Below are 461,373 nucleotides of genomic sequence, written 5' to 3'. Positions count from 1 at the left end.
GGTCATTTATTCGGACGAAAATAAAATGGCATTCTGGAAACAGTTCGCAATCATCTCGTCCCCAACCCACCAACTCTCCTTGACGATTAATCGTCTGGGTGTGGCAAGATTTTTCAACTCGTCGTCAAGTTGTTTTTTGTCGTAGATGATGGTCGGGTTATTGTGGGCGTTGATAAATGTCGACAAAGGGATCTGAATGGCGTTTTCTCTGATCAGGCTGGGATGTTTGGAAATATATCCAAAGTAGGATGATAGAGGGATGCTATCAAGCGTGTCCTCGTCGCTTTGGGCTAAAATGACAACATCCTTTTTGCGAAGTTCGTTTGACAGGTCAAGCCATCCGAGTCCTTCTATATAAATTTGGCGCTTTCCCGCTGCTTGAGTCAGTGTGTCCTTTTTCGCGGCGATATTGTTCTTTACTGTATCAGAATCGTATATTGTAATTCCGATACCTTGCACGATTGATACATCCTGCGTCCAAGGCATTTTCGATATAGTTTGCCATCTGCCTGATCCATCTTCCAAATGCTTGACTAGATCCTTTTTTGTCCAACCGGTAGTGGCGAAAATATGTTTCTCAGCATCTTCGCGTAAGCCTATTTCGGTCGCGACCCCGATATGGACGGATAAGTGACACATTTTGCACAAGCACATGATCCGCATGAGCTTTTGCCTTCCGGTTTTTTCATCAAACAACCACCTCTCATGCGCTTCTGTTTTTTCGTTAGACCCGCAAAATTCACATTGATCATGGTTGCGATGTCTGACGTACGCGCTTAAGGCATTCCATTGAGAAGTTGGCATCATAGAACGCAGGTTTGCGAACCATGCGCTCGCCGGGACGCAATCGACGGAAAAGTTATTGCCACCGAATGACCTATCCTCTCCGGGAAGTGTGTCGCCATATTGCGAAAAACTGGTTAATACGTCCTTTGCCATTTGCAATCACCTTTCGTGTTATGTCGCGTCTGGATGCCTCTGGCGCTGATTCATTACGGATCTCGGTCTTGTTGGTTGCGTGATGAGTATTGTAGCGAACAATTGCTTGCGAGGGTATCGGTGTCAGAAAACTTTACACTCTTGCCATCCCATCCCATCCCATCCCATCCCATCCCGTAACAGTATGTTACTTATTATTATTATTTTATATTGAATATGTGGCACGATTTGTGCTTTTTAATTTCCGTGAGACATTCCATCTCAGAGGGAACGGAATGTCCGGGTCGAACCAATAATAATTCATCAATAACGGGTTAGGGGGTACATCATGCGACACGAGTTCAAGGCTGCAACCCTGCTTGCAGCAGGATTATTGAGTGTGAATGCTGCGCAGGCGAGTTTGATCGCGGATGGACCGGGTTTGGTCTACGACAATGTGGCGAATGTGACCTGGAGTTCGAATGGCAATCTTTTTGGCTCCGTGTATGCTACTGATCCCAACCTGATAAACCAGATCATCGCGGCAGTGCCCACCATTCACGATACGCCCAATGTTTATGACAATGCCGGTTCCGGCAATTACAACCTGAGCGCAAGCGATTTCAGTAGCGTGGGGTATATGGACTGGTGGGGGGCGATGGCGTGGGCGAAGTATCTGGACAGTACCAATTATCTGGGCCACAACACCTGGGAGTTGCCGACCACTTACACACAGACCTGCTTTGGTCTCAATTGTACCAATAGCATGCTGGGGGAGTTGTTCTACACGGGTCTTGGCGGCACGGCAGGTCAATCCATCACCACCAGTCACAATGCCAGTTACAGTCTGTTCACGAACGTCCAGAGCAACGGGTACTGGTCCGGTACGGAGTACGCGTCCAATCCTAATTACGCGTGGTTCTTCTACACCGTTGTCGGCTACCAGGACGCGGTCAGCAAGAACGGCAACGTCTATTCGTGGGCCGTGCTTCCCGGCAATGCTGGCGCCGCCAACGTGCCGGAGCCAGCGAGTGTGGCATTGCTTGGAATCGGGTTGTTGGGATTGATGGCAGGACTGCGGCGGCATCGGCGCTTCGGGTGATTTGACCCTTTCGGGAGTGCAGGGGGGGCGGTCGCGAGGTGGAATACCTGGCACGCGTGTGATCAGCGGGTCTTGTCCGCTTTCCATCTCACCCACAACCTCACGACCACTGCAGACGGGAAATTTTGGTGTCTGGCCTACTATTCTCTGTTTCGGTCGCCTACGCAGAGCAGATTACAACCACAACCCACTGGCTGGAAACCAGCGTAAAATCGAGATGATGGCTCTTGAACGCTCAAAAGGTCAACAGAGAACAGAGAGAGGAAAACGGGGAAATTGAGGCCGGAAATACGATTGGTTGCGTAGTGACGCTCAAGAGAAAAACTGCCGGAACCGCGCCAACAGTGGCGTTGCGGGCAAAAAATCCCAACCGATAAGGGTTGGGATTTAAGGCAATGGTGGAGGCGGCGGGAATCGAACCCGCGTCCGTCAGTCCTCTACAAGCAGATCTACATACTTAGTCTGGCTCTTTGGTTTTAATCCGTACGACGTCAACCGACGAACTTCGCTTGGACGATCTCCCTTGAGTTTAGGAACCGATGAAGGAGCCCCATCAGGTCACGAGCCTCTGTAAATGACCCTGCCATTCGGTTTCCCGAACTCCCACCCAGAGACCAGTGGGTGCAGGGCCTAGCCGTCAAGCGGCTAGGGCGTAGTTGTCGTCGTTGGCAACTATATGGTTTCCAGATGGATTTACGAGGTCACTGGTCCTCGGTATGCACTGCATTGCTTTGCAACCGCCGTCGAAGCCAGGTCGCCCCCAGTCTCGAACGTGGTATTATGCCACATCTGCTGTATTCTTGAAATGTGTTGTTGGAGTGATGAAATTAATGACATTTGAATCCTTGGGACTTTCTCCTGAAATACTGCGAGCGATTACAGACGAAGGGTACACCACCCCAACTCCGGTCCAAGTTCAGGCCATCCCTTTGGTGTTGGCGGGGCAGGATGTGCAGGCAGCTGCTCAAACCGGAACAGGAAAGACGGCGGGGTTCACTTTGCCCATTTTGCATCGTCTCCAACCCATGGCCAGTTCCAGCCCTTCACCGGCGCGTCATCCCATTCGCTGTTTGGTACTGACGCCAACTCGTGAGTTGGCGGCTCAGGTGCAGGAAAGCGTCAAGACCTATGGACGCCACTTGGCATTGCGCAGTACGGTGATCTATGGCGGGGTGGCCATGCCTCCTCAGGTCAAGGCATTGCAGGCTGGCGTGGAGATCGTGGTGGCGACTCCGGGACGCTTGCTTGATCATGTCCAGCAAAAAACCATCAATTTGTCTCAAGTAGAAATTCTGGTACTGGATGAAGCGGATCGAATGCTGGATATGGGCTTCATTCCGGATATTCGAAAGATCATCGCCTTATTGCCGGAGCGTCGACAAAACTTGCTGTTTTCTGCGACGTTTTCTGAAGATATCAAGAAATTGTCCCAGGGGATCCTGAATAACCCGGCAACCGTGGAAGTGGCGCGGTCCAATACCACGGCAGAGGGTATTACCCAACTCATCTATCCCGTGGAAGCGGAGCGTAAACGGGCGTTGTTGACTCATTTGATTCGTACGCTGCCCATTCCTCAGGCCATCGTGTTCACGCGTACCAAACATGGGGCCAATCGTTTATGTGCTCAACTGGAAAAAGAACAGATTCCTGCGGCAGCCATTCATAGCGACAAAACCCAGTCCCATCGTATGCGCAGTCTGGAACAGTTCAAGGCTGGTGAAGTCTCTATTCTGGTGGCCACGGACATTGCGGCACGGGGGTTGGATATCGACCAATTGCCCTTTGTGATCAACTTTGAACTTCCCCATGTGCCAGAGGATTATGTGCACCGCATTGGCCGGACCGGACGGGCCGGTAGTGAAGGTTGTGCCATTTCTCTGGTCAGTCCGGAGGAAAGTCGTGAGCGGCAGGCCATCGAATCCTTGATCAAGCAGACCATTCGCGAAGAAGTTTCCGTGAATTTTGAGGTTGTCGAACCTGTGCAGCGCCCTGAGGGACGGCGTCCTCCCCGGGAAGCCGAGGGTCGTTCACGAACTGATCGTCGTCCTGTTGCGCGTCAGTCGGAGGTAGAGGCAGTGGAGCAAGTCGTTCGAGAGCCCAAGGTGCCCCGTCCTGTCCCGGAAGTGCCGAGGTCGGTATATTCCCATCATCACTTCAGTCGTCCTCCTCTGGGTTCGTCCGGCATCAAGAAACATCGTGAAATCCCTGCGTTGTTGGGAGGTTTGCTGAAGAAGACGCCGTGAGTATGGAATTCTGTCGACACGAATCAAAAACCGGGGCATGGGTATTGACCTTGCACATCCAACCGGGTGCCAGTCGAACCGAAGTTGTTGGAAAGCATGGAGATGCCCTCAAAATCCGTTTGGCCGCCCCGCCGGTGGACGGACGGGCCAATCAGGTCCTTCTTCGTTTTCTGGCAGAGCAGTTTCAACTCTCTCTGGATGCCGTGGAATTGCGCAGCGGTTTGACTGGAAGGCACAAACGGGTGGCCTTATATGGCTTGGGAATGGTTGATCCAATGAAAATATTGTTATTTAATTCATAGTATTGCGTTATGAGTTTCATGTTTTTTGTTCGAACCCATCAAATTCCTTAGAGAACTGATTCATTCCATGGACAAGTCAGAAATCCCCAGTGCGTTGGAGATCGGTCAGGCTCTGCGTCAATGGTTGCCTGAATCGGCCATCCTGACGACGCCCGAATCCAAACGCCCCTATGAAACCGATGGGTTATCGGCCTATCGTCAGATGCCTTATGTGGTTGTGCTGCCTGCCACGGAAAAGGAAGTACAGGCTGTTCTGCGCTATTGCCATGCCCTGCGTATTCCGGTGGTTGCACGCGGGGCAGGGACAGGGCTTTCTGGGGGGGCCTTGCCCCACGAAAGCGGGGTATTACTTTCGTTGGCACGGCTCAAGAATATCCTGCAAGTCGACCCTTTGGCACGCACAGTGCGGGTTCAGCCCGGTGTACGGAATCTGGCCATCACCCAGGCAGTAGACGCCCATGGGCTGTTTTATGCGCCGGATCCTTCCTCCCAGATTGCTTGTAGTATCGGAGGTAATGTGGCCGAAAACTCGGGGGGGGTGCATTGCCTGAAATATGGTTTGACACTACATAATATTCTGCGTCTCCGGATTCTGACCATAACGGGGGAAGTGGTGGAAATCGGTTCGGAAGCCCCTGATAGTGCGGGGTTCGATTTTATGGCCTTGCTGACGGGAAGCGAGGGATTGCTGGCGATTGTTACAGAAGTGACTGTAAAAGTTATTCCTAAGCCAATGGTTTCAAAGGTCATAATGGCGTCTTTTGAGATGGTGGAAAAGGCCGGTGATGCGGTGGCATGCATGATTGCGGCGGGGATCATCCCGGCTGGACTGGAAATGATGGATTCCTTGGCTACTCGTGCGGCAGAGGATTTTGTCCATGCGGGCTATCCGGTGGAAGCCGCAGCCGTGCTGCTTTGTGAATCCGATGGGATGCCGGAAGTGGTGGAGGATGAACTGGCGCGCATGAAAACCATACTCGAGGAAAACGGAGCCACGGAAATCAGGGTTGCGCGGGATGAAGCGGAACGATTACGCTTCTGGGCCGGGCGCAAGGCCGCTTTTCCGGCAGTGGGACGATTGGCCCCAGATTACTACTGTATCGATGGAACCATTCCGCGTCGTCGTCTGGGCGAGGTACTGCGGCAGATCGCCGATTGGTCCCTGGAATACGGACTTGAAGTAGCTAATGTGTTTCATGCAGGGGACGGTAATCTGCACCCTCTCATCCTGTATGATGCAGGGGTTCCCGGTGAATTTCATAAAACGGAAGAGTTGGCGGGACGAATTCTGGAACTCTGCGTGGAAGTCGGAGGAACCATCACGGGAGAGCATGGCGTGGGCGTGGAAAAAATCAATCAGATGTGTGTTCAGTTTGGACTGAATGAAATAACGGTGTTTCATGGGATCAAAGCGGCTTTCGATCCGGAGGGATTGCTGAATCCCGGCAAAGCGATTCCAACCTTGCAGCGGTGTGCTGAAGGGGGCCGAATGCATGTCCACCATAACCAGTTGCCTCATCCCGAACTCTCCCGGTTTTGATCATGCAGGGCGAGTTGGAACCCCTTTGCGCACAGGTTCGGCAGGCCTATGAAGCCAAACGCTCCCTGCGCATCCGTGGGGGTAGCAGCAAATCCTTTCTGGTATGCTCCGCAGCTCATGAGGTTTTAGATCTGCGTCTGTATACCGGGATCGTGGACTATGAACCGAGTGAACTGGTGGTTACGGCACGGGCCGGAACTCCTCTAATCACGCTGGAACGTCTGCTCGAGGAAAATGGCCAAATGCTGGCCTTCGAGCCGCCTCATCTCGGGTTGCAGGCCACGGTGGGCGGGATGGTGGCTGCAGGATTGTCGGGGCCGCGCCGCATGGCCCAGGGAGCTGTCAGAGATTTTGTGCTGGGCGTTCGTATGATCGATGGTCAGGGGCGAGATTTATCCTTTGGGGGGCGCGTCATCAAGAATGTGGCAGGTTTTGATGTTTCTCGACTGATGGTGGGGGCCTGGGGATCCTTGGGGGTATTGACCGAGGTTACTTTGAAGGTCATTCCCCGTACCCATGCCCAACTGACCCTGGAGTGGAGTCTTTCGGAGGCCCAAGCCCTCCAACGGATCAATGAATGGGCGGGACAGCCTTGGCCGATTACGGCATCCAGTTATTATCAAGGACGTTTGCGCGTGCGTCTGGAAGGTCCACGCAAGGCACTGGAGTCCAGCGCAGTCCATTTGGGAGGAAAGGAAGTTCTGGAGGGGAAGGGGTGGTGGATTGGTTTGCGTGAACAACAACTGGATTTTTTTATGACCCCCAAGCCCCTTTGGCGGATGGCTGTGCGAACGACCACAGGACCGCTGGGTTTGTCGGGTCAAACGCTGGTGGAATGGGGGGGGGGACTACGCTGGATTGCCTGCGATCATGGTCCCGCTCAGGTTCATGCCATGGCGCGGGAAGCCGGAGGGCATGCCCAACAGTGGCACGGCGGTGATCCGGCTCGTCCTTTTCCAGAGCCTCCCTCAGGCGCACTGCTGGCCCTTCACCGCAACCTCAAGAAAGTCTTTGATCCGGCTGGAATTCTGAATCCGGGGCTCCCCGGTTTTCTGGAAGGTTAAGGCCATGGAAACACATCTTGACGAAAAAACCCGTGCATTACCGGCGGCAGTTTCCATAGAAGGGATTCTTCGTTCCTGTGTGCATTGTGGATTTTGCTTGGCTACCTGTCCGACCTATCAGATACTGGGGGATGAACGGGATAGTCCGCGGGGCCGAATCTACCTGATCAAGGCACTCATGGAAGGCAAGGCCGAGGGGAAGGAAACCCGCCTTCATCTCGACCGCTGTCTGACCTGTCGTTCTTGCGAGACCACCTGTCCCTCAGGAGTGGAGTATGCCCATTTGCTGGAAGAAGGACGTCAGTGGGTAGAAAAAACCGTGCCTCGCCCCTTGGGGCAACGGGTGGTTCGTACCTTGCTCAAGACCGTACTGCCCCAACCGGTACTTTTTCAAACCTTGTTGAATATGGGGCGCATGGTGCGTCCCCTGCTTCCCGAGCGTTGGCGTTCCGCCATTCCCCACCGCCAGGAAGCGGGCTGGATCCCTTCTGTCCGCCATGCCAGACGCATGGTGTTTTTGGCGGGTTGTGTCCAACCGGCTTTGACCCCGGCGACTCAGAGCGCGGCACAACGTTTGCTGGATAGATTGGGCATTTCAGGTGTGGTAGCGCCCAGTGCGGGATGTTGTGGGGCCCTGGCTCATCACCTGGGAGATGAAGAAAAAGCACTGCAGGCCATGCGTCGTAATATCGATGCCTGGTGGCCCTTCGTGGAACAAGGGGCAGAAGCCATTATCAGTACGGCTTCGGGTTGCGGGGTCGAAGTGCGCGAATATGGGCATGCCCTGCGCCATGACCCCGCGTATCGGGAACGGGCCCGTCGGGTGACCGAATTGGCCCAGGATATTTCTGAAGTACTGATCAGAGAGATCGGCGTAACCCTGGATGAACAACGATTGACATTGAAAAGCCTTGGCATCGATTCTGACCAGTCCAAGGGGCGCGTTGCTTTTCATGCCCCTTGTTCACTCCAGCATGGATTGCGCCTGCGTGGGGGTGTGGAACAGTTGTTACGGGCAGCGGGGGCAGAACTCACCGCCGTAGAAGATGGGCATCTTTGTTGTGGTTCCGCCGGCACTTATTCCATGCTCCAACCCGAGTTATCCGAGCAACTCAAGATAAACAAACTGGCGGCTCTCAAGGCTGGAAAACCGGAGGTCATTCTGAGCGCCAACATTGGGTGTCAGATGCATCTGGCCAAGGATGAGTCGATTCCCGTTCGGCATTGGGTAGAATGGCTGGATGATCTGATTCCTCGACGTGAAAGAAGGGCTTGATTCCAGCTCCTCTTGTCCCTATCTTGTGCCTATGGGATCCGTATAATAGATTCCGCTTCCAGGGAGATGACTCATGTTGGCACTGCGTCGTTCCAAAGACAGGGGATATGCCCACCAAGGCTGGTTGGAATCCTGGCATTCCTTTTCCTTTGCAGATTATCATGACCCGGCGCACATGCATTACAGTGTTCTGCGGGTCCTGAATGATGACCGGATTGCACCGAATAGTGGGTTTGGCACACACCCTCATCAGGACATGGAGATCCTTACCTACCTTCTCGAGGGCAGTCTGGAACACCGGGACAGTATGGGGAATGGATCGGTGATCCAAGCTGGAGAGGTACAGAGAATGAGCGCGGGCAGCGGCATCACCCACAGCGAATTCAACCCATCCGAATCTGATCCTGTCCATCTGTTGCAGATATGGATTTTGCCTGACCGGCGGGGACGAACCCCTGAATATGAACAGAAAAAATTTCTGCCGGAAGAACGGCGCGGACGGTTCTGTCTCATTGCTTCTCCAGATGGGCGTGACGGGTCTCTGACGATTCATCAGGACGTCCGGATTTATGCCTCGATATTGGGGGCGGATGACACTCTGGTATATGATTTTGATCCAGGGCGCAAAGGTTACCTGCAAGTGGCGGCTGGCGAATTGATCGTGGATGGACGTCCTTTGCGGGAAGGCGATGGATTACGCATCGCCCAGCGTGAACGAATTGCCATTGGGACTCCGGGACAAACGGAATTCCTGTTGTTCGATTTACCCTGATTCATGAATTATGCGGAATCTCTGAGTGAGGGGCGCCTGTTGCGGCGCTACCAGCGTTTTCTGGCGGATATCGAACTCGGTGATGGAGAAGTCATTACAGCACATGTACCTAATACAGGCAGTATGTTGGGATGCTTGGAGTTGGGGCAAGGCGCGCGCCTGAGCCGTGCCCGCGACACCACCCGTCGCTGTCCTTATACCCTTGAACAGATTCAGGTCGGTAAGGTTTGGGTCGGGGTGAACACACATCGGGCCAATGCATTGGTGGGGGAGGCATTGAAACGGGGCGCGATCGAAGAAGTATCGGGCTATGCCAGCCACCGCCCGGAGGTATCCTACGGTCAGCAACGTAGTCGGATCGATTGGTTGCTTGAGGATCAAAATTCTCCCGTTTGTTATCTCGAAGTCAAGAGCGTAACCACCAGTCTTGAACCGGGGATAGGATTGTTTCCCGATGCTATCAGTCAGCGGGCTTTGAAGCATCTGGGGGAATTGCGGGACTGTGTGGTGCAAGAGGGCGCGCGGAGTGTGTTGCTGTTCTGTGTTCAACGCGCGGATGTTCACGTAGTACATCCTGCGGATGCCATAGATCCTGCCTATGGCCGGTTGCTGCGCGAGGTGATGCGTGAAGGGGTGGAAGTGTTGGCTTACGGGGTTGAACCTACCCGAACCGGCCTCCTTTGGGGGCCGAGGATAGGCGTTCATTGCCCTTGATTCTCCAGGGAATGGTCCTTACTCATCGAGTGTGCAGCGATACTTTTGTCCATGAAACTGAACTTCCATCATTTGAGAGCATTTGCAGAAGTTGCCCGTACCGGTAGTTTTACAGGTGCGGCAGAATATCTGCACCTCACCCAGCCCGCCATTTCCAAGGCAGTCAGCGGTCTCGAAGAGATCCTGGGCATCGCACTGCTGGAACGAACCTCCCGTCAGGTCAAGTTGACGCAAGCGGGTGTATCTTTGTTCTCTCACGCCCGTTCCATTTTTGCCCTAGAGCAGGCAGCATTGCAGGATATCGAAGAACGGCGCGGATTACGCAAGGGTTGTTTGCATATCGGCGCCAGCACGACCATTGCTACCTATTGGCTGGGACGGGATCTGGCTCTTTTTCTGGAACGCCATCCCCAGATCGACATTCGGGTGAGTAGCGGGAACACGGAAACCATGGTACATCAGGTACTGGAAGGCTTGGTGGAGGTGGCGCTGGTGGAAGGGCCGGTGGATGAGGATCGTCTGAATTGCAGATTATGGCACAATGAGCCCCTGCTTCTGGTGACGAAACCGGGAGTGAAACGGGAACATCTAGGGCAATGCCGTTGGATTCTTCGAGAAGAAGGATCCGGCACGGCACGGGTAGTGGCGGAAACCCTGGCGCATCTGGGAATTGTCCCTGCGCGACAGATTATCGTGCAAAGCAACCAGGCGGCCGTTCAGATGGTTGTCGCAGGCGTGGGAGTTGCCATCGTTCCTGCGATCATGGCGGCCCACCATCTCGAGCAGGGAGAGTTGGCCTACATTCCCTGGTCGCAGGGAGATCTGCAACGTCCTCTCAGCCAGATCTCCCTGAAAGGACGACCAGCCAGTCCGGCACGCGCGGCCTTTGAATCTTTCCTCGGTGAAACTCTAACTCTACCAAATCCCGCTTCCTGAGGTGATTTGGTAGAGTATCATTCGGGACGTTTACGAAAAGGAGAAAGCGCCATGCAAGCGGACAAGGAACTGGATGTCAGGGGAATGAGTTGCCCCCTGCCGATCTTGAAAACAAAAAAATCCTTGGCGGATATGGTGTCGGGTCAGGTGCTCAGAATCATTTCCACTGATGTCGGTTCGATGGGAGATATACAGGCTTTTTCCAAGCAGACGGGTCACGAGTTGATCTCTGCGGCACAAGAGGGAAGTGAGTACACCTTTTTTCTCAGAAAGAAGTGAGCCCGACTCCCTTCGAGGGACACGCCTTGGGTTGAATTTTTGGTACCATGAGTCATGGAACATCCCTTTACGAAGTTTATACGGCTGCTGGGCAAAGGACAGCGCGGTGCCCGCAGTTTGACCGAAACAGAGGCCGAGGAAGCCCTCGGACTGATTCTGGCGGGAGCGGTGCGTCCGGAACAGATTGGGGCATTTCTATCTCTGGTTCGCCTCAAGGAGGAAACGGCAGAAGAAGTGGCCGGTATGGTCCGGGCATTGCGACATTCCCTCCCTTTGGGGCCCAAGGTACTGGTGGATCTGGACTGGGCCAGTTATGCCGGGAAACGACGTCAATTGCCTTGGTATGTACTGTCAGCGTTGCTTCTGGCCGAACGTGGCATTCGGGTACTGATGCATGGTCTGGAGCAGGTGGAGGCCGAACGCCGTTCCGTTTCTGATGCGTTGAAAGCCTTGGGAATCCCCAGGGCATACTCGCTGGACGAGGCGGCGGACTCCATGGTGAAGACCGGTTTTGCCTTTATCTCCGTGGCAAATTTTGCACCCCAGATCATGAAGTTGCTAGAGTTGAAGCAGGTGCTGGGGTTACGTTCGCCCATTCATACGGTGGCACGAATGAGTAACCCGTTGAATGCGCCTGTATCTCTGGTGGGAATTTTTCATCCGGGCTATGACAGGATTCACCAGCAGGCAGCCCGATTGCTGGGAGATCCCTGCATGTTTGTCTTCAAGGGGGAAGGGGGGGAGGCTGAAATCAATCCGGATGGCGCGACCCAACTTTATTGGTCTAGACAGGGCGTAGCGCAGCAGGAACTCTGGCCAGCCTGTTTCGAGAAACGGCATCTGCGGGATGATTCCATGGATTGCGCCCGTTTGTACCGTGTGTGGGCGGGCAGCGAGGAGAGTGACTATGGGGAGGCTGCGGTGGTGGAGACGGCAGCAGTTGCTCTATTCGCCATGGAACGAGCGACCTCTGTTGAAGAAGCACGGGCACTGGCCGGAGAATGGTGGAAAGGGCGCGATCGTCAGCGTTTTACCGGGCCGCGTCAGGATTTCATCCCCCTGGGAAAGGTATTTTTGGTGGGAGCCGGCCCAGGAGACCCGGACTTGCTCACCGTCAAGGCATTGCGTCTCATGAATCAAGCGGATATCGTGGTATATGACAATCTGGTATCACCGGGGGTCATGGCTTTACTTCCTCCGGGGGCGACGTGCCTCTATGTGGGTAAGCAACGGGGTCACCATGCCGTACCGCAGGAAAGCATCAATGAACTTCTGGTGCGTTTGGCGCTGGAAGGTAAAAGGGTGCTTAGACTCAAGGGGGGAGATCCTTTCATCTTTGGACGAGGGGGAGAGGAAATCGAGACCCTCGCCGCCCACGGAATTTCCTTCGAGGTGGTTCCTGGCATCACCGCAGCTTCTGGCATTGCGGCCTATGCTGGAATCCCCCTGACACATCGGGACCATGCCCAATCCTGTATCTTTGTGACGGGCCATCTCAAGGATGGAACCATGGATCTGGATTGGGTAAATCTGGCGCGTCCTCAGCAAACTCTGGTGGTGTATATGGGTTTGCATGGTCTGGAAATTTTATGTCGGGAACTGATCAGTCATGGTCTTTCCCCGACGACCCCGGCCGCGATCATTCAGCAGGGAACCACACGGCATCAGCGAGTCATGACGGGCACGCTGGAAACCTTGCCGGCGCAAGTACGGACCGAACCCCTGCAGGCACCCACCCTGATCATTGTGGGCGGAGTGGTGAGTTTGCATCGTACCCTTCACTGGTTCAATCAGGAGACATCAAGCCCGTCAGGCCTGTGAATTCCGGGAGGTTCTTTCAATCCTGTCCGGTTCCGAGCGGTTTGCAGAATTGGGTTTGTAATGCTTTGATGATGGCAATGGACTCTGGGCTGATCACCCGGTAGAAAATGTGCTTACCATCTCGTCGGGTGGCCACCAGACCCTCTTCTCGCAAAATTCCCAGTTGCTGTGACAAGGTGGGCTGATGGATGTCCAGAGCAGACTCCAATTCGCTGACACAAGACTCACCCTCTGCCAAACGGCAAAGAAGGACGAGACGATCCGGGTTGGCCAACACTTTAAGAAAACTGCAGGCTCGATCGGCCGAAGCATACATCTGCTTGAAATTATGCAGCGTTGCGCCCTCACATGGGTCCATTTCGAGGATCTCCAAAGAATATTTTCAGGAAAGTGTTGACAGTTTACCATAAAACGATATATAAAGTTACATAATATTAATTGGTAAATAATTAGAAGCGAAAGAATTGCCAAAATAGAGGATAGTGCGCCATGGCAAGAACCGTAATGAAAAGAGATGACGGGTCCAATCGAAGGTTTATTTGGATATTTGGAGCCATATTGATGGGGCTTTCTCTTCATGGTGTCTCTTTGCAGGCTCAAGAAACTGGAGAATCGGAGGCACTTCGTGACATGACGGGCTATGACGGCGTGATAGAAGCCGAGCGTCAGACGGTGATCGCAGCCGAGGTTTCTGGGCGGGTGGTGGCGGTGTCAGTACATCCCGGTGAGCGGATCAGGAAGAATCAGATCATGATTCGTCTGGATGAGCGGGCGGTGGATCAAAATGTCGCGGCCAAGGTGGCTCAGGAGCAGGCAGTCAGGGCCACATTAGAAGTGGCGACCCGTGAGTATGAACGCCAGAACCAACTGTTTGCCAAAGGGTATATCAGTCAGGCCGCACTGGATCGGGCAGAAGCCCGTTTCAAAACCACAAAAGCCCAGACGGAGGCACAATTGGCCGAATCGTCGGCATTGCGTGCCCAGGCCGGTTACTACGTCTTGCGTGCACCCTTTGACGGCATTGTGGCAGAAGTCCCCGTGAGCCTCGGGGATATGGCGCAACCAGGGCGGACCCTGGTGTCTTTCTATGACCCTTCTCACCTGCGTGTGACGGCCCAGGTTCCGGAAAGTATGATCCTTTCTTCATCTACCACCGTACCGAGCCGGTTGGAGTTGAAGGGCGCTGGCATGAAGGCGCAGTGGATCATTCCAACTTACGTCACCGTGTTGCCCACGGCGGATCCGTCCAGTCATACGGTTCAGGTTCGTCTGGGATTGCCGGGAGATGCACTCCACCCCTTGGGGCGGCCGGGGACCTTTGTGCGGGCTTGGTTTCCGAGCGGAGATTCGACTCGAGAGGTGCTCTGGATTCCCCTCAGCGCAGTGGTACATCGTGCTGAAATGACAGGAGTTTATGTACGCGACCGAGAAGGGCATCCCCTCTTGAGGCAGGTTCGTTTGGGACGTGTTCTGGAGCAGCAAGTGGAAATCCTGAGTGGGGTTTCCCCAGGAGAGCAAGTCGTTCCTGAGGCGCAACGGGCTCTGACGCAGGGACGGTGAAGGCACGATGAAACACTCCCTCGGCATCTCTGGGCGTATCGCCCACTTTTTTCAAACGGCTCAGATCACGCCATTGCTGGCGCTGGTTGGTTTTTTGTTGGGGGTTTTTGCCATTCTGGTGACCCCGCGGGAAGAAGAACCTCAAATCAATGTCACCATGGCCAATGTCCTGATTCCTTTTCCGGGGGCTTCTGCCCGGGATGTGGAACAAATGGTGGCGGCACCGGCCGAACAGATTCTGGGTCAGATTCAGGGCCTCGACCATGTGTTTTCCCTGTCCCGTCCCGGGTTGGCGATTATGACTGTCCAGTTCAAGGTGGGGGTACCGCGCACCAAGGCGCTGGTGCGACTCTACGAGGCCGTAAATACCCATGCGGACTGGCTTCCTCGAAATTTGGGTGTTTTATCGCCCATCATCAAACCCAAAGGAATCGATGATGTGCCCATTCTTACCTTGACGCTCTACAGTAAAAATCCGCAGATCGGTGCCTATGCACTGGAACAGGTCGCCCAGAGCATGGAAGGAGATCTCAAACGGGTATCCGGAACGCGTGCCGTGTTTACGGTGGGTGGACCAGGGCGAGCCCTGCGCATCAATCTTGACCCGGCGCGATTGATGAGCAGTCATATCACCCTGGAACAGGTACGGACTGCCGTACAGTCTGCCAATCAGGGGTTGCCGGCGGGGGACTTGCTGGTGGGAAACCACGCCATTGCGGTGGAAAGTGGCGATTACCTGAATGATGCCCAGGATGTGGGGAATTTGATTGTGGGAGTGACCGATCATCACCCTGTTTATCTGAAGGAAGTGGCACAGGTTGAAGATGGGCCCCAAACGCCCAACCGCTATGTGTGGTTTGGTCAGGCGGGAAAACAGGGGCCTGTGGACTATCCGGCAGTTACCTTGGTGGTGACCAAAAAACCGGGTGAAAATGCTATCAGTGTGGCCAACGCCCTCATGAATCAAGTGGATCGTCTCAAAAATACGGTTATTCCGGCCGATGTAGTGGTCAGTGAGACACGCAACTATGGCGAAACTGCTAACGACAAGGCAGAAAAACTGATTCATAAACTTCTTTTTGCCACGGCCTCCGTCGTTGCACTGGTTTTTCTGGCGCTGGGACGACGGGAAGCTGCCATTGTTGGATTCGCAGTGATTCTGACCTTGACCGTCACCCTCTTTGCCTCCTGGGCTTGGGGTTTTACTCTCAATCGGGTTTCCCTCTTTGCTCTGATCTTTTCCATCGGGATTCTGGTGGACGATGCCATTGTGGTCGTGGAAAACATTCATCGTCACCAACACCTTTTTCCAGGGAAAACGCTACGCGAACTGATTCCCGGTGCAGTGGACGAAGTGGGCGGACCCACCATTCTGGCCACGCTGACCGTGATTGCAGCGCTTTTACCCATGGCATTCGTGACTGGGTTGATGGGACCCTACATGTCCCCCATTCCCATCAATGCCAGCATGGGCATGGTGTTGTCCCTGTCCATTGCCTTCATGATCACCCCCTGGTTGGCGCGGATCTGGATGAAAGAAGGGCAGATTCAGGGCGGACCTCCCGCTGAACCGGTTCAAGGCACCCAGGCGGGGCAGGAGATCACCCCGCAAGGTTTGGCCAAGTTTCTGACTCCTTTGTTCCGGCGGATATTTACTCCGTTGCTGGACGATGTTCGGGGGCAGGGTAACCGTCGCCGGGTGGGGCTGGGAATCGTGGCACTGATTGTTTTATCTCTGGCGCTACCGGCGACGGGACTGGTACGGCTCAAAATGCTCCCTTTTGACAACAAATCGGAGTTTCAGGTGATCGTGGATATGCCGGCGGGAACGCCCCTCGAGGAAACTGCCGCAGTGATCCACGAGTTGGGGGCCTATTTGACCACTGTCCCCGAGGTAACGAACTACCAAGCCTATGTGGGCACGGCGGCCCCCATCAATTTCAATGGGTTAGTGCGTCAGTACTACCTGCGGGCATCCAGCGAACTGGGTGACCTTCAGGTCAATCTGGTGGACAAGTCCCAGCGCAAGGAACAGAGCCATGCCATTGCAACCCGCCTTCGTCCTGCGTTACAGGCCATTGGCCGGCGCTTTGGGGCCAATGTCAAGATTGCCGAAGTGCCGCCTGGCCCTCCGGTTCTTTCACCCATTGTGGCGGAAATCTATGGTCCGACGGCAGAAGGGCGTCTGACCGTGGCCAAAGCCGTGCGTCAGGTGTTTTCCACAACGCCGGGTATCGTCGATGTAGGGGACAGCAGCATCGTGCCAGCACCCAGAATCCTGCTTCAGGTCAATCGTCACAAGGCAGCACTCCTCGGGGTTTCCCAACAGACCATTGCTACCACGCTGCAGACGGCCCTTTCGGGCGAGGCGGTGACCTGGCTGCACGACCAGAGCAAGTATCCCGCAGCTGTCTGGTTGCAACTTCCGCCGGATCAACAGGGCAGCCTGGATACTCTGCTTTCTCTGGGGGTACAAGGGGCCGAGGGACAAATCATTCCGCTGCGCGAATTGGCCAGCCCGCTGAATACGGTGCGTGAACAGCCGATTTACCATAAGGACCTGTTGCCGGTCAATTATGTGGTCGGAGATATGGCAGGGAAGGTGGACAGTCCACTGTATGGCCTATTTGGCATGCGTTCGCGCATCGTGCAGATACAGACGCCCGATGGCGGGAAACTGGAGGATGATTTCATTCATCCTCCCGCAGAAGGCTATCGAAATTATGTTCTGAAGTGGGATGGGGAATGGCAGGTGACTTATGAAACCTTCCGTGACATGGGCCTAGCTTATGGGGTGGGACTTATCCTGATCTATCTGCTGCTGGTGGCACAGTTTGGTTCTTATTTGACCCCCTTCATCATCATGGCGCCGATTCCCCTGACCCTCATCGGCGTCATGCCGGGGCATGCCTTGTTGGGCGCCCAGTTTACCGCCACCAGCATGATCGGAATGATTGCCTTGGCCGGGATCATCGTGCGTAATTCCATCTTGCTGGTGGACTTTATCAATGTTCAGGTGGCTCAGGGCATTCCTTTCAAGGAAGCCGTCGTGCGTTCTGCCATCACTCGTGCCCAACCCATCATTCTGACTGGGCTGGCTGCCATGATGGGGGCTTTTTTCATTCTGGATGATCCCATTTTCAACGGGCTGGCCATCTCCCTGATTTTCGGCATTTTGGTGTCCACTGTTTTGACTTTGGTGGTGATCCCCATGCTGTATTACACCGCTTATCATTCTCAACACTCAAACCCACCCAAGGAGGGACTTGAATCATGACCAGTTGGCGCATCGTTCGTATTATCGCAGGCGCATTCATTCTTATTTCACTGTTGCTGGGTAGTTCTGCCAGTCCCTTTTTCCAGAGTTCCTGGTGGTTGGCCTTCACCGCTTTCGTGGGTGCCAACTTGTTACAAAGCGGGATTACCCGGTGGTGTTTGATGGAAACCCTGCTCCGTAAACTGGGTGTCCGGACCGGGTGCTGATTCCATGAATCCTGCGATCCGGAAGAAGTTCCTGGGGCGGTCATGGCTTGTTCTGTGGGGGGTAATGCTCCCTACATGGAGTGAGGCCAGTGATCTTCTCAATGTCTGGCAGGCGGCGCAGCAACATGATCTGGCGTATCAGGCAGCAGCGGCCGGACATCAGGCAGGGGCAACCCAAAAAGACCAGGCCAGTGCGCTTTGGCGTCCTACCCTGCAAGCCAGTGGGACAGAAGGGCGCATGTCAAGTCAAAGTCAGATTCAGGGCGCCCAGTTCAGTGCGCCTGGATTTTTCCCTGCCACCAACAATGCCAACTTCAATACTTCCATCAATGGGGGGTTATTGCAGCGCTGGTCTGTACAGGGCCGTCAGCCGCTGATCAGCGGGGATCGCCTGGCACAGGGGCGGGAACTGGACCTCAAAAGTCAGGTTGCGGAGCTGGAATGGGCCAATGCACGTCAGGATCTGATCCTGAGAACCGTGCAGCGGTATTTCGAGGTGGTTTTGGCCCAGGAGGCTCTGCGCGTTGCGCGTCAGCAAACACTGGCCGTGGAACGAGCCTTGGCTGAAGTTCAGCGCAAATTCGAGTTGGGAGAGGTACCGGTGACGGATACCCATGAAGCGCTGGCGCATCGGGAAGCCATGAAAGCACAGGTCTTGGCAGCCGAGGCGAATTTGCAGATGAAACAACAGGCTCTCGGTGACATGACCGGTATCAATTCAGATGAATTGACTCTGGCTGTTCCCTACAGTGGGGCATTACCCACAGCGGGCGCATCGCTGAATGACTGGCTCATGGATGCTTCCAACCATAATCTGCAATGGCAGGAAAAATCTCTTCAGGTCGAGATTGCCCGCCAGGAGGCCAAACGGTACGGCGCGCTATCCTCTTCTTCGGTGGATCTGGTGGGAGAAGTGGACAGCGACCATTTGACCGGAAGCGGAAACTATGGTTCTGCCAGCAATACTCTGCGTACTTCTCTGGTGGGCGTGCAGGTAACCATTCCGTTGTATAGCGGGGGGATGCGCAGTGCCCATCAGGATGAAAAAACCTATTTGGCACGTCAGGCACAGGCAGAATCGGAACAGGTCCATCAACTGGTTCTGCTCAGTACTCGGGAAGCCTGGTTAGGTGTCACCACCGGGACGCAGAGGGCTGAAGCCTTGGCTCATGCCATGACTGCCAGTGATGATCGAGTCAACTCCACCCATTTGGGGCAACAGGTGGGAGATCGGAGTACTCTGGATCTGCTCAACGCTCAAAGCGAGGCAGCCTCCACCCGCCTGGCCTGGCTACAGGCCAGGATCGATGTACTCATCAACCGTCTGCGCCTGTCTGCTTTGGGTGGGCATTTGGAAGATAGTGATTTGCAAGGGGTCAATGCCTTGTTGACCTTGTCGCCTTCTGATCCAAAGTGATTGGCTGAAAAGAGGAATCCTGCGAGATCCTCTCAGGAAGGGCTTCCGCAGTTTTCGGTGGAGGGAACCTCTTCTTCCAGATAACGGGCCAAAAATGCCCCTGCGTAGCCGGTGGGTAGGGGAAGACAGACCGTATATCCACTCCCAGGTGCAGTCGCCTGGGGCCTGCCTTCGAGGGAATGTAACTCGGTGACGGGTACATCGAGATTTCCGGAAGGGTGGATGATTTCCAAACGATCGCCAAGGGAAAAGCGGTTGCGTACTGCGACTCGTGCCCACCCATCGGCCTCATAACCCACCAGGTCTCCCACATACAGGCTGCGTTCGGATTTGGAATGACCGCGCAGGTAATTCTGGTAGGTTTGGTCGGGATGTCGTTCATAAAACCCTGCCGTATACCCTCGGTTGGCCAAACCTTCTAGTTGACGCAGGAGGCCTGGGTCGAGGTCGCGCCCCGCCACGGCATCATCGATGGCCTGACGGTAGGTCTGGCAGGTGCGGGCGACATAGTAGGGAGATTTCGTACGTCCCTCGATCTTGAAGGAATTCACGCCGATGGCCGTCAATTTGGCCACGTGTTCCAGAGCTCGAAGATCCTTTGAGTTGAGAATATAGGTTCCATGCTCGTCTTCTTCGATGGGCATGAGTTGACCGGGACGCTCGGCTTCTTCGAGATAAAATTCCTGGGGGGCAACAGAGGACTGGCAGGCCTGTCCCGAAGTTTCAGATTCTCCCGGTTTCAGGGAATAATTCCAGCGGCAGGAATTGGTACAGGTGCCCTGGTTGGGGTCGCGGTGGTTGAAATAGCCTGAGAGCAGGCAGCGTCCGGAGTAAGCAATGCACAGAGCACCATGAATGAAGACCTCCAGTTCCATATCCGGGCACTCCTGGCGTATCTCGGCAATTTCATCCAGGGATAATTCGCGGGACAGGATGATGCGCTGGATTCCCACGGATGCCCAGAAACGGGCGCTGGCGTAGTTGACGGTATTGGCCTGCACCGACAGATGGATGGGTTGCTCGGGCCAGCGTTCGCGGACCATCAACATCAGACCGGGATCGGACATGATCAGTGCATCGGGCTGCAGGGCGATGATTGGGATCATATCGGCAATGAAGGTACGGATTTTGGCGTTATGAGGAATCAGGTTGCTCACCAGATAGAATTTTTTCCCTGCCTGGTGAACTCGTCGAATGCCTTCTGCCAAGTTCTCCTCTTTGCCAAAGTCGTTGTTGCGGACTCGTAAACTGTAACGGGGTTGTCCTGCGTAGACGGCATCTGCGCCAAAATCGAGGGCTGTTTGCAACATGGTGAGAGAACCGCAGGGGGCGAGCAGTTCCGGGGAGGGTGTGAGGGCGTTCATAGGCTATGCTCGACAAGAGGAATCAATGGGTTGGAAGCAGGTCCAGCACTTCTGCGGGGTGCTGGAGATGGGCGCAGGCAGGCCATTCATCGATGGGGCAAGAACCCGGAGCCAGATACCCCCAGCCGGCAATCACTCCGCCCATGCCTGCCGCCTGGGCCGCGTTCATGTCGCGCTCATCATCTCCGACATAGATGAGGTGCGCAGGATCCAGTTGAAGCCGACGAGCCGCCGCGAGCAGAGGGTCAGGCCAGGGTTTGGGATGCGCACAGGTGTCTCCACTGATGAGGCAGCCATGGCTTGGGAACAGGCCCAACTGGTTTACCAGGGGTTGAGTAAAGCGTGCGACCTTGTTGGTGACGATGCCCCAGGGCACATGCTGTTCTTCCAGCGCCTGGAGGAGGGCGGGAATAGGGTCGAAGAGGCGACTTTCTCGAGAGAGTCGGGCTTCGTAAAGGGCCAGGAATTCATCCCGCAATTCTTCATAGAAGAGGTCCCCGGGCTGAATGTCAAATCCTGCCTGCAAGAGGCCGCGTGCGCCCTGTGAGACGAAGAGACGATAGTGCGCCGGACTCAGGGGCGTGCGTTGATAGCGCAGGCACAGTTCGTTGAGTGCACCGCCCAGGTCTGGGGCCGAATCCACCAGGGTTCCGTCCAGATCGAACAGAACCCCCTGGATCAGAGGGACGCTTGACAACACATCAAGTAGTTGACATCGGGGCCGGGTTTCAAATGATACTGACGAGTCACCGGGTAGTAGTGAACTCCTTCAATTTCCCGAACTTCCAGGCCAACATGGCGCGCCCAACGGGATAATTCGGAAGGTTTGATGAAACGTCCGTGTTCGTGGGTTCCGCGCGGCAGCAAGCGCAGCAGGTACTCGGCGCCCAGAATGGCGAAGAGGTAGGATTTGAGATTGCGATTGAGGGTGGAAAAAAAGACGAATCCTCCGGGTTTGATCAACTGGGCACAGGCTCGTATCACGCTGGCAGGGTCAGGCACATGTTCAAGCATTTCCATGCAGGTAACCACGTCATAATGTTGAACTTCCCGTTGGGCCAGGGTTTCCACTGCGATGGCTTCGTAGGTGAGCGCAATATCGTGTTCCAGCGCGTGGAGTCGGGCAACACCCAAGGGTTTTTCGGCCAGATCAATGCCGTGAACCCGTGCACCCAGACGGGCCATGGATTCACTCAGAATTCCTCCCCCGCATCCTACGTCCAGTACCTGCTTGTCCGAGAGTGATATCCACCGCTCGATCCACGCCAGACGATGGGGATTGAGATCGTGGAGTGGTTTAAATTCGCTTTCCGGGTCCCACCAGCGGTGGGCCAGTTGACTGAATTTTGCAAGTTCTGCCGGATCGTGATTGGCATGAGTGGAAAGGGTCATCATGGGAGCATTATAAGGCAATCCTGAACCTAGTGGGTTATGATACCATTGAGAGAATTCGTTGCTGCCTTTTCCATTTTTCCTAGCCTGAAACCTCCCCCATGACTGCCTTTGCCAAAGAAACCCTACCTGTCACCCTTGAAGATGAAATGCGTCGTTCCTATCTGGAATACGCCATGAGCGTGATTGTCGGACGGGCTCTGCCGGATGTGCGAGACGGCCTGAAACCCGTGCATCGACGTGTGCTCTTCGCCATGCATGAATTGTCCAACGATTACAACAAGCCCTACAAAAAATCGGCCCGTATTGTCGGGGATGTCATCGGTAAGTACCACCCCCATGGCGATACCGCGGTTTATGACGCCATCGTGCGCATGGCCCAGGAATTTTCCCTGCGTTATCCGCTCATCGATGGACAGGGAAACTTCGGATCCGTGGATGGGGATAATCCGGCAGCCATGCGTTATACGGAAATCCGTATGGCGCGGATGACCCATGAATTACTGGCGGATATCGATCGTGAAACGGTCAATTTTGGTCCCAACTATGACGGATCGGAACATGAGCCACTGATTCTGCCTGCCCGTTTCCCCAATCTTCTGGTGAATGGTTCGTCAGGCATTGCGGTGGGTATGGCGACCAATATCCCCCCCCATAACCTCAGGGAAGTGATTCAAGCCTGTTTGGTATTGCTGGCCAATCCCGCCGTCGAAATCGAGGATCTGATCGAATTGATTCCTGCTCCGGATTTTCCAACACGAGGGATCATTTATGGAACAGCCTCGATTCGGCAAGGCTACCTGACCGGACGGGGACGGGTGTTGATGCGTGCGCGCACCCATGTGGAAGATCTGGAGAAGGGAGGACGTCAGGCCCTGATCGTGGATGAATTGCCCTATCAGGTTAACAAGGCTAACCTGATTGTGAAAATTGCCGAGTTGGTGCGGGAAAAACGCATGGAAGGGATTTCTGACCTGCGTGACGAATCGGATAAGTCCGGGATGCGGGTGGTCATCGAACTTAAACGCGGTGAAGTACCGGAAGTGGTACTGAATAATCTGTACAAGATGACGCCGCTTCAGGAATCTTTTGGGATGAACATGGTGGCTCTGGTGGACAATCAGCCACGCCTGCTCAATCTCAAGCAGTTTCTGGAAGCCTTTCTGCGCCATCGGCGCGAAGTGGTTACGCGCCGTACTTTCTTTGATCTGGGCAAGGCCCGTGATCGGGCCCATATTTTGGAAGGTTTGGCTGTGGCCTTGTCCAATGTGGACGAGATTGTGGCCCTGATTCGTGCTGCCGCCTCCCGTGTAGAGGCCAAGGCGGCTTTGATGGCCCGTCTTTGGCTTTCGGAACTGGTCCAGGAAATGCTGGCTCGTTCTCCGGAAAATGCGTCCCGTCCGGTAGCCATTGGAGAGGAATTTGGTTGGGGCGAGGCGGGCTATCGTTTGTCCGAACCGCAAGCAGTGGCCATTCTCGAGATGCAGTTACAGCGCCTGACCGGTCTGGAGCAGGACAAGATTCGTGATGAATATCGCGAGATCATGGAACGAATCGTGGACCTGCTCGACATTCTGGCCAACCCTGAGCGCATTACACGCATCATTGCACAGGAACTGGAAGTCATCCGAACGACTTTCGGGGATGAAAGACGCAGTGAAATCGTGGTCAATGCCGAAGATATTGACATCGAGGATCTGATTACTCCTGAAGAGCGAGTTGTGACCCTGACCCATGGCGGGTATATCAAATCCCAGCCCGTTGCGGACTATCGCGCGCAACGGCGAGGCGGACGAGGGAAGCAGGCCACGACCACCAAGGAAGACGACTTTATCGAACGACTTTTCGTGGCCAATACCCATGACCACATCCTCTGCTTTTCGACGCGCGGGCGCGTCTACTGGCTAAGGGTCTATCAGGTACCCGTGGGTAATCGAACCAGTCGCGGCAAGCCCATCGTGAACCTGTTGCCGTTGGAGGCGGGAGAAAAAATCACGGCGGTGCTGCCCGTCAAAACTTTTGATGCAGAACATTATGTCTTTATGGCCACCTCTTTTGGAACCGTCAAAAAAACCTCGCTCAGTGACTTTTCCCGTCCCCGGACGGCAGGAATCATCGCCCTTGATCTGGACGCCGAAGATTATCTGGTGGGGGTCGCCATTACGGATGGTCAGCACGATGTGATGCTGTTCTCCGACGAAGGAAAAGCCATCCGTTTTGCTGAAAGCGATGTTCGTCCCATGGGGCGTAATGCCCATGGGGTGCGCGGCATGCGTCTGCCGGAAGGGAAACGTATCATTGCCCTGCTGGTGGCTGAAAATGAACGACAATCCGTTTTGACAGCCACCGAGAACGGCTTTGGCAAGCGCACCTCCGTCCTGGAATATACCCGACATGGACGAGGCGGGCAGGGCATCATTGCGATTCAGACTTCCGCCCGCAATGGCAAAGTTGTCAGTGCCGCCTTGGTCGATCCGGAAGAAGAGTTGATGCTGATCACGACAGGTGGGGTGTTGATCCGCACGCGTGTGCAGGAGATTCGCGAAATGGGGCGGGCGACGCAAGGCGTCACCCTGATTGCCCTAGACGAAGGTGAAAAATTGGTCTGTCTGACCCGTGCGGATGAATCGTCTTCAGACGAAACCTTGGACTGAGGTCATGAGAGCATATAATTTTTCAGCGGGCCCTGCCACGCTTCCCACGGAAGTGTTGACTCAGGTTCAAGAGGAGTTATTGGACTGGCGCGGCAAAGGGGTCTCGGTGATGGAACTCAGTCATCGTGGGCCGGAATTCATGGAAATTCTGGCAACAGCGGAGCGGGACCTGCGCGCCCTGCTGGCTATTCCGGACCATTACCGGGTCATCTTTTGTCAGGAAGGCGCAAGCGCTCATTGGGACATGATTCCGCTCAACTTGCTGCAGGGACGTTCCCGGGCGGATTACATTGAAACGGGCTATTGGTCCTATCGCGCCATTGAAGAAGGGCGGCGCTACTGCCAGGTTAATATTGCCGCTTCCAATCGCAGGGATAAATTTTGTGCTTTGCCTTCCTTCGAAGAGTGGCGTCTGGATCCTGGGGCGGCCTATGTTCACTACTGTTCCAATGAAACCATCGATGGGCTGGAATTCAACTGGATTCCGGATGTGGGTAAGGTCCCTCTGGTGGTGGACATGTCCTCGCACTTTTTATCCCGGTCAGTGCCTGTGGAGCGTTTCGGGATGATTTATGCCGGCGCCCAAAAGAATATTGGTCCCGCCGGACTGAGTTTGGTCATCATTCGTGATGATTTGTTGCGTACCCCCGCGCCAGGGACACCGTTCTTGATGGATTACCATGCTCAGGTCTTGGCCAATTCCATGCTCAACACGCCGCCCACTTTTACCATCTGGGTTGCGGGCCTGGTGTTTCAATGGATCAAACGCCAAGGCGGATTGGAGGTCATGGATCGGCAGGCCCAACAAAAATCCGAATTGCTTTATACGACGCTGGATCGGAGCGGTTTTTACCGAACCACCGTCAAACCCGCGGATCGTTCGCGGATGAACATACCGTTTCATTTGCTGGATCCTGTTTTGGACGAGGTTTTTCTGCGCGAAGCTGAGAGTCGGCATCTGCTCCAACTGCGAGGTCATCGCATGTCGGGAGGATTTCGTGCTTCGATTTATAATGCCATGCCGGTGGCAGGGGTGCATGCCCTGGTGGATTTCCTCGAGGAGTTCGAGCGACACTATGGATGATACGGCTCAGCGTCTTAAAACGTTGCGACAGACGATCGATGGAATTGATGACCAGATCCTGTCCTTGTTGAATCAGCGTGCCCAGGCAGCAGGTCAGATCGGCCATCTGAAAACTGGCGTTCTCTATCGTCCCGAGAGGGAAGCCCAGATTCTGCACCGTCTGAAAGAGGCCAATAGCGGACCTTTGCCTGGGGCTTCAGTGGTTTTTTTGTTCCGGGAAATCATGTCGGCCTGTCTGGCTTATGAACGTCCTGTCAGCGTGGCTTGTCTGGGGCCGCAAGGAAGTTTTTCGGAAGCTGCCGTGGTGCGTCATTTCGGTCATGCAGCGCAACGTCGCCATTGTGACTCCCTGGGGGATATCTTCCGGGTCGTGGAAGCGAATGAAACGGATTTTGCAGTGGTTCCCGTGGAGAATTCTACGGAAGGGGCGGTGGGAATCATTCTCGATCAGATGGTGGATACCCCCTTGCAGGCTTGTGGTGAAGTCATGCTGCCGATTCATCACCAGTTGTTGGTGCGCGATGCATCTCTCCCGTTGAGCGAGATCACGCAGGTCTATTCCCATAGCCAATCCCTGGGGCAATGTCACCACTGGCTGGATGCCCACTTGCCTCAAGCCCGGCGCATTCCCGTGACCAGTAACAGCGAGGCTGCCCGTCTGGTGGGGAATAGTTCCGAGGCATGGGCGGCGATTGCCGGCGACCTTGCGGCAGAACCCTATGGGCTATATGCGGTAGCGCGACATATCGAAGATCAGGTGGACAATACGACCCGTTTTCTGGTATTTGGGCATTTGGTGGCCCAACCTTCGGGAAAGGATAAAACTTCTCTGGTGGTGGGCGTGGAAAATCGTCCTGGGGCCATTCATGCGCTGCTCACCCCCTTGGCGGAGGAGGGGGTGAGCATGTCGCGCCTCGAATCCCGTCCGGCCCGTACTCATCTTTGGTCCTACGTTTTCTATATTGACCTGGAGGGGCATCAAAGCGAAGAACGGGTGGCTCGGGTGCTTCAGGAAATTAAAAAAAATTCTATTTTTGTCAAAGTATTGGGATCTTATCCTGTGACGGTGTCGATATGAATGAATGGCGTTATTGTGATTTGGTGGCGGACCATGTGCGCCATCTGGCCCCCTATCAACCCGGTAAACCCATGGCGGAACTGGAACGGGAACTGGGTTTGACTTCCATCATTAAGTTGGCTTCCAACGAAAACCCCCTGGGTCCCAGTCCCCATGCCCTCGAGGTCCTCACTACCCTGAAGGGGGAACTGGCGCTCTATCCGGATGGCAATGGTTTCGAACTCAAAACTGCCTTGAATGCGCACTACCCCCTCGGTCTTGATTATTTCATTCTGGGTAACGGGTCCAATGATATTCTGGACCTGGTGGCACGCACCTTCCTGGGGCCGGGTACCTCGGCGGTTTATGCCCAATATGGATTTGCTGTTTATCCTATTGCAACCCAGACCATGGGGGCACAGGGCATCGAGGTCCCCGCACTTGAGTTCGGACATGACTTCCCTGCCATGATTCGGGCTATTCGTCCAGATACCCGTGTCCTGTTCATTGCCAACCCCAACAATCCAACGGGCACTTTCTTGCCTGGCGAAGACCTCCGTGCTGGATTGCGCCAGATTCCGCCCGAAGTCGTGGTGGTCCTCGATGAAGCCTATACCGAATATCTGCCGGATGATCAGCGTTACGATCCAGTGGCCTGGCTGGATGAATTTCCCAATCTACTGATCTGTCGAACATTTTCAAAAGCTTATGGATTGGCTGGGCTGCGCGTGGGATTTGGGATGGGAGATCCCCAACTGATCGCACTGCTCAATCGGGTACGCCAACCTTTCAATGTGTCCGTGCCGGGACTGCGTGCTGCCAGCGCGGCGCTGGGAGATCGTGGATTTCTGGAACGCACACGGACTTTGAATGCGCAGGGACGCCGCTTTCTGGAAGAGGCCTTCGACTCCTTTGGGGCATCCTACATCCCCTCTTTTGGCAATTTCATTACGGTGGCGGTGGGGCAGGGCAGAAAAATCTATGACCAGTTGCTTCGGCAGGGGGTTATTGTTCGCCCATTGGATGCCTATGGGTTGCCCCATCATCTGCGCGTGAGTATTGGCACACAATCCGAGAACCAGCGTTTCATTGAAGCGCTCACACCGTTGTTGGTTGCCCGGACTTCGGTCTCGGCCATGGCCGTGTGAAGGTGGATATGGTCTCTAAAATTCCCCGTCGTCTGGCCATTCTCGGTGTTGGACTGATGGGCGGGTCCTTTGCTTTGGCTTTGCGTCAGGTGGCCCCGCACATGCATATTGCTGGTTACGATCGGGATGAAGTGAATCTGGCGGCAGCCCGTCAATTGGGCGTGATCGATCTGGGCAGCGTGGATCTGGCGAGCGTGGTTCGGGAGGCAGACATGGTGTTGATGGCGGTTCCGGTGGGCCAAATGCCGGAACTGTTTGAACTCATGGCGCCCCATCTCAATCCGGTGGCCGTGGTGACGGATGTAGGCAGTACCAAAACCAGCCTGGTGGAAGCTGCCCGGAAATATTTGGGACCGGCTGTGGCCCGGTTTGTTCCGGGGCACCCCATTGCAGGCGCGGAATTGAGTGGCGTACGCGCCGCTCAGGAAGGACTGTTTCAAGGCCGCACCGTGGTCTTGACCCCCTTGGAGGAAACCTTACCTCATCCCCTGGCCTGGGTGCAGTCCTGCTGGGAATTGTGTGGTGCCCGAGTGGAATGTCAGACCGTGGCCCGGCATGATGAAATTTTTGGGGTCGTCAGCCATTTGCCGCATCTATTGAGTTTTGCCCTCGTTTACGAGATTGCTCAGCGTCCAGATGCGGCCACCCTGTTTCGCTTCGCCGCCAGCGGGTTTCGCGATTTTACCCGGATTGCGGGTAGCAATCCAGAAATGTGGCGCGACATCAGTCTGGCCAATCGGGACGTTCTCAAAGTGGAATTGGTCCGTTATCGAGATCAACTCGACCAACTCATGGCATGGCTGGATACCGCAGACGGGGCGGCCCTGGAGGATTTCATGCAAAAAGCCCGCACGGCACGACGACAATGGCAGGAAGGATCATGAGCGAGATGAAGGATACCATGCAGGTTTATCATGCCACGCCAGGAGGGCGGTTGACAGGAACGATTCGCGTGCCAGGCGACAAATCTATTTCGCACCGAAGCATCATGCTGGGTGCCTTGGCCGAAGGAGTAACAGAGGTCACAGGGTTTCTGGAAGGAGAGGATGCCCTGGCGACCATGAATGTGTTTCGTGCGCTGGGTGTGCAGATCGAAGGACCGGAACAGGGAAGGGTCACCATTCACGGGGTGGGGTTGCATGGCCTCAAGGCTCCAGACATGGCCTTGGATTGTGGCAATTCGGGCACCTCCATGCGACTTTTGGCGGGCTTGCTGGCTGCCCAACCTTTCGATTGCACGTTGACGGGAGATGCCAGTTTGACCCAGCGTCCCATGGCACGGGTGGCTGATCCCCTGCGCTTGATGGGCGCACGATTGGAGACTGCGGCCGGGGGGCGCCCTCCCTTGAAAATTTATGGGACTCCGGAATTACATGGTTTGACCTACACACTTCCCATGGCCAGCGCTCAGGTCAAATCAGCCTTGCTTCTGGCAGGTTTGTACGCTCAGGGTGAAACGGTGATCACCGAACCGGAAGTGACCCGTGACCATACGGAACGCATGTTCGAAGGTTTTGGCGTACCCGTTCGACGGGAGGGGCGGACCATTCGTGTGACAGGCGGTCATGGATTGCATGCCACCCCCATTGAAGTGCCCGGGGATATTTCTTCGGCAGCCTTCTTTCTGGTGGGGGCCTGCATTTCACCCGGTTCTGATCTTCGTTTGCAGAGTGTGGGGGTGAATCCTACCCGAACGGGGATTCTCGATGTACTGCGTTTGATGGGTGCGAATCTGGAAATCGAACGTTCCTGGATTGCAGGCGGTGAGCCTTTGGCAGATCTGCGGGTGCGCGCAACTCCCCTGCGGGGGATTACCATTCCTACCGAATTGGTTCCTCTGGCCATCGATGAATTTCCTGCTTTGTTCATTGCGGCGGCCTGTGCCGAGGGGCGCACCATCTTGAGGGGAGCTGCTGAATTACGAGTTAAGGAAAGCGATCGCATTCAGGTCATGGCGGATGGTCTGAAGGCCTTGGGGATCTACACGGAAGTCCTGCCCGATGGTTTGATCATCGAAGGAGGACAGGGATTTGGGAGCGGCACTGTGGAGAGTCACGGTGATCACCGGATTGCCATGAGTTTCTCCATGGCGGCATTGTGTGCTCAGGGGCCCATAGAAATTCGGGACTGTGCCAATGTGGCGACTTCTTTTCCCGGCTTCGTGTCCCTGGCGTGTGCGGCGGGACTGAATTTGAACGCCTCATGATTCCTGTCATCACGATCGATGGACCTTCCGCATCCGGGAAAGGGACCGTTGCCCAACGCGTCGCCCAACAGTTAGGATTCCATTATCTGGACAGTGGCGCACTATACCGACTGACAGCATTGGCGGCCGTACGCCAGGGATTGGCGGCGGCTGGCGAAGAAACTTTGGGTCAACTGGCTGCCCAACTGCCGGTGGAATTCTCTGGGAATGACATCTACCTGGCGGGTGACATGGTGACTGAGGCGATTCGAACGGAGGATTGTGGCCGCTTGGCTTCTAAACTTTCGGCTTTTCCGGCGGTGCGAACTGCTTTGCTGGAACGACAGCGGAATTTTTTGCGCCTACCCGGACTGGTTGCCGATGGGCGGGATATGGGGTCTGTGGTATTTCCCCAGGCCTTACTCAAGGTTTTTTTAACGGCAACACCGGAAGTACGCGCGCAACGACGATTTAACCAGTTGATCAGTAAAGGAGTTGATGTCATAATGGAGGACGTTGTGCGTGATTTGCGAAATCGCGATGAGCGGGATCGCACACGAGCAGTGGCGCCTTTGGACCCCACGGGGGCCTTGATTCTCGATACATCCGCGTTAAGTATCGATCAGGCGATGGTGCAAATTCTGGCTTGGTATTCTGTGAATGCCCAGCATGAGGGGTAGTGGTACAGAGGGTTTTCTTTTCCACGATAGATGTTCCGCGCTTCCGGAAAGTGGAGAAGTTGTACCGCTACAAATCCAATATAAACCCTACGAGGCGGTAGGCTGATCTCAAGGTCTAATGAACATGAACATGACGTCCCAAGTGGAATCCTTCGAAAGTTTTGCCAGTCTCTTTGAAGAAAGTCTGACACACCAGGAAATGCGTTCTGGTGAAGTCATCACGGCTGAAGTGGTGAGTATCGATGCCAATACCGTGGTGGTCAATGCCGGTTTGAAGTCGGAAAGTTTGATCCCCATCGAAGAATTCAAGAATGACCGAGGTGAACTGGAAGTTCAGGTCGGTGATTTCGTCAAGGTCGCCATCGATGCTCTCGAAGACGGCTACGGATCCACTCGCCTCTCCCGCGAGAAGGCAAAACGTCTGGCCGCCTGGCTTGACCTTGATGATGCCTTGGCACAAGGTGCCTTGGTCATGGGGATGGTAACGGGCAAAGTCAAGGGGGGATTGACGGTAATGGTGAATGGCATTCGTGCCTTCCTACCGGGATCCTTGGTGGATATTCGTCCCGTCAAGGACACTACCCCTTATGAAGGCAAGGAAATGGAATTCAAGGTCATCAAACTTGACCGAAAACGCAATAACGTGGTGGTTTCTCGCCGTGCCGTGATGGAAGCCTCGCAAGGTGCCGATCGTCAAAGCTTACTGGATACCTTGAAAGAAGGATCCATCGTGCGCGGTCTGGTAAAAAATATCACCGACTATGGCGCATTTGTGGATCTGGGTGGGATCGATGGATTGCTGCACATTACAGATCTGGCTTGGCGGCGCGTCAAGCATCCTTCCGAAGTGTTGGCAGTGGGCGATGAAGTGGAAGCTAAAGTCCTCAAATTCGATCAGGAAAAGAATCGGGTTTCCCTGGGTCTCAAGCAACTGGGTGAAGACCCTTGGGTTGGTCTGAGCCGTCGTTATCCCGAACGTACCCGTCTGTTTGGAAAGGTGACCAACTTAACCGATTATGGTGCTTTCGTTGAAATCGAACAGGGGATCGAAGGGTTGGTGCACGTATCCGAAATGGACTGGACCAACAAGAACGTTCATCCGTCCAAGGTGGTTCAACTGGGTGATGAAGTGGAAGTCATGATCCTTGAAATCGATGAGGAACGTCGGCGGATTTCCCTGGGCATGAAGCAATGCCGTGCCAATCCTTGGGAAGACTTTGCCATGAACCACAACAAGAATGACCGGGTTCGTGGGCAAATCAAGTCGATCACCGACTTTGGCGTATTCATTGGCTTGCCTGGGGGCATTGATGGATTGGTCCATCTTTCCGACCTGTCCTGGAACCAAACAGGGGAAGAGGCCGTTCATAATTATCGCAAGGGTGATGAAGTGGAAGCCATGGTTCTGTCCATCGATGTGGATCGGGAACGAATTTCTCTTGGAATCAAACAGTTGTCTGGTGATCCCTTCAGCAATTTCTCGGCCTCCAATGACAAGGGAACCCTGGTTAAGGGCAAGGTCAAATCAGTGGATGCCAAGGGTGCCGTAATCGATCTCGGAGATGAAATCGAAGGTTATCTCCGAGCCTCTGAAGTGTCCCGTGAACGGGTGGAAGATCTGCGCAGTCTACTCAATGAGGGAGACAGTGTGGAAGCTGTGATTCTCAATGTGGACCGCAAGAACCGTTCCATCAACCTGTCCATCAAGGCTCGTGACGCCGTGGAGGAAAACGCGGCCCTGCAACGTCTGGCATCAGAAAGTCCGATGAATGCGGGAACCACCAGTCTGGGTGCCTTGCTGAAAGCTAAATTGTCCAACCCGGACAATGCAAGCTGAGGGACGGGACGATGACCAAATCGGAACTGATCGACCTGTTGGCCAGTCACTATCCACAGTTAGTGGCCCGTGATGCGGAGATGGCGGTGAAGACCCTGCTGGATTCCATGGGTCAATGTTTGATGGATGGACAGCGTATTGAAATTCGTGGGTTTGGAAGTTTTGGTTTGAATCATCGTCCCGCTCGCCAGGGAAGAAACCCAAAAACCGGAGAAAAGGTGCACGTTCCAGAAAAATTCGTGCCTCATTTCAAGCCGGGCAAGGAATTGCGTGATCGGGTCGATCTCATGGCAAGCACCAAACCAGTGGGTGATTGAGCGCAGAAAACAGGCGGTGACTCCGGAAAATCTGCAGACACCGAAAACGGGATGAGGGTTAAAATCTTTCATCCCGTTTTTTTTTGGGTTGAGGAAGAGGGGTGAACCATGAATACCTTACGCTGGCTGATCCGAATATTTCTGTTTGTGTTGCTTTTGGGGTTTTGCCTCAAAAACATCACGCCCGTAACGGTGAATTTCTTGTTCGGTTTGCAATGGCATGCGCCCTTGATCATTATTTTGTTTTTGGCGGTATCCGGCGGGGCATTGCTGGGATTGTTGGCAACCACCCGGGTCTGGTGGCGCTTACGGCGTGAGTTGGCTCGCTTGCGTCGTTCGGGTTCTACGACAAAAGAGATTCCACTGCCTTCTGAACCTCATCGGGACTGAAGAGCCCTATCGGTTCCCGTTCAAAAAAGGTATCATCACCCCCCTATGGATTTTCAAGTTTACTGGTTACTCGCACTCCCGGTTTTTTTCGGTTTGGGTTGGCTTGCCGCCCGCGTCGATATTCGCCATTTGCTCATCGAGTCGCGGGCATTGCCCGCATCCTATTTCAAGGGGCTCAATCTACTGCTCAACGAGCAGCCGGACAAGGCGATTGAATCCTTTATTGAAGTGGCGCGGGCAGAGCAACAAACTGTCGAGTTACAATTTGCGCTGGGGGGGTTGTTTCGTCGCCGTGGAGAAGTGGATCGCGCAACGCGCATGCATCAGAACCTGGTGGAACGTACAGACCTTGGTCCCCAGCAACGGACGGAAGCACTTTATGAACTGGCTTTGGACTTTCTCAAAGCTGGTTTGCTGGATCGGGCCGAGCCTTTGTTCGAGCGATTGAAGGACTCCGACTATGAAGAATCAGCACTGCATCATTTGTTGGACATCCATGTCACGGAAAAAGATTGGACTCGGGCCATTCAGGTGGCCCGGGTTCTGGAGCAAAAAACCGGGGAGGACCGACGCGGGGACATGGCCAATTTTTATTGTGAATTGGCGATCCTGGCCCATACCCGGTCTCAGTTCGAAGAAGCCCAGGATTTTCTGAAACAGGCTCTGGAAACGCAACGCAACTGTGTACGCGCTTATGTACTGCGAGGGGAATGGACCTTCAAAGCAGGAAGGGTGGAAGAGGCTTGTGCTCAATGGCAGGAATTGGAACAAAGGGATCCGGATTATCTGTTTTTGGTGGCGCGCCCTCTGAGTGATGCACTGCGTCAACTGGGACAGGTGAACGAAGCGGTGACTTTGATGCAGGGATGGATGGAACGTTATCCTAATCTTGACTTATTGAGTTTGGCGTTTCAGTTGACTTTGGAAATTCGTGGGGTGGAAGACGCGTTGCGTTTGGTGCGCGCGGAATTGGAACGACGCCCCACGCTGGGAAATCTGGACCGTTTTCTGGAGGCGCAGTTGGTGAGTGTGGCGCCTGAATTGCGGGCCGAGGTTCAACGCATGCGTGATATCGTGCACGGACATTATGAGCGTCTGGCTTTTTACCAATGTCGCCACTGCGGATTCAAGGCTCGTTCCTTTCATTGGCATTGTCCCGCCTGTGGTAACTGGGACTCCTATCCGCCCCGCCGCCAGGTGGAAACCGAAGGCAGTGCCGTCACCCGTTAATCCAAGGACAATGATATGAATTCTCCCCTGATTCTGGCGCTGGACTTTTCCACGGAACGTGAGGTCTGGACTCTGGTGGATCAACTGGAACCCGGAATTTGTCGACTTAAGGTGGGTAAGGAATTATTTACAGCCTGCGGCCCCTCGTTGGTGCGTGCCTTGGTCGCACGGGGATTCGATATTTTTCTCGACCTCAAGTATCACGATATTCCTCATACGGTGGCCCAGGCCTGCCGGGCTGCTGCGGATCTGGGGGTATGGATGGTGGATGTCCATGCCAGCGGGGGCGGAACCATGCTGGAAGCAGCAAGGCACGCTCTTGAACCCTATCCGCAGCGCCCTCTGTTGATTGCTATCACGATTCTGACCAGTCTTCAGGACAGTGATCTTGCAGCGTTGGGATTCGGTTGCTCTGTGGTCGAGGCCGTGCAACGCCTGGCCTGTTTGGCGGAGTCCCATGGCTTGGACGGTGTGGTCTGTTCGGCTCAGGAAGCACCTCTACTGCGTTCCCGGATAGCCGCATCCTTTCGCCTGGTCACACCAGGCATTCGATTGCCTGAGGATGATCGAGGCGATCAGAAGCGGGTGGTTACCCCCGTCAAGGCACTACAAGACGGTTCTGATTATTTGGTAGTTGGCCGTTCCATTACCCGCAGCGAGGATCCCATGAAGGCATTGGCACAATTCAATTCCCTGATTTCAGGGGCAAGGAGTGCAGTATGAAAATTTCCGTGATCGGGACAGGATATGTGGGATTGGTCAGTGGTGCGTGTCTGGCCGAGATGGGGAACCATGTTTTATGTCTGGACGTGGATCCACGCAAGATCGAGATTTTACGCGCGGGTAGCATTCCTATCTATGAACCTGGCCTGGAGGCCATGGTTCAGCGCAATGTGGCGGCAGGGCGATTATCCTTTACGACGGATATCCAGAAAAGTGTGGAGTACGGCTTGATTCAGTTCATTGCCGTGGGTACCCCTCCTGATGAAGATGGTTCAGCAGATCTTTCCCATGTGGTGACGGCTGCCCGCACCATTGGTCGATACATGAATGCGCGTAAGGTGGTGGTGGATAAGTCCACGGTGCCCGTTGGCACGGCGGAGAAGGTCAGTGCTGCCATTGCGGAGGAATTGAGCCAGCGTGGTGTGAAGATTCCCTATTGCGTGGTTTCCAATCCGGAATTTCTTAAGGAAGGAGCGGCAGTGGAAGATTTCATGCGTCCTGACCGTATCGTTGTGGGAGCCGATGATGCCTTTGGTATCGAGACCATGCGCGCACTTTATGCACCTTTTCAGCGCAATCATGACAAATTGATCCTGATGGATGTCAAATCCGCCGAACTGACCAAATACGCGGCCAATGCCATGCTGGCCACGCGTATTTCCTTCATGAATGAACTGGCGCTTCTGGCCGAACGTCTGGGTGCGGACATCGAACGAGTCCGTCAGGGGATTGGTTCCGATCCGCGCATTGGTTACCAGTTTCTCTATCCGGGGTGTGGTTATGGAGGCTCCTGTTTTCCCAAGGATGTCCAGGCGCTACAACGGACAGCCACGGAAAATGGTTTGGACCTGCGCATTCTGGAAGCGGTGGAAACCGTCAACGAGCGTCAGAAAGCAGTGTTACTGGACAAGATCGATGCCCATTTCGGGAAGAACCTGGACGGAAAATGCTTTGCCCTGTGGGGACTGGCTTTCAAACCCAATACCGATGACATGCGGGAGGCGCCTGCACGGATTTTGATCGAGGGATTGCTGCAGCGGGGGGCAACCCTGCGGGCTTTTGATCCGGTGGCTATGGAAGAAGCCCGTCATATTTTTGGACAGCGTGCGGGCTTGTCCTTTGTGGAGAGCGCTGAAAAGGCCGTGGAAGGGGCCGATGCTCTGGTGGTGGTGACGGAATGGCAAGTTTTTCGCAGCCCGGACTTCGAGCAAATGGCTCTATCCTTGCGTGCCCGCGTCGTTTTTGATGGACGCAACCTGTATGAGCCTCATCTGGTACGGGCGGCGGGTCTTACCTATCATGGCATTGGGAGGTTGTAAATGCGTCCTTTCCCTCCTTTTCATGAACTCTCCCAGCGGCGGGTATTGGTGGTGGGGGATGTTATGCTGGATCGTTACTGGTTTGGAGAGGTCAACCGTATTTCTCCCGAAGCCCCTGTCCCTGTGGTGTTAGTGGAAAAAGCCGAAGAACGTCCCGGCGGTGCGGCTAACGTGGCGCGGGGCGTGGCTGCTCTGGGCGCCCAGTGTGAATTGCTCGCGGTAACCGGAGAAGACGAAGCCGCCCAGCATCTGGAAGAGTTGCTGGCACAGGAGGGCGTGATTTCCCGACTGCATCGCGATCCATCCATTGCCACTACGGTCAAGTTGCGCGTCATGGGACGTCAGCAGCAGTTATTGCGCATTGATTTTGAAACATTGCCACGTCAGGAAACTCTGCTCAATAAGTTGACGGATTTTGGAGACTGTCTCAAACGTGCCGATGTGGTCATTCTGTCTGATTATGGAAAGGGCGCTTTGAAACATGTGGCTTCCATGATCAACCAATGTCGAAAAGCCGGAATACCGGTACTGGTGGACCCCAAGGGCGAAGATTATCGGCATTATCGCGGGGCGACCTTGTTGACGCCCAATCGCACCGAGTTTCGTCAGGTAGCCGGGCCTTGGCATGATGACCAGCAGCTGGCAGAAAAAGCACAAACCCTGCGCACCGAACTGGGGTTGGACGCGCTCCTGGTGACTCGCAGCGAGGAAGGAATGAGCCTGTATCAGGCTCAAGGGGTGACCCATGAACCCACGGTAGCACGGGAGGTATACGATGTCAGCGGGGCTGGAGATACGGTGATTGCCACTCTGGGTGTACTGACTGCGCAGGGCATGTCCCTGCCGGTGGCCATGCGTTGGGCCAATCGGGCAGCGGGGATCGCGGTGTCCAAATTGGGTACGGCGGTCGTTACTCATCATGAACTGGAGAATATGTCATGGTAATGGTCATCACCGGCGCAGCCGGTTTCATTGGATCCAATCTGGTGAAGGAACTCAACCAGCGCGGTGAAACATCGATCCTCGCAGTGGATAATCTGAAAACGCCAGGAAAATTCCTCAATCTGGCGGATTGCATCGTGGCTGATTACATGGACAAACGCGAATTCATCGAGCAGGTGGAAGCTGATACACTGGATTTCGAGATTGAAGCGGTGCTGCACCAAGGAGCATGTTCGGATACGATGGAGCATGATGGTCGGTATATGATGGACAACAATTTCCGTTTCTCCCGGTCACTTTTTTATTTTTGTCAAGCGCGCGCGATTCCCTTGATTTATGCTTCCTCGGCCGCTGTGTATGGCGGTAGTACGGTGTTTTGCGAACGTCCGGCCTGTGAACACCCCCTCAATGTCTATGGCTATTCCAAACTGGCCTTTGACCAGTTTTTGCGCCCCTATCTGGCTGGTGATGAGTTGACCGCTCCCTGCGTTGGCTTGCGCTATTTCAATGTGTATGGGGATCGCGAGCAACATAAGGAACGCATGGCTTCGGTGGCCTACCATTTTTTTCATCAATACCGCGCCCATGGACGCATTCAGTTGTTCGAAGGATGGGATGGCTATGCCCATGGAGAACAACGGCGCGATTTCATTTCGGTGGAGGATGTGGTTCGTGTCAATTTGTGGCTGCTGGATCATCCCGAAGTATCAGGGATCTTCAATGTAGGAACGGGACGCAGTCGTCCTTTCAACCAGATGGCCGTGGCAACCATCAATGCCCTGCGCCAGAATGAACCGGGGTTGACTCTGGAAGAGATGACCGATCAAAAACTCATCGAATATATTGCGTTTCCCGATGCATTGAAGGGTAAATACCAAAGTTATACTGAAGCAGACATGAGCCAACTTCGTGGTGTGGGTTATCACACTCCCTTCCTCGATGTGGATGAAGGCGTCGCCCGCTACATGGCCGCCTTGAAGGTACGTTATCCGGCGTGATGAGAAGGCGGTTCAGGTCTCCCATGTTCCATTCCAAAGGAGAACTGCCGTGCGACCGAAAAAACAAACCCATCGCCTCCTTCTGACTCTGTTCTGCGTATTTTTTCTGTGGACTGGGGGCGGGAAAAATGCCTGGGCCTTGGTGGATCTCAATTCAGCCAATGAAGTTCAACTGCGGACAGTGAAAGGTATTGGTCATACCCGTGCCCAAGCCATTCTGACTTGGCGCGCTCATAATGGCGTCTTTCATTCGGCCGCTGACTTGCGCAAGGTGAAGGGGTTTGGAGAAAAGACCATCGCTAAAGTGGGGCCCCATCTCTCCATCCAGGGCCAGCCGTTGATGATGGCGCCCAAGCATGCTCCGATGGCCACTCACCCCTAGTTTTCAACGTGGCAGTATAATGGCTCCTTTACGTATTAAGGTAACGAGGGTCATGGACGAGAAAACCATTGAATCTTGTATTGGAGAAACCCCTCTGGTCCGGTTGCGACGCCTCCCGGGACTGACCCGCAACCGACTGTATGCCAAGGTGGAAGGCAATAATCCGGCAGGTTCGGTCAAGGACCGTCCGGCCCTGTCCATGATCCGTCATGCGGAGGAACGGGGACAGATCAAGCCAGGGGATACCCTGATTGAAGCCACCAGTGGTAATACAGGCATTGCTCTGGCTTTTGCCGCCTCCTTGCGCGGCTATCGCATGATTCTGATCATGCCAGAGCAGCTCAGCATTGAACGGCGTCAGACCATGCATGCTCTTGGAGCTGAAATCTTGCTGGTTCCCAAGTCGGGAGGGATGGAGGCGGCCCGTGACCTGGCAGAACAGATGGCCAAGGCAGGTGAGGGGATCATCCTCGATCAGTTCAATAATCCCGATAATCCCCGGGCCCATTATGAAACCACCGGACCGGAAATCTGGCGCGATACTCAGGGGACGATTACCCATTTCGTGGCAACCATGGGGACCACAGGGACGATCATGGGGGTTTCCCGCTATCTCAAAGAACAAAATCCCAAGATTCAGATCATCGGCGTGCAACCAGCGGATGGCGCCAATGTACCGGGAATTCGCAAATGGCCGGAAAACTATTTGCCAAGAATTTACGAGCCTCAGCGCGTCGATCGTATTCTGGAAGTCACGCAGAAAGATGCGGAGGAGACCATGCGCCACTTAGCGCGGGAAGAAGGTATTTTTGCAGGGGTTTCCTCGGGCGGCGGGTGCTGGGGTGCCTTGCAAATTTGCCGGGAAGTGGAAGATGCCGTCATTGTCCATATCGTCTGTGATCGGGGAGACCGTTATCTGTCCACCGGAGTGTATGCTGCCTAACCGCAAAAAGAACGGGGGCCCGGTTATAGGGTCACCCCGTTGATCCCCCTCCTCGGTATTGCAACGGCGGGCGCTTAATCCAGCAGCATTGCAACCGCCTCCTTTTCACTGCTCAATTCCTGGCAGGTTTGTTGTATCAGAGACCTGCTCTGGGGACTGAGTTCAATCCCTTGAACGATTTCATAGTGCCCTTCCTGGCAGGTGACGGGCATGCCGCACATCAGTCCCTCTGGTATGCCATAACTGCCATCGGAGGGAACGCCCATGGTGACCCAGTCACCCGCAGGCGTTCCTCGAATCCAGTCGCGCATATGACTGAGCGCGGCATTGGCCGCAGAGGCTGCAGAGGACAGTCCCCGCGCTTCGATGACCGCCGCCCCCCTCTTCTGGATGGTGGGGATGAAGATCTGTTCGACCCATTGAGGGTCTTGCAAAATCGTGGTCAGGGGCGAACCATTGACGAGAACCTGAGAGACATCGGGGAATTGGGTAGTGGAATGATTGCCCCAGACTGTCATGCGCTGCAGGTCATGAACCGGATGACCGATTTTGAGCGCCAGTTGGGTCAGTGCCCGGTTATGGTCGAGACGCATCATGCTGGAAAAATTTCGTGGATCGAGCTCGCGGGCATGGTGACAGGCAATCAAGCCATTGGTATTGGCAGGATTCCCCACCACCAGAACCTTGACTGTGCGCTGAGCGACCTCACTCAGGGCCTGTCCCTGGGCTTTGAAAATTCCTCCGTTGATCTCCAGAAGATCTCTCCGTTCCATCCCTTTGGAACGGGGGCGACTGCCGATTAGAAAGGCGATATCACAATCCCGGAAAGCCGCCTTGGGGTTCGTGCTGGCAGACATGTCCCGCAACAGAGGAAAAGCGCAATCCTCCAGTTCCATGAGAACGCCTTTCATGACCTGTTCAGCCGCAGGAATGTCGAGTAAATGCAGAATCACGGGTTGATCCGGACCCAGCAAATCCCCGCAGGCGACACGGAACAGCAGGCTATAACAAATTTGCCCACCGGCTCCGGTAATGGCAATGCGCAGGGGTTTTTTCATTTGGGGCTCCACAAGGTTCACGCTGAGGTGAGCAACTGTCTCAGAACAAAGGGCAGTATGCCCCCGTGGCGATAATAATCCACTTCCACTGGGGTATCAATGCGCAGGAGCAAAGGACAGGTGGTTTGGCTTCCATCGCGCCGATGAATGGTCAGGGAAACTCTCTGTTGCGGTTGCAAGGGGCCTGTGCCTGTTTCCAGGTCAAAGATTTCATCGCCATTCAATTCCAGGGTGTTCAAGTCGTGACCAGGTAAAAACTGGCAGGGCAACACACCCATCCCCACCAGATTGCTGCGATGGATACGTTCAAAGCTTTGGGCAACCACGGCCCGTACACCGAGAAGACGGGTGCCTTTGGCCGCCCAGTCCCGTGAAGAGCCGGTACCGTATTCTTCGCCGGCAAAAATGAGAGTGGAGATGCCCTCTGCCTGGTAGCGCATGGCAACCTCATACAGGGAACCTGCTTCTCCGCTGGGAATGTGGCGCGAAACTCCTCCTTCGGTGCCGGGCAGAAGAAGATTGCGCAGACGAACATTGGCAAAGGTTCCGCGCATCATGATTTCATGGTGTCCCCGACGGGAACCATAACTGTTGAAATCCTCCGGAACGATACCCTGTGCCTGCAAATAGCGGCCTGCCGGGGAGGATGGTTTGATGGATCCGGCGGGACTGATGTGGTCCGTCGTGATGGAATCCCCGAAAAAAGCCAAGGCATAGGCTCCGCGAATGGAAGTTGGGGGGGTTACCGTCAAGGAAAAATCAGCAAAGAATGGGGGTTCGGCGATATAGGTAGAGGGTTCCCAGGCATAGGTTGTGCCTGTGGGTGCGGCGATTCCATTCCAGAGCGGATGATCCTGGGTGAAATCGGCATAACGCCGGCGGTAGTCCTCGGGAGAAAGGTTCTCCAAAGCGCGAGCGACTTCGCTGGTACTGGGCCAGAGATCCTGCAAATAGACAGCTTGGCCCTCGGTATCCTGCCCCAGGGGTTCATGGGCAAAGTCGATGGTGATCCGTCCCGCCAGAGCAAAGGCCACCACCAGGGGAGGACTCATGAGGAAATTGGCGCGCAGGTTGGGATGGATACGTGCTTCAAAGTTGCGATTACCGGACAGAACCGCACAGCCAATCAAGGGTTGTTCGGCAATGAAGGCTTCGATGGGCGCAGGGAGGGGGCCGGTATTCCCGATACAGGTCGTGCAGCCATAACCCACCAAACGAAATCCCAGGGCATCCAGTGCATCCTGCAGGCCTGCACGTTGCAGATAATCCGTGACCACGCGCGATCCCGGTGCCAGGGAAGTCTTGATCCAGGGGGCGACCTTGAGACCGCGTGCCACGGCCTTTTGAGCCAGCAGTCCGGCAGCCAGCAAAACTCCGGGATTGGAGGTGTTGGTACAGGAAGTGATGGCAGCCAGCAAAACGGATCCATCCTTCAGCGTGATTTCAGGATGACCCTCGGGGTGCAGATCATGCAAAGGTTCGGATTTTCCATAGCCGCCTGCGGCGATGGGGGCCTGGAGGAGGGCTTCAAAGGTAGGTTTGATTCGATTCAAGGGTACCCGGTCCTGGGGACGGCGAGGGCCTGCGATGGAGGCTTCCACTTGTTCTAGATCGAGGCTCAGGGTAGCACTGTACGCGCAGTCACCTAATTGAGGCATTCCATATAATCCCTGAGCTTTCCAGTAGGTTTCAAGCGCGGAAATTTCTTCTTCGCTGCGTCCTGTGGCTCGGAAATAGCGCAGGGTTTCGTCGTCCACCGGGAAAAACCCCATGGTCGCGCCGTACTCTGGGGCCATGTTGGCCAAGGTCGCTCGGTCAGGCAGGCTGAGGGAGGCTGCACCTGCCCCGAAAAACTCCACGAATTTGCCCACAACCTTGGCCTTGCGCAGCATTTCCGTGAGGGTCAGAACCAGATCGGTGGCGGTGACACCGGCCGGCAACCGTCCCGTCAAGTGTACGCCCACCACATCCGGAGTCAAGAAATAAAGGGGTTGTCCGAGCATGGCGGCTTCTGCTTCAATACCGCCTACCCCCCAACCCACCACACCTATTCCATTGATCATGGTGGTATGAGAATCCGTGCCCACCAAAGTGTCAGGATAGGCTACGGTTCCCTTATGCTGAACCCCCCGTGCCAGGTATTCCAGATTGACCTGATGAACGATTCCGATGCCGGGGGGAACCACATGAAAGGTTTTGAATGCCTGCATTCCCCATTTCATGAAACGATAGCGTTCCTGATTACGCTGAAATTCCAGGGCCATATTATCCTGAAGCGCTGTGGGGGTATTGAAAAAATCCACCTGGACCGAATGGTCCACCACCAGTTGTACGGGAACCAACGGTTCGATGGCCTGGGGATTGTAACCAAGCCGTTGTGCTGTGGAGCGCATGGCAGCTAAATCGGCCAGGAGGGGGACCCCGGTGAAATCCTGCAAAATGACTCGTGCCACCTTGAAGGGAATCTCTTCCGTGCGTGCTTCGTTGGGTTGCCAGTGGGCCAGAGCCTCGATGTGCGCACGGGTGACTTGCTGCCCATCTTCGTTGCGCAGGAGCGACTCTAGAATGATGCGCAGGGACACCGGCAAGCGGGTGACGGCAGGCAAACCGGCTTCGGTCAGGGCAGTCAGAGCGTAATATTGGTCAGAGGAACCCGGAAGGGGACGAAGTGCATGGAAAGAGTTCTGGGGCATGGTCAATTTCTCTTGAATCAAGTGGATGCCGGGGCATCCTAGGGGGGGTTCAGGGGGATGTCAAGTGTTATACGCCAGTGGCATCCTGCAGGCAAGTTTTGGTGACCCGCTAGAATCCCGTGAAAGGCAAGGTATACTACAACCTTAGGCTCTTCCTCATCAGGATGATCGTTCATGAAGACCCAGCGCCCAAAGAATCTCGATTTGCGTACCATCCAGTTGCCCCTTCCAGGGGTTGTATCGATCTTGCACCGGGTCAGTGGGGTGATCTTGTTTCTGACGGGCATTCCTCTCTTCCTTTATTTTCTGGAGCGCGGGCTTCACCCGGAGCGCGCGGGGGAACTGGGGGTTTTTCCCCGTCTTGTTCTGGCTCCATTGATTTGGGCCTTTTTGCATCATTTTTGTGCGGGTATCCGTTTCCTGCTGCTGGATATTCACCTCGGTCTGGACAAGGCGCAAGCTCGTCGTTCCAGTCTGTGGGTGCTGGGTGTCAGCGGTTTTTTGACCTTGATTGTGGAGTTGCTGGCATGGTGAAGAGAATTGTGGTGGGGGCCCATTACGGCCTCAGGGATTGGTTGGTACAACGGATCACCGCCGTGATCATGGGGGGATATACCCTCATGGCGCTTTTGTGGGTGGTTTTGGCTCATCCGGCGGATCGTCATGAGTGGGCGACCCTGCTGCATGAACGCCCCGTGCGGATTGCCACCTTTCTGTTCATTCTGGCCTTGTGCTGGCATGCCTGGATCGGTTTGCGGGATATCTTCATGGACTATATCCAGCCCGTTGGGCTGCGTTTGACCCTGCAGGTGGGGGTGATTCTGACTTTACTGGCAGAGGTACTGTGGTCCGCCGAGATTTTATGGGGTTAAACATGGGGTTGAACAAACAGGATTTCGATGTGGTCATTGTGGGGGGCGGGGGGTCCGGGTTGCGGGCAGCGCTCCAGTTGTCGGAAGCGGGACATGCCGTGGCTGTCTTTTCAAAGGTTTTTCCGACCCGTTCCCATACTGTGGCGGCCCAGGGCGGTATCAGCGCGTCCCTGGGGAACATGCAGGAAGATCACTGGCTTTGGCATATGTACGACACCATCAAGGGGTCGGATTATCTAGGAGACCAGGATGCCATCGAGTTTATGTGTCGCAAGGCACCAGAACTGGTTTATGAGTTGGAACATTTCGGCATGCCCTTCGACCGAAATTCCGATGGCACCATTTATCAGCGTCCCTTTGGCGGTCATACCCAGAATTTCGGTCAAAATCCTGTCCAACGAGCCTGTGCTGCGGCTGACCGAACGGGACATGCCTTGCTGCATACGCTGTATCAACGAAATATTCGCGAACAATGTCAATTTTTTGTGGAATGGATGGCGATCGACCTGATTCGGGATAGGGAAGGGGCTGTAGTTGGACTGGTGGCTCTTGAAATGGAAACCGGCGAAGTCGTCCTTTTCCAGTCGAAGGCCGTCATTTTGGCCACAGGGGGGGCAGGGCGAATTTATCATTCCAGTACCAATGCCTATATCAATACCGGGGATGGTTTGGGCATGGCGGCACGGGCCGGGATACCGCTGGAAGATATGGAGTTCTGGCAGTTTCATCCCACCGGGGTGGCAGGTGCTGGAATTTTGATTACGGAAGGCGTGCGTGGAGAAGGGGGGATCTTGCTGAATTCCCTGGGGGAGCGTTTTATGGAACGATATGCGCCCACTATGAAGGATTTGGCCAGTCGAGATGTGGTTTCCCGTGCCATGGATCAGGAAATCAAGGAAGGACGGGGGGTGGGCCCGGAAAAAGACCATGTCCTGCTGAAGCTGGACCATTTGGGGGAAGAAGTCATTCACAAACGCTTGCCGGGAATTCGTGAAATCGCGCTCAAATTTGCTTCGGTGGATCCGGTTCGGGAGCCGATTCCCGTTCTTCCCACCTGTCACTACCAGATGGGGGGGGTTCCCACCAACTACTACGGACAGGTGGTGGTACCCCGTGGGCAGAAAGTGGCGGAACCCGTCCCAGGGCTCTATGCCATCGGAGAATGTGCCTGTGTGTCCGTGCATGGGGCTAACCGGCTGGGCACCAATTCTTTGCTGGATTTGTTGGTATTCGGTAAATCTGCCGGAGACCATGTCAGCGCCTGGCTCAAAACCCATCCCGAAGCGCGGGATCTGCCGCGCGGGGCCGAAGAACCGGCGCTGGCTCGTCTGGCTGCACTGGAAAGCACGGAAGCCGGTGAATCTGTGGCCGCATTGGGAACGGAAATGCGCCGAGTGGTTCAGCACCATGCCAGCGTCTTTCGAACGGGGGAACTCCTTCAGGAAGGCGTGTCAAAAATCCGCATGCTGGCTGAACGGGCGCGTCACCTGCGCATCGGAGACAAAAGTCGGATATTCAATACGGCACGGGTAGAAGCACTGGAATTGCAGAATCTGATGATTGTGGCTGAAGCCACCCTGGTGTCGGCAGCTGCCCGTGAAGAAAGCCGGGGAGCCCATGCGCGCGAGGATTATCCGGAAAGGGATGACCGGCAGTGGTTGAAGCACAGTTTATGGTATCTGGAGGGCAGTCGGATGGCCTACAAACCCGTGAATCTGCAACCCCTGACGGTGGAATCCTTTGAACCCAAAGTGCGGGTTTATTAAGTTTTGTCGTTTGAGGACCTGTCATGAAGTTCAGCATTTATCGTTATAACCCGGAAAAGGACGAGCGTCCTTACATGCAGGATTATGAAGTTGCACTCCAGCCAACGGACCGCATGCTTCTGGATGCCCTACTGCGCATCAAGGCCCAGGACGATTCGCTGGGGTTGCGCAAGTCCTGCCGCGAGGGTGTGTGCGGTTCCGACGGCATGAATATCAATGGGCGCAATGGCTTGGCCTGTATCACGCCCCTCCAGGGTTTGACTGAGCCGGTGATTTTGCGTCCCCTCCCGGGGCTGCCGGTGATTCGGGATCTGATCGTGGACATGGGGCAATTTTTCAAGCAATACCACTCGGTCAAACCTTATTTGGAAACCACCTCACCGCCGCCTCAGAAGGAACGCCTTCAATCTCCTGAGGATCGTGAGGAACTGGATGGCTTGTACGAGTGCATCCTCTGTGCCTGTTGCAGCACTTCCTGCCCTTCATTTTGGTGGAATCCAGACAAGTTTTTAGGCCCTGCAGCTCTTCTGCAAGCCTACCGATTCATTGCAGATACTCGTGACGAGGCCACCCGTGAACGACTGGATGATCTGGATGATCCCTATCGGCTCTTTCGGTGTCATACCATCATGAATTGTGTTGAGGTTTGCCCTAAGGGGCTCAATCCCACGGCGGCCATCGGAAAAATCAAGGGGATGATGGTCAAACGGATGGTATGAGATGACAAGGATCCAGGAACAGGGAAGTGCATCTTCGGAGCGTATGCTTGAACGCCTGCGCTGGCGCAGTCGACGAGGTCTACTCGAAATGGATCTATTGTTGCAGCGTTTCCTGGAACATCATCTGGTAACACTGACTTCGGGCGAATTGGATCAATATGGCGAAGTGCTGCAACTGGACGACAACGGCTTGCTCGATCGAGTGCTGGGTAGAATCCCTTGTGAACCTGAGTGGGTGGCCCTCCTTGAAAAAATTGGCGAAACCTAATTAAATACATTAATACTGCTGGAGAACATAATGAATGAACAAGGAAAAATATTATTGACCTATGAGGGTCAACAGATCGAGTTACCGGTTTATGCCAGCGCCCTCGGACCAGCAGTGATCGATATTCGAACCTTGGCCCAGCAACTCGGCCTGTTTACCTATGATCCAGGATTCCTGGCTACAGCCAGTTGTCAGTCGGCCATCACCTTCATTGATGGCGATGCGGGTTTGTTGTATTACCGCGGCTATCCCATCGAACAATTGGCGGAACACTCGGATTTCATGGAAGTCTGCTATCTATTGCTGAATGGCGAATTGCCCACGGCACAGGAAAAAAAGACCTTTGAGACCAGTATTCGTCGTCATACCATGGTCCATGATCAATTGCATAATTTTTTCAAAGGGTTCCGACGCGATGCTCATCCCATGGCGGTGATGGTGGGGGTGGTGGGTGCACTTTCCGCCTTCTATTACGATGCCCTCAAGATCACCAATGCCGAACACCGTGCCATTTCGGCCACGCGTCTGCTGGCCAAGGTGCCCACCATTGCTGCCATGTGCTATCGTTACAACAAGGGGTTACCCTTCATGTATCCTCGTAACGATTTGAGTTATGCAGCCAACTTCCTGTACATGATGTTTGCCACCCCTTGTGAGGAATATGTGCCCAATCCGGTTCTGGTGCGTGCCTTTGACCGTATTTTGACGCTCCATGCCGACCATGAGCAGAATGCTTCCACTTCCACCGTGCGTCTGGCAGGATCCAGTGGTGCCAACCCCTTCGCCTGTATCGCTGCGGGCATAGCAGCCCTGTGGGGCCCTGCGCACGGAGGAGCGAACGAAGCCGTTCTGAAGCAACTGGAAGAGATCGGGGATGTTTCTCAAGTCGGTAAATATATTGCCCGCGCCAAGGATAAAAATGACTCATTCCGTCTCATGGGCTTTGGTCATCGAATCTACAAACACATGGATCCGCGTGCAGGAGTGATGCGTCGGACCTGCCATGAAGTGCTGACGGAACTGGGCCTGCATAATGACCCCCTGTTCAAGTTGGCTCTGGAACTGGAACGGATTGCTCTGGAAGACGAATATTTCATCACCAAGAAACTCTATCCCAATGTGGATTTTTACTCCGGCATCGTCCTTCGGGCGCTGGGCATTCCCACCAGCATGTTTACTGCCGTCTTTGCCATGGGCCGAACGGTGGGCTGGATTACCCAGTGGAATGAAATGATCAGTGACCCTCAGCAGAAGATCGGGCGTCCGCGTCAACTGTACGTTGGGCCTGTGCAGCGCGACTGGGTTCCCCTCGAAGCACGGGATCATTGAGGTTGCACAGGGGAGATAGGATCATGAGTCAAAGAGATGAGGAAGGCACGGCGCAATCATGGATCGAATCTCAATACGATCAATGGCTGAGAACTCCGGAACAAGTGGATGCGCATTGGCAGGCGTATTTTGCAGCACTGGAGCAGGGTTCTTCAGCGCCCCGAAGCGAGGAGGGGGTGCCGGGGCAGGTGGCGGTGCTGCGCCTCATCAATGCCTATCGTTTCCTGGGACACCGGGTTGCACATCTCGATCCCCTCGAACGTCATCCTTTGCCTGAAGTTCCCGAACTGACCCTGGGCTATCACGGACTGGCCGACCTCGATGGGCTCATGGTTTTTGAAACCGGGTCCTTGGTGGGGCCACCTCAAGCGCCGCTGAGCGATATCCTGACCCGCCTGCAACGATCCTATTGTGGCACCGTCGGTGTGGAGTACATGTATCTGACGGATACAGCACAGAAGCGCTGGATTCAGCAGCGTATGGAAAATTCCCCCGAAATTCTGGAACCTCAGGTACAACGCATGCTGTTGGTCCATTTGAGTGCGGCAGAAACCTTGGAACGCTATTTGCATACCCGTTTCGTGGGACAGAAACGATTTTCTCTGGAAGGTGGGGAATCGCTCATTCCTTGCCTCAATATCTTGATCCATGAAGGGCGTGCCCAGGGGATCGAAGAGATTGTCATCGGAATGGCCCATCGCGGCCGCCTCAACGTGCTGGTCAACTGTTTGGGACGACTGCCGCGCGACCTGTTCCTGGAGTTTGAAGGGGTGCATGAAACGGGCCTGACCTCGGGGGATGTAAAGTACCATCAGGGCTTTTCTTCCGACGTGGATACACCGACAGGCTCGGTGCATGTTGCGCTGGCTTTCAATCCATCGCATCTGGAAATTGTGAACCCAGTGGTGGAGGGGTCGGTACGGGCGCGTCAGGATCGTCGGGGGGATACGCAGGGTGAATGGGTTCTTCCCGTATTGATTCATGGCGATGCTGCCCTGTCTGGTCAAGGCGTGGTCATGGAAACGCTGGCCTTGTCTCAAACCCGGGGGTTCAGAACCGGGGGAACGCTTCACATCGTCATCAACAATCAGATTGGGTTTACCACCTCGGATCCGCGCGATACCCGTTCCAGCACCTATTGCACCGATCTGGCAAAAATGACGGAAACCCCGGTCTTCCACGTCAATGGAGATGATCCCGAAGCGGTGGTGCGCGTACTGCGGGTTGCTTTGGACTATCGCACCACCTTTCATCGCGATGTGATGGTGGATATCGTGTGCTATCGTCGTCTAGGTCATAATGAACAGGATGAACCGATGGTGACGCAGCCCTGGATGTACCGAAAAATTCAGGCGTTGCCCACCACGCGTCAGCGCTATGCAGCGCATCTGATTCAATCTGCTCGTCTGACTCAGGAAGAAGCGGACGCCATGATCGAAGATTATCGAGCCGCCCTCGATCGAGGCGAATTGCTCGAGTCCATCGTTCGACCTTCTCCCAAAGTACCCTATGCCCATGCGGCCCAATGGACACCGTATCGTCAGGCTGATTGGCGGACATCGGCGGACACTACCCTTACACGCGCGCGCCTGACCCAACTGACTGAACGTCTGACCCTGATTCCCGAGGGATTCGAATTGCATCCCACGGTGCGTAAGGTGGTGGACCATCGGCGTCAGATGGGCGAAGGAATGCTGGCGGTGGATTGGGGTATGGGCGAGTCCCTGGCCTATGCTTCTCTGGTGGAAGAGGGCTATGGCGTCCGCCTGTCGGGGCAAGATTGTGGGCGCGGCACCTTTTCTCACCGCCATGCCGTTTGGCATGATCAGAACCGCCAACGTTGGGATGCGGGCATCCACATTCCCCTGCAGCATATCAGTCCCACCCAGGCGCCTTTTACGGTGATTGATTCTCTTCTTTCGGAAGAAGCCGTACTGGGTTTTGAATATGGTTATGCTTCGGCTCAGCCCCGGCATCTCGTACTTTGGGAGGCCCAGTTTGGCGACTTTGCCAATGGTGCCCAAGTGGTCATCGACCAATTCATCAGTTCGGCCGAGGCCAAATGGGGTCGACTCTGTGGTCTGACCCTGTTATTGCCCCATGGTTATGAAGGGCAAGGCCCGGAACATTCTTCGGCACGGGTGGAACGCTACTTGCAACTCTGTGCCGATTATAATCTGCAGGTGTGCATTCCCAGTACGGCGGCCCAAATCTTTCATCTGTTGCGACGTCAGATGCTGCGTCCCCTGCGTAAACCCCTCATCGTCATCACGCCTAAAAGCCTGTTGCGCCGCAAAGAGGCCAGTAGCCCACTGGAAGAATTTATTGCTGGCGGGTTTCGCCCTATCCTCGCTGAAGTGAAAGAGACCATCGATCCTGCGGCTGTACAACGGATCGTGGTGTGTTCCGGAAAAGTTTATTACGATCTGGTGGCGGAGCGCGAACAACGGCAGATAGAGAACATCGTTCTGATGCGTCTGGAACAACTCTATCCCTTTCCCCATGAGGAATTTGTCGCCCAACTCGCCTGCTATCCGGCCGCACAATCTGTGCTCTGGTGTCAGGAAGAACCGGGCAATCAGGGGGCCTGGCACCGTATTCAGCATTATCTGGTGCGTCACCTGCGCCCGGACCAGCATTTGAGTTATGCTTTACGTCCCTCGTCGGCTGCGCCTGCCGTGGGCTATCTCAACCTACACGAAGAACAACGCCGGGCATTCCTCGAGGCTGCCCTGACTCTGTGACCATAGAGGTATGACCATGTCCCTGGAAATCAAAGTCCCCCCCTTGGCAGAATCCATTACGGAAGCCACCGTGCTTGCTTGGCATGTGGTTGAGGGAGCCCCGGTGCAACGGGATCAAAAGTTGGTGGATATCGAAACCGACAAGGTCGTGCTGGAAGTTCCAGCACCCCGTGCAGGCGTGCTTCAGCGGATTCTCAAGGGCGTGGGGAACAAGGTTCAATCCCATGAAGTCCTGGCCCTCATGGAAGAGGGCCAGGACAGCACTGTGCCGCTCCCTGCTGCAACCGTGCCTGAAGCCCCTGTATTGGTTATGCCGGCGGCCAGCAAAATTTTGCGGGAACAGGGACGAGAGCCGTCCGTGAAAGGAGGAAGTGGACGAGGTGGGCGTATTCTGAAGGAAGATGTCATTCAAGACCCAACCTCCGGACAGGTGGAACCCGCCGGCGTGGAAACGTCATCCTCACTCCTGCCTGGAGCACCGCGTCAGGAGCGCAGAACGCCGCTCTCAGCTTTGCGTCGGCGTGTGGCTGAGCGTCTCATGGCGTCACAGTCAGGCACGGCCACTTTGACCACCTTTAACGAAGTGGATATGTCGGCAGTTCTGGCCCTGCGTCAACGCTACAAGGATTCTTTTGAAAAAAAGCATGGCATTCGCCTGGGGCTCATGTCCTTTTTCGTCAAGGCGGTGGTTTCTGCCCTCCAGCGCTATCCGGTGCTCAATGCGCGCATCGAGGGAACGGATTGGGTAACGCCCGAGTTCATCGATATTGGCGTGGCAATCGGCAGTAAACGGGGATTGTTGGTTCCTATCCTGCGTGATGCACAGCGCTTGAGCATGGCTGATATCGAGCGTCAGATTGCTGATTTCTCTCAACGGGCCGATGCCGGGCATATTACCTTGGAAGAATTGTCGGGAGGAACCTTTTCCATCACCAATGGGGGTGTTTTTGGTTCCATGCTTTCCACGCCCATTCTCAATCCTCCTCAGTCCGCGATTCTGGGCATCCATGCCACGCGCGATCGGCCAATGGTGGTGGAGGGAGAAATCGTGATTCGACCCATGAATTATTTCGCCTTGTCCTACGACCATCGACTCATCGATGGTCGTGAGGCCGTTCTTGGTCTGGTGGCGATGAAGGAGGGATTGGAAGACCCGGCGCGTTGGCTTCTTGATTTATAAAAAATATTAAATATATCATGCAATCATTTGATTTAGTTGTTATTGGTGCCGGACCTGGTGGATACATGGCGGCCCTGCGAGCCGCCCAGCTTGGGTTGCGGGTAGCCTGCGTCGATGAGGGGGTGGATGGGCAACAGCGTCCCAGTCCAGGGGGTACCTGTTTGAACGTCGGGTGTATTCCTTCCAAAGCCTTGTTGGAATCCTCTGCCTTGTATGCCCGGATCATCGGGGAGGCCGCCGGGCATGGCATTGATGCCGGTCCGGTTCAACTGGATGTGGCGCGCATGCAGGCACGCAAGGAAAAGATCGTACGGCAGTTGACTGCCGGGGTGGGCTATCTCTTCAAAAAAAATGGTGTGTCTTTTATGCCGGGGCGTGCCAGTTTTAAGGGAAAAGAAGGGGATCAGATCCATCTGACCGTTCAACGCAAGGATCAGGAAAGAGAAGATATCGCCGCCGCTCAGGTGATCATTGCAACGGGTTCGGTTCCTCGCACCCTGGAGAGCATGCCCTTCGACCAGGAACGAATTCTTGACAGTACCGGTGGCTTGGCGTTGACCACGGTGCCTCGCCAGTTGGTAATTTTAGGGGCGGGAGTCATCGGTCTTGAATTGGGTAGCGTATGGCAACGCCTGGGGAGTTCGGTTACCCTGCTGGAAACTCGGGATATTTTTTTGCCAGAAGCAGATCAGGAAGTGGCGCAACAGGCCCTGAAAATTTTGACCCAGTCTTCCGGTCTCAGAATCGAGTTAGGGATTCATCTGGAAGCAGTTGAAAAAACAACAGAATCACTTAACTTGACGTATACGAGCGGGGGAGAATCCCGGAAACTTTGCGCAGATGTATTGATACTCGCGGTGGGTCGTTGTCCCAATACCAAGGGATTGGAATTGGAACGAGTGGGGCTGGCTCCCGATGGGCAGGGTCGTATTCCCGTGGATGCCCACTGCCGAACGCCGGTGCCGGGCGTGTGGGCCATTGGAGATGTGGTGCGGGGCCCCATGTTGGCCCATAAAGCTGAAGAAGAGGGGGTGGCCGTGGCCGAACGTTTGGCTGGTCAGTTGCCTGAGGTGAATTTGGTTCATATCCCTGCGGTCATCTATACCGAACCTGAATTGGCTTGGGTCGGATTGACCGAGGAAGCCGCCCAGGCAGCGGGGCGGGCCGTGCGTATTGGACGTTTCCCTTTCCAGGCCAATGGTCGTGCCAAAGCGCGGGGTGCTCCCCAGGGCTTGGTCAAAGTTATCGCTTGCGCTGTCACTGACCGCATTTTGGGGGTTCATATCCTGGGTCCCGAGGCTTCCGAATTAATCGCCGAAGCGGTGGTTGCTCTTGAATTTCAGGCTTCCAGTGAAGATCTGGCGCGCATTGTCCATGCCCACCCCTCTCTCAGTGAAGCCCTGCGCGAAGCCTGTCTGGGCGTGGATGGGCGCACGCTCAACCTGTGAGTTTTCCTGTGCACGGTCCCCTGCAATGGTATCAATCCTTTCAGACCCGCCCAGATTATCGGGCCGATACGCTTCAATGGCCGGTGGTGGAAAAGTTGCAGGCTTTACACGATGCTCTGGTGGAATTCAAGGAATATCGCCAGACCCTGCTGGCCCGTACCTTTGGCAACCGACGTCCACCGCGCGGAATTTATCTGTACGGGGCCGTGGGGCGGGGTAAGACGGTCCTCGTGGATGCTTTTTTTTCCACCTTGCCCTATCAACGCAAGAAAAGGCTGCACTTCCATGAATTTATGGCACAAGTGCATGAGCGACTCAATCAGTTACAAGGACAGGAGGACCCGCTCCGGAGAGTGGCGGCGGAGTGGATCGTGGAAACCCGGATTCTCTGCTTTGATGAGTTTCAGGTCAGTGATATTGCCGATGCCATGATCCTGCAACGTCTATTGGAAACGTTGATCGAATGGGGGGCTGTATTGGTCCTGACCTCGAACTACGCGCCTGAAGATTTGTATCCCAATGGATTGCAACGGGAACGTTTTTTCCCCACCATTGCTTTGATCCGAGAGTATCTCGATGTGATTGAACTAAAGGGGAGCCAAGACCATCGCCAGGACGAAGCAGGAACCTCACCTCACTACCTGTACCCTTTGGATGTGGCGACGCACAGTCGGTTCGAAGCGCATTTTCGGCAGCATTGTTCACACCCTGAAACGCGTGCCTGCCTACGCCTCATGGAGCGTATCGTTCCGGTGCGGGGATTATGCGGACGAACGGTCTGGTTCGAGTTTGGCGTACTCTGCGGGTCCGCCCGGTCACAACGAGATTATCTGGAACTGGTTGCAGATTTCGATACCCTGTATTTGTCCGATGTTCCTCTTCTGACGGATAAAATGCGCGATGCCGCCCAGCGTTTGATCTGGTTGGTGGACGTGTGTTACGACAGGGGCGTGACGATGATGGTTTCGGCCGCGCTGCCGCCCGCCGAACTGTATCCCGACGGCGTGAAAAATGGTGACTTTCGGCGTACCGTCAGCCGTCTGCAGGAAATGCAGAGTGCTGACTGGCCAAAACTCAGGCGGGAAGAATGATGGCGTCGGCCTCGATTTCCACCAGCATTTCAGGGTCGATCAGGCGCTTGACTTCCACCAGAGTGGTGGCAGGGCGAATTTCACCAAAGTATTTTCCATGAGCTCGGGCGACTTTTTCCCACTGATCGATCTGGGTGACGAAAATGCGCGTGCGGACCACATGGGTCAATTCAGCTCCCGCTCGTTTCAATGCCTGCTCGAGGTTGTCCAGCGCCTGCAAAGTCTGGGCCTCGGGGTCATTGGGTCCCACCAGGCGACCATCGGTACCTGTTCCGGTGGTGCCGGAAACGAAAACTTGATTTCCCACCTTGACGGCACGGGAATAGCCAATAATGGGTTCCCAAGTGGAACCACTGGAAATATTTTCTCGGGACATGGAATTATCCTTCATAATCTGATCGAAAAATGACGCGGCATTGTACCGCACTCTGAATCAATCGTTCCGGACACGGTCATGAATATTTTCCCCTCTTTGAATGTCGACAAGAAATCCCTGCGCCATTGGGCATTACAACAACGTGCTCAAATTCCCCCGGCCCAGCGTGAACGACGCAGTTTCGATTTGCATCGCTTGCTCCATGAGCATCCGCGTTTCCAGGCGGCCCAGGTTCTTCTGCTGTACGGGTCCATGGGTTCAGAACTGAACACTTGGCCTCTTTTGCGCGCGACCCTCAAACTGGGACGATCCCTGGTATTGCCCCGTATCGACCGTGATACTTTGATGCTCTATCGGGTACGGGATCTTGATACAGAACTGGGTCCTCCCGGTCTCTGGGGACTGCGAGAACCCCTCCCGCACCTTTGCGATCCTGTGCGCCCGGAGACTCTCGATTTCGTTTTGGTGCCTGGCTTGCTCTTTGATAGGCGGGGAGGGCGTCTGGGCTATGGAGGCGGGTATTATGATCGTCTATTGCCTCAAGCCTCCCACGCCTGGCGTCTGGCTTTGGCTTTTCGCGAGCAGTGTGTGGACGAGGTTCCCCGGGAGCCTCATGATTTACCTATTCACGAAGGTTTGAATGATGCGGGGACTTTTTTTGTGACCACGGAACATCCATGAGCGGAGCAGAGAACACGGGTTTGGAACGCATTTCCAAGGTGATGGCGACACGCGGTCTGTGCTCCCGGCGTGAAGCAGATCAGTGGATCCTTCAGGGCTGGGTGCTTCTGGATGGAAAAAAGATCATGGAATTAGGCACAAAAATGGCACCACACCAGATCCTGACTGTGTCCCCCGCTGCACAACGGGCGCAGCGGCAATGGGCGACGGTGATTTTGCATAAACCCATTGGTGTGGTGTCGGGACAGGCGGAGGAAGGGTATCGTCCGGCGGTGCAACTGGTGACTGCCGAAAATCGCTGGAGTGAAGATTCGGCAAAGGGGGGGTGGACTCCGATGCTGCTGCGTGGCCTGGCCCCGGCGGGAAGACTGGATATCGATTCCACGGGTCTGTTGATCCTGACCCAGGATGGCCGTGTGGCACGAACCCTCATCGGAGCAGATTCTACGGTGGAAAAGGAATATCTGGTACGTGTGTCGGGACGCTTGCCTGCCCAGGGATTGAAACTCCTGAATCATGGGTTGTCCCTTGATGGCCGGGACCTACGTCCGGCACAGGTCGATTGGCAAAACCCGGATCAGTTGCGCTTTATCCTGAAGGAAGGACGTAAGCGCCAGATTCGGCGCATGTGTGAATTGGTGGGGTTACGGGTTACCGGACTGAAGCGGGTACGGATTGGAAACGTACGCCTGGGGGCTTTGCCTTTGGGACAATGGCGTCTGCTTGGGGAAGAAGAACATTTCTAATAAGGAAAAACCGACATGAATTATATTCCTCCGCTAAATGACATGGCTTTTGTGGTCAAGGAATTGTTAGGTCTCGAACCATTGGCTGCCCTTCCAGGCGGAGAAGGGGCAGAAGCCTCATTGTTCGATGCCGTGCTGGCAGAATCGGCCCGTCTTACTCAGGAGGTGTTGGTACCCCTGAATTCCGTGGGTGATCATGAACCCGCTCATCTCGATGGGGGAAAAGTTATCACGCCGCAGGGATTCAAGATGGCTTACGAACAATTTCTGGCGGGAGGCTGGAATGGTCTGACGGCGCCTGTGGATTTTGGTGGACAGGGTCTGCCCTCCATTTTTGCTGCGCCCCTGGAAGAAATGTGGCATGGAGCCAACATGGCCTTTACCCTGGGGCCCCTGTTGACTCGAGGAGCAGTGGAAGCCATTGATTATGCGGGAACAGCGGCACAGAAGGCGCGCTATCTGCCCAAACTGATCACGGGAACCTGGATGGGGACCATGAACCTCACCGAACCCCAGGCGGGCTCGGATCTGGGTGCTCTGCGTACCCGTGCCGTGCCTGCGGGGGATGGGACCTACCGTCTCACTGGCCAGAAAATCTTCATCACCTACGGTGATCAAGATTGGACGGAGAACATCATTCACCTGGTTCTGGCACGTCTGCCTGATGCGCCTGCCGGAGTGCGTGGCCTATCGCTCTTCATTGTGCCAAAGGTTCTCCTCAACGACCAAGGCAACCTTGCTGCACCCAATCAGGTGCGTACCGTTTCCCTGGAGCATAAATTGGGGATTCATGGCAGTCCTACCTGTATGCTCAGTTATGGTGATGAAGGAGGTGCCTGGGGAGAGTTGTTGGGAGAACCCCATCGCGGTCTGGAATTGATGTTTGTCATGATGAATGCGGCGCGTTTTTCCGTAGGTGTGCAGGGACTGGCCATTGGTGAACGGGCCTATCAGGGGGCTCTGGAATATGCCCGCACGCGTATTCAAGGCTTGCCGGTGGGGGAAAGCCAACTTCAACCCATCGTCCACCATCCCGATGTACTGCGCATGCTGGTGGAAATGGACGCACGACTGCAAGCAGGGCGTACCCTGGCCTATTATGCAGGCTGGATGATCGATCGGGCACACTTTGAAATCGACCCTCAGCGCAAGGCTTGGGCACAGCGTCGTTCAGATCTATTGACCCCTCTGGTGAAAGGGCATTGTACGGAATTGGGCGTCTGGACCAGCAATGTAGCCTTACAGGTTTTTGGTGGTATGGGCTTCATCGAGGAGACGGGGGCTGCCCAGCATTACCGTGATGCTCGAATTACCACTATCTACGAAGGTACCACGGGGATTCAGGCCAATGATCTGGTGGGGCGCAAACTTTGGCGTGATCAGGGATTGGCCGTGCGCGAACTTCTCGAGGAAATTTCTGCGACCCTGAAAGAGTTCCAAGAGGGAGAGAAGGTCGGGTCGGCGATACTTCAGGCGCAGGCAGAGGTACTGAAGTTGACGGTACAGGCCACCGAACGACTGCTGCGCCAGGGTGCAACGGATCCCCGCTGGGGCCTGGGCGTGGCGGTTCCCTACCTGCATCTGCTCAGTCTCTGTGTGAGCGCCTGGTGGATGACACGCAGTGCGTGGGTTGCGGCTCAAGGCAGAGGGGGGTTACCCGCCGAATTCTATCGTCAGAAGCAGAATGTCGTATCATTCTACGCGGCTCATGTCTTGCCCCGTGCCTTGGTACTGGCCCGTCAAATCGAAGCACCGGGGGATCTGCTTGAGTCCCTGCGTTCCTCCATGGCGGGGGATGGAACGGTAATACATTGAGGATTATGATGAAAAAATTGCTTTATCAGTTGGATACGGACCTTCTGCCGTCCGTTTTTGACAATGTGGTTGCTCATGATGGTGGTGCTGATCAAGTGATTCCCTACGGAGGAATCACACCCGATAATATGGGTCCCTTGGTAGAAGGAGCGATTTTTACCCGTGCACCCAAGGATAAAAAAAATACGGCCATATTCGTGGGCGGGAGTAATCTGGTGGAGGGGGAATCCCTTTTTTCGGCTATTCAGAATAAATTCTTCGGCAAGTTCCGGGTCTCCCTGATGCTCGACAGCAATGGGGCCAATACGACGGCAGCGGCCTGTGTGGCCTGGCTGACTCAAGGCCGTCCGATTGAAGGAAAACAGGCGATCGTGCTGGGAGGCACCGGTCCGGTGGGACAACGGGTTGCGGTCATGTTGGGGCGGGCAGGAGCCGAAGTAACCTTGACGGGCCGTCAACTGGAGCGAACCCGTCAGGTTTGTGCGCAACTTAACCAACGTTATGGATTGACAGTGGCCGCTGCCGCCGCTCCGGACCTGGAAAGCCGTGGACAGAGTATTCAGGGCAAGGAAATCGTGGTATCCACTGGGGCTTCCGGTGTGACCATGCTGGAGGAAACCCAGTGGGCACAGGCAACCGGACTGGAATTGATTGCCGATGCCAATGCTTCGCCACCGGTAGGCATTGGTGGGATCGATATGACTGATCGGGCCACCCTTCGGCATGGTGTCCTCTGTTTTGGGCCCTTGGGTTTCGGAGCCCTCAAGCTGGCCCTGCACCGGGAATGCATCGGACGCCTGTTCGACAGCAATGATCTGGTATTGGATGCGGAAGCGATTTTTGAGCGGGCCCGTATCTTGCTGGCCGCTTCTCTTTAGAACCTTTTTTCTCGCGGGAGCGGGGAATACCGATTTCAGGAGTGATTAATGACGACTCAATCCATTGCAGACTTTTTGGAAGAATTGGCCAGTGCAACGCCCACGCCCGGAGGAGGAGGTGCCGCAGCCTTGATGGGCGCCATGGGTGCCGGTTTGATCGCCATGGTAGCCCATGTCACGGTGGGCAAAAAAGGGCAGGATATGCAGCTTCAGGAAATGGAACAGCAAATCAAGGAGGCGGGAGTGCTGCGTCAGGAATTTACGGCCATGATCAGTGCTGATGCAGTGGCTTTTGATGGGTTGATGAGCGCTTTCAAGTTGCCCAAGCATAGTTTGGATGCCATTGATCGTCGTGCGCTCGCCATTCAACAAGGGTATCAGGATGCCACGGAAGTGCCTCTGTCCTGTATTCGAGCCTGTTTGCATGGGCTTGCTCTGGCGCATCGCTCCGCCGAGCAGGGGCATCGCAATGTGCTCAGCGACAGTGGGGTGGCGGTTCACGCGCTACTGGCGGCGCTTCGCAGTGCCATCCTCAATGTTCAGATCAACGTGCCTGCCATCAAGGATCAGTCCTTCGTCGATGCTGCCTTGAATGAAGTACGGGCGGCGGAAGAGGAAGCCAGTGCCAGCGCGGCAATGACACTGGATGTAGTCAACGCCCGCTTGTCCTAAAGATTGGGGTATTGGGGACCGCTTCCGCCTTCGGGTGGAACCCAACGGATATTCTGTTGGGGGTCCTTGATATCGCAGGTCTTGCAGTGGATGCAGTTGGCTGCATTGATTTGCAGGTGCCGTTCCGGGGTGTTTGAATTTACAATTTCGTAAACTCCCGCGGGGCAATAGCGGGTTTCCGGAGAGCGATAGATTTTCCAGTTGATGGTGAGGGCTTTTTTCGGGTCAGCCAGAATCAGGTGATCCGGTTGGGTTTCTTCGTGAGTAGTTTGCGCCAGAAATACCGAAGAGGGTCGATCGAAGGTCAGTTTACCATCGGGTTTGGGATAGGTAATGGGCGTGCAGGCGCTGGCAGCGCGCAGGGTCTGATGATCGGCGTGGGCATGAGAAAGTGTCCAGGGTGCCCGGCCTCGCCAAATCCAGGTGTCCAGTGCTGCGTGAATCAAGCCGGGGATCAGTCCCCAGCGGAAACCGGGGCGCAGATTGCGTACGGCTTTCAGTTCCTGCCCGACCCAGGAAGTGCGTAAGGCTGGTTCAAAAAGGGTGCATTCCGATAGTTGCGGCGTGTCATTCAGATGTTCATAAAGGGATTCTGCTGCGATCATTCCGGATTTGAGCGCGGTATGACTTCCCTTGATCTTGCCGACATTGAGAAACCCCGCGCTGTCTCCGATGAGAATCCCGCCCGGGAAACTGAGCCGGGGAATAGACTGCCAACCTCCTTCGTTGAGGGCCCGGGCTCCATAGGCGACCCGTCGCCCCCCCTGGAATAGGGCGCGTAAGGCCGGGTGAGTCTTAAAGCGCTGGAATTCTTCGAAAGGGTCTAGGTAAGGGTTTGAGTAATCCAGTCCGACCACGAATCCAACAGATACCCGGCGGTCATCCAGATGATAGATCCAGGATCCCCCATAGGTTCGAGAGTCCAGCGGCCAACCCACCGTATGAGTAACCTGCCCGGGGCGGTACAAGGGTGAGTCCACTTCCCAGATTTCCTTGAGCCCCAGACCGTAGGTTTGAGGTTGAGCGCCGGCTGACAGGGAAAAACGTTCATTCAACCGACGAGCCAGTGACCCTCGGCAACCCTCTGCAATCACGGTCTGACGGGCTCGCAACTCCATTCCGGGCTGAAAGCGGGGACTGGGTTGGCCATTCTTCAGTCGCCCTACGTCACCCGTCAATACGCCCTGAACTTCGCCCTCGGCTCCCAGTAACAGATCTGTGGCAGCAAATCCGGGGTAGATTTCCACGCCCATGGCTTCGGCCTGAAGGGATAGCCATTTGCACACCTCTCCCAAACTGACGATATAGTTACCCGTATTATGGAGTTGGGGCGGAGTGGGAAGACGACAGGCACGGCGCTCGGACAGCAATAAAAATTGGTCTTCCGTGACAGCGGTGATCAGAGGAGCACCGCGTTGTTTCCAGTCTGGAAAAAGTTCACTGAGGGCGCGGGGTTCCATGACGGCTCCGGAGAGGATATGAGCACCCACTTCGGCCCCTTTTTCCAGAACACACACGGAGAGTTCCTGGCCCCGACTCTGGGAAAGTTGCTTCAGGCGGATGGCACAGCCTAAACCGGCCGGCCCCGCGCCCACAACGACCACGTCATACGTTAAACTGTCTCTTTGGGTCATGGATTATGGCAGAGGAATTAAAGGGAGTAATTATACCCACACTTGGGGAACCAATTGGATGAGGAAATGGTCAACGGAGGACAGGATGCAAACCGACAACAAGGATGATGCCATGCCCCCACAAACCTCTGCGCGCGTGTTATCCCTGGCTTCCCACCCTGGTGGGCGCTCTCCCGCCGGGGACTCTGGGGCACAGGAATCCGTGGTTTTGGCGCCTGTACCCACCGAACGGGAAATCGACCAACAGTTGGTGGAGCGAGCGCAGCGTGGGGATAAGTTGGCTTTTGAGTTATTGGTCATCAAGTATCAGCGCAAGTTGCTGCGCTTGGTGGGACGACTGGTTCGTGATCCGGCGGAAGCCGAGGATGTGACGCAGGATGCTTTCATCAAGGCTTACCGCGCATTGGGTTCCTTTCGTGGGGACTCGGCTTTTTATACCTGGCTTTACCGCATCGGTGTCAATACTGCAAAAAACCATCTCATGAATCAGGGGCGTCGCATGCCCGCATCCATCGGGGTGGAAGAAGCCGAATACTATGAAGGCAATGATCTCCTTCAGGACGTGAATACCCCGGAGGCAGAGTTATTGAGTCGCGAGATAGCGCGTACCGTTAACGACAGTATGGAAGCGCTTCCGGAAGAGTTGAAAACGGCCATTCGTTTGAGAGAAATCGAAGGGCTGTCCTACGAAGACATTGCAACCATGATGAATTGTCCGATCGGAACGGTGCGTTCCCGTATATTTCGGGCCCGAGAAGCCATTTCGCATAAATTGAAACCCTTGTTGGAGGTTTTGGGGAGCAAAAGATGGTAATGGAAGATATGGAACTGGAGCGCTTGTCAGCGGCCATGGATGGGGAGTTGGACGATGAGAAACTACCTCGGTTGCTGGGGGGATGCCGTCACGATCCAGACTTGCAGCAGTCATGGCACGCCTTTCATTTAATCGGCGAAACGTTGCGTGATTCCCGGTTGCCCCCGGCGCGCTTGCACAGCCGGATAGCTCAGGCACTCAAGGACGAACCGACGGTACTGGTGCTCGGTAAATCCTCCATGGCCCCCCCCCTGCCGCTGGATGGGGTGTCACAACGACGCTGGTTGGCCATGGCTGCTGCCATTGCCGTTGTGGTCTTGACCACTGCCTTGCTCCGACCAGGTTTGCCGAATAATCCGGTTATCGCCCAAAACGGGCAAAGTGCGCCTGCCGCGATTGAAAACGGTGTTTCTGACAAGGATATTCAGACCTTCGTCGCATTGCATCGGCAGGGTTCCCCTTTGTCTGAGTTTCAAACCGTTGATTATACACCACAAACAATTGCTCAACGATAGTGGGTACGGGAAGAGCAGGTTTCTCGATCATGAAGGTACTTGGCAAAGGGATCATTCCTGTCATCGGATTGCTGATTAGTGGGGTGGGGCAGGCTGGATCCGAACCCGAACCCGTCGGTGAGTCGCTTTCTTTGCTCAGTCGCTTGAGCCATGCGGCCCATGATCAATCCTACCGAGGTACCTATGTGGTTCAGAGGGGCAGCGAAATAGAATCATCCAAAATCCTGCATGCCCGCATTCACGGAGAGGAACTGACTCGCATCGAGGTGCTGGATGGGCGTCCTCGGGAAATCACTCGGGATGGCAAGGAAACACGCTGCTACTACCCGGTACAACACAAGATTCGCATCGAGAAAGGTTATACCCGGCATCTTTTCCCGGCCCTGATAGAAGTTCCCTATGAGCAATACCTCCGATATTATGATGTTTCCCAGGTCGGAATGAATCGCGTGGCAGGACGGGAGTGTCGGCGCATCTTGCTCCGCGCACGGGACCGTCAGCGCTTCGATCACGAGTTTTGTGCGGATGTGGATACGGATTTGATCCTCAAGGCAGTAACCTATGATCAGCACCATGAACCTTTGGAAACCTTACTTTTTACTGAAGTTTCCGAGGATGATCCTATGTCGGCAGAACTTCTGAAACCCACTTATCCGGACTCAATCCAATGGAAAAAAGTTTTTTTCCCTCCCCCGGTGGCGGATCATCTGTCCTATCAGTGGGATATTCAGGCGTTGCCTCCGGGTTTCAGTAAAATTCTGCAGATGTCCATTCAATCCACGGCGGTGCCGGGAGCACCCTTCGAACATCTTGTGTTTTCTGATGGGTTATCTTCCTTTTCCGTATTCATCAGGCCATTACAAGGGGAAGGCTTCCGCCCAGTACAGGCCCGAATTCAATCCAGTGCACTGAGTTATTATTCCGGAACGGTGGGGCAACATCGCATCGTGGTGGTAGGAGAAGTGCCTCAGGAGGTTGTCACCGCCATAGGACAATCCATGACTATAACGGAGGAAACACACTGATGAAACGATTGTTACTGCTTGGACTATTGGTGCTGGGTACGGGACTGGTGCAGGCCGAAAATCTGCCTGACTTTACCGACATCGTAGATCATGAATCCAATACGGTGGTCAATATCAGCGCCATCACCAAGGCGCCTGCCGAAGGGGAAACCAACTCGAAGGTTCCCGAACACGATCCCATGCTCGAGTTTTTCCGCAATTTTGGCATCCCCGTACCTGAAATGGGACCCCAAGGTTCGGGGATGGAATCCAGTTCCATGGGATCTGGCTTTATCATTCGTCCGGATGGTTACATTCTGACCAACGGTCATGTGGTTCAGGGCGCAGATGAAGTGACCGTCAAATTGCTCGACAAACGTGAATTCAAGGCCAAAGTCATCGGCATCGATCCTAAAACAGATGTGGCTCTGCTCAAGATCGATGCCACTGGTTTGCCCACCGTCAAGGCAGGGGATCCCGCCAAGGCCCGGGTTGGCGAGTGGGTAGTGGCAATTGGTGCGCCCTTTGGTTTCGAGAGCACTGTGACCAAAGGGATCATCAGTGCCAAAGGACGATCACTCCCTCAGGAAACCCTGGTACCCTTCATCCAGACTGATGTGCCCATTAATCCCGGTAATTCAGGAGGCCCGCTTTTCGACATGAAAGGAGAGGTGATCGGCATCAATTCCCAGATCTACAGCCGGACGGGGGGGTACATGGGATTGTCTTTTGCCATTCCCATCGATGTGGCACTTCAGGTAGCCGATGAGTTGCGTCTTCATGGCAAGGTGAGCCGGGGTTGGTTGGGTGTGGTCATTCAGGAAGTGACCAAGGAACTGGCGGATTCCTTTGGTTTGCCCAAGGCAGAAGGCGCGTTGGTGGTGTCCGTACAGAAGGGATCTCCCGCAGAACGGGCCGGTATTCAACCCGGCGATATCATTCTCCGCTTCGATGGAAAGACAGTGAATAATCAAACCGATTTGCCGCGCATCGTCAGTGCGGTAAAATCCGGATCCGGGGTTTCTGCCGTGATCTGGCGTAAGGGTGCCGAGCGTTCACTGCAAGTGTTGGTGGGGAATATGCCAGCCGAAAAAATCGCGCGGGGCGAGGGCAGAGGAACGACCCACGGGGGGAAACCCACCGGACCAGCGGTCCGATTGGGACTGGCAGTGACGGATCCGGGGGAGGGACAGGAGGGAGTTGTTATTGAAGGAGTGCGGGGTGAGGCAGCTCAGGTCGGTTTGGAGCCTGGCGACCAGATTCTCTCGCTGAACAACAATGAGTGCCATTCGGTCCGAGAATTCAACCAGTTGGTGGAAAAAATCAAGGGGCCGGTGCGTGTGGCATTGCTCGTCAAACGGGGAGATAGCCCCCCGGAATTTGTCACCCTTCCCCTGCAATGAGTTCTAACAGTATGAGTATTCTGGATTTCAGGCTAGAATAGCGGGTCTGCGGGCGCTGCTCCAGCGCTCCTTACCCGGAAGGGCATCGCTCTGGATGCCCTTTTTTTGTCTACACAGGAAGCAGGATGTCATTGATTCGCAATTTTTCTATCATTGCTCACATCGATCACGGCAAGTCCACTCTGGCCGACCGATTGATCCAATTGTGCGGCGGTTTGTCGGCTCGCGAAATGGAGGCTCAGGTCCTCGACAGCATGGATCTGGAACGAGAGCGAGGCATCACGATCAAGGCCCAGACTGCTGCCCTCGCATACAAGGCCAGAGATGGGCAGACCTACCGCATCAATCTGATCGATACCCCCGGGCACGTGGATTTTTCCTATGAAGTCTCCCGTTCCCTGGCAGCCTGTGAAGGGGCCATCCTGGTGGTGGATGCCTCTCAGGGTGTGGAAGCTCAGACCGTGGCCAATTGTTACACCGCCATCGAGCAGGGGGTGGAAGTTTTTCCGGTGCTCAACAAAATCGACTTGCCTTCTGCCGAACCCGAGCGGGTGATGGCGGAAATCGAGGATATCATCGGCATTTCAGCGACCAATGCCCTGCAGATCAGCGCCAAGACCGGATTTGGCGTGGAGGAAGTTCTGGAAGCCGTCATTGCCCGTATTCCTGCACCGAAGGGTTCCGTGGATGCTCCGCTCAAAGCCCTCATCATCGATTCCTGGTTTGATAACTATGTCGGGGTAGTGATGTTGGTGCGAGTGATGGAAGGGCAATTGCGTCCCCGTGACAAGATACTATTGATGTCCACACACTCCACTCATTTGTGTGAGCAAGTCGGGGTATTCACACCCAAGTCATTGTCTCGAGAATCTCTGGGTGCCGGGGAGGTGGGGTTTGTCATTGCAGGCATTCGGGAATTGCAAGCCGCCCGAGTCGGGGATACCTTGACGCTGGCATTGCGTCCGGCTGAAACCGCCTTGCCTGGTTTTAAAGAAATAAAACCACAGGTATTTGCGGGCCTCTATCCCGTAGAGACCAACCAGTATGAAGCGCTCCGTGATGCACTGGAAAAACTTCGCTTGAATGATTCATCCCTTCACTTCGAACCGGAAACTTCACAAGCGCTGGGATTCGGATTTCGCTGCGGTTATCTGGGCCTGCTCCACATGGAAATAGTTCAGGAGCGATTGGAGCGTGAATATGACATGGATCTCATTACCACGGCACCCACCGTGGTTTATGAAGTAGTATTGCAGGATGGGAGCCTGATAGAAATCGAGAATCCGGCGCGTTTGCCTGATCCCTCCAAAATCGCCGAGATTCGGGAACCCATCATCACGGCTACCATGTTGTTACCCCAAGACTATGTGGGACCCGTGATCACCCTGTGTAATCTGAAACGCGGCGTTCAGTTGGACATGCAATACTCAGGTCGGCAGGTGGTGCTTACCTATGAGTTGCCGTTGAATGAAGTAGTCATGGACTTTTTTGACCGGCTTAAATCCGTCAGCCGTGGCTATGCTTCCTTGGACTATGAATTCAAGAGTTTCCGTGCGGCCGATTTGGTCAAATTGGATATTCTCATCAATGGGGAGCGGGTGGATGCCTTGTCTCTGGTGGTTCATCGGGCCAACAGCCAGTACCGTGGGCGGGAATTGGTGGCCAAGATGCGCGAGTTGATCCCTCGGCAGATGTTCGATGTGGCCGTACAGGCAGCCATCGGCGCCCACATCATCGCGCGCGAGAATGTCAAGGCCCTGCGCAAGAACGTATTGGCCAAATGCTATGGGGGTGACATTTCGCGTAAGCGAAAGTTACTGGAAAAACAAAAGGCCGGAAAAAAACGTATGAAACAGGTGGGCAATGTGGAAATTCCTCAGGAAGCCTTCCTGGCCATCCTGAAAGTGGAGAACAAGTGATGGATCTGTTTTATTGGGGGATCGCAGGCCTCATTCTGTCCGTGCCCGTGGTGGGTTGGGACTTATTCTCGCATCGGCGTCAGACCTCCTTGAGTCCGGCTCTGAGCAATCTGATTCAAGGTGCCTGGTTGCTCCTGTTCGTGTGCGGGTTTGGTCTCTTGCTCAAGATTACCGGGTTTTCGGAAATTCTTCTCTCCGCCAGTATTCTGACGGGACTGGTGGTGGGTTGGGACTGGTGGCGCTGGCGCCGGGGGGGGCGGGTGGAAGCTCATCAGGATGCGCCCTGGCTGGAAATTTCAAAAAGTTTCTTCCCGGTCATTCTGGCGGTATTCGTGGTCCGATCTTTTCTATTCGAACCTTTCAAGATTCCCTCGGGATCCATGATTCCTACCCTGCGCATTGGCGACTTTATCCTTGTCAACAAGTTTGATTATGGCCTGCGTCTGCCCATCACCAATCGGGTATTTATTCCCGTGCACCGGCCGCAACGGGGCGATGTCATGGTCTTCAAATATCCGAAGGATCCTTCCACCAACTATATCAAGCGGGTGGTGGGGTTACCGGGAGATGTGGTGACCTATATCAACAAGCACTTGATCATCAATGGTCAGGAAGTTCCCACTGTCCGCGATGGAAACTTCGGGGATGTGGATCAACCTTTGACCTATGCTACATTCAATCATTACACGGAGAAACTGGGGACTCATCTCCATGAAATGATTACCCTTGACGGACAAGTTCCCGTATTTCTTGCCGAGGTTCGTGATTTTCCCTTCCGTTCGGCTTGCGTATATGGAGATGAAGGATTTACCTGCAAGGTTCCCCAAGGGCAATATTTCATGATGGGGGATAACCGTGACCGCAGTTCGGACAGCCGCTACTGGGGCTTTGTTCCAGATGAAAATATTGTAGGCAAGGCGGTACTGGTGTGGATGAATTTTCAGGATCTCCACCGGATCGGGCGTTCCATTCCCTGATGCGGACCTGACGTGACTTCTCCCACAGGTTTGGAACAACGACTCGGTTATACTTTTCAGGATGCTGCCCTGCTCAGGCAAGCCTTGACCCACCGCAGTCACTCTAACCTTCACAACGAGCGGTTGGAATTTCTGGGAGATGCCGTTCTCAATCTGGTGGCTGCTCAAGTTCTCTACGAACGGCATCCGCATTGGGATGAAGGTGAATTGAGCCGAGTTCGTTCGCTTCTGGTCAATCGGGAAGCTCTCTTTCGCATGGCTCAGTTTCTTGACCTAGCTCCTGTGATCCGATTGGGTAGTGGTGAACTGCAAGGTGGGGGAAGGCAGCGTTCCTCCATTCTTGCAGACACCATGGAAGCCGTTTTCGGAGCTCTCTACCAGGATGGCGGGTTGACTGTGGCGATTCCGCTCATCATCCGTCTTTTGGAACAGGCTGGACTGGATTCCGCTGCGCTTCAGCAAGGTGGCAATAAAGATGGAAAAACCCGTCTTCAGGAATGGCTGCAGGCGCGTCATCATCCTTTACCTGTCTACGAATTGCTGGCACGCGAAGGGGTGGATCATGCCCCCCATTTCCGGGTTCGTTGTCAGATGCAGGGCAAGGAAGCCTTAGGGGAGGGGAGAAGTCGGCGCGATGCTGAACAGCAGGCTGCCCTCAATATCCTTCAACAACTGGAGACCTGATCATGCGTGTCGGTCGCATTGCCCTGGTAGGGCGTCCTAATGTGGGTAAATCCACGCTTCTCAATCAATTAGTGGGGCAGAAGCTGAGCATTACTTCGCGCCGGGCACAGACCACGCGTGTTCAGGTCCAAGGAATCCTGACCATGCCAGAAGTCCAGATGATCTTTGTGGATACCCCTGGTTTTCAGCAGCAGTATGGAGGAATGCTATACCGTTCCATGAATCGAAGTGTGACTGATGCGCTGGGAACCGTGGATCAGGTGGTCATGGTGGTGGAAGCACTGCGCTGGACTCCTGCAGATCAAGCCATTCTGCTGCAGATTCCTGCAGGGATACGTCCCTTGCTGGTAATCAACAAGGTGGATCGGGTTGCTTCTTCAGAGCGGATGATTCCCTATTTGCAGGCAAGACAGGAAGAAACACGGTTTTCTGCCATTTTCCCGGTCAGTGCCTTGCAGCGTTCCTGCCTGGACCCTCTGGTCCGGTATCTCGGCCAACATCTGCCAGAAGGCCCTCTCCAATATGAACCGGATCAGGTCAGTGATAGAACGGAACGCTTTTTTGTAGGGGAATTCATTAGAGAACAACTTTTTCGCCAACTGGGAGACGAATTGCCCTATGCCACGGCAGTGATGATCGATCGATATGTTCAGGAAGAGCGTTTGATTCGAATTGAAGCCACGCTGTTGGTGGATAATCCGGGCCAAAAAGCTATCCTCATCGGTCAGCAGGGCAGTCGTCTCAAGGCCATCGGCACTGCTGCCCGTCTGCAAATCGAAAAATTTCTGGAATCGAAGGTTTATCTCGGTTTGTGGGTCAAGGTCAAGAGCGGTTGGGCTGAAGATGGAACCTTGCTCAAACAACTGGGTCATGACTTCTGAAAAACGCGGGACGACCCACGAAGATCAGGGCTTCGTTCTCCATACCACTCCTTGGCGCGAAACCAGTCTGGTGGTGGAGGTTCTTACCCCGCACAACGGACGAATTTCTCTGGTAGCCAAGGGCGTCCGACGCCCCCGTGCTGCCCTGCGCGGGGTATTGCAACCCTTCCAACCCCTTCATCTGGTATGGTACGGCCAGGAAGGACTGCGCATTCTGAAAAGTGCTGAATGGCAAGGGGGACAACCTTTATTGCAGGGACGGGCATTATTTTGTGGATTTTATCTCAATGAATTGCTTTTTCGTATGGTGGTTCCGGAGGATAATCAGGAACTTCTGTTCGAGTCCTACGGACGGGCATTGTTCCGTTTGGCGCTGGAGCCGACACAGGAACCCATTTTGCGGACATTTGAGTATGAATTATTGCAAAGTCTGGGGGTTGCCCCCGTTCTGGATCGGGAATCTCTGACAAACCTGCCCGTGGTTGCTGAAGTTCTTTATGGTTTGGATCGGGATGGTGCAGTCGTCCGGCTCGGACCGGGCCAGGAGAATGCAGTACAATGCCACGGCAAGACCCTGCTGGACATGGCCAAAGGTAACTATGGGGACCCACGTTCCGCCCAGGAATGTAAGCGGGTCATGCGCTGGTTGCTCCAGGTTCATTTGGGAGGGCAAGAATTGCATACCCGTCGTATTCTTCAGGAGATTCCCACGTTATGATCCAACTGGGCGTAAATATCGATCATATTGCCACGCTTCGTCAGGCTCGTGGCACCCGTTATCCCAGTCCGGTACGAGCCGCATTGCTGGCCGAATATGCCGGTGCTGATGCCATTACTCTGCACCTGCGTGAGGATCGACGTCACATTCAGGACCGTGATCTGGAAATTCTGCGGGAGGTGTTGACCATTCGGATGAATCTGGAAATGGCAGTGACCGATGAAATGCTGGCCATCGCGACGCGCATCCGTCCCCATGACGCCTGTCTTGTACCGGAACGACGTCAGGAATTGACCACGGAAGGGGGATTGGACGTGGTTCAGCAGTTTGAACGGGTACGCCATGCCTGTACGGTTTTGGCGGCCGCAGGGGTGCGTGTTTCCCTGTTCATCAATGCGGATCGGGATCAACTGGAAGCGGCACGGGCTGCAGGCGCTCCGGTGGTGGAGTTGCACACCGGGCAGTATGCCGAAATGGATGGAGAAGAAGAGATACAAAAGGAGTTGGAACGGATTCGCAATGCTACCGAACTGGGCACCCGTCTGGGTCTGAGGGTCAATGCCGGGCATGGACTGAACTACCACAATACCCGACCGGTGGCAGCGTTACCCTTGATTCGTGAACTCAATATAGGTCATGCCATTGTGGCCCATGCACTTTTTGTAGGATGGGAAAGCGCAGTGCGTGAAATGAAAGCCCTCATTCTTGGGGCTACGGCATGATACTGGGCATGGGGGTAGATCTGGTTTCCCTGGAGCGGATCGACGGGGTATGGAAGCGTCATGGCGAACGCTTTCTGAAGTACCTTCTGACACCGGAAGAACAGACAGAGTTTTCTCGGCAAGCCGCCCCGGAACGCTTCCTTGCCAAACGTTTTGCCGCCAAGGAAGCCTTTTCCAAGGCGGTTGGAACGGGCATGCGCGCGCCGGTGCTGTGGCGGTCCATTGGAACAGCCCACAATGCGTTGGGCGCACCCCAACTGGTTTTTGAGGAACCGCTCGGAGTCTGGTTGCAGGCTAGAGGTATTACCCGAACCTGGCTTTCCATCACGGATGAAAAATCTCATGCATTTGCCTGCGTGGTGCTGGAGGGAACATGAATCCGGGACCTGTGATGCTGGATGTTGCCGGGCTAGAACTTCGGCCCGAAGAAAAGGATCTATTGCGTCATCCTGCAACTGGGGGAATCATCCTTTTTTCGCGTAATTATGAGAATTCGGCACAGGTTACCCATTTGATCCGTTCCCTGCGCGCCGTGCGTCCCGAATTGCTGGTGGCGGTGGACCATGAGGGAGGCAGGGTGCAACGGTTTCGCGCAGAGATGACGGCGATCCCGGCCATGGGAAGCGTGGGTGCTCTCCATGAGCAGGATCCCGCGCGGGCCGAAGGATGGGCCACCGATTGTGGAACGGTCCTGGCCTGGGAACTGACCCAATTGGGGGTCGACTTTTCCTTTACGCCGGTTCTTGATCTCGATTATGGACGCAGTGCAGTGATTGGAAATCGTTCATTGCACCGTGAGCCAACGCGCGTTTGCGCCTTGGCTCGAGCTTTGGTACGGGGATTGCGTGGGCAGGGTATGAGTGCCGTGGTCAAACATTTTCCTGGTCATGGTCACGTGACTGTGGACTCCCACCTCGGTTTGCCTGTGGATGAACGCACCTGGGACGAACTGGAATCCGCCGATCTCATTCCATTCCGGGCGCTACTGGACTGTGCGGGAGTGGGGGCACTCATGCCGGCGCATGTTCTGTATTCTGCCATTGCACCGGAACCCGCCGGCTTTTCCCCCTTCTGGTTGCAGACACTGTTACGCCAACGCTGGGGATTCGAAGGCATGATCCTTAGCGATGATCTCACCATGGGTGGTGCCGTTACCTGGGGAGGAGGGGCGGAGGAACGTACCCACCTGGCCTTGGATGCGGGTTGCGATGCCGTTCTGGTGTGCAATGATGTATCAGCTTCTGAACAAGTGCTTGAAAGTTTGGAAAGAATTTATTTTTCGCCGCAACTTGAACAACGCTGGATGAAAATGCGCGCTACCTCCGATGCGCCACTTTTCCAACGGGAACGAGACTATCATGAGGCGCACCGGCGTCTTCAGGGCATGGAAGAATAACATGGGGTTGGGCCATCATTCCCATTCCCATGGACAGGGATCAGGACACCGGAGTCACACGAAGAGAGGAACGCAGCAGGCGCACCAGCATCACGATCCTGCGGACCATGTTCATCATGGAGCTCGTCCAGCCACGACTAGAGCCATGTTGGTTGCACTGATTCTGACGGTTGCCTTTGCCTTGGTAGAGGCTTTCACAGGATGGTGGTCGGGTTCCCTGGCGTTGCTTTCCGATGCGGGCCACATGGTTTCCGATGCACTGTCACTGGGCTTGGGAACTCTGGCGGTCTGGATCGGTAAACGACCCCCCACCCAACGTCACAGTTATGGTTTGCAACGGGCAGAAATCATCGCTGCGGCTCTGAATGGGTTATTGCTGCTGGGCGTGATCGGCATCATTTCGGTAGAAGCTTTTGAACGCATCACCCATCCTTCCCCCGTTCATCCCTTTCCCGTGATGGGGGTGGCCGTGCTGGGGATGATTTTGAATACCCTCAATGGCTGGATGTTGTCACGCATGGAAAAAGGGCTCAATACTCGAGCATTGCTGATCCATGTGTTGGGGGATTTTCTGGGCTCTTTGGCAGCCCTGATTGCGGGGTTCATCATCTGGCAAACAGGGTGGATGCCCATCGATCCCATTCTATCCCTGGTGGTTGCCGGTCTGATGCTTAACTCCACATTTCAGATTCTGTCTGAATCAGTGCACGTACTCATGGAAGGGGTACCCAAAACTGTTTCGTTGCATGAGGTCGGTGAACAACTGGCGCACACACCCGGGGTCATTGCAGTCCATGATCTGCACATCTGGACATTGACTTCTGGGATGATGGCACTTTCGGCGCATCTGGAGGTGGAGGCGCTGACCAACTGGCCGGAATTATTGACTCTTTTACGAGCCCGCCTGATCCATCAGCACGGCATCGAGCAGATTACACTGCAACCGGAATTGCGCCGTCCTGCATGACCAAACCAGGCTCTCTGGCCGACTACCGAGCCACACTCCCCAATCAACCCGGGGTCTATCGCTATTTCGACCACCAGGGAAAATTGCTTTATGTCGGTAAGGCGCGCCAATTAAAGCGGCGCGTGGATTCCTATTTTCAACGGGAATCGGAAAATCCGCGCATTCGTTTACTGGTTTCTCTGATTGCCACCATCGAAGTGACCCTCGTGACCTCTGAAACCGAGGCTCTCTTGCTGGAAAGCAATTTGATCAAGACTTATCGGCCCCGCTTCAACATCGTTTTTCGGGATGACAAAACCTACCCGTACCTTCAGTTGAGTTCTCATGAATTTCCCCGGCTTTCCTGGTATCGCGGAAAACTGCATCCTCCCCATCATTACTACGGTCCCTATCCCAATATCTGGGCGGCTCGCTCTGCACTTCAGTTTTTGCAGAAGCTATTTCTTTTAAGAACTTGTGATGAAAGCACTTTCAAGAATAGAACCCGCCCTTGTCTCGAGTATCAAATCAAGCGATGTTCTGCGCCTTGCGTCGGATTGATCGGAGCCGCCGAGTACGCTCTGGCCATTCAGCAAACCGAAGATTTTCTCAAGGGAAAGGAGCAGAGGATTTTGAATGACCTGCGAGACCGCATGAATCAAGAGGCCCAGGCATTGAATTTCGAGAATGCAGCACTTTTGCGTGATCGCATTTCCCTCATTCAACAGGTGCTCACCCAGCAAACCGTTTCCACAGGGGTGGCACGAGATGTGGATATATTAGCCCTGGTATGCCAAGAGCAGGAATTCGTTCTGAATTTGACCATGATTCGCCAAGGACGCCATATCGGCGACCGAAATCTGTTTCCCGATCATGCCGAGACCGCCACGGTTGCCCAGGTGATGGAAGCTTTTTTGACTCAACATTATGGAGAATATCCTCCCCCTGCCCAGATCATTTCAAATCATCCTGTGCCTTCTTCCGAATTGCTGCAGTGGATGAGCGAAAGAATTGGGCGGCGTATTTCGTGGGTCCAGGCTCCCCGTGGAATGCGTCGTGTCTGGTTGGAGGGAGCGCTGACCAATGCGCAACAGGCCTGGGCTCAGCACCAATCGCAGCGTCTGCACGAAGAACAACGCTTGCAGACACTACAGCAAGTGTTGGAACTGGACGCTCTACCCATGCGCATGGAATGTTTCGATATCAGTCATACGCAAGGCGAGGCAACGGTGGCTTCCTGTGTGGTTTTCCAGCAGGGCCGCCCCCACAAGCAATCCTATCGCCAATATCACATCGATGGCATCACTCCCGGAGATGATTATGGCGCCATGCGAGTCGCTCTGGAACGACGCTATCGAGATCGGGGGGAATCGCTTCCACTCCCTGATCTTCTTCTGATCGATGGTGGTAAAGGGCAACTCGCCGTGGCCACTGAGGTATTGCGGATCCTAGACCTGCAGATCCCCGTATTAAGCATTGCCAAGGGACCCGCCCGAAAGGTTGGCGCAGAGACTCTGTGGATACAAGGTCACGCTACCGAACGACATCTGGCTCCGGAAAATCTTGGTTTTCATTTGATTCAGGCGATTCGGGATGAAGCGCATCGTTTTGCCGTCTCTGGACATCGTCAGCGCCGTCAAAAACGCCAGGAACATTCATTGTTGCAGGATATTCCGGGCATAGGAGATAAACGCCGACATCTCTTATTGCAGCAATTTGGGGGGTTGAGGGGAGTGGAACGGGCCAGTGAAGCAGATATGGCGGCAGTTTCTGGCATTGGAGACGCTCTGGCCCGTAAAATATATGTGACTTTACATGGCGCACCGGACAGGAATGGGTAGAATGAGCACATCATGTTGATGACCATTCCCAATCTGCTCACGCTATTGCGCCTGCTACTGATCCCATTGTTCGTGGGCGTATCCTATTTTCCGGATCATTGGCTAGCGGTTCCTTACTCTGGACTGGCTGCGGCTGCTCTCTTTGTGCTCGCCGCTTTGACCGATGCTTTCGATGGTTACCTGGCGCGTCGCCTTAACCAGACCACTGCATTTGGAGCTTTTCTCGATCCTGTGGTAGATAAATTGATGGTCATGGCCGCCCTGATCGTTCTCGTAGACCTGCAACGCGCCCCCTCGGTTCTGGCTCTCATCATCATCGGTCGGGAAATCACCATTTCAGCCTTGCGCGAATGGATGGCTCATCTCGGCAAGAGTGCCAATGTCGCTGTTTCTACTTTGGGTAAAGTGAAAACTGCTGCACAGATGGTGGCAATCCCTTTTCTACTGTACGACCATCCCCTGTTCGGCTTCATTCCCTGTCACTGGATTGGTTCCTTCGCTCTTTGGGTGGCTTCCGCACTAACCTTGATCTCCATGGCCTACTATCTCCAAATGGCGATCAAGGCGGGAGCAGCCACCCGCACTTGAAGCATGCTTATTGTTCCTGAGTGGCGCAAAGAATGTCGCTGTGAGCCTCACTGCTGGCCGCCATCTTTTCCAGTCCGGTCATAACCCCCAGACTGGCGCTCTCCATCTTTTCCACATGATTGGCCACCAAGGCATGCTGACCTCCTTCATGAGCAGTCAGAGCACGAAGAGCATGCTCGTGTACCTGAACATGAGGTGCATCGATTTCACTGTAGCCTGGAAATTTTGAGAAATTTGCCCGTCCTTCCCCTTCGTAATACCATTTGCCCAGACGGCATTGGGTATGGTTGGAAAACTGGTGGGACTTTTCATGAGAAATCCCAAGCAAGACCCGATAAACGTGAAACTTGAAGACCAGGTGGTCGATCTTGGCCAGTTCACAAAAGGCGCGCAGGGCTGTTGCAGCAATGGCTTTCTCCATGCTGCTGGAGATATCCAGAACAGAACGCATGGTAGTGGCGGTTTCTTGACCTTCATGACTGTAGTCCACGGATTGTTGGGCTAACTGGGTCATTTGGGTGCGGCTGATGGAACTGTCGGAACGAATCTGTTCTACCAGACGAGAAATTTCTCCGGTGGCGTTAGCCGTCCGCTCTGCCAGTTTGCGCACCTCATCGGCAACCACTGCAAATCCACGTCCCTGTTCGCCAGCGCGGGCAGCCTCGATGGCCGCATTCAAGGCCAGCAGATTGGTTTGGTCAGCCACTTCCTTGATCAACTGAATGATCCGGATGATTTCCTGGGCTCGTCCATCGAGACGATCCACCTGTTCGGCTGTTTTCTGAGAAGCCGAGGACAGTGCGACCAAATTAGTGGAAATTCTTTCCACGGCGGTACGACTGGTGATCGAGACACCTTGGGCCTTGATCGCTTGTTCTTCCTCGCGCCGCATGGATTCGGACAATCCCGCAAAACTGGTTTGAACATCCGTGATGGAATGTCCGAAACTGTCCAAATGATGGAGTAAGGATTGTTTGAGCGCCAACTCCTGAACTTTTGATTGCAACTGACGTTCCTTGTCCTCCAGTAATCCTTGCAAACGTTCCACTTCGGACTGTTGTTGCTCCAACTGTTGCTCTAGCCCACGACGTTCCTTGTGCCACGCATCATCCTTCTTTTTATTAGAAAAAAACATGGATCCTCCAAATCATGATGTCATAAGAGGGCCACACGCCAAGCCCCATGGGTAATGTACCACTATTGGCCAGTGGTGAGATCACTAAATATGAAAGGGGATTTGACGCCAACTCAAGAGATGGTTAGAATGTTGATCTTTCGCGGGAGTAGCTCAGTTGGTAGAGCGCAACCTTGCCAAGGTTGAGGTCGCGAGTTCGAGACTCGTCTCCCGCTCCATTTTCATTCTTTCCCCAGGCGCGATAGCAAAGCGGTTATGCACTGGATTGCAAATCCATGTAGGTCGGTTCGACTCCGGCTCGCGCCTCCAACTCTTTCTTCGCCTTATTTTTCCTGCGTCTCGTTGATTTCCTTAAGGGTTTTTTCATAGAGAGAGCGATGAACATCGCCCAGTGACAGAGCCTTGGTGATCGCTTCACGGGCAGCCGGAAGGTTTCCCAGTGCGCGCCAGGTTTCCGCCAGATTATTAAAAGCATCGCCTTCCAAGGGGTGTGCCCGAGTGACTTCCTGGTAATCTACCAGCGCTTCCGGGTAACGATGGGCCTGAAAAGCCAGGGCACCCAATCCCATCCAGGCGCGGTAACTTTCCGGCCAGCGTGTCAGGGCGTTGTGATACCCCTGTGCAGCCAGATTGGGAGCAAAATTTTCCAGGGGCACAATCTGTGTCAGATAGGTATTTTCCGTGGCACTGGCAGGCACCGTGCCCGCAGCGGTAATAACCAGAGCCCAATTTCCTCCAGGGCGCCAGGATTTCTCAAATTCAGCAAAGGTCTCCGATAGACGTTCCTTTGTTCCGGAATGAAGCCATAGGGTTTGGGTGGGTAGGTCATATCCGATGACCACTGCATAGTGCCAACTCCCTTCCAGTAATCCGATCTTCTGCAAGATCAACACCGGATGGTCATGGGCGACTTCTATCAACAGCGCAGAAAGACTGGGTGTCAGAAGAAAAGGGATGAGGCCCTGCTGGCGAGTTGCCCCGATCAGGTCCAAGGGCAGAGAACCGTGCAAAGCGGGAGAGTACACATGGGGAACCAGTTCCTGGGGAGAAACCGGTTGTCCTGCCCAGGAGAGGCTACTGGCCAATGCGGCAGGTCCGCACCAATCCTTGTCATCCGGAAAAAAGGGTACCCGGGCGAGTATGACCGTGGAGGGGAGTGCCTCAGGCAATTCAGGAAGGGTCGGATGGGATGCGCATCCAGCCAACAGGAGGATCAGCGCTGCCCAAGCACCCGAAGGGAGACGCCAGCGCTGTAACGATTCAAACAATCAGAACGAGCAGGATTGCGACCAACAAGATGATGATGATGTCCGTGGTGGTCAAACTGGAGAAACTTCCTCCCGCCGGCATTTCCCGAATTTTATTGGCCAGATTCCGCGCTTCACTGTCGCTGAGCAGAGAGAGACGCTGAGCTGTAATGATAGAACCCAGACCTAATTCTTGAATCTTTTTCTGTACTTCAGCGCGGTCTACAAAGTGTTGTACGGCTTGACGGTCTTCATCGGGTGTCAGCGGGCGATTTGCATCGGGGGTTGCACTGGGCGAGGGAGCCGGGTTGAGTTGGGTGCTGGGAATGAGTTCGGCATGGGCCACCAGACTCCCCCCCAGCAAGGTAAGGGAACAGACATTAACGATCACGGTACGAATCCATGGTTTCATGACACTCTCCTTTCAAACTGGCTTGTCTATTTCAAGCAGACTTGTCCATTGTAGCCGACTCTCGGGATGACGACAACAAAGTGGCGGTCAATGGGCCAAGATCGCCCAGAGTTGCCTGAATACATTCGGAATTCTTGATAAAATAAACTCCCGAATAACTCCCCGTGGTAATCCAGTGATGAGGTTCCATGGGGATGCCTCGTTCGCGACATTGTTGAAGAAAGGGTTGGAGAAGGGTGCGCGGGTCCCCGGCAGGGTTGCCGGAAGGGAATTTGGCCTGTTCGTTGCCTCCTACCTGAAGAGAGACGGGCGGGGTCAGATAGGGGAAATCCGGGTCATAAGGTGCAGGCGAACCCAGCAAAAGCGCGCCATGGTTCTGCAGGTCTGACAGTTTCCAAAATTCAGGAATATGGGGCCAACCCAGAAAACGACTGGAAACCACTTCAATGGCACAAGCCATTTCAAGGATACCTTCATGCAAAAACGTTTCTTCAGACATAGGTTTTTTCTCTTCGAGAACTTTTGGCGAGAGACGGAAGGCCAGTTCCACCTCCAGGCCCCGGATAGCCCCAGGAGGAAAAGATAAAAGAGAATGTGAGGTTTTAAGCGCTGTGCAGGGCAGGGGTGAGCCCCACACTCCTCCATCGGGGTTGATCCCCACTTTCCAGGCCCCGATGGGTTCCTTCAGATGGTTCAGAATGGCCTCCTGCAATTGATAGGCAGTTGCGATGTTGGTGGGGCCATGTGCTGGAACGGGCAGACAGAGTTGATCGATCCAGGCACGGGCAATGTCCTGAGCGACTGTTTTCCATTCTTCCGGGAGTGAAGGGCGTGTCATGGAGTCCTCGGTGCAGTCAAAGAGAGCAGGGGGAGAGAATACGTCGTGATTTGTCCCAGAGGAAGAACCGTGAAGTTGGCACGGGGGATGCTTGCCTGTTTCAGGGCTTTATCGAGGTCCTGGGGAGGCTGATCTGGATTTTCATCGCTCAAAGGGAAGGTCCCCCAATGGATTCCGAACGCGCGCTGAGCATGAATGTCGGAGAAAACTTTGACGGCTTCGGCCGGATTCACATGAAAGGGGCGCAGGTACCAATGCGGTTGATAAGCACCGATGGAAATGGCCGCCAAATCGAAATAACCGTACTTGACCCCGATATCATGGGTATCCTCGGAATGTCCCAGATCACCGGAAAACCAAAAACGGAAGTGGGGGAATAATACGGCCCAACTGCCCCATAAAGTCTCATCCTTGTCGAATAGACTGCGGGTAGCCCAATGTTGTACGGCATCGAAATGAAACTCGACGGGGCCCTGTCGTCCCGGTAGGGTGACGTGTTGGTCCCAGTTCAACTCCAGTACCTGTGAACCCGGGTCTGCCCCAGGGATTGGCACATTGTCGAGGAACCAGGATCGATTGCCCAAGGGCAGCAGGAACCGGGGAGGGCCGCCGCGCTGACGGGCCAAGGCACGCATACTGGGTAAATCCAGATGATCATAATGGTTATGGGAAACCATCACCACGTCGATATGGGGCAAATCAGCCAAGGAAACTCCAGGGGGCTGGTAACGTCTGGGACCTAAAGGAGGGAGAGGACTGGCGTAGTTGGAAAAGATGGGATCAAACAGGATATTTAGCCCATCCACCTGAAGTAGGAGGGTTGAATGGCCAATCCAGGTGACTTGCGGAGCCAGTCCGGGATGGGTCAGCGCCTGGAGATTGACTTGCACCGGTTGAGGAGGGTGATCGGAGGCATGATCCAGTTCGCGCCACCAGTGGGTGAGCAACCATTGAAAGAACCCACTGCGCAGAGCCGGCATGGGGTAACGGTTCTGATATTCCTGACCTATTCTGAGTGCGGGCCGGGAAGGAAAGTCATTGACGATGGCGATTTCATCCGGATATACGAAAAGTGGAATCAAAACCAAACCAAGTCCACACAGGCCCATCCGGATCAGGTGAGGGAGACTATGCATATTCAAAGTCCTTTGCGTTGAAATGGCGAGTACGCCACCAGTAACTCAGGGAAAATCCCGGCCAGAGCGCGGTATTGCGTCCCGCAGGGTCCAGATACCAACTTTGGCACCCCTGCATCCAGAGCGTCTTTTTCGAACGCTGGTTCATTTCTTTCGCAAAGGCCTCATAAACCTGCGCACGTACCCTGAACTCATTTTTTCTCTGTGTTGTGACATGAGCCAGGGCCGCCTGAATCCAGCGCGTTTGACACTCGATCATGAAAACGATGGAATTATGCCCCAATCCGGTGAAGGGACCCGTCAGCAGAAAAAAATTGGGGAACGAAGGCATCATCATCCCCAGATAGGCACTCCGTTGCTTTTTCCAGAACTCTTCCAGAGTGAGGCCGTTTTCTCCTTTAAAAAGACGGGCCATGGGGTTGTCCTGATAACGGAATCCCGTGGCCAGCACCAGCACGTCCAGGGCGTGGCGGGCACCGGTTTCAGTCACCAGATGGGCGGCCTCGATATGATGAATGGGATCGGTTTCGAGGGTGACATGGGGAAGTTCCAGAGTAGACCACCAGGTATCAGAGAGCAGGATGCGTTTGCACCCCAAGGGGGTTGTGGGCATGATTTTCTGGCGCAACTGGGGATTGGCGACTTTGTGAGCCAGATTTCGTCGTACCCCCCCCTCGATCCTGTGCATCAGACCTGGCCAGAGAAAAGCCAATCCTTTGAGTTCGCGGGTGAGGTAGAGCCAGGCGCGGTACGTCTGGCGTAGAAAAGGTAACCTTTGGAGAAGCCTGCGGGTTCCCGTGGCATAGGAATGATCCTTGCGATCCACGACCCAGGGTGCCGTGCGCTGAAAAATGATCAACTGCGCGACCTCCTGCGCCAATGCCGGCCCCACCTGGATGGCAGATGCGCCGGTGCCGATCAGACCGACCCGCTGTCCTTTCAGAGTTTGATCCTTGGGCCAGCGGGCGGTATGCAGAAGCGGCCCGGTAAAATTTTTCAAACCCGGCAAATCAGGCCAGGCCGGTTCGCTCAAAGGCCCGACTCCTGCCACCAGGAAGCGGCAAGTCAATCGACTGCCATCGTTGAGTTCGACTTGCCAAAGTTGCTTCTGTGCCTGCCATGCGGCAGATTTAACCTGTGCCTGATAGCGTATTCGGGAGCCCAATGAGTGCGCCAGATGGGCCAGATACGCTTCAATCTCCGGTGCTTCTGCATATTTGCGTTGCCAGTCCCAAGGCGGGGCACAGGAGAGAGAGTACAGATGAGAGGGGACATCGCAGGCGCACCCAGGGTAACGGTTGTCCCGCCAGGTTCCGCCGGGGGATTGGGCCTGCTCCAACACGATGAAGTCTTCCTGCCCGGCCTTCATGCGGTGGAGGGCGATGGACAGACCGGCAAAGCCCGTACCTATGATGATGAGGGGCCAGTGATGAGGAGGAGGCGAAACAGTCATGAGTGATTCGGATTGGCACACCATGGAAATTCATGCGATGATTACGGGGTTATACTACCTTCATTTGCCTGCTTGGGTGTAATTGACCGTAATGATTCAGGATCTGGCACCATCGAACAATAGTCAGTACGGGGACGGAAGCATACGCGTACTCAAGGGGTTGGAGCCCGTCAAGGAACGTCCTGGGATGTACACCCGGACTCAAGACCCCACTCATATTATTCAGGAGGTCATCGACAATGCGGCGGATGAGGCCTTGGGAGGATATGCCCGTAAAATCGAAGTGACTCTCCATGAGGACGATTCCGTCAGTGTCGAAGATGACGGTCGCGGTATTCCCTGCGGAATCCACCCTGAGGAGGGGGAACCCACGGTGCAGTTGGTGTTTACACGATTGCATGCAGGAGGAAAATTCGACAAGAAATCGGGACAGGGCGCTTACGCCTTTTCTGGAGGATTGCATGGTGTCGGCGTATCTGTCACCAATGCCCTGTCACGGCGTCTTGAGGTTACCGTCAAGCGGGAAGGCAAGATTCATTTCATGGCCTTTGGTGATGGGTTCGTCACCGACCCCTTGACGGTCCAGGGAACCTGCGGGATGCGCAATACCGGAACCCGCGTACGGGTTTGGCCGGAGCCCCGTTACTTTGACGAACCCCTGATCAACTTGACCGAACTGGAGCGAGGACTACGCTCCAAGGCTGTGTTGTTGCCCGGAGTCAGCGTACGGCTCAAGAGGGAAGGGAATGGTCGTCTCCTCGAACAAACCTGGCATTATCCAGGAGGTTTGGAACAGTACTTGTCTGAAAGAATGGGTGAAGACCCCTTGCTGATTCCGGTTTTTACGAGCGAGCGATTCTTCGGGGTCGAGGAAGGGGATAGTTTTGCGCCGGGAGAAGGTGCGTCCTGGGCTTTCTCCTGGCATGAAACCCGGTCCTTGCAAGGAGAGTCCTTTGTCAATCTGATTCCCACTTCGCTGGGCGGGACCCATGAGGCGGGCCTGCGCACGGGTCTTTTCGAAGCACTCAAATCTTTCATCGAACATCATGGTTTGTTACCACGAGGCGTGCGTTTGCAATTGGAAGACGTCAGTGCCCGGCTTCAGTTCATCCTGTCGATCAAAATGCTGGATCCCCAGTTTCAAGGGCAAACCAAGGATAAACTGACCAGTCGGGAAGCTTTGAAGTTGGTGTCCACCCTGGTGCGCGATCCCTTTGAACATTGGCTCAATCAGCATGTAGAGCATGGCAAGGCCCTGGCTGATCTGGTTATTCGTCAGGCCATGGCGCGCATGAAGTCTGGTCAGAAAATAGAGAAACGCAAGAGCAGTGGGGTGGCTGTTTTACCGGGAAAATTGACGGATTGCGAGTCTGAACGGATCGACGAACGGGAGTTGTTTCTGGTGGAAGGGGACTCCGCTGGGGGGTCAGCCAAGATGGCGCGCAATAAACTGACCCAGGCCATCCTGCCACTGCGGGGCAAAGTCCTGAACAGTTTCGAAGTGGAACAGGGACGTCTGTTTGCCAATACGGAAATCCATGACATTGCGGTGGCTTTGGGCATCGATCCCCATGCCCGCGGGGATCCGGTGGATCTGTCTCAACGTCGTTATGACCGGATCATCATCATGGCCGATGCGGATGTGGACGGTAGCCATATCAAGGTACTCCTGTTGACCTTGTTTTTTACTCATTTTCCTGCTCTGGTTTCCGGTGGTCATATCTGCGTCGCTAATCCTCCCCTGTATCGACTGGATGTCTCGGCACAGGGCAAGCGTCCGGCACGCAAACTCTACGCCCTCGACGAGGCGGAACTGGTGGGGTTGGAAGAACGTCTCAAAACCGAGGGCGTACGTTCAGGAGGCTGGACCGTGGGACGATTCAAAGGGTTGGGGGAAATGAACCCCGAACAGTTGTGGGAAACCACCATGAATCCGGAAACCCGTCGAATTCTCACGCTTTCCTTGAAGGACGGGGAGTGGGAAGACACACACCTGTTATTCAATCGTTTGATGGGCAAGGGAGAAGCCGCAGCACGACGGGAATGGATGGAGCGCCAGGAAGTGACACTGGCATTGGATATCTGATGGCGATGCTCCCTTCCTCAGATCAACTTCCCCTGATCGGTGATCTCTTTGCCGGATTGGAGGAACCGGTGGCAGATACCCCTCCCACCGCCTCTGGCGAGGAAAAAGCGACTCCTTCCCTGGCGGACTTCGTCGAACGCAGTTACCTTGAATATGCCATGAGTGTGGTCATGGGACGGGCTTTGCCGGATGTCACCGATGGCCAGAAGCCAGTACAGCGCCGGATTCTCTTTGCCATGCACGAACTGGGGCTGTATCGTCCGGCACGGCACGTCAAGTCCGCTCGTGTGGTGGGGGATGTCATTGGGAAATATCATCCCCATGGCGACAGTGCGGCTTATGAAGCACTGGTTCGTCAGGCGCAGGATTTTACATTACGATACCCCCTCATCGACGGACAAGGCAACTTCGGTAGCCGTGATGGTGACGGGGCGGCGGCCATGCGCTATACCGAATGTCGTCTAACCCCGCTGGCAGAATTACTGCTGGGAGAAATTACTGAAGATACGGTGGATTTCGTTCCCAACTATGACGGATCTTTTCAGGAACCCACCCTGTTGCCCGCACGCCTTCCCATGGTGTTGTTGAACGGGGCTTCAGGGATCGGAGTGGGAATGGCGACGGAAATCCCTTCCCATAACCTGACTGAAGTGGCTCAAGCCCTATTGGTGCTCCTGGAAAATCCGCAGTTGACGCTCGATGAATTGATGTCATTGATTCCAGGGCCGGATCTACCGGGCGGGGGCCAGATCATTTCATCTTCCCAGGATATTCTCGAGGCCTACCGGACAGGACGAGGAACCTTGCGCATGCGGGCACGCTGGAACATCGAACCGCTGGCACGGGGACAATGGCGCGTGGTGGTGACAGAACTTCCGCATGGGGTATCGACCCGATCCGTGCTGGAAGATGTGGAAAAATTGACCAACCCCCGGGTGCGTGAGGGTAAGAAAGCGCTTTCTCCCGAGCAGGCCCAACTCAAAGCCCTGTGGCTCAGTACGCTGGACCTAGTGCGTGATGAGTCAGACAAAAATGCTTCGGTTCGTCTGGTTTTCGAGCCCAAATCGAGCCGACAGGACCCGCAAGCATTCGTCAATCTTCTGTTGGCGCATACTCCACTGGAAACCAACCTGTCCCTCAATCTGGTGATGCTGGGACGGGATGGGCACCCCCGTCCCAAAGATCTCAAAACTATTCTTCAGGAATGGTTGGAGTACCGTTTCCATACGGTGGTTCGGCGTACCCGTTTCCGTCTGGAACGGGTGGAACGACGCCTTCACATCCTGGAAGGTCGTCAGCGCATTCTGCTGGATATCGATGCGGTCATTCGGTTAATCCGCGAATCCGACGATCCCAAGCAGGATTTGATGATGGCCTATCCATTGAGTGCGCTACAAGCCGAAGATATCCTGGAGATCCGTCTGCGTCAGTTGGCTCGTCTGGAAGGCGTGCGCATCGATCAGGAAATCGCCCAACTGCGTGGCGAGCAGGAAGGGTTGCAACATATTCTGTCGGGGAGAGAAGCGCAGGCTCGTCTGATTGCACAGGAAATTCGTTCTGACCTGACGACCTATGGAGATGCACGAAGAACGCGCATCGAAGCTCAGGCAGCAGTGTCCCTGGATACCCCAGTGCTGGATGAACCGATGACGGTCACCCTGTCCCGTCAAGGCTGGATTCGTGCCCGCCAAGGGCATCACCTGGACAGTGCTCAGTTTTCGTACAAGGCCGGGGATGAAGCCTGGATCGTTCAGGAAACCCGTTCCATCCATCCGCTCTTTATTCTGGATACCCAGGGCCGGGTCTATACCCTCAAGGGTGCGGATATTCCCGGAGGTCGGGGTGAGGGAGTTCCGCTCACCAGTTTGATCGATCTTCCACCGGGCGCGCGAGTCGCCCAGGCCTTCGTGGCTTTGCCGGGAGAACAATATTTGGTGGCTGGGTCTGGAGGGAACGGCTTCATGGTGGCGCAAGAAGATCTGGTATCCCGTGTCCGGGGAGGAAAATCTTTTTTGACCTTGGAAGACGGGGAAACTCCGCTCCTCCCTCTGCGTCGAAGGGCAGGGGAAACCCATGTCGCCGCCCTGTCCGAAGGGGGGCGCCTCCTGTTGTTTCCGCTGGACGATTTAAAAACACTAGCCCGGGGACGAGGAGTGATTTTGATGGCCTTGGAACGGGACGAAGCATTGCGCGCCGTTACCTTGGTCGATCCCGCACAGGGACTGGTTATTCAAGGGACAGGACGGGGCGGAAAAATCGCCCAACTGGTAATGACCGCCTCCCAACTACAGCGGCATATTCTCATGCGCGCGCGCAAGGGAATGTCGTTGGAATCAAAAATCAGCCCGTTGGGTTTTGGAGTTCCCCTGGAACGGTCTGTTTGAACCTGGCCCAGAAAAAGAACGATTCAGGTTATAATCAGAAACGGGTTGTCCGTTTTGCGGTCAATTTTCTGAATGACTTTGTGAATAATTATTAAGGATCCTATGGAAAACGATCAATTGCCCGGGACCCGCTTTGTGGTAGAAAACAGTCCCCGCATTCCGGAAAAATTGAATCGTCTGGAAGAGTTGGCCTATAACCTCTGGTACAGTTGGGACCGATCCTGTCGCACGCTGTTTGCCCGGATGCACCCTCGTCTTTGGGAATTGGTAGGGTCCAACCCCATCCGTTTCCTGCGCCGAGTGGATGAGTACCGGTTGAACGAAGCTGCCGAAGATCAGGCTTTTCTGAGTTCTTACTATCGTGTGCTTTCTGCCTACGATACCTACCACAATGAATTGCTGCGCAAACCACACAAGTTGCCGCCCGGGAATCTGGTGGCCTACTTCTGTGCCGAATTCGGATTTCATGAAAGTTTCCCCATTTATTCTGGAGGATTGGGGATTTTGGCGGGGGATCATTGCAAGGCTGCCAGCGATATGGGATTGCCCTTCGTTGGCGTGGGGTTGTTGTATCGCCAAGGATATTTCACCCAGAACATTGATCGTAGTGGGCGTCAACTGGCCTTGAATTTTGACTCCGATATCGACGAATTACCGGTTCATGCGGTCCTCGATGAAGAAGGCAAGGAAGTGCGAGTCAGCGTCACCATTGGTGTTCGGCCGGTTCAGGTCAAAGTGTGGTGGGCACGGGTAGGTAACATCAAGATTTACCTGATGGATACGGACCTTGAGGAAAACCACCACGATGACCGTGAAATTACCCACCGACTCTATGGAGGCGATCGCAGGGTCAGGATCGAACAGGAAATCATTCTGGGGGTGGGAGGCGCGCGCGCACTGGAGAAAATGGGCATTCAGCCCACGGTCTGGCACATCAACGAAGGGCATGCCGCTTTCATGCTTCTGGAACGGATCCGTACGTTGATCAAACGGACCGGTTATGATTTTTCCACGGCGATCGAGGCCGTTGCCAGCAATACCGTATTTACCACTCATACCCCTGTGCCTGCCGGACATGACCATTTCCCGCGCGATATGGTATCCCATTACTTTGGACATATGTGTCCTGATCTGAATATCCCTCTGAATCAATTGCTGGATCTGGGCAATGATCCCGGAGTGGGGCACAGCGATTTCAACATGACCGCACTGGCAGTGCGCGGATCTCGTTTTCAAAATGGCGTTTCCCGAATTCATCGTGAAGTATCGGCGCGAATCTGTTCAGGGTTCTGGCCAGCGATTCCTCATCATGAAAACCCCATGGGATATGTGACCAATGCCATTCATGTTCCCACCTTCCTGGCCCGTGAATGGGGCGAACTCTTTGATCGTTTCATCGGTGCGGAGTGGCGCTCTCGCCTGTCGGACCGTTCTTTCTGGAAAGGGGTTCAGGAAATTCCCGATCATCTGTACTGGAGCGTCCGTCAATCGCTCAAGTCACAGATGCTCCATGCCGTGCGCGAACGGATTGCCTCCCAATATGAACGTAATCTGGGCGATGATGCGCACATGGAACGGCTTCTCAAATATGCCAATGTCCATGAACCCAATGTTCTGACCATCGGTTTTGCCCGTCGTTTCGCCACATACAAGCGTGCAGATTTGCTCTTTTCTGATTTGGACTGGCTGCGTCAGATTCTCCTGGATCCTGAACGTCCTGTGGTCTTTGTTTTTGCAGGTAAGGCGCACCCAGCAGATGAACCTGGTCAGGAGATGATTCGGCGCATTCATGAAGTGGCCGGCATGCCCGAGTTTCAAGATAAAATCCTGCTCCTGGAAAACTATGATATGGGTCTGGCGCGCCGTTTGGTGGCTGGCGTGGATGTCTGGCTCAATACCCCTATTTATCCTTTGGAAGCAAGCGGGACTTCAGGCATGAAAGCGGGGGTCAACGGTACCATCAATCTGAGTGTCCTGGATGGCTGGTGGGGAGAGGGCTACGATGGTCACAATGGGTGGGCAATCCGCCCCGCCCCTGATTATCTGGACGAGACGCAACGCAACCGGGAAGATGCGCGTACGCTCTATGAAATCATTCAGGATCAAGTGGTTCCTCTTTACTACGAACGTGGAAAATTTGGATATTCTCAAGGTTGGGTGGCAAAATCCAAGGCCTCCATGGTCAGCATTCTGACTCATTTCAATACGGGTCGGATGCTGGATGAGTATCTGGATCATTTCTATGTACCGGCTTCCGGACAGGGAAAGCGTTTTATGGAAAATGATTCGGCATTGGCCCGCGATGTTGCCCACTGGAAAGAGAAAGTTCGTCATCACTGGGCCGGGGTGCGCATTCGACGGGTGGACTCACCCGTCAAACGGATCAAATTTGGCAGTTCCATGAATATTGAGGTGACCGTAGATCTACGGGGACTGGAGCCTAAGGATGTCTGTGTGGAGTTGTTACTCAACCGTTCCATCAGTCGCAGCGGTGTTCCCGTGCTACCTCCCTTCCAATTCCAAAGCCGAGGGACCTTGGGGGAAGGAACAGAGCATCTCTTTGCGCTGGAATTGCAACCCGGATTATGTGGACAACTGGATTATCGTATCCGCGTTTATCCTTACCACGAAAGCCTGACTCATTCCTTTGAATTGGGCCTGATGACCTGGTTGTGATCCTTCTCCCTGAGGGGGGCACGACGCGGATCAAAGGGTTTGGTAAAGCGTTTGGTACTCCAGCGCCGCTTTGTTCCAGCGGAAATCCCGTGCCATGGCCTGGCGCATCAATTGTTGCCATATTTCCTTCTGGTGGAAGCAGGTCAGGGCTTGTGCGAGGGTTTCATGAAAATCCCGGGGAAGGGCGTTTTCAAAGAGGAAGCCCGTTCCTTCCACGGGTTGGCTCTGTGCCTGATAAGGTACGATGGTATCCGCCAATCCCCCGGTGGCATGAGCCAAGGGCAGAGTCCCATAAGTCATGGCATACATCTGTGCCAATCCGCAGGGTTCAAAACGAGAGGGCATCAAAAACAGATCCGACCCGGCAATGATTTCATGGGAGCGGACTTCATTGAATCCCAGGATAACCCGTACTTGCTCGGGAGAGCGACTGCTCCAGTGGGCCAATTCTCTTTCTATTTCGGCATCACCACTGCCCAATACGACGACTTGAATTTCGTCCGTGAGCCAGTCTTCCAGAGTATCGAGTACCAGATCAATCCCCTTTTGCCAGGTCAGACGACTCACCATGCCGATCAACAGGACATCGGGTCGGACGGGCAACCCCATTTTCATCTGTAGATGTTTCTTGAGACGGGTTTTTCCCTGAAGTTTTCGAGCCGTATAATGAACTGGAAGGAAAGTATCGATCTCCGGGTTCCATAATTCGTCGATGCCATTCAGGATACCGATCAAATCGGAAGCGCGCCGACGCAGTAATCCTTCCATTCCACAGCCCAACTGGGGGGTCTGGATTTCCTGCGCGTAACGCGGACTGACGGTGGTGATCTGATTCGCGTGTACGATACCGGCCTTCAGAAAGGACAACTGGCCATGAAATTCGAGGCTTTCCATGTGGAATTCCGAACTGGGCAAATGCAGGGGCAAACACCAGTGGGCAGGAAAATTTCCCTGAAAAGCAAGATTGTGAATGGTGAGTACCGAGGGTATCGGACAATCCCAAAACTTCATCAGGGCCGGGGTCAAGGCAGTTTGCCAGTCATTGCAATGAACCAGCGCAGGGGCCCAGTTCAAGCGCAGTCCTGCCTGTTGAGCCAGCCAGGCTCCGGCGACGCAGAAGGTGCCAAAACGAGCCGGATTATCCGGCCAATCCTTTCCTTTCCTGTCTTGATAGGGGCCACCGGAGCGGTCAAAAAGTTCTGGACAATCCAGAATCCAGAGTGTCAATGGCGTATCGGGTAAGGTGCCCTCCAATAAACGCGCAGGGGCGGGAAGTAAGCCATACGGAAAGTCTTCCAGGATGCAGTGCGAATCCGGCAACTGTGCCAGCACACCGGGGTAATTGGGCAACAAGATACGCAGCTCATGGCCCAAGGCATGCAAGGCCAGAGGAAGTGAGCGGGATACGTCTGCCAGTCCCCCAGTCTTGATCAGAGGATCTATTTCAGAAGTCAAAAAAAGAATATTCATGGTCAACCTCTGGATAGGCCAAAAAGAGTGTCCCGAATATGGTGAATCAAACCACCGGTGGAACCGTCATGCACGGAGGTCATCCCTTGTTCCGACAGTTCGGGTTCAATGGAGCGCGCTAACTGTTTGCCCAATTCCACTCCCCATTGATCGAAGGCATTGATATTCCATAGAGTTCCCTGTACGAAGGTGCGGTGTTCGTACAAAGCCAATAGGCCTCCCAGCGTGTGGGCAGTGAGTTCCTCGAAAAGAAGCGTATTGCTGGGGCGGTTTCCGGGGAAGACCTTATGGGGAAGCAAGTTTTCGAGAGCTTCTCCGGACATTCCTTGGGCAAGCAATTCTTGACGTGCTTCCTCTTTGGTTTTGCCGCGCATGAGGGCTTCGCTTTGTGCCAACACGTTGGCTGTCAATACCCGGTGGTGCGTCCCCAGTGGGACACGGCTACGCATCGGAAGAAGAAAGTCCGCAGGAATTAGATGAGTTCCTTGGTGCAATAATTGATAGTAGGCGTGCTGCCCGTTGGTTCCCGCCCCCCCCCAAACCACGGCTCCGGTGGCGTAATCCACCGTTTCGCCGTCCAGGGTTACGGATTTTCCTGTGCTTTCCATGCTGACTTGTTGGATGTGCGCGACGAAACGTTCCAACCCCTGATCATAGGGAAGAATGGCATGGGTTTGAGCATCAAAGAAATTGATATACCAAAGACCGATCAAGCCCATCAGAACGGGTAAGTTCCGGGACAGCGGAGCGGTTCTAAAATGCTCATCCATCTCATGAGCTCCTGCCAGTAACTCATTGAATTTATCCATTCCTATACCCAATGCAATGGAAAGTCCGATGGCCGACCACAGCGAATAACGTCCGCCGACCCAGTCCCAGAATCCAAACATGTGCTGAGGGTCAATGCCGAAACGGCTTACCTCGACTTCATTCGTCGAGATAGCCACAAAATGTTGCGCTATATACTGTTCCTGTTGCGCGGCGTCCAGAAACCAACTCCGTGCCGAATGGGCATTGAGCAAGGTTTCCTGAGTGGTAAAGGTTTTGGAAGCCACCACGAAGAGAGTTTGGGCGGGGTTTAGGGACTTCAGGGTATAAGTTAAATGTGCCCCGTCCACATTGGAGACATAATGAACCCGCGGGCCTGTGCAATCGGCTGGAAGAGCGGTCATCACCGATGCAGGCCCCAGATCGGAGCCCCCAATTCCGATATTGACCACATCGGTGATGACACGTCCGTCATAACCGCGCCATTCCCCCGAACGAATTTGATGGACGAAAGTCTCCATGCGTTTCAAAACCTGTTGTACCTCGGCGCGGATGTCTTGTCCTTGTACCTTCAAGGGCGGGGCATCTCGCCCTGCACGCAGGGCCACATGAAGCACGGCTCGATGTTCTGTTCGGTTGATGAGATCGCCTGCAAACATTTTCTGGATGGTCTGCGGAAGATTAGCCTGTTGAGCCAGATTCAGGAGCAGATCCAGAGTTTCGGTGGTCATGAGATTCTTTGAGTAATCCAGAAAAAAGGGGCCGGCACTGGCATTGAACCGATCAAAGCGAGCCGGGTCCTCGGAAAATAACTGGCGCAGGGTGAGAGACGCAAGGGTTTCTCGGTGCTTTTTCAAAGTTTGCCAAAGGGAACTATTCGTCAATGCGGACATTTTTTTCCTCGAAGAATGTTGGGATAGACTCAATGGGCCTGTGGTTCAAGAATCAAGCCCCCCAGGGGGGGGAGCATAAGAGACAAGGATTGGGTGAACCCGTTCCAGGGAATGGGTGCTGTCCACAGCCGTCCCTGATTGCCCAGATTCCCACCGCCATAATGAAGGGAATCACTGTTCACGCATTCGCGCCAGGACCCTGCGCAAGGAGTTCCCACGCGATATTCGGGACGGGGAATGGGTGTGAAGTTTAAAATAATCAGCAACATGCGACCATCCCGCGCTTTGCGTAAAAAACTGAGAATCGACTGCGCATGATCATTGCAGTCCACCCACTCAAAACCGGCGGGATCGAAATCCAGTTCAAACAATGCCGGATGTTGGCGATAATAGTGGTTGAGATCACGACTTAAATGTTGAATTCCTTGATGCTGGGGGCGTTCCAACAGTTTCCAGTCCAGTTCGCTTTTAACCTGCCATTCCCCACCTTGGGCAAACTCATTGCCCATGAAGTTGAGTTTTTTGCCGGGTGAAGTCATTTGATACAGGAACAGCAAGCGTAGATTGGCGAAACGTTGCCAGGAGTCCCCGGGCATCTTGTCCAGCAAGGATTTTTTGCCATGTACGACCTCGTCATGGGAAAAAGGCAAGACGAAATTCTCGGAATAGGCATAGAGTTGTGCAAAGGTCAACGCATTTTGGTGGTGACGGCGGTAAACTGGATCTTTGGAAAAATAACTCAGGGTATCGTTCATCCAACCCATATTCCATTTCATGGAAAATCCCAGTCCTCCAACGTAAACCGGGCGAGAAACCATGGGCCAGGAGGTGGATTCCTCGGCCAGGGTGAGGGCCCCAGGGAACTGACCGTGGACCATTTCATTCATCTCCCGCAGGAAGGCCAAGGCTTCCAGATTTTCTCGCCCCCCATAACAGTTGGGAATCCAGGCATTGGCAGCGCGGGAATAATCCAGATAGAGCATGGAGGCAACTGCATCGACCCGTAAACCATCAAAATGGAATTCTGATAACCAGAAATGGGCGTTGGCCAACAAAAATCCACGCACTTCATTGCGTCCGTAATTGAAGATGTAAGTTCCCCATTCTTGATGTTCGCCTAATCGGGGATCCTCGTGTTCATAAAGCGCGCTGCCATCGAAGCGAGCCAGGGCAAAGTCGTCCTTGGGAAAATGGCCAGGTACCCAATCCAGCAATACACCAATTCCGGCTTGATGACATCGATCAATAAAGTGACGCAGATCATCTGGCGTACCAAACCGGCGAGTAACACCGAAATATCCGGTAGTTTGATAACCCCATGATTCATCAAGAGGATGTTCGCTGATGGGGAGCAGTTCAATGTGTGTATAACCCAACTCGAGGACGTAGGGGATCAACTGGTCGGCAATTTGTGCAAAGGTATGAAAATCCCGATCCCAAGGTTTTCGCCAGGAACCCAGGTGGATTTCATAGATATTCATGGGCGAGTGCAACCAGTCTTTTTTGGACCGCTCCGACATCCATGCGCTATCGTTCCAGAGATGAGCAGAAGGTCCCGTTACCACAGCCGCCGTTCCCGGACGATGTTCGAACTGAAGCCCACAGGGATCAGTTTTGAGTTGTACAGACCCATGTTGACGGCTGCGGATCTCGAATTTGTAGAGCGTTCCTGGGGTAAGGTCAGGCACGAATAATTCCCACACCCCGTGGGGAACCCGAACGCGCATGGGGTGATGACGGCCATCCCAGCGATTGAAGGAGCCAACCACACTCACCCGTTCAGCATTGGGTGCCCAAACGGAGAAAAGAACCCCCGATACCTCGCCCACCGTGACATGATGGGCACCCAGCATGGCATGCAACTGGAGAAGACGCCCTTCGCTGAAGAGGTACAGGTCATGGTCACTCAATTGGGGTGGATAGGTATAAGGATCCCAGGTTTCCATTTCGATGCCATCTTCACGACGTCGATAGCGACCGGGACTAGGGGGGCAGATTGCTCCCTTCCAGCAAAAGAAGCCCTGGTCATGAACCCGCTGGGCAGTTTCCCATTGACTTCCGGTCCATATTTCCACTTCTTGGGCATAGGGCAGGAATAAGCGCCAATGCCATTTACCATGACCAGAGGCATGAATTCCCAAGGGATGAAATGGGTCATGGTGGAGGCCCTGCAAAATTTTTTGCAGGGCGCTATCGTTATAATTAGGAGCCATAATTCATCCCTGTCATATTTTTACAAAAGATTCCATTATAATGGTCCCGAGTGCGCAACGATATTTCATTTCGTGATTGTTTCTTTCTCAATAGGAGTTCGCATGAGCCCCCGTGATATTGCTTCTGAACGATTCATCAGCGTACTGACCAAGAATACCATGGCCCTCATTTTGGCAGGTGGCAGAGGTTCTCGCCTGAAGGACCTGACCAAGTGGCGAGCCAAGCCCTCCGTCCAGTTTGGGGGCAAGTTCCGTATCATTGATTTTCCTCTCTCCAATTGCATCAATTCTGGCATTCGTCGTATCGGGGTCGTGACTCAGTACAAGGCCCATAGTCTGATCCAGCATATTCAGCATGGATGGAGTTTTCTGCGTGGTGAATTCAATGAATTCGTGGAACTGCTTCCGGCCCAGCAGCGCATGCAAGAGGAGTGGTACAAGGGGACCGCAGATGCGGTCTACCAGAATATCGACATCCTGCGTGGGCATGCCCCTCGCCACATCATCATTCTGGCTGGCGATCACATTTACAAGATGGACTATGGCAAGTTACTGGCGGCTCATGTCAGCACGCAGGCGGATATGACCATTGCCTGTCTCACGGTGCCCGTCGCGGAAGCCTCGGCCTTTGGTGTCATGACGGTCAATACCGAAAGACGGATCGTGGCCTTCGATGAAAAACCTGAGCATCCCAATCCTCTGCCTGAGGATCCCAGTCGGGCCTTGGCCAGCATGGGGATCTACGTATTCAGTGCCGATTTTCTTCTGGATCAGTTGACCCGTGATGCAGAGGACAACACCTCCACCCACGATTTTGGTCATGATCTGATTCCTTGGCTGGTCCCTCGGCACCGTGTCTTTGCTCAACCTTTTGAAGAAAGTTGCGTGTGCGAACCGGACACTCCACCCTACTGGCGTGACGTGGGGACAGTGGACGCCTACTGGGATGCCAATATGGAAATGACCAAGGTCATCCCTGACCTCAATCTTTATGACAAGAATTGGCCAATCTGGACCTATCAGGAGCAATTTCCCCCCGCCAAATTCGTGTTTGACGAGGATGGACGACGGGGGTACGCCGTGGATTCCCTGATCTCCGGCGGTAATATCATCAGTGGCGGAGTGGTACGGCGCTCGGTCCTGTTTTCTGATGTTCACGTCAATGCCAATGCTTTGGTGGAAGATGCAGTGATCTTGCCCAATGTTCGGATAGGAAAGGACGTACGGTTGAAACGGGTAGTGGTCGATCGTGGCTGTATCATTCCCGAAGGATTGGTGGCTGGCCTGGATCCGGTACAAGATCGGGAGCGCTACTACGTTTCGGAAAATGGTATCACGCTCATCACCGCCGAAATGCTCAACCAACGCAATTATCACCCTGGCTAGAATTATTCTGAACATGACGAAAAAGACACGTACCCTGAAATTCATCCTGTGCTGGCATATGCATCAGCCGGATTATCGCAATGCTCTGACCCGTGAATTTGAACTGCCCTGGACCTATCTCCATGCCCTGAAAGATTATACGGACATGGCAGCACACCTGGAGCGTTACCCGAATCTGCCGGTAGTGGTGAACCTGGTTCCGTCCCTGATGGATCAGTTGGTGGATTATGCGGAACAATTTCATGAAGGAACCTGGCGCGACCCCCTCCTGCGCTGGCTGGTCACCCCTTCGCTGGAAGAACTTTCATTGGCGGAACGCCAATCTCTGATCGATGCCTGTCTGCGCTGTCATGCCCCCAAGATGATCGATCCTTTTCCGGGTTATGCCCGATTGCGTGACTGTATCCAACGTTTCCAGAAGGATGGTGCAGAGCCTGCGCTCTATGTTTCAGGACAGTTTCTGGCAGACCTTCTGGTTTGGTACCACCTGGCCTGGATGGGCGAAAGCCTGCGCAAGACGATTCCACTCCTGGGTCGCCTGATGGCGCAGGGCAGTGGTTATACCCTGGCAGATCGGCAGGCCTTGAATACGCTGATCGGTGAAACTCTGAGTTCGATATTGCCGCGTTATCGAGCACTTCAGCAATCAGGGCAAGTGGAACTGTCCACGACACCCAATACCCATCCCATCCTTCCACTCCTCCTGGACTTTGCCACGGCGCGGGAAGCTGTGCCTCATTTGGCATTGCCCCGACATTCCCTTTACCCGGGAGGAGAAAACCGAGCCATCGATCATATCTGGAAAGCCCTTGAGGCCTACCATCGACAGTTTGGCCAAAATCCAACTGGATTTTGGCCGGGAGAAGGAGCCCTGTCCACCGCCACTCTGGAAATGTTTGCCACGCAGGGCCTTGCATGGACTGCCAGCAGTGAAAATGTTCTGGCCAAGACCCTGCGTCTATCCTGGGGACAGGAAACCCTGCCCAAAGAACAGTGGCTTTATCAACCCTACCTGTTCAAAACCGAAGGTCATGAGTTGCGGGTTTTTTTCCGGGATGATCAACTTTCCGATCGAATCGGGTTTGAGTATGCGCAATGGGATGGTAAAAGCGCGGCCGAAGACTTTATTCGTCAACTGGAAATGATTCTGGAGTCTGCGCCCGAAGATCAGGATCCCGTGGTTACGGTCATTCTGGACGGAGAAAATGCTTGGGAATACTACCCCTACAACGGTTATTATTTTCTTGATTATCTCTATCAAGCACTGGATTCTCACCCTTTGATATGCCCAGTCACCTTTGCTACCCTGTGTCAGCAGTCCGATGGAATGGATTTGCCTGTTCTGGAACACGTGGTGGCGGGAAGTTGGGTTTACGGATCCCTGACCACCTGGATTGGAAATCCTGACAAGAATATGGCTTGGGACTTGCTGGTAGAGGCCAAAGCAGCCTGTGATCGCGTTCTTCCCTCCCTGTCTCCTGACCGACAAGGTCCAGTCATTCGTCAACTGGCTGTATGCGAAGGGTCGGATTGGTTCTGGTGGTTTGGGGATTACAACTCGGCTGAAAGTGTGCAATTATTTGACCGGCTCTATCGCCTGAACTTGACGACCCTCTATCAACTTCTGTCCCTCGATCCTCCCTGCATTCTGTCCCTTCCCTTCAGTCGGGGAAGTCGTAGTCAGGAAGCGGGGGGTGCCATGCGACGTAATACCCATTCTTGAACGAGTCTGTCATGCAAAAAAAAATCGCTTTTCTGATGGGGGTTCACGCGCATCAACCCGTCGGTAATTTTCCTTCCGTCCTTGCCGATGCCCATCAGCGTTGTTATGGTCCTTTTTTGCGTTTGATGGCTCGCTTTCCGGAATTTCCCTTTGCCCTGCATGTCAGTGGTTGGTTGCTGGACCAATGGTTGATCCATGATCCCGAAGACATGGAATTGCTCAAAATCATGGTACAGCGCGGACAAGCCGAACTCTTTACGGCGGGTTATGCTGAGCCGGTTCTGGCCGCCATTCCCGAAGCAGATCGACGGGGTCAGGTGCAATTCCTGTCCCAACGAATTCACGATTGTTTCGGAGTGAAACCCAGCGGCTCCTGGCTCACCGAACGGGTCTGGGAATCGTCCGTGGTATCCGCGCTACACCAGAGCGGGGTACGCTACGTCACGGTGGACGACTATCATTTTCTTTGTGCCGGAGTGCCCGCAGAGCGTCTGAATGGTTATTTCAGCACGGAAGAAGGCGGAGAAAGACTCGATATATTTCCTATTGCCGAGGGTTTGCGCTACCGTATTCCCTTTACATCAGCCAACGAAGTCGTCAGTTATCTGGAAAGCATGGCACGTGACGATCGAATGGAAGCTGCGGTCTATTTCGATGATATTGAAAAATTTGGCATCTGGCCAGAAACCTATGAATGGGTCTATGAAAAGGGATGGTTGGAACAGTTCATCCAGGGAATTCTCAATTCTCCCTTCATCGAACCCATGACCTATGCGCGCTACCATGCCCAGAATGCAACCCGGGGGCCGGTTTATCTGCCCACCACCTCGTACATCGAAATGAATGAATGGACCTTGCCGGCTCAAGCCGGGGAGCACTATGCCTCTTTGGTGGAACGGGCAAGGAATGAGCAAACTTATGACCGGGACCGTCCATTTTTGCGCGGCGGGATCTGGCGAAACTTCATGATGCGCTATCCTGAAGCCAATCACCTGCATAAACGGATGCTGGGACTGTCCACCCGTTTCCACGCCTTGCCTGCGCTACAGCAGACCGCAGAACGCCGTCGTTTGTTGTATGAAACTCAAGCCAATGATGCCTACTGGCATGGTTTATTCGGAGGACTTTATCTTCCGCATCTGAGACGTGCCTTGTATCGTGCACTATTACAACTGGAGGGCGATCTCGACCGGCATCAACCGCGCCCTGCATTGACCCGCTACGATCTGGATATGGATGGTCACGAGGAAATCATTCTTCAGAATGGGCAGATTCAGGCGATCATTGCTGGCAGTGGTCCTGCTCATGTACTGGAACTGGATGTCTACGAACTGGCCCATAATTTTGCAGATACGCTGACTCGTCAGCGGGAGCATTACCATGCCAAAGTTCTGACTCAACCCGTGCTGGCATCCTCTTCTACAGGCGTCGGTAATCCCCACGAAGTGGTGCAGTTCAAACATCCCCTGACCGCCGAAGATTTGATCTTCGATTCGACCCGGCGCGCGCTTTTCACCGATTATGCCCGAAGAGATGGGGAACGACATCTACTCGAATATGATGAGATTCGGGGAAATGAAACAGACTCAGGCGTGAAATTTCTGGGTCGGACACAAGGGGCCAGAAAAGAAATTTCTCTTCTTGCGCAGGCTTTGCTGGTACGCTATGAGCACCCTGATCCTGTCTTCTGGTCAACCTTCGAGATCGAACTCAACCTGGTTATGCCCAGTTGCGATGGCCCCGCCGGCCGTTTTGAATTCAATGGGGGTATTCCCGGGGGATTCGGTCAGGACATCGAACTCCACGGGGTGACCCAGTTGGTCCTGCGCGATGAGGTCTTGGGCGGGGGGATCACCGTGGGTTGCGACGTGCCCTGTCGGGTTATTTCTCGTCCCTGTCACAGTGTTTCTCAATCGGAAGCCGGTTTTGAAAAAATCATGCAAGCCGTGACGTTGACCTTTACCGATTTTGCGGTGCCCACTCGGAAACTGTTGATGTCTCTGACGGCATGGCCTACCTCATGAAACGTGTCAATTTCTCAGAACATTCCCAACCCGAAGAGCAAGGTTGCGCTTCCCAGTCCCAATAGTTTCAGAAAAATCCCCCGATTGCGCGCGTGGTTCCCCAAAATCAGGGTATAACCGCTCTCCAATACGATATTGCTGCCCGCTGCCATGATCAATGCGCCCGCACTCTGCGCGAGGGACAGGTCATGGCGGGAATCGTTGAGCAACGACATGATGAATGGATTAATGTCAGTAAAACCAATCACCAGAGCCAAAATTTCTATTCCTCCCGAGCCAAAGTCCTGCAGGATGAAATGGGTCAAGGCAGTCATGAGCACGAATAGAAGGGCAAAGAGCAATGCCGTACGCAGTGCCAGAGGATTGCTGTTGGATATATTGTCCAGGGTATCGGGGATCTTCTTGTCTGTTTTATGTTGACTGAGCCAAGCAAGACCCAGGGCGATCATGCCTCCTCCCAGAAGCGGCAAGGCACAGTAACGAAGCAGCATGGGAGCCATTACGATAACCAATAGTAACAATCGGACGTACATCATGCCCACAGCACCCAGAATGCCCCCATGGATCTGAGCGAGAGGGGCAGAGGGTGGGGCGGAGGACCGAGCCAGGACCACAATGGTGGCTGTGCTGGAGTAGATTCCTCCGAGCAGTCCAGTTACCAGATAACCGCTTCCTTTGAACACATAGCGACGTAACAGATAACCGGCATAGGAAATGGCGGAAATCACGACAACCGCCATCCATACCGAAAATGGTGTGAGGGGTAAGTTTTTGAACGGGTATTCCTTGGGCAGAAGCGGGAGGATCACTGCGGAAAGTAGCAGGAACTTGGATAAGGTCAGCAATTCCAGGCGATCCATGGTCGCAATCAAATGATGGGTCAAGGGTCGGGCACCCAACACCAGGACTACGGTGACAAAAAGCAGGATCAGAAACCAGAGTGGAAATAATTGAGCACTCGGTCCGTAGGTATACACCAGCATGCCAATCAGGAATTGATGGATACCTTTCTGACCTACCTGCAATTTATGATGATAAAACTGCACGAATAATGCGATCAGAAACAACATGCCCCCGAGATAGAGCAGACCTGCCGGGTTCAGGTTATAAAGAATAAATCCCAAGGCCGAGATAAATGCATAGGTACGGGATGAACCCATGGCCAGCGGATGTTCCAGGTGGCGCGTGAGAAGGTACTCACGAAATTCCAGTCCTGTTAAAAACCCAAGACAGACCACCAGCAAGAAACGGGTGCCAAGTTGAGAGGACAATTCAAGAAGGAACAGATGGAGTTGGGACATGCTCTGAAATGACAAACGTTGGGAATCTGTTAAAATGCTAAATAGTGAACATTGACAAACCAAAAACCACCCTAACTGAACTAATTCATCGCCATGGGCAGACCACCGCGTCAACTTCCCACTCCAAGCCAGTCCAGCGCTACGCTTCCTGCTGCCGAGGACACACTGGAGGCTGTGACCCATATCATGGCTCCAATGATACGCTTGCTCCTGTCCTGCGGGGTAGATTATGTGCGTTTTACTGCCGTACTCAAGCAAACCTTTATTGAACAGGCTCAAAGCGAACTCAATGAAGCCCATTGCAAGGATACGGACTCTGCTCTGAGTTTGCTGAGCGGGGTTCATCGCAAGGATGTGCGTTATTGGCGTGAAAATGGCATGGGGGATAGAATTGCGCGGAAAGTTTCCTTGAGTAGTCAAGTATTCTCTCACTGGATACAAAATCCACTTTATCGCGATCGCTTCAAAAATCCTAAATCCTTGTTACGAATTGGAGATGAAGTTTCCTTTGAAACGCTGGTGCGTCAGATTACTCAAGACGTCCATCCCTACACAGTGCTTTCTGAACTGGTTCGTCTGGGATTGGTGACCATCAAGAAAAAACAGGGACAAGACTGGGTCATTCCTTCTCCACGGGGATTTATACCTCCCGCGGGTTCCGTCGAACTCATGGAATTATTTTCTGGAAACCTGGGGGATCATGTGTCTGCCGCCGTCAGTAATATCAAAGGTCACGAGCCTCGTCTGGAGCAAAGCGTCTTCGTCAGCGGACTGACACCTGAATCCGTGGTCAAACTTGCCCAACTGTCTCAAAAACTCTGGTCCCAGATGCGCAGCGAAATAATCCGCGAAAGCAGCCTGCTCTACGAGCAAGAACGAAATGATCCGAGGGCCCTGCACCGAATCCGTTTTGGATCCTATTTCTGGGATGCCCTCTTGTCGGAGTCACCCTCCATTCAAGAAGACAAGGTTCTGGGCAGTACCCCTTCTCAGTGAGTCCTTCCATGCTTTCTTTCCAGTTCCAGGATCTGTAGTCTTGAGCGGTATACTGAACAAGAGAGGACTACTCTTTCTGATTCCCCTCCTGAGTTCCTGTGGTGGTGGGACACAGTTGGCTGGCGGGGTAGGGACGGGGGGAACTGGAGTGGTTACCGGTACGGTCACCGGGTTTGGCAGTCTGGTGATGGATGGAATTGCCTACAATAGCGCTACCCCGCGCTACGATGCAGAATCAACCACCCAACCCAGTGTCTCTGTCACTGCCATGAGAGTCCCTTTGGGTGGACAACTGAACATTCAAACCGATACCCAGGGAAATCCGACTTCGGTGTGGATCAACCCGGCGTTGGTGGGGGTGGTGACGAGCGTCAATCCTACATCAGGCACCTTGGTCGTCAATGGCATGGAAGTCGTCGTGAATTCTACTACGTCTTCCCTGCCGAATACCTTTTTCATCGGGTATGCGGGCATGGGTGCCATTCAACTCAATGATATGGTGCAAGTGCATGGCGTTCCAGGCACGAGTTCCTCTGGAACTCCTTTTGTTCAGGCCACGCTGATCAAGTTGATGCCCAGTAACCTTCCCATCACCCGGGTCAGCGGTGCTTTGACCCAATGGAATCCTTCCCAGCATACTTTCACTGTTAATGGAATTCCGTTTTCTTTCAACGCCAGTACCCAGTTCTTCAGCCCATTTTCAAATCAAACACTGGGTACAGGAGCGCTCAAGAATGGGCAGTGGGTTAACATCTGGAGTCAGACGCCCTCTGGAACTACGCCATTAGTTGCTGGCTCCGTTCAGGTCAGCACACTCTTGCCAGGCATGAATGGGAATATCACGCTGTCTGGTCTGGTGTCGGCCGTGCAGGGAAACCAGTTTCAGGTGGACGGAGTTCTGGTCAATGGTATCCATCAGGGGGGAGTAACCGCAGGTCAGTACGTTACGCTCAAGGGGGTCATCGATTCCACGACGGGTGAAGTTTCTGTACAAACGCTGAATCCTTATATTCAGACTCCTGCCACCTTGTCCGGAACCATCAGTGAATTTGTATCAACGGGGAATTTTGTCATTCGAGGGACTCCGATCATTACGAACAGTGGCACGGTACTCACTTTTGCCAATGGCGCCTCCGCCCCGTTATCTGCTTTGCAAAAAAATGGTTATATCGCTGTACAGGGAACCCTTCAAGGGAACATGGTCCTGGCGAGTTCCATTACGGTTTATCCTGGCCCTCCTGCTAATGAGGTGGTGGACTATCTGGGGAAGGTCAGTCAATACAACCCTTCTCAAGGAACGTTCACCCTCACCCTCCTTAGTGGTTCTTCCCAGCAAGTGACATTGTCCACCAGTGCTTCCTTTGGCAATGGGACTGTCGCCAATTTGGTCAATGGCGCTCTAGTGGAAGTGGAAGCCACCGCGGTCTCTCCACAAACCTTATCGGCTTACGGGGTCAGTTTCTGGAATATCACAAATCCCAATCTTTCCTCAGGTACCCTCGAAATTAGCGGGGTCGTGTATAACTATTCCGCAGGTGGGAGCAGTTTCAATTTAAATGGACTTCCCCTGACACTCGGAAGTGGGGTTTCCTTGCCATCGGGATTTGGCAATGGAGATAACATCGATGTGTTGATGACGCCTTCAGGCAGTCAGTATCAGGTCGATGCCGTCGCTCGGGATGATTCCAACTGAACGATGTTCATTGGCTTGGGACTTGTCATGCTCACGTGTTCCTGATAGAATTCGGGTCTTGATTGTTCCCTGATAGCTCAGTCGGTAGAGCGACGGACTGTTAATCCGCAGGTCCCAGGTTCGAGCCCTGGTCGGGGAGCCATAGGCACATATGAAGTAACTTCAATTAAGCCAATTCCAAGGCTTTCTACCAAGAGCGCGCCACGCTCCTTTGAACTCATCTATTTAAGTCAGCAACGCCAGCAATTCCGGCGTTATCTGTATGGTGTCTATTCCCAACATTTACCTTACCCACATTGCCACCCGATACGCCCGATTACACACACGTAAATTCACCTGATTACACCTGATTGTTGTTTTTCATCAGGAAGCAGGCATCCCCAACACCGGGAGCAAGGACTTTAATAACTGTACCGTCATGGCGCTGGTGAATTTGTAGTCTGCCGCATAGGGTTCATGAACATAGGCCGTGACGGTACCAAAGAAGCGGTCACCGATCAAAAATACGAAAGTGGCGGAACGATTCACGGCGCGCGAGGCGATCAACTTTCCATTGGGCGCATAGGAGACAAAACGCTGATCTCCGGTGCCGGTTTTCCCTCCTATCTCGATGACCTGACCATTTTTTTGCACCAATCCGTCTTTCAGACGGATTCCCGTTCCGCCCTGCACCACATCGATCAAGGAGCGCCGCACCACTTCGGTTACTTCCACAGGGAGCATCCGGACTCCGGCGGCGGGTTGACTGACAAAGTGGGTCTCATAGGGGGTCCCCTTCGCAAACTGCAATTCTTGCAATTCCACCATCGGCATCAACAGACCCTTATTGACGACGATCCCCATCAATTTCGCCAGAGAATCCGGGCGATCACCAGAGGCCCCCAATGCGGTGGCATAGGAAGGTGTCAGGGATTCGAAAGGATAACCCAAACGGCGCCAATCGGCGGCGATCATCTGAAAAGCTTCCAGTTCCAACATCTGACGAATGCGCGACTCCTGAACTTTTTTATTATGACTCTTGAACAACCACTGATAGACTTCCTGGCGTTGCTGGGCACTGGTTTCAACCAACTGCGTCAGGGTCGCTTTAGGGTGATGAAAAAGATAGCCAACCAACCATAATTCCAGGGGATGGATTCCAGCCAGATAACCCCTATCCATAAGGGAATATTTTTCAACAGCGAACTTGTCATAAAGAATCTGCAGGGATTTTTCATCGAGTTCCGCTTCGGGCAGTTGATGGTGCATGAAGGCCGTAAACTGTAAAAAACTGGCTTCAGGTTCAACACTTCGAAATATCAGGGCCAAATTCTTCGGTTTGGCATGGATCCCATCGACCAGGGTTTGTAGCATTTCGTCGGGGGATTTTCCCTTGTACTTCTTGTAAAAGCGAAACAGGAATTCGCGCCCTTCGCGGTCCGCAAAAAGCGACAGTTGGATTTGTTGGGATGGATTCACTGAAACTTCGGCTGTTCCTGTTGTACTTCCCGTGATGGGATTGTAATTTGAAGGAGTGGTCTTGACCAGGCCCACGACCCCAACACTCAAAGTCTGCGCTTCGTAATGATGCACGATGTCGCGCATCAGGCGTACAAATACCAGATTGACGGAGTGTTGAAAACCTTCTCGCACTGTCATGATGCCATCGTCTTTTTCTGGCTCAAAATTCTTGAACTTCTGTAATCCGCCGCCAGTAAAAAACGCTTCCGCTGGATTCCCGGAATAGGTCCTTGTCATGGCGGCCTCGAGCATGTCCTGCAAACGGCTATGGGGGTTTTCGACAAAATAGGTCAGCGCCCAGCGGGTCAGCGTATCCTGCGATCCAGCCTGAATTTTCTGCAAATCTTTTTGATTCATGTCTGCATAGGATTGATGCAGGCGGGTCATGATTTCCAGGTAAGTAATCAGGGTGCGTAGTTTGGAGGTCGATCCCAGGTTCAGGCGTGCCCCACTGTTGATATCAAAGGGCTGGTCCAGATCATCGGTTTGCACTCGCAACAGATTCGAATTGGAGCTGCGCTCGAACAGGGTAAAACTGAAGGACAAACGCTGGGGATTGTCATTTTCTCCCAGCATATTATGGCCATACAGTCCGGCGGCTCGTGCTCCGGCAGGGCTTTGCACCTGTCGCAACAAATTCGTGACAGCACGCTGCGCATCGCCATCAAGGGTTGTTTTGACGTTCAGATCGATCCTGTCCAGGGCATACAGATTTGTTATGTGAAGCAGTGAGAGAAGATCATTACGTAGCAAATTTACCGCCTTGTGGGATACAAAGGAATTTGCCTGCGGGATCAGCGGACCATGGTTCAAGTGAAGCGGAAGGGAGAGTGCTGCCCTTTGTAATGCAGGAGAGATGATATGGGCTGACCCCAATAATTTCAAATAATGGTTAGTCATCTGCATCAGTACGGGTGAACCCTCCCGTAAAAAGTAAGAAGGCCGACGCTGGGCAATGATGAGAGACAACGCCTGCTTATAGGCTTCGGCTCTCTGCTGCAAGGATTCGTCACCGTGCAACTGCAACAGATGATTGACTTCCTGAAAATCGCGACCGTACCACATCCACATGCCATCGCCTAATCCGTTGACTTCACCATAGCCCATCCTTGCCGTCAGGGGCACCGTATTCAAATAGGCCAGCACGATTTGGTGGCGGTTTGCCATGTTGTCCATGCCCTGCAGGTAGGAGCGGATCGAAGCCGAATCCATTTGCAAAAATTTTTCATGAATGGATAAAGTACGGCCTTCAGGGGAGTGTCGGTATTTCTCTATCTGGGTGGCCAAGGTACTGGCACCGGGCGTGTCATGTTGACGATGAATGACATGAAGGGCCTGATCGAATAGCGCCCGGTCAAGCCGACTCCAGTTGACTGCAGGATTGCGCATCGGATAGTGGCTATTCAGTAATTCCTTATCTTCAATGAACAACAGGGTGTCGATCAAGATCTTTGGAATGCTGTCGAAACTCACATAGGTCCGGGTCGGAGACAAGAGCGCATAGAGCAATCGTTGGTTGTGATCCAACAGCATCAATCCGGCCTGATCTTTCTCTGCATAAATCGGCGCCAGTGGCGATTCAAGCAACGCGGGCGACATGCGGACCTGTTCGGTGACAACAAACCCACGAGTGGTCAATGACTTGGTGTATTCCGGAATTTGACCATACCCTAGGCGCTCGTCATAGGGACCTGATTTCGGAAAACGAATCGAAGGACTGGGGCCCTTCTCCAGTTTATAGTCGAGCCGGCTTGCAAGCCTGAAAAAATAATGGGCTTGAAGCCAGGAGGAACGTAGTTCATTGATGACAATCCAGCCGCTCATTGCTATCAGTATCAGCAAGATGAGCAGAGATCGGCTTTTCAGGGCATGGAAAAGGGACACCGTATATTCCCTTGAGTGGACATGATGGCACGCATGAGAGGATGAACCTTACATTGTAGTGTAACCAGAAATGGCTGCATAATACAGGCCGTAGGCGAGGATCGTTCTGTCTATGACAAAACGGAAATTGGTCACTTAATCAATGCGCAAGCAGGTGTGTGTGAAGAAAAAACGGTATGTGCGCGCGCTCCTGATAGTACTTTTACTTTTTCCACTCGTTGATTTTGCTTGGGGGGGAGGGACGGAAGACGGTAGGGTTGCCGTTCCCATTCTGTTGTATCATCGCTTTGGTCCCGTGGTTGCGGATTCGATGACGATCAAAACTTCGGTTTTGGCCTCTCAACTCGAATATCTTCATACCCATGGGTACACGGTGATTCCTTTGCGCCAGTTGATTGCCTCTCTGGCAGGGAAGGCCCCGCGGCTACCCGACCGCTCCGTCGTGATTACCGCCGACGATGGTCATGAATCCGTATTCACCGACCTGTTTCCGCTGATCCGTCGTTACCACATGCCCATCACTTTGTTCATCTACCCTTCGGCCATCTCCAACGCCAGTTATGCCCTGACCTGGTCACAATTACAGGAAATGAAGGACAGCGGCTTCGTGGATATCCAATCCCATACTTATTGGCATCCCAACTTCAAAAAAGAAAAAAAACGCCTGAGTGCACAGGAATATGAGAATTTTGTTCACCGTCAACTGTTCAAATCCAGGGAAGTTTTGCAACAGAAACTGGGGGGGACGGTGGATATGCTGGCTTGGCCCTTTGGTATTTATGATGACGAACTGATCAATGATGCCAGACAAGCCGGTTATATTGTGGCTTTTTCCATGGCCAGACATCCGGTTACCCGTTCCGATTCCATGATGGCCTTGCCCCGTTATCTGATGATCAACCCGGTCCAAGGTATTGTGTTTGAAAAATTGCTCGCAGAATCCTCCCTTTCCCGGGAGAAAAGAGAAAACCATCCGTGAAGAATATCAAATCCCTTGTTTCCCTCCCACTTCTTCTTTGGGTTGTACTGAACCCGGTGTCCGCGATTGCGGCCGTCTATGCAGGCACAGTGCTTGATGCCAAGACCCGGAAACCCCTTGAAAATGCCTTTGTCACTTTGGGTACCACGGTGGTACGCACCGACTTCAAGGGAAAATTTATCATCAACGGCAGCGGCGACAAACTGGGCATCCGGGCCTATGGGCATGCCCGTGTGGATGCTCCGTTAAGCCATGATTCCGCCCCGATTACCTTGGCACCTTTCATTCCCAAGGCTATTTATCTTTCGTTTTACGGGATCGGAGATAAATCGTTGCGCCACGCCGCCCTCGATGTCATTCAGCGGACTGAAGTGAACGCACTGGTGATTGACCTCAAAGGCGACAGGGGAGGGGTCTCGTTCAAAAGTTCCATCCCTCTGGCCACTCAAATCGGCGCACAAAAAATCACCACCATCAAGGACGTGAGCGGACTGGTGACCGAACTCCACGCCAAGGGCCTTTATGTCATCGGGAGAATCGTGGTGTTCAAGGATAACCCACTGGCTTCCGCACACCCTGAACTGGCACTCAAAACCAAGGGCGGAGTCACCTGGAAGGATCGGGAAGGGTTATCCTGGCCAGATCCCTTCAGCACAACGGTGTGGAACTACAATATCGATCTGGCGGTGGAAGCCGCGCGTGCCGGGTTTGATGAAATTCAGTTTGACTATGTTCGTTTCCCGGATTCCCCAGAACCGGTCTATTCGAAGCCGAACACCGAAGAAAACCGAGTCGGAGCGATTTCAGGATTTTTGGGTGAAGCCAGAAAACGGCTCATTCCTTATAATGTTTTTCTGGCCGCTGATATTTTTGGATATGTGGCATGGAATACCGACGACACCCATATTGGCCAAAAACTGCAAAATCTGAGCGAGGTTCTGGACTATCTGTGCTTCATGCTCTACCCCTCGGGATTCAAGTTCGGAATTCCGGGTTACCTCAATCCCGTACAGCACCCCCGTGAAATCGTCCTGCTTTCTTTGGAGAAAGCGCAACAGCGCAGCAGTTTGCCCGCCATTCGCTTCAGGCCTTGGCTTCAGGCGTTCAGGGACTATGCCTTCGACCGAAGGTGGTTTAAGAACGATCAAATCAGGGCGCAAATTGAGGCTTCTGACCACTTCGGCAGCGATGGATGGATGTTGTGGAACCCCCATAACCTCTATGGTGATGGTCTCCGGAGCAAATAGTCGATGAGGTTAGTTTTTCGTATTTGGCCATGGCTCTTCCTCACCTTGTGGAACATGGCCTTGGCCCAGAATTCCGCGTCATTCCCTGTAGCCGATCTGGCGCCCATCGATGGGTTGACGAACAGGGAAATCCAGCACGGGCACATCCCCGGTGCCGTTATCATGGTAGGTACCCCCAAGGAAATTTTATACCGCAAGGCATTCGGCCAGCGTTCCCTGATACCGACCCTTCTGCCGATGACGGTGGACACCCGTTTCGATCTTGCTTCTCTGACCAAAGTCGTTGCTACCACTACTGCCATTATGCAGTTGGTGGAGCGACAACGACTCCGTCTGGATGATCCGGTGGCGAACTACTGGCCGGAGTTTGGCGCGAACCACAAGGAAGCCATTACCATCCGGCAGTTGTTGACCCATTATTCCGGCTTGCGACCAGATCTGGATTTAAGCCCCCAGTGGTTCGGTTATTCCACCGCCATTAAACGAATCCTTGCGGAGAAACCTCGTTTCCCACCAGGCAGCCAATACCTCTATAGCGACATCAACTTCGAGATCCTGGGGGAATTGGTTTATCGGGTGTCCGGCTTACCCCTGGATGTCTATTGTGCTCAACATATTTTTAAGCCCCTGGGCATGATGCACACCGGGTTTAAACCCCCTTTGGAGTCAACTTCAGACATTGCCCCCACCGAGTATCTGAACGGTCAACTCCGCTGGGGTGAAGTGCATGACCCCACAGCTCACCGCATGGAAGGTGTGGCAGGGCATGCAGGACTATTTTCCACGGCAGGGGACCTGGCCATTTTTGCTCAAATGCTGCTCAACGGAGGAAATGGGAACGGGGTTCGAATTCTGAATCCGGGCACCGTGGAACAAATGACCATCCCCCAGTCACCGCCCGGCATGACCGAATTGCGCGGGCTGGGTTGGCAGTTGGCGGCACCCCTGGCCACCAATCGAGATCAACTTATTCCCTTGGGTGCCTATGGGCACCTGGGCTATACCGGTACGCTCCTATGGCTGGATCCCATCACCCATACCTTTGTCATTGTCCTGACCAACCGTGTGCACCCCCATGGACAGGGCAACGCCAACCCTTTACGCCGAGGGGTATTGGCCATTGTCTCCAATGCGCTGGGACCACAATCTAATGAAAATATCCTGATTGCCCGTCCTGCCATTGCCGCTTATACCGAACTGGCCTCCTCTAAGCCGGTAATTCACCCGGCAACCCAGGTGGCTACCGGGCTTGATGTTCTTGAGACCCAAAATTTCGCTCCTCTGAAGGGGCAACGGATCGGGATCATAACCAATCAAACTGGAGTGGATGCTGATGGAAATCGGGGAATAGACCGGTTGAACCACGCGCCCGGCATCCGTCTTACAGCGATCTTCAGTCCGGAACATGGACTTCAGGGCACTCTGGATGAGAAAATTTCCTCAGGCACGGATGCAACCACGGGGTTGCCGGTTTATAGCCTGTATGGTGAAACCAGAATACCCACGGATCAAATGCTCCAGAACATCGATGCCTTGGTCTTCGATATGCAGGATGCCGGGGTACGTTTCTACACCTATCCCACTACCCTGGCCTATGCCATGGAAGCCGCTGCCCGCAAGGGCATCGATTTCTATGTTCTGGATCGCCCGGACCCCATCGATGCCAAGGTGGTGCAAGGTCCGATGCTGGACCCGACCCTGACCTCCTTCACCGGCTATTTTCCTCTCCCGGTGCGGCATGGCATGACCATGGGCGAATTGGCCGAACTTTTCAACACAGAAAATCACATCGGCGTCAGGCTGCATGTCATCAAAATGCGGGGATACCGACGCCACGACTGGTTCGATGATACCGGGATCCAATGGGTCAATCCTTCTCCCAATCTACGTACCCTTACCGAAACCACCCTCTATCCCGGAGTCGCGCTGGTGGAAAGCGCCAATGTCAGTGTCGGACGGGGCACCGATACCCCCTTTGAATTGCTGGGGGCGCCCTGGATTCACAGTCAGGAACTGGCGGATGAACTGAATCGACGGGAGATCGCCGGCGTATTTTTTATTCCCACAGAGTTTACGCCCGATACTAGCCGCTACGCGCATCAACTCTGTCATGGCGTTCGCATTCTGTTAACCGATCGCTATGCTCTGGATTCTCCGTTACTGGGGATAGAATTGGCCAGCGTCCTGCATCAGCTTTATTCGAAGCAGTTTCACCTCCGAAAAATCCTGGGTATGCTAGGGTCACGCTTCCTATTGCAGGCGATCACCGAAGGGCAGGACCCCAAAAGCATGGCGGCCCAATGGCAACCGGGACTCAAAGAATTTTCTGCCGTACGACACCGATACCTGCTTTACTAAAAAGAAAGTAACGGCTCCGCCTTGCCGCTCCAGCGAGCTCCCTCGGTCAAAAGTCGCGGGAAGCGCTCCAACCCTCCCGTCACAATACGAGAGGTTAACGGGCGCATGAATAAATGCGCGAATAGTGTGGCCACCCTGATGCGCCGTGAAAAATTGTTGCGCCAGGCAACTTCATAATTATGCCGCAGGCTTTCGAGGACCTGATTTGAAAATGTCGGATTGATGCGGGCGCGCCACGCATTTAATTGTTCGCTCAACAGAAAGGCAGATTGAATGGCCATGCTGATGCCTTCAGCCACTATGGGATGAATTTCGGCCGTTGCATTGCCGACAGTGAAGATGCCATCGCGACCAAACGTATGAACGCCGGTATGTAGCGGCCCTGATGACAACCATGCGCCGTCCACACAGGCTAAAGACAGCGCTTCAGATACGCCCTTGCACGAAGACTTGATATGTGCGAAAACTGCCGTCCCGGCACTCACCTTCGGATAGTGTTGCCGACATTTTTCAAGTTGATCGCGCCGTATGCAGCACGACAGGCTGACCCGGTCGCCATCGCTGTGCACCATTCCGCCATATCCTCCTGGAAACGCGAGCAGGGGCATTAGATCGGAGGGAAGTGTGCTATTGAGAAAATGCGCCTTGAATCCAAATAAATCCGAGGTGCGTTGCGGGCGCCGAAAGTTCTGCGTTGGCATTGCACCTGACTCGCAGGAACCATGTGCAGCGATAAGCAGCCTGGAACTCAATGCACGTTCCTCGCGCGAGCACTTGTTGATGATGTTGCACATGTAGCCATTGCCGTTCTCGACAAATGATGCGAGTGCAAATGGCTGCCATACGTCGGCCCCAACTTCAGCCGCACGCTTGAGCAGTTGCGTGTCCAAATGCTCGCGTCCGATTGCTCTACCGCCATCCTCGGCTTTATCAGTTGGCGCAACAAGTTGAGCAGTTACCATCGCATCGCCAGAGTAAACACCAACGCGACGCACGATAGGTCCGGCAATTTCCATCAATGGATCAGCAACTCCCAACTTCCGCAGTAATGGCCATGTCGTGCCCGAAATGAATTCACCGCAAACCTTGCGACGTGGAAACTGAGCTTTCTCGACGATGGCTACTTTCCATCCCGCCTGTGCCAGGAGTATGGCGGCGGTAGCGCCGGACGGGCCTCCGCCCAATATGACGACATCATGGCTGGTATCCATTTACGCTCCTTTCCAGATGGCGAGGAAACAATGGGTGAACAAGCCCGCTGAATATTCGTGCAAGACCCAGTTCTGCGGATTCGGCCACAGTTCCGACAACTCTTGCGCCCGAAACCCTGCGTGCACGCTCGATACTGCATCGTGCCGTGTCACCGGACCTGCCCCTAGCAAGCCGATGCAGTGGGCTCCCACCAGAGACAGGATGGAGCGCCTTGGTTCGCAGCAAAGAAAAACCTGACTGCGCGCCGCTATGCCCGCTAGAAGCCGCGCAAGTTCCTTTGACGAAAAATGATGCATGAAAAGGTTGGCGATGACTATATCCGTGCGCGAGTTGTTGTATCCTTCTAGCCAGTGGAATATATCCAATGTCACGACGCGGGGTGTCCAACCAAGTTTGTGGATTTCTTCGAGAGTCTGTGGTTCTACCAGATTCAATCTGTCGAGTAAGGTAACCTCCATTGCTGGCCAGCAATCTGTTTGCTTCCGTGCCATGCGTAACATCAGTGAACCATCCCCAGCGCCAAGTTCAAGCAGAGTGCGCGGAACGAATCCTGCCGTACCTCGATTCAACGCTCGTTGCATGATCACCAATGTCGCCATTGCACGGTGAATCCAACGCAAGTCTTTCCGTGATCTTAGAGCCTGGGGATCTTCCGCGGCAAGGCCATCGAGCAACTCCGGTTCAACTTGTCGCCGCAGATTAAAGTCCACGATGGGCACTCTCTCATCACCAGGTTACGCCACTTTGAGCAAGGCACCGTGGCAGTTGAATCCGGCACCGAACGATGACATCCACCACCATCCAGGCTTCGCGTTGTCATTGAGCGCGGCCTGCAATACAAAATAGACAAAAGCACTGCTCATGTTACCATGAAGGTGTAGCATGGTTGCGCTGTAACGGAGATCTTCAGCGGAGATCTTCAGGCGATTCTGCAAGGCAATCAGCACATCGCGTCCGCCCGCGTGCATGATCCAGGTGCTGACGTCTTCAGGCACTAGGCCGATTTCACTCAATGCCTTGTGCAGCACCTGCTCGGCGTAATCGGCAGCCAGACCGGGAACGGTCCGTGTCAGGACGTTACGAAGCATTCCACCCCGCATTTGGAACAACAGGGCATTGCGCTCAGCCGGATTAACGAGTGAAGCATATTCTTTCCATTCGATGCTGCGCCGCAACGGATTAGTCTGCCTGGAAAGCACCGCGGCTCCGGCTCCGTCACCAAACAGACACGCGCTGATCAATACGCCGGGATCATTATCAAGATACATCGCGGCACTGCTGACTTCCACGCAAATTGACAATACGTTGTGGCAAAAATCGGCAGACAGCAATGCTTCGGCGAGGCGCCAATTCGGCAGTGCTGCGGCACAACCTTGTCCAACCAGATCAAAAGCCTGGACATCAGCCCGCAGGCCCAGTCGTTCCACGATATAACTGGTTAGGCCAGGACAAAGATAACCCGTGCAGGTACTGACCACCAAGCCGTCAATTGCATCGGCATCGATGCCTGCATCTTCCAGTGCCGCTTGACCTGCTTCTGTTCCCAGCGTTGGCGCATTGTCCAGAAACCGCCTGTGCAGGGTATCGGGATCAATATTGAACACTTCATCCAGGGAGGTGACAGCGAGAGATCTGAATTCGATCCCGTTTTCCTTATTAAGAACGGCTTCAGCAATCATGCGTGAACGTAGACCAAGTTTGCCAAACCATTCAGAGGACCTGAAAGCTTCCCAGCATTCGGTTTTGTTATAACTGCGCGGTGGATTTGCCGTTCCCAGTCCATTGATGAACATTCAGCCTCCCGTTGCCATTTCTGATTGTATATCTTTTCCTGTGCGGTACTTTATACCATGGATGCCGCCGTAGAAATGTTTGATACCGTACAGACTGCATTTAGATTTTCGCCTAGATTTAAAATGGCAGTAATGGTTCAGTTCGTATGCAAATTGATGCAATACAAGGAGGCGATATGCCACTAGTTCAGTTGGTGATTATATTGATTGTTGTGGGGGTGGTTCTCTGGCTGATCAACACCTACATACCAATGGAAGTCACAATCAAGAAAATTTTGAATGCTGTGGTTATTATTGCGGTGATTCTTTGGCTATTGAGTGTATTTGGATTATTGAATTCTCTTTCCGGGATTCGTGTTGGACGGTAAATGGTGCAACATCCTGACCGGGTGGATGAGTTACGGTTTGAATGCCCAGTTCAACAGGTCAGTGAATTTCAGAGAGAGCGTTTTTTATTCATATTTAAAGGAAATTTCACATGAAATTGCATAGAAAACTGGCCACTGGATTGATCTGTTTGGTTTTTTCATCGGGTATGGCCACAGCCGCCGACTATAACGGAAATGTGAATGAACAAACCCATGAAATGGGCTGTGACGAAATGGGCATGAAACAGGGCGCTATGATGACTGATCTGGTTGCCACCGTCCACAAACATCTTGGTGAATTAAAAGAAAAACTTAATCTCACAAAAGATCAAGAACCCGCATGGAAAGCGTTCTCAGACAAGGTGATCGAGCAAGCCGAAAAGATGGTATCGATGCACCGCAAGATGAAAGGGGGCACGCAGAGCATACCTATGACCGCACCTGAGAGTATGACGATGAAAGCAGACGTGATGAAAGACCTTGCGCAGAACATGGCCTTGATGGCAAACGCGGTAAAAACCTTCTATGTGACCCTTACGCCTGAACAAAAAAGTATTTTTGACAAAAGTCACATGAACTACATGAAATCCATGGATTACATGAAATAGCCCTTGTCATCATTCAGGTAAAGTGGTTGGATCCTACGCGATGTGCTTGTTCTTTCCGTCATTCCTCAGGTTCGATCCGTGGAGGAACTTTTCCACTACGGTTACGGGCCAAGCCGATTTCCAACGCGGTTTCAAGGCGAATAACCCGCTCCGTCAGACCTTCGATCTTCTGCTGTTGGGTAATGATGGTCGCCGCCATGCGCTCCACCTTGTCATTCATTTTGATAACGGTGGTGATTGCATCCCACATCTTGTCAGTGACTCCCATCAGGCAACTTTTCGTTCAATTGCCACTTTCTTCTCCATCGCGGCGATACGCTGGTTAGAGGCTTCGATGAACGCCAGTGCATCGTCAATAGCAGCATTTGCCTGAGCAGTGGTTTTGTTCATCTGGTCCATCATGCCAATCAACATTGAATCTTCTTCGGACGGACGATAGGACGACGCTGCACGGCGCAGAAATTCACCCATTGAAACTCCCGCGTCTTTCGCCATTTTGGCGATTTGCCCTTTTTCCGTGGCAGTTACAAGCACCGGGATTCGTTCGGTAGCGGTTGCCATTGCATTACTCCTTTATGAACATGGACAGCACATGTGCAGTATAGTACGCAACCAACCTTGAATCAAGCGTTGGCTACGATGGAATTCGATTCATTAACGATGAAATAGCCATGTGTCAAATTGACTTACTGGAAGAGGTTGACTGAAATAATATCCTTGACCCTCATTACATCCCTGTTCACGCAGGAAAATCAATTGCTCCCGAGTCTCTACTCCTTCGGCAATGGTTTTCAGGCCCAGGCTTTTGGCCATGCTTATAATGGCTGCGATGATGGCTCGATCTTCCTCGGCCGTGCTGATATTTTGTACAAAGGACTGGTCAATTTTTAGCTTGTTTACATTGAACTTTTTCAGGTAATTTAATGAGGAGTAGCCCGTTCCAAAATCATCGATGGACAAACGGATGCCCTGCTCAAATAAACTGGTCAAGATGGCAATGGCACCTTGAGGATCATGCATGGCCACGCCTTCGGTGAGTTCCAATTCAAACAAGTGGGAGGGGACCGAGGCCTCCTGCAGAAGTCGAGGGATCAAAACAGATAGGTTGGAAAACAGAAACTGAACTGCCGATAGGTTGACGGCTATGACGATGGGAGAGATACCACGGTCCAGCCATTGTCTGAGTTGCTGAATCGCCCTGCGAATCACCCATTCACCGATGGGAATGATCAACCCCGTGTCCTCGGCAACGGGAACAAACTCCGCTGGCGATACCTGGCCAAGTTCAGGATGATTCCAGCGCAACAGCGCTTCTGCGCCGATTATTCGGTTGGTAACCAGAGAAATTTGCGGCTGGTAATACAAGTCAAATTGATCACATTCCAGTGCATGGCGTAACGCATTGACCAATTGCATGTTGCGTGTTGTGCGGGCTTGCATTTCGGGTGTAAAGAAACGATAACTGTTGCGTCCTTCATTCTTGGCGCGATACATGGCAGTATCGGCGCTTTTGGATAGCGATTCCAGATTGATGCCGTCCCCGGGATAAACCGCAATGCCGATGGAAATCGTTACAGAAAGTTCATATTGCTCGATCTGATAGGGCGCGGCCACGATATCCAATATTTTTTGTGCCACTTGCGCGGCCCCTTGAGCATCACTGCCCGGGAGCATGACGATGAACTCATCTCCGCCCAACCGTGAAATGGTATCTTCCTCTCGTAATAAACTTTGCAGGCGCTTGGCAACCATGATCAACAAATCATCCCCAATGCCATGCCCCAGTGAGTCATTGATTTCCTTGAAGCGATCGAGATCGAGAAACATCAACGCCAGATACCCGTTGCTACGTTTGGCCAGACTCAGGGCATAGCGAAGGTGTTCATCCAGTTGTGTACGGTTTGGCAATCCGGTCAACGCATCGTAATTGGCCAAATATTGAATCCGTGCCTCGTTGCGTCGGCGTTCGGTGATGTCTCGGGTGATACTCAAGAGGGCCGTAATGTTTCCTTTGGCATCTCTCAATGGGGCTGCATGGACCTCCACTTGCCGCCGGGTCCCCTGTAATCCGATTATTTCAAATTCCGCAATGGTGTTTACTCCCTGCGTTACCTGTTGGTACAGGGTATCAAAGTTTTTATGAAATTCAGGAAGAATGAAATCTCTCAGGTAATGTTGTTTGGCCTCCTCAAGGGTGGAGACCTCCAGAATTTTCAAGCCAGTGGCGTTGATATCCATCAGTTCCCCCTGAAGGCCGATGACCGTTATACATTCTGGCTCGGTCTCGATGATGGTTCTCAATCGTTGCTCGCTCTCACGCAAGTTGTCTTCTGCCTTCTGGCGTCGGTTTTCGCGGTCGAAACTGGTTAGAGCATAGTCTATGTCCAGTGTCATTTCGAGAAGAAGAGACTGAATACTCTCATCAAAAGCATGGGCGGTATCAGCATACAGGGTGAAAGTTCCAATGGTCTGACCATTGCGGTGCAAGGGAAGTGCGGCGGAGGCTGCCCAACCATACTGGATGGCGATTTCTTGCCAGGGAATGGTCATGGGATCCTTTCGGAAATCCTGGCACCAGACCGCGCGATTTTCCCGTAGGGCCGTACCAGTGGGCCCACACCCCGAAGGTTTGTCTGCTTCCACAGAGATGTCGAGTGTTTTCAGATAATCTTGCCCAGCACCGAAAAACGCAACCGGGATGATCTGATTCGTCGCGCTGTCCAACATGCCGATCCAGGCCATTTTCAAGCCACCAAATTTAACTACATCGCGACACACTTGGGGGAGTAGTTCCGCCTCAGAGGGGCAACGCACGATTGCCTGATTACATTGACTGAGTGCTACGTAGAGTTGTGTGATGCGCTGTAATTTCATCTCCGCAGACTTGCGCTCGCTGATATCCCGCACAGTGGCCTGGATCAGACTATTGGGGCCAGAATTCATGCGGGTAAGCAGAACATCCGCATAAAATTCTGTTCCATCGGTTCGTTTATGCATCCATTCAAAAAAATGCGAACCCTTGTCGAGGGCCAACTGCATCATTTCTCGTGCTTTTTCATCCGAACGACGACCATCTGGTTGAAGTTCGGGAGATACGGCAGCGGGAGAAAGAGAGATGAATTCCGCTTCATCCGCGCACCTGAACAGTGCGATGGTTGCCGGATTTCCGCTGAGAAAACCTTTATCGATGTTCAAGGTCATAATGGCATCTCGTGAAGATTCAAACAACCGTCGAAAGGCTGTTTCACTTTGCCGCAGGGCATCCTCTTCATGTTCACGACTGATGGCGATGGATGCAATGTGTGTCACGATGTCTATCAGACGGAGGTGTTCGGGGGTTGAGAGTCTGGGTTGGGCGTAATACAGGGCCAAGGTACCCAGTACGCGTTTTTTTGCATCGATTATTGGAATGGACCAGCAGGCGTGCAATCCATTTTCCAAGGCAATATTTTCAACGAAGACCGGTTCACTGCGGAAAATCTCGGTACCGTCCGAACTTGCCTGAGACCTGAGGGACTGGTCGTTCATGGTGGCAATCAAGGCGGGGGCGGGGGGTAAAGGAAAGGATGATGCGCCATGGTAAACACGAACACCCTCTTGGTCGAGCAACAAAACGGACCCTCGCAATCCAGGGCCCCGAGATTCAAGAAATTTCACCAAGGCCCTCAGGGATTCTGACAAGGGAGCGCCTGTGGCCACCATTTCCAAAATTCTTTCGGTTTCGTTAGGTAACATGTCAGATCACGTTAAAATGGTTCATGGGGCAGTTTATCACTCTGGTTTTCCAGATTTTTTGATTGATGACAGTGAGGGTGTTAAAAAGTACTGAAACACAACAGAACCCGTCAAATAATTCAGAGGAATCCGTATGGGAATATTTTCACACTTCATGGCCGCTATCAGTGATAGCAAGATCAGTACCGAACTTCCTGTCGATGCTCGATTGATCGATGTACGGACCCATTCGGAGTATATTTCGGGACATATCGAAGGGGCCATCAATCTGCCATTGGATCGATTCAATCATGATGTTCATCAGGTAATTCAAGATAAAAGCACCCCTGTTATCCTGTACTGTCGTTCAGGCGCGCGCTCGGGTCATGCCTTGTCTGTCATGCACCAGTTAGGTTACACCCAAGTATTCAATGGGGGCGGTGTGGGAAGTTTGGCTTTGCGTATGAAAAAAGATATAAAACGAGGAGTTTGATATCATAGAACGGTCTCAACCACCAAAGCAACCCTTTATTTCGGGGTGCGCCGGTGGTTGAGGGGCCTTAAGGCTTTTCAGAATTGGGGAAACATCCTGTTTTATTAGAAGGTGATTCCCTCTCCCTCCAGATTGCGCGCCACGAAATCCCAGTCCACCAGTGCCCAGAAAGTTTCGATATAACGGGGTCGCTCGTTGCGATAATCAATGTAGTAAGCATGCTCCCAGACATCGCAGGTCAGGAGAGGAATCTGGTTCCATTGCAGTGGGTTTTCCGCATCATTGCTATTGCGAATGGCCAACTGTCCGTCTTCGGTCTTCACGAGCCAAGTCCATCCCGCACCAAACTTTGTGGCGGCAGCCGTTTTGAACTGCGCAGCAAATTGATCGAAGGATCCGAAATTTTTGTTGATGGCGGCGGCGAGTTCTCCTGTGGGTTTGTCACTTCCCCGAGGATTGAGGCCATACCAATAAAAGTTATGATTCCACACCTGGGCCGCATTGTTGAAAGTCGGTCCCGTGGTTTTTCTGACCAGATCGGACAACGATAATCCTTCAAATTCTGTCCCCTTGATCAGTTCATTGAGCTTGTTGACATAGGCTCGATGATGCTTCCCATAATGATATTCCAGAGTTTCCTTGGAAATATGGGGTGCGAGCGCATCCATGGCAAAGGGCAGGATCATGAGTTCGTGTGTCACTTGAATACCTCCAGAGTTAGTTTGGGATGCCAGTAGCATACAACAATTTTAGAATGAGTATAGACATTGAGAATGTCTATTGTGAATTTACATTCCCGGTGCTTCTCTGATCACTTGAGTGAGGGCCTCTACCACCCGCTCAAGGTTCTGTTCATTGAGTGCAGCAATACAGATTCGCCCCGAGTCCACAGCATAAATAGAGAAATCTTGACGTAGACGACGAACTTGCGCCAAATTCAGTCCCGAGAAAGAAAACATTCCCTGTTGTTCTGCCACAAACCCAAAATCCTGATCTGGAATAGCCTCTTTGAGGCACGAAACCAATGCTTGGCGCATGAATCGAATGCGGTTTCGCATGGCCCCCAACTCATCTTCCCAGAGTTGGTGCAGGTTGGAATCTTCCAGCACCGTTGCTACGATGGATGCTCCATGGGTAGGCGGGTTGGAATAATTAGTGCGGATCACCCGTTTCAACTGTGACTGCACCCGCTGAGCTTCTTCCCGACTGGCGCAAATCAGGGTCAAGGCACCCACCCGCTCTCCATAAAGGGAGAAGGATTTGGAAAAGGAATTGGCCACCAGAACGGGAATGGGGAGTTCCGAAAAATATCGGACACTGACCGCATCTTTTTCTGTCCCCTGGGAAAATCCCTGATAGGCCAGATCAAGAAAGGGGATCAACCCGCGCTCCACCACCACGGCACGAATGGCTTGCCACTGCGCCTCATTCAAATCCACACCGCTGGGATTATGGCAACAGGCGTGAAGAACGACGATGGTGCCACGGGGCGCCCCTTCCAAGGTACGAATTAGTTTGTCAAAATCTACCCCGTGGGTTTCTGGATCGTAGTAAGGGTAGGATTTGACGACAAATCCTGCGGCCTCGAACAGTGCACGATGATTCTCCCAACTGGGGTCAGAAATCCAGACTTCGGCAGCCGGATGAAACCAGCGCAGAAAATCAGCACCCAACTTGAGGCCGCCTGTTCCCCCCAGGGACTGCACGGTAACCAGGCGACCTTCCTGGAGAACGGGTGAGTTTTCCCCAAAGACCAGGGTCTGGACCTGCCGGACATAACGTCCCAATCCCTCGATGGGTAAATAGCCACGGGCAGTTTTGAGAGTATTGATCTGGTCCTCTGCCAAGGCAACAGAGCGAAGGAGAGGCAACTTTCCTTGTTCGTCCGTGTAGACGCCCACCCCAAGATTGACCTTATAGGGGTTGGAATCCGCCTGGAAGGCTTCAGTTACGCCCAAAATGGGATCTTTCGGAGCCAAAGGAAGATGCGTAAGAAAAGAGGGAGTGATCATGGTGCCAAGAGAAGAAATTAAAGGTTCCATTGTAGAGGTTTTTTACCAACCAAGGGTACAATGCGACACTCAGGGTGGTCTGGTCTCCATGCCCTTGTCTTTCAGGAAATGCCAGTGCTTGTTACTTTTGAAAACAGCCCCTTTCGTCTGGTTCAGCCCTTTGCCCCGGCCGGTGATCAACCTAAGGCCATTGCGCAACTCACCGAAGGAGTGAATCTCGGTTTGCAATATCAAACCTTGCTGGGGGTAACCGGATCAGGCAAGACTTATACCATGGCTCAGGTCATCGCCCGTTTGGGACGTCCCGCTCTGGTTCTGGCCCATAACAAAACCCTGGCCGCCCAACTCTATGCAGAATTTCGCGAGTTTTTCCCTGAAAATGCGGTGGAATACTTCGTTTCTTATTACGACTATTATCAACCGGAAGCCTATGTCCCAGCCCGGGATCTTTACATCGAGAAAGATTCCAGCATCAACGAAGCCATTGAACAAATGCGTCTGTCTGCGACCAAGTCCCTGCTGGAGCGACCCGATTGCATCATTGTGGCCTCTGTATCTTCCATTTATGGCATTGGTGATCTGGCCGATTACCACAAGATGGTTTTACACCTGAAGGAAGGGGAAAAAATTGATCAGCGTGCCATTGTGGGGCGCCTCGCCGTCATGCAGTACACGCGCAATGAAGTGGAATTCAAGCGTGGGGGGTTTCGGGTGCGGGGGGACGTCATTGATGTGTACCCTGCAGAACATAGCGAATCAGCCTTACGCATCACGCTCTTTGACGACGAAGTGGAACGACTGACCCTGTTTGATCCGCTTACAGGGCGTTTGCAGAAACGCCTGGGGCGTTTTACCGTGTTTCCCTCCAGCCATTATGTGACTCCCCGTGACACTGTGGTGCGGGCCATTGAAACCATCAAGATCGAATTACAGGAACGGATCGAATTTTATGCCCGGGAACAACGCTTGGTGGAATTGCAACGTATCGAGCAGCGCACCCGCTTTGATTTGGAGTTGTTGCACACCCTTGGTTTCTGCAAAGGTATCGAAAACTACTCACGGCACCTGTCAAAACGTCCGGCAGGTTCACCTCCCCCCACCTTGATCGAATATCTCCCTTCCCATGCCTTGCTCTTCATTGATGAATCCCATGCCACCCTGCCGCAGGTCGGGGGAATGTATAAAGGAGATCGGGCCCGCAAGGAAAATCTGGTCAATTATGGTTTTCGTCTGCCCTCTGCCTTGGATAACCGGCCCTTGAGATTTGATGAATTCGAGGGACTCATGCCCCAGTCCATCTTTGTGTCGGCCACGCCGGGGGCCTATGAGCAGAAACATGCAGGGCAAGTGGTCGAGCAAATCATTCGCCCCACCGGCCTGGTAGACCCGCCCGTGGAAGTTCGTCCTGCCCTGTCTCAAGTGGATGACTTGCTGGGAGAAATTCGCATCTCTGCGGCGCGCCAACAGCGCGTTCTGGTCACCACCCTGACCAAACGCATGGCGGAAACCCTGACTGAATTTCTGCATGAGCAGGGCATCCGCGTTCGCTATCTGCATTCGGACATCGACACGGTGGAACGGGTGGAGATCATCCGCGATCTGCGCCAGGGGAAATTTGATGTACTGGTGGGGATCAACCTGTTACGCGAAGGACTGGATATTCCGGAAGTAGCTCTGGTGGCCATTCTGGATGCAGACAAGGAAGGTTTTTTGCGCTCGGAGCGTTCCCTGATTCAGACCATTGGACGGGCTGCCCGACATCTTGAAGGACGCGCCATCCTTTATGCCGATCGGACCACGGATTCCATGCGGCGGGCCATGGATGAAATGGCGCGCCGTCGTACCTTGCAGGAAGCGCACAATCAGGCACAGGGCATCATTCCCCGCGGCGTGGTCAAACCCATTGTGGATATTCTCGAAGGTATCTATGCACAGGTTGAGGTGTCACCTCCCCTGAAAGTGGCAGAACCGGAAAAAGGCAGCGAAGCTCTGACGGAAAAACAGCGTCAGGCCTTGCTTCAGCGTCTGGAAAAAGAGATGCACAGCGCTGCCGGTCAACTGGAATTTGAAAAGGCGGCGGCTCTGCGCGACCAGATCAAGAAACTACAGATGTTATGGTTGGCGCTGGGTTAGGCCAGAATTTTTCCGGGATTGAGCAGTCCCTGAGGGTCCAGAAGCATTTTGAGTTTTTTCATCAGATCGAGGGCCACGGGGTCTTTGTAATGAACCAACTCCTGTACTTTCAACTGACCAATTCCATGTTCTGCGCTGATACTTCCGTTTAGAGCGCTGACCACGTCGTGCACGATCCGGTTGACAGCAGGCGTTTGAGGAACCAGGGTACGATTACGTTCGGGATTCGCAAAGGACAGGTTGTAATGCAAGTTGCCATCTCCCACATGACCAAAACACACCACTCGAATGCCCGGAAAGGCAGTTTCAAGATTTTTTCCTGCGAGTTCGATGAATTCAGGGATCCGGCTGACGGGGACACTGATGTCGTGTTTGATACTGATTCCTTCCCGTTTCTGCGCCTCGGAGATCTGTTCCCGCAAGGCCCAAAGGGCCTGGGCTTCAGTCAAACTCTGTGCCAGTACAGCATTGTCCAACAGACGTTCTTCCAGTGCCAGGACCAAGGCCTTTTCCAGTAACCCCTGCAGGGGAGCCTGGGCATCAAATTCTTCCAATTCCACCAGAACCGACCAAGCGGGGAGGGGATCGAGGGGGGCCTGGAATTGAGGAAGATGGTGCAAAACCAGGGACAAGGCGGAATGGGAAACCAGTTCGAAAGCCGAGATCCGGTCTCCACATTGAGCCCGCAGAAAGCGCAATAGGCGTACGGCCAGCGTGGGTGAGGGTACGGATAGCCAGGCCGTCACCCGCTGACGGGGAAGGGGATAGAGGCGCAGGACAGCGCGCGTAATGATCCCCAGGGTTCCTTCCGCCCCGATAAAACATTGTTTTAGATCGTATCCGGTATTGTCCTTGCGTAGTCCCTTCAATCCATTCCAGCAGCGCCCATCCGCCAATACCACTTCCAAGCCGAGAACCTGGGCACGCATATTGCCGTAACGCAGAACCGCCGTTCCCCCTGCGTTGGTAGAAATCACTCCCCCGATTTGGGCGCTTCCTTCAGAGGCCAGACTGAGAGGAAAGAGAAAACCCGCCGCCTCGGCATGTTTTTGTACTTGGGCGAGGATCGCACCGGCCTCACAGACTAAAGTTGCATTTTCCGCATCCAGTTCGAGAATTCGATTCATGCGGGACAAACTGAGAATGATTTCCGGATGGCCCGAGCGCGGCGTGGCCGCACCACACTGGCTAGTATTTCCTCCTTGCGGAACGAGGGGGACCCCTGCTTTGGCACAGGCTTTGATTACTTCCATGACCTGCGCCGTGGAGGTTGGTTGAACTACCCAGGGAGCCGTCCCCCGATAGCGTCCACGCCAATCCGTATTATGGGCGGCGACTACCTGAGGATCGGTCAAGAGCCCCGATTCCCCCAACAAAGCATGCAAGTCCGCATAAAGTGCAAAATGATCCAAACTCAGTCTTCCTTCTGAGATAGGGGAGGGGAGTTTGTGGGCAGGGTCCGGACTTCCTCCTCCCACACGGTAGCGGATGCATCGCTGGGTGCGCGCCAATCTCCGCGCGGCGAGAGCGATCCACCTGAACCCACTTTGGGACCGTTGGCCAGACAGGAACGTTTGAATTGGCTACCCTGAAAGAAACGGGTGACGAAGATGCCCAACCAATGACGGATTTCAGTAAAGGTATAGGTGTCGGACCCCTGGCCCCAAGTACACCAAGCCATGTAAGCCAGTCGGTGGGGAGGGAAACCGAAACGCAGCGTATAGTACAGAAAAAAATCCTGCAGTTCGTAGGGTCCCACGGTACTCTCGCTGCTCTGTATCTGTCCCCCCTGGGCCGGAATCAGTTCGGGCGAGATTTCCAGAGCCAATACTTCCTCCAGCAAGGGTCCCAGGGCCGGGGTCAGTAAAGAGCGCTCCTGAGCCCAGCGCAATAAATGCTGAATCAGGGTCTTTGGGACGCTGGCATTGACATGGTAATGCGCCATGTGGTCTCCCACTCCGTAGGTAGTCCAACCCAGCGCCAATTCACTCAAGTCACTGGTACCTACTACCAATCCCCCGTGGTGATTGGCCAAACGGAAGAGATGGCTGGTCCGTTCGCCCGCTTGCACATTTTCGAAGGTGATATCATAACGCGCTTCTCCCCGCGCATAGGGATGGTCGAGGTCTTTCAACATCTGCAGGCAACTGGGTCGAATGTCGATTTCCTCAGCCGTAACCTCCAATACATTCATGAGATGGTGGGCCAACGCCAGGGAGGTTGAGCCGGTGGCAAAGCCAGGCAGGGTATAAGCCCGCAAACACTGACGCGACAGCCCCAGTTGATCCAACACGGCACAACATACCAGCAGGGCGTGGGTCGAGTCCAGTCCGCCGGAAACGCCCAATACCAAGGTTTTCAAACCCGTAGCCCGCAAACGGGTGGCCAAGCCTTGGACCTGGATATTAAAAACTTCGGCACACCGTTCGTCCCGTTGATCAGAGGCACCGGGAACATAAGGAAAACGGGTTGGAACAGGTTGCACCCTAGGGCAGGGGCGGGGGTCTTTCAGCGGAGCCATGCGCACGGTATCGAAAGTTTCGAGTTCCCTCTGATGATGGAAACAGGCCTGGGCAAAGGTATTCTGGCGCATGCGTTCCTGATGCAGACGCAACAGATCCAGGTCGGCAGTGATCAACTGATCCGTGGGGGTATAGCGGGTACTTTCGGCCAAAATATTCCCGTAATCCACGATCAAACCATGACCATCCCAAGCCAGATCGGTGGTGGATTCACCACACCCCGCTGCACTGTACAGGTAAGCGCTCAAACAGCGGGCAGATTGGTTGGTCACCAGTTGACGCCGGTAGTCCGCCTTGCCTACCGTGGCATTGGAAGCCGAAGCATTGAGCAAGACCGTGGCACCAGCCAGTGCTGCCAAACTGGAGGGGGGGATGGGAACCCACAAGTCCTCACAAATTTCTACCGCCAGCGTTGCCAGGGGTTGTTCTTCCCACTGAAAAAGCAGACGCGGACCAAAGGGAATAGGCGGATGAGACCTCCATTCCAGCCATTCCGTACGAAACGAGAGCGCGGGCGTGAACTGACGGGCCTCATAAAACTCTCGGTAATTCGGCAAATAGGATTTGGGGACGATGCCGTGAATCGTCCCGCCTCCGATCAATGCCGCACAATTGAACAGATGACTGCGGTGCCGCAAGGGGAACCCCACCAGTGCGAAGACCGGCAGTTCCCTGCTGGCCTGGCGCACCTGTTCCAGCCCGTGGAGTGCGGATTTGAGCAAGGCCTCCTGATGAAACAAGTCGTCACAGGAATAGCCGGTCAGGCCCAATTCCGGAAACACCACGATCCGTGCCCCCTGCTCTACGGCCTTGGACATGAGCGCCACGGTCCGCTGCGCATTGTCCAGAGGTTGTGCCAGAGCCACAATGGGGACAGCTACGGCGACCCGCAGATAGTCCTGAGCATGGAGATCAAAAAAAGGGGAAGTCGTACTCATCCCCTCAGTGTACCCCATCCTGTTGGGTTTGTTGAACTGGGGGTTCACCCCCATCCCAGCCCCCTCCGAGGGCTGCTATGAGTTGGGCGGCCGCCACGAAGGCTCTTCCGCGCAAGGTGACTTCGCTGACTTGCCCGGTGAGCAAGGCAGTTTGAGTGATAACGACATTGAGATAATCCACGGTCCCCGAGCGGTATTGCTGGTCCGTCAGAATGACAGTGCGCGCAGCTGCCTTGACCGCACGTTGTTGCACCACGATTTCCCGGGTCAGGATTTCCTCTGCCGCCAGATTGTCTTCGACATTCTGGAAAGCCGTCAGGACGACCTGGCGGTAGTTGGCCACGGTCTGATCAAAACCGGCACGGGCCTGATCCAGATTGGCCAGACGCAATCCGGCATCGTACAGAGGCTGAAAGAGTTGAGAACCGATAGACCAGTTTTGATTGGGCAGAGCAAAAAGATTGCTGTAAGCAGCGTTTTGGTATCCGTAATTTCCTGACAAGGTCAGATTGGGATAAAAAGCGGCCTGAGCCACTCCAATATTGGCACTGGCAGAGGCGGCCTGACGTTCAGCCACGGCAATGTCCGGACGTCGCTCCAGAAGAACCGATGGAATGGTCAAGGGAGGCTTGGGATACCCTTCGCCAAGGGGAAGCGGAGGAAGTCTGAACTGTGAAGGCACTTTTCCTATCAACACGGCAATGGCATGTTCCATCTGACTGCGTTGAACCTCCACGTCGATGAGTTGAGCCCTGGCCGTTTCCAACTGGTTTTCGGCAAGAAGAATATCCGTATCCGCAGCCACTCCGAATTTTTTACGGTTGATGGTCAGATCCAGGGATTTCTTATAAGCCTTGACCGCCTCCATCAGGAGGGCCGATTCGGCATCATCGGTGCGTAGTTGATAATAGTCCACCGCCAACAGACTTTGCAAACTCAGCAACGTAGCGGCCACCTGGTTGGCATCGGCCTGCGCCGAGGCCTGGTTGGCCTCGATGCTCCGTCGCACCGATCCCCACAGATCCGGCACCCAGTTGGCTTGCAGGGCCGCCATGTCATTGTTGTAAATCAGGCCATTGCCCAGAACCACCCCATTGGCCGAAGCCCGGTTACGGGATTCGGCTGCGAACAGGCCCAGCGTGGGGAACAACCCGGCTTGAGTACTGCGCACCAATGCCTGGGATTGGCGCCAGGCTGCTTCTTGCTGGGCCACCGTCTGATTGGCCTGGGCCACCTGGATCTCCAATTGATCCAGAGTGGTGTCCTGAAACAGGGTCCACCAGCGCGCAGGAATGGGTGTCCCCTGCGTAGAGGCGACTTTCCAGCCCACCGGCACCCGAAAACTATTGGCCGTGGGTGAGGTGGGTTTGACGTAATCGGGTCCCACTTCACATCCCGACAATGCCAGAACCAGAAGTGAAACCAAGGAAGACAGCGACCAGGACCATCGATACGGATTTTTCATACATCACTCGCGATGGAATTGGCCGGAATGATGCGTTTCCAGGTGAAACGCTTTCCCCAGCGCTGACGAAAACGATCCAGATATAGGTAGACCACGGGGGTGGTATACAGGGTCAGTAATTGACTCAATGCCAGTCCGCCCAGAATGGCAATACCCAGAGGTCGACGTAATTCTCCGCCACTTCCCCAGTCCAGGGCAAGGGGCAAAGCTCCGAACATGGCAGCCAAAGTGGTCATTAAAATGGGACGAAATCGTTTGACACAGGCCTTCAGAATAGCTTCTTCCGGAGACAGTCCTTCGCTCCGTTCAGCCTGCAGGGCAAAGTCGATCATTAAAATGGCATTTTTCTTGACGATTCCAATCAACAGGATGATCCCGATCAGAGTCATCAAATTGAACTCCTGCCCCGTGATCAGCAGGGCCACGACAACTCCGACCCCCGCAGAAGGAAGGGTGGAAAGAATGGTCAGGGGGTGAATCAAACTTTCGTAGAGAATACCCAATACGATGTAAACCACCACCAGTGCCCCCAGGATCAGCAGGGGTTCACTGGACAGAGAGTCCTTGAAGACTTTGGCGGTGCCTTCGAAAGAACCTTGAATGGAAGGAGGAACGCCCAGTTGTTTGAAAGTACGATGGATGGCATCCGTGGCTTGTCCCAGGGAAACTCCGGGAGGAAGATTGAAGGTAATGGTGGTGGCAGGAAATTGTCCCTGGTGGTTGACGGTCAGGGAATCATTGCCCGGACGAATCTTGACCACGGCAGCCAATGGCACCATGTCGCCATGAGTTCCATAAATATAGGTTTGTTCGAGCATGGAAGGAGATTGCCAATAAGGGGGGGCGGCTTCCATTACCACACGGTATTGGTTGAGCGGATTAAAGATGGTTGAAATGATGCGCTGCCCATACAGGTCATTGAGGACCTGATCCAGCGAACGTGGATCGACACCCAGACGTGCCGCGGTATCCCGATCGATCTCGAGCCAGGATTCCAGACCCAGTTCCTGCTGGTCACTGTTGACATCAGCCAATTCGGGTAATTTGGCCAATGCGATGCGGATACGTCGTGACCATGTCCGCAATTCTTCCAGATGATTTCCCTGAAGGGTGTACTGATATTGGGCATTACTCACGCGACCACCAAAGCGCAGGTCCTGGATGGGTTGAAAGTAAAGGCTGGCCCCGGTCACCGCTTTCAACCGAGTGCGCAGACGGGCAATGACTTCATCCGAGGTGGCATGGCGTTCTCCTTCCGGCTTCAGAACCACGAAAACGTTACCGGCATTGCGCGCTTCGCCGCCGGTAAAACCGATGACATCCTGGGCATCCGGATCACTTTTGCAGATCCGGATGAAGTGTGTCATTTTGTCGCGCATGGCCTGAAAGGAAATATTCTGATCGGCCTGAACCCGACCGATCAGGCGCCCCGTATCCTGTTGCGGCATGAACCCCTTGGGCACGATGGAAAAGAGATAAAAATTCAGACCGATGGTCAAGAACAGCAAAAACAGAACCAGACGCTTATGGTGAAGTGCGGTATCCAGAGTGCGTTGGTACCCATTTTCGAGTCGTTCGAACAACCGGACTCCCCAGTGTAATCGACGCTGCCAGGCTGAGGAGGGAATTCGATGCTGCGGATCTACGGGACGTAACCAACGTCCGCACAGCATAGGCGTGGTAGTCAGGGATACCACCAGGGAAACCAGCACAGCCGCGGATAGAACCACGGCAAATTCGCGAAACATGCGTCCCACCATACCCCCCATCAGGAGCAGGGGGATAAATACGGCCACCAGGGAAACGCTCATGGACACAACGGTAAAGGCCACTTCCCTGGCGCCGATCAGAGCGGCCTGCAGAGGAGGAAGCCCGCGTTCGATATGGCGAGTGATATTCTCCAGCATGACGATGGCGTCATCCACCACAAACCCCGTGGCGACCGTCAGGGCCATGAGGGAAAGATTGTCGAGACTGTAGTGCCCTAGATAGAGGATACCAAAGGTCCCGATCAGGGAAACCGGAATGGCAATACTGGGTATGAGCGCCGCACGTACCTCCCCCAGAAACAGGAATACCACCAAAATTACCAGTACCGTGGCAATCACCAGAGAACGTTCCACGTCATGTAACGAGGCACGAATGGAGGGTGTGCGGTCCATAACCACCTTGAGATCGATGGAAGTCGGGATGGAGGCTTGCAGGCGTGGCAGAATGGCACGAATACGATCCACCGTTTCGATGATGTTGGCACTGGGTTGACGACTGACGATAAGCAGGATGGCCCGTTGCCCGTTGGCCAGTCCGAGCGTGCGCAGATCCTGTACGCTGTCCTCCACTTCGGCAATGTCCTGTAAACGGATAGGATTTCCATGGCGGTAGGCCAGAACGAGGGGACGATATTCTTTGGCTGTCTTCGCCTGATCGTTGTCATCGACTTGCCACCGATTCTCAGTATTTTCTATTATTCCTTTAGGAATATTGACATTATTGTTTGATATTGCTGTTCTGATATTCTCCACGGAGAGGCCATAACTTTGCAAGGCAGGCGCATTTAGTTCAACGCGTACCGCTGGCAGGGAACCGCCACCCACCAGAACCTGCCCAACTCCGTCGACTTGAGACAAACGTTGGGCGACAATGGTGGAGGCCGCATCATAGATCTCTCCGGGGGGCTTGGTCGGCGAGGTCATGGTCATGACCAGGATCGGGGCATCTGCCGGATTGATCTTGCGATAAACCGGATTGAAGGGCAGAGCAGGGGGTAACAAGCTGCGCGCCGCATCCAGGGCAGCCATGACGTCGCGGGCCGCCCCGTTGATATCCCGGTCGAGATCGAAGAGCAAACTAAGGGAGGCCATCCCGGTAGCACTGGAGGAAGTCATTTCCGTTAACCCGGCGATTCGTCCTACCGTTCGTTCCAGGGGAGTGACCATGATGGCGGCCATGGTTTCTGGACTGGCACCGGGCAGCGCTACCTGAACGTTGATGGCCGGGAAGTCGATTTGCGGCAAAGGAGCAATGGGCATGAGGGTAAAGCCTACCCATCCCGCCAGGGTGATGGCTGCCGTCAACAGGGTTGTCGCAATGGGGCGAGCAATGAACACTCCGGTCAGGTTCATGCCTGCCTACCCGTTAGTACGCGCAAACGTCCCACCAGTCGTTCCATGGCCAGATAAATCACCGGGGTGGTAAAGAGAGTCAGTAACTGACTGACCAAAAGCCCGCCCACCAAAGTCAAACCCAGGGGTTGTCGCAACTCGGCTCCGATTCCTGAACCGAAGAGGAAGGGGAAAGCCGCAAAAAACGCCGACAAGGTGGTCATCAAGATGGGACGGAAACGCAACAGACAAGCTTCCCGGATGGCCTGTTCCGGAGATAGCCCTTGGTGCCGTTGGGCTTCCAGAGCAAAGTCGATCATCATGATGGCATTCTTCTTGACGATACCGATCAGGAGTACGATGCCGATCACGCCCAGAATATCAAGATCATGGCCCGTCAAAAACAGGGCCAACAATGCGCCCACTGCTGCCGAAGGAAGGGTGGACAGGATGGTGATGGGATGTATATAACTTTCATAAAGGACGCCCAACACGATGTACATGGTCACCACTGCTGCCAGCAGGAGTAGCAGCGTGGAAGAGAGCGACTTCTGGTAGGCACGGGCAGCGCCCTGAAATTGGAGTTCCACACTCTGAGGCAAGTTCAACTTGTTGACCGCTTGGTCGATAGCTTCCACGGCTTGCCCAAGGGATTGATGGGGGGCCAGATTGAAGGAGAGGGTGGCCGCAGGGAATTGTCCCAGATGATGGATCGATAAAGGACCGGTTGTTTCCCGGATATGGGCCAATTGATCCAGAGGAACCTGTGCACCGTTGGCACCGGGGACATAGAATAGGTGCAACTGATTGGGGGTTTGACTGAATTGTGGCCCGCTTTCGAGAATTACGCGGTACTGGTTGGATTGAGTAAAAATGGTCGACACGATTCGTTGGGAAAACGCATCGTAGAGCAGGTTATCCAATGCGGCGACAGAAACCCCCAAGCGCAGAGCGTTGTCCCGGTCGATGTCCAGAAAGATCCGTTTTCCTTGATCTTGCTGGTCGCTGGCGACATTACGAAGCGACGGAATATGGCGCATTTTTTCAAGAAGAAGGGGAACCCAACGCTGGATCTCGGCTATTTTTGGACTTTCCAGTGTCAATTGATATTGGGTTCGACTCAGGGTATCTTCCAGCGTCATGTCCTGAACGGGCTGGAAATAGACTTCCAGAGCACTATGGCTTTGGACCATGGTTTCGTGCAGACGATGCATGATCGCCCGGATGGACTTTTCCTCTCCCCGTTGGGCAAAGGGTTTGAGGTTGATCATCAAACGTCCCGAATTGATCGTGGTATTTGATCCATCCACTCCGATGAAGGAAGACAGGCTTTCCACAGCGGGATCCTTCAGAATTTTTTGTGCCAATGAAAACTGTTCCCGACGCATGGCGCCAAAGGAAATGGTTTGAGGACCCTGAGTAATGGCCTGCAGGATACCCGTGTCCTGAATAGGAAAAAATCCTTTGGGAAGATAAAGGTAGAGGGCTGCGGTGAGAATCAGGGTGAGTAAGGCCGTGAACAATACCAGTCCCTGATGATGCAAGGCGATGTCCAGCCAACGCGCGTAGGACTGGATCAGGCGGTCAAGAAATTGTTTCCAATGAAGGCGCCACCCTGTTTCCGGTGCTTCCTTGCCTCCGAGCATATGGGCACAGAGCATGGGTGTGAGTGTCAGGGAGACAAACGCTGAAATCAGGATGGTGACGGCCAGGGTGATGGCAAACTCCCGGAACAGCCGCCCGATGACATCCGACATGAACAGCAGCGGGATGAGTACGGCGATCAGGGAGAAGGTCAGGGAAAGGATGGTAAAACCGATCTGACGAGATCCGGTAAAGGCAGCCGTGCGGGCATCTTCACCCATTTCTCGATAACGGGCGATATTTTCAATCATGACAATGGCATCATCCACGACAAATCCGGTGGCAATGGTCAGGGACATCAGCGTGAGATTATTGATACTGAAATTGGCCAGATACATGACGCCCAGAGTACCGATCAGAGAAACTGGCACGGCAAAGGCAGGGATCAGGGTGGCTGGCAAACTGCGCAGAAACAGAAAAATCACCATGACCACCAGGGCAATGGCCAACATCAACTCAAACTGAATCTCGTGGACGGAAGCGCGAATGGTGGTGGTGCGGTCAGACAATAGTTCAACTTTGACACTTTCAGGCAAGGAATTCTGTAACTTGGGGAGAAGCGCCTTGATCCGATCGGATACCTGAATGACATTGGCTCCGGGTTGGCGTTGAATGTTAACGATGATGGCCGGTGTATCATTTTTCCAGGCAGCCAGATGAACATCTTCGGCGTCATCCACGACTTCGGCCACATCTCCGATCCGGACCGGTGCGCCGTTCAGATAGGTGATGACGACTTGACGATAGGACGCGGCATCATGCAATTGGTCATTGGCATCCACCGTCACCGAGTGGTTGGGGCCATCGAAACTCCCCTTGGGGATGTCCACATTATTGTTGATGATCGCAATGCGCAAATCTTCGAATCCAAGGCGGCGCAAGGCCAGTGCCGTGGGATTGCCCCGAATCCGCACGGCCGGGCGTAATCCCCCTCCCATACTGACCATGCCCACACCTGAAACTTGAGAAAGTTTGCCCACCAGGCGCGTCTCGACCCAATCCTGAAGATGCGGCAAGGTCATATGCGGGGAGGTCACCGCCAAGGTCAAAATAGGCGCATCGGCAGGATTGACCTTGTTATACAGGGGTGGCATAGGCAGGTCTGTGGGCAGAAAGGTACCGGCAGCGTTAATCGCTTCCTGAACTTGTTGCTCCGCCACATCGATGGACTGGGACAATGAAAACTGGAGGGTAATGATGGAGGCGCCTCCGGAACTGGTGGAGGCCATTTGGGTCAAGCCCGCCATTTGTCCGAACTGACGTTCCAGGGGGGCAGTCACGGTTCCGGCCATCACTTCGGGCCCTGCCCCAGGATAAAGTGTCGTGACCTCGATGGTGGGATAATCCACTTCGGGTAACGCAGACAAGGGAAGTTGACGCCAGGCAATCAATCCCAACAGCAGGATCGCCACCATCACAAGGGAAGTGGCGATCGGACGATCGATAAAAGGGCTGGAAAAATTCACTGGGAAACGGCGGGAATGGAAGACGCGCGTTGAGCGAGGGTGACGGTCATCCCTGAACGCAAGTTATCGACCCCTTCGGTCACGACCCGTTCTCCCGGACGAACGCCACTCAGTATGGCAATTTCATCTCCATTGGCTGGACCGGCTTTGACCTTGCGAAGAGATACCTTCATGTTATTGTCTACCACGAACACGAAAGGACCTTGATCCCCCTGTTGTACCCCGGCCACCGGAATGACGGTAACGTGAGGCAAGACCGCCACTCGGACCCTGGCGTTGACGAACTCGTTGGGAAAGAGTTCGTCATGATGATTGACGAACAGGGCACGCAATTTGACCATTCCCGTGGTGATGTCGACCTGATTGTCCAGGGTTTGCAATTCGCCCGTGGCCAATAAATGCTGGTTGGAACGATCCCAAGCCTCTACCTTGAGGGGAGCCAGTGGACTATTCATCCCCTGCTGAATGTCGTTCAGATAATCTTGAGGAAGGGGGAAAATCACGGTAATCGGATCCAGTTGGGTCAACACCACCAAACCCATGTTGCCAGCGGCCAGGATCATGTTGCCCTGATCCACCAGTCGAATGCCGAGACGCCCGTTCACAGGGGCTGTGATATGGCAATAAATCAATTGGAGTTTGGCGTTGTCCACCTGAGATTGATCCGAGGTGACCGTACCCTCGTATTGGTGCACCAGCGCTTGCTGTGTGACCAATATCTGATCCGGAATGGCGCCCGTTTTGATCAGTTCCTCGTATCGTTTGAGATCGATTCGCGCATTCTCCAGCAAGGCCTGATCATGGATCAGTTGACCCTGGGCCTGAGCCAACTGGACTTGATAGGGGCGGGGATCGATTTCAACGATGGGATCCCCTTGGTGAACCCGGTCTCCCTCCTTGAAATAAACCTTCATCAACTCGCCATCCACGCGACTTTTCAGAGTGACGGTATACACGGGCGTGACCGTCCCCAGTCCGGTCAGCCAGACCGGAAAGTCGGCCTGATGGGCAGTAGCCAGTGAAACGGGGGTGGGCGCAGGTTGCCTGAGGGTTTTCGGGTCATGAGCATTCTGGCGAAAGTGACGGAACAGGCCTAACATCAGTAAGAAAACGACGATACCGATCAGCCATAACCATTTCTTTCCTTTGGCGAATTTAGGTGGCAAAGAAGGGGGAGGGGCAGCAACAGTGGCCATCGTGGTCGGAATCTCAATTGTAAAGTGAAGCGTGACGAAAAGAAGGACGCAATGTCACCCGATAACGAGAAGGGAGATCAAAACAATGACGGTCGAAAATCCTGTTCCAGCGGAGGCGCGGGCCATTGAAAAGGCACGGGGCCATCGGCCTCGGCATGGATGAACTGATAGGCATAAGCATCTTGAGTATTCTGACTGAGTGAAGAAGGCGTACCCTGACTGACAACGACTCCCTCTGAAAGTAAAAATATATCATCCACCACCTTCAGAGACTCGCTGACGTCGTAAGTGACCACGATCGATGTGATTCCGGTACTGTCATTTAGTTCCCGAATCAAGCGGGCCACGGCGTTGAGGGAAATGGGATCCAGACCGGCAAAGGGTTCGTCATAGATGGCCAGGGTGGGATCCAGTGCCACGGCACGGGCCAGGCAAACCCGCCGAACCATTCCTCCCGAGAGTTCGGCCGGCATGAGATCCCGGGCGCCGCGCAGTCCCACGGCTTGTAATTTCATGAGGACCAGATCCCGAATTTGACGGGGTGCAAGGCGAGTATGTTCCCGTAGGGGAAAAGCAATGTTTTCAAATACGGACAGGTCACTGAATAGCCCCCCCATCTGAAACATCATCCCCAGTTCACGGCGCATGGTGTAAAGTTCCCGGTCAGACATCTCGTGCACCACCTGCCCGCGATAGCGCACGGCTCCCCGCTGTGGACGCAGTTGCCCTCCCACAAGGCGCAGAAGAGTGGACTTGCCCGAACCACTGGTGCCTAGAATGGCAGAAATTTTCCCCTCCTGAATTGAGAAACTGATTCCTTTCAGGAGGGGTCTTGCACCATAACTGAAGTGCAGGTCTTCGATTTCAATCAAGGCTTGGGACATCTATCACTCCAAAAAAACCTTACCATGCTACCCTTCGTTCATTCTTCTCGCAACCTTCCCGGAGGATACTTGGCACCAGATTGAATTTCATCATAGAATTGCAAGAATGAGTTACAGGATCATGACACGCTGGCCTCCTTCAGGATTTCTCATTTGAACTCGACTTCCTCTGCCTCTGCCCCTTTTTTGGACGCCCCGATTCTGGAGGTTTCTGATCCCGCGCGCTGTTTATTGCGTTTGGTTTCTCTATCCTATCTCTCTCTGACCAGAAACCAGATCCATACCCTCTGGGAAGTATTTTGCCAGCGCAGCGATTTACCGGTCTCGGATACTACTCCCTTGATCGAATATCTCCTGGAAAAAAATGAACTGATCCTGAATCAGGGTAGATTAGCCTGTGTTCCGACGCTGAGCGAAGTCATCCTCCGCATGCCGGAAGATGAAACTCAAATCCTCTTGGCGCTGGATACAGTGCGCCAGGTCTTCAAGATTGCCGATTACCGCTTTGGTTATTTTGTGCGCCAGTTCAACGAAGGGGTACGAGATTTACGCTTGGCATTGTACGCCCGTCGATTTGAGGATTTCTCCAAGTTGGCTCAAACGCTGCAAAGTTACTTTGCCTCTGAATGGCGCTTGCGCAATCCCTATCTGACTCTATTTGACGCACCTTTTTCGGCTCAGCAATTCGATTCTTTGCCCCATGAAATTGCTCTCACCATTGCCGCCACCATTCTTGCATTGAGAACCAATCGTCTGGAACCCTGCAAAGGCCCCCTTACCTGGTTACGGGAACAGGCGCGTCTGGCTCCCGAAGAACAACGGCAATGGTTTGCCAGTGTACTCTGCGAACCCATGATTTTGCGTGGACACCTGGAGGAATCACTGACTTTGGTGCGGGGACGCCCTTTTCCCCTGGCGCACTGCATCGAAGGATTGGTTCTGGTTTTGCGAGGACAAACCGAGCCTGCCATTCCACTGTTCGAAAAAGTATTAAAAGATTGCCGGAAACCTCAGGATCTGCGCAAACAGGGCATGAGTGGACTGGGAGGAATTGCCTATGTAGTTTCCCTGATTTCCAGCGGTGATCCAAAAGCATTGGAACGAGCCTCCCAGCATATTGCCCTGGTGATTCGCAATGGAACTGGTATGAGTTCCATTTATGCCTGTCTGGGTCAGGTCGCCCACGCAACTCAGTCTGTTCAGGCAACGCTTGGAGAGGATCGCGCGGAAATTGGCGAGAAGGAGTCTCTGGCGCAATTGTTCCGGGCCTTGGCCTGTTGGTGGGTGGATGGGGATGGAGAACGGATCGACACGATACGTTTGACTGAACTGGCACGCCGTGCAGAATCCCACGGATACCGATGGATTGCGGCGGAAGCCTGGGAACTTCTGGAGCGCATGCAAATGGGAAGTCCTGCGCTCCATGCTACCCATCTGCACCAGGAAATGGGCTCTCTTACTCTGGTTTCCGCCATTCGTCGTCAACCTCTGTGGGAGCGGGCACTAGGTGCGCTGGAGCGACTGGGGGAAGAGTTGGGCGAAACGTTCATACCGGTCCGTCAACAGCGCTTTTACTGGACGCTCCATCGCCATCCCGATACAGGCAATCTTCTCCTTGAAGCGCGGGAACAGAAACGTCAGATCCATGGATCATGGGGAGCCAGCAAAGCCATTACCTTTCAGCGACTCATTAACATCACCCAGGAATTAGAAAGCGTCACAGAGCAGGATAAAACCGTGATTGCGTATCTGAGAAATACACTGGTGGATCAAAAGCCCCACGACAAACGTTTTTTTGTTCCGCAGGCTCTGCGCTTGCTGATGGGACACCCCTTGATATTTTGGGGACATGACCTCCAAAAAACCGTGGAACTTGTGGCAGGGCGTTTCGTTTTGATCAGCGGACGTGACCGTCACCATTGGCATCTACAGTTGGAACCACAGATTCCCATGGGTGAAGATTTGTGGATCGAACAAGAGTCTTCCCACCGTTTGCGTCTTTATGGACTGAGCGATGAAGAAATCCGTCTACGTGATATTTTAGGGGAAATTGGGCAACAGATCCCTCTTCCTCAGGAGGAACGGGTCGTTGCCTTGCTCAAGACCCTGACTCCCCGTTTTCTGGTACATGGGGTTCCTCCCGTCCCGGCCAATCTATCACTGACAGAGGCTTCTCCGTGCTTTTATGCACTCCTGTCTCCTCATCCCGAAGGGATTCGTCTTGCTTTGGTGGTTTACCCTCTGGGAGAGGCCCGGGAATCCTTTATTCCTGGAGCAGGGCATACTATTTGTATCGAGGGTGAAAGTGATGCCATGCTGCACGGTGTGAAGCGCGCGCTGGAACTGGAAAGAACTCGCGCCCAACAGATCTTCGAAGCCTGTCTTCCCTGGTTGGTCCCTGCCGACCTTCCCTTTACAGGAACCAGTCGGCACCCTGCCGCTGCCTGTGAAATCCTGACATTGCTCAAGGCCATGGGGGAGTCCACCGTGTACCTGCGTTGGCCGGCAGGAGAAAGTTTACGTATCCGTGGAGAAGCCCAACTTCCTCAAATGGCGCTTCAGATCAATTCTCAGGGAGATTGGCTCAAGGTTTCTGGAGGCGTGCGTGTGGATGCCCATACCGTATTGGAACTCAAAACCCTCATGGCAGCGGCAAAACATGCGGATTGTCGTTTCGTGGCTTTGTCGGATGGGCAATTCATTGCTTTGAGTGAAGGATTGCTGAATCGAATTCGGGGACTGGCCAGTCTGGCCCAGGAAGAAGCAGGAGAACTTCAAATTCATGCACTTTCAGCGCCCCATCTATCTGAACTGATCGAGCAGGAAAATTCCGCAATCACCGATCAGCGTTGGATTGATTTACTGTCGCGACATGAATCCCTGAGTCAATGGGAACCCCAGATCCCCCCCACGCTTCAAGCAGAATTGCGGGATTATCAACGGTCAGGGTTTGCCTGGATGGTACGCCACGCCGAAGTTGGGGCAGGGGCCTGCTTGGCAGATGACATGGGGTTGGGCAAAACACTTCAAACATTGGCCTTGCTTCTTTACCGAGCCCCTCTGGGTGCGGCTTTGGTGGTTGCGCCCACCTCAGTCTGCGGTAACTGGGTACAGGAAGCCCAACGTTTTTCTCCCACGCTGAACCTTCAGTGGCTCTGCGTAGGTGGAAAAAACCAACTGGCGGACTTGGGCCCGAATTCCCTGGTCATTCTGAGTTACACCCTGTTTCAGCAAGAAACGGAGATGATTGGAAGCCATCATTGGGCCACTTGCGTGCTGGATGAAGCCCAGGCCATCAAGAATCCAGGCACCAAGCGCTCACAGGCGGCCATGAAGATTCATGCGGATTTTCGTTTGTTGACCACGGGAACTCCCATCGAAAACCACCTCGGAGAATTATGGAATCTGTTTCGTTTCATCAATCCCGGCCTGTTGGGGTCCCTAGATACGTTTACGGAAAAGTTTTCCTACCCCATCGAACGCCATGGGGATGTGGAAGCACGGGAACAATTGCGCCGCCTGATTCAACCTTTCATCCTGAGGCGTACCAAGTCCCAGGTGTTGACTGAATTACCACAACGTACGGAAGTCACGCTACAACTGGAGGCCACCCCAGAGGAACAGGCCATGTACGAAGCAGTCCGTCTCGAAGCACTGGAGAACACAACCTTGCCGGGTGACGAACAGCCCAATCGAATCAAGGTATTAGCAGGAATTATGAAGTTGCGTCGGGCCTGTTGCCATGGTGCTCTAATTCTCCCTGCCCGACCTTGGATTTCCACCAAGATTACCGCACTCATGGAAATTCTGGAAGAGTTGAAGGAAAGTGGGCACCGGGCTCTGGTCTTCAGTCAGTTCGTGGATTATCTAACCCTGATTCGACAATCCCTAGAAGAACATCATATTACCTATCAGTATCTGGATGGATCCACTCCCTCCGCTGAACGATCCAAACGTGTCAGATCCTTTCAGGAAGGAACGGATGATATCTTTCTCATCAGTCTCAAGGCCGGTGGGGTAGGGCTCAACCTCACCGCAGCGGATTATGTCATTCATATGGATCCCTGGTGGAATCCTGCGGTAGAGGATCAGGCTTCGGACCGCGCCCATCGCATGGGGCAGACTCGCCCCGTGACGGTTTATCGATTGATCATCAAGGATTCCATCGAAGAAAAGATCGTCGCACTGCATGAACGTAAACGCAACCTCGCAGATAGTCTGCTGGAGGGCGCTGGAGAAACCAGCACCCTCAGCACCGAGGAATTGATCGGTCTCCTGCAGGATCAACCGTGCAAGGGTTTATAGCGCAAGCGACGGGGCCGTGCCCCATCTTCCCCCAGACGTTTCTTTTTATCCGCTTCGTATTCCTGATAGTTGCCGGTAAAGAAGGTTACTTGCGAATCTCCCTCAAAGGCCAGGATATGGGTGGCAATTCGATCCAGAAACCAGCGATCATGGGAGATGACCAACACGGCTCCGGCAAATTCCAGCAGGGCATCTTCCAGGGCACGCAGGGTTTCCACATCGAGATCGTTGGAAGGTTCGTCCAGAAGCAGCACATTCCCCCCACGAATCAGGGTCTTAGCCAGGTGCAGGCGACCCCGTTCCCCTCCCGACAGATTCCCTACAATCTTTTGCTGATCCGCTCCCTTAAAATTGAAACGTCCAATATAAGCACGGGACGGAGTTTCATACTTGCCCACAGTGAGCAGATCTGAACCTCCGGAAATGAATTCCCAGACGGTTTTGTCACTGTCCAGAGTTTCCCGTGACTGATCCACATAGGAAAGATTGACAGTAGAACCCAATTTGATCGTACCGGAGTCCGGGGTTTCCTGACCGACGATCATGCGGAAGAATGTGGATTTGCCGGCTCCGTTGGGACCAATGATGCCAACGATGGCACCGGGCGGAATGGTCAGACTGATGTTATCCAGAAGCAGACGGTCACCAAAGGATTTCGTGACTCCATCAAGTTCTATGACGGAATCTCCCAAACGTTCACCCACAGGAATAAAAATTTCCTGGGTCTCGTTACGCTTCTGATACTCCTGCGAATTCAGTTCTTCGAAGCGGGCCAGGCGGGCCTTGGATTTGGCCTGACGACCCTTGGGGTTCTGACGAACCCATTCCAGTTCCTTGTGAATTGCTTTCTGACGGGCAGATTCCTGAGACTCTTCCTGCTTCAGACGGTCTTCTTTCTGACTAAGCCATGAACTGTAGTTACCCTTCCAGGGAATACCGTGGCCACGATCCAGTTCCAAAATCCACTCGGCGGCATTGTCCAGAAAATACCGATCGTGGGTCACTGCCACCACGGTTCCTGGAAAACGCTGCAAAAACTGTTCCAGCCAATCGACGCTTTCTGCATCCAGATGGTTCGTGGGTTCATCCAGCAACAGCATGTCAGGTTTGGAGATCAGTAACTGACACAGAGCCACACGACGTTTTTCCCCGCCAGACAGGTTGCCAATCAGGGCATCCCAGGGAGGAAGGCGCAGAGCATCGGCAGCAATGTCCATTTGTAACTCTGTACTATGCCCATCAGTTGCGCTAAGAATGGCTTCAAGACGAGCCTGCTCGGTAGCCAAATGATCGAAATCCGCGTCAGGCTCAGCATAAGCCGCATAGACAGCCTCCAGAGCTGCACGCGCTTCGATGATCGAACCCAGACCCTGTTCCACCGCCTGACGGACGGTGAGTTCGGGATCCAGTTGGGGTTCCTGGGGGAGATAACCGATTTTAAGCCCTGGTTGGGGCGTAGCCTCACCTTCGATGTCCCGATCGATACCCGCCATGATTCTGAGAATTGTGGACTTTCCTGAACCATTCAGTCCAAGCACCCCGATTTTTGCCCCCGGGAAAAAACTCAGAGAGATATCCTTGAGAATCTGCCGTTTTGGTGGGACAATCTTTCCCACTCGGTTCATGCTATAGACATACTGAGCCATGGATTTAAGGTACCCTTCAGAAAAGACTGACAGATTACCATAGACGGGATGTGCGGAACCATTTCTCGCGGTTAAACTCCATACTGGCAAGTTACAATGATGAATGTACAAATTCGCAAGAGAGATCACTCAACATGACGCACAAAAAATATTTGACGCTCGCCCTTTGTTCCTTGACCTTGGCGCTGTCCTCTGGTTGTTCATCCCCCGGTTTGGGGGGCAGCGACTACACCAGCACAGAAGTGCGCGGGGAACAATCGGTTCGTCTGGGAACGGTGGAAAGCGTGCACAAGGTTCGCATCCAAAGCAATGATCCCGGCATTCTGGGTGCTTTGGGCGGTGGTGTGGCCGGAGCTGCGCTGGGAAGTACCGTTGGGGCGGGGAATGGCAATGCGGCAGCAACAATTTTAGGTGCACTGGCCGCCGGTGCAGCGGGCAATGCGGCTCAAAATGCCTTATCCACCGAAAACGGAGTGGAAATTACGATTCGACTAGACAGTGGTTATGTTATTGCCGTCACTCAAGGGGCTGATGAAGTTTTTCATGTGGGTGATCGAGTTCAGGTATTGGGAGGAGGAGGGGCCACCCGGGTGACCAAATTGGACCCCAATGCCAATCTGGGGCCTGCCGGAAAAAATTTGTCGACTCCCAGCGGTATGACACCAAGCAATGGACAACAGATCCATTATTATTGTCCAGACAGCAACGCTTATTATCCCGCTGTCCCCAATTGCAAGTCTCCCTGGATGAAAGTGGTGCGCTGATTATCAATGTTCTTTAGAGACGGATCTTCTTGGCCCCATCCTTGGATGGGGCTTCGTTACTCCGCTTAATTTAACATAATATACATTATACGCAATGTTTGTTTATGGGTTACGCAAAACCATTTGTCATTGGTACAATTGATCCCCGTGTGCGAGAATCCCATAAAAAGGAGCCGATATGATTTTTGTAACAGGCGGTGCTGGTTTTATAGGTGCTAATTTCGTTTTGGACTGGTTGGATCTCCAAGATGAACCCGTGCTGACTCTCGACAAACTGACCTACGCCGGAAACCGGGATAACCTGGCCAGCCTCGATCAGGATCCGCGTCATACGCTGGTGGTGGGCGATATTGGAGATACGGCATTGGTCCGCGCCCTGTTAAAATTGCACCGTCCGCGCGCCATTCTCAATTTCGCTGCCGAAAGTCATGTGGACCGCTCCATTTATGGTCCGGCAGACTTTATTCAAACCAATATCGTCGGCACCTTTCATCTGCTGGAATCGGTGCGTGCGTACTGGAATGAATTGGGGGGGAAAGAACGCGAAAATTTCCGTTTTCTGCATGTCTCCACCGATGAGGTCTATGGTTCCCTGGCTCCCCAGGACCCTGCTTTTTCTGAATCCACTCCCTATGCGCCAAACAGCCCCTACTCCGCCTCCAAGGCCGCTTCCGATCATCTGGTGCGTGCCTGGCACCATACCTATGGATTGCCGGTTCTGACCACCAACTGTTCCAACAACTATGGACCCTACCAGTTCCCGGAAAAATTGATTCCCCTTATATTGCATCAAGCCCTGGCTGACAAACCTCTGCCGGTTTATGGGGATGGTCAAAACGTACGGGACTGGCTCCATGTCAGTGATCATGCCAGCGGCATTCGCCGAGTCCTCGAAGCCGGCCGTGTGGGAGAAACCTATAATATCGGTGGAAATAGCGAATTAGCTAATCTGACGGTGGTCGAAGCCCTCTGTGCTGCGCTGGATCGACATCGCCCCACGGCACAGGGTTCCCGCCGTCGACTCATACAATTCGTCACAGACCGTCCGGGGCATGACCGGCGCTATGCCATTGATGCCAGAAAAATTCGCAAGGAATTGGATTGGCAGCCCGCGCATAGCTTTGCCTCCGGTTTGGAACAGACTGTACGCTGGTACCTGGATCATCAGGAGTGGAGCGAACGCGTGTTGTCCGGTGCCTATCGTTCCTGGCTGGAACAAAATTATGCGGAACGGAGGCAGGAAGCATGAGAAAAGGCATCATCCTGGCGGGAGGTTCAGGGACCCGCCTCTATCCCGCTACCCAGGTCATTTCCAAACAATTGCTGCCCGTGTACGACAAGCCCATGATTTATTATCCGCTGGGTACCCTGATGTTGGCAGAAATTCGTGACATCCTGATTATTTCTACCCCCCAAGATACCCCACGATTCCAACAATTACTGGGTGATGGCAACCACTGGGGAATAAATCTCGAATATGCCGTCCAACCGGAACCCGGTGGATTGGCACAGGCTTTTCTGATCGGGAAAAATTTTATCAAACATCAACCCAGTGCCCTGGTACTGGGAGACAATCTTTTCTACGGTCATGATTTCTCCATCAAACTCAGACAAGCAGGCAACCATCTCGAAGGTGCCACGGTTTTTGTTTATCCCGTCAGTGATCCTGAACGTTATGGAGTGGCTGAATTTGACGAAACTGGTCGTGTCATTGGACTGGAAGAAAAACCCCTTCAACCCCGTTCACGTTATGCCGTCACCGGTCTCTATTTCTATGACGCACAGGTTTGTGATCTGGCAAGTACCCTGGCCCCCTCGGCGCGTGGCGAATTGGAAATCACGGATCTCAATCGTCTTTACCTCGAACAGCAACGATTGCGCGTGGAAGTGCTGGGACGAGGATTTGCCTGGCTGGATACCGGGACCCACGATTCCCTTCTGGAGGCTGCCCAATATATCCAGACTGTGGAAAAACGACAGGGGCTCAAGGTATCCTGCCCCGAAGAAATTGCCTATCGCCAAGGCTGGATCGATGCAACCCAGTTGGAAAAACTGGCTCTTCCCTTGAGCAAAAATGGTTATGGCGTCTATTTGCGTCAGATCCTGAACGAACGAGTTTTTTGATCATTCATGACGAATGATCAAACTGTACCCCGTTCCTCGAATGGAGCGGATCAGTGTATCGGCAGGATTGTGTTGACGTAGTTTGCAGCGGATGCTCGAAATGGTGACGTCCACCGAACGATCCTCGGCATGCCAGGATCGTCCACAAACCACCTGGGCCAACGTGTTGCGCCCCACCACCCGATTAGCGTTTTCCAGCAGACAGAGCAGCATATCGTACTCACGGTTGGTGAAATGGATTTTTTTCCCCGAAGTGATCCATGTGACTTCCCGCTTTTGACGATCAAGACCAAAGCCGGAAAAATTTATTCCACTGTTCAGATGAAAGGAAGAAATATTCAGACGCTCCAATAAGCGCCGAATTCGTGCCATAAGTTCCCGCATGTCCACAGGCCTGACCAGATAATCATCGGCGCCCATTTCGACTCCCAGAATTCGATCCATGGGCGATGAATTGTCACTCAGGACGATAATTCCTATATCGGGATAATGTTCGCGCATAAAACGAATGTATTCATATCCATTGCCATTGATTCCATGGTCCTGATTGATGATCGCCAATTTAATGGGATGCCCGCGCAACAGTGATTTTGCATCATCCACCTGAGCTACGCGCATAGTATGAAAGGAAGTATGAATAAAAAAGGATTCCAGGGCAATGGAGCGTCGGTAATCAGAATCAAGGATCATGATAAGTGAATTCATGCCGGTCTCGTTTTTTCAAGTATGGGATAAAATACCTTGTTCTTATGTTTAAGGCAATTCTAATGGATAAGTTTTTTCATGACAACTCCGGTCATGCACCAACTGCCAGATCCTCAGGGGATTCTGCTATGCTTGTCCTCCGTCTCACACATAGATTGATGGACCATGATGGAAGACGTAAAATCCTTTGAAGCAATTATCGTAGGCAGTGGCCTGGCTGGGGGTGTCACTGCCCTCGAGTTGGCAGATCGTGGACTCAGAGTTGCCCTCATTACCAAACGTTTCCTGGAAGATGGCGCCAGCCCCCGCGCTCAAGGAGGCATTGCTGCTGCATTGTCGAGTTTGGACAGCATCGATACCCACATGCAGGATACCCTGATTGCCGGTGCCGGACTGTGCGATACCGAAGCCACTCATTTCATTCTCGAGCGGGGTGAAATGGCCATTCACTGGCTGACACAGCGCGGGGTTCGCTTTACTCAGGAAAATGGTACGCTGCACCTCACCCGTGAAGGTGGACACAGCCAACGGCGGGTAGCCCACGTGGCCGATGCCACCGGTGCTGCCATTCAGAACACGCTGCATCCTCAACTGCGTCAACATCCGCGCATCCAGATATTTGAACAACATATGCTGGTCGATCTGATCACCAGCGAAAGACTTGGACTGCCGGGGCAACGGCGTTGTGTGGGTCTGTATGCGCTGGAAGAAACCACTGGTAAAGTGCATGCCTTCACTGCGCCTCACACCCTGCTGGCCACCGGCGGTGCAGGCAAGGTCTATCTTTACACCACCAATCCGGATACGGCAACGGGAGATGGCATCGCCGCAGGATGGAGGGCGGGTTGTACTGTCGCCAACATGGAATTTATCCAGTTTCACCCGACCTGTCTGTATCACCCCCATGCCAAGTCTTTCCTTATTTCAGAAGCCGTACGGGGAGAAGGCGGCATTTTGCGTCTGCCCAATGGGCATCGTTTCATGCCTGAACACGATGACCGGGCAGAATTGGCTCCGCGCGATATCGTGGCACGCGCCATCGACTATGAAATGAAGCGTCTTGGTTTGGATTGCGTGTACCTGGATATTACCCATCTATCCTCTGAGTTCATTCGCACGCATTTCCCCACCATCCATGAAAAATGTCTGTCCCTGGGCATCGACATGACCACCCAACCCATTCCGGTGGTTCCAGCGGCGCACTATACCTGCGGGGGATTACGCACCGATCTGCAAGGACGTACCGATCTGGCCGGATTGTATGCTATTGGCGAAACGGCCTATACAGGTTTGCATGGTGCCAACCGTTTGGCCAGCAATTCACTGCTGGAATGCGTGGTGATGGCCCGTGAAGCCAGTTCAGCCATTCTTTCCCAGCCACCCTTCGCACCTTTGACCTTCATCCCGCCTTGGGACAGTAGCCAGGTCACCGACCCTGATGAGGAAGTGGTTATTTCTCATAATTGGGAAGAATTACGCCGTTTCATGTGGGATTACGTCGGAATCGTGCGTACAGACAAACGGTTAGAGCGGGCGGCGCATCGTTTGAAACTATTGCATGAGGAAATTCTGGAGTTCTATACTAATTTTCATGTCAGTCGAGACTTGCTCGAATTGCGCAATCTTGTGATGGTTTCCCAACTCATCGTCAACTCTGCACGCTTGCGCAAAGAAAGTCGAGGGCTTCACTACAGCCGGGATTATCCGCTGAGTTCCGCATCCTCTTGTCCCACTCTGCTCACTCCCTCCTGAATCTCCTTCAGGCAGCCCCCAAATGAGGTACCAGTCCTGCCGTCCGTAGTGCATCGGCTCGAGTAAAGTCCAGCATCCTCTCGATGGGCAAACGAGCGCGATCGACAAGACCAGGATCGATCGTAACTTCAGGCGTACCCGCAAACAGAATGGCGCGCAGATTTTCCAATCCATTCATGGCCATCCAGGGACAATGGGCGCAACTCTTGCAGGTAGCGCCCGACCCGGCGGTGGGAGCTTCAATAAAGGTTTTATCCGGATAGGTTTGACGCAATTTATGGAACATGCCATTGTCCGTGGCGACGATGAAGGTTTCCACCATCGGGGTGCCTGCAGCTTCCAGAATACCCCGCGTGGAACCGACATAGTCTGCCAGTGCCAAAACGGCCCGGGGCGATTCAGGATGGACCAATACCCTGGCCCAAGGCATTTTCATTTTCAAGTCCGCCAGTTCAGCGGCCTTGAACTCGTCGTGAACGATGCAGGAACCCTGCCAGGAAAGCAGATCAGCGCCCGTTTCCTGAGCCACATAGTCCCCGAGGTGACGGTCTGGTGCCCACAGAATTTTTTCCCCCTGTTCATGCAAGTGGCGAACCACGGCTACCGCACAGCCCGATGTTACCACCCAGTCGGCACGCGCCTTGACCGCAGCACTGGTATTGGAATAGACCACTACGGTACGGTCGGGATGGGCATCGCAAAATGCATGGAAGGCGTCGCTGGGACAGCCCAGATCGAGAGAACATTCGGCTTCACGTTCGGGCATCAGTATGGTTTTTTCGGGTGACAAAATCTTGGCTGTTTCTCCCATGAAACGTACACCGGCCACCACCAGGGTCGTTGCTGAATGCTGCTTGCCAAACCGGGCCATTTCGAGAGAATCGGCTACCAGACCACCGGTTCCCTCGGCCAGATCCTGTAGATCGGGATGAACATAGTAATGGGCTACCAATACAGCATTCCGCTGTCCCAGAAGATCTTCCAGTTCCGCCAGCAAAACCCGCCGCCGTTCCTGGGAAGGCTCTTCTGGGACACGAGCCCAAGCCGTAGCAAGGCCTTGTGGGTTTTCATAATCTATTTGAATATTACAGGCTGACATCCTTAAACCTCATGGAAAAATCAATGGATTTGATGTCCTTGGTCAAAGTTCCGATGGAAATTCGATCCACCCCCAATTCTGCAATCTGGCGTACCGATTCCAGGTTCACTCCCCCGGACACTTCGACTCGCGCCCGTCCGGCAACCTGCATCACGGCCTGTCGTTGCATCTCGAGGGACATGTTATCCAGCATGACCATATTTGCTCCGGCGATGAGCGCTTCCTCCAATTGCTCCAGAGTTTCCACCTCTACCTGAATGAACTTATAGGTTCCCTTGATGCTCTGTGCCAAGGTAACCGCCTGAGTGATGGAACCCGTGGCAGCAATATGATTTTCCTTGATCAGGATGGCATCGTAAAGTCCCATTCGATGATTGGTCCCCCCCCCGATCCGCACGGCGTACTTTTCTGCCAGACGTAGCCCAGGAATGGTTTTTCTGGTATCGACGATCACCGCCCGTGTACCAGCCACGGTACGCACGAACTGGCGTGTTTGAGTAGCAACACCCGACAGTGTTTGCAGAAAATTCAGGGCAGCCCGTTCACCGGTCAGCAATGCCCGTGCCGGACCTTTCAACGTAGCCACTCTCTGTCCGGGAAATACTTCCGCGCCTTCGGCCACCTGCCACTCCACCTGCAGACGAGAGTCCAGTTGCCGAAAAACTTCATTCACCCAAGGTTGCCCGCACAGAACCGCACTTTCACGAACCAGGATCAGTGCTTCAGAAACTACGGGTTCCGGAATCAGGAATGCGGTCAGATCCCCTGCGCCCACGTCTTCAGCCAGAGTTCTTTGCACCTGTTTTTCGAGGTGCAAGCGTTGCGCCATACCCTCCTGTTGCGTTTGATGGGGTTCCATCCATGCCCTTTCTTCCACCTCGCCTCCCTGATCAAATGTACAGTGAAAAACTGCTATTGTCCCAAGGACTGCAGGGGCTTGCAATATGAATCCAGAGAATTGGAGTAAAATGCGACTTTTATTAATTTGAGAAGGCCTGTCTGCTTGCCATTGCCTATGTTCCAAACCATGCTCAAGGCCAAACTACACCGCGTCTCGGTGACCCAGTCAGAACTGGGTTATGAAGGGTCCTGCGCCATCGATGAAAATTTGCTGGAAGCGGCGGACATTCATGAATATCAGCAGATCGATATCTACAATGTCAATAATGGAGAACGCTTCACGACCTATGCCATTAGAGGTGCGCGCAACACTGGCATGATTTCCGTCAATGGCGCCGCTGCCCGAAAAGCTCAAGTGGGAGACATATTGATCATTGCCACCTATGCCAGTTATGCCCCGGAGGAATTGAAAAACTTCTCGCCACGCCTGGTTTATGTGGACGAACGTAACCAGGTCAAACGCATGGAACACGAGATTCCGCTACAAAAAGTTTGAAATCCAGAACACTCATTTTTGAAGTGCTGCGGTCAATTCAGGAACCAGTAGGTTCAGATCCCCCACCAATCCATAATCTGCCACAGCGAAGATGGGCGCATCCGGGTCCTTATTGATGGCCACAATAACCCGGGAAGTCTGCATGCCAGCCAGATGCTGGATGGCTCCTGAAATACCGATTGCAATATACAGGTCCGGAGCGACCACCTTGCCCGTCTGACCCACCTGAACGTCATTGGGGGCATAGCCCAGGTCCACGGCGGCTCGGGACGCCCCAAGCGCAGCGTTCAACTCCTCTGCCAAAGGCCCCAGCAAAGCCTCATAATGTTCTGCGCTACCCAGTCCGCGCCCACCGGACACTACGACTCGGGCATTCTCCAGGGAGGGACGACCTTCCTGCGCATGCGTGTGCACAGAAATCCGGGTGGACAACGGCATCGCTGCAGGACAAGGCAGATTTTCCACCGGTACCGGTTCAGTCCTTTCTCCCTCCACCCCCGGAAAAGCCGTGGTGCGCACCGTCATCAGTTTGAGGGATTCGGGGCAGCATACCGTTGCCCAGATGCTCCCGGCGTAAATCGGTCGGATAAAGGTATCGGAAGATTCCACGCCCACGACATCGCTGATCATGGCCACATCTTCCAGTGCAGCCAAACGGGGCATCCAGTTCTTGCCAATGGCCGTCGCGGCGGTCAGGATATGCGTATATTGACGCGCCAGAGGTCGCACCAGGGCGCAGAGCATTTCCGCCAGTCCCTCCGCAAGGGTCGCTCCTGATCCATTCAGAACCCGATGGATCCCCGGCAAATGTTGAGCCTCCACCAGGGCGGAAGTCGTATCTCCTCCCCAGATCAGCACATCCGTATCCCCTTTCAAGGCCTTGGCAGCCGCGAGTAGGGAACGAATGGAGGACTTCAAATGACCGTCAGGGCCCAACTCAGTGACCAGTAAAATTCGGTTTTCCATCGTTCAAATCACCTTGGCTTCATTTTTGAGACGCGCCAGCAACGTGGCCACGGAGTCCACCTTGATACCGGCAGGACGTTGGGGCGGTTCCTGGACCCGCAGAGTCTTCAAACGGGGTTCCACCGTTACCCCTAACTCCTCGGGGGTCAGGGTTTCGATAGGTTTCTTGCGGGCCTTCATGATATTGGGCAACGTGGCGTAGCGCGGTTCATTCAGGCGCAAGTCCGTCGTAATCACGGCAGGCAAAAGCAGACGCAGGGTTTCAGTACCTCCGTCGGTTTCCCGCACCACGTCTACCCTTCCCTCTCCCATCTGTATTTCAGCGGCATTGGTGGCCTGCCCCCAATTCAGCAGGGCAGCCAACATTTGTCCAGTCTGGTTTGCATCATCATCGATGGCCTGTTTACCACAGATCACCAAGGTTGGCATTTCACGCAGGACCACTGCTTGCAATAATTTAGCCACGGCCAGGGGTTGTAATTCCGTGGTCGAAGATACCCAGAGCGCTCGGTCAGCGCCCAGAGCAAGGGCTGTACGCAATCCCTCCTGAACCATTGCATCTCCACAGGAAAGAGCCACCACTTCTGTGGCCAGCCCTGCTTCCTTCAAGCGAATCGCCGCTTCCAGAGCAATCTCGTCAAAGGGATTGAGGGACATCTTGAGCCCGGCCAACGCCACACCGCTGCCGTCTGCCTTGGCTCGAGCCTTGATGTTGTAGTCCAGAACACGCTTCACAGGGACCAGTATTTTCATGGGGTTTCCTTGTACATGACAGGGCGGGATTCTATCATACCCGTTCGAACAGCCCGGCAATCCCCTGTCCCATACCCACACATAGGGTCACCAAACCGTAACGCCCGTTAGTGCGGCGTAAACCATGAATCAACGTAGTCGTGCGTATGGCGCCACTGGCCCCCAGGGGGTGACCAAGTGCAATCGCCCCCCCCAGGGGGTTGAGCCGAACCGGGTCGAAGGCCAGATTCTTCTGAACCGCCAATACCTGTGCCGCAAAAGCTTCGTTGAGCTCGATCCAGTCCAGTTGAGCAAGACTGATCCCATGCCGTGACAGCAGAGGGGGTACAGCCTTGACCGGGCCAATCCCCATGATCTCCGGCGGCACCCCTTTGACAGAAAAACCCAGGACCCGCGCCAGAGGGGTCAATCCATGATGGTGCACTGCCTCTTCGCTGGCCAGAATGAGGGCGGCGGCTCCGTCAGAAATCTGACTGCTGTTGCCGGCCGTGACGCTTCCCTTGACGTGGAAGGCTGGCTTGAGCCGAGCCAGAATCTCCAGACTGGTATCAGCACGAGGGCCCTCGTCTTGGTGCCAGGTTCTCTCCTGTGGTGTTGTCAGTCCTGTGTTCAGATCCAAAAAGTGCTGAAGTAGGGTGACAGGGGTGATTTCTGCTTCAAAAAACCCCTGGTGTTGTGCTTCCAGTGCACGTTGGTGCGATTCCAGAGCCACCGTATCCTGCTCCAAACGACTGATGTTCCACTGATGGGCCAGATTTTCCGCAGTCGCCCCCATTCCCCAAGCCAACGGCGTGTGAAAAGGCGTCTCAAAAATCAGGGGACTGGGCGCAGGATGCCGGCCCATCATGGGGATGCGGCTCATGGATTCTACGCCACCGGCAATCATGAGGTCTGCGCTGCCCAACTGAATGCGTTCTGCCGCCATCTGGATGGCAGACAATCCGGAGGCACAGAATCGATTGACCGTCATCGCTCCTGCGGAGAGAGGCAATCCCGCCAGAACTGCCGCACTGCGCGCAATGTTGAGCCCCTGTTCTCCTTCCGGCATGGCACACCCGATCACCACATCTTCAATCGCTTCCGGATCCAGCATGGGGACCTGTGCCAAGGCTCCCCGCAAGGCTGTAATGAGCAAGGTATCTGCCCGTACCTGGGCAAACTGTCCACGCCCCTTCCCTACAGGGGTACGGGTAGCCGCCACGATATACGCTGTTTTCATGTCACTCTCCTGACTAATTACGCACAGCCTTGCCGGTTTCCAGAAAAGACTGAATGCGTTCCCGACTTTTTTGGGTGGCCAGCAAGGGACCGAAATGCGTCCGTTCCAGGCCAAGCAGGTAGTCCACATTGACCAAGGTTCCCGCAGGCAATTCTCCACCGCAGGCGACCGTGGCCAAGATACGTCCGATCTCGAAATCATGCGCCGAAATTTGCCCTCCCTGTAGCGCATTGACCAACCCCGCAAGCATTTGGGCCCGTCCTTCCACTCCACCCACCGGAAAGAGTCGAGGCAAAGCAGGCGCATAACCGGACTCCGCCAATGCCAGAGCTTGTGTCAGGGCCACATGGAGCAATTCTTCACGGTGCGGAACGAGAACGTCACCGCTTTCGAGCCAGCCCCAGGAACGAGCTTCCTGAGCACTTTGGCTGACTGTGCAGCGCAGGATGCGCGTCAAATCCTCCTGCAGGTAGTCAGCTACCTGCAGGGGCGATTGGGCGGCCAAGGCGCGCAATCCTGCGCGCCGGGCGACTTCCGTCAGCCCCCCGGCACCGGGAAAGATCCCTACATTGACTTCCACCATGCCAAGATTGGTTTCTGTATAAGCGACCCGGCGGGTACAGTGCAGCGAGACTTCACACCCACCGCCCAGTGCATAGCCTTGCAAGGCTGCCACGGTGGGCACTGCACTGCAGCGCAAACGCTGAACCACGCGCTGGAACCGTTCCTGAGCCAGTGCCAACCCCGTCAAACCATGACGGGTATAGGTTTCGATGAACCCCTTGAGATCTCCGCCCGCTGAAAAGTGCGGGTCTGGACTCCACAGGACCAGGGCACGGTAATGCCCTTCAGCCTCGGTCAGCGCCTGATCCAGCGCTTCCAACGCAACTTCGCCCAGGATATTCATCTTGGTACGAAGGGTCAGAATCAAAATATCTTCATCCAGTGTCCAGAGTCGCGCGGCTTCGGATTCAGCCACCGTCCGTCCCGCGCTGGCTGCAGTGCTCCCCCCCTCACCCAACAAGCGCAGGGGGAAGTGCTGACGTTTCAACCAGGGCGGGGAGAGACGGGGACTGAGGGTGGCACGAGCCGCTGACCAGGAGCCCTGTGGCGTATGAACGACCTGACGTTGTGGATCCATGGCCCAATCGGGCAGAGGGAGGTCCACCAGGGTTTTTCCTACCCGTCGATCTTCCTCGATCCACGCCGCCACCTCTGACCAACCCGACAGTTGCCACTGTTCGAAGGGGCCGAGGGACCAACCAAAGCCCAGGCGCAGTGCCATATCCACCTCACGGGCTGAAGGCGCCATGTATGCCAGGTTCAGGGCGCAGTAGTGAAACAGATCGCGGTGAATGGCCCACAAAAACTGGGCCTGGGGGTGGGTACTGGCACGCAGACAGGCCAGTCTTTGGGACAGCGAAACCTCCAGACAAGCCTTCACCCCTGCCTCCGCCTTGGCTCCGCTGGGCACATAGGAACGGGTCATGGGGTCCAGACGAAGAATCGTCTTGCCTTCCTTTCGGTAAAAACCGGCGCCAGTTTTGGCACCCAGCGCCCCTGCCGAGATGAGTCCCTCGAGGAGGGGGAAAGGGGCAAACAGGGCACGAAAAGGATCATCCGGTGCCTGGGTATAGGTTGTACTGATAACATGGGACAGAATATCCAATCCAACCACATCGGCAGTGCGATAAGTGGCAGAACGAGGCCGTCCCAAAAGAGGCCCGGTCAAGTCATCCACCAGATCGCAGGACAAGCCAAAATTCTGAGCCTGATGAAAGGTAATTACTGTTGCAGCAACCCCAATGCGGTTGGCTACAAAGTTCGGCGTATCCAGAGCATGGATAACGGTCTTGCCCAGACGGGTAGTAATGAAGGATTCCAGAACGGTAATACTGTCCCGATCCGTCCGTGTCGTGGGAATCAATTCCACCAATGCCATGTAACGGGGGGGGTTGAAAAAATGCATGCCACAGAAACGCGTTTGAAGATCTTCCGGCAAAGCGGCACTGAGTTCCTCCAAAGACAGACCGGAAGTATTGGACACCAACCAGCCCTGAGGAGCCAAGTGGGGTAAAATGCGCGCATAGAGTGCTTGTTTCCAGGCCAACTGTTCGCCGATAGCCTCGATTACCAGATCACAGGTGGAAAGTCGGGGCAAATGATCGTCATAATTGGCCACTTCGATCAAACCTGCCCGTTCGAGTTCGACCAGGGGAGGCGGGCTCATTTTTTTTAATCCATGAATGGCCTGCAGAACCCGTCCATTCGTGGGTCCTTTGTCGAGGGGCAAATCATAGAGTAAAACAGGAATGTCCAGGTTGACGAGGTGCGCTGCCAGTTGCGCCCCCATGACCCCGGCCCCCAATACGGCCACGCGCTGAATCTGAGCCATCTCTCCTCCCATGCAGATCTATTTGTTTCATTCTAACCGAATCTTTCTTTCAGACTGTATCCCTTGAGTTTAAAATTCGAAACATGAACATCATTCTCGATTTTGCCGAATGTTCAGGGCTGCGCATCCGGCGCGTATTTCGTGAACCCCGTCAATGTCTGATCGCCCGTTCGTTGGCGGAGGTGCGTCCCGTATTACGCCAGGTTGCCCAAGCGTGTCAGACAGGTGCCTATGCTGCAGGCTTCGTGGCCTATGAAGCTGCGGCCGCTTTCGATACAGCCGCCCTCACCCATTCTCCCCTGAACGATTTTCCTTTGGTCTGCTTTGGACTATACGACGCCCCTCTACCAGGATGGGAAGAAGAAAGCGCCTCCATCCCGGAGGCATCCAAAGGGCCTTGGCAACTCAGCCTGACGCAGGGAGCCTATACTCAGGCAGTGGATACCTTGCGTCAGGCCATTGCGCAGGGTGAAGCTTATCAGATGAACCTGACGTTACGCCTGGAGAGTACGTTCTCTGGCTCCTCCCTGCGGTTATACGAGCAACTGCGCCAAGTTCAGGATGCTGATTTCAGTGCCTGGCTGTCCTGGACCGGCGGTGCCCTTCTCTCCCTTTCACCGGAACTGTTCTTTGAAACCCATGGCAATCGTATCCTGACTCGTCCCATGAAAGGCACCGCATCCCCGGAAAACGCCTGGAACTTGGCCCAGTGCCCAAAAAATCGGGCCGAAAACATCATGATCGTCGATCTTCTGCGCAATGATCTGGCCCGCATCGCTCTGTCCGGATCAGTCGCCGTCACCGATCTCTGTCGGGTAGAAGCTTACCCCACCGTACATCAAATGACGTCCACGGTGACCGCCTCCTTAAAACCCGATACCGACCTCGAAGCGATTTTCTCTGCCCTTTTTCCCTGCGGATCCATCACCGGCGCCCCCAAATGGCAAGCCATGCGCTGGATCAAACAGTTGGAAAATGGTCCGCGCGGAGCCTATTGCGGGGCCATTGGCTGGATTCGCCCAGGCGGGGATGCGCAATTCAATGTGCCCATCCGTACCCTCTGGCACGACGTACCTCATGATCGCCTTCGCTGTGGCGTGGGCAGCGGTATCACGTGGGAGTCGCAGGCCCCCGCCGAATGGGCTGAAATTGCCACCAAAACCCGTTTTCTGGAAGGGTACGCATCCGTCGATCTGCTCGAAACCCTGCGTCTCGATCTGGGTCTCTGGGAACTCCCCCATTATCACTGCCGTCGTCTGCTCCACTCCGTTCAGGCACTGGGCTTTCCTGCTTTGACAGCGGAGCGTTTTACCGAGGCTCTGGATCGTTTTGCGCAACAGTACCCCACCGGATCTTATCGGGTACGCTTGCGTTACAACCGGCAGGGAAACTTTCATCTCGAAGGCTTTGCCCTGTCCCTTACTCTTCAGAAAACCCCTCAACCCGTCTGGCTATCTGCTCATCCCTTTCCCTTCGATCCCCAGACAATGAGGCATAAGACCACCGAGCGCAGCCTTTACGATGCTGTCTTCTCTTCTCAGCCCACCCGGTGCTTCGATGTGCTGTTATGGAACGAGCGGGGAGAATTGACGGAATTCACGCGCGGCAATCTGGTGCTTGAAAAAAAGGGTAAAAAACTGACCCCCCCACTGTCCTGCGGACTACTGGCCGGCACGCTCCGTCAGTTTCTCTGTGATCAGGGAGAACTCGAAGAACACATCCTGACTCGTGAGGATCTGGTTCAAGCCGATCGACTTTGGTTCATCAACAGCGTGCGCGGCTGGGTTCCAGTGGTTCTCAAGGTACCAGAGGAGTGATCGGCACATCTACATGCACGGGGGCACTGTGCTGGAAATGGAGATCCAGGGGCACGGTCTGACCGGCCACCAGAGGATGATCCAGGTCCTCCAGCATCAAGTGGTGTCCTCCGGGTGCCAAGGTCACTTGACCATGAGCGGGGATCACCAGATGATATTCATGTTCCATGTGTGCCATGTCACCTTCCATTTCCATAGTTTGATGCAGCATGATGTGTCCAGCCACTGCACTGTCTGCGCCTTCCAGGGCATCTTCCCGATCACCCGGATTGACCAGGGTCAGATACACCACCCCTTCCTCCTGCCCAGGAGCCGTGGCGCGGGCCATCGGGTGCAGAATCTGGATGATAGGGGTATGCGCCGCCTGCACGGCAGATTCCGAAACGGGAGCAGACGTAGGACTGAGCAAAGGTTCAATCCCGGCCAGCAAAACAGATTCAGGCAATCCATGATCGTCATCGGCCGCCCAGGCATTCTGGCGCACGATTCCTTTCCGGTCCACTAGGATGGATAAAGGCATACGCCAAATCCTTCCAAATTCATCCACCTCAGCATGGTTCTTCAGAACCCACGGGAAGTGATAATTTTTCATCATGTCGCGAGCCATGGGCTGGTCCTCGCTACTGTCCATGTCGATGGCTATGATATCCAGACCTCGGGCATGATATTTCTGATACAACTTTTCCAGACGAGGCATCTCCTCCCGACAGGGGACACACCAGGAAGCCCAGAAGTGCAACAGGGTGACATGACCCCGCTCGCTTAGTGCCGTCACCCTTCCTCCGCCCTCTAGGTTCAAGGTATAGGCCGGTACGGAGGCGTTCATCTCGAGGGCCTGCACAAGAGGTGCAGAACCCAATAGAGAAGCAACAATGAACCAAAATATAGAACGCTGCATGCAAATTCTCCTTTTTTCAGAAAAGTACGATAAAACCCCAATAACGGGGAAAATTCTTCAGACTAGAACAGGTAAGTAATGCCTGCGTTCACCATCCAGTGGGGCACCAGTTGATCCCCGTTGGCGTAGCGATACAAGGGCAGGTAAATCGAGGTATTGGCCTGCCAGTGACGAGACAGGTCGATTAGCGCACCGGGGGCCAGAAAAACATTGGTATAACCACTATTCAGGTTACCATACAAGGCATCACCGCCTCCTTGATCCGGGGCTCGCCACAGGGCATTTACCTGTATCATGGGGATGATATGAGTACTGGTTTCGATGGCATTCCAGGTAACCCCTGCAACCGTATTGAGACTGTCTCCTGGTTTGTATCCCTGATAATGATTTAGGGCATGACGCCAGGTACCTTGAGAAAACCACCCCCAGTTGGCACTGAAATTTCCCATGCTGTAGTACCCCAGCAATAAATCGGTGGTACCGGTTCCCGGCGCCGTGTCCCGATCGATCAAAGGTGCTGGATTGACGGGGCCGGTAGGTAATTTCAGACCGAAGGTCAACCCACTGGATTTATCCTTGGAGAATCCCGTATACATCCCCATCACCCGTAAATCAGAAAGACTGCTGATGTTGGCCGAGCGGGTGGTGGGTGAAGGATTGATCTGCCCTGGTACCCCGCTCGTATCCGTGGTGAAAGAGCGCATCCAGTAGGGAAGCATGGCCTCGACTCCCCAATTGTCATTGAACATATGCTGACCATAGAGGGTGTAAAAGTTGGTTCCGATCTGTTTGTCGGGGTTGAGTGCACCGGCTTGCCCGCTGGCCCCACTATGGTTCCAGTTCTGGTTCATGAAGGAATATTGAAGGCTCACCTGGTCATTCATGCCACTTACGGGCAACCCGGGCAAACCTACATCGAAGACCCCGCACCCACAAGCACAGGCCCATCCCTGTGTGGCGACTCCAAAACCCAATATCAATCCGGCTAGCCTGTGACAGAGCGCTGGATTTAAAAATAAACTTTGTTTGTAAACCGAATGATACATTGTAAAGTTCTCCTGAAAAGATAACTCTGACCAACGCGCAGACTGCTCGAAAAATGAGCAAGCGCGTCAGAAAGAAAATTACTTTCCGGGTATCCCCCTGATTTTGGGGAATATCATCCCGAAAAGAACGATTCAGGCTTGAACGGGAGGGGCGTTGGGATAAGGGAGAAAGAAGTTGCGGAAGGCGATGAAGCGATGAATTTCACGGGATGCCAGAGGCTGTCCGCGAAACAGTGTGAGACCCAATCCCGGGTTGGACAGATCCAGAGGTAAAGCCAGAGCCAGAGAACTGCAAAGGGAACAGTGGCCATGTCCAGAATCAGAAGGAGAGGAGTGGTGGTGATCTGAAGAGGATGCTGTCTTGACCCACTGTTGACCTGAAACCGTACAGACTTGAAGCGCGGGACCTGTTTCAGTGCCACGGTCAAGAAGTGGATCCAGTGCCCCGACCACCAAAAACATCTGAAACAACAGCGGCCACAAAAGCCAGCCTGCCAGCCGTTGAATCCGTTGGGGGGACAAAAAAGGACTCATGATCTCAAGTCAACCGGCTCAGGGCTTGACCAAACCGGTGGAATACAGAACTCCCAGATTCTTCTGTGCTTCGGTGTTCCCCTGTTCGGAGGCTTTATGAAACCAATCCGCAGCCTTGGCGTAGTCCTGGGGCACCCCTTGACCATTATCATAGAGCATTCCCAGGTTGTTCTGGGCGCGGGCATAACCCTGCATGGCTGCCTTGCGGTACCATTCCGCAGCCATGATGTAATCCTTGGGAACTCCACGCCCATTCTCATAAAGCGCGCCCAAGTTATTCTGGGCCTTTGAATTTCCTTGCTCCGCAGAGCGTCGGTACCAGTCGGCAGCTTCGGCCGGGTCTTGAGGGACCCCCCGACCTGACTCGTAAAAAACGCCCATGTTGTTCTGGGCCATGGCATTGCCTTGATTTGCGGCCTTACGGAAGAAATCAACGGCAATAGCATAATCCCGAGTTACCCCCAAACCATCGGCATACAGTAATCCCAACTGAAACTGGGCTTCAGCCACATTCTGCTCGGCGGCTTTTTTCAACCACTCTGCCGCTTTGGCATAATCACGGGGCACCCCTTGACCGGAGATATACAGCATCCCTAATTTGTACTGGGCCCAGGCAACGTTTTGATTGGCCGCCTTGGTGTACCAATCCGCTGCCTGAACGTGATCACCGGTCATGTACAGATAGGCTCCCAGATAGGTCTGGGCCTTGGGATCGTTGTTTCGCGCCGAATCAAGCAACTTCTGCACGGCTACAGCATCCCCGCTCTTGGCGTTGGAAACCAGGGAAACCGCTTCCAACTCCGTCAAGGGTGGCGCAGAGGCTGGACCCGTAGCGTATAAAGTTGTTGAAACCCCAAGCATCATCAGAAAAAGCAATCTGGAACCGAGAAACTTATTCATGTGCACCTTCTCAATCGGGAGCGAAGAACGCCAAGTGGTGAGTATCACCAAATCAAATATCGAAAAGCAACGCATGATCATCCTGCTTTGAGCCTACGCGCTTGTGGGAATATACCAAAATATCATAAGCCCGTAATCACTTTCGTCATTGAAAATGAAATTATTTTATCGGACGTCATGACACCCTTCCCGGTAAGCCCCCCGCCTCCCTGAAAATCTTCCTCAGAAGAGGGGACCCCCGGTATCCAGTTCCACCGTCGGCGTCGCAGACAATCCCGGGGACAAATGTTGCAACTGATCCAAAGGCTCGTCGAACACAATTTTGACGGGTAAGCGCTGAACAACTTTGACATAATTTCCAGTGGCATTCTCCGGAGGCAACAGACTGAAGCGGGAGCCCGTGCCATCCTGAAAACTATCGATATGCCCATGCCATTCCCGATGGGGAAAAGCATCCACACGAATTATTACCTTTTGTCCACGGTGCATACGGTGCAACTGGGTTTCCTTGAAATTTGCAATCACCCAGGGAGCCCCAGTCACCAGGGATAAAACCACCGAACCCGGTTGAACCAGTTGACCCAGCAAGAGGGTTTTATGGGTCACCTTTCCGGCAGAGGGGGCCTCCAGTCGCGTATAGGTCAAATCGAGCCGTGCCTGAGCCAGTGCGGCCTCGGCTTCGGCCACTGAGGCTTGGCCTCCGGCTTCCTGATCCCGTTTGAGCGCCACCTGACGGGGCCCCGAACCCGCTTCATCAAGGCGTGCCCTTGCCTCTCCCACCCGCGCCATGGCGATTTCCACCGCGCGCCGCGCCGATTCTTTCCGTGCTTGCGCGGCTCGATCTGCTGTCTGAGCCTGATCGAGCCGCTGGCGCGAAATTTCCTGTTTTTCATAGAGCGCTTGGTAGCGTTGCACATCGTTGTGCGTGAGTTGAGCCTCCGCCTCGCTGCCACCACTTTCCGCCACTGCCTGTTGTTGGGCAGCCAATGCTGAAGCCAGGGCACTTCGTGCTTCCCGCACTGCCGCAGAGGTGGTGGTGGTCACTACGGAAAGGTCCTGGGAGGTGGCTCCATGCCGTGCTTTGGCCGCAGCCAACACGGCTTCAGCCTGCTGCACACGCAAAACATAATCCCGGGGATCGATGAGCGCCAAAAGTTGACCTGCCTTGACCCACTGATTGTCCGCCACCTCAACCCGATCGATATAGCCGCTGATATGGGGGCTGATCTCCACGATATCGGCCTCGATGAAGGCATCGTCCGTGCTCTCCTGATTCCGCTGAGCGAACCACAAACCAAAGGCGCACACCACCACCACCCCTCCCCCCAGAATCAGCCAGCGCCGCCAGGATGCAGGGAGGGACTGGACAGCGGGGGTCGAAGAGACGGGTACATCGTCCTGAATCATGGGAGAGACTCCGGTTGAGTGGGGGTTTCGTAGGTGATTTGACCCAATGCCAGATCATAATTTACCTGGGCCATACCCAAGCCTCCCAGAGCGCCGATTTGATCGCTCCGGGCCTGCGCCAATCCCGCCTGAGCATCCACCATTTCGAGATTATCAGCAACGCCACTGACAAAGCGATCCTGTGCCTGCTGCATCAAACGTTGGGCCAGATCCAATCGTAATTGCGCTGCCTTTACTTGGGCTCGACTGGTGTTCAAGGAATCTTCGGCCAAACGGACGTCCTCTTCCACTTGATGACGCCCATCTTTCAAGGACAGTTCGGCTTGACGACGACGGCTTTCGGCCTGATCCTGGCGTGCGACCAGTGCCCCCCCCTGATACAGGGGCACGCTCATCTGAATGCCATAACTATAGGTACGATAGTCATACTGGGTAGGGAGTACCCCGCTGGGACCAATTGCACCGATCAATCCGATGGTGGGGTAAGAAGCCGCCACGGCGGCTTCTTTTTCCGTTACCCGTTGTTCCAGGGTTTTTTCCAGTGCTTGCAATTCTGGACGTTGCTGCAGAGCACGGTCCACGGCATCTCCCCCATCGGGACTTGAGGCAGGAACGATTCCCAAGGGGTCCGTCAATTCAATGGGGAGGTCGAGAGGCAAACCAAGTGCGCGATGCAGGCGTGTGGTGGCATCTTTGGCTGCGCCCAGCGCCTGTTGCAGTTGGTAGGCGACCTGCGCTTCCGACGCAGCGGCCCGCACTTCATCCACTCCCGTGGCCAATCCACTTTTCAACTGATCGCGGGTCAATTGCAGGAGATGCTGGGACAGCGTTTCATTGGCCTGCGCCGCTTTGACCGACTCCAAGGTCTGTTGTACAGCCAGATAAGCCAATCCTGCAGCACCGGCAATTTGTTGCGCCCGTGCAGTGGCTTCAAGACGTGCGACCTCGACCCCGGTTTGAGCCGAGGATGCCTCGTGCACATGGACCAGATCCAGAATTTGCTGGGTAAACTGGACGCGTGCATCGAATGTATTGAAAGGGCCGATGAGCGTGGGAAACCCTGGCAGGGCCAAACCCATGGCACGCAAGTTCTGGGTTTGGCGCATCTGGTAGGAATTGAAGCCTACCGCCGGGCGCAAGGCAGCCCGCGCCTCTTCGGCACGGGCTGTGGCCTCTTGGGCCTGTTCCAGAGCCAGTTGCACCTGAACGTGGTGCGTCACGGCCATCCCCATGGCCTGGCGCAAGGTCAGATGCAAACTCGAGTCCTGAGGATCCTGAGCCCAGGCTGCAGTAGTGCTGAACAGTAATAAAGTGGCGCTTGCCCACAAGGTTCGGGGTAATCTATACCCCATAGCAATGCTCCTCGCCAGGAAATTGACCCGCTTTGACTTCCCGCACATAAAGTTCTACGGCTTCTGCAATGGAACCGGTTTCCTGAATGAAGGGGCGAACGAAACGGGGGGGAATGTAGGCACCCAGTCCCAGCATGTCGTAAATGACCAGCACTTGCCCAGAACAGTGAGGGCTGGCCCCGATACCGATGGTCGGAACTCGGACTTGGGCACAGATCTGGTCGGCCAGAGAACGTGGCACCGCCTCTATCAGAATCATGCTGGCACCGGCTCGTTCCAGCGCCTGCGCATCGGTGAGAATCTGTTGGGCCACGGCGACATTGCGGCCTTGTACCTTGAATCCCCCCAGTTGGTGCACGGATTGAGGAGTCAATCCGATATGGGCACAAACGGGAATGCCCCGGGTCACCAGAAAGGAGATCGTCGGAGCCATGCTGGAGCCCCCCTCGATTTTGACCATCTGAGCCCCAGCGCGCATCAATTCTGCCGCATTGCGAAAGGTGTCCTCAGGACTGATTTGGGCCGTGGCAAAGGGCATGTCCGCCAGCAAAAAGGCCTTGGGCGCCCCCCGCGCCACACAACGGGTATGGTAGGCAATGTCAGCGATACTCACTGGCAAGGGAGAATCATGACCTTGCACCACCATCCCCAGAGAATCACCAATCAATAGTGCATCCACACCGGCCTGTTCCAGCACCCGAGCAAAACTCGAGTCGTAACAGGTCAGCATGGCAATTTTTTCACCGCGTTCCTGCATGAGCTGCAGGTCCACGATTGAGGTGCGCATAGCACTCTCTCCTAGGGAATGAGGGTAAAACGATAATCCACCGTGACTTCATCAGCCACCGTGTCTGTCGCGCTCCAGGTTCCATCACCCACGCCAAAATCATTTCGTTTCAGGATGAATCGCCCCTGCGCACTGCGCCCACCGTGATCATAGGACATCTTGAGGGGGATTCGCAAGGGTTTGCTTATCCCTTTCAGTTGAAACAGACCCGACACGAGGTACTGATTCAGTCCCACGATCTGAATCTCCGAGGAATCAAAATGAGCTTGAGGAAACGATTGAATATTGAACCAATGTTTGCCTTTGATCTCGTCTTCCGATTCCTCCGATGTCAAATCGATACTGGTCAGATCGATGGTAATGTGGGCATAACTGTGGGGCAGATCCCTGGCGTCAAAATGCAGGTCGGCGGAAAATTTCCGGAAATTTCCCTGTACCGGGGCCCCCATCTGGGTCCCGGTGAAGGTGATCTGTCCTGTGCCCACCGTCTCTGCCTTGGACTGCGCAGAAAAAAACAATGAAGTTACCATTAAAACAACAAGATATAATATATTACTCATAATAACTCTGAAAATTCAAGGACGCATACGGTCCATCAAATGATCCCGGTCGATGAATTGATGTTTAAAGGCCGCAGCCACATGCCCTAGAACCAGGACCAATAGAGTCCAGTTCAGGGTTTGATGAAACGTCTCGAACAGATGGGACAGTGCCTTATCTTTGGGAACCAGGTTGGGCAAGGGAAGAAGATTGAAATAAACCACGGATACGCCCGCTGCCGAACTGTGCAGCCAACCCGTCAAAGGAATGAGCACCATCAGAACATAGAGAGTTCGGTGGGCAATTTCCGTGAGCTTCTGGATCCGCCTGCTCATCGTCGTCGGTAAAGCAGGAGGACGATGTGTCGAGCGCCAGGCCATTCGCATCCACACCAGCAAAAACAGGGTGATACCCAACCATTTATGCCAGGTGTATATTTTTAACTTCCAGGGAGAAAGTTCTAAACCGGACATATATTGTCCCACCCCAAAGGCAATGGCTAATCCTGCGGCCATGATCCAGTGCAGACCGATCGCTACGGGGGTGAATTTTGCAGAGGAATAAGAATTCATGGATAACTCCAGATAATCAACCGGCGAACTTAATTGTACGCATACGAACTAAATAATGCAATTTCTTTCAACTGACCCGGAACAAACGACAGTAATTTTCGGTGGTACGTTCGCCAACTTCTTCCACTGATATCCCGCGCAAGCGCGCGATTTCTCCTGCCACATGGGGCACATAAGCCGGTTGATTGGTCTTCCCGCGCAGGGGCTCTGGTGCCAGATAGGGCGAATCGGTTTCAATCAACAGGCGCTCCAGGGGGATCCGGCACACCACTTCCTTGAGAGCCTTGGCATTGCGAAAGGTAACAATTCCAGAAAAAGAGAGGTAAAAGCCCCGCTCCAAGGCGGCATCGGCCACCGCCTGAGTTTCGGTGAAACAGTGCAGTACTCCGCCCACCTCATCCGCTCCCTCCTCGTCCAGCACCCGCAAGGTATCCATTGCCGCAGCACGGGTATGAATCACGAGGGGTTTTCGTACTTGTCGAGCCGCGCGAATATGAGTTCGGAAACGGGTTCGTTGCCATTCCAGATCCCCTTCCAAACGATAATAATCCAGGCCAGTTTCGCCAATGGCCACGACCTTGGCATGAGCCGCTTCAGCTACCAGACGTTCCACGCTGGGTTCCTCGATGTGCTGATAATCCGGATGAACCCCTACCGTGGCATGCCACCCCGGATCTGTTTCTGCCACGGCAAGCACTTCCGGAACGGTTTCCAGTTTTACTGAGATACAAAGTGCACGGGTAACTCTGGCCTGCACCATGGCAGCATGTACACTCGACAACTGAGCTCTTAATTCAGGAAAATCCAAATGACAGTGAGAATCGGCAAACATGGAACAACCTCGCTTTCAAGAAGGTAGGTGAAGCGGTGCCAGCAAAGATTCGGTCAAAAGTCGCGCGTTCAGGGGATGATTCATCCAGCGACGAGCTTCACGAAGACGGGTTTCCCAAGCCAGCAGATCGTAAAGATCCAGACGGGAAGCCATATGGCCCAATGCCTCCTGGAAGTCCTGATGATAATGACCATGGCCCAGAATTTTTTGCCCGATCAAATCCATGACCCAGAACTGGAGCCATTCCAGCCATTGATCCAAGCCCAGATTCAAAATCCTGTCCGCTTGTTGAGTCAAAGAAAGGCCATGGTCCGTCAGGATCTGTAAAAACCCCAGACGTCCTTCATGGTCACGTTGAAACTGTTCGAGGGCTCGTAAGGGCGCCCCCCCGGAACGACGCAAGTAGCCAGAAGGTTCCTTGACCCCCTCTTGGTGGAGCCATTGCATGGCTTGCTCCCCCGTAGGAAGAGGAACCGGCCAGAGTCGGCAACGACTGCGAACCGTGACAGGAATCCGAGCCGAGTGGTGGCTGACCAGTAAAAACAAGGTCTGAGGAGGAGGTTCCTCGAGCGTTTTCAACAAGGCATTGGCTGCCGCCAGATTAAGAGCCTCAGCGGGTTCGATCAAAATGACCCGCCACCCCTGCCGGTGGCTCGTGGTCATAAGGAATTCGGCGAGAGCTCGCACAGCATCCACGGTAATCCAGACACTTCCCTCCGAATCCCCCCCCTCTTCCAGGCGAGGCGGCACCAACAGGCGGAAATCAGGATGGTTCCCGGCTTGAAACCAACCACAGGAGGGACAGATTCCACAGGGCTGTGGCGCTTTCCCTTCACAGAGGATCGCCTGGGCCAGATGGCGCGCCAGTACGCCTTTGCCCAGTCCTGCGGGACCGGTCAACAGTAGACCCTGAGGCCGCTCTGCTGCCCACAGCCGGTCAAAAACCTTGTGATTCCAGGGGTGGATCATGGACTACCTGCAAGAGAGGGGAAAGCCCGTCGCAGAACACCATCGACCTGCTCTGCCAGAGTTCTTGGCTCGACAGCCGCATCTATCCTGTAAACACGGGGTAGATGGCTGCGCGCTTCATACCCTGCACGCACCCGTTCAAAGAAAGCTCGTTCTTCCCGCTCGAAACGGTCTCCTTCCTGTCGCGCACGTGCCAAACGTTGAGCCGCAATGTCGGGATCCAGATCAAACCATAGGGTCAAATCCGGTTGAAAGTCTGCACAAACCCAGGTTTCCAGGGTCTTCAAAATATCTTGAGACAACCCTCGCCCGCCGCCCTGATAGGCGAAACTGGCATCCACGAAACGGTCGCTCAATACCCACTCTCCCCGTACCAAAGCAGGCTCGATAACCTGAGTAACATGATCGTGACGCCCGGCAAAGACGAGTAGAGCCTCGCTCAGGGGTGACATGGGTGTATTCAATAGCAGGGGCCTCAGGGCTTCTGCCAAGGCGGTTCCTCCCGGCTCGCGCGTTCGTCTTACCACCACGCCACGGACTTCCAACCAGTGTTGAATCGTATCCAGTTGAGTGCTCTTCCCCGCGCCATCGATTCCTTCCAAGGTAATGAACTTACCACTCATGGTCTGTCCGCCCGTTTGATCTGGTATCGCTGCACTGCCAGTTGATGCGCTTCGAGGGTGGTGGAAAATTGGTGGGTCCCATCCCCCCGCGCCACAAAAAACAAGTCGGAAACCGCCAGCGGGTGTACGGCTGCACGGAGTGCCGCCGCCCCAGGCAAGGCAATGGGTGTTGGAGGAAGGCCGTTTCGGGTATAGGTATTATAGGCATTGTCCCGATGCAAGTCACGGTGATGCAGATGACCGTCGTAATCCGCCCCCAGACCATAGATCACGGTGGGATCGGTTTGCAGGCGCATATCCAGGCGCAAACGATTCAAAAAAACAGCGGCAATACGTGCCCGCTCTTCTCGATTGGCCGTTTCTTTCTCAATCAGGGAAGCCAGGATCAAAGCTTGGTAAGGGTCCGTCAAGGCCAGGTCAGGATCGCGCGTCGCCCAAATCTGAGCCAGTCGTTCGTTCATGGCCCGATATGCCCGCTCAAGAATATTCCAATCACTTTCGCCAGGGTTATAAAAATAGGTATCTGGAAAAAACCATCCTTCAGGCCTCTGCCCCACAGCGCCCAGATGTGCCATTACGGCAATATCGGACAGTCCGGCACTGTCTTGCCGCAAATTGGGTTGCTGTGCCAGGAGGGTGCGCAACTGAGCGAAAGTGGTCCCTTCAATGATCTGCACCTGCCAGGCATCCCCTTCTCCCCGAGCCATCTGCCGCAGTATCTGCCAACCAGTCAGAGGTTGGGTCCATTCATAACTGCCGGCTTTCAGGTGACTTTGTTCGCCCAGAATTCTCCCTACCCAGGTAAAGGTCCAGGGTTCTGTGAGCACTCCCTTCTGAACCAGTTGTTGTGCCACGGCACGCAACCCCAGTCCATTGGACAATTCAAAGGCATAAGGGGTATGGGGTAGCGGCAGGGGGCGAATGAAAAACAAAGCGAGCCAGATAATCAACCCGCTCAGTCCACTCACCAGAACCCAGAGCAGACGGCGCATCAGAATAATAAAATCTATTCAAGGCGGCGAAAAATCAGGCTTCCATTGGTTCCGCCAAAACCAAAGGAATTGGACAAGACCACATTCACGGGCATGGCACGGGCCTCATGGGGGACAAAATCGAGATCGCATTCGGGGCTAGGATTATCCAGATTGATGGTCGGAGGAATCAACTGATGGTGAAGAGCCAATACAGAAAACACGGCTTCTATCCCCCCTGCGGCCCCCAAGAGGTGCCCTGTCATGGACTTGGTGGAACTGATGGCCAGTTTATAAGCATGGTCCCCAAAAGTACGTTTGACCGCGACGGTTTCTGCCAGATCCCCCAAGGGGGTAGAGGTCCCATGGGCATTGATGTAGTCCACCTGATCCGGGTTGAGTCCAGCATTTTTCAGAGCATTGAGCATACTCCGGCGTGCGCCATCGCCATCTGCCGAAGGAGAGGTCATGTGATAAGCATCCGCACTCATGCCATAACCGCACAGTTCGGCATAAATTTTTGCCCCTCTGGCCTGAGCATGGGACAACTCTTCCAAAACCAGAACACCAGCCCCTTCGCCCATGACGAAACCATCACGATCCCGGTCCCAGGGGCGACTGGCAATTTCAGGCGCATCGTTGCGCGTACTGAGTGCTCGGGCGGCACAGAATCCGCCGATTCCCAATTCGTTGATGGCGGCTTCAGCTCCACCTGCAACCATCATGTCAGCATCGCCATACTCGATCAGTCGAGCCGCTTCCCCAATGCTGTGATTCCCGGTGGTACAAGCGGTCACCAAAGCCAGATTGGGGCCTTTCAGGCCGTACATGATCGACAGGTTGCCTGAAATCATATTGATGATACTGCCGGGGATGAAAAAAGGAGAAATTCTGCGTACCCCCCCTTCCTGATAAGCACGACCCGTATCCGTAATCATGGGTAATCCGCCAATCCCGGAACCAATACACACGCCCACCCGTTCGGCATCCACCGGATGAGCCGTGACGCCGGCGTCACGCAAGGCCTCCATCGCCGCCACCAGACCAAAATGGATAAAGATATCCATGCGGCGTACCTCTTTGGGATTGAGGTACTGTGCAGGATCAAAATTTTTGACTTCTCCTGCAATCTGGCAAGGCATGAGCGCAGGATCGAAGCGGGTAATCGGCCCGATTCCAGAGCGCCCGGCACACAGTTGCGCCCAAGCCTCAGGGACAGAGTTCCCTACAGGGGATACGATCCCCAGACCAGTGACGACGACGCGACGACGGGACATGATTCAGACCTCCATAATTCAAGGCAGAGCGCAGCGCTTGCCCCAGTATTCCAGACTTGAGTGTGGCCTATCAGGCAGGCAAGTGGGAATTCACATAATCGATGGCTTGTTGCACCGTTGTGATTTTTTCGGCTTGCTCATCAGGAATTTCGCACTCGAATTCTTCTTCCAGAGCCATCACCAATTCAACTGTATCGAGAGAATCGGCCCCCAGATCTTCCACAAAGGAAGAGGAGGTCTGAATATCCTCGAGTTTAACTCCCAGTTGCTCTGAAACGATTTTCTTGACGCGTTCTTCAATAGTAGACATGTAATTAGGATCCTTGGCTGTTGTCTTTCAAAAAAACAGGCGTAGTGTACCAAAACCCGCCGACGAATACCATCCCGAAGGATGGGTCAATCCATGACCATGCCCCCATTGACGTGCAGGGTGGCACCGGTCACATAAGCTGCTCCCGGCGATGCCAGGTACGCAACAGCCTGAGCGATATCCTCGGGTTGACCGAGGCGGCCCAAAGGAATGCTGGACAACAGGGCCTGTTGCTGGACAATATCCAGTCCACGAGTCATATCAGTATCGATAAATCCTGGAGCTACGCAATTGACTGTAATACCGCGACTACCCAATTCCCGCGCCAGGGACTTGGTCAATCCCACCAACCCCGCCTTGGCAGCGGCATAGTTGGCTTGTCCCCCATTGCCGGTGCTCCCCACCACGGAACCGATGTTGATGATGCGTCCCTGACGAGCCTTCATCATATCCCGCAAAACGGCCCGAGATAACTGGAAAACCGCTTTCAAGTTGGTATCCAGAACTGTATCCCATTCTTCATCGCGCATCCGTACGGCCAACATGTCACGGGTCACCCCCGCATTGTTCACCAGTATGGAGATGGGACCCAAACGTTGTTTGACTGCGTCCACTGTCTGCAGAATGGCTTCGGGCACCCGCACATCCAGCACGAGCCCCAGGCATTCCGGGTGAATGGCATGCAAGTCTTTTTCAATCTGTTCAGCGCCTTGGACAGTGGTGGCAGTAGCCGCCACCTTGGCTCCCTGACGGGCCAATTCCCGCGCAATCGCCTGACCGATGCCTCGACTGGCCCCCGTCACCAGAACCACCTGTTCCTTGAGCATTCTCCCCCCTATATTTATTATTTAGTATTATGACAACGCGCCCTGAAGGACCTCTGCACTGTTCAACGCGATTCCTTCCATCTCCGAGTCGATACGACGGACCAGAGGAGCCAAAACCTTGCCTGGTCCACATTCTACCACCCGCGTACACCCTTCCCGGGCAAAAGCACGAATCGTATCAACCCAACGCACGGGACGATATAATTGCTTGGTCAATGCGGTCCGTATCTCCATGGACGTGGGAGCCTGAACCACTTCGGCATTGTGTAACACGGGAATGCGCGGCGACACCAGAGGAATCTGTTCAAGATAGTGGGCCAAGCGTTCGGCAGCCGGCTTCATAAGGCTACAGTGAGAAGGGACGCTAAGAGAAAGCATGACGGCGCGCTTCGCACCACGGGACTTGGCCATTTCGATGGCACGCGCCACCGCCGTCCGATGCCCGGCAATGACTACCTGGCCAGGGGAATTGAAATTAACAGCCTCCACGACCTCACCCTGGGCTGCTTCCTGACAGGCGGCCAACACAGCACCATCCTCCAAACCGAGGAGTGCGGCCATGGCCCCCACGCCTGCGGGCACCGCTTCCTGCATCACCTGAGCACGAAAACGAACCAGACGCAATGCTTCTTCAAAAGAGATACTTTCTGCTACCACGAGGGCGGTGTATTCACCCAGACTATGTCCCGCCAACCAGTTCGGTTCGGCACCGCCCCGTCCGCGCCAAGCGCGGTAAACCCCTACTCCCGCTGCCAACATGACAGGTTGGGTATTGACCGTAGTCATCAGGGACTCTTCAGGACCATTGGCCACCAAGCCCCAAATATCCTGATCAAGCACGGCAGAAGCCGTGTCAATGGTGTGACGCACCTCCGGCAACCCTTCATAAGGGTGCAACATACCGATACTTTGTGATCCCTGACCGGGGAAAACCATGGCCCATGTCATCTGACTATTCCTCGTCGTTAGAATCCGGTTAGACCTGCAACAGCCCGGCACCCCAAGTGAAACCGCCGCCCACGGCCACCAGCAAACCCAGTTGTCCGGTTTTGAATTGTCCGGTACGCCAGGCATGATCCAGCGCCAAGGGAACGGAAGCCGCCGAGGTGTTTCCATGCTCACTAACCGTGCGCACCACGCGTTCCGACGGAATCCCCAGTTTATGAGCCGTGGCTTCAATGATGCGAATATTGGCCTGATGCGGGATAAAACAATCCACCGCCGCTGGGGTCAGACCATGTTCGGTCAGGATTTCACGACTGACTTGATCCAGTACCTTGACGGCAAATTTAAAGACGGCGCCGCCGTCCATTTGCACGGTGGGTTTGCCCAGCACCTGCCCCCCACTCATTGAACCTGGGGCGGAGAGCAAGCCGGCATAGCGACCATCGGCATGCAGGCGCGTCCCCAACAATCCGGGAGTGGAGGAAGCCCCCAGAACCACTGCACCGGCTCCATCGCCAAAAAGGACACAGGTATTGCGATCATTCCAATCGAGCAAATGGGTAAAAGTTTCTGCACCGACTACCAGAACCTGACGTGCCGAACCTGAACGAATGAACTGATCTGCCACAGACAGGGCATAGAGGAATCCGGTGCATACTGCCTGCACATCAAAAGCCGGGGCACCGGTATTTGCCCCCAACTTGGCTTGAAGCAAACAAGCCGTACTGGGAAAGGCCATATCCGGCGTGGTGGTCGCCACCACGATGAGATCCAGTTGATCTGGTCTTAACCCAGCCGCCTCAAGCGCACGGCGCGAAGCTTCCAGAGCCAGATCACTGGTGGTTTGTCCCGCCGCACGAACATGGCGCTGACAAATTCCCGTACGGCTGCGAATCCATTCATCGCTGGTCTCTATCCGTTGCGCCAGATCATCGTTGGTGATGATCTGTTCTGGCAAATAACTTCCGGTTCCCAATAACTTGGAATAAATCATGACGCCAGATTCTCCCGTTCCTGTACAGCTTCCTGGATGCGCCCGAGTACGTTACTGCGCACTTCCGTCACAGCATAAAGCAGGGCGTGACGAAAGGCATAGGCGTCAGCCCCCCCATGACTTTTGACCACCAGTCCTCTGAGTCCTAACAAACTGGCTCCATTGTACTGACGATGATCCACTCTGCGCTTGAATCGATTCAGGACAGGCAGAGCCACTGCACCCGCCAGGCGCGTCCAGAATGAACGGTTAAATTCTGTACGGATCATCTGTCCCAACATCCAGGCCAAACCTTCCGAGGTCTTCAGGACTACATTGCCCACAAATCCATCGCAAACCACCACATCCACCGTTCCCTTGTAAATATCGTCTCCTTCCACATTACCATGAAAGCGGATAGGGGCCGTGCGCAACAATTCAGATGCACGCTTGATGATTTCGCTCCCCTTGATGGCTTCGTGTCCGATATTGAGCAACCCGACGCTGGGTTGGGGACATTCCGGACTGGTGGCCAGAATGGATCCCATGATCCCGAACTGAAGCAGGTGTTCAGGCGCACAATCCACATTGGCCCCCAGATCCAGCACATAAACTGGCCCGCGAATGGAGGGCATGGTAGTGGCAATGGCTGGACGTTCGATGCCCGGCATCATTTTCAGGACGAAACGTGCCGTTGCCATGAGGGCACCCGTATTTCCCGCACTGACACAACAATCCGCCGCTCCAGACTTTACCAGATTGATGGAGACCCTCAAGGAAGAATCCTTTTTGTTCTTGAGAGACAAAACGGGAGATTCCTCCATGCTGACCAATTGGCTGGCTTCATGGAGAGCAATGCGGGTACGCACCGAGCCATAAATGGGAGAGGCGAGGAGAAGAGATTCAATGGGAGAACGCAAGCCGACCAGAGTCACAGCGACTTCAGGGTCCTGCGCCAGAAAATCGAGGACAGCCGGAACGACCACAGCGGGGCCATGATCGCCCCCCATGGCATCCACCGCTATCGTCAGCAAACGAGTCACAGACACGCGGTAATTCTGAAATGAAAGTTAGTCGTTTTTAGACTGGACCACTTTACGACCACGATAAAAGCCATTCGGGCTGATATGGTGGCGCAAATGGGTTTCACCCGTGGTTGGTTCCGCCGCCAGTGGCTTGGCCGTCAAAAAATCATGGGCACGATGCATACCGCGCTTGGAAGGGGACTTTTTATTTTGTTGAACGGCCATGGTTCTGACTCCTAAATGATCAATGAATATAACGCCAAGTGTCCTTCACTCGCGCGCTGGAACTTTCAATGCGCCCAATACGGCAAACGGCCTTGTCTTGCCAGCCAGGTCTTCTTCGCCATTTTCGGCCCCGACACAGGTCTCACCCGCGTGTACTGGCGCTAATGGCAAAGCCAGCAATACTTCTTCTGCAACCCATTCGGCAACATCCAGAGACTCCGGAAAAACCAGAGTTTCCTCTTCAGGATCCTCAGTTTCAAGATCTGGCAGAGCCGCCTCGTTGCCCACGAAGTGTATTCGCGAATGGGCTTCCAAATCAAAGGAGAGCCCAGAAAGGCACCGTCGACATACCAACCAGAGTTGTCCCTCGACCTGAACCTCAAGAAGGCGACGCCCCCTTTCATCCACCCATCCACGCATGACAAACCGAATCTTTCCCTCAGGAGAAAATAGATATTCCTGCAGGGCAGGTATCTGATCCGGACGGCACTCCCCCTCGACCCGCTCTGCTAGGGCCGTAAAGCGATAGGGATCGAGTACGGGTGCATCAAACATAAGCCCTCCATTCTACCGTGCGACCCTGCTTTCTGTCAAAGAGTTGTCAGCCTCTGTCAAATCGCGGCGGCAATTTTGCTATACTCCCCACCTTGCGTCTCCCCGTACTGAATCACGACCCCCCCATGACTCCCCTGATATTGGCTTCCAGTTCACCCTACCGCCGCGAATTGCTCGCTCGCCTCCAGATTCCTTTCGTTTGGAAAGCCCCGGATATCGACGAAACCCCTGGCAAAGAAGAACACCCGCAGGAGACTTGCTTGCGTCTGTCACTGGAAAAGGCCCGCGCCATCGGTCGCTTCCATCACCAAGGCCTGATCATCGGTAGCGACCAGGTGGCCGAACGGAATGGTCAGGCCATCAGCAAACCCATTGACCATGAAGCTGCCGTGGAACAATTGACCTGGGCCAGTGGTCGCGCCCTGCAATTTCACACGGGGCTTTGCGTTCTGGATGCCGCCAGCGGCCATCATGAATCCCTTCGAGTGACCGTTACGGTTCATTATCGGACATTGACTCCAACGCAGATCGAACGCTACCTGCGCAAGGATCAGCCTTACGATTGTGCCGGCAGCGGACGTATTGAAACCTTGGGCATCACGTTGGTCGAAAAGGTTATCAGCGAAGACCCTACTGCCTTGATCGGGCTTCCGCTTATTGCTCTGACCTCTCTGTTGGCACGTTTTGGAATCGTCCTCCCCTGAGACTTCCGTCCATGACTCCCCACGGCACACTGTACTTGCTCCCCGTTCCTTTGAGCGAAGCACCTGATGCACTCCTGACACTGTCGCCCCGGCTACTGGATCGTTTTAGACAACTTTCCTTCTTTGTGGTGGAAACCCCGAAAACGGCCCGTCGTCTGCTCAAACGAATCGGCCATCCGCTTCCTATTGCCCAGTTGACTTTATCCTCTCTGACCCAGGAAACCACGATGGCCCACTTGGAGTCCCTGCTGACACCGTTAAGTCAGGGACATAGCCTGGGACTACTGTCAGATGCAGGATGCCCGGCCATTGCCGATCCAGGGGCACGCCTGGTCCGTGCTGCCCATACCGCAGGGTTTCGGGTCGTGCCCGAAACGGGTCCCTCCTCGTTGTTGCTGGGTCTCATGGCCAGCGGATTGGAAGGACAACGCTTCACCTTCCATGGCTATCTTCCGGTACCCGAGATCGCCCGTAATGTCCGTCTGATCGAACTGGAAAAGCGTTCGCGGGCCCTCCATGAAACTCAGTCGTTCATAGAAACCCCCTACCGCAACGGTGTTCTCTTCACCAGTTTGTGTTGCACTCTGCATCCCATGACCCAACTCTGTGTGGCCAGAGATCTAACTGGACCCCAAGAATGGGTCTGGACCGCTTCCGTGTCTGAATGGCGGCGCCATCCCCCCCCCGACCTGCATCACTTCCCTACCCTATTCCTGTTTCTGGCGCACTCGCCTGGGCGGGGCGAGTGACTCCTCTCCCAATCCCGATTTCGCCAAACGGGTGAGAATCTGGGCCAAAGGCAGCGGCAAGGGAGCTTCGAAGACCAGCGGACGTTGGTCCAGGGGATGAACGAAGGACAAGCGGGCTGCGTGTAAAAACATACGCTTGAAACCTAAACGGGTCAGTTGATGATTCCAGTCATAATTGCCATATTTGTCATCCCCTGCAATAGGAAACCCCAAATGTGCCAGATGTACCCGAATCTGGTGGGTCCGCCCCGTAAGCAGGCGTGCCTCTAGAAGGGTGGCTTCAGGCCAGGTCTGGAGCCGGGTAAACAGGGTTTCCGATGGTTTTCCTTCTGCCTGGATAGCCACCCGTCGTTCACCACTGGCCGTCATGTATTTGTGCAGAGGCAAATTGACCCGTTGCCGGGCTTGGGGAAATTGACCTTGTACCAAGGCAAGGTAAGATTTTTCCATACGGTTGTGGCGCAACAATTCATGCAAAGCCACCAAAACGGCACGCTTCTTGGCCACCAGCAATAATCCCGAGGTATCTCGATCGAGGCGGTGTACCAACTCCAGGAAACGAGCATCTGGGCGATCCTGCCGCAATTGTTCGATGACCCCCAACCGGATGCCACTTCCTCCATGGACTGCCACCCCTGCGGGTTTGTTCAAGACCAACAATCCCTCATCTTCGTGCAGGACCTCTGAACGCAGAGAAACCGGTAAAGGAGGGACTGCCGCCACCTCCTCGGGAGTTGCCCGGCGTACCGGAGGAATCCTTAAACGATCCTGACTTTGAAGTCGATAGGAAGGATCGGCACGTTTGCTGTTGACCCGTACTTCGCCATTGCGCAACAGGCGATAGACGTGACTTTTAGGGACCCCTTTAAGGTATCCCTGGAGAAAATTATCAAGGCGTTGACCGGCTTGATCTTCATCGACTTCCAGCCATTCCACGAATGCTTTGCTTAATGTCATTATTTGTTTTAGAATAAGTGTTTGTGGAATCCATGCCCAGTTTGGCGCAGGCACGGCAGAGAATTTCTGCCCCATCCAGCAAGGTATCCACAACGATTGAATGATACGGATGCTGACCATCGAGATTTCGCTCATTATCTCATCGAACCGATGATCAGTCTTCGACTCTGGTTAATCTCGCTCACCAAAAAGTAGCGATAGTTGTTGATTTGCGCGCTGACCGCTCCGTATTTGATTGATCCGGCGTTATTAGGTACACACGTCGTTGAAGGTAATTCCCATCGTGACCCACAAGAGGTTGTCCACCATTAAAAACGGATTTCCAGACTCTTTGAAGGATCATTCACGAATTTCCCCTTAAATCCGGGAGATTTGCGGAAGGGTGTTTACCGCCCGGCAGCCCCAGCGCGCTGGAGCCTGAGCATGAAAAGAATGTTGTTTAACGCCACACACACGGAAGAACTCCGGGTGGCTATTGTCGATGGTCAAAAACTGATCGACCTTGATATCGAATATTCCGGAAAGGAACAGAAAAAAAGTAATATTTACAAAGCAGTTGTCAGTCGTGTTGAACCTTCGCTTGAAGCCGTTTTTGTGGACTACGGTGCAGACCGCCACGGTTTTCTGCCCTTCAAGGAAATTGCCCGTACCGCTCTGAACGACGAAGAGGGTGACTTTTCTCGTCAACGCATCGCCAGTTTACTTAAGGAAGGCCAGGAACTCATTGTCCAGGTTGACAAGGATGAACGAGGAAACAAAGGGGCGGCCCTGACCTCTTTCATCAGTTTGGCAGGCCGGTATCTGGTGTTGATGCCCAATAATCCCCGTGGTGGTGGTGTTTCGCGGCGAGTGGAAGGAGAAGAACGCGCTGAATTGCGGGATGTTCTCACCCAACTCGAAGTCCCTGCCGGCATGTCCCTGATTGCCCGCACCGCAGGCATCGGTCGCTCCGCCGAGGAGTTACAGTGGGATCTCAACTATCTCTTGCAACTATGGGCTGCCATTGAAGTTGCTGCCACAGGTCAAAAAGGCGCATTTCTGATTTATCAGGAAGGAAGTCTGGTTATTCGAGCGATTCGCGACCTGTTCCAACCCGATATTGGTGAAATTCTCATCGATACCGAACTCATTTACGAGCAGGCGCGCCAGTTCATGAGTCACGTCATGCCCGGGAACGTTAACAAGGTTAAGTTATACCATGATGACGTACCACTCTTCTCGCGCTTTCAGATCGAACACCAGATTGAAACGGCCTACCGTCGTGAAGTCAGTCTACCTTCCGGAGGGGCCATCGTCATCGACCATACCGAGGCCCTGGTCTCTGTAGACGTCAACTCGGCCCGTGCCACGCGGGGTGCTGATATCGAACATACAGCTCTCAACACCAATCAGGAAGCGGCCGATGAAATTGCTCGTCAATTGCGTTTGCGCGACCTGGGTGGACTGATCGTCATCGATTTCATCGATATGGAGAACCCGCGCAACCAGCGCGAAGTGGAAAACCGCTTGCGTGACGCCCTGCGCTACGATCGGGCGCGCGTCCAAACCGGCAAGATTTCCCGCTTTGGTTTGCTCGAACTGTCCCGTCAACGCCTGCAGCCTTCCCTCGGAGAAACCAGTCATACCCCTTGCCCACGCTGTCATGGAACCGGGGTGATCCGCGATACGGAATCCTCTGCCCTGCATATTCTGCGTATCCTGCAAGAAGAAGCCATGAAGGATAATACGGCCATCGTGCGTGCTCAAGTACCGGTGGATGTCGCCACTTTCCTGCTCAATGAAAAGCGTCCAGACATCTATGGTATCGAGGCCCGTCTCAAGGTCCATGTCATGCTGATCCCCAATATTCACATGGAAACGCCCCACTATTCTGTGGTACGCATTCGCCATGATGAAGCCAATCAAATGGATTTCACGGAAGCCAGTTACCAGTTGGTGGAAGTTCCCGCGGATAATCAGGAACCCCGGGTCCATGCGCTCACCCCTTCCAAGCCCGACCGGCCCGTTGCCGCAGTCCGCGGCATCACCCCTCAGCAACCCGCGCCCATGCCCGTGGTCCGCGCCCCTGCACCTGCCGCTCTACCCGCCCATACCTATCGTGAACAGGAGCGTAAAGGTTTGTTCGGGACCATCATAGGTTGGCTGAAAGGCAACTCCGCATCGATCGGGACCCGTCCCGAACCTGCCTCGCATCTTCTTCCTGCCGAAGTCAAGACGGTGTCCCCTGTTCCCGCTCGCCCCGAACGAGAGGATCGTCGCCCCCCCCGTCAACGAAGAGAACGACGGGAACGGAGTCCGCAAAACCGCTCTCCAGTCCTTGAGGCCGCCACCCAGAATGAAGTGACCGCTCCAGATACCCCGGCGGAAGCAAAGTCTGCCCCCAAGCCCCCCCGGACACAAAGAAGAATCCGTCCCACGGATGACTCTGCCCCACCCCTTATCGTAGTGGCAGAATCATCCGTTGAGGAAGTCCTGGAAGGAGATGGCGTCAGCACCGTGCCGGCGGAAAAGGAAGGTCGGCGTCGGGGACGACGGGGAGGACGACGTGAAAAATCTCGTCGTTTCAATGGAGCCATTGCGCCCGCTTTTCCTCTCTCTGAGGCAGATGTACTGAAGAAAGGTGATGGGGATGAAGATGAGGTGGAAGTGCTTCAAGAGCCTGTTTCCGTCCGGTCTGACACAGAAGCGGCCCTTCAGGTTGACGCTGCCCCTGCAGTGATCCCCGTGCCCGAGGCCGAGTTGGAAATTCTATTGCCTGAAGCAGAAAAAGGTGATTCCTCGCCCAGTGCAGAGCACTTAACCCTCTCTCTCCCTGTATCCTCGCCGGAAACAGGGGCTGAACAGGCTCCTGAACCTGAAGCAGTTTCTTTCGCAGAATCTACCATCCAGCAACCCCCATTACCTGCGGAAACGGCCCTCCATAAACCTGTGGCTACGGTAATTTCGGCTCCTGCAACGTCACTTCAGCAGGAAACGCTGGCCGTCCCTCCCGAATCCGGTCTGGTGTTGGTGCAGACTCGTGCCACTACCCTGGAACCAGAGGAACTTCCTGCCCCGGTACGGCGGCGACGCACGGCACGCACGCGCTTCATTCCTGCTCAAAGTGAGCCTTTGATGCAGGTGGAAACGCAAAAATCGGTGACGCCTCCTGACATCCCTGAGTAAACCCGGCCATCCCTCGCTCGGATAAAGTTCCGAACGGGGGATGAACGAAAAAAGTGATCGTCAGGAGACATTGTTTCTCGGTTACCGGCAATACTTTCCCGAACGTCAGATTCAGGTATTGACGGCCGCAACGCAATCCATGACTTTCATCTGGTTGGAAGAAAAGAAGGAATGGAGTATCATGCACCACCGCTCCAGCCTTTGCCAAGATATCATTCCTCCCCATGATCCAATCTCGTCCCCATCCTGGGTCAAGCACACAATTTTTTCGGGTTATTCTGCACTGGCTTCGTGCGCTGCAAGGCCGGTTTTTTCTGGATTCTCACCCCTCATTTCCCCAACCACGGTGGTGAGGATCTTGCAACGCCTTATTCGTATCCTTTTTTTGAGTCAGGGACTTTTTGGAGCGTTTACCTGCCAGGTTGCCCTGGCCAACTCGGGCAATATCTTGCAAGGGCAAGTTGAAGATAGTTTAGGAAACCCGATTGCCCAGGTTCAAATCCAGGTTCAGGATGATTCGGGCAACACACAGGCCACCCTGCATAGTGATGCTCAAGGCCAGTTCCACCTTTCGCTTCCTCCGGGGACCTACAGTTTGCAAGCCCACCAAGATCCCTATCAGGATGCCATCGGCATCGTCACGATGGGTAATACAGATCAGGCGACCCGACTGACTCTCGGCAGTACCCAGGCTCTGGCCATTCAGATCAGCAGCGCACAAAAGAGAAGTTCTCGTACTCAGGTCTCCACCCAGGATGCAAGCAGTATTACGCGTTTCGATGCCCAAGCCATTCAGGACTTGCCGCAGGGAGAGAACACCCCCCTCAATCAGGTTCTCTTGCAAGCCCCGGGCGTCGTCAACGATTCCTTTGGTCAGTTGCATATCCGGGGTGATCATGCCAACATCCAATACCGCATCGACGGTGTCCTGTTACCCGAGGGGATGAATGGTTTCGGGCAGTTTTTTGATACCCGTTTCGCCCAACAGATCGACCTCATGACGGGCGCTCTACCTGCTCTCTATGGAGATCACACGGCGGGCGTCGTCTCCATCACCACAAAACAGCAGTACGATGGATCAGGACAATTCGACCTTTACGGTGGAAGTTTCAACACGCTCAACCCCAGCGTGGAATACGGTAATTCCATCGGCAATCTGTCCTATTTTTTCACCGGCTCATACCTGAGCAATAGCCTGGGCATCCAACGTCCCAATCCCGGTTCGCCGATCCATGATAATACCCAGCAGTTTCGTGGTTTTGGTTATCTGTCCTACTTGCTCGACCCCACCACCAAGGTCAGTCTCATGCTGGGCGGATATCAGGGTTCCTTCCAGATTCCCGCCAACCCGGGTCAAGTTCCCGACCCTAATCAAATCGGAATTTTGCCTCAAATGGGTCTGAAGGGGTACAACTCCGCCACGGTCGCCGATCAACAGAATGAATCCAATCAGTTTTCCATCCTAGCCCTGCAAGGTTCACTCAGCGATCAACTGGATTACCAAAGTTCGGTCTTCAGTCGCACCACAAGTCTCCAGTATCTCTCCGACATTCCCGGAAACCTCGCCTTCAACGGAGTCGCCCCGGACATTCTGCGCAGCAGTCTCAGCAACGGGTTGCAAAGCGATGCCACCTGGCGTCTCACCCCCACTCATACCGTGCGCTTCGGTTTCTATGGCCAGACAGAAAACATCGTCAGCAACAATACCTCCACTCTGTTTCCAGTCAATGGCAGCGGTATGGTGTCGGGACCTGCTTATCCCATAACGGACAACCATACTTACAATGGCAACACCCTATGGGCCTTGTATACTCAAGATGAATGGAAAGCAAGCGATCGCATGACGGTCAACTATGGGTTACGTTTCGATCAGGTCAATGCCTTTGTCAGTGAAAACCAATGGAGTCCCCGTATCGGCATGGTCTATACCCTGACCCCACAAACCACTTGGCACATGGGGTATTCACGATATTTCACCCCGCCGCCCAACGAACTGGTCAGTACCAGTACGCTGGCACTGTTCCAAAATACCACCCTGGCTGCCAATGGTCAAAACAGTCCGGTCAAATCACAACGCACCGATTACTACGATGTCGGTCTTTTGCATCAACTCAATACCCAAACCAATGTGGGCGTGGATACTTATTACAGTCGGAGCACCAACCTGCTCGACGAGGGCCAGTTTGGCCCTGCACTGATCATGACCCCTTTCAATTATAACGAGGGCCTCATCTATGGAATCGAATTCACTGCCAACTACAAGAATGAGAACTTTTCTTCCTATGCCAATCTGGCACGCACCATCAGCCAAGCACGGGGCATCAGTTCTAGTCAGTACCTGTTTTCTCCTGCCGTATTGAGTTATGCTGCCAACAATTGGGTTTATGTGGACCACCAACAGGCACTTACCGCATCCAGTGGCTTGGCTTATAATTGGAACGGCACCCACCTGTCCACCGATCTCATCTACCAAAGCGGACTGCGTAATGGTTTTGCCAATACCACCAGTCTGCCTGCCTATACGGTGGTTAACTTGGGATTACGTCGTACCATCGCTCTTGATTCCACAGGTCCCATGGAATATCGTCTGGTCCTGCTCAATCTGTTCAATCAAACCTATCTGATTCGGGATGGTTCCGGGATTGGTGTAGGTGCCCCTCAATACGGCATGCCCCGAGGTTTTTTTCTGGGCATCACCAAACCTTTGTAACGACTTGTGAGGCTATGGATTTCATGCAAGAATTGATCGAAAGTTGGCACGCTCTTCAACTGGGGGGGCCGACACTGTATCCCCTGTTATTCCTGGCGTTAATGGCACTGGTCATTCTCCTCGACCGTACATGGATATTTTGGGGGTTCATCCGTTTGCCCCGCTCGCTGGATCAACTGGTCAGCACCTACGGGTTCACCTGGGAAAGTCTGGATGAGGAAATTCGTCGCACGGGAGAAAGAAATTACTATGGCCGATTTTGCCGTAACATCCTAGACCATCGTACACGCCCTCTCTGGTGGATCGAATCGCGCGCTCAGGACCAAGCACAAATTCTGGAAAAAGGCATGGGAAGAGGGCTTTGGGTCCTGGAAACCATTGTCACGGCTGCGCCCTTGCTGGGATTGCTGGGCACTATCACGGGCATGATGCATGCCTTTAATCTGATTGGAGGCAATGGGTTGGTTGATCCCAGCGGCGTGACGGGGGGGGTGGCACAAGCCCTGATTGCCACGGCTGTGGGGATATTCATTGCCCTGATCGCCCTGTTCGGATTCAATTTTTTTTCCCGCCAGCAAACCCATGCCCTGGAGGAAATGGAGCGACTAGGGACTCATCTTCTGGACAATCTCCGCCTGGGCTACGAATTCTCCGTTCCCGAACAGGAATCCCCATGAAACTCCGTCCTCGTCGCACCTATCGCCGGGGTCGCATCGAAATCATCCCTATGATCGATGTGATGTTTTTCCTGTTGGCCACTTTCATGCTGGCTTCGCTGTCCATGCAAAATCTCCACTCACTGCCGGTCAATTTGCCCCAGGGGCATGCGGCCCCCCTCCAGGCCAAGCACCCCATTACCTTGACCATTACGGCCCAAAGCCAAGTTCTGATCGATAAAACCCCCGTTACCTTGGAGACTTTGGGTAGTGTGCTGAAACAAAAAATGGGGAAATCAGACCAAACCGATCTCATCGTGGCTGCCGACAGCCAAGCGCCTAATGGCATTACTGTCCAGGCCATGTTGCGCGCCCGTGGGGTTGGCGTACAGCATTTTCTGATTGCTGTGAAACATGCGGACTGAGCCCACGACCCTGCTAACCCTGAACGATACCTTCTGGCCACGGTTGCCAGTCACACTTCCCCTTGCTCTTGTCCTCTGCCTTCTTGGTTTGCAACTGCTCACCCAATGGCTGGCTCCCCCTGCCAAAAAAATTCCTCCCCCTCTTCCCGTGGATGCACAGATCATTGAACTGCCCGCTGCCCATGAAGCCCATGCCGGCCCTCCCCCTGCCCCTGCAGCCAAACCTACCCCCGTCGTGCCACAGGTCCTGCATATGCCCAACACTTCCCCCAGCCCTCCCCCCCTTCCTCATTCGGAAGCTCCTGCTGCCCCTTCTCCGGCCGCACCCGCCGCCCCAGCCAACGCACCTGCCTCTACCCCCATGCCACCCAGTACTACCTCAACTCCGCCTCCACCCGCCTCATCCAATGCGCCACCCGCTGGCCCACATGGACAAGGGGCCAGCGAAGTACGGGCAGCCCGTGCATTGATCCACCCTCTGCCGGTCATTCCTGACGAGTTGCGCGCCTCCGCCTTGAAAGAGGTCGCCTTGGTACGTTTTCATATCAGCAAGGACGGCACCGTCACCGTAGAATTGTTGCATCCTACCCAAAGCCCCAGACTTAATCGTCTATTACTGGAAACATTGCAACAATGGCGATTTTTTCCTGCAATCAAGGAGGGCCATCCGGTGGATTCGGTTCAGGATCTGAACCTGCAAATATCCGTGCAATAACCACGTCAGTCTGTGAACTTTTATCCATCTTTTCCCTTCGCCCCCTCTCCCAATATCAATTTCTTTCAGTTATCATGGGGCCATGCCCTTTCATACCTCATTTATTTTTGAACCGTCGACCCAGATCAATGCGCTGCGAAAGCACCTCGAGTTATTCGAGCAAACTCCTGAAGTAGCAGCCCTTCTGATCCTGGCATGCGATGCCAACGGCTATACCCCGGCCAATCTGAATCCTCTCTTGCATGCCTGCACCAAACCCGTTCTGGGGGGTATTTTTCCTCAAGTATTGCATGAAGGAAAAGCTTGGTCCGAGGGGGTGGTGGTGGTTGGTTTATCCCGTGCGCCCGTTTTTGTCATCCTGGATAATCTGTCCCAACATTCCTGTTTTGACGAAATTCTTGACCATTCCTTCAACCTGCCCACCTCTCCGGACACTCAGACCCTGCTGGTATTCGTCGATGGATTTGCTACGCATATTTCCAGTTTAATCGAAGGACTGTTCAATACCTTTGGGCTGGAACTCAATTATTTGGGTGGTGGCTGTGGATCACTCTCCCTCCAACCCAAGCCCTGCATCATCACCCCCACCGGTCTGCTGCAGGACAGTGCCCTGTTGGTCTTCCTGGACTACCCCAGCGGCGTTGGAGTTGCCCATGGCTGGGACTCCATTTCCAGACCTTACAAGGTCACCTCCGCTCAGGGAAATATCATTCATTCGCTGGATTGGCGTCCCGCCTTTGAGGTGTATCAAGAAATCCTGGCAAATCATGGGGGACAACACATAACCCCAGACAACTTTTTTTCCATTGCTAAAGCCTATCCCTTTGGAATTACTCGCCTCGATGCGGAAATGGTGGTCCGTGATCCTTTGTCGACCCAGAACCAGCACATTACCTGTGCCGGTGAAGTGCCTACGGGCGCTTTTGTACGCGTATTGCACGGCAACCAGCACACTCTGATCCAGGCAGCACAACGAGCTCACGCCATGGCTCACGAGGCTTGGTGTAAAAGTCAGTCCCGTCCATATGAACTTCAATTCGTAGTGGATTGTATTTCGCGCGCACTTTTTCTCGAACAGGATTTCCGCCAGGAACTGGCGGTTATCCACTCCCCTGGTCCTATGCTGGGTGCCTTGACCATCGGTGAAATTGCGAACAGCGGTCAAGATTATCTGGAGTTCTATAACAAGACAGCCGTGGTGGGTTTTTTCTGATGGAGAATCCAGAGTCCTGGCGGATGGTCCAGCAGGAAGTCCTGCAGGAAATTGCCATGTCCATTGGCATCAGTCTGAATCTGGAACAAATGCTCAAGTCCACCCTTCCGGTCTTCATGCGCCGTTTGGGGTGTACCTTGGCCTCCGTTGTTACGCGCTGCGGTGAAGAAGATCCCATCCAGCTCATGACGTTACCCCGCAACACCCGTCATGAACTCCAGATGGAATTTCTGTACCGACTTATGAGTCAATATGACCGACGAAACAAAGGGATAAAATCGATATTTCATACTTCGATGGATAAGTACCACTGTTATCTCTGGCCGCTTCCTGAAATCGGCTTTCTGCTACTGGCACGCAACATCTCACTGCCCCTCGACCTGGTTCAGGAAATCGGCCCCCTGGCCTGTAAACTGGGGGTAGCCATACAAGCCTGCCAACAACACGCCCAATTGAACACCACCCGCCAAGCCTTGGCAGATAACGAGCGGCGCTGGAAACTGGCGCTGGAGGGTGCAGGGCATGGGGCCTGGGATTGGAACCCCGTCACCAATACCGTATTCATGTCTTCCTCTTGGAAGTCGCTGTTGGGTTTCATGGAAGAAGAATTAGGGAATCGTTTCGAAGATTGGACCAGTCGCATTCATCCTGAGGACTTGCCCGCCAGTATGGAACGTTTGGAACATCATCTGGCGGGAAAACTTCCGGTCTATCGTAGTTTGCATCGCATGGTGCATCGTCAGGGGCATTATGTGTGGATGCTAGACCAAGGGATGGTGTTTGGACGGGATGATCAAAACAATCCCCTACGGGTCGTTGGCACCATTACCGATATGACGGAACGCAAGAAACTCGAAGGAGAATTGGTCAAGGCATACGAGATTGCCGAACGAGCCAACCGTATGAAAAGTGAATTTCTCGCCAGCATGAGCCATGAAATCCGGACCCCCATGAATGGCATCATGGGCATGACCGATCTGGTATTGGATACTCAATTGACCCCCGTACAACAAGAATATCTCAACCTCGTCAAATTCTCAGCCCAGCAATTGCTCACTCTTATCAATGATATTCTGGATCATTCTAAGATTGAAGCCGGAAAACTTACCTTGGCTCATGAGTTTTTTGACCTGCGTCTTTTCTTGGAAAAAACCATTCGCCCATTTCAAATTCAGACTAAAGACAAGGGGTTACATTTCTCTCTTGAAGTCGAACCCGATCTACCAATTCTGATCGGTTCAGACCCCGACCGACTTTGCCAGATTCTGGTCAATCTGGTGGGTAATGCTATCAAGTTCACGGCCCATGGCCATGTAAAGGTGCAAGTTGAACCGGAGAATTCCCTTCCGAATGCGCTGCATTTTTGTGTCTCTGATAGTGGTATCGGTATTCCAAAAAACCAGCAGGAACAGATTTTTAGTGCTTTCACTCAAGGCGATGGCAGTATCACCCGACAGTTCGGGGGAACCGGGTTGGGTTTGACTATTTCCTCAAGTCTAATAAAAATGTTGGGTGGTTCCATTTATGTTGAAAGCGAACTTGGAAAAGGCTCAGCATTTCACTTTATTTTGCCCTATCAGTATAACCCCCCCGCTGTCCTCCCCTTGACTACCCAACTGCCCGTCCAAGTCTTTCCCTCCCTTAAGCGCGCACGGGTGCTGATTGCCGAGGATAATGCCACCAATCGTCTCCTGGCCCAAAAAATTCTGGAGAAGGAAGGATGCCAGGTCATTCTGGCAGGAAATGGAGAAGAAGCTCTCCTTCAATGGGAATCAAATCCCATTGACTTGATTCTGATGGATGGAATGATGCCCATCATGGACGGCATCACGGCAACCCATCAGATCAGAACCAAGGAAAAACTCAAGGGATCCTCCCCCATTCCCATCATTGCACTCACCGCCAATGCCATGGTAGGAGATCGCCAGCGCTATCTTGATGCGGGCATGAGTGACTACCTATCCAAACCCTTCAAACCCAATGAGTTACGCATGATATTGGAAAACTGGCTGAAGCATTGATCCCCTTTCCCCGCAAAATCAGTTAAAATCCCCAAAGAGAATTAGCCCAGGTGGCGAAATTGGTAGACGCAGCAGGTTTAGGTCCTGCCGCCGCAAGGTGTGGGGGTTCGAGTCCCTTCCTGGGCACCATTTTTATTTCATCTTCGCTGATACATGGGCTGGAAAGTATCGGTTGCTTAACGAATAAGGTTAGATCGTGCGCAAGCCACGATCTGAACCGTTTGTTGGACAAGCCCAACAAGTCCTCTGTGACCCTTATTATGGAAATATCTCTCTGACTGCGGTGGTGCCGGCGGTGATCATCCCTCACCACGCATCCAATTTCACCACCTTAACGTTGCCATTGCAGCAACCCGTTGCGCTTAACCTGCCATTTTTAATGCGTTTCTACCTGATTTCGTCCTTTTGCAGGGCGAGTATACCCGTGCCTGCCAAGTATGGCAGGTTGGCGAAGTGTGTCGCGTTACATGGCTGTCTCCGCACTTGCGACACCTTGCCCAAAGTTCCCTGACGTAACCTGCTGGACGAATACTGATTTGAGGCGGGTGCGCACGATCTTCATTATCCCGCCGCAACATTTACAACGTATCGTCGGGCGGGGTTTCGGTGGAGGAAGCACGACTCGTTTGATGAGTTGTACCAACTGAACCAATTTGCTGTTGGGATGCAAAAAGCCGAAGTTTCGGGCACGGCGGTAACCTTTGGGCAGAATGTGTTGCAGAACCAGACGCAGGAATGCCACGCCACTGAGGGTACGGGTTTCAGTTTGCTTGGTTTGGCTATTTTGGTAACGGAATGTCACCTGCCCCTTGTCGCAGGACAGGATATCTTTCTCCTGTATCACACCCCGATACAGATAACGCCCGAGGTAAATCAGTGCCTGTTGGCCTGAACCAACCTCCTTGCAATCCACCACCCAATCTGTGGGATAAGCACCCGGCAACTTCAATCCGGCTTGTTTGATACCCTCCAGTACCTTGGCACGAAATACTTTGGCCAATGCGGTGTGATTGAACAGATACCCCCCATCCTTGTTGCGCCACAGCCGCCGTTTTTTGTCGAACGCAGCGGCCGGCATCACCAGATGTACATGCGGATGGTAGTCCAGTCGACGGTTGTGGGTATGCAACACGGTCACTGCACCGGTGATGCCACGCAACTTTTTGTCATTTTGGCTGAAGGTGTTGACGGTTTCCCACGCACTATGGGTGATCAGGTCATACATCACACGCTGGTTGAACCAGGCCAGTGCACGGAATTGGGCGGGCAAGGTGAATGTCACCATGAAGTAATTTCCGGGAATGAGCTTTTGCATCTGCTGGTCTATCCAGCGCTGGGATTCGTGCGCTTGGCAATGCGGACATGATCGATGCCCACAGGAATGTGGCAAATAACTGAGTTCTGGGCAATCGTCACAGGCAAGTTGCATCTTGGGACTCATGCTGCTGCGGCAAGTTTGAAAGGCATTCAACGCCGTCAATTGGCCGGGTATCAAACAATGACCATATTGAGCAATAAACTCAGCCGCATAGGCTTCAACAATGTGCGCCAGCCGGATCATTTGACCTTGCCCCAACTGATCTGGATTTGCCCCATCAACTGGTTGAGACACGCTTGCGAGTTGAGTTGGCCTTGTTCGGTGAGGTGGGTGTAGTGGAGGGTGGTGAGGATGGATCGATGCCCGAGGATTTTTTGCACTTCCAGCAGGTCAACGCCCGCTTCGATCAGATGTGTGGCATAACTATGGCGCCTATTGCCTGAAGGACATAGGCGCCACTATCTCCCTTTCCGGACTATGTCCGGTATTTTTCCATTAGCACTCCAGCCAACGGTTTGACCAAATTTTACTGGACATAGTCTAACCCTCTTTGCAGCACTAATTGCAAGGAGGGCATCATGGAACAGCCAAGCAAATATTCGTGGTCGTTGTCGCACATTCCCGATGGGCCGTTGGTGGGGCACATCGATTCCTTTACAGCACTATTGAATGAGCAGGGTTATTCTCAGAGTTCAGCACATCTGCAGACTAGATTTGTTGCTGACTTCAGCCACTGGCTAAAACGAAATAAAGTCGCCGTGGATGAGATTACCCTCGAACATACCAAGCGCTACCTCCGATGTCGGGCTCGTCATCTACGCCCGAGACGAGGTGATGCGGCTGCCCTGATAAGGCTTTTGAATTTGCTTCGTCAACAGGGAGTCAATACTCAACAGGAAGTACAGGCCAAGGCTACAGAAGTCGAACAATTAGTAGAACTGAACTTTAGACATACGCCTCTCCCAGCCACCCAGGATTTTCCATGGTGGTGAGGTGGGGAAAACACGAAACAGGGCGATTCGACAATGATGGACAGGGGGTTGCGCGCCTCAGCACTGCAATCGTTGATCCTGAGTGGGGAAAGGCATCACGAAATTCCCCGACTTCGGGTTGTCGCTGTGCGCACAAGGTGAGGCATGGCGTACGGGAAGTCCGATAAATTGGATGCGCATCCACTGACCGAAAAGTCCCGCCGTGATCATTGCTCCCTTGCGCCAGGGCGCGATTTCCATCAGCGGGAAGGATTCCCACAGTTTCAGGGCGAGCAATTGGGTCAGTGCATAGGCCGTGGAACGAATCTGCATCCACAGTTCCAGAGCCCCCTTCGATTGTTGCCACAGGTTCGTCACCCCCCACCATCGCTTCAGGTTGTGGAACAAAGGCTCGATACCCCAGCGTTCGGCGTAGATTTCCACCACGGCCTGAGCCGACAATTCCGTCTCGGTGGCCAGAATCAGGCGCGGACGCGACCAGGTATTGTCGTCCTGACGCATCTCGCACCACACCGCCCGCACGGGCACCCCCTTCAGGAATCGCGCCACGGTGATGGCCGAGCGCAGCCGGACCCGTTGCAGTTTGCCGTACAGCATCAGATTCATTTCCTGCGCTGGCAATGTATCCAGCATGGCTGCATCGAGCCGCTGCCCGTATTTTCGTTTCGGCCCCCGGCGTTTCGGTTCTGGTTCCGGAGGCAGGTAGAGTGCCGTATCCCGTCGCACCTGACCAATGATGCGTACCCTCTGTTCGAGCAAGGGCAGAATCAAACTCTTGCGCATGAACCAGGCATCGATCAGCAGACGCGCTTCCCTGACATTCCCTCTGACCGACTCGATCAACTGCCGAGCCACCCAGAGTTTGCCGCGTTGGCCGGATTCTTCGACCAACCAGGAACGAATTGGGATGGTCAGCGCCGAACCCAATCGGACCCGCACCACCAGGGCCAGTGTGACCCAACCTTGGCTGTTCAAAAAGGTGGGCCGGTTGGCCTTGTGGCTGTGATCGTGTTTGACGCTGATCCCCGGCCCTTTCTTCGCGCAACGAGGAACCAGCGTATCGTCGATAATCAGGTTGACCAGCTCGTTTGGAAAAACTCTTTGCGTCAATTGCAGCAATTGAATGGACAAGTCGGCGACCGAGACATTCGCCCGCTCGATCAGTTTGTAGTAGGTGGTCCAGTGCGCCTCGCGGCGAATGGCACCGATGGCACGAGTGACCCAGCCTTCCGGGTTGAGCATGCAACCGATCAGAAGTTCGACAAAGGTTCGGCGGGAACGGGGTGGAACGGCGGCCAAAAGAAAGGAAATCCATTCCGAGAGCAGCAGACAGACCGAGGAGGTGAGCGACATGAAGAGGGATCAGGGGTTGAAAACCCTTCATTGGTCGCTGCGCTACCCGCTTCAAAAACAACCCCGAGCGGGTAGCGCAGCGACCTCGCAAATCGGATTTCATGTCAAGTGTTTTTTGCATTTTTTTTGAAAATATTTATCGCGCAGATGGGTGCCTTCGGTATTTGGAAAAACCCGCGAATGTCTAAAGTTCAGTGACAAACTCTACCTGGAGGTGTTTGCCTCCCCCAATTCCACCACCCACTCAACCCGGCGCAACTCCCGGGCCCGCTAATGACCCAAAGGAAAATCATGACCAAGAGAAAGTTGATCTTCACCTCGCGCCGTAACAAGCGTCCACCCACCGCCATCCTCGACATTGAACTTCCGGAACTCTCCAATGAGGCCGCAGCGGCGCTGGCCGATGTTCTGGTGCAGTTGTATCACCGCTTTGAAGCAGCCTACTACGCCCAGATCCTGAGCCATCATGCCGACCAACTCATTCCTCCAGAAAAGCCGTTCGCAGGGATGGCGCGCAGCGCCACCTCGCAAAACGCCGCTTTCGGCTATCGTCCCAATGTAACCGAAGAACTGTTCTGAACTTCGCACTCTCAGCCGGGCAGCCCCTCTGGGTCAGCCCGGCCCCCCCCTTCCTGAGGATGGGAACAAAATCCCTGGCTCCCGGAAAACCCTCAAACAATTTGCACCACTCAGCACCGCATAAGCACTGCGGTCGTTCACCACCCCATCGCAATCCCTCAACCCTCACATTTGCGTGACGGTCACAATATTGCTCAGTCAAATCCACCATCAGATTTATGCGGATTCTGACAGCCGTCTACAACCCATCACAGAGCGTGCAAATCAAACCATCAATCATCTTGATTCCGCTCACCGCCGATGACTGGTCACGATAATCGGCTGATTCGGACTCTTTTAAACTTGTTCCGAAGGCAACGAGTCCGCTAAAATGCCGGAACCATTCACAATCTGAACGCCATTATGCCAACTATCCCCGTCTGCCCCCAATGCGCCATGGAGAATACTTACCAGGACGGAGAAAACTATGTGTGCGCCGACTGCGGTCATGAGTGGCCAATGAAAGAGCCTAAAAAAGCCGATGATGACGCTGCGGCAGTGATTAAGGATGCTAATGGCCTTGTGCTGGCTGACGGTGACTCAGTGGTACTCATCAAAGACTTGAAGGTCAAGGGTTCGTCCATTACGCTCAAGATGGGTACCAAGGTAAAAAGCATCCGTTTGACCGGTGGTGACCACGAGGTAGACTGCAAAATGGACGCTGGCAACTTCATGCTGAAGGCCTGCTATCTGAGAAAGGTTTGAGAGGCGCTCGCATTATGGCGCTACAGCTTGAATCCATTCTAACCTGTCCAAAATGCGACCATGCGGAAACGCTGACTATGCCAACCGATGCCTGCCAATGGTTTTATGAATGTACTAACTGCAAAACCCTACTTAAGCCAAAGCCAGGTGACTGCTGTGTGTTCTGTTCCTATGGTAGCGTTCCTTGTCCCCCAAAGCAGTCCGGTGAAAACAACTGCTGCGGCTAGGAATTGTTGGTGATGCCATTATGCTTGAGGCGCGGATTCTCAGCGTGGCGGATGTAGTCGAAGCGATGTTTTCGCACCCATACATTCTTTGTCACCAGCAGTCTGAATTTTCCATAGAACCGCAGGTTGAAATTTCCGAGGGTAAGTTTGGGGTTTTGGGTCGTTTTTTGATCAGAACAGTGGATTATCGGGGAAAAGTTCGAGTTGGTCAGGATCGTGAGTTGTCACGCCTCAACCCATCTCCGCGAGAATCCCCTCGCTTTAGCCATGGGGAGGAAAGCGGGAATTTGATTTTGACTTAGATTTCGCTTGCATTATACAAATAGCATCTATATAATTCTTTGCATGAACGATTACACTATAAAATATAAGAGCAACCTGAACGTAGTTTACTCCTGTAAGTACCAGGTTATTTGGTGTCCTAAGTATCGGCGTTCGGTTTTAGTGAAGGGCGTTGACGTTCGTCTGAAAGAAATTATACAAGACGTTGCTACTGAGTATAAATGTGAAATATTGGAACTTGAGGTTATGCCGGATCATGTACATTTACTGGTAGAGGTTGACCCCCAGTTCGGAATACACCGGCTGATTAAGCTGATGAAGGGCAGATCATCGAAACTGATACGCGAAGAATTTAAATGGATAAAGTCGCGGCTACCGACCTTGTGGACGAATAGTTACTTTGTATCGACGATTGGCGGCGCACCGCTTGAAGTGGTTAAACAATATATCGAGCAGCAAAAGCACAAATGAAACGCACCGGCACACCCACTTTTGTCCTCACTATTCCCTTGGTTGTGAAGCCTGCGGAAGACAGGACAATGATTGGGCGTTTGGAAGCTGGAAAGCGATTGTATAACGCAACATTAGGCGAAGCACTACGCCGCCATGGCTTGCTGAAGCAGTCCAAAGACTGGCAGCACACCCGCACCATCGCCGACAAGAAATTGCGCTCCGACGAGTTTAAGCGGCTCTCGAAAGAAGCAGGGTTCACGCCTGCGGCCATCATCACCTTTGCCCGTACCTGCAAAAATGAAGCGGGATGGAAAGACCGGCTTGGTTCTAACGTAACCCAGCGCATCGCGGAGCAGGTGTTCGCAGCCGTGCAGCAATACGCCTTTGGTAAACGCGGTCGCCCACGTTTTAAAGGTGCTTCCCGCCCCCTGCATTCGCTTGAGGCAACCACCAATGCGGCCAACATCATCTGGAAGCCTGAAACGGGCTGTATCGAGTTTGGCGACCTCACGCTACCGGCCTTGCTACCCTCCAAAACACAAGACCCGTATTTGCACCAAGCGCTCACCAATAAAACAAAGTATTGCCGCGTGCTGTGGCGCGTTGTTTCCGGCTCACGCCGCTGGTTTGTGCAACTCATGCAGGAAGGCATCGCCCCGGCAAAGCACGAGCAGGCTTGTGGCGAAATCGTTGGTCTGGACATCGGTCCGAGCACGGTTGCTGTGGTCGGCGACAACTCCGCATCGCTGGTGAAATTCTGCGACACCGTGGTTCAGCCATGGAAAGAAACCCGCCGCTTGCAACGTGCCATGGACAGGTCTAAACGTGCCACGAACCCGCTCTGTTTTAACGCGAACGGCACATGGAAAAAAGGCCAGAAGTTCGCGCCGAGCAAACACTACACGGCAATCCGCACCGAATATGCGGAAGTGGAACGCAAGTTGGCGGCTGAGCGCAAACGCGCCCATGGTGAGCTTGCCAACCAGATTCTCGGACTGGGAAATGTCATCCAGTCCGAAACCCTGTCTTACCTCGCCTTCCAGAAGAATTATGGCAAGAGCGTGAAAGTCAGAGCACCCGGAATGTTCGTCGAACAATTGCGTCGCAAGGCTGAAAGTGCTGGCGGCAAGTTGATTGATTTGCACACCTGGTCGCTGAAAATGTCGCAGTACGACCACACCACCGGAGTTTTCACAAAGAAGCCGCTCAGTCAGCGGTGGCATGTGCTGGGGGATGGATCGGGAGTTGTGCAACGGGATGTGTATTCCGCATTCCTCGCACGCTGCGTTATGAGCAACACGCACCACCCATCCCATATTGAAACAATGTGGGCGGCTCAGAAACCTGTGCTGCTGCAAACGGGGTGGCTGCGTTCCGAACCTGCGAAGATAGAGCCTTCGGGCAAAATCACGGTGGCAACACCGTTAGAGCAGGTCGTTTGTGATAGAGGGTTTGCCATCGGTCATGGCCTGGATGCTGTAGCGGCGACGCGAGAGCCAGGAGACCCCGGTGGGTTCGCCCTTAGAACCCCCTGCCTTTAGGCATGGGGAGGTTTAGTAATTCCTATGACATTATCACTTAACGACCTGTCCAAAAATTCCGACCGACTCTCACGCCCCTGAGAGTAAAACTTTCGGCTTATCCCGCCCCCCCCTAAGACGGCGTATTATGAGTAAAACAGTCGGTGGATCTCGATTCAGTGCGGGAGATGATAGTTGGTCATGAACTTGGCGAATATTTTATTTTTGAAACTTGATGAATATAGGATCAGTCTCGTTGGTTTTCTGATTCTGACGATATTGACTTTGGTAACGGGGTTTTCTGTTTACGGCGTGATGCAACATCAGGCCGAATCCATCCTGAGAAAAAATCTTGAAGCATCTCTGAAGGGGGATGTCAATCTGCTCGACAGCCAGATCGCTCAGGGGTTGAACGATGATCGGATGATTGCCAGTCGCCCCACTATCATTGATAACCTGATTCGGCTCAACGCAACTCCAGGCAATATAAAGGACAAAATCGACCTGCAGCGGATTGCAGAGTCCTTTATTTCTCATGGCTTCGAGGGCATCTCATTTTATGATATACGGGGAACCGAAATGGTTCGGGCAGGCCGCTTTTCACAGAACCAGGAATCGCATTTCTTTATAAATATCCAACATGGCGCAACCCTGTTGTGGGACGGATCATTCATTCTGCGTGCCGACACCGATATCCTTGATCAAAATGGGCAGCGCATCGGTATCATCATGACGGAAGCCGATCTGAAACTGCCTGCCCATTCCTTTGCGGATTCCCTATCCATTGGAACAACCGATGAATTCGCCTTATGCGGCCCATTGAGAGAAGATCCGAGGGACATGAATTGCTTTCTGAATGAAATTTCAGGCAGGAAATTCCTACGCTTGCACCGGATGGTGGAAAATAAGTCGTTGCCCATGAATTACGCTTTGGATGGCAAAACCGGACTTGTATTCGCAAGGGATTATCGGAGACAAAAGGTTGTCGCTGCCTACGCCCCGGTAGGCAAGTTTGGCCTCGGCATGGTGTTGAAGATCGATCAAAGGGAACTGTATGGCCCGGTAATCGGGCAGTTGAAGTACATTGCCGCACTTCTGGCGATTCTGGTCATTATTGGTGGAATACTGCTGTACTGGATGGTGACGCCTTTGGTGCGGAAACTGATTCATTCAAAGTTGGAACTATTCGAGAGTGGAGCGAGAATGCAAGCCATCCTTGACAATGCACCCGTTGGAATCTGGCTGATGGGAATGGATGGTCGGTATCGCTTCATGAACAAGACGCTTTGCAATGCGGTAGGTGTTTTGGAGAGTGAAGTTCTGGCGGCGAATCATCCTGCTGAAGTTTTTGGTCCAGCGATTGCTGCCGACTGCATGCAATTGGACCGCGAGTGCCTTGAACAGGAACCCCCTCACACCTGCTATCAAACGCTAACTTTTGCTGACGGGAATCCTCATTTGCTGGAAATTACCAGAGTCAAACTGCGTGATGATGTGGGCAAGGTCATTGGCACCATCGGCATCTCTATGGATATTACAGAACGCAAACAGGCAGAGTTGCTGATCAAGATGCAGTCGGATGCCCTGACTTCAAGCACCAATGGCGTAGCCATTGCCGATGCCGCTGATCCCGGGTTGCCGCTGATCTACGTGAATCCCGCATTCGAAGAAATAACTGGCTATTCAGCCTCGGAACTGCTGGGCCGCAATTGCCGCTTCCTGCAGGGTCAGGACCATGATCAGCCCGAACTTGCCGAAATCCGTGCCTGCCTGAAGGAGGGCCGTGCAGGGAAAGCTACGCTGCGTAACTATCGGAAAGATGGCACCCTGTTCTGGAACAGGCTTCGTATTTCTCCCATACTCAATAAAGAGGGAAAACTTACCCAGTTCCTTGGCATCGTCAACGACATCACTGAGCGCAAGTGTACGGATGATCACCTCAGACTGATTTCGGGCGTCTTTGATCATGCGGAAGAAGGCATTCTGATCACCGACGAAAAAGGAATCATACTTGAAGCAAATCCGGCTTGCTCCCGTATAACCGGATATAGCCGGGAAGAAATATTGGGGAAAAACCCACGCATATTGAATTCTGGTCTGCAGGATCAGGCATTTTATGATGCCATGTGGAGGGATATCCTGGAAAATGGATATTGGTCAGGAGAGGTCTGGAACCGGCGAAAAAATGGAGAAATTTATCCTGAAAGACTGACCCTGTCCGCCGTGAAAAACGAAGAAGGCGAAACCATCCGTTACATCGCCCTATTTTCGGACATCTCTCACCTCAAAAATCAGCAGCAACAACTCGAGCGTCTGGCCCACCACGATACCCTGACCGGACTGCCCAACAGGACGCTGCTCAACGATCGTTTCGAGATGGCACTTGCCCAGGCGAAGCGATCCAGAAAAAAACTTGCAGCATGCTTCCTGGATCTCGACGGCTTCAAGCCGGTGAACGACACTTTTGGTCATGAAACGGGGGATCTGCTCCTGGTTGAAGTAGCTCAAAGGATGCTTGCGATATCCCGTTCCACGGACACATTGGCCAGACTGGGCGGAGACGAATTTGTGCTGCTCTTCTCGGATATTTCAGATGAAGCGGAATGTCGCCAGATGTTGTTGCGAATCATGGATTCGATAGGTCAACCCTTCAATATCAGTGGCCATGACATCAAATTATCAGCAAGCATCGGAGTGGCTTTCTATCCGGATGACGATAGCGATGGGCAGAACTTGCTACGCTATGCCGATCAAGCCATGTATGTAGCCAAGCAAACGGGGCGTAATCAATTTCATTTTTTCAATGCTGTCACCAATTGAGCCCTGTTGGCTAAAACAGCGTTCTGAACATCAACTTCAGAGAAAATCCAATGGAAGCCAAGAGTTACAATGGAATACTGTTACCCGGTTTTGTGTAACGCTCACTTCCTGACTCGAAGACGCCACAAAGATGTCACTTCCGCCTGGCGCGCGGCATGAAGCGGATCACTGACATCTGCAACGCGCGGGTGGTGTGGACGCGTTTCGATTCGATCAAAGACAACTAGCCCCGCCGCATCGATCAACTCAAGCAACTCCGAGCGCGTACGCAACCCAAAATGCTCCCCGAGATCCGAGAGCAGGAGCCAGCCCTCACCGTCCGGATCGAGATGCGCAACCAGGCCATTCAAAAAACCACGCAGCATGCTGCTTTCAGGATCGTATACCGCGTGTTCCAGTGGAGATACTGGTCGTGCGGGAATCCAGGGCGGATTACAAACGATGAGTGCGGCACATCCGTTGGGATAAAGATCCACCTGCTGTACTTCAACCTGTGCATCTAATTTAAGCAATGCAATATTGTCGCGTGCGCATGCTACCGCGCGCGCATCTCGTTCGGCCGCGATCACGCGCGCGACGCCCCGTTTTGCCAATAGCGCGCTGAGCACACCGGTGCCGGTGCCGATATCGAAGGCTACGCCACGCGCCGGCGTCTCGAGCAGGACAGGCGGCAGCGGTGCTGCGGCGACCAGATCTACATATTCGGCACGGATTGGCGCGAATACGCCGTAATGCGGATGAATTCGCGCGCTGAGCACCGGAACTTCGACACCCTTCGTCCGCCATTCGTGCGCACCGATGATCCCCAATAATTCGCGCAGTGAAGCGATAAACGGCATGGTGGCCTTACCATAGGCTTCGGTACACGCCTGCTGCACATCAGGTGCGCGGCGCAACGGAATACGAAAGTCCGCGTCAAACGGAAGGAGCAGCATACCCAACTTTCGCGCGCGTTGCGATTGCATCAGTCGATAGCGATGAAATTCATCCGCCGAAAGAGGAAGCGACGAAGCAATAGACGTCAATCTCTCTGCCTCGGCAACAGTCTGCTTCTTACCCTTGTGTGGCTCATCGATTCGCCGTGCCAATGCAACAAGCAGTTGTCGTGCATTCTGGAAATCGCCACGCCACAGAATCGCCGTGCCTTCGCAAGCGAGATGATAGGCAACGCTGGCCTTCATATGATCGTCTGCGATTACCACGCGTTTCGGGGGCGGCAAGTCGCTCCCCGACCGCCAGGGGGCAGTGCGTACTTCGCCCTTTTCATGCCAACTGACAGAGGGGAATTCCGTCACTCCGAGTCCTTGAACCGTACCGAATGTCAGCACCCGTCAAAGCCCCGTATATTTTTCTAGGACACCTCGCGTTCCGCGCACGCGCAAAAACGCTCCTTCAATGTCAGCACGCTCTTCCAGCACCTCACAACTTGAAAAAATTTCACCGCGCAGTTTCTGCGCCGACCAGGGAAGAAATAACTCGGCTTCTATGAGATCCTTCCGAAAAAATGCGACGATGGCCTTGTGCAGCGTCGCCACATCATCAATGCGGCGCGCGCTCATGACGATGCAATCCGGGTATTGCGCGCGCAACATTATTTCAAATTCAGTTTGTATCACAGCGTCGCCCACCTGGTCCACCTTATTGAACACACGAATGCGCGGTACGGTCTCCGCACTGATCTCGGCGAGTACCTTATCAGTGACTTCGAGTTGACGCTCGAACCCAGGATCGCTGGCATCGATGACATGGAGCAGCAGTGAGGCATCAAGAGCCTCCTCAAGTGTTGACTTGAATGAAGCCACCAGTCCATGAGGCAGGTTCTTGATGAAGCCCACTGTATCGCTGACCAGCACGTGGGGCACAGACTCAGGATAGAGCGTGCGTACAGTAGTGTCGAGTGTGGCGAAAAGTTTGTTTTCCACCAATACTTCGCTACCAGTCAGTGCACGCATCAAAGTGGATTTTCCGGCATTCGTGTAGCCCACCAACGCCACGCTGGCCAACCCTTGGCGTTCTTGTCGGCGCGAGCGTTGCGTCTTGCGTTCCACATCCATCGCTGCTATTTCCTGCTGCAATTCGGCAATTCGGTCACGAATTCTTCGTTTGTCCAGTTCGGTGTGGGATTCGCCGGCACCGCGACCTCCGGTGCCGCTGCGCTGCCGTCCCTGCGGTCCGGCAAGTTTTGCCATTTCGCGCAGGCGTGGCGCCATATAGCCCAGACGTGCAATTTCCACCTGTGCCTTTGCTGCGCGAGAACGCGCGTTGCGGTGGAATATGCTAAAAATCACCATGGTGCGATCCATCACATCACAGCCAACATCATTTTCCAGGTTACGCGCTTGGGACGGCGAAATTTCGTGATCCACGAATACCCTATCAATAGTACCGATACTGGAGTCAGGTACCTCGGATCCGTTGATAAAGTCACGTATCTCCACCCGCTTGCCAAGTCCCAGATAAGCTGATGTGTCGAAGGCAGTGCGCTTCTGAGTAAAGGTGCGGACCACCTTGTATCCCAGTGTTTTTGACAGGTCACGCAATTCAGCCAATGATGCCTCAAATTCAATATCGCTCACGCCGGGCAACTGCACGGCCGCGACCACGGCGAATGCGGCCTTGCCTTTGACTTCTGTTTGCATGTGGAGGGCACTTTTCCAGATTAGACCAAGTGAGATTGTACGCTTCTGAGCGAGATCCACCTAATTACAACTGGCCTGAAGATCAAAAACTGATGACGCCGAAATGGTGTGGCACCCGGCATTATTGAACAAATTTAATTGGTTGGGCTTTTCCCATAGCCATGGATCCGTCAGGGGTACTCAGACACCAAATAGTTTATTGGCAGTTTCTGCGATCAATTTACCCTGAAAGCGCGCTCCGTCCAATTCAATTGCGCTGGGTTGCCGCTGGCCTTGGCCACCGGCAATGGTGGTCGCCCCATAAGGACTTCCGCCAACAATTTCATCAAGCGTCATTTGGCTCTGGTAACCATAGGGCAGGCCGACAATGACCATGCCAAAGTGCATCAGATTGGTAATGACTGAAAACAGGGTAACTTCTTGGCCGCCATGCTGTGTAGCGGTGGACGTAAAGGCTCCTCCCACTTTGCCCTGCAAAGCGCCGCGCGCCCACAAACCACCGGCTTGATCGAGAAAACCAGCCATTTGTGCTGGCATGCGGCCAAATCGGGTAGGCGTTCCAACAATAATGGCATCATACTCGGCCAGTTCGTTGATCGTCGCGATGGGCGCCGCTTGATCGAGTTTAAAATGTGCTGCCTTGGCAATTTCCAGCGGAGCCGTTTCCGGTACGCGCTTGATATCGACGGAAGCACCCGCCGAGCGTGCACCTTCGGCCATGGCTTGTGCCATTGTTTCAATATGACCGTAACTTGAATAATAGAGCACAAGGACCTTGGACATTCGTCCTCCTTTATCGTTTGCGCTTGTTAAATTGCCAGTCTCACCACGAAGACAGCCAAATAACTCACTTCAGTCTACGTCTACGCCCGGAGGTAAGCCTGAATCAAGTCATGCTTGCCATAATAACAAAGAATTTTTATTTCCGGGGTGGAAATTCTGCCGTATGGACACGCTGACCTTCCTGTGCAGAAAAATCAGGTACTATTTAGTGAAAGAAATAACGATTAATAACGGGGTAATTATTTGTGGATAACATTGGCCAATCGGAATAATGGGACCGCTGTTAACTCTCAAAGTGCATGAAATATTGCTTGCGGCGGCGCATGACGGTGCATCTGCCGTTGAATGTTCACTGGATCTGGATCGTTCGACGACGACAGTCGAGGTAGGTAATGCCGGGTGGATCTACCAGGGCCAACAATTTCCTTATCTGAAAATCTGCAAAGACAGGACCATTTACCACTGGTTTGACGAGACCTTTCGGCCGATAGAGCGCTTCACTACGTCGTTGATCAAATTGGTACCGACGAAGTGGGGACCGCCGACTTTCGAAATCGATGGCATCAAGATGTTACCTACGGCGCAAGTTTCGCCCTATGCGGATGCCAAACGTAAAGTCGGTTTGATTCAACCGCGCGGCAAAGTGATTTTGGATACCTGCGGGGGTCTTGGTTATTTTGCTGCCTGGTGTTTGCAAGGTCAAGCCAAACAGGTTCTTTCATACGAGAAGAATCCTGATGTAATTTGGCTGCGAAGCCTCAATCCCTGGTCACCTGAAATTGACATGGGATTGACCTTAACCGAAGGCAACATTACTGAGCAGATTGCTTTGCTGCCCAGCCAGACCGTGGACGCCATTCTGCACGACCCACCGCGTTTCGGAATCGCTGGTGAACTTTACTCACAAGTTTTTTATGACCATCTAGCCAGGATGCTTAAGCGTAAGGGCAAACTGTTCCATTACACTGGCAGACCAAACAAACTCACCAGCGGACGCGATGTGCCAAATGAAGTATCGAAACGTTTACGACAAGCCGGGTTTATCACGGAATTGAATGGTGACGGGGTGTTGGCCACAAAGAAATGACATTTTTTTCGACCATTCAAACAAGCAATTTATTTTCGGTTATGGTGGTTAGTAACTTTCCATAAATTTTGCAAATCGAAACATAAGTTGCCGTATTTTTTTCATCAAACGCCCGATTGTTTTCATAATTTATTGAATATAAAGCAGAGTTTAGTTAACAAGCCGCTGGCATGACTAATGCTGTATTACCGCTAAATTGATAACTCAACAAACATTCAATGAAAAGTACCCAACTATTGATTCTCGGCATAGGCAATATCCTGTGGGCTGATGAGGGCTTCGGTGTGCGTTGTGTGGAGGCGATGAATGTCGCTTACCAGTTCGGTCACGATGTAGTTCTGATGGATGGCGGAACACAGGGTTTGTATTTACTACCTTATTTGGTGGATGCGCACCGACTGATTGTATTTGATGCGGTGGACTATGGCAAAAAACCTGGCGAGATGGTGATCGCGAAGGATGACGAGGTACCACGCTTCATGGGCGTAAAAAAGATGAGTCTGCATCAGACTGGTTTCCAGGAAGTCATTGCCTGCGCGTCCCTGACCGGCAAGCTTCCCGACTCCATGGCGCTCATCGGCGTGCAACCCGAACATCTGGAAGATTTTGGTGGCAGTTTGCGCGATTGTGTCAAGACTCAAATTCCGACTGCGCTGAACATCGCACTGGAACTGATGGTGCAATGGGGCATTCCTTATGCGCCGCGCACCTCGCCCCTTCCCTGCCGATGCATCAACGGTGACGTGCTTGACATGGACAACTATGAGACAAATCGCCCCTCGGCAGAACTGGCCTGCCGCTTCGGCGACGAGCGATTCTTGGCAAAGTCGGTTGGGGACTTGAATCTATGTGCATAGGAATACCAATGCAGATAGTGGCAATCGAAGACATGTTCGCCTGGTGCGATGGCCGCAATGGGCGGGTGCGCATCAATACCATGCTGATAGACGAAGTTCGCCCGGGAGACTGGCTGCTGACTTTTATGGGTAGCGCGCGCGAAGCCATTGATGCCGGACACGCCGCTCTGATCAATTCTGCGCTGGAAGCCCTCGACCGGGTGGCTGCCGGCGAAACCCATTTCGATGACTGCTTTTCCGACTTGATCGACAGAGAACCTCCGCTTCCCGATTTTTTACGATCTGGATACAAGGGATGACTATGGATACTGCTCTATCATGGAAACCACCGCGCTCTGCCATAAGCAATAATTTCAGTGAATTGCTGGACAGGCTGGTGATGAAAAATGGCATATCCGATCTGGATCAGGTTGGGTTTCAGAATTTCATGGATTGCCCAGGATCAGGAGTGGTGCTGCTCATCAATGAGCCAGATACGGCTGCAGAAAACTGGGATACTGCTGTGATCTTTCCCGAACTTCTGGCAGTGACAGGCAATAATCTGCGAGCCGCTCTCATGCGCCCTGAACATGCCAAAAGTTTACTGACGCGCTTTGGCATAGGGCGATTGCCAGCATTATTGTTTCTGCGCGACGGCGGTTATGTCGGCTCGATTGAAGGCTTGCACGACTGGTCCGAATATGTCAAAGAGTATGCAATTATGCTGCAAAAACCGGTCAGCCGCGCACCTTCGATAGGGGTTGCAATATCGGCAGTATGTTCACCTGATTGTAATTGGCTGGGATGAGATCATGAGAGACTTCCATATTCCACTAGTTGGCATCGATTCACAGTCCGAGGCTGAAGAGGTGCGCTACTTGCCCCTACCAGGTGAAATGACGACCTTTGCCATGCCGGTAGTAAATCTGGTGGCCGATCCAGAAATACTGGAGGCAGTTTGCACAGTGCTGGAAAATTTGCGCAGCGCAATGCTTACCAAAAGAGATGCCAAAATCGATTTAACAAGACTAACGCCTGATGTGGTGGAATTAATCAATCAATCTCTCGGGCAAGGCGAAGTCAGTGTAATAGTGCGAAACCCCAGCAATCTACATATTCAGGAAACCGTATTTGCCGGGATCTGGCGCATACAGAAAATGTCCACACAATCTGTAGTTTCCAGCGATATGCTGCATGCCTGCGCCATTCCCGCAGAGGTTCAAAAATCCGCATTGTCAGGCACAACAGTTGTCAGCGTGCCACCAATGCAACAGGGGATAATGAATGCACCCGCCGTTCTTAACGAATTACTGGAAAGGTCAAAAAAATATCAGGAAGGAAATGCCGCGCATATCATCAATCTGTCGCTGTTGCCCATGTCTCCGGAAGATCTGGCTTATCTGTATGATGCATTCGGCACTGGAACAGTGAGTATATTATCGCGTGGCTATGGTAACTGCCGTATCACCAGCACGCGTCTGGCCAACGTGTGGTGGGTGCAGTATTTCAACAGCACTGACCAAATCATTCTCAATACCCTGGAAGTGGTGGATGTGCCTGAAGTGGCTCTGGCAGCGGACGAAGATTTTCTGGAAAGCGTTGTGCGCCTGGGCGAATGGCTCTCCGTGATGCGCGAACAATAGTCACATGTTCGAAGGATCTTATTCAGGTGACAACAACAAAATTGAGGCAACCGCTCAGTTGGAATGCGGCATTTGCTGGTGGGTGTATGATCCGGCAGCAGGAGATCCGCTTGCCTATATTCCCTCCGGCACACCATTTACCATGCTCCCTGAACAATGGTGCTGCCCGAATTGCGATGCACCGAAATACAAATTCATGGTACTAACGGTTATGGCAACTCACCATCCTGAAGAATGAAACAACAAATTTCCATATCCGTTTCCCTTACTTTCAAGTGAAAAAAAGTGACAAAGGCTTGCTACGCAAATTTCAGGTTATAAAAATGACACAAGTCGTGTTAAAACTTGAGGAGATATTTAACAGAATCGCGCAGACACGCATGATAGATCTGCCCATTCTAAATTCGGCAATGCGCGTCGAGGCCGTGGGATTTCGTTTATGGGAAGGGCACTGGGTTGGTGTGCTGGTGACACCCTGGATGATCAATCTGGTTTTGCTGAAGGGAGAAGGCACACCGCTCCTTTCTCTGGCATTAGGTGAAAAAAAGACTTGGCGGTTTCCATCAGGAAACTATGAGTTCATGGGACTGAATGAACCCATGCTGGGTGCATGCCATATTTGTTCGTTAATCTCACCCGTCGTGAATTTTACTAACCATAAAGAGGCCGTGACCATCGCACAGGAAATTATTAGTGCCTTGTTTGTTGAAATCGAAGATAAACGGTCCGGAGGTATCGAGGAAGCACGTCTGACGGGTAAATCAACGGGTCAAAAAGAGATGTCGCGACGTGATTTTTTACGCATTCCCTTGATGGGTAGTCAGTGATGCCCAACGCAGGAAAACTGCATCTGCGCATCCTCTGGAATGGCATGGATGTACTCGGCATTGAAGTGAAATCAACACGTCCTCCAGCCTACCGCTTATTGTCGGGAAAGTCGCCGGAGGATGCTGTGAAGTTGGTGCCCTTGTTGTTCAGCGTGTGCGGCAAGGCCCAACAGGCAGCTGCACTGGCGACCGTATCCGCCGCACAAGGTCGTGACATGCAGCAACTTGAAAAGTTTGAGCGCGCTGTGCTTTGCGAGGCAATGCAGGAATACTTGTGGAAATTTCTTCTGGATTGGCCAAAATTGCTGGGTTTGCCACAACTGGAGACGCAGTTTATACGTTGGCATGCTGCACTGAATGTAATTTCGACGGATAAGGGCAACGCAGAAGATTTGTTGGCGGAAATGCATCAGGTATTGCTGGGCATGACGGCTAAAGAATGGCAACAGTTGGATACGCATGATCGATTGCTTGAGTGCATAAAGGACAAACAGGGCTTATTGGCACCGATTATTCTAGCCCTCGAATTCAGTGAAAGTCGGTTGGATTTCTCCGGAGTACCAACGGGCTGTAGTTTGATGCCGACCTGGACACCGACCGAGGTCAGTCGGAAATTTGCATATCGTTTTGGCACGGAATTTGCTAAAAAACCTCAACTTAATGGCAATCCTCTGGAAACAGGAGCACTGGCAAAGACTCAACATCTGCCGTTTGTTCGGGATATATTGCGTAAACGCCCTGCCCGATTGTTGGCAAGACTAATTGCCAGACTGGTTGATTTTCTGGAGGGTGTGCAAGCGCGGCGGCGCATTGAACAGATAACCGTTGCAAATGGCATTGGCTTGTCAATGGTGCAAACAGCACGCGGGATGTTGCTGCACCATGTGCGTATTGAAGCCGGTCGTATTGCGCAGTATCTGATTGTGGCGCCCACCGAATGGAATTTTCATCCGCAGGGTGCATTGACCTACCTGATCGGCTTTCGGGAAGGCAATATGACACGCTTGGTGGAAACAGCAAAATTATTTGTGATGTCGCTTGATCCTTGTGTGGATTTCGAGATCGAGGTTGTTCATGCATGAGATGTCGCTGGCAGAAGGAATTGTACAACTGGTAGAAGACGTGGTGCGTGCCGAGGGATGTGTCAGGGTGCAAGCCGTGTGGCTGGAGATCGGTCAACTGGCCGCTGTGGAGAAGGAGGCATTGCGATTCTGTTTCGATGTGGTGACGCGCGATACCGTTGTAAAAGGTGCGCGCTTGGAAATCATCGAAATGCCGGGACAAGGTTGGTGCATGAAATGTGAAGACAACGTGGCAGTAACAGCCTTGTATGAAGCTTGTCCTGTTTGCGGCAGTTATCAGATTCAGGTGACGGGGGGCGATGAGATGCGTGTTAAAGAACTGGAAGTCGAATAGGGGGATAGTGATGTGTACAACATGCGGGTGCGGATCTGGACAAACATTCATCGGGGGGTATCGACTTAAGTTACGCCGTAAGAACACTGTACCAGTGCAATACCGGACGCCAGACCCCCTCTCCAACCCTCTCCCGCAACCAGGAGAGGGAGAAAACGAAATTATCAATACTGACACGGCACATAATCACACACCGATGGATTTCGGCGCAGGCCCTGCGGGAACCCATGCGCCGGGCCTGAGTCAGGCACGCATGGTAAAAATCGAGCGCGACATCCTGTCAAAGAATGACGCTTATGCCGAGGAGAATCGCAACCACTTGTCCAAACGCGGTATTTTCGCACTCAATCTGGTATCCAGCCCCGGCTCGGGCAAAACCACCTTGCTGGTAAAAAGCATTAATGCGCTGAACGGTAGTCTGCCGCTTGCCGTTATCGAAGGCGATCAACAAACGGACAATGACGCCGCACGCATCCGTGCCACCGGCGCCCCTGCCTTGCAAATCAATACCGGGAAAGGTTGCCATCTGGATGCAAGCATGGTTGGACAAGCCATACAGCAACTTGGCTTGCAGGATGACAGCCTTTTATTGATCGAGAACGTCGGCAATCTGGTGTGCCCGGCCAATTTTGATCTGGGAGAAGCGCATAAAGTCGCTATCCTTTCCGTAACTGAAGGTGAGGACAAGCCGCTCAAGTACCCGGACATGTTCCGCGCTGCAGATTTGATGCTGCTAAACAAGTGTGACCTGTTGCCTTATCTGGATTTCGATGCCAGTCTTGCGGTGGAAAATGCGCTCCGGGTAAACCCGAAGATACAGATAATCTGCATTTCCGCCACCAGCGGAGAGGGCATGGAGGAATGGCTGGAATGGATCAAGGCGGGTTGCCGGAAAGCAATCACAGAAAAATAACGAATGATACATGCACGAATAAGAGTATCCGGGCAGGTTCAGGGCGTGGGTTTCCGGCCATTCGTGTTCCGGCTTGCGCATGAGTTAGGCCTTGCTGGCTGGGTACGCAACGACAGTAGTGGCGTAGAAATATCAGTTGAAGGCAAGCATTCGCAGGTACTGTGTCTGATCGAACGTCTACAAAGCGAGCCGCCTGCGCTGGCGCGAGTGGAAAAGGTGATACATGATCTGGAGCAAGTAACTTCAGGATTGCGCGGCTTTAGCATAGCGCCAAGCAAGATGGGCAGGATGCAAACAGGCATCGTACCCGACATGGCGATCTGCCCGGACTGTTTATCAGAAATGTTTGATCCCGCCGATCGTCGTTATCGGCACCCCTTCATCAACTGCATACATTGCGGGCCGCGTTACACACTGACAGCGCGACTGCCCTATGACCGTGCCAACACCAGCATGGCGAAATTTACGCAATGCCCGGATTGTCAGCAGGAATATGATAATCCTGGTACACGCCGTTTTCATGCACAGCCCAACGCCTGTCCGGCCTGTGGGCCACATCTGAGTTTATTTGACGAACTCTGGCGACCAGTCACATCCGATGATTGTATCGCTTCTGCCGCCAGATACATCGCCTCGGGACAAATCGTCGCCATCAAGAGCGTGGGCGGATTCCATCTGGTATGCGATGCGGGGAACCCCGCCACTGTAGACAGGCTGCGTAGCAGAAAGCAGCGCGATGAAAAACCGTTTGCTGTAATGGTGCTGAACAGGCTGTCTGCTGAACGTTATGCAGAGGTTTTAGAGCACGAAGCAGCACTACTGGAAGCAGGGGAACGACCCATCGTACTACTGCGTAAATCAGCCAGTTGTGATACGGAGTTGCGTGGAATTTCTCCTGATTTATCGGATATTGGCCTGATGCTGCCCTATACGCCGTTACAATATTTATTGTTCCACGAGTTGTCAGGTAAACCAGAGGGTACGGATTGGTTGCAAAAGGCGACCTCCTTGGCATTGGTGATGACCAGTGCTAATTTCCATGGTGAGCCACTGGTTAAGGATGATGCAGAAGCGCGCGCATCGTTATCCGGCCTGAGTGATGCCTTTTTAACACATGACCGTGAAATTCTGCATCGTTGCGACGACAGCGTAATGCGTACAACGCCCTCCCCCTTGTGGGGCAACTTTGGGCAACCAAGTCAGATGGCCAGCTGTTCCATTGGAGAGTATTCGGGAGAGGGGCAGCAATTCCAATTAATTCGTCGCGCACGTGGTTACACGCCGCGACGAATTTTGCTGCCCCATACCGGCCCGTCCATACTTGCTTGCGGGGCATGGCTAAAAAATACTGTTTGCCTCACACGCGGCAATGAAGCCTTCGTATCGCAACACATCGGCGACCTTGATCATGCCGCTACGCGGCAGATGCTGGATGAAACTGTTGCACACCTGTGCGACATCCTGGATGTGCGGCCACAGGCAGTCGCTCACGATCTTCATCCAGATTTCTATAGCACACAGTTTGCTCAGGCTTATGCTGCGCAACACGGCTTGTCTATTTTTGCCGTGCAGCATCATCACGCTCATATCGCGGCGGTTTGCGCCGAACATCATGTTACTGAATCCGTGCTCGGACTGGCACTGGACGGCATGGGATTGGGAACAGACGGCAACGCCTGGGGTGGTGAACTGTTGCGCGTGGAAGGGGCAGACTTTCAGCGTCTGGGACATCTTGCGCCACTAAGTATGCCTGGGGGCGACCGCGCAGCACGTGAACCGTGGCGCTTAGCAGCAGCCGTACTATTCGAGATGGGACGCAGCGACGAGATTATGCATCGCTTTCCGGCGCAAACCGGATCGGTAACCGTGATAACCCTGTTGCAGCGCCAGTTGAATTGTGCCACCACCAGTAGTATGGGCCGCCTGTTTGATGCTGCCGCCGGATTGCTGAATGTCAGGGAAATTCAAAGTTATGAGGGACAGGCAGCGATATTGCTGGAAGGACTGGCAGAGCAACATGGTAAAGTTGCAGCACTCACGAATGGTTACGTAATCAGCAACGATGGTGTGCTTGATTTCCTCCCGCTACTGGCAGCAATTACTGATTGCAAGAATGCATCGTACGGTGCTGCCTTATTCCATGCAACCCTGGCAGACGGATTGATGGCGTGGCTACTCCGTGCTGCCGAAAATGAGAATATCAACACGGTTGCACTGGGTGGTGGATGTTTCTTGAATAGGATTTTGTCTCAAACACTGATCTCATCCTTGTACGGGCATGGTCTACGCGTGTTGACCGCACAACAGTTGCCACCCAACGATGGCGGTATCTCATTCGGGCAAGCCAATATTGCCCTGACGTGCATGACAGGAATTTCGTCCATGGGGGCCATAGAATCGCCACGGGAATTTTATCTTAAATCGCATTGATCAAGGAACCTGAATCATGTGTCTTGCCATACCTGCCCGCATCGAAGAACTGACGACACCGGGTAACGCAATCGTTAATCTTGGTGGTGTTCGAAAAGAGATTTCACTGGCGCTGGTGGATGGTGTTCAAACGGGGGACTATGTCATAGTGCATGTTGGCTATGCCCTGCAAAAACTGGATCAAGATGAGGCTGAACATACTTTGGAATTGTTCGCAGAAATGGGCATGCAGGACGAGTTGCGTGAAGATCTTGGCGAGAGTGCAGCATGAAATACATAGATGAATTCCGTAATGGAAAACTGGCAAAAAATATTTCCGCCAATATTGCGCGGGAAGCCACTTCTCTATCCGGTTACAAATTGATGGAGTTTTGCGGTGGGCATACCCATGCCATTTCGCGTTACGGACTTGTCGACCTGTTACCTGACCATGTGCACCTGATTCACGGCCCTGGCTGCCCGGTATGTGTATTACCCATTGGCCGAGTGGATCAGTCCATTTTTCTGGCACGCGAACATGGCGTGATCCTTTGCACCTATGCCGACACTCTACGCGTACCGGCTTCCGATAATTCGTCGCTAATGCGTGCCCGAGCCAATGGGGCGGATGTGCGCATGATCTATTCGACTCAAGACGCATTGAAGATCGCGCGCGAATATCCTGACCGTGAAGTGGTATTTCTCGCCATCGGTTTCGAGACCACCACACCGCCGACCGCATGGGCTGTCAGACAGGCCGCTTTCGAGGGTTTGAAGAACTTCAGCATTTTATGTGATCATGTGCTGACACCCGCCGCAATGCATGCCATTCTCGCAGGGGAAAGTGGCACGGCGCTGGATGGTTTTGTAGGGCCTGCACATGTGTCCACCATTATCGGCAGTAAACCCTATGAACCCTTCGCCGACAATTATGGCAAGCCGGTAGTGATTGCAGGTTTTGAGCCCCTGGATGTGATGCAGGCCATCCTGATGTTGGTGCGTCAGATTAACGACGGGCGCGCTATGGTCGAGAATGAATTTACCCGCGCCGTGACCCGTGAAGGCAATCTCAAGGCGAAGGCACTGGTGGATGAGGTATTCCACTTGCGTGATACGTTTGAATGGCGCGGACTGGGCAGCGTGCCGAACAGTGCATTGAAACTGCGCCCAAGATTTTCCGCATTTGATGCCGAGTTAAAATTTGGCGTGGATTACGTCGCCGTACCTGACAACAGGGCGTGCGAGTGCGCTGCCATTTTGCGCGGACAGAAACGTCCGCAGGAATGCAAAATTTTCGGTACGGTATGCACGCCGGATAATCCCGTTGGTTCCTGTATGGTCTCATCCGAAGGTTCCTGCGCGGCTCATTACAGTTATGGAAGATTCAGGGAGTCAGCATGACTGGTTTGGTTAAGCCCAATTACTCACGCCCACTCGATATCAAACATGGTCGGGTAGATATGTCGCACGGCTCGGGGGGGCGTGCCATGGCACAACTCATCACCGAGTTGTTCGCCGCCGCCTTCGACAATGAGTATCTGTCTCAGGGCAATGATGGTGCATTACTGCCGCAGGAGACTGGGCGCCTGGTAATGGCGACTGACAGCCACGTGGTGTCACCATTATTTTTCGCAGGTGGCGACATCGGTTGCCTGTCGGTTCACGGCACCATCAACGATGTTGCGGTAATGGGGGCCCAACCATTGTATTTGTCAGCTTCATTCATACTGGAAGAAGGATTTTTATTGTCAGACTTGAAACGCATTGTCGAGTCTATGGCGCAAGCCTCACGGGAATCCGGCGTGCCCATCGTCACTGGTGATACCAAGGTAGTGGAACGGGGTAAGGGAGATGGTGTTTTTATTACAACCACGGGTATTGGTGTCATGCGCAATGGTGTCAAGTTATCCGGCGATCTGGCACAACCGGGCGACAAGATTCTGCTGTCCGGCACGATAGGTGACCATGGCATGGCGATCCTGTCACAGCGTGAGGGGCTGGCCTTTTCAGCACCTATTGTGTCGGATACCGTTGCGTTGCACCGTTTGGTAGCAACCATGCTGGATAGTGGTGTCGAACTGCGTGTACTGCGCGATCCGACGCGCGGCGGGCTAGCGACGACACTTAATGAGATTGCCAAACAGTCCGGTGTGGGCATGATGCTGTATGAGTCTGCGATTGCAGTGAATCAGCCGGTCGAAGCAGCTTGTGAATTTCTGGGACTCGATCCACTTTATGTGGCCAATGAGGGCAAACTAATCGCAATCTGCGCGCCGCAAGATGCGCAACGTCTGTTGGCTGTGATGCGCGCACATCCGCTGGCCGAAGCAGCCTCCATCATCGGCGAGGTACAGGAGGATGCACACGGTTTTGTGCAACTCACCACCCGGATAGGCGGACGTCGCGTGATAGATTGGCTAACGGGTGAGCAATTGCCGAGGATATGCTAATGGGGATACTGCCCACCATTTTGGTTATAGACGACGAAATACGCTCGCAAGAATCATTGCGTCGTACTCTGGAAGAGGACTTTACTGTATTCATCGCCTCCAGCGCGCAGGATGGTCGCAGGATCATGGAACATGAGTCCGTGCAGGTAGTGTTATGCGATCAGCGCATGCCGGAAACGACGGGAGTTGAGTTTTTGCAAGAAGTGCGGGAGCAATGGCCTGACGCTGTTCGGATCATTATCTCCGGCCATACCGAAACACAAGACATCATCGCGGGGATCAATGAGGCCGGTATTTATCAATATATCCTGAAACCATGGCATCCGGAATCCTTACTGTTGACCGTGCGAGCAGCTGCGCAGTTGTACGATCTGCAACAGCAGACTCAGTCCATGAATCTGGAATTGCGTACTGCCGAGCCGATATTGCGCCAGCGTGTGGAAAAAAAACGCGAAAAACTGAGAGATTATTTCGAATTTTCCCGCATCACCCGTGCAGCGGCCAGCCCGTTGAATGCGGTTGTTGACATGGCTGCCCGGGTTGCCAGTTGTGATATTGCAGTACATATCGCCGGGGAATCCGGTACCGGCAAGGAATTACTTGGGCGCGCCATCCATTATTCCAGCCCGCGTTCAGGTCGTGCCTTCGTAATCGAAAATTGTGGCGCCATGTCAGATCAATTACTGGAATCCGAACTGTTCGGCCACAAACGTGGAAGTTTTACGGGTGCCTTCGAAGATCGCATCGGTTTGTTCGAGCAAGCCGATGGAGGCACAATTTTTCTGGATGAGATCGGAGATACCTCGCCCGCTTTTCAGGTCAAACTGTTACGTGTGTTGCAGGAAGGTGAAATTCGTTCCGTCGGCAGTTCCCGTTCGCGCAAGGTGAATGTACGTGTGCTTTCCGCGACGAATAGAAATCTTGAAGAAGAGGTTCAGCGTGGTCGCTTTCGCGCCGATCTTTACTATCGATTGACCCAGTTTGTTTTGCCCGTTCCTCCGTTACGAGAGCGTAAGATGGATGTTCCGTTGATTGCTTACGATTTACTCAACACCGCCTCAAAGAGCATAGGTAAAGATGTGGCGGGGTTTTCTCCAGAGACATTGGATTGTCTGGGGCGCTACCACTGGCCAGGCAATGTACGCGAATTGCAAAATGAAATTATTCGTGCGTTGTTGCTGAGCGAAGATACCCATATCGGATCACATTTGCTTTCCGCGAAAGTATTGCACGCTGCACCAGAAGAAGAAGTAACGGACATGCAGGTGTTTTCCGGAATGAATGGCAGTCTAAAGGAGCGTATGGAGATGCTTGAGGCGCGCGTGCTACGTGAAACACTGATACGATTGCGCTGGAACAAAACCCGTGCTTCAGCCGAATTGGGATTATCGCGTGCGGGCTTGCGCAGCAAGTTATCTCGCTATGGATTGGAGAAAAAAATTGGGTAACGTCACCAACCGTGATCCGCTCAATTTACTCTGGCTACAGTCTGGCGGCTGTGGCGGCTGCACCATGTCGCTGCTCAACGCCAATTGCAGTAATCTGTTCAACACATTGGAAGGATTCGGCATTCGCTTGCTATGGCATCCTTCCCTATCGGAAGAGAGCGCGATGGATGCGCGCAGTATCTTTGACGACTGCATAAGCGGCGTGACTCGCCTTGACATCCTGTGTCTGGAAGGTGCGATATTGCGTGGTCCGCAAGGTAGCGGCGACTTTCATCGAACGACTGGTGGTAATTCCATGATGTCGATAATCAAACGGCTTTCAGGCGTCGCACGCCATACAGTAGCGGTGGGTAGTTGCGCTGCTTTCGGTGGAATCACCGCCACAGGTAGCAACCCTGCGGATGCCTGCGGTCTGCAATTCGAAGGCGATTCCCTGGGTGGTTTGCTGGGTCGGGATTACCGAGACAGCAGCGGATTGCCTGTAATCAATATTGCCGGCTGTCCAACGCATCCCAACTGGGTCATTGAAACCCTTGCTGCGCTGGCATCAGGCATGTTAAATGTGCAAGGACTGGATGTCTTCCAGCGACCGCGTATGTATGCTGATCATCTGGTGCATCATGGCTGTACTCGTAATGAGTTCTATGAATTTAAAGCCAGCGCGCATAAGCCGTCTGATCTTGGCTGTTTGATGGAAAATCTCGGTTGCAAGGGAACACAAGCACATGCCGATTGCAACATACGCCTCTGGAATGGCGAAGGTTCGTGTGTTCGCGGCGGCTACGCCTGCATTTCCTGCACCGAACCGGGTTTTGAAGAACCAGGACATCCGTTCACTGAAACGCCGAAACTTGGCGGCATTCCTGTTGGTTTGCCCATCGACATGCCGAAGGCGTGGTTCGTGGTGCTTGCCTCGCTTTCCAAATCAGCAACGCCCAAACGTGTTAAGGAAAACGCCGTAGCCGATCATCAAGTTGTGGTTCCTGCTGTGAAAAGGATGCGATCAAAATGAAACGTTTGATGGTCGGTCCATTTAATCGAGTGGAAGGCGATCTTGAAGTCGCTTTGGACATTGCCGAGGGTCGGGTACAGGCTGCCTATGTCAATTCACCCATGTACCGTGGTTTCGAACAGATGCTCAAGGATAAATATCCGCTGGATGCCTTGGTGTATGTGCCACGTATTTGTGGTATTTGCTCGGTGGCCCAGTCAGCAGCAGCAGCCCAGGCACTGGCTCATGCGATGGGTTTGCAACCCCCGGAAAATGGCCGTCTAGCGGCTAATCTGACGATTGCCGCTGAAAACCTGGCTGATCACTTAAGCCATTTTTATCTGTTTTTCATGCCAGACTTCGCCCGTTCTTTTTATAAGGGACGCGCATGGTTTTCTGATACTCATGCGCGTTTCAAAGCGGTCAGCGGCAGCGCTATGGCTGACATATTGCCCGCACGGGCGAAATTCATGCATTTGATGGGCTACCTCGCAGGGAAGTGGCCACATACCTTGTCGTTGCAACCAGGGGGTTCATCGCGTCCGCTAGAAAGTGCTGAGCAAATCCGGCTCGCAATATTGTTGGCGGAGTTCCGCTCATTTTTGGAGCGGACATTGTTTGGAGACCAACTGGAATCAGTTGCAAATTTGGATTCAGAATCCGCACTTCTGGCGTGGATGGATAGTCACACAACCTCCGCCGATTTACCGCATTTCCTTTCTATAGCCTACGACCTGGAGTTGCATAAAATGGGACGAGCAAGTGATCGTTTCATGAGTTATGGCGCATATCATGACGGTGACGACAGCCTGCTCCCTTCAGGATTATGGGAAAATGGTGAATTGCGAGCGCTGGATATTTCAACGATACGCGAAGATGTTTCACATAGTTGGATGGAAGGCGAGGCAGCGCTTGCACCAGCCATAGGTCATACCCTACCCCATCCTGGCAAGGCTGGGGCATATTCCTGGTGCAAATCCCCCAGACTGGATGGTCATGTAATTGAAACTGGTGCACTGGCAAGACAATTGGTGGCAGGACACCCACTGGCGCGCGATCTTGTAGCACGCTATGGTGGCAATGTAATGGCGCGCGTGATTGCTCGCATGCTGGAAATTGCCTGCATGGTGCCGGTAATGGAAGAGTGGGTTCGGCGCATCCGCCTTGGCGAACCATTCTGTCAGGCGGTGACAGGATTGGAGGATGGGAGTGGTATTGGTTTGGTCGAAGCCGCTCGCGGCAGTCTGGGTCATTGGATAGAAGTACGCCATGGAAGGATATACAATTACCAGATAATCGCGCCAACTACCTGGAACTTCTCTCCGCGTGATGCAGCAGGCAAACCCGGTGCGCTGGAGCAAGCGCTGGTGGGCGTTCAGATTGAAGAAAACAATGAGGGTGCTCCAGTTGCAGTGCAGCATGTAGTGCGATCCTTCGATCCTTGCATGGTGTGTACGGTGCATTGATGCAATGATTGATTCCGACAAATCTCCCTTTACACACTTAACTTCGACCACACCACCCGAGGCGATGTCCGAATCCATATGGGTTGATGTAGTACACAGGATGGACGAGGTATACAACGAGTTGCTGCAACACGAAGTGGATCTGGAACAGAAAAATTACGCGCTGGAAGAGTCACAACAATTCATTTTCAGCGTCCTTGCTTCGATGTCCGATTTACTGGTGGTATGTGACCGGCATGAAATGATTGAGGAGGTAAATCAGGCACTCATTGATTTTACCGGAAAGCGTGAAGACGAACTTAAAGGAATCAGTCTTTTATCCTTGTTTGGAGAATCGGAATCATTTGCGGCTGTGAAACATGTCATCGCGCGACTGGCTACTGAACCCGCGCATGATCTGGAATTTCAGTTCCTTACTCGTGATGGAGGCACCACTCCAGTAACGCTCAATTTTACACCTCGTTTGTCCGGAACTGGAAAATTGCTGGGTATTGTGATTACCGGCAGACCAATCGGTGAACTACATCGTGCTTACCATGCCTTGCGTGAAACCCATGATGAACTTAAGCGAACCCAACAGCAGTTGCTGCAATCAGAAAAAATGGCTTCTCTGGGTCGACTGGTGGCAGGTGTAGCACATGAACTCAACAACCCCATCAGTTTTGTACTGGGTAACGTACATGCGATGCGTCGCTATACGACACGCTTCAAACAATATCTGGATGCGATGCATGCTGGTGTCAGCCATGTGTCATTGGCAACATTGCGCGAGCAGTTGCGCATAGATCATATTCTGAGCGACCTCGCCCCTTTGCTGGATGGCGCGATTGAAGGCGCTGAGCGCACACGCGATATCGTTGATGGCTTGAAGCGTTTTTCAGCCACTGATCGCAATGAGAATGTAAAATTCAATATGACTGAAATCATCGAAAGATCAGTGCATTGGGTTACGCGGGCGACTCCCGCAAAATTTCGCGTCAAGATCAGACTACCCGATGATCTGCCCGTGACGGGTTCACCTGGGCAGATGCAGCAAGTCATTATCAATCTGATTCAGAATGCCGCTGATGCAACGGATCATCAGGCAGAGCCATTGCTGGAAGTATCAGCACGGGAAGAAAACGGCGAGATCATCGTACTGTTCCGTGACAACGGTCCTGGCATTGCCACTGATGCATTAGATAAAATGTTTGACCCTTTTTATACCACCAAACCAGTTGGCAAGGGCACCGGCCTTGGTTTATCCATCAGTTACGGCATTATTGAACGTCATGGCGGAAAACTTTCTGTCGGCAATCTACAACATGGTGGTGCCGAGTTTGTTCTGCGTTTGCCGCGAACATCGAATTCTTAAAGGAGAAGTCATGGGAACTGAGAGCGTTTACCCATTAATCACGTTGGCCTTTGTATTGGGACTGAAACATGGCTTGGATGCCGATCATCTTGCAACAATAGACGGGTTGACTCGTTTTAATACCTTGGCAGGACGGATGCGTCTGGCACGCTTATGCGGATTCCTGTTCTCACTTGGGCATGGTGTTGTGGTATGTATTGTGGCAATTGCTGCCGGACTATTGTTCCATCATACATCTGCGCCATCTTGGCTGGATGACGTAGGTACATTGATATCAGAATTCTTTCTGTTATTGCTGGGCAGTCTCAATCTATATGCAGTGTTTTCTACCCCATCCCACGAAATGGTGCAGATGATAGGAATTAAAGGACGCTGGCTGAACAGGCTAAAGAATGCTGGCAACCCGGTGCTGATTGCACTGGTGGGTGCCTTGTTTGCTTTATCCTTTGATACACTTTCTCAGGCGGCCTTCTTTTCTGTAACTGCCACACGTTTCGGGGGGTTGGTTTATGCGTTGTTGCTGGCTATGTGTTTCATGATTGGCATGATGGTCACCGATGCCTTAAATGGACTATGGATTTCGCACCTGTTGCAGCGCGCTGATGCCAGCGCACGCACAACTTCACGCATCATGGGAATAACTGTGGCGCTGCTCAGCCTCGCGGTGGCGGGTTTGGGGCTATCGCGCCGCTTCTTGCCAGAAACAGTGGCCTGGCAGGAAGGGCACGAATTGCTTATAGGAGCATCTGTCATCGTGGTGGTAGCGGGAAGTTTCCTGTTTTCTCTTTATCGGCAACAACGATCCATAGCATCTATCTGATTATCCTGACTACACCAACAATTACCGTCTAATAAGGAAAAGGTGTGCAACGATATACCTACTATTTCCTGAATGATCGGTATCCGCTGATAATGGCGCTGACCATGGTTTGTGACGACATGATATCTTCGCGGATCGCTGCATAGATATGCAATAGGATGAACCAGACAATGCCCCATGCCACCATATGGTGCCAGGTGTGCACATCCTGACTCTGGCCGAACAAGGGGATAACCCAACTGGAAAATAATGCGTGCGACCAGCCTTGCGCGCCCTCGCCATACAGTGCAAAACCCGTAACGATCATGAACAAACCGCCTAGGGTGATGGCAACAAACATGAATAGCAGCGCCAACGGATTATGGCCTACGTACTTTCTTGGCTTCTTCTCCAGAAACAGGTACCAGCGCACTTCCTGAAACATACCTGCCCACCAGTCCGTATCAAATACAGGCGGTGCAAATAATTGCCGAGCATTCCTATTGCCTACCATCGCCCAATAGATACGCGCAACAAAGCCGATGGCGAAAATATAGGCCGCAGAAAAATGCGCAAAACGAATGTAACCCATCAGAAAATGCTCACTCGCCTCCCCGGATATACTGGGTAACGGACTGGCGATAAAATAGCCCGTTATCGCCAAGACCACAATACACAATGCGCTGATCCAGTGCCACACCCTGACCGGCACCTCATACACGTACACGGTAGTGCCGGCAGCAGTTTCATCTATCGTTTTGACTATCATGGAATTCTCCTTAACGTTAGCGTACCGTAACCTTGCTCAACTCCTGTCCTTCAGGTGACATGACATGCGTCGAACATGCCAGGCATGGATCAAAACTGTGCAGGGTGCGCAAAATTTCCAGGGGTTGATCAGCTTTAGCCAGGGGCGTGTTCATCAACGCGGCTTCGAATGCACCGATCTGCCCCTTGGGATCACGGGGACTACCGTTCCATGTAGTCGGCACCACGCACTGATAATTCTCGATTTTGGTATCCCTGATCTTTATCCAGTGTCCCAGCGAACCACGGGGCGCTTCAGTAAAACCGACTCCTTTGGCCGCCTTGGGCCACATAGACGGATCCCATTTTTCGACATTGGCTGTTGCTGAATCGCCCGCCTTTAGATTGGCAATCAACTTGTCGAACTGCTCTTCCTGCAATTTTGCGCAGTAGAGCGTCTCGATGCCGCGCGCGGCAGTGCGCCCCAGGGTGGAGAACAGCGCAGTGACCGGCAAATCAAGTTTGTGCAGAACACTGTCTACCGTGTCCTTGATGAACGGATATTGTTCGGGTTGCACATAACCCAGTACCATGCGTGACAATGGTCCGACTTCCATCGCGTTGCCCTTCCATCTTGGCGCCTTGATCCACGAATACTTGGCACTTTCATCGAGTTGTTCTATTTTGGTGCGCGTACCCTTAAAATTGGAGCCTTCGGGATGATAGTTAGGCTCGGTAACACCGTCCCAAGGATGAAGGCCTTTGCTCTCATCCGGATATTTATACCAAGAGTGGGAAACGAACTCCTGTATCTCATCAGGGTTGCGCAGGTCGATCTCATGTACATGAGCAAGATCGCCATTGATGATCGCGCCGCGCGGCAATAACAGGTTCGCGGCCGAGTAGTCGTTTGCCCTGTGAGGAATGTCCCCATAGGACATGATATTTTTTGACGACAACCCGCCGCCGAAGGTCCAGTCCTTGTAATAAGACGCAATTGCCAACAGGTCTGGAATATAAACTTTTTCAACGAAATCGCGCGTGCGGTCTATGATACCCTTGACCAAATTCAAGCGTTCCATATTGACCGCACCCACCGCTCCAACACCGTTCATGTTGATGGCACAGGGTACACCACCCACCAGCCAGTTGGGATGAGGGTTTTTGCCGCCGAAGACGGTGTGAACCTTGACGATATCCTTCTGAAAATCCAGCGCTTCCAGATAATGTGTGACTGCCATCAGATTAGCCTCAGGCGGTAACTTGTAGGCAGGACTCCCCCAGTAGCCATTGCTGAATGGGCCAAGTTGCCCGGATTCGACAAATTTCTTCAAGCGATTCTGCACATCGCGAAAATAGCCGGGCGATGACATTGGCCAATCAGAAATGCTTTGCGCCAGTTCTGAAGTCTTTTTTGGATCGGCTTTTAATGCAGACACCACGTCCACCCAATCCAGCGCATGCAAATGGTAGAAATGCACCAGATGATCATGTACATACAGATTCAACTGCATGATGTTACGGATGGTGTTGGCATTCTCTGGAATCTGGATGGACAGTGCATCCTCCACCGCACGCACTGAAGTCAGTGCGTGCGTGCCGGTGCAAACACCACAGATACGCTCAGTAAAAGCCCAGGCATCACGGGGGTCACGGCCCTTGAGAATCACTTCCAGACCGCGCCACATGGTGCCAGTGGATACGGCATTGCGGATCACATTTTCACTGTCGAGATTAACCTCAACTCGGAGGTGACCCTCAATGCGACAAACCGGGTCAACCACCACGCGCTTACCACTGTTGTCGAGCTTGAAGCCTTGTGTTTCATACGCTGTCATGATTAGTTACCCTCCTTGTTCTGATCCTTATGCGAACTGCGTGCGCGACTCAGCGCACTGGCTGCGGCATGGGCCGCGACAGCGACACCCACAACACCTGCGACCGTGCCACCCACTTGGTCAGCATTGGCCTCGATGCCGAACTGGTTGATGCCAGTGACACGGTTATAGAACCCTCCCTTATCCCAGAAACCGTCTTCAGAACAGCCAATGCAGCCGTGCCCGGACTGGATGGGGAAAGACACCCCATCGTTCCAGCGTACTGTGGAACAGGCGTTGTAAGTAGTTGGCCCTTTGCAACCCATCTTGTACAGACAGTAGCCTTTGCGTGCAGCGTCATCATCCCATTGCTCGACAAACTGTCCGGCGTCAAAGTGAGCTCGACGATAACACTTGTCATGGATACGCTGACCATAAAACATCTTGGGACGGCCCTGACGATCAAGTTCCGGAATGCGATCAAAGGTCAGCATGTAAGTAATTACCGCGGTCATTACTTCTGCGATAGGAGGGCATCCAGGCACCTTTATGATGGGCTTGTCGGTAATGACTTTATGCACTGGAGTAGCCCGCGTCGGATTCGGCTTGGCCGCCTGTACGCAACCCCACGAAGCGCAAGACCCCCAGGAAATAATCGCTTTGGCATCTGCAGATGTTTCCTTTAGCACTTCAACGAATGGACGCCCCCCTTGGATACAATACATGCCATCCTCATTAAGTGGTGGGTTGCCTTCTACCGCCAAGATAAAATTACCTTTATACTTTTTTCTGACATCGGCAATGATTTCCTCAGCCTGATAACCTGCTGCCGCCATCAAAGTATCGTCATAATCCAGGGAAATCATGGAAAGCACGACATCCTTGGTCAGCGGGTGTGCCGAACGAATGAAAGATTCAGAACAACAGGTACATTCCAATCCATGCAGCCAAATCACCGGGGTGCGCGGCTTGGTTTCCATCGCATGGGCAATCTTTGGCACAAAACCCGGTGCAAGCCCCAACGAAGCGGCGGTCAAACTGCAAAATTTCATAAAACTACGGCGTGTAATCCCTTGCCGTTTCATCACTTCATAAAAAGTTTCAATTTCCATTGTTATTCCCCCCTTGTCGCTTTTTATAACGTAAAGCCTTAAGCCGTTTTACATTCAACCAGCCAAATTTTTTATTTGATAATTTATCTGGCTTATCAACGGTTACTCGGGCATATAAAAGCAATTCTTGTACCATGCATGAAATATAAGTATTTACCAATATTAATCAGCATGTTATATCTTAACTTGGGGAATATGGATCTGTAAAAGCGTGAAAACCAAAAACGTGTAATTAGGTTAGAAGTGGCAAGTTAGTTGCCAGTACGAGTGATCCTTGAACGATCATATTCGATGCCTTCACGACGACTTCGTTTGCTACTGGCTGGAGTGATATTTACCAAGAGTGGGATTCGTACTTGGCGAAAGACAGGGCCATTGCACGGCGCATGTTTAGAGAGGCTAATGCCGATGTCGGTGATGCGCATCCGGAAAGTGCAGGTGAACGTGTGTCAGTGGTTCATGGCGATGCAGATGGCGGTGTTTGGTACCAGGGGCCACCGGATAATCGTGTACATGCTGGTGATGTTCATCATGAATATGCGCATGGTCGTGTTCCATCTCTTCGTGCGTGTGTCGGTGTTCATGACGCTCGGTCAGATGCAGCCAGGTACCCAGTGCCATCAGTGCTCCAGCCATGAGTAAAGGCGTCGTTATCGATTCACCAAGTAGTACAATGGAGAGCAATGCCCCGAAGAAAGGCGCAACGGAGAAATACGCACCGGTACGTGCAGTACCAAGTTGGCGCAGACTGATAACAAACAAGGTGAGGCTCATGCCATAACTGGCGAATCCCAATAGCATTGCAGAGACCACGATCCCAATGCCAGGCAAGAGAGCATGAGTTGTTGTCAGGAGTGCCAGCACGAGATTGGTCATGCCTGCCACCAATCCCTTGGTCATTGCAATAAATGATGCGTCAGATAGGGACACTTTACGAGTGAGATTGTTATCGATGGCCCAGGCAAGGCAGGCGCCCAATACGGCCAGTGAGGGCCATGCCTCCGAAAAATGCATCTCCTGCGGAAAACTCAAGACCATAGTTCCAGCAACGATGGCAATCATGCCCAACGCGATGCGGCGATCGAAATTTTCTTTGAATACAAACCAGGCCATCAGTGTCGTAAATATTCCCTCTGCATTCAACAGAAGTGATGCACCCGACCCCGGCATCGCAGAAAGACCAAGCATCAACAATACAGGCCCAATCATTCCGCCGGCCACAATCGCTGCTACCAGCCATTGCCAGTCTCCACTTTCGAAATGTGCTGCTGGCATACGACGAAAACGACGCACGATCCATAATCCGATGCCCGATCCGAGATAGAGCAACGCAGCCAATGGCCAAGGACTCATGTAACCCAGGAGCAATTTAGCCAGAGGGGTGCTCACACCAAACAGGATTGCTGCCGCTAGCGCCGCGACAACGCCACTGTGCATACCAATATTCATTCTTTATGTCTTTTGTCAGAGGGGGGATCAGGTGTAGTGGCACTTGGCGCATTCCGATGGCAGGCACAGGTCTCTCCCTGCGCTGCAGCGACCAACTCATGGAGAATGCCGCATTCACTTGCGCTATGGTTGGTATCACAACTATTTCGCAAGGCAGTCAGTTGTTGCTCCAACGCTCGCATACTTTTCAGCCGCGCCCGAACTCTTGACAGTTGTGTGCTGATTAGTTGGTCAATGCCACCGCAGTCTGCGGCAGGGTTCTCCACGAATTCCAGCAGCCGTTTAATATCCGCCAACGGCATGTCCAGTGCTCGACAATGGCGGATGAAGGAAAGCCGTTCAAGGTGCTCCGGCCCATACGCACGGTATCCGTTACTGCTCCGTTCCGGATTTTTCAGTAAACCCGTTTTTTCATAGTAGCGGATCGTCTCGATATCGACGCCGGTAGATTGCCCCAATTCGCCGATACGCATGGCGGATTTCATAAGATTCCCCCTGACAGATAGAATTTCTTATTCTACACGCTTGACCTTGGAGCAACTACAGGGTGTGTAATGTTCGGAAAATCACTCTTAAGGAGAGGAAAAATGTCAGCGAGTTGCTGCAATTCTGCTTGTGCACCGCAAACCACACTTAGTCCAGGCTACCGCAAAGCACTGTGGATTGCGTTGATCGTCAATGTCATAATGTTCGCCATCGAAATTGGCGGTGGCCTGAAATCAGGCTCTGTCTCACTCTTTGCTGATGCCGTGGACTTTGCTGGCGATGCCGCAAATTATGGAATTTCTCTGGCGGTTTTATCCATGGGGCTGGCATGGAAATCACGCGCCGCTTTGATGAAAGGCGCATCGATGGTAGCGTTCGGGCTCTTCATTCTCGGTAAAACGGGCTGGGCCGCCTTCTGCGGTCTACCTCCGGAGCCATCCATCATGGGGGCGATCGCCGTGTTGGCACTCATTGCTAATGGAGGTGTCGCACTGATGCTTTATGCTTTTCGAAAGGGTGATGCCAATATGCGCTCGGTGTGGTTGTGCAGCCGCAACGATGCCATCGGAAATATCGCTGTGATGGCAGCGGCAGCCGGTGTGCTTGGTACTGGAACCGCTTGGCCGGATCTCGCCGTCGCCCTGCTCATGGGCGGGTTGGCATTGTTTTCCGGGATTTCCGTAATAGGCCATGCTCGTCTGGAACTTCTGGAAGAAGCCGTATAACAAATGGACTAGCCTAGGCGATTGTCCGGATGATTGAAAGAAACTACACTAAGGGATTATGGCGCACTCGCTTGCTTTAGTTCGAGGTACAGGCATGTCTGAACAGGATGCCAATAAGGAACGTCTGGAACTTGCCCTGGAAGCCGCCGGTCTGGATCTTTGGGAAAACGATCTGGTTACCGGTGAAGTAATCTGCAAGACGAGCAAAGTCTTCACTGAACTCGGTTATGGCGAAGAAGAATCACTCTCCTTCATGGACGATGTTTTTAAAATCGTCCATCCCGAAGATATTCCTCTGATTAAAACCGCGATCAATAATCATTTAAGGGGTATTGCAACGCAATACCGTTGTGAATTCAGGGTTCTTTCCAAGAGCGGTGCATGGGTCTGGTATGCCAACTACGGCAAAATCATGGATCGCGATGAAAATAACAGTGGCAGACGTTTTATCGGCGTAACATTTAATATCGATGACAGAAAGCGCAATGAGGAAATGCTTGCTGTTCGTGGGCAGGTATGGAGAACATTGGTGGAAAACTCCCCCGATACCATCGCTCGCTACGATCGTGAGTGCCGTCGTATATATGTCAATCTGGCGTTATCCACACTGACAGAGGGTGGCGAAAAATTTTTGCTGGGAAAGAAACCTTCTGAATTTCCTGGAGGCCAGGATTACGTTGATTATGAAGCAAAGATTCAGGAGGTATTTGAAACGGGTCGAGACATTGAGTTCGAATTGAATATAAAAAGTCGTACTGGAAAGGAACTCTGTAATCATATCCGACTGACGGCAGAGCATGATTCATCCGGCTCAATTGTTACGGTCATGGGAGTGGGACGCGATATCTCCGAGTTGAATATACAACGCCAGAAGATTAATGAAATGGCGTTCTACGATTCCCTGACTGGCCTGCCGAATCGTCGGCTTCTTATCGACCGACTACAGCATACACTGGCCTCCAGCACGCGTAGTATCCTGCATAATGCTTTGATTTTCATTGACCTGGATAATTTCAAAACTCTGAACGATACGCTGGGTCATGATATCGGTGACTTATTGTTGAAACAAACTGCTCAACGACTCACCGCATGTATGCGGCAGGAAGATACCGTCGCTCGGATGGGAGGCGATGAGTTTGTGATTATTCTGGAAAATTTAAGCAATCATATACAAGAGGCCGAATTTCAGGTTGAGACCATTAATAAGAAAATTCTGACCATTCTCAATCAGCCTTACCAACTCGCCAATCATAATCGCCATATCACACCAAGCATTGGCATTGTCATATTCTCTGGGAATCAATTTTCTTGCCTATCCGGTTGTTTCCCCGCCACGTTCATTAGCACCAGGATGAGTCCAAACACCGGAATAAAGTTCGGCGTATGTAGGAGCAGCAACCTCTCTGGCGATGCCCATCAGGGAGCGGAAAGCGTTGAACGGGTAGAAGCGCCGGTTGAACCGAAACGTGAATTCATTGAGGTACGCTTGTAAATGCTGATCACTTACCCCGTGGTGAATGCCGTTAATCCAGGACTTCAAGTTAGCGAAGGCGGTGTGGATCATCGGAAGGAACTCATCGGCAACCTGCGGGTCGCCGCGCTCGGCGACGTGCATGTGCTTGTACCCTCTGTTGGGGAGATCGTAATAGCTTTTCCAGTCATCGGTAACAATAAGCGTGCCCGGCATAACCGACCTTTCGACGAAGCCGCAAAGCGACTTGGTGGTGCGGTCCGGCACGACAGCGAGCCGTATTCGCCCCGCGTACCTGCCGTTCTTCCGCTTGTCGAGTTTGCCGCCCGGCTTGCGCTGATGCACCTCAACAGCACAAGCGACAAGGCTCATGTCGTGGACGCCACTGCCTTTGCCGCGCGTCCTGCCGCCGACATAGGTCTCGCGTCGACCTCTACGTGTTTCATGGGCCTTGCCGCCGATCCTGTCCTGGTCGGGGCGCACCATGCCTGCCCGGAGCTTGTGGAGAATCTGGAATGCCGTCTCATACCTGGGCACAGTCCAAGTTGCCGCTGGAACTGCACGGCAGACATGCCGGGCGTCTGGCTGGTAACCAGATAGGCAGCCCAGAACCAGATGTTAAGCGGCGTATGCGACCCCTCCATCACGGTTCCGGCTTTCAAGCCGGTATCCCTGCGACACTCGCGGCACCGAAACACGTTTGGACGGTTCGCAAACCGAAGTGGCTCACCGCCTGCCTCGCAATGCGGGCAAACAAAACCGTCCGGCCAACGCAACTTCTCCAGGTAAGCAGCACACGCCCCAACATCTGGAAAAAGCCGCTGGAATTCCGGCAGCGAGTGCGGGAACGGCAGATCGTCACGTTGATGGATGTCCATTGTCATGGGTAAAAATCATAGCATCATCCAGCGTGGGAAACAACCGGATAGGCAAGCAATTTTCTATTGATGAACTGATGAAACGTGCTGATATCGCCATGTATCAGGCTAAAAAAGCTGGCCGTAACACTATTCGGTTTTTTGATCTTGATATGCAGACTGCTATCGAGAACCGATCTTCCCTGGAAGAGTCGATAAAACACGCATTGTCTCGACAACAGTTTGAACTTTATTATCAGCCACAAGTAAATAGTACCGGCAGGATTGTTGGTGCCGAAGTATTGCTTCGCTGGCAGCATCCCATTCATGGAATGATTCTTCCTGATGATTTTATTCCCATTGCAGAGGAAACCGGCTTGATTATTCCGATCGGTTTGCAAGTCATGAAATCTGTCTGTCGTCAACTTAAAATATGGGGTAACGGACCATTAAAAGATAATTTACATCTGTCTGTCAACATCAGTGCCTGCCAATTTCAACAGGAAGACTTTGTCAAAAAGATAATCAATGTGTTTGAGTCCGTCGATATCAATCCAGCACGCATTACGCTGGAAATCACTGAAAGCATGGTGCTGGGCAACATCTCTGAGACAATCAAAAAAAATGCAGGCGCTCAAGAAAAAAGGCATTAAATTCGCAATGGATGACTTTGGCACAGGACATTCATCTTTATCCAGTCTTAAAAAACTACCTCTTGACCAAATTAAAATTGATCAGAGTTTTATTCATGACATACCCGAAAATAACGATGCGGCCGTTATTGTACAAACCATCATCGCCATGGGGAATAACCTTGGCATGGAAGTGATTGCGGAAGGAGTGGAAACAACTGCACAAAAGGACTTTCTTATACAACATCAATGTGTTAATTTCCAGGGTTATCTCTTCGGAAACCCGATGCCTGTGAACGAGTTTGAGCGTGTCTTCAAAGAGCAAGACTTTAAGTGGTAGAATCAGATGAATCTTTTCCTCTTTGAAATGGAAAGCAAATGTCTACGTTTGACATTAATCTGCACGAAACCCTCTATTCCTTGTCGAACGCACTGGATTTGGTCGGTATCACCCATATCCGGCACGGCAAACGCGTAGCATTCATCGCCGCTGAGTGTGGCAAATATCTCCACTGGCCTGGACAATGCATGGATGACTTGTTCGAAGCGGCCATATTGCACGATATCGGGGTAGCGAAAACGGTTGTTCACTCCCGGCTTTCTCAGTTCGAATGGGAAGAGGAAAGCGAACACTGCAAGATTGGTGCTTCCCTGTTGCAGTCCAGCCCCCTGCTGGAGAAAATCGCCCCGATGGTGCGCCATCATCATACCCATTGGTCTGAACTAAAAGACATGGCATTACCCATGGAAACCAAGCAGATCGCCAACTGCATTTATTTGGCAGATCGAGTGGATATGTTGTCCCTCTCTTCCCAGATCGACAACCCCAATCTATTACTTTTCAAGGACGAAATTCGGGAGAAAATTCAGGGAAAACAGGGCGACTTTTTTTGTGAAGAATTAGTTGAGGCCTTCCTGTCAATCTCCCGATCCGAAGCTTTCTGGTTCTCTCTGGAGAACGAACATGTGGACGGATATTCGAACACATGGTTATCTGAAACTTCCGTTCAGAAAATTGATTTTCAGGATCTCCGCAGCATCATGCTTATCTTTTCCTATGTCGTCGATGCCAAGAGTCCCTTCACAAAAGCGCATTCTGATGGCGTGGCCAGATTGGCAAAATTTATCGGAAGTCTATGGAATCTACCGCAAGAACGCTGCGAAATGCTCGAATTGGCAGGATTGCTGCATGACATTGGCAAACTGAGGCTGCCGGATGCGTTATTGGAAAAACCAGGCAAACTCACCCTGGAAGAGCGCGCTCAAATCAAAAGACATAGTTTTGACACCTACAATATCCTTAAAAACATCAAGGGGATGGAAAAAATCAGCGAATGGGCCGCGCAACACCATGAACGCATGGATGGTTCGGGTTACCCCTATCATCTGGACCAAAGCACACTTTCTCTGGAGGCGCGCATCGTGGCAGTGGCCGATGTGTTCCAGGCACTGGCGCAGAAGCGACCTTATCGTGATCCGCTCAGTCCGGACGAGATCATGAAAATATTGAAGGAGCAGGTCGATGATGAAAAATTGGATCGAGAGGTGGTGCACTCTGTCGATTGCCAGTTGCAGGCGTGCTGGGAAGTCGCTATTTCGGCACAGCAAGCTCGTGTCGAATAGGCAAACCCGCAACGATCACCAAAACTTCTTCTGGATGGCCTCATCGAAAGCCGGCTTTTCTTGTTCAATGTCCATACCCGTCTTCAGGAATGCGTCAACCCGCTTGCGAGACAGTGAAACCGCTATCTCGGAGGTGTCGCACCCCACGAAATGAGAGCCCTGTCTCAATGCTGCGATGGCAGAACTTCCGGACCCCACAAAGGGATCGCACACTACAAAATCCGTATCGCTTTTTGCTTTGCTTGAAGCAACCATGGCTTCAAAAAGTTCAACCGGCTTTTGCGTCGGATAGGAAGCCCGGTAAAGTCTTTTGATTTTCCATATATCGGGTATATCCCGCCGGGTGACCGGGCGCTTTCCCTTGGATGCAAACAGTATGAATTCGGTTTGTCTACGAAAATAATGCCCCATCCCGATGTTCACTTTATCCCAGGTGATGATGTTTTTGACATTAAAGAAGTCCCTGACCATGGCCCCGAGGGACAGCATCGAAAACGAATCGAACATCAGAAACAGATGCCGGTCATTTTTCAGTACTCGCTTGCATTCTGATAAAAACTGACCATAATTTTCCGGGGTGTCATGAAATTCTTCAAACCACCGGTTTTCCCCTTTTTCCTGATAGTTGCCAACAATCCGCCCCCTTCCCAACAATAAATGCTGGTTCATTCCGCTGTAAGCCGGATCAGTGATAATCAAGTCGATGCTTTCCGCAGGCAATGTTCTCAAAAACATCAAAACGTCCTGCTGTGTGATGTTGGCTTTCGGTACCGACCTGACCTCGAGCGTTGGCTCGTGAGTTTTTTCGGCGAGGGAATTCCGACTTTCCTGGTTAAGTGCGGGGTTGAACGGGAGACCATGGTCTAACAGTGAATCCAAACTCATGCGGATGCTCCTACCTTTTTGGTTTTGCCTCTTTTGTGGCTTGTTGACTTGCGCACCGGATGAAGGACGATAGATCATCCTTGCTGAGCACGGGGCGAAACCTCCATGAGAGCGGAACCTGCCAACTGGCGGCCCAATGGACAATTTTGTCGACGGGCATGGGGCGTGCGATGGCATACCCCTGAGCCCCTTCACACCCCAGATCCAGCAACATCTCTCCGTGAGCCAGTGTTTCTACGCCCTCCGCAATAACCTTTCTCTGAAAAGCTTCGGCCAGACCCAGCACGCCCACCAAAATTGCCAGATCTTCCGGATCCTCCAACATGCCGCGTACAAAACTCTGATCAATTTTCAGAGTATGTACTGGCAAACGTTTGAGATAGGAAAGTGAAGAATAGCCGGTTCCAAAGTCATCGATCGAAAATTGAACCCCCAGGCTTATACAGTCGTGAATGACTTTGGAAACCAGAGAAATATCCTCCAGCGCACTGGTTTCCAGAACTTCCAGTTCCAGGTATCGAGCCACACCCTTTTGACGACGCGCCAAGGTGTCTCGCAGTTGCTGGGTAAATCCCCGTGCTTGAAGTTGCTGACCACAGACATTCACGCTGACGATAAAGGGTGACCCTTGGGTCATCCAGTCTTCGATTTGGTTCAGCGCCGTATCCAGGACCCAGTTTCCCAGAGATAGGGCCAAGGGGTGATTCTCGACCATGGGCAGAAACTGGGCGGGCAACAACAGTCCCCTGTGAGGGTGCTGCCAACGAATCAATGCTTCAAACCCAAGAATAGCACCAGTCCGAAGGTTGACCTTGGGTTGGTAATAAAGGACAAACTCCCGGCGCTCCAAACCCAGTCGAATATGTTCCAGATTTTCAAGATGATCCCGAACCTCATGATCGTGGACCATATCGAAGACGTGATAACAATTCTTGCCCGCCTGTTTGGCCTGATACAAGGCCTGATCGGCCTGGCGAAACAATTGATCCGGGGTAATCTCCTCATTTTGGGGGTATAAAGTTACCCCCAGACTGGCAGACAGAGTCAGGGTACGTCCTTTATCGAGGGGAATGACCTCCCCCGCTGCCGTCAAAAAACTCGCCAACCACGGGATGCAGGTATCGAAGTCGGGAATATCACGAATCACCACGATGAATTCATCACCCCCCAAACGCGACACGATATCTTGACCTCTCACGATGCGTTGGATCCTTTCCGCCATGATGATCAGGACGCGATCACCCACTTCATGACCGTAGGTATCGTTGATGACTTTGAACCCATCCAGATCCAGATAGATGATGGCCAGGAAATTCCGGGAACACTCCGACAGATTGATTATTTCCTGTACTTTTTCGGTCAAAAGGACGCGATTTGGCAACCCGGTCAGGGCATCGAAACGTGCCAGATGTTCCATGCGTCGCCTTTGTTCCCGATAGGCTTCTTCCATTTTTTGATGCTCATCCAGTTTTCGCATCAAGTTCAGAGTATTGGAGGAAAGTGCGGAGTATAGCGACAGGATGATATCAATCAGGGTTCGTGTCACGCCCTTCATCTGCCGATGGGCCTGAGCCTGGGCCTCTTCTAAAGCAAATCCCTCCTGCATGGCCAGGACGGTGTAGGCCATGCAGCGATCTTTTTCGAGTATATGAGAGGCGAGCCAGCGGGTCAGAAATTCCAGAGCATCGTGGGCCACCTGGTCGGAAGATGCATTCTTTCGGGCTTCCTTGAGTGCAGTCAACGTCTGTATGAAATGTTCATGGACCGCCAGATGCTCTGCCATCGAATGATCTTCAGCAAAAAATTTTGCCCAGATCGCTTCCTCGCTTTTAAAATGATAGATCGTATAATCGGTCAGCGCATCAAACACTTTTTCCAGTGAAATGATTTCAGACCGAAAGGCCACATGGCTGGCCAACGTATTGAGCAGAGAGACCAAAACACGGTGCTGGTCATCAATCTGTATCAGACCGGTTTCAAAATTATCATCCCACGGAAAGATGTCGATCGAATTCTTGAGCGGATAGAGAGATTGGCTGGCAGGTTCTGTCAACATTCGTAAGGGACTCCTTATTTCGGCAAAAAACCGGTCATAGGCAAGCCGCCCGAACTACGGTGATCTCCAGCGGAGAGCATCAGCGGGTCTGATCATAAAAACCCTTCAGGAGCGTCCACCTACACCACACCTCTGGTGAAGGGGACCACGGCAGTGGAGAATAGTTCCCGAATTTATTCAACAATCATGCAAACACATTTCTCTGGCGCAAAGGATCAGAAAAATCCACCAATATGCCCAGCAAACCTGAATCAAAAAATTACCGCGTCGGCTTAATCGCGCCGCGTACTATGCCCTGTCTGCCGCCACCCTGGCCAAAACCCGCCAGGTCAGCGCACAGCATAAACTACTGTCTTGATTTCAGGGTCCACTATAACCTTGGGCGCGCCTGAAACTCGGCTTATAAATGGCAAGAATAAAAGCGATGATGAGCATTAGAATGTTGACCCTGAATCCGTGTTCGTTATAGAAAAACTTTCACCCGAGACCAAATCGACATGAATTTGAGGGCATGTTCGATCATTCCGGCGTCTTTCAGGAAACTATTTCACTCTTGGGAACTCAACCCGATCTGAATCTGCCGCGCTTCGCTAGCGATTTACCGCCAGCATTTGTGGTGCAGCATAGCGTGTTCCGGCAGCAGCTCCGAGAGGCATGATTGCATCAAGGCGGTTCAGGTCATCGGTGGTCAGCGAAATATCGAGCGCGGCGATATTTTCTTCAAGCAAGTTGATATGTTTGGTTCCGGGAATCGGAATCAGATCCTTTCCTTGTGCCAGCACCCAGGCGAGCGCCAACTGAGCGGCGGTGCAGTGTTTTTCCGCAGCGAGTTCCCCGACTTGTTTCACCAGCGCCAAGTTCTTCTGAAAGTTTTCCCCCTGGAATCGTGGCGAGTGGCGCCGATAATCGTCGGGAGCGAGGTCATCTATGCTCTTGATGCGACCGCTCAAAAATCCCCGCCCTAAAGGGCTATAGGGCACGAATCCAATCCCCAACTCTCGAACGGTCGAAAGTATTTCCTCCTCAGGATCCCGGCTCCATAACGAATATTCCGTCTGCAACGCGGAGATGGGATGAACGGCATGTGCGAGCCTGATGCTTTGCGCGCCGGCCTCGGATAGCCCGAGGTAGCGCACCTTGCCCTGATGCACGAGATCAGACATCGCACCTACAGTTTCCTCAATCGGCACATTGGGATCTACCCGGTGCTGGTAGTAGAGATCGATGGCTTCAATACCGAGACGTTTGAGGCTTGCTTCGCAGCACTGCTTCACATATTCCGGCTTTCCATTAACCCCGAGAAACTGACCTTCGCTACCGCGCATATTGCCAAACTTGGTGGCAATCACGAATTGGTTGCGTCTGCCACGAACCGCCTTTCCGACCAATTCTTCGTTACTGCCGACCCCATACATGTCTGCAGTGTCGAGAAAGCTCACCCCAAGTTGGAGTGCGCGGTCAATGGTGGCGAATGCAGCCACTTCGGAACGACCGCTGTAGAATTCCGACATCCCCATGCAACCCAGTCCCAGCGCGGACACGATAAGACCCTGGCTGCCCAGTTTTCTTTGTTCCATTTGTCACTCCTTTCGAACGCGGTCAGTCATGAATAATCCTGGCGTACATGCTTAGAATTTCTGATGTGTTCCGTCGCAAAATGGTTGCGCGGCACTCTTGCCACAACTGCAGTGCAAATAATAGTTCTTGCCTGCTTCAACTTCAACTACATCCGAGATATCCCTTCTCTGGTCTATGAAAATTTGTCATGGAAATTCTGGTTAGATAAAATCTGAAGAAGCATGACGCTCCGGGAGTTGCTCCGGCCCCCAGGTTCGGTTGACCAGGCACCCCCGCTTTACCGCAGGCCGTGCTGCAATTTCCTGAGCCCATCGAACCACGTTCCGGTATTCATGGACCTGAAGGAATTCTGCTGCGCCGTAGAGTTCCCCGAGCACGAGTTGCCCATACCAAGGCCATATCGCAATGTCGGCAATCGTGTATTCATTACCGGAGACATAACGATTTCCGGCCAGTTGCCTGTCCAGCACATCCAGTTGACGTTTCGATTCCATCGCATAGCGGTCGATTGCGTATTCGATCTTTTCCGGTGCATAGGCATAGAAATGTCCAAAGCCGCCTCCCAGAAAAGGAGCGCTTCCCATCTGCCAGAATAGCCATGACAGGCATTCGGCTCGGCCCGACGGATCCGATGGCATGAGCGATCCGAACTTTTCCGCGAGATGAAGCAGGATCGCACCAGACTCGAAAATACGGATCGGATTGGGACCGCTCCGGTCCAGGAGAGCTGGTACCTTTGAATTGGGGTTGATCTCGACAAAGCCGTTTCCGAACTGATCACCATCGTTGATGCGGATGGGCCATGCATCGTACTCTGCCCCCTGATGCCCGAGTACAACCAGTTCTTCGAGCATCACCGTCACCTTCACGCCATTTGGCGTGGCCAAGGAATAAAGCTGCAGCGGGTGCTTGCCCATCGGAAGTGCCTTTTCGTGCGTCGCTCCGGCAGTCGGGCGGTTGATGGATGCAAAGCGCCCGCCATTTCCGGGTTTCCATGTCCATACCTTGGGTGGCGTGTAGGACTTGCCGTTCATTCTCCGTTCTCCTTTATCATTTCGTTTTACCCGCGGGCCATCGCTCAGAAATTTGGGAAACCTTCTCAAATGGTTATCGCAGGAGGTTGATATATTGTACATCCGCACGTTTCTCCGGGTAACCTTGCGGTACACCAGATTTAACTATAATCTCCTGAAAATAATAGAGTCCGACATTCTGTAAAATTTACAGGAATAGAGGACGAAGATGGAAAGGATATCAAAAAGGATCAGTTTGGGGTTTTGGATTGTTTTTTGATCAGAATGGGGGTTGGTAGTGTCCACAGGCCAATAAAAATACGCACCCCCTTCAATCTCTGCTTTTTGGATTGACTTCCACATCCATAGGGCCAGTTCAATGCTGTGCATTAAATTTCCACAATCATAATTGTGGTGAGCGTTCATGGATGACGGGCCTCCCGAGTTCGACACTTTTTTGCGTAACCGATTGTATTTGAACGATGTGCATGTTCAAAATGGCACTACAACGCGATTTTTGAGGGTTTTGGCAGATTGACCGTGTCGAATAGATCCTTTTGTTCCGGCGTCAGGGTAGTGAGCCCCTTGGCTGATTGTTTGCGATGGAGTGTGACCTGGTGATGCTGGATTCTGCGTACCACTTCCAGCATCCGGTTCGGGGAATAGGGGCTGTTCTTGGCCTTGAGGCGCATTCGGAGTACCCGGTACAACACCAGAGCCAGAAAGCAGATCATGGCGTAAGCGCGAATGCGATTGGGCAGACGATGAAACATGGGATCGATTTCGATCTCGCTCTTCAGGACCCGGAATCCCCGCTCAATATCGGCCAGAGATTTGTATCGACTGACGATTTCTTCAGGGCTATAGTCAGGCATGTTGGTGACCAGAAGCAGTTTCCCGTCGATCATTCGGGCTCGCTTGAGGGCCTTCTCATCCAGGTCGTACTCGAAGTCCTTACTGTTGAGAGCCACCTTGAGGATATGGCCCAAATGGGCATCGGTGACGGCCTTGTAGAAGCGTGCCGTGACGCCAGCGTCCGAGAGTTTTCTCCCGCGATAGGAGCGCCCGGTTTCCTGCTCCACCAGTTTTCCCGCCCACCGTTCAGCGTCTTGCTCCAGAGCCTCTATGCGTTTGTCCCTCGATTCCGACTGGGTCGCGGCTGCTTCGGGGTCATGGGCCACAATCAAGCGCTGCCCTTGCCAAACGAGTTCACCCACGACTTCGTGTGTGGCTCCGACACAATGCTGGGCATGATGTTCTTCAAGCAAAGTATCGAATTCCCCATAACGGCGGGCCGGAACCGCCAGTATGAATTCCAGGGGGCGATTGCCCACCGTCATTTTTTGCAGGGACTCCAGATTATCCAGAGACAGCAAGCCGCGGTCCGCCACCACGACTACACGCTCGATGGGATAGCGTTTCAGAATCTTGGTGAGAGTGGGAATCAACGTGGTGGTTTCCGCCACATTACCAGCAAACACCTCATGGTGAATTGGCAATCCATCCGCCGTTTGTACCACCCCCAGCATGACTTGTCGTTCCACAAAAGGGTCCAATGCATTTCGCCATCTTCGAAATCGAACTTCCGGAACTCTCCAATGAGGCCGCAGCAGCACTGGCCGATGTTCTGGTGTAGTTATATATCACCGCGTTGAATCAGCCTACTACGCCCAGATCCTGAGCCATCATGCCGACCGGATCCTTCCCCCGGAAAAACCCGATTTGGGCTGTTTCCATCACGGTACCAAAGAACTGTCCTGAACCTCGCCATCCTCGTCCGGGCAGCCTCTCTGGTCAGCCCTGACCTCCCTTCCTCGGGGCCGGGAATAAAACCCCCCTCCCCCGGAAAACCCTCAAACAATTTGCACCAACCAGCACTGCACAACCGCTGCGGTCAGTCACTCCACCGCAATTCCTCAACAACCCTCACAAAGCGTGCAATTCAAACTCTCATTTATGTTGATCCCGCTCAAGTGCAGCTACTCATGGACAGTACCTCGGCCATTGCCGTCAGTCTGAACATAAAGCCCTGATGGCAGCTGTACACAGTATTCAGGACACTCTCGCCTATGGCCCTAATGATTCGTTCGCACTTCCAGAGTGAGATATGACGGCACCACTTGGGTAATTACACCCGCCTTGCCATGCGCAAACCGCAGACATCGTCGGGAGCTATGGGTACCGCCTGTCCAAGCTTAGTGCGGAGGCCATCCAGCCGATGGGCGTGCGACGAAAAGCAGCGAATGACCATCGGTTTAATTCCTAGGCTTGACGCCACCTCTGCGGCCGAGACCGAAACCGACGCGATAAAGGTCAGGCATGTCGATGCGCGTGTCCTTTTTGGTTTCCAGCAAGCCAAGACGCCGCAAATCGTCACGCACTCCGTCCCAGCTATCAAGGTGCTGCGCAGGGAGGTGCGTAGAACTGATGCTTTGCGGGCCACCAGAAAACTTCTCTTCCCATTTTTTCTTCACGAATTCGAATTCAATGGGTACGTTCATGCCACTCAAGGCAGACAGAACCTCAGGCACCCATGGGTAATCTTCGGCGATCTCCTGAACGCGAATCTCAGAGGCCTTCTGGATGCCGCGCTTGATGCTCTCAAAGTGCAAAGCATAGTCATGCTGCGCATAACGCTCACTGGAGTCTTCTGCCGCCTGCCGGATTGCGGCAAGAAAAGATCGTGGTGACGTCTGTCCACGCCCATCAGCCAAATGCCCAACCGACCATGTGTAAGGCACGCCACGACGCTTGTCGCGCCCCATCCATGGACCTGCTAGCGCTTCAAAAGCTTTCTTCTGCGCCTCGGACTCCGATTTCATGCCCGGCGCAACACGCCATACATCACCCAGCGCGTCGCTCTGGCAGATTTGGCGCATACGCTCCCCATGATCATCCGGCGCGTTGATAAGCCTTTGCCAGAGCAAGCCATGCAGGTCATGCCTAGCCCATGCCAATTCTTCCTTAGTCGCCGTCAGCTTGGATGCATCCGGGAAGTTGAACACCGTGCGCTCCGCCTGATCTTCACGCAGGAATACCTTGGCATATAGGCCGGGGAAGGATTTCAACCAAAGAATGGTGCGCAACAACCCCCGCACGATCTCATCCATCCGCTGCCACTCTGAGCTTGTGCGATCCAGCGCATCAAAAAGAATAAGTCCCTTCCAATCTCGCTCAGTTTGCATCAATTTCGCAGCAGCCTCCGGTTTGGATTTCAACCATGCCACGGTGTCTGGCCAACTCTGGTTGGGTATATCTACACCTGTCCGCCGTGCGACCCAACGCAGCACCACTGCACGCCACAAATCGTAGACATCTCGATTCTGATCAAAAAAGGCGGCAAATACATCTGCATTTGGATAACTTTCTATGGCTTCTGCGCTGCTAAAGCCTGTGAACACTTCGATACCCTGTAGTTCGGACGAAACCGTTCCGAGTTGAGCGCGAAGCTGTGCGGATTGCAGCGCAGCTGTCCAGAATGATTTACCAACTCCTCGGCCTCCGACAACGATGTGTGCATCTAATTTCAATGCTTTGAGATGAGAGGGAGGTAAATACAAAGTTCCAGGTTGCGGGGTTTCGCCGAAGTTGCTGGTCTCCAATGGCGCAGCCAAGATGGCTTCGCGTAGTTGTTGGGTTTTCGTCATGACGTTTCCTTTCCATCAACGGCATTACTTACGCCATCGACCAATGCCCCAAAAATAGACTTCACCTCTTGGGCGTCGATAGCAGCAAGCCTCCCTTGCAAGGAGAGTAGCCCCACAAAACTGCGTTGCCAGTTAACTGCCCACGGATGGTGCGGAGCAGTTTCATCAGCCTCATCGAAGTTCCAGCCTTCGTTTATATCGCCAACCTTCCACGTACCATCAATGCTGCGTCCGACCTTGCCTATCATGCTTGGCTCAATTTCATCGTAAAGCGTGTCGATGAATACTTCATATGAATGCTCACGCAAGCCCGTAAGGTAGCCAACTCGATCAAGCTCTGGGACGATGGCCCCGACTACCTGCAACCGTTCGCGTATTTGTTCCGCGACACCCGCACGCAGCCATTGCTCGAACAACATCCGATAACCGTTCCATGTCTGCTTACCTTCCAGTGCGAACAAGAGGATCAGATTGGCACCCAATTCAGTAATACATGCAGAAGAAATCTCATCAATGCCGGAGCGCGAGTCAATCAACGTCACGTCGGGCTTAATTCGCTCCTCCAGATTCTGCAACAAGCGATTTAGTCGAGATGACCACGACTCACGCGTTCCGTCCGCCTGCAACTTGGGCATCCAGACACGGCCCAGTTTGGCAATGTACTCGCCGTGATCTGCCCCATGGGCTGGCACGACATGAATTTCTCCGTCATGAGACAGATTACTGGTAGCGACCATGCTTTCGAAAATGATGTCCGCGTTGTCTACTAGGTCTTCAATCAGCCAATCGGTGATGCCGTACACAGGCTGACGTTCTTGCGGCAACAGCGCGGACGACAATCCAGGAGATTCGAGATCGAGGTCGAGCACTAGGACACGCTTGCCCTCCTGCGCAAGACTCCAGGCCGTGGCTGCCAAAGCCGTCGAGCGGCCGACTCCACCCTTGATAGAGAAAAACACAATACGTGGCACGCCCTCGGTTTCTGGCGCAATACGTGCCCAGTTGGCCGCTGTCGCCAGCCGATCCACCACCCAGATATTGGTGAATGCCTCCATCAAATAGCTGGTTGCCCCTTGAAGTGCCTGCTCCCGATTGGTTTCGAAAAGAATTTCGGTGTTTTGTGGATAGGCATGCTTGCCTAGACGTTGCATCAAGTTTGACGCCAGAGAATCCCACAGCACGCGCTGCTCACTCTCTTTGATCCGCTCGGGCAAGATCAGACGCACGCGCCCGTTGAGATCACGATTGACGAGCAGCCAATCATCATCATTACTCAGAAGATCATTCAACCCACTATAAGTTTTCAGCCACTTCTGAACCTCAGGCAAAATCAGATCAAAGGTTAGAATAGGCTCAGGAAACTGTTCAAATAATTTCTTACTCATACCAACAGCCCCTCCCGTTGTGCTTTCTTTATGAGTTCACAGATGGCCGCAGCCCCAGCTTGGTGAATTTGCACACCCGCATGGTTAAAGTTGGATTGATGTGCGTAGCGATCACCAACATCCCAATTGTTAAATGGATTCAGCGTAGGCAGTCCGTAGTCAACACCCTCCACTTTGCCGCTGCGGTAGCTCTCGAAGCGAGCCCATATATTGTTGGCGTGTATCCGATCCCCGCGATCCGTAGGACTACCCGTCCCAGAATCAACCATCATCCCGAACCTCATCATTAGCCGTTTCAGCCCACACTCTGCTGCCATGCCATAGAGGTGATCCGCGTTGGCATAGCGCCCTGCTGAAAAAAGCTTTTCAGCATCGTTCCAATGACGTTCATGTGCATCAAGAAAATCCGCTTGCATTTGATTTAGATGAGGGAGTTAAGCCAGAAGGCTTGGTTGATTGTCTTGATCATGAATGAGATCCGTTGTTGTTCTTGGTTTTCTCAGGATGTGGAAACGCAATACCGTGCCGCTCACAGTAGCCCAGAATCAGAAACCATTGTAACTGCACTCAGCAGTGTCCACCAGTATTCCTGCTATGCTGATTACGTTGGTCATTAAGAGGCCGCTCAGATTCCCCGAGCCAGATTTTTTCGCTAGACGCGCTCAAGTGGCGGCAATGGAATGTGTAGCTGCCGCTCAAGTGACTTTCCCTCAATGACCATTCTGGCCGACCTCCAGTCCGTGGGTTGACGCGCCAAGCGTCCGCTCAACTCGGATACCTGCCTTTGAACCCATGACAATACATCCGGCAGCAATGAGGCGATTGCCGTCTGTGGAATTGCGAAGGGCACCGACAGCAGAGAACCCATTGCGGTCACACATCCACCCAGATATGCTGTCATTTGAACGGCTGCTGTACTTCGAAACCGGTCGGAAGGCCAATTCACACTGCTCGGCCTGAACGATCATTGAGAGCATGCTACTTGAACGACAACTACGGTACGCTTTTCCGACATTCGAGACGAAAATGATTTTATTTCGGTGACGCGACATCTTCCCTGAAAGACGCCGCCAGCGAGGGGAGACCAAACAAAAGGGATGGAGCCGGGTATCAGGTTGGCCTCTGGCCCACTCCACCGTCAGGCTGACCTTGTCATGGAACAGGTGGGCCTGATAGCGGACACAGCGCGCTTCCTGTTGGTAATCCAGTGCCGTCACGCGGAATATAGGAGGCATCCCCTCAGTGCATGGGGCAGCATTTGGGTTGGCATGGCTGGTTTCGGAATCAGCCGGAAAAGCAAGAATGTTCGTGGCGTTATTCATGGCTCACCTCAGGTTCGTTTTGTTCCTGGACAATATTGGAATGATTCTGGGCAACTCCAGTCAGGTTTTGGAGCAACAGACGCTCAAAGGCGCTACCGTCCTGTCGAGTCAGGTTGGGAACATATCGGGAGTACACCCTGAACAACATTTCGGTGGTGGTGTGACCCATTTGCCGGGCAATCCACTCAGGGTTTTCCCCGGCGGCAAGCCACAGCGTGGCGGCCGTATGACGGCAGTGGTAAGGTCTCCGTAATTCCAACCCAAGATGGCGCAACAGGGGATACCAGACCCGATTGGTCACATTTTTGTGGGCCAATGGCGTACCCAATGTATTGCAGAACACGTATGGAGAAAGATGACGAGTCGCCTTTTCCTGAAGTTTCAGGGCGTCATAGACCATCTGTGACATGCGGATTTCGCGTTGCGATCCATCGTTTTTGGTATATTCCTCCTGACCATCCACAATGGTTTCTCTGACCAGAATTAACCGCCGGTCAAAGTCAATGAATTTCCACTTGAGCCCGTCTACCTCGGATGTCCTCATCCCTGTAAAAAAACGAGTTGTGTAATAGGCTCGATAGTCCGGGCGAACTGTCCGCAAAATCAGGCTCACCTCGTCAAGCGTGAACGGGTGAATATCAGATTTCCGATTTTTTAATGCTTTGATGTTCTGGAAGACTGTGCGAAAATTGAAGCGGTCGGCTGCTTCGTTGAGGATTTGTCGCAATGGCTCGAAGATCTTGTTGATTCTTCGAGTCGACAACATGGTAGTCTTGCCTCGCGCCGTGACCTTGGACAGTTTGGCACGAAAGGTAAGAACATCTGACTTGGTGATTTGGTCGACCGCCATTTCCCCGAAGTGAGGAATCAGAACTTTGTCGATATCGGCCCGCATCCCCTTGCGATAGGAATTTCTCCACTCGACTTCCTTTTCAGAAAACCAAGTCTCTGAGAAATCCCGGAATAGCGGGAGTTTCGAGAGTGACGCTGGCAATGCTGCCATCGATAGTTCGGCGTTTGGCGTCCCCGGTTCCGGGCATACCTTGAACCGACCCGCATTCCGACTTCCTGGAAAAAATTGCTCGTAGCGAAAAGTGCCCGATGCGATTTCAGTCTCAATACGCTCGATGACTTTTTCCAACCTTTTTCGGTTGGCTACTGTATCTGCTAGTGCTGTCTGTTCGCGACAACGCAAACCCTGATAGTAAAAATCGATGATCAGACACCCAGTGCGTTTTCTTACCTGAATGCTAGCCATGGCAATGTCCTCCATTAGCCATGGGGATGGTCATCGAGGATATGCCTTTCATCATGTCCTCTTCGATCTTCTCCCAAATATAAAGAATTTTCCTCCGACCAAATGGGCGAAAATAATGAATGCCCTCCAACAGGACGCTGTCCTTGAGTTGGTTGCGGATGGTCCACGTATCGTAGTGGATTCGTTTCGACAGATCTTCTGTCGTCAGATAGGTTTGAGCCATAATAACCCTCGTTGAAAAGTGTTTAGGATTTACGATCGATGCGATAAGTTATCGACCGTATAGAAATATTAACACAGAAAAAAACAAATTGCAAATATTATTTTTCGGATGTTAATATATAGATACGATGATACGGTTCAAATTACAGGAGTTGATCGCTGAACGACAGTTCAGGGGTGATGGGCGGGTGACGCTTACCGAGTTGTCCAAAGCAACGGGGATTAATCGCGTAACCTTGTCCAAACTAGTGAATCAGCGAGGCCACAGCACGGTGACTGACAACATTGATCAACTTTGCAGATTTTTTAATTGCAAAGTGAGCGATGTCATGGAGTATGTGGATCAGAAAGCGCAGAAGGAATAACTGACCAAAAAAGAAACCGCGTTGTGGGATTAGTTTTGGTCCGAGAAAAGTCACCGGGCGCAGTCGTCAAAAACAGGTTGTGGTTGCCGAATGCAAAACCGTTTAGTCACCAGAAAGTCTCCAAATAGTCACCATTTGGTCACCAGCAGTAAAATCTGCCAGAATGGTTCTCTGAAGAAATTCGCAAATAATCTAAAAAACGATTTACTATCAAATAGATATAGAATTCGTTTCTTGGTCGGGGTGAGAGGATTCGAACCTCCGACTCCTACGTCCCGAACGTAGTACTCTACCAGGCTGAGCTACACCCCGAACTGTTGAGTGCAGCGATTCTACTCTTCTTTTTTTCCACTGTCTCAAAGTAACCACAGCAACCTTGGACTTTTCTTCTGGCTGAAACCATGTCAGAATGGTTCGTCTTCGTACTATTTGGAGTTTTTCAATGACCACTTTGTTATCTCCCCTTGTCATGGGTGATCTCTCGTTACCCAACCGGATCATCATGGCGCCCTTGACGCGTTGCCGTGCCTGCGCTGGACGGGTGCCCAATGCATTGATGGCAGAATATTATGTCCAGCGGGCCAGTGCCGGACTGATCTTGAGCGAAGCCACGGCAATATCCCCTCAGGGCGTTGGATATCCCGACACGCCGGGGATCTGGTCCGAGGAACAGATCATCGGCTGGCGCCAGATCACAGAAGCCGTCCATGCCGCAGGAGGGCGCATCCTCTTGCAACTTTGGCATGTGGGACGAATTTCCGATCCCTATTATCTGGAGGGGGCATTACCCGTTGCCCCCAGTCCCGTGGCCCCCGCCGGACATGTGAATTTGTTGCGCCCACAGCGCCCCTTCGTCACGCCCCGCGCCCTGGAACTGTCCGAATTGCCTGGGGTGGTGGAAACCTATCGGCAGGGAGCACTCAACGCCCAGAGCGCCGGTTTCGATGGAGTGGAAATTCATGGGGCCAATGGCTATCTCCTCGACCAATTCCTGCAAGACAGCACCAATCTACGGAGGGATGACTATGGGGGACCGGTGGAAAACCGGGCTCGCCTCCTGCTCGAAGTCACCGATGCGGTGGTATCGGTGTGGGGCGCAGGGAGAGTGGGGGTCCATCTCGCCCCACGGGGAGATGCCAACGACATGGGAGACAGCGATCCTCTGCACACTTTTGGCTATGTCGCCGAACAATTGGGAAAACGACACCTGGCCTTCCTTTGTACTCGCGAATCCCTAGGAACGGTTCGTCTCAGCCCGGAACTCAAGCGTCGCTTTGGTGGAGTCCTCATCGCCAATGAAGGCTTTACGGCAGCCAGTGCCGAGGCGGAGGTAGCGGAGGGAAAAGCCGATGCCGTGGCCTTCGGAAAATATTTCATCTCCACCCCGGATCTGCCTCGGCGGATCGCAGAGAGGCAGCCTTTCACCCCCTTCGAGGTGGAAAGTTTTTATGGTTATGGTCGTCCCGATCCGCGCGTCGGCTATACCGATTACCCTACCCTGCCCTGACGATAGAACAGGCGCCCTGTGGTCAAAAAAGTGAGGAAGACCACCAGGGCGAAAAGCAGGCTGCTGTAAGCCAGTTGCATGCCCCCGGAAATGATGTGGCCGGATGTGCACCCGCCGGCCATGCGTGCGCCAAACAGCAACAGGACCCCGCCCACGAAAGCCCAGAAAAAACGGCGGGTGACGCTCCCGCCATGGTATTCCTGCCACAAATCGGGTACCGCCTTAAAGCGAAACTCTTTCTGAATCAGAGAAAAAAACAGCCCCGCCAGAAAGGCTCCGACCAGAAAACGGAATTCCCAGGCCCCCGGTTCGGCAATCTTGTGCCAATAACTTGGCGCTCCCACTCCGGTGAGAGTCATCGCCAACCAGGGAAAAGCGGTGGATGCTCCCATGGGATGACCAGCAATGGCTGGCAGATCGAGTACAACATTGAGCAGGGTCAGGCCCACGGCGGCATACAACCATGACCAACCCCGTGGATCGACACGGTGAAGTGCAAAGGCCACACCCATGAGTCCTCCCCCCAGCAGCACCAGGGTCACCCAAAAAATTGTCGGGGAAAGGCTCCCCCGCAGAGACATACTGCCCAGATCCGGTCCCAGCAGAGGGAAAAAAAGGGGGAACACCACGGCAAATAACAGTGCTCCCACCAGTCCGCCAAAAATGCCCACAAGCGCATCCAGACTGCCTTGACCGAGGGAAATGGCAAGCGTGCCCGGACAGTAACCCAGAATGGCCATGCCCATGCCAAACAGCACCCCACCCCCCACAATTCCAAAAAGGATCAGAGGCTTGATGTGATCGCTGGCCCATCCCATCTGGATTTCCGCTTGCATCAGCAGCATGCCTAGTCCGATGGCAAAAGCCATGGTTTTGGCCACTGAGAAGTTTCTGAGAAGCGCCATGCCGGCGATGGTGTCAAAACGATTGAGACGCGCATATTGAAGAAACATACCAAATAAAAATCCCAAGAATAGCGTGGTCACAGGTAAGTCCCAAGAAGAAAGGGACAGTGTATGGGAAAGTTTCTTGGGTGAAAAGTTTTCCGTCATTGCGCGTATAATCCAGGGTCCTGAATTATTTAGACAACCATCCCTACTTCTCCATGCAAACCACCGGCAATTCCACGGTGCGGGTCCTGATTGCCAGTCTGGCCGGCACCACCATCGAATTTTTTGATTTTTACATTTATGCAACGGCGGCGGTTCTGGTATTTCCCAAACTGTTCTTTCCTTCTTCGGACCCCGCATCAGCCCTCCTCCAGTCCTTTGCCACCTTTGCCTTGGCCTTTTTTGCCCGTCCCGTCGGAGCCATTCTCTTTGGGCACTTTGGTGACCGTATCGGGCGCAAGGCCACTCTGGTGGCTTCCCTCATGACCATGGGTCCCTCCACCGTAGCCATTGGGTTACTTCCCACCTATCACAGCATCGGAGTCGCTGCCCCCATCCTCCTGGCCATCTTCCGCTTTGGCCAGGGCCTGGGACTGGGAGGAGAATGGGGAGGCGCCGTCCTGCTCGCTACGGAAAATGCGCCACCCGGCAAAAAAACCTGGTACGGCATGTTTCCCCAATTGGGAGCTCCCCTGGGTTTCATTCTGTCCAGCGGGACCTTTCTGGGGCTGAGCGGATTCCTTTCGGAAGAAGACTTTTTGACCTATGGCTGGCGGATTCCCTTCATTGCCAGCGCTCTGCTGATCGGAATCGGATTATATGTCCGGCTCAAACTGACCGAAACCCCGGTCTTTCTGGAAGTGGCGAACCACCAACAACAGGTGGCCCTCCCCATGCGCACGATTTTTGCCCAGCATGGCCGTCCGCTGTTGCTTGGGACCTTGATCGCTCTTGCACTTTTCGTTCTGTTCTATCTGATGACGGTATTCACCCTCAGTTGGGGCACAACGGCCCTGCATTATCCCAAAGGCGATTTCCTGCACGCCCAACTGATCGGGATTCTCTTCTTCGCCCTGGGCATCCCTCTCTCGGCTCAACTGGCTGACCGTTTCGGCCGGTCTCCGGTACTGCTCTGGGTCTCCGTTGCCATCTTTCTCTTCGGACTGGCTTTCGGACATCTCTTCAAGGCCGGTCATTGGGGCAACACCGTCATTTTTCTGAGTCTGGGTCTCTTTCTCATGGGAGGAACGTATGGCCCCATGGGGACTACCCTGGCCGAACTGTTTCCGCCTCCCGTTCGTTACACGGGTGCCTCCCTGTCCTTTACCCTCGCGGGCATTCTGGGAGCCTCGCTGGCTCCTTATATTGCTACTTTCCTGGCCAAACAATGGGGTCTGGACTTTGTAGGCTATTACCTCTGTGCCGCCACAACGCTCACCTTTGTTGCTCTGTGGGCGGCCCGTTCCCTGATGCGAGAACCCTCATGATCACTCTCAAGAAACTCACCCTGCGCCGCGGTCCCAAGATTATTTTGGACAAGGCCAGTATCACCATCAATCCAGGCGAAAAGGTAGCTCTGGTAGGACGCAACGGTGCTGGAAAATCCACCCTGTTTCGCCTGCTCGATGGTACCCTGCGGGAAGATGGCGGGGATTTCACCATTCCTCCTGCCTGGCGTCTGGCTCAGGTGGCTCAAGACATGCCCGAGACCGAGGCCAGCGCGACCCGCTTTGTCATGGAGGGAGACACGCGCTGGCTGGAGGCCCAGCGGGAAGTAGAAGCAGCAGAGGCCGGCGAGGATGGCATGCGCATGGCCCATGCCTACATGGCATTACAGGAAGTGGATGCCCATACGGCAGAACCTCGGGCCCAAACCCTGATCCTTGGCTTGGGGTTCAAAACGGAACAATTACACCAACCGGTCAACAGTTTTTCCGGCGGATGGCGCATGCGTCTGCAACTGGCCCGTGCGCTCATGTGCCCTTCCGACCTGCTGCTCCTGGATGAACCCACCAATCACCTGGATCTCGATGCGCTGGTTTGGCTGGAAGCCTGGTTGCAACGGTATGATGGCACGCTGCTGGTCATCAGCCATGATCGTGATTTCCTCGATGCCGTGACGCGGGTGACCCTGCACCTGACCGGGGCTCAACTGACACGGTATGGCGGCAACTACAGCACCTTTGAAGACCTCCGTGCCGAGAAACTTTCTCTTCAATTGGCCGCCCACCAGAAACAGCAGGATAAAATTGCCCACCTGCAGGATTTCATTAACCGCTTCAAAGCCAAGGCCAGCAAAGCCAAACAGGCCCAAAGCCGGGTCAAGGCCCTGGAGCGGATGGAACGCATCGCCCCCGTGCTGACCGAGGCAGAATTCACCTTCGAGTTTCAGGAACCCCTCAACTTACCCAACCCCATGCTCAGTCTGCGTCATACCGATCTGGGCTATCCTCCTTCCACCGCAGAGGAGGCTTCTTTGGAAGAGTCCTCCCTGCCGCGCACCATATTGCACAAAGTCAGTCGCTCGGTTCAGGCCGGAGAGCGTATCGGCATTCTGGGGGCCAATGGGCAGGGAAAATCCACCCTCATCAAGACACTGGCTGGGGTCCTCACCCCCCTGAATGGAGAAATGATCCAGGGAAGGGGTCTCACCCTTGGGTACTTTGCACAGCAGGAACTGGATGTTCTGCAACCGGAAGACACCCCGCTCGCCCATATGATCCGTCTGGCCAAGGCAGCCATCGCTCAAGGCAAAGGGGGATGGGTGCAGGGACGGGAGCAGGACCTGCGCAACTATCTGGGTTCCTTCAACTTTACCGGCGAGATGCTGGCGCAACGGGTGGGAACCCTGAGCGGTGGTGAAAAAGCCCGCCTGGTGCTAGCCATGATCGTATGGCAACGGCCCAATCTGCTCCTGCTGGACGAACCCACCAACCATCTGGACCTGGCCACACGCGAAGCATTGAGTGTCGCCCTCAACGAATTTGAAGGTACCGTGCTGCTGGTCAGTCATGACCGCGCCCTCCTCCGCGCCGTCTGTGACGAGTTCTGGCTGGTCACAGGGGGCAGCGTACAGGATTTTGACGGCGACCTAGAGGATTATCAACGATTTCTGCTGGAAGAGGCCAAACGTGCACGCGCCGCCTGAACCGGACCTGCCCCGCATTTCCCTCGTCGTGGCCCATACCGTGCCTGGACGCGTCATCGGAAAACAGGGCACCATGCCCTGGCATCTGCCCGCCGACCTGGCCCATTTCCGTGCCGTGACCCTGGGCCACCCCGTTCTCATGGGTCGACGCACCCAGGAATCCATCGGCCGTCCCTTGCCGGGCCGTCTCAACTTGGTCATCAGCCGCAATCCGGATTATCGCCCGAAAGGATGTCTGGTTTATCCTGCTCTGGAAGACTTGTGGACGAATCTGCCGGCCGTTCCCGAGGTCTTCGTGATTGGCGGCGGGACATTGTATGAAGCGCTGCTTCCCCGCGCCACGCGCGTGTATGTCACGCGTATTCATGCGGACTTGACGGGAGATACCTTTTTTCCGGCCCTGGATCCTGCACAATGGCGAGAAACCGACCTTCGGCACCACCCGGCAGATGAACGAAACGCCTACGACCTGACCTTCGTTACCCTGGAACGAATCAGCCAGTAAAAGCCGGCAATTTGCGCGCCACCGAGATCAACTGGAGACGCACATAGGCAGGTACCCCTTTGTGATAAGGCGGATAGTCTTCCCCGGCAATGAGGGGTTCGAGATATCGGCGCGCCTCCGCCGTGATCCCGTATCCATCCGCCGTAATGAAATGACGAGGCAACGCACGTTCCTGATTGGCCACAGCTGCCAGAGAAACCGAACTGACGCGCCAACGGTAAGGTTCATCGCTCAAGCGCTGAATCGTCGGCATGACGGCATTGCGCCCGCGCAGAGCCAGTTTGACCGCCGCCTGACCCACCGCATAGGCCTGCCGGACATCAGTGCGAGAAGCCAGATGGCGCGCCGCCCGTTGCAGGTAATCCGCCACCGCCCAATGGTATTTATAACCCAGCCGATCCCGCACCAACTGAGCCAGATGAGGTGCCACGCCACCCAACTGGGCATGCCCGAACGCATCTCTGAGACCGCTTTCCGCCAAAAATTTTCCATCGGGGGTTTTAATCCCTTCCGATACGGCGATCACGCAGTATCCCCTGGTTTCCACCGTCTCCTGTACCCGCTTCAAAAAATCCTCTTCCACAAAGGGCAGTTCGGGAAACAGGAGCAGATGAGGCGCCTCTCCCGGTCCATCGCCCGCCAGACCACAAGCCGCCGTCAACCAACCGGCATGCCGTCCCATCACCTCCATGATGAATACCTTGGTGGAGGTCTTGGCCATGGAAGCCACGTCCAGGGCGGCCTCGCGCAACGAAGTGGCCAGGTACTTGGCCGCCGAGCCAAACCCCGGACAGCAGTCCGTCAAAGGCAAATCATTGTCCACGGTCTTGGGAATACCGATACAGATCAAGGGATAATCCATGGCAGCCCCCATCTGAGACACCTTATGCGCCGTATCCTGGGAGTCGCCTCCGCCGTTATAAAAGAAATAACCGATCTGATGGGCACGAAACACCTCAATCAGACGTTGGTATTCGGCCCGATTCTCTTCTAACCCCTTGAGTTTGTAGCGTGCCGACCCAAAAGCGCCTGCGGGCGTGTGGCGCAATGCTCGAATGGCTTCCGCCGTCTCTTCCCCGGTATCGATCAGATCTTCGTGCAAGGCTCCCAGGATCCCGTTTCTTCCGGCATACACGGTACCGATCTCTGCAGGGTAGCGCCGCGCCGTTTCGATGACCCCGCAGGCACTGGCATTGATCACCGCTGTGACGCCTCCGGATTGGGCATAGAACGCATTGGTCTGGCTCATTTTGTCTCCCTCATCGTAATTGATCATCTTACCCTGCGCGGATCGTCTCTCCGCTGCCGATCAGGCCCCCAATTGAGCGCGCAGAACCTGCCGAACCTCTTCCACCGGACGCGTTCCGTCCACCTGTATCAAACGTGGGGCCTGTGTTTCTCCACTGGTCGCCCAGTCCGAATAGTAGGCCACCAATAGACTGGTCTGGGCATGATACACCGCCAAACGTTTCCGAATGATGTCCGTACGATCATCCTCCCGCTGGATCAGGGGCTCCCCCGTCACGTCATCCCGATCGGGGGTACGAGGCGGACTATGACGCACATGATAGACCCTGCCGGAGTCCAGATGAATCCGCCGTCCCGACAAACGTTCAATGATGTCTTCGTCCGGCACCTGAAATTCCACCACCACATCGAGAGCGACCCCGGCTTTCTTGAGCGCTTCTGCCTGAGGCAGGGTACGCGGAAAACCATCGAACAGAAAACCCTTGGCACAATCCGCTGCCTGAATCCGGTCACGCACCAGTCCGATGATGATTTCGTCCGATACCAGACCTCCACTCTCCATGACCTGTTTTGCAGCCAGACCGAGCGGGGTCCCGGCCTGCACCGCAGTCCGCAGCATATCGCCGGTGGAGATCTGTGGAATGCCGTAGTATTCCCGAATGAATTGGGCCTGTGTTCCCTTGCCAGCGCCCGGCGCGCCCAACAAAATCAACCGCATGTTTCTTTCTCCCTTGCTAGTGTCAATGATTGAATGGTCCTGTGCCCACTCACGCCACCCGAGTCGCCCAGGCCATACACAGACGTTCCAAATCCTCAGGCGTGTCCACCCCCGGCAGAGGCGCCGTCATCAGACGGACCACGGCAATTCGATACCCGTACCAGAGAGCACGCAACTGTTCCAGCGCTTCATGACGCTCGATCGGCGCGGGTGATAAGCAAGCGAAGAGACGCAAAAAAGAAACCCGATAAGCATACAATCCCACATGATGCCAAGCGGGCAGATCCTCTGGCCAGAACGCGGCATCCTGAGCCCAGGCATCACGCGCCCAGGGTATGGGGGACCGACTGAAATAAAGGGCAAGATCCTGATGATCCAGCACTACCTTGACGGCATTTTTCTGTTCCAGATGCGCCCGTGAAGTAATAGGATAGGCCGCGGTGGCCAACGCACAGTCAGGTCTCTCGTGCAGACGTTGGGCCACGGCGCGAATCGTTGCGGGGTCGAGCAGCGGTTCGTCACCCTGCACGTTCACCACCAGAGTTTCCGGCGCCAGGTTCAATTGAGCCACGGCTTCAGCCAACCGGTCAGTGCCCGTCTCATGGGTGGTTGCCGTCATGACCACGGTCCACCCTGCCGCTTCGGCTACCTGCCGCACTTCGGCATGGTCCGTGGCGATCACGACCTGACTCGCCCCACTTTCCTTTGCACGTTGTGCACAATGCAGAACCATGGGGGTACCCGCAATGTCTGCCAGAACCTTTCCAGGGAAACGGGTCGACGCCATGCGAGCAGGCACCAGGGCCACAAAGGGGGGAACGGTCACGGGTTTTCGTCCTCAGCCAGACGACGCGCCTCGGTTTCCATCATGACGGGAATCCCATCACGCACCGGATAAGCCAGGCGACAGGGTGAACAGACCAACTCATGGCGGGAGGGACGATGAAGCAAGGGGCCCTTGCACAGGGGGCACACCAGAATTTCCAGAAGACGGCTATCCATGGGGTTCCTTGGAGATGAGTAGGGTTGCAAGATGATCCACGAGGGCAGTGTCCACGAGGGCCTCCAACGGGAGATACCACGCGTCGTCCAGCCCCAGCCTGCGCCATTTTATCGCATCTTTCTCGGTCATCAGTACAGGATTTCGTAAATCTGCGGGCAAATCGGTGCGCCGATAGGGGTGATGGTCCGGAAAAGGGTAGCGTTGCACCTGAATGCCCCAACTCTCCAGTTGACTGAAAAAACGTTCCGGATTGCCGATCCCCGCCACGCCAATACAGTTTTTTCCCTGAAAATATGCCCAGGGAACACGCCGTTCAGGGTGTTGCACATGCACCCACTCAGACGCACGCAGGCCCATGGCGTAACTGCCCTCCAGAGAAAAAAAGGTCGGCGTATGCGAACCGCTACCCTGATTGACCACAATGGCGTCCACCTGTGCCAAACGGGACAGGGGCTCGCGCAGGGGGCCCGCCGGCAGAAGGCGGCCATTGCCCCACCCTCGTCCGCCATCCACCACCACCACCTCCACGTTCCTCATCAACGCCCGATGTTGCAAGCCGTCATCGCATAGAATGACATCCACCTCTGGATGGGCCAGCAGTAATGCCTGACCTGCGGCGACACGGGCTCGCCCCACCCAGACCGGGGCCAGGAGACGCCCTGCCATGAGTACGGGTTCGTCACCCACCTCTTCAGGATCCGAAGTGGAGGTGACCTCGGTTGGCATCGAGTGTCGTCCCCCATATCCACGACTGAGGATGCCAGGATGCCAACCCCGAACTCGCAGTGCCTGGACCAGAGCCAGAGTCAGCGGGGTCTTTCCCGTACCGCCTGTCGTCAGGTTGCCCACCACGAGAACGGGAACAGGCAGCGCAAACGCCGAAGTCCTCCGGCGACAGCCCTGAATCCAACCATATAAACGACTCAATCCAATCAGAACAGGCATCCAGCCGGAGCGACGGCCCTCGTACCAAAGTCCCGTGAGCCAGCGCTCCAGGCGCGCGCGCATTCAAGGCCCAGCCGGGTGTGTACGCACCCGCAGGTGGTGAAATCCTGCACTGCGCAGAGCTTCCAACACCGCCATCACCTGTCCATGGGGAATCCGGGCATCCGCCGCCAGCACGAGGGGAGTATCGCCATGGAGGCGCAGTGCACATAGGGGTTGGGCAAAAACGGTTGCGCCGGGGTCGGACCCCAGGTCCCTTCCATCCAGTTGCAAATGACCATCCACCGCAAGCGTGATTTCATGGGCCCGTTCGCTCGTGCTGGGCCCTCCCCCCAGAGGTAACTGCAACTCCACGCCGTGATCCTGGCGGAATTGGGTGGAAATCATGAGAAAGATGAGAACCACCAAAAGCACGTCGATCATGGGAATGAGGTTGACCTCCGGTTCATCCTCCCGCCAGCCACGTCGGAAATTCATGGCTGGCGGTCTCCATGCAGCACTTCCACCAACTTGATGGCTTGCTGTTCCATGTCGCTGCTCAAGCGTTCGATTCGTCCTCGAAAGAAACGATAGAAAATCAGGGCAGGAATAGCCACGATCAGGCCAAAGGCCGTGTTATACAGCGCCAGGGCGATGCCTTGAGAAAGAAGTGACATATCTCCGCTTGCGCCACCGCGGAACAGCACGATCAAGCCCAGCACCGTGCCCAGCAACCCCAACAGCGGACTCACCGTGGCCAGAGTACCCAATAGACCTACCGCCCGATCCATATCCACCACCACAGCACGGCCAGCTTCCTCAATCGCCTCCTTCATGACCTCGCGGGCATGGCGTTCATTGCGTAATCCTGCGGCCAGAACCCGCGCCAAGGGCGCCCCTTGGGACAAACGGCCAACCAGGGCAGGGGTCACGCCGGAACGACCAATCTCCTCCAGCACCTCCTCCAGCAAACCGGGGGGGAGCACGCGTTTGCGGCGCAGCACCGAAAAGCGCTCGACAATAATGGCCAAAGCCCCCACGGATACACCTAAAAGCAGAAAACTAGGCCAGCCAGCTGCCATCAGTCCCGAATCCACCTTTTTATCTCCAAATTCGACTAAACTGCCACAGTCTAATGGATATTCCAGCGGTTGGCGACTCGGCAGGGATGGATGGACACAGCCATTGTCTCGTCAGGTTCCGGGGGGCTGACTCGAACTCAAGGTTTTCCACAATCTCTGTGGATAACTTTGTGAACAGTGTCAGCCAAACCCCATCAACCCCTTATCCTTGTTACACTTTTTTTGCATCGTAGAGTTTCTATACAGTTCCATGATCAGCCCGAAAACCCTTGACAAATGACCAATGACCCCGCAATCCCTATCCTGCTTGAACTATGACTTCCATTCCCAGTAACCATAGTCCTTCCGAGGCATTTTCCCGTGCCGAGGCCGAAGTTTTCGAGAAAAGTTATACCGTAACCGAATTCACCCAGCGCCTCCAGACGATACTGGAAAAAGCTCTGCCGGCCTGCTGGATTCATGGAGAAATTTCCAACTTTACCGAGGCCTCTTCGGGGCACTGGTATTTCAATCTAAAAGAATCTCAAGCCCAGATCCGCTGCGTGATGTTTCGCTTTCGCCAGAATGGCAGCACGGTTCGCCCCAGCAACGGGATGGCCGTACGTTTGCGGGGCAGTCTTTCCTACTATGCACCCAACGGAACCTGCCAGATTCTGGTGGACAATCTGCGCCCCGCCGGTCTGGGTGCCCTGTTCGAGGCCTTCAATCTCCTCAAGCAACAGTACGCTGCTGCCGGCCTTTTCGACCCCGAACGCAAACGAGCCCTGCCTGTCATGCCGCGCCGGGTTGGCGTCCTGACCTCCCCTGTGGGTGCCGCTTGGCGCGATGTACTCACCACTCTGCAACGCCGTGCTCCGCAGGTTTCATTGATCCTCTACCCCATTCCCGTTCAGGGAGAAGGCGCTGCCCAACAGATTGCCGCACGTCTGCTGGAAGCCGGGGCCCGTGCCGAATGTGAGGTACTGATCCTGTGCCGAGGGGGGGGCAGCATGGAAGACCTCTGGGCCTTCAACGAGGCTCCCGTGGTCGAAGCTCTGGTGGCGTGTCCCCTCCCGGTCATCACGGGCATCGGCCATGAAACCGATTTCACTCTGGCAGATTTTGTGGCGGATCAGCGTGCCCCCACCCCCACCGCCGCTGCCGAACTGGTCCATCCCGAACGGCAGCAATTGCTGCACCAACTGACTCAACTGGAAGAACGTCATTTCCTGGCGTTGCGCCGACGGGTGGAAAAAATTGCCTTGCACCTCGATCAACGCCGCTTGCGCTGGGAAAACCTCCAACGACGCCACTGGGAACGACAAAGGCAACGTCTTGCCACGCTGGCGCAACGATTGGTTCACCCCGGTCAGCGCATCGCCTTTCAGCGCCAGACTCTGACCGCACTCGACCAGCGCTGGCGGCTTTGTTGCCAGCGCTGGTTCGAACAGCAGCGCCGCCATCTGGAACGGCAGACACGCACGCTGGAGCATTTGAACCCCCGTGCCATTCTGGCGCGGGGCTATGCCCTGGTACAGGACAACGCCGGACACGTAATCGACGACGCAACGCGTCTGAAGCCCGGCGATCAGGTACAACTGACCTTGGCCCACGGAACCCGTCACGCCACCATCCTGCCAGAACCGAACGACCCTTGTTGACCGACAGGGTCTCAGGCACTCTTCAGAAAATGCTCCACCAAAGCATGGGCCATACCTTCCCACCCCATCTGGTCCGGGTCCAGGGCCACCCGCGCTGGCCAGTTACGCACCCAGGTCAACTGGCGGCGCGCCAGTTGACGGGTCGCGATGATGCCCCGCAGACGCATTTCCGATGCACTACCTTCCCCCTCCAGAAACTGCCAGACCTGACGGTATCCCACGGCGCGCATGGCAGGCATTTCGCCCGTCAGGCGGGGGTAACGCAGGCGCAGTCGACGCACTTCCTCCACCAGTCCCTGCGCCAGCATCTGGTCGAATCGGTGAGCGATACGCTCGTGCAAGGCAGCCCTCTGGCCGGGCATCAACCCCAAGGTCAGGATCCGATCCGGCAAGCCGGCACGGGCCTGTTCCTGATGCCAGAATGAAAGTGGATGCCCCGTCACGTGCCAGACTTCGAGCGCCCGCTGAATGCGTTGGCGGTCAAGGGGTGCCAGACGGGTCGCCGTGACGGGATCGACCCGGGCCAATTCGGCATGCAGGGCCGGCCAACCTTCCCGTTCGGCCCGTGCTTCCAGCGCAGCCCGCAGTTCGGGAGACGCACTCGGCAGAACGGCCAACCCCTGTTGCAGGGCCTGAAAATAGAGCATAGTGCCCCCCACCAGAAGGGGCACATGCCCGCGCGCGCGAATGGCGGCAAGCAAGGGTGTGACATCGGCCACGAAACGGGCGGCCGAGTAGGGATCATCAGGATCTACCCAGTCCATAAGGTGATGGGGATAACGGGCCCGCGTGAGCGCATCCGGTTTCGCTGCGCCGATATCCAGACCACGATAAATACTGGCCGAATCCACATTCACCAATTCCACCGGGAAATCATCCGCCAATCCACAGGCCAAGGCGGTCTTGCCACTGGCCGTCGGACCGAGCAGAAACAGAAGTGGAGGAGCGTTCAGCGACCGCGCAGAAACCATTGATCCAGTTCAGACAAGGGAATCTGGCGCCAGGTAGGACGACCATGATTGCACTGATCGGCGCGTTCACACCGTTCCATGTCACGCAGCAATGCGTTCATCTGCATCACCGTGAGGGAGTGATGGGCACGCACCGCACCGTGACAGGCCATGCTGGCTAAAACCTCGTGACGACGGGCTTCGAGCGCCAGACTCTGGCCCGTTTCTTCCAGATCCGCCCATACCTGGCGCAGCACTGGCTCGGGATCGACGCCACTCAACTCAATGGGCCAACTGCGCAACACCACGGTCTGAGGTCCGCGCAAAGCGAGATCAAGACCCAGAGCAGTGAGTACGTCGCCGTAACTTTCCAGAACCGCCAGTTCCCGCGCTGAAAGGGTAAAATGCGGAGGATCAAGAAATGCTTGCCCCCCTCCCGCCACAGCATGACGTGCCTTCAGACGTTCATACAGAATTCTTTCATGGGCTGCGTGCATATCCACCAGCACTAGCCCGGTAGCATTCTGAGCCAGAATATAGATCCCGTGCAATTGAGCCAAAGCCTGTCCCAAGGGAAAAAATGGCGGCTCCGGTGCAACCGGCTCTGGCTCCGCACCCGGCAGTTTGAAATTTTCTTCACTGAACCGAAGTGCCGTGTTCGCTTCCTGAGCGGGAGAGGACGGGGTTTCGGCGGGAGGGATAGGTTGTTTACCGTACAAAGCCGCATGAAAGGGATCGGGTTCGCCAAGATGCAGGGATACCGTAACTTTATCCGAAACGGAGGGAGGGGCAACGAATCGAGGAGAAGGCAGCGGCAGTTCGCCAGACTCCTCAAGAGAAGATGACATCAAACCCGCCTTCCCGGACGAGGAAGGGATACCCCTGCCCCCCAGGGGACTGCGCTCGACGAACTCCAGACCACCGGGTGTCGTGCGGGTCAAAGTCTTGTGGAGCGCTTGCCAGACAAAGCGAAAAACGGCTTGTCCCTCTTCAAAGCGTACTTCGGTCTTGGCAGGATGAACATTCACATCCACCCGTGCTGGGTCCAAACTCAGAAATAACACTCCTCCTGGCTGGCGCTGACCATGCAACACATCCTGATAGGCCTGGCGAACAGCCTGGGTCAGCAACCGATCGCGCACGAAGCGTCCATTCACGAAAAGGTATTGCTCCGCTCGACTGGCGGCGGTCGGGTGCAGGATCCAGCCAGACAGGTGCAATGGTCCGGCACTGTCCTCGATGGGCAGGCTCTGATTCAAAAAATCTTCGCCCAGAATGCCACGCACGCGCGCTTCCAGCGTCAGCGCCGGCCAATGGCGCAAAGCACGTCCCTGATGCGAGAGGCGAAAGGTGACTTCAGGATGGGCCAGAGCCAAACGACGCAACAGTTCATCGCAGTGACCAAATTCCGTGCTGGTACTCCTCAGGAACTTGCGCCGCGCCGGCGTATGGCTAAATAAATCTTCCACCACCACACTGCACCCAATGCTGCGTGCAGCGGGGCGCGGTCCCTCGACCTGCCCTCCGGACACGGTCATGGTGAGCGCATGAACCGCCTCCGCCACGCGCGCCGTCACCGTCACCCGTGCCACCGCTGCCATACTGGCCAAGGCCTCCCCTCGAAAACCGAGGGTGACGATATGATTCAGGGGGTCCGTCGCCGCCAACTTGCTGGTCGCGTGGGCCTGCAGGGCAAGGGACAAATCATCGGGGTGAATACCGTGGCCATCATCCTCCACCTGAATGCGCCGGACCCCGCCTTCTTCCAGGAGCACAACGATGTTCCGCGCACCGGCATCCAGAGAGTTCTCCACCAGTTCCTTGAGTACGGAAGCTGGACGTTCGATCACCTCTCCCGCAGCGATCTGACTGATCAGGAGCGGGGAAAGTGCCTCGATACGCTTCATGGAGCGCTGCCAGCCAAGTGCGTGAGGGACAGGGCCGTCACATGCTGCCCCCAGGCACCGCTCCTGTGCAAATAATCCTGTAAACCATGGGTAATGGCCTGGGCCAACTTCTCCTGATAGGCCGGATCATTGAGACGGCGTTCCTCTTCAGGATTGGTAATGAACGCCGTTTCCACGAGAATGGAAGGAATGTCCGGGGATTTGAGGACGGCAAAACCAGCCTGTTCCACAAAACCACGGTGCAACACATTGATCTGATCCAATTCACCCAACACGGCCCGGGCCATTTTGAGACTATCATTGATGGTGGCAGTCTGAGACAAATCAAAAAGCGTCTGTGCCAGGTAGGCCTGATGGGTTGGAAGGGTTACTCCGCCCACCAGGTCGGCATCGTTTTCATGTTTGGCCAACCAGCGTGCCGCCACCGACGTTGCTCCCTTCTCGGACAGAGCAAACACGGAAGAACCCCGTGCCTCCTGATTGATGTAGGCATCGGCATGAACCGACACGAAGAGATCGGCATGCAGGCGATGTGCCTTGACCGTCCGTTCCTGCAGCGGAATGAAATAATCCCCGTCGCGAATCAGTACGGCACTCAAACCGGGCTGGGCATCAATGGCTGCTTTGAGACGCCGGGCGATGGCCAGGGTGACGTTTTTCTCGTGGGTACCTGCTTCGCCATGCGCACCAGGGTCTTCCCCGCCATGCCCGGCATCCACCGCAATGATCAGGGTCCTACGGGCAGGGCCCCCCGCCCCGGCATCTGACCGGATTTCAGCCCCCTGCCTTGGCACGTCCGCCTCCGCAATGGGTACTGGGGGGCTTGCCGCCACTACCGGAGAAGGCCTGGGGGACTGACCGGGCGGTATGTCATTCTGCACCTGCAGCGCCGGTTTATCGAGCACGGGAGAAAGAGGATCTGGCGTCGCCGTGGCGGGGTAAATATCCAGAACCAGACGGTAACCGTAGTCTCCCACTGGTTCCAGCAAAGCAGAGGTCGCATTGACCGGCCCCTTGAGATCAAAAACCACCCGCACCACGCCAGGTTTGAAATGGCCCACCCGAATCTTGCGCAAATAGGGATCCTGTGGGCTCAATTGCGCTGCCATCTGTTCGAGGGACTGGGTCGCAGTCACTCCCTCTAGATCCAGCACCAGACGATCAGGATTAGGGACGGAAAAAAGGGTGCCGTGAATCACCTGAGTCGCTTCGAACGTCACCCGGGTATAGTCGCTTGCAGGCCACAGGCGCACGGCACGAATGCGAGTTTCCTCACCGTGAGCCACGGGAGACAGCACGCTCGACCCCAACAGGATCAACGCGGCAAAGACGTAGCCAAGAGCGGTTCGAGACATTTCATTCCATGGACAGAAGTATGTCGGACCTGCAGCAGACGCCCCGCCCCTGCAGCAGGCTCCAGCATCAGAGCCACGTCGGCGGGGGGTAACCAGGTAGAAACTTTTTCGGGCCATTCCACGAGGCATAGACTGTCGCTCCGAAAGCACTCCCGAAAATCACTATCTTCCAAGGATTCCGGCGAGTTGATTCGATAGAAATCAAAGTGATAACAGTATAACCTCGAAAGTTCATAAATTTCAAGCAGGGCATAGGTAGGACTACGGATGGTTCCCGTCACGCCCAGGCCCCGCAGAATCCCCCGAATGAGGGCCGTTTTACCTGCACCCAAGTCACCGGAGAAGGTTAAAACCAGCCCCGACTCGAGACAGGGTGCCCACGCCCTCCCCCATTCAGTGGTTGCCTCGGGATCTGCCAAGTGCCACTGCGCCCCCCCTTCCCCTTCCATCCAATCCTCTTTCGGTTGATAATTCAAACTGTTCACTCATTGTACCCGGTTCATGCCTCCCTTATCCGTTTTTGACTTGCGCACACTCCTTGAGCGCGAAGCACACCACTTGGGCTTCAGCGCAGTGCGGGTCAGTCGCCCCACCCTGCGCACAGCCCGCAAACACCTTGACACCTGGCTGACAGCCGGTTATCAGGGGGCCATGACCTGGCTGGAACGGGATCCGGATCTGCGCACCGACCCCTCTCGTCTTTGGCCAGGTACCACCTGTATTCTCACGGTCTCCCTGCCCTATCTCAGCGAGGACCTGACTTCCTGTCAGGATGCCCTGAACGACCCAACCGAGGGCGTCATCGCTCAATATGCCCTGGGGCAGGATTACCACCGACTGATGCGCCGTCGTCTGCATCTGCTGGCCGAAGGTCTGGCTGCGCAGTGGGGGCCTTTTGCATGGCGTCCCTTCAGCGACAGTGCGCCTCTGCTCGAAGTGGAGATCGCCGCCCAAGGGGGACTGGGGTGGCGTGGCAAGCATACCTTGCTGCTGCAGCGCCAAGGTTCCTACTTCTTTCTGGGCGAACTACTCTGCAACCTGCCACTGCCCGCCGACCCTCCGGAAAAGGACCATTGCGGAACCTGCCAGACTTGTCTGACGGTCTGTCCCACTCGAGCCATCGTGGCCCCCTACCAACTGGATGCCCGTCTGTGCATTGCCTACCTGACCATCGAACACCCAGGCCCCATACCCGAATCCCTGCGCCCCCTCTTTGGCAACCGCATCTACGGTTGCGATGACTGCCAGTTGCACTGTCCCTGGAACCGCTTTGCCAACACCTCCCGGGGCGCACGGGCGTTTCTGCGCCGCAAGGAACTGGAAAATCTCAGCCTGCCCGCCCTATTCGCCTGGAGTGCCGAAGACTTCCAGACTCACCTGACAGGCTCGCCCATCCGTCGCATCGGTCATGAACGCTGGTTACGCAACGTGGCCGTAGCTCTGGGCAATGGACCCGCCACCCCGGGGGCCCTGACCGCACTGGCCCAGCGTCGCAATCATCCCGCCGAACAGGTGCGCGAACATGTGGAATGGGCTTGGCAGCGTCTGCAGAACGGGAACTCCCCGTACCCGCCTCAGTCGGAGTAGAATCAATCATCTGGTTACGAGACACAGGCTCATGAGTATCTTTGCACGGCGTAATACCTGGATCCGAACCCTTTTCCTGGTCTGCGCCCTGGGTGGACTGTCCCCGGCCTTTGCCCTGGAGGGCATTCCCGAAACGCCGCACCCCCTTCCTACTGCGTTGGGCACACTGCCCGAGCCGCATACTTTTCTGATGCCCGACCAGGCCTTCAAGATTTCGGTGGACAATGGCGTTGACCCGGGCAACCTGATCCTTTCTTTCGTACCCGCTCCCGGTTACTATCTCTATCGCGATCGCATTCATCTCCGCTTGCCCGGTGTGCCCCAAGAGGTTCCCTTACACTTTCCGACTGCGGAGGCCAAACAGGACCCCAGTTTTGGCCAGGTCTGGATTTACCGCCATCCTTTTCAGATCGCCTTGACCTTGCCCGGCGGCCAACCCGTCTCCCGTTTTTCCATCAGTTTCCAGGGCTGTGCCGATCACGGCATCTGCTACCCGCCCACCACTCAGGATTTTCAGCAGAGCGGGAACCATTACAGCGCGCTTTCCTCAGGCTCGGAAATCTCTTCCACGCCTCCTTCTGCGGACTCCGGGCGCCCTGAGGACTTTGCCAGTTATCTGAAAGGCGCTCGTCCTTTCTGGGTACTGGCCAGTTTTTTTGGTTTCGGGCTACTTCTCGCTCTAACTCCCTGTGTGTTCCCCATGATTCCGATTCTTTCCGGCATCATTGCAGGTCAGGGCACATCGGTCACCAAAACACGCGCCTTTGCCCTCTCCCTCACCTATGTACTGGGTATGGCCCTGACCTATGCCGGGGTGGGCATATTAGCCGGGCTGACCGGAACCCTCCTGTCCAATGCCCTGCAAACTCCACCGGTCCAGATCGCCACCGCCCTGCTTTTCGTTGTGCTGGCCTTGTCCATGTTTGACGTGTACCAGTTTCAGTTGCCCCTCTCCCTGCAAAACCAACTCAACGGTGCCTCGGGGCGCCTGCCGGGAGGTCGCTACTGGGGGGTTGGCTTCATGGGCTCACTTTCCGCATTGGTGATGGGTCCTTGCGTGGCTGCGCCGCTGGCAGGCGGGCTAATTTATATCGCCGAAACTCGCGATGTGGTGATGGGCGGACTGGCACTCTTCACCCTGGCCTTGGGCATGGGCACCCCGCTTCTACTCATTGGCACATCAGCAGGCGCCTTACTGCCTCGGGCCGGTCACTGGATGAGTTGGGTAAAACGCGGCTTCGGGGTCGTCCTGCTGGGGGTTGCCCTGTTTACGATTCTACCCCTGATTCGAACCGCCCCAGCCACCACGAACCTGAACTTCGTGCCTGTCTCCACGGTGGCCCAACTGGATCAGCAGTTGCTTCGGGCATCCGGTCAACACCGTCCCGTCATGGTGGACTTCTATGCCGATTGGTGCACTTCTTGCGTGGAATGGGACCGTACCGTTCTGTCCCGTCCCAGGGTCCAGACTGCCCTGCAGCCGTTCACTCTGGTGCGCGTGGATGTTACCCATAACAGCGCAGAAGATCGTGCCCTGCTGGCACATTTTGGACTTTTTGGCCCGCCCAGCACGATCTTTTTCGATCCCGACGGGCGGGAACTGGAAAATCAGCGCTTGGCTGGTTATGTTCCCGAAGATACATTTCTGGGTTACCTGGACCGGGTAACCCATTGAATCCACTCCCAGCCAGGGCGCATCAATCCAAACGAATGAAATGCGTCCGGTAGTGGCGCAATTCTTCGATGGATTCGAGAATATCCGCCAGCGCCTCGTGTTTTCCGGATTTTTTGAAGGCGCTGTAGACCGCTGGCTTCCAGCGTTTGGACAATTCCTTGAGGGTGCTCACATCCAAGTTACGATAATGAAAATACTGTTCCAGGCGAGGCAGGTAATTGGCCATGAAACGGCGGTCCTGGCACACCGAATTGCCGCACATGGGCGATTCGCCGGGGGGTACGTGGATCTTGAGAAACTCGAGCAGTTGCTCCTCCGCCGCCGTTTCGGCCAGGGTCGAGGCACGAACCCGATCGATGAGGCCAGACCGTTGATGGGTTCCCTTGTTCCAGTCATCCATGGCATCCAGGACCCCATCGGGTTGGTGAATCGCCAGAACCGGCCCTTCCGCCACGACCTCCAGCGCATTGTTGGTGACCACCAGCGCCACCTCGATGACGCGGTCGCGCATCGGGTCCAACCCGGTCATTTCCATGTCCACCCAGACCAGATGGTTTTTATCCTGTGCCATAATCCTTCCTTTTGAGTTGATCAATGCCCCACTTGCCTCCCGACCGTGACGCCCGCTCCATGATACACCGGACACTCTTACTGTGAGTACCTCTTCCCTTGCGGGATGGGTACGCGGGGTCTTTGGTCACCACTACGAAGTAGTGGACGACCAGGCACAGACGTGGAGTTGTGTCCGGCGCGGCAAGCAACATGATGTCGCCTGTTCGGACCGGGTTCGCTTCACTCCCACCAGCGTCACTCAGGGTGTGATCGAAGAAATCGAATCGCGCACCACCCTGTTCTGGCGTGCCGACGGAAAACGAGAAAAATTTTTGGCCGCCAACGTGGACCAGGTGCTCATTGTCTCAGCGGGTGAACCCACCCCTTTTCCAGACCTGATCTCCCGTTGTCTTGTGGCCGCTGAAGCCAATCGGGTCGACGTCTGCCTGCTTCTCAATAAAACCGACCTGGGTCCGGCCACGGCAACCTGGCGTGCCACACTGTCCCATTTTGAATCCCTCGGCTATCCCCTGCTGGAAATTTCCGCCCGAACCACAGCAGACCGGTTGCGCCCCACCCTGGCCGGACGCCACAGCCTGCTGGTGGGACAATCAGGCATGGGCAAATCCACCCTGCTCAACGCCCTCATTCCCGAGGCTCAGGCCGCTACTCAGCGCATCTCTCTAGCCCTGGATTCGGGCCGACACACCACCACTGCCACCCGTGCCTACCCCCTAACCGAGGGTGGCTGGCTGATCGACAGCCCCGGCGTCCAATCCTTTGGCCTGACCTATCTCGACCCTGCCGATCTGGTGGCATTTTTTCCAGAGTTTTCTCCACTGCAAGGCCACTGTCGTTTCCCTGACTGCCACCATCGTCAGGAGCCGGACTGTGCCCTGCGGGACTACGTTGCCGGTCATCCTTTGCGCGCCCTGCGCCTTGCCACCCTGCTGACGCTCCAGCAGGAAAATGCCCCCCGCCGCTCAACGCCCACCCAACAGCGCCGTCGTCAACCCCGCACTCACTCCCCAGAGGACGACGGCTCGCCAGATTAGCCCTTCGGCACTGGTCAACTGATCGGCTTCGAGGGCCTCGAATGGCCCGTTTCCTCCGTTTGCCTGTCCTGACCCCAAGGCCCCATGCACCACCGCTTGCAACAGTTCCTGGCTGGATAAAAACAGGCGATCCGGATCACGCCAGGCATAAAGCGCTTCTTCGAAGTCACCGACCAGAGCAAAGGTCAGCGCGAGCAGGCGTACCGGTATCCAGTCCAGACCTGCCTGCATGCGCCGATAAAAAAGACCGTCTGGCTCCGCTTCAACCAGCAGTGCCGTGCCGCAATACAGCAGAGGCCCCCATCCGCCGGGCAATAAAAAGAACCAGAACAGGGGGGCAAAAAAACGTTGATAACTACCCAGGATACCTTCATCAAGAACTGCACGAACAGACTGATTCGGCTCGGAATACGGGGGTATCTGCATCCCACCTTGGCGCAGGTGAGCCAAAGGACCGCGCAGATCAATTCCCAACCCCAGCACCAGCAAGGGCACCAACGCCCCCAGATGAAGCCAACCCAATCCGCTTTGTACCCCTGTCATCAACAGGAGAGGGAAGCCCACGACCCCCAGCCAGAGCACTGCGCCGACCCGGGGCATACGTGCGAACAGAAAGAGACGCCAACGGGTCAGCAAGTTCACACCCCAAGCACCCCAAGCCTGGGGACGCCAAGGTTCCAAGATCAGCACCAACACCAGAAACCCGACTTTCATGGATTCCTCTAAATTTTATTTCGTTTACGGGGGCCCATCATAACAGAACAAAAAAAGGACCTTCCTCAAGAAGGTCCCAGCGATCCTATCTGCCTTCCAGAAAGCAGGTTCGTGTTCAGGCGACCTTGCGTGCGCTCCAGATCTTTTTCTTGCATTTGCCTCCGCCCAGGGGAACCAGTCCGATGGCGAAAATCTCCACCGTATCCCCCTCGCAGATCTCTTCACGCAGCAGGGCCCGTTGCAGGTCGGTTCCGGTATGGCGCACGGTTTGCACTTCATCCTGCACTTCTGCAAAAAAAGTGCGGGATTTGCGTCCCGAAGGATCCGTACGTTCCACAAATCCAGTACGTTTCAATAACCCCCGAAATTTTCGTACCTCCGGTGCCTTGACCAGATTGGGATAGACCTTTTCCGTACTGGCCAGAGGCTTCTTGCGCTGAGCATCAGCCGCGCGCACATCCGCCAAAGTCATTTCCACCACTCGCCGACGTTTTTGCACCTCGCTCAGAGGCGGATCCTGAACGGCCACATCAGGCAGCATTTGCCACGGCCGTTTTTGCAGCAATCCATCCGGAACTTCCGCATCCACCAGAGCCTGTGCTTCACCTACCGTCTGATCGAGCAGACGCAACAATCCCTGATCCTGCAGGGAAGCAAAAGCCAGGGTCACCTCCCCCAACTCGATTCTTCCCCATGGCCGAGTCGGCAAATTCCCCTGATGGGGAAGAGATTGCATTTGTACCACTGCAGCACCTGCACGTAAACGCAAGCGCCGTTCCACCTGAATCCCATAGCGCCGCCGCAATTTGGTGTAATCCAACCACAGGGAACGGACTACCCGCCCTGTTTCCGGGTAACACCGACATACCACACTGTACCCATCCCCATAACGGATGAGCGGTTGTCCCAAATGCACTCCCAACGAAACCACCTCTTCAGGGTGCGGTGCCGGCAAAGCGGGCGGAGAGTCAGCGACCCCTTTTGTTTCAGTCACGCTCTGTTCCTGGTTTTCACGGGCCAGTTGAGCCAGATAAGCCACCCCTTGCCCGCCCCTATGCCATCCACGCATTGCCGCCAATCCTCCCAGATAACCCGTTCGCAACAATCCTGTCAACACACGAATCGCCATGTTCATGATGATGCCTCCATAAAAAAACCGGAGGCACCCTGACCCGCCGATGGCGCATCACGACACCATCCGGTGGTTCATTATTGACATGATGAACCAACCATCGATTCACCAAGGCACCCCACAAGGGTTCGAGAACGCAGTTCTCTATGCCCTTCCAGTCTAGTCCCGCGTGCTTCTCCGACCTGCCCGAATACTGAAAATTTCCGCCTCTTCTCGGACTGCGTTAGAATCGGACTTTTCACCTTTGTGTCGGTGAGCGTAGCCATGCCCTTGCTGCCCGCACCCCTGACCTTTCGGAACGGGGTTCCCTATTCTGAAACCTATGCGGACGTGTACCATTCCCAGGCAGGTGCCGTGGCCCAATGCCGCGCGGTCTTCCTGACGGGTAATGGGCTACCGGAACGCTGGCGGGGACGGGAGTCTTTCCAGATACTGGAAACCGGCTTCGGGCTCGGGCTCAATTTTCTGACCACTTGGCACGAATGTCGCCGTCTGGGCAGCACCGCCCCACGTTTGCATTTCATTTCCCTTGAACATGCCCCACTCAGCAGCGCAGATCTGACCCTTGCACTTTCGGGTTATCCCGAACTGGCGCAGGAAAGCAGGCACCTGCTCAGCGCCTGGCCGCCCCTCACCCAGGGAATACACCGCCTCCATTTTGATGCGGGCAGGGTCACCCTTTACCTGGTGCTGGGGGATATGGCCGACCTTCTGCCCCAACTCACCCTGGCTGCCGATGCCGTGTATCTGGATGGATTTTCACCCCGCACCAACCCGATACCCTGGAGTGAACCCGTCCTGCGCCAAGTTGCTCGCCTGTGCCGGCATGGCGCCACCTTGGCTACCTGGTGTGTGGCCGGACACCTGCGCCGAACCCTTGAACACCATGGCTTTCATACCACCCGGGCACCCGGTTTCGGAACCAAGCGAGAACGCCTCAGCGCCTGCTACGATCGAATTCCCGAAGATGCCTGGTGCAAGATCGTGCAACGTCTCGAGCAACCCGCGCTCCAGTTCACCCTGGAACCTCCCCCACAACGCCATGCGCTGGTCATTGGGGCGGGCCTGGCCGGTTGTCTGGTGAGTGCCGCATTGGGTGAACGGGGCTGGCACATCGAACTGTGCGAGAGTCGAAACGAACCGGCACAGGAAGCCTCGGGCAATCCCGCCGGCATCCTGCGTCCCTTTCCTAGCCTGGATGACAACCGCGCCGCCCGTTTGGCACGGGCAGGTTTCCTGACCACCCTGCACTGGTTGGCGAATCTGAAAGGAAAGACGGAAGTCCTTCCCCATGGTCTGAACGGCGTTCTGCGCATTGCCCAGGACGCCCCGGAAGCCGCCCATCTATTCGCCCTGAGCAGGGCACCGGGAAGTGTCGAAGCCTTGCTCCATTGGTTGCCGCGCGCCGAAGCCGAGCGTCTCGGGCACTGTGCAGCCCCCTGGGGCGCCTTGTTTTATCCCACCGCAGGCTGGCTGGATCCGGGCCAGTTCTGCCGTGCCGCACTGGCTCAAACCCCCCATCTCTCGACGCATTGGGGACAACCCGTGACCCTCCAACCCGGCCCGGCCGGTTGGGAAGCCCGAACTCTGTGTGGGGCCCTGCTGGCACAGGCTCCCATCGCCATCCTGGCCGGTGGGGCACACCCTCTCCCGTTAAGCAATGCGCCTCTCTGGCCGCGTCAGCGCCTGCGGGGCCAGATCACTCAGATCGAGCGCTCTCCCGTCCCCATGGGAACCCCAGTCCTCTGTGGTTCCGGCTATGTGATTCCGGACGCCCCCGGTGGCCCCTGTCTGGGTGCGACCTATGACCGCAGCGCAGACATCGCACCCCGTTCTGCCGACCGTGCGGAGAACCTGCAACGCCTGACAGCACTGGGGTGGGATGATGGACCGGAACACTCGGTGGTGCAGGAACGAGTCGCCTTTCGCAGCGTCAGCCGCGACCGTCTCCCCATCATTGGCCCCGTGCCGGGAGCCAAGGGTCTCTTCGCTCTCACCGCTTTGGGCTCACGGGGACTGGTGTGGGCACCCTTGGGAGCCGATCTTCTCTGCGCCTGGCTGGAAGGCGACCCTCTGCCCCTCGAAAAAGACTTAGTCCAAGCTGTGGCACCTGCCCGTTATCGCTGAGCGCGCTTTCCTTCCCGAAGCAACAATTCCCGGGCATGTTCACGCACGGTCGCCGTGACCGTCACCCCCCCCAGCATGCGTGCCACTTCTTCCACCCGTCCTCCCTCATCCAGAACCTGGACCGAACTGGTCATCTCTCCCTCCTGCACGGCCTTGCTGACTTTCAGATGATGCTGAGCGCAAGCCGCCACCTGGGGCAGATGGGTCACGCACAGCACCTGATGGTGGTGCCCCAGCGCAGCCAGCATCTGCCCGACTCGTTCGGCCACTCCCCCCCCGATGCCGCTGTCCACCTCGTCAAAAATCAGGGTAGGAACTGCACTTCCCTGCGCCAGTCGGGTTTGCAGTGCCAATCCCAGGCGCGACAGTTCTCCGCCGGAAGCGATCCGGGCGAGGGAACCCAGAGGTTGGCTGGCGTGGGCCGCCAGTTGAAATTCGACCCGCTCTCGCCCTTCGGGCCCTGGTCGATCCAGTTCGCTCAGGGCGACCTCGAAGCGTCCCTGGCCCAGAGCCAAATCACCCAGGCTGGCGCTCACCGTTTCTCCCAAGCGCAACGCCGCCTGACGACGCAGCCGACTCAAGTCCTGCGCCACCTCTTCATACCTTTGCCGGGCCTGCTCCACCAGTCTCTCGAGCGCCTCCAGGGAAGGCAGGGCCTCAAGCGCCTCGAGCGCTTGGCGGGTGTCGGCAAACAGCCCAGGAAGATCCTCGGGGCGAACCTGCAAACGGCGCGCGCGCCCATGCCAGGCTTGCATCTCTTCTTCGATCTGGGGCAAACGCTCCTCGTTCTCTTCACGGGCGCGAGCATAGCGATGCAATTCACTCAGCACTTCCTCGACCTGGATGCGTGCTGATTCGAGCAGGGTGACCCAGGGAGTCAGAGTGCTGTCGTGAGTCGCCAGTTGGGCCAGCCGTTGTTCGCACTTCAAAAGTTGACGTCGCACCGCGCCTTCCCCTTCATCCAGTGACTGAACCGTTTCGTCCACGCCCTGGACCAGATCCGCACGATGGGCAAGACGGGCCTGTTCCATCAGTAATTCCTCCCAATGTCCGGGGTGGAGCGTCAAATCGGCCAGCAAAGCCAGGGTATCTTCGAGCATCTGGCGCTGCCCAGCCGCCACCGCCAGCGCCTGGCGCGCCTCGGCACAGTGTCTCTGGGCACTTTCCCATGCTTGCCAGGCCTGACGTACGAACTGCCGGCATTCGTCATGCCCCCCAAAGGTATCCAGCAAGATTCGCTGGTGCGCAGGCAATAACAAGCGTTGGTGAGCATGCTGGCCATGAATGTCGATGAGGTGGTCGCCCAGGGCACGCAACTGAGTCGCAGTCACGGCACTGCCGTTGATGAAGGCGCGGGACTTGCCACTACGTTCCACCACCCGCCGGATCAGGCATTCGCCCTCGGCACTGGACAAAGCCTGTTCCTCCAGCCATTGTCCCGCCGGCGAAGCGGGAGAAACGTCAAAACAGGCCTCGAATTCGGCCCGTGGCGCACCCTGTCGAATAGCCTCCGGATCTGCCCGTTCGCCCAGTATCAGCGCCAGAGCATCAAGCAAAATGGATTTCCCCGCACCAGTTTCCCCGGTCAGGACAGTAAATCCGCGACCCAACTCCAGAGTCAAACGATCCACCAGGACAAAATCGCGAATGCGCAGTGCAACCAGCATGCCTTCTCCTAAAAACGCGTGCCCCAGCGCAATTTCTCGCGCAACATGGCGAAATAGTCATACCCCGGGGGATGGATCAGATGCACGGAGTGCCGGGCACAGGTGACGTTCAACCGGTCCCCGGGTTCGATGAGGATCTGATCTTGCACATCGAAACTGGCAAAGGCCCCCGTCCCCTTGTGCAGGATCATCTCGACCTGTGCACTCTGCTGCAACACCACCGGACGATTGCTCAGGGTATGGGGACAGATGGGGGTCAATACCAGAGCCTGCAAGCCAGGATGGACAATGGGTCCGCCACTGGACAGGGCATAGGCCGTGGACCCCGTGGGGGTAGCCAGAATCAAGCCATCAGCGCGCAGGTTGTAGACGAAGTTTCCATCCACGAAAACCTCCACCTCGATCATGCTGCCCCGCGCGCCCTTGGCCACCACCACATCATTGAGGGCCATGGCCTCGCTCACCCCTCCGTCGGCTCGGGTCAGACGAGCCGCCAGCAACGTGCGATCCTCCAGAGCATAATGACCGTCCAGCACTTGGCCCAGACGATCTTCCAGATCCCGGGCTGGAATATCCGTCAAAAACCCCAACCGTCCAAGATTGATACCGATCAGAGGAACAGCATGGAGCGCCAGTGCACGGGTAGCATTGAGCAGAGTACCATCCCCGCCCAATACCACACACAAATCCACCTGTTCGGCCAACTCGTTCAATGGGACTCCCACCTGCCCACAGGCCAGGGCAGACCAGGGATCCAGGATCGTGGAACAGTTCCGTGCAGCGAGGAGCGACAAAAGACGGGTCAGGGGCGCATGCAACCCCTGGGGATCGGCCTTGCCCACGATACCGATACGAGAGAATCCTGATTGGGTCATGGAACTTCCTGAATGAGTGGTCAGTCTGGTGCGAAAAGGGAATTAGAACATATTTCAGTTAAAATGGCGGGTATGTTAAACGATCGCGCGCGGGCTCTGCTCAAAGCTCTGGTGGAAAAGTACATCGACGAGGGTCAACCCGTCGGTTCCCGGGCCTTGTCGCGCCTTGCGGGCATGGACCTCTCCGCCGCCACCATTCGCAACGTCATGGCCGATCTGGAAGAGTTGGGTTTTATCGCCAGCCCTCATACCTCGGCCGGGCGCATTCCGACTCCGCGCGGTTACCGTTTCTTCGTGGACAGCCTGCTGACCATCAAGCCCCTGGAAATCACGACCCTGTCCCAACTGCAACTGCGCCCGGCCGACCCGCAGCAACTGGTGGCTGCCGCGTCCCAGATGCTCGCCGAACTCACCACCTTTGCCGGCATCGTGCGCACTCCAAAACGGCGTCTCACGGGCTTCCAGCGTGTAGAATTCCTGCGTCTCTCGGAAAACCGCCTGCTCCTCGTTCTGGTTACCCTGGAAGGAGATGTCCAGAACCGCATCTTGATCACAGACCAGAACTACTCCACCGAGCAGCTGGCCAAAGCCGCCCAGTACCTTAATGAACAGGGCAGTGGCCAGGATTTCGATCGAGTGGTGGACGCGCTGCATCGCGAACTCAACGGACTGCGTGCCGATATTCGCACACTCACCAGCCGGGCCTTGGCCTTTGGGGAAGAAATCCTCAAGCCCGGTCCCGATGATTATGTCCTGCGTGGCGAAACCCGTCTCATCGGCCGCAACGACATGGCCAGCAACCTGAGCAGTCTGCGCCGTCTCTTCGACCTCTTCGAGCAGAAAACCAGTCTGTTGCAACTGCTCGATGCAAGCCAGAACAGCGAAGGCGTCAGAATTTTCATTGGCGGAGAATCGGGGCACTCCCCCCTCGACGAATTCAGTCTGGTCACGGCCCCCTACGAAGTGGATGGACAGGTGGTGGGGACCCTGGGGGTGGTGGGACCTACCCGCATGGCCTACGAGCGCATCATTCCCATTGTCGACATCACTGCACGCCTGCTCTCCAGCGCACTGTCACAGCACTGAAGGATTCACATGCCCTCTTATCTGCCCGAACCTCCCTTCACGCACGGACGATCCATAGCCCGGGTCGGTCTCCTACTGGTCAATCTGGGTACGCCCGACGCACCGGATACACCGGCTCTGCGCCGTTATCTCGCTGAATTTCTGGGCGACCCGCGGGTGGTGGAAATTCCCCGTTTCTTCTGGTGGCTGATTCTGCACGGCGTCATTCTGCGCACCCGTCCTGCCCAGTCCGCCAAAAAATATGCCGCCATCTGGCAGTCGGAAGGCTCGCCGTTGCGCTTCCATACGGCAGCCCAGGCAGCGGGCTTGAGTGCCCGTCTCGAGGCCGCTTTTCCTGACAACCCGCCGCTGGTGCGCTACGTCATGCGCTATGGACAGCCTTCCCTGGGCCAGGGCGTGACCGAACTCAAAAACGCCGGGTGTGACCGGATTCTGTTGCTCCCCCTTTACCCTCAATACGCCGCCAGCACCACGGCTTCCAGCCAGGATGCCCTGTTTTCCGCCCTTGCACGCTGGCGGCATGCGCCCGCCGTGCGCACGGTGCATCATTACCACGACGATCCGGGGTACATCAGTGCCCTTAAGGGGCGAGTCGAAGGATTCTGGGCTACACAAGGTCGCCCGGATGTACTGGTGATGAGTTTTCACGGAGTGCCGCAGTTCACTCTCCACAAGGGCGATCCCTATTATTGCGAATGCCTCAAGACTGGACGCTTGTTGGCGCAGGCCCTAGGCCTCGAACCCCATCAGTATCGAATTTCCTTCCAGTCTCTCTTCGGGCGGACAGAATGGGTCAAGCCTTACACCGCCCCGTTAGTGGAGCAACTGGCCCGGACGGGCGTACGTCATGTTCAGGTTCTGTGCCCCGGTTTTCCTGCCGACTGCCTAGAAACCCTGGAGGAGATCGGCATGGAGGTGAAAGCCACTTTCCTGAACCACGGCGGCGAGGTCTATCACTACATTCCTGCGCTCAACGACGATCCCACCTGGCTGGACAGCCTGACGCGCATTGCTCTGGACAACCTGGGGGGCTGGTTGCCTGCTCCGCTGCCCACTGCAGAGGAACAGGCAGCACAAAAAAATCGGGCACTGGAACAGGGCGCGCCACAGTGACCCCTTGAAATCGGCCTCCTTGGCCCCATGTACCGCCAGTGATCCACAACTCAGCCCTGGGAGTCCGGCATGTCCACCTCTGAACCTATTGATTCTTCCTTTTCCAACTCTGAAAATCCATCCCCTGCCAGTGCAGACAGTGCACCCGCCCTCTCCCCACCCGAAGACTGGCAAGCCGCCCTGACCCAGGCGGAAGAAGCCCTGCGTACCAAGGACGACGAGTGCTTGCGTCTGCGCGCCGACATGGAGAACCTGCGCAAGCGCACCGCCACCGAATTGTCCCAGGCACGTAAGTTTGCCCTGGAAAGTTTTGCCGGAGAATTGCTGGCCGTCATGGACAGCCTGGAAGCCGCCCAACAGGTCAAGGAAGCGTCTCTCGACAGTTACCGCAATGGAGTGGAACTCACCGCCCGCCAACTGACCAGTGTCTTTGACAAGTTTCACATTCAGGCCATTCACCCCGAAGGACAGCGTTTCGACCCCAACCGCCATCAGGCCATTGCTTCCCTGGAGCACGACGAAATCCCGGCCCAAAACGTCATCAGCGTCATGCAAAAAGGCTTCATCCTGCATGAACGGGTTCTACGTCCGGCTTTGGTTACAGTTTCGAAGGGAAAAGCGGGATCCCCCTCTTGAATCCGTAAAAATCATCCCGATTTAAGGTACAACCATAAAGTATTCCCCACCAATTTTTGAGAAGAGGCTAATAACATCATGGGAAAAATCATCGGAATCGATCTGGGTACCACCAATTCCTGCGTGGCCGTCATGGAAGGCGGAAAACCCAAGGTCATTGAAAACGCAGAAGGCGCACGCACGACCCCCTCTATCATCGCCTACATGGAAGAAGGCGAGGTTCTGGTGGGCGCGCCTGCCAAACGGCAGGCCATCACCAACCCCAAAAACACCCTCTTCGCCGTCAAGCGCCTGATCGGTCGGCGCTTCGAAGAAGATATGGTACAAAAGGATATCCACATGGTGCCTTACTCCATCGTCAAGGCCAGCAATGGGGATGCCTGGGTGGAGGTGCGGGGCAGAAAGATGGCACCGCCGGAAATCTCTGCCGCTGTCCTGCAAAAAATGAAGAAAACTGCGGAAGACTACCTGGGTGAAGAAGTAACCGAAGCCGTCATCACGGTTCCGGCCTACTTCAACGACAGTCAGCGCCAAGCCACCAAGGATGCGGGACGTATCGCAGGACTGGACGTCAAGCGCATTATCAACGAACCCACCGCTGCCGCCTTGGCTTTCGGGATGGACAAAAAGGAAGGGGACCGCAAGATTGCCGTTTATGATCTGGGCGGAGGAACCTTCGATATTTCAATCATCGAAATCGCCGAAATCGATGGCGAACACCAATTCGAAGTGCTTTCCACCAATGGAGACACCTTCCTCGGCGGGGAAGACTTTGACCTGCGCGTCATCGATTACCTGGCCGACGAGTTCAAGCGTGAAAACGGCCTGGACCTGCGTAAGGATGTGCTGGCCCTGCAACGCCTCAAGGAAGCCGCAGAAAAAGCCAAAATCGAACTGTCCTCGGCACAACAGACCGAAGTCAACCTGCCCTACATCACAGCCGATGCCAGCGGACCCAAACATCTGGTGGTCAAAATCACCCGCTCCAAACTGGAAAGTCTGGTGCAGGAACTCATCGACCGCACCATGAAGCCCTGCGAAACGGCTATCAAGGATGCAGGCGTGAAGATCAGTGACATCGCTGACGTGATTCTGGTGGGCGGGCAAAGTCGTATGCCCAAGGTACAGGAACGTGTCAAGGAACTCTTTGGCCGGGATCCGCGCAAGGATGTCAACCCGGATGAAGCTGTGGCCATCGGGGCAGCCATCCAGGGCGGCGTCTTGAAAGGCGACGTCAAGGATGTGTTGTTGCTCGATGTCACGCCTCTGTCCCTCGGCATCGAAACCCTGGGCGGAGTTATGACCCGTTTGATCCAGAAGAACACCACCATCCCCACCAAGGCGTCCCAGGTCTTCTCCACCGCCGACGACAACCAGTCGGCGGTGACCATCCACGTCCTGCAAGGGGAACGAAACATGGCCAGCGGGAATAAAAGCCTGGGGCAGTTCAACCTGAGCGATATTCCCCCTTCACCCCGAGGCATGCCACAGATCGAAGTGACCTTCGACATCGATGCCAACGGGATCCTGCACGTGAATGCCAAGGACAAGGCCACCGGCAAGGAAAACAAGATCACCATCAAGGCCAACTCCGGTCTGTCGGAAGAGGAAATCCAGCGCATGGTGCAGGATGCCGAGGAAAACGCGGAAGAAGACAAGAAAAATCTGGAAGCAGTGAATGCGAAGAATGGTCTGGAAAGTTTGGTCCATAATGTCACCAAATCCGTCAAGGATCACGGCGACAAACTTTCAGCCGAAGAAAAATCCAGCATCGAAAGTGCACTCAAGGATGCAGAAGATGCACTCCAGTCACAGGATACAGCACGCATCACCGCCACCACTGAAAAACTCTCCGAAGCCAGCCATAAATTGGCTGAAAAGATGTACGCAGCCGATGCAAATACGGGTGGTGCTGGTGTCCATGCCCAAGAACCCGGCGCTGCTGGCAACAAGGAAGACCATGTTGTAGATGCCGAGTTCGAAGAAGTGAAGGACAAGAAGTAAAGAACCTTCCCCTGGGGAAGTCAGGTTGTTGGGGAGGGGGTGAAAACCTCACTCCCCAATGATTTATTTGAGAGGAATCATGAGCAAACGCGATTTTTATGAAGTCCTGGGAGTCAACCGGGATGCATCCGAGGATGACATCAAAAAGGCCTATCGCAAGTTGGCCATGAAGCATCATCCGGATCGAAATCCGGACAATGCCAAGTCAGAGGCTCAGTTCAAGGAAGTCAAGGAAGCCTACGAAATCCTGTCCGATGGGGACAAACGTGCCGCTTATGACCGTTATGGACATGCGGGCGTAGATCCTCAAATGGGTGCAGGTGCTGGCCCCGGGGGCGGTCCGGGGATGGGCGGGTTTTCCGATGCCTTTGGCGATATTTTTGGCGATATTTTTGGTGGGGGTGGTGGACGAGGCAACCGAACCGGAGGCATGTACCGGGGATCCGATCTACGCTACAACTTGGAAATCGGCCTGGAAGAGGCGGCTCGGGGTACCGAGACCCAGATTCGCATTCCTGCCCTGGAAAACTGTGGTACCTGCAAGGGCAGCGGTGCCAAACCGGGAACCAGTCCGAGCACCTGTTCCACCTGTGGGGGACAGGGTCAGGTGCGCATGCAGCAAGGATTTTTTTCCATCCAGCAAACTTGCCCGGTCTGTCACGGAAGTGGCAAGACCATCACCTCGCCCTGTCCCGACTGTCATGGAGCCGGGCGAATCCGCAAACACAAGACCTTATCCGTCAAGATTCCTGCTGGCATCGATCATGGTGACCGCGTTCGCCTGGCTGGAGAAGGCGAACCGGGACAGGCCGGGGGTCCGGCGGGTGATCTGTTTGTAGTCGTCCAGATCCGTCCCCACCCTGTATTCCAGCGCGAAGGAACGGACCTGCATTGCGAAATGCCTATCAGTTTTGCGGTGGCTGCCCTGGGGGGAGAAATCGAAATCCCCACCCTGGAAGGTCAGGCCAAACTGAAAATCCCTGCTGAAACCCAGACTGGTCAGGTTTTTCGCCTGCGTGCCAAGGGGATCAAAGCACTGCGCGGAGGCAGCCAGGGCGACCTAATGTGCCATGTGGTAGTGGAAACTCCAGTCAAGTTGACCGAGGTTCAAAAAGAGTTATTGCGCCAACTGGAACAAGGAACCCGTGGAAATGACACCCACAGTCCCCGCACCAAGAGTTTCATGGACAAGGTGCGCGACTTCTTCCAAACCTAAGTGCAACGCTGTTCAGCCCCCGTCACGGCAGGGGCTGAACAATTCAGGAGCGCCGCCATTGGGTAGTCCCTTCCTTGTCTTCAAGGACGATTCCCTCCGCCAAGAGGGCCTGACGAATCTGGTCGGCGGTTGAAAAATCCTTTCGCGCCCGCGCCGCTTGCCGTTGCGCCATCAATATTTCGATACGTTCCTGGTCCTCATCCCCTGCCTGCACAGTCAAACCGGCCCCCCTCTGAAACCATTCCACCGGAGCACTGCCCAGCAGTCCCAGTACCTCAGCCAGAGCGCGCAAGCGTTGGGCCGCCCCCACTTCGCCCCGGTGGGCATCATGGGCCAAACCAAAGAGGACTGCCACGGCTTCCGGAGTGTTCAAGTCATCGTCCAGCGCACGCTTGAAGGCCCCTTCGGCCACCCCATTCCAGTCCGGGACACTGCCCATAACCGTGGGGTAATCACGTAACACCGTGTAGAGGGTATTCAATCCCTGCCGGGCATCCTCCAGATGACCATCGGTGTAATTGAGAGGACTGCGGTAATGACCTCGCAAGAGAAAGAAACGCACCACTTCCGGATGAAATTTTTCGAAAATATCGGCCAGAGTGAAGAAATTGCCCAGAGATTTGGACATTTTTTCATCATTTACCCGTAGAAAACCATTGTGCATCCACACATTGACGAAGGCGTGCCCATGGGCCCCCTCACTCTGGGCTATTTCGTTTTCGTGATGTGGAAATTGCAGGTCGTGACCACCCCCGTGTATGTCAAAATGGGCACCTAGAAAGCATTCGCTCATCACCGAGCATTCGATATGCCAGCCCGGTCGCCCTTCCCCCCAAGGCGAAGGCCATCGAGGCTCGCCGGGCTTGGCGCTCTTCCACAATACGAAATCGAGGGGATCGCGCTTGAACTCATCCCGTGCCACACGCTCACCTGCCCGCAGATCCTCAAGGGACTTGCCGGATAACTTGCCGTAGTCGGGAAAGTCCCGCACCGAGTAGTAGACATCCCCATTCTGCCCCGAGTAAGCCAATCCTTTCTGAATCAGTACTTCAATCAACCGGATCATGCCCGGAACATGTTCAGTGGCACGGGGTTCATGGGTTGGTGGCAACACCCGCAGACGGGCCAGATCTTCCTGCATGGCCAGAATCATGCGCTCGGTCAGAGCCTGGATGGGTTCCCCATTCTGTGCTGCCCGCTCGATGATCTTGTCATCTATATCGGTAATATTGCGCACATAGGTAACTGCATAACCGGTTATCCGCAACCAGCGGTAGAGCACATCAAAATTGACGAGCATGCGTCCATGGCCCAGGTGACAACGGTCATACACCGTCATGCCACAGACATACAGGCGCACCTGACCAGGCTCGATGGGGACAAAAGGTTCAGTCCGACGGGTAAGGGTATTGAACAGATTCAGCATGAATATAACCGCCAACTCAAAAAAATCGATAGATCCTGACAAAAGGTCTAGTCAGCAACGCGTTGAATTGATAGAATTTGGGGTTACACAATTCGCCTCCCATTTCAACCCATGATGCTCCGGTTTCTAATCCTTTCCCTTTCCCTCGCCTTGTGGTGCGAGCAAGGGGTGTGCGCAACCGGCACCGAAAGCACCGGATCGGGCACGGCCCCGGTGCTGCAAACCTCGCAGGAAAGCAACGATGCGCATCCTAGCACATCCTCTGCCCCGCCGTCAGAAGCCCCCTTGCCGATCCATGTCCCTCTGGCAATGCAATCCCTGTTACACGACCATCATCCCCAGCAAGCTCTGGCCTTGGCCAACCGTTCTCTGGAAGAACAACCCGATGAAGGCGATGTTCTGTTTCTCAAGGCCATCGCACTGACCCAGTTGAATCGCAAGGGTGAAGCCATCCTCATCCTCAAGAATCTGACCGAGCGTTTTCCGGAAATGGGTGCGCCCTATAATAACTTGGGTGCCCTCTACGCCGCTCAGGGACAACTCGATGATGCGCGCGCCATCCTGGAAAAAGGGGTGGCATCCCAACCCAACTACGCCATCGCCTTTGAAAATCTGGGCGATGTCTACCTCGCGCTGGCGCGTCGTTCCTACGCCCAGGCCTTGAAACTGAATCCCACGAATCGCACCTTGAAACTCAAGGCCGACAAACTTAACTGATGGAGTTCTCTATGGTCCGCCTCAAAACCAATTTTGGTGATATCGTTCTCACCCTCGATGTTGAAAAAGCTCCTAAAACCACGGATAACTTCCTGTCTTATGTGCACGATGGTTTTTATGACAATACTATCTTTCATCGGGTCATCGATGGCTTCATGATTCAGGGAGGAGGGTTTGCGCCGGGCATGAAGCAGAAGGAAACCCACGCCCCTATCGAAAACGAGGCGGCCAACGGTCTTTCCAACCTCTGTTATACCGTTGCCATGGCCCGCACCTCGGACCCACATTCGGCCACCGCCCAGTTCTTCATCAACGTCAAGGATAACCATTTCCTCGACCACACTGCCCCCAACCGCAATGGCTTCGGCTACTGCGTCTTTGCTCAGGTCACGGAGGGTCAGGACATCGTGGATCGCATCAAGGGGGTGCCCACTGGCAACCGTCTGGGACATAGCGACGTACCTCTGGAAGATGTCCTCATCGAACGTGCGGAGGTCATGTAACTCACCGTGTCCCATTCCCTTTTCATCGCAGACCTGCATCTCTCGCCGTCTTCACCCAAACTCTTCCAGAAGTTTCAGAACTTTCTGGAAGGGCCGGCACGCGAAGCCACGGCCTTGTATATCCTGGGCGACCTCTTTGAAACCTGGGTGGGCGATGACGATATCCCTTCGCCCTTCAACCAGAAAGTGGTGAGTGCCCTCGCGACCTTGACCCAGCAGGGGACTCAACTGTTCTACCTGCACGGAAACCGTGACTTCCTGCTCGGTAACAAGTTTGCCAAAGCCTGTGGCGCAACCCATCTGGCAGACCCCACCATCCTCATTCTGGAGGATGGGGTTCGCACCCTGCTCACCCACGGCGACCAGTTGTGCACGGAAGATGAAGCCTATCAGGCGTGGCGCAAACAGGTCCGTTCGGTGACTTGGCAGCGCAAAGTCATGACCCTGCCCATCGAAGAACGGTACAAGATTGCTCAGGAAGCCACCACCATGAGTACCCAGGCCAAAAAGAAAAAAACCTTGGCCATCATGGACGTAACCCTCCAGGCCGTAATCGAGTTATTGCGCAAAAATGATTACCCGCGTCTGATTCATGGTCATACCCACCGTCCTGCCCGCCACACTTACCGACTGGACGACAATACCTGCGAACGTTGGGTTCTCACTGACTGGAACAGTCGCAAGGGAGGGTACTTGAAGTGTGATGAAAACGGCTGTCAGGCCCTCCCTTTCTGAGTAGGAGTGTCAGGGTTTGAAGCGGTAACCCAGCCCACTTTCTGTCAGCAGGAAGTCAGGGCGGGCCGGGTCCCTTTCCAGTTTCTTGCGCAAGTTTCCCATGTATACCCGCAGGTAGTGAGCACTTTCCACATGGGTAGGACCCCAGACTTCGCGCAATAACTCGCGGTGGGTCAACACTTTTCCGGGATAAGCGAGCAGATAGGCTAACAAGCGGTATTCGATGGAAGTCAGGTGAATGCTCTCCCCTTCCTCGGTCATGACCAGGCGCTTGACCCTGTCCACCCGAATTTTCCCAAACCCGATCTCGGATTGTCCCGCTTCTCCAGATAAACTGTGGCGCCGAAGTTGCGCGCGTACCCTTGCCAGTAATTCGCCGACGCCGAAGGGTTTGGTCAGATAATCGTCGGCGCCCGCATCCAGCGCGGCGATCTTGTCCTCTTCATTCGATCGTGCGGAGAGGATGATAACCGGTACCTGCGACCAACTGCGCAAATCCTGCAGCACTTCCACCCCCTCCCGGTCGGGCAGTCCCAGATCCAGAATCACCAGATCAGGTTTACGGGTCGCGGCTTCGATCAGTCCACGCTCGCCGGTCACCGCCTCGATAACCTGGCAACCTTCAGATTCCAAGGCTGCTCGCACGAAACGACGGATCTGCTTTTCGTCTTCCACCAAAATCACCACGGTCTCACTCATCCCTCGGCCTCCGGCGGTACGGAAAGGTCAGGAGGTGTGCCTAGGGGAAGGGAGAAGGTAAAACGGGAGCCCTGGGGAACTCCATGTTCTGCCCAAATCCGACCCTGGTGCGCGGTAATGATCGCCCGACAGATGGCGAGCCCAAGCCCCACACCCGACACCGCTGATTCGGCGCGACCTCGAGTAAACTTGTCGAACAAGGTATCCTCCGTTCCGACGGGAAAACCCTGCCCGTCGTCACAGACCGAAATATCCAGGGTCTGGTCCGTACACTGGGCCCGGATGACAATATGGGCCTGGGGCTCCGTATATTTCCCGGCGTTCTCCAACAGATTGCATAATACACGTTCGATGAGGACGGCATCAAATTCGACGAAGGGCAAGTCTTCCGGCAATTCCACGCGTACCTCCCGTCCAGCCAATGCCCCCGTCGAGGCTTTGAGCGCACTGCCGATTACCTCTTCCACCAACTGCCATTCCCTTTTCAGTTTCACTTCGCCGGATTGCAGACGTGCCATATCCAGTAGATTGTTCACCAAGGCGCCCATACGCACGGCTTCATCATGAATCGCCTGGACAGTCTCCTGCTGAGGCACGGACAAAGATTCCAGGCCCAAGGTATCGGACAACCCCACCAGCGCCGTCAAAGGCGTCCGTAAATCGTGAGACAGCACCGACAGTACCGAGTTGCGCAAGCGTTCCGACTCCATCTTCACCAAAGCTTCCTGAGCCACATCTACATAATGGATCCTTTCGATGGCAATGGCAGCCAGAGAGGCAAAGGTATCCAGCAAGCGACGTTGTTCCGGCACTTGTAACCAGTGACTCTGGCGGGGTTCGATGGCCAGCACCCCGCGCGTGCGCATGGGTGCCTTGAGAGGAAGGTAAAACACCGGGGAAGCTGCCAGAGTATCGGTTCCCAAACCAGCGGGTTCCCCATGATCGAAAGACCATTGTGCGATGCCGGTATCCACTGTCGTCAAGACCCCTTCGGCCTTCACCGGGTCTTGCAGATGATTCTCGTTATCCATCAAGAGTAACCCGGTTTTTGCCCCCAGAACATTGTCCGCAAAGCGCACGCAAACCTCTGCAATTTGTCCGGGCATCAGGGTGGCAGACAGATCCCGGGCCGCCTCGTACAGCGCCCGAGCTCGTCGTTCCCGATTCATGGCCACCCGGGCCTGATAACGCAGGTTGGCCATCAACTGGGCAATCACCAGGGCGACGCTCAGCATGACCATAAACGTAAGCAGGTATTGCACGTCACTCACTGCAAAGGAAAAGCGGGGGGGGACAAAAAAGAAATCAAAGAATGCCACGCTAAGAAAGGCCGCCAGCACCGCCGGTCCTCTTCCCAGGCGCAGCGCCACACCCATGACCACCAGCAGGAAGATCATGACGATGTTGGTCAGTTCGAGCCAGTGACGCAGGGGCGTCGCCAGGAACGTGACGAGCACGCACAGGGCCACACTTTTCGCATAGGAAGGCCAGCGCGAATACTCCTGGGTAAAGAACAGTGTCTGAGCCTTCCCGTCAGGCTCCCCCGGATTGCGCTGGTTACGGGCGACCTGAATGACATCCAGATCCGTAGCCAACCGTCCGATCCGTTCGGCAAAGGATCGACGCCATAGGTGACGTTCAAGGTCCCGCCCCACCACCACCTTGGTCAGGTTATGTTCCCGGGCATAGGCCACCGTCACCGCCGCCGCATCTTCTGCGGGCAGGGTGGCGGTTTCTGCCCCCAGATCCTTGGCCAACTTCAAGGTCTGGAGAATCTGTTCCCGGACTCTTTTAGGCAAACGCTGAAGCCGGGGTGTTTCCACATAAATTGCGTGCCACGTCACTTCCATTTGAGCGGCCAGGCGGGCCGCATTGCGAATCACCCGTTCGCTACCCGGCCCCGGTCCCACGCATACCAACAAGGATTCGCGCGTCTGCCAGATGGACTGCACCGCCTTGGTACGCCGATAGGCCCGCATCTCCCCATCTACACGGTCAGCAGTGCGCCGTAGAGACAGTTCGCGCAGGGCGATGAGATTCCCCTTGCGAAAGAAATTACGAATGGCACGCTCCGCCTGATGCGGCAGATAAATCTTTCCTTCCTTGAGGCGCTGGAGCAATTCTTCGGGGGGCAAATCCACCAACATGACTTCGTCGGCTTCATCGAAAACATGATCAGGCACCGTTTCCCACACCCGGACCCCGGTGATTCCCCCCACCACATCATTCAAACTTTCCAGATGCTGTACGTTCACCGTGGTAAAAACATGGATGCCCGCCCCCAGCAACTCGTCCACATCCTGCCAACGTTTGGAATGGAGACATCCTTGGGCATTGGTATGCGCCAGTTCATCCATCAGAATCAGGGTAGGATTGCGGGCCAGGGCACCTTCCAGATCGAATTCCTTGAGCAAGTGGTGACGGTATTCGACTTCCTTGAGGGGTAATGTTTCCAGATCCTTGAGCAGGGCCATGGTATCCGCCCGGCCATGGGTCTCCACAATGCCCACCACCACATCCACGCCCTGGGCTCGCTGTTGTTGGGCTGCCGATAACATGGCATAGGTCTTGCCCACCCCGGCGCAGGCACCGAAGAAAACTTTCAACTTGCCCCGTCTGGCCCGGTTCTCCTCGGCCTGAAGATTCCCCAGCAGGATGTCAGGATCGGGACGTTGTATTTCAGTCATGGCAGGTTTCCCAGGAGCGGTCACGGCGCATGGGTCAGTTCATCCAAGGCCAGATTGAGTTTCAACACATTGACCCGTGCTTCCCCCAGCACACCGAACTGACGCGCTTCGGTAAACCGGGACACCAAGGCCTGAACCTGATCGGTTTTCAAGCCCCGCGCCCGGGCCACCCGCGCGATCTGGAAGTCTGCAGCGGCCGGACTGATCTGGGGATCAAGTCCACTGGCAGAAGCCGTCACCAGATCCACCGGGACCGGCCGGGTATTTCCGGGATCGGCTACCCTGAGGGCTTGGACCCGCGCCTTGACGGCATCCATCAGAGCCGGGTTGGTCGGTCCCAGATTGGAACCGCTGGAGGCTAACCCATTATAGGGCATGGGACCGGTAGCCGAGGGTCTGCCCCAGAAATACCCAGGATCAGAGAAGGATTGACCGATCCACTCGGAACCCACCGGTCTGCCTTTCTTGAAAATCAAACTTCCGTTGGCCTGGCTTGGAAATATTGCCTGGGCCAACCCTGTCACCAACCAGGGATAGAGAAGACCGGTGATCACACTCAAAACCAGAAAACTGACCACGGCAGGACGCATTTCTTTCCACATGATGTGCATCTCCTTATGCCCAACCCAGGGCAGCCAATACCATATCAATCATCTTGATGCCGATAAATGGCACAATGATCCCCCCTGCTCCGTAGATCAGCAGGTTATTTCTCAACAACTGCGCCGCACCCACCGCACGGTATTTAACTCCTCTCAATGCCAGGGGAATGAGCGCCACGATCACCAGAGCATTGAAGATCACAGCAGACAGAATGGCACTGGCTGGCGTGGTCAGTCCCATCACGTTGAGGGCACCCAAGGCCGGATAGGTAGTCACGAAGGCCGCCGGAATGATGGCAAAATATTTGGCCACATCATTGGCGATGGAAAAGGTTGTCAGTGCCCCCCGTGTCATGAGCATCTGTTTGCCGGTTTCCACGATCTCGATCAGTTTGGTGGGGTTGGAATCCAGATCCACCATGTTACCGGCTTCCTTGGCCGCCTGCGTGCCCGTATTCATGGCCACGGCCACATCAGACTGAGCCAGGGCTGGAGCATCGTTAGTACCATCGCCGGTCATGGCCACCAACCGGCCCTCGGCCTGGTACTGGCGAATCAGGGCCAACTTGGCTTCCGGTGTCGCTTCCGCCAGAAAATCATCCACCCCTGCCTCTGCCGCAATGGCCGCTGCCGTCAGGCGGTTATCCCCGGTGATCATCACCGTTTTGATGCCCATGCGGCGCAACTCGGCAAACCGCTCCTTGATACCGCCCTTGACGATATCCTTGAGTTCCACCACGCCCATCACCCGCGCCCCATCCACCACTACCAGCGGGGTACTGCCCCGCCGTGCCACTTCATCCACCTGTCGGGAGACGGCCTCGGGATAGGGGGAACCGAGCGCATCCAGATATTTTTTCACGGCATCTGCCGCACCCTTGCGCACCTGGCGGGAACCCAAGTTCACCCCGCTCATGCGGGTTTGCGCCGAAAAGGGAACGAAGCTGGCCCCCAAAGCGTGGATATCCCGCTCGCGCAGCCCAAATCGCTGTTTTGCCAAGACCACAATGGAGCGACCTTCTGGGGTTTCGTCCGCCAAAGAAGCCAGTTGGGCGACATCGGCCAGTTCGCTTTCTTTCACTCCTTGAGCCGGAATGAAAGTCGACGCCTGACGGTTACCCAGAGTGATCGTCCCGGTCTTGTCCAGAAGCAGGACGTCCACATCCCCTGCCGCCTCCACCGCCCGACCCGAAGTTGCAATGACATTCTTCTGCATCATGCGCCCCATGCCTGCCACCCCAATGGCCGACAATAACCCGCCAATGGTGGTGGGAATCAGGCACACCAACAAGGCCACCAACACGGTAATGGTGACGGGCTGCCCCACTTTGGCTACTTCGACGCTGTACATCGAAAAGGGCAATAAGGTAACCGTGGCCAACAAAAATATGAGGGTCATGGCCACCAACAGGATGGTGAGCGCAATTTCATTGGGGGTCTTCTGACGCTTGGCCCCCTCCACCATGGCAATCATGCGATCGAGGAAGCTTTCACCGGGATTGGAGGTCACCTGCACGATCAGCCAGTCCGACAATACCGTCGTTCCACCGGTGACCGCGTTGAAATCGCCCCCGGATTCCCGGATCACAGGCGCCGATTCCCCCGTAATGGCGCTTTCGTTCACCGATGCCACGCCTTCGATGACCTCACCATCGGCGGGCACCATATCCCCGGCTTCCACCAGGACCACATCCCCTCGACGCAGGTCACTGCTTGCCACCGAGAACCATGGGGAACCCTGGCTGGATTCCGTCATTTTTTTGGCCAGGATATCGCGCCGCGCATGACGCAGAGATGCCGCCTGTGCCTTGCTCCGCCCTTCGGCGACGGCTTCGGCAAAATTGGCGAAGAGCACGGTGAACCATAACCACAGGGTCACCGCCAGAATGAACCCGGCGGGTGCCTCGCCCTTCCCGCCCAACGCCTGAAGATACAGGACCGTGGTCAGTACGCTACCCACCCAGACCACGAACATCACCGGGTTCTTCATTTGTTGCACCGGTGACAGTTTGCGGAACGAATCCACACAGGCCACACGCAGCAAGTTTCGATCAAAAAAGGAAAAGGATTTCGTTTGGTCGTTCATCTTGATTCTCCTAGTGAGCCCCAACCATGGTCAAATGTTCCACGACGGGCCCCAGACCCAAGGCCGGAACGAAGGTCAATGCCCCCACCAGAAGCACCGTGCCCACCAACAACAGAACGAAGAGCGGGGTGTGGGTAGGAAGGGTACCGGCCCCCACGGGAATTCGTTTCTTGCCGGCCAGCGAGCCAGCCAGGGCCAGCACGGGCAGGATCAGCCAGAAACGCCCGAAGAACATGACCACCCCTAGAGCAAAATTGTAGAAAGGCGTGTTGGCAGACAGTCCAGCGAAGGCACTGCCGTTATTCCCTGCGGCTGAAGAGAAAGCGTAGAGAATTTCAGAGAATCCGTGCGCACCGGGGTTGGCCACCCCGCTCTTCCCGGCCTCCATCATCACTGCCACCGCCGTTCCAACCAGAATCAGCAGCGGCGGAATCAGAATGGTGAGGGATGCCATCTTGATGTCGAAGGCCTCGATCTTCTTGCCCAGATATTCGGGCGTCCGTCCGATCATCAAGCCCGCAATGAACACCGCAATCACGGCATAAATGAGCATGCCATAGAGACCGGAACCCACCCCCCCAAAAATCACTTCACCCAACTGGATGTTGGCCAGCGGCACCAACCCCCCCAGCGGGGTAAAGGAATCGTGCATGGAATTCACGGAACCACAGGAAGTGGAGGTGGTCACCGTGGCAAAGAGGGCCGAATTGACGATGCCGAAGCGCGTTTCCTTCCCCTCCATGTTCCCGCCGGACTGCGAGGCAGAAGCCTGCTGGTTGACCCCCAGGGAGGCAAAGGCTGGGTTGCCAGAGGTTTCCGCGTATTCCGCCACAGCCAGCATAAGGGTGAATACCAGGGTCATGGTGGCCAGGAGGGTCCAGCCCTGACGGATATCCCCCACCATGGCTCCGAAGGTGTAACACAGCGCCGCAGGAATCAAGAGAATTGCCAACATTTCCAGAAAGTTAGTCAGGGGCGTAGGATTTTCATAGGGATGCGCCGAGTTGGCGTTGAAGAATCCCCCGCCATTGGTGCCCAATTCCTTGATGGCCTCCTGGGAAGCCACCGGCCCCAGCGGAAGCGTTTGCTCCTGAGTGGTGGTTTTCACCGTTACCGGATTACCGGCAGCATCCTTGAGGGGATTTCCGGCCGCATCCAGCGAGGGGTTGTCATAGGTAGTGGTCTCCACGGTCCGAACCACTGGATAGGGTGAAAAGTTTTGCACCACCCCCTGGCTCACCAGGATCAAGGCGAGCGCCAGAGACAAGGGCAACAGGATATAGAGGACGCTACGCGTCATGTCCACCCAGAAGTTGCCAATGGTCTCCACGGAATGTCGGGCAAATCCCCGGATCAGGGCAATCACCACGGCCATCCCGGTGGCTGCAGAAAAAAAGTTCTGCACAGCCAAAGCAAACATCTGCGTGAGATAACTCAGCGTGGATTCCCCTGCGTACCCTTGCCAGTTGGTATTGGATACAAAGCTGATGGCGGTATTGAAGGAAGAATCCGGGCTCACGGCACCCAGACTTTGCGGATTCAAGGGCAGAAATCCTTGCAACCGCTGCAGGGCATACACGGTCAGTACCCCCAGCACACTAAACCATAGAACCCCCAGGGCATAACTCGTCCAGCGCATTTCCTGACTTGGATTCACCCCGCACATACGGTAGAAGAGATGCTCCAGTGGTGAAAGCCAGCGCATAAATGCTGGCAGATTCCCCTCGTAAACCCGGGCCATATACCCTCCCAAGGGTTTCACCAGCAAAAACAGCACGCCCAGTAGCAGGACGATTTGAAACAGTCCGTTAATAGTCATCAGAATAACTCCGGTTTAAGCAGGGCAATGACTAGGTAGATAAGCAAGCCCACCACCACAGCCCCCGCGACGAAATAGATCCAGGTCATGCCGACCTCCGTAATTTTTCGCAGCCGTAGACCAACAATACCGACAGGCCAAAGACCGCCACAACGATCGCAAGATAGAACAGATCCATAGAGATTCTCCCAGTGAGTTCCAGTCGTACCCATTCTAGGAACCGGCAGATCAAAAAGGGGTAAAGGCTGACAGCGACGCTATAAAGATTTTATAAAGATGCGGGGAGGGGCGCCGCAGAGTTCATGAACGGAGAGCCGGTCTGGAATTTTTGGACGGATGGCCGAAAATTATGGCCGATTTATGCTAAAATGGGAGGTTGAGTGTTCGGAACCTCTCCGTACTTGTTCAAGGTGGGACATCTTATACCACAAACCTCCTCGACTGATTGTCGAAGAGCCGTAGGGTGCAAGAGAATGCCTCAGGTTCGCCCTTGGGATAAACTTTCCTCTCGCCCCTCCTTACCTGTGGGCTACCCAACATCTCTTCTATTACTTTCAGCGGAATTCATCGATTCATGGCGCTCAAGTCCACCGTCTTCAAGGTCAATTTACAAATATCCAACATGGACCGGCCTTATTACGCCTCCCATACCTTGACGATCGCCCGTCACCCCTCCGAAACCGACGAACGCATGATGGTGCGCCTGCTGGCGTTTGCTCTCCATGCCCATGAACACTTGACCTTCGCCCGGGGGGGGGCCGCTGATCAGGAGGAACCTGACCTCTGGAAAAAAGACCTGACGGGAGCCATTGACGAATGGATCGACGTGGGCCTGCCCGATGAAAAACGCGTGCTCAAGGCATGCGGGCGTGCTCGACGGGTAATCATTTATGCCTATGGCGGCAGCGCCGTTCCGCTTTGGTGGGCGGGAATGAGTAGCCGTCTCCGGCGGTTGTCCAATCTGTCCGTCCTCAGTCTTCCTTTGTCCGACAGTCAGGCACTGGCTCACCTGGTTGAACGCACCATGGATCTCAATTGCCTGATTCAGGACGATGGAATCTTGCTGTCGAATTCGTCCGGAAGCGTTCCTGTTACAGTGACCCCTTTGAAGGGTTTTTCTTGAGATGAATATTTGGGTCGATGCAGATGCCTGCCCTGTGGTCATCAAAGATATTCTTTTCCGTGCCGCAGAACGTGCGAAAATCCTGACAACCTTCGTAGCCAATACCTTGTTGAGTACCCCGGCTTCGTCTTATATTTTGGCGCGCCAGGTGCCTCGCGGCTTTGACATGGCCGATAACGAGATCGTCCGGTCCCTGCACCCCGGTGATTTGGTCATCACAGCCGATATTCCCCTGGCTTCTGAAGTGCTGTCAAAAGGGGGGCATGCGCTCAATCCACGCGGCGAGGTTTACACCCTCGATACAATCGAAGCCCTACTGACGCTGCGCAATTTCATGGACCAATTACGCGGCAGTGGCGTACCTACCGGCGGCCCCCCACCCCTGTCTCACTCTGACCGAAAAGTGTTTGCCAACCAATTGGATAAGTTTCTGGCGCGTCAACCCAAGTCTTAAGTTCATGGGGTCAAAAACCCCATGAACATTCCTGTCAAACCCTTTGCGACAGCGTGAAGCAAAAGGGCTATAATCCGCTACCCTTTCCTTGCCACCCACCGTACTGGAGGCTCCATGAAGTTTCGTTTTCCCGTGGTCATCATCGATGAAGATTTTCGTTCGGAAAACACCAGCGGTCTTGGGGTGCGAGCGTTAGCAGACGCCATTCAAAAAGAAGGGTTTGAAGTATTGGGTGTGACCAGTTTTGGTGACATGGCCTCTTTTGCCCAGCAACAAAGCCGTGCTTCCACTTTCGTACTGTCCATCGATGACGAAGAATTTGGCGGAGGTTCTCCCAGCGAAATGGAGTCGGCACTGCGCCACCTGCGTGCCTTCGTCCAGGAAATTCGCTGGCGTAACGCCCATATCCCCATATTTCTCTATGGTGAAACGCGTACCTCCCGCCATATTCCTAACGATGTATTGAAGGAACTGCACGGTTTCATTCACCTCTTCGAGGACACTCCAGAGTTTGTGGCTCGCCACATCGCTCGGGAAGCACGGGTCTATCTGGATTCTCTCGCCCCACCCTTTTTCCGTGCCCTTACCCACTATGCCTCGGATGGTTCCTATTCCTGGCACTGTCCCGGACATTCAGGCGGGGTGGCTTTCCTGAAAAGCCCGGTAGGACAAATGTTCCACCAATTCTTTGGGGAAAACATGCTCCGCGCCGATGTCTGCAACGCAGTGGACGAACTGGGGCAACTGCTTGATCATACGGGCCCAGTGGCGGCTTCCGAGCGTAATGCCGCACGTATTTTCAATGCCGACCATCTGTTTTTTGTGACCAATGGCACGTCCACCTCCAACAAGATCGTGTGGCATTCCACCGTTGCGGCAGGCGATGTGGTTGTCGTAGATCGCAACTGTCATAAATCCATTCTTCACGCCATCATCATGACTGGGGCCATCCCCGTGTTTCTCATGCCCACGCGCAATCACTACGGCATCATCGGCCCCATTCCACTGGAGGAATTCAAACCCGAAAACATCCAACGCAAGATTGCGGCCAATCCCTTTGCCCAAAACAGTCCGGTTCAACCGCGTGTATTAACGCTGACCCAAAGTACCTACGATGGTATCCTCTACAACGTCGAAACTATCAAGAAGTTGCTGGATGGGGTCATCGACACCTTGCACTTCGACGAAGCCTGGCTACCGCATGCCTCCTTCAGCGATTTTTACAAGGATATGCATGCCATTGGCCGAGATCGCCCCATCTGTCATGAATCCATGGTCATGTCTACCCAGTCGACTCACAAGTTGCTGGCCGGTCTCAGCCAAGCCTCGCAAATCCTGGTACAGGACAGCGAAATGCGCAAACTGGACCGCGACTGCTTCAACGAAGCCTACCTCATGCACACGTCCACCAGCCCGCAATACGCCATCATTGCCTCCTGCGATGTCGCAGCCGCTATGATGGAATCTCCTGGAGGAACGGCATTACTGGAGGAATCCATCAGTGAAGCCCTCGACTTTCGTCGGGCCATGCGCAAGGTGGATGAGGAATGGGGCACCGATTGGTGGTTCAAGGTATGGGGTCCCGACTACCTGGCGGAAGAAGGTGGTGGGGAGCGTAGCGACTGGATGCTCAAACCCGGCGAACGTTGGCATGGCTTCGGCAATCTGGCTCCCGGCTTCAACATGCTGGACCCCATCAAGGCTACGGTTATCACACCCGGACTCGATGTGGATGGCGATTTTCACGACATCGGAATTCCCGCCGCCGTGGTCACAAAATATCTGGCCGAGCATGGAGTTGTCGTTGAAAAAACCGGGCTCTACTCTTTCTTCATCATGTTCACCATCGGTATCACCAAGGGACGCTGGAACACGCTGGTTACGGAATTGCAACAGTTCAAAGATGACTATGACAAGAACCAGCCTCTTTGGCGCATCTTGCCTGAGTTTGTCGCCAAGTACCCCCGTTACGAAAATTGGGGCCTGCGCCAACTATCTGACCAAATTCATGAAGTCTATCGGGCCAATGATGTGGCGCGCCTCACCACAGAAATGTACCTGTCCGACATGGTCCCGGCCATGAAGCCCGCCGATGCCTTTGCACGCATGGCTCACCGTGAGACCGAGCGCGTGGGAATCGATGACCTGGAAGGACGAATCACTTCGGTGCTTCTCACTCCTTACCCCCCCGGCATTCCGCTCCTGATTCCCGGAGAGTGCTTCAATGCCACCATCGTGCGTTACCTGCAATTTGCCCGTTCCTTCAATCAACGTTTTCCCGGCTTTGAAACAGACATTCATGGCCTTTCCAAAACCGGCAGCAATGGAGAATCCAAGTTTTATGTGGATTGCGTCAGACTCTAAAACCCGGTAGAATGACCGTCCTTTATCGAGATACCGTGAAGGTTCAATCATCTGGTTTGGGTCAACCCATTCAAGGTTTCATGAGCCGTAACGATTCAGAAAGGGCGGTTAGCTCAGGGGTAGAGCACTGCCTTCACACGGCAGGGGCCACTGGTTCGATCCCAGTACCGCCCACCATAAAAATCAACAAGTTACGATATTTTTTCCATTAAAGTTTTTTCCTCGGTGTAAATATCGGTGTAAATATCGGCAAGTCCTTCTAGAGCTTTGCGCTTCTGAGCATCTGCCAAGTGGGCATATCTTTTTGTGGTATTCGTGCTGCTATGCCCCAGTATCTCTCCCACGGTGTAAAGCGTTACACCAGATATCTTGAGCAGTAAACTAGCGCAGGTGTGACGCAAGTCATGAAAATTTGCATCTGGCAATCCAGCCTTGATCCGCGCCCTCTCCCACGAAGTCCCAATTCCATCGGCGGTAATTTTTAGAGGAACATGCTCAAGCCATTTCCGCAACGGGGGCGCAACTGGAATACTTCGTGTTTTGGATGTTTTTGTATTACCGATTCGCACGATGATAGTGTCATTAACAATGTCTTCTTTTTTCAGTTTTACAATTTCCCCTCGCCTCATGCCAGTTAGTGTGGCTATCCATATTGCGGCTTGTACTACCTCAGTACAATATTGCGCAATAGACTGCACCTGCTCGACCGTCATGTAATTATCACGGGCATTGTTTTCTGGAAGTCGTTTTATTTGAAGCCCAAAATTAATATCTGTTTGCCCACAATCATAAGCAATTGATAAAGATTTTTTTAGCGTGCCGAGACTGCGGTTGATCGTAGCAGCAGTATAGTTTCCAAGGGCATCCTCAATGAATTTTAAAGCCACTTGTTTTGACTGGCTGGCCGTTTTTCCTTCGCACCAAGGCGCAATACGAATCGCATGGTGCTTGGCACTTTCAGGACTTCTCAATCTTTTGGCGTGGATGCCAGTGTAATATGCTAGCAGATCATTTATTGGAGGATCAGAGGGGATCAATGAATCCGCTTTTTTTCGCGACAATGCGCCGAATAATTCGGACTCTATGCGCTTGGCATCACTCGCAGACGCGCCTTCCGGTAATCGTCTGTGAACCCTTTTACGATTGATGCAGAGTTCGACATGCCAACGGCCAACGGCATCTTTTCTGATTGGCATTGTTGTTCTCTCCAACTGTTTACTTTTGGCAAATCAAATCGCGGACGCTTACCTGCCAACAAGTACGGGCACCCATTCTGCATCATCCGCCGTATTGTACTCTCAGATACCTTTAACCTAAAGGCAAGCTCCGTTATAGTCAATTCGCGGTGAGAATCTTCGCTCATCATCGCACCCTCCACGAAAGTACCATAGTAGACATGATTGTCACAAGGGTAAGGACTATTAAAACGATGGTTGGGTAAAATTCCTGTGCCATGATCAACAGTTCCAAATTTGTCGCAGTTCACCCCCCAGTCCTGGATTGACCTTCTCCAGAACCGGGAAAATTTCATCGTGAATAGCGGGGGGAAGGTATGAATCAGTGCTGAGTGGCTTTTGAGGCGGGAAATCCATGACCTCGACCCATACCTTCAACAGGACCGAGTAGAGTTCTTGTACTTGTGATTCGAGCGTGTTGTCACAGCGATAAGCAGTCATCTTCGCACCTTTGGGAACAGGTGAAAGGATAATACCCTGCGGGTAAACTATATGTCAATACCTTCGGGTAAACATTTCCGGGTAATGACCGGAATTCACGACAACCGGTTTTCTACTCCTGAAATTCGCCTCCGCGCGAAACGACTGCCACGATCTGGTGCATCTTCTCTATCTGATCAAGAGGCACACAAACATTTTTTTGGTTATTGTTTATTGAGCCTAGAGAGACCTCACTGTCACGAATGTAAAGAAATTCCTTGATCATTTTTCGGCAGTCTTTCAGGAAAACCAACACATCATCACCGGGGATTGGTTGATTTTCCGGGTGGATGACCAGGTACTCACCGCTCTTGATTCTTGGGGCTAAAAAATCCCCTCGAACTTTTAAGGTATAGCGTTGCTTTCCAGACGGCCAGACAAATCCTGGGGGTTCAGAATCTTCTATATACCCGGATTCGTCGCCATGAACTATACCTGCGAAACAAGCGCTCTTTACAGCCGGTTCATCAAAATTATGGATCTTGGGATAACTGGTAGCGGGTTCGGCTACGGAAAGTCGAGTAATGTCTAGCCATCCATGCGGAAGGTTGAAAGCTTGTTCAATTACATCGACCATCTCGTCAGCAATGCGTTTTTTTCCGGCTTTACCTTCGGGATAGATCATTCTGGAAACATAGGAGGGCTCTCGACCAAGTTTGCGCGCAAGCTCCACCGCTTTCCCGTTGCATCGGGTATCGCGGAGTTCTATCAGACGGAGTCTACGACTTTCATACTTATCCATTTGCTGATTTTCCACTTTATGTACCGGAAGGTAAATAACCCTAGGGTATTGATTTATAGTATACCCTAGGGTAAACTCTGGCTGTTTCTAATCACGGGAAGATTTTTATGAAACCCATCCTCCTCGCATATCTACGCACACTATCAGTATCTCAGAAAGACGAACTTGCACACGCTTGTAACACATCAATAGGTTATATCCGAAAAGCCTGTAGCAAGGGGCAACTGCTAAGTCCGGAACGATGCGTGTTAATTGAGCAAATAAGTCAAGGGGTTGTCACACGAAAGGATCTGCGTCCTGACGATTGGCATTTGATATGGCCCGAAAAAAAACAGGATTGGTCAATGCCCTTAACTCAAGGATCCACAAACTGAAAATTCCCTCAAGGGGGGTTGTATGAGCATTGCAATCATGACTGAGGTGTGGAAAACAACTTTACCTTTGGCAAGAAAGATGGTGCTTCTGGCTCTGGCGGATAACGCAAATGACCAGGGGGAGTGTTATCCGTCGATCAGCATGATTGGTTCAAAGTGCTCCCTGAAAGAACGGGCCGTTTACGACTGTTTGAAACAACTTGAGGTCGATGGTTTTTTAATGCGGCTATCGAGATCGGGGAGAAGTAGCGTCTATCGAATTACCGCTCCTCCCAACTGGCCAACCCCTGCATTTAATGCACCCCTGCACAATATGCATCCCTTTCCTGTGGATAAGTCACCCCCTACCCCTGCACAATATGCACCCCCACCCCTGCACAATACGCACCCACCCCTGCACAATATGCAGGGGACCCCTGCACAATATGCACCCATAACCATCACTGAACCATCACTTAACCAAAAGCGCAGCAAAGCACCTGTGGATAACTTTTCACCAGTCGCGGATACTGCCGACGAAAACCCCACCGCGCTTTTGTCTGTTGCCACAGAAAATCTTGTCTCAAACCTGGTGGCACTGGGCGTGAAAATCACCACCCACGATCCGCTTGCCAGGGACTGGATTGAACGAGGCGTGACGGCTCAGATTGCACGCTGGGCAGTGGCTATCGCCCGGCAACGCAAACCGAAAGGTTCAATTCCGCCGCGCTATTTGCACCCAATCATCGAAGAAATCATGACCAGCCCTGGCGTATCAGGCATCCAGCGAGGACCGCCGGGTTGGTGGAATAACGAGGCCGGGACCTTGGCCATGGGCCAGACCCTTGGGGTTATTCCGCTACGGGGGGAATCAATGCCGGAGTTTCGATCACGGATTCAGATCGAAATCGAAAAGCAGAAAAATCAAGCACAACGGAGGGCATGATGGAACTGATTGGCTTTGAAAACGAGCACATATCCGCTGACAGTGAACGCGAATTTCAAAAAACTCCCATTGATCGGATCCGGCCGGACAAATCACAACCTCGTCGTAATTTTGACGAGGAAGCACTGGAAGATCTGGCGAAATCAATGAACATGGTTGGCCAGTTACAGCCCATCGGGATACGCCGTTCAGGTTCGGACTGGATGATTGTCTATGGCGAACGCCGGTTGCGAGCAGCCCGTCAGTTGGGGTGGGCAACGATCAATGCAATTGTCTACGAGCTCCCGGCGCATAACATGGCCGTGGTGCTTCAGGCGTGTGAAAACCTGCACCGGGTTGATCTTGGGCTGAACGAGTACGTCGAAGTCGTCCTGCGTCTGAAAGAGGCTGGAATGGAACCGGGAAGTATCAGCCGGGCCTTGTCGAAGAACGAACGATGGGTAGGCAACCTGCTGTCGATTGCCCGGGACCCCTTGGCACGGGCGTTGATCGAGGGGGGGCGACTGAATAGCGCAGATGCCTGGGAACGCTTCAAGAACTTACAGCCAGAAGCGCGGAAAATCGTTCTGGATTCGACAGAACCGATCACCTGGCCTCGATGTGAATCTGCCAAACAGCAGGTACAAAAATTGGCAGGTAAACGCCAGTCAAGCATCCCTTTACCACCCGTGGACAAACAGGATTGTCAGACTTCGGTTGAATTCGTGGAGACAGCGGAAAAAGATTTTCCAGAGGTGAAAATGGTCATGGCTTCAGACGTGAAGAATCCCCAGGCACGGAGCGGGCGCGCTCCCGTGAACAGCGAAGAAACGGGTTTTCTCATCCAGTTGCCGATTCGGATTTGCGAGAAACTTATTCCAGGGTCTGGGAAGAAAGTGGCACAAGGATCATGGCTGAGTGATTTGCAGAAAAACTTTGTTCAGGTGATTGAGGAGTTGGTCGATGCTCACTGCTGATGAACTGTTTCAGGAATTGCGGGGTGAGGCCCATAAGTTTTCCAGGTGTTGCATCTTGCCAGTTGAGGATATCCGGCAGGAACTCTACCTCATGTGCATTGAGGTGACCAGCGGGAAAAGTTCATACAATCCGATCCTGGGAACTGTTCGGGAATACATCATGGGGAGGCTATGGGGTCTCGTGCGCCGCTGGCGTGAATCGGACCCGCTCCCGGATGAAGTGGAAGGAGATGCCATGGCCCCGAATTATCTTCGGGTTCAATCGGTGGAACAGCAACTGATTGATCGTCTGGATCGGGAGGAAAGGGAATATGCTCTCAATGGTCATGGCAAGAGCAAGCCCGACAAGCCCCAGACATCCCTCCATATCGTCTGCAATGTCCTCTCGCGACGGGATGCTGCAAAGCTCCTGGGCATTACGAGAGAAGCAGTTCGTCAGCGTGTCCACAGAGCATTGGAGAAAGAAGTGGGAACTCGGTAGGCATATATACCTACGCCTGATTTCGAGTAAGCCGCGCAATCAATGCGCCCATTTATAATCAACTAGTTATGCTTTGCATCAAGCGCATAAATCGCCTTAAATGCTCATGTTTGGTCAAAAATTCCCCCTTCGGGATTCCAATGGGCGGGTTACTGGCAGGTACTGCAAATTCATGTGGCTACACCCTGCGCTTTTGCCAACACATCATCGACCGAACGCGCCACCACATATCTTGCAGGATTCTCCATTGCGACCAATGCTTGGAAATGTGCCTTACCACATTCAATCTTGGCGCTTTCCTTATCGCGCAAGTCGTCGGTGAACAGGCTGCTCTTGGTTTCCACCACAAAGTACAGCCGCTGCGCGCCGTCCTGCTCCACTAATACAGCCCAGTCAGGGTTGTAGTTGCCCAGTGGCGTAGGAACCTTGAACCAACCCGGCAATTTTGCGTACAGCTTGATGGCGTCGTTCTTCTCTAGAGCATCGGCAAAATCGCACTCGGTGGTGGATTCATACACCACATGCTCGTAGATGGATTTTTCAGTGTCCATCAGCATGTTATTGAGGTAGCCAGTGAGTTCTTCCTGATCGAACAACTCCTGGGCATAGAAGTGATCGTCGCCGAGCTTCTGGTACTTGATGCCATCGACCAGCGCCAGCCGCTTGCAACGGTTGATCGTCTCCGCAGTGAGCTCAATGAACTGCTGCGGATTGCGCTTGAAGTCGTCCAGCCGTCCGCTGCCGGTCAGGATGCTGGTAATGGTGCGACGGGTGAGCTGGGTGCGATCCTGCAAGTCGGTGAGCAAGTCTGGTAGTTCGATGTCCGTCTCGTCCAGGACGACGGTTGCCGCACCGGCCTTTTCTGTCGCCTCGATGCCAGCCTTGCCGATGGCGATGTCGGCCTTGCGCCATTGCAGACAGGCCTTGGCGATGGATGGGGCTTTCCGCAAGGCTGCGAGGCAGTCCGCCACGAGCTTGGTGTTGTCGAATTGCACGCGGTACGTGGTCTGGTGCTTGATCCGGTCCCACAAGGCCTTGAACTCGGCGCTGAGATAGATCGCCTTGCGTACCAGCACCTGCTTACGCTCGTCAGCGTTCTTGATCTCCAAGCGACCAGACACCTTGCGCAGCATTTCGGCGATCTGGGGGCAAAGCGTCTCAAACTCCGCAGGTAGCACAAGCGTTCTGTCTTTCAAAGCGGTTTTAAGGGAATCCTGCACCTTACCCTTGGCGTCGATGTGGCCAGCGGCCTTGAGGTGTTCCCACAGTGCTTTCGACTGATCGACCCCCAGTGACATGGTCTGACCATCCGCGCTCGTTACTGCGATGGCGGCAAACTGGTGCTGCTCCACGATGCCGAATCGGATGCCGGTGTCGGCCTCGATCTCCTTCTGTAAATTCTCGGCGAATTGTTCGTAGTTCTCGGTGGCGACAACCGTGAGGGTGTTCACCTCAAAACCGCGCACCCGCTCGCCATGCTGATTGACGCATAGGCGCAGACCCCGGCCGATGGTCTGGCGACGCTCGCGTTCGGTGCCCATTTCGCGCAGGGCGCATATCTGGAAAACGTTGGGGTTGTCCCAGCCTTCCTTCAGCGCCGAGTGGGAGAAGATGAACTTGAGCGGCGTCTCGAAACCCAGCAACTTCTCCTTCTCTTTCATAATCAGGTTGTACGCCCGCTCGGCGTTCTCACGATTGCCTGCGTTGTTTTCGCTGGTATCCGTCCAGCCGCCTTTCTTGTCGATGGAGAAGTAGCCGTTGTGCACTTCCTCGGCGGCATGGTTCAAATCCACTTCGGCAAACAGGCTCTGATACGCCGGCAGTTTGGCCACACGCCGATATTCCTCTTCAAAGATGCGGGCGTAGTCGCCCTTCACGGGATTGCCCTCGGCATCGTACTGGCGGTATTTGTCCACCGCATCAATGAAGAACAGCGACAGTACCTTGATGCCCAGCGGGCGCAGGCGCTTTTCCTTGTCCAGGTGTTCCTTGATGGTACGACGGATCATTTCCCGCTGCACGGCCAAGGCGTCGATGTCGCCATGCGCCTGGCCCAAGGCCAAGTAGGCTTCGCCACCGGGATAACGCAGTTCCAAAAACTCCGCGCCTTTGGCGGTGTTGATCTCACCAACGCGAAAGTCGGCGTAGATCGCCCGTTTGGCCGACTGCTCCAGGTCGTCCCCGTCGCTCACGGTGACCTCCTGACGCTTCACCCCGCTTCTCGTAGCCACGTCAAGTTCGACTCGGGCAGCTATCGTGCCACGTTTGTTGCTCACTGCCACCAGTCGAACAAACGGCTTGTTGTGCGCATTCTCCACAGTGGCCGAAGCCACCTCGATCTGCTTCACCAACTTGCGCTCGTAGGCATCCACAGCATCCAAACGGAACACCATATGGTGCTTGTCTACGTGGGTGGCGGAATAGCGCAGCGTGCACAGCGGGTTCATCGCGTCGAGCGCTTCCTTGCCGCGTCCCTCAAGGCCGCCGTCCACACTTTGGGGCTCGTCAACAATGACGATGGGGCGGGTGGCCTTGATCAGATCGATGGGTTTCTCGCCGCCGGTCTTTTCGCTGTCCTTGTAGAGGTTGTTGACGTCCTTCTTGTTGATGGCGCCAACGGTCACCACCATAATCTGGATGTTCGAACTGGTGGCAAAATTGCGCACCTGCCCGAGTTTGTTGGAATCGTAGAGGAAGTAGTCAAAGGGCACGCCAGCGTAGAGCCCTTTGAAATGCTCCTCGGTGATTTGCAAGGTCTTATAGACGCCTTCCTTGATCGCCACCGACGGCACCACGATGACGAATTTGGTGAAGCCGTAGCGCTTGTTCAGCTCGAAGATGGAACGCAGGTAGACATAGGTCTTGCCGGTACCGGTCTCCATCTCCACGGTGAAATCGCCGGATGCCAGAGTGCTGGATGGCGGCAAACCGCCTCGTAACTGAATGTCGGTCAGATTCTTGTGCAGCTCATCGTCCAGCAGGGTGAGACGGTTGCCGACCCCCAAGTCCGACTCGGCGATACCGAGCGTCATTTGCTGTGGCACGGTACCAGGGAACATATCGTCCGCAATGGCGGCGGGTGCTTTCATCGTCACCGTGAACTCGGTGCGGCACACCTCCTGGCCACGAAACAGGTCGCACACTGCCTCAATGGCCTGAAGCTGGTAGTCGAGGTTGGCTTCAAAGTGTAGCTTCATTCCTGAGTCTCCAGACAACACGCCGCATCGATAGCGACCTCCTCACGCGCTATTTCGGCGCGGTGTTCGGCCCTGCTCAGGCTGCGATAGTGTAACCAGTTCAGATTTAAAGAAAGCCCTTTGAACTTTTCCGCCTCATCAAGCGAGGCTGAAAAATCACTCAGCACGACGGCTTGGTCGATGTTGTCCAATTCGTCACAAGCGTTGTGACGAATCTCTGAGACTGTGGACGGTCGGCGCAGTCTGGCTGCTCGATGGATCAACCCCCGCAAAGCATCTGACCTTTCATATCCTGACTTTGAAGAGCCTCCACGCGCGACAATGGAATTTGTAGAGCGCATAATTATATTAACGCTCCACAAGCAAGTTTGTGGCGCACCTGGGCTACACAACACGCTCATAATACATTCCTGCCTTCAGCAAGGTTGATCAAGCGCGGGAAGCACATCGTGGCCGCGCGTCTGCCGCTTCCGGGCTGAATTTCACGAAGTATTTCCGCGTCTTTCAGTTGCCGAAGCAGCCCAGAAGTGGTTTTTTCGTGAACACTGTATTCAGTGGTCAGTTTCTGCGCCAGATCGGATGTTTTGAATATGGGTTTGCTGAAAATAGCGTCCAGTAGATGGACAGTATATTGGGAGTGTGTGATTTCCTGGATAGCAAACTTCATCTCATCATACAAAGCCCTGATGTCACTCACTCGCTGGCTGTTTTGTGCTGCCTGCAAGGCAACTGCGCGAAGAAAAAACGCGATCCAGCCGTTCCAGTCGCCATCGCTGGAAATGGCTTTCAAGCGCAGGTAATATTCATCCCTGTGACCCTCAAGAAACTCACTCAGATAAAACATCGGCTGCGACAGCGCGCGTTTTTGATACAGAAATAACGGTATCAGGATGCGCCCGATACGGCCGTTACCATCCTTGAATGGGTGCAGCAGCTCAAATTGCGCATGCATTACTGCCGTCTGCAACAGAAAATCCGCATCGTCGCTATCCAGATAGCGTTCCCACGCCTGCAAGTGATCCAACAATTGCAGTGGGTTGGGTGGAACAAAACTCGCCTGTTCGAGGGTGCAGCCCGGCTTGCCGATCCAGTTCTGATCCACCCGAAACTCACCGGGTGTTTTGTCTTGACCACGCACACTGCTCATCAAAATCCGGTGCAATTCACGCACAAAACCAAGGCGAATGGGATAAGTTTCCAGATAGTCACGCGCCCGAAACAACGCTTGGCGATAGTTGGAAATCTCCTGAATGTCTTCGTACTTCTCACCTTCCTTGAGCAAACCAGCCTCTTGCTCCAGCACCTCATCTACGGTGGCTTGCGTGCCTTCAATTTTTGAAGAAAGCACCGCTTCCTGCGTGGTCAACGGCGACAGCATCACCGCCGGATTAGGGATACCTTGCAATAGACCATCGTAGCGCGCCAGCGCCGCATTGGCTTGTCCGACCAAGGGCAAAAGCAAGCGATAGTCCAGATAATTGAGTGGAAGTTCATCGGGTGTGTAGGATTGCATCGCATTCATCTCACAAACTCCGCACGTTCTGAATGCCGCGCTGCTCCAGAATGGCGGCAAGATTGGTCTTTGCAACGTCGTCCGCAAAGGCACTGTCGCGGAACACGCAGGTGGTGTCGCCGGCAGGGGCGAGTTCCTTATGCCAGGTAATGATGCCTTGCGCCAAGGCTTCCACATCGTCGCGACTGATAACGGTACAAAGGCAGGCCATCAACACACCACCACCGACCGCATGCACGTCCTTGGTCGCCACCATGCGCTGCTCGATAGGCACGCACAGATCGAGGCCGAGCTTGAGCAGCAGCTCGTAGAGGATGTCGGATTCGGTGCGTCCCTCGACCAGATGATCCTGGTGGGCAAACAGGGTCTCTTCCAAATTGGCGGGGTTCGGGTTCCAGGCACAGATGTTGGAGTGATCGAGCTTGAAGACGCGGAAGCCGGTGTCGCCAGAGAACATCGGATTGTCAACTTTGACCTTAGCAGCGGCACGGCGCAACCGCTCTTTGGTCAATTCAGCGATGGTGCGGGGTTTTCCAAGTTGGTCGCAGTAGTCGGCGGCGGTCTTTTGCTCGCCCTTACTAGTATCAAGGGGTTCTGGAAGTTGAACAAGTATATATCGCCGATGTCCTGAGTCTCTAGAGTTCTGAGCAATCACTGCATGGCCAGTACTTCCTGAACCAGCAAAAAAATCCAATACCACATCATCGTTGCAGGAGCCCAGTTTCAATATTTCTTGAAGCAACCCCACAGGCTTTGGACTTTCAAACACGGATGAATTTCCAAATAACTCCTGCATCTCAGATGAACCCTCTGTGTTAAACGGCACGAAGTCCCAGATCGTTGAATAGGTTACCCCTGCCTTAACATCACAGAGAAATCTTTTTAGTTTCGGGCGACCACGCCCATCTTCACCAAAATATATTTCGCCACGAGATAGCAGCTCGCCAATCTTTTCTTTTGAAAAACGCCAATTTCCCCTTTCAGTCTCAGAAGGCATATGTTGCTGACCTGTTTTTGGATTAATAATGGGGTAGTTCAAAGACTCTACATATCGGCCACCTTTGATATTGGCCATTAAGTCACCGGGAGCCCATTGACCTTTCGGGTGATTGTCGGGGTTTTGGTAGCGCTCAATCTGCACCTGAGAGCGCTCTTTAAGATTCAGGGTAACCGCGTTAGAGTTTTTGCAAAACAAAGCAATATAGTCGTGATTTGCCCCAATAATTTTATCGTTAGGTGGAGTGCTTCTTTTTTTCCACAAAATTTGTGCGACGAAGTTTTCTTCGCCAAAAATCTCACTAGCAATCCACCTCAAGTTTTCGATCTCTCCATCATCAAGACTAACGAAAATCACCCCATCCTCACGCAACAAATTCCTCGCCAGCTTCAACCTCGGATACATCATGTTCAGCCAGTCGGTATGAAACCGCCCACTGGCCTCGGTGTTGCTGCTGATCTTTTTCCCGCCCTCGACCTGCCCGGTCAGCTCCAGATAATTCTTGATATTGTCCTGGAAGTTATCCGGGTACACGAAGTCTTTGCCGGTGTTGTATGGCGGGTCGATGTAGATGAGCTTGACCTTGCCCGCGTAGCTTTTCTGCAGCAGCTTGAGCACTTCCAGGTTGTCGCCCTCGATCATCAGGTTCTGGGTGGTGCCCCAGTCCACACTGTCTTCCAGGCAGGGGCGGAGTGTGCCAGTCGATGGCGTAAGTGCCAGTTGCCGCGCGCGGCGTTTGCCATGCCAGTTCAGACCGTACTTTTCATCGCAATCGGTGACGCTCTGGTCACCGACAAGCTGTTTGAGCACATCCATATTGATAGCGACACCGTTGGCACTTTCCGTAAGCAACTCAGGAAACAGAGTCTTGAGCTGGGCAATGTTTTCCAATTTGATGTCGGCGGATTGCGCTTCGGTGCTGGTGGCTTCAATTTTTCTCATCGTCCAGGATTCCAATGTGTTTTTTCATAGCCGTTCCTTTGCGGCAGCCAGCTCTGACTGCACGCGCTTGAGTTCCAAGTTTAATTCTACCTGTCGTGCCAATTGTTTTTCTTTGGTTGCCGCCGCACGCAGGGCGGCAATTTGCTGCTCTAGTTCCCGGCAAGCCAGTAGGCTTTTGCGCCTTGCCACTAATTGTTCACCCGTCTTACCTTGCGCAAACACTCCGGTAATCTGGACTGCCTGAAATGCCACCAGTGTATCCAACCAGCCATGGTAAAGCACCTTCAAATTTGTGCGTGGCTGGCGTATGATGGACAAGGCTTGAAGGAAGGCTTGGAAAATATCTGGCGTGACTGATTGCCAATTCAGGGTGGCCGCAACGGGTTCACCATCCAAGACCACCTTGCCCGTTTCATTCTGCGCCCAGCGGATATGTACCATTGAAATGGTTAATGCATCATTCATCGTTAGTAGCAACACCAGCGGGTAAGGCACCGCCCGGTGTGTCAATTCGGCTATTCGGGCTATTTTGGCATTCTCCCGCAATATGATGTGTAACACGGCAATTTCTAGATATTCGCGAGTTTCATCCCGGAATTCCGCTACGCCAATGGTTGATGGTTTGAGCGTGGCTAACCACTGGATCTCCTCAATGCCTTCGTTGATGTCGCGCTTGTCGGCGGCAGTGGGTGCGCCATTTTCCACGAGCAATTTTTTGGGCACACGCTGATCGAGCCGACAACCGTCAGGCAAACCCAGCGCCAGGACAATGTCTTGCGCCGTCATGCACCGTCCTCACCCAGCACAACCAGAAAGGCCACTACCTCAAAGTCATTGCTGCCCGCAAATTCGCCCTTCATCGCGTGCGTTCCACCTGCCGAGAACAGGCTGGCAACCGCACGCTCTTCATTTTTGCCAACCACGGAAGCCACGGCGGCCGCGAGCAGCTTTTGCGCGTGACGCATGTCTTCACCCTGTTTGGTAACTTTGTCAAAGCGATTGGCTGCGGCGACATCGGGCAGGTCGCGCCCCAAGGCCAAGCGCTTGAGGTGGTCGAGAATGCGTTTGGCTTGGGTGTACGGCAGCAGCACAGCGCCATCATCTCTCATATGGACCAGATAGTGCGGTGACAGGGGGTAGCCCGGTTCGGCCGCTTTGAGGACGGCACCGCCTTCCGCCCGGAGGCAGAAGATAACGCCAGGCGGTATATCGGAATCGATGCTGGTTGTAACCGCATAGGCCCCCAAAGGCAAGCTCTCCAACTTGCCGGGATGCGCCTTGAGATATTGCGCAAGGTCTATGCGGAAATCAGTGAGTGTCAAGTCGGTGATGGATACGCCAGTGGACAGGTCTTCCAGGTCAATAACGGTATCTTGCAGTTTGAGTAATTGCTTTCGCCGATACTCCAGATCGTTCATCGGATTGCCGGATTGTTGCTCGATGAGGTTTTCTTCACCGGTGGCGGAAATATCCAGCAGCACCATCCGACCGCTCACCCGCTGCTCCAGGTTAATATACTCTTCCAACTCCATGTTCGGCCAGAAGTTGACGAGCTGGATGCTCTGGTTGGGTGAGCCGATGCGATCGATCCGGCCAAAACGCTGGATGATGCGCACCGGGTTCCAGTGAATGTCGTAGTTAATCAGCCAGTCGCAGTCCTGAAGGTTTTGCCCTTCGGAAATGCAGTCAGTGGCGATCAGCAAATCCAGCTCTCCTTCCACTGCAAGCTCGGCAGGTCGCTCCTTGGCGCGGGGCGCAAACGCAGACAGAACGCTGCTCATGTTCTTGGGCAGGCCAGAAAGCGTAGTCTGAATACCAGCGCTGCCTGTCACCAGCGCGGCATCAATACTCAGCGTGCTTTTGGCCCAGGGAGCCAGTTGCGCATAAAGATACTGCGCGGTGTCGGCAAAAGCGGTGAAAACGATGATTTTGCGGTTGCCTGAGTTGATGGGGTTGCGACATTTGTGCTCGATCATTTCGCGCAGTTTGGCGAGCTTGGCGTCGCGCGCGGCATTAACCTGCATGGCTGCTGCCAACAGCGTGGCCAAACGGTTACGATCTTCGATCAGGTCTTGCTTCCAGCGGATGAGATCGACATCACTGAGCAGCACCTTGACCTTGCGCCCGACCAGCAGGGTCTCGAAGGCCGGGTCGTCGATGTCGACGTCGGCGATGTCGATTTCCTCAATGCCCTCGGCATGTGCTTCGATATGCGCCAAAGTCGTTTCCACATCCCTCAATTGCCGCTGGATGGTCTGCGTGAAGGATGACACCGCACTTTCCATACGTTTGAGCACGTTCACCCGCAACAGATGAATCAGGCTTTCTTCGCGATCTGCCTGACGGAAGAAACTCTCGCCACCCCGAATCCTGGTGCTGTATTTGGCGTCATAAGCGGCTTGCTTATGTGGCAGGACGTAACGCAACGGGGCATAGCTGGCCAGATTGAGGCGTCGAATCTCCTGGTTAATATCCCGGATAGCGCGAAACTCGCCCGCCAGATCCACATCGGCCTTGATGTTGATCGGCGGCAAGCGATCAGGAAAGCGGCCTGTTTCACTGGTGCCGTAGTACTTTTCAATGTGCCTGCGCGAGCGGGCGATGGTGAGATGATCCAGCAGGGTAAAATAGTCAAAGCCCAGCATTTCGACCAGCTTGGTCGGCGTCTTGTCCAACTCACCCATTTCCAACCATCGATTGAACTGGGCTTGTGCCTTGCGAGTGGTTGCTTCGATGCTGGCAATGCCATGTTCCAGCAGTGCGGTATCAACCCCTTCTGTGACAAAGGCAATCTGGTTGCGTAGATCGGCCAGGCGGTTGTTGACCGGAGTGGCCGACAGCATCAGAACACGCGTTTTGACGCCCTCCTTGATGATTCTGCGCATCAGGCGGTCGTAGCGGGATTCTTTTCCCTTGTGCGTGGCTTTGTTGCGAAAGTTGTGCGACTCGTCGATCACCACCAGGTCGTAGTTACCCCAGTTCACATGGGACAAGTCGATGTCTCCAGATGTGCCGCCATCGCGCGAAAGGTCAGTATGATTCAGAACATCATAATTAAGGCGATCCGCTGCCAGCACATTCCGCTTGTCGTTGGTCTTGTAGAGCGTCCAGTTATCGCGCAGGCGCTTGGGCGCCAGCACCAGCACACGATCGTTGCGCAGCTCGTGGTACTTGATGATAGCCAGCGCTTCGAATGTCTTGCCCAAGCCGACGCTATCAGCGATGATGCAGCCACCAAAACGATTCAACTTGTCGATAGCGCCTACCACGCCATCGCGTTGAAACTTGAAGAGCTTCTTCCACACCACTGTGTTGCGGATACCCGTGGCGGATTTAACGATACGCTCCTCGTCCATCTCGTTGCCGCTGTCACGAAACAGGTGATGCAGGATGAGCGTGTAGAGGGTGAACGGGTCGCGGTATTCACCCATCGCTTGCAAGGCTTGAATCAGCGCTGTGCGTGCTGAGTGGTTCTGGCCGGGCTGGGCGCGCAAGGCCGTCCATTGTTGATCAAACCAACGGGCAAGTTGGCTTGCCTCATCGACTGACTCAGATGCCTGGATCAGATTCAGCGGGTTACCTGGGGTCAATCCCAAACCGTCGGTGCTAAAAGCGAAAGAACCCAGCACGACCTGCTCAGGAATAGCCAGCCCATCGCGCACCACCGCTGCGCCTTGAGGTACCGGCCCAAGCGCACGGCGCAGCTCCACTTTGTCGTTCACCCACTTGGCACATTGAATTGCCAACCAGCGCGCCTGCAGGCGATTGCGAGCGGCGCGATCACCATCACCACCAAGAAATTCGAGCGCCCCATCGTCAGAGGGCAATATCAGTTGCACTTTTTCTAGTCCAGAAAGCGCACCGCGTAACTCGGCAAAGGCAAACAGAGAAAACGCTGGAGTAACACAGCCAAACTGACTGCCGCGCCTGAGGTACGGGCGAATCAGATCAATGACTCGGTCGGTGCCAGTGTTGTGGATCAGCTTCATGGTCAGCGCCCACCTTTCGCTGAACCAGTGCTGTCATTCTCCTGATCTACAGATGACTGCTGTGCAATCCAACGGTCGATGTCCGCGCGCGAAAACCGCCACGTCCCGCCCACCTTGAAGGCAGGGATTTTCTTGACAGCAGTCAACCGGTAGATCGTCCGTTCGGTGACCTTCAGGTATTCAGCGACCTGCTTAATGGTGAGGATTTCGCTCTCGTGGGAACTTTTCGGCATAGGTTCTACCAAGTATCGTCAAATTACAACAAGATAGTGCAAAATTTTCAAGATGACAATACAATTGTCGGATGCATTGGATATGCCCTTAATTTTGCCGGGTTGATTGATACCTAAAAGATGCGATTTTTACACGCCGCCGACCTTCATATTGACAGCCCCTTGCGCGGCCTCGACCGGTATGAGGGCGCGCCAGTCGATGATGTTCGCGGGGCCACCCGTCGGACCTTCGAAAACTTGATCGCCACTGCCTTGCGCGAGCGTGTCGACCTCGTCGTAATTGGCGGTGACCTTTACGACGGCGACTGGCCAGACCACAATACGGGACTCTTCTTCGTCAAGGGGGTAACGCAACTTGCCGAGGAAGGTATCCCGGTCGCAATTGTGCGCGGTAATCACGACGCGGCAAGCAAGCTCACTAAGTCCCTGCGCCTCCCGCGCAACGTGCATCTGCTTGCAGATGCAAAGCCCGAGACCGTCGTTCTCGACCAGATCGGCGTCGCCGTACACGGGCAGAGTTTTGTCACGCCTGCGGTGCTGGATGATCTTGCTTCTGCCTATCCGCACCCCATTCCGGACTGTTTCAACATCGGTCTGCTCCATACGTCCCTGAACGGTCGCCCCGGACATGACAATTATGCGCCCACGACCCTGTCCGTCCTCCAAGGCAAGGGTTACGACTATTGGGCGCTGGGACACGTCCATGCGGCGGAAATAGTTTCGCGCGAGCCGTGGGTAGTTTATCCAGGCAATACGCAAGGAAGACACATCCGCGAATCCGGCGCTAAAGGCTGCTCTCTGTTATCGGTCGAGAATGGCACGGTGCTGGAGCATAAAGCCATTGCATTGGATGTCATGCGCTGGGAAACTCTGTCGCTCGACATCGCCGCACTGCCCGACCTTGATGCCCTCCTGGATGCTGCCACAGCGGGAATTCGCGGTCGGCTCGCCCAAGCAGAAGGCCGAATACTAGCAATCAGGGTCCGGATTGCCGGAAGCGGGCCGTTGCACCGCATGCTCGCAATCCAACCGGAGACGGTGGAGCACCAATTGCGCAGCGCGGCCATTGAGGCATCGAATGCGCAAGTCTGGATTGAGAAAGTCGAACTGACGACCCGCCCCCAGTTGGATCTCGACCGCATCGCCGAGCGTGATGATCCGCTGGGCCTGCTGGTTCGCGAACTGCGTGGCTTGGTGGCCGATGATGCGGCACGGAGCGTAGTGGCTGAGGAGGCAATCCGGGACCTGCAACAAAAGCTTCCAGTGGAACTCAGGGAAGGGCCACATGCCCTGCTTCTGGACGCCCCCGACGTGCTCGCCGAGTTCCTGAGAGAGGTGGAGGGGGAACTGATTGCGCGTCTGTCCGGTGAAGGGACGACCTCGTGAAAATCGCGCGTCTCTACCTCAAGGCCTATGGCGCATTTTCAGAGCGACACCTCGACTTCAGTGACGGCCCGAATTTCCACGTGATCTACGGTCCAAACGAAGCTGGTAAGTCCACCACCTTGCGGGCGCTGACTGGCTTGTTATTCGGTATCGACGACCGCACCGCAGACAATTTCCTGCATCCTCACCCCCAATTGCGGGTTGGCGCGACCTTGGTCACCGACCAAGGGTCGCGACTGTCCGTCATGCGTCGCAAGGCCCGCAAGCAGACGCTGTTTGCGCTGGATGAAGAAACCGGCGTGGAGCTGACCGATCAACCGCTGCCGGAAGACGCGCTTTCTCGGCTGCTCGGAGGTTTGGATGAAGGACTCTACCGTTCCCTGTTCGGCTTGGATATGGAAGGCTTGACCCGGGGCAGCGAAGCCCTGCTGGCGGGTAAAGGGGAAATCGGCCAAAGCCTGTTCGAGGCCGCTGCCGGCATGGCCAGCTTGCAGCAACTGCTGGGCCACCTGGATAGTGAAGCTTCGGCCCTTTTTCGGCCTCGCGCCAGTACCAGCGTGATCCATGTCGCCATCAAGGAGCTTGAAGAAAAGCGCAAACTGGCACGGGAGACGAAGGTCAGCACCCATGCGTGGGAACAGGCCGACCGGGCCAGGCGTCAGGCCGAGGCAAAATACGCTGCGCTGCGCGACGGATTGACGGCATTAAGAAATGAACAGCGGCTATTGTCTCGAATCGCCGCCAACCTACCCTTGGCCGCAGAGAGAGCGGCAAAGCTAACGGAGTTGGGTGCGCTCGAACACATCCCTCTGCTTCCGCAGGAGGCTGCACAGCATCGAATTGAGGCGGAAGAACGACTGCGCACCGCCGTTGACGCGCAACGCGAGGCGGCGACAGAATTGGAACGGCTGCATCAGAAGCGATCATCGCTAGTGGTGCGCGAAGCGCTGATCGCCAATGTGATCACGATCGAGCGGCTGCACCACGCCACCAAGGACTGGCGCGGGGCGATAGAACGTTTGCCACGCATCGAGAAAGACGTCGATGCCGCAAGAAGAAGCATCGCTATCCATTTGACCGCGATTGCGCCAGAACTGGCGCAGGGCATGACAGCCGAACAGGCTCGCACGTTAATTCCGCTGTCTACGCTGACCGCCCGCGTACGGGCGCTCGGGGAGCAGTACGCTACCCTGCTCGCCAAGAATGAACAGCTGGAGGAGCGCGCCCTCAAGGTTGCAGATACTCTCGACAAGTTGCGCGGCGATTTATCTACCCATCCAGAGCCTGCGCCCCTCGATGTCCTGGAAGCCGCTCGTGAAGAGGCTGCCGCCCAGGGTGACCTGGCAGGACAGCAATTCAAACTGGATCGCGAAATTGCCGCTATCGAGGCGACCGTCATGCGCGACGCATCCATCCTCTGGAACGGTACTCTCGACGAATTCGCGGCCCTCCGCGTACCGCTGGCGACCACCCTCCACGAATTCGAGGCAGACTATCGGCACATGGACGAGGCGCTGCGTACACTCCAGACCAAGGATGATGAGCTGGAGCGCGATATCGACGACCGGGATCGCGAGTTGCGCGGCCTGGCAGCCGCCGGTGAGATCGCCACCCATGTGCAAGTGCAAGCCGCCCGGGTACATCGCGACGAGGGCTGGAGGCTGGTTCGCCAAGAATACATCGAGCGAGCGGAAGAGCCTGGCCGACTGTCCGCCGCCTTTGCTTCTGGACTATCCTTACCTGCTGCCTACGAAGGTACTGTGCGCGAAGCCGACCATCTGGCCGACATCCTGCACGCTGACGCTGGACGCGCGGCCAATTACGAAACCACCCGCCAGCGTATCGCTGACATGCAGAAGACGCGCACCACGCTGTCCGCTCGGCGCGATGCACTAAGCGCGAAACTTGCCCAACTCAACATCTGTTGGGGTGCTATCACTCAGTCTTTGGGCCAGTTGGATCTGACGCCGGCCGCAGCGATTGAATGGTGTCAAAAGCACGCCAACTGGGTCGAGCGCTATACGCGACTGGGAATGCAGCGCCAGACGCGACAGGAGGTCGCCGACTTGCTGGCGACAACGCGGGCCAGCCTAAGTGAGGCACTGACGGCTTGCGGGCTCCCCGGCTTGGCCGATGGTGAATTGCTGACTGCTGCGCTCGCCCGTGCCAAGGCGGCGGTCGACGCTGCGCGGCAGGCAGCCACTGAACGTGCCGCCCTGATTGGGCAAATCACCCAGCAAGGGATTGATCTGGCTGACACCAATTCTCAGCAAGCACGGTCGACCGACAAGATGAATCTCTGGCAGAGACGGTGGGATGAAACGGTGACCACATTGTGCCTACCTACCGGGTCATTGCCGGCGGAGGCGCACGCCCGTATCGATGAGTTCGGTGCACTCGCCAGCGCGCTGGACGCACTCGATGAGCTTACCCGTGAAGCCGAGTTGGAACGGGGCAAGCGTTCCAGCTTTGAGGAAGCATTGTCCGCACTTGCAGGCAAGGTTGGCGAATCGGTTTCCGACAAGGACGCGGATCATCTGGTGTCCATGCTCTATGATGAACTGGCCATCGCCCGGGAAGCGGACCGCCTGCGCAAACAGACTGATGTGGATATCGAACGCGAGACGACCCGGATTCGGCAGGCCCAACTCGCAGCCTCATCGCAACGCGAGCGCTTGGCGGATCTAGTTCGCCGCGCCGGGGTCCAGTCGCAAGACGAATTGCCGCTGGTCGAGGCGAACTCTGCACGCAAGCAGCTGCTTTCTGGCCGGATTGACGAGATTGGTGACCAATTGGTACGCAGCGCTGCCAAGCCGCTCGCGGAAGTTCTGACTGAAGTCGAAGGACATGACATCTCAGCCACGGCGGCACGGCTGACCGAGATTGAAGCAACCGCCAGAGATCATGAAGCGCAAGCAGAAACCGCCCATGCCCATTTACTCGAAGCGAACCGTGAGTTCGACACAATCGACGGTAGCGATGCGGCGGCACAGGCACAGCAGGAGGCGGAAGAACTAATCGCTCGCATCGCCCGACATGCGCGCACTTATGCCCGCACCCGACTCGCCGAGGTTATCGTGTCACGCGTCGTACAAGCCTACCGCGAGCGACACCAAGGGCCTGTACTCCAGCGCGCCGGGGAAATTTTCGCGAGAATCACACTGGGAAGCTTCAGTGGCTTGGTCACGGACTACGAGGACGACAAGCAGGTTCTGCTTGGACAACGGCCCGACGCTACCCGCGTCGGCGTCGCCGGCATGAGCCAAGGGGCGCGGGATCAGCTTTTCTTGTCGCTACGCATTGCTGCAATCGAAGAGCATCTGAAGCAGCGGGAAGCCATTCCGCTGGTCATCGACGACCTGCTTGTTCAGTTCGACGATGCTCGTGCATCAGCCACATTGTCGGTGCTGGCTGATCTGGCCCAACAGACCCAGGTACTGTTCTTTACGCACCATGGGCATCTTTGCGAGCTTGCTACGTCCGTGCTCCAGGCCGGCACTTGGCAGCGGCACGATCTGGGCGCAGCCAGCATGGGAAGCTAACGATGAACATCCAGTGGTTAATCAACAGAGAGGACATCGCCGGAATAAAGGTGCTGATCGAGAATCAGTCCAACAACTACGGGTACGGAGAGCACATTCAGGTTACATCTCGCACTTATTTACTGGCCGAGCATTTCCGCGTCGCTTGAACAATGGGAAATGAGCCTTGTCCTCTATCGAGATGGATGCCGGAAGCGGGATTGATGTGCTGACGCATCCTCTCTAGAGAAGAGGAACAACGAAAAAGTTTTGAAGGAGACGCCATGTCGATTCTGCAGGAGATACTGAACTGGGCACAAGGACTGCCCTCATGGCAAAGCGATGCCGTTGCACGATTGCTGGTGCAGCAGGCGCTGGTAGCAGAAGATGTGGATGATCTCTTCGCCTTGCTCAAGCTTTCGCATGGCATTCCCGATCCGAAAGGGCGTACTCCGAAACCGCTCACTGCCGACCAGATCCCGGCACCGGTAAAGGTTTCGACGCATGTTGAACTGCGTGCCATGAAGAACATGCGGCACGTCAACGCGATTGCAGAAAACCAGCGCCTGCCATTTGGCACTTCCGGACTGACCGTGATCTATGGCGACAATGGTTCGGGAAAATCCGGTTATTCGCGCGTGCTCAAGCGCGCGTGCCGGGCACGCGATCAGATGGAAGCGATTCATCCGAACGCCAACCTGCCGGCCGGCAAGGCTGGTGTTGCCGAAGCCACCTTCGAGATTGTCGTCGATGGTGTTGCGCAGGACGTGCATTGGACCAACGGCAAGACACCGCCTCCCGAGTTGTCGTCGATGGCCATCTTCGACTCACGCTGCGCGCGCGCTTACCTCGACAGTGAGGACGACTTCTCCTACGTCCCCTACGGGCTCGATGTCTTCGAGGGATTGGCGAAGGTCTGCAAGCAATTGAAGGCTTTGCTCGACACCGAACATGCGCAGTCTGCGGCCGACCTGACAGCATTCACACCATTGCAGGGCGATACCGCTGTTGGCAAATTGATCGCGGCGCTGTCTGCTAAGACCACGACAGACCAGATCGTGGCGTTGGCCACACTAACACCAGAAGAATTGGCCCAGCATACCGAACTGGACAAGAGCCTGAAGGAGAACAGTCCGAAGGAAAAAGCCAATCAGCTGCGGTTGCGCGCCCGTCGCATTGCCGCCATTGCCATGAACGCCACCAGCAAGGGCACGCTGGTCGACCAGACAGCCGTCGCCAAGCTGCGGGGATTGGCGGATAGTTACCGTGTCGCGCAGGTTGCGGCAGCGCTTGCCGCGAAGAAATTCAATGAAGGCGAAAACCTGCTGCCGGGCACCGGTGGCGAAGCGTGGCGGGAGCTGTTCGATGCGGCCCGCAAGTTCTCGGTCGAATCTCACCCCAGCCAGACGTTTCCCGAACTAGGTGCCGATGCGCCGTGCCCGTTGTGCCAGCAGCCTTTGGCCGAGGGCGCAGCGCGCTTGCTGCGGTTCGAGGCATTCATACAGCAGGAAGCGGAGAAGTTAGCCCAGGCGCGCCGCACTGCCCTGTATGCGGAGTACAAGCCGTTTGCCGCGCAGGTCATGACCCTGAATCTGGATGATGTGACCTATGGTGAGATCGAGATCATTGATCCGCAGCTCGCCGTTGACGCGCGCGCGTTCGAGCAGGCGCTGTCCACTCGCCAGGAAGCCATCAAAGCAGCCGTAGTGTCCCATCAATGGGATGGTACCGACCAATCCTTGGTCACCCCGGCGGAACGGCTACAGGCACTGGCCAACAAGTTGAACGCCGAAGTCCAGACCCTGGAGAATGCATCTGACGAAAAAGCTCGCGCTGCGTTGCAGAAACAGTTTGACGAACTTGATGCTCGGGTCCGGATGAGCCAGGTGAAGGACGCCATTATCACGGCCGTGTCTCGGCTCAGCCACCAAACCAAGCTCGCGAAATGCATATCAGCCGTGAAGACCAATGCCATTTCCTTGAAATCTTCGGAGTTGGCCGAGAAAGTTGTCTCGAAGGAATTGGCTGATGCGCTAAACCGGGAATTCAAACTGCTGGGCGTCGGTATGCTCAGTGTCTCCTTGCAGAGCCGTTCGGACAAAGGCAAGGCCTTGCACAAGTTGAAGTTGGAGTTGCCGCAAAGCCGCAGCCCCGGTGATATTCTCAGCGAGGGCGAGCAGCGCGCCATTGCCCTCGGTTCCTTCCTCGCCGAAGTCGGCCTCAGCGGTGGCAAGGGCGGCATCGTGTTCGACGATCCTGTGTCTTCTCTTGACCATCGCCGCCGCGAACGTGTGGCGAAACGGCTGTTGGTCGAGGCTGCACACCGCCAGGTCATTGTCTTCACCCACGACATTTACTTTCTCTGCATCCTGGCGGAGGAAGCCGAAGCCGCTGGCATGCCGATCGCCACGCAAAGTCTGATCCAGCACACCCAGGGCTTCGGCGTTGCCGATTCCGAACTGCCCTTTGAAGGCAAGAACACAAGCAAGCGCATCGGTACGCTGAAGGCGCAACAGCAAATCATTGCCAAGCTGCACAAGGATGGCGACGAACAGGGACACAGAAAACAGACCGTCGAGGCCTACTTCCGGCTGCGCATGGCTTGGGAACGTGCCGTGGAAGAAGTCCTGCTGCGCAAGGTGATTCTGCGCTTTCGCAAAGGTGTGGAAACACAGCGCTTGGCTGAAGTCATCGTCGATGACAGTGACTATACCCAAGTGGATGCTGGTATGACAAAGTGTTCGAATTACGCGCACGACAGAGCGCTCATGGGTGGTGTGGCCGTACCTGACCCCGATGAACTGCTTGCTGACATCATGGCCCTGGAAACTTGGCGCGCGCAACTTGAGAAGCGTAGCGGGGAGACGGCCAAGAAACGCAAGGCGGCACCAACAACTGCGGTGCCTACAGCTGTCCCGTAGAGCTGTCCAGTCAAGTGGCTGACGTGACGACCTTCATTCATAAATCGGCATGATCATCGTCTTGTTCACCAGGACATTGAATGAATAGCCCGGTCGAATCTGCAAGGTAGGCTGAATGCTCAGATTCTGGTTCATCAGATTAGTCCCCACAATGTTCAATTCCTGGGCCATGGCTCCCGCTGCCTGCTGACCCACGGTCGGTGCCATCAGAATGCTCGAATTTTGTGGTTGAGACAGTTGGGCTCCAACCCCAAGTATACTGAGCAAAAAAGCGCTACCGAATATTCTGAGGAAGTGGTTATCCACCAGGTCATTAAATCCTGCCTGCCCCTCTCCATCAGTGCCTGACATTCCACGCAGGTCAATGGTGGATCCATTCGGAAAAATCAACTGTGACCAGGCCACCAGTACCCGCTTTTGTCCATACTGGACACCGCTACTGTATTGACCGACAAGGTGAGCCCCCTGCGGGATGAGGACGATGTCAGGGTTCAGACTGTCGTAGACGGTTTGGCGAACCTGAGCGGAGATTGTTCCCGGCAAATCGCTGTCAATACCGGTGAGCATAATCGCTGGGATGACTGACCCCGCAAAGATTTCGTGCTGGCCAGCCGCCGCGTGTACGGTATCCGCCAGATACCCGGTCTGCTCTTTCGACTGGTCCTTCATGAAAGCCTTGTTTTCCCCTTGGGGGCTATTCGCGCCAGTTTCCTGAGCCCCAGCCTTGGCTATCGCCATGTCCTGCAACTTGTTCAGCCCATCGGAAACACTCAGGAAGCCGGGCTGTTGCCCCGCAGCTGGGACTCCCGCAGCACTCCCTTCGTTCCCGCGCATATTGTCGTTGCTGGCCACCGGTTTGGCTTCCTGCGCCTTTTGGGCGGCCATGTCTGCGTCTTCCAGAGATTTGAAATACCGCTCCTGCTTCCATTTCCGGTACTTTTCAGTTTCGGTCAGTTCTTTCCGGTTTCTATTACCCAACCCCCGATCGGAGGGACCCTTCCCGAGCCCAGTGGCAATGTGATCTGGTCCGGGACTGGGGACTGCTGTTGCCGAACCGCTTCCATCGACAGTCTGAATGCCAGACTCGGCGGCTTGTTTTCGTGATCCATTATGCATAAATGTTGTGATTGCCGGTTTCGTCTGACCTGCATCAGACGCTTGCAAGGTGTCTGCCTGTTCTGATTTTGATCCTTTATTTCCCGCAGTCATGATCCCGAAAACAATTGCTCCGGTAATTGCGGCCGCAGCCCCGACCGCAACCTTTTTCAGTGATTTACTCAGTCCCTTGCTGGCCGGTCTCGGCTCTGTGCGAGTCGTCATCTTCTGTTTGGCGACATCCTCTTTCAGAAGTTTCTCGTCGAATTGTTCGTTCCCCATGATCGCCCCTTAATTCCAGAATCCGCTGTGGGTGTTATGTTCACAGGTGGTGGTTGCATCATCCCCAACTCCGGTGGCCAATTTGAACTGTCTGGGCATCCCGTCAATGATGAAGTATCCGTTGACGAGACGGCTATTGATCAGTTCAGTCTTTTTGCCATCGACCATGTTGAACACCGCCGGGGCATCACCGTACTTCATGTCAGAGGGCATTTGCAGATAGGTGTGTCCGCTGCCCGCGAAAACCCGTATGGGTTTGATTCCTTTCTCATCGTCAGACTTGCATGAGTAGTCAAAATCCAGTTTGGACGGATCCACAGTCCCGAGCGTGGCCACCACATTCTTTTTGGCATCGGCATCCTGCACCGCCTGAGATTGTATGGTGATCACCAGTTGCTGCGGATCGTAGAACCCCACTTCCGGGACATAATATTTTTTATCACTGACCAGACCGAGGTAATACACCCGACCTTCTTTGGTAGTTACGACCAGATTGGTCACCAGACCGGCCACCGTGGGCTTTACCACAAGAACAGGCTGCCCACCGGCATCGGCGGGTTGCACCAGCCACCGGACACTATCCCCAATACTGATGTTGGTGATGTGTTCGCCCTGCTGGAGGTTGATCACGCAAACATGGAGGGGAGCACAGGTGATGGTGGGGCGACTCTGACCATAGGGGTACATGACCTTTCCGTTGGTCCCCACTAGGTTCGGTGCGGTCCCTGACTTTAGCCAGGTATCGGCTGCCTCGTGCGTCGCCCGATCTGACAGTGGGACAGGATCCTGAGTTTCATAAATATCCTGACTGGTGATCATGGGGGTCTGTCCGGCAAGGGCTCCACCGGTTGCCAGCATCGCCAGAATGGCGAATGATTTGATCTTGAGTGACATACGAATTCTCCTTAGATAACCTGTGTCCACGAAACCGACCTGATGAATAATCCCAGTGGGTTGTTGATTTTTACTTGTGGGGTTTCCCCCAGTTTTGGGTCGATCCCGGTGGTAATGTTGGCCTTCCAGTGCAGGACTGGTTGAGGCTGTCCGTTTTGATAACGAGACTCTTCCCAGGAGATCTGCCAGGTGTCTTTGCTAATGGGCAGGATGCTGTTGACCTGGGCGTTTACGGTGAAGTCGCCGAAGGGTGAATGCTGGGAGTAGTACTGGTTCAGATAGGCCGCTGCCGATGAGCTCGTCATAGCGTAGACCTTATCGATCAGGTTCTTTTGTGCAACCGGATCCGGGATGACAGTTCGGGCATTCCATACCCAGTTGGCCAACTGGGCCTCGATGATGCGCTGGTCAATGGCGCTTCCGGTCACCGGCTGTGCCATGGCAATGGGATCACCCAGTTTGTCTATGGCCACCACAAAGGGTTTGATCTTGCTCTGTGAGCCAATGATGGTGATTCCCACCACGGCAATGCCAGCTACGGCCAGACTGGCGAATGCTGCCATGCGCCAGGACTTGGCTCTGGCAATCTGGTCTCCATATCGTTCATCCCATTCCCTTCTGGCATTCAGGTAGGGGTTCGATGGGCTTGAGGGTTTTGCGTCCGACGCCATTTTTGTCTCCCGTTATAAAGCCTGCAACTTGCAGGTCTACGAAGAGACTCGGTAGGGGGGGAACTTCATCGAAAAAAACCGGACGGGAAATTTGAGGCATGAGTAGCGCAATCAGCGCCCAATACTTTCCACTTTTGAGAGTTTCTGAGACTGGTTATTTCCCGCATTTCCAAGTAATTCCAGAATTCGACCAAAATTCTGCAAAGCAGTCTCGGGCGATGGCTCAAACTGCGCATGAATGATGGCCCCATCCACGGCCAGGGCGATGGCTTGTGCATCCCTGTCTGTGTTGGGGGATGGCGGCAACAATCCTTGAATGAGTTCGGTCATGTCGCGCTTGTGATGACATGTCATTTCCAACACCTGAGGAAGTACCGTTCCCAGTTCCCCCGTGCTGTTGATAAAGGCACATCCGCGAAAGCCATCACTCTCAAACCAGCTTTTTAAAGTTGGAATCAGCGCCTCCAGATGCCCACCATGACGCTGCAATTCCGCTGAAAACAATTCCATCCAAAGTTGATGCCGGAATTCCAGAAAAGCGAGAATGAGATCGTTCTTGCTGGGGAAATGCCGGTAGAAAGTGACTTTGGTGACACCGGCTGTGGCAATGATGCGATCAATCCCCGTAGCCCGGATGCCTTCCTGATAAAACAGGCTATGTGCGGTTTGCAGTATGCGGTCGCGAGCCCCCAAAGGAGGCTTTGATTGCTTATCGTTTTTTGGCTTCATGACCATGATTGTAGACAAGTCTGTCTACATTGACTAGACTTTCGCTTGTCTATATCAAAACTGGAGCCCTCTGATGGAAACAAAACCACCCCTTCCTCCCTTCACGGAAGAGTCTGCCAGACAAAAAGTTCGCCTGGCGGAGGATGCCTGGAATAGTCGTGATCCTGAAAGGGTTGCGCTGGTGTATACCGAAGATACGCAATGGCGAAACCGGGCAGAATTTCCGGTCGGGCGTGATCAGGTGCGCGAGTTTCTGACACAAAAATGGGCCCGGGAATTGGACTATCGCTTGATCAAGGAACTCTGGGCCTTTTCGGGGAATCGCTTGGCTGTGCGTTTTGCCTATGAGTGGCACGATGACTCGGGTCATTGGTTTCGTTCCTATGGCAACGAAAACTGGCAATTCAATGAGCAGGGGTTCATGGTGCGCCGCTTGGCCAGCATCAACGATCTGCCCATCCAGATCAATGACAGAAAATTCTTCTGGCCCCTGGGGCGTCGCCCTGATGGGCACCCCGGATTGAGCGAGTTGGGGTTATAGTCTTGGTTGATCCCCGTGAGGAAATATCGTGTATATCCCATCCCAATTCGAAGAATCCCGCGTCGAAGTTTTGCATCAACTGATCCGTTCCCACTCTTTGGGGATTTTGGTAACATTTTCGACTTCAGGGATGGAGGCCAATCATATCCCCTTCCATCTCACGCCTGAACCAACTCCCTTTGGCACTTTGCAAGGCCATATGGCCCGCGCCAATCCAGCGTGGCAAAATATCAACCAAAAAATTGAATCTCTAGTCATATTGGGGTCGTCTCAGAAAACGGAAAATAAAGCACGCTAAGAAGTTAATCAGCCTCTTCTGACACGCAGTAGCGCCAGCGTCCCGGCCACCATCATCCCAGCCGCCAAGCCGAATCCAAGTACCGGTGAAACCGCCGTCCACACCACGCCCACGGTGGCGCTGGAGATGAACTTCGCGGCACCATTCACGGTGCCCAGTGCGCCGTAGCTCATCGTCAAGGTATCGGCTTGCACCATTTCTGCTGTTACTGTCGATTCCAGCGCCTCTTGCACTGCCACATAAAGCCCGGCGATGAAGAAGATGCCTGCCAGCAGCGCAATGCTGTCAACACTGAACCAGAATGCCAGCGCCGTGAGAACCGCCGTCAATGCGCCCAACACATAACCGGCAATCAATACGGTCAGGTGTCCTACACGATCAGCCACCACCCCGACGGGATAGGACACCGCAACCTGAACCACGTTCAGACTTCCTGATCCCGACCGGATTTTGAGTATTTTTTCAGGATTTGAGTTTAGCACTTTATTTTTTCATGAATTGGAAAATCGGTATAAAATTGGCGTTGTATTTACAACCTGAAAGTTGATATGTTCAAGCAATCACTTCTTCCCGGCTTTCCTGATGGTGCAGATAAAATCGGAACTTCACTGAGCATCCTGACCAAAGAGGATCAAGTGACATATTTTGTGGGTGGTGATAATTATTTTTCACACCCGGCAGGAGATGAGCAAAGCAGACGTTTTGCACTGACGAGCCTGATGGCAAACGGTCACGTTCGAGCGCGCGACCTTGAAGGATCGCCCTTGCTGATTCCACACCGCACCCTGATGAATTGGACGAAACAGTACCGGCAGGACGGTCCTTGCTCGTTTTATCGCACAATCGGTCGTGCTGCGCCACGCGTGATCACCCCGGATAAAATTGCAGAATGCGCAAGGATTCTTGCAGAGGGTATTCATCCATCGGAAGTTGCTAGACGGGCAGGGGATCAATGAGTCGACCTTGCGCAAGGCGCTGAAGCGCAATGCGATTCCACAGTTGCCCTGCGTGCTGGATGAAGGTCTGACCAAGCCTGTAGTTGTCAGCAAAAGTGAGCGCAGCCGTATCGATGCGGAGGCTGCCAGCGCAATGGGTACGGCCTGCACGCGAGCCGATGAACGTGTTGCCGCAGCCATGGGCTTGGCCGGCTCTGCAAGCGCTCGATTCGAGGTGGGTCATGATGTTCAGATGGCGGGGCTTTTGACGGCCTTGCCTGCACTGTGCGCGAACGGCTTACTCAGCGGGATAGATCGTCATCTCAAGTTGCCGAAAAGGGTTTTATAGTGTTTTGCATATTCTGCTGACACTGGGCTTCATGGCGCTTGCCCGGATACGCCGTCCGGAAGGATTGCGTCACATTCCACCGGGGGAGTTTGGTAAAGTCATCGGACTGGATCGTGTGCCGGAAGTGCGTACCCCTGCGTGAAAAGATTGCCACGATGGCTCGCACAGGTAATCCGCAAGCCTGGATGAAGGAACTGAGCAAGAGTTGGATGGAGAACGATCCTGATGAAGCGGGCTACCTTTATGTCGATGGTCATGTGCGGGTATACCACGGTGATCTGGCTAATCTACCGCGCCGATTCGTCTCACGCGAGAAACTGTGCCTGCGTGGCACCAGCGATTACTGGGTAAACGATGCGTTGGGTCGCCCCTTCTTTGTCGTATCGAAGGTCCTCAATGAGGGGATGGCGGATTGCCTGATTAAAGACATCGTACCCGAACTGTTAATCAGCGTTCCCGGACAACCAACCATGGAGGCGTTGAGTCAGGATCTGCGTTTGCACCGTTTCGTCATGGTGTTTGATCGGGAAGGTGCTACGTACAGTCTGTTCTCTGAACTCTGGAAGCAGCGCATTGGCGCGCTGAGTTATCGCAAGAATGTCAAAGAGGTGTGGCCGGAAGATGAATTTATTGAACAGGAGGTTCCTCAGCCTGGCGGTGGCAGTACGCGAATGAAACTGGCCATGCGGGAAACCCGGCTGGTTTCAGGCAAGGACTCAATGCCGGTCACCGAAGTGCGTCGTCTGACCTTGACGGGGGCATCAGACGGCCATCATCACCAGCGCGCAGCATCTGGGAAATGGGGTCATTGCGGGCCGTATGTTCTCCCGGTGGTGCCAGGAAAACTTCTTCGGCTACATGATGGAACACTATGATATTGATGGACTTGTTGAGTATGGCGCGGAAAGTCTTCCTGGCACCTTATTGACTATCAACCCCACATGGCGCGAACTCGACAAACAGGTCAAAAAAAGCACATCAAGCCGAGAGGAAACTTCAGGCAGAACTGACCAGACACACCCTGATGGACAGCGTGGATATTCAGAAAAAAGCCGAATCCGTCGAAGCACTTCAGACCGTGCAGATTGAACTGGCACGACTTCGTGCCGAGCGACGGGATATGCCCCGAAAAGTAACGCTGGACAGTTTGCCCGAGGAGTTGAGAGTAACTCAGTTGTTGCCGTTGAATAAAATGCTGACCGATGTGGTAAAGATGATCGCCTACCGCGCTGAGACCGCCTTGGTGGCGATATTGCGACGTCACTTGAAAAAGGAAGACGAAGCGCGAGCGCTGGTGCGGGAGTTATTCGTGTCTTCTGGTGACATTGAGCCTGATGATGCCGCACAGACACTGACCATCAAAATTCATCGGATGGCAAATCCTGCTCATGACAAGGCGATTGCGAGCCTCCTTGAAGAATTAACGCGGCTCGCTTTTTGTCATCCCGAATCAGGTGCAAGAATGATTTACAAATTGGTATGAGGTGCCAAACTCACATCCTGCTAGATCAGGAAGTCTGACGTTGCGCCAGACGTAGAGCAAGCCAGCCACCTGTGCTGCCTGCACCACGCCCAACGAGGTTGTCAGCAAGGTGGTGGCGGCCAGGATTAGCAGGCTGTGGGAGAAGTCGCCGACACCGAAGATGCCGACCGCACGAAGATAATGCTTGAAACGGGTTGGCAAACCGCGCAGCGAACTGAAGAACTTCAGCGCCGGATTCGGCGAAAACTCGGGATCTTTGACCAGGGTCAGGAAGGCCAGCACGGCCAGCACTCCCGGAATGACCGAAAACCACAGCACAAGGCGGAACGGCCCGGATGGCCCATCCCAATGCAGCCCTTGTGCCCACCCCAGTAGCGCGACACCAAGCAGCGGCCCGAGAACCGCGCCAATGGTGTCGGCTGCGCGATGGAATCCGAACGCCCTACCACGCGTTTCCGGGCTTACCGCCTGGATCACGATGGCATCGCGCAGCGGGCCACGCAGTCCTTTGCCGAACCATGACACCAGCCGCCCCAACAACAGCAGCGGCCAGCCGGCGGCCAGCGCGATCAGCACCTGCCCGACTGGTGTAAGCCCGTAGCCGACCAGTACCAGTAGCTTGCGATGGCCGAGCTTGTCGGCAATGTAACCGGAAACCATCTTGGTAAAGCTGGCTACCGCATCGGAGATCCCTTCGATGATGCCGAGCGCCGCTGCCGGGATGCCCAGCACCGCCAAAAAGCCAGGCAGGATTACGGTGGTAGTTTCGTAGCAGAAGTCTCCCAGTGCGCTGGTGATGCCAGCACCTGCGACAGTTCGGTTGAGCCATCTCTTGGGCTTTTGCGATTTGGCTGCATCCGCAGCGGACTCGTTCGCGGCGCTCATTGCGGCACCTCGAAAGTGGCCAACACGGGGTAGTGGTCAGATGCATCGTCCGTGGTAGCGTTGCGAATGACCTGATAAGTCTGAGCGTGCTGTGCCAGGGCCTTGGATGCCAGCAGGTAATCGCAGCGCATGGTCGCGAACTCAACGTCTCGATAGGCGACGGTTGGCACCGTGGGCACCTTGAGCGGGTCCAGTTGGTGACCAAGATCCGCCCAACCAGCGGCTTCCAGCTGAACCAGCACGCTGCGGTCGATGCCCTTCAAATCGTCGGCGAGGTAGCGGGCTTGGTGATGCGGGGCCAGTGCAAGCCAGTCCTCGGGTTCCGGGTCGTGCGGCGAGGCCGAGTTGAAGTCGCCGGTCATCAAAGTCAGTTTGTCAGGTGCTGCCTGCACGGCCAGATAGGCCGCCTCACGGCGACGCACCTCGGGACCGTTCGGACACAAGTGGACGCTGATGACTGTGATCTGCTTGTCGCTATCGGGCAATGCCACTTGCAGCGTCGCAAGCGCGTGATGGAGATGCGCACCGTCCACCTCGAAGCCGACCGCACGCAGCGGGTCGCGGATGAAGATAGCGAGGTTCTGCCCGGTGCGCGGCGCGACGGCGAGGAACCCGCGCATTCCGATCTGTGCCTCCAGCGCATACAGCCAGGCGCCACCGTTGGCATCGAAGCCCTTGGCCTCCTGCATCAGGAACACGTCGGGCTGGATGTCGTTGATGAGCCCGACCTGCGCACGGGCGCGTCGGTCGTCGCTGCCGTCGCGGCCAGCAAAGAGGGTGTTGTAGGTCAGTACGGTGAGTTTCATGGGTCGATTCCAATCAGGATTATTTATTTTCGTCGTGGGCTTCGAACACCCGTTGGGCGTAGGTGTCGAGCAATGCCTCGCAAGTTTGCAGGCGCTGGTCGGCCTCGGCCGCCAGCGTCGCGCCGTAGAAGTCCAGCTTGCGGATTTTTCCCAGCCAGGACTGGAGCTTTTTCAGGTCGACGTCGTTCTCTTCAAGTTCGGCGTAAGTGAAGTGGCTGGCTGCCGTCTCCTTGGCAATTTCGGCCTCGAAGTCCTTGCACTTGTCGAGGAACTCGACGTACTCCTCGTCGCGGTCGGCCTTAAAGCGACCGACTACCTTGTTTTCTTGCGCCTGATCCAGCGCGATGGTTTCCAGGATGACCGACTCGCCTGCCATCTCGGAAATCTCGTTCTCGATCATCTTTAGACGCCGGGTGTGGTCGTCTGTCTTGGGTAATAGGCAAACCCCGTTTTGCAGGTAAACGGCCCCCATGCCCTTGAGCCGACGCCACAAGGCGATCCGCTTCTTGGCTGGTTCTGGGGGTACTTTATAAGTGAGCAACAACCAGTTTTGTGTTTTCATTGAACTATTTTAATGTAACGATCGTTACGTTTCAAGTGTTCATTAAACATCTCAGGTGGCCCGTAATGAATGTGGCTGCCAATGGCGTCAAGTTGAGCTATACCCTAACCTGATGTCAGATGTCATGTGCAAACACCGTCAGAATAGAGTCACACTTCATATTTATTGACATATTCCGCCAAAGGTAATAGATTTCATCCTGACACTTTTACTTTTGGAGGCATCTTGCAAGGTCAACGCATCGGCTATGTCCGCGTCAGCAGCTTCGACCAGAACCCTGATCGGCAACTGGAGCAAATCGACGTCGGCAAGGTATTTACAGACAAGGCTTCCGGCAAGGATACGCAACGCCCCGAACTTGAAAGGCTACTGGCCTTCGTCCGCGAGGGCGATACCGTGGTAGTGCACAGCATGGACAGGCTGGCACGCAACCTTGATGACCTGCGCCGCATCGTTCAAGGGCTGACACAACGGGGCGTGCGCATGGAGTTTGTCAAAGAAGGGCTGGCGTTCACTGGCGATGACTCACCGATGGCCAATCTGATGCTGTCGGTCATGGGGGCCTTTGCTGAGTTCGAGCGCGCCCTGATCCGCGAACGTCAGCACGAGGGAATCGTGCTTGCCAAACAGCGCGGTGCCTACCGAGGACGAAAGAAATCGCTAAACAGTGAACAAATTGCCGAATTGAAACGGCGAGTCGCGGCAGGCGATCAAAAAACCTCGGTGGCCCGTGACTTAGGCATCAGCCGCGAAACCTTGTACCAGTACCTGCGGGAAGACTGACCATGCCGCGCCGCTCAATCCTGTCCGCGATCGAGCGCGAAAGCCTGCTGGCACTGCCTGACGCCAAAGATGAACTGATCCGGCACTACACGTTCAACGAAACCGATCTGTCGATCATCCGTCAACGTCGCGGCCCTGCGAATCGGTTGGGCTTCGCCATCCAGCTTTGCTATTTGCGATTCCCTGGCATCTTTTTGGGTGCCGATGAGCCTCCGTTCCCGCCCTTGTTGCGCATGGTGGCGGCACAGCTCAAGGTGCCGGTGGAAAGCTGGGATGAGTACGGCCAGCGCGAGCAGACACGGCGGGAGCACTTGGTCGAGCTGCAAACGGTGTTTGGGTTCAAGCCGTTCACCATGAGCCACTACCGGCAAGCCGTGCATACATTGACCGAACTGGCCATGCAGACCGACAAAGGCATTGTGCTGGCCAGCACCCTAGTCGAAAACCTGCGGCGGCAGGGCATTATCCTGCCCGCCATAAATGCCATTGAGCGCGCAAGCGCCGAGGCCATCACCCGTGCCAACCGGCGTATTTACGCGGCGCTGACCGATTCCTTGTTGCCTGTCCATCGCCAGCGCCTGGACGAACTTCTCAAGCGCAAGGACGGCAGCAAAGTAACGAGGCTGGCATGGCTGCGCCAGTCGCCCGTCAAGCCAAATTCTCGACACATGCTCGAACACATCGAGCGCCTCAAGGCTTGGCAGGCGCTTGACCTGCCCGCCGGCATCGAGCGACAAGTTCATCAGAACCGCCTGCTCAAGATCGCTCGTGAGGGTGGGCAGATGACACCCGCCGACCTGGCCAAGTTCGAGGTGCAACGACGCTATGCCACTCTGGTAGCGCTGGCCATTGAAGGTATGGCCACCGTCACCGACGAAATCATCGACCTGCACGACCGCATCATCGGCAAGTTGTTCAATGCGGCCAGGAACAAGCATCAGCAACAGTTTCAGGCTTCCGGCAAGGCGATCAATGACAAGGTGCGGATGTATGGCCGCATCGGCCAAGCTCTGCTGGAAGCCAAACAGAGCGGAGGCGATCCGTTCGCCGCCATCGAGGCCGTCATGCCTTGGGACACCTTTGCCGCCAGCGTCACGGAGGCGCAAAAGCTCGCGCAACCCGAGGGCTTCGACTTTCTGCACCGGATCGGTGAGAGCTATGCCACCCTGCGCCGGTACGCGCCGCAGTTCCTGGACGTGCTCAAGCTGCGGGCTGAACCAGCCGCCAAGGGCATGCTCGATGCAATCGACGTGCTGCGCGCCATGAACAGCGACAACGCCCGCAAGGTGCCCGCCGACGCGCCGACCGAATTCATCAAGCCACGCTGGGCCAAATTGGTGCTCACGGACGATGGCATCGACCGCCGCTACTACGAACTGTGCGCCCTGTCAGAGCTAAAGAACGCGCTGCGCTCGGGTGATGTCTGGGTGCAGGGATCACGTCAGTTCAAGGACTTCGACGAGTACCTGGTGCCGGTCGAGAAATTCACCACCTTGAAGCTAGCCAACGAATTGCCGCTGGCAGTGGCCACTGATTGTGATCAGTATTTGCACGACCGGCTGGAATTGCTGGAACAGCAGCTTGCCACTGTTAACCGGATGGCGGCGGCCAACGATCTGCCAGATGCCATCATCACCGAGTCGGGCCTGAAGATCACGCCGCTCGATGCAGCGGTGCCGGACACCGCGCAGGCGTTGATCGACCAGACGGCCATGACTCTGCCGCACGTCAAGATCACCGAACTGTTGCTCGAAGTCAATGAGTGGACGGGATTCACCCGGCACTTTACGCATTTGAAGAGCGGCGACACGGCCAAGGACAAGACCTTGCTGCTGACGACGATCCTGGCTGATGGCATCAATCTTGGGCTCACTAAAATGGCCGAGTCCTGCCCTGGCACGACCTACGCCAAACTGTCCTGGCTGCAAGCGTGGCATATCCGGGATGAAACGTATTCAACGGCGCTGGCCGAGCTGGTGAACGCGCAGTTTCAGCAACCCTTCGCCGCAAATTGGGGCGACGGCACTACCTCATCGTCGGATGGCCAGAACTTCAGAACCAGCAGCAAGGCAGAGAGCACCGGGCATATCAACCCGAAGTATGGAAGCAGTCCAGGACGGACTTTCTACACGCACATCTCCGACCAATACGCGCCCTTCAGCGCCAAGGTGGTCAACGTCGGCGTGCGTGATTCGACCTATGTGCTCGACGGCTTGCTGTATCACGAGTCGGACTTGCGCATCGAGGAACACTACACCGACACAGCGGGCTTTACCGATCATGTCTTCGGTTTGATGCACTTGCTGGGCTTCCGATTCGCGCCACGTATCCGAGACCTGGGCGACACCAAGCTGTTCATCCCGAAAAGCGACATTGCCTATGACGCGCTCAAACCGATGATCGGTGGCACGCTGAACATCAAGCACGTTCGCGCCCATTGGGACGAAATCCTGCGACTGGCCACCTCAATCAAGCAGGGCACGGTAACGGCCTCCCTGATGCTGCGAAAACTCGGCAGCTACCCACGACAAAACGGTCTGGCTATCGCCTTGCGCGAGCTGGGACGCATCGAGCGCACACTGTTCATTCTGGATTGGTTGCAAAGCGTGGAATTGCGCCGCCGCGTTAATGCCGGACTAAACAAGGGTGAGGCGCGGAACGCGCTGGCCAGAGCCGTGTTCTTCTACCGATTGGGTGAAATTCGCGACCGCAGCTTCGAGCAACAACGCTATCGGGCCAGCGGCCTCAACCTAGTGACGGCGGCCATCGTGTTGTGGAACACGGTCTACCTGGAGCGTGCCACCAGTGCTTTGCGTGGCCACGGCAAGTCGCTGGACGACACGCTGTTGCAATATCTGTCGCCGCTGGGCTGGGAGCACATCAACTTGACCGGCGATTACCTCTGGCGCAGCAGCGCCAAGGTTGGTGCGGGGAAGTTCAGGCCGTTGCGACCGCTGCCGCCAGCTTAACGTGCTCTATTTTCCGTTTTCTGAGACGACCCCATATTCCACGGTCCGGATGGCTATATTTCACCCTCCTGGTATCCCACCGTAAGGGATCATGGCAAGGGGGTTCCCACCTGGAATTACGCTGTCGTCCATGCTTATGGTCAGTTGCGCGTGATCGATGATGCGGCATGGGTCCGGGAACAGAGCGGTTCACTCACCAAACAACAGGAATCGGTCTTTGGTTCCCCCTGGTCGATTGCGGACACCCCCCCGGACTTTATCGAGCGCCTGACGAGTTCCATCGTTGGCGTCGAACTCACCATTATCCGTTTACTCGGAAAATGGAAAATCAGTCAGAATCAACCGGAACATAATCGGGACGGCGTGATTCAGGGGCTGCGTACTCAAGGAACCCATCAGGCACTGGAACTGGCAGAATCCATGGAGAAGTACTTCTGAAAATAACCTGAGACGAACTTTAAATATGAATCTCAATATCTTTCAGGTGGATGCCTTTGCTACTCGACCTTTCGAGGGGAATCCCGCTGCTGTTTGTCCCTTGGAATATTGGTTGAATGATGGCTTGCTCCAGGCGATTGCAGCGGAAAATAACCTTTCGGAAACTGCGTTCTTCGTACCTTCCGAAGATGGCTTCGAACTGCGCTGGTTTACTCCGATCAAGGAAGTCTCTCTTTGCGGCCATGCCACCCTGGCCACGGCCCATGTGATATTCGAACGTCTTGACCATACCAAAGTTTTGCTGGTGTTCGACACATTGAGTGGAAAACTGTCGGTACGAAAAAATGAGCGCGGCTTAGAAATGGATTTTCCTGCCTTGCCACCCAGGCAGTGCATCTGTCCCGATCGGTTGGCGGAAGGTTTGGGGGTCTCTCCAGTGGAAGTATGGTGCGCCGATGATTATCTGGCAGTCTTCGAGGATGAGGAGACGGTTCTCGCACTTCAGCCCCGCCAGGAATTATTGGCTCAATTGGATCTGCGGGGTGTCATCGCCACTGCCCCAGGGAAAACAGTTGATTTTGTCAGTCGTTTTTTTGCACCCAAGTTGGGAGTTCCCGAAGATCCCGTCTGTGGCTCCGCCCATTGTGAACTCGCTCCTTACTGGGCTCGGAGGTTGGGCAGAACTTTCCTGAATGCCAGACAGGTCTCGAAGCGTGGCGGTTCAATAGGGTGCGAAGTCAAATTTGATCGGGTATTGCTGTCCGGTCAGGCAGTGACCGTCATGAGTGGCGTTATGATGTTTTGAATACTCGGCGGAGAAAGTTGATGAACCTTGCCATTTATCGTCTGGCTTTAGAAATGGCCATTGCTGCCAGATAATCGTTTTGTTGGAGATCCAACATCAAAAAATGCGTTGGCTTCCGATTGACATCCTTGTGACACTCTCCCCGCAGAGTGAATCCCAGACGATGATACAACCGGATAGCCCGCAGGTTGTTTTTGCGCACGATGAGATGGATGCGTGTCAGACCGATTTCATCAAAGCCTTTTTCCAGTGTTTCCGAAGTAACGATCCAGCCCAGTCCTTGACCGGCTTTATCTGAGCGCAAAGCAATCCGAAATTCGGCTTCTCCCACTGCAGTGGTGGCGAGGATCGTGAAGGCTATCGAATAAGGTTAGATCGTGCGCAAGCCACGATCTGAACCGTTTGTTGGACAAGCCCAACAAGTCCTCTGTGACCCTTATTATGGAAATATCTCTCTGACTGCGGTGGTGCCGGCGGTGATCATCCCTCACCACGCATCCAATTTCACCACCTTAACGTTGCCATTGCAGCAACCCGTTGCGCTTAACCTGCCATTTTTAATGCGTTTCTACCTGATTTCGTCCTTTTGCAGGGCGAGTATACCCGTGCCTGCCAAGTATGGCAGGTTGGCGAAGTGTGTCGCGTTACATGGCTGTCTCCGCACTTGCGACACCTTGCCCAAAGCTCCCTGACGTAAACTGCTGGACGAATACTGATTTGAGGCGGGTGCGCACGATCTTCATTATCCCGCCGCAACATTTACAACGTATCGTCGGGCGGGGTTTCGGTGGAGGAAGCACGACTCGTTTGATGAGTTGTACCAACTGAATCAATCTGCTGTTGGGATGCAAAAAGCCGAAGTTTCGGGCACGGCGGTAACCTTTGGGCAGAATGTGTTGCAGAACCAGACGCAGGAATGCCACGCCACTGAGGGTACGGGTTTCAGTTTGCTTGGTTTGGCTATTTTGGTAACGGAATGTCACCTGCCCCTTGTCGCAGGACAGGATATCTTTCTCCTGTATCACACCCCGATACAGATAACGCCCGAGGTAAATCAGTGCCTGTTGGCCTGAACCAACCTCCTTGCAATCCACCACCCAATCTGTGGGATAAGCACCCGGCAACTTCAATCCGGCTTGTTTGATACCCTCCAGTACCTTGGCACGAAATACTTTGGCCAATGCGGTGTGATTGAACAGATACCCCCCATCCTTGTTGCGCCACAGTCGCCGTTTTTTGTCGAACGCAGCGGCCGGCATCACCAGATGTACATGCGGATGGTAGTCCAGTCGACGGTTGTGGGTATGCAACACGGTCACTGCACCGGTGATGCCACGCAACTTTTTGTCATTTTGGCTGAAGGTGTTGACGGTTTCCCACGCACTATGGGTGATCAGGTCATACATCACACGCTGGTTGAACCAGGCCAGTGCACGGAATTGGGCGGGCAAGGTGAATGTCACCATGAAGTAATTTCCGGGAATGAGCTTTTGCATCTGCTGGTCTATCCAGCGCTGGGATTCGTGCGCTTGGCAATGCGGACATGATCGATGCCCACAGGAATGTGGCAAATAACTGAGTTCTGGGCAATTGTCACAGGCAAGTTGCATCTTGGGACTCATGCTGCTGCGGCAAGTTTGAAAGGCATTCAACGCCGTCAATTGGCCGGGTATCAAACAATGACCATATTGAGCAATAAACTCAGCCGCATAGGCTTCAACAATGTGCGCCAGCCGGATCATTTGACCTTGCCCCAACTGATCTGGATTTGCCCCATCAACTGGTTGAGACACGCTTGCGAGTTGAGTTGGCCTTGTTCGGTGAGGTGGGTGTAGTGGAGGGTGGTGAGGATGGATCGATGCCCGAGGATTTTTTGCACTTCCAGCAGGTCAACGCCCGCTTCGATCAGATGTGTGGCATAACTATGGCGCAAACTGTGCGGTGTAATTCTTTTTTTAAACCACAATCGTGGGTGACTTGGCGCAAGGTAGTCTGAATTCCGCCGCGATCCAACGGGGTGGTAGCCAGATGTGATTTCTCGAGTCCGCCCTTCCGATTGGGGAAGAGCAATGCAGGGTTACGGTGCGTCTGCCAGAAACGACGTAACACCTGCAAGGTGTTCTCCGGCAATGGAACAAATCTGTCACGATTGCCCTTGGCGTTACGAATCTGTACCCGCATCCGATCTGCATCAATATCGCCGACCTGCAAACTCAACCCTTCACCCAATCGCAAACCCAGACTGTAAAGGGTGAAGAAAAATACCCGGTAACTCAACACCTGCGTGGCCATAAAAATCTGTTGCGCCTGCGCCACAGTAATAATATTCGGCAGTGTGTGCGACTTGGGCGGCTTGACCAAATCCGCGCCCGGCCAAGGTTTATCCAGCACCTTGGCATAATAGAACTTCAATCCGTACAGATCGTGTTTGAGCGAACTCCATGACAGCGTATCGACGATATGCACGAAATAATCGGTCAACTGAAGTTTGGTCAACTTATCAATCCGATAATCAAAATATGCCCCCGCCCGGCGTACTCCGTTTGAATACACCTTGATGGTTTTAGGCTGCAAACCGCCGAGTCTCAGACACTTCAGCAGTCGTTGATAGTTTTGTTTGAAATGAACTGGAATTTGTGGTGTCATCGGCTTCATCCTCTTGGTAAAGTACAAAAAACCCCTTTCGGGGTGAGGATGAATTATGATGCTCAATCAACTTGCCGGGGGCATTCTCCGCGATAGCGGCTTCGTTCAACAATTGTCCTGACTGTTCGGCAGCAAAACGCCAGATATTTGGCCGGTTTTGAAATTCTGAGAGCCACCCGTCCTGCCTCAGGGCGTAATCCAGATCGTCGAACTCAGCCGAATACTTCGGCCAATTTTCAATGGTGGCGACATCTTCAACCATGAGGAGACGCAATTGGATCATCGTGTTTGTCCACATCTGCTCATGAGGTATCCCTTAAACCGCGTGCCCGCTGGTTGGATCCATAGATGTTATCGCGAGGAAGAGCTTTTCCTGTTTTCAGTGCCTCGATCCATTCATCGGTCGTTGCTACTGCGGCAAAACGCGACTGCAGGACAACCGTAAATACCCGATGAATTTCCTCGGCGGTGGCCCGGCCCGCATGGTTATCGTAGGGGAGTGACCCAGCGGCATCCGTGAGAAACTCCACGGCCAGGCCAGCGTGCAACGCATGTTTGATGGTCGAGTCAGCGCAATTGTGGGTCATATAGCCGACCACGACCAGCGTATCGATGTCGTTTCGGCTCAGCCACCCGGCCAGGTCAGTGCCAGCGAAAGCGCTGGGCAGGGTCTTTTCAATGTAATGGCTGTATGGTCGGGAACGGACGGACGGATGGAGTTCCCAACCGGGAGATCCTTTGGAAAAAACGGGCGCCCCAGCGGGCAAAGTGTTCTGGACGACGATAACGGGTACATCCGCTAATAGTGCGGCATCCATGGCTCTGCAGATATTGGTCAGGGAGTGCCGAATAGCGGGGTATTCGATGGGCAGGTTGCCGGTAACATATTCGTTCTGCACATCAATGACAAGCAGAGCACGGCGGTGGGATGGCATGGGGATACTCCTTGTGGACTATCTTTGGTACAACGCCCACAGGATTGTGGCGTCATAGGGATATTATTTCTCCAATCATCCACGACTGATAGTGACCTGTAAGACAATCTCCGATAAAATCAGGCCATAGTTCCAGTCTTGGAAGTCGCGTGACTATTCTCACCATCGCCGTAATCGCTTTCGAAGGCATCAGCCCCTTTCATCTCTCCATTCCCTGCGAGGTCTTCGGAACAGACCGCAGCGCGGCGGGGGTGCCGCGTTTTGACTTGCGCATATGCGCGGTAGAAGCAGGATCGCTGTCGACTGCGTCCGGTTTCACCATCACGGTGCCCTATGGTCTCGAAGGGGTGGCCAGCGCTGATACTGTCATTGTCCCAAGTTGGCACGATCCGCAGGTGTTGCCACCGGAACCACTCCTCGAGGCATTACGCGCGGCCCATGCACGCGGAGCCTGTCTGGTTGGATTATGTTTGGGAACATTCGTACTGGCTGCGGCCGGCATTCTTGATGGACATCCTGCTACGACCCACTGGCTCTGCGCCCGCGAACTGGCATATCGTTACCCGCGCATCCAGATCAACCCTGATGTCCTCTATGTGGACGACGGCGATGTGGTGACATCTGCGGGTGTTTCGGCGGGAATCGATTGCTGCCTGCATCTGCTGGGTAAGTGGTACGGTGCCGAGATTGCCAGCCGTGTGGCACGTCGCATGGTGGTTCCATTGCACCGACAGGGTGGACAGGCGCAGTACATCGAATTGCCGCTTCCTATTGAAGGGAAAGATAAACGATTGTCGGCAGTGCTCGACTGGGCGGTTCTTCATCTTGATCGGCTTTTGGATATTGATACGCTGGTCGAACAGGCCAGGATGAGCCGCCGCACTTTTACCCGCCGTTTCAGGAAGGCTACCGGAACCACGGTAAGCGACTGGCTTCGCCACCAGCGCTTGGCTCTGGCTCAACGCTTGCTTGAAACCACAGATCAGCCCATCGATCTGATTGCCGCAAGGGCAGGCTTTGGCTCGTCGGTGTCGATGCGTCAGCAGTTCAGGGATGTTTTACAGATTTCCCCGTCACTCTACCGTCGTGAGTTTCGGGGGCAGGCCAACTCGCTCGGCAATTGACAGAATCGAGCAACGGGGCATCGTCAATCATCCGCTGGAATGCGCCCTAGCATACCGGTCACGATCAACTCGAAATCGGCTTTTGGAATTTCCAGATGTCCGAATCGGAAAGCATAGCCCCACCGACTCTTGTCCTTAATGAAAGAAAGCTGCTCAAGAAGCGGGCGAACGGGCGTATCGGTCGCTTCCATAAAATGGATATCACGCCGGTAGGGGACAAAGCCTGGGAACATTTCAAAGGGATAGACCTTGTCACCGACGACTTTGCCAATGGCTGTGAATTTCTGGCAAGGAACGGTTCCGTCGAATTGTTCCCTGGGCGAGTAATAGATGAGCCAGTCGCCCACTGCCATGCGTTTGAGCGGCAGGGCCTTTCCGTGGCATAACTGACTGAATCCACCAGCCACGCCAGCGCTGACATGTTCTTTCGATGCAACGCCAATCCAGTAGCGCTTCATGGATTGTTGCCCGCGATGATGGCAAGGGTCAGTGCCTTGTAAGTCTCTATTTGGCCTTCCGTGAGGCACGAGAAAAATTCATCGTCGGCGCGCTCGATGGCAATGATGGCCTGGTGAATCAGTTTGCGTCCCGCGACAGTGAATCGAACCTGTATGGCACGGGTATCCGAAGTTGAAGACTCCCGATTGACCAGCCCAGCTTCCTCAAGTTTTCGAATGGCTTTGGAAAGGGTCATCTTGTCGATCTTGGCATGCTCGACCAGGCGAGCCTGGGTCGGTGGCTCATGCTGTCGCTCGAACCACAGGAGTGAAGCCAGGATGGCAAACTGGGTTTGGGTTTGGGTAAGGGCAAACGCATCGAAGATACCGCCGAGTTTTCTCTGCCATAGAGCGGTGAGCTTCCACAACAGGAACCCGGGGCTGTCATCTGCCTGAGCGTGCCTGAAGGGGGAAGACTCAGACACTTCTGGCTTTTTCAATCAGCGCCTCCGTTTGCTTTTCCATTCCATGAGCCACACTTTCCGCAACGATTTTTCTCCACAAAAAAGACAAAAAACCTTCGATGCTCATGGTCGTGCGTATTTCCAGTTCATCATCGTAAGCAATGAATTCATGGCAACCGAACATGCGCGCCCCAGGAAAACAGGTCAAATCGGTGAACTGCCTGCCAGGTTCGACTTTGATGATCCGGATGGAAACTTGTGGGCCATTCTTGGGTTTTAGCTTGAAAGTGTTGCCCACCTTGAACTCGCCGTTCAATTCTGCATATTCGATGTCGGGCTGCCAAGTGTGCCACCGATTGACATCGGTCCATACCATCCACACTTTATTTACTTGCAACCCACTTACCCGCTTGCTGTAGGTCCTGCTCCACATAAATCACTCCCTCTCTCGGCAATATGGAAGAATAGTAACCTAGTTTACATTGTAAGTAAACTTACCAGAGGATAATCTACCGATGGAGAAGAACTACTCCGAATGCCCCAACCGAATCTGAATTCCGCCACTGCTCCCTTCACTTCTGCCAACCTGATCCCTGGATTGCCCAAGGGTATCCAACCCGGTTTTTAGCAATGACGGATCTTTACCGGACCCGCTCGTAGGGGTGGCACCTCCGGAATCAGTGCTTGCACTGGCCCCTGCTGCTCCGCCACCAATGGAATCTGGTGTGTCGGATGACCCTCCCGGTGTAGCAGTGCTTGCGGGACTTGATGAGAGGATTTCAGCAGGTCCGGCCCCACTTGCGTTGGTGGTACCTGATATTGGTGAGAAAGATGTTTCCCCCAATGGGGTAGTGCCCCCAGACTTTGATGATGACGATGCCTGTGTTGCGAGTTTAGCCAGGGTGTCGGTAGCACCTGCACCAGTTCCAAAATTGCTGGCCCCCGCTCCATCTTTTCCACCACTGGCCACCATACTGGCCAGTTTTCCAAGATTTCCAGCTCCACCAGTGGCAAGTCCCGCACCCAACATTGCCCCACCGGCCAGTCCGCCCGCTGCGACCGACGCTCCACCCGCCATGCTCCCCAGACTCATGCTGGGTGAACCATTAAGCATCGATCCTGCAATGCCGGGAACCATGATCCCCATGGCACCGTAGATCAGGGCAGCAGCCCCGACCTGTATGACTGTTTCCGGCGTAAAAGTCCCCAGTTGGGTCACCCAGGTGTTGGCCAGATTCTGGCCCAGACCAACGATCAGATACAGCACAAACAGTTTGATTCCGACGCTGACGGCGTAACCGAGATATTTTTCCGCAAAGACCTGGGTCCACTTGCTCCCGTTAAACCCCAGTAGCAGAGCACCGCCACCGATAATGATGTAACTCTCGATGTTCGTGATCAGAATCTGTAATGCCAGAAGTCCATAGGCGATAATGGCAAAGATCGATCCCAGCAAGGTGGCCAGAGCCCCTGCAAAGGTCTGGCCGATTCCCATTGCAGCCGATGCATTCCCAAAAGCGGTCCAGATTGCTCCAGAGACGGTCATGCCCTGTTCAAAGACTCCCGAGGGATCAAGTGTTACAACTGGGGGAATTCCTCCTCCTCCCGATGCGCCAACGATTTGCCCGGCCTGGGCAAAACTGTTGATGATCATGGGGATCCAGGTGGGGGCCAATCCAAGGAGCATATAAAAGAACAGGATCGAAATCATTTTGAGAGCAAAACTCGCGATAAAGTCCGATAGATCATTTTTTTTCAGGACCCAGTGAATCCCGGTCCATGCGATCTCGATACCCGCCAGCCCGACGAACAGATTCTGGGCCAGCGACAGAGACGCCGACATCCACCCGGCCGACGAACTCTGCACCATATTCTGGATTCCGGTGAGTACATTGGATGCAGCCGCCTGGGCCTCCACCGTAGTTCCGGACAGTAAAATCCCCGACAATGTGGCCTTGGTTATATTTTTAGCGCGCATCCCATTTACTCCCAAGTTTGTTGTTATCAGGCCACCAAGCGGAATTACATCCCCCACACCGGAAATAAGGCTTGCTGGTTTTTGTGAACCTGCGGTCTGTATCCTTCTTGCAAACGGGACATTTTGGTCCCCCTGAATTCGAAGTAGATTGGGTCGGCTTTTTTCCCGCGTCCGACGCAGAACTTTCGAACCGTTTACCAGGCTTGCCCTTCTCATCGGCAAAGGCAGCGCTACAGTCTGGGCAGCGGTGATAGGGTTTCCCTGCTTTACTCGTCAGTCTGATGCAATGCAAACTACCGCACGCCGGGCATTCACACGCCAAAATCTCTTTTTCCATGAGTTTTCCTCTCAAAAGAGTCTCTGAAAGCCGTCGAACGGTTTGAATTTGTCCACCCATGAAATCGGCCATGGTGGCGCGCGAGGCCGCGATATCGGCCAAGGAATCCTCCTGCAGGGCAGTGGTCCCGGGGTCGGTTATCTCCGGGGCCACTCTGCGTACCATTTCAATGAGGTCAATCCCCCTTAGCGTCGGGTGAATTTCCTTGTTGATGCGTTTGGCGTAATCCCGTTTGATCAGGGTCTCGATGATGGATGCCCGTGTCGCTTCTGTCCCCAGCCCGGAAGTTTCTCGCAGCCGCTTTTTCAGTTCAGGATCTGCCACCAGTTTATGAATGCTGGTCATCGCGGCAATCAAGGTGCCGTCTGTAAAGGGTTTTGTAGGGGTTGTATGCTTGATCAGGACCTCAGCCGAGACACATCGACGGGTTTCTCCCCTGGAAAGGACGGGTAACTCACCCTGCGTCACCGATTCCGTATCGTCCTCATGTTTCCCGTATCGAGTCCATCCTTTTTCCATGACGATTCTGGTGGTTGCACTGAATCTGTCTCCGCCCTGAAACAGGAAAATTGCCTCACGGGCTTCAAAACTCTCCGGGAGCATGAACAGCCGGACATAGGACTCACAGATCAGGCTGAACACATGGCGAGCATTCTGGGAAAGAGTCATCCCTGTTTTTTGTCCCGTTGGAACAATCCCATGGTGCGCCTCAACCTTTCCGGTATTCCAGGCTGCATGGGTGCGTGTAATGTTCACGCCATCAGTGTTATCCAGTCCGATGGCTTCCAGCACAGCTCCTGCTTTGTCCCGCAACTCCACGGGCAAATAAGGGCAATCAGTACGGGGATAGGTGGTCAGCTTCGCTTCATAGAGTTCCTGAGCCGCCTCCAGCGTCTGTGCTGCGGACAGGCCATATCGACTGCTGGTCATTTTTTGTAACGAACTGAGAACATAGGGCAAGGGGGACGCTCTTGAGCCGATTTTGCTGGAGAACTTCTCCACCTGGAAGGGCTGAGCTATTACGCGCCCGGCGACCTGATCCGCCGCATGGCGTTCCAGCAAAAGCCCATCCCCCAGCAACTCTTCAGGAATTTGCCATTGGACCTTGATGCTGCCGTCCAGCGTGGCCTCCACCTGGTAATGCTCCTGTTGCCGAAACGCCCTGATGGCCCGTTGTCGATTTACCAATAGTGCAAGGGTCGGTGTTTGTACTCGTCCCACACTCCATGACCCCGGTATCCCAAGGGCCTGGAGGTTTCTGCTGATCGCAATGGATTCATTCATGCCCGCGAGCCAGTCCGCATATTGACGCGCCAGAGCCGATTCATAAACCGACCGCAAGGCTGAATTCGGTTTGATGGTGGCCAGCGCCCGGCGAATGCTTTCGTCATCGAGGCTGGACAGCCACAGGCGTGAAGTTTTTCCACGCCAACCCAGATACCCCAGCACTTCGTCCACCAGAAGCTGACCTTCCCGATCTGCATCCCCTGCATGCACGACTTCGCTGGCCTTCGCCAGCAATTCGCGGATGGTTCTGATCTGTTTTGCCGGATTTCCCTGACGGGGAGACAGTTTCCAGTCTTGAGGGATGACCGGAATCTGCCAGGACTGCACTTTCCCGCCGACATACTCTTCCGGAGGAACCAATGCCAGCAAGTGGCCATAACACCAGGTAATGACCGTATTATTGGAACACTCAATATACCCTTCGCCATGACCCAACTTGCCCACCATACCGGCAATGGCTTTTGCGACTGATGGTTTCTCTGCGATGAACAGACGCATGGCATAGTCCTCTGTGATTGTTACTGATTAATTTCTGCTCAATGGTCTTTGAGGCTTCCCAATCAACATCTAAACCCGTTCTGCACTGGTTTATCCACAGAAAAAGTGGATATCTTTTGACCGTTGTACAGACTCGGTAGAGAGGGAACAGATGCCCTTTGAGAGGTCATCTGTTCCTGAAAAGTGATCAAAGCAGGCCGCGTTCTGCAAAACTGATGCACTCGGTCCCCGCCACGATGAAATGATCAAGGACCCTGGCATCAATCAGGTCCAAGGATTTCCTCAACGCTTCCGTGAGTCTCTTGTCGGCCTGACTTGGTTCTGCAAGGCCACTTGGATGGTTGTGCGCCAAGATGACCGCCGCCGCATTGTGGTGCAATACCCGTTTTACTACCTCTCTGGGGTATACGGAAGTTTGGGCCAGGGTACCCCGAAATAATTCTTCCACGGTGATGACCCCGTGCTGTGCATTCAGAAACACGATACTGAACACTTCATGCTCCAGTCCTGCCATCTTGATCCGCAGAAAATCCCGTACTGCTCCCGGACTGTTCAGAAATGATTCTGCTTTCCGGATTCTCGAAGCCAGAATATCCAGTGCCTTCTGAATGACCCCATCCTCGATTTCTGTCCCATAAGAGGGAAGGTCTTCCGTCTGTAGCACACATGCGGTTTGGTGAGTGTCGGTCTTCATTTGTCTGGATTTTCTGGTTTTGGTGATTGCGTCCATGCTGTTTCTCCTTGTTGTCGGTTGTTTCATGCGTTTTGGAGCCGTGTCGCAGAGCGCAAGGAGAAGAAAGCAAGGAGAGAACGGAATGGCCCGAAGTCAAAAAATGGTGCGGCCAGCGCGCAGGGTTACCGAGCACTGCCACGGTTTTTTGATGGAGCCGGAACGGTTGGCTTGAAGTGAAGGACGCTTTCGGAACTTGGGAACACACGGCCACTGCATGAAATACAGACACAAAGGGATGGCGCAGATACCGGTTAAAACCGGAAAAGACAGACTTGACTACCTGATTTTCGGGAAACGCGACAACGGTCGCGCCACCTTTTAGAATCCTTTGGGTGTCAAAGGGCTGGATTGCGGGGTCCAGGTAGTGGGCGACGCATCACCTTGATTTTTCGTAGCCATGGCCCACCTGGCTAGATGCCCACCCGGAATACTGGGCACCCCAGCTTTTTCGAATACGCGGGCACTGTATCGTGCCCCGGAGAGTCCTCGGGTATTACCCGTGTTGTAGGCAGAGAGAGCACCTTGGAGGTTGCCGCCAGACTGCGCCCAGGCGCTCAAAAGAATGGCCTGCGCGGCCGCCAGGTTCGTGCAAGGATCCAGCACCTGATCCATGGTCAATCCCAGAGCAGGCAGATTCTTGCTGTTGATCTGGGCCAGACCGATATCGACGGAGTGGCCCTGACGGATCAAGTCTCCTGCCATTTGGGCGGCTTCGTACAGACTTCCCAAATGGTAGGTTTTTCCAGAATCATTGTCGTGCAAAGCGAGGGAATCTCCCCCGCTTTCCTGTTGCACGATGGCGGCCATGGTGATGGGAGCCACCTGGGGAGCGCACTGCACAATGAGTTGTGCCGGCTCAGCAGACAGAGCCCCCATCATCGCTCCGGACCCAAAGCCTGCTCGATTTTCTGGTCGGTTTTGTACTGGCTCAAGGCATAGACTGCCCATATGACCGCCGGGATCCAGCCGATGAGGGTGACCTGAAGCAGGAGACAAAAAACCCCTGAGATTGGACGACCGATTGTAAAGAATGTGAGCCAGGGCAGACAGAATGCAATGATGAGCCTCATGATTTATATTCCTTGTGGAAACATGGTGTTCCAGTTATTGGAAACTGATAGGCCACCCTGTGCGTTACCGTTCTGGTAACTTGCGTGCCCACAGGTATCCTGATAACCATAAGGACCGAAAAGAGGATAACTGCCAGCATGTGTCTGATAATTTTCCGATCCTATCAATTTGCTCCTGTAAGCCAGCAATTTTGACTTGGGAACATGACCATCCAGGTCGTTGATTTTTTCATGTACAGAACTATTCCAGCCTGACAAATAACCATCTTTGAATCCGTCTATAAAAGCCTGCTGATTACAGGTGCCCGTCGGTATGGAGATATTAAAAATGGGTTGATACCCTGTGCCATCGCCAAGTTGCCCAACCGGCACGGAAACTGATGGGTTAAATTGCGCCAATGAAGTATTGAGTTGAGGTAAATTTGCGCATCCCGAAAGGATGATCAGCAGGCCGAGCGAAGCCATTGTATGTGTTTTTTTCATCTTCGAATTCTCCAGTTGAAGGGAATGTATAACGAGCTCAATACAAAGGGGTTGTTGGAGTATTGAGCATCTTCAAGAGACCTTGGGTCTGCGCGTCCTGCGCGTGGGTCTGCCCCGCCACATAGTTGGCCATCATCTGATTCCCTGCGTTCATGTCTTGCTGTAATGATTGAAGTTGATTGATCATCAAGCCGGATATCTGGTTTCCGGCCTGTAACACTTGCATTCGTCCGGGAGCTGATTGGCTCGCGGCCTGAATAGCCGCCAAGGACGCTTGTGTAGTTCCGAAATCTTGTTGACTGAGGCCGTATTGTTGAAGGGTTGCCGCAATCTGACTGTCTGTATTCTCTGTCCATTTTTGCAGACTACCCTGATAATCAGACAGAGCCTGGGTGGGGTCACCATACTGTTGTTGAACATCTGCCACGGTATTCTGGGTGGCGTAGTTCAGCCCTTGGGCATTACCCACGAGACTGACCAGCGTGTTGAGGGTCGGCAGGGTGGACTGCCACAACTGATCAGGAAAACTCTGAAGATTCCTGACCTGATTCTGAACCATCATCAACTGCTGCTGAAGTTGCATGGCCTCTTGGCTGTACTGTTGCACAGCAGTAATTTCCTGGACGATCTGCTCGGGAAATGTGGCACCTCCCGTAAAAGTTCCTGCTGTGGCACCGACTGACCCCAACGAAATACAGAGTGTTATGACAGTTTTTTTCATCACTGCTCCTTTCTTCAAAGATGGTCATCGGAACGATGGCCCTGATCAGACTCTGCGGGGAGGGAACGGAAGAATTTCTGGCTATTTGCAATCTGAGGTTAGATCGGACTATTTTTTGATCGAGCGAGGCTGATTCAGGGCCTATTATTCTGGTTGGAATTCGATTTTAGAGCCAGACCTTCGAAAAATTCAATTGGTTGGGTTTGCTGCTGAAATGGCAGCTCTGAACCTATTGCGGTCACACATACACCCAGATATGCTGTCATTTGAACGGCTGCTGCACTTCGGAACCGGTCGGAAGGCCAATTCACACTGCTCGGCCTGAGCCGATGTTGACGGCGTGCTTCTGATCGGTCGGCAGTGCGCCGGTTTCCCGCCGTTCGGCCTACGAGCCCGTTGAACGGCAGTTTCGTTTTCCACCGAGCTCACACATCGCGCCCTTTGCTGACGGTCGGGTTTCTCCGTCTGCTCCGGCTTGACCGACTTCAGTTGATTGAACCTCGACCGGGCAATCGAATCCGCCTTCGGGTCGCACGCGAGTTCGAATGGTTACCCGGCCCCATCTCCCTCTCCGATCACCATCGCGGTGGGAGATTTATTGGCTGAAATCGTCAAAAATTAGATGGGTACTTAGAATCGACTATTGCAAATAATATATAGACTGGTCTATAATTGTCGTCATGGCTAGAAAGGGCGAACAAACTCGAGAACGGCTGCTCGCTGCCACGCTCAATCTGATCGAGAGGCACGGCTTTCACAATGTCGGTCTGCAACGGATTCTCAATGAGAGCAGCACCCCCAAGGGATCTTTGTATTTCCACTTTCCTGGTGGCAAGGACCAATTGGTGGCGCAGGCGCTCGCAATGGGATCGCAGGCGATTGGGGCGCTGATGCAGCAATGCTTTCAGGCACCCTCGGCAGCCGCGGGCATTGAATTTGTCGCGCGCGAGTTGGAGGGACGGCTGCAAGCGTCGGATTTCCAAAAAGGCTGCCCGGTTGCCACGGTTGCCTTGGAGGTGGGCGATGAGCATCCAGAAGTGCGTCGTGCTTGCGAACAGGCCTACGCAGACTGGTTGGACGCCATCGCCACCGCCTTGAAACGGCATGGTGCGACAGCGATACGAGCTCGCGAGGATGCTCTGATGATCCTGTCTTCGATTGAAGGCGCCCTGATTTTGGCCCGGGCTACTCGCAGCGTTCAGCCTCTCCGAACCATCTGCCGCATGCTGGTAACGCGGCTGCAGGAGGTGCCCGCGATGTCCGATCAATGAGACCTTTTTTGACCAACTAATATATAGACCGGTCTAGTTAATAAATCAGGAGGTATCTATGCTGTCCTTGCAAACCGAACCGAAAACAATACTAGTTACAGGCGCCAACGGTTTTATCGGCAAGTGGCTGGTACCGGTTCTGCTCCGGCGCGGACATCGGGTGATCGCCGCCCTACGCGACGTCGCACAGCAGGAAGCCGGCTATCGCACTTGGCTGACTCGGCGGGGCCTGCGGGAGCCGGACATCCGCTTCGTGAACCTCAATCTAGAGAACATCATCCGCTTCGAACAGGCGCTGTCGCCAGCCGAGTCCAGCATCGAAGTCGTGTTCCATTTGGCGGCGGCCTTTGCCTGGAACCTGGCGCCAACTCAAGCACAACGCATCAACGTCGACGCCAGTGAGTCCTTGGTGCGCTGGGCTGCGCGTCTTCCTTTGCTGCAGCGCTTCGTCTGGATCGGCGGTTACCGAATTGCCGCCGACGAACCAGGCGACGAAACCGCATGGTACCGGCGGCTGGGCGGATATGAAGCCTCTAAGCGCATCGCTCACCGGCACCTAATCGCCGAATGCACCCGCTTACGGCTACCATGGACCGCCCTCAACCCGGCGGCGGTAATTGGCGACAGCCAAGACGGCGAAACCACCCAGTACCTCGGAATCGGCGAGATGGTCGAGCAACTCTTTCACGGCCGGTTGCCTGCCCTGCCCGGCAATCCCGATACTTTCATACCGCTGTGCCACGTCGACTATGTTGCGGAATTCGCGGCCCGAATACTCGACTATGCGGAGTCCGCCAACCGCCAGTACTGGCTGCTGGACCCGGACACCCCCCGACTCCACGACTTGTTGCGCCTGGTGGGCAGCATTCTGGGCGTGCCCGTGCCACAGCGTTTTGTCTCGACCGGCGTGTTGAAACGGCTGCCTGCCGCCTTGCTTCCCGGAGCCAAGGAGACCTTGAGCTTCCTGGCGGAAGACCGCTACGACACCGTTCCCGCACAGGTCTTGGCGCAGCGCATGGGAATCGATGGACTGATCAAGACGCGCAACCTGGCGCCTTGGATTGCCAAATTGGTCAGCGCCGACTTCGGTTCCGGCGCGTATCGATCAAATCCCGTAGGCCATGAACCTGCCCAAGCAGGATTCGAACGGGGGCAATGGGTCAAGCGCCTGCCCGGCGACGGCACCCCCATTGTCTATTTGCACGGCCTACCCCTTAATGGCGACAGCTGGGATGCCGTTCGCAGCCACCTAGACAATCCCGCCATCATCCCGGACCTACCGGGGATGGGACGCTCGGGAACGGTGGAAGCCATCGGTCAAGCCTGGCTGGATCGGCTGGTGACCGAGCCTGCCGTTCTGGTGGGCCACTCGCTGGGTGCGGGCATTGCTTTGGCATTTGCGCGCCGCCACCCGGACAAGGTCAAGGCCTTGGTGCTGGTGTCACCTTTCTTCCTGCAGGCACGACCGCCAATGCTGCTGCGGGTGTCTTCACTGGGCAGGCTGCTTTTTCGCCTTCTGCCGAAGACGACCTTCGCTCACCAGATACATCCCGATGGTCTAAACCACGTATCGATCGCCAGCGCCTTCACGTCGCTGGAACGCCCGTCCGTGCGTGTCCAGACGTTCACCCGCCTGGCGCAAGCGAGCGGCGAGTCGGAACGCGCACGCTTCCGCCAATGGCTATCGGAACTGAAACAAATACCGATCCATTTGATCGTAGGCGCGCAGGATCCCTTGTTGCATCTCTGGAACGGCCCAGTCACGGTTATTGCCGATACCGGTCACAATCCCCAGTTGACACACCCGGAGCGGATAGCGGAGGTCGTCGCCAGAGTAGCCTAGTCATTCGTGCTGCCCACTGCCTCCGCCGCGACATGGCCTCCAAGCCAACTGCTGAACTCCGTGGCAACGGGGTCGTTCGTCATGTTCGACCATCCTAGAATATGAGTTGGCAATTATCAGAAGAGCAAGAGGTTCTGTTAGTTGGCGCATGCCCCTATCGACTACGCATTGCTCGTTGAGGTTACAGCGGCAGAAATCGGATCTGCGGACAGCGCAGGGTCGAGTGTATGAGTTCATTAGGTGGGGAAACTCACCCTCAACGGCTTGGCGGTACCACGGTCTGCTGACTGTCAGATCGTTGTCGTTCGTTCGGCTCAGGCCCAAAGACCGGAATGGCCGACCTCCAGTCCGTGGGTTGACGCGCCAAGCGTCCGCTCAACTCGGATACCTGCCTTTGAACCCATGACAGTTCATCCGGCAGCAATGAGGCGAAAGCTGTCAATAGCCGAATTTCTTTGTACTTTGAGGTACAAGCACAAAAATTCCGCATCGGACACGCGTTTTATACGCCGGATCGGAGGGCAAGGAAAGTATTGGAAGCGGCTTGTGTTGAGTGTGTGACGAATTTACGGGGATTGGCGTAAAATGAAAGAAACGGAGGAATTAGCAAATGAGCGTCGCTCTGTCTCCCCTTGTTTCAGAATTCGAGAGTGTCGATCAGGAAGCCAGTTATGTCGCTTGGTTGCGCACCAAGGTCGAGTTGAGTTTGGCTGACAAGCGGTCACTCATCCCGCATGACGAAGTGATGGTCGAGATGGACAGCATCATCGAGGAAGCCGAGGCCGCACTGCGGGGGACGTGATTTGTTGCTCATCGCTTGGCGGGCTACAGCCCGCGATGATTTGGCGCAAATCATCCGTTACATCGCTTTCGAGAATCCACCGGCAGCCCGGCGTATGAAACGCCTACTGGAAGAGTCATTCTTCCAGCCGCTGAACACCCGTACTTGTACCGACAGAGTGAGCGCGTCCCGGGCATGCGCGAGATTGTGGCCCATCCTAACTACATCGTTTTCTATCGCGTTGCAGCGACTTGCATTGAGATCGTAAATGTAGTTCATGCTCGCCGAGAATTTCCTTGATCACTTCCTGAACGAATCCGCCGCGTCGGACGAAACGCTTTCCGCCCGGTTTCCGCTTTTACCGATAGGATTCCCAGACTTCCGCCGCCTTGATTTGGCCACGGTGACGCAGCCACTGGCCGGGCCAACTGTTCCCATGCTTGCCGTGTAATTCCCGTATCTGCGCGATATCCTCCTTGCCGGAAGCACCGACGAAGGCCAGTTCAACCGGGCCTAATCCCAGATGGAAAAGCCGCCGTCCCTCGGGGTGGATCACATAGTATTGGCGCTTGGGAGTGGCTCGGGCGATGATCTCGATCTGACGGTCGTTGAGTCCAATCCCCTGATACATCGGACGGATGTTCTCGGTCATGGCTTCCGGATTGGGCAACAGGATTTTGGTGGGACAGGATTCATAGATCACATCCGCAATTCCGGATCGTGTCAGGTCTGTCAGGCTCTGGGTGGCGAAGACCACGGCCACATTGGCTTTTCTCAAGACCTTGAGCCATTCCCGGATCTTGGCCTTGAATGCCGGGTGCCCCAGCATGACCCATGCCTCGTCCAGAATCAGCAGAGTGGGCTGTCCCCTGAAGCGTTGCTCGATGCGGTGGAACAGGTAGGTCAGTACCGGCAGGACCAGTTTGTCTCCCTTGTTCATCAAGCATTCCATTTCAAAGACCTGAAAGGGATCCTCATCCAGACTGTCGGTTTCCGCATCCAGCAAGTGCCCAGCCATCCCTCTCAGGGTGTAGGCCTGCAAGGCTTCGCGCAGAGACTGATCCTGAATCAGAATCAGGCAGTTGGTCATAGTCCGTTGGGCCATGACTTCGGTAGATGCCCCAAGCTGGACCACGGCCCGGTAAATCTCCTGGCGGTGGCTGGGGAGAATTTTCATGCCCTGGAGTTCACAGAGTTGTTCCAGCCATTCGGCAGCCCATGCCTGTTCGTTTTTCTCATCGACTCGGGCCAAGGGACAAAAGGCCAGATGGGCATGGTCACCGGCAATGTCGTAATGTTGCCCGCCCGACGCCAATACCAGAGGAAGCATGGAGTACCCTTTGTCGAAGGCAAAGACCTGGGCCTTGGGATAACGGAACTGCTGGGCGGCAATCAGACCCAGCAAGGTGGATTTGCCGGACCCAGTGGGGCCCAGAATTACGCTATGCCCCAGATCTCCGGAATGCAGACTCAGCCGAAAGGGCGTACTGCCATCGGTCTTGGTGTAAATCAGCGGTGGACTGTCCGGCGGGTAGAACGGGCAAGCGTTTTTGTCAGGGCCTGCCCATACCGAAGTGAAGGGCAACAGGTGAGCGAGATTCAGTGTGTGAATGAGGGGCCGACGCACATTGGCTGAAGTGTTCCCCGGAAGGCTCCCCAGATATGCCTCCACTGCATTGACATCCTCGATGCGCACTCCGAACCCATGGTTCTCGATGAGCTTGACCACTTCACGAGTAATTTCATCCAATACAGCCTCGTTTTCATGGGACAACAACAGTACGCTGGTGTAATACCCATAAAGCACCATTCCGCTGGAGGCTTCCGCCAGGGCCTGTACCGCATCATTGGCCATACGGTCCGCATCGGCATTGATGTGGGTCGCCTGCCCTCCGGCGTTTTCGCGCATCAGGTTCATCATGCTCTTGCGCTTCTGGGCCCATTTACTGCGGTACTGATTCAGGGTTTTCTCGGCCTGACCAGGATCCAGATAGATGAACCGGTTGCTCCAGCGGTAGGACACCGGCAATCTCGACAAAAAATCCAGAATCCCCGGAAAGCTGTGCGGGGGAAGTCCCGTCAATCCGATGCAGGAAACATTCCTGCGTCCGACGCGAGGCACAAACCCGGTGGCAAAATCGTGATGCCCCAGGATGGCATCGAGGTACATGGGAATTTCAGGCATGAGGAACGGGCGACCGGCCGGATCCGTGGAGACGCACTGCTCCAGGTGGGCGAGTAGTGGACTGCTGATCTCCTGTGTGACCGGGTCTGTCACATCAGCCAGACGTTTGATGTGCAGAAAACTCGAAAGCCTGCCCTCGATCTCGCGAATCTGATTCTTGAAGCGTTCCAGATTCCGTTCTGCTGTCGCGACGACACGACCGTCCACAAACAGGTCGGCAGTCTTTCGGGCAGCATCGGGCATGGGGAACCAGGTCAGGGTCAAGACATAGCGGCTCCCAAACCCCACATGGGTAGATTCGTGACTGCCCCGTCGTACCTCATCAATCAACCGGGTGGTGCGGTCAGCAAAAGCACCTTGGGGCGCATAGCCTGGAGCGGGGGCCCGGATGGCATCGCAATGCAACACCCAGCCATCCTCCAATTTCAAAGCCGTGTTGATTCGTGCAGCCATGGCCTTGAGTTCCTCCGGGGTAGCCGAGTCCAGGTCCGGCCCGTGATAATCCCAGGCGGCCATCAACCCTCCGCCCTTGGTCATGACGATACCGTTGTCCACCATGGCCGCCCAGGGCAGCAGGTCGGCCAAGCCATAGACCGCCGAACGGAATTCCTTGAGTGCCCTCATGTCTTGATCTCCCTGATCTTGGCGTAAGGGGTTGCCCTCGCCGGATAAAAACGTTGGTATTTCATCAACCGTACTCCGGTTTTTGATAATTGCGGATCGTAGGTGGCAGCCCTGCTCAAAGCCCATTGCCCAACCGTCCAAAGGGTAATGCCAATGGCCGCTGCCCAGAACTTTGCGAGAGAAAAGATAAATACCCCAGCCAGAATGCCTAGCATAAGCACCAGATTCCGTTCACCGCCCATCATCAGGATGGGACGGTTCAGGGATTCGTGAATTGGCGTTGTGAAGTCGCTCATTGAAAATCTCCATGAATCTTGGCCATCATCTCTACGAGGTAGGCAGTTTTGCGCAGGGCCACAGCGATTTCCTTCAAACTGCGGCCCTGATCCAGAAGTGGCTGAATGATGAGAGTGAGGTCCAACTCTCCAGGTGAGTTATCGTCCGCACCTGTTCCGCCCTTATTCTCTTGAGGGACCATCATCAATAGATCAGCGTACCGGTCAGCCCCATAGCGGCCAGGAATCTGTCCCCAAGGACGATAAATGCCACCCCAAGCACTACATAGAGGGCCTTCTTAGCGATTCCGCCCAATTCTTCCCCGAATACCAGAGCAGCGCCTGCGGCCAGAAAGGCAATGACGCTGATCGCGGTGGCCACTGGACCGGTTAAATCACTCTGTAGCGTCATGATTGCGCCGTCCCAAGGCAAGCCACCAGCCCCAGTGGCGAAGGCATTGGAAATGGTGGCCAGAAAAACCGCCCCAGTCATACCGGCACGGCGAACAATTGGGTTACAAACCGTATTGCGAATCGAGTTTTTCATACTGTTCCGTCCTTTCAAGAGTTGGGCCTCGATATGAGTACCTTACTCAGACTCGGGGATGAGGGAACGGGAGGGTTTTTTCCAGAGCGCGAGCCGGGAGAAACAATATAAAGCCATGACACCCCGATGGAGTTGTCTCGCAGGGTGGAAGACACATGGCATATTCTCGTTTGCGCCCATAAGTTAACCGGAGGGCTCGGTACGGTGGGACTGATATGAGTTTGGTGAGGCGCACACCTGAAAGACAGAGGGTGCGCGCCTAAAGAGAAAAATTCGAAACTGGGGTTCGGTTATTTTGCTGCCCTCACTTTGCATTCCATTCGTAGACAGTGACTATTGAGGATTTGGATGTATGGACTGGATCACTAAAAGCCAATGCTTTGGCTTCTTCCATATCAGCAGCCTTGATCAGGTAAGCGCCACCAGACTTGTCTGTAAACGGTCCCGCCAGTTCAAGTTTCCCCTGCTGTCTCAAACGATCCAGGAAAGCATAGTGGTCGTCGATGACTGATGTTTGAAACTGAGGCGTGCGAAATGTTGTGACCAAATATCGATACATTATTGTCCTTTTATCCTATTCTTGGTCAGATTCTATGGGGAGATGTCGAAAGAGGTTTTGATCGAGTTTTTTCCAGTGCCTCAATGCGTAGATTGATGCCATCCCATAGTAAAAAAACAGTGCTGCTGAACCCCATGCACCTACCACCCAAGAAGTATAAATCATGAGTGCGTTCGTCACCATCCAGAAGTAAAACCCTCGGGAGTCGCGACGCGCATTGAAAATATTGCCGATCACGCCGGTTACGACAATCACGGCCTGGAGAAGCGAGTTATCCGGATCAATCATCCTTTCCCCCTAAAATCCGAAAAAATGGTTCGGCTTGGTTGAGTGCCGAACAAAATGGTTGGACTCTCTGGGTACAGGCAGGTCCAGCATCCCAAGATTCTTGATGCCGGGGAGAAAATCTATCCCGGTTAACTGAGTCAACTCAACAGACGAGATCACCTTGTAGGTCTGTCCCTGAGGTCCATTGACATTATTCTCAAGGTACGCCGCCGCTGCGTGACGCTTGGGGTCGTATATCAGTTTGAAAATTCCGCTGGGCACCGCAACACGCCGATGCAAGTAGGACGTATCGCCCTGGAACACGGGTCCGGTGAACACATAAATACTGCCTTCCCGCTTGGCCATGTGTCGGACAGCCCCCTCGATGTGGGCGTGGAGTTCGCGGTTATTGTCTGGAGCCTGGGGGACCATGTTCGAGAGTACAAAGGTGTCGTATTCGGACTCTTCGTCCCAACTGTCCGCATCGGGCGCCATGTGACCACGATCAAAACCAGAACGCCGAAAATCTTCAAGTTCCGCGCGTTGGTCATGAGTCAGCCGGTCGTCGGGGCGAAATGAATCTATACGTTTCTGTTGCCGTTTCTGATGTTTGACAATGTGTTCGGCAGTAATATGTTCGACCGAATAAAGTGGCACTCGCAGTACGGGTGAATACTCGCTGGCAAAACCGCCATGGGGAGCACACAATTCCATCAAGTTATTCCGGTCGGAAGGGTTAAGAACAGTGGGCTGTATCCCGTCCGGGTATTGCTCTGGACAAAGAGACACAGCTGACGCGAGCCCAGCAACAGACAACATTGCAATGGATAAAAGTAAATTTTTCAATATAGTTCCTTTGGTTACAAAATAGCGTTGCGACGTTCAAGCAATCCAGATGGCTTGGGTGACACCCCACGAATTTGATTATCTTTGATTGGCCCCCAGTACCGGCTATCAAAACTTTGCGCCGCTTGCTCTGGCCAAGCACCACTTCCATAAACCCAGTACTGGTGGGAACCTAATGTGATCGTGCCGGTTTGGTGTGGCAAAATTACCCAAGGAAATTGCATCGATCCTTCCATCTGGCCGCTGTATGGCAACTGGCGATGGTTGATCAGAATCCCATTGGGACTTACCTCAATGACATCCCCAGGTACTCCGGCGATGGTCTTGAACATAGACATTCCCCCGTTCGGACAATCGCCTTGCATATAGAATGGAAATCGCTCGGGAGTTACTGCGTCGGGCGGACAGAATTCTACACGGCTTCCCCTGTGAATCACAAAGTCAGACCGCATGGGTTCCATGCGGTATAACCCCAATGGTTCACTCTCGGTCAGATTGATGCGCCAGCCCGTCTGCAGAATCGTGAAGGATGTCATGGCCATCATGATCAGTATGCCCACGGCCATATAAAGCCGACGCACTGTACCCGCATTCATGATTTCCGTCCTGTCGTGGTGGCCGCCCCCAACTTGATGCGCTCACTCAGAGCCGCATCCTGGTAATACCTGATTTTCTGGCAGTAAACCGGGGCATATCCCGCCACGAAGACCAACTCATCGTCTGGTGGCAGGCGCATGCACTCGTCAGCAGTGAGTAGTGGCCGCTGGACGATCTGTTCATTGGTGTTGACATGCTGAAGCACCACGGCCAACCGGTTCCCGGAATACTGACGCTGGGTATGACTCACGGTAGATTGTCCTGCCATCTTCGAGAGCAGTTCGGCGGTTTCGATCTTGTTGGGCGCATAGGCCACCCGGATGTGGCAATTGCTGATGACGGATTCATCCTTGCCGTAGGCGGCAAACAACTGGCTCAGATCCTGCACGATCAATAGTGCCTTGAGCCCATACCCCGCAATAAAAGCCAGCGCCTCCTGAAAAATATCCAACTTCCCCAGACTGGGAAATTCATCCAGTACCAGCAGCAGTCGATGAGGGTAGCGGCTTTTACTGGCCCCACCGGTATCAAAATCCATGCTTTCCGTCAGCCGTCTGACAACCTGGTTGATGATCAGACGCAAGAGCGGTTTCAGCCGGTCCTTGTCGCTGGGAGGAACCACCAGATAAAGTGAAGTTTTTTCCGGGACTTTCTGTCCATCCATAACCACACCGCCCATAAGGCTTTCCAGCGTGAAGTCTGAGGTTCGCGTGTTATTGGCCACGATGGGATCGCGATACAGGGACAGGAAGGATAACGCCGTGGACAATACGCCTGATGCCTCATTCGGAGCCTTGTTCAGAAAAGACTGGCTCGCCTGGGCGACGGCCTCCCAGCCAGTAACCAGATGGGGATCGGTAATGGTCTTGCATTTATCGATGGCGATATCCCGGATAAAAGTCATCACGGCTTGGGAGCCTTCCGGCGGTTGATCCCCTTCCTTCTGCTGACTGGCGGCTTCCCTGGCTTTCTGATTGGCAATGTCGCGAATTGCACCGCCATCCGACAAAATGGCTTGAACTGTGTGTAGACAGCGTAATTTGGTGTCAGGGCCAGTAGTATCCCAATACAACAGGACAAACAGTACGACCCCGGTCATCAGATCAAAACCGGTCTTGGCCCAGTGGTCATTGAGCCCCTTGCCATCCGGATCCACGATCATGGTGGCGATGTTCTGAACATCCTTGATCAGATTGGCATCGAGCCGGATTTCCTGTAACGGGTTGAACCGTGCGGACTTTTCAGAAGTGGGGTCAAACTTGATGACCCGTTGTCCCAGTACCTTTTGGCGAAACCCACTGGTTAGTTCCCAGTTTTCTCCCTTGATGTCGTGAACCAGTACGGACTGATCCCAGGAGAGCAGGGTCGGAATCACAATCCCCACCCCTTTCCCGGACCGGGTCGGAGCAAACACCATCATGTGTTCTGGCCCCTTGTGCCGCAGGTACTGCACATTTCCCTTGTCCTCAAAAGCCCCGAACAGAACACCTCCCTTGTTATGCTCGTCGGGAAGGATCCCGGCCTTTTTGACCTCCTCAGCCGTGGCCCAATGAGCGGATCCATGCAGGTCATTGGTTTCGGCATCCGCTTTGCGCGTCCGGCGATAGGCTACTGCCACCGGCAACACCAGAGAAAAGAACCCCCCCACGCCCATGATGATATGAGCCCGTGTAAAGATCTCCATGGTTTGAATGCTGTATTCCTGCCGGTCGAATTTCCAGGTCCAAACAAGAATGTCGAAAGGAAAGTAGGTATACGGCATCATGGGTGTGCCAAGCCCAGGATCAAACCCCAAAGCCCAGGCCGCGTACTCGGTTGCAATCCAGCAGGAGAGCAATACGATCATGACAAAGAGCCCCAGCCCCACCCAGACAAAACGGGTGATGTCATGTTGCGCCTTGGGAATATGATACAAAGCAATGTTGTTCACGGGGATCACTCCAAGAAAAATGGCCCGTGTCGTGGGCCAAACGGCGAGTACCCAACCTTGGAGAGGATAAAGGGCTACTCGCGCAGCAGTGGTTACTACGCCTTAGCGCTCCAGGTTACGGTTATGCCTGACTGGGATACGCGGAAGATCTGGCATATTCTCTTTGGGCACATCCAACACGGGATGCTGGCGCTCCTGTTCTACTTTGAAAGTGACCGTGTTATTTGTCGGTCCGGTGCGTTGTGACGGGTCTGCAACCTTCTGTTTTTCTGAACTCACCTGATCGACTTGTGCATTCTCCATCGTCACCGTAGATTCCCTGGTGTGGTCGATCTGCAAGTCCCGTTCCTTGGCTAGGACATAATCCACGGCCTTCCCAGCTTCTGCGGCCGCCCGAAAGATTTCGTGCTTGTCCTTCTTGAGAACCTCAGACCAGTTTTTGACATAGGCCTGGTGTTGCGTCATATCGTGGGGAATGCCGGTTTGTACCGCCATAAAAGCACTGAAAATCTCGGCCCGGAGTTCCTCTTTGGCATACCCTTCCGATCCAAACCGGTGGCCACCCGTAATTCCCTCCCGGTTCAGACGCTGGGCAGCCCCTGTGGCATGCCCGATTTCATGTAGGGCTGTTCCGTAATATCCCTCAACTGTTTTGAAACTCTGCCGGGGTGGCAGTGAGACTTCATCGCGTTTGGGAGAATAAAAGGCGTGTTCGGGATGCTCGGCAAAGCCCAGGCTATCCTTTTGCATGGCCGCCATGATCCGCTCGGCTCGCTCATTCGTCGGAATTTTGTAATCAGGGAGTATCAGGGGAGGAAGTTTCTCCAGATCGGTACACTGTTCCACATTGAAGACTACATAGGAACGGGCCACAAATCGGTCAAGATTCTTATGGGCCTCGTCCCAGGAAAGCGTTTTATCCTTGTGGAAGACACTGATCAAACTGTTCGGAACGGACTTCGTTGCGGCCGTGTCCTTGAATTTCCCGAGATGGACGATATTTCCTTCCTCCCCGAAGACCTTGTGGGTTTGACCTTGATGCCACACACTCGTATCTCGGCGGTGATAAAAAGGCTCTTTGCCACAGAATTCGATGGGAATGCCTTTTTCTCCCCTGGTGACTTTCCCGCCCAGTTCGCCGATTTGCCGGAATGTCCCAAACCGCGGATCTGTGTATCCCCGAGCGTTTTGTTCCAGCATCAGGATCAGGCTGTTTCCTCCGTTATATTCACGCCCGGTATCCATGTTGCGGGGCATCCCGTGTTCAAGGGATTCCCATGGTTTTTCCCACGGAATTTTGCCCTGATCCAGAGCCTCCAGAAATTTGTCTGTAATTTCCTGTCGAAGATCCCGAGGTTTCTTGTTCTCCTTCTCTTCAGTCATGATCAGCCCCCTTCACGATGTTTTCGTCATCGTCGTTGTCTTTCAGCGAGAGTCCGTAGTCGCCTACCGGATCCTTGCCAACGGGAACCTCCCAGGTCATGAATTCATCTGTGGGATCTGCAACTAAAAAATGTGGGGTATCCATACAGCCTCCTCGAAAATGGCCCCGAGTGGGGCCCTATCAAGACTCTGTGAGGAGGGAACGGCCGATTTACCCAGATGTTCGGCGTCTGAATTTTCTGATGGAAGGTACGGGCCTGTGCACTGCAAAAAGTCATCTTCTGGGCACGCAAAGGAAAAGACGCATCTACGCTGGACTGGCCAGACACGAAACTGGGCACCGATTAGGGGAGTGACCGGTTTGACGACTTGTCCACGGGTGTGGGCGTGCACGCGACGAACGCGAACGGCGGTTGGCAAGTCAGGTCGTTCTCCCCACATTATTTGCAGGGGGCTGCTCTTTGGAAGTAGAATGAAAAAACTCAGAAAGTGAAGCGACAACTATCCTGAAGAACGCCGACATCGGGCTGATTCAACCTTAACGCAGAATAACTACATTGGGGGATGCTATGAAGAATAGCCGCAAATTTCTTGTGCCTCTGGCAGTTCTTGCGAGCATGTTCGCAACTGATCATGCCTTTGCTACCGTGAAAAGCAACTCTGACTCCATTGAACCCAATGCTACCGATGCAGTTAATGTCGCAGCCAAAGATGTTTTGATCATGGGCGATTCTCAGAAGCTGTTCAAATTCATCCTTAGGCGCAATGAAAAGGGAACAATGGTTGCAGATCACTATTCCCATGAGTCTCATGCCTCGCACGCTTCTCATAGTTCTCACTATTCCGGGTCTTGATGAACGAACAACCAACCTTGCTCAAGTTTGATGAGCGGGCGTATTCTGTAGAGGCCGTACAGAAAGCAGCGTACCGCCATATGAATGCCTTACTGGTAGGAATTTCGCTGTGTGATGGACTGATCCAGTGTTCTATTGAGCCCACCTCGGGCACGCTTGGGGTCGCCTTCGATCTGGCATTAGAAGATTTCCAGAAGGAAGTCTTGGATCAGCAACTGCGCCTGAAACTTAAAGCCGAAACAGAATCCGTTCGCAATCTCATATTAGGCATAGCCTTTTCTCGAACAGGTTTACAGGGTGGTGAGTAAGTTTCAAAATTTCGAGGCCTATCAACCGCCACTCCAGCAGTACAAACTGCTACCGTTCAAGTTCGACAGGTTAAATGACGAGGAATACCTGATCACCAATATGGTGGGCGAATACCACATTGTTCTGAGGGATGTGCTTGCATCCATAGTGGGCCGATGTTTGCCTCCTGATCATCCAGACTACCCAAACCTTCGTGCAAAGCATTTCATACAGGAAGATGGTGAGATTGCCCCGGCAGAGTTGCTTGCGCTAAAGCTCCGCACCAAGTTGGCTCGACTGGCAAACTTTACCAACCTGCACCTGTTTGTGGTCACCTTGCGTTGCGACCACAGTTGCCCATATTGCCAAGTCTCCCGTCAGTCTTCCGACAAATCCGCCTACGACATGACGCAGGAGACTGCTGACAGGGCGTTGGATTTCGTGTTCAAGTCGCCATCACCTGGCATCAAGATAGAATTCCAGGGAGGCGAACCCCTGCTGAATTTCGAAATGGTCAAGTATGTCGTGCTGAGAACAAAGGAACGCAATGCACACTTCGGCAAGGATCTGCAATTTGTCATTGCCACAACCATGTCGCTGCTCACGGACGAAATACTGGTGTTCTGCAAGAAACATAAAGTCATCCTCTCGTCGTCCCTGGACGGCCCCGAAAATCTCCATAACCAGAACCGTCCCAGACAAGGCAAAGATAGCCATCGGAAGTTTGTGGAGGGACTGGAGAAAGCGCGATTGGTTCTCGGCTACGATCAAGTATCAGCATTGATGACGACGACAGAAGCGAGCCTTATTTGGGTCAAGGAAATTATCGATGAGTACCTTCGTTTAGGTTTCCAAGGGATATTTCTCCGTCATCTGTCACCGTATGGTTTTGCCATCAAGACCAGAAAATTCATGGCCTACGATGCAGAGCGCTGGCTGGAGTTTTACAAAGAAGGTTTGGACTATATTCTCGCCCTCAACAAGGCGGGAATCCGATTCGTTGAACACTACGCCGCAATCATTCTCACCAAAATGCTTTCTTCGACTAACCCTGGATTCGTAGATCTGATGAATCCGAGCGGTGCCGGAATTGCCGCCATCGTATTCAATTACGATGGTGCGGTCTATGCGTCCGACGAAAGCCGAATGCTGGCCGAAATGGGTGATCAGACTTTCCGCCTCGGACATTTGGCGGAAAACACCTATGAAGAAATTATCCTATCTGATGCGCTCTTGGATGCTTTGGAAGACACCTTCACGTTGAGCGTTCCAATGTGTTCTGATTGTGCGTTCGAACCATACTGCGGTGCAGAGCCTGTATATCACCATGCGATCCACAAGGATACGGTGGCGAGAAAGCCAGAGTCCGCGTTCTGCAAACGCAACATGGCGATCTTCAAGCACCTGATCGGGTTGATGCAGAGCGATGAAGAAACCAAACGGATCTTCCTTGGATGGGTTAACAGGTGCTGAAACTTGGTGGAAAAGTGAGCGGGGTTCAAAGCTCGGAGAATTCGGGATCACGGCTATACAGCATTTCTACCAATGCTCTGCTGCCAGGCGTGCTCAAGGAATCCAAAGCCTATCTAGTACAGGACGACAAAATACCAGATGGATTCGCGCATTATCTGATACTTGATTCAATGAATGGTTTGGCAGCCAGCTTACCCAAGAACGTGGATTACACCCTCCTGCCGGATGACTACGCATATCTTGGTGACGAGGATGTGATACGGCTTTCCCAGAATGGTGGCGCCATTCGGGTGCTTTTCAGAAAATCTTCACATAGCAACAGCATTCTAGTCACCGAGCGGTGTAACCATTATTGTTTGATGTGTTCCCAGCCCCCTAAGAATGTAGACGATTCCTGGTTGCTTGATGAAATCGAGCAGCTTATCCCGCTCATTCCCAGAACTACGCGGGAGATCGGCTTTACCGGGGGAGAGCCAACCCTACATGGTGAGCGATTTCTGGAAATACTCCGGACCACCAAAAGCTACCTGCCGTGGACTTCGGTCCATATCCTGTCGAATGGACGCCGTTTCAAGGAAGACGCGTTCGTAAGAAGTTACGCTGGCATCGAGCATCCCGACATGATGGTGGGAATCCCGATCTATTCTGATGACCCTGCCTTGCATGACTTCATCGTGCAAGCCAAAGGCGCGTTCGATGAAACGGTACAGGGTTTGCTTAATCTGAAGCGCATGGAACAGAAAGTGGAAATCCGGGTGGTCATCCACCAGCAATCGACCAAACGGCTCAGCCAGTTGTGCGAATTCCTTGCGCGCAACCTGCTTTTCGTGGATCACGTTGCCCTGATGGGTCTTGAGATGACTGGTTTTACTCGCGCAAATCTGGACAAGCTTTGGATCGATCCCTATGAATACAAGGATGCTCTGAGCCGGGCAGTGGAAATCTTGGCGAGCTACGGAATGAACATTTCCGTCTATAATCACCAAATCTGCTTGGTAAATGAGGATGTGCGGCCTTATTACCGAAAATCAATCAGTGACTGGAAAAACGAATATGCTCCCGAATGTTCAGGTTGTACCATGATAAGCGAATGCGGGGGATTCTTCTCGTCGGCCATCCGACATCGATATAGCAAGCATTTAAAACCATTTCAAGAAATTTCATGATTAATGCAACGGGACTGAACTTTAGACATACGCCTCTCCCAGCCACCCAGGATTTTCCATGGTGGTGAGGTGGGGAAAACACGAAACAGGGCGATTCGACAATGATGGACAGGGGGTTGCGCGCCTCAGCACTGCAATCGTTGATCCTGAGTGGGGAAAGGCATCACGAAATTCCCCGACTTCGGGTTGTAGGCATGGCGTACGGGAAGTCCGATAAATTGGATGCGCATCCACTGACCGAAAAGTCCCGCCGTGATCATTGCTCCCTTGCGCCAGGGCGCGATTTCCATCAACGGAAAGGATTCCCACAGTTTCAGGGCGAGCAATTGGGTCAAGGCATAGGCTGTGGAACGAATCTGCATCCACAGTTCCAGAGCCCCCTTCGATTGTTGCCACAGGTTCGTCACCCCCCACCATCGCTTCAGGTTGTGGAACAAAGGCTCGATACCCCAGCGTTCGGCGTAGATTTCCACCACGGCCTGAGCCGACAATTCCGTCTCGGTGGCCAGAATCAGGCGCGGACGCGACCAGGTGTTGTCGTCCTGACGCATCTCGCACCACACCGCCCGCACGGGCACCCCCTTCAGGAATCGCGCCACGGTGATGGCCGAGCGCAGCCGGACCCGTTGCAGTTTGCCGTACAGCATCAGATTCATTTCCTGCGCTGGCAATGTATCCAGCATGGCTGCATCGAGCCGCTGCCCGTATTTTCGTTTCGGCCCCCGGCGTTTCGGTTCTGGTTCCGGAGGCAGGTAGAGTGCCGTATCCCGTCGCACCTGACCAATGATGCGTACCCTCTGTTCGAGCAAGGGCAGAATCAAACTCTTGCGCATGAACCAGGCATCGATCAGCAGACGCGCTTCCCTGACATTCCCTCTGACCGACTCGATCAACTGCCGAGCCACCCAGAGTTTGCCGCGTTGGCCGGATTCTTCGACCAACCAGGAACGAATTGGGATGGTCAGCGCCGAACCCAATCGGACCCGCACCACCAGGGCCAGTGTGACCCAACCTTGACTGTTCAAAAAGGTGGGCCGGTTGGCCTTGTGGCTGTGATCGTGTTTGACGCTGATCCCCGGCCCTTTCTTCGCGCAACGAGGAACCAGCGTATCGTCGATGATCAGGTTGACCAGCTCGTTTGGAAAAACTCTTTGCGTCAATTGCAGCAATTGAATGGACAAGTCGGCGACCGAGACATTCGCCCGCTCGATCAGTTTGTAGTAGGTGGTCCAGTGCGCCTCGCGGCGAATGGCACCGATGGCACGAGTGACCCAGCCTTCCGGGTTGAGCATGCAACCGATCAGAAGTTCGACAAAGGTTCGGCGGGAACGGGGTGGAACGGCGGCCAAAAGAAAGGAAATCCATTCCGAGAGCAGCAGACAGACCGAGGAGGTAAGCGACATGAAGAGGGATCAGGGGTTGAAAACCCTTCATTGGTCGCTGCGCTACCCGCTTCAAAAACAACCCCGAGCGGGTAGCGCAGCGACCTCGCAAATCGGATTTCATGTCAAGTGTTTTTTGCATTTTTTTTGAAAATATTTATCGCGCAGATGGGTACCTTCGATATTTGGAAAAACCCGCGAATGTCTAAAGTTCAGGCAACGGGACATGCTTGTATGGTATTGAAAGGAACTTGCGTGAAGCCACATCTGCTATTTCTTATACTCCTCGCCGGTGTTCGTTTAGCAGGCTGTTGAAAAACGAGGTCATCCTTACGGTACGACTATGACGCTGACGACTGTCCATGGGTCGAGAATGAACCTTATCTTCAACGCCCCAGGTCGGCCTCATGTGGGCTGCTCACTTTGTGAACTTTTCTGGTCATGTTCTCTTCCATTTGCTGGTCGATATTGCGGGTTCGGAGTTGCTGCTGTTCCAGATCCCGTGCGGTTTTTGCATTGGCCAACCGATCATAGGCCAACTTCCCCAGGTTGGTGAGATCTGATTTTTCGTCAATCAGATCGGGTTGCGTTCCGCTACGGAGTAACAAAACCTGCCCTTGGGTCAGTTCCCTTCCATTGGCTACCAATCGAAGCGCGTGTGCGCCATTCCAGTCCAGTTGCGCCAAAGCACAGTCAGCGGCAATTCCATCCTGATCGATTTTGTATTCGCGTCCGACGCCAGAACTGGGTTGACCTGACGAATCGGATCCGCTCCCTTGCACTTCGACCTTGCCTGCGGGGGACTCGGGATTTGTCGGTTCCTCCCCAGGCGCGGGACTTTGCGGTTGATCCTGCTGTTTAGGGGTCTCGACCCGTTTGTGAGCCTCGAACAATTCCCTGATATTTTCCACACCCTGAGCTACTGTCTGTTTTAATTCCGCCACAATGCGATTGTCGCGTTTCACATCCGTTTCTTCCCTGACCTTGTTCAGGGTGTCAAAAAAAGAAATGACCTGGGCAGGATTCAGCATAGGGTTTTCCATAGTAGTCTTGGCCTCCGGGGCTTGTGTGGTGACGGTTGATTGGGGCGATATGAGTTTTTCAAGGCAGGCTTGTTCTATCAGGTTCTTGATGGTGGTCAACACTGATTCGGCACCTGCATCCCGCAACAGGTCCCGTGCGTCATAACCGGAAGGTGTCTCCCCGTAGGGTTTGACAGGAATGGCAATGCCCGCGGGTTCATCGAAAACTTTGGAAGCTTTGAGCGCGTAGGACTGGCCTTTGAATGCGTTCTTTTCGCCGTCATTGTCGGCACAGATCACTACGGTCCCCTGTAATCTGGTTTTCAGGGACTGGGCCACAGCGGGCAGATTCTGGGCAGACAAGGCAGCAATCACTGGCAATCCCGTTGCCTGATAGATGGCGAGGCCGGTACCGATCCCTTCACAGATCACCACCTGTGGGGCGAGGATAACTGACTCAAAGGCGCGGAGCGGGGCTTCTTCATCGCTACCCACAATCGGGATCACCGCAAAGGCCCCTTTTGTGAGGGTCCCGGATACAAAACGCTTGTCGGCGGATTTCCCTGATTCTGCCCAGCCTATCCGCTGCATGCCAACCCAGCGCACGCCATCCTGATCATCCAGAGCAAGCACCGGAACCAATAATTGTGCTCGCCCCTGCCGAAGTCCTGCCGGGTGCAATTTTGGCGTATCCAGATAAGGGAAATTCAGGGCCTCGCGATACTCTCGCCAGCGTGTCAAGGATTCAAGGACAGCGCCATGCCGTTTTTCCTCCCATTGTCTCCCCAGGGTATCCTGATTGGTTTTGATTCTGGCTTTTTCTTCCGGGGTCAGGTCTCGGTGGGATTCCGCCGGGCGATAGTAAACTGTTTCACCACCCGTCTTGAAGTTCGTGACCCAGCCAGTGCCATCTTCGTGCAGGAGATAAGACGCATCCAGTTTTCCCGTGGGGCTATCCCCTACACACGCCCTGTGAACCCGACCATCAATTTGCAGTTGTTGCGGATCGACATACACGCCCAGAGACTGGGCAAAATCGACAAACGTAAGTTCAGTGGACTGCGTCAAACCAGCAGTTTTTCTACTCTCGCCAGTGCTTCTGGATTGGTTGACAATTCGATCATGGATTGACGCATTTCTTCCATTATGCTCTCGATGTTTTCCAGAGACTGCTGGTGCGATCCCCGCAGCTTGTAGGTAGGCGTCAGGGGTGAGAGTGGATCGTTTGAACTCAAGGTGCCGGGTGAGTCGTTGTCTAATGTGTTCATGATTTCCCTCCGATTTCAGGATGGGAAGATGCCCCCACCCACAGTACAGTGCTGGTTTGTCGAATATCCGTCGATCCCATACCCGCAATTCTACGCTGTCGCCAAATTTATGGCGAACCGCTTCCAGCCCATAGGGTAATCCTCCCTGAATTCTGGCGATGACCCCAATGCTGGCTCCCCGACCGATTTTGTCAAACCTCCTCAGCGCGTTATCCAAGGCTCGTTCAGGCGTGGTATGGACTACAACGATTACGGGTTTAAAACCCGCTTCCAGAGTCTGGGTTACCTTGGCAATCGCTATCTCTGGATCAGCCAGTTGTCCTTCATAAATGGCATGGACTTTGTTGGGCAGTCTGGTTTTATTCAAAACCAGGGAGGTTTTTCCGGATCCATGTGATCCGGTCAAAAGAATGACTTCATTCCTTCCTGATTCTGGTTCATCCTGAAGTACTCGACGAAACTGCTCACTGGCCAAAACTGCAGCCGAATTATGGACTGGGCCATTCAACCGGTTTCTGGATTCCCTGGATTCCCGATATTGCTCGAATGTTTCCTTGAAGGTATCCGCACTGATAAACCGCCCCCCCAGTGACTGGGGTAATGCCCTGAAGCGTTCAATGAATTTGTCGGGATCTGCTTCCACAGCCCGCGCCACTGTTTCCTGTACTTCGTTACGGATTTCTCCATTGAACGATACCCGCTGAATCTTTTCAATCGCCATAACTCCCCCTATGCCGCCCGTTCCACCCGAAAACCGCCACTCGGTGACCATCCTCTGACCATGACCACTTCCTCGACATGGCGAGCCTGTGCGCTACGCTTGATAGAAACGACGACATTCACGGCTTCAGCGATAAGTTCTGGATTTGGCGGGACTCCCGCTTCCTGAATCAGTTGTCCGATCCGGATCAGTGCTGCACTGGCATCATTGGCGTGAACCGTTCCAACTCCGCCCGGATGACCGGTATTCCAGGCTTTGAGCAAAGCCAAGGCGCTGCCATCGCGTACTTCACCCACCACGATCCTGTCAGGCCGCAATCGCATAGTGGCGCGGAGCAAGCGCGTCATGTCAGTGGTGTCTGAAGTACGCAAAAAAACCACATTGTCAGCAGAGACCTGAAGTTCACGGGTATCCTCGATCACAACGATCCGGTGATCCGTATCCACCTTGGCCACACAGTCCAGAATGGCGTTGGCCAGCGTGGTCTTGCCGGTGCCCGTCCCCCCACAGACCAGAATATTCTGCCGATCAGATACAGCGGCCTCGATGGCCTGGCGTTGATCGCTTGTCATGATGCCTTTGCCGACATAGTCGTCCAGGGAGAAGACCAGCAAGGCTTTTTTGCGCAAGGCAAAACTGGCGTGTTCCACCAGCGGGGGAATCAGCGCTTCGAATCGGCTGCCATCCAGAGGTAGTTCACATTCCAGAATGGGCTTGTCGATGGTCACCACGGTATTGAGCATGGCCGCCACGGTGTTCACGATGGTGAGTGCTCTCACAGCATCGATGCGGGCCGTACAGGACATGCCGGTTCCTAACCGATCAACCCAGAGTGCTCCATCCGGATTGAGCATGATTTCCACCACATGAGGATCTTCAAGGGGGCCTAGAATCTCCGGCCCGAGGGCTCGGCGTAAGGCTTCTTTATGGCGTACTTTGGTCTGACTTGCTTCCATTGAGAGTGCTCCGTATCTGGCCAGTGGCCATATACCTGGACTCTGCAGAGGGGGAATATCTCTTGGAATTGAATGTACTGATGCGTATCCAACAAAATTGAGCCAAAATGTGGTTCAATAATCGGTCATGAAACCACGCTCACTAATCGCTCATGTCAGTTTTATGGCACCCTGTGAGCAGAACGCGATATCAGTTGCGTGCCATTTCCGGACGGGGCGGGTCAGGGGGTGCTGGTGGGAAGGCTCACTATTCGGCCATTGCTGTCGGTGGCGTCGGCTCAGTTCAATGACAGGTGTCACGCTTGCTGACGTTGAGGGGGGCTCCGTCCCTTTGACCACTTTCGTCGGCAACGAATGACGGCAGTTGCTCCTGAACCGACTGATGGCATATATATATCGCTATTGGCTACTACTGACTGATCGGAAATCGGCCGTTTGCTATTCTGATACGCGGGATTTCCCAACGAATGCCAAATGCGTGGATAATCCAACTTCCAAGGGGGAAACCACAAGAGCATGGGGAGCAGCAACACCGAAGAGGTTTTTCGCGTCGCCAGCGACAAGGAATTGGCGGAGACCGGTGGAGGCCACAACCAGAAGGGTGTGGACTTCCAGCGGGCATGGGCGCTCTCCCGAATGTTCGAGCTCGAGGAGAGCGGGGTTGATGATTTCTTGATCCTCTTCGAAGCCGTCCAAGACGTCGCTGAGCTAGACTCCGAATCGGCCCCTTCTTCCATTCGCATCTACCAGGTCAAGAAGAAAGATCGCGGCGAGTGGGAATGGAGCCACCTGACCCGCCTGCCCGCCCCGGCCAAGAAGAGACGGGCAGACAAGACCACCGACGAGATCAAGGACAGCCCCATCGGCAAACTCTACTCCGCCGTGCTCGCCTTCAAGGAACTGAAAAGCTCCGGGACGTTTCTTTCCAACAGCGGCTGCAACCTGCCGCTCGCGAATGGTCACAACGCTGCCACCTCGGTCTCATGCGCCCTATCCCAGCTTGAAGCGGGGCACCTCGACCTGCTCAGAACCGGCCTCGAATCCCTGCACGACGCGGGAGCATCCCCAGTCAACCCCGAGCGAATCTGTGTCGAGAAGGTCCCGATCCATCCCGATGCGCCCGCAACCCATCTCCAAGGTGTAGCCGTCGCGTTCCTCAACAAGCGCAGCCCACGCCACGCCGGGCAGGCCAAGTCCTTGGTTGACGCCCTACTCGCTGACATCGGCCCGCTTGGTGCCAAGACCGACTCGTGCTCGAACTTCGAGGAGCTCCGCAGGCAGAGAGGATATTCGCGCGGGCAATTCGCCTCCGCCCTCGGATCCCTCGAACAAGTGCCCGATCTCGTGGCGCTCGCCGAGACATGGCTGGAACAACTTTTGACCGAGGGAGCCCTGAACTTCATGGAGGTGACGAGCGTCCGAGTCGCCATGGCCGCCATCTACAAACGACAGGTCATGGGCGGTGATGACCCGCTGACCTCAGCACTCGTCTCCGACTGCGACGCATGGCTGGAAACGAACACTCTGGGACCGCTCCTAGGCCCCTTCTTCGACGGGGCAAGGATCTATCTGGCGCCGTCGCACCCGTCCTTCCGGGCGGCGGAATTGACCGCACACATCGCATTGAGGGCCGTCAGGAAATGCGTGGACCAGACCTAAGAAAACTGATTAGAACCCTTCGGACAAAATCATATGAGAAGCTTTCTATTCGAAGACATCTGGATGCTCTCTCGCAGGGACAGGCGGGCCAGGCACGTAGAGTTCCACGCGGGGAAGAACCTGATCCTCGGCCGGAACCACACCGGCAAGTCGAGCCTGATCAAAACCCTGTTCACGACGCTCGGGGCACGGCCGGAGGGTGAACTGCGCCAATGGGACGAGAACACGATCTCCAAGGTGGGGTTCAGCGTCGACGGCCGCCGGTTCTCCGTCCTCCACCAAAGCGGCACACGGGCCCTGTTCGACTGTGAAGGCCGCATCCTCGCCTCGACCGGTGACCACGGTGAATGGAGCACCGCCTTCTCGGATGCGACGGGGTTCAACCTGCCGCTCACCGACAAGCAATCCCGAACCGTCCTGGCCGACCCCAAGTGCTTCTTCCTTCCCTTCTACATAAACCAGGACGGTAGCTGGCAAGCCAACTGGAATACCTTTACGGGGCTGGCTCAATTTAAGGCCCCCGTCGGCTCCATCCTCGAATACTTTACCGGCATCAAGCCCCCCGAGTATTACGAAGCGAAGTCCAAGAGGGACGCCGAGCAGCAAATACTCGACAACCTTAGGAAGGAACGCGGCTTCCTCGAAAAGGCCCGCGAACGTGTTAGCAAATCGTTCTCGATGTCCGGGCCGAAGGTTGACCCGGAAAACTTCAAAATCGACATCGAGCAGCTAACCGCCGAGGTCAACGAGATCAACAAGCGGCAGGAAATCCTGCGCGACCAGGCTGTCAAGGAGAGGGAGTTGCTTGCCTCGATCCACCTGCAAACCAACCTCGCAAACGAGGCCCTGAGCATCTACGAGAGTGACTCCCAGTTTCTTCGCACCGAGCCGCGTGAGGCCCTCGTCTGTCCCGTGTGCAACGCAGAGCACTCCGATTCCTTCCTCGATCTTCTCACCTACGCCGAGGACGCCCGGTCCTTGCGCGACATTACCATCCGCCTCCGCAAGGATGCGCGCGAGATCGAGAACAAGCTTTTGAAGACGAACACCGAGATTGCAGCACTCGAACAGAGCTATCGCAAGGTCGAGGCGCTTCTTTCTATCCGACGCGGTGATATGCAGTTCAGCCAAGTCGTCGAGAGCATGGGCGCCGAGAAAGCCTTCCGGGCCTTCGAGGACGAGCGGGTGATTCTTGAGGCCGAGATGGCCGACCACCTGCTTGAACATGAGCGGATAACGGAGGCCATGAGCAAGCTGACCGACCGCAACCGATCGAAGGAGATTCTGAAAATCTTCCGCGAGGCCTACTCGGCAGCCCTCGTCGAGTTGAGCCTGCCGATGACCGACACGGGCAAGGTCAAGCTCACCAGCCGTCCCAACCTTTCCGGCAGCAGCGGTCCTCGGTCCGTCCTGGCCTACTACGCCGCCCTTTGGGCCGCGTGCTACGGTGAGAAGGGGTCCTTCCGCATCCCGCTTGTTGTTGATTCCCCTAACCAGCAGGGGCAGGACCACATCAACCTGCCCAAGGTCATCAGCTTCCTGTCCGGCAAGCTGCCACGGCGGGCCCAGCTCATCCTCGGCTCCGAGATCGACACCGACCTTCCTTTCGACCGAAAAATGGAACTCACCGAGCAATACAAGCTGCTGTCCGAGACGGACTTCGACGAGGCCGAGGGTTACCTCTGCCCGTTGGTCTCAGCCATGTATTTGAAGGCCTGAATGCCCTCCGCGAAACCGGAGTGATTTACTTGGCACAAGAGGACCAGGCGTTGTGATCTACAATTCGTCCAATGTGACAGACAACTTCAAGAGAATAGACAACCGGAGAAAGTAGCGTCATGGATTCAAATTGACGATGGGCGTGTAACGAGCCAGCGCGTCGTTCAGTATATGGGTTCCCTGGAGTCGGCTCAGTCAGTTTAGCTCGTCCGACGTTCCCTTTCGGGTCGAGAGTGCGCCTTCCCCGGTTCGTAAAACTGACGTTGAGCAGGAATTGCAAGTGAGGGGCAGCTTACTAGCACATTGCTGACCGAAGCTACTAGACAGACAGACGGCAACTCAGGCCGATGACCTGCCAGCCATGGCTGGGTTGCCGACCGTCGCGTCCTCGGCCAAAGCGGTCGGTCGCGTTGCCTCGAACACAATTGACCATGAATGACCGCTTTGTGGCATGATATTGGCAAGGTCGTAAAGCAGGTGTGTGCCAGTTGTTGACGGTCGAGGTGTAAAATGGATCGCAAGAAAGCTGATGGTTGTGACTTGTAACAAGTTTACAGTCGAGGAAAGTCAGTATTCATTTATACGAAATTGTAAACAGCAACTTATCCCGTTGCGGTTTAAGATAACAAAGTGCATTATGCGAAAGTGATAACTTGAACTTTTTGATATATCAATATAATGAATGCCATAAAAACTGAAGTTAGCATTGTATTGGCTGGTCAATTTGCACCAGACGACTTTCATCCAAACAAATTGGCTGGTGGAAGAGTTATTGCAAGAAAAGTGGCGGAATCTGCTTCTATTACCGCATTGATTACAATGCACACATTGCAATTTAAATTAAGTTGGGCTGATATATTAGTACAAGAGAATAGATTTCAGGTAACTTCATTAGAAGCCCCTCATATTCGAATTTGTGATTTAGTATTAAAGGCTCTTGGGGACTTGTCACCAAGTTCGACTGTTTTACAATTTGGCATTAATGTAGGTTGCCATTATGATTTTGGGAGCTCTGATGCACGAAATGAATTTGGAAAGAGAATAGCCCCGCCTGATGCATGGGGGCCTTGGGGGTGTGAAATATTAGAAAGTATGGCTGGACCACATAAAGGAACCAGTCTTCAGGGAGGTGTGATGAGCGTTCACATGCGGCAACCATTCGTTGAGGATAGGCTTACGGGTTGGCGTGACGTTGTAGTAGTCGCATCAACTGAGGTTTCTAATAACACAGGTGTATTTATTCGCTCGAATCACCACCATCAACTGACAAATCTTGATCCTGACTCTGAAGTGTCAACGCAACCGTCTCAGGAAGGTAAAGATACATCTTTTTTATTGTCAGTTTTATCGACCCGTTTTGAGAAATCTGTCGATGATTCTTTGTCAATTTTCGAGGGAGTTATTGTATGAGCGCTCAGGCCGTCTTGAAGTCGCCGGAAGAATCTGCTACAGCGAATAATTTTTTTTCACTTTCGTACAATGTGCAGCCAACAAAAAGATTCTTTCCTGATATAGAGTTAGCTAATCGTGAATCTGCCAATGAGAGCGACACCGATATAGATACATCATCGGTGCAATCTAAGCTGCCCTCTACTTTTACTCGACTTTTACCTGATACGCGAATAGCGCCGGATGAACTCCTTGCAGAATGGGATGGCTACGTTACGAGTATTCAAGAAGAAGGAATGTTCTTCTCAGCAGTATTGAATGGACTAAAAGGTTTAGGTGTTAAGGGGGCGGAGGAAGATGCTGTCATCCCCATTTCAGATGTCGCTGACTGGGACAAAGACCTCCTCCGTGAAGGAAATTTTTTTCGGCTTTGCGTTAAACAAGGCGTCTCTCCATCCGGACAGCCCATTCGATACACGATGGTTATTTTTCGACGTATGCCCGCCTATAGGCAGCAGGATCTTGACCAAGCTATAGTGCGTGGGCGTGAACTGGCTCGGAGTCTGCGTGTGGAATAGTCTTGGGTCGTCACCGAGTGCCAATGAAATAGAAATTACTGTGCTTGGGCCGGGCTATGGTGAGTCTGTTGTTGTCCATCTGGGAAATGGAGAATGGCTTATTGTTGACTCATGCGTGGACTCATCCGATCCGGCAAAGTCTGTCGCACCTTTACGTTACCTTCGTGAAATTGGCGTTCAAGTTGAAAAAGCGGTAAAGTACATCATCGTATCCCATTGGGATGACGATCATGTTAAGGGTATTTCAGATGTCCTCGAGAAATGTTTAGAAGCCGATTTTATTTGTTCACAGGTTTTTTCAGAAGAAAAGTTTGCTTGTTTTGTTGAAGCGAGCTCCATTAATGAACTGAAGACCGATGGAGGTAATGTTAGAAATATTCGTAGGGTTCTTCAGCTTCTTGGGGAAAGGAATAAGCCCATCAAGAAATCAGTACCCGCTCGCCAATTATCTACGAATCCAAAAATCACATGCTGGTCACCATCTGACTTGGACTCGGATGAGTTTTTTAAAAATTTAGCACAGAATCATCCGAAGGCGCGTGAAGAATTACGCAAAGCTATCTTAATCACTGAGAATCTTACTTCTGTCGTACTTACCATTGAATGGCCTTATGTGTCGGTGCTGCTTGGTGCCGACATGGAAAACAGCCTGAATCCACAGCGAGGTTGGAGTGCGATAGTCTCAGAAGCGCAAAAAATTGGGGTTATGCCAGCAGGTCTTGTAAAGATTCCGCATCATGGCTCTCAAACAGGTCACCATGATGGCATGTGGATTAGCTTGTTAACCGAGGCTCCTGTGTCAGTAATAACCCCTTTTGGCAAAGGAAGGTTTGGTAGCCAGCCGCCCACACGAAGTGACATAACCAGAATTCGCGGAAAATCCAAGAGCGTGTTTGTAACAGCCAGGCACGGTCAATCTAAATTACCAAAAATGGAACTGGCTGTGCAGAGGAGTCTTCGTGACGGATCAATTTCGCTGACTACAAAAAAAATTCCTATGGGTATTGTACGTCATCGTCGGACACCAGGCTCAGAATGGGTTTGTGAGTTATTTGGTGCGGCCTACCGTAGCAAATAACTCTGCAAAAATAACGGCGATGAAGGATACTTGCCGACAAGCACTAAGTGGTGTCGTAGCAATATTTTATTAAATCGAAACAGCATTCATTCCTTATAGTTAAATTCGAAAAAAACCGCTAGGTCACTAGTAGTAAATATCATTAAAAGGTTTACGTAATACAATTCCCTCCCGTACAATGATCGAGAGAAATTTTGGTCAAAACCATAAAGGACGGGGGGAGATAATGGGACGAAAGACGGATCGAGCACCATTGGTATTAACGCCAAAAGAAAAGGAAAGTCTCACGAGACTCTCGCAGTCCCGGACGGCTTCCAAGCGGGAGATTGAACGAGCGTGCATTTTATTGAAATATGCAGAAGGGATGTCTTTCTCGGAAATTCATCGGGAGATCCGTCTGTCTCGCCCATCTATTTACAAATGCATCGACAAGGCATTGGCCGCCGGAGTCTCTGTAGGGCTCAAGGATAAATATCATCGACCGAAAAGCCCTGAGATCACGGAAGAGGCTAAAAGTTGGGTAGTGAGTCTGGCCTGCTGCAAGCCCAAGGACCATGGATTTGCGGCAGAATTGTGGACCCTATCGGCTTTGACGGCTTTTGTTCACGAGAGAGCGGAATCGGCGGGATTTCCAAGATTGGCCCGTGTTCCGAAGATGACGATATGGCGGATTCTGGATACAGCCAACATCAAGCCGCACCGAATCCGGTACTATCTGGAAAAGAAGGATCCAGATTTTGACCGGAAGATGAGGGAAGTCCTGATGGTTTATCAGGAGGTTAATCTTCAGAATGACCGGAAAAAATTACAGGACAAGCCGGTTCCTGAGGAGATCCGCCCGGTCATTACTGTCAGCGTGGACGAGAAACCGGGAGTCCAGGCAATCCAGAACACGGCCCCCGATTTGCCTCCCGTCCCCGGACGCCACGCCGAAGTCGGGCGCGACTACGAATATATCCGTCATGGGACGCTTTCGATTCTTGCGGCCCTGGATCTTCATACGGGTGAAGTGATCGCCAATGTCGAAGAGCGTCACCGGAGCCAAGAGTTTGTCGCTCTGCTGAAGCGACTGGATGAGCGTTACCCGAAAGAGGCGACCATTCGGGTTGTTTTGGACAACCACTCGGCCCACATTTCCAAGGAGACCTTCGCCTATCTGGCCGCACATCCCAACCGGTTTGAGTATGTCCACACCCCCAAGCATGGATCCTGGCTCAATCTGGTGGAAACGGCGTTCTCGAAGATGGCCCGTACATTCTTGCGCCACATCCGGGTCTCCTCAAAGGAGGAACTGAAGGGCCGCATCGAAAAAGGGATTGCCGAATGGAACGAACACCCGGTTGTCTTCCGGTGGAGTAACTTCGATCTGGGCTTGGAATGATATGTAAGTTGTTTGATGTTATGTTGTACTAGTAACTTGAGAGTTTCGATACGCTGAATTCCTTGTCAGAAAGCGGTCAGTCGCGAACGACCGCTGTGTCTCGATTCCTGCTATTCGCGAAGGTCAGCTATCCGGCATCCAATTTTTTGAGCGGAACATAAATTTTCGCAGCCCGGAAGCAGACCTTCATGAAGTTCTGTTCCCGAGACAAACCTGACCGTGGCGACGGTCAGCTTACAAGCATCCAATTCAAGGAAAAAAGTTGGCAATTGACCCATTAGAGACGGTCACCCAACAAGTCTCTGGCTTTGCCAGATGCCATTTAACCTTGGTATCTATCGTTTAGTTAGCTTTGGTCCAATATAGAAAATACGAAGTGTTTGATGCGTCTTCGATGGCCACTCGAAATGGATTCTATACTGAGGACTCTTTATCTTGCCGTGCCAAGAACAAAATACCGCTGCAGTCGGCCTATCAAAATCAGGGAAAGTCATTTCTTTCTTGAAATCCTGTTTGTTACTCTCAGATTCATCGGTGAACAACGCTTTTCCTCCTGCGAAATACTGACGAATCAATTCATTATTTCTATCCGAATAGGTTCCGTCCTCACGCCGACAGTTCATAAATTCGTTGAGTACATGGAGCAACTCGAAAACTCGCTCTGTCACATACGAGCAATACGGCTCCATTGGGAGCGCACTGATACAATTTGGAGAGAAGGACAGTTTATTGAAGCGCGCTATTGCTTGATTAAGCATTTGTTCCCAATTAACGGGCCGAGGTGTTTTTGAAAGGACATCATTGCTTAGTTTTGAAAAATTCCAAATATTGTCAATATCTACAATTGCAAGCCGCTCTTCAGCCAAGCCTTGTTCAATGGTAAGTGGCGCATAATCAAATCCGCCATTGGCAAAGCTCACACTTACAGATTCTTGGCCTGCTAATTTACGCCTAGCAATTTCTGCCAGACTGTGGTTAGTTACATCCTGACCAAGATACTCAAAATAATCATCTTGATTTTGCTGTCTGTCTGCATCCCAGAATGGACCATATTTTGTCAACCATGCAAGTACAAGCTGAAGGAGAGTTTTATCGCGCTGAACCACCTCGCGAAAATTTTGGTTGTAGGTTACATTCTGTAACGCGAGTGCCTTTAAACAATATAGGCTTTCAGCCAGCATCGGTGTTTGCCGCCGCAAGCGCATGAGTTCGCTTAAATCATTCAAAAAATCGTCAGCGATTTGATACTGGCCACATAGAGACAATTCATTGACATACCAAGGCATTCCTAGCTCCAACCAGCAAGAGTTGCAAGATCCTTCTCGGCTTGGTCGAAAAAGCCTCCTGGCCATTCGCTTAGATTGCCATTTTTATCAATTTTCGGTGATACCACGTGAGCTGGATCTCTCGCGCTACGGGGGCGATGATTAAAAAAGTGAATAGCAGCCTGCGTTGCAGGTAGAATTTCTTGTTTAATTGCCAACCTGACTCCATTCAACACATGATCGCTATGAGTTTCGATAACAATCTGAACACCTGCTGCTGCAATCATTGCAAGAAAAACGCCCATTCTTGATTGTGCCATAGGATGTAAGTGCGCTTCAGGGCTATCAATGACAAGTATTTGGCCAGAGCGTGCAATCAGTCCCGCTACTAGAATTGGGAATGCATAACTCAATCCATAACCAATATTGGAGGGCCGTCGCCACTCATCAGCACCATGGTTACGGAATTCCAGTTGCACCAATCCCGTATTGCCGAGACGAAAAGCATGCGCTTCGGCTCCGGGGAACAGTTCACCCACCCAAGCATTAAATTGTCTCCGCAGAATCGGCGCAGAATCACTTGAATGCCGACGTGATGCATCAACGTCCTCATCCAATAGTTTTTCAAACCACCACGCTGCGTATTCGCCTTGAGCACCTACATCAGCCCAGACTGGTTCAGAAATTTCAGGCGATGGAAATACATTTTCTGCACCAGCACGTATGGCCGAAAGGAATACCGCATCTCTAAGGCCATGACAGAGTTTCCGAACGGACTCTGGAGCTTCTTGGGGGAGTAAGTCACTTAGCATCGTCTCACACCCCACAGCATAGACCTCTGAAGGATTCGCACCAATATCCCACTCGATTTGCTTAATGGTAAGCGCATGTCCAGAACGCCGATCTTCAGGAACCAGTTTCCAATTAGTATGAATATTAGCATCCCGTATTCCCAGCTCAACCTCGGGATCACCGCCTTCGCGAACCACGTCCCCAGGAGAGCCCAAACGAGTCAGATTGCCATTAAGCTGAAGGAATCGACTCCTTCCTCCTTGCCTAATTGCTTGCGCCAATAACAGCAAAGTTTGTAATGTGGTTGATTTACCTGCTGCATTAAATCCGGTAAGCAAAGTAAGTGGTGCAAGCGGCAGGGAAAGGGCCTCAAAGCACTTGAAATTTCGAAAAATTAAGCGATCAATCATAGGAGTAGAATCCCCTCAATAGCGTTACGTGCCATCGCAAATCTTGTTTTGACTTGCCGTGTACTGTTGGTCGAATAGGTAATAGCGTGTTTGAAGTCGAAATCGGCAATAAGAATCTGAAACGCTTCACGGAATAAGTCAGCATGCTGTTTTACTACTGCCTTATCAATATTGGCAAATAAGACTGAACAAACGTCAAATAACGCAATATTTAATACTGTACGCGCGGCAAAATCATCAATCTGAGCCAGAGATTTTCGGAACGCATGTGATTTAAATAAAAATTTATTTGCCGCCATCGAGTGAATAAATTTTTTGTACAAATCCTCCGACTTCGAACTGTCATTTTGCATCGCATCTAATGCGTGTCCCAGAAAAGCATCCATATCCCCACTGGTATAGTTTTGCTCGCCAATCAAATAAAAAGCGCAAAAACGATTGATTGCCTCCCTATCCCGCATAGATTTTTTATCAAGGGATCTTCCGGTGGCATCAAGAAATTCTGGACTATTTGCCGCCCTCTTCAACCATTCGGTAGCCGGTCCGTTAAATAAGCAATTTCGCATTTGCTGACGGGTAAGCGGCATTCCGCTGTTCACTCGCTCGAAAATATCCAACTTTGCTCGCTCTGGCGCCTTTGAATCAAGGATGTAGAGCGTCAATTGCGTATCTTCTATGCGCTCCTGCAATTGCAAAGGAAGCTTTGAAAACTTCATGCCATTCAGCGGGTGGGCTGGCTGATCTTCTCCTGATTTTAATATTAAGGAGAAATCGTCTCTAATATATCTACTGAAAGTCGTTAATCGCTGTAATCCATCCACAACTGCAATACGGCCATTATTGGCTTCGGCCACATAAAACACTGGAAGTGGAATGCGCATTACACATGACTCTATAAGGCGAGATTGTTTATCGACGGGCCAAACGAAATCACGTTGAAAATCAGGATCAAGTTGATAACGTCCCGCGCTAATTCTTTTCACCACCTCTTGGACTGTACGAGTCTCAGTCCTGACAAAAACGGAATCGAGAGGATAATCACTCCCCCATCCTTCTGATTGAGAATCATCCAGCCCTTCGGGCTTTTCTTCTAGCACTGCAATAGTGCCTTGATTAGGTAACATGCTCATTTTTTACGGATAATTTTTGGGGGTGTGTTGATTTTGAATCAATGTGGGTCAATATGCCATAGGAGTAATAGTAATGCAATTAATAAGCATACGAAGACTCATACTTCTTTCCAAACCACCATACATTACTCGAAAAAACTAATTGAATGACCGATATTTCTTAAAATACCTTGAAAACCAGCAAAAAGCACGATGTTGCCTTTATTCAATGCCTAGAGTAGTGGGGCTTAAACTTTGATTATCGCTTTATGGGGCCTTATGAGACGCCACGAACGACTGGTTTCATGCGGCGTACTTTATACCTCGACCGCCTGCAATTGGCACGATGCGGCTGTAGTCCCCTGCAAATATTCTACCGCAAACCGGTCATTCATGGCCAATCTAGCACAGCTTGGAGCAAGTGCCCGCAATGACCGAGGGTCGACAAATCGAAAAATACTGACGAGTGTCAGTTTGACTTCGGATAGCGGACCGTCAAGATACTGAGGACCGAACAGCTCTTAATGAGTCGAAAACGGCCTTTAAATCCGATGATGATTTTTGACTTTGCCCCAAATTTACTGCCATGACCAATGGGATGTCCATGAGTCTCGCCCATGCTCTGGTACTGGCCATTTGAATTCCTGGTGCGGTACTGGAATACGCCCACCAGTCATTGGACATGGCCAAAACAATATCGGGCCGTTGTGCCATGGCCTCCAGCCAGGCCCATGGCTGAACCTGCTCCACACAAAGTGATGCCCAGACCCGTTTGCCCTCCACTATAAAAACGGACTGCACCCAGGCCGGGCGGAGGCTATCTTTCCCCCAGGGTATCCAGTCACCCCCCAGCAGAAGCCCAGCAGCTTTGGCAACCGGTTCCGGATTTGAGTGGCTATGCTTGGCCAACATGACCGCATCGGACCTATTCTTTTGAGATTCAGCCCCAATCAGCCAGATTTGCCCTTTTGGAATCGCACTGGAAAGCTGATACTGGGTGCCGGGATACCAATTATCCAGAATCGCTTCCGGAAAAACCACCACCTTCGCCCCTGCCCCTGCACGCAATCCCGCCTCGATAACCCCCTGATTATTGGCGATGCCCTTCAGGATGTTGTTGTTACTGGGCCGAATCGCCGTTTGTACGCCGACCCAGCTATGGGGTGGCAAAACCTCCCGATAGGAAAGATTGAAACCTATCGATCCCAGAACCAAAACCAATGCCCCGTACTTTCGTAAACACCCAGGGGTATAAATGACCGGAATTGCGCCCAACAAAAGCAGTAACCCAAGCCATGTTGTACCGGGAAACAAAACCCCGGCGGCATTTAATGGCGATAGCCAGCCGATGACCCCAATCGGCGGCAACGCCGTGATGAGAATTGCCATGAGCGCCCCGACAGGGCCAGATGCCAATACCCACGGCACTGACAGAACCATGGATGCCACCAGCCAGACCACAACGCCAATCCCCCAGTGTTCTGACCCCCAGTAGCCCGTGACGGCCCCCACAATTGGCCAGCACCCAACCAGGTAATAACCCAACGCCACCACCATTCGGTCCAATTTTTTTCCTGAGCGGACGAGCATCACCGCCAACGGCAATCCCACCGAGCACAGTGGCCCCAGAAGACTATCCCCTCCTGATAACCAGGCACTCCCCGCCGTAATGGAGAAAACTCCGGCAAGTTCCGTGTGTACAGTGGGGGCCATTACTTTCTGTGACCTGACAGGCACTGCTTGATGGTTTCTGCCTGACTGCCGATCTGGTTTTTCAGGAGCGACACCTCCGTATCTTGATGGTGTTGCTCCCAGGCAGTCCCGAGCCAGAAGAAAGTCCCAACTAGTCCCCCAGCCAAGATGATCCAGAAAGCACTGAAGGATTCTTTGAGCGCCTCCTTCAGCACTCCCATGTCAACAATGATCCGGTCGGGCAACTTCAAATGCTTGGGGAGATCCTTGGCAAGGGATTCCAGATCAATGGGTGTCGTTGGGGGAGCCTCGCGGAATATTTGGGTCGCCAACTTGATCTCGCTGACGGCGTTATCCATATCGCTTCTGGCTTCATCCAGAAGTTTCAGGACATCGGCCCGTGAAGTACCATGGGACCAAGCCCATGCCAGCATCAGAACATGGGCAGCATTTGACGGGTCGTCGGGCTGAAACCCGGTTTTTTTCAGAACTCCAAGCAAAGAGTCCATTTCCTTTTTCTCGGCTTCGAGTGGGGTTCTTCCCCCCATGGCGGAGATAAATATCTGTTCGGAGTTGGCGTATAGCATTATGCCACCTCAACTTCTTCGACTCTTGCCATGGCCGCGCCCGCTTTTTGAAGCCAGGAATTCAGTGCCAGGCGATAACCAAACTCCAGAGGTTTGCCATCAATCCCGGTGGACAGGACTTCGTGGAAAGGGGTGCGTCCGATTTTTACCGCAAGTTGATCATTGAGCTCGGGGAGTTCGGCCCCAAGCCATTCTCCTTCTACGACCAGTTTTTGATGTAACGGGCTGGCTTCCCATATTCCAAATTTGTCTGTCTGTCCGAAGAACAGGTTTTTAATGGCGACGCCGTACTGGTAACGGGGCCCCATATTTTCCAGCCGATATTCGAGAGCACGGATGCTTTCATGCGTCCGGCTCAACATCCAGACAGGGATCGCATTAGCCTCACGCAGCACTTCGTTGACGATGGGGATCGACCCATCGAAGGCGCGTGTTCCGATCTGCGCGGGCATATTGACAACTATCCGGAGATCGATGTTTTTACCAATCTCCGAGAATCGACCAACCAGTGTGCCAAAATCGATCCAGCCATCTTCTGTGGACAGATCCACCAAACTGGCCTGTATGATGCCACTCCCAACTCTGACCCCCCCCGTGCCACACACATCCGGGTTGGAGCAATCAGCATCGATTACAACGATCTTGGGACGGGTTGAATCATCCCGCGCCAGATAATGGTGAATCAGGGCCCGGGCTGCCATGCTTTTCCCGACCCCGCCTTTGTCGCCGTCAATGATAAAAGTCTTAAGCATTTTCTTCTCCTGTTAATTTTCGCCAATAAATTTCTTTTTGGAGAATGTGGCACTGAGAGCCTCAAGGTCCTTTCTCATCGCGTAGTCCACATCCGATTCGCCTTTCAATTGGTCATTCTCGCCACCCGGATCTGATGGTGGTCGGACTGGTGTGTTTTTCTGGACAGGTTCTGCGTCCGACGCAGAGTTTTCTGCCATTGCCTTTTTGCGTTCTGGCGTGGCTGGCTCTTTGGGTATCTTGATCTGGTGCCGATTTCGCTCACGGAGTTTGGCCACCGCGTATCGCAAGTCCCCCACTGGGACATCGGGGAAAGACGGCGCCAGTTGCGCCAGCACCTCGCTCGTTCCGAAATCAGCCTCGAATAATTGGATGATGATTGGCTCTAATGTTTGAACAGCCTTTACAGCGAAAGTCCTGGTGGTCTCAGAATGTTTCGCCGTTTGTTTGGCCTTGAGCATTGAGAGCAGACCTTCCGCGAGGTCAGGCAACTTCTCGGCAGCGGCTCCTGCGTCAAAAACTTTTTTCGGTTGATCGTCGAACTCCGACATATTTCCTCCCTGTAGTGCAGGACCGGAATCGGTCCATACATGGACTCTGTAGGGAGGGAACTGGATATCCCTATGCCATCCACAGGCAAAAACAGGGCCAACCGGGTTTTATGGGACGTGCGACAAGGGAACCGCGGAGAACATGCTCGGATTATTTTGGGTGTCGGGCGGAGCCTGACCAAGTGGGGCCGGATGCAACTGGAAGCGAAGCGGGAAGTTGTCAGACGGCACCTTACCTTGTACGGATTTTGCCTCAACGCTCAGCCCCCAGGTTTCTCCCAGAAGTCTCCTATCAAACATACAGGATGTTCCCCAACGACAGAGTAGATGTATGAACACATAAAACCTACGGTGAGGGACAGGTATGAACAAACCAAAACCAAAGATGAATTCCATCGCGTTCGTCCGTCTCACGGAAGAACAGAAGCAGGACTTGGGGAACCAGGCGAACAGCGCAGGGATGACTCTCTCCGAGTTGATCAGGAACCGTGCTCTCAACCAGCCAGTGCCGAGCCATACGGATGCGATAAACGGGAAAAAAATTGACCAACTGGGTCGGATGCTCAGACACCTTTATCCAAAGGGGAAAAGCTGGGCCTCTGCCGAGGACCGGAAACTGTACTGGAAGACCATTGTTGAACTGCAACGCACCAGCAAGATGTTACGAGGAGAAAAGTGATGTTGGCCAAAGTGATCACACTGAGGCACGGAACTCCCGGCAAAGGGTTCCGTCCAGCCCTGAATTACATCATGCGTGCCGGAGCAAAAAACAGACTCCCTGAAGGGCAACAACTGGAAGGGGGGGAGATCAATGTGTCCCAGGATGAACTCTACTTCACTCTGGCAGAAAATAATGTGGCCTATGCCGATGACATTTCCTGTGTCCTTGAATCAACGGCGGATGAGTGCCAAAGGAAAGGAAGGTTCAAGGGGAACCCGGTTTATCATGTGGCCATCAATTGGCAAGACGGTGAACATCCCTCTCCGGAACAAGCCAGACATGCCTGCGATCATGTCATGAAGGCTCTGGGCTACGAGGAACATCAGGCGGCATGGTCTATTCACCGGGATACCGACAACGATCATGTGCATCTGGTCATCAACCGGGTGCACCCTACTAGGCTTCTCGCAATCTCACCACCGTTCAAGAAAGACTATTTCATCCTTGACCGGTGTATGCGAGAACTTGAAATAGAATTCGGCTATGGGCGGGCAAACGGCCCCTACATCACCCTTGATACCAAGGAAGGTCCAAAAATTGTCCGGATGAGCCGAGCCGAACGACGGGAACGAGGATTATTGAAGGAAGATGGTGCACGTATCAGTGAACGGGCGCGTCGCGCTGAAATAAATATCGGGGACGATCATTCGTTTCAGTCATGGGCATCCAAGGAACCGGCGCAGGATCTCAAGAAGGTTCTGCAACAGCCTGAAGTGACCTGGCAGGATGTGCATCACTGTCTCGCACAGCATGGCGTTTCGATCCAGCCGAAAGGATCAGGAATGATCGTGACTACGACCCTCGAAGATGGTCGCGTGTTGGCAGGCAAGGCATCCCAGATGGGCCGCTGGGCCAGCAAAGCAGAACTGGAAAAGAAATTGGGAGCGTTTGTGCCCTCAAATATCTCATTCCCCCCAAACCACAAATACCAAAACACCATTGAGGAGCGGAGGAAAAATTATTCGGATGAGCGGAAACCCTACGATAAAGCGGAGGATAGTGACCGGGTAATTCGCAGAGCAGCCCGAGAACAAGCCCGCAAGGCGCTTGCAGAAAGATTCAAGGCAGAACAGAAATTCATCAGGATCGAAAAACCTTTGCGTCGCGTAGAACTGCGTGATCGTCACAACAATGAAAAGCGCGAGTTGCTGGACGAGCAGCGTCAGACCCGCGCCCAAGTGCGATCCGATGCTACAAAACAGGGAAAATCACCAGAACTTGCACTTTCTCTCTGGGCGTATCATGCGGCAATTCAGCGCGAAGCCCTGCAAAAACGACAGGCAGCAGAACGAAAAGCCATGACAGCAATGCTCCCACACTCTGAGGTATGGCGAAAATGGCTGGAATCTCAAGCGAAAAAGGGTGATGAGGCTGCCCTGGCAGCTCTCCGTGGGATCCGTTACCGGGAACAGCGAGTAAAATCCAAGTCTCAAGATGGCATCGAGGGTGAGGAGTTGGATCCGTTATGCAGTTTGACGGTGGCCCAACTCGATGCACAGTTGGATCGACGGCGACAACTCGTGGTTTACACGGGGAAGGATGGCCGTGTCAGGTTTACCGACACTGGACCCCGGATCGTGATGCACGACAAGGGTGACGATAGTCTGGAGGCTGCCCTGAGAATCGCTGCTCAGAAGTATGGCGGAAAAGTGGATATCACCGGTAGCAGCGAGTTTCGGGAGAGGGCAACCCGTGAGGCTACACGACTAGGAATTCGGGTTCTGAACGGAGATTTGCAAGGCATCGTACAAAACGAGGTTGGGGAAAACAGAAGACCAAAGAACTCCAGACCAGACCATGATCTGGGGCGATAGACACAGAACCGCTTACCCACATTCCGATGGATATCCTCATCCAGCACGATCTCTTGCTGTTTTTCCAGAGTCTGGATCAACCATTCCAATAATGGGCTATTTACATTCTGAGGTTGGATAGAGTCTTTCAGGTCGGTAAAAATTTCACGCAGTTTCGTGCAAAATATGGTTGGCTCTGAAAGCTATCCAGATAAATCGTCTGTCGACAGTTCGGCCGTAGCTGCCGGTCGCACTGTCTTGACAGAGGGGTCCACTTCACACTACCAATAACGAATGGCTACTTTTCGCGACGATGACCCTCAGGATCAGCGCTAACTCAACGATCGCTTTCCGGGGCAGGCATCGACCACGCGGAGAGGCAGCACCCGACCCTAAGCGCGCCACCAAAATCTCGAGAACGGCCGTTTTCGTTAAGGCACCTCGGAAAGTACTTCGTCCGCAGAGAACCATTCATTTGTAATGACATGCGCCCGAACTACAGTGGGGTCGGAAGAATAGGTCACGAGAGCCAAGCTAGATCGAGCACGACTGCAGGTCACATAGAATAGGCGCCGCGTGCGATCGACGGAGGTTTCCTTGCCCTCCCTGGTATTCTTGATGTCGGCGGCTGTGGGCGCTTTAGCGCCTAACAGTTTGTCGTAACCGAACAAAAATCCTCGGGCCTCCCCGTCGTCCATCAGGACCATGACGCGCTCGAACTCCAACCCCTTCACCCCCTGATGGGTATCAAATGGAGCCTCGTGCGTGACGTACGCCGCGTATGGTGCGATTTCCGAGAATTCGCAGTCGAGAAACGTAACGAGTGCTGCGATCTGAGCGCTGACAGGGTCAGCCTCTTCGTCGTCGGGTGTCTCTGCCGGCACAACCTGCTTCGCAGCCAAGGCGGCTCTGAGGCTGTCAGGGATCGCGAAAAGATTGGTTTCGGCGATGTTCGCGGCAATCGCAGCGCAGGTGGGTTCGCCATTGGCCCAAAGGGCCATCAAGCTGTCGATGGCAGCCTGAGCGACGCGGATCTGCGCAATAGGCTTGTCGTTACCCTTCAAGGTTTCCTTGCTCAGCAGCGGGGAGATTTCCCGCACTAGTTTGGTCACGGCGAACTTATCGCCATTCTGTTGAGCGGTGACTAGCGGTAGGACGTGGTGGGTGAAGAACCGGGTTGGGGCAAAACTGCCGTCGAGGAAGCCCGTCCGGTAATCATCCACGGAAGCCAGCGCCTCGAACATCTGCAGAAAGCCCATTCGCCGGGCTGCCATGTGATGCTCCAAAGTCAGTATTTTGCATTTGCTGGCGTCAGTCCAGTCCAGATCGCCCGTCAGCACCGCCATATAGTCACGGGCCCTCCGCTCCAAGGCAGGCTTGTCCGGTGCATCGACCGGAAACACAAAGAGCCGCGCCCAGCCTTCTAGCTGGTCATCGCGCGGCTCCTGCTTGTGATTATCGGCGCAACTACGAATCTGATTTATCAACCGCACGATGCGCCGGGGGCATCGGTGGTTTAGCTTTTTCTCCGGCGTCGCCCAACTATGGGGTATCTCATTTTCTATCCGCTCTTTGCCATCCGGGTAGATGCGCTGCATCGTGTCGCCGATGAGGCCCAGGCAGAATTGATCGGCATACGCCTTCTGCACCACGAGCAGCGCGTCAATGAGTGCGCAGTTCGTGTCCTGGCTCTCATCAATCAACAAGAACGGAAACTTCTCGACGAACATGCGCTGCATGAGCGGTTTCGCAAGCAGGAACGTCGAGAATATCTTGATGACCTCGCTGTGGTTCAGCGCGTTGCACTCGTGGTTGTCGTCACCGGGGTTGTAGGTAAAGGTCTTAATGCCGGCGAGTCGGTCTAACCGGCGCTTCTTGGACTCGATCTGGGCTTGACGGGCGGCCGACGCCTTGGTGCCAGCTCGCCCCTTCTCCTCTTCGGCTTGAAGGTCGGCGATCTCGCGCTGCAGGTTATCTTTCAGCCAAGCGCGGATGTCTGTATTGAACACCTGTATCTGGGACCAAGCGAAACTGTGGATGGTACTCACCACGAACAGCGGATCGTATTTGGTGCGCCGCGTAATCTCGTCGCATGCTGCATTGGTGTAGGTGATAACGGCAACCTGCCGTCCGCGCAGACGAAGCGTATCGCAGTAGGTCTTCGCCAAATAGTTCAGCGCGTGCACAAGTGAGCGCGTTTTTCCCGAACCGGCGCCAGCGAACAGGAAAAAGCTCGTGGGCTTTTCTAGGCTCAGGAACTCGGCCAGTTCCTCTTCTACATGATCGTCGAGCGTAACGTTCGACGGTGTTGTGGCAACATTGTTCACGCCGCAATTCCCTCAGGAGCAGCGGTCGCCTCGACGCCTTCTTCGCCTGCCACTTGAGCGAGCCCCAGCTCGACCTGTTTGTGCTCAAGCTGGGCTGCCAGCCACAGCAAACCATCGCGGATGTAGGCCGGGGGTTTCAGCGAAAGCGGGTCTTCGATCTCGAGCAGGTCTAGTGCGAATTCAGCTTTTCCCCCATCCTTGAGCGCGGTCTTGAGTGACACACTCAGGGCATTCAGATCGGCGCTATCTGTGATGGCGGTGCGAAACTTGGCGATGAGACCGGTCCCTCGCAATGTCTTAAACAGATCGAGATTCGCCATCACTATCGCGTCTTCCAGGGTGTAGGAAAGCGCTTCGGCAGTAGCGCCTTTGAACGTCGCCTGGACGGGCGACTGGTAGGCAACGCGTACTGAGAAATTCTCGTCCGCATAGGTTTTGACCTTCTCGTTCTCGGGCTTGTCGAGCAGCGGGTCGAGGTCGTTGATGACAGGCCACCACGTCCGCAGGGTGGTATTGCGGGTCGTGCAGCCAGCGCCCCGCACCGGCGGCGCGCTGGCGCCCTCGGCATCGCAGGAATCGATGTCGGTGATGACCAGCGTGGTGAGCCCGATTTTCTCGATCAGGCTGCGCAGCTTGTGGGCATGGCTGCCGCCGATTTCAAGCCAAGTGATGTAACTCTCCGAAAGCTTCTCGAACTCCCGATGGTAGTTCACAAAATTGGGCACGAGGATTCGTTCGGCCGGCCCCTCGATCAGGACTGCGGCATCGGCAAAGAACAGGTCGCAGTGGGTAACGCGCAGGTAGCGGGTCACGAAGCGCTTGGTGTCTGGATCGGCGCCGAACGCGTTTTCCAGGTTGACCACACACGAAGTCGGGATGGCATTTTCGCCGCCTGCTAGGCGGCGAAAATAGCGCAGGGAATCAAACTCGCACTCGTGGGCGATGTGGCTCGAATGCGTGCTGACGACCATCTGCGTCACGAAATTCTGGCTCCCACCGAGGTAGACGTGGTTGCGCAGAATCTTGTGCGCTTGGCGGATGAAAACCTGCTGGACCTGGGTGTGAAGATGCACCTCTGGCTCTTCGATCAGCACCAAATGCAAAGGTGGGACAATCGTGTCCTCGGAACTCTTGTACTTGGCCTTGCCAACCCTCATCCAACTGTCTCGGAAGGCCATAAGGCGGAAGACCATAGAGATGAGGTTCTGGTAACCCAGTCCGTTGGAATCCTCCGGTAGGTATAGGTCGATGGCGTTTTCGCCGTCATGGATTGGCACGACAAATTGCACGGCAGCGTCGTGGTTCAGTCCTTCAACGGGGCGCAGTCGTGTCGAAATGTTCAGCTTAGGATCCGTAACGCCCGGATAGCCGAGTTTGTGCATTTCCTTGAGCGGACTCTTGAAGCCGTCGCTAAGCCGCAGGTTGAAGGCTTTCTGGGCTTCCTCGATCGCCTTGAGTGCAAGGAGGTCTTGCGCGTCCGGATTCTCATAAGGATCGAGATGGCGAATGTAGTACTGGCGGAGTTGACCTGACAGCTTCCGCGACCCGCTGATGGTAACGACGGCCTCGTCGTCGTTGTCCTCACCCGCCACACCGAAGCCGCGCTGGGCACTGATCTCGTCGATGCGAATGAGACCGCGCAACGGGTCGCCGTCGATTGGCTCACTTCCATTGAGCGCCTGTGGCTTGGCAATGCCATGCTCCGGATCAACGCAGCCGGCCGGATCGAGCACGTAAGCACTAACCGTGAAGAACGCTGCCAACCGGCGCTGCAGGAACTCGACAAGGTTTTGCGGCCAGATTGCCACCTGAAAATCGGCTGCCGCCTTGCCTTGCTCCGCAGCCAGGGCAGCGCCGGTCGCCTGCAGTGTCAACGCCTCGGACCGTGCCGTTACATATTCGTACTGGAGTTGCGCGGCGTCCTTCGGCTCGAGGCGCATGCGCACACCCAGCCGTCCACCATCCCAATCGAGGGTAGGCAGGATCTTTGGGACGTAGCGAACTTCGTTATCGGCAACATGAAGCCAAACATCGAGGAATGGCAACACCGGATCCCATTGAGGCTCGGGCAGCGGCAGGTTCGCGACATGCGTCGCCTCCCAGGCAGCGCCCATCGCGTTGATCGTTGGCCAATGGGTAAGCGTGAAGTCATTGAAGCAAAAACTAGATCGCTCTCGATCGACGAGGAAATAACGCAGCGCCATGATGGCCGAAGTCTTTCCACTGTTGTTGGCACCAACAAAAACGGTTCTTTCGGCAGAAAACCCAACTCGGGTCGATAATAGTTTTCTAAAGTTGGCAATCTCAACGAATTCGATGCGCATGGCTCGCTTCCTAGCCTAGGTTATAGAAGAAGATTATGCTCCAAAATCAGTCGACGATTACGCACAGAGTGTGGGTCTGAATTTCAAACCTGTGGTGCTCGCCGGTCACGATATCCCAATACCTGTCGTTCAGCGGCACATTTTGGCGACGTGCTCAATCCGATTCTTGACTGAAACCGGGACATTTGACTGGATTGCTTTGAATAGTGCTTCAGCTACTGTTTGCGCCGCATCCAGGTTGAACACAAATCCCGAATTTTCAACGATATCATGACCAAATAGGTAGGTACTAATTGCTCCTATACGAACCGACTTGTCATTCCCTTTGCCGCTTAGGTACTCGTCGATGTGAGAAATAACATTTCTGGCCAGACGCAAATTTGGAAGCGCGTTCTCGAAGTCAGCAATAGCTGGCTGCAACGAGCCCGCAGTCATTGGATCGATTAGACGAGACACGGCGAGCAACCTTTCGAGCGACAGAATCAAGAACTCGGCGTCCGAGACTTGTTGAAGGACGAATTGGTTCCCGGATTCCATGTCTACCGCGAAGTCTCGCAGTCTGCGAATTTGAAGATCAATCGTCCATAAGGCCCGGTTGGCACAGCTTCGCAAGTCTTCGTATCGCGCGACTTCGCGTTCTTCGTCCATCGGGTCTGTGGTTACGGCTGGTTCCATGGAATCGCAATTCTCAACGAATGAAGTGAACGATATTGATGCCAGTTTAATCGATTTTCACTGAACTTTAGACATTCGCGGGTTTTTCCAAATACCGAAGGCACCCATCTGCGCGATAAATATTTTCAAAAAATGCAAAAAACACTTGACATGAAATCCGATTTGCGAGGTCGCTGCGCTACCCGCTCGGGGTTGTTTTTGAAGCGGGTAGCGCAGCGACCAATGAAGGGTTTTCAACCCCTGATCCCTCTTCATGTCGCTCACCTCCTCGGTCTGTCTGCTGCTCTCGGAATGGATTTCCTTTCTTTTGGCCGCCGTTCCACCCCGTTCCCGCCGAACCTTTGTCGAACTTCTGATCGGTTGCATGCTCAACCCGGAAGGCTGGGTCACTCGTGCCATCGGTGCCATTCGCCGCGAGGCGCACTGGACCACCTACTACAAACTGATCGAGCGGGCGAATGTCTCGGTCGCCGACTTGTCCATTCAATTGCTGCAATTGACGCAAAGAGTTTTTCCAAACGAGCTGGTCAACCTGATCATCGACGATACGCTGGTTCCTCGTTGCGCGAAGAAAGGGCCGGGGATCAGCGTCAAACACGATCACAGCCACAAGGCCAACCGGCCCACCTTTTTGAACAGCCAAGGTTGGGTCACACTGGCCCTGGTGGTGCGGGTCCGATTGGGTTCGGCGCTGACCATCCCAATTCGTTCCTGGTTGGTCGAAGAATCCGGCCAACGCGGCAAACTCTGGGTGGCTCGGCAGTTGATCGAGTCGGTCAGAGGGAATGTCAGGGAAGCGCGTCTGCTGATCGATGCCTGGTTCATGCGCAAGAGTTTGATTCTGCCCTTGCTCGAACAGAGGGTACGCATCATTGGTCAGGTGCGACGGGATACGGCACTCTACCTGCCTCCGGAACCAGAACCGAAACGCCGGGGGCCGAAACGAAAATACGGGCAGCGGCTCGATGCAGCCATGCTGGATACATTGCCAGCGCAGGAAATGAATCTGATGCTGTACGGCAAACTGCAATTGGTCCGGCTGCGCTCGGCCATCACCGTGGCGCGATTCCTGAAGGGGGTGCCCGTGCGGGCGGTGTGGTGCGAGATGCGTCAGGACGACAACACCTGGTCGCGTCCGCGCCTGATTCTGGCCACCGAGACGGAATTGTCGGCTCAGGCCGTGGTGGAAATCTACGCCGAACGCTGGGGTATCGAGCCTTTGTTCCACAACCTGAAGCGATGGTGGGGGGTGACGAACCTGTGGCAACAATCGAAGGGGGCTCTGGAACTGTGGATGCAGATTCGCTCCACAGCCTATGCCTTGACCCAATTGCTCGCCCTGAAACTGTGGGAATCCTTTCCGTTGATGGAAATCGCGCCCTGGCGCAAGGGAGCAATGATCACGGCGGGACTTTTCGGTCAGTGGATGCGCATCCAATTTATCGGACTTCCCGTACGCCATGCCTCACCTTGTGCGCACAGCGACAACCCGAAGTCGGGGAATTTCGTGATGCCTTTCCCCACTCAGGATCAACGATTGCAGTGCTGAGGCACGCAACCCCCTGTCCGTCATTGTCGAATCGTCCTGTTTTTGTGTTTGCTCCACCTCACCACCATGGAAAAGCAGTTCGCAGGGACGAAGCGACGCTTCGCAAAATCCTGGGTGGCTGGGAGAGGCGTATGTATGTCTAAGGTTCAGTAACTTCTATAACAACTTTCCGGTGTAAATTTGGTGTAAAACACTGCCAACTGATGCATTCCTTTGGAGTGCAACGTATTGTTTTTTTAAATAGTTAGTTGATTAAATTATCGTTCAATGGCCTTCACACGGCAGGGGCCACTGGTTCGATCCCAGTACCGCCCACCATAAAATCACATACAAATCAATAAGTTAAAATAACATAATTCTTGACGTTTTTCCCATAAGTTGTGTTTTTTGAAGTTTCAAGCCTCTCACTGCCCCCGTTTTGTCCCCGTTTTTCTCATTTCGTCTCACCCAAACTCATTCTGATTGTCCCAAAATTGTCCCCATCCATCAGAACAATAGAAACCACTCCCTTGATTGCTCCCAAGTGACTTTAGATCACTTCCAACAATGCTTCTCTGAATACCTGAAAACTTCGTGATCGATTAAGTTGCGGATCGATTCGTTCACCAAGAATCCGAGCCACTTCGATTTTTCTTAAACCATTTTTAAAGTAACCGGATTTTTTCAATACCCGCTCGAACGCCTCCCAAGTCCCTCCAGGAATGGAATCTGGATCGCGAAATCCTTCCTTTCTGATGATGGTTGCATTTGTCCTTGGATATGCCTCACGCACTGCCTCCCAATCACCGAAATACCACGCCTCCAATTCTTCAATGGCAATACGGTTCACAACTTTCCAGTGCCCATTATTTTGGTTTGATCGGGTACTCAGCCCTGCTTCTTCAGCCACTTTTTCCATTTTTTGCTTCAAAACAGAACAATCATCGTCGTCACGATCCACAATGACCGCGATGAGTGATGTTTCCGGAAGCCATCCTGCGTACCCCCTTAAGCGGCTCGGCAATTTACAGAGTAGATCATCTTTACATTGATATGAATAGATACTAAAACTCACATGAACCGGTAGCATTCTTGGGAGCAATGACTGCAAAAATGCTTCCATGGAAGGTTCTTCCACCAAGATTTCCAGATGGTCAACAGTCATGCTTTTCCCCGTTTGCGAAGTGATGGACCTCCTTGATTGACCATGGGATCACCTATGCCAAAGCGTCCTTCAAGCCACAGATGTCCTAACGATGCCCCCTCTGAGATGAATTCGGATATCCCCTGAATATCAGAGGCGCGAACAATCTGGGTATAACCATGATCATCCCGATATAGGATGCGCACTTCATTAGGACGGAGTGCATTAACAAAAAAGGGAGAGTGAGTTGTGATCAGCAGTTGTCCTCGCTCTGAAGCCGCACGACATTCTTCTGCCAACTCGGGTAGCAGGCGGGGATGAAGAAAATTCTCCGGTTCTTCGATTCCGATGAACGAGGATGGCGATGGGTTGTAAAGCATCACAAGGTAGGCCAGCATTTTGAGGGTGCCATCGGAAGCGAAGCGTGCCAGAACCGGATGTTCGAACGGCGTATCCTTGATCTGCAAAAGTAAGCGCCCATCCGGCATCGCTTCTGCAAGTACCCGTTCGATACGCGGCACTCGCGAGCGCAATACCTTAAAGATATGCTCTAGCCTGTCTGGATATTGCTCGGCAAGAAATTGAATGACATTGGCAACATTATGGCCAGTCCTGGATAACTTTTCCTGTGGACCTGCCTCCGGCTGACTTCTTGTTTCATCGACAGAAAGGTAGGAAACATACCATCCCGTGATGAAATCCCTTAGCGCCGCCACTCTGGGATGATCAGCAAACTGTCCCAACGCATTCACTGCTACTAAATCTGGTGACTTTAGAGGAATTTCAATTCGTGTATCCTGTTCGTCCGGCAGTTCTCCGCTAATGGCGCGACCTAAACCTTCCTTGTAATCTAGAAAGCGGAAGGGCTTGCCACGCTTTCCACGACGCCACTGCAACCACTCTTCGACCACAATCGGGACGCCTTTCCGTTCATCTACCGCCAGATGATAAGTGATCACTGGAAAACCTGGCTCCCTATACTTGATTTCAATCACCACCGGACCCTCACAACCCCGAGTCTTCAATTCCTTGGAGCGACCCCGACGATCCCAGGCTCTGCGCAAGCCAAGTTCGAAACACTCCGACAAAAATGCAAATACATCAAAAACCGTGGATTTGCCGCTGCCATTTGGACCGAGCAAAACCGTCATCGGAGTTATCTCTTTCAACTCGACCTGCTTGAGGGCTCTATAATTTTCAACGCGCAAATATGTGATTCTTGCAGGCTGCACTTCTTTTTCATGTTTCATGGGGCTATCCCTTACATAAAAGTCATGCTGTTCAACATTACACTTTAAAAATCCATTTCCTCACGCATCAATTCCAAAAATTGCTGGCAGTCCATTGACAATCTTCACGGTCTCCAGACTGACAGTGATGACCCTCTGGACCAACTCAAGGGGGTAACGCGGGTTCTTCATGGTTTCCACCGCCCAGTCATTGGCATCCGACACGATCCCGCTGTCCTTGTCTGTTTTGAGGCACTGGCGCTCCACCACCCAGTCCAGCGCAGGCTTCCCGTTCCAAGGGGTAGTCCGGGCTCTCCAGAATCCCGGTAATGCGGTCGATGTGGGTATTGGCAATCTTGGCAATATCGTTGGCCCATTCTTCCCAGTGGTGGCGGTTCCCCACCTTCTGGACCAATTTGGCATAGATGGCCCGTTCAATTTCTCCGATCTCGAACTGAAGTTCGCCCTGATCTTCGTTGGGATACCGCTTGGGCGCAGGTTCGCCAATGGTAAAACCACCTTTCCCCGCCTCGCTGTTGGTTTTTCTCTTGGGTTTTTCCTGCTTCTTCTGGATTTTGTCGGTGATGGCGATGACTTCTATCTTCCGAGGATCACAGCCAGTCAAATTCGGTTTATTGACCATGGCATCAAAACGGTCATCGTGAGAGCGCAGAGCCTGTAAAACCTGCCACACCACGGCATAGGTCTTGTTATCGTTCAGGGCTTTGTTGGGTTCCACACCTGCGGGAATCACCACGGGAAGGATCACATAACCCCGTTTCTTGCCGGGGGCATTACGCATCACCCGGCCCACCGACTGCACTACATCTACCTGAGAATTCCGGGGAGTCAGAAACAACACGGCGTCCAGGGCGGGAACATCCACCCCTTCGGACAGGCAGCGCACATTACTCAGAATCCGGCAGGTGTTGTCCGGGGACTCTGCCTTGAGCCAGGAGAGTTTTTCATCCTTCTCGCTGGCATTCATGCTCCCGTCCACATGCTCCGCTTCGCAGGCCAGTGGAGAAATCACCTGTTCAAAAGTTTCTTCGCTCTCTTGATAGGCATCCACCACGGCCTTGAACATCGTGGCGATCTGCTTTGAACTGACCTTGTGGGTCTTGGCTCCTTTCTGGATTTCAATCACCTGACAGAAGGCTACGGCCCGGCGCATGGCTTCCCCATCGTCACCCTGATCCATCAGGCCCTGCTTGGACAGGGCTTTCCAGCAGCCGATGATCTTGGCAGCGTCGTCCACCTTGAGTTGATTATTCTCGTCTTTCCACAACGCCTGTAAACGGCGATTCACATGGGATTCTTCCACCGCCAGCACGATCACCTTGTAATCTACCAGGAGGCCCCGTTGTACCGCTTCGGAGAAGGTGATGACGAACAGTTCCTTTCCGTACAGGGCTTCATCATCCATGGAACAGAGGGCTACATTCTCCGTCTCGGCTTTGCTCTTGGCTATTTCCCCATAAATCCGAGGGGTGGCAGTCATGTAGATACGCTTGGCCCCTTTTATGTACTCCCCGTCATGAATTTTGACGAAAGCGCTTTCATCCTCCTGATCAAAAATGGCCCCTGTAGTGCGGTGGGCTTCATCACATACGATCAGGTCAAAATCAGGAAGGCCATGCTCCTTCTGCGCCCGGTGTATGACCTCAATGGAGTGATAAGTGCTGAAGATCACCGTCATCCCCTGGTCATCCCGTCTTTTATGAACGGCCTGAGCCAGATTTCCCGCACTGGTGGTGGCGGGGTAACGAAGTTCATGGAGCAAGGTTTCAACCTTATCTTCCTCCAGATTCTTCCGCTTTGTCTTACCCACATCACTGTCTGAGCAGACGGCAAAACTGTGCAGTGGAAGATCACTTTCCTGTGTCCATTCCGTCAGGCTCTGGGACAGCAGGGACAGACTGGGCACCAGAAACAGTACCTGTTTTCCCCGTCCAGCCAAAACCTCGGCAATTTTGAGACTGGTGAAGGTCTTGCCCGTCCCGCAGGCCATGATGAGTTTGCCCCGGTCGGCATCTGCCAGTCCATGCTGAACGGCACGCAAGGCAAACTTCTGGTGATCCCGCAGCACTTTCCTCGGTTTGAGGGTAACCGTGGTATCCGGCTGGTATTGGGACCAGTCAATGGAACTGTTCTCCAGATCCGCCAGGTCAATCCTGCTGACGGGAATCAACTGTCCCTGAATGGCATCTTCGGCGTGGTGACTCCAATGCAGACAGGTGCTGAAAACAACCCGGTGGGTAAAGATGGTTTTACCCGAAACCGCCAGAAAACTGTCGATGTCACCCTTCTGGAGTTTGTAATCTTCGGCATACAGTTTGCACTGGATGGCGTGAAACTCTCCCGTCCCGCGTACTTCAGCCACCAGGTCGATTCCGCTGTCCTGACCCGTTCGACCTTGGCGATGTGCCCAGTCCTCATACATCCAGGCGTCTTGGTACAGGTCCCGATATTTGGGTTCCGCCTTTAAATAACACAGGATCAACTTCTCGAAGTAGGTCCCTTTCTCACGCTGGGTCTGGGCAATCTGGCGGTAAGAGGCGAGCAGGTCAGACAGGGCAGTCACGGATTGTCCATTCGGTCTGGGTAAAAATTCGATGGTAACCCACCAGGGATTCATGTGGACAGAATGGCCATTATTTTTTTGGGCTATTTGCAATCAGAGGTTGGATCGGACTATTTTTTTGATCGATCGAAGCTGATTAAAGACTCGCCATCCTGATTGAAATTCGACCTTTGTGCCTGACCTTCGAAAAACGCAGTTGGTTGGGCCTATTGCTGAAACGGCAGTTCTGAGGCGATTGCGGTCACACGTCCACCCAGATATGCTGTCATTTGAACGGCTGCTTTATTGCTGACAAAAGACCGTCAACCTAATGGGAATTCGCGAGATTGAATGCCTGTTGATCATCCAAGGCGGTTGTCCGCTGGATGATATAGCGGGTCTTCCAATACGTTCACCTCGATCATGCCTTTAGCTTTGTTGAGCAATTCCAGGCAATCGGGACTCAGGTGGCGCAGGTGCAACTTCTTTCCTCGTTGAGTGTAGCGAGCAGCCAATAGGTCGATGGCTTCCAGTGCAGAATGATCTTTGACGCGGGCATTCTTGAAATCAATTACCACCTCAACAGGATCGTCCTGAGGAGAAAACAGCGCAATAAAATTTTGTGTCGATGCGAAGAACAGTGAGCCATGCAGGTCATACACTTTCCAGCCATGCTCCTCGGTGGTGACGTGCACTTCGATGTTCTTGGCGTGCTGCCATGCAAATACCAATGCTGAAATGATCACACCGACGATCACGGCGATGGCAAGATCCGTCATTACCGTTACCGCAGCTACCGTGATTACAACCAACAAGTCAGCGTGAGGTACTTTCCCGAATAGACGAAAGCTGCCCCACTCGAATGTTTTTTCCGACACAACGAACATCAAGCCAATCAGTGCAGCTAGCGGAATCATTTCGATCCAATGCGAGGCGAACAGAATGAAGCTCAGCAAAAATAGTGAGGCAGCGATGCCGGAGAGATTTTTCACTGCGCCGTTGGTGACGTTAATCATGCTCTGCCCGATCATCGCGCAGCCACCCATGCCGCCAAAGAAACCGGTGACAACATTGGCTACACCTTGACCAACGCAGGTGCGATTTGGTTTGCCACGCGTTTGCGTCATGTCGTCGATTAGGTTTAATGTCAGCAGCGATTCGATTAGGCCGATTCCAGCGAGGATCAGGCCGTAAGGAAAGATGATCTTCAATGTATCAAAACTCAGCGGCACGTCGGGCAGGTGAAATGAGGGTAGCCCGCCTTTAATGGAAGCCAAATCACCTACCGTTTTTGTGTCGATACCGGCAAAGATCACCAACGCCGAGACGGTCGCAATGGCTGCTAACGTGGATGGAATGGCAGTAGTTAGCTTAGGCAGAAAATAAATGATCATCATGGTTAACGCGATCAATCCCAGCATGGTATAGAGCGGTGTGCCCTGCATCCAGTTCGTCGTACCATCGGGAGCGGTGACTTTGAAATGCCCCATCTGCGCAAGAAAGATCACGATGGCTAGACCGTTCACGAAGCCCAGCATCACCGGATGCGGCACCATCCGAATAAATTTGCCAAATTTGGCCAAGCCGAACAAGATTTGCAGCACGCCCATCAGCACCACCGTGGCAAATAGATATTCCACTCCGTGGGTCACCACTAACGCCACCATCACCACGGCCAGTGCGCCTGTGGCACCAGAGATCATGCCGGGACGCCCACCAAACAGCGAAGTGATAAGACTTACCATGAATGCCGCATACAAACCTACCAGCGGATGTACGTGCGCCACCAGCGCAAAAGCAATCGCTTCGGGAACCAGCGCCAGTGCGACGGTTATACCACTTAATAAATTGGTTCTGGCTTCGGAAAGATTTTTGATGTCCATCGATTTTCTCTAACAAATAAAAGCACCGCCCGCACATGCATGGGGGCAGCGGAACTGCGAAATTAAATTGGGATGTGGCGGCCTGCGACGTACAGGCGTTTGGAGAAAAGGTGAGTTACATCGGTATTGCTCAGGCTGATTAAATCGTTGCGTGATTATACACAACAGCTTGTTGATAAGACGGTGGATTATGATGCCTTGATGGTGACGCGTAATGCACCACGCTGGTTACAGATGTTGGTCAAGCATGGGTTTGTGTCAGCACCCGCCTGAGCCAACCTCTTCCTTAATTTTTTGATTTGCGGTCACGTCAGGTCAGGATCATGCTCGTCCAAAATCACACATCTTTCACATTAAAAGTTGTTGAGGGGCTGGCGAACGGCCGCTAGAGCCTGTTCACTTCAAGCCTACGGAGTCACCATGTCTTGACCGTTGCAGGCCATGTCATTCCCACCATCAACCAGCGTTCACCGCATTCAGGAAAGTTTCACCCCAGGCACGTACATCATTGGTACGCACGATTGAAACCAGACGCGACATGCGGTATGCGCGATCATCCGCCGCCAGCGTGAGCGCTGAGTGGAGGGTTTGCACCATACTGGTCGCATCATAGGGATTGGTAAGCAAGGCACCGTGCAATTCCACTGCGGCTCCTGCGAATTCGGACAGCACGAGGGCTCCATTGCCACCAACGCTCCCCTGCGTTGCCACATATTCTTTTGCCACCAGATTGAGGCCATCGCGCAACGGCGTTATCCATGCCACATCGGCGACGGCATAATAGGCAACTACCTCTTCGTAGGGAAGCGAACGGTAAAAATATCTTACCGGGGTCCAGTCAAGCGTCGAAAATCGACCGTTGATGCGCCCGACCAACTGATCGACTTCAACGCGCAACGATTGGTACACTTCCATGCCCTGCGCCGCTGGGGTTACGAAATTCAGTAAGACCACTTTGGCAGCCAGTTCCGGATGTTTGTCGAGCAACGCCTCGAACGCAAGCAATTTTTCGAGCGAACCTTTCACATAGTCGAGCCGTTCGAGCGAAAGAATGGCAGACCGTCCGGCCAACTCAGTGCGAATGCTCTTGATTTTGCGGCGCACCGAGGCCTTCTGCAAGATGTGATCGATCTGGTCACAGTCGATCCCGACAGGATGTGCCCCCAGGCGAATATTTCGACCGGCCACCTTTATGCCACTGGTCGCCGAGTCAACGCCAAGTGCACAGCCGTAGGTAAGAAACCGGGGGGCACACGGCGTCGTATCCAGAATTTCAGTGGGCGCATAACTGCGCACAGCATCGACAAAATTTTCGACATAACGTGGAATATGAAACCCAATGTAATCACATTGCAACAAACTTCCGATGATTTCTCGGTGCCAAGGAATAATATTGAACACATCCGATGAGGGAAAGGCCGTGTGATGGAAAAACGCAATCTTCAAATCGGGGCGAAGCATTCGCAAAAACGCGGGCACCATCCACAGGTTGTAGTCATGCACCCAAACCAGACCGCCCTTGGATGCCTCAGCGGCGGTTTTTTTGGCGAAAATTTCATTGATTTCTAGATAATGCTCCCAGTGCGTGTGCTGAAATATGGCTTTGTCAGAAAATGAAAAAATGATGGGCCAAAATGCTTCTTTGGAGAACTTCTTGTAAAAAAGGTCGATATCGTTTGTCGTCAACGGAATACGGGCTGCACGCAGGTTTGGATAACGTTTCTTGTCCACAGCGACCCGCGCATCGAACCCGTCTGGTTCGCGAGTGAGTTGTTGCGACCATGCAACCCACGAACCGGTAATCCCACTTGAAAAAAAATTGAGCAAGGTAGGAATGATGCCATTGGGACTCTTGGGTCGTTGTCTCTTCCCCTCGCTGGTCTCGTCAAAGGGAAGGCGGTGATACACCATGACCAGATCAGCCTCCCCCAGATAGTCGGCAATCGCGGGTTTTTCACCGCTCAGCAACTGATGATGCGTCAGTCCTTCGAGAATCCCCGCGCACCCATCACCCACGGCAAGATGAATGTGTTCCAGTTGCCGCACGGCTTCAACCAAGGCAGGTTCGGCATTACCCACGACAACACCATGAAATCCGGTCGTAAACATTGACAAATCATTGAGCGAGTCACCTGCCACCAGTATGGTTTCAAAGTCAAATTCAAGTTGTTCGCAAAGCCGTCGTAAGGTAGAGCCTTTTCCGATATCCTTGGGAAGTACATCAAGATATCGTTGTGCGGAGAAAAGAAGTTCACAGCCCAACTCGTTAACGGTGCGCCGCAATTCATCGTCAATCCGACCTTCCTGTACAAAGAATGAGCATCGGCGCTCCTGTGGTACGGTTTGCTGCTCAAGGTAGGTAAACGGAACCAGTGCCTCGAGTACTTTCTGGGTGCCCGGCCAAGCTGCGGCAATTTCCTGCTGCAGTGGCATGACCGCCAGCAGGCTATCACCATAAACGACGGTTGCACCCACGTCGGCAATGATGTAATCGGGTCTTGGCACAGTAGGGTCATTCAAGACCGGCAACACCGACTCAAGACCACGACCCGTCACAAAAATCAGTTTTGAACCTGGCATGTTCCCTCTAAACAACTCGCGCAGATGACGACGAGCAGGCAGCGGGCCGGCCAGCAAGGTACCATCCAAATCAGTGGCCAATACCAGAAACTCAGTCGGATTCAACTTTGGAAAATGCGTCTCAACTTTCATGTTTCCCTTCTCCTTTATCCCCCCCGCACCCGCTATCCTCTGGCATGAGCCAGAAAAGCGCAAGGTTGTTACAGGTTCATCTTGAAATATACAAGCAATTATTATACCAAAACCATGGATAACTATTATCATAATGATTTAAATGGATTTTATAAATATTACCAGGGGATCAACTGGAGTTTTATACTTTTACCCCAGGCAATATGTCGCTGTTTGGCGACACCATGTTAAGAATTTGTTAAGAATCAGGTTCTAATCCGCTGAATACAAACAGAACTACCCCTGTCTCTCTGAAGAGACAATCCCCAAAATCAAAGTTCATGACCCTTTTTACAGAAGCGATCAATGACCTATACTGACCCATTCATACGGCTCTGTCGTACCCAAAACCCATGACGAACATTCAAATAATGCTTTCCAGAACCTTCAACAATTTTTTCGAATCTGAAAAATCGAGCGGTATTTTCCTGATTTTCTGGACCCTTGCGTCATTTGCCTTGGCCAATTCATCCCTGGAACATGACTGTCTGAATTTTTGGTATATCACTATCGCTGGCCTGACCATGGAACACTGGGTGAACGACGGGTCGATGGCATTTTTTTCTGTGTGCGGGTCTGGAGTTTGAGCGCGAACTTTATAACGGTGAACTTTCAAACCCAAAAAATGCGCTGTTACCGATAGCGGCTGCACTCGGCGGAATCAGTGTCCCGGCATTGATTCATTTCATGCTGAACACAGGAACCCCGACTCAAGCTGGAACCGGCATACCGATGGCGACAGACATCGCCTTTGCCTTGGGTGCGCTGGCCCCATGCTAGGCAGTCGGGTGCCGGCGTCACTGAAGATATTCCTGACGGCACTCGCCGTGATCGACGATCTTGGCGCGATAATCGTGATTGCCCTGTTTTATACTGCGCAGTTTTCCTTGACCTATTTGGTCAGTGCGCTGGGCGGCGTATTTATTCTACTCCTCGTTCTTACTTAACTGGGTATTCAAGGTCGTGTCGATGCCGCTCTACCTGGGCGGAACTTTGATATGGTTTTTATGTTCAAATCCGGTGTTGATACCACCATTTCCGGGGTCCTGCTCGATCTCAGGTGAAAGTTTTCCTATAACGAACATGAATTCAGGTAACATTTTTCGGTAAGCGGCCGCTCAGATTCCCCGAGCCAGATTTTTTCGCCAGACGCGCTCAAGTGACTTTCCCCTCAATGACCGTTCAGGCCGAACTCCAGTCCGTAGGTTGACGCGCCAAACGTCCGCTCAACTCAGATACCTGCCTTTGAACCCATGACAGTTCATCCGGCAGCAATGAGGCGGTAGCCGTCTGTGGAATCGCAAAGGCCAATGGCCGCAGAGGGCACAGAACGGCCCACCACTTGCGCATATTACCTTCTCAATAGCCGTTGTTCATAGTCTAATGAAATTAGATTGGAGCAAGATGCCGGAAAAGCCGCAGAGTTGTAGGTTGCAAAATATTGACGAGTTACAGATCAACTTCAGATATCGGAAATTTCGTGTCGTAACTGAACTTTAGACATTCGCGGGTTTTTCCAAATACCGAAGGCACCCATCTGCGCGATAAATATTTTCAAAAAAAATGCAAAAAACACTTGACATGAAATCCGGTTTGCGAGGTCGCTGCGCTACCCGCTCGGGGTTGTTTTTGAAGCGGGTAGCGCAGCGACCAATGAAGGGTTTTCAACCCCTGATCCCTCTTCATGTCGCTCACCTCCTCGGTCTGTCTGCTGCTCTCGGAATGGATTTCCTTTCTTTTGGCCGCCGTTCCACCCCGTTCCCGCCGAACCTTTGTCGAACTTCTGATCGGTTGCATGCTCAACCCGGAAGGCTGGGTCACTCGTGCCATCGGTGCCATTCGCCGCGAGGCGCACTGGACCACCTACTACAAACTGATCGAGCGGGCGAATGTCTCGGTCGCCGACTTGTCCATTCAATTGCTGCAATTGACGCAAAGAGTTTTTCCAAACGAACTGGTCAACCTGATCATCGACGATACGCTGGTTCCTCGTTGCGCGAAGAAGGGACCGGGGATCAGCGTCAAACACGATCACAGCCACAAGGCCAACCGGCCCACCTTTTTGAACAGTCAAGGTTGGGTCACACTGGCCCTGGTGGTGCGGGTCCGATTGGGTTCGGCGCTGACCATCCCAATTCGTTCCTGGTTGGTCGAAGAATCCGGCCAACGCGGCAAACTCTGGGTGGCTCGGCAGTTGATCGAGTCGGTCAGAGGGAATGTCAGGGAAGCGCGTCTGCTGATCGATGCCTGGTTCATGCGCAAGAGTTTGATTCTACCCTTGCTCGAACAGAGGGTACGCATCATTGGTCAGGTGCGACGGGATACGGCACTCTACCTGCCTCCGGAACCAGAACCGAAACGCCGGGGGCCGAAACGAAAATACGGGCAGCGGCTCGATGCAGCCATGCTGGATACATTGCCAGCGCAGGAAATGAATCTGATGCTGTACGGCAAACTGCAACGGGTCCGGCTGCGCTCGGCCATCACCGTGGCGCGATTCCTGAAGGGGGTGCCCGTGCGGGCGGTGTGGTGCGAGATGCGTCAGGACGACAATACCTGGTCGCGTCCGCGCCTGATTCTGGCCACCGAGACGGAATTGTCGGCTCAGGCCGTGGTGGAAATCTACGCCGAACGCTGGGGTATCGAGCCTTTGTTCCACAACCTGAAGCGATGGTGGGGGGTGGCGAACCTGTGGCAACAATCGAAGGGGGCTCTGGAACTGTGGATGCAGATTCGTTCCACGGCCTATGCACTGACCCAATTGCTCGCCCTGAAACTGTGGGAATCCTTCCCGCTGATGGAAATCGCGCCCTGGCGCAAGGGAGCAATGATCACGGCGGGACTTTTCGGTCAGTGGATGCGCATCCAATTTATCGGACTTCCCGTACGCCATGCCTCACCTTGTGCGCACAGCGACAACCCGAAGTCGGGGAATTTCGTGATGCCTTTCCCCACTCAGGATCAACGATTGCAGTGCTGAGGCGCGCAACCCCCTGTCCATCATTGTCGAATCGCCCTGTTTTTGTGTTTTCTCCACCTCACCACCATGGAAAATCCTGGGTGGCTGGGAGAGGCAAATGTCTAAAGTTCAGGTGTCGTAAATAATGTCGGGGGAAATTATTCCGAATGCCCGAGCCGAATCTGAATACCGCCACTCCCTCCTTCATGTCTGGCGATTCCGTCTTGGGACTGCCCGAGTGATTCCATCCCGGCTTGCATTAAGGATGGATTCTGCCCAGAACTTGACCCCGCCCCAGCGCTGGTTCCCGACCCAAGCGAATCCATGTTCCCGGTGGACGGGGCTCCTGATCCACCCGGAGCACCCCCGCCAGAAATCGACGAAGAGTGAGATCCTGATGAAGCCTGTGCTCCAAGTTTTGCCAAGGTTTCGGCTCCACCAGACCCGAAATTACTGACACCGGCAACATCTTTTCCTCCGCTTGCCACAAGACTGGCCAACTTGCCGAGATTACTGGCTCCACCAGTGGCAAGTCCCGCGCCCAACATTGCCCCACCGGCCAATCCGCCTGCAGCGGCGGCTGCCCCACCCATCATTCCGCCCAGACTCATGCTGGGAGAACCGTTGAGCATCGAGCCTGCAAGACCAGGCACCATGATCCCCATGGCCCCATAGATCAGTGCAGCAGCACCGACCTGTATGACTGTTTCCGGCGTAAAAGTCCCGAGTTGTGTCACCCAGGTAGTGGCCAGATTCTGTCCCAAGCCAACGATCAAGTATAGAACGAAGAGTTTGATCCCGACGCTGACTGCATATCCGAGATACTTTTCAGCGAATACCTGGGTCCACTTGCTCCCGTTAAACCCCAGTAGCAAGGCCCCGCCACCGATAATGATGTAGCTCTCGATATTGGTGATCAGAATTTGCAGGGCCAGCAACCCATAAGCGATGATGGCAAAAACCGATCCAAGCAGGGTTGCCAAAGCTCCGGCAAATGTCTGGCCGATTCCCATTGCAGCCGATGCATTCCCAAAAGCGGTCCAGATTGCTCCAGAGACGGTCATGCCCTGTTCAAAGACTCCCGAGGGATCAAGTGTTACAACTGGGGGAATTCCTCCCCCTCCCGATGCGCCAACGATTTGCCCGGCCTGGGCAAAACTGTTGATGATCATGGGGATCCAGGTGGGGGCCAATCCAAGGAGCATATAAAAGAACAGGATCGAAATCATTTTGAGAGCAAAACTCGCGATAAAGTCCGATAGATCATTTTTTTTCAGGACCCAGTGAATCCCGGTCCATGCGATCTCGATACCCGCCAGCCCGACGAACAGATTCTGGGCCAGCGACAGAGACGCCGACATCCACCCGGCCGACGAACTCTGCACCATATTCTGGATTCCGGTGAGTACATTGGATGCAGCCGCCTGGGCCTCCACCGTAGTTCCGGACAGTAAAATCCCCGACAATGTGGCCTTGGTTATATTTTTAGCGCGCATCCCATTTACTCCCAAGTTTAGAGTCTCTGAAAGCCGTCGAACGGTTTGAATTTGTCCACCCATGAAATCGGCCATGGTGGCGCGCGAGGCCGCGATATCGGCCAAGGAATCCTCCTGCAGGGCAGTGGTCCCGGGGTCGGTTATCTCCGGGGCCATGAAAAGCCGCACGTACGATTCACAAATCAGGCTGAAGACATTTCTGGCATTCTGGGAAAGAACCGAATTTTCTGAAAGTTGTCCCGTGTGAATTATGCCGTGGTGTGCCTCCACCTTACTGGTGTCCCAAGCCACATGGGTTCGTGTAAGGTCTATGGCTTCATGACCCTCAAATCCGATGGCGGCCATGACACTCTCTGCCTTGTCACGCAATTCCATGGGCAGATAGGGGCAATCAGTACGAGGATAGGTAGCCAGTTTCGCTTCATAGAGTTCTTGAGCTGCTTCAACCCATCTCCGCGAGAATCCCCTCGCTTTAGCCATGGGGAGGAAAGCGGGAAGTTGGTTTTGACTTAGATTTGTCTTGCGTTATATATCTAGTATCTGTATAATTAGTACATGAACGATTACACTATAAAATACAAGAGCAACCTGAACGTAGTTTACTCCTGTAAGTACCAGGTTATTTGGTGTCCTAAGTATCGGCGTTCGGTTTTAGTGAAGGGCGTTGACGTTCGTCTGAAAGAAATTATACAAGACGTTGCTACTGAGTATAAATGTGAAATATTGGAACTTGAGGTTATGCCGGATCATGTACATTTACTGGTAGAGGTTGACCCCCAGTTCGGAATACACCGGCTGATTAAGTTGATGAAGGGCAGGTCATCCAAATTGATACGTGAAGAGTTTAAGTGGATAAAGTCGCGGCTACCGACCTTGTGGACGAATAGTTACTTTGTATCGACGATAGGCGGCGCACCGCTTGAGGTGGTTAAACAATATATCGAGCAGCAAAAGCACAAATGAAACGCACCGCCACGCCCACCTTTGTTCTCAGCATTCCCCTGGTTGTGAAACCCGGTGAAGACCGGATACTGATCGGGCGCATGGAGGCGGGTAGGCGTTTGTACAACGCCATTTTAGGCGAAGCACTACGCCGCCATGGCTTGCTGAAGCAGTCCAAAGACTGGCAGCACACCCGCACCATCGCCGACAAGAAATTGCGCTCCGACGAGTTTAAGCGGCTCTCGAAAGAAGCAGGGTTCACGCCTGCGGCCATCATCACCTTTGCCCGTACCTGCAAAAATGAAGCGGGATGGAAAGACCGGCTTGGTTCTAACGTAACCCAGCGCATCGCGGAGCAGGTGTTCGCAGCCGTGCAGCAATACGCCTTTGGTAAACGCGGTCGCCCACGTTTTAAAGGTGCTTCCCGCCCCCTGCATTCGCTTGAGGCAACCACCAATGCGGCCAACATCATCTGGAAGCCTGAAACGGGCTGTATCGAGTTTGGCGACCTCACGCTACCGGCCTTGCTACCCTCCAAAACACAAGACCCGTATTTGCACCAAGCGCTCACCAATAAGACAAAGTATTGCCGCGTGCTGTGGCGCGTTGTTTCCGGCTCACGCCGCTGGTTTGTGCAACTCATGCAGGAAGGCATCGCCCCGGCAAAGCACGAGCAGGCTTGTGGCGAAATCGTTGGTCTGGACATCGGTCCGAGCACGGTTGCTGTGGTCGGCGACAACTCCGCAGCGCTGGTGAAATTCTGCGATACCGTGGTTCAGCCATGGAAAGAAACCCGCCGCTTGCAACGTGCCATGGACAGGTCTAAGCGAGCCACGAACCCGCTCTGTTTTAACGCGAACGGCACATGGAAAAAAGGCCAGAAGTTCGCGCCGAGCAAACACTACACGGCAATCCGCACTGAGTATGCGGAAGTGGAGCGCAAACTGGCGGCTGAGCGCAAACGCGCCCATGGTGAACTTGCCAACCAGATTCTCGGGCTGGGTAATGTCATCCAGTCCGAAACCCTGTCTTATATCGCCTTCCAGAAGAATTATGGCAAGAGCGTGAAAGTCAGAGCACCCGGAATGTTTGTCGAACAATTGCGTCGCAAGGCTGAAAGTGCTGGCGGCCAGTTGATTGATTTGCACACCTGGTCGCTGAAAATGTCGCAGTACGACCACACCACCGGAGTTTTCACAAAGAAGCCGCTCAGTCAGCGGTGGCATGTGCTGGGGGATGGATCGGGAGTTGTGCAACGGGATGTGTATTCCGCATTCCTCGCACGCTGCGTTATGAGCAACACGCACCACCCATCCCATATCGAAACGATGTGGGCGGCTCAGAAACCTGTGCTGCTGCAAACGGGGTGGCTGCGTTCCGAACCTGCGAAGATCGAGCCTTCAGGCAAAATCACGGTGGTAACACCGTTAGAGCAGGTCGTTTGTAATAGAGGGTTTGCCGCTGGTCATGGCCTGGATGCTGTAGTCGCAAGACGAGAGCCAGGAGACCCCAGCGGGTTCGCCCTTAGAACCCCCTGTCTTTAGACATGGGGAGGTTTAGCCAGCAGGGCAAGTGTCGGGGTCTGCACTCGCCCGACACTCCATGCCCCAGGTAACCCGAGAGATTGAAGATTTCGGCTGATTGCGATGGATTCATTCATCCCGGCAAGCCAGTCTGCATACTGCCGTGCCAAACCGGATTCATAGATCTGACGCAGGGAAGCATTCGGCCTGATCATGGCCAGTGCCCGGCGTATGCTTTCGTCATCAAGGCTGGATAACCACAGGCGCGAGGTTTTTCCATGCCAGCCAAGATAAACCAGTACCTCATCCACCAGCAGTTGGCCTTCCCGGTCCGCATCCCCCGCATGTACGACTTCGCTGGCCTTCGCCAGTAAATCCCGGATGATTCGGATCTGTTTTCCGGCCACTCCCTGACGGGGTGACAGTATCCATTCTCGAGGAATGACGGGTAACTGCCAGGACTGTACCTTTCCTCCCACATACTCTTCTGGTGGGACCAATGCGAGCAAGTGACCATAACACCAGGTAATGACCGTATTATTGGAACACTCAATATATCCTTCGCCCTTGCCAGATTTGCCCACCATGTCGGCAATGGCTTTCGCGACCGAGGGTTTCTCGGCAATAAAGAGACGCATGGCACAGCCCTCCGTGATAGTTACTGATCAGTCTCTGGTCAATGGGCCGGGAGGCTTTCCTATCAGTAGGTAAACCTTGTTCTGTACAGGCTTATCCACAGAAAATGTGGATATCTTTTTGACCGTTGTACAGACTCGGTAGAGAGGGAACAGATGCCCTTTGAGAGGTCATCTGTTCCTGAAAAGTGATCAAAGCAGGCCGTGTTCTGCAAAACTGATGCACTCGGTCCCCGCCACGATAAAATGATCAAGGACCCTGGCATCAATCAGGTCCAAGGATTTCCTCAACGCTTCCGTGAGTCTCTTGTCGGCCTGACTTGGTTCTGCAAGGCCACTTGGATGGTTGTGGGCCAAAATGACCGCCGCCGCATTGTGATGCAATACCCGTTTTACTACCTCTCTGGGGTATACGGAAGTTTGGGCCAGGGTACCCCGAAACAATTCTTCCACGGTGATGACCCCGTGCTGTGCATTCAGAAACACGATACTGAACACTTCATGCTCCAGTCCTGCCATCTTGATCCGCAGAAAATCCCGTACTGCTCCCGGACTGTTCAGAAATGATTCTGCTTTCCGGATTCTCGAAGCCAGAATATCCAGTGCCTTCTGAATGACCCCATCCTCGATTTCTGCCCCATAACCCGCCTTTAACGAAATAAGCGAAAATATCGACAATTTTTCCGAATTAATTTCTATAATGCATTGATTATAAAGTATTTGCGTTTTTTGTTTTTGACGATATCTCTGTGTAGTGCCATAATATTTTGCAATGTTCACTAAAACCCCTTGCTTTTCTGGTAGCATCGTAGAATGTTTATTCGCCAAACCAGAACCAACAACAAAGCCACCGGGGAGTCCTACTTCACCCATCGACTCGTGCGCACGGAGCGCATCGGTGGCAAGGTGCGTCAAGTTACCTTGCTGAATTTGGGGAGGCATTTTCCCATCCGGCAGGAAGACTGGCCTTTGCTGTGTCGGCGTATTGAAGAATTGATTGGTGGTCAGGCCGTCATGATTCAGGACACTGTTCCGGAAGCCATCGAGAAAGCCGCGCAACGCTATGCTGGACGCCTGATTGAGATGCCACAGGATGTAGCAAGCGAATCGGGGGCGGCCACGGATACTCCTGGGCACGATTTCCAGGAGGTGGATATCGGCTCATTGCAATTGATGAAACCGCGTTCGGTCGGCGTCGAGAGTCTGGGGCTATATGCCCTGTCGCAACTCGGCTTTGTCGAGAAACTGAGCGAACTGGGGGTCAATGGTGTCATGCGCGCGGCGATTCTGGGCAATGTAATCGGACGCATGACCAAACCGGCATCGGAGTTGGCGACATGGAACTGGCTGCAACAGCACAGTGCGCTGGGCGAGTTGATCGACTTCGATTTTGAAGCCATGCCACACACACGCCTGTACCACGCTTCTGATGTATTGATGAAGCACCGCCAGGTCATTGAAGACCATATCTTTTCTGCTGTCCAGACGCTTTTTGGTCTGGATGAGACGGTAACCCTGTATGACCTGACCAACACCTATTTTGAGGGTGATGTCGAGGGCAATGAAAAAGCGCAACGGGGGCATTCAAAAGAGAAACGTAGCGACTGCCCTCTGGTGACACTGGGCCTGGTGCTTGATGGCAGCGGCTTTGTGCGCCGCTCCAAAACCTTTGCAGGTAATGTGGCCGAATGCGGCACATTGGAGGTGATCTTGAAGGGTCTGAATGCACCACAAGGCGCATTGGTCATCATGGATCGGGGAATTGCGACTGAAGCCAATGTCGGCTGGCTGATCGAACACGGTTATCGCTATTTGGTAGTCAGTCGTGACAGGGTGAGGAAATTCGACGAAACCCAGGGCATCAGCATTGAAACTGCGGGGGGTGATCCTTTGCGCATCCAGAAAGAGATCAGCGAGGACGGCAAAGAAGTTCGTTTATATTGTCACTCCCTGGGCCGCGAGAAGAAAGAAAGCGCCATGGTCGAGCGCTTTGCCACGGGCTTTGAGGCCGGGTTGAAAAAGATCGTCGAGGGGCTTGCCAAGCCGCGTGGCGAAAAGCGTTATGGCAAGTTGTTGGAGCGCATTGGTCGCCTCAAGGAGAAGAGCCGGGGAGCCGGCCAGCATTACCAAGTCGAACTTATCGCGGATGAATCTGGCAAGTTGGTCACGGGTCTGGCATGGAAAAAGGTGCCGGTGGATGGCACGATGGCGACGCATCCCGGCATCTATTGCCTGCGCAGCAACGAGACCACTTGGGACGAAGAAAAACTGTGGCGTACCTATACGATGCTGACGGATCTGGAGAGCGTATTCCGCAGCCTGAAGAGCGAGTTGGGTTTGTGTCCGGTCTATCATTCGAAAGAGGAGCGCGCAGATGGACATCTCTTCATCACCGTGCTGGCCTATCAGGCCGTACAGGTGCTACGAGCGAAACTGAAGAAAGCAGACATCCGCGACAACTGGGCCAGCCTACGCGAAACGATGAGCGTGCAGCGGCGCGTCACCGCCTCATTCCAACAACGTGATGGGCGCACATTGAATGTGCGAAAATGCACCGTAGCCGAACCAGACTTGATGAAAATTTACAGGGCACTGGGAGTTTCCCCGGCCCCAGGAGGAACGAAAAAACTGATCAGTTAAACCAAAATTACGAGCATGTAGTGCCACTCCGATTTTTTTGTGGTCGTAACAAACTGATAGTTAAAGAAATTAAATTCTCTGCGTTAAACATGGGATAAGGGGGAAGGTCTTCCGTCTGTACCACACATGCGGTTTGGTGAGTGTCGGCCTTTATCTGTCTGGATTTTCTGGTTTTGGTGATTGCGTCCATGCTGTTTCTCCTTGTTGTCGGGTTGTTTCATGCGTTTTGGAGCCGTGTCGCAGAGCGCAAGGAGAAGAAAGCAAGGAGAGAACGGAATGGCCCGAAGTCAAAAAATGGTGCGGCCAGCGCGCAGGGTTACCGAGCACTGCCACGGTTTTTTGATGGAGCCGGAACGGTTGGCTTGAAGTGAATGACGCTTTCGGAACTTGGGAACACACGGCCACTGCATGAAATACAGACACAAAGGGATGGCGCAGATACCGGTTAAAACCGGGAAATTCAGACTGGGCTACAATACGATCTTGAAAATCAATCAGGAAAGATCGCCAGAGGCATCATGAAGCCTTCCTTAGCACTCGCCTCCAATCGGGATGCCATCCGTCGCGTGGTAGCGATGCACCGCGCCAGCAATCCTCGCGTATTCGGCTCTGTTATTCGCGGCGACGATACCGAGGATAGCGATCTGGATATTCTGATTGACCCAACTCCGGAAACTTCACTGTTCGACATAGGGGCTATCCGCCACGAACTGCTCCAACTCCTTGGCGTGCCCGTGGATGTGCTGACGCCGAAAGCGCTGCCCGAAAACTTCCGGGCCACTGTGCTGGCTGAAGCTGTGCCCGTATGAAAAAGCTCGACCAGCAGCGTCTGGCCGACTATCTGGGCCACATTCTGGAAGCGATTGGGCGCATCGACCGCTATACCGAAGACATGAGTGAAGTGGCTTTTCTGGAAGACGAAATGACTCAGGACGCCGTGATCCGAAACTTCGAGATAATCGGTGAGGCCAGTCATAACATCGAGGTGCACTACCCGAAGTTCGCATCAGATCATCCTGAGTTACCCTTGGCATTCGCTTATCAAATGCGCAATGCTGTGTCACACGGGTACTTCAAGGTGGATTTGGAAATTGTCTGGAAAACCCTTCAAAACGATCTTTCCGAACTATACCAACAGGTCCAAGGGGTTCTGGCAGACCTGACGCGCGAGAATAGCGGGCCAACCTAAAATCTTTTCGGGGTCAAAGGGCTGGATTGCGGGGTCCAGGTAGTGGGCGGCGAATCGCCTTGATATTGCGTGGTCATAGCCCACTTGGCCATGTGACCACCGGGAATGCTGGGTTGGCGTTGCTTCGTCGCTCATTGAAAATCTCCATGGATTTTGGTCATCATCTCTGCGAGGTAAGCAGTTTTGCGCAGGGCCACAGCGATTTCTTTCAGGTTATGACCCTGGTCCAGAAGTGGCTGAATGATTACGGTAAGGTCCAGTTCGACCGGAAAGAATTCTTCCGTGCCTGGTTCGTCCTTATTTCCTTGAGTGACCATCAATAGATCAGTGCGCCGGTCAGACCCATGGCTGCAAGGAATTTGTCACCAAGGACAATGAAGGCGACCCCAAGCACCACAAAGAGCGCTTTCTTGGCGATGCCACCCAGTTCTTCCCCGAACACCAGAGCAGCGCCTGCGGCGAGAAAGGCAATGACACTGATTGCGGTGGCCACTGGCCCGGTGAGGTCACTTTGCAACTGGATGATCGCGCTGTCCCAAGGGAGTCCCCCGGCCCCGGTGGCAAACGCATTGGAAATGGTGGCCATAAAAACTGCCCCGGTCATTCCAGCGCGGCGTGCAACTTTGGATCGAATTGCATTCACGATTGATTGGTTCATTTTCGTACCTTCCCTATCAGTAATGGCCCTCGACATGAGGGTCCTATTCAGACTCGGTGGGGATGGAATGTGGGAGGAGAAAATACGGATGTTATGAAGTCGTTGACCTGTACGGTAACGATGGGCTACCATCCGAAGATTACTTCCCCCAATGGTTTCGACTGTCGGGTGCGGGGCCTCTTCGGAGGCTCCCGGCTTTTTTCAGGAGGCGAAAACATGCCTGACCACTCTCACCGCACCATCGTCTACTTTTCTCAGGCGACACTGGTTTCCGCGTCTTCAAGTTTGACCATTCCAACATCCGTGACTGGAACCCCAACCCGCCATTCTGGAGCAGCACGACATCTAGAATGTGCGCAGTCTGTAAGGTGAAAGCATGACAGACCTGACACCGCAAACCCCGCCGTTATCAGGCTTGCTGGATGCTTTGCGGGGACTGATCCAGAAAGGCCGACAGCAGGCCCTGCGCGCCGTGGACATGGTGCAGGTGCAAACCTGCTGGGAGATTGGCCGCCATATCGTGGAGTTCGAGCAAGGTGGCGAGGCACGCGCAGCGTATGGCAAAAAGCTGCTGCCACGGCTGGCGGAAGCGTTGACCCACGAGTTTGGTCGGGGCTTTGATGATCGTAATCTGCGCAACATGCGGGCGTTTTATCAGGCATTCCCGATTTGGCACGCAGTGCGTACCGAATTGAGTTGGACGCACTATCGGGCACTACTGCGAGTCAGCAACAAGGAAGCCCGAGAGTGGTACGCGAACGAGGCCGCCTTGCAAAACTGGAGCGCCCGCGCACTGGATCGGCAGATAGGCACGCTGTACTTCGAGCGTTTGCTGCTCAGCGGCGACAAGGCCAGCGTGGCTGCAGAGGCTAACGCCAACATCGCGGCACTGCCACCGACACCCCGAGAGTTCGTGCGCGACCCCGTGATGCTGGAGTTCCTAGGGTTGCCCGGCACGGGCAAACTGCTGGAGTCCAGGCTGGAACAGGCGTTGATGGACAAGCTGCAAGCTTTTTTGCTGGAACTGGGCAAGGGCTTTGCTTTTGTTTCCCGTCAGCAGCGCATCAGCACCGAGTCGCAGGATTTCTACATTGATCTGGTGTTTTACAACTACCTGCTCAAGTGCTTTGTGCTGATTGACCTGAAGACCGACAAGCTCACGCATCAGGACATCGGGCAGATGGACATGTATGTCCGCATGTACGACGATCTGAAAAGCGGGCCGGATGACAACCCGACTGTCGGTATTTTGCTGTGTGAACACAAAGATCAATCCGTCGTGCGCTACTCCGTACTGCATGACAGCGAACAATTGTTTGCCACCAAGTACCGACTGGTGCTGCCGTCTGAGGAAGAGCTGCGTGTTGAGATCGAGCGTGAACGGGATGCGATTGAAGCAGCACACAGGCTGGAGGAAAAGGAATGAAGTTTCACTTTGAACCCAACCTCGACTACCAATTGTAGGTGTTCACCATGGCGAATCGGCGAACCCGACTCTCATCGATTGCTCCCCAGTACCGACTATCAAAACTCTGTGTCGCTTGTTCTGGCCGGGCCCCACAGCCATAAACCCAGTACTGGTGGGGGCCTAATGTCAGACTTCCTGATCTAGCAGGATGTGAGTTTGGCACCTCATACCAATTTGTAAATCATTCTTGCACCTGATTCGGGATGACAAAAAGCGAGCCGCGTTAATTCTTCAAGGAGGCTCGCAATCGCCTTGTCATGAGCAGGATTTGCCATCCGATGAATTTTGATGGTCAGTGTCTGTGCGGCATCATCAGGCTCAATGTCACCAGAAGACACGAATAACTCCCGCACCAGCGCTCGCGCTTCGTCTTCCTTTTTCAAGTGACGTCGCAATATCGCCACCAAGGCGGTCTCAGCGCGGTAGGCGATCATCTTTACCACATCGGTCAGCATTTTATTCAACGGCAACAACTGAGTTACTCTCAACTCCTCGGGCAAACTGTCCAGCGTTACTTTTCGGGGCATATCCCGTCGCTCGGCACGAAGTCGTGCCAGTTCAATCTGCACGGTCTGAAGTGCTTCGACGGATTCGGCTTTTTTCTGAATATCCACGCTGTCCATCAGGGTGTGTCTGGTCAGTTCTGCCTGAAGTTTCCTCTCGGCTTGATGTGCTTTTTTGACCTGTTTGTCGAGTTCGCGCCATGTGGGGTTGATAGTCAATAAGGTGCCAGGAAGACTTTCCGCGCCATACTCAACAAGTCCATCAATATCATAGTGTTCCATCATGTAGCCGAAGAAGTTTTCCTGGCACCACCGGGAGAACATACGGCCCGCAATGACCCCATTTCCCAGATGCTGCGCGCTGGTGATGATGGCCGTCTGATGCCCCGTCAAGGTCAGACGACGCACTTCGGTGACCGGCATTGAGTCCTTGCCTGAAACCAGCCGGGTTTCCCGCATGGCCAGTTTCATTCGCGTACTGCCACCGCCAGGCTGAGGAACCTCCTGTTCAATAAATTCATCTTCCGGCCACACCTCTTTGACATTCTTGCGATAACTCAGCGCGCCAATGCGCTGCTTCCAGAGTTCAGAGAACAGACTGTACGTAGCACCTTCCCGATCAAACACCATGACGAAACGGTGCAAACGCAGATCCTGACTCAACGCCTCCATGGTTGGTTGTCCGGGAACGCTGATTAACAGTTCGGGTACGATGTCTTTAATCAGGCAATCCGCCATCCCCCTCATTGAGGACCTTCGATACGACAAAGAAGGGGCGACCCAACGCATCGTTTACCCAGTAATCGCTGGTGCCACGCAGGCACAGTTTCTCGCGTGAGACGAATCGGCGCGGTAGATTAGCCAGATCACCGTGGTATACCCGCACATGACCATCGACATAAAGGTAGCCCGCTTCATCAGGATCGTTCTCCATCCAACTCTTGCTCAGTTCCTTCATCCAGGCTTGCGGATTACCTGTGCGAGCCATCGTGGCAATCTTTTCACGCAGGGTACGCACTTCCGGCACACGATCCAGTCCGATGACTTTACCAAACTCCCCCGGTGGAATGTGACGCAATCCTTCCGGACGGCGTATCCGGGCAAGCGCCATGAAGCCCAGTGTCAGCAGAATATGCAAAACACTATAAAACCCTTTCGGCAACTTGAGATGACGATCTATCCCGCTGAGTAAGCCGTTCGCGCACAGTGCAGGCAAGGCCGTCAAAAGCCCCGCCATCTGAACATCATGACCCACCTCGAATCGAGCGCTTGCAGAGCCGGCCAAGCCCATGGCTGCGGCAACACGTTCATCGGCTCGCGTGCAGGCCGTACCCATTGCGCTGGCAGCCTCCGCATCGATACGGCTGCGCTCACTTTTGCTGACAACTACAGGCTTGGTCAGACCTTCATCCAGCACGCAGGGCAACTGTGGAATCGCATTGCGCTTCAGCGCCTTGCGCAAGGTCGACTCATTGATCCCTGCCCGTCTAGCAACTTCCGATGGATGAATACCCTCTGCAAGAATCCTTGCGCATTCTGCAATTTTATCCGGGGTGATCACGCGTGGCGCAGCACGACCGATTGTGCGATAAAACGAGCAAGGACCGTCCTGCCGGTACTGTTTCGTCCAATTCATCAGGGTGCGGTGTGGAATCAGCAAGGGCGATCCTTCAAGGTCGCGCGCTCGAACGTGACCGTTTGCCATCAGGCTCGTCAGTGCAAAACGTCTGCTTTGCTCATCTCCTGCCGGGTGTGAAAAATAATTATCACCACCCACAAAATATGTCACTTGATCCTCTTTGGTCAGGATGCTCAGTGAAGTTCCGATTTTATCTGCACCATCAGGAAAGCCGGGAAGAAGTGATTGCTTGAACATATCAACTTTCAGGTTGTAAATACAACGCCAATTTTATACCGATTTTCCAATTCATGAAAAAATAAAGTGCTAAACTCAAATCCTGAAAAAATACTCAAAATCCGGTCGGGATCAGGAAGTCTGAACTTTGGACATACGCCTGGTGTTGCGTCATGTCGTGAGGAATGCCGGTTTTAACCGCCATGAAGGCACTGAAAATCTCGGCCCGGAGTTCTTCCCTGGCATAGCCTTCCGACCCGAACCGGTGCGCGCCCGTAATCCCTTCCCGGTTCAGACGCTGGGCAGCGCCGGTGGCGTGACCGATCTCGTGCAGAGCTGTGCCATAGTATCCTTCCACCGATTTGAAACTTTCGCGGGGTGGTAGTGAGACTTCATCACGTCCGGGGGAATAAAACGCATGGTGTGGATGCTCGGTAAAACCCAGGCCATCATTTTTCATGGCCGCCATGATCCGTTCGGCCCGCTCATTCGTGGGAATATCACGAGTAGACTTATTTAGTGGAGGAAGCTTTTCCAGGTCAGTACACTGTTCGACATTGAAGACCACATAGGATCGGGCCGTCATTCTGTCCAGAGTCTTGTGAGCTTCATCATATCAAGCTGTTGCAGCCATTGTATTCACGCTCGGTCACCATGTTGCGAGGCATCCCAAGCTCCTGAGACTCCCATGGCTTGTTCCAGGGGATTTCGCCTTTGTCCAAGGCTTCAACCATTTTATCGGTGACTTCCTGACGGAGATCTCGGGGTTTTTTGACTTCTTTCTCATCAGTCATGATCAGACCCTCATCAGAGCGGATTCGCCATCTTCTGGCGAGAGACCATAGTCACTCACGGGATCTTTGCCCAGCGGAATCTCCCAAGTCATGAATTCATCGGTAGCCTCAGCAGCTAAAAAGTACGGTATCTTCATACAGCCTCCTCTTTGAAGTTGGCCCCGGGGCGAGGCCATATCAGGACTCTGCAGGGAGGGAACGATGAACATGGCGTGCTTCGAAAAGAGTACAATCTGCGGCATGAACAGGTTTTCTATTACCGAAATTCTTGGGCTTCCAATACAGGAGCGTATCCGTCTCGTTGAGCTCATTTGGGACAGCGTGGCAGCGGTTCCTGAAGCCGTGGAAGTTTCTCCCGCATTAAAGGCTGAGCTCGAAGCACGCTTGAAGGAGTTTGAGGAGAACCCAGAAGCGGGTTATTCCTGGGACGAAGTAAAGTCGCGGATTAAAGATGGGTCATGGCTTTCCGCCTGAAATTTTCTTCGCGCGCTTTGCGCGAAACTGGCGAGGCTCAAGAGTGGTACGAATTGCAAAACCCCGGTCTCGGTGAGGAATTCATTGCGGCGGTGGAATTACAGTTAAAACGGCTTGAACAGGCACCGCTACTTTACGCCGAGGTAATTCCCGGTGTTCGCCGAGCCCTCCTTCCCCGGTTTCCTTATGGTCTGTTTTATGCCGTGCGGGGTGATCTCGTACATGTTTTAGCTGTCTTGCACGATGCTCGCAATCCGAATCGTTGGCCCCAAACCAGTTAATCCCGTGCTCAAAAGCACGACAGCGTGAAAAAGCTCGCCCCTAAAACCCCGGCACTAGCGCTCCAGCTCGGCCTCTCGCGATTTCTGCTCATGCCTGGCTGTGGTTTTATAGTCTTTTCTGGTTTTATCTTCCATTTGCTGGTCAATGTTGCGCGTGAGCAGTTGCTTCCGATCCTGCTCTCTCTCCAATTTTCTCCCGGTCAATTGCTCGTAGGATAACCTGCCAAGCTCCGTGAACCGGGACTTCTCGTCAATCAGATCCGGATGTTTTCCACTACGAAGCAGTGATACCTGTTCCTCAGTCAGAACCCCGCTACTCCCAGCACTCCGAAGTGCCTGAGCTCCGCGCCAATCGAGTCGGGCCAGAACACAGTCTGCTGCAATACCCTCCTGATCGATGTAACCTTTGCGTCAGACGCCAGAAGAGCTTTCCTGGACAGATGACACTGGTATGGTCGATTCGGAATTTTGTCTTGCGGACTCAGTTCTTACTGCGGGATTTTGACCTCGTTGCCATTCTGCCTGTAGTCCTGATTATGGATTTTGAGGCCCATCCTCCCAGCGATTTCAGCGGCTTTTACCAAGAATTCTGGGCTTCCCTTCAAAAGCAGGCCTTTGGTCATGTCGAATTTCTGCTCCGCCAAGCGCAAAGCTGCCTCGATTTCATGGTCTGCTGTGTTGATCAGGTCTACCTGTGCCCCACGGTCACTCATGACCCGTTCGCCGTTGCGCGCATAGTGAACGGCTTTGCCATCCGGCCCATCTTCGATTTCATGGGTCAAACCCTCCAGTACTGCGGCAGGTTCAATAGCCTCCTTACGCTGACCTCGTTCAAGTCTTCTTTGCAGATGCGCGTAGCCTCTGGGCTTTGCGGTGCTGTCAGGCCGTTGATTTCCACGTGGTACTGGCCAGTGCGTTCATTCACGCCCATGTTAGTGCGGCCTAGTTGATAGCCTTCGGGCCCATAGTCAAAGCCTTCCTTCGGTCCGGCATCCTTCGGGGTGAATTCATAGCGCGGAGCCAGCACCTGTTCCATCAATAAGCTGGCGGATATGGCCTTGAGCATATCGTTTACAGCCTCGGCCACAGCGATTTGCTCGGCCGCTGGTTCGGCGATCAGGTTAGTGAAGCGCGCCCGTTCCTTGCCCACGGCATCACGGGTGGCACGGCCAATAATCTGAACGATCTCAGTCAAGCTGCTACGATAGCCAACGGTCAGTGCGTGTTCGCACCAGATCCAGTCAAAGCCTTCCTTCGCCATGCCCAGAGCGATGATGACATCCACGTGGTCGCGGTTGTCTTTATGCGCCGGGTCTTTCAGCGCAGCCAACACGCGGGAACGCCTGACTGCATCGCTGTCATCAACGAGATCGGCCAACTTCAAGATACGTCCATCCTTTGCCTTTACCAGATGGAAGCCTGTGGCCGGGTCAACCCCATACCAATCTCCCAGTGCGCTCATGATCTCATTGACTTCGCGCTCCTTGTCTTGCAAGCTTTCGCGCGAATTGACACTGGGAATGTGGACGATAGTTTTCAACTCCGGGTTCAACACCTTGGCGATGGCATCAACATAACGACCCGTGTAGAAGAAATAGCCGATGTCCAGCGACTTGAGCCAGACATAGCCGTTGAGTTGCTCGTAGTAGGTGTAAGTGACCGTATCGAATCTGGCTTCATCAGCCGGGGCCAACACAGCTTCACTGTCACCACGGAAGTAGGAGCCGGTCATGGCTACCATATGCACCTTGTCGCGTGCGATAAACGCGCCCAACTGACGACCCAGCTGAGCGCGATGAACATCAATGCGCGGGATTTGCCCGATGCAGGTGGCGATTTGATTAGCAAATACTGTTCGCCGCGCTTGGCGTAAGCGCGTTCCTGCATGGCGCGCATCCCAAGTTCGTTGGCCTTGCTGGATGCACCGGTGCGTGCCGTAGTGATGGACACCGAAGGCACGGTATAGACGTTGGTAGGGTTCATCATTCTGGATCGTTCTCCGTGAATGCGCTGCTGTCCGCCAGTTCGCGCTCAATCTGTTCGATGCTGGGCAGGCTGGTTTGTAGTTCGGCAGGCAGGGATTCGAGCAATTTATATTCGGCAATCCCCATGGGCTGGGTCTTATCGCCCAAGGCATATTCGGCCACGATCTTGTTTTTGCTCTTGCAGAGCAAAAGCCCAATGGTTGGGTTGTCCTGCTCGCTTTTTACCTGACGATCCACGGAAGTCAGGTAAAAACCCAACTGGCCCAAGTGTTCGGGTTTGAACTTGCCTCCCTTGAGTTCAATGACAACATAGCAACGCAATTTCAGGTGATAGAACAGCAGATCGATGAAAAACTCGTCACCGCCCACATCCAGCAGCACCTGCCGCCCGACGAACGCAAAGCCCGCGCCCAACTCCAGCAGGCGGGTTTCGATCTGCATCCCCAGGATATTGCGCGACCAGTTGTGCTCAAGGGTCCTTGCGATGTACCAGCGGCGTTCTGCCTCTGTGTTTAACCTGTCCAGCAAGACCAAATTGTGGCCCCATGGCAATTGTGCAACAGCCTGTTGCACAAATTCGGCATCAGTCCACGCTTCGGCAATTGCCCGCATGTACTTAAGATTGCGCGGCGAAAATCCTTTCATTTCGGGAAAAGCAGCGCGCAAATCATGCGCCAGACGCTCGGTCACCTTTGCCCCCCATCCCTGTGCAGCCTGCCGCGCCAGAATATCGCACCCGAGTAAGCGGTAAGCCAGCAGCGTTGTATTCAGGGAGGATTGACCCCGGCATACTCCGATCATCAAGGATAGATGATCGGGAGGGGGTTACGAATGGCTGTGCTGGGTGAAACGATACAGATCGGAGCGCAGGGGGTTGTCTGCGAAGTGCGCTTTTCAGCAGCGCGGGGTCAATTGCCCGATATCCCTGGCCGGATGCTGTCCCACCCGTTGCAACACATCCACCAGGTAGTCATAGGGATTGATGTCGTGCAGCCGACAGGTGGTGATCAGGGACTGGGCCACTCCGGTCAGTTCGGCACCCACTTCGGTCCAACAGAAATTCCAATTCTTTTTCCCCATGGGGATCACCCGCAGAGCCCTTTCCAAATGGTTGGTGTCTGGGGGAACTTCGGGGTCATTCAGAAATACCCGCAGCCCTGCCTCCCGTTCCCGCGCGTAGCCCATGGCCTCCGTCAACAGGACTGCATCTGCTGGGGCATGCTCACTCTGGAGGGCCTGGGCCACCCGCTTATGCTGGCGATCCGGGTAGAACAGGAAACAGATTTCATCCTGCTCCCCATAGACGGGCCAGAAATATCCCGTCTTCATCTGCCCCTGATCGGTGCGTCCGGCTTTGACTGGAGTTTCATCCATGGTGATGACCCGAGAGGTGCGAATGGATTCCAGTTGAGCCTGGTGAATGGGGCGCAGCAGTTCCAGGGCAGCGTGAGTGAGTTGGGTCAGCCAGGGGGCGACTGACGGTGACCCCGTTACTGCCCAGACGCTGATGCTGGCGATACAGGGGCTGGTGGTACAGGAATTTATCCACGACCATGCCCGCCAGGAAACTCACATCGGCACGGCTGTTATCCAGAACGCCCTGGGGAGCCGGAGCGCAGACCAGAGTTTGGGTTTCCTTGAGTTTGATGACGGGACGCACATACTTGAGGATCACATAACTGGCAGGGCGTTGGGCCAGGCGGTGCGAGACCTTCTCACTGACGATCTCGTACTGCGCCGGATCCAGCCCCTCTGCCTCTTTGCAGGGCAGGGTGATGGTTTCCACGGGGAGTTTGGATTCGTCGAAGAACAGTCCGTCTTCAGCGGGAGGGGTGGGCTTGGCGGGTTTGTTCCGGGAATGGGCAGCGACGGTCTGGGTGTCCGGGGCAGGAGGCGGAGTATTGCCTTCCCTGCTCCAGGCGTTTGCTCCACAGGCAGAAACCGGAGCGATCCCAATACAAGACTTTGACCTGGTTGGCACGCCGATTGATGAAGCAGAACAAATGTCCGCTCAGGGGATCCTGCTTCATCTCGTTGCGTGCCAGGGCATAGAGTCCGTCATAGGACTTGCGGGCATCTACAGGTTGACCGTAGATGAAGACCCGGACCCTGGCTTCGGCAAAGAACATCAGTTTCTGGTGAGGGTCAGTACCACCCCACCACCCAGATCGAGTTTGAGTTCAAGGATTCCTGTCCGGGGTTGAGGTTCAGGGGCAGGCAGCGTACCCAGATCCAAAAACCCTACGGGTTGCATCTGGCTGATGGCAGGGGAAATCCCATTGCGAAATACCCCTTGCCAACGTATCAATCGGGATGGATTTTATCCCTTATCCCGACAGAAACTCTTGCAGTCCTGACCACTGGTCAGAAACTCGGACACGAGCCCCCGCCAGTCCTGCCTGCTGTGGCGAATTCTCCTGCTACGCTTGGTTTCCATACCCGCTCTCCTGTGTCACAATCTGAAGAGGAGTATGCAGAAAAATTATCCAAGAAAATACAACGCCGCTGGCTTACCGCTTACGACAGTATTTTCCAATTCAGGTATGAGCCTGAAGCAGTGACGGACTTGGTGATTTGATAGTGCGGGTTGGTCGGGTTTAAAAGTTAAGTTTAATGGAATTATGCTAATCGGTTTTGAGTTTATTTTCTAATGATTTTAGCCTCAAGAATTGGTGCTTTTTCGGTGTCGTTTTCCGATCAGTTACGCCCGGCGTTTTTGTTTTTGAAAGCTTGCAAATAATTCACTCTTGGCGCGTTGCATTTCCTGTGCCGCCGCCAAGTCTGTTTTGGACTTCGCCTGCGCCTGCAATGCGTCCAGAGTGATGCCCTCTTTGAGCGTGACTAAATCCTTCACACTTAACAGCACCAAGCATTCCAGCGGGGTCTTCACATCCTCGTCTTTATAGCGTTTGATGATCTTGCCCTTGGGGCTGATGATCTCGGTCGCAAACATGCACGGGCGGTGAAAATTGAGCCATGGATTAAACGTTTCCTGATAGAACGCATTGATGGGTTGAGCGTACTTTTGGGGATATGTTCGAAGCCCATGTGCTTGCGCACCACACTGGCATTCTTGCTCTCGGCCAGCGCGTTATCGTTGCTGTGGCGCGAGCGTGATTTGGTTTGCTCGATCCGCAGTTTCTCAAGGATCGCAGCCACCGGGCCATTGATGTACTCAGAGCCGTTGTCCGAGTGGAACCCTCTAATTACAAAAGGAAACTGTTCGATGACCAGTTCCAGTACGGGTAACAAAAATGCCTCGCTAATACCCTGCACGCACGCCTCGACTTGCCATTGGCTCACAGAGTCAACGCAGGTGATGTGATACACGCCCTTGATGCCGTCAAGATCGCCCTGGTGGACGGTGTCGATACGCACAAAACCGACTCTCCCGTTGGGGGCGTGGCACTTTGCGTACACCGATGTGATTGCACACCGGATTAGTCTTGGCGAAAACTACCCGCAAGGCTTGATAGCCCGTGCTTTTGCGCAGGTTGTACAGGTGCGAAACCGACAGGCCGACCAGCCGCTCATAGCGCGCGTCGCCATAGACGCCGTAAGCGCGCTGCAAGAGGTGCGCAATGGCCGGGCCGCACACGTCTTCATTGGCCTTGTCCATCTCGGCGAGCAGCGCGATATCGATAGCCGTGTATTTGCGCGCAAAGGGGGCAGCAGGCGCACGGTAGCGTTTGGACAGGGGTACGGTAGCCAAACGGTTTGTGTGCCACTGGGTGACCAAGCGGGTGACTTGCGCGCGGCTGTAGCCGCTGGTGACTTGCAGGTACTTCAGCAGCACACCTTTCTCTCGCTTACCCTGCCCGGGATAGTCAAAGCGCTTGAGCACGCGGCTGATGTGTTCATAGCGTTCGCTGTCGTCACCAGACTTGGTGAATTCAACCTGGAGGCAGCCACTGAGAAATTGCTCAATCTGCTCAATCGTGCAAAGCCGTGTTTCGTTCATGTTGATCATCATCCTTGCAATGATCAACCCACTTCTTCAATCGACCTCAGATTATTCGCTTCAGGCTCATTCCTCGTTGGAAATACAGCCATCCTTCAGGCTCATACCACATTGGATAAGGCTATAACTTTGCAAACCAGGTCAGAGCCTGTTCCGTCACGGGGCGTGGCTGTTCGGCGTGCAGGTCAAAGAACTTGCGCCGGGCATGGGCCATGCACCCCAATTCCGTTACGGCTGGACCAAAAAGAGCTTTGTATCCCGAGTAGTCGTCCACTACCAAGTGTCCGTTCCACTTCCCGAGGAAGTTGCGGGCGTGAATCCCCTGTCGGTTCTCCTGGTAGTCGAATACCAGAATCGGCGGACCGGTTTCCCACTCGGCTCTCGTCAGATGCTTGGCTGGGTATGGGGATTAAGTGACAGTGCGAAACCATTACGTTAATGAACGCATTGAAGGAAATCGACATCAACTTCTCCCCGCGAAATGATATTTTCGGATAAATCACACCCGGAACTGACAGGGCATTATTGTCAAACCCGATTCGGCAGGTGGTCATATTCCAACCGCGGTATGATGAGCCATGAACAATAAACGAGGATACGGTAATGCTGAAAGGAAGTTGTTTGTGCGGGGGAGTGACCTATGAAGTGCATTCAGAACTGGGCCCCATCATCATGTGCCATTGTTCCAAGTGTCGTAAAGCCACGGGGACTGCATTTGCGACCAATACCCCCATCAACACGGCAGACTTAAAACTGGTAACGGGCGAAAATCTTCTGTCAGAGTTTGAATCGTCTCCCAATGTATTTCGCGTTTTCTGCAAAAATTGCGGATCTCCTCTCTATTCAAGACGGGCCATAACACCGGAAGTCATTCGTCTGCGGATCGGTACCCTCGATAGCGCGATCGACGACAAGCCGACCGCCAATGTTTTCGTCGCCTCTAAAGCCGAGTGGTATGAAATAGCAGATGATCTGCCTCAATATGCCGAACGGCCTTGATAATGAACTGGCCGGCAATCGGCGCTATTGACAAGCCGGTTGGCGCCTGTGTAAAGTCTGGGTCATGATGATCAACTCAAACTCCTTCCTGCTTCCAAACCCCAAACGACTGTGGTTACAGAACCCCGACCGCGTTGTCTCTTGCACCGTTTAGTTTTTGATATCACAGAGCAACCGCGGGTCTGACCGCGATTGCTTCTGAACTTGGCCATAAGACCCGCATTCACAATGAGGACAACTTATGGCAAATCCAGCGCAGCACCGAAGTTCCAGAAACCAGATCGTTTTCGGCATCATACTTGCCCTGTTGGCCGCGATCGGTTTTTCAGCAAAAGCCATTCTGGTCAAATTGGCCTATCGTCATCCGGTGGATGCAGTCACCTTATTGGCGTTGCGAATGTCATTTTCAGTCCCATTTTTCCTGGCAGTTGCGCTATGGAGCCATAATCAGGGTAATGCCAAATCTCTGGAACTGAAAGACTGGGGAGCAATTCTTGGCTTGGGCTTCGTGGGATATTATTTGTCCAGCCTCCTCGATTTTCTCGGACTTCAATACATTTCGGCGAGCCTGGAGCGACTTGTTCTGTTTCTATATCCGACGATCGTCGTGATCATGTCAGCGTTGTTCCTGAAGCGCCCCTTGGGGCGTCAGGAACTGATAGCCATGGGGTTAAGTTACGCCGGCATCGTGCTGGTTTTCGTGCATGATTTTTCCGGGGTTCACGGCAGCGGGATGGCAGTGGGAGCCGGCTTGGTTTTTGCCAGCACTTTGACCTATTCAATTTATCTGATTGGGGTGGGTCAGGTCATAGCTCGCATCGGCACAGTCCGGTTTACCGCCTATGCCATGACAGTGGCCAGCGTGGCCACATTGATGCAGTTCGCATTCACTCACCCCATGACTGCAATGCGCCAGCCTATCTCGGTTTATACCTTGGGATTATCCATGGCCATTATTTCGACGGTACTGCCGGTGTTTATGCTCTCAGCCAGTATCAGGCTGATCGGTTCCGGGCAAGCATCACTCATTGGGACCATCGGCCCTGTGTCCACCATCTTCATGGCACAGGCATTTTTGGGCGAGGGGGTATCTCTGCTACAGACAATCGGTTCGGTTCTGGTAATGACTGGTGTCGTGATGATCGGTCGGCATTCCCTTAGCCCGAAAACACGGGTTTCATAGACTCAAATCTCCGGCGATGGTTATTTAACGGTTTGATCAGCCATGAGATATTGTGTTTCTATCGTGTCCAGACTCGTTCCGGAATTGAACGGCCGGGTTTGCTCATCCATGCTTGGGACTGTACCCCAGCATACCGGTCACGATCAACTCGAAATCGGCTTTTGGAATTTCCAGATGTCCGAATCGGAAAGCATAGCCCCACCGACTCTTGTCCTTAATGAAAGAAAGCTGCTCAAGAAGCGGGCGAACGGGCGTATCGGTCGCTTCCATAAAATGGATATCACGCCGGTAGGGGACAAAGCCTGGGAACATTTCAAAGGGATAGACCTTGTCACCGACGACTTTGCCAATGGCTGTGAATTTCTGGCAAGGAACGGTTCCGTCGAATTGTTCCCTGGGCGAGTAATAGATGAGCCAGTCGCCCACTGCCATGCGTTTGAGCGGCAGGGCCTTTCCGTGGCATAACTGACTGAATCCACCAGCCACACCAAGGCTGACGTGTTCTTTCGATGCAACGCCAATCCAGTAGCGCGTCATGGATTGTTGCCCGCGATGATGGCAAGGGTCAGTGCCTTGTAAGTCTCTATTTGGCCTTCCGTGAGGCACGAGAAAAATTCATCGTCGGCGCGCTCGACGGCAATGATGGCCTGGTGAATCAGTTTGCGTCCCGCGACAGTGAATCGAACCTGTATGGCACGGGTATCCGAAGTTGAAGACTCCCGATTGACCAGCCCAGCTTCCTCAAGTTTTCGAATGGCTTTGGAAAGGGTCATCTTGTCGATCTTGGCATGCTCGACCAGGCGAGCCTGGGTCGGTGGCTCATGCTGTCGCTCGAACCACAGGAGTGAAGCCAGGATGGCAAACTGGGTTTGGGTAAGGGAAAATGCATCGAAGATACCGCCGAGTTTTCTCTGCCACAGAGCGGTGAGCTTCCACAACAGGAACCCGGGGCTGTCATCTGCCTGAGCGTGCCTGAAGGGGGAAGACTCAGACACTTCTGGCTTTTTCAATCAGCGCCTCCGTTTGCTTTTCCATTCCATGAGCCACACTTTCCGCAACGATTTTTCTCCACAAAAAAGACAAAAAACCTTCGATGCTCATGGTCGTGCGTATTTCCAGTTCATCATCGTAAGCAATGAATTCATGGCAACCGAACATGCGTGCCCCAGGAAAACAGGTCAAATCGGTGAACTGCCTGCCAGGTTCGACTTTGATGATCCGGATGGAAACTTGTGGGCCATTCTTGGGTTTTAGCTTGAAAGTGTTGCCCACCTTGAACTCGCCGTTCAATTCTGCATATTCGATGTCGGGCTGCCAAGTGTGCCACCGATTGACATCGGTCCATACCATCCACACTTTATTTACTTGCAACCCACTTACCCGCTTGCTGTAGGTCCTGCTCCACATAAATCACTCCCTCTCTCGGCAATATGGAAGAATAGTAACCTAGTTTACATTGTAAGTAAACTTACCAGATGGCCCTAGAGACGGTCATCCCCTGTTCAAAGATACTGGAGGGATCAAGAGCAACTACCGGAATTCCTCCAGATCCGGAAGCTCCGACGATTTGCCCCGCTTGTGCAAAACTGTTGATGATCAGGGGAATCCAGGCAGGAACTTCGTAAGCGTCCGGTGGCCGAACGACCCTTTTACCCGATTCAGGTTGAAACAGGATTTTGCGAGGTGGGGCTTTGCTCCGTCCCTGCGAATGGTTTTTCTGACGGAGTATCACCCGTTTGCGGCAGAGCCAAGGGTTGCAAAAATCGTTCTGCCAGACAAGCGGTCAGAATCGCCTTCTATTCAGGATGCGGTTGTCGGAGATATTGCGCGCGCGACGTGTGGGGGAAACCTTTGTGCTGGATGACACCAAAAATGGCAATCCGAGAATCGTACCGGTCCATCCAAGAATCTGATCCATTCAGATGAAACCGGTGAGCAAGATAACGATTCAGCACTCTTTCAAGGAATCAGCGAGGGCCCAAGGGTTGGGGCATTTCCACTTCCATGACCTGCGCCATTCAACGGCAAGCGAGATGATCAACCAAGGGGTGGATCTTTATACTGTTGGGGGAGTTTTGGGCCACAAGGACTCGAGAAGAACTCAGCGTTATGCGCAGTTGGCCACTGAAAGTTTGGCTGCGGCGATTATGAAGATCGGAAAGAAAGCGGCTTGATGGTCAAAAAACTCCCACTTTTGATTTTTGTTTTTGCTGGATTTTAGTGACTTTAATCGGCGTGTAAAGCCCGTAAATACTGGCGGAGAGGGTGGGATTCGAACCCACGGTAGGCATATACCTACGCCTGATTTCGAGTCAGGTACATTCGACCACTCTGCCACCTCTCCAGACCGCGATTATAAAGTAAAACTCGTCAGGTGGCAGAACCTTTCAGCGCGGTAGTTTAGCCAGCAAGGATTCCATGAAAGCGCGCAACAATCTTCCTGCCAAGGCTCCTTCCCCCTTTTCAAGGGCCGCCAGAATGGCGTCGTGATCGGCAGCACAGGAGGACAACTCAGCGGACAGGTGCTGAGCCACAAAAGGCAAGCGTGCACGCGTCTGGACGTTTTCCCATACTTCCAGAAACAAATGATTGCCGGACTGCACCACGATGCTTCGATGAAAATTGAGTGCATGTCGACTGTAACGGGTCACATCACGGTCTTGAGCCGACTCGTGTAAGGACGCAAGATCGGCACGCAGGGAATCCAATACCGCAGGTGGGCAGGGAACGGCCAATTCTGCCGAACGCTGTTCCAAGATAGCCCGCAAAACATAGGCTTCGGCCATCTCCACCGGATTAGGGGAACGTACACGGGTCCCTTTGTAGCGCAGGGACTCCACTGCACCCATCACTTCCAATTCACGCAGAGCTTCGCGAACGGGGCTCTGACTGACCTGGAATTCCGCCGCCAGATCCAGTTCTACAAAACGATGTCCTGGCGCATAGGTCCCCTCCAGAATACATTCCAGCAAGCGATCGCGAATCTGGTCACGCATGCAACGGCGCGGTAAAGGTTGAGACATCAGGAATGCACTCCCGCAGGGGCAGGGGATTTTTCCGAATCAGAAGAATCCAAATCTGACCACCCACCACCCAGCGCCTTGACCAGAACGATACTGCTCGCCAAGGCCCGCAAGCGTAATTGAGTCGCTCCGGTCAAGGTTAGAGCCGCAGTCCGCTCAGCCTGCAATACCTCGAAACGGTTGGTCAACCCTCCCTCAAAGCGCAGACGAGCCTGTTCCAAGGCCTGCTGCGCTGCCTCGCTGGCTCCATGAGCAGCCTCGGCTTCTTCTTCTAATTCGCGCAGGGCCGCCAATTGATCTTCCACCTCACGCCACGCCCCCAACACGGTATTTCGATAATTGGCCACGCTCTCTTCCCACTGAGCCCGTGCCAAGTCGTTGGCCGCCGCGATCTGCCCTCCATTGAACAGAGGCAACGACAAGGTAGGACCGAAAGACCATAAACGATTGGGGGCCACCAGTAAAGGTCCATAACCCGTATTTCCATAACCCGAGTATCCTGTCAAATTAAAGACAGGAAACCATGCAGCCTTGGCCACCCCGATATTGGCATTGGCAGCTTTCACCTTCTCTTCGGCACTGACCACATCAGGACGTCGTTCCAGCAAGACCGAAGGCATCCCTGGAATGGGATGTAAAGGGGTGGGTAATTCGGCCTCCACCGGGGTAATGTGGAACTCCTCAGGATTTGAGCCCACCAACAGAGCCAGGGCATGTTGCATCCGTTCACGCTGCAGACGCAGTTCATTGAGTTGCTGGCGTGCCATCTGCCAATTCAGATCAGCCTGTGCCTGATCCGGGATGGCGGCCTCGGACCCCGTCACCAATACAGTTGTCAACGCACGGTTATCAGACCAACTATTCACCTGTCGTTCCGTCTCGGATAATTCCACATCAAGCGCGCGCAACGATTCATAATCCAATGCAATTTCGGCTTCCGTAGACAAGGCCAAGGTAGCCAGATCGTCGGCACTGGCACGGGCCTGAGCATCGGCGGCATGGGCAGCATTGCGCAATGCCCCCCAGATGTCCAACTCGTAATTCAGATCCAGTTGAACTTGATTGGTCTGGAATGCAGGATAGTTTTGTACTGGAAAGATCATGGTATGTTCGGAAATTTTCGTCTTCTGGTGCGTCGCCGCAGCTCCGATCATGGGCCATAGATTGGCCCATTGCTCGCGTGCTAACGAACGTCCTTGATCCAGACGAGCCAAGGCCGCCAACAAATTCTGGTTGGCCACCAATCCCGAGTGCTCCAGATCGTCCAATACCGGATCATGAAAAACTTTCCACCAGGTTTGGGAGGTCTCTGTGGCTTTGAAAGGTACCCAGTGCCCATCCTCTACCATTTTCTCCTGATATTGGGATGCAGTGGGCAGGTCAGGGCGGGTGTAGGTAGGCGCGAAGGAGCAACCTGACAACCCAAAGAACAGGCCTGCGATCAGAACCTTTTTCATGGTATTTTCCTAAGTGCGCCAGCCTCACGGGCGACAACTGTCACGCCATCGGCCAGAGAATCAGGGGGACTCACCACCACCCGATCCGACGAACTGATTCCTGCCAGAATTTCGATGCGCTCACCCAAATCCCGTCCCACGATAACGGGTTTCAGAGATACCACTTGATGTTCGTTCACTACGGCCACAGAAGTCCCATTAGCACGAAACACCAGGGTATTGGCCGGCAAAGTCACCGATTGCTTCGCAGCATGGCGAGGAAAATGTACCTCTATATAACTGCCTGGCAACAATATTCCGCCTTCCAGATTCAGTTCCACCAACTCCGTATGATTGATGGGATCGATTGCCTGGGCATGGCGAACCAATTGAGTATTCCAGATCCGCCCCGGAAAAGCACGGGCCTCGATATTGACCGCTCCACCCGCCGGAAGAGATGAAACCTCATCTTCCGGAACCGGGATGTAGGCCCGCAGACGCCGTGCATCTGCCAGATGGAATAGCTCTGTTGCCTTGCCATTGGCTGATCCGCTATCGATCATAGTGCCCACATCCACGTTGCGTGCCGTAATGATCCCGTCCACAGGAGCGACGATCTTCCTAAATCGGTCCAGTGCATGCAGTCGTTCCAGATTGGCCCGTGCCGCATCCAGTGCCGTCTTCTTGGCTTCCGCATCCAAACGTTTATTGTCTGCATCCTGAGGCGATACGGTTTTGGTGGGCAGGAGGGCTGCATACCGTTGCGCCGTCACACGCGCCAGTTCATCATTGGCCTCCGCCGTTCGCATCTCGGCCTCGGCTTGTGCTTCCTGTGCGTCGATATCCGGGGTACTGATCTCGGCAATTTCTTGGCCAGCCTTGACCTTCTGCCCGATGTCCACCGCCCAGTGTTTGAGATACCCTGAGGTATGGGCATAAATCGGAGTTTCCGTCCAGGCCTGCAATTGGCCAGGAAGAATCAGATCGGGCACATGACTTTCCGGCAGGGCATGGGTCACCTCCACCTGCCATTGAGCATCTGCCATCGAATACTGGGCCAGGGCCGTTTGAGCGTGCAAACGGCTCATGATACCCCAAGCCGCAACTCCTACCGCTACCAGAAAAATCAACCCACCAAAGAAACGAGAGGAAATCATGACATAGTCCTTGAGGAAACCGAACGTCTGGAACGAATCAAACTAAACAATACGGGCACGAGAAACAAGGTCGCCACGGTGGCAAACAATAATCCTCCGATGACGGCACGCCCCAAAGGTGCATTCTGCTCTCCGCCCTCCCCCAGTCCCAGAGCCATGGGCAGCATTCCGATGACCATGGCCAGGGCCGTCATCAGCACCGGTCGTAAACGAGTACTTCCCGCTTCGAGCGCCGCCTCCAGCGCCGACAGTCCCTCCGCTACCCGCTCGCGGGCAAAACTGATCACCAGGATACTGTTGGCCGCTCCAACCCCCATACACATCACGGCCCCCGTCAAAGCGGGAACCGATAAGGTCGTGTGGGTAAGAAACAGCATCCACACAATCCCAGCTAAAGCCGCAGGCAAAGCGCCAATGATGATGAGAGGATCGATCCACGACTGAAAATTCACCACGATGAGCAAATACACCAGCACGATAGCGCTCAAAAGACCCCACTCCAGACTGGTAAAGGAATCATGCATGGTTTGCACCTGTCCGCGCACGATCACCTGTGTCCCTTTGGGCAGATACTTTTGGTTTGCATGAATGATTTCCTGAATGTGTTTCGCCACCGTGCCCAAATCGGTTCCCTGAACCGCCCCAAAAATATCGATGGCAGGTTTCACATTGTAGTGACTGACCACGGCGGGCCCTACGCCGTGGCGAAAAGTGGCCAGGTTAGCCAGGATTTGCGGGGGCACCATGGGCGAGGCCACAGTAATAGGCAGTTGGCCCAAATCCCCCACCGACTGCAGACGGTATTGCGGCATCTGTGCCGACACGTTGTACTGCACACCGTTTTTTGGATTGGTCCAGAAACTGGGTGCCGTCTGAAAACTTCCGGACAGGGATGTCATGAGATTACTGGCCACATCCTGCTCCGTATATCCCAAGGTCTCGGCCAGATCACGATTCACTTCAACCTCCACCTGAGGATAGTCGAAGGGTTGCTGGATACGCAGGTCTACGGCCCCCGGGATCGTCTTCAGTTGGGCCAGCAAACGATTGGCAAAAACTCGGTTCTCTGCCAGACGAATCCCCGAGATCTGCACATCCAAAGGGGCAGGCAAGCCAAAATTCAGGATCTGACTGACGATGTCTGCGGGCAGGAAAGCAAAGGAAATGGTCGGAAAATCCTGGTGCAATACCTTTCTCAACTCATGCACTACTTCCGGGGTGGGCGTATGCCCCTTACTCAACGTAATAAAAATATCCGCATCCCCCGGTCCGATGGGCGCGGAGGTACTGTAAGACAAATTGATCCCGCTGTAGGGCAACCCCACCACATCCACTTGGGTATCCAATTGCTTCCCCACATGACGCCGTATATCTTGTTCCACCAAGTCACATAAAGCCGTCGTGTCCTCGATACGCGTCCCACTGGGGGCACGCAAGTGTAACTTGATCTGTCCTGCATCCACCTCTGGAAAAAAATTCTCCCCAATCCACGGGTACAACAGGAACGACAACCCCACCACTCCATAGAAGATCACGATAAAACGACGCGGACGGGCGCGCAACACTTTTTCCAAACGGACATGATAAGCCCCACGCAAACGGTTGAACCCTGCTTCGAAACGCTGCTGGATAACGGCACCCCAATGTCGCGCAGAGTTTCCATGTTCCTGATGTAGCCAGTATTTGGCCAAGGTCGGTACCAGAGTCCGGGACAATATCCAAGAGGCCAACATGGCAAATACCACTGCTTCTGCCAAAGGCACGAAAAGGTAATGGGCTACCCCAGTGAGCAGAAACATGGGGATAAAGACGATACAAATGGCCAGGGTGGACACCAACGAGGGCATGGCGATCTGACGCGCACCATCCAGAATAGCCGTTTCTGTATCTTTACCCTGCTCCAGGTGCCAGTTGATGTTCTCAATGGCCACCGTGGCATCATCTACCAAAATTCCCACGGCCAAGGCCAAGCCGCCCAGGGTCATGATATTGATGGTCTCGCCCAACCACGACAACACAATCAGGGACACCAGTACGGAAAGAGGAATGGAAACGGTGATAATCAGGGTACTACGCCACGATCCCAAAAAAAGCAAGATCATGAGCCCCGTCAAAGCCGCTGCGATCAACCCTTCACGCACCACCCCATCGATCGCCGCCGTCACAAACAGGGACTGATCTCCCGTGGTATGGATATGCATACCCGGGGGCATATCTGCCCGCACCTGTGGCATGAGACCCTTGATGCTGTCGATGATCGTCAGGGTGGATGCCGACCCGGTCTTGAGCACGCTCATCAACACGGCTCGGTGTCCGTCCACTCGTACCACATTGGTCTGCGGGAGCGCTCCATCATAGACATGGGCCACGTCCCGAATATGGATCAGTGCCCCAGAGGGTGTACGCAAAGGGATACCATTCAACTGATCAATATCGGGGAAACTGGCGTTCAACTTCACCACATATTCCCAATGGGCAATTTTTTCCGTTCCGGCCGGAACGATCAGATTCTGAGTGGCCAGGGCACGCGTCACATCATTGGCCGACAAACCATAAGTCCTCAATGCCGCTGGTTCCAGATCCACCTGCACCTGACGCATCTGCCCGCCATAGGGATAAGGAAGAGATGCGCCTGCCACAGTCGCCAATTGGGTGCGAATGAAATTGTTTCCGAAATCGAACAACTGGCCTTCCGTCAAGCGTGAACTGTCCAGTGCCAACTGGATGACCGGCACACTGGACGCGTTATAGGCCAGAATAAATGGGGGAGTCATGCCCGGCGGCATTTGGCGCAAAAGGGTCTGAGAAATAGCGGTGATCTGAGCGACAGCCAGATCCTCGTTGACCCGAGGTTGAAAGAAATACTTCACCACCGCGATCCCATTCAATGACTGGGACTCGATATGCTCGATGTCATTGACCGTGGTGGTGGCGACCCGCTCGGTAAACGAGGTAATGTGGTCGGCCATATCCTGGGGCGGCATGCCCGAATAATTCCACACCACCGACACCACCGGAATATTGATATTGGGCAAAATATCCGTGGGCGTGCGACGAATGCTGAAAACCCCCAGCAGCACGATCAGCAACGCCATCACCAGAAAAGTATGGGGGCGTTGCAAGGCGAGACGAACGATCCACATGACAGGAAAACCCGAAACCAAAAAAACGTATTATGGATTATCGATAATTAGTCGTCAAGACAGTCAAATTGATCTTTTTTCCCGTAAATCCACAACGCTTGACACCTTCAGGCAAAAATCCAAGGCTCCTGCTTGGCCCGGCGTTCTTCATAGGCACGTATCTCATCGGCATGCTGCAAGGTCAACCCGATTTCATCCAATCCGCGCAGCAAGCATTCTTTACGAAACCCATCCACAGCGAATTCAAAAATTTTTCCAGTCGGGGTCGTCAAGGTCTGTACAGACAAATCCACCTGCAATCGATAGCCTTCAGCAGCCTCTACTTCCTTGAATAGGAAATCAACTATTTCTTCTTTTTGAACAATTGGAAGCAATCCATTCTTAAAGCAATTATTAAAGAAAATATCGGCAAAACTGGAAGCGATGATCACCCGAAATCCATAATCATCCAGCGCCCAAGGTGCATGTTCGCGACTTGAACCACAACCAAAGTTCTCCCGCGCCAGGAGAATCTGCCCTCCCTGATAGCGGGGTTGATTGAGGACAAATTCAGGGTTCAGGGGGCGCAAACGATTGTCCTGTCCGGGCTGACCTTCGTCCAGATAACGCCAGGCATCAAACAGATTGGGACCAAAACCAGCACGATGAATGGATTTGAGAAATTGTTTGGGAATGAGGGCATCGGTATCCACATTGGCCCGATCAAGGGGCACCACGAGACCGTTCAGGGGGGTGAAAGCGCGCATCAAAAGTTCTCCCGAATATCGACAAAATGTCCCGCAATGGCTGCGGCAGCAGCCATCTGTGGGCTAACCAGATGGGTACGTCCGCCCGTGCCCTGCCGTCCTTCAAAGTTCCGGTTGGAGGTAGAGGCACAACGTTCCCCCGGACTGAGGCGGTCCTCATTCATACCCAGGCACATGGAACAGCCAGGATGGCGCCATTCAAAACCCGCCTCGAGAAATATCTGATCCAACCCCTCGGCTTCGGCCTGCGCCTTGACCAGTCCAGAACCTGGAACCACCATGGCCAATTTGATGTTGGCCGCCACATGCTTGCCCTTCACCACCGCTGCCGCTGCACGCAGATCCTCGATGCGGGAATTGGTGCAGGAACCAATAAACACCTTGTCCAGAGAAATTCGGATCATGGGCGTATTGGCGCTCAGTCCCATGTAAATCAAGGCCCGTTCCATGCTCTGACGACGCACCAGGTCCTTTTCCAGACGGGGATCGGGCACCTGCCCTGTCACACTCACCACCATTTCCGGCGAAGTGCCCCAGGTCACCAGAGGTTCAATGTGTTGAGCCGACAAAGTGACTTCCTTGTCGAACACCGCCCCCTCATCGCTGTGCAAGGTGCGCCAATAGGTGACGGCCTGGCCCCACTGAGCATCGGACGGAGCGTAGGGACGTCCCTTCAGGTAGGCAAAGGTGACATCATCAGCACCGATCAAACCTGCTCGGGCTCCCGCTTCGATGGCCATATTGCACAGAGTCATGCGCCCTTCCATGCTGAGACCCCGAATGGCCTCCCCCGCAAACTCGATGGCATATCCTGTGCCTCCGGCAGTGCCGATATGACCAATGATGTAGAGCGCCACATCCTTGGCCGTCACACCTTCCGGCAGTGTCCCGTCCACGGTGACACGCAGGGTTCTGGAGCGGCGCGCCACCAAGGTCTGGGTGGCCATGACATGTTCCACTTCGGAGGTGCCGATGCCAAAAGCCAAGGCAGCAAAAGCCCCATGGGTACTGGTATGAGAGTCTCCACAAACCACCGTCATGCCCGGCAGGGTAGCCCCCTGCTCTGGTCCCATGACGTGCACAATACCCTGACGCCGATCGCCCATGGGATACAGTGTTACTCCGAATGACTGACAATTCTGGCTCAAAGTTTCCACCTGGAGGCGCGAAACGAGATCATGAATTTCCGTCTGGGTGACAGTGGGCGTATTATGATCCGCAGTGGCCACGATACTTTGCCCCCGCCATAAGGGACGTTCTCCCAGCGTCAGGCCCTCGAAGGCCTGTGGACTGGTCACCTCGTGAACCAGATGGCGGTCAATGTACAACAACGTCGTACCGTCACTTTCTTCACGCACCACATGAGCCCGCCATAACTTGTCATAAAGGGTTTGAGCCGTCATTACCAAGATCCTCCACTGAACGGGTTATTATGACACAACGACCAAGGGTCAGAAAACCCGAGGCAATTTACCCTCTCAAGAATGGCGACTGTAAAAGGATTGTCCAAGCCCCGATGACGACCAATGAATTTCACGTTATATTTGTGCCATGAACACACGTTTACCCTATTTACTCCCGCCCAACCCTACCTTGGGTCTATGTGCGCCCTCCGGCTTCCTGACCGAGCCCGGAGCCTTGGAAATGGCCATCCTGTATTTCTCTGAACACGGTTGGAATGTGCGCGAAGGAACCCATATTCGCAACCGGCACGAGTATTTTGCAGGAACTGATACCGAACGACTGGAAGACTTTCATGAACTGATCCGTGATCCCAAAGTGGATGCCATCATGGCTGCTCGTGGTGGCTATGGCTTGACCCGCCTACTGCCGCATCTGGACTATGACGCCATCGCTACGGCCCGCAAACCCATCATCGGCTTCAGTGATGTCACGGCTCTTCATCTGGCAGTACTGGCGAAAACGGGGCTGGTCACCTTTGCAGGCCCCATGGCCGCCCCCGATTTCGGACATCCACATCGAAGTGCGTTGCACCAGGATCATTTTTTACCCCTGCTGCAAAATGAAACCCACTCGTCCCCCCTCATTCGTTTGCCTTTCACTATTCATGAGGGGGCAGCCGGACTGCGCCTACGCCACCAGATCGGCAACGGACTGGAAGGAATCCTGTGGGGTGGCAACCTGTCCTTGGTGGCTCACCTGGTGGGAACGCCCTATCTGCCTCAGGTAGAGGAAGGGATCCTGTTCCTCGAAGAAGTGAATGAAGAGCCTTACATCATCGAGCGCTGTCTGATGCAGTTGTACCATGCGGGCGTATTCAATTCGGTACGTGCCATCCTGTGGGGCCAGTTCAACCGCTGCGAACCTACCCACGCCTCGGCAGCACCTTATACCCTGGAACAGGTGGTAGATTATCTGCAACACTTAGTCCCCATTCCCTTGTTGCAGAACCTACCCTTTGGTCATGTGCGGGACAAACTCACTCTGCCGGTGGGAGGACGGGTACGAATCACGTTGCCGGACCCTGCCCACTACCAGTTGCATTTCTCTCAATATGGCGTAACAGGCGCTCTTCAAAAGAAATCGGTCACCGAACAGCGCGGTTCGGATTCCCCCTGAATCGAGAGATTCTGCGAGTGCATCAGACGCAATGCAACTCGACGGGACCTCCCCACGAAACTCCATGCTAAGATTCAACTTTTGTGCGGGGAATGGGTATGGCCGGTAATACATGGGGGCGAATGTTTTGTGTCACGACCTTTGGGGAAAGCCATGGCCCCGCGCTGGGTGCCGTAATTGATGGCTGCCCGCCTGGACTGCCCCTCTGCGAAGCCGACATTCAACCTGACTTGGACCGACGCAAACCCGGTACCTCCCGTCATGTCACCCAGCGTCGCGAATCAGATCAGGTACAGATCCTGTCTGGTGTCTTCGAAGGGGTTACCACGGGCACGCCCATCGCCCTCGTGATTCATAACGAAGACCAGCGCAGTCGTGATTACGATAAAATCGCCCAGCAGTTCCGTCCTGGTCACGCCGATTACACCTATCTACAGAAGTATGGGTTGCGCGATCATCGCGGCGGAGGACGTTCCTCCGCCCGAGAAACAGCGGCACGGGTGGCGGCTGGCGCCGTTGCCCGGAAGTGGCTGACACAGCGTTACGGCATCACTATTCGCGGGTACCTGTCCCAATTGGGACCCATTCCCATCACAGCCAAAGACTGGACCGCCATCGACCAAAACCCGTTTTTTTGCCCGGACCCGGATCTCGTCCCTCAACTGGAATCCTTCATGGATGATCTGCGCAAGTCGGGAGACTCCGTGGGGGCACGTCTAAGCGTGGTGGTTAGCGGTCTGCCAGCGGGGTGGGGCGAACCCGTCTTTGACCGTCTGGATGCAGACATTGCCCATGCCCTCATGTCCATCAATGCCGTAAAAGGTGTGGAAATTGGCGACGGGTTTGCCGTAGTGACCCAGCGAGGCACGGAACACGGTGATGAAATGACGCCAGCGGGGTTTCAAAGCAATCATGCGGGCGGAATTCTGGGCGGGATATCCACGGGACAGGATCTCATTGCACACCTGGCCATCAAACCCACATCGAGTATTCGCTTACCCCGTCGTTCCCTCGACCGCCTGGGGCAAGCCGTAGAAGTTCAGACTACCGGACGTCATGATCCCTGTGTCGGCATTCGTGCCACACCCATTGTGGAAGCCATGATGGCCCTTGTTTTGATCGATCATGCGTTGCGCCAGCGTGCCCAGAATGGCGATGTCACACCGCCATTGAAACCTTTCTCCCTCAGGGCGTAGAAGGGGCACCGGACATTTCTGCTGAAGCGGAAGCCAGGGAAGCAAAGTCCATATCGCGGTTTACCAACAGGGTAAAAGGATAGCCTTTCTTGATAATGATCACCGGACCGATGGCCGCTTGTCCGGCAAAACCGATGCTGGCGGTATTCACCAGAATCTGACCCGCCGCATCCGTGGTCAGGTTGTTGCCCATGCCCCCCAGTACGGTCACTCCTCCCGTTGGCTGGGCAATGATCTGAGCCAGTCCGGCCGTCATGAACTGCCCGCCCAGACGCTTCCAGAATCGATTATCTACCTCATCCTGCATGCCTGACTGCCCCTGGTCATCAGAAGCAACCATATCCTCCAACTGAAAACTCACCCCACTGGGCAGGATGAGGCGATGAAAAGAGGCCATCAAACGCTCCTGTCCCGGCAAGATGTGTGCTGCAAACTGCCCGATCAGCCGACTGCCCTTGGGAATGGCCAGCAGGGTTCCATCAATGGAATCGTATACATCCTCGGTAATCTGGGCCGTGATCAATCCGGGCAAATCACTGTTAATCTGGGTAATCAAAACCGCTGGCATGACGGTTCCCTCCAGCACAAGAGCATGATTGGATGGCTGGATCGGTTCCAGAGGAGTCGTGTTCTGGCGTGAACGCACCTTTGCCGGAGGAGTTTGGGGTGCTGCTCCAGGTATGGCCGGGGTTGGATTCCAGGGCGAAGCCACCATCCCTGTCAGAGCAGGTAAGGCCCCTACCCCATTGAGACCTAAGCCCAGAGAAGGGATGTTGGGTGGGACGGATTCACTCCCGGGAAGTATGCCCATCCCAGAACCGGGCTCTGCAATGGAAGATGAACTGCCCGGTGCAGGGGTTGAAAGCGGAACCGGTTGAGCCACTGGCCCCCCAATGGCCAAAATTGGACTGGCAGCAATCTGGGCTGCCTGCTGGACACGGGCCAACTCGATCTGATGCTGGCGTTCCTGCTCAGCCTGACGGGCTTTTTCTCCCGCATCATCCACCAGCGGCGGTGGCGGTCCAGGGTCGGCCATCTGCTCACGCACCAATTCATGCTGCAATGTACTGACCGCCGGGGCCTGTCCCAAGACGACAGTCTGGGCATCGAGGGATGGCGATGATGCTGCCCTTACCCGACCGACCAGAGCCTGAACCCCGAACCCCAGTACCACCGCCAACCCCAATCCTGCAGCCACCCACCAGTGCAAATGGCGACGAACCCTGCCTGGCGGAACTCCCTTTGTCCATTCCTGTGCCTCTTCCCAGAGGCCGGATTGTTCTGCGTCTGGTGCAGACTCGATGCCTGATTCTGGCCGGATATTTTTTTCCACGCCCACCTGTGCCACACCCATGGTTTCCTTTTCTCTCATGGTTTTTGCTCTGGCACCTCCCCCTGCGCTTCGGAGGACTTGCCATAATCCGGATTGATCACTTCAACTTCGGTTCCACCCAACTTGAGCAGAAAACGCGGCATCAGTCGTTGCACCACAAAATAAGGGGGATGAAGCAGATAATTGACCAGTCGGGAACCCTCGGCATCGACCATGAAGACGGCAGGAAGTACCTGGGGGTGTCCCATGTCAATCCAAGTAAAACGTCCATCGTCAAACACTTCCAGAGGACGAAATTCCGCATCTCCTTTGATCGTGTAATGGGTATGCACGCGCCGTGGAATCAGAGAAAAGGGATGAATCGTTTTCCCCGATGGAGAAGACAGGGATTTTTCTTCGTCCAAAATCCACCGCACCCGCATAACCCAGGGTCCCTGGGGGGTAGTACTGCGTAGAACCAGGGAGTAGACGCGCAAGTTGGTTACCAAAGTCCCCGCCGTGAAAAGGTCAGGACGCAACGGCTTGAGAAAAAGATGCCCCGGCAATTCCTCCACACGCCATTGCAAGGTATCCCCCAGAGCCAATCCCGTGATTTTTTCATGGGGAGCCAACTGCAGGTCTGTAGGAACCCCGGGGACGGTGAGGATTTCCGTTGGAACTTCCGAATCATAAACTTGTACCTGTGTACGAGTCGGCCCCACAGGATCAGAATCTGCCGCTTGAGTCAATAATAAAGCGCAAAGACACCACCCTGCCCTTGCCCAACCCATCGCCATCACGCCGGACCATGGGAACATACGCTTTTTCACCACCGCGAAAAAACCGAGATTCCTGAAGGGCAGGTCATTCATTCATTGCTCCAAATCCGTATTCACCAAAAAGTGCGTGATGAATAGCCCCGCCGGGTTTTTCAGAACTTCCTCCTCGCGCTCGGGAGCCACCACGGAAAAGTGCAAGGTCAGAATGAATTTCTCGCGCTGTGCCATGGGATTTCCGCCATTGCGCCGTTCCGTCACGACACGCAACAGAGCCGCTTCATCCTCGATAAGCGATACACTGGACACCGCTACGGTACGGGTCAAAGTGGGGTCTTTGCGCAACTCGGCCATTGGCTGGTTGCGCTGCACCCAGTCGGTGAATTCCACCGTCGCTTTTCCTCGTGTCAATTGATAAGCATCCGCCAGGTACACAGGGGTCAGGTGCGGATCGAGGGTCAGCAACTGACGCACCCACTGCGCCAGAAAGTAGCGCTTTTCAGACTCCGCCGGGTGATATACCTGAACATGGGTATTGGAAACAGCCACTGCCCCATTTTCCGAGCGATCCAGAACGAAGGGCACCACTGCCTTCAAGGGAAGGAGAAGCACCAAAGCGATACCGCTCAGAAATAACCCCAACCCCAGAACCAAACTGATCAGAAACCAGCGGTTTCGCTCTACCAGCGCCGCCCCCTGCACTTCAAACCATGCTTGTATCACCCGGGGATTGACAATAGGAGGAGTGCCGTCAGGCGGTTCCTCATGCTTCGGGCGACCCGTCCATTTCCCTCTCATCCCCCTCCTCCTTCATGCAGAGGGACTATTGAATCATGTCGAGAGACGCCTGCCGTATCGAATACCACCGTATCTTGACGTAATTTTCTATAGATGTGGTATCTTCCCCCATCCCAACAGACGGGAAAAGATTTCCGTCATAAAAACTTCACACTCCAGGAGCTGGTCATGAGTATCATTTTCCAATCGTTGGGCCGTACCGTCAGCGCGGGTTTTATCCTGCTCGCTCTAATCCTGGCCATGCTTGGAGGGGGCAACCTAGACCTCCTTTCCCACAATTGGTGGACTTTTGCCTTTCGCTGGCTCCACGTCACTGTGGCCATCATGTGGATCGGTCTGCTGTGGTATTTCAATTTCGTCCAGATTCCTTCCATGTCCAAGATCCCGGACGAACAGAAACCTGCTATCTCCAAGATCATCGCACCAGCCGCCCTTTTCTGGTTTCGCTGGGCCGCGTTGGCCACCGTCATCATGGGTCTGGGGCTGGCCTCCATGAATGGATATGTCATGCAGGCTCTGATGCTGCGCGAAGGAGTCGTGCCCATCGGATTGGGCATGTGGATGGGGTTCATCATGGCTTTCAATGTCTGGTTCATCATCTGGCCGAATCAGAAAAAAGCACTCGGGCTCGTCCCTGTGGAAATCATTGAAAAACCCAAAGCAGCCCGGATTGCCCTGCTGACTTCGCGCTTCAATACCATGCTCTCCATCCCCGTAATCTTTTGCATGGTGGCCCAACAGCACGGCGGCTTCTGATCACTGACCCAGTCTCAGCATCCCGCTTGCACCGGACTGAAGTTGTTCGATGCGGGCGAGAAGACGCCCCAGATCCAGGGCATGATTTTTTTTCCAGGTCAGAACCCTTGCCCGCAACTCCACCAAAGACCAGGGACCCTGCGGCTCCGCACTGGCCAAAACCACACCATTGCCGCTATCCAGCGTAGGAAAATGCAGGGTTCGCTCGGTAAAAATGGCGTTCAAGGCACTCAAGGCCGATCGATAACCGCGCTGACGGGTCAATAAATTGGCGCATAGAAAACCGTGTGCGCTCAGGACTCGTCCACAATCCCGATAAAACCTTTCCCCCTGCAACCGTCCTGCACGCGCGCGCGCATCAAAGCCATCCACCAGAATCAGGTCATAAGTTTCGCTGACCTGACTCATGAAGTCCGCACCATCGCCTTCCACCAACGTGATTCGCTCTGAATCCTCCGGCATACGGAAAAACTGACGCGCTGCTTGTACCACGCTCGGATCGATTTCCACCACCGTCAGGTGGGCATGCGGACAATGACGATACAAATACTTGAGCAAGGATGCGGCCCCCAATCCGATCAATAGAATTCGAGTTGGCGTTTCCTCGCATAAAATCAAAGGAAAAATCATAGCGCGGGTATATTCCAATTCCAAAGCCCAAGGACGGGCCACTCGCATGGCCCCTTGCACCCATTCGGACCCGAAATGCAGTGTCCGCACCCCCTCCCCCTCGCGAATATCGATACTCGAAGCAGTCTTGGGAAAAATGGAGGAAGTAGTTGAGTGTTCTGGAGTAAGGGGCTTGGTCATAAGAATTCCTTGAATTATCGTACAACGATTGAAATCTCCAGAGACTAGCAAACTCCGAGACAGCATGCTACAATTCCGGCTTGCCTTTTCAAGCAGTGGTGGCGGTAGCTCAGTTGGTAGAGTCCCGGATTGTGATTCCGGTTGTCGTGGGTTCGAGCCCCATCCGTCACCCCAAAAAATCAATAAGTTACGATATAATTTATATTGCGGAATAAAATCGTAATTGCGGAATATTTTACTTCAAAGGGGACACTTTTCTTGTTCCTCTGATGTAATAACGACGGGTAACCGCATCGCTTGAATGTCCCAACATCGAGGTTGCATCAAGTCCCAATCCATTACGTCTGACGCAACTTTGGCCCTCAAGTCGTTTTCAGCAACCCCCTCTCCTTCGTATTTATTCATTGCCCTGGCCCATGCAGCCTTGAGCCCGCTTGCGGTGATAGGAAACAACCGAGATCTGATGGCTTTCTGCGAAGCCCCCTACAAGTGTCAACCGCACCAAGTAGTGCCGAAGTCCACTTCAAAAACGGGATGAAGGGTCATTAGGCGCAATAATTCTTTACAATATGACTATCTTGATAAATAATATCTCTTGAAATGACTATTTCAAGGAGCCCGGAATCAATGAAAACTGCCACTGTAGCGGATGCCAAATCGCATTTATCCGCCTTGCTCGCTGAAGTTGAAACTGGCCAAGGTGTTGTTATCACCCGTCGTGGAAAACCAGTGGCACGTCTCGTTCCCGAGCCTCGACCAGGGGGCTTCGACTGGTCTGACTTGCGCAATTGGGTGTCTGCGCCGCCGACATCGGGTCTGACTGTTGTCGAAATGCGCGAACAGGACCTGCTGTGATTTATCTCGATACTTCGGTTCTGGGCGCGATCTTTTTTCGAGAGTCTGGCGCGGTCAATCTTGTGGCTCGACTAGAAAGCCAGCGTAAAACGAAGTTGATGATTTCAGCCTGGACTTTAACCGAGATGGCCAGCATCGGCGGCATCAAACAGCGGACAGGTGCCATCGACGCTGACACCCGCCAGCAGGCGATCGCGAATTTTCAGCGGTTTGCATCCATGCGACTTGTCACGGTAGAAATCGATCCGACGGATTTTCGTACCGCAGCGGTACTTATCGAATCGCCTGCCGTCCTGCGTGCAGGGGATGCGCTGCATCTGGCAATCGCTCGCCGCTTGGGTGCCAAAATCGCCAGTCTGGACCACCGGTTGTGTGCGGCGACCGAGGTGTTAGGGATGGCCAGATTTGAACTTTTGTGAGCGCCAAATCTGAACCGTTTGATAGGAAACAACCGGGATTCTGATGGTTTTCTGCGAAGCCCCCTACAAGTGTCAACCACACCAAGCAGTGCCGGGATCCACTAAAAACCATGATTCTGGATATCGGTAATTTATGGCAGAAACTGCCATAATGTTATTCACATTCTCTGGGAGAAAACCATGTCAATAAACATCTCGTTACCCATCGAAGAAGAAATGACCCAATACGGTGCCTCTTATTACGCATCGCACTGATTTGTGCTCGGCATCCTGGGTCCTGAGGGAACTCAAGATCGGACAGACTGTTCTCCTGCGATCATTTTTTCAAACTCTGCTGCAGGTATGGCAGGTGAATACAGAAAGCCCTGAACGAAGTCGCAACCGCATGATTTCAGTATATCGCGCTGTACTTCCGTTTCCACGCCCTCGGCAATCGTTCTGATGCCCAGTTTATGCGCCATGACGATGATCGCCTCGGCCAACGCCCTGTCGTCCACATTTTTCTCCAAATCCTTGATGAAGGAACGGTCGATCTTCAGATAATCAATATCAAATTGCTTGAGATAGGACAGTGAAGAAAAACCGGTACCGAAGTCGTCAATACTTACCTCGATACCATTGTTCCTGAAATCCAGTAACCGTTCCTTGGTTTTGGCTGATTGTTTGAACAGCAATCCTTCCGTAATTTCAACGTTGATTCTGTTTCCAGGAACACCCAGTTCCTTCATTTTCTGTTGCCAAACCTGCTTTTCAGGATGCTCGAATTGGATAGGAGATTTATTCACGCTGATCTGAATGACATACCCCAATCGTTTCTGCCAATCCACCACACAGGCGAGTGCTTGCTGGAACACCCAATCACCGATTTCATGGATGAGCCCGGATTCTTCGGCCAAGGGAATAAAGACCACTGGACTGATCATGCCACGACTGGGATGCTTCCACCTTAGTAAAGCCTCCGCTTTGGTGATTGACCCGCTCTTCAATTCAATAATGGGCTGATAGTACACATTCAACTCATTTCGAACCAGTGCCTGTCGCAGATCATTGGTCAGTTCCTGTTTTTCCCTGGCTTCCTGCTGCATGGATTGGGTAAAATAACTGAAACGGTTACGTCCTTCCGCCTTGGCCACATACATCGCCTGATCGACGTGTTTTAACAGGTTTGCAATATCCTGAGCATCCTCCGGATAAACGGTAATTCCGATGCTGGCGGAGATATAAACGGTATCGTTATCCAGTTGATACGGCTTGCTCAGCACCTGGATGATATCCAGGGCAATACGCTCCACATGCGTGTGCGTGTTGAGTTCGGGCAGAATGATGATGAATTCATCCCCACCCAAACGAGCCACGGTGTCTGCTTCACGCACACATTTTCTGATCCGGTGGGCAGCTTCAATCAATAATAAATCGCCGGATGGGTGTCCCAATGTGTCGTTGACTTCTTTAAACTGATCGAGGTCTATGAGCAAAAGGACCAAAGACGATTCAGTACGCTGAACTTTCTTGATTTCCTGCGCAAGACGGTCATAGAACAGGTTGCGGTTAGGCAGACTGGTGAGAGAATCATAATTGGCCAGGCGAAAAAGTTTTTGCATGCTGGAATGAAAATAAGTGTCCAACGCCAGATCCATATCAAAGAACACCACTTTCAATACCGCATCATAAGCCGCTATCAGTTCCGCACTGTCGTCTCCATAAATCTCATGCAAGATTGGCAGTAAAGAGGATAAATACTTTCGGTAAGCCCCGGTATACCACCGGGGTTCGAGTCCAACCTTTTGATGCGTATAACCAACCTTCAATCGATCCGATACGTAGTCTTCGCCATAGTCACCAGCGGTCAGGCGAAAAAAATATTGGGATTGCAGTTTCTTGAGCCGGTGGATTGATGCTTCATCAGAAAGCATCATTCTCAACTCGGGAAAAGAAAAAACATGTCGGTAGAATGAGTCGGTAAATAAATCGACAACGGCTTCATTGCGCTCCAGATACTGATGAATCTGGCGCAATATCTCCACGTCAACTTCGGAAAACTCAAGAAATTCCTTGCGCCGGGCAATATTTTCCGCCGTGATAAACTTTTCTTCCAACATATAATCCGAAATTATTTTTTCAACCACAATTATTTCTCACCATGTCTCCATATCGGTAGAAGGATAAGTTCCATCGCAATATGCCCCCCAGGTCGGTTGTAGCGATCCGGGGATTCACTCATTCTTGAAGTGTACCAGATGTACTGTATCCACTTTTCAGTGGCATCTTCTTAAATTTTCAAACGAATATCCACATTCCGTGCCAGCCAACCCAGCGTCGCCGCACGAAAAGCGCTGTCCTCTGCCTCATTCCAGATCAGACAATGAAATGCTTCATTTTTGGTCAGAAGTTCATTATCGGCAAGTTTTCTCACAGCCTGTTTGCAATCCTCAGGATTGACCCCATGCTTTTCAAACACTTGAAAAGCCGCGGAGATTCCTGCTCTGATCTCATCTCCCGAGAGGAGAGAGGACTGTTCGCCTACAAATTCCAAGCCAACAGGCTTTTCAAGTTCCGTTGAATGTGACATGTTTATATCCTTGCAAGAATGACGGTTGAACTGGTAAAAACTGCTTGGGCCAGAGTTCCTACAACCAACTCCAATTTTCCGATAGTTTCGAGCGTCACGATGGAAGTCACCGTTTTTTCGTTGGGCAACACCAACGATATCGCTGCGTTCACTTCTCCTGCCTGAATCCGGGAAATCACGCCACAAAGCCGGTTTTCAGCGCTGAATTGCGTGGATGCTTCCGTTGTCAAAAGGATGGAAGGGGCCTTGATCAAGGCATAAACTTCCACTCCAATCTCAAGTTCCATGAGTTCAACACTTTCAGCCGTGATCACAGAGACAATCTCGTTATGATCATCAAGACTGATTTTTATCTCAGCATTGACCGAACCCCTGGAGATCTTCTTGATTTTCCCGGAAAACTGATTTCTCGCACTGGTTCTCATCGAGAACCTTTTGTAAATATTTTGGAGATGGTTGAAGCCCTCCCTATCAGTCGCCAGATCCTCCATGACCCCCTGAAATTTCTTCTCGCCTTCCCGAAAAATTTTAACCAGCCACTGGCCATGTTCGGTCAAAGCCGTTCCTCCACCATGCCGCCCCCCTGTGGATCGGCGAACCAGTGGATGGTCCGACAAATTATTCATGGTGTCCACAGTATCCCATGCCGCCTTGTAACTCATTCCAATCGCTTTTGCGGCCGAGGTAATCGATCCATGGGTTGCAATCGCTTCCAGTAACATGACCCGGTGGTCTCCAAGAAAAGATAGGCCATTTTTTTCGAGCAGAAGATGGGCTTTCAATTTTGAAAAATTTTCCATAGCTTCTTAAAATGAAAAAACGGGTTCTGTGTGAATCGTGATTTGTCCCAGCAATTCAGAGACCCGTTCATTGAGGGGATGCTTGATGATCTCCATGGGTTCCCCTTCCTGCACGACACGACCCTGTTCGTAGATAATCAGTTTGTCCGCCAAGGCCAATGCTTCGCTTAGATCATGGGTAATCAGAATCATGGGGATCCCCAACTTTCTCTGGAGCAGTTTAAGTTCCGTTCTGATCATCTTGCGAACCGAAATATCCACCGCAGCCAGCGGTTCGTCCAGCAGCAGAATCCTGGGTTTTCTCATCAAGGCGCGAGCCAGGGCCACCCGCTGCTTTTGACCCCCTGAAAGTTCCTTGGGGTAACGATTCTCCAGTCCTTCAAGTTGAAATAACGTAATCATTTCATGGAATTCTTCAGCCGCCGGACTGGGTGCTTGATGACCATAAAGAATATTTTGACGAACTGTCATATGTGGAAACAGCGCATAGTTCTGGGGCAAATACCCAATTTCTCTCCTTTGTGGGGGAAGATCAATGGTGGCAAAGGAATCAAAAAAAACCCGCTCACCCACTCGAATATAGCCTTCATCCATCGGTGAAAATCCTGAAATCGCCTGCAATGTCATTGACTTGCCAGATCCAGATGGACCAAAAATCACCACGATTCCTTCCCGGGAAACCCAGTGGACATCAAGAGTAAATCCTTCAAGATTTTTCTTGAGTCGGATAGTTACATCCATCTGCTGCGACTCAGTTTTCCTGCCAAATAAACAACGAACACTGAAATGCCGGTCAGTACCCAAGCAAGTTGCCCTGCCCTGGTATCATCGCCTGCCTGAAAAGCCGAATAGATGGACAGCGAAAGGGTACTGGTCCTTCCTGGGATATTTCCCGCAATCATCAGCGTTGCGCCAAATTCTCCCAATCCTCTAGCAAAAGCCAATACCACGCCAGCCATGATACCGCTCCGTGCCAACGGCAGGATCACATGAACAAAAGTTTCCCACTTCGATTTGCCCAAACTATAGCTAACTCTGATTAAATCTTCATCAACGGACTCAATCGCAGACCTGGCCACTCTGACCATGAGCGGCAAAGAGACGATAAAGGCTGCAATCACGGCACCTTGCCAGGTAAATAAAAAGGACCATCCTGTCAACTGGTATAGCGGCGCACCGACAATACCCTCCCGTCCCAACAGAACCATCAAATAGTAACCCACCACTGTGGGCGGTAGCACCATGGGAATGGTCACTACTGCATCAATAATATTTTTCCCTCTGAAATTACAGCGCGCCAGGACGAAAGCCAGAGCCAATCCAAACAGGGCAACCAGCAAAGTTGAACTGGTTGCAACCCACAACGAAATTTTCAAGGCAGAGAGAAAAGAATCCATGTTGCTGGCCACAATCACTTCATGATCATCACTTCCGTTGATTTAATCAACGCCACCACATGGTCTCCTACCTTGAGTCCCATCTCTTCAGCACTATCCCGGGTAATGACCGACACGATCATGTTTTCTCCAGATTTCAGGGTGATCTGACACTCTATTTCCCCTTTTTTGATCGCAAGAATTTCTCCTGCCAGTTTATTCTGTCCACTAATTTTCATGATGATCTCCTTCTGTTGGATTGACACGATGCTTTTCCACAATCTGAAATCCAAATCTGGAAAAGACTTCTTTCCCTTCTGGCCCGGAAATAAAATCCATGAACTCGCGCGCCGCCTGAGGATGAGTTGAAAATTTCAAAATAGCCGCCGGGTAAAGAATCGACTCGTGGGATCCTTTAGGTGCACTCATGACGATCCGGACCCGATCTTTCATGGTCAATGCATCAGTGGAGAAAACCAACCCTGCATCGACGTCTCCTCTGGCTACATATTCCAGAACCTGTCGGACATTCTCCCCGTAAACCAACCGATTTTCCAACAAATCATAGAGTCCCTGAAATTTCAGAATTTCTTTGGCGTACTGACCCGCCGGTACGAAACCTGGATCCCCTATGGCCAAGCGATGTACCTTTGACAGATCTGAAAATTCTTGTATTGAAGCTTGATTGGATCTTGGAACGATCAGAACGATCTCATTCGAAAGTAAATTGTGCGGTTCGCCCAGGATCAATTGCTTTCGTTGAAGCGCATCCATTTCTTTCATGGAAGCACTAATAAACATATCTACCGGCGCACTCTCTTCGATCTGCTTCTCCAGTGATCCGGAAGCCCCAAAATTAAAAAGGATTGTTTCACTGGGATGCCTGGACTGATAAATCCCCTTCAGGACATTCAAGGAATCCGTCAGACTGGATGCGGCCGATACCACCAATTCAGCGGCTTCCGCCTGTGCCATCCACAGAAAAAACAGAACTGGGAGCCAACCCGACTTCATCCCTGTAACCCCTTCATCAATGCAAACCAGTATCACACAGAATCCCCCGGATCAAGCAGGGGGATATTGGGTCAAGTCAACCTTCAGTCATTCGGCTTTTCATTTCATTCAAATTTCGGTAGGCCACATAGGTTTTCTGCGCCACTTCCATGATTCTCTCCCATCCGGTCGGCAGATCCTCTGATAGATCATGCAAATCCATCTTCAAAGCTGTTGCCTGAGCATTGAGTTTCTTCAAAACCAGTTTAATATTTTCGGGTTCATCCATGGTTCAATGTCCTTTAACCGAATTTAGCGACTTCGGGAAATTGAGAGATCATGGCCACCCCGGCTTCCACCAATTTCTCCCCTTCTTCCGCCAACTTTTCCATACTGGGAAAACCGAAACGATGTACATCCCTCAATTGCTTGTTGACGACGATCAAGCGTCCAGCAATCAGGACCATCCGACCAAAACCTTCGTGATGCATCTTCATCATGGGACTCACCATAACTTTTGTCTGTTGTTCAATGGCCATCCCAATTGCGTTATAGAACAACTCCAAACGCCAAATGGTTTCCGGGTCCGGGTCTCCCATGAGCGGAATCGTTTTTCTCTTTTCCTTGTCAAGGATGTAGGGATCCAACAATACTTCATCGCTTTTCTTTTCCCAGGTTCCATAGGAATCCTGAGCTCGCCATTGTTTGACCAATTCCTTGATGAACATGGATTCCATTGCATTTACCTCTTTGGCTTCAGCCAATACTTGACTCATTCAGACCCCCTAAAATGATCTAATTCAGATTGGTTCTCCATAAATCAGAGCCAATAATGCGCCCTCTTCCTTTCCAGCCATCCACTCAAACTTTGGCATAAGCCAACGTCAATCAACGTATTTCCTATTCCCAAGGTGCCGGTTTCCTGACCTGTTCCCATATCGGGTTATACAATGCCTTGTCAATTTCACGAACCAGTGCCACCATGCCATCATATCCGGCATAGGCATGATGCCTCTCCTGATTGATGTCCAGCCAGGGCATTTTTGCCTTGAGGGCCACGAACTGGGATCTTCCGCCTGACAACATGATTTCCGCCTTGGCATCCTTGAGCATGGTATACATCTCCTTAGGGGACATGTCATCAATCATGTGGGCTTCCTCCCCCATGATTTCCTTGATTCTTTCCTTGTCTTCCAGGGTGGATTTTTTAACGCTGGTTCCAACGATTTCCATCCCGACTTCCTGTAAGGCAGAAACCACAGACCAGGATTTGACCCCCCCGGTGATCAATAAAACCTTGCGCCCTGCCAGACGTTCCCGATAACTCTCGAGTTTTTTCCAAGCTTTTGATTCTTCCTCGGCAATCAACGCCTCAGTACGCGCCAGCAAGTCCTCAGGCGCACCTTGCCGGACAAGCAACTGCGCCGTCTGCCGCAGAGATTCACTCATATCGGAGATTCCGTAAAAAGAACCTTCAAAATAGGGAATCCCATAGCGTTCTTCCAGTTTTCTGGTGATGTTGATCATGGCTTTCGAACATACCATCATGGTGACACGAGCACGATGCGCCCAAGCCACCTCTTTGTATTTGGCATCGCCAGAGATACAGGACAAGACACGGATTCCCAGACGCTCGAACAAGGGTTTGACTTGCCATAATTCGCCAGAAAGATTGTATTCGCCGATGATGTTGATATCGTAGGGAGTCGTATATTCAGGCTCTTCAGTTCCAATGACATAGTCAAGCAAGGATTCACCCGCCAATTTATTGCCGAGATTCTTATTTCCCACAAATCCGGGCGAATCCACCGGGATGACGGGTTTTCCAAATTTCTTGGTCGCTGCTTTGCAGACAACTTCAATGTCATCGCCGATCATGGCTGTCACACAGGTTTGATAAACGAAAATGGCAGGAGGATCGTATTTTTCGATGATTTCACGAATAGATTTGTACAGACGTTTTTCGCCACCATACACCACATCCAATTCACCGATATCAGTGGTGAATCCGGTCCGGTAAAGACGCGACCCTGAAGACAGGGCACTACGGTTATCCCAGGAGTTTCCCTCGCAGGCAATGGGTCCATGAACCAGATGGGCCGCATCCGTAATCGGCTGCAATGCGATCTTTGCACCATCAAAGGCACAACCTCCCGCGGCGGCGCCAGGAACAAGTTGTTTGGTACACCCTTTTTTGCGTTCCTTTTCCGACTTCCCCTGATTTTTTTCGCAGCCAGGCTCGCTGAACACTTCCTGTATCTTGATATTGAGTCCGGCCATGGTCTGTCCTCCAGAATGAAAGGGATCCTGCAAAAGGGGTGACAGACAATGAAAAGCAATTACCGTGCCATACTCAACACATTGATTTTATTAAAACTTTAACCTGTCGCAAAACAAACAATTGGAATAAACAAAACAATTGATCAAAACAAGGACAACGTTATAACTTGAATCGACTGGTGAGTTGATTGAGTTCACCCGCCATGCTTACCAGGGCCTTGGTAGCATCATTCACCTGTTCTACCGACTCTGCATTTTTCTCGGCTCCCTGAGCAATCTGTTCAATACGCTTCGCCACCTCATGGCTGGCAATACTCTGTTCCTGAACAGCAGCCACGATGTCAGAAATTCCCGCCACCATTTTTTCCGACTCTTGAGCAATTTTATCGATGGCATCTCCCGCTTTCCCAGCCTGAACTTCTCCATGTCGAACCCTGTCCACCACAAGATTGATCATTCGGATCGCCTCCAGGGTGCCTTCATGAATACCACTGGATACTTTCCCGATCGTGGCGGCACTCTGAGCGCTCTGACCCGCCAACTTTCTCACTTCATCGGCCACCACGGCGAACCCCCGCCCCTGTTCCCCGGCCCGAGCCGCTTCAATGGCCGCATTCAGGGCCAGCAGGTTGGTCTGGTCGGCAATCTCCTTGATGGAACCCACGATCTCCGTAATCTGTCCGGCACGCTCCCCCAGATTCCGAACAGCATCCGAAGCTTGCAGAACTTCCTTGCTGATTATAATCATGTTGTCCACCACCTCTTGAACCGTGTTCATTCCTTCCTTGGCTTCCAGCAAGGAACGAGCAGATGTTTGTCCCACCATATCTGCGTTGTCGGCTGTGCTGTCGATACTTGTGGAAATCTCTTCGACACTGGCTGACGCCGCCTGAGAGAACTCGGACTGCTCCAACGATGTCCTGGCTGCGGAGCGGGAGGCCTCCTCCGTTTCCATTGTGCGGGTGTTGATATTTACCGAGGTGAATATGATCTGGTCGATGATGGCGCCCATCAATACCTTGGTGGACTGAACCTTGTTCAACAGCGTTCCTACCTCATCCTGTCCACTAACATCTACCGGACGACTGAAATCTCCTGCCACGATCTCTTCGAGATGTTGTGCCACCGCCAGAAGAGGCCGCGCAACATAACGACGCGATACCCAACTAAAGATAAAAAAGAACAGGACTTGCAAGATGATCTGTGCCGCCACCAATGTCAGGGTGATAACGTTCAGCCGGGAAAATTCTTTCGACAGATCCATCATCAGACCCTTGGCCACGGCATCGTCAAGAATGTTCGAGCGGATTTGTTGGTAGGTGATGAAAGTAGAACCCGATAATAGTGCGAACAACAGGGGCTGAACCATGACCTGCATTTTGTACTGGATAGACAGTCCGAAAAACCAGCGCTTCAGGGACAGAGGTTGGGACGGAGCTTGGGTTGTTGGATATTGACGGTAAAGTGCTTCGGCATTGAGTACTTCTTGCCGTGCAGGCTTCTTTCGATAGGAGAGGTAACCCTCGACGTGTCCATTCTGGATAATGGGGGAAATCGTAGCCAAGACCCAGTAATGATCGCCATTTTTAGCCCTGTTCTTGACGAAACCCCGCCAGACTCGGCCTGATTTGACCGTTGCCCACAAATCGGCAAAGGCCCACTGGGGCATATCGGGGTGACGCACCACATTGTGACTTTTACCAATGAGTTCTGAACGGTCAAATCCTGAGATATGCACAAAAGAGTCGTTGGCATCGGTGATGATGCCTTTTGGATCTGTGCGTGTGACGAATACCACGGACTCTGGATAATCAATTTCATGCTGAGTCACAGGGCCGTTATTTTTCACGATGATTACTCAGTTCAGAAAGATTAAAATACCACCATTATAGGTTCATCTGAAACAATATACTGGCAGGCCAGACGCCATCTGGGAGGAATATCCTTGAACATGAGTTGTTCACTCTCCGCCTTGGATAACTTTCCATCCCGAATGAACTGCCTTCTTTCGAGAGGGCCTATACTTATCCACTTGGGATTCCGCCGCATTGGAACTATTTTTACGGCACAAGCCCCGCATTTTCCTTCTCCGCACACGCAATGCTTGGGTAGGTCATATTGCTCCATCAATGCCAGCAAACTAAGACCGGGTAAGGTTTCCACCACCAGCTTATCTTGCATCGGCGGCGTCAAAAATGTCACCATCACCATGGTACCCCCCTCCACAAAGTTTGGACATCCATAAAAAGGATGGAGAGCGGACCTGTGCTCTCCAACCCAAACTTCGCCTCAGCGGATGATGTCGAAACTATAGTCGCTCTTGGCAGGAATATTGGTATTCTTGTCCATCTCGTCAAATATCTTGTCGAGTACCGTCACCAATACATTCATCCCGCCCTGATAACCCCACACCGGATAACGGTGATGGTGATGCCGATCAAAAACCGGAAATCCAATCCGGATCAGTGGAGTCCCCGTATCCCGTTCCAGATACTTCCCGTAGGTATTCCCAATCAAAAAGTCCACCGGTTCCGTAAACAGCAGTGAACGCATGTGCCACAGGTCCTTCCCGGCATAGGCATGACACCCCGCTCCGAAGGGGGAAGAAGCCAGCAAGGCTTCCATCTTCCCGAGCCAGTCATTCCCCCCATTGGTGGACAATACATGCACCGGCTCCGCCCCCAGTTCCATCAAAAAGGCTGCCAGCCCCAGACACAGGTCAGGATCCCCATAGATCGCAAACTTCTTCCCGTGAATATGCGCGCTTGAATCCGCAATCGCATCCACCAGACGTCCTCTTTCCTTCGTCAGCAATGCCGGAATCGCCTTACCCGTGATCCGCGATATTTCCATCAGAAACTTGTCCGTCCCAGCCACCCCAACCGGATGGTTGAAGGACACCACTTCCTGACCATGGGTCGCTGCATACGACAACGTCTTCTCGGTGCAATACTGTTGCATCGAAATCGTCGCCTTCGCATTCAACGCCGCCGCCGTATCCTCCAGCGTCGTGCCGCCGTCGTACATCCGGAATTCACCATCCGCAGGCGTATCAAATACCTCACTGTTGTCCGCCAGGATCGTGTAGTCCACCCCCATCAGATCCAGCATCCGTTTCACTTCCCGCGTATTCCCCACGGTGTAACCGTCAAATCCCCCAATCAGGTTGATCTTGTCCTTCGCTACCCGTGTCTTCCCTTCCCAAAAATTCGACAGAATCCCCTTCAACGCGTTGTCATACCCCGTAATGTGGCTTCCCACAAAGGCCGGCGTATGTGCATAGGGCACCGGAAAATCTTCAGGCACACTCCCCTTGTTGCGCGCATTGGTGATAAACCCGTTCAGGTCATCCCCAATCACTTCCGCCATGCAGGTCGTGGATACCGCAATCATCTTTGGCTTGTACATGCTGTAGGTATTGGACAACCCATCGATCATGTTGTTCAGACCCCCAAATACCGCCGCATCTTCCGTCATCGACGACGAAACGCAGGATGACGGCTCCTTGAAGTGCCGGCTCAGGTGGCTTCGGTAATACGCCACGCATCCCTGGGATCCATGCACAAACGGCATCGTCCCTTCAAACCCCACCGCCACAAACACCGCCCCCAACGGTTGGCATGCCTTCGCCGGATTCACCGTCAATGCTTCCCGTCCAAAATTCTTCTCCCGGTATTCCCAGGTCTTGGTCCACTCCCGAATCTCCTCCACTCGCTCCTTCGGGTGTGAATTCTCAAAATTCTTCTTCTTGTTCTCGAACATCTCCAGATATTCCGGCTCTCGAAATAAATTGAAATGATCCAGTACGCTACTCGAGTTCTGCGTCATGATGTCTCTCCTATCACAATATTAATCGGCTTCAACTATTCGCCCAGGGCGTCTTGGTCAATCCCCAGATCGGATTGTTGATCGCCATATCCATATCCCGCGCAAATATGGCAAATCCGTCATACCCGTGGTACGGACCCGAATAATCCCAGGAGTGCATCTGCCGGAACGGCACTCCCATCTTCTGGAATACATACTTCTCCTTGATCCCAGACCCCACCAGATCCGGCTGGACCTTCTCTACAAACTTCTCGAACTCATAACCCGTCACATCGTCATAAATCAACGTCCCGTCCTTCACATAGTGGGTCGTGCGCTGGTAGTCGTCGTTATGACCAAACTCATAGCCCGTCCCCACCACTTCCATCCCGAGATCCTCGTATGCACCAATCACATGACGCGGACGCAACCCTCCCACAAACAACATCACCGTCTTCCCCGCCAGACGGGGCTTGTACTTGTCAATCACCGCCTGCATCAACGGCTTGTACTTCGCAATCACTCGTTCCGCCCCTTCCTTGATCTTGTCATCAAAGTGGCTTGCAATTTCACGCAACGATGCCTCGATCTTCGAAGGTCCAAAAAAGTTGTACTCCACCCAGGGAATCCCGTACTTCTCTTCCATGTGTCGCGAGATATAGTTCATCGAACGATAACAATGCAGCACATTCAGTTTCGCCTTCGGCGTGTTCTCCAACTCCGCTATACTCCCGTCCCCAGACCATTGCGCAATCACCCGCAATCCCATCTCTTCCAGCAAAATCCGCGAGGCCCAGGCATCCCCACCAATGTTGTAGTCCCCAATGATCGAAACATCATAGGGTGTACTCACAAACTCCGGATGCTTCCCTTCCGACTTGTCAAATATCCAGTCCCGCACCGTGTCATTCGCAATATGGTGCCCCAGCGATTGCGATACTCCACGAAACCCTTCGCATCGCACCGGCACAATCGTCTTCCCACCAAACTCCTTCGACTTCTTCTTCGATACCGCCTCGATATCATCCCCAATCAGTCCGATCGGACATTCCGACTGTACCGTGATCCCCTTGTTCAACGGAAACAGATCCTCGATCTCGTCCATGATCTTCTCGAGTTTCTTGTCCCCACCAAAAACAATGTCCTTCTCCTGAAAGTCCGAGGTAAACTGCATCGTCACAAAGGTATCCACCCCCGTCGTGCCGATGTAGTAGTTCCTGCGGGCCGCCCACGAATACTGTCCACAGCCCACCGGTCCGTGACTGATGTGCACCATGTCCTTGATCGGCCCCCACACCACCCCCTTCGATCCTGCGTACGCACATCCACGGATCGTCATCACTCCAGGAATCGACTTGATGTTCGACTTCACATTGCAGTCCGTCTTCCCTTCTTCGTACACATTCAGATGTTTGGCTCGACGCTTCGCTGTCTTCTCGGGATAAACCTCCAGAACTTCCTCGATCAGCGCCTGGTTTCTTACTTTCACTTGCTCTACTGTCAGGCTCATTTCGCCCTCCTATAAAAAAATGAATAAAGGGTTTACAAGACCCGGAAAATCTCCACCCATAGCCCCTCCTTTCCAGGACCATCGGCGCAACTTTCCCGGACCCCCGCCCATGGCTCTTCACCTCGGACGGGGTTCCCCCCAATTACTGGGCCGCCGCCAGTTCTGCCGCCAGTTCTGCCGCCGTCTTGCCCACCACCGATTCATCCACACGCTTCATGATCCCGTGCTCCATCAACAAGTCTTCCAACTCGTCCATCGTGATCGGCGTCGGAATCGTCCCATTCCCCGCGTTCGCATGAATCTTCGTCGCCAGGCTCCGGTACTCATCCGCCTGCTTCGAATCCGGTGCATATTCCAGCACCGTCATCCGCCGCAGTTCCGCATGCTGCACAATGTTGTCGCGGGGTACGAAATGAATCAACTTCGTGTTCAACTTCACCGCCAGCGATTCCGCCAACTCCAGTTCCTTGTCCGTCTGGCGCTCATTGCACACCAACCCCCCCAAGCGTACGCCACCGGAATTGGCATACTTCAAAATCCCCTTCGAAATATTGTTCGCCGCATACATCGCCATCATCTCTCCCGACATGACGATGTAAATCTCCTGTGCCTTGTTCTCCCGAATCGGCATCGCAAATCCACCACACACCACATCCCCCAATACGTCATAGGAAACGTAATCCATGTTGTCGTAGGCCCCTTCCTCTTCCAGGAAGTTGATCGAGGTGATCACGCCCCGTCCCGCACATCCCACACCGGGCTCAGGTCCACCGGATTCCACACAGCGAATCCCCTTGAAACCCACCTTCATCACATCTTCCAGCTCCAGATCCTCCACGCTTCCCGCATCCGCCGCCAGACTCAAAATCGTGTCCTGTGCCTTCGCATGCAGAATCAGACGCGTCGAATCCGCCTTCGGATCACAACCCACAATCAGAATCTTCTGACCCAAATCCGCCAGCGCCGCCAGGGTGTTCTGTGAAGTCGTCGACTTCCCGATCCCACCCTTCCCATAAAATGCAATCTGTCTCAAATTAGCCATCTCTTTCTCCTTGGAATACAGTT

At 53.8% G+C, this 461,373-nt stretch carries 413 protein-coding genes, 8 tRNA genes, 1 other RNA gene and 17 pseudogenes; 210 read left to right on the top strand and 229 right to left on the bottom strand.

Features of this window, described 5'->3' with window-relative positions:
• Window positions 1–6: 6 nt before the first annotated feature.
• Window positions 7–939, bottom strand: coding sequence for a hypothetical protein (locus HO274_RS02160; RefSeq protein WP_273121004.1), 933 nt, complete (start codon window positions 937–939; stop codon window positions 7–9).
• Window positions 940–1,267: 328 nt separating this feature from the next.
• Here HO274_RS02160 and HO274_RS02155 point away from each other — a divergent pair, with 328 nt between their 5' ends.
• On the top strand, window positions 1,268–2,020 hold the full coding sequence (locus tag HO274_RS02155; RefSeq protein WP_273121001.1) for an Lcl domain-containing protein: 753 nt from the start codon (window positions 1,268–1,270) through the stop codon (window positions 2,018–2,020).
• Between the two features lie 396 nt (window positions 2,021–2,416).
• Here the strand turns inward: HO274_RS02155 and ssrA are convergent.
• Window positions 2,417–2,782, bottom strand: a transfer-messenger RNA (tmRNA) gene (gene ssrA, locus HO274_RS02150).
• Between the two features lie 68 nt (window positions 2,783–2,850).
• On the opposite strand from ssrA, the gene HO274_RS02145 reads away from it, so the two are divergent.
• From HO274_RS02145 to HO274_RS02100, 10 genes are all read left to right on the top strand, one after another.
• On the top strand, window positions 2,851–4,263 hold the full coding sequence (locus tag HO274_RS02145) for a DEAD/DEAH box helicase (protein ID WP_031598397.1): 1,413 nt from the start codon (window positions 2,851–2,853) through the stop codon (window positions 4,261–4,263).
• A gap of 2 nt (window positions 4,264–4,265) precedes the next feature.
• On the top strand, window positions 4,266–4,565 hold the full coding sequence (locus HO274_RS02140; protein ID WP_051862603.1) for a DUF167 domain-containing protein: 300 nt from the start codon (window positions 4,266–4,268) through the stop codon (window positions 4,563–4,565).
• A 67-nt stretch (window positions 4,566–4,632) separates the two neighbouring features.
• Window positions 4,633–6,105 (top strand): FAD-linked oxidase C-terminal domain-containing protein, encoded by a 1,473-nt coding sequence (locus tag HO274_RS02135; RefSeq protein WP_031598395.1) that lies wholly within the window; start codon window positions 4,633–4,635, stop codon window positions 6,103–6,105.
• A 2-nt stretch (window positions 6,106–6,107) separates the two neighbouring features.
• Window positions 6,108–7,169 (top strand): glycolate oxidase subunit GlcE, encoded by a 1,062-nt coding sequence (gene glcE / locus HO274_RS02130; protein ID WP_062187513.1) that lies wholly within the window; start codon window positions 6,108–6,110, stop codon window positions 7,167–7,169.
• Window positions 7,170–7,173: 4 nt separating this feature from the next.
• Entirely contained in the window at window positions 7,174–8,445 is a 1,272-nt protein-coding gene (gene glcF / locus HO274_RS02125) for a glycolate oxidase subunit GlcF (RefSeq protein ID WP_062187511.1), read from the top strand.
• Window positions 8,446–8,518: 73 nt separating this feature from the next.
• Window positions 8,519–9,217, top strand: a complete 699-nt coding sequence (locus tag HO274_RS02120) for a pirin family protein (RefSeq protein WP_031596230.1) — start codon at window positions 8,519–8,521, stop codon at window positions 9,215–9,217.
• 3 nt (window positions 9,218–9,220) lie between these two features.
• Window positions 9,221–9,931, top strand: a complete 711-nt coding sequence (gene sfsA / locus HO274_RS02115) for a DNA/RNA nuclease SfsA (RefSeq protein WP_273120996.1) — start codon at window positions 9,221–9,223, stop codon at window positions 9,929–9,931.
• Between the two features lie 51 nt (window positions 9,932–9,982).
• Window positions 9,983–10,867 (top strand): LysR family transcriptional regulator, encoded by an 885-nt coding sequence (locus HO274_RS02110; protein WP_150112371.1) that lies wholly within the window; start codon window positions 9,983–9,985, stop codon window positions 10,865–10,867.
• Window positions 10,868–10,918: 51 nt separating this feature from the next.
• Entirely contained in the window at window positions 10,919–11,146 is a 228-nt protein-coding gene (locus HO274_RS02105; RefSeq protein ID WP_031596226.1) for a sulfurtransferase TusA family protein, read from the top strand.
• A 54-nt stretch (window positions 11,147–11,200) separates the two neighbouring features.
• The gene (locus HO274_RS02100; protein ID WP_273120990.1) at window positions 11,201–12,967 is read left to right on the top strand and encodes a glycosyl transferase family protein; all 1,767 of its coding nucleotides are present in this window, start codon (window positions 11,201–11,203) and stop codon (window positions 12,965–12,967) included.
• Window positions 12,968–12,983: 16 nt separating this feature from the next.
• On the opposite strand, the gene HO274_RS02095 is transcribed toward HO274_RS02100, so the two are convergent.
• Window positions 12,984–13,325 (bottom strand): ArsR/SmtB family transcription factor, encoded by a 342-nt coding sequence (locus tag HO274_RS02095; RefSeq protein ID WP_031596222.1) that lies wholly within the window; start codon window positions 13,323–13,325, stop codon window positions 12,984–12,986.
• A 203-nt stretch (window positions 13,326–13,528) separates the two neighbouring features.
• Here HO274_RS02095 and HO274_RS02090 point away from each other — a divergent pair, with 203 nt between their 5' ends.
• From HO274_RS02090 to HO274_RS02075, 4 genes are read left to right on the top strand one after another with little or no spacing between them, the layout of a single operon-like run.
• Window positions 13,529–14,527 carry an efflux RND transporter periplasmic adaptor subunit gene (locus HO274_RS02090; RefSeq protein ID WP_051862031.1) on the top strand — a complete coding sequence of 333 codons (999 nt, stop codon included), beginning with the start codon at window positions 13,529–13,531 and terminating at the stop codon, window positions 14,525–14,527.
• A 7-nt stretch (window positions 14,528–14,534) separates the two neighbouring features.
• Window positions 14,535–17,804, top strand: a complete 3,270-nt coding sequence (locus tag HO274_RS02085; RefSeq protein WP_273120985.1) for an efflux RND transporter permease subunit — start codon at window positions 14,535–14,537, stop codon at window positions 17,802–17,804.
• On the top strand, window positions 17,801–18,010 hold the full coding sequence (locus HO274_RS02080) for a YgaP family membrane protein (protein WP_031596215.1): 210 nt from the start codon (window positions 17,801–17,803) through the stop codon (window positions 18,008–18,010). The genes HO274_RS02085 and HO274_RS02080 overlap by 4 nt, the downstream gene beginning before the upstream one ends.
• 4 nt (window positions 18,011–18,014) lie before the next feature.
• Window positions 18,015–19,427 carry a TolC family protein gene (locus HO274_RS02075; RefSeq protein ID WP_273120982.1) on the top strand — a complete coding sequence of 471 codons (1,413 nt, stop codon included), beginning with the start codon at window positions 18,015–18,017 and terminating at the stop codon, window positions 19,425–19,427.
• 32 nt (window positions 19,428–19,459) lie between these two features.
• Here HO274_RS02075 and trhP read toward each other — a convergent pair whose 3' ends face one another.
• From trhP to ubiG, 3 genes are read right to left on the bottom strand one after another with little or no spacing between them, the layout of a single operon-like run.
• Entirely contained in the window at window positions 19,460–20,791 is a 1,332-nt protein-coding gene (trhP, locus tag HO274_RS02070) for a prephenate-dependent tRNA uridine(34) hydroxylase TrhP (RefSeq protein ID WP_273120980.1), read from the bottom strand.
• Between the two features lie 22 nt (window positions 20,792–20,813).
• Window positions 20,814–21,491, bottom strand: a complete 678-nt coding sequence (locus tag HO274_RS02065; RefSeq protein WP_082783104.1) for an HAD family hydrolase — start codon at window positions 21,489–21,491, stop codon at window positions 20,814–20,816.
• Window positions 21,470–22,183, bottom strand: a complete 714-nt coding sequence (gene ubiG, locus HO274_RS02060; RefSeq protein WP_031596210.1) for a bifunctional 2-polyprenyl-6-hydroxyphenol methylase/3-demethylubiquinol 3-O-methyltransferase UbiG — start codon at window positions 22,181–22,183, stop codon at window positions 21,470–21,472. The genes HO274_RS02065 and ubiG overlap by 22 nt, the downstream gene beginning before the upstream one ends.
• Before the next feature lie 101 nt (window positions 22,184–22,284).
• Here ubiG and gyrA point away from each other — a divergent pair, with 101 nt between their 5' ends.
• The 16 genes and pseudogenes from gyrA to cysM all read left to right on the top strand — a co-directional run bounded on the left by gyrA (window position 22,285) and on the right by cysM (window position 40,072).
• Window positions 22,285–24,837, top strand: a complete 2,553-nt coding sequence (gyrA, locus tag HO274_RS02055) for a DNA gyrase subunit A (RefSeq protein WP_031596208.1) — start codon at window positions 22,285–22,287, stop codon at window positions 24,835–24,837.
• Window positions 24,838–24,841: 4 nt separating this feature from the next.
• Window positions 24,842–25,921, top strand: a complete 1,080-nt coding sequence (gene serC, locus HO274_RS02050; RefSeq protein ID WP_031596206.1) for a 3-phosphoserine/phosphohydroxythreonine transaminase — start codon at window positions 24,842–24,844, stop codon at window positions 25,919–25,921.
• Window positions 25,914–26,999: a prephenate dehydratase gene (gene pheA / locus HO274_RS02045; RefSeq protein ID WP_031596203.1), complete on the top strand. Its 1,086-nt coding sequence runs from the start codon at window positions 25,914–25,916 to the stop codon at window positions 26,997–26,999. The genes serC and pheA overlap by 8 nt, the downstream gene beginning before the upstream one ends.
• Window positions 26,996–28,126, top strand: coding sequence for a histidinol-phosphate transaminase (gene hisC, locus HO274_RS02040; RefSeq protein WP_273120973.1), 1,131 nt, complete (start codon window positions 26,996–26,998; stop codon window positions 28,124–28,126). The genes pheA and hisC overlap by 4 nt, the downstream gene beginning before the upstream one ends.
• A gap of 8 nt (window positions 28,127–28,134) precedes the next feature.
• A pseudogene (locus HO274_RS13480) lies at window positions 28,135–30,332 on the top strand (bifunctional prephenate dehydrogenase/3-phosphoshikimate 1-carboxyvinyltransferase).
• The gene (cmk, locus tag HO274_RS02025; protein ID WP_273120966.1) at window positions 30,329–30,991 is read left to right on the top strand and encodes a (d)CMP kinase; all 663 of its coding nucleotides are present in this window, start codon (window positions 30,329–30,331) and stop codon (window positions 30,989–30,991) included. The pseudogene HO274_RS13480 and the gene cmk overlap by 4 nt, the downstream one beginning before the upstream one ends.
• Before the next feature lie 130 nt (window positions 30,992–31,121).
• Window positions 31,122–32,828: a 30S ribosomal protein S1 gene (rpsA, locus tag HO274_RS02020; RefSeq protein ID WP_031596197.1), complete on the top strand. Its 1,707-nt coding sequence runs from the start codon at window positions 31,122–31,124 to the stop codon at window positions 32,826–32,828.
• 11 nt (window positions 32,829–32,839) lie between these two features.
• Window positions 32,840–33,145 carry an integration host factor subunit beta gene (locus HO274_RS02015; RefSeq protein WP_031596196.1) on the top strand — a complete coding sequence of 102 codons (306 nt, stop codon included), beginning with the start codon at window positions 32,840–32,842 and terminating at the stop codon, window positions 33,143–33,145.
• A 108-nt stretch (window positions 33,146–33,253) separates the two neighbouring features.
• On the top strand, window positions 33,254–33,535 hold the full coding sequence (locus HO274_RS02010) for a LapA family protein (protein WP_035417079.1): 282 nt from the start codon (window positions 33,254–33,256) through the stop codon (window positions 33,533–33,535).
• 45 nt (window positions 33,536–33,580) lie between these two features.
• Window positions 33,581–34,765, top strand: a complete 1,185-nt coding sequence (gene lapB, locus HO274_RS02005) for a lipopolysaccharide assembly protein LapB (protein WP_031596191.1) — start codon at window positions 33,581–33,583, stop codon at window positions 34,763–34,765.
• Between the two features lie 15 nt (window positions 34,766–34,780).
• Complete coding sequence (pyrF, locus tag HO274_RS02000) at window positions 34,781–35,488, top strand: orotidine-5'-phosphate decarboxylase (RefSeq protein ID WP_031596189.1); 708 nt, start codon at window positions 34,781–34,783, stop codon at window positions 35,486–35,488.
• The gene (locus tag HO274_RS01995) at window positions 35,485–36,807 is read left to right on the top strand and encodes a UDP-glucose dehydrogenase family protein (protein WP_031596187.1); all 1,323 of its coding nucleotides are present in this window, start codon (window positions 35,485–35,487) and stop codon (window positions 36,805–36,807) included. Before pyrF ends, HO274_RS01995 begins: the two co-directional genes overlap by 4 nt.
• Window positions 36,808–37,752, top strand: coding sequence for a D-glycero-beta-D-manno-heptose-7-phosphate kinase (rfaE1, locus tag HO274_RS01990; protein ID WP_051862024.1), 945 nt, complete (start codon window positions 36,808–36,810; stop codon window positions 37,750–37,752).
• Window positions 37,746–38,747, top strand: a complete 1,002-nt coding sequence (gene rfaD, locus HO274_RS01985) for an ADP-glyceromanno-heptose 6-epimerase (RefSeq protein WP_031596182.1) — start codon at window positions 37,746–37,748, stop codon at window positions 38,745–38,747. Before rfaE1 ends, rfaD begins: the two co-directional genes overlap by 7 nt.
• Window positions 38,748–38,796: 49 nt before the next feature.
• Window positions 38,797–39,129, top strand: coding sequence for a ComEA family DNA-binding protein (locus HO274_RS01980; RefSeq protein ID WP_273120955.1), 333 nt, complete (start codon window positions 38,797–38,799; stop codon window positions 39,127–39,129).
• 52 nt (window positions 39,130–39,181) lie between these two features.
• The gene (gene cysM, locus HO274_RS01975; RefSeq protein WP_031596178.1) at window positions 39,182–40,072 is read left to right on the top strand and encodes a cysteine synthase CysM; all 891 of its coding nucleotides are present in this window, start codon (window positions 39,182–39,184) and stop codon (window positions 40,070–40,072) included.
• A 74-nt stretch (window positions 40,073–40,146) separates the two neighbouring features.
• Here the strand turns inward: cysM and HO274_RS01970 are convergent, their stop codons facing one another.
• Together HO274_RS01970 and acnA are read right to left on the bottom strand one after the other, a co-directional pair.
• Window positions 40,147–41,130, bottom strand: a complete 984-nt coding sequence (locus tag HO274_RS01970; RefSeq protein ID WP_031596176.1) for a malate dehydrogenase — start codon at window positions 41,128–41,130, stop codon at window positions 40,147–40,149.
• 17 nt (window positions 41,131–41,147) lie between these two features.
• Window positions 41,148–43,823: an aconitate hydratase AcnA gene (acnA, locus tag HO274_RS01965; protein ID WP_031596175.1), complete on the bottom strand. Its 2,676-nt coding sequence runs from the start codon at window positions 43,821–43,823 to the stop codon at window positions 41,148–41,150.
• A 174-nt stretch (window positions 43,824–43,997) separates the two neighbouring features.
• Between acnA and sdhC the strand changes: the two genes are divergently transcribed.
• From sdhC to zapE, 10 genes are read left to right on the top strand one after another with little or no spacing between them, the layout of a single operon-like run.
• The gene (gene sdhC / locus HO274_RS01960; protein ID WP_031596173.1) at window positions 43,998–44,357 is read left to right on the top strand and encodes a succinate dehydrogenase, cytochrome b556 subunit; all 360 of its coding nucleotides are present in this window, start codon (window positions 43,998–44,000) and stop codon (window positions 44,355–44,357) included.
• Window positions 44,351–44,695, top strand: coding sequence for a succinate dehydrogenase, hydrophobic membrane anchor protein (sdhD, locus tag HO274_RS01955; RefSeq protein ID WP_031596171.1), 345 nt, complete (start codon window positions 44,351–44,353; stop codon window positions 44,693–44,695). Before sdhC ends, sdhD begins: the two co-directional genes overlap by 7 nt.
• Window positions 44,686–46,461, top strand: coding sequence for a succinate dehydrogenase flavoprotein subunit (gene sdhA, locus HO274_RS01950; RefSeq protein ID WP_420537372.1), 1,776 nt, complete (start codon window positions 44,686–44,688; stop codon window positions 46,459–46,461). The genes sdhD and sdhA overlap by 10 nt, the downstream gene beginning before the upstream one ends.
• Before the next feature lie 23 nt (window positions 46,462–46,484).
• The gene (locus tag HO274_RS01945) at window positions 46,485–47,180 is read left to right on the top strand and encodes a succinate dehydrogenase iron-sulfur subunit (RefSeq protein WP_031596166.1); all 696 of its coding nucleotides are present in this window, start codon (window positions 46,485–46,487) and stop codon (window positions 47,178–47,180) included.
• Window position 47,181: 1 nt separating this feature from the next.
• Window positions 47,182–47,448 (top strand): FAD assembly factor SdhE, encoded by a 267-nt coding sequence (locus HO274_RS01940; protein WP_035417078.1) that lies wholly within the window; start codon window positions 47,182–47,184, stop codon window positions 47,446–47,448.
• Between the two features lie 30 nt (window positions 47,449–47,478).
• Window positions 47,479–48,777 (top strand): citrate synthase, encoded by a 1,299-nt coding sequence (gene gltA / locus HO274_RS01935; protein WP_031596163.1) that lies wholly within the window; start codon window positions 47,479–47,481, stop codon window positions 48,775–48,777.
• Window positions 48,778–48,800: 23 nt separating this feature from the next.
• Complete coding sequence (locus HO274_RS01930; protein WP_051862020.1) at window positions 48,801–51,521, top strand: 2-oxoglutarate dehydrogenase E1 component; 2,721 nt, start codon at window positions 48,801–48,803, stop codon at window positions 51,519–51,521.
• Window positions 51,522–51,537: 16 nt separating this feature from the next.
• Window positions 51,538–52,701: a 2-oxoglutarate dehydrogenase complex dihydrolipoyllysine-residue succinyltransferase gene (gene odhB / locus HO274_RS01925; RefSeq protein WP_031596160.1), complete on the top strand. Its 1,164-nt coding sequence runs from the start codon at window positions 51,538–51,540 to the stop codon at window positions 52,699–52,701.
• 17 nt (window positions 52,702–52,718) lie between these two features.
• On the top strand, window positions 52,719–54,149 hold the full coding sequence (lpdA, locus tag HO274_RS01920) for a dihydrolipoyl dehydrogenase (protein WP_031596158.1): 1,431 nt from the start codon (window positions 52,719–52,721) through the stop codon (window positions 54,147–54,149).
• Window positions 54,150–54,157: 8 nt separating this feature from the next.
• Window positions 54,158–55,240: a cell division protein ZapE gene (zapE, locus tag HO274_RS01915; RefSeq protein ID WP_197456324.1), complete on the top strand. Its 1,083-nt coding sequence runs from the start codon at window positions 54,158–54,160 to the stop codon at window positions 55,238–55,240.
• Here zapE and HO274_RS01910 read toward each other — a convergent pair.
• Entirely contained in the window at window positions 55,224–55,616 is a 393-nt protein-coding gene (locus tag HO274_RS01910) for a RidA family protein (RefSeq protein ID WP_031596155.1), read from the bottom strand. The two genes, zapE and HO274_RS01910, sit on opposite strands and share 17 nt — an antisense overlap.
• 78 nt (window positions 55,617–55,694) lie before the next feature.
• On the opposite strand from HO274_RS01910, the gene HO274_RS01905 reads away from it, so the two are divergent.
• From HO274_RS01905 to HO274_RS01885, 5 genes are read left to right on the top strand one after another with little or no spacing between them, the layout of a single operon-like run.
• The gene (locus tag HO274_RS01905) at window positions 55,695–56,297 is read left to right on the top strand and encodes a 5-formyltetrahydrofolate cyclo-ligase (protein ID WP_035417077.1); all 603 of its coding nucleotides are present in this window, start codon (window positions 55,695–55,697) and stop codon (window positions 56,295–56,297) included.
• Window positions 56,294–57,043, top strand: a complete 750-nt coding sequence (locus HO274_RS01900) for a pseudouridine synthase (protein WP_031596151.1) — start codon at window positions 56,294–56,296, stop codon at window positions 57,041–57,043. Before HO274_RS01905 ends, HO274_RS01900 begins: the two co-directional genes overlap by 4 nt.
• A 15-nt stretch (window positions 57,044–57,058) precedes the next feature.
• Window positions 57,059–58,858: an acyl-CoA dehydrogenase gene (locus tag HO274_RS01895; protein WP_051862018.1), complete on the top strand. Its 1,800-nt coding sequence runs from the start codon at window positions 57,059–57,061 to the stop codon at window positions 58,856–58,858.
• Between the two features lie 8 nt (window positions 58,859–58,866).
• A complete protein-coding gene (locus tag HO274_RS01890; RefSeq protein ID WP_031596148.1) occupies window positions 58,867–59,736 on the top strand; it encodes an NADP-dependent methylenetetrahydromethanopterin/methylenetetrahydrofolate dehydrogenase in 870 nt (289 codons plus the stop codon).
• Between the two features lie 48 nt (window positions 59,737–59,784).
• Window positions 59,785–60,408 carry a cyclodeaminase/cyclohydrolase family protein gene (locus HO274_RS01885; protein ID WP_031596146.1) on the top strand — a complete coding sequence of 208 codons (624 nt, stop codon included), beginning with the start codon at window positions 59,785–59,787 and terminating at the stop codon, window positions 60,406–60,408.
• Here HO274_RS01885 and HO274_RS01880 read toward each other — a convergent pair.
• Window positions 60,405–62,042, bottom strand: coding sequence for an electron transfer flavoprotein-ubiquinone oxidoreductase (locus HO274_RS01880; RefSeq protein ID WP_273120932.1), 1,638 nt, complete (start codon window positions 62,040–62,042; stop codon window positions 60,405–60,407). The two genes, HO274_RS01885 and HO274_RS01880, sit on opposite strands and share 4 nt — an antisense overlap.
• A gap of 85 nt (window positions 62,043–62,127) precedes the next feature.
• On the opposite strand from HO274_RS01880, the gene rpoE reads away from it, so the two are divergent.
• The 15 genes from rpoE (at window position 62,128) to pgsA (ending at window position 76,450) form a co-directional block, all read left to right on the top strand.
• A complete protein-coding gene (gene rpoE / locus HO274_RS01875; protein ID WP_273120931.1) occupies window positions 62,128–62,856 on the top strand; it encodes an RNA polymerase sigma factor RpoE in 729 nt (242 codons plus the stop codon).
• Window positions 62,850–63,371: a sigma-E factor negative regulatory protein gene (locus tag HO274_RS01870; RefSeq protein ID WP_273120929.1), complete on the top strand. Its 522-nt coding sequence runs from the start codon at window positions 62,850–62,852 to the stop codon at window positions 63,369–63,371. The genes rpoE and HO274_RS01870 overlap by 7 nt, the downstream gene beginning before the upstream one ends.
• 29 nt (window positions 63,372–63,400) lie before the next feature.
• Window positions 63,401–64,396: a MucB/RseB C-terminal domain-containing protein gene (locus tag HO274_RS01865; RefSeq protein WP_273120926.1), complete on the top strand. Its 996-nt coding sequence runs from the start codon at window positions 63,401–63,403 to the stop codon at window positions 64,394–64,396.
• Window positions 64,396–65,778 (top strand): Do family serine endopeptidase, encoded by a 1,383-nt coding sequence (locus HO274_RS01860; protein WP_273120923.1) that lies wholly within the window; start codon window positions 64,396–64,398, stop codon window positions 65,776–65,778. Before HO274_RS01865 ends, HO274_RS01860 begins: the two co-directional genes overlap by 1 nt.
• Window positions 65,779–65,903: 125 nt before the next feature.
• Window positions 65,904–67,697 (top strand): translation elongation factor 4, encoded by a 1,794-nt coding sequence (lepA, locus tag HO274_RS01855; RefSeq protein WP_273120920.1) that lies wholly within the window; start codon window positions 65,904–65,906, stop codon window positions 67,695–67,697.
• On the top strand, window positions 67,697–68,674 hold the full coding sequence (lepB, locus tag HO274_RS01850) for a signal peptidase I (RefSeq protein ID WP_082783101.1): 978 nt from the start codon (window positions 67,697–67,699) through the stop codon (window positions 68,672–68,674). Before lepA ends, lepB begins: the two co-directional genes overlap by 1 nt.
• Window positions 68,675–68,686: 12 nt before the next feature.
• On the top strand, window positions 68,687–69,358 hold the full coding sequence (gene rnc / locus HO274_RS01845; protein ID WP_197456322.1) for a ribonuclease III: 672 nt from the start codon (window positions 68,687–68,689) through the stop codon (window positions 69,356–69,358).
• 2 nt (window positions 69,359–69,360) lie between these two features.
• Window positions 69,361–70,239: a GTPase Era gene (gene era / locus HO274_RS01840; RefSeq protein ID WP_031596126.1), complete on the top strand. Its 879-nt coding sequence runs from the start codon at window positions 69,361–69,363 to the stop codon at window positions 70,237–70,239.
• Window positions 70,229–70,957 carry a DNA repair protein RecO gene (gene recO / locus HO274_RS01835; RefSeq protein WP_031596125.1) on the top strand — a complete coding sequence of 243 codons (729 nt, stop codon included), beginning with the start codon at window positions 70,229–70,231 and terminating at the stop codon, window positions 70,955–70,957. The genes era and recO overlap by 11 nt, the downstream gene beginning before the upstream one ends.
• Window positions 70,954–71,679, top strand: a complete 726-nt coding sequence (pdxJ, locus tag HO274_RS01830; protein ID WP_031596124.1) for a pyridoxine 5'-phosphate synthase — start codon at window positions 70,954–70,956, stop codon at window positions 71,677–71,679. Before recO ends, pdxJ begins: the two co-directional genes overlap by 4 nt.
• On the top strand, window positions 71,676–72,056 hold the full coding sequence (gene acpS, locus HO274_RS01825) for a holo-ACP synthase (RefSeq protein ID WP_031596123.1): 381 nt from the start codon (window positions 71,676–71,678) through the stop codon (window positions 72,054–72,056). Before pdxJ ends, acpS begins: the two co-directional genes overlap by 4 nt.
• Window positions 72,053–73,075: a beta-N-acetylhexosaminidase gene (gene nagZ / locus HO274_RS01820; RefSeq protein ID WP_273120912.1), complete on the top strand. Its 1,023-nt coding sequence runs from the start codon at window positions 72,053–72,055 to the stop codon at window positions 73,073–73,075. The genes acpS and nagZ overlap by 4 nt, the downstream gene beginning before the upstream one ends.
• On the top strand, window positions 73,038–74,042 hold the full coding sequence (locus HO274_RS01815; RefSeq protein WP_273120910.1) for a cation diffusion facilitator family transporter: 1,005 nt from the start codon (window positions 73,038–73,040) through the stop codon (window positions 74,040–74,042). Before nagZ ends, HO274_RS01815 begins: the two co-directional genes overlap by 38 nt.
• Window positions 74,039–75,862, top strand: a complete 1,824-nt coding sequence (gene uvrC / locus HO274_RS01810; protein WP_031596119.1) for an excinuclease ABC subunit UvrC — start codon at window positions 74,039–74,041, stop codon at window positions 75,860–75,862. Before HO274_RS01815 ends, uvrC begins: the two co-directional genes overlap by 4 nt.
• A 12-nt stretch (window positions 75,863–75,874) precedes the next feature.
• Entirely contained in the window at window positions 75,875–76,450 is a 576-nt protein-coding gene (gene pgsA, locus HO274_RS01805; protein WP_031596117.1) for a CDP-diacylglycerol--glycerol-3-phosphate 3-phosphatidyltransferase, read from the top strand.
• A gap of 7 nt (window positions 76,451–76,457) precedes the next feature.
• On the opposite strand, the gene HO274_RS13475 is transcribed toward pgsA, so the two are convergent.
• A complete protein-coding gene (locus tag HO274_RS13475) occupies window positions 76,458–76,871 on the bottom strand; it encodes a CZB domain-containing protein (RefSeq protein ID WP_227509444.1) in 414 nt (137 codons plus the stop codon).
• A gap of 45 nt (window positions 76,872–76,916) precedes the next feature.
• Window positions 76,917–77,342: pseudogene (locus HO274_RS13470) on the bottom strand (methyl-accepting chemotaxis protein); the annotation flags it as partial.
• 385 nt (window positions 77,343–77,727) lie between these two features.
• Between HO274_RS13470 and HO274_RS01795 the strand changes: the two are divergent.
• Window positions 77,728–77,803: transfer RNA gene (locus tag HO274_RS01795), tRNA-Gly, on the top strand.
• Between the two features lie 17 nt (window positions 77,804–77,820).
• Window positions 77,821–77,894, top strand: a tRNA-Cys gene (locus HO274_RS01790).
• A 14-nt stretch (window positions 77,895–77,908) separates the two neighbouring features.
• Here HO274_RS01790 and HO274_RS01785 read toward each other — a convergent pair.
• Genes HO274_RS01785 through HO274_RS01765 form a run of 5 tightly spaced genes read right to left on the bottom strand, consistent with a single transcriptional unit; the run spans window position 77,909 to window position 82,671 of the window.
• The gene (locus HO274_RS01785) at window positions 77,909–78,853 is read right to left on the bottom strand and encodes a PA2778 family cysteine peptidase (RefSeq protein WP_051862007.1); all 945 of its coding nucleotides are present in this window, start codon (window positions 78,851–78,853) and stop codon (window positions 77,909–77,911) included.
• On the bottom strand, window positions 78,846–79,244 hold the full coding sequence (locus tag HO274_RS01780; RefSeq protein ID WP_051862006.1) for a PA2779 family protein: 399 nt from the start codon (window positions 79,242–79,244) through the stop codon (window positions 78,846–78,848). Before HO274_RS01780 ends, HO274_RS01785 begins: the two co-directional genes overlap by 8 nt.
• 31 nt (window positions 79,245–79,275) lie before the next feature.
• Complete coding sequence (locus HO274_RS01775) at window positions 79,276–80,082, bottom strand: hypothetical protein (protein WP_051862003.1); 807 nt, start codon at window positions 80,080–80,082, stop codon at window positions 79,276–79,278.
• Window positions 80,079–81,218: an MBL fold metallo-hydrolase gene (locus HO274_RS01770; protein WP_051862001.1), complete on the bottom strand. Its 1,140-nt coding sequence runs from the start codon at window positions 81,216–81,218 to the stop codon at window positions 80,079–80,081. Before HO274_RS01770 ends, HO274_RS01775 begins: the two co-directional genes overlap by 4 nt.
• Entirely contained in the window at window positions 81,211–82,671 is a 1,461-nt protein-coding gene (locus HO274_RS01765; protein ID WP_031596105.1) for a flavin-containing monooxygenase, read from the bottom strand. Before HO274_RS01765 ends, HO274_RS01770 begins: the two co-directional genes overlap by 8 nt.
• A 91-nt stretch (window positions 82,672–82,762) precedes the next feature.
• Here HO274_RS01765 and HO274_RS01760 point away from each other — a divergent pair, with 91 nt between their 5' ends.
• From HO274_RS01760 to glgP, 3 genes are all read left to right on the top strand, one after another.
• Window positions 82,763–84,757: a DNA topoisomerase IV subunit B gene (locus tag HO274_RS01760; RefSeq protein ID WP_197456331.1), complete on the top strand. Its 1,995-nt coding sequence runs from the start codon at window positions 82,763–82,765 to the stop codon at window positions 84,755–84,757.
• The gene (parC, locus tag HO274_RS01755) at window positions 84,757–87,141 is read left to right on the top strand and encodes a DNA topoisomerase IV subunit A (RefSeq protein ID WP_200874319.1); all 2,385 of its coding nucleotides are present in this window, start codon (window positions 84,757–84,759) and stop codon (window positions 87,139–87,141) included. The genes HO274_RS01760 and parC overlap by 1 nt, the downstream gene beginning before the upstream one ends.
• A 102-nt stretch (window positions 87,142–87,243) precedes the next feature.
• Window positions 87,244–89,817 (top strand): alpha-glucan family phosphorylase, encoded by a 2,574-nt coding sequence (glgP, locus tag HO274_RS01750; protein ID WP_031596100.1) that lies wholly within the window; start codon window positions 87,244–87,246, stop codon window positions 89,815–89,817.
• A gap of 30 nt (window positions 89,818–89,847) precedes the next feature.
• Here glgP and glgA read toward each other — a convergent pair whose 3' ends face one another.
• The 3 genes from glgA to glgB are packed head-to-tail and all read right to left on the bottom strand — an operon-like array spanning window position 89,848 to window position 95,161.
• On the bottom strand, window positions 89,848–91,287 hold the full coding sequence (gene glgA / locus HO274_RS01745; RefSeq protein ID WP_062187473.1) for a glycogen synthase GlgA: 1,440 nt from the start codon (window positions 91,285–91,287) through the stop codon (window positions 89,848–89,850).
• Between the two features lie 2 nt (window positions 91,288–91,289).
• On the bottom strand, window positions 91,290–92,948 hold the full coding sequence (gene pgi / locus HO274_RS01740; RefSeq protein WP_031596096.1) for a glucose-6-phosphate isomerase: 1,659 nt from the start codon (window positions 92,946–92,948) through the stop codon (window positions 91,290–91,292).
• Between the two features lie 29 nt (window positions 92,949–92,977).
• Window positions 92,978–95,161, bottom strand: a complete 2,184-nt coding sequence (glgB, locus tag HO274_RS01735) for a 1,4-alpha-glucan branching protein GlgB (protein WP_273120896.1) — start codon at window positions 95,159–95,161, stop codon at window positions 92,978–92,980.
• A gap of 102 nt (window positions 95,162–95,263) precedes the next feature.
• Between glgB and glgC the strand changes: the two genes are divergently transcribed.
• The 3 genes from glgC to HO274_RS01720 are packed head-to-tail and all read left to right on the top strand — an operon-like array spanning window position 95,264 to window position 100,294.
• Window positions 95,264–96,547: a glucose-1-phosphate adenylyltransferase gene (glgC, locus tag HO274_RS01730; protein WP_031596092.1), complete on the top strand. Its 1,284-nt coding sequence runs from the start codon at window positions 95,264–95,266 to the stop codon at window positions 96,545–96,547.
• A gap of 13 nt (window positions 96,548–96,560) precedes the next feature.
• Window positions 96,561–98,270, top strand: coding sequence for a glycoside hydrolase family 57 protein (locus tag HO274_RS01725; RefSeq protein ID WP_062187469.1), 1,710 nt, complete (start codon window positions 96,561–96,563; stop codon window positions 98,268–98,270).
• Window positions 98,271–98,281: 11 nt separating this feature from the next.
• On the top strand, window positions 98,282–100,294 hold the full coding sequence (locus HO274_RS01720) for an alpha-amylase/4-alpha-glucanotransferase domain-containing protein (protein WP_062187467.1): 2,013 nt from the start codon (window positions 98,282–98,284) through the stop codon (window positions 100,292–100,294).
• A gap of 14 nt (window positions 100,295–100,308) precedes the next feature.
• Here HO274_RS01720 and HO274_RS01715 read toward each other — a convergent pair whose 3' ends face one another.
• The gene (locus HO274_RS01715; protein WP_273120883.1) at window positions 100,309–101,595 is read right to left on the bottom strand and encodes an MgtC/SapB family protein; all 1,287 of its coding nucleotides are present in this window, start codon (window positions 101,593–101,595) and stop codon (window positions 100,309–100,311) included.
• 93 nt (window positions 101,596–101,688) lie between these two features.
• Here HO274_RS01715 and HO274_RS01710 point away from each other — a divergent pair, with 93 nt between their 5' ends.
• The 3 genes from HO274_RS01710 to HO274_RS01700 all read left to right on the top strand — a co-directional run bounded on the left by HO274_RS01710 (window position 101,689) and on the right by HO274_RS01700 (window position 104,426).
• On the top strand, window positions 101,689–102,591 hold the full coding sequence (locus tag HO274_RS01710) for a DUF6502 family protein (protein ID WP_051861996.1): 903 nt from the start codon (window positions 101,689–101,691) through the stop codon (window positions 102,589–102,591).
• Between the two features lie 40 nt (window positions 102,592–102,631).
• Window positions 102,632–104,284: a DUF5666 domain-containing protein gene (locus tag HO274_RS01705; RefSeq protein WP_273120881.1), complete on the top strand. Its 1,653-nt coding sequence runs from the start codon at window positions 102,632–102,634 to the stop codon at window positions 104,282–104,284.
• Window positions 104,285–104,350: 66 nt separating this feature from the next.
• Window positions 104,351–104,426 (top strand) — tRNA-Asn (locus tag HO274_RS01700).
• A 221-nt stretch (window positions 104,427–104,647) separates the two neighbouring features.
• Here HO274_RS01700 and HO274_RS01695 read toward each other — a convergent pair.
• Window positions 104,648–107,608, bottom strand: coding sequence for a transglycosylase domain-containing protein (locus HO274_RS01695; protein WP_197456494.1), 2,961 nt, complete (start codon window positions 107,606–107,608; stop codon window positions 104,648–104,650).
• 220 nt (window positions 107,609–107,828) lie between these two features.
• Between HO274_RS01695 and HO274_RS01690 the strand changes: the two genes are divergently transcribed.
• From HO274_RS01690 to HO274_RS01680, 3 genes are read left to right on the top strand one after another with little or no spacing between them, the layout of a single operon-like run.
• Window positions 107,829–108,647 (top strand): polysaccharide deacetylase family protein, encoded by an 819-nt coding sequence (locus HO274_RS01690; protein ID WP_227509510.1) that lies wholly within the window; start codon window positions 107,829–107,831, stop codon window positions 108,645–108,647.
• The gene (locus HO274_RS01685) at window positions 108,644–109,894 is read left to right on the top strand and encodes a putative glycoside hydrolase (RefSeq protein ID WP_273120876.1); all 1,251 of its coding nucleotides are present in this window, start codon (window positions 108,644–108,646) and stop codon (window positions 109,892–109,894) included. Before HO274_RS01690 ends, HO274_RS01685 begins: the two co-directional genes overlap by 4 nt.
• Before the next feature lie 3 nt (window positions 109,895–109,897).
• A complete protein-coding gene (locus HO274_RS01680) occupies window positions 109,898–112,252 on the top strand; it encodes an exo-beta-N-acetylmuramidase NamZ domain-containing protein (RefSeq protein WP_051862207.1) in 2,355 nt (784 codons plus the stop codon).
• Here the strand turns inward: HO274_RS01680 and HO274_RS01675 are convergent.
• The 3 genes from HO274_RS01675 to HO274_RS01665 all read right to left on the bottom strand — a co-directional run bounded on the left by HO274_RS01675 (window position 112,249) and on the right by HO274_RS01665 (window position 115,257).
• A complete protein-coding gene (locus HO274_RS01675; protein ID WP_273120874.1) occupies window positions 112,249–113,463 on the bottom strand; it encodes an NAD(P)/FAD-dependent oxidoreductase in 1,215 nt (404 codons plus the stop codon). The two genes, HO274_RS01680 and HO274_RS01675, sit on opposite strands and share 4 nt — an antisense overlap.
• Window positions 113,464–114,063 (bottom strand): class I SAM-dependent methyltransferase, encoded by a 600-nt coding sequence (locus HO274_RS01670; RefSeq protein ID WP_197456553.1) that lies wholly within the window; start codon window positions 114,061–114,063, stop codon window positions 113,464–113,466. It lies immediately after the preceding gene.
• 135 nt (window positions 114,064–114,198) lie between these two features.
• Entirely contained in the window at window positions 114,199–115,257 is a 1,059-nt protein-coding gene (locus HO274_RS01665; RefSeq protein WP_031596946.1) for a type III polyketide synthase, read from the bottom strand.
• A 176-nt stretch (window positions 115,258–115,433) separates the two neighbouring features.
• Between HO274_RS01665 and HO274_RS01660 the strand changes: the two genes are divergently transcribed.
• Both HO274_RS01660 and HO274_RS01655 read left to right on the top strand, forming a co-directional pair.
• Window positions 115,434–115,625 (top strand): Thivi_2564 family membrane protein, encoded by a 192-nt coding sequence (locus tag HO274_RS01660; protein WP_031596947.1) that lies wholly within the window; start codon window positions 115,434–115,436, stop codon window positions 115,623–115,625.
• Window positions 115,626–115,735: 110 nt separating this feature from the next.
• The gene (locus HO274_RS01655) at window positions 115,736–116,233 is read left to right on the top strand and encodes a Spy/CpxP family protein refolding chaperone (RefSeq protein WP_031596949.1); all 498 of its coding nucleotides are present in this window, start codon (window positions 115,736–115,738) and stop codon (window positions 116,231–116,233) included.
• Window positions 116,234–116,291: 58 nt separating this feature from the next.
• Here the strand turns inward: HO274_RS01655 and HO274_RS01650 are convergent, their stop codons facing one another.
• From HO274_RS01650 to HO274_RS01640, 3 genes are all read right to left on the bottom strand, one after another.
• Window positions 116,292–116,483, bottom strand: a complete 192-nt coding sequence (locus HO274_RS01650; protein WP_062187270.1) for a hypothetical protein — start codon at window positions 116,481–116,483, stop codon at window positions 116,292–116,294.
• A 17-nt stretch (window positions 116,484–116,500) separates the two neighbouring features.
• On the bottom strand, window positions 116,501–116,794 hold the full coding sequence (locus HO274_RS01645) for a plasmid mobilization protein (protein ID WP_031596955.1): 294 nt from the start codon (window positions 116,792–116,794) through the stop codon (window positions 116,501–116,503).
• Between the two features lie 93 nt (window positions 116,795–116,887).
• Window positions 116,888–119,968, bottom strand: a complete 3,081-nt coding sequence (locus HO274_RS01640; RefSeq protein ID WP_273120866.1) for an EAL domain-containing protein — start codon at window positions 119,966–119,968, stop codon at window positions 116,888–116,890.
• Window positions 119,969–120,101: 133 nt separating this feature from the next.
• Here HO274_RS01640 and HO274_RS01635 point away from each other — a divergent pair, with 133 nt between their 5' ends.
• A complete protein-coding gene (locus HO274_RS01635; protein ID WP_197456296.1) occupies window positions 120,102–120,440 on the top strand; it encodes a rhodanese-like domain-containing protein in 339 nt (112 codons plus the stop codon).
• Window positions 120,441–120,544: 104 nt separating this feature from the next.
• Here HO274_RS01635 and HO274_RS01630 read toward each other — a convergent pair whose 3' ends face one another.
• Window positions 120,545–121,141, bottom strand: a complete 597-nt coding sequence (locus tag HO274_RS01630; protein WP_273120862.1) for a superoxide dismutase — start codon at window positions 121,139–121,141, stop codon at window positions 120,545–120,547.
• Between the two features lie 87 nt (window positions 121,142–121,228).
• On the bottom strand, window positions 121,229–122,482 hold the full coding sequence (locus tag HO274_RS01625) for an amino acid aminotransferase (protein WP_273120859.1): 1,254 nt from the start codon (window positions 122,480–122,482) through the stop codon (window positions 121,229–121,231).
• 78 nt (window positions 122,483–122,560) lie between these two features.
• Here HO274_RS01625 and uvrB point away from each other — a divergent pair, with 78 nt between their 5' ends.
• The gene (gene uvrB / locus HO274_RS01620; RefSeq protein ID WP_197456297.1) at window positions 122,561–124,585 is read left to right on the top strand and encodes an excinuclease ABC subunit UvrB; all 2,025 of its coding nucleotides are present in this window, start codon (window positions 122,561–122,563) and stop codon (window positions 124,583–124,585) included.
• Here uvrB and HO274_RS01615 read toward each other — a convergent pair.
• The 7 genes from HO274_RS01615 to HO274_RS01585 all read right to left on the bottom strand — a co-directional run bounded on the left by HO274_RS01615 (window position 124,582) and on the right by HO274_RS01585 (window position 137,801).
• Complete coding sequence (locus tag HO274_RS01615) at window positions 124,582–125,997, bottom strand: FAD-binding oxidoreductase (RefSeq protein ID WP_273120855.1); 1,416 nt, start codon at window positions 125,995–125,997, stop codon at window positions 124,582–124,584. The two genes, uvrB and HO274_RS01615, sit on opposite strands and share 4 nt — an antisense overlap.
• A gap of 2 nt (window positions 125,998–125,999) precedes the next feature.
• A complete protein-coding gene (locus HO274_RS01610) occupies window positions 126,000–128,045 on the bottom strand; it encodes an NAD(+) synthase (protein WP_273120852.1) in 2,046 nt (681 codons plus the stop codon).
• 4 nt (window positions 128,046–128,049) lie between these two features.
• Window positions 128,050–129,510 (bottom strand): efflux transporter outer membrane subunit, encoded by a 1,461-nt coding sequence (locus HO274_RS01605; RefSeq protein ID WP_062187279.1) that lies wholly within the window; start codon window positions 129,508–129,510, stop codon window positions 128,050–128,052.
• The gene (locus HO274_RS01600) at window positions 129,507–132,632 is read right to left on the bottom strand and encodes a multidrug efflux RND transporter permease subunit (RefSeq protein ID WP_273120847.1); all 3,126 of its coding nucleotides are present in this window, start codon (window positions 132,630–132,632) and stop codon (window positions 129,507–129,509) included. The genes HO274_RS01605 and HO274_RS01600 overlap by 4 nt, the downstream gene beginning before the upstream one ends.
• Window positions 132,629–135,721: an efflux RND transporter permease subunit gene (locus tag HO274_RS01595; protein ID WP_273120844.1), complete on the bottom strand. Its 3,093-nt coding sequence runs from the start codon at window positions 135,719–135,721 to the stop codon at window positions 132,629–132,631. The genes HO274_RS01600 and HO274_RS01595 overlap by 4 nt, the downstream gene beginning before the upstream one ends.
• Window positions 135,718–136,917 carry an MdtA/MuxA family multidrug efflux RND transporter periplasmic adaptor subunit gene (locus HO274_RS01590; protein WP_273120842.1) on the bottom strand — a complete coding sequence of 400 codons (1,200 nt, stop codon included), beginning with the start codon at window positions 136,915–136,917 and terminating at the stop codon, window positions 135,718–135,720. Before HO274_RS01590 ends, HO274_RS01595 begins: the two co-directional genes overlap by 4 nt.
• Before the next feature lie 77 nt (window positions 136,918–136,994).
• Window positions 136,995–137,801, bottom strand: coding sequence for an ABC transporter ATP-binding protein (locus tag HO274_RS01585; protein ID WP_031596978.1), 807 nt, complete (start codon window positions 137,799–137,801; stop codon window positions 136,995–136,997).
• Between the two features lie 153 nt (window positions 137,802–137,954).
• Between HO274_RS01585 and HO274_RS01580 the strand changes: the two genes are divergently transcribed.
• Window positions 137,955–142,106 (top strand): DEAD/DEAH box helicase, encoded by a 4,152-nt coding sequence (locus tag HO274_RS01580; protein ID WP_051862213.1) that lies wholly within the window; start codon window positions 137,955–137,957, stop codon window positions 142,104–142,106.
• Here the strand turns inward: HO274_RS01580 and ettA are convergent.
• Window positions 142,085–143,752 carry an energy-dependent translational throttle protein EttA gene (ettA, locus tag HO274_RS01575; RefSeq protein ID WP_031596982.1) on the bottom strand — a complete coding sequence of 556 codons (1,668 nt, stop codon included), beginning with the start codon at window positions 143,750–143,752 and terminating at the stop codon, window positions 142,085–142,087. The two genes, HO274_RS01580 and ettA, sit on opposite strands and share 22 nt — an antisense overlap.
• A gap of 134 nt (window positions 143,753–143,886) precedes the next feature.
• Between ettA and HO274_RS01570 the strand changes: the two genes are divergently transcribed.
• The 3 genes from HO274_RS01570 to rfbA all read left to right on the top strand — a co-directional run bounded on the left by HO274_RS01570 (window position 143,887) and on the right by rfbA (window position 146,640).
• Window positions 143,887–144,516: an outer membrane lipoprotein gene (locus HO274_RS01570; protein WP_051862215.1), complete on the top strand. Its 630-nt coding sequence runs from the start codon at window positions 143,887–143,889 to the stop codon at window positions 144,514–144,516.
• A gap of 178 nt (window positions 144,517–144,694) precedes the next feature.
• Window positions 144,695–145,765: a dTDP-glucose 4,6-dehydratase gene (gene rfbB, locus HO274_RS01565; protein ID WP_273120837.1), complete on the top strand. Its 1,071-nt coding sequence runs from the start codon at window positions 144,695–144,697 to the stop codon at window positions 145,763–145,765.
• Window positions 145,762–146,640: a glucose-1-phosphate thymidylyltransferase RfbA gene (rfbA, locus tag HO274_RS01560; RefSeq protein WP_273120835.1), complete on the top strand. Its 879-nt coding sequence runs from the start codon at window positions 145,762–145,764 to the stop codon at window positions 146,638–146,640. The genes rfbB and rfbA overlap by 4 nt, the downstream gene beginning before the upstream one ends.
• On the opposite strand, the gene HO274_RS01555 is transcribed toward rfbA, so the two are convergent.
• Window positions 146,641–147,345: a response regulator transcription factor gene (locus HO274_RS01555; protein WP_273120832.1), complete on the bottom strand. Its 705-nt coding sequence runs from the start codon at window positions 147,343–147,345 to the stop codon at window positions 146,641–146,643. It abuts the gene before it with no gap.
• Between the two features lie 165 nt (window positions 147,346–147,510).
• On the opposite strand from HO274_RS01555, the gene nadB reads away from it, so the two are divergent.
• Window positions 147,511–149,097 carry an L-aspartate oxidase gene (gene nadB, locus HO274_RS01550; protein WP_273120829.1) on the top strand — a complete coding sequence of 529 codons (1,587 nt, stop codon included), beginning with the start codon at window positions 147,511–147,513 and terminating at the stop codon, window positions 149,095–149,097.
• 7 nt (window positions 149,098–149,104) lie between these two features.
• Here the strand turns inward: nadB and nadA are convergent, their stop codons facing one another.
• Both nadA and nadC read right to left on the bottom strand, forming a co-directional pair.
• Window positions 149,105–150,196: a quinolinate synthase NadA gene (gene nadA / locus HO274_RS01545; RefSeq protein WP_273120828.1), complete on the bottom strand. Its 1,092-nt coding sequence runs from the start codon at window positions 150,194–150,196 to the stop codon at window positions 149,105–149,107.
• Window positions 150,183–151,055 carry a carboxylating nicotinate-nucleotide diphosphorylase gene (nadC, locus tag HO274_RS01540; RefSeq protein ID WP_150112407.1) on the bottom strand — a complete coding sequence of 291 codons (873 nt, stop codon included), beginning with the start codon at window positions 151,053–151,055 and terminating at the stop codon, window positions 150,183–150,185. Before nadC ends, nadA begins: the two co-directional genes overlap by 14 nt.
• Before the next feature lie 156 nt (window positions 151,056–151,211).
• Here nadC and panD point away from each other — a divergent pair, with 156 nt between their 5' ends.
• Entirely contained in the window at window positions 151,212–151,592 is a 381-nt protein-coding gene (gene panD, locus HO274_RS01535) for an aspartate 1-decarboxylase (protein ID WP_031596994.1), read from the top strand.
• Window positions 151,593–151,604: 12 nt separating this feature from the next.
• On the opposite strand, the gene HO274_RS01530 is transcribed toward panD, so the two are convergent.
• The 4 genes from HO274_RS01530 to HO274_RS01515 are packed head-to-tail and all read right to left on the bottom strand — an operon-like array spanning window position 151,605 to window position 156,925.
• Window positions 151,605–152,558: an electron transfer flavoprotein subunit alpha/FixB family protein gene (locus HO274_RS01530; protein WP_051862217.1), complete on the bottom strand. Its 954-nt coding sequence runs from the start codon at window positions 152,556–152,558 to the stop codon at window positions 151,605–151,607.
• A gap of 3 nt (window positions 152,559–152,561) precedes the next feature.
• Window positions 152,562–153,311: an electron transfer flavoprotein subunit beta/FixA family protein gene (locus tag HO274_RS01525; RefSeq protein WP_031596996.1), complete on the bottom strand. Its 750-nt coding sequence runs from the start codon at window positions 153,309–153,311 to the stop codon at window positions 152,562–152,564.
• A 34-nt stretch (window positions 153,312–153,345) separates the two neighbouring features.
• Window positions 153,346–154,530, bottom strand: coding sequence for an acetyl-CoA C-acyltransferase (locus HO274_RS01520; RefSeq protein ID WP_031596999.1), 1,185 nt, complete (start codon window positions 154,528–154,530; stop codon window positions 153,346–153,348).
• A gap of 13 nt (window positions 154,531–154,543) precedes the next feature.
• On the bottom strand, window positions 154,544–156,925 hold the full coding sequence (locus tag HO274_RS01515) for a 3-hydroxyacyl-CoA dehydrogenase/enoyl-CoA hydratase family protein (protein WP_273120823.1): 2,382 nt from the start codon (window positions 156,923–156,925) through the stop codon (window positions 154,544–154,546).
• A gap of 83 nt (window positions 156,926–157,008) precedes the next feature.
• Here HO274_RS01515 and pabB point away from each other — a divergent pair, with 83 nt between their 5' ends.
• Complete coding sequence (gene pabB, locus HO274_RS01510; protein WP_031597002.1) at window positions 157,009–158,742, top strand: aminodeoxychorismate synthase component I; 1,734 nt, start codon at window positions 157,009–157,011, stop codon at window positions 158,740–158,742.
• On the opposite strand, the gene HO274_RS01505 is transcribed toward pabB, so the two are convergent.
• The 21 genes from HO274_RS01505 to HO274_RS01405 form a co-directional block, all read right to left on the bottom strand.
• Entirely contained in the window at window positions 158,723–159,640 is a 918-nt protein-coding gene (locus HO274_RS01505) for a copper chaperone PCu(A)C domain-containing protein (protein ID WP_273120821.1), read from the bottom strand. The genes pabB and HO274_RS01505 overlap by 20 nt on opposite strands.
• 62 nt (window positions 159,641–159,702) lie before the next feature.
• Window positions 159,703–160,686 carry a porin family protein gene (locus HO274_RS01500; protein WP_031597006.1) on the bottom strand — a complete coding sequence of 328 codons (984 nt, stop codon included), beginning with the start codon at window positions 160,684–160,686 and terminating at the stop codon, window positions 159,703–159,705.
• Window positions 160,687–160,818: 132 nt separating this feature from the next.
• The gene (locus tag HO274_RS01495; RefSeq protein WP_273120818.1) at window positions 160,819–161,220 is read right to left on the bottom strand and encodes a DUF2946 family protein; all 402 of its coding nucleotides are present in this window, start codon (window positions 161,218–161,220) and stop codon (window positions 160,819–160,821) included.
• A gap of 18 nt (window positions 161,221–161,238) precedes the next feature.
• Complete coding sequence (locus HO274_RS01490; protein WP_051862221.1) at window positions 161,239–162,120, bottom strand: tetratricopeptide repeat protein; 882 nt, start codon at window positions 162,118–162,120, stop codon at window positions 161,239–161,241.
• A gap of 222 nt (window positions 162,121–162,342) precedes the next feature.
• The gene (locus HO274_RS01485) at window positions 162,343–163,527 is read right to left on the bottom strand and encodes an HlyD family secretion protein (RefSeq protein ID WP_062187293.1); all 1,185 of its coding nucleotides are present in this window, start codon (window positions 163,525–163,527) and stop codon (window positions 162,343–162,345) included.
• Window positions 163,524–164,879: a TolC family protein gene (locus tag HO274_RS01480; protein ID WP_031597013.1), complete on the bottom strand. Its 1,356-nt coding sequence runs from the start codon at window positions 164,877–164,879 to the stop codon at window positions 163,524–163,526. The genes HO274_RS01485 and HO274_RS01480 overlap by 4 nt, the downstream gene beginning before the upstream one ends.
• Entirely contained in the window at window positions 164,869–165,666 is a 798-nt protein-coding gene (gene panB, locus HO274_RS01475) for a 3-methyl-2-oxobutanoate hydroxymethyltransferase (RefSeq protein WP_273120811.1), read from the bottom strand. The genes HO274_RS01480 and panB overlap by 11 nt, the downstream gene beginning before the upstream one ends.
• 11 nt (window positions 165,667–165,677) lie before the next feature.
• Window positions 165,678–166,196 carry a YceI family protein gene (locus HO274_RS01470; RefSeq protein WP_160171535.1) on the bottom strand — a complete coding sequence of 173 codons (519 nt, stop codon included), beginning with the start codon at window positions 166,194–166,196 and terminating at the stop codon, window positions 165,678–165,680.
• 45 nt (window positions 166,197–166,241) lie between these two features.
• Window positions 166,242–166,778, bottom strand: a complete 537-nt coding sequence (locus tag HO274_RS01465) for a cytochrome b (RefSeq protein ID WP_031597019.1) — start codon at window positions 166,776–166,778, stop codon at window positions 166,242–166,244.
• A 67-nt stretch (window positions 166,779–166,845) separates the two neighbouring features.
• Entirely contained in the window at window positions 166,846–167,610 is a 765-nt protein-coding gene (locus tag HO274_RS01460; RefSeq protein WP_031597020.1) for a TatD family hydrolase, read from the bottom strand.
• 15 nt (window positions 167,611–167,625) lie between these two features.
• Entirely contained in the window at window positions 167,626–168,579 is a 954-nt protein-coding gene (holB, locus tag HO274_RS01455) for a DNA polymerase III subunit delta' (RefSeq protein ID WP_035417333.1), read from the bottom strand.
• The gene (tmk, locus tag HO274_RS01450; RefSeq protein WP_273120806.1) at window positions 168,576–169,202 is read right to left on the bottom strand and encodes a dTMP kinase; all 627 of its coding nucleotides are present in this window, start codon (window positions 169,200–169,202) and stop codon (window positions 168,576–168,578) included. The genes holB and tmk overlap by 4 nt, the downstream gene beginning before the upstream one ends.
• Window positions 169,199–170,194, bottom strand: a complete 996-nt coding sequence (gene mltG, locus HO274_RS01445; RefSeq protein WP_031597026.1) for an endolytic transglycosylase MltG — start codon at window positions 170,192–170,194, stop codon at window positions 169,199–169,201. The genes tmk and mltG overlap by 4 nt, the downstream gene beginning before the upstream one ends.
• Window positions 170,195–170,208: 14 nt before the next feature.
• Window positions 170,209–171,450, bottom strand: a complete 1,242-nt coding sequence (gene fabF / locus HO274_RS01440) for a beta-ketoacyl-ACP synthase II (protein ID WP_031597029.1) — start codon at window positions 171,448–171,450, stop codon at window positions 170,209–170,211.
• A 70-nt stretch (window positions 171,451–171,520) separates the two neighbouring features.
• Complete coding sequence (gene acpP / locus HO274_RS01435) at window positions 171,521–171,760, bottom strand: acyl carrier protein (protein WP_031597031.1); 240 nt, start codon at window positions 171,758–171,760, stop codon at window positions 171,521–171,523.
• Between the two features lie 86 nt (window positions 171,761–171,846).
• Window positions 171,847–172,587: a 3-oxoacyl-ACP reductase FabG gene (gene fabG, locus HO274_RS01430; protein WP_273120800.1), complete on the bottom strand. Its 741-nt coding sequence runs from the start codon at window positions 172,585–172,587 to the stop codon at window positions 171,847–171,849.
• Window positions 172,588–172,614: 27 nt separating this feature from the next.
• Window positions 172,615–173,535, bottom strand: coding sequence for an ACP S-malonyltransferase (gene fabD, locus HO274_RS01425; protein ID WP_273120797.1), 921 nt, complete (start codon window positions 173,533–173,535; stop codon window positions 172,615–172,617).
• A gap of 28 nt (window positions 173,536–173,563) precedes the next feature.
• Window positions 173,564–174,526, bottom strand: a complete 963-nt coding sequence (locus HO274_RS01420) for a beta-ketoacyl-ACP synthase III (RefSeq protein ID WP_031597038.1) — start codon at window positions 174,524–174,526, stop codon at window positions 173,564–173,566.
• Window positions 174,523–175,554, bottom strand: a complete 1,032-nt coding sequence (gene plsX / locus HO274_RS01415) for a phosphate acyltransferase PlsX (protein ID WP_273120794.1) — start codon at window positions 175,552–175,554, stop codon at window positions 174,523–174,525. The genes HO274_RS01420 and plsX overlap by 4 nt, the downstream gene beginning before the upstream one ends.
• A 21-nt stretch (window positions 175,555–175,575) precedes the next feature.
• Entirely contained in the window at window positions 175,576–175,755 is a 180-nt protein-coding gene (gene rpmF, locus HO274_RS01410) for a 50S ribosomal protein L32 (protein ID WP_273120792.1), read from the bottom strand.
• Window positions 175,756–175,800: 45 nt separating this feature from the next.
• Window positions 175,801–176,310 (bottom strand): YceD family protein, encoded by a 510-nt coding sequence (locus HO274_RS01405; RefSeq protein ID WP_051862230.1) that lies wholly within the window; start codon window positions 176,308–176,310, stop codon window positions 175,801–175,803.
• A 125-nt stretch (window positions 176,311–176,435) separates the two neighbouring features.
• Between HO274_RS01405 and HO274_RS01400 the strand changes: the two genes are divergently transcribed.
• Together HO274_RS01400 and HO274_RS01395 are read left to right on the top strand one after the other, a co-directional pair.
• Window positions 176,436–177,014: a Maf family nucleotide pyrophosphatase gene (locus HO274_RS01400; protein WP_062187295.1), complete on the top strand. Its 579-nt coding sequence runs from the start codon at window positions 176,436–176,438 to the stop codon at window positions 177,012–177,014.
• 11 nt (window positions 177,015–177,025) lie between these two features.
• Window positions 177,026–177,763, top strand: a complete 738-nt coding sequence (locus tag HO274_RS01395) for an SAM-dependent methyltransferase (RefSeq protein ID WP_273120786.1) — start codon at window positions 177,026–177,028, stop codon at window positions 177,761–177,763.
• Here the strand turns inward: HO274_RS01395 and HO274_RS01390 are convergent.
• Window positions 177,722–178,720 (bottom strand): RluA family pseudouridine synthase, encoded by a 999-nt coding sequence (locus tag HO274_RS01390; RefSeq protein ID WP_051862231.1) that lies wholly within the window; start codon window positions 178,718–178,720, stop codon window positions 177,722–177,724. The two genes, HO274_RS01395 and HO274_RS01390, sit on opposite strands and share 42 nt — an antisense overlap.
• 423 nt (window positions 178,721–179,143) lie before the next feature.
• Between HO274_RS01390 and HO274_RS01385 the strand changes: the two genes are divergently transcribed.
• The 8 genes from HO274_RS01385 to HO274_RS01350 all read left to right on the top strand — a co-directional run bounded on the left by HO274_RS01385 (window position 179,144) and on the right by HO274_RS01350 (window position 189,754).
• Complete coding sequence (locus HO274_RS01385; protein WP_273120782.1) at window positions 179,144–181,885, top strand: Rne/Rng family ribonuclease; 2,742 nt, start codon at window positions 179,144–179,146, stop codon at window positions 181,883–181,885.
• A gap of 40 nt (window positions 181,886–181,925) precedes the next feature.
• Window positions 181,926–184,595, top strand: coding sequence for a TonB-dependent receptor (locus tag HO274_RS01380; RefSeq protein WP_273120779.1), 2,670 nt, complete (start codon window positions 181,926–181,928; stop codon window positions 184,593–184,595).
• 23 nt (window positions 184,596–184,618) lie between these two features.
• A complete protein-coding gene (locus HO274_RS01375) occupies window positions 184,619–185,272 on the top strand; it encodes a MotA/TolQ/ExbB proton channel family protein (RefSeq protein ID WP_062187299.1) in 654 nt (217 codons plus the stop codon).
• Window positions 185,269–185,676, top strand: coding sequence for an ExbD/TolR family protein (locus HO274_RS01370; RefSeq protein ID WP_031597050.1), 408 nt, complete (start codon window positions 185,269–185,271; stop codon window positions 185,674–185,676). The genes HO274_RS01375 and HO274_RS01370 overlap by 4 nt, the downstream gene beginning before the upstream one ends.
• A complete protein-coding gene (locus HO274_RS01365; RefSeq protein ID WP_273120773.1) occupies window positions 185,666–186,391 on the top strand; it encodes an energy transducer TonB in 726 nt (241 codons plus the stop codon). Before HO274_RS01370 ends, HO274_RS01365 begins: the two co-directional genes overlap by 11 nt.
• An 82-nt stretch (window positions 186,392–186,473) precedes the next feature.
• On the top strand, window positions 186,474–187,604 hold the full coding sequence (locus tag HO274_RS01360) for an FIST signal transduction protein (RefSeq protein ID WP_273120770.1): 1,131 nt from the start codon (window positions 186,474–186,476) through the stop codon (window positions 187,602–187,604).
• Complete coding sequence (locus HO274_RS01355; RefSeq protein ID WP_273120768.1) at window positions 187,604–189,625, top strand: PAS domain-containing hybrid sensor histidine kinase/response regulator; 2,022 nt, start codon at window positions 187,604–187,606, stop codon at window positions 189,623–189,625. Before HO274_RS01360 ends, HO274_RS01355 begins: the two co-directional genes overlap by 1 nt.
• A gap of 44 nt (window positions 189,626–189,669) precedes the next feature.
• Window positions 189,670–189,754: transfer RNA gene (locus tag HO274_RS01350), tRNA-Leu, on the top strand.
• A 334-nt stretch (window positions 189,755–190,088) separates the two neighbouring features.
• On the opposite strand, the gene HO274_RS01345 is transcribed toward HO274_RS01350, so the two are convergent.
• Window positions 190,089–191,186 (bottom strand): IS91 family transposase, encoded by a 1,098-nt coding sequence (locus tag HO274_RS01345; protein ID WP_273120766.1) that lies wholly within the window; start codon window positions 191,184–191,186, stop codon window positions 190,089–190,091.
• Complete coding sequence (locus HO274_RS01340) at window positions 191,183–191,323, bottom strand: hypothetical protein (protein WP_420537371.1); 141 nt, start codon at window positions 191,321–191,323, stop codon at window positions 191,183–191,185. Before HO274_RS01340 ends, HO274_RS01345 begins: the two co-directional genes overlap by 4 nt.
• A 198-nt stretch (window positions 191,324–191,521) precedes the next feature.
• Between HO274_RS01340 and HO274_RS01335 the strand changes: the two genes are divergently transcribed.
• On the top strand, window positions 191,522–191,935 hold the full coding sequence (locus HO274_RS01335) for a hypothetical protein (protein WP_273120763.1): 414 nt from the start codon (window positions 191,522–191,524) through the stop codon (window positions 191,933–191,935).
• Window positions 191,936–191,992: 57 nt separating this feature from the next.
• On the opposite strand, the gene HO274_RS01330 is transcribed toward HO274_RS01335, so the two are convergent.
• A complete protein-coding gene (locus HO274_RS01330; protein ID WP_273120761.1) occupies window positions 191,993–193,288 on the bottom strand; it encodes an IS701 family transposase in 1,296 nt (431 codons plus the stop codon).
• A gap of 291 nt (window positions 193,289–193,579) precedes the next feature.
• Here HO274_RS01330 and HO274_RS01325 point away from each other — a divergent pair, with 291 nt between their 5' ends.
• The 6 genes from HO274_RS01325 to HO274_RS01300 all read left to right on the top strand — a co-directional run bounded on the left by HO274_RS01325 (window position 193,580) and on the right by HO274_RS01300 (window position 199,913).
• Window positions 193,580–193,867 (top strand): hypothetical protein, encoded by a 288-nt coding sequence (locus HO274_RS01325; RefSeq protein WP_273120760.1) that lies wholly within the window; start codon window positions 193,580–193,582, stop codon window positions 193,865–193,867.
• 402 nt (window positions 193,868–194,269) lie between these two features.
• Window positions 194,270–194,611 carry a zinc ribbon domain-containing protein YjdM gene (locus tag HO274_RS01320; RefSeq protein WP_031597568.1) on the top strand — a complete coding sequence of 114 codons (342 nt, stop codon included), beginning with the start codon at window positions 194,270–194,272 and terminating at the stop codon, window positions 194,609–194,611.
• Between the two features lie 11 nt (window positions 194,612–194,622).
• Window positions 194,623–194,838 (top strand): GDCCVxC domain-containing (seleno)protein, encoded by a 216-nt coding sequence (locus HO274_RS01315; RefSeq protein WP_150112430.1) that lies wholly within the window; start codon window positions 194,623–194,625, stop codon window positions 194,836–194,838.
• A gap of 345 nt (window positions 194,839–195,183) precedes the next feature.
• Window positions 195,184–195,591, top strand: a complete 408-nt coding sequence (tnpA, locus tag HO274_RS01310; protein ID WP_031598455.1) for an IS200/IS605 family transposase — start codon at window positions 195,184–195,186, stop codon at window positions 195,589–195,591.
• Window positions 195,588–197,114 (top strand): transposase, encoded by a 1,527-nt coding sequence (locus tag HO274_RS01305; protein WP_273120755.1) that lies wholly within the window; start codon window positions 195,588–195,590, stop codon window positions 197,112–197,114. Before tnpA (HO274_RS01310) ends, HO274_RS01305 begins: the two co-directional genes overlap by 4 nt.
• Before the next feature lie 180 nt (window positions 197,115–197,294).
• Entirely contained in the window at window positions 197,295–199,913 is a 2,619-nt protein-coding gene (locus tag HO274_RS01300) for a sensor domain-containing protein (protein ID WP_273120752.1), read from the top strand.
• A 101-nt stretch (window positions 199,914–200,014) separates the two neighbouring features.
• On the opposite strand, the gene HO274_RS01295 is transcribed toward HO274_RS01300, so the two are convergent.
• The 3 genes from HO274_RS01295 to wrbA form a co-directional block, all read right to left on the bottom strand.
• Window positions 200,015–201,208: a methyltransferase gene (locus HO274_RS01295; RefSeq protein ID WP_031597565.1), complete on the bottom strand. Its 1,194-nt coding sequence runs from the start codon at window positions 201,206–201,208 to the stop codon at window positions 200,015–200,017.
• Between the two features lie 36 nt (window positions 201,209–201,244).
• Window positions 201,245–202,552, bottom strand: coding sequence for a GTPase HflX (gene hflX, locus HO274_RS01290; protein WP_062188139.1), 1,308 nt, complete (start codon window positions 202,550–202,552; stop codon window positions 201,245–201,247).
• A gap of 180 nt (window positions 202,553–202,732) precedes the next feature.
• Complete coding sequence (gene wrbA / locus HO274_RS01285) at window positions 202,733–203,335, bottom strand: NAD(P)H:quinone oxidoreductase (RefSeq protein WP_273120745.1); 603 nt, start codon at window positions 203,333–203,335, stop codon at window positions 202,733–202,735.
• Window positions 203,336–203,606: 271 nt separating this feature from the next.
• Here wrbA and HO274_RS01280 point away from each other — a divergent pair, with 271 nt between their 5' ends.
• The 19 genes from HO274_RS01280 (at window position 203,607) to HO274_RS01190 (ending at window position 220,995) form a co-directional block, all read left to right on the top strand.
• Entirely contained in the window at window positions 203,607–204,422 is an 816-nt protein-coding gene (locus tag HO274_RS01280; RefSeq protein WP_031597559.1) for a class I SAM-dependent methyltransferase, read from the top strand.
• A 218-nt stretch (window positions 204,423–204,640) separates the two neighbouring features.
• Window positions 204,641–205,279, top strand: a complete 639-nt coding sequence (locus tag HO274_RS01275) for a HyaD/HybD family hydrogenase maturation endopeptidase (RefSeq protein WP_062188138.1) — start codon at window positions 204,641–204,643, stop codon at window positions 205,277–205,279.
• 8 nt (window positions 205,280–205,287) lie between these two features.
• The gene (locus HO274_RS01270) at window positions 205,288–205,578 is read left to right on the top strand and encodes a HypC/HybG/HupF family hydrogenase formation chaperone (protein WP_273120742.1); all 291 of its coding nucleotides are present in this window, start codon (window positions 205,288–205,290) and stop codon (window positions 205,576–205,578) included.
• On the top strand, window positions 205,575–206,066 hold the full coding sequence (locus HO274_RS01265) for a thioredoxin domain-containing protein (protein ID WP_082783223.1): 492 nt from the start codon (window positions 205,575–205,577) through the stop codon (window positions 206,064–206,066). The genes HO274_RS01270 and HO274_RS01265 overlap by 4 nt, the downstream gene beginning before the upstream one ends.
• A 4-nt stretch (window positions 206,067–206,070) precedes the next feature.
• Window positions 206,071–206,901, top strand: coding sequence for a hydrogenase expression/formation protein (locus tag HO274_RS01260; protein WP_273120738.1), 831 nt, complete (start codon window positions 206,071–206,073; stop codon window positions 206,899–206,901).
• A 4-nt stretch (window positions 206,902–206,905) separates the two neighbouring features.
• Window positions 206,906–207,139: a rubredoxin gene (locus HO274_RS01255; RefSeq protein WP_082783222.1), complete on the top strand. Its 234-nt coding sequence runs from the start codon at window positions 206,906–206,908 to the stop codon at window positions 207,137–207,139.
• Between the two features lie 85 nt (window positions 207,140–207,224).
• Window positions 207,225–207,728, top strand: coding sequence for a [NiFe]-hydrogenase assembly chaperone HybE (gene hybE / locus HO274_RS01250; RefSeq protein ID WP_082783221.1), 504 nt, complete (start codon window positions 207,225–207,227; stop codon window positions 207,726–207,728).
• Window positions 207,729–207,772: 44 nt separating this feature from the next.
• Entirely contained in the window at window positions 207,773–208,810 is a 1,038-nt protein-coding gene (locus HO274_RS01245; RefSeq protein WP_273120736.1) for a nickel-dependent hydrogenase large subunit, read from the top strand.
• Window positions 208,803–209,144 (top strand): hydrogenase maturation nickel metallochaperone HypA, encoded by a 342-nt coding sequence (gene hypA / locus HO274_RS01240; RefSeq protein ID WP_273120733.1) that lies wholly within the window; start codon window positions 208,803–208,805, stop codon window positions 209,142–209,144. The genes HO274_RS01245 and hypA overlap by 8 nt, the downstream gene beginning before the upstream one ends.
• Before the next feature lie 10 nt (window positions 209,145–209,154).
• Window positions 209,155–210,057: a hydrogenase nickel incorporation protein HypB gene (gene hypB / locus HO274_RS01235; RefSeq protein ID WP_273120730.1), complete on the top strand. Its 903-nt coding sequence runs from the start codon at window positions 209,155–209,157 to the stop codon at window positions 210,055–210,057.
• Window positions 210,058–210,060: 3 nt separating this feature from the next.
• The gene (locus HO274_RS01230) at window positions 210,061–212,487 is read left to right on the top strand and encodes a carbamoyltransferase HypF (protein WP_051862523.1); all 2,427 of its coding nucleotides are present in this window, start codon (window positions 210,061–210,063) and stop codon (window positions 212,485–212,487) included.
• 16 nt (window positions 212,488–212,503) lie between these two features.
• Window positions 212,504–212,758 carry a HypC/HybG/HupF family hydrogenase formation chaperone gene (locus HO274_RS01225; RefSeq protein WP_031598063.1) on the top strand — a complete coding sequence of 85 codons (255 nt, stop codon included), beginning with the start codon at window positions 212,504–212,506 and terminating at the stop codon, window positions 212,756–212,758.
• Window positions 212,755–213,867: a hydrogenase formation protein HypD gene (hypD, locus tag HO274_RS01220; RefSeq protein ID WP_031598064.1), complete on the top strand. Its 1,113-nt coding sequence runs from the start codon at window positions 212,755–212,757 to the stop codon at window positions 213,865–213,867. Before HO274_RS01225 ends, hypD begins: the two co-directional genes overlap by 4 nt.
• Before the next feature lie 59 nt (window positions 213,868–213,926).
• Window positions 213,927–214,916, top strand: a complete 990-nt coding sequence (hypE, locus tag HO274_RS01215; protein ID WP_420537418.1) for a hydrogenase expression/formation protein HypE — start codon at window positions 213,927–213,929, stop codon at window positions 214,914–214,916.
• Window positions 214,916–216,364: a sigma-54-dependent transcriptional regulator gene (locus HO274_RS01210; protein WP_200874373.1), complete on the top strand. Its 1,449-nt coding sequence runs from the start codon at window positions 214,916–214,918 to the stop codon at window positions 216,362–216,364. The genes hypE and HO274_RS01210 overlap by 1 nt, the downstream gene beginning before the upstream one ends.
• The gene (locus tag HO274_RS01205; RefSeq protein WP_273120720.1) at window positions 216,357–217,376 is read left to right on the top strand and encodes an NADH-quinone oxidoreductase subunit B family protein; all 1,020 of its coding nucleotides are present in this window, start codon (window positions 216,357–216,359) and stop codon (window positions 217,374–217,376) included. The genes HO274_RS01210 and HO274_RS01205 overlap by 8 nt, the downstream gene beginning before the upstream one ends.
• Window positions 217,373–218,821, top strand: coding sequence for a nickel-dependent hydrogenase large subunit (locus HO274_RS01200; RefSeq protein WP_273120718.1), 1,449 nt, complete (start codon window positions 217,373–217,375; stop codon window positions 218,819–218,821). The genes HO274_RS01205 and HO274_RS01200 overlap by 4 nt, the downstream gene beginning before the upstream one ends.
• 4 nt (window positions 218,822–218,825) lie before the next feature.
• Window positions 218,826–220,175 carry a sensor histidine kinase gene (locus HO274_RS01195; protein ID WP_273120716.1) on the top strand — a complete coding sequence of 450 codons (1,350 nt, stop codon included), beginning with the start codon at window positions 218,826–218,828 and terminating at the stop codon, window positions 220,173–220,175.
• Window positions 220,093–220,995, top strand: a complete 903-nt coding sequence (locus tag HO274_RS01190) for a HoxN/HupN/NixA family nickel/cobalt transporter (RefSeq protein WP_273120713.1) — start codon at window positions 220,093–220,095, stop codon at window positions 220,993–220,995. Before HO274_RS01195 ends, HO274_RS01190 begins: the two co-directional genes overlap by 83 nt.
• A gap of 61 nt (window positions 220,996–221,056) precedes the next feature.
• Here the strand turns inward: HO274_RS01190 and cybH are convergent, their stop codons facing one another.
• The 5 genes from cybH to cadR form a co-directional block, all read right to left on the bottom strand.
• Window positions 221,057–221,743: a Ni/Fe-hydrogenase, b-type cytochrome subunit gene (cybH, locus tag HO274_RS01185; RefSeq protein WP_051862528.1), complete on the bottom strand. Its 687-nt coding sequence runs from the start codon at window positions 221,741–221,743 to the stop codon at window positions 221,057–221,059.
• 16 nt (window positions 221,744–221,759) lie between these two features.
• Window positions 221,760–223,559 (bottom strand): nickel-dependent hydrogenase large subunit, encoded by a 1,800-nt coding sequence (locus tag HO274_RS01180; protein ID WP_031598076.1) that lies wholly within the window; start codon window positions 223,557–223,559, stop codon window positions 221,760–221,762.
• A gap of 2 nt (window positions 223,560–223,561) precedes the next feature.
• Window positions 223,562–224,644, bottom strand: a complete 1,083-nt coding sequence (locus HO274_RS01175; protein WP_031598078.1) for a hydrogenase small subunit — start codon at window positions 224,642–224,644, stop codon at window positions 223,562–223,564.
• 405 nt (window positions 224,645–225,049) lie between these two features.
• The gene (locus HO274_RS01170; RefSeq protein ID WP_031597580.1) at window positions 225,050–226,099 is read right to left on the bottom strand and encodes a DMT family transporter; all 1,050 of its coding nucleotides are present in this window, start codon (window positions 226,097–226,099) and stop codon (window positions 225,050–225,052) included.
• Window positions 226,096–226,572, bottom strand: a complete 477-nt coding sequence (gene cadR / locus HO274_RS01165) for a Cd(II)/Pb(II)-responsive transcriptional regulator (protein ID WP_051862391.1) — start codon at window positions 226,570–226,572, stop codon at window positions 226,096–226,098. Before cadR ends, HO274_RS01170 begins: the two co-directional genes overlap by 4 nt.
• Window positions 226,573–226,686: 114 nt before the next feature.
• Between cadR and HO274_RS01160 the strand changes: the two genes are divergently transcribed.
• A complete protein-coding gene (locus HO274_RS01160; protein WP_031597584.1) occupies window positions 226,687–227,310 on the top strand; it encodes a cation efflux transmembrane domain-containing protein in 624 nt (207 codons plus the stop codon).
• 58 nt (window positions 227,311–227,368) lie between these two features.
• Window positions 227,369–228,550: pseudogene (locus HO274_RS01155) on the top strand (diguanylate cyclase domain-containing protein); the annotation flags it as partial.
• A gap of 72 nt (window positions 228,551–228,622) precedes the next feature.
• On the opposite strand, the pseudogene HO274_RS01150 reads toward HO274_RS01155, so the two are convergent.
• Window positions 228,623–229,665, bottom strand: a pseudogene (locus tag HO274_RS01150) (IS1595 family transposase).
• A gap of 71 nt (window positions 229,666–229,736) precedes the next feature.
• Between HO274_RS01150 and HO274_RS01145 the strand changes: the two are divergent.
• From HO274_RS01145 to HO274_RS01135, 3 genes are read left to right on the top strand one after another with little or no spacing between them, the layout of a single operon-like run.
• Window positions 229,737–230,291, top strand: a complete 555-nt coding sequence (locus tag HO274_RS01145; RefSeq protein WP_337954667.1) for a bifunctional diguanylate cyclase/phosphodiesterase — start codon at window positions 229,737–229,739, stop codon at window positions 230,289–230,291.
• On the top strand, window positions 230,263–230,610 hold the full coding sequence (locus HO274_RS01140) for an EAL domain-containing protein (protein ID WP_273120704.1): 348 nt from the start codon (window positions 230,263–230,265) through the stop codon (window positions 230,608–230,610). The genes HO274_RS01145 and HO274_RS01140 overlap by 29 nt, the downstream gene beginning before the upstream one ends.
• A gap of 38 nt (window positions 230,611–230,648) precedes the next feature.
• Window positions 230,649–231,893, top strand: coding sequence for an HD domain-containing phosphohydrolase (locus HO274_RS01135; protein ID WP_031597585.1), 1,245 nt, complete (start codon window positions 230,649–230,651; stop codon window positions 231,891–231,893).
• A gap of 15 nt (window positions 231,894–231,908) precedes the next feature.
• Here the strand turns inward: HO274_RS01135 and HO274_RS01130 are convergent, their stop codons facing one another.
• The 12 genes and pseudogenes from HO274_RS01130 to HO274_RS01080 all read right to left on the bottom strand — a co-directional run bounded on the left by HO274_RS01130 (window position 231,909) and on the right by HO274_RS01080 (window position 245,260).
• Entirely contained in the window at window positions 231,909–232,856 is a 948-nt protein-coding gene (locus HO274_RS01130) for a DNA-methyltransferase (RefSeq protein WP_273120700.1), read from the bottom strand.
• The gene (locus HO274_RS01125) at window positions 232,789–234,834 is read right to left on the bottom strand and encodes a putative bifunctional diguanylate cyclase/phosphodiesterase (RefSeq protein WP_062188129.1); all 2,046 of its coding nucleotides are present in this window, start codon (window positions 234,832–234,834) and stop codon (window positions 232,789–232,791) included. Before HO274_RS01125 ends, HO274_RS01130 begins: the two co-directional genes overlap by 68 nt.
• 590 nt (window positions 234,835–235,424) lie before the next feature.
• Window positions 235,425–236,411, bottom strand: a complete 987-nt coding sequence (locus HO274_RS01120) for an aldo/keto reductase (RefSeq protein WP_273120697.1) — start codon at window positions 236,409–236,411, stop codon at window positions 235,425–235,427.
• Window positions 236,412–236,471: 60 nt separating this feature from the next.
• Window positions 236,472–236,594 (bottom strand): annotated as a pseudogene (locus HO274_RS13465) (CDGSH iron-sulfur domain-containing protein); the annotation flags it as partial.
• Window positions 236,595–236,612: 18 nt separating this feature from the next.
• Window positions 236,613–237,446, bottom strand: a complete 834-nt coding sequence (gene yghU / locus HO274_RS01115) for a glutathione-dependent disulfide-bond oxidoreductase (protein WP_031597590.1) — start codon at window positions 237,444–237,446, stop codon at window positions 236,613–236,615.
• Between the two features lie 482 nt (window positions 237,447–237,928).
• Window positions 237,929–238,963 (bottom strand): annotated as a pseudogene (locus HO274_RS01110) (IS1634 family transposase); the annotation flags it as partial.
• A gap of 717 nt (window positions 238,964–239,680) precedes the next feature.
• Window positions 239,681–241,072, bottom strand: coding sequence for a hypothetical protein (locus HO274_RS01105; RefSeq protein ID WP_062188126.1), 1,392 nt, complete (start codon window positions 241,070–241,072; stop codon window positions 239,681–239,683).
• Complete coding sequence (locus HO274_RS01100; RefSeq protein WP_273120693.1) at window positions 241,069–242,457, bottom strand: ParA family protein; 1,389 nt, start codon at window positions 242,455–242,457, stop codon at window positions 241,069–241,071. Before HO274_RS01100 ends, HO274_RS01105 begins: the two co-directional genes overlap by 4 nt.
• Window positions 242,454–242,873, bottom strand: a complete 420-nt coding sequence (locus HO274_RS01095) for a hypothetical protein (protein ID WP_062188125.1) — start codon at window positions 242,871–242,873, stop codon at window positions 242,454–242,456. Before HO274_RS01095 ends, HO274_RS01100 begins: the two co-directional genes overlap by 4 nt.
• A gap of 294 nt (window positions 242,874–243,167) precedes the next feature.
• Window positions 243,168–243,779, bottom strand: a complete 612-nt coding sequence (locus HO274_RS01090) for a hypothetical protein (RefSeq protein WP_273120691.1) — start codon at window positions 243,777–243,779, stop codon at window positions 243,168–243,170.
• Window positions 243,772–245,037 carry an Arm DNA-binding domain-containing protein gene (locus tag HO274_RS01085; RefSeq protein WP_273120690.1) on the bottom strand — a complete coding sequence of 422 codons (1,266 nt, stop codon included), beginning with the start codon at window positions 245,035–245,037 and terminating at the stop codon, window positions 243,772–243,774. The genes HO274_RS01090 and HO274_RS01085 overlap by 8 nt, the downstream gene beginning before the upstream one ends.
• A complete protein-coding gene (locus HO274_RS01080) occupies window positions 245,030–245,260 on the bottom strand; it encodes a hypothetical protein (protein WP_031597594.1) in 231 nt (76 codons plus the stop codon). The genes HO274_RS01085 and HO274_RS01080 overlap by 8 nt, the downstream gene beginning before the upstream one ends.
• A gap of 127 nt (window positions 245,261–245,387) precedes the next feature.
• On the opposite strand from HO274_RS01080, the gene HO274_RS13460 reads away from it, so the two are divergent.
• On the top strand, window positions 245,388–245,624 hold the full coding sequence (locus HO274_RS13460) for a helix-turn-helix domain-containing protein (RefSeq protein ID WP_031597596.1): 237 nt from the start codon (window positions 245,388–245,390) through the stop codon (window positions 245,622–245,624).
• A gap of 235 nt (window positions 245,625–245,859) precedes the next feature.
• On the opposite strand, the gene HO274_RS01075 is transcribed toward HO274_RS13460, so the two are convergent.
• A tRNA-Pro gene (locus HO274_RS01075) sits at window positions 245,860–245,936 on the bottom strand.
• Between the two features lie 130 nt (window positions 245,937–246,066).
• On the opposite strand from HO274_RS01075, the gene HO274_RS01070 reads away from it, so the two are divergent.
• On the top strand, window positions 246,067–247,131 hold the full coding sequence (locus HO274_RS01070; protein ID WP_273120687.1) for an alkene reductase: 1,065 nt from the start codon (window positions 246,067–246,069) through the stop codon (window positions 247,129–247,131).
• Here the strand turns inward: HO274_RS01070 and HO274_RS01065 are convergent.
• Window positions 247,113–248,084 (bottom strand): YeeE/YedE thiosulfate transporter family protein, encoded by a 972-nt coding sequence (locus HO274_RS01065; protein WP_273120685.1) that lies wholly within the window; start codon window positions 248,082–248,084, stop codon window positions 247,113–247,115. The two genes, HO274_RS01070 and HO274_RS01065, sit on opposite strands and share 19 nt — an antisense overlap.
• Window positions 248,085–248,236: 152 nt before the next feature.
• Here HO274_RS01065 and HO274_RS01060 point away from each other — a divergent pair, with 152 nt between their 5' ends.
• Genes HO274_RS01060 through HO274_RS01050 form a run of 3 tightly spaced genes read left to right on the top strand, consistent with a single transcriptional unit; the run spans window position 248,237 to window position 251,674 of the window.
• Window positions 248,237–249,508, top strand: a complete 1,272-nt coding sequence (locus tag HO274_RS01060; RefSeq protein ID WP_273120683.1) for an MFS transporter — start codon at window positions 248,237–248,239, stop codon at window positions 249,506–249,508.
• On the top strand, window positions 249,505–251,169 hold the full coding sequence (locus HO274_RS01055; protein WP_273120682.1) for an ABC-F family ATP-binding cassette domain-containing protein: 1,665 nt from the start codon (window positions 249,505–249,507) through the stop codon (window positions 251,167–251,169). Before HO274_RS01060 ends, HO274_RS01055 begins: the two co-directional genes overlap by 4 nt.
• The gene (locus HO274_RS01050; RefSeq protein ID WP_273120681.1) at window positions 251,153–251,674 is read left to right on the top strand and encodes a dihydrofolate reductase; all 522 of its coding nucleotides are present in this window, start codon (window positions 251,153–251,155) and stop codon (window positions 251,672–251,674) included. Before HO274_RS01055 ends, HO274_RS01050 begins: the two co-directional genes overlap by 17 nt.
• Here HO274_RS01050 and HO274_RS01045 read toward each other — a convergent pair.
• From HO274_RS01045 to HO274_RS01015, 7 genes are read right to left on the bottom strand one after another with little or no spacing between them, the layout of a single operon-like run.
• On the bottom strand, window positions 251,664–252,923 hold the full coding sequence (locus HO274_RS01045) for a 6-phosphofructokinase (RefSeq protein WP_273120680.1): 1,260 nt from the start codon (window positions 252,921–252,923) through the stop codon (window positions 251,664–251,666). The genes HO274_RS01050 and HO274_RS01045 overlap by 11 nt on opposite strands.
• Window positions 252,924–252,983: 60 nt before the next feature.
• Window positions 252,984–253,640: an adenylate kinase gene (gene adk / locus HO274_RS01040; protein ID WP_273120679.1), complete on the bottom strand. Its 657-nt coding sequence runs from the start codon at window positions 253,638–253,640 to the stop codon at window positions 252,984–252,986.
• A gap of 49 nt (window positions 253,641–253,689) precedes the next feature.
• A complete protein-coding gene (kdsB, locus tag HO274_RS01035) occupies window positions 253,690–254,466 on the bottom strand; it encodes a 3-deoxy-manno-octulosonate cytidylyltransferase (RefSeq protein ID WP_031598198.1) in 777 nt (258 codons plus the stop codon).
• Window positions 254,463–254,642 carry a Trm112 family protein gene (locus tag HO274_RS01030; protein WP_031598200.1) on the bottom strand — a complete coding sequence of 60 codons (180 nt, stop codon included), beginning with the start codon at window positions 254,640–254,642 and terminating at the stop codon, window positions 254,463–254,465. Before HO274_RS01030 ends, kdsB begins: the two co-directional genes overlap by 4 nt.
• On the bottom strand, window positions 254,635–255,651 hold the full coding sequence (gene lpxK / locus HO274_RS01025; RefSeq protein WP_031598202.1) for a tetraacyldisaccharide 4'-kinase: 1,017 nt from the start codon (window positions 255,649–255,651) through the stop codon (window positions 254,635–254,637). Before lpxK ends, HO274_RS01030 begins: the two co-directional genes overlap by 8 nt.
• Window positions 255,652–256,065, bottom strand: coding sequence for an ExbD/TolR family protein (locus HO274_RS01020; RefSeq protein WP_031598205.1), 414 nt, complete (start codon window positions 256,063–256,065; stop codon window positions 255,652–255,654). It lies immediately after the preceding gene.
• On the bottom strand, window positions 256,062–256,649 hold the full coding sequence (locus HO274_RS01015) for a MotA/TolQ/ExbB proton channel family protein (protein ID WP_411463942.1): 588 nt from the start codon (window positions 256,647–256,649) through the stop codon (window positions 256,062–256,064). The genes HO274_RS01020 and HO274_RS01015 overlap by 4 nt, the downstream gene beginning before the upstream one ends.
• 314 nt (window positions 256,650–256,963) lie before the next feature.
• Here HO274_RS01015 and xseA point away from each other — a divergent pair, with 314 nt between their 5' ends.
• On the top strand, window positions 256,964–258,289 hold the full coding sequence (xseA, locus tag HO274_RS01010) for an exodeoxyribonuclease VII large subunit (RefSeq protein WP_273120667.1): 1,326 nt from the start codon (window positions 256,964–256,966) through the stop codon (window positions 258,287–258,289).
• 11 nt (window positions 258,290–258,300) lie between these two features.
• On the opposite strand, the gene miaA is transcribed toward xseA, so the two are convergent.
• Genes miaA through tsaE form a run of 4 tightly spaced genes read right to left on the bottom strand, consistent with a single transcriptional unit; the run spans window position 258,301 to window position 262,986 of the window.
• Window positions 258,301–259,260: a tRNA (adenosine(37)-N6)-dimethylallyltransferase MiaA gene (gene miaA, locus HO274_RS01005; protein WP_031595270.1), complete on the bottom strand. Its 960-nt coding sequence runs from the start codon at window positions 259,258–259,260 to the stop codon at window positions 258,301–258,303.
• A complete protein-coding gene (gene mutL, locus HO274_RS01000) occupies window positions 259,239–261,146 on the bottom strand; it encodes a DNA mismatch repair endonuclease MutL (protein ID WP_031595269.1) in 1,908 nt (635 codons plus the stop codon). The genes miaA and mutL overlap by 22 nt, the downstream gene beginning before the upstream one ends.
• Window positions 261,143–262,501 (bottom strand): N-acetylmuramoyl-L-alanine amidase, encoded by a 1,359-nt coding sequence (locus HO274_RS00995; protein ID WP_273120664.1) that lies wholly within the window; start codon window positions 262,499–262,501, stop codon window positions 261,143–261,145. Before HO274_RS00995 ends, mutL begins: the two co-directional genes overlap by 4 nt.
• Window positions 262,462–262,986, bottom strand: a complete 525-nt coding sequence (gene tsaE, locus HO274_RS00990) for a tRNA (adenosine(37)-N6)-threonylcarbamoyltransferase complex ATPase subunit type 1 TsaE (RefSeq protein ID WP_273120662.1) — start codon at window positions 262,984–262,986, stop codon at window positions 262,462–262,464. Before tsaE ends, HO274_RS00995 begins: the two co-directional genes overlap by 40 nt.
• A 16-nt stretch (window positions 262,987–263,002) precedes the next feature.
• Here tsaE and queG point away from each other — a divergent pair, with 16 nt between their 5' ends.
• Together queG and dsbD are read left to right on the top strand one after the other, a co-directional pair.
• On the top strand, window positions 263,003–264,088 hold the full coding sequence (queG, locus tag HO274_RS00985; RefSeq protein WP_051861788.1) for a tRNA epoxyqueuosine(34) reductase QueG: 1,086 nt from the start codon (window positions 263,003–263,005) through the stop codon (window positions 264,086–264,088).
• 31 nt (window positions 264,089–264,119) lie between these two features.
• Window positions 264,120–265,763: a protein-disulfide reductase DsbD gene (dsbD, locus tag HO274_RS00980; protein ID WP_273120660.1), complete on the top strand. Its 1,644-nt coding sequence runs from the start codon at window positions 264,120–264,122 to the stop codon at window positions 265,761–265,763.
• 22 nt (window positions 265,764–265,785) lie between these two features.
• On the opposite strand, the gene orn is transcribed toward dsbD, so the two are convergent.
• Window positions 265,786–266,334, bottom strand: coding sequence for an oligoribonuclease (orn, locus tag HO274_RS00975; RefSeq protein WP_031595263.1), 549 nt, complete (start codon window positions 266,332–266,334; stop codon window positions 265,786–265,788).
• An 82-nt stretch (window positions 266,335–266,416) separates the two neighbouring features.
• Between orn and rsgA the strand changes: the two genes are divergently transcribed.
• Window positions 266,417–267,370, top strand: coding sequence for a ribosome small subunit-dependent GTPase A (rsgA, locus tag HO274_RS00970; RefSeq protein WP_051861786.1), 954 nt, complete (start codon window positions 266,417–266,419; stop codon window positions 267,368–267,370).
• On the opposite strand, the gene ampE is transcribed toward rsgA, so the two are convergent.
• On the bottom strand, window positions 267,299–268,084 hold the full coding sequence (gene ampE, locus HO274_RS00965) for a regulatory signaling modulator protein AmpE (RefSeq protein ID WP_273120657.1): 786 nt from the start codon (window positions 268,082–268,084) through the stop codon (window positions 267,299–267,301). The two genes, rsgA and ampE, sit on opposite strands and share 72 nt — an antisense overlap.
• 115 nt (window positions 268,085–268,199) lie before the next feature.
• The gene (locus HO274_RS00960) at window positions 268,200–269,219 is read right to left on the bottom strand and encodes a hypothetical protein (protein ID WP_273120655.1); all 1,020 of its coding nucleotides are present in this window, start codon (window positions 269,217–269,219) and stop codon (window positions 268,200–268,202) included.
• 261 nt (window positions 269,220–269,480) lie between these two features.
• Here HO274_RS00960 and mnmC point away from each other — a divergent pair, with 261 nt between their 5' ends.
• A complete protein-coding gene (gene mnmC / locus HO274_RS00955) occupies window positions 269,481–271,343 on the top strand; it encodes a bifunctional tRNA (5-methylaminomethyl-2-thiouridine)(34)-methyltransferase MnmC2/FAD-dependent 5-carboxymethylaminomethyl-2-thiouridine(34) oxidoreductase MnmC1 (protein ID WP_031595258.1) in 1,863 nt (620 codons plus the stop codon).
• On the opposite strand, the gene recN is transcribed toward mnmC, so the two are convergent.
• Both recN and HO274_RS00945 read right to left on the bottom strand, forming a co-directional pair.
• On the bottom strand, window positions 271,334–273,010 hold the full coding sequence (recN, locus tag HO274_RS00950; protein WP_062188051.1) for a DNA repair protein RecN: 1,677 nt from the start codon (window positions 273,008–273,010) through the stop codon (window positions 271,334–271,336). The genes mnmC and recN overlap by 10 nt on opposite strands.
• 8 nt (window positions 273,011–273,018) lie before the next feature.
• Window positions 273,019–273,885 carry an NAD(+) kinase gene (locus HO274_RS00945; protein WP_031595255.1) on the bottom strand — a complete coding sequence of 289 codons (867 nt, stop codon included), beginning with the start codon at window positions 273,883–273,885 and terminating at the stop codon, window positions 273,019–273,021.
• Window positions 273,886–273,957: 72 nt separating this feature from the next.
• On the opposite strand from HO274_RS00945, the gene hrcA reads away from it, so the two are divergent.
• The 5 genes from hrcA (at window position 273,958) to dnaJ (ending at window position 279,940) form a co-directional block, all read left to right on the top strand.
• Window positions 273,958–274,971, top strand: a complete 1,014-nt coding sequence (gene hrcA / locus HO274_RS00940) for a heat-inducible transcriptional repressor HrcA (RefSeq protein WP_031595252.1) — start codon at window positions 273,958–273,960, stop codon at window positions 274,969–274,971.
• A gap of 9 nt (window positions 274,972–274,980) precedes the next feature.
• Window positions 274,981–276,084, top strand: a complete 1,104-nt coding sequence (gene hemH / locus HO274_RS00935) for a ferrochelatase (RefSeq protein ID WP_031595250.1) — start codon at window positions 274,981–274,983, stop codon at window positions 276,082–276,084.
• 69 nt (window positions 276,085–276,153) lie between these two features.
• Window positions 276,154–276,720, top strand: a complete 567-nt coding sequence (gene grpE, locus HO274_RS00930; RefSeq protein ID WP_082783241.1) for a nucleotide exchange factor GrpE — start codon at window positions 276,154–276,156, stop codon at window positions 276,718–276,720.
• A gap of 78 nt (window positions 276,721–276,798) precedes the next feature.
• Window positions 276,799–278,724 (top strand): molecular chaperone DnaK, encoded by a 1,926-nt coding sequence (dnaK, locus tag HO274_RS00925; RefSeq protein WP_031595246.1) that lies wholly within the window; start codon window positions 276,799–276,801, stop codon window positions 278,722–278,724.
• A gap of 79 nt (window positions 278,725–278,803) precedes the next feature.
• Window positions 278,804–279,940 (top strand): molecular chaperone DnaJ, encoded by a 1,137-nt coding sequence (dnaJ, locus tag HO274_RS00920; protein ID WP_062188172.1) that lies wholly within the window; start codon window positions 278,804–278,806, stop codon window positions 279,938–279,940.
• A gap of 43 nt (window positions 279,941–279,983) precedes the next feature.
• Here dnaJ and cysS read toward each other — a convergent pair whose 3' ends face one another.
• Complete coding sequence (gene cysS / locus HO274_RS00915) at window positions 279,984–281,366, bottom strand: cysteine--tRNA ligase (RefSeq protein ID WP_273120645.1); 1,383 nt, start codon at window positions 281,364–281,366, stop codon at window positions 279,984–279,986.
• Window positions 281,367–281,477: 111 nt separating this feature from the next.
• Between cysS and HO274_RS00910 the strand changes: the two genes are divergently transcribed.
• The 3 genes from HO274_RS00910 to HO274_RS00900 are packed head-to-tail and all read left to right on the top strand — an operon-like array spanning window position 281,478 to window position 283,321.
• The gene (locus HO274_RS00910) at window positions 281,478–282,083 is read left to right on the top strand and encodes a tetratricopeptide repeat protein (RefSeq protein ID WP_051861782.1); all 606 of its coding nucleotides are present in this window, start codon (window positions 281,478–281,480) and stop codon (window positions 282,081–282,083) included.
• Window positions 282,084–282,094: 11 nt separating this feature from the next.
• Complete coding sequence (locus tag HO274_RS00905; RefSeq protein WP_031595237.1) at window positions 282,095–282,586, top strand: peptidylprolyl isomerase; 492 nt, start codon at window positions 282,095–282,097, stop codon at window positions 282,584–282,586.
• Window positions 282,587–282,592: 6 nt separating this feature from the next.
• Window positions 282,593–283,321 (top strand): UDP-2,3-diacylglucosamine diphosphatase, encoded by a 729-nt coding sequence (locus HO274_RS00900; RefSeq protein ID WP_031595234.1) that lies wholly within the window; start codon window positions 282,593–282,595, stop codon window positions 283,319–283,321.
• 9 nt (window positions 283,322–283,330) lie between these two features.
• Here the strand turns inward: HO274_RS00900 and kdpE are convergent, their stop codons facing one another.
• Genes kdpE through kdpF form a run of 6 tightly spaced genes read right to left on the bottom strand, consistent with a single transcriptional unit; the run spans window position 283,331 to window position 291,303 of the window.
• The gene (gene kdpE / locus HO274_RS00895) at window positions 283,331–284,020 is read right to left on the bottom strand and encodes a two-component system response regulator KdpE (RefSeq protein WP_031595232.1); all 690 of its coding nucleotides are present in this window, start codon (window positions 284,018–284,020) and stop codon (window positions 283,331–283,333) included.
• Window positions 284,017–286,707 carry a two-component system sensor histidine kinase KdpD gene (kdpD, locus tag HO274_RS00890; RefSeq protein WP_031595229.1) on the bottom strand — a complete coding sequence of 897 codons (2,691 nt, stop codon included), beginning with the start codon at window positions 286,705–286,707 and terminating at the stop codon, window positions 284,017–284,019. The genes kdpE and kdpD overlap by 4 nt, the downstream gene beginning before the upstream one ends.
• Window positions 286,708–286,727: 20 nt before the next feature.
• Window positions 286,728–287,309: a potassium-transporting ATPase subunit KdpC gene (kdpC, locus tag HO274_RS00885; RefSeq protein WP_031595228.1), complete on the bottom strand. Its 582-nt coding sequence runs from the start codon at window positions 287,307–287,309 to the stop codon at window positions 286,728–286,730.
• A gap of 13 nt (window positions 287,310–287,322) precedes the next feature.
• On the bottom strand, window positions 287,323–289,395 hold the full coding sequence (gene kdpB / locus HO274_RS00880) for a potassium-transporting ATPase subunit KdpB (RefSeq protein WP_031595226.1): 2,073 nt from the start codon (window positions 289,393–289,395) through the stop codon (window positions 287,323–287,325).
• A gap of 10 nt (window positions 289,396–289,405) precedes the next feature.
• On the bottom strand, window positions 289,406–291,214 hold the full coding sequence (gene kdpA / locus HO274_RS00875; protein WP_273120638.1) for a potassium-transporting ATPase subunit KdpA: 1,809 nt from the start codon (window positions 291,212–291,214) through the stop codon (window positions 289,406–289,408).
• Entirely contained in the window at window positions 291,214–291,303 is a 90-nt protein-coding gene (kdpF, locus tag HO274_RS00870) for a K(+)-transporting ATPase subunit F (protein ID WP_150112330.1), read from the bottom strand. The genes kdpA and kdpF overlap by 1 nt, the downstream gene beginning before the upstream one ends.
• A gap of 485 nt (window positions 291,304–291,788) precedes the next feature.
• On the opposite strand from kdpF, the gene HO274_RS00865 reads away from it, so the two are divergent.
• From HO274_RS00865 to HO274_RS00850, 4 genes are all read left to right on the top strand, one after another.
• The gene (locus HO274_RS00865) at window positions 291,789–292,337 is read left to right on the top strand and encodes a YaeQ family protein (RefSeq protein ID WP_031595223.1); all 549 of its coding nucleotides are present in this window, start codon (window positions 291,789–291,791) and stop codon (window positions 292,335–292,337) included.
• Window position 292,338: 1 nt separating this feature from the next.
• Window positions 292,339–292,791 (top strand): YaiI/YqxD family protein, encoded by a 453-nt coding sequence (locus HO274_RS00860; RefSeq protein ID WP_031595222.1) that lies wholly within the window; start codon window positions 292,339–292,341, stop codon window positions 292,789–292,791.
• 114 nt (window positions 292,792–292,905) lie between these two features.
• The gene (locus HO274_RS00855) at window positions 292,906–295,155 is read left to right on the top strand and encodes an arginine/lysine/ornithine decarboxylase (protein ID WP_031595221.1); all 2,250 of its coding nucleotides are present in this window, start codon (window positions 292,906–292,908) and stop codon (window positions 295,153–295,155) included.
• A gap of 102 nt (window positions 295,156–295,257) precedes the next feature.
• Window positions 295,258–295,332, top strand: a tRNA-Val gene (locus tag HO274_RS00850).
• A gap of 14 nt (window positions 295,333–295,346) precedes the next feature.
• On the opposite strand, the gene HO274_RS00845 is transcribed toward HO274_RS00850, so the two are convergent.
• Window positions 295,347–296,351, bottom strand: a complete 1,005-nt coding sequence (locus HO274_RS00845; protein WP_273120635.1) for a tyrosine-type recombinase/integrase — start codon at window positions 296,349–296,351, stop codon at window positions 295,347–295,349.
• Between the two features lie 592 nt (window positions 296,352–296,943).
• Complete coding sequence (locus tag HO274_RS00840) at window positions 296,944–297,612, bottom strand: S24 family peptidase (RefSeq protein ID WP_031597207.1); 669 nt, start codon at window positions 297,610–297,612, stop codon at window positions 296,944–296,946.
• A gap of 107 nt (window positions 297,613–297,719) precedes the next feature.
• Between HO274_RS00840 and HO274_RS13455 the strand changes: the two genes are divergently transcribed.
• From HO274_RS13455 to HO274_RS00820, 5 genes and pseudogenes are all read left to right on the top strand, one after another.
• Complete coding sequence (locus HO274_RS13455; RefSeq protein ID WP_084189973.1) at window positions 297,720–297,986, top strand: transcriptional regulator; 267 nt, start codon at window positions 297,720–297,722, stop codon at window positions 297,984–297,986.
• A gap of 22 nt (window positions 297,987–298,008) precedes the next feature.
• A pseudogene (locus HO274_RS13450) lies at window positions 298,009–298,191 on the top strand (helix-turn-helix domain-containing protein); the annotation flags it as partial.
• 276 nt (window positions 298,192–298,467) lie between these two features.
• Window positions 298,468–298,911, top strand: coding sequence for a hypothetical protein (locus HO274_RS00830; RefSeq protein ID WP_273120633.1), 444 nt, complete (start codon window positions 298,468–298,470; stop codon window positions 298,909–298,911).
• Entirely contained in the window at window positions 298,908–299,867 is a 960-nt protein-coding gene (locus tag HO274_RS00825; protein ID WP_273120631.1) for a ParB/RepB/Spo0J family partition protein, read from the top strand. Before HO274_RS00830 ends, HO274_RS00825 begins: the two co-directional genes overlap by 4 nt.
• Window positions 299,854–300,348, top strand: a complete 495-nt coding sequence (locus HO274_RS00820) for an RNA polymerase sigma factor (RefSeq protein ID WP_273120630.1) — start codon at window positions 299,854–299,856, stop codon at window positions 300,346–300,348. The genes HO274_RS00825 and HO274_RS00820 overlap by 14 nt, the downstream gene beginning before the upstream one ends.
• Window positions 300,349–300,518: 170 nt before the next feature.
• Here HO274_RS00820 and HO274_RS00815 read toward each other — a convergent pair whose 3' ends face one another.
• From HO274_RS00815 to mads1, 7 genes are all read right to left on the bottom strand, one after another.
• Complete coding sequence (locus HO274_RS00815) at window positions 300,519–303,545, bottom strand: type III restriction-modification system endonuclease (protein WP_273120628.1); 3,027 nt, start codon at window positions 303,543–303,545, stop codon at window positions 300,519–300,521.
• Window positions 303,542–303,736 (bottom strand): hypothetical protein, encoded by a 195-nt coding sequence (locus HO274_RS00810; protein ID WP_273120626.1) that lies wholly within the window; start codon window positions 303,734–303,736, stop codon window positions 303,542–303,544. The genes HO274_RS00815 and HO274_RS00810 overlap by 4 nt, the downstream gene beginning before the upstream one ends.
• A 206-nt stretch (window positions 303,737–303,942) precedes the next feature.
• Window positions 303,943–305,067: a Fic family protein gene (locus HO274_RS00805; protein WP_273120624.1), complete on the bottom strand. Its 1,125-nt coding sequence runs from the start codon at window positions 305,065–305,067 to the stop codon at window positions 303,943–303,945.
• 1 nt (window position 305,068) lies between these two features.
• The gene (locus HO274_RS00800; protein WP_273120623.1) at window positions 305,069–306,997 is read right to left on the bottom strand and encodes a site-specific DNA-methyltransferase; all 1,929 of its coding nucleotides are present in this window, start codon (window positions 306,995–306,997) and stop codon (window positions 305,069–305,071) included.
• Window positions 306,998–307,021: 24 nt separating this feature from the next.
• Entirely contained in the window at window positions 307,022–307,783 is a 762-nt protein-coding gene (locus tag HO274_RS00795; protein ID WP_273120621.1) for a DUF4391 domain-containing protein, read from the bottom strand.
• On the bottom strand, window positions 307,780–310,986 hold the full coding sequence (locus HO274_RS00790) for a helicase-related protein (RefSeq protein ID WP_273120619.1): 3,207 nt from the start codon (window positions 310,984–310,986) through the stop codon (window positions 307,780–307,782). The genes HO274_RS00795 and HO274_RS00790 overlap by 4 nt, the downstream gene beginning before the upstream one ends.
• Window positions 310,987–310,988: 2 nt before the next feature.
• Window positions 310,989–311,219: a methylation-associated defense system helix-turn-helix domain-containing protein MAD1 gene (gene mads1 / locus HO274_RS00785; protein WP_273120617.1), complete on the bottom strand. Its 231-nt coding sequence runs from the start codon at window positions 311,217–311,219 to the stop codon at window positions 310,989–310,991.
• Window positions 311,220–311,339: 120 nt separating this feature from the next.
• Here mads1 and HO274_RS00780 point away from each other — a divergent pair, with 120 nt between their 5' ends.
• The 4 genes from HO274_RS00780 (at window position 311,340) to HO274_RS00765 (ending at window position 319,047) form a co-directional block, all read left to right on the top strand.
• Window positions 311,340–312,605 (top strand): metallophosphoesterase family protein, encoded by a 1,266-nt coding sequence (locus HO274_RS00780; protein WP_273120616.1) that lies wholly within the window; start codon window positions 311,340–311,342, stop codon window positions 312,603–312,605.
• A complete protein-coding gene (locus HO274_RS00775) occupies window positions 312,602–316,147 on the top strand; it encodes a YhaN family protein (protein ID WP_273120613.1) in 3,546 nt (1,181 codons plus the stop codon). The genes HO274_RS00780 and HO274_RS00775 overlap by 4 nt, the downstream gene beginning before the upstream one ends.
• A 2-nt stretch (window positions 316,148–316,149) precedes the next feature.
• The gene (locus tag HO274_RS00770) at window positions 316,150–316,296 is read left to right on the top strand and encodes a hypothetical protein (RefSeq protein ID WP_273120611.1); all 147 of its coding nucleotides are present in this window, start codon (window positions 316,150–316,152) and stop codon (window positions 316,294–316,296) included.
• 114 nt (window positions 316,297–316,410) lie between these two features.
• Window positions 316,411–319,047: an AAA family ATPase gene (locus HO274_RS00765; protein WP_273120610.1), complete on the top strand. Its 2,637-nt coding sequence runs from the start codon at window positions 316,411–316,413 to the stop codon at window positions 319,045–319,047.
• A 33-nt stretch (window positions 319,048–319,080) separates the two neighbouring features.
• Here the strand turns inward: HO274_RS00765 and HO274_RS00760 are convergent, their stop codons facing one another.
• The 4 genes from HO274_RS00760 to HO274_RS00745 all read right to left on the bottom strand — a co-directional run bounded on the left by HO274_RS00760 (window position 319,081) and on the right by HO274_RS00745 (window position 322,718).
• Window positions 319,081–320,424, bottom strand: coding sequence for a TraB/TrbI/VirB10 family type IV secretion system protein (locus tag HO274_RS00760; protein WP_273120609.1), 1,344 nt, complete (start codon window positions 320,422–320,424; stop codon window positions 319,081–319,083).
• Between the two features lie 9 nt (window positions 320,425–320,433).
• Window positions 320,434–321,318 (bottom strand): TrbG/VirB9 family P-type conjugative transfer protein, encoded by an 885-nt coding sequence (locus tag HO274_RS00755; RefSeq protein ID WP_084189978.1) that lies wholly within the window; start codon window positions 321,316–321,318, stop codon window positions 320,434–320,436.
• 11 nt (window positions 321,319–321,329) lie between these two features.
• Complete coding sequence (locus tag HO274_RS00750; RefSeq protein WP_273120606.1) at window positions 321,330–321,989, bottom strand: VirB8/TrbF family protein; 660 nt, start codon at window positions 321,987–321,989, stop codon at window positions 321,330–321,332.
• Between the two features lie 111 nt (window positions 321,990–322,100).
• A complete protein-coding gene (locus HO274_RS00745; protein WP_273120605.1) occupies window positions 322,101–322,718 on the bottom strand; it encodes a TetR/AcrR family transcriptional regulator in 618 nt (205 codons plus the stop codon).
• Window positions 322,719–322,791: 73 nt separating this feature from the next.
• Here HO274_RS00745 and HO274_RS00740 point away from each other — a divergent pair, with 73 nt between their 5' ends.
• Both HO274_RS00740 and HO274_RS13445 read left to right on the top strand, forming a co-directional pair.
• A complete protein-coding gene (locus tag HO274_RS00740; RefSeq protein WP_273120603.1) occupies window positions 322,792–323,259 on the top strand; it encodes a nuclear transport factor 2 family protein in 468 nt (155 codons plus the stop codon).
• A 28-nt stretch (window positions 323,260–323,287) separates the two neighbouring features.
• The gene (locus HO274_RS13445; RefSeq protein ID WP_420537370.1) at window positions 323,288–323,557 is read left to right on the top strand and encodes an FMN-binding negative transcriptional regulator; all 270 of its coding nucleotides are present in this window, start codon (window positions 323,288–323,290) and stop codon (window positions 323,555–323,557) included.
• An 8-nt stretch (window positions 323,558–323,565) separates the two neighbouring features.
• On the opposite strand, the pseudogene HO274_RS00735 reads toward HO274_RS13445, so the two are convergent.
• A pseudogene (locus HO274_RS00735) lies at window positions 323,566–323,982 on the bottom strand (MFS transporter); the annotation flags it as partial.
• Window positions 323,983–324,105: 123 nt separating this feature from the next.
• Here HO274_RS00735 and HO274_RS00730 point away from each other — a divergent pair.
• Genes HO274_RS00730 through HO274_RS00710 form a run of 6 tightly spaced genes read left to right on the top strand, consistent with a single transcriptional unit; the run spans window position 324,106 to window position 326,324 of the window.
• Window positions 324,106–324,513, top strand: coding sequence for a hypothetical protein (locus HO274_RS00730; RefSeq protein WP_273120598.1), 408 nt, complete (start codon window positions 324,106–324,108; stop codon window positions 324,511–324,513).
• A gap of 7 nt (window positions 324,514–324,520) precedes the next feature.
• A complete protein-coding gene (locus tag HO274_RS00725) occupies window positions 324,521–324,841 on the top strand; it encodes a putative transposase (RefSeq protein ID WP_273120597.1) in 321 nt (106 codons plus the stop codon).
• A gap of 4 nt (window positions 324,842–324,845) precedes the next feature.
• Window positions 324,846–324,983 carry a putative transposase gene (locus HO274_RS00720; protein ID WP_273120595.1) on the top strand — a complete coding sequence of 46 codons (138 nt, stop codon included), beginning with the start codon at window positions 324,846–324,848 and terminating at the stop codon, window positions 324,981–324,983.
• A 13-nt stretch (window positions 324,984–324,996) separates the two neighbouring features.
• Entirely contained in the window at window positions 324,997–325,716 is a 720-nt protein-coding gene (locus tag HO274_RS00715; protein WP_273120593.1) for a putative transposase, read from the top strand.
• Window positions 325,661–325,930, top strand: coding sequence for a putative transposase (locus tag HO274_RS13440; protein WP_420537369.1), 270 nt, complete (start codon window positions 325,661–325,663; stop codon window positions 325,928–325,930). The genes HO274_RS00715 and HO274_RS13440 overlap by 56 nt, the downstream gene beginning before the upstream one ends.
• On the top strand, window positions 325,866–326,324 hold the full coding sequence (locus HO274_RS00710; RefSeq protein WP_273120591.1) for a putative transposase: 459 nt from the start codon (window positions 325,866–325,868) through the stop codon (window positions 326,322–326,324). The genes HO274_RS13440 and HO274_RS00710 overlap by 65 nt, the downstream gene beginning before the upstream one ends.
• Before the next feature lie 36 nt (window positions 326,325–326,360).
• On the opposite strand, the pseudogene HO274_RS00705 reads toward HO274_RS00710, so the two are convergent.
• The 3 genes and pseudogenes from HO274_RS00705 to HO274_RS00695 all read right to left on the bottom strand — a co-directional run.
• Window positions 326,361–327,209: pseudogene (locus HO274_RS00705) on the bottom strand (MFS transporter); the annotation flags it as partial.
• Window positions 327,206–328,015, bottom strand: coding sequence for an endonuclease/exonuclease/phosphatase family protein (locus HO274_RS00700; RefSeq protein WP_273120587.1), 810 nt, complete (start codon window positions 328,013–328,015; stop codon window positions 327,206–327,208). The gene HO274_RS00700 and the pseudogene HO274_RS00705, both read right to left, overlap by 4 nt.
• A 19-nt stretch (window positions 328,016–328,034) precedes the next feature.
• Window positions 328,035–328,577, bottom strand: coding sequence for a Chromate resistance protein ChrB (locus HO274_RS00695; RefSeq protein WP_273120585.1), 543 nt, complete (start codon window positions 328,575–328,577; stop codon window positions 328,035–328,037).
• A 225-nt stretch (window positions 328,578–328,802) separates the two neighbouring features.
• Between HO274_RS00695 and HO274_RS00690 the strand changes: the two genes are divergently transcribed.
• Genes HO274_RS00690 through HO274_RS00675 form a run of 4 tightly spaced genes read left to right on the top strand, consistent with a single transcriptional unit; the run spans window position 328,803 to window position 333,572 of the window.
• Window positions 328,803–329,360, top strand: coding sequence for a recombinase family protein (locus HO274_RS00690; protein WP_055395909.1), 558 nt, complete (start codon window positions 328,803–328,805; stop codon window positions 329,358–329,360).
• 2 nt (window positions 329,361–329,362) lie between these two features.
• Window positions 329,363–332,329, top strand: coding sequence for a Tn3 family transposase (locus HO274_RS00685; RefSeq protein WP_273120582.1), 2,967 nt, complete (start codon window positions 329,363–329,365; stop codon window positions 332,327–332,329).
• A gap of 33 nt (window positions 332,330–332,362) precedes the next feature.
• Window positions 332,363–332,767 (top strand): FMN-binding negative transcriptional regulator, encoded by a 405-nt coding sequence (locus HO274_RS00680; RefSeq protein ID WP_273122327.1) that lies wholly within the window; start codon window positions 332,363–332,365, stop codon window positions 332,765–332,767.
• Between the two features lie 25 nt (window positions 332,768–332,792).
• Window positions 332,793–333,572 (top strand): PhzF family phenazine biosynthesis protein, encoded by a 780-nt coding sequence (locus HO274_RS00675; RefSeq protein WP_273120581.1) that lies wholly within the window; start codon window positions 332,793–332,795, stop codon window positions 333,570–333,572.
• Between the two features lie 34 nt (window positions 333,573–333,606).
• On the opposite strand, the gene HO274_RS00670 is transcribed toward HO274_RS00675, so the two are convergent.
• The 5 genes and pseudogenes from HO274_RS00670 to HO274_RS00650 all read right to left on the bottom strand — a co-directional run bounded on the left by HO274_RS00670 (window position 333,607) and on the right by HO274_RS00650 (window position 337,153).
• Window positions 333,607–333,903: a GNAT family N-acetyltransferase gene (locus HO274_RS00670; RefSeq protein WP_273120579.1), complete on the bottom strand. Its 297-nt coding sequence runs from the start codon at window positions 333,901–333,903 to the stop codon at window positions 333,607–333,609.
• A 313-nt stretch (window positions 333,904–334,216) separates the two neighbouring features.
• Complete coding sequence (locus HO274_RS00665) at window positions 334,217–335,314, bottom strand: IS91 family transposase (RefSeq protein WP_062188610.1); 1,098 nt, start codon at window positions 335,312–335,314, stop codon at window positions 334,217–334,219.
• Window positions 335,311–336,218 (bottom strand): annotated as a pseudogene (locus HO274_RS00660) (tyrosine-type recombinase/integrase). Before HO274_RS00660 ends, HO274_RS00665 begins: the two are co-directional and overlap by 4 nt.
• Window positions 336,136–336,480 (bottom strand): hypothetical protein, encoded by a 345-nt coding sequence (locus HO274_RS00655; protein WP_273120576.1) that lies wholly within the window; start codon window positions 336,478–336,480, stop codon window positions 336,136–336,138. Before HO274_RS00655 ends, HO274_RS00660 begins: the two are co-directional and overlap by 83 nt.
• A 40-nt stretch (window positions 336,481–336,520) precedes the next feature.
• Window positions 336,521–337,153 (bottom strand): cysteine hydrolase family protein, encoded by a 633-nt coding sequence (locus HO274_RS00650; protein WP_273120574.1) that lies wholly within the window; start codon window positions 337,151–337,153, stop codon window positions 336,521–336,523.
• A gap of 149 nt (window positions 337,154–337,302) precedes the next feature.
• Here HO274_RS00650 and HO274_RS00645 point away from each other — a divergent pair, with 149 nt between their 5' ends.
• Complete coding sequence (locus tag HO274_RS00645) at window positions 337,303–338,277, top strand: GlxA family transcriptional regulator (RefSeq protein WP_273120572.1); 975 nt, start codon at window positions 337,303–337,305, stop codon at window positions 338,275–338,277.
• A 23-nt stretch (window positions 338,278–338,300) separates the two neighbouring features.
• On the opposite strand, the gene HO274_RS00640 is transcribed toward HO274_RS00645, so the two are convergent.
• The 10 genes from HO274_RS00640 to trbJ all read right to left on the bottom strand — a co-directional run bounded on the left by HO274_RS00640 (window position 338,301) and on the right by trbJ (window position 346,285).
• Window positions 338,301–338,735, bottom strand: coding sequence for an EVE domain-containing protein (locus tag HO274_RS00640; protein WP_273120570.1), 435 nt, complete (start codon window positions 338,733–338,735; stop codon window positions 338,301–338,303).
• The gene (locus HO274_RS00635) at window positions 338,732–339,214 is read right to left on the bottom strand and encodes a MarR family winged helix-turn-helix transcriptional regulator (RefSeq protein WP_273120568.1); all 483 of its coding nucleotides are present in this window, start codon (window positions 339,212–339,214) and stop codon (window positions 338,732–338,734) included. The genes HO274_RS00640 and HO274_RS00635 overlap by 4 nt, the downstream gene beginning before the upstream one ends.
• Complete coding sequence (locus tag HO274_RS00630) at window positions 339,192–339,611, bottom strand: SRPBCC family protein (RefSeq protein WP_273120445.1); 420 nt, start codon at window positions 339,609–339,611, stop codon at window positions 339,192–339,194. Before HO274_RS00630 ends, HO274_RS00635 begins: the two co-directional genes overlap by 23 nt.
• A gap of 93 nt (window positions 339,612–339,704) precedes the next feature.
• Complete coding sequence (gene trbL, locus HO274_RS00625) at window positions 339,705–341,156, bottom strand: P-type conjugative transfer protein TrbL (protein WP_031599124.1); 1,452 nt, start codon at window positions 341,154–341,156, stop codon at window positions 339,705–339,707.
• Entirely contained in the window at window positions 341,146–343,278 is a 2,133-nt protein-coding gene (gene topB / locus HO274_RS00620) for a DNA topoisomerase III (RefSeq protein WP_031599127.1), read from the bottom strand. The genes trbL (HO274_RS00625) and topB overlap by 11 nt, the downstream gene beginning before the upstream one ends.
• A 187-nt stretch (window positions 343,279–343,465) precedes the next feature.
• The gene (gene radC, locus HO274_RS00615) at window positions 343,466–344,008 is read right to left on the bottom strand and encodes a RadC family protein (protein ID WP_273120564.1); all 543 of its coding nucleotides are present in this window, start codon (window positions 344,006–344,008) and stop codon (window positions 343,466–343,468) included.
• A gap of 321 nt (window positions 344,009–344,329) precedes the next feature.
• The gene (locus tag HO274_RS00610) at window positions 344,330–344,890 is read right to left on the bottom strand and encodes a lytic transglycosylase domain-containing protein (RefSeq protein ID WP_273120562.1); all 561 of its coding nucleotides are present in this window, start codon (window positions 344,888–344,890) and stop codon (window positions 344,330–344,332) included.
• A complete protein-coding gene (locus tag HO274_RS00605; RefSeq protein WP_273120560.1) occupies window positions 344,887–345,081 on the bottom strand; it encodes a YqaE/Pmp3 family membrane protein in 195 nt (64 codons plus the stop codon). The genes HO274_RS00610 and HO274_RS00605 overlap by 4 nt, the downstream gene beginning before the upstream one ends.
• Before the next feature lie 3 nt (window positions 345,082–345,084).
• Window positions 345,085–345,564, bottom strand: a complete 480-nt coding sequence (locus tag HO274_RS00600) for a hypothetical protein (RefSeq protein WP_031598463.1) — start codon at window positions 345,562–345,564, stop codon at window positions 345,085–345,087.
• A gap of 37 nt (window positions 345,565–345,601) precedes the next feature.
• Complete coding sequence (gene trbJ / locus HO274_RS00595; RefSeq protein WP_273120557.1) at window positions 345,602–346,285, bottom strand: P-type conjugative transfer protein TrbJ; 684 nt, start codon at window positions 346,283–346,285, stop codon at window positions 345,602–345,604.
• Between the two features lie 680 nt (window positions 346,286–346,965).
• Between trbJ and HO274_RS00590 the strand changes: the two genes are divergently transcribed.
• The 4 genes and pseudogenes from HO274_RS00590 (at window position 346,966) to HO274_RS13435 (ending at window position 350,480) form a co-directional block, all read left to right on the top strand.
• A complete protein-coding gene (locus HO274_RS00590) occupies window positions 346,966–347,556 on the top strand; it encodes a TetR/AcrR family transcriptional regulator (protein WP_031597213.1) in 591 nt (196 codons plus the stop codon).
• Between the two features lie 58 nt (window positions 347,557–347,614).
• Window positions 347,615–349,399 (top strand): alpha/beta fold hydrolase, encoded by a 1,785-nt coding sequence (locus HO274_RS00585; protein WP_031597215.1) that lies wholly within the window; start codon window positions 347,615–347,617, stop codon window positions 349,397–349,399.
• Between the two features lie 610 nt (window positions 349,400–350,009).
• Window positions 350,010–350,201 (top strand): type II toxin-antitoxin system RelB family antitoxin, encoded by a 192-nt coding sequence (relB, locus tag HO274_RS00580; RefSeq protein ID WP_031599031.1) that lies wholly within the window; start codon window positions 350,010–350,012, stop codon window positions 350,199–350,201.
• A 1-nt stretch (window position 350,202) separates the two neighbouring features.
• Window positions 350,203–350,480 (top strand): annotated as a pseudogene (locus HO274_RS13435) (type II toxin-antitoxin system RelE/ParE family toxin).
• A 58-nt stretch (window positions 350,481–350,538) separates the two neighbouring features.
• On the opposite strand, the gene HO274_RS00575 reads toward HO274_RS13435, so the two are convergent.
• The 11 genes from HO274_RS00575 to HO274_RS00525 all read right to left on the bottom strand — a co-directional run bounded on the left by HO274_RS00575 (window position 350,539) and on the right by HO274_RS00525 (window position 359,538).
• A complete protein-coding gene (locus HO274_RS00575; RefSeq protein ID WP_273120554.1) occupies window positions 350,539–352,989 on the bottom strand; it encodes a VirB4 family type IV secretion/conjugal transfer ATPase in 2,451 nt (816 codons plus the stop codon).
• Window positions 352,986–353,285, bottom strand: a complete 300-nt coding sequence (gene trbD / locus HO274_RS00570; RefSeq protein WP_273120553.1) for a conjugal transfer protein TrbD — start codon at window positions 353,283–353,285, stop codon at window positions 352,986–352,988. Before trbD ends, HO274_RS00575 begins: the two co-directional genes overlap by 4 nt.
• Window positions 353,282–353,470, bottom strand: coding sequence for a hypothetical protein (locus HO274_RS00565; protein ID WP_273120552.1), 189 nt, complete (start codon window positions 353,468–353,470; stop codon window positions 353,282–353,284). The genes trbD and HO274_RS00565 overlap by 4 nt, the downstream gene beginning before the upstream one ends.
• Entirely contained in the window at window positions 353,470–353,811 is a 342-nt protein-coding gene (locus tag HO274_RS00560; protein ID WP_273120550.1) for a TrbC/VirB2 family type IV secretion system protein, read from the bottom strand. Before HO274_RS00560 ends, HO274_RS00565 begins: the two co-directional genes overlap by 1 nt.
• A gap of 304 nt (window positions 353,812–354,115) precedes the next feature.
• Window positions 354,116–354,370, bottom strand: coding sequence for a YciI family protein (locus HO274_RS00555; protein ID WP_273120548.1), 255 nt, complete (start codon window positions 354,368–354,370; stop codon window positions 354,116–354,118).
• Between the two features lie 15 nt (window positions 354,371–354,385).
• Window positions 354,386–354,658 carry a nicotinamide mononucleotide transporter gene (locus tag HO274_RS00550; protein WP_273120546.1) on the bottom strand — a complete coding sequence of 91 codons (273 nt, stop codon included), beginning with the start codon at window positions 354,656–354,658 and terminating at the stop codon, window positions 354,386–354,388.
• Window positions 354,659–354,667: 9 nt separating this feature from the next.
• On the bottom strand, window positions 354,668–355,351 hold the full coding sequence (locus HO274_RS00545) for a DNA/RNA non-specific endonuclease (protein ID WP_273120544.1): 684 nt from the start codon (window positions 355,349–355,351) through the stop codon (window positions 354,668–354,670).
• A gap of 146 nt (window positions 355,352–355,497) precedes the next feature.
• A complete protein-coding gene (locus HO274_RS00540) occupies window positions 355,498–356,079 on the bottom strand; it encodes a S26 family signal peptidase (protein WP_420537368.1) in 582 nt (193 codons plus the stop codon).
• The gene (locus HO274_RS00535) at window positions 356,076–358,010 is read right to left on the bottom strand and encodes a type IV secretory system conjugative DNA transfer family protein (RefSeq protein WP_273120542.1); all 1,935 of its coding nucleotides are present in this window, start codon (window positions 358,008–358,010) and stop codon (window positions 356,076–356,078) included. Before HO274_RS00535 ends, HO274_RS00540 begins: the two co-directional genes overlap by 4 nt.
• 102 nt (window positions 358,011–358,112) lie before the next feature.
• Window positions 358,113–359,393: an ArdC family protein gene (locus HO274_RS00530; protein ID WP_273120540.1), complete on the bottom strand. Its 1,281-nt coding sequence runs from the start codon at window positions 359,391–359,393 to the stop codon at window positions 358,113–358,115.
• Window positions 359,386–359,538 carry a hypothetical protein gene (locus HO274_RS00525; RefSeq protein ID WP_273120538.1) on the bottom strand — a complete coding sequence of 51 codons (153 nt, stop codon included), beginning with the start codon at window positions 359,536–359,538 and terminating at the stop codon, window positions 359,386–359,388. Before HO274_RS00525 ends, HO274_RS00530 begins: the two co-directional genes overlap by 8 nt.
• Window positions 359,539–359,962: 424 nt before the next feature.
• Between HO274_RS00525 and hxsA2 the strand changes: the two genes are divergently transcribed.
• Genes hxsA2 through hxsC form a run of 4 tightly spaced genes read left to right on the top strand, consistent with a single transcriptional unit; the run spans window position 359,963 to window position 363,174 of the window.
• Complete coding sequence (hxsA2, locus tag HO274_RS00520; RefSeq protein WP_273120536.1) at window positions 359,963–360,247, top strand: His-Xaa-Ser repeat protein HxsA2; 285 nt, start codon at window positions 359,963–359,965, stop codon at window positions 360,245–360,247.
• Window positions 360,247–360,555, top strand: a complete 309-nt coding sequence (locus HO274_RS00515) for a hypothetical protein (RefSeq protein ID WP_273120534.1) — start codon at window positions 360,247–360,249, stop codon at window positions 360,553–360,555. Before hxsA2 ends, HO274_RS00515 begins: the two co-directional genes overlap by 1 nt.
• A complete protein-coding gene (gene hxsB, locus HO274_RS00510) occupies window positions 360,548–362,008 on the top strand; it encodes a His-Xaa-Ser system radical SAM maturase HxsB (RefSeq protein ID WP_273120533.1) in 1,461 nt (486 codons plus the stop codon). The genes HO274_RS00515 and hxsB overlap by 8 nt, the downstream gene beginning before the upstream one ends.
• On the top strand, window positions 362,002–363,174 hold the full coding sequence (gene hxsC / locus HO274_RS00505; protein WP_273120532.1) for a His-Xaa-Ser system radical SAM maturase HxsC: 1,173 nt from the start codon (window positions 362,002–362,004) through the stop codon (window positions 363,172–363,174). The genes hxsB and hxsC overlap by 7 nt, the downstream gene beginning before the upstream one ends.
• Before the next feature lie 125 nt (window positions 363,175–363,299).
• On the opposite strand, the gene HO274_RS00500 is transcribed toward hxsC, so the two are convergent.
• From HO274_RS00500 to trbB, 3 genes are all read right to left on the bottom strand, one after another.
• A complete protein-coding gene (locus tag HO274_RS00500; protein ID WP_273120531.1) occupies window positions 363,300–364,577 on the bottom strand; it encodes an IS701 family transposase in 1,278 nt (425 codons plus the stop codon).
• Window positions 364,578–364,942: 365 nt separating this feature from the next.
• The gene (locus tag HO274_RS00495) at window positions 364,943–367,567 is read right to left on the bottom strand and encodes a toprim domain-containing protein (protein ID WP_273120530.1); all 2,625 of its coding nucleotides are present in this window, start codon (window positions 367,565–367,567) and stop codon (window positions 364,943–364,945) included.
• An 8-nt stretch (window positions 367,568–367,575) separates the two neighbouring features.
• The gene (gene trbB, locus HO274_RS00490; RefSeq protein WP_273120529.1) at window positions 367,576–368,523 is read right to left on the bottom strand and encodes a P-type conjugative transfer ATPase TrbB; all 948 of its coding nucleotides are present in this window, start codon (window positions 368,521–368,523) and stop codon (window positions 367,576–367,578) included.
• A gap of 516 nt (window positions 368,524–369,039) precedes the next feature.
• Between trbB and HO274_RS00485 the strand changes: the two genes are divergently transcribed.
• The 6 genes from HO274_RS00485 to HO274_RS00460 all read left to right on the top strand — a co-directional run bounded on the left by HO274_RS00485 (window position 369,040) and on the right by HO274_RS00460 (window position 376,327).
• On the top strand, window positions 369,040–370,182 hold the full coding sequence (locus HO274_RS00485) for a dsDNA nuclease domain-containing protein (RefSeq protein WP_273120528.1): 1,143 nt from the start codon (window positions 369,040–369,042) through the stop codon (window positions 370,180–370,182).
• A gap of 33 nt (window positions 370,183–370,215) precedes the next feature.
• On the top strand, window positions 370,216–371,901 hold the full coding sequence (locus tag HO274_RS00480) for a sigma-70 family RNA polymerase sigma factor (protein WP_273120527.1): 1,686 nt from the start codon (window positions 370,216–370,218) through the stop codon (window positions 371,899–371,901).
• Window positions 371,902–372,579: 678 nt separating this feature from the next.
• Window positions 372,580–373,311: a hypothetical protein gene (locus HO274_RS00475; RefSeq protein ID WP_273120526.1), complete on the top strand. Its 732-nt coding sequence runs from the start codon at window positions 372,580–372,582 to the stop codon at window positions 373,309–373,311.
• Window positions 373,308–373,868, top strand: coding sequence for a hypothetical protein (locus tag HO274_RS00470; RefSeq protein ID WP_273120525.1), 561 nt, complete (start codon window positions 373,308–373,310; stop codon window positions 373,866–373,868). Before HO274_RS00475 ends, HO274_RS00470 begins: the two co-directional genes overlap by 4 nt.
• Complete coding sequence (locus HO274_RS00465) at window positions 373,858–374,946, top strand: MBL fold metallo-hydrolase (protein WP_273120524.1); 1,089 nt, start codon at window positions 373,858–373,860, stop codon at window positions 374,944–374,946. Before HO274_RS00470 ends, HO274_RS00465 begins: the two co-directional genes overlap by 11 nt.
• Before the next feature lie 226 nt (window positions 374,947–375,172).
• Window positions 375,173–376,327, top strand: coding sequence for an IS630 family transposase (locus HO274_RS00460; protein WP_031596347.1), 1,155 nt, complete (start codon window positions 375,173–375,175; stop codon window positions 376,325–376,327).
• A 335-nt stretch (window positions 376,328–376,662) separates the two neighbouring features.
• Here HO274_RS00460 and HO274_RS00455 read toward each other — a convergent pair whose 3' ends face one another.
• The 7 genes from HO274_RS00455 to HO274_RS00425 all read right to left on the bottom strand — a co-directional run bounded on the left by HO274_RS00455 (window position 376,663) and on the right by HO274_RS00425 (window position 383,483).
• Entirely contained in the window at window positions 376,663–377,613 is a 951-nt protein-coding gene (locus HO274_RS00455) for a hypothetical protein (protein ID WP_273120523.1), read from the bottom strand.
• Between the two features lie 2 nt (window positions 377,614–377,615).
• Window positions 377,616–378,794, bottom strand: a complete 1,179-nt coding sequence (locus HO274_RS00450; RefSeq protein WP_273120522.1) for an AAA family ATPase — start codon at window positions 378,792–378,794, stop codon at window positions 377,616–377,618.
• A complete protein-coding gene (locus HO274_RS00445; protein ID WP_273120521.1) occupies window positions 378,791–379,918 on the bottom strand; it encodes a DUF262 domain-containing protein in 1,128 nt (375 codons plus the stop codon). The genes HO274_RS00450 and HO274_RS00445 overlap by 4 nt, the downstream gene beginning before the upstream one ends.
• A gap of 480 nt (window positions 379,919–380,398) precedes the next feature.
• Complete coding sequence (locus tag HO274_RS00440; protein WP_273120520.1) at window positions 380,399–381,616, bottom strand: carbon-nitrogen hydrolase family protein; 1,218 nt, start codon at window positions 381,614–381,616, stop codon at window positions 380,399–380,401.
• Window positions 381,616–382,182, bottom strand: coding sequence for a hypothetical protein (locus HO274_RS00435; RefSeq protein WP_273120519.1), 567 nt, complete (start codon window positions 382,180–382,182; stop codon window positions 381,616–381,618). Before HO274_RS00435 ends, HO274_RS00440 begins: the two co-directional genes overlap by 1 nt.
• Window positions 382,182–382,934 carry a P-loop NTPase family protein gene (locus HO274_RS00430; RefSeq protein WP_273120518.1) on the bottom strand — a complete coding sequence of 251 codons (753 nt, stop codon included), beginning with the start codon at window positions 382,932–382,934 and terminating at the stop codon, window positions 382,182–382,184. Before HO274_RS00430 ends, HO274_RS00435 begins: the two co-directional genes overlap by 1 nt.
• A 12-nt stretch (window positions 382,935–382,946) precedes the next feature.
• Window positions 382,947–383,483 carry a hypothetical protein gene (locus tag HO274_RS00425; RefSeq protein ID WP_273120517.1) on the bottom strand — a complete coding sequence of 179 codons (537 nt, stop codon included), beginning with the start codon at window positions 383,481–383,483 and terminating at the stop codon, window positions 382,947–382,949.
• Window positions 383,484–383,847: 364 nt separating this feature from the next.
• Between HO274_RS00425 and HO274_RS00420 the strand changes: the two genes are divergently transcribed.
• Window positions 383,848–384,162 carry a plasmid mobilization protein gene (locus HO274_RS00420; RefSeq protein WP_273120516.1) on the top strand — a complete coding sequence of 105 codons (315 nt, stop codon included), beginning with the start codon at window positions 383,848–383,850 and terminating at the stop codon, window positions 384,160–384,162.
• Window positions 384,162–386,018, top strand: coding sequence for a TraI/MobA(P) family conjugative relaxase (traI, locus tag HO274_RS00415; protein WP_273120515.1), 1,857 nt, complete (start codon window positions 384,162–384,164; stop codon window positions 386,016–386,018). The genes HO274_RS00420 and traI overlap by 1 nt, the downstream gene beginning before the upstream one ends.
• Window positions 386,019–386,428: 410 nt before the next feature.
• Here the strand turns inward: traI and HO274_RS00410 are convergent, their stop codons facing one another.
• The 3 genes from HO274_RS00410 to HO274_RS00400 form a co-directional block, all read right to left on the bottom strand.
• Window positions 386,429–388,324 (bottom strand): UvrD-helicase domain-containing protein, encoded by a 1,896-nt coding sequence (locus HO274_RS00410; RefSeq protein WP_273120514.1) that lies wholly within the window; start codon window positions 388,322–388,324, stop codon window positions 386,429–386,431.
• Complete coding sequence (locus HO274_RS00405; protein WP_273120513.1) at window positions 388,321–390,648, bottom strand: AAA family ATPase; 2,328 nt, start codon at window positions 390,646–390,648, stop codon at window positions 388,321–388,323. The genes HO274_RS00410 and HO274_RS00405 overlap by 4 nt, the downstream gene beginning before the upstream one ends.
• A gap of 129 nt (window positions 390,649–390,777) precedes the next feature.
• Entirely contained in the window at window positions 390,778–391,323 is a 546-nt protein-coding gene (locus tag HO274_RS00400; RefSeq protein ID WP_273120512.1) for a hypothetical protein, read from the bottom strand.
• Between the two features lie 253 nt (window positions 391,324–391,576).
• Between HO274_RS00400 and HO274_RS00395 the strand changes: the two genes are divergently transcribed.
• Complete coding sequence (locus HO274_RS00395; protein WP_273120511.1) at window positions 391,577–392,872, top strand: IS701 family transposase; 1,296 nt, start codon at window positions 391,577–391,579, stop codon at window positions 392,870–392,872.
• A gap of 529 nt (window positions 392,873–393,401) precedes the next feature.
• Here HO274_RS00395 and HO274_RS00390 read toward each other — a convergent pair.
• The 6 genes and pseudogenes from HO274_RS00390 to ggpS all read right to left on the bottom strand — a co-directional run bounded on the left by HO274_RS00390 (window position 393,402) and on the right by ggpS (window position 402,382).
• Window positions 393,402–394,016, bottom strand: coding sequence for a DUF4276 family protein (locus HO274_RS00390; RefSeq protein ID WP_062188176.1), 615 nt, complete (start codon window positions 394,014–394,016; stop codon window positions 393,402–393,404).
• Window positions 394,013–395,245, bottom strand: a complete 1,233-nt coding sequence (locus HO274_RS00385; protein WP_031595217.1) for an AAA family ATPase — start codon at window positions 395,243–395,245, stop codon at window positions 394,013–394,015. Before HO274_RS00385 ends, HO274_RS00390 begins: the two co-directional genes overlap by 4 nt.
• Window positions 395,246–395,305: 60 nt before the next feature.
• A complete protein-coding gene (locus HO274_RS00380; RefSeq protein WP_273120510.1) occupies window positions 395,306–395,491 on the bottom strand; it encodes a hypothetical protein in 186 nt (61 codons plus the stop codon).
• A 16-nt stretch (window positions 395,492–395,507) separates the two neighbouring features.
• A pseudogene (locus HO274_RS00375) lies at window positions 395,508–397,808 on the bottom strand (restriction endonuclease); the annotation flags it as partial.
• A gap of 341 nt (window positions 397,809–398,149) precedes the next feature.
• Window positions 398,150–399,670 carry a SulP family inorganic anion transporter gene (locus HO274_RS00370; protein WP_273120508.1) on the bottom strand — a complete coding sequence of 507 codons (1,521 nt, stop codon included), beginning with the start codon at window positions 399,668–399,670 and terminating at the stop codon, window positions 398,150–398,152.
• A 456-nt stretch (window positions 399,671–400,126) separates the two neighbouring features.
• The gene (gene ggpS, locus HO274_RS00365; RefSeq protein WP_273120507.1) at window positions 400,127–402,382 is read right to left on the bottom strand and encodes a glucosylglycerol-phosphate synthase; all 2,256 of its coding nucleotides are present in this window, start codon (window positions 402,380–402,382) and stop codon (window positions 400,127–400,129) included.
• Between the two features lie 392 nt (window positions 402,383–402,774).
• Here ggpS and HO274_RS13430 point away from each other — a divergent pair.
• A pseudogene (locus HO274_RS13430) lies at window positions 402,775–403,201 on the top strand (Na+/H+ antiporter NhaA).
• On the top strand, window positions 403,195–403,368 hold the full coding sequence (locus tag HO274_RS00360; RefSeq protein WP_273120506.1) for a Na+/H+ antiporter NhaA: 174 nt from the start codon (window positions 403,195–403,197) through the stop codon (window positions 403,366–403,368). Before HO274_RS13430 ends, HO274_RS00360 begins: the two are co-directional and overlap by 7 nt.
• A gap of 235 nt (window positions 403,369–403,603) precedes the next feature.
• Here HO274_RS00360 and HO274_RS00355 read toward each other — a convergent pair whose 3' ends face one another.
• Window positions 403,604–403,771: a hypothetical protein gene (locus HO274_RS00355; protein ID WP_273120505.1), complete on the bottom strand. Its 168-nt coding sequence runs from the start codon at window positions 403,769–403,771 to the stop codon at window positions 403,604–403,606.
• Between the two features lie 334 nt (window positions 403,772–404,105).
• On the opposite strand from HO274_RS00355, the gene HO274_RS00350 reads away from it, so the two are divergent.
• A complete protein-coding gene (locus HO274_RS00350; RefSeq protein WP_273120504.1) occupies window positions 404,106–405,401 on the top strand; it encodes an IS701 family transposase in 1,296 nt (431 codons plus the stop codon).
• Between the two features lie 137 nt (window positions 405,402–405,538).
• Here the strand turns inward: HO274_RS00350 and trbL (HO274_RS00345) are convergent, their stop codons facing one another.
• The gene (trbL, locus tag HO274_RS00345) at window positions 405,539–407,356 is read right to left on the bottom strand and encodes a P-type conjugative transfer protein TrbL (RefSeq protein WP_273120503.1); all 1,818 of its coding nucleotides are present in this window, start codon (window positions 407,354–407,356) and stop codon (window positions 405,539–405,541) included.
• Between the two features lie 75 nt (window positions 407,357–407,431).
• Here trbL (HO274_RS00345) and tnpA (HO274_RS00340) point away from each other — a divergent pair, with 75 nt between their 5' ends.
• Window positions 407,432–407,839, top strand: coding sequence for an IS200/IS605 family transposase (gene tnpA / locus HO274_RS00340; protein ID WP_031598455.1), 408 nt, complete (start codon window positions 407,432–407,434; stop codon window positions 407,837–407,839).
• Complete coding sequence (locus HO274_RS00335) at window positions 407,836–409,362, top strand: transposase (RefSeq protein ID WP_273120501.1); 1,527 nt, start codon at window positions 407,836–407,838, stop codon at window positions 409,360–409,362. The genes tnpA (HO274_RS00340) and HO274_RS00335 overlap by 4 nt, the downstream gene beginning before the upstream one ends.
• Here the strand turns inward: HO274_RS00335 and HO274_RS13425 are convergent.
• The 3 genes and pseudogenes from HO274_RS13425 to radC (HO274_RS00325) all read right to left on the bottom strand — a co-directional run bounded on the left by HO274_RS13425 (window position 409,359) and on the right by radC (HO274_RS00325) (window position 410,654).
• Window positions 409,359–409,556, bottom strand: coding sequence for a DNA topoisomerase (locus HO274_RS13425; protein WP_420537417.1), 198 nt, complete (start codon window positions 409,554–409,556; stop codon window positions 409,359–409,361). The two genes, HO274_RS00335 and HO274_RS13425, sit on opposite strands and share 4 nt — an antisense overlap.
• Window positions 409,557–409,685: 129 nt before the next feature.
• Window positions 409,686–409,928 (bottom strand): annotated as a pseudogene (locus tag HO274_RS13420) (DNA topoisomerase 3); the annotation flags it as partial.
• Between the two features lie 240 nt (window positions 409,929–410,168).
• Entirely contained in the window at window positions 410,169–410,654 is a 486-nt protein-coding gene (gene radC, locus HO274_RS00325) for a RadC family protein (RefSeq protein ID WP_273120496.1), read from the bottom strand.
• 135 nt (window positions 410,655–410,789) lie between these two features.
• Between radC (HO274_RS00325) and HO274_RS00320 the strand changes: the two genes are divergently transcribed.
• The 4 genes from HO274_RS00320 to HO274_RS00305 all read left to right on the top strand — a co-directional run bounded on the left by HO274_RS00320 (window position 410,790) and on the right by HO274_RS00305 (window position 413,805).
• Window positions 410,790–412,616, top strand: a complete 1,827-nt coding sequence (locus tag HO274_RS00320; protein WP_273120494.1) for an IS1634 family transposase — start codon at window positions 410,790–410,792, stop codon at window positions 412,614–412,616.
• 140 nt (window positions 412,617–412,756) lie between these two features.
• Window positions 412,757–412,987, top strand: coding sequence for a hypothetical protein (locus HO274_RS00315; protein ID WP_273120492.1), 231 nt, complete (start codon window positions 412,757–412,759; stop codon window positions 412,985–412,987).
• 147 nt (window positions 412,988–413,134) lie between these two features.
• Window positions 413,135–413,425 (top strand): nucleotidyltransferase family protein, encoded by a 291-nt coding sequence (locus HO274_RS00310; protein ID WP_031599510.1) that lies wholly within the window; start codon window positions 413,135–413,137, stop codon window positions 413,423–413,425.
• On the top strand, window positions 413,422–413,805 hold the full coding sequence (locus HO274_RS00305) for a HepT-like ribonuclease domain-containing protein (RefSeq protein ID WP_031599509.1): 384 nt from the start codon (window positions 413,422–413,424) through the stop codon (window positions 413,803–413,805). Before HO274_RS00310 ends, HO274_RS00305 begins: the two co-directional genes overlap by 4 nt.
• Window positions 413,806–413,936: 131 nt before the next feature.
• On the opposite strand, the gene HO274_RS00300 is transcribed toward HO274_RS00305, so the two are convergent.
• Both HO274_RS00300 and HO274_RS00295 read right to left on the bottom strand, forming a co-directional pair.
• Window positions 413,937–414,122: a hypothetical protein gene (locus HO274_RS00300; protein WP_273120489.1), complete on the bottom strand. Its 186-nt coding sequence runs from the start codon at window positions 414,120–414,122 to the stop codon at window positions 413,937–413,939.
• Complete coding sequence (locus HO274_RS00295; RefSeq protein ID WP_031599569.1) at window positions 414,122–414,463, bottom strand: TrbC/VirB2 family type IV secretion system protein; 342 nt, start codon at window positions 414,461–414,463, stop codon at window positions 414,122–414,124. The genes HO274_RS00300 and HO274_RS00295 overlap by 1 nt, the downstream gene beginning before the upstream one ends.
• 376 nt (window positions 414,464–414,839) lie before the next feature.
• Here HO274_RS00295 and HO274_RS00290 point away from each other — a divergent pair, with 376 nt between their 5' ends.
• On the top strand, window positions 414,840–415,889 hold the full coding sequence (locus HO274_RS00290) for a PDDEXK nuclease domain-containing protein (RefSeq protein ID WP_273120485.1): 1,050 nt from the start codon (window positions 414,840–414,842) through the stop codon (window positions 415,887–415,889).
• Window positions 415,890–416,095: 206 nt separating this feature from the next.
• On the opposite strand, the gene HO274_RS00285 is transcribed toward HO274_RS00290, so the two are convergent.
• The 5 genes from HO274_RS00285 to HO274_RS00265 form a co-directional block, all read right to left on the bottom strand.
• Entirely contained in the window at window positions 416,096–417,172 is a 1,077-nt protein-coding gene (locus HO274_RS00285) for a putative transposase (RefSeq protein ID WP_273120483.1), read from the bottom strand.
• Window positions 417,153–418,310, bottom strand: a complete 1,158-nt coding sequence (locus HO274_RS00280) for a putative transposase (protein WP_273120481.1) — start codon at window positions 418,308–418,310, stop codon at window positions 417,153–417,155. The genes HO274_RS00285 and HO274_RS00280 overlap by 20 nt, the downstream gene beginning before the upstream one ends.
• Before the next feature lie 94 nt (window positions 418,311–418,404).
• On the bottom strand, window positions 418,405–418,875 hold the full coding sequence (locus tag HO274_RS00275) for a zincin-like metallopeptidase domain-containing protein (RefSeq protein ID WP_273120478.1): 471 nt from the start codon (window positions 418,873–418,875) through the stop codon (window positions 418,405–418,407).
• Between the two features lie 25 nt (window positions 418,876–418,900).
• Window positions 418,901–419,083 (bottom strand): ArdC family protein, encoded by a 183-nt coding sequence (locus tag HO274_RS00270; RefSeq protein ID WP_273120476.1) that lies wholly within the window; start codon window positions 419,081–419,083, stop codon window positions 418,901–418,903.
• 2 nt (window positions 419,084–419,085) lie between these two features.
• Window positions 419,086–419,220 (bottom strand): hypothetical protein, encoded by a 135-nt coding sequence (locus tag HO274_RS00265; RefSeq protein ID WP_273120473.1) that lies wholly within the window; start codon window positions 419,218–419,220, stop codon window positions 419,086–419,088.
• Window positions 419,221–419,284: 64 nt separating this feature from the next.
• Here HO274_RS00265 and HO274_RS00260 point away from each other — a divergent pair, with 64 nt between their 5' ends.
• The 3 genes from HO274_RS00260 to HO274_RS00250 are packed head-to-tail and all read left to right on the top strand — an operon-like array spanning window position 419,285 to window position 420,057.
• Window positions 419,285–419,557, top strand: a complete 273-nt coding sequence (locus HO274_RS00260; protein ID WP_197456551.1) for an addiction module protein — start codon at window positions 419,285–419,287, stop codon at window positions 419,555–419,557.
• Window positions 419,542–419,838 (top strand): type II toxin-antitoxin system RelE/ParE family toxin, encoded by a 297-nt coding sequence (locus HO274_RS00255; RefSeq protein WP_031598936.1) that lies wholly within the window; start codon window positions 419,542–419,544, stop codon window positions 419,836–419,838. Before HO274_RS00260 ends, HO274_RS00255 begins: the two co-directional genes overlap by 16 nt.
• Window positions 419,839–419,862: 24 nt before the next feature.
• Entirely contained in the window at window positions 419,863–420,057 is a 195-nt protein-coding gene (locus HO274_RS00250; protein WP_273120468.1) for a hypothetical protein, read from the top strand.
• Window positions 420,058–420,326: 269 nt separating this feature from the next.
• Here HO274_RS00250 and HO274_RS00245 read toward each other — a convergent pair whose 3' ends face one another.
• The 10 genes and pseudogenes from HO274_RS00245 to HO274_RS00195 all read right to left on the bottom strand — a co-directional run.
• Complete coding sequence (locus HO274_RS00245) at window positions 420,327–420,620, bottom strand: LPD7 domain-containing protein (RefSeq protein ID WP_273120466.1); 294 nt, start codon at window positions 420,618–420,620, stop codon at window positions 420,327–420,329.
• A 41-nt stretch (window positions 420,621–420,661) separates the two neighbouring features.
• A pseudogene (locus HO274_RS00240) lies at window positions 420,662–421,824 on the bottom strand (DEAD/DEAH box helicase); the annotation flags it as partial.
• Complete coding sequence (locus HO274_RS00230) at window positions 421,821–422,624, bottom strand: PDDEXK nuclease domain-containing protein (protein ID WP_273122321.1); 804 nt, start codon at window positions 422,622–422,624, stop codon at window positions 421,821–421,823. The pseudogene HO274_RS00240 and the gene HO274_RS00230, both read right to left, overlap by 4 nt.
• A 24-nt stretch (window positions 422,625–422,648) precedes the next feature.
• Window positions 422,649–423,729, bottom strand: a pseudogene (locus HO274_RS00225) (IS66 family transposase); the annotation flags it as partial.
• Window positions 423,644–423,952, bottom strand: coding sequence for an IS66 family insertion sequence element accessory protein TnpB (gene tnpB, locus HO274_RS00220; RefSeq protein WP_273120460.1), 309 nt, complete (start codon window positions 423,950–423,952; stop codon window positions 423,644–423,646). The pseudogene HO274_RS00225 and the gene tnpB, both read right to left, overlap by 86 nt.
• Window positions 423,952–424,131 carry a hypothetical protein gene (locus tag HO274_RS00215; RefSeq protein ID WP_273120458.1) on the bottom strand — a complete coding sequence of 60 codons (180 nt, stop codon included), beginning with the start codon at window positions 424,129–424,131 and terminating at the stop codon, window positions 423,952–423,954. Before HO274_RS00215 ends, tnpB begins: the two co-directional genes overlap by 1 nt.
• A gap of 393 nt (window positions 424,132–424,524) precedes the next feature.
• Complete coding sequence (locus HO274_RS00210) at window positions 424,525–424,713, bottom strand: hypothetical protein (RefSeq protein WP_273120456.1); 189 nt, start codon at window positions 424,711–424,713, stop codon at window positions 424,525–424,527.
• Entirely contained in the window at window positions 424,710–425,201 is a 492-nt protein-coding gene (locus HO274_RS00205) for an integrase catalytic domain-containing protein (RefSeq protein WP_273120454.1), read from the bottom strand. The genes HO274_RS00210 and HO274_RS00205 overlap by 4 nt, the downstream gene beginning before the upstream one ends.
• A complete protein-coding gene (locus HO274_RS00200) occupies window positions 425,167–425,784 on the bottom strand; it encodes a hypothetical protein (RefSeq protein ID WP_273120453.1) in 618 nt (205 codons plus the stop codon). The genes HO274_RS00205 and HO274_RS00200 overlap by 35 nt, the downstream gene beginning before the upstream one ends.
• Window positions 425,785–425,908: 124 nt before the next feature.
• A pseudogene (locus tag HO274_RS00195) lies at window positions 425,909–426,154 on the bottom strand (IS66 family transposase); the annotation flags it as partial.
• Between the two features lie 233 nt (window positions 426,155–426,387).
• Here HO274_RS00195 and HO274_RS00190 point away from each other — a divergent pair.
• Together HO274_RS00190 and HO274_RS00185 are read left to right on the top strand one after the other, a co-directional pair.
• Window positions 426,388–426,783, top strand: a complete 396-nt coding sequence (locus tag HO274_RS00190) for a GFA family protein (RefSeq protein WP_082783207.1) — start codon at window positions 426,388–426,390, stop codon at window positions 426,781–426,783.
• A gap of 241 nt (window positions 426,784–427,024) precedes the next feature.
• Window positions 427,025–427,966 (top strand): DMT family transporter, encoded by a 942-nt coding sequence (locus HO274_RS00185; RefSeq protein ID WP_031598050.1) that lies wholly within the window; start codon window positions 427,025–427,027, stop codon window positions 427,964–427,966.
• A 102-nt stretch (window positions 427,967–428,068) separates the two neighbouring features.
• Here HO274_RS00185 and HO274_RS00180 read toward each other — a convergent pair whose 3' ends face one another.
• Genes HO274_RS00180 through HO274_RS00170 form a run of 3 tightly spaced genes read right to left on the bottom strand, consistent with a single transcriptional unit; the run spans window position 428,069 to window position 429,373 of the window.
• Window positions 428,069–428,503, bottom strand: a complete 435-nt coding sequence (locus tag HO274_RS00180) for an EVE domain-containing protein (RefSeq protein ID WP_273120449.1) — start codon at window positions 428,501–428,503, stop codon at window positions 428,069–428,071.
• Entirely contained in the window at window positions 428,500–428,976 is a 477-nt protein-coding gene (locus HO274_RS00175) for a MarR family winged helix-turn-helix transcriptional regulator (protein ID WP_273120447.1), read from the bottom strand. The genes HO274_RS00180 and HO274_RS00175 overlap by 4 nt, the downstream gene beginning before the upstream one ends.
• A complete protein-coding gene (locus HO274_RS00170; protein ID WP_273120445.1) occupies window positions 428,954–429,373 on the bottom strand; it encodes an SRPBCC family protein in 420 nt (139 codons plus the stop codon). Before HO274_RS00170 ends, HO274_RS00175 begins: the two co-directional genes overlap by 23 nt.
• 515 nt (window positions 429,374–429,888) lie before the next feature.
• Between HO274_RS00170 and HO274_RS00165 the strand changes: the two genes are divergently transcribed.
• Window positions 429,889–430,140 carry a tyrosine-type recombinase/integrase gene (locus tag HO274_RS00165; protein WP_051862702.1) on the top strand — a complete coding sequence of 84 codons (252 nt, stop codon included), beginning with the start codon at window positions 429,889–429,891 and terminating at the stop codon, window positions 430,138–430,140.
• A gap of 80 nt (window positions 430,141–430,220) precedes the next feature.
• Here the strand turns inward: HO274_RS00165 and HO274_RS00160 are convergent.
• From HO274_RS00160 to leuC, 7 genes are all read right to left on the bottom strand, one after another.
• Window positions 430,221–430,310, bottom strand: a tRNA-Ser gene (locus HO274_RS00160).
• 43 nt (window positions 430,311–430,353) lie between these two features.
• On the bottom strand, window positions 430,354–430,989 hold the full coding sequence (locus HO274_RS00155) for a GntR family transcriptional regulator (protein ID WP_062188080.1): 636 nt from the start codon (window positions 430,987–430,989) through the stop codon (window positions 430,354–430,356).
• Window positions 430,989–432,446, bottom strand: coding sequence for an efflux transporter outer membrane subunit (locus tag HO274_RS00150; protein ID WP_273120441.1), 1,458 nt, complete (start codon window positions 432,444–432,446; stop codon window positions 430,989–430,991). Before HO274_RS00150 ends, HO274_RS00155 begins: the two co-directional genes overlap by 1 nt.
• Complete coding sequence (locus tag HO274_RS00145) at window positions 432,443–433,582, bottom strand: efflux RND transporter periplasmic adaptor subunit (RefSeq protein WP_062188079.1); 1,140 nt, start codon at window positions 433,580–433,582, stop codon at window positions 432,443–432,445. Before HO274_RS00145 ends, HO274_RS00150 begins: the two co-directional genes overlap by 4 nt.
• Complete coding sequence (locus HO274_RS00140) at window positions 433,579–436,725, bottom strand: efflux RND transporter permease subunit (protein WP_273120438.1); 3,147 nt, start codon at window positions 436,723–436,725, stop codon at window positions 433,579–433,581. The genes HO274_RS00145 and HO274_RS00140 overlap by 4 nt, the downstream gene beginning before the upstream one ends.
• 107 nt (window positions 436,726–436,832) lie before the next feature.
• Window positions 436,833–437,471 (bottom strand): 3-isopropylmalate dehydratase small subunit, encoded by a 639-nt coding sequence (gene leuD / locus HO274_RS00135; RefSeq protein WP_031597190.1) that lies wholly within the window; start codon window positions 437,469–437,471, stop codon window positions 436,833–436,835.
• Window positions 437,471–438,874, bottom strand: coding sequence for a 3-isopropylmalate dehydratase large subunit (gene leuC / locus HO274_RS00130; protein WP_273120436.1), 1,404 nt, complete (start codon window positions 438,872–438,874; stop codon window positions 437,471–437,473). Before leuC ends, leuD begins: the two co-directional genes overlap by 1 nt.
• Window positions 438,875–439,022: 148 nt before the next feature.
• Here leuC and HO274_RS00125 point away from each other — a divergent pair, with 148 nt between their 5' ends.
• Complete coding sequence (locus HO274_RS00125) at window positions 439,023–440,051, top strand: S66 peptidase family protein (RefSeq protein WP_051862261.1); 1,029 nt, start codon at window positions 439,023–439,025, stop codon at window positions 440,049–440,051.
• Between the two features lie 98 nt (window positions 440,052–440,149).
• A complete protein-coding gene (aroC, locus tag HO274_RS00120) occupies window positions 440,150–441,247 on the top strand; it encodes a chorismate synthase (protein WP_031597196.1) in 1,098 nt (365 codons plus the stop codon).
• On the opposite strand, the gene HO274_RS00115 is transcribed toward aroC, so the two are convergent.
• Genes HO274_RS00115 through HO274_RS00105 form a run of 3 tightly spaced genes read right to left on the bottom strand, consistent with a single transcriptional unit; the run spans window position 441,237 to window position 444,133 of the window.
• On the bottom strand, window positions 441,237–442,619 hold the full coding sequence (locus HO274_RS00115) for a TrbI/VirB10 family protein (protein ID WP_031597197.1): 1,383 nt from the start codon (window positions 442,617–442,619) through the stop codon (window positions 441,237–441,239). The genes aroC and HO274_RS00115 overlap by 11 nt on opposite strands.
• The gene (locus tag HO274_RS00110) at window positions 442,616–443,431 is read right to left on the bottom strand and encodes a TrbG/VirB9 family P-type conjugative transfer protein (protein WP_031597198.1); all 816 of its coding nucleotides are present in this window, start codon (window positions 443,429–443,431) and stop codon (window positions 442,616–442,618) included. Before HO274_RS00110 ends, HO274_RS00115 begins: the two co-directional genes overlap by 4 nt.
• Window positions 443,432–444,133, bottom strand: coding sequence for a VirB8 family type IV secretion system protein (locus HO274_RS00105; RefSeq protein ID WP_031597199.1), 702 nt, complete (start codon window positions 444,131–444,133; stop codon window positions 443,432–443,434).
• 168 nt (window positions 444,134–444,301) lie between these two features.
• Here HO274_RS00105 and HO274_RS00100 point away from each other — a divergent pair, with 168 nt between their 5' ends.
• On the top strand, window positions 444,302–444,889 hold the full coding sequence (locus HO274_RS00100) for a urate hydroxylase PuuD (RefSeq protein WP_031597200.1): 588 nt from the start codon (window positions 444,302–444,304) through the stop codon (window positions 444,887–444,889).
• On the opposite strand, the gene HO274_RS00095 is transcribed toward HO274_RS00100, so the two are convergent.
• The gene (locus HO274_RS00095; RefSeq protein ID WP_273120430.1) at window positions 444,890–445,699 is read right to left on the bottom strand and encodes a fused MFS/spermidine synthase; all 810 of its coding nucleotides are present in this window, start codon (window positions 445,697–445,699) and stop codon (window positions 444,890–444,892) included.
• 98 nt (window positions 445,700–445,797) lie between these two features.
• On the opposite strand from HO274_RS00095, the gene HO274_RS00090 reads away from it, so the two are divergent.
• The 3 genes from HO274_RS00090 to HO274_RS00080 all read left to right on the top strand — a co-directional run bounded on the left by HO274_RS00090 (window position 445,798) and on the right by HO274_RS00080 (window position 446,973).
• Window positions 445,798–445,873 (top strand) — tRNA-His (locus tag HO274_RS00090).
• A 453-nt stretch (window positions 445,874–446,326) separates the two neighbouring features.
• Window positions 446,327–446,554 carry a type II toxin-antitoxin system Phd/YefM family antitoxin gene (locus tag HO274_RS00085; RefSeq protein ID WP_031597317.1) on the top strand — a complete coding sequence of 76 codons (228 nt, stop codon included), beginning with the start codon at window positions 446,327–446,329 and terminating at the stop codon, window positions 446,552–446,554.
• Window positions 446,551–446,973: a type II toxin-antitoxin system VapC family toxin gene (locus HO274_RS00080; protein WP_273120427.1), complete on the top strand. Its 423-nt coding sequence runs from the start codon at window positions 446,551–446,553 to the stop codon at window positions 446,971–446,973. The genes HO274_RS00085 and HO274_RS00080 overlap by 4 nt, the downstream gene beginning before the upstream one ends.
• Window positions 446,974–447,260: 287 nt before the next feature.
• Here the strand turns inward: HO274_RS00080 and HO274_RS00075 are convergent, their stop codons facing one another.
• The 15 genes from HO274_RS00075 to nifH form a co-directional block, all read right to left on the bottom strand.
• On the bottom strand, window positions 447,261–449,072 hold the full coding sequence (locus HO274_RS00075) for a putative bifunctional diguanylate cyclase/phosphodiesterase (RefSeq protein ID WP_273120424.1): 1,812 nt from the start codon (window positions 449,070–449,072) through the stop codon (window positions 447,261–447,263).
• Between the two features lie 170 nt (window positions 449,073–449,242).
• Window positions 449,243–449,542 carry a hypothetical protein gene (locus HO274_RS00070; protein WP_273120423.1) on the bottom strand — a complete coding sequence of 100 codons (300 nt, stop codon included), beginning with the start codon at window positions 449,540–449,542 and terminating at the stop codon, window positions 449,243–449,245.
• Window positions 449,543–449,544: 2 nt separating this feature from the next.
• The gene (locus tag HO274_RS00065) at window positions 449,545–450,342 is read right to left on the bottom strand and encodes a TOBE domain-containing protein (protein ID WP_062188075.1); all 798 of its coding nucleotides are present in this window, start codon (window positions 450,340–450,342) and stop codon (window positions 449,545–449,547) included.
• A 6-nt stretch (window positions 450,343–450,348) separates the two neighbouring features.
• Window positions 450,349–451,083: an ABC transporter ATP-binding protein gene (locus tag HO274_RS00060; protein WP_062188074.1), complete on the bottom strand. Its 735-nt coding sequence runs from the start codon at window positions 451,081–451,083 to the stop codon at window positions 450,349–450,351.
• Entirely contained in the window at window positions 451,074–451,739 is a 666-nt protein-coding gene (gene modB / locus HO274_RS00055; RefSeq protein ID WP_031595791.1) for a molybdate ABC transporter permease subunit, read from the bottom strand. Before modB ends, HO274_RS00060 begins: the two co-directional genes overlap by 10 nt.
• 14 nt (window positions 451,740–451,753) lie before the next feature.
• Window positions 451,754–451,957: a TOBE domain-containing protein gene (locus HO274_RS00050; RefSeq protein ID WP_031595789.1), complete on the bottom strand. Its 204-nt coding sequence runs from the start codon at window positions 451,955–451,957 to the stop codon at window positions 451,754–451,756.
• A complete protein-coding gene (modA, locus tag HO274_RS00045) occupies window positions 451,947–452,732 on the bottom strand; it encodes a molybdate ABC transporter substrate-binding protein (RefSeq protein WP_273120419.1) in 786 nt (261 codons plus the stop codon). Before modA ends, HO274_RS00050 begins: the two co-directional genes overlap by 11 nt.
• A gap of 76 nt (window positions 452,733–452,808) precedes the next feature.
• Window positions 452,809–453,000 (bottom strand): CCE_0567 family metalloprotein, encoded by a 192-nt coding sequence (locus tag HO274_RS00040; RefSeq protein WP_031595787.1) that lies wholly within the window; start codon window positions 452,998–453,000, stop codon window positions 452,809–452,811.
• Window positions 453,001–453,013: 13 nt separating this feature from the next.
• The gene (locus HO274_RS00035; RefSeq protein WP_273120416.1) at window positions 453,014–453,487 is read right to left on the bottom strand and encodes a NifX-associated nitrogen fixation protein; all 474 of its coding nucleotides are present in this window, start codon (window positions 453,485–453,487) and stop codon (window positions 453,014–453,016) included.
• Window positions 453,488–453,611: 124 nt separating this feature from the next.
• The gene (gene nifE, locus HO274_RS00030; RefSeq protein WP_031595783.1) at window positions 453,612–454,991 is read right to left on the bottom strand and encodes a nitrogenase iron-molybdenum cofactor biosynthesis protein NifE; all 1,380 of its coding nucleotides are present in this window, start codon (window positions 454,989–454,991) and stop codon (window positions 453,612–453,614) included.
• Between the two features lie 160 nt (window positions 454,992–455,151).
• Window positions 455,152–456,840 carry a methyl-accepting chemotaxis protein gene (locus tag HO274_RS00025; RefSeq protein ID WP_062188072.1) on the bottom strand — a complete coding sequence of 563 codons (1,689 nt, stop codon included), beginning with the start codon at window positions 456,838–456,840 and terminating at the stop codon, window positions 455,152–455,154.
• A gap of 23 nt (window positions 456,841–456,863) precedes the next feature.
• Window positions 456,864–457,202, bottom strand: coding sequence for a 2Fe-2S iron-sulfur cluster-binding protein (locus HO274_RS00020; RefSeq protein WP_031595780.1), 339 nt, complete (start codon window positions 457,200–457,202; stop codon window positions 456,864–456,866).
• Between the two features lie 78 nt (window positions 457,203–457,280).
• On the bottom strand, window positions 457,281–458,819 hold the full coding sequence (gene nifK, locus HO274_RS00015) for a nitrogenase molybdenum-iron protein subunit beta (RefSeq protein WP_031595779.1): 1,539 nt from the start codon (window positions 458,817–458,819) through the stop codon (window positions 457,281–457,283).
• A gap of 31 nt (window positions 458,820–458,850) precedes the next feature.
• Window positions 458,851–460,308 carry a nitrogenase molybdenum-iron protein alpha chain gene (gene nifD / locus HO274_RS00010; protein ID WP_031595776.1) on the bottom strand — a complete coding sequence of 486 codons (1,458 nt, stop codon included), beginning with the start codon at window positions 460,306–460,308 and terminating at the stop codon, window positions 458,851–458,853.
• A gap of 142 nt (window positions 460,309–460,450) precedes the next feature.
• Window positions 460,451–461,350 (bottom strand): nitrogenase iron protein, encoded by a 900-nt coding sequence (nifH, locus tag HO274_RS00005; protein WP_031595775.1) that lies wholly within the window; start codon window positions 461,348–461,350, stop codon window positions 460,451–460,453.
• Window positions 461,351–461,373: the final 23 nt, after the last annotated feature.

The organism is Ferrovum myxofaciens (genome assembly GCF_013181415.1).
GTDB classification, from domain to species: Bacteria; Pseudomonadota; Gammaproteobacteria; order Burkholderiales; family Ferrovaceae; genus Ferrovum; species Ferrovum myxofaciens.
The sequence above is the reverse complement of the archived record's forward strand: the minus strand, read 5'-3'. Positions and strand labels throughout refer to the sequence as shown.

Bases quoted from the DNA above. Each gene is read 5' to 3' on its own strand.
- HO274_RS02160 (WP_273121004.1), bottom strand. From the start codon at position 939: ATGGCAAAGGACGTATTAACCAGTTTTTCGCAATATGGCGACACACTT.
- HO274_RS02155 (WP_273121001.1), top strand. From the start codon at position 1,268: ATGCGACACGAGTTCAAGGCTGCAACCCTGCTTGCAGCAGGATTATTG.
- HO274_RS02145 (WP_031598397.1), top strand. From the start codon at position 2,851: ATGACATTTGAATCCTTGGGACTTTCTCCTGAAATACTGCGAGCGATT.
- HO274_RS02140 (WP_051862603.1), top strand. From the start codon at position 4,266: ATGGAATTCTGTCGACACGAATCAAAAACCGGGGCATGGGTATTGACC.
- HO274_RS02135 (WP_031598395.1), top strand. From the start codon at position 4,633: ATGGACAAGTCAGAAATCCCCAGTGCGTTGGAGATCGGTCAGGCTCTG.
- glcE (WP_062187513.1), top strand. From the start codon at position 6,108: ATGCAGGGCGAGTTGGAACCCCTTTGCGCACAGGTTCGGCAGGCCTAT.
- glcF (WP_062187511.1), top strand. From the start codon at position 7,174: ATGGAAACACATCTTGACGAAAAAACCCGTGCATTACCGGCGGCAGTT.
- HO274_RS02120 (WP_031596230.1), top strand. From the start codon at position 8,519: ATGTTGGCACTGCGTCGTTCCAAAGACAGGGGATATGCCCACCAAGGC.
- sfsA (WP_273120996.1), top strand. From the start codon at position 9,221: ATGAATTATGCGGAATCTCTGAGTGAGGGGCGCCTGTTGCGGCGCTAC.
- HO274_RS02110 (WP_150112371.1), top strand. From the start codon at position 9,983: ATGAAACTGAACTTCCATCATTTGAGAGCATTTGCAGAAGTTGCCCGT.
- HO274_RS02105 (WP_031596226.1), top strand. From the start codon at position 10,919: ATGCAAGCGGACAAGGAACTGGATGTCAGGGGAATGAGTTGCCCCCTG.
- HO274_RS02100 (WP_273120990.1), top strand. From the start codon at position 11,201: ATGGAACATCCCTTTACGAAGTTTATACGGCTGCTGGGCAAAGGACAG.
- HO274_RS02095 (WP_031596222.1), bottom strand. From the start codon at position 13,325: ATGGACCCATGTGAGGGCGCAACGCTGCATAATTTCAAGCAGATGTAT.
- HO274_RS02090 (WP_051862031.1), top strand. From the start codon at position 13,529: ATGGGGCTTTCTCTTCATGGTGTCTCTTTGCAGGCTCAAGAAACTGGA.
- HO274_RS02085 (WP_273120985.1), top strand. From the start codon at position 14,535: ATGAAACACTCCCTCGGCATCTCTGGGCGTATCGCCCACTTTTTTCAA.
- HO274_RS02080 (WP_031596215.1), top strand. From the start codon at position 17,801: ATGACCAGTTGGCGCATCGTTCGTATTATCGCAGGCGCATTCATTCTT.
- HO274_RS02075 (WP_273120982.1), top strand. From the start codon at position 18,015: ATGAATCCTGCGATCCGGAAGAAGTTCCTGGGGCGGTCATGGCTTGTT.
- trhP (WP_273120980.1), bottom strand. From the start codon at position 20,791: ATGAACGCCCTCACACCCTCCCCGGAACTGCTCGCCCCCTGCGGTTCT.
- ubiG (WP_031596210.1), bottom strand. From the start codon at position 22,183: ATGACCCTTTCCACTCATGCCAATCACGATCCGGCAGAACTTGCAAAA.
- gyrA (WP_031596208.1), top strand. From the start codon at position 22,285: ATGACTGCCTTTGCCAAAGAAACCCTACCTGTCACCCTTGAAGATGAA.
- serC (WP_031596206.1), top strand. From the start codon at position 24,842: ATGAGAGCATATAATTTTTCAGCGGGCCCTGCCACGCTTCCCACGGAA.
- pheA (WP_031596203.1), top strand. From the start codon at position 25,914: ATGGATGATACGGCTCAGCGTCTTAAAACGTTGCGACAGACGATCGAT.
- hisC (WP_273120973.1), top strand. From the start codon at position 26,996: ATGAATGAATGGCGTTATTGTGATTTGGTGGCGGACCATGTGCGCCAT.
- cmk (WP_273120966.1), top strand. From the start codon at position 30,329: ATGATTCCTGTCATCACGATCGATGGACCTTCCGCATCCGGGAAAGGG.
- rpsA (WP_031596197.1), top strand. From the start codon at position 31,122: ATGACGTCCCAAGTGGAATCCTTCGAAAGTTTTGCCAGTCTCTTTGAA.
- HO274_RS02015 (WP_031596196.1), top strand. From the start codon at position 32,840: ATGACCAAATCGGAACTGATCGACCTGTTGGCCAGTCACTATCCACAG.
- HO274_RS02010 (WP_035417079.1), top strand. From the start codon at position 33,254: ATGAATACCTTACGCTGGCTGATCCGAATATTTCTGTTTGTGTTGCTT.
- lapB (WP_031596191.1), top strand. From the start codon at position 33,581: ATGGATTTTCAAGTTTACTGGTTACTCGCACTCCCGGTTTTTTTCGGT.
- pyrF (WP_031596189.1), top strand. From the start codon at position 34,781: ATGAATTCTCCCCTGATTCTGGCGCTGGACTTTTCCACGGAACGTGAG.
- HO274_RS01995 (WP_031596187.1), top strand. From the start codon at position 35,485: ATGAAAATTTCCGTGATCGGGACAGGATATGTGGGATTGGTCAGTGGT.
- rfaE1 (WP_051862024.1), top strand. From the start codon at position 36,808: ATGCGTCCTTTCCCTCCTTTTCATGAACTCTCCCAGCGGCGGGTATTG.
- rfaD (WP_031596182.1), top strand. From the start codon at position 37,746: ATGGTAATGGTCATCACCGGCGCAGCCGGTTTCATTGGATCCAATCTG.
- cysM (WP_031596178.1), top strand. From the start codon at position 39,182: ATGGACGAGAAAACCATTGAATCTTGTATTGGAGAAACCCCTCTGGTC.
- HO274_RS01970 (WP_031596176.1), bottom strand. From the start codon at position 41,130: ATGAAAAAACCCCTGCGCATTGCCATTACCGGAGCCGGTGGGCAAATT.
- acnA (WP_031596175.1), bottom strand. From the start codon at position 43,823: ATGCCCCAGAACTCTTTCCATGCACTTCGTCCCCTTCCGGGTTCCTCT.
- sdhC (WP_031596173.1), top strand. From the start codon at position 43,998: ATGAAGACCCAGCGCCCAAAGAATCTCGATTTGCGTACCATCCAGTTG.
- sdhD (WP_031596171.1), top strand. From the start codon at position 44,351: ATGGTGAAGAGAATTGTGGTGGGGGCCCATTACGGCCTCAGGGATTGG.
- sdhA (WP_420537372.1), top strand. From the start codon at position 44,686: ATGGGGTTAAACATGGGGTTGAACAAACAGGATTTCGATGTGGTCATT.
- HO274_RS01945 (WP_031596166.1), top strand. From the start codon at position 46,485: ATGAAGTTCAGCATTTATCGTTATAACCCGGAAAAGGACGAGCGTCCT.
- HO274_RS01940 (WP_035417078.1), top strand. From the start codon at position 47,182: ATGACAAGGATCCAGGAACAGGGAAGTGCATCTTCGGAGCGTATGCTT.
- gltA (WP_031596163.1), top strand. From the start codon at position 47,479: ATGAATGAACAAGGAAAAATATTATTGACCTATGAGGGTCAACAGATC.
- HO274_RS01930 (WP_051862020.1), top strand. From the start codon at position 48,801: ATGAGTCAAAGAGATGAGGAAGGCACGGCGCAATCATGGATCGAATCT.
- odhB (WP_031596160.1), top strand. From the start codon at position 51,538: ATGTCCCTGGAAATCAAAGTCCCCCCCTTGGCAGAATCCATTACGGAA.
- lpdA (WP_031596158.1), top strand. From the start codon at position 52,719: ATGCAATCATTTGATTTAGTTGTTATTGGTGCCGGACCTGGTGGATAC.
- HO274_RS01910 (WP_031596155.1), bottom strand. From the start codon at position 55,616: ATGTCCCGAGAAAATATTTCCAGTGGTTCCACTTGGGAACCCATTATT.
- HO274_RS01905 (WP_035417077.1), top strand. From the start codon at position 55,695: ATGAATATTTTCCCCTCTTTGAATGTCGACAAGAAATCCCTGCGCCAT.
- HO274_RS01900 (WP_031596151.1), top strand. From the start codon at position 56,294: ATGAGCGGAGCAGAGAACACGGGTTTGGAACGCATTTCCAAGGTGATG.
- HO274_RS01895 (WP_051862018.1), top strand. From the start codon at position 57,059: ATGAATTATATTCCTCCGCTAAATGACATGGCTTTTGTGGTCAAGGAA.
- HO274_RS01890 (WP_031596148.1), top strand. From the start codon at position 58,867: ATGAAAAAATTGCTTTATCAGTTGGATACGGACCTTCTGCCGTCCGTT.
- HO274_RS01885 (WP_031596146.1), top strand. From the start codon at position 59,785: ATGACGACTCAATCCATTGCAGACTTTTTGGAAGAATTGGCCAGTGCA.
- HO274_RS01880 (WP_273120932.1), bottom strand. From the start codon at position 62,042: ATGACCCAAAGAGACAGTTTAACGTATGACGTGGTCGTTGTGGGCGCG.
- rpoE (WP_273120931.1), top strand. From the start codon at position 62,128: ATGCAAACCGACAACAAGGATGATGCCATGCCCCCACAAACCTCTGCG.
- HO274_RS01870 (WP_273120929.1), top strand. From the start codon at position 62,850: ATGGTAATGGAAGATATGGAACTGGAGCGCTTGTCAGCGGCCATGGAT.
- HO274_RS01865 (WP_273120926.1), top strand. From the start codon at position 63,401: ATGAAGGTACTTGGCAAAGGGATCATTCCTGTCATCGGATTGCTGATT.
- HO274_RS01860 (WP_273120923.1), top strand. From the start codon at position 64,396: ATGAAACGATTGTTACTGCTTGGACTATTGGTGCTGGGTACGGGACTG.
- lepA (WP_273120920.1), top strand. From the start codon at position 65,904: ATGTCATTGATTCGCAATTTTTCTATCATTGCTCACATCGATCACGGC.
- lepB (WP_082783101.1), top strand. From the start codon at position 67,697: ATGGATCTGTTTTATTGGGGGATCGCAGGCCTCATTCTGTCCGTGCCC.
- era (WP_031596126.1), top strand. From the start codon at position 69,361: ATGCGTGTCGGTCGCATTGCCCTGGTAGGGCGTCCTAATGTGGGTAAA.
- recO (WP_031596125.1), top strand. From the start codon at position 70,229: ATGACTTCTGAAAAACGCGGGACGACCCACGAAGATCAGGGCTTCGTT.
- pdxJ (WP_031596124.1), top strand. From the start codon at position 70,954: ATGATCCAACTGGGCGTAAATATCGATCATATTGCCACGCTTCGTCAG.
- acpS (WP_031596123.1), top strand. From the start codon at position 71,676: ATGATACTGGGCATGGGGGTAGATCTGGTTTCCCTGGAGCGGATCGAC.
- nagZ (WP_273120912.1), top strand. From the start codon at position 72,053: ATGAATCCGGGACCTGTGATGCTGGATGTTGCCGGGCTAGAACTTCGG.
- HO274_RS01815 (WP_273120910.1), top strand. From the start codon at position 73,038: ATGAGGCGCACCGGCGTCTTCAGGGCATGGAAGAATAACATGGGGTTG.
- uvrC (WP_031596119.1), top strand. From the start codon at position 74,039: ATGACCAAACCAGGCTCTCTGGCCGACTACCGAGCCACACTCCCCAAT.
- pgsA (WP_031596117.1), top strand. From the start codon at position 75,875: ATGTTGATGACCATTCCCAATCTGCTCACGCTATTGCGCCTGCTACTG.
- HO274_RS13475 (WP_227509444.1), bottom strand. From the start codon at position 76,871: ATGGAGAAAGCCATTGCTGCAACAGCCCTGCGCGCCTTTTGTGAACTG.
- HO274_RS01780 (WP_051862006.1), bottom strand. From the start codon at position 79,244: ATGAAACCATGGATTCGTACCGTGATCGTTAATGTCTGTTCCCTTACC.
- HO274_RS01775 (WP_051862003.1), bottom strand. From the start codon at position 80,082: ATGACACGCCCTTCACTCCCGGAAGAATGGAAAACAGTCGCTCAGGAC.
- HO274_RS01770 (WP_051862001.1), bottom strand. From the start codon at position 81,218: ATGCATAGTCTCCCTCACCTGATCCGGATGGGCCTGTGTGGACTTGGT.
- HO274_RS01765 (WP_031596105.1), bottom strand. From the start codon at position 82,671: ATGACTGTTTCGCCTCCTCCTCATCACTGGCCCCTCATCATCATAGGT.
- HO274_RS01760 (WP_197456331.1), top strand. From the start codon at position 82,763: ATGATTCAGGATCTGGCACCATCGAACAATAGTCAGTACGGGGACGGA.
- parC (WP_200874319.1), top strand. From the start codon at position 84,757: ATGGCGATGCTCCCTTCCTCAGATCAACTTCCCCTGATCGGTGATCTC.
- glgP (WP_031596100.1), top strand. From the start codon at position 87,244: ATGGAAAACGATCAATTGCCCGGGACCCGCTTTGTGGTAGAAAACAGT.
- glgA (WP_062187473.1), bottom strand. From the start codon at position 91,287: ATGAATATTCTTTTTTTGACTTCTGAAATAGATCCTCTGATCAAGACT.
- pgi (WP_031596096.1), bottom strand. From the start codon at position 92,948: ATGTCCGCATTGACGAATAGTTCCCTTTGGCAAACTTTGAAAAAGCAC.
- glgB (WP_273120896.1), bottom strand. From the start codon at position 95,161: ATGGCTCCTAATTATAACGATAGCGCCCTGCAAAAAATTTTGCAGGGC.
- glgC (WP_031596092.1), top strand. From the start codon at position 95,264: ATGAGCCCCCGTGATATTGCTTCTGAACGATTCATCAGCGTACTGACC.
- HO274_RS01725 (WP_062187469.1), top strand. From the start codon at position 96,561: ATGACGAAAAAGACACGTACCCTGAAATTCATCCTGTGCTGGCATATG.
- HO274_RS01720 (WP_062187467.1), top strand. From the start codon at position 98,282: ATGCAAAAAAAAATCGCTTTTCTGATGGGGGTTCACGCGCATCAACCC.
- HO274_RS01715 (WP_273120883.1), bottom strand. From the start codon at position 101,595: ATGTCCCAACTCCATCTGTTCCTTCTTGAATTGTCCTCTCAACTTGGC.
- HO274_RS01710 (WP_051861996.1), top strand. From the start codon at position 101,689: ATGGGCAGACCACCGCGTCAACTTCCCACTCCAAGCCAGTCCAGCGCT.
- HO274_RS01695 (WP_197456494.1), bottom strand. From the start codon at position 107,608: ATGAGCGGCTGGATTGTCATCAATGAACTACGTTCCTCCTGGCTTCAA.
- HO274_RS01680 (WP_051862207.1), top strand. From the start codon at position 109,898: ATGAGGTTAGTTTTTCGTATTTGGCCATGGCTCTTCCTCACCTTGTGG.
- HO274_RS01675 (WP_273120874.1), bottom strand. From the start codon at position 113,463: ATGGATACCAGCCATGATGTCGTCATATTGGGCGGAGGCCCGTCCGGC.
- HO274_RS01670 (WP_197456553.1), bottom strand. From the start codon at position 114,063: ATGGCGACATTGGTGATCATGCAACGAGCGTTGAATCGAGGTACGGCA.
- HO274_RS01665 (WP_031596946.1), bottom strand. From the start codon at position 115,257: ATGTTCATCAATGGACTGGGAACGGCAAATCCACCGCGCAGTTATAAC.
- HO274_RS01660 (WP_031596947.1), top strand. From the start codon at position 115,434: ATGCCACTAGTTCAGTTGGTGATTATATTGATTGTTGTGGGGGTGGTT.
- HO274_RS01655 (WP_031596949.1), top strand. From the start codon at position 115,736: ATGAAATTGCATAGAAAACTGGCCACTGGATTGATCTGTTTGGTTTTT.
- HO274_RS01650 (WP_062187270.1), bottom strand. From the start codon at position 116,483: ATGTGGGATGCAATCACCACCGTTATCAAAATGAATGACAAGGTGGAG.
- HO274_RS01645 (WP_031596955.1), bottom strand. From the start codon at position 116,794: ATGGCAACCGCTACCGAACGAATCCCGGTGCTTGTAACTGCCACGGAA.
- HO274_RS01640 (WP_273120866.1), bottom strand. From the start codon at position 119,968: ATGTTACCTAACGAAACCGAAAGAATTTTGGAAATGGTGGCCACAGGC.
- HO274_RS01635 (WP_197456296.1), top strand. From the start codon at position 120,102: ATGGGAATATTTTCACACTTCATGGCCGCTATCAGTGATAGCAAGATC.
- HO274_RS01625 (WP_273120859.1), bottom strand. From the start codon at position 122,482: ATGGAACCTTTAATTTCTTCTCTTGGCACCATGATCACTCCCTCTTTT.
- uvrB (WP_197456297.1), top strand. From the start codon at position 122,561: ATGCCAGTGCTTGTTACTTTTGAAAACAGCCCCTTTCGTCTGGTTCAG.
- HO274_RS01610 (WP_273120852.1), bottom strand. From the start codon at position 128,045: ATGAGTACGACTTCCCCTTTTTTTGATCTCCATGCTCAGGACTATCTG.
- HO274_RS01605 (WP_062187279.1), bottom strand. From the start codon at position 129,510: ATGAAAAATCCGTATCGATGGTCCTGGTCGCTGTCTTCCTTGGTTTCA.
- HO274_RS01600 (WP_273120847.1), bottom strand. From the start codon at position 132,632: ATGAACCTGACCGGAGTGTTCATTGCTCGCCCCATTGCGACAACCCTG.
- HO274_RS01590 (WP_273120842.1), bottom strand. From the start codon at position 136,917: ATGGCCACTGTTGCTGCCCCTCCCCCTTCTTTGCCACCTAAATTCGCC.
- HO274_RS01585 (WP_031596978.1), bottom strand. From the start codon at position 137,801: ATGTCCCAAGCCTTGATTGAAATCGAAGACCTGCACTTCAGTTATGGT.
- ettA (WP_031596982.1), bottom strand. From the start codon at position 143,752: ATGGCTCAGTATGTCTATAGCATGAACCGAGTGGGAAAGATTGTCCCA.
- HO274_RS01570 (WP_051862215.1), top strand. From the start codon at position 143,887: ATGACGCACAAAAAATATTTGACGCTCGCCCTTTGTTCCTTGACCTTG.
- rfbB (WP_273120837.1), top strand. From the start codon at position 144,695: ATGATTTTTGTAACAGGCGGTGCTGGTTTTATAGGTGCTAATTTCGTT.
- rfbA (WP_273120835.1), top strand. From the start codon at position 145,762: ATGAGAAAAGGCATCATCCTGGCGGGAGGTTCAGGGACCCGCCTCTAT.
- HO274_RS01555 (WP_273120832.1), bottom strand. From the start codon at position 147,345: ATGAATTCACTTATCATGATCCTTGATTCTGATTACCGACGCTCCATT.
- nadB (WP_273120829.1), top strand. From the start codon at position 147,511: ATGATGGAAGACGTAAAATCCTTTGAAGCAATTATCGTAGGCAGTGGC.
- nadA (WP_273120828.1), bottom strand. From the start codon at position 150,196: ATGTCAGCCTGTAATATTCAAATAGATTATGAAAACCCACAAGGCCTT.
- nadC (WP_150112407.1), bottom strand. From the start codon at position 151,055: ATGGAACCCCATCAAACGCAACAGGAGGGTATGGCGCAACGCTTGCAC.
- panD (WP_031596994.1), top strand. From the start codon at position 151,212: ATGTTCCAAACCATGCTCAAGGCCAAACTACACCGCGTCTCGGTGACC.
- HO274_RS01530 (WP_051862217.1), bottom strand. From the start codon at position 152,558: ATGGAAAACCGAATTTTACTGGTCACTGAGTTGGGCCCTGACGGTCAT.
- HO274_RS01525 (WP_031596996.1), bottom strand. From the start codon at position 153,311: ATGAAAATACTGGTCCCTGTGAAGCGTGTTCTGGACTACAACATCAAG.
- HO274_RS01520 (WP_031596999.1), bottom strand. From the start codon at position 154,530: ATGAAAACAGCGTATATCGTGGCGGCTACCCGTACCCCTGTAGGGAAG.
- HO274_RS01515 (WP_273120823.1), bottom strand. From the start codon at position 156,925: ATGGCTCAGATTCAGCGCGTGGCCGTATTGGGGGCCGGGGTCATGGGG.
- pabB (WP_031597002.1), top strand. From the start codon at position 157,009: ATGAACATCATTCTCGATTTTGCCGAATGTTCAGGGCTGCGCATCCGG.
- HO274_RS01505 (WP_273120821.1), bottom strand. From the start codon at position 159,640: ATGCAGCGTTCTATATTTTGGTTCATTGTTGCTTCTCTATTGGGTTCT.
- HO274_RS01500 (WP_031597006.1), bottom strand. From the start codon at position 160,686: ATGTATCATTCGGTTTACAAACAAAGTTTATTTTTAAATCCAGCGCTC.
- HO274_RS01495 (WP_273120818.1), bottom strand. From the start codon at position 161,220: ATGAGTCCTTTTTTGTCCCCCCAACGGATTCAACGGCTGGCAGGCTGG.
- HO274_RS01490 (WP_051862221.1), bottom strand. From the start codon at position 162,120: ATGAATAAGTTTCTCGGTTCCAGATTGCTTTTTCTGATGATGCTTGGG.
- HO274_RS01485 (WP_062187293.1), bottom strand. From the start codon at position 163,527: ATGATTCAGGACGATGTACCCGTCTCTTCGACCCCCGCTGTCCAGTCC.
- HO274_RS01480 (WP_031597013.1), bottom strand. From the start codon at position 164,879: ATGGGGTATAGATTACCCCGAACCTTGTGGGCAAGCGCCACTTTATTA.
- panB (WP_273120811.1), bottom strand. From the start codon at position 165,666: ATGCGCACCTCAATCGTGGACCTGCAGCTCATGCAGGAACGCGGTGAA.
- HO274_RS01470 (WP_160171535.1), bottom strand. From the start codon at position 166,196: ATGGTAACTTCATTGTTTTTTTCTGCGCAGTCCAAGGCAGAGACGGTG.
- HO274_RS01465 (WP_031597019.1), bottom strand. From the start codon at position 166,778: ATGAATTCTTATTCCTCTGCAAAATTCACCCCCGTAGCGATCGGTCTG.
- HO274_RS01460 (WP_031597020.1), bottom strand. From the start codon at position 167,610: ATGTTTGCCGATTCTCACTGTCATTTGGATTTTCCTGAATTAAGAGCT.
- holB (WP_035417333.1), bottom strand. From the start codon at position 168,579: ATGATCCACCCCTGGAATCACAAGGTTTTTGACCGGCTGTGGGCAGCA.
- tmk (WP_273120806.1), bottom strand. From the start codon at position 169,202: ATGAGTGGTAAGTTCATTACCTTGGAAGGAATCGATGGCGCGGGGAAG.
- mltG (WP_031597026.1), bottom strand. From the start codon at position 170,194: ATGCGCCGTCTGCTCTGGGTTCTGGTGAGTGGACTGAGCGGGTTGATT.
- fabF (WP_031597029.1), bottom strand. From the start codon at position 171,450: ATGTCCCGTCGTCGCGTCGTCGTCACTGGTCTGGGGATCGTATCCCCT.
- acpP (WP_031597031.1), bottom strand. From the start codon at position 171,760: ATGTCTACTATTGAAGAACGCGTCAAGAAAATCGTTTCAGAGCAACTG.
- fabG (WP_273120800.1), bottom strand. From the start codon at position 172,587: ATGCTCAAGGAACAGGTGGTTCTGGTGACGGGGGCCAGTCGAGGCATC.
- fabD (WP_273120797.1), bottom strand. From the start codon at position 173,535: ATGACATGGGCCATGGTTTTCCCCGGTCAGGGATCACAAAGTATCGGT.
- HO274_RS01420 (WP_031597038.1), bottom strand. From the start codon at position 174,526: ATGATTTATTCCAAGTTATTGGGAACCGGAAGTTATTTGCCAGAACAG.
- rpmF (WP_273120792.1), bottom strand. From the start codon at position 175,755: ATGGCCGTTCAACAAAATAAAAAGTCCCCTTCCAAGCGCGGTATGCAT.
- HO274_RS01405 (WP_051862230.1), bottom strand. From the start codon at position 176,310: ATGTTTGATGCACCCGTACTCGATCCCTATCGCTTTACGGCCCTAGCA.
- HO274_RS01400 (WP_062187295.1), top strand. From the start codon at position 176,436: ATGACTCCCCTGATATTGGCTTCCAGTTCACCCTACCGCCGCGAATTG.
- HO274_RS01395 (WP_273120786.1), top strand. From the start codon at position 177,026: ATGACTCCCCACGGCACACTGTACTTGCTCCCCGTTCCTTTGAGCGAA.
- HO274_RS01390 (WP_051862231.1), bottom strand. From the start codon at position 178,720: ATGACATTAAGCAAAGCATTCGTGGAATGGCTGGAAGTCGATGAAGAT.
- HO274_RS01385 (WP_273120782.1), top strand. From the start codon at position 179,144: ATGAAAAGAATGTTGTTTAACGCCACACACACGGAAGAACTCCGGGTG.
- HO274_RS01380 (WP_273120779.1), top strand. From the start codon at position 181,926: ATGAACGAAAAAAGTGATCGTCAGGAGACATTGTTTCTCGGTTACCGG.
- HO274_RS01375 (WP_062187299.1), top strand. From the start codon at position 184,619: ATGCAAGAATTGATCGAAAGTTGGCACGCTCTTCAACTGGGGGGGCCG.
- HO274_RS01370 (WP_031597050.1), top strand. From the start codon at position 185,269: ATGAAACTCCGTCCTCGTCGCACCTATCGCCGGGGTCGCATCGAAATC.
- HO274_RS01365 (WP_273120773.1), top strand. From the start codon at position 185,666: ATGCGGACTGAGCCCACGACCCTGCTAACCCTGAACGATACCTTCTGG.
- HO274_RS01360 (WP_273120770.1), top strand. From the start codon at position 186,474: ATGCCCTTTCATACCTCATTTATTTTTGAACCGTCGACCCAGATCAAT.
- HO274_RS01355 (WP_273120768.1), top strand. From the start codon at position 187,604: ATGGAGAATCCAGAGTCCTGGCGGATGGTCCAGCAGGAAGTCCTGCAG.
- HO274_RS01345 (WP_273120766.1), bottom strand. From the start codon at position 191,186: ATGATCCGGCTGGCGCACATTGTTGAAGCCTATGCGGCTGAGTTTATT.
- HO274_RS01335 (WP_273120763.1), top strand. From the start codon at position 191,522: ATGGAACAGCCAAGCAAATATTCGTGGTCGTTGTCGCACATTCCCGAT.
- HO274_RS01330 (WP_273120761.1), bottom strand. From the start codon at position 193,288: ATGTCGCTCACCTCCTCGGTCTGTCTGCTGCTCTCGGAATGGATTTCC.
- HO274_RS01325 (WP_273120760.1), top strand. From the start codon at position 193,580: ATGACCAAGAGAAAGTTGATCTTCACCTCGCGCCGTAACAAGCGTCCA.
- HO274_RS01320 (WP_031597568.1), top strand. From the start codon at position 194,270: ATGCCAACTATCCCCGTCTGCCCCCAATGCGCCATGGAGAATACTTAC.
- tnpA (WP_031598455.1), top strand. From the start codon at position 195,184: ATGAACGATTACACTATAAAATATAAGAGCAACCTGAACGTAGTTTAC.
- HO274_RS01305 (WP_273120755.1), top strand. From the start codon at position 195,588: ATGAAACGCACCGGCACACCCACTTTTGTCCTCACTATTCCCTTGGTT.
- HO274_RS01300 (WP_273120752.1), top strand. From the start codon at position 197,295: ATGAACTTGGCGAATATTTTATTTTTGAAACTTGATGAATATAGGATC.
- hflX (WP_062188139.1), bottom strand. From the start codon at position 202,552: ATGCAAACAGAAGTCAAAGGCAAGGCCGCATTCGCCGTGGTCGCGGCC.
- wrbA (WP_273120745.1), bottom strand. From the start codon at position 203,335: ATGTCCAAGGTCCTTGTGCTCTATTATTCAAGTTACGGTCATATTGAA.
- HO274_RS01280 (WP_031597559.1), top strand. From the start codon at position 203,607: ATGGGACCGCTGTTAACTCTCAAAGTGCATGAAATATTGCTTGCGGCG.
- HO274_RS01275 (WP_062188138.1), top strand. From the start codon at position 204,641: ATGAAAAGTACCCAACTATTGATTCTCGGCATAGGCAATATCCTGTGG.
- HO274_RS01270 (WP_273120742.1), top strand. From the start codon at position 205,288: ATGCAGATAGTGGCAATCGAAGACATGTTCGCCTGGTGCGATGGCCGC.
- HO274_RS01265 (WP_082783223.1), top strand. From the start codon at position 205,575: ATGACTATGGATACTGCTCTATCATGGAAACCACCGCGCTCTGCCATA.
- HO274_RS01260 (WP_273120738.1), top strand. From the start codon at position 206,071: ATGAGAGACTTCCATATTCCACTAGTTGGCATCGATTCACAGTCCGAG.
- HO274_RS01255 (WP_082783222.1), top strand. From the start codon at position 206,906: ATGTTCGAAGGATCTTATTCAGGTGACAACAACAAAATTGAGGCAACC.
- hybE (WP_082783221.1), top strand. From the start codon at position 207,225: ATGACACAAGTCGTGTTAAAACTTGAGGAGATATTTAACAGAATCGCG.
- HO274_RS01245 (WP_273120736.1), top strand. From the start codon at position 207,773: ATGGATGTACTCGGCATTGAAGTGAAATCAACACGTCCTCCAGCCTAC.
- hypA (WP_273120733.1), top strand. From the start codon at position 208,803: ATGCATGAGATGTCGCTGGCAGAAGGAATTGTACAACTGGTAGAAGAC.
- hypB (WP_273120730.1), top strand. From the start codon at position 209,155: ATGTGTACAACATGCGGGTGCGGATCTGGACAAACATTCATCGGGGGG.
- HO274_RS01230 (WP_051862523.1), top strand. From the start codon at position 210,061: ATGATACATGCACGAATAAGAGTATCCGGGCAGGTTCAGGGCGTGGGT.
- HO274_RS01225 (WP_031598063.1), top strand. From the start codon at position 212,504: ATGTGTCTTGCCATACCTGCCCGCATCGAAGAACTGACGACACCGGGT.
- hypD (WP_031598064.1), top strand. From the start codon at position 212,755: ATGAAATACATAGATGAATTCCGTAATGGAAAACTGGCAAAAAATATT.
- hypE (WP_420537418.1), top strand. From the start codon at position 213,927: ATGTCGCACGGCTCGGGGGGGCGTGCCATGGCACAACTCATCACCGAG.
- HO274_RS01210 (WP_200874373.1), top strand. From the start codon at position 214,916: ATGGGGATACTGCCCACCATTTTGGTTATAGACGACGAAATACGCTCG.
- HO274_RS01200 (WP_273120718.1), top strand. From the start codon at position 217,373: ATGAAACGTTTGATGGTCGGTCCATTTAATCGAGTGGAAGGCGATCTT.
- HO274_RS01195 (WP_273120716.1), top strand. From the start codon at position 218,826: ATGATTGATTCCGACAAATCTCCCTTTACACACTTAACTTCGACCACA.
- HO274_RS01190 (WP_273120713.1), top strand. From the start codon at position 220,093: ATGGCGGAAAACTTTCTGTCGGCAATCTACAACATGGTGGTGCCGAGT.
- cybH (WP_051862528.1), bottom strand. From the start codon at position 221,743: ATGATAGTCAAAACGATAGATGAAACTGCTGCCGGCACTACCGTGTAC.
- HO274_RS01180 (WP_031598076.1), bottom strand. From the start codon at position 223,559: ATGACAGCGTATGAAACACAAGGCTTCAAGCTCGACAACAGTGGTAAG.
- HO274_RS01170 (WP_031597580.1), bottom strand. From the start codon at position 226,099: ATGAATATTGGTATGCACAGTGGCGTTGTCGCGGCGCTAGCGGCAGCA.
- cadR (WP_051862391.1), bottom strand. From the start codon at position 226,572: ATGCGTATCGGCGAATTGGGGCAATCTACCGGCGTCGATATCGAGACG.
- HO274_RS01160 (WP_031597584.1), top strand. From the start codon at position 226,687: ATGTCAGCGAGTTGCTGCAATTCTGCTTGTGCACCGCAAACCACACTT.
- HO274_RS01145 (WP_337954667.1), top strand. From the start codon at position 229,737: ATGAAACGTGCTGATATCGCCATGTATCAGGCTAAAAAAGCTGGCCGT.
- HO274_RS01140 (WP_273120704.1), top strand. From the start codon at position 230,263: ATGCAGGCGCTCAAGAAAAAAGGCATTAAATTCGCAATGGATGACTTT.
- HO274_RS01135 (WP_031597585.1), top strand. From the start codon at position 230,649: ATGTCTACGTTTGACATTAATCTGCACGAAACCCTCTATTCCTTGTCG.
- HO274_RS01130 (WP_273120700.1), bottom strand. From the start codon at position 232,856: ATGATCTATCGTCCTTCATCCGGTGCGCAAGTCAACAAGCCACAAAAG.
- HO274_RS01125 (WP_062188129.1), bottom strand. From the start codon at position 234,834: ATGTTGACAGAACCTGCCAGCCAATCTCTCTATCCGCTCAAGAATTCG.
- HO274_RS01120 (WP_273120697.1), bottom strand. From the start codon at position 236,411: ATGGAACAAAGAAAACTGGGCAGCCAGGGTCTTATCGTGTCCGCGCTG.
- yghU (WP_031597590.1), bottom strand. From the start codon at position 237,446: ATGAACGGCAAGTCCTACACGCCACCCAAGGTATGGACATGGAAACCC.
- HO274_RS01105 (WP_062188126.1), bottom strand. From the start codon at position 241,072: ATGACGAAAACCCAACAACTACGCGAAGCCATCTTGGCTGCGCCATTG.
- HO274_RS01100 (WP_273120693.1), bottom strand. From the start codon at position 242,457: ATGAGTAAGAAATTATTTGAACAGTTTCCTGAGCCTATTCTAACCTTT.
- HO274_RS01095 (WP_062188125.1), bottom strand. From the start codon at position 242,873: ATGCAAGCGGATTTTCTTGATGCACATGAACGTCATTGGAACGATGCT.
- HO274_RS01090 (WP_273120691.1), bottom strand. From the start codon at position 243,779: ATGAATAACGCCACGAACATTCTTGCTTTTCCGGCTGATTCCGAAACC.
- HO274_RS01085 (WP_273120690.1), bottom strand. From the start codon at position 245,037: ATGGCTAGCATTCAGGTAAGAAAACGCACTGGGTGTCTGATCATCGAT.
- HO274_RS01080 (WP_031597594.1), bottom strand. From the start codon at position 245,260: ATGGCTCAAACCTATCTGACGACAGAAGATCTGTCGAAACGAATCCAC.
- HO274_RS13460 (WP_031597596.1), top strand. From the start codon at position 245,388: ATGATACGGTTCAAATTACAGGAGTTGATCGCTGAACGACAGTTCAGG.
- HO274_RS01070 (WP_273120687.1), top strand. From the start codon at position 246,067: ATGACCACTTTGTTATCTCCCCTTGTCATGGGTGATCTCTCGTTACCC.
- HO274_RS01065 (WP_273120685.1), bottom strand. From the start codon at position 248,084: ATGTTTCTTCAATATGCGCGTCTCAATCGTTTTGACACCATCGCCGGC.
- HO274_RS01060 (WP_273120683.1), top strand. From the start codon at position 248,237: ATGCAAACCACCGGCAATTCCACGGTGCGGGTCCTGATTGCCAGTCTG.
- HO274_RS01055 (WP_273120682.1), top strand. From the start codon at position 249,505: ATGATCACTCTCAAGAAACTCACCCTGCGCCGCGGTCCCAAGATTATT.
- HO274_RS01045 (WP_273120680.1), bottom strand. From the start codon at position 252,923: ATGAGCCAGACCAATGCGTTCTATGCCCAATCCGGAGGCGTCACAGCG.
- adk (WP_273120679.1), bottom strand. From the start codon at position 253,640: ATGCGGTTGATTTTGTTGGGCGCGCCGGGCGCTGGCAAGGGAACACAG.
- HO274_RS01030 (WP_031598200.1), bottom strand. From the start codon at position 254,642: ATGGATAGCCGTCTTCTGGAAATTCTGGTGTGCCCCCTGTGCAAGGGC.
- lpxK (WP_031598202.1), bottom strand. From the start codon at position 255,651: ATGCGCGCGCGCCTGGAGCGCTGGCTCACGGGACTTTGGTACGAGGGC.
- HO274_RS01020 (WP_031598205.1), bottom strand. From the start codon at position 256,065: ATGAATTTCCGACGTGGCTGGCGGGAGGATGAACCGGAGGTCAACCTC.
- HO274_RS01015 (WP_411463942.1), bottom strand. From the start codon at position 256,649: ATGGCAGCTGGCTGGCCTAGTTTTCTGCTTTTAGGTGTATCCGTGGGG.
- xseA (WP_273120667.1), top strand. From the start codon at position 256,964: ATGACTTCCATTCCCAGTAACCATAGTCCTTCCGAGGCATTTTCCCGT.
- miaA (WP_031595270.1), bottom strand. From the start codon at position 259,260: ATGGTTTCTGCGCGGTCGCTGAACGCTCCTCCACTTCTGTTTCTGCTC.
- mutL (WP_031595269.1), bottom strand. From the start codon at position 261,146: ATGAAGCGTATCGAGGCACTTTCCCCGCTCCTGATCAGTCAGATCGCT.
- HO274_RS00995 (WP_273120664.1), bottom strand. From the start codon at position 262,501: ATGTCTCGAACCGCTCTTGGCTACGTCTTTGCCGCGTTGATCCTGTTG.
- queG (WP_051861788.1), top strand. From the start codon at position 263,003: ATGCCTCCCTTATCCGTTTTTGACTTGCGCACACTCCTTGAGCGCGAA.
- dsbD (WP_273120660.1), top strand. From the start codon at position 264,120: ATGAGTATCTTTGCACGGCGTAATACCTGGATCCGAACCCTTTTCCTG.
- orn (WP_031595263.1), bottom strand. From the start codon at position 266,334: ATGGCACAGGATAAAAACCATCTGGTCTGGGTGGACATGGAAATGACC.
- ampE (WP_273120657.1), bottom strand. From the start codon at position 268,084: ATGAAAGTCGGGTTTCTGGTGTTGGTGCTGATCTTGGAACCTTGGCGT.
- HO274_RS00960 (WP_273120655.1), bottom strand. From the start codon at position 269,219: ATGAACATGGCGATTCGTGTGTTGACAGGATTGTTGCGAACGGGTTAT.
- mnmC (WP_031595258.1), top strand. From the start codon at position 269,481: ATGCCCTTGCTGCCCGCACCCCTGACCTTTCGGAACGGGGTTCCCTAT.
- recN (WP_062188051.1), bottom strand. From the start codon at position 273,010: ATGCTGGTTGCACTGCGCATTCGCGATTTTGTCCTGGTGGATCGTTTG.
- HO274_RS00945 (WP_031595255.1), bottom strand. From the start codon at position 273,885: ATGACCCAATCAGGATTCTCTCGTATCGGTATCGTGGGCAAGGCCGAT.
- hrcA (WP_031595252.1), top strand. From the start codon at position 273,958: ATGTTAAACGATCGCGCGCGGGCTCTGCTCAAAGCTCTGGTGGAAAAG.
- hemH (WP_031595250.1), top strand. From the start codon at position 274,981: ATGCCCTCTTATCTGCCCGAACCTCCCTTCACGCACGGACGATCCATA.
- grpE (WP_082783241.1), top strand. From the start codon at position 276,154: ATGTCCACCTCTGAACCTATTGATTCTTCCTTTTCCAACTCTGAAAAT.
- dnaK (WP_031595246.1), top strand. From the start codon at position 276,799: ATGGGAAAAATCATCGGAATCGATCTGGGTACCACCAATTCCTGCGTG.
- dnaJ (WP_062188172.1), top strand. From the start codon at position 278,804: ATGAGCAAACGCGATTTTTATGAAGTCCTGGGAGTCAACCGGGATGCA.
- cysS (WP_273120645.1), bottom strand. From the start codon at position 281,366: ATGCTGAATCTGTTCAATACCCTTACCCGTCGGACTGAACCTTTTGTC.
- HO274_RS00910 (WP_051861782.1), top strand. From the start codon at position 281,478: ATGATGCTCCGGTTTCTAATCCTTTCCCTTTCCCTCGCCTTGTGGTGC.
- HO274_RS00905 (WP_031595237.1), top strand. From the start codon at position 282,095: ATGGTCCGCCTCAAAACCAATTTTGGTGATATCGTTCTCACCCTCGAT.
- kdpE (WP_031595232.1), bottom strand. From the start codon at position 284,020: ATGAGTGAGACCGTGGTGATTTTGGTGGAAGACGAAAAGCAGATCCGT.
- kdpD (WP_031595229.1), bottom strand. From the start codon at position 286,707: ATGACTGAAATACAACGTCCCGATCCTGACATCCTGCTGGGGAATCTT.
- kdpC (WP_031595228.1), bottom strand. From the start codon at position 287,309: ATGTGGAAAGAAATGCGTCCTGCCGTGGTCAGTTTTCTGGTTTTGAGT.
- kdpB (WP_031595226.1), bottom strand. From the start codon at position 289,395: ATGAACGACCAAACGAAATCCTTTTCCTTTTTTGATCGAAACTTGCTG.
- kdpA (WP_273120638.1), bottom strand. From the start codon at position 291,214: ATGACTATTAACGGACTGTTTCAAATCGTCCTGCTACTGGGCGTGCTG.
- kdpF (WP_150112330.1), bottom strand. From the start codon at position 291,303: ATGACCTGGATCTATTTCGTCGCGGGGGCTGTGGTGGTGGGCTTGCTT.
- HO274_RS00865 (WP_031595223.1), top strand. From the start codon at position 291,789: ATGGCGCTCAAGTCCACCGTCTTCAAGGTCAATTTACAAATATCCAAC.
- HO274_RS00860 (WP_031595222.1), top strand. From the start codon at position 292,339: ATGAATATTTGGGTCGATGCAGATGCCTGCCCTGTGGTCATCAAAGAT.
- HO274_RS00855 (WP_031595221.1), top strand. From the start codon at position 292,906: ATGAAGTTTCGTTTTCCCGTGGTCATCATCGATGAAGATTTTCGTTCG.
- HO274_RS00845 (WP_273120635.1), bottom strand. From the start codon at position 296,351: ATGCCAATCAGAAAAGATGCCGTTGGCCGTTGGCATGTCGAACTCTGC.
- HO274_RS00840 (WP_031597207.1), bottom strand. From the start codon at position 297,612: ATGGATAAGTATGAAAGTCGTAGACTCCGTCTGATAGAACTCCGCGAT.
- HO274_RS13455 (WP_084189973.1), top strand. From the start codon at position 297,720: ATGAAACCCATCCTCCTCGCATATCTACGCACACTATCAGTATCTCAG.
- HO274_RS00825 (WP_273120631.1), top strand. From the start codon at position 298,908: ATGATGGAACTGATTGGCTTTGAAAACGAGCACATATCCGCTGACAGT.
- HO274_RS00820 (WP_273120630.1), top strand. From the start codon at position 299,854: ATGCTCACTGCTGATGAACTGTTTCAGGAATTGCGGGGTGAGGCCCAT.
- HO274_RS00815 (WP_273120628.1), bottom strand. From the start codon at position 303,545: ATGAAGCTACACTTTGAAGCCAACCTCGACTACCAGCTTCAGGCCATT.
- HO274_RS00805 (WP_273120624.1), bottom strand. From the start codon at position 305,067: ATGAATGCGATGCAATCCTACACACCCGATGAACTTCCACTCAATTAT.
- HO274_RS00800 (WP_273120623.1), bottom strand. From the start codon at position 306,997: ATGAGAAAAATTGAAGCCACCAGCACCGAAGCGCAATCCGCCGACATC.
- HO274_RS00795 (WP_273120621.1), bottom strand. From the start codon at position 307,783: ATGACGGCGCAAGACATTGTCCTGGCGCTGGGTTTGCCTGACGGTTGT.
- HO274_RS00790 (WP_273120619.1), bottom strand. From the start codon at position 310,986: ATGAAGCTGATCCACAACACTGGCACCGACCGAGTCATTGATCTGATT.
- mads1 (WP_273120617.1), bottom strand. From the start codon at position 311,219: ATGCCGAAAAGTTCCCACGAGAGCGAAATCCTCACCATTAAGCAGGTC.
- HO274_RS00780 (WP_273120616.1), top strand. From the start codon at position 311,340: ATGCGATTTTTACACGCCGCCGACCTTCATATTGACAGCCCCTTGCGC.
- HO274_RS00770 (WP_273120611.1), top strand. From the start codon at position 316,150: ATGAACATCCAGTGGTTAATCAACAGAGAGGACATCGCCGGAATAAAG.
- HO274_RS00765 (WP_273120610.1), top strand. From the start codon at position 316,411: ATGTCGATTCTGCAGGAGATACTGAACTGGGCACAAGGACTGCCCTCA.
- HO274_RS00760 (WP_273120609.1), bottom strand. From the start codon at position 320,424: ATGGGGAACGAACAATTCGACGAGAAACTTCTGAAAGAGGATGTCGCC.
- HO274_RS00755 (WP_084189978.1), bottom strand. From the start codon at position 321,318: ATGTCACTCAAGATCAAATCATTCGCCATTCTGGCGATGCTGGCAACC.
- HO274_RS00750 (WP_273120606.1), bottom strand. From the start codon at position 321,989: ATGGCGTCGGACGCAAAACCCTCAAGCCCATCGAACCCCTACCTGAAT.
- HO274_RS00745 (WP_273120605.1), bottom strand. From the start codon at position 322,718: ATGAAGCCAAAAAACGATAAGCAATCAAAGCCTCCTTTGGGGGCTCGC.
- HO274_RS00740 (WP_273120603.1), top strand. From the start codon at position 322,792: ATGGAAACAAAACCACCCCTTCCTCCCTTCACGGAAGAGTCTGCCAGA.
- HO274_RS00730 (WP_273120598.1), top strand. From the start codon at position 324,106: ATGTTCAAGCAATCACTTCTTCCCGGCTTTCCTGATGGTGCAGATAAA.
- HO274_RS00715 (WP_273120593.1), top strand. From the start codon at position 324,997: ATGGCTCGCACAGGTAATCCGCAAGCCTGGATGAAGGAACTGAGCAAG.
- HO274_RS13440 (WP_420537369.1), top strand. From the start codon at position 325,661: ATGTTCTCCCGGTGGTGCCAGGAAAACTTCTTCGGCTACATGATGGAA.
- HO274_RS00710 (WP_273120591.1), top strand. From the start codon at position 325,866: ATGGACAGCGTGGATATTCAGAAAAAAGCCGAATCCGTCGAAGCACTT.
- HO274_RS00700 (WP_273120587.1), bottom strand. From the start codon at position 328,015: ATGAAACTCACCGTACTGACCTACAACACCCTCTTTGCTGGCCGCGAC.
- HO274_RS00695 (WP_273120585.1), bottom strand. From the start codon at position 328,577: ATGAAAACACAAAACTGGTTGTTGCTCACTTATAAAGTACCCCCAGAA.
- HO274_RS00685 (WP_273120582.1), top strand. From the start codon at position 329,363: ATGCCGCGCCGCTCAATCCTGTCCGCGATCGAGCGCGAAAGCCTGCTG.
- HO274_RS00675 (WP_273120581.1), top strand. From the start codon at position 332,793: ATGAATCTCAATATCTTTCAGGTGGATGCCTTTGCTACTCGACCTTTC.
- HO274_RS00665 (WP_062188610.1), bottom strand. From the start codon at position 335,314: ATGATCCGGCTGGCGCACATTGTTGAAGCCTATGCGGCTGAGTTTATT.
- HO274_RS00655 (WP_273120576.1), bottom strand. From the start codon at position 336,480: ATGGTTGAAGATGTCGCCACCATTGAAAATTGGCCGAAGTATTCGGCT.
- HO274_RS00650 (WP_273120574.1), bottom strand. From the start codon at position 337,153: ATGCCATCCCACCGCCGTGCTCTGCTTGTCATTGATGTGCAGAACGAA.
- HO274_RS00640 (WP_273120570.1), bottom strand. From the start codon at position 338,735: ATGAAGCGCTACTGGATTGGCGTTGCATCGAAAGAACATGTCAGCGCT.
- HO274_RS00630 (WP_273120445.1), bottom strand. From the start codon at position 339,611: ATGTGGAGCAGGACCTACAGCAAGCGGGTAAGTGGGTTGCAAGTAAAT.
- trbL (WP_031599124.1), bottom strand. From the start codon at position 341,156: ATGCGCGCTAAAAATATAACCAAGGCCACATTGTCGGGGATTTTACTG.
- topB (WP_031599127.1), bottom strand. From the start codon at position 343,278: ATGCGTCTGTTCATCGCAGAGAAACCATCAGTCGCAAAAGCCATTGCC.
- radC (WP_273120564.1), bottom strand. From the start codon at position 344,008: ATGGACGCAATCACCAAAACCAGAAAATCCAGACAAATGAAGACCGAC.
- HO274_RS00610 (WP_273120562.1), bottom strand. From the start codon at position 344,890: ATGATGGGGGCTCTGTCTGCTGAGCCGGCACAACTCATTGTGCAGTGC.
- HO274_RS00605 (WP_273120560.1), bottom strand. From the start codon at position 345,081: ATGAGGCTCATCATTGCATTCTGTCTGCCCTGGCTCACATTCTTTACA.
- HO274_RS00600 (WP_031598463.1), bottom strand. From the start codon at position 345,564: ATGAAAAAAACACATACAATGGCTTCGCTCGGCCTGCTGATCATCCTT.
- trbJ (WP_273120557.1), bottom strand. From the start codon at position 346,285: ATGAAAAAAACTGTCATAACACTCTGTATTTCGTTGGGGTCAGTCGGT.
- HO274_RS00590 (WP_031597213.1), top strand. From the start codon at position 346,966: ATGGCTAGAAAGGGCGAACAAACTCGAGAACGGCTGCTCGCTGCCACG.
- HO274_RS00585 (WP_031597215.1), top strand. From the start codon at position 347,615: ATGCTGTCCTTGCAAACCGAACCGAAAACAATACTAGTTACAGGCGCC.
- relB (WP_031599031.1), top strand. From the start codon at position 350,010: ATGAGCGTCGCTCTGTCTCCCCTTGTTTCAGAATTCGAGAGTGTCGAT.
- HO274_RS00575 (WP_273120554.1), bottom strand. From the start codon at position 352,989: ATGAGGGCACTCAAGGAATTCCGTTCGGCGGTCTATGGCTTGGCCGAC.
- trbD (WP_273120553.1), bottom strand. From the start codon at position 353,285: ATGAGCGACTTCACAACGCCAATTCACGAATCCCTGAACCGTCCCATC.
- HO274_RS00565 (WP_273120552.1), bottom strand. From the start codon at position 353,470: ATGATGGTCCCTCAAGAGAATAAGGGCGGAACAGGTGCGGACGATAAC.
- HO274_RS00560 (WP_273120550.1), bottom strand. From the start codon at position 353,811: ATGAAAAACTCGATTCGCAATACGGTTTGTAACCCAATTGTTCGCCGT.
- HO274_RS00555 (WP_273120548.1), bottom strand. From the start codon at position 354,370: ATGTATCGATATTTGGTCACAACATTTCGCACGCCTCAGTTTCAAACA.
- HO274_RS00550 (WP_273120546.1), bottom strand. From the start codon at position 354,658: ATGATTGATCCGGATAACTCGCTTCTCCAGGCCGTGATTGTCGTAACC.
- HO274_RS00545 (WP_273120544.1), bottom strand. From the start codon at position 355,351: ATGGAATTGTGTGCTCCCCATGGCGGTTTTGCCAGCGAGTATTCACCC.
- HO274_RS00540 (WP_420537368.1), bottom strand. From the start codon at position 356,079: ATGAATGCGGGTACAGTGCGTCGGCTTTATATGGCCGTGGGCATACTG.
- HO274_RS00530 (WP_273120540.1), bottom strand. From the start codon at position 359,393: ATGACTGAAGAGAAGGAGAACAAGAAACCTCGGGATCTTCGACAGGAA.
- HO274_RS00525 (WP_273120538.1), bottom strand. From the start codon at position 359,538: ATGGATACCCCACATTTTTTAGTTGCAGATCCCACAGATGAATTCATG.
- hxsA2 (WP_273120536.1), top strand. From the start codon at position 359,963: ATGAAGAATAGCCGCAAATTTCTTGTGCCTCTGGCAGTTCTTGCGAGC.
- HO274_RS00515 (WP_273120534.1), top strand. From the start codon at position 360,247: ATGAACGAACAACCAACCTTGCTCAAGTTTGATGAGCGGGCGTATTCT.
- HO274_RS00500 (WP_273120531.1), bottom strand. From the start codon at position 364,577: ATGTCGCTTACCTCCTCGGTCTGTCTGCTGCTCTCGGAATGGATTTCC.
- HO274_RS00495 (WP_273120530.1), bottom strand. From the start codon at position 367,567: ATGGCGATTGAAAAGATTCAGCGGGTATCGTTCAATGGAGAAATCCGT.
- trbB (WP_273120529.1), bottom strand. From the start codon at position 368,523: ATGGAAGCAAGTCAGACCAAAGTACGCCATAAAGAAGCCTTACGCCGA.
- HO274_RS00485 (WP_273120528.1), top strand. From the start codon at position 369,040: ATGGGGAGCAGCAACACCGAAGAGGTTTTTCGCGTCGCCAGCGACAAG.
- HO274_RS00480 (WP_273120527.1), top strand. From the start codon at position 370,216: ATGAGAAGCTTTCTATTCGAAGACATCTGGATGCTCTCTCGCAGGGAC.
- HO274_RS00475 (WP_273120526.1), top strand. From the start codon at position 372,580: ATGAATGCCATAAAAACTGAAGTTAGCATTGTATTGGCTGGTCAATTT.
- HO274_RS00470 (WP_273120525.1), top strand. From the start codon at position 373,308: ATGAGCGCTCAGGCCGTCTTGAAGTCGCCGGAAGAATCTGCTACAGCG.
- HO274_RS00460 (WP_031596347.1), top strand. From the start codon at position 375,173: ATGGGACGAAAGACGGATCGAGCACCATTGGTATTAACGCCAAAAGAA.
- HO274_RS00455 (WP_273120523.1), bottom strand. From the start codon at position 377,613: ATGCCTTGGTATGTCAATGAATTGTCTCTATGTGGCCAGTATCAAATC.
- HO274_RS00450 (WP_273120522.1), bottom strand. From the start codon at position 378,794: ATGATTGATCGCTTAATTTTTCGAAATTTCAAGTGCTTTGAGGCCCTT.
- HO274_RS00445 (WP_273120521.1), bottom strand. From the start codon at position 379,918: ATGTTACCTAATCAAGGCACTATTGCAGTGCTAGAAGAAAAGCCCGAA.
- HO274_RS00440 (WP_273120520.1), bottom strand. From the start codon at position 381,616: ATGGCCCCCACTGTACACACGGAACTTGCCGGAGTTTTCTCCATTACG.
- HO274_RS00435 (WP_273120519.1), bottom strand. From the start codon at position 382,182: ATGCTATACGCCAACTCCGAACAGATATTTATCTCCGCCATGGGGGGA.
- HO274_RS00430 (WP_273120518.1), bottom strand. From the start codon at position 382,934: ATGCTTAAGACTTTTATCATTGACGGCGACAAAGGCGGGGTCGGGAAA.
- HO274_RS00425 (WP_273120517.1), bottom strand. From the start codon at position 383,483: ATGTCGGAGTTCGACGATCAACCGAAAAAAGTTTTTGACGCAGGAGCC.
- HO274_RS00420 (WP_273120516.1), top strand. From the start codon at position 383,848: ATGAACAAACCAAAACCAAAGATGAATTCCATCGCGTTCGTCCGTCTC.
- traI (WP_273120515.1), top strand. From the start codon at position 384,162: ATGTTGGCCAAAGTGATCACACTGAGGCACGGAACTCCCGGCAAAGGG.
- HO274_RS00405 (WP_273120513.1), bottom strand. From the start codon at position 390,648: ATGCGCATCGAATTCGTTGAGATTGCCAACTTTAGAAAACTATTATCG.
- HO274_RS00400 (WP_273120512.1), bottom strand. From the start codon at position 391,323: ATGGAACCAGCCGTAACCACAGACCCGATGGACGAAGAACGCGAAGTC.
- HO274_RS00395 (WP_273120511.1), top strand. From the start codon at position 391,577: ATGTCGCTCACCTCCTCGGTCTGTCTGCTGCTCTCGGAATGGATTTCC.
- HO274_RS00390 (WP_062188176.1), bottom strand. From the start codon at position 394,016: ATGACTGTTGACCATCTGGAAATCTTGGTGGAAGAACCTTCCATGGAA.
- HO274_RS00385 (WP_031595217.1), bottom strand. From the start codon at position 395,245: ATGAAACATGAAAAAGAAGTGCAGCCTGCAAGAATCACATATTTGCGC.
- HO274_RS00370 (WP_273120508.1), bottom strand. From the start codon at position 399,670: ATGGACATCAAAAATCTTTCCGAAGCCAGAACCAATTTATTAAGTGGT.
- ggpS (WP_273120507.1), bottom strand. From the start codon at position 402,382: ATGAAAGTTGAGACGCATTTTCCAAAGTTGAATCCGACTGAGTTTCTG.
- HO274_RS00360 (WP_273120506.1), top strand. From the start codon at position 403,195: ATGCTAGGCAGTCGGGTGCCGGCGTCACTGAAGATATTCCTGACGGCA.
- HO274_RS00355 (WP_273120505.1), bottom strand. From the start codon at position 403,771: ATGCGCAAGTGGTGGGCCGTTCTGTGCCCTCTGCGGCCATTGGCCTTT.
- HO274_RS00350 (WP_273120504.1), top strand. From the start codon at position 404,106: ATGTCGCTCACCTCCTCGGTCTGTCTGCTGCTCTCGGAATGGATTTCC.
- trbL (WP_273120503.1), bottom strand. From the start codon at position 407,356: ATGGCTAAAGCGAGGGGATTCTCGCGGAGATGGGTTGAAGCAGCTCAA.
- tnpA (WP_031598455.1), top strand. From the start codon at position 407,432: ATGAACGATTACACTATAAAATACAAGAGCAACCTGAACGTAGTTTAC.
- HO274_RS00335 (WP_273120501.1), top strand. From the start codon at position 407,836: ATGAAACGCACCGCCACGCCCACCTTTGTTCTCAGCATTCCCCTGGTT.
- HO274_RS13425 (WP_420537417.1), bottom strand. From the start codon at position 409,556: ATGATCAGGCCGAATGCTTCCCTGCGTCAGATCTATGAATCCGGTTTG.
- HO274_RS00320 (WP_273120494.1), top strand. From the start codon at position 410,790: ATGTTTATTCGCCAAACCAGAACCAACAACAAAGCCACCGGGGAGTCC.
- HO274_RS00310 (WP_031599510.1), top strand. From the start codon at position 413,135: ATGAAGCCTTCCTTAGCACTCGCCTCCAATCGGGATGCCATCCGTCGC.
- HO274_RS00305 (WP_031599509.1), top strand. From the start codon at position 413,422: ATGAAAAAGCTCGACCAGCAGCGTCTGGCCGACTATCTGGGCCACATT.
- HO274_RS00300 (WP_273120489.1), bottom strand. From the start codon at position 414,122: ATGGTCACTCAAGGAAATAAGGACGAACCAGGCACGGAAGAATTCTTT.
- HO274_RS00295 (WP_031599569.1), bottom strand. From the start codon at position 414,463: ATGAACCAATCAATCGTGAATGCAATTCGATCCAAAGTTGCACGCCGC.
- HO274_RS00290 (WP_273120485.1), top strand. From the start codon at position 414,840: ATGACAGACCTGACACCGCAAACCCCGCCGTTATCAGGCTTGCTGGAT.
- HO274_RS00285 (WP_273120483.1), bottom strand. From the start codon at position 417,172: ATGGCGGATTGCCTGATTAAAGACATCGTACCCGAACTGTTAATCAGC.
- HO274_RS00280 (WP_273120481.1), bottom strand. From the start codon at position 418,310: ATGTTCAAGCAATCACTTCTTCCCGGCTTTCCTGATGGTGCAGATAAA.
- HO274_RS00275 (WP_273120478.1), bottom strand. From the start codon at position 418,875: ATGACGGCCCGATCCTATGTGGTCTTCAATGTCGAACAGTGTACTGAC.
- HO274_RS00270 (WP_273120476.1), bottom strand. From the start codon at position 419,083: ATGACTGATGAGAAAGAAGTCAAAAAACCCCGAGATCTCCGTCAGGAA.
- HO274_RS00265 (WP_273120473.1), bottom strand. From the start codon at position 419,220: ATGAAGATACCGTACTTTTTAGCTGCTGAGGCTACCGATGAATTCATG.
- HO274_RS00260 (WP_197456551.1), top strand. From the start codon at position 419,285: ATGAACATGGCGTGCTTCGAAAAGAGTACAATCTGCGGCATGAACAGG.
- HO274_RS00255 (WP_031598936.1), top strand. From the start codon at position 419,542: ATGGCTTTCCGCCTGAAATTTTCTTCGCGCGCTTTGCGCGAAACTGGC.
- HO274_RS00230 (WP_273122321.1), bottom strand. From the start codon at position 422,624: ATGATCGGAGTATGCCGGGGTCAATCCTCCCTGAATACAACGCTGCTG.
- tnpB (WP_273120460.1), bottom strand. From the start codon at position 423,952: ATGTTCTTTGCCGAAGCCAGGGTCCGGGTCTTCATCTACGGTCAACCT.
- HO274_RS00200 (WP_273120453.1), bottom strand. From the start codon at position 425,784: ATGAACGAAACACGGCTTTGCACGATTGAGCAGATTGAGCAATTTCTC.
- HO274_RS00190 (WP_082783207.1), top strand. From the start codon at position 426,388: ATGCTGAAAGGAAGTTGTTTGTGCGGGGGAGTGACCTATGAAGTGCAT.
- HO274_RS00185 (WP_031598050.1), top strand. From the start codon at position 427,025: ATGGCAAATCCAGCGCAGCACCGAAGTTCCAGAAACCAGATCGTTTTC.
- HO274_RS00180 (WP_273120449.1), bottom strand. From the start codon at position 428,503: ATGACGCGCTACTGGATTGGCGTTGCATCGAAAGAACACGTCAGCCTT.
- HO274_RS00170 (WP_273120445.1), bottom strand. From the start codon at position 429,373: ATGTGGAGCAGGACCTACAGCAAGCGGGTAAGTGGGTTGCAAGTAAAT.
- HO274_RS00165 (WP_051862702.1), top strand. From the start codon at position 429,889: ATGAAACCGGTGAGCAAGATAACGATTCAGCACTCTTTCAAGGAATCA.
- HO274_RS00155 (WP_062188080.1), bottom strand. From the start codon at position 430,989: ATGTCTCAACCTTTACCGCGCCGTTGCATGCGTGACCAGATTCGCGAT.
- HO274_RS00150 (WP_273120441.1), bottom strand. From the start codon at position 432,446: ATGAAAAAGGTTCTGATCGCAGGCCTGTTCTTTGGGTTGTCAGGTTGC.
- HO274_RS00145 (WP_062188079.1), bottom strand. From the start codon at position 433,582: ATGATTTCCTCTCGTTTCTTTGGTGGGTTGATTTTTCTGGTAGCGGTA.
- HO274_RS00140 (WP_273120438.1), bottom strand. From the start codon at position 436,725: ATGTGGATCGTTCGTCTCGCCTTGCAACGCCCCCATACTTTTCTGGTG.
- leuD (WP_031597190.1), bottom strand. From the start codon at position 437,471: ATGCGCGCTTTCACCCCCCTGAACGGTCTCGTGGTGCCCCTTGATCGG.
- leuC (WP_273120436.1), bottom strand. From the start codon at position 438,874: ATGACGGCTCAAACCCTTTATGACAAGTTATGGCGGGCTCATGTGGTG.
- HO274_RS00125 (WP_051862261.1), top strand. From the start codon at position 439,023: ATGAACACACGTTTACCCTATTTACTCCCGCCCAACCCTACCTTGGGT.
- aroC (WP_031597196.1), top strand. From the start codon at position 440,150: ATGGCCGGTAATACATGGGGGCGAATGTTTTGTGTCACGACCTTTGGG.
- HO274_RS00115 (WP_031597197.1), bottom strand. From the start codon at position 442,619: ATGAGAGAAAAGGAAACCATGGGTGTGGCACAGGTGGGCGTGGAAAAA.
- HO274_RS00110 (WP_031597198.1), bottom strand. From the start codon at position 443,431: ATGAATGACCTGCCCTTCAGGAATCTCGGTTTTTTCGCGGTGGTGAAA.
- HO274_RS00105 (WP_031597199.1), bottom strand. From the start codon at position 444,133: ATGAGAGGGAAATGGACGGGTCGCCCGAAGCATGAGGAACCGCCTGAC.
- HO274_RS00100 (WP_031597200.1), top strand. From the start codon at position 444,302: ATGAGTATCATTTTCCAATCGTTGGGCCGTACCGTCAGCGCGGGTTTT.
- HO274_RS00095 (WP_273120430.1), bottom strand. From the start codon at position 445,699: ATGACCAAGCCCCTTACTCCAGAACACTCAACTACTTCCTCCATTTTT.
- HO274_RS00085 (WP_031597317.1), top strand. From the start codon at position 446,327: ATGAAAACTGCCACTGTAGCGGATGCCAAATCGCATTTATCCGCCTTG.
- HO274_RS00075 (WP_273120424.1), bottom strand. From the start codon at position 449,072: ATGTTGGAAGAAAAGTTTATCACGGCGGAAAATATTGCCCGGCGCAAG.
- HO274_RS00070 (WP_273120423.1), bottom strand. From the start codon at position 449,542: ATGTCACATTCAACGGAACTTGAAAAGCCTGTTGGCTTGGAATTTGTA.
- HO274_RS00065 (WP_062188075.1), bottom strand. From the start codon at position 450,342: ATGGAAAATTTTTCAAAATTGAAAGCCCATCTTCTGCTCGAAAAAAAT.
- HO274_RS00060 (WP_062188074.1), bottom strand. From the start codon at position 451,083: ATGGATGTAACTATCCGACTCAAGAAAAATCTTGAAGGATTTACTCTT.
- modB (WP_031595791.1), bottom strand. From the start codon at position 451,739: ATGGATTCTTTTCTCTCTGCCTTGAAAATTTCGTTGTGGGTTGCAACC.
- HO274_RS00050 (WP_031595789.1), bottom strand. From the start codon at position 451,957: ATGAAAATTAGTGGACAGAATAAACTGGCAGGAGAAATTCTTGCGATC.
- modA (WP_273120419.1), bottom strand. From the start codon at position 452,732: ATGAAGTCGGGTTGGCTCCCAGTTCTGTTTTTTCTGTGGATGGCACAG.
- HO274_RS00040 (WP_031595787.1), bottom strand. From the start codon at position 453,000: ATGGATGAACCCGAAAATATTAAACTGGTTTTGAAGAAACTCAATGCT.
- HO274_RS00035 (WP_273120416.1), bottom strand. From the start codon at position 453,487: ATGAGTCAAGTATTGGCTGAAGCCAAAGAGGTAAATGCAATGGAATCC.
- nifE (WP_031595783.1), bottom strand. From the start codon at position 454,991: ATGGCCGGACTCAATATCAAGATACAGGAAGTGTTCAGCGAGCCTGGC.
- HO274_RS00020 (WP_031595780.1), bottom strand. From the start codon at position 457,202: ATGGTGATGGTGACATTTTTGACGCCGCCGATGCAAGATAAGCTGGTG.
- nifK (WP_031595779.1), bottom strand. From the start codon at position 458,819: ATGACGCAGAACTCGAGTAGCGTACTGGATCATTTCAATTTATTTCGA.
- nifD (WP_031595776.1), bottom strand. From the start codon at position 460,308: ATGAGCCTGACAGTAGAGCAAGTGAAAGTAAGAAACCAGGCGCTGATC.
- nifH (WP_031595775.1), bottom strand. From the start codon at position 461,350: ATGGCTAATTTGAGACAGATTGCATTTTATGGGAAGGGTGGGATCGGG.